Raw genomic sequence first — 461,373 nt, 5'->3', positions numbered from 1 at the left:
GAACAGATAAATGATCACCATAACTGTTGCCGTGAGCGCAAAACCCCAGAGCATCAGTTTGTTTTGGCATTTAGCCAAGCGTTCATGCAGTTTTTGGTCGGCCTGTGCGAACACTGACTCCATCGCTTGGTCAAGCTTCGCAAGAAAAGGCGCGTAATCGTTGAACCGCTCTAGCCAAGTGCCCATCAGCTTCTGATAGACCGAGCCTGTTATCGAATAGGGATCAATGATGCTTGATTTGTATCTGGACTCAGCTTCTTGGGCCGCACTGGCAATGAGCAATTGTGTATCAGCATTGTCCGCCCCGTTGTTTTCGGCCTGAATGAACCGGTCGAAATTGTTCAGTTGGTTAAGGACGGTGGCTTGCGTGGACGAGTCGAGATAGCCAAATGCAGTGACATAGCCTGCGTAACTTTGGGTCTGAGCGAGCACTTGATACAGGGGCAGGATTTCGTCGAGCAACAGCGCCATATTGCGATAGACAAGTGGGTCGTCATCATGATTGAGGCGCGCCGATGCGGCAATTTCCTTGATAGTAACAAGGCGTTTGTGAAGTGCGCGGGCCCCCTCGGTATATCGCACGCTCAAAGGCTGTGAAGCGTCAGTAATCTGTGCCGGAGCATTCGAGGTGACGAGGGAATTGGAGAACGGGCTTTTTTTCAGCCACTGGTTCAGTTCATTTGTTTGTTGTTTGAGCAAATCAGCCTGCTTTCGAATGAGCGCGGCGATGTCTGGTTTGTTGCGAGCACGCGCGACAACCTCAAGGCCCGCAAGCTCCACGGCTTTTTTGTACTCGGACAGACTTTTACTCATGGCTTCAAGTCCTTGCAGCTCGAGTCGGGCTGACTGTCGTTCCTGGTAAATGCTGATCATCTTATCGATGGAGAGCCAACAGTACGGAAGCATGAACACCACGAAAATCAGTGAAAACTTCTGCGCATATCGCGCACGGTTCATCAAAGCCAGAACGGGTCTGAACATCACTGCTCCTACAAATGGAGATCGCTGGTTGCGAGATATCACGTCAAACGGCCGACGTTCCCTGTCAGCCCCCTGCCCTTCGCTTAACCGATGGTCATCAGGCTTGCGTTACCACCTGCGGCGGCGGTGTTTACGCTCACCGCCCGCTCGATGACCAGCCGTTCCAGTGGAATGTCGCACTCACCAGGTGACAGGCCGTGAACGCTGATGATTGCCCCTGGCCGAGAAGCGATGAGTTGGCATAAATGCCGCAATTGATCTGAATGCCCATGATGAAGAACGACGTCGAACTCCACCGTTCCGCTGTTCCATTCCACAGCTCTACTGATAACGCGCTGTACTGCTTCAGGAAGTTTGCTGAACAACGCCTTTGTTTCTGGGTTTTCGACCCACAAGACTTGACTGCCTACGGCGAGTACAGCCGCCAGTTGCACCAGCAGATCCGCTTCCGTGTGAGCGATGCACAGCACACGAGACCGAGGCAGAATCGTGTAAGTGTTTCGCTCACCCGTAGGCCCGGTCAGCACACGTGTCAGTCCGCTTTGCGATTCGGTTTCAAATGTCGTGCAGAGTGAATACAGCGCGTTATTTCTAATGGAATGAGCCCAAACAACGAGAGACTTAAGTGGTCGCAGCAAACTTTCGCGAGCACTTTGTTCTGGAGCATTCTGCGCGTCGGATTCACCAAACGCTTTGGACAAAGCATGCTCCGGTCTTGTCGACAGCAGGCGATACATGTAAAGAGGTCCACCGGCTTTCGGCCCGGTGCCGGACAAGCCTTCTCCTCCAAATGGCTGCACGCCGACAACTGCTCCGACGATGTTACGGTTTACGTAAACATTGCCCGCGTGAACATTCCCAATGATTTTGGCTATGGTTTCATCGATACGGGTATGCACCCCCAACGTCAGCCCGTACCCGGAACCATTGATATGCTGGATCAGTCGATCGAGATTCTTGCGGCTATAGCGAACGATGTGAAGTACCGGCCCGAAGATCTCTCGTTCCAGTTCATCAATGCTTTCCAACTCGATTAACGTCGGCTGTACGAATGTGCCTCTGCGGAAATCCTCACCTGAAATGATTGAAGTCTGGTAAACCGAGCGACCTTTGGCACGCATGCTTTCGATGTGTTTATCGATGCCCGCTTTCGCCTCGGCATCAATGACTGGTCCAATGTCCACGCTTAACCGGTCCGGGTTGCCTTGCCGACATTCAGCCATAGCGCCTTTCAACATCTCGATTACTCGATCCGCTGAGTCATCCTGAAGGCACAGCACCCTCAACGCTGAGCAGCGCTGGCCGGCACTGTCAAAAGCGGAAGCCACAACATCAATGACGACCTGCTCGGTCAGCGCCGATGAGTCAACGATCATTGCGTTCTGGCCGCCCGTCTCTGCAATCAGCGGAACCGGGCGACCTATTGCGTCGAGGCGTCCGGCGATATTTTTTTGCAGCAGACGTGCTACCTCTGTCGACCCGGTAAACATGACCCCCTTGACTCGGTCGTCACTGATTAGCGCCGAGCCGATGACACTGCCTCGCCCCGGCAAAAGCTGCAGTACGCCAATCGGAGTACCGGCTTCAAGCAGAATGCGTACAGCTTGCGCGGCGATCAATGATGTCTGCTCGGCTGGTTTGGCCAGAACTGTATTGCCTGCCATCAATGCGGCAGCGACCTGGCCGGTGAAAATAGCCAACGGGAAATTCCAAGGGCTGATGCAGACTACCGGCCCCAATGGCCGATGAGCATCATTGGTAAACTCCTTGCGAGCCTGTGTGGCGTAATACCTTAGAAAGTCGACAGCCTCTCGCACTTCGGCAATAGCATTGGCAAAGGTTTTCCCGGCCTCTCGCACGAGCAGGCCCATGAGCGGTTGAATATCCGCCTCCATCAGGTCCGCTGCCCGTTCCATAATTTGCGCCCGTTCGCTGACGGGCGTTGCCTGCCAGATAGGGGCAGCACTGGTTGCATGTCCCAGTGCCTGTTCGACATCTTCCAGGTCAGCCGGCTGGACGTGCCCCACGATGTCTCGCAAGTCTGAGGGATTGCGGACCGGTTTAACCTCACCCGATCGCCCGCCTCCACCCAGCATAGGTGTGGCGACCCATTCAGTGTTCGCAGTAGCGAGCAACGCACAGGAAAGAGAGGCAAGGCGATGTTCATTCGTCAAGTCGATTCCGGCGGAGTTGGCACGATCGACCCCGTACAAATCCCTTGGCAACGGAATCTTTGGATGTGGTAGGCCGTGAGCACCATCCTCAAAAGCCATTGCATCTACAGTCAACACCGGATCAGCAACCAATTCCTGGAGGGTGATTGACTGGTCGGCGATGCGGTTGACGAACGAAGTGTTCGCGCCGTTTTCCAGCAGACGACGCACCAGGTACGCCAGCAGGGTTTCATGGGTGCCGACCGGTGCGTACACGCGGCACGGACGGTTCAGCTTGCCTTCGGAAACTTTGCCGACAACCTGCTCGTAGAGCGGTTCGCCCATGCCGTGCAGGCACTGGAATTCGTACTGGCCCGGGTAATAGTTCTGACCGGCAATGTGATAAATCGCCGACAGGGTGTGGGCGTTGTGCGTGGCGAACTGCGGGTAGATGACTTCCGGCACCGACAGCAGTTTGCGCGCGCAGGCGATGTAGGAAACGTCGGTGTACACCTTGCGGGTGTAGACCGGATAGCCTTCCAGGCCTTCGACCTGGGCGCGCTTGATTTCGCTGTCCCAGTACGCGCCTTTCACCAGACGGATCATCAGGCGATGACGGCTGCGGCGAGCCAGGTCGATCACGTAGTCGATCACGTATGGGCAACGCTTCTGGTACGCCTGAATCACGAAACCGATGCCGTTCCAGCCAGTCAGCTGTGGCTCGAAGCACAGGCGCTCGAGCAGATCCAGCGACAGCTCCAGACGATCAGCCTCTTCGGCGTCGATGTTCAGGCCGATGTCGTATTGCTTGGCCAACAGGGTCAGCGACAGCAGGCGCGGGTACAGCTCGTCCATCACGCGCTCGTATTGCGCACGGCTGTAGCGCGGGTGCAGTGCCGAAAGCTTGATTGATATGCCGGGGCCTTCGTAGATTCCACGGCCGTAGGAGGCCTTGCCAATGGCATGAATGGCCTGAGTGTAGGACGCCAGGTATTTCTGTGCGTCATGCTCGGTCAGTGCCGCTTCACCGAGCATGTCGTAGGAGTAGCGAAAGCCCTTGGACTCGAATCGGGTAGCATTTGCCAATGCCTGCGCAATGGTTTCGCCGGTGACAAACTGTTCGCCCATGACACGCATCGCCATGTCTACGCCTTTACGAATCAGCGGCTCTCCACCTTTGCCGATGATGCGTGTAAGCGTAGAGGTCATTCCGGATTCACTATGAGTCGCGACCAGTTTCCCGGTCAGCAGCAACCCCCACGTCGCAGCATTCACGAACAGAGAGCCACTTTTGCCGATATGCGTCTGCCAGTTGCCATTACTGACCTTGTCCCTGATCAACGCATCGCGCGTGCCCTTATCCGGAATGCGCAACAGCGCTTCGGCCAGGCACATCAGAGCAACACCTTCCTGCGAGGACAGGGAGAACTCCTGAAGTAATCCCTGCACAAGCCCTGCCCGTCCGCTGGCGTTTTTTTGATTGCGCAGCTTGTCGGCAATGTCTGTAGCCAGTCCGGCTGTCAAAGAGGCCATCTCTGCAGGCAGACGTGCCTGCTCAAGCAGCATGGGTACCATCTCCTCCTCTGGCCGCCGATAAGCTGAAGTAATCGCCGCCCTGAGCACCGACTGTGGATGGATGTTTTCGGCCAGGTCTAGAAAGGGTTGGCAGGCCGTCTCCACCGCTGCCAGTTCTCCTTGTTCCTCCGGATCACCGAGGTGCGTGCCTAGCAGCTCATCCAGCGTAATGCCGCCTTCAAGCTTTTCCAGACAATGGAAAAGGGCCTGCTTGATCAACCAATGCGGGGTTCGATCAATTGATGCAGCGGCAGATTTGAGACGTTCACGGGTCAGGTCGTCGAGTTTCACACCGAGGGTAGTCGCCATTATTAGAGCCCAGCCAAGGAAACCGTTAAAAGGAAAATGGAGCGGTCATGAACCGAATTGAAGACGCGCCAGTACGAGACTCCTGGCAACTTCAGGGCGCAAAGGCAATGATTGCCGCCAAGTAGAATGACGTAATCGGCGTCAACATCGCGGCTACCGGTTGATACGGTAGCCGCGATGTTCGCCGCCCTTATTGCAAGGGCGCGATCTTCAGAGTACCGAGCGCAGGAAGTCTGCGGTTTCAGCTTTTTCAGGATGGTCGAAGATCTGTTCGGGCGTCCCTAATTCGTGGATCTGTCCTTTATGGAAAAAAGCCACACGATCTGAAACCTCACGGGCGAAACGCATTTCATGGGTTACCACGATCATCGTCATCCCTTCGTGAGACAACATGCGCAAGGTATCAAGCACCTCGCCGACCAATTGCGGATCGAGGGCTGATGTCACCTCGTCGAACAGCATGTAATCTGGCGACATCGCCAATGCCCGGGCAATAGCCATGCGTTGCTGTTGGCCACCCGACAGGCGCGATGGGAACGCCGTCAGCTTTTCACCCAAACCGACATGCCGGAGTTTTTCGACGGCGATCGCCTCGGCTTCCTGTTTCGATTTGCCCAGGACTTTTCTTGGCGCGAGCATCACGTTTTCGAGCACGGTCATGTGGGGAAACGCATTCCACTGCTGAAAGACGATGCCGATTTTTTGCCGAAGTTGATTGAGGTCGGTTTTTTTCGAATGGACATGAATACCATCGACACTGATACGACCTTGCTGGATATCTTCCAGACCATTGATACACATCAGCATGGTCGACTTGCCGGAACCCGAACCACCGATCATCGATAACACTTCGCCTTTATTTACGCTCAGGCTGACGCCCTTGAGTACATGCAAGGCGCCAAAGTGTTTATGTACGTCTTCAATTTTTATCATTGTATTTGCCACCTTTTCTCAAGGCGAGCGCCGAGTCTCGCAATAGGGAAGCTCATTAAGAAATAGATCACGCCGGTAATGGCCAGAATGGTCAGCGGTTCCTGCACTCGAGTTGTAACAATCTGCGAGCTACGCAACAGTTCGATAATGCCGATCCACAACACTAGCGAGGTGTCTTTCATGATCCCGAGGGCCAGACCGATCCAGCTCGGGAACACGATTCTGGTGGCGATCGGCAAGGTGATCGAGGCCACCTCCTGGCGCCAGGAAAGGCCCAGTGATCGCGCGGCACGGCGGGTGGTCGCAGGCACTGCCGCCACCCCGCTCCTGACGATTTCGGTGCACAGTGCTGCGGCATAGACGCCAAGGCAAATACACGCCACTACGTAAGTTGGCCAGTTCAGGCGAAACATGCTGTTGAACGAATTGAATATGACCAATTGAATCAACAGCGGCACAGAACGAAAGATATCCAGCACCCAACCGATGGGAGAGCTTATCCACCACGCGGCACCGGCTCTGATTACACCAAACAGTGTGCCGAGCAATGTGCCTATCCCGACCGCAGCCAACGTAATCGCGATTGTGACAACAGCACCCTTCAACAGAAAAAGGATGTCGCTCCACGCTAATGTCCCTTCAAAAAACATGGCGCACCTCTCAATAACGAAACAGGCGCCAAGCACATAGCCGCGCGCAAATCGTGAATATTTTCGATATCAGGTAGTACAGGCAAGCCGCGACGAAGAAGTACTCGAATGTCCGATAAGTCATGACATTAAGTTGCTGAGTAACCCCCGTCAGGTCGCTCGTCAGACCCACGATGGTTCCGAGAGAAGTCATCAGAATCGACCAGACCATCTGGTTGGTCATGGCGTGAAACACCGCCCGCAACATCTGCGGGAGCACGATGTGCCACAACGTCTGAACAGCTCCCATACCCAATGAACGAGCAGCGCGGACTTGCGTTTCCGGGACGGCGGAGAAGCCGCCCCGGAACGTTTCTGCCAGATAGCCTGCGTTGTTGAACGTAATACCAAGCAAGAGTGCATAGTACGAGTCGATACCCACTCCAATGGAGCCCAGCCCGAAATACACCATGTAAATCTGAAATAGCGCCGGGGTATTGCGCGCCGTTTCGATCCATACACTGGCCAAGCCAGAAAGGGTTTTGTTACCCGATCGTTTTGCAAGCGCCAGCAGGATCGCCAACACCGTACCAACTGCCATCGCCAGCGTGGCTATCTCCAGAGTGACTACCGCTCCCGATAACATATCCGGAAGCGATTCCAGAACCGGGCGCCACTGGAAGGTATAAGACATACGATTACCTTTTTACGCGAAAGGTTTTTGTTATGCGGAACGAATGCTCCGTTTCCTTAACGATAGGTGCCTGAGACAGTCAGATCCGGAGCCGGCCCACCTTCAGTTCCGACCCATTTGGCGTAGAGCTCTGCATAGCGACCCGAGCGCACCTGGCGGTTCAGGAAAAGATTCACGTAGTTGAGCAAGCCCTGCTCCTGGCGTTGCACGAGAAACGCGCAGTAATCGGGATCGACAGGGGCATCACCGACGATCTTCAATCCCGGGTACTTACCCGAATTGATCACGTGGGTAGCAATCGTCGCAGTGGTGTATGTCGCATCAATTTTCTTCTGGCTAAGTGCAAGGAAGCTGTCCGACTGCGACTGAAAGGTCAGCATCTTGGTGGCGGGATCATTGATCTTTTTCACCGCCTCGTTCAGAGCGGTCGTTTCATAGGCTCCGGCCGGCCCTCCCACTGTGTGCCCTTTGAAATCGGCAACACTATGAATGCCGGCGTCTTCTCGGGCGAGGATGATGGTTTTGAACACGAAGTAAGGAATAGAGAAACCGATCGTCCTTGCGCGCTCCAGGGTATCGGAGGCCACGGCAATCCCGACATCGGCCCGGCCCGACAGCACCGCGGGAATACGGTCCGGATCCGGGGTATCGACAATTTCCGCCTTCACACCAAGAGCGGCGGCCAGGTCATTACAGTAGTCGACATCGAAGCCGATCGGCTTGTTGTCCTTGTCTCGCGCGCCGTTAGGCGGGAAGTCAAGCTCTACCGCACAACGCAGCTTGCCCGACGAAATGATATCGTCCAACTGGTCTGCGTGAACGGCAGTAGTGCTCAAAGCGGCGACGGCTGCGGCCAGAATGAGTGAGTTGATGCGCATTTTTGTTCCCCTCGTTTGTTGGCTGAACTCAGAAACAAGATACGCATATTTTAGCGTATCTTGGATATCGTATACGTATTATCGGGGCAGTAAAATTACAGCTCTTAGATCATTATTGTTGGTATCACTGGACGAGAAAACCGTAGGTAAGTGGATCGGTCTCATCGATGATCCAGTTCGCGAAACCACAGATATGTGCCTTACCGCTTACCTCGGGGATAACGGCGTCCAACGGACCTACCTTTGTTTCACTGAGCACGCGACCTTTGAAAACGGTCCCGATAATGGATTCATTGATCAATGCATCGGTGGCCGATAGTTCACCACGCAGATAGAGTTGTGCAACGCGGCCCGCGGTGCCCGATCCGGTTGGCGACCGGTCGATCGCACGATCGGCATACACGCAGCAGTTGGCCTGGCTTGACCCCTCGTGACGCGGATCGCCATACACCATTACGCCGTACACATCATTGAACTCGGGGATTTCAGGGTGGATGAACGAACCCCGGGCATTGATGGCGGTTTTGATTTCATAACCGAACTGAGTGAGGGTGGACAGATCCTTCTCGCGTATGGCGATATTATGTGGCCGGCCATCGACGTAGAAGTAAGTCGCGCCGCCGTAGGCGATATCACCGGTCACCTTGCCGAACGTTGGTGTGGTCACTGTCACATCTCGCTCGAAGATGAACGATGCTACGTTGACGAAACGTACCGCCCCTGTCCGCACACCATCCCACTCGACGAACGCCTCGATGAAGCCGCATGGCGCATCGATACCTACACGGGTCTCGGGGGCTTTTCGCTCAATCCAGCCCAGCTCCACAGCAGCCGTTGCCAGCGCGATCACACCGTGACCGCAATGTGGGCTATAGCCCATGTTGTTCAGGAAAATGATGCCGAAATCGGCGCCTACACTCACCGGTTCAGTCAAAAAACCGCCGTACAGATCCTTGTGACCGCGTGGCTCAAGCATCAGGGCTCGCCGGTAATGGTCGGCGTTCTGCTGCAACCAGGTACTGCGCTCGACAATGGTCGCACCAGGCACTTTGGGTAGCCCCTGGGTAACGAGACGGAACGTTTCCCCGCTCGTGTGCAGCTCAACCGTGGCAAATGATCGTTCGTACTGCATTCGTATTCTCCGTATCTCAGGGTTGCGAAAGCTAGAAATGGCGTAAATAGATCGCCATTTCAGATATGGTATACGATAAACGATGTTCGTCAACTGTCAAATAGCAAGTCCGGTGATCAAGGCTGATCGATAGGCAGGCAAATGGAAGGCCTATAAAGAAGGAAAGAATCCAGCCCGGCTATGACTTGATGACGTCATTGACACAGGCGATACGGTATACGATATTCGATAAAAACATCAGGTATCAGATGTATGACTCATTCAGAAATCGATTCGCCGGCCGTCATCGGCTATGTCACGCCGCTCAGTGCGCAACCCGGAAAACTTCTCGAATTCAAGATTTCCTCGGCAGGTGATATGGATATTCGCGCCAGGGTTGTTCGGCTTGACTGCTGCGATCCCAATCCGCAGGGCCCAGGCCTCAAAAGCGTGGACGTGGATTTCGACCTGGACGAGAGCTATCGGGCAACCGAACAAAAGACTTACCTCGGATCGTGTGCAGTTGCTCCCCTGCCCTGTCTCAGCGATACCAGCAACCTGAAATTATCGCTGCTTATAAAGCCCACGCTGTACAGCACCGCCGACCAAGTAATTTTTTCGTGGCAGGATGAAACTGCAACGACGGGCTTCGCATTGATCCTCAACGCGGGCACGCTTGAGTTAAAACGGCTGGGGGAACACACCCGCCTGGAGCTTGGTCTTTGCCTGGAAATCAACCGTTGGACTCAGCTGGAAATCGGCTTTGGCGTGCAAGACATCGTTGTTCGATCGAGGCTGGTGGGCAGACGAGAAACCGCCGAATCCAGCACCTGCCTGGAAGGGCTTCACGCCTTGCTCAAGAACACCAGTCATCTGACTCTCGCTGCCATCTGGAGCGGCCATCCCGTCGATTGCCTCAATGGCGCCATCGAGGCTCCATGCCTGACCCGCACTCAGGTTGGCACGAGTACCGACATCGAAGTGCTTGCGCGCTGGTCTTTTGCCAATGATGCATTCAAGCAAACGATTGAAGATGACATTGATCCCTCGCGCCATCTCACCTTGGTCAACATGCCGATGCGTGGCGTGCGCTCTTCGGGTTGGACCGGCCGCAACATGGACTGGAAAAACGCGCCTGACGAATATGCCGCCATCGCTTTTCACGCTGATGATCTGAGCGATTGTCAGTGGAGCACGACCATTGCGGTTCGAGTGCCTGCCGGTATGCCATCGGGTGTTTACGGACTTATCGTCGATCACCCGTCAGGCAGCGACACTATCCCGTTCTACGTTCTACCCGGTGCAGGCTTGCCTCGACGCAAAATTCTCTTTCTGGCACCCACGTTTACCTATCAGGCCTATGCGAACCATGCCCGCGGAACATTCGCCGGCGCGCTGCAGAACCGAGTCAGTGAGTGGAATGCCTATCCTCATAATCCGGATGTCATCGGTACATTTGGATATTCAAACTACAACTGTCACCCGGATGGGTCAGGGATAACCCTTTCATCCCGATTGCGGCCGATCATGACTATGCGCCCTGCCTATCTGATCTATCTCGACGAGCGAGGTTCCGGGATGCGTGGCTTTGCCTCGGACTCGCATCTGACCGACTGGTTGAAAGCCAAAGAGTACGACTTCGACGTCATTACCGATGAAGATCTGGATCGTGAAGGCGTTGATGCCCTGACGCACTACGATGTCGTGCTGACCGGGACCCAGCCTGAGTATCAAACGCGCCGCACACTGGAAGCGCTGATCACCTATCGCGAGGGCGGCGGCAAACTGATGTACCTCGGCGGTAACGGCTTCTACTGGAAAATCGGCCGCCATTCACAGCTCCCTCATATGATCGAGGTGCGTCGCGCAGAAGGTGGTATGCGGGTCTGGGCCAGCCAGCCCGGCGAGTATTACCACCAACTCGATGGCGAGTATGGCGGCTTGTGGCGTCGCAACGGAATCGCACCGCAACAAGTCGCCGGCGTAGGTTTCACCGCCGAAGGCGCATTCGAGGGGACGTACTACGTCCGCACTCCGGAATCGTATCGTAGTGAACTGAACTTTCTGTTTGAGGGTATTGCACCCGATCAGCGAATAGGCGATTTCGGTCTTTCGGGAGGCGGAGCTGCCGGGTTCGAGATCGACCAAGTCTGTTCGGACTTGGGTACCCCGGACTTCGTTTCGGTAGTTGCTGCCTCTGAAGGTCATGGCCCGACCTTCGAAACCACTTTCGAAGAGCTTCTGCTTCCGGGTGTATTCGATGGTGGCCCGCGACCTTACGGCGGCATCCGCTCGAACATCATCTATGGCGTCGACGAGAACGGCGGAGGTCTGTTCTCGGTCGGGTCTATTACGTTTTGCGGCAGCCTCTCGCACAACCACTACGACAACAACGTGTCGCGCCTGCTGGAAAACTGCCTGCGCAAATTTCTCCAACTCTCATGCCGCTCCGATGACCTGGGACAACCCTCCCCCAACTCCGCCACCTCCTTAAAAGAAGACTGACGCCATGAAAAACGATCTTTCTTTAGTACGCATGGACTTCGACGAACTCAGCCTGCTGTTGAGAAAAATCTTCATCCGCCACGGAACATCTGATTTCGTCGCTGAGATCCTGGCCGCCAATTGCGCAGGCTGCGAGCGCGATGGTGCGCTGAGCCATGGCATCTTTCGCATGCCAGGTTATGTGGAATCGCTGAAAACCGGCTGGGTGGACGGACAAGCCAATGCCGAAGTAAATATCGTAAGCCCCTCGTTCATCCGCATCGATGCCCGCAACGGATTCGCCCAACCAGCCCTGGCCACCGCTGCGAAGGCCATTGATGTAGCTATCGAAGCTACCGGCGTAGCCGTCGTCGCTATCCGAAATTCCCACCATTTCAGTGCACTCTGGCCTGACGTTGAACCGTTCGCACTCAAAGGACTTGTCGCGATCAGCTTCGTCAACGGTCTGGCAAATGTCGTCCCGCACGGCGGACACACAGCGGTTTTCGGAACCAACCCGATTGCCTTTGCAACGCCGGTCGCCGGCGCTGAACCACTGGTGGTGGACCAGGCGACCAGTGTCATGGCCAATGGCGAAGTTAGGCTGCATGCGCTAGACGATCGGCCACTACCGCCCGGCACCGGCGTCGACAGCTCAGGTAACGCTACTACCGACCCACATGCGGTGCTGGCCGGCGGCGCATTAAACACATTCGGCGGATACAAGGGCTCTTCGATTGCACTCATGGTCGAACTGTTGGCTGGCGCCCTGACCGGAGGACAATTGTCGTTCGAGAACGACTTCGGCAGTTGCGTTGGTGCGCAGACGCCAAAGGCCGGGCAGTTATTGATCATGATCGACCCGGATCGTGGCGGCACAACCGACTTCAGCCAGCGCGCTGCGATCCTGTGCAACCGTTTGATAGAAGCCGGTCAGGATCGACTGCCAGGTGCAAGGCGCCACAAGAACCGGCACACCGCACTGACCCAAGGCATTTCCCTTACAAAAAAAGCCATTGCGGATCTGCAGCAAATGGCCGCGGACAACGCCATGCAGGCACCTTGATCACATCCACAGATACATTCCCCCCACCTCAAAAGCAACATTCTGGAAAAGACATGAGCAACCTATCCCGCGACACCGACAAACTGGAACTTCACCAATCGCTATCGTCTTCACACATCGAACAACTGGTGGCGCTTTTTCAAACCGAATGGTGGACTAAGGGACGCATCAGTGCAGATGTAGAAAAGATGGTGCAATCGGGCGGCCCGCTCTTCGCTTTCATTGACCCGCAGAACGATGAACTTGTCGCGTTCGCCCGAGCAATGACCGACGGCGTCTACAAGGCGATGATCTTCGACATTATTGTCAAGGAGACGTGGCGAGGGACCGGGCTGGGCGCTGTACTCATGAACACAGTGCTGAACGATCCGGCGTTGCTTAACATTAAACACCGCGAACTCTACTGCCTGGACGAGATGGTCCCGTTCTATGAGAAATGGGGTTTTGCCACCGCTGCGGCCGGTCTGAACTTCATGCGCAAGTCAGAGGGGTAAACCCGATTCCGGCCGCGATCCTGTCATATGGAGAAACGCTTGGCACTGAAAGGTTCCAGATTCTGCGCGGGTGTGCGGCCGGCAATCATCTGCGCAATGAGTCGGCCGGTCGTGGCCCCCAAGGTCAGACCAAGCTGACCATGCCCTAGAGCCATGAATACATTCGATAGCCGGGTACTACGGTCGATCACGGGCTTGGTGTCTGGTAAATACGGTCGGTAACCGACGCCGTACTCCAGGTCACTCAGTCGCAATCCGGGAATGATCTTGCGCGCCTTTTCAAGAATGATTTCTGCGCGTTTGAAATTCGGCTCGGCATTATGTCGTGCAAACTCCATGGTGCCACCGATTTGCAAGCCACGTGTCATGGGGCTGATGCAAAAACCACCATCGGGGAAAATGATCGAGTGTTGCACTCTTTCTACCTCCGCTGGCAGAAGCACTTGGTACCCGGCGATTCCGACCAAAGGAATCTGTACGCCTAGCTGGGCAAAAAACTTTCGCGAACCGACACCGGCTGCGATCACCACATGATCGGCCGCGTAGCGCTCATCATCGGCCAGCGTGACGCCGCTTGCACGCTCGCCCCCTTCATCCAAGCGTTTGACCTGACCACGGACCCGAACACCGCCTTGGTCGATAAAGCTTTGCGTCAACGCTGCAATAAACCCCTCGGTGTCGCTTACCGAGCGCCAGTCAGGAAAGAGTAAGCCGTGACTGAATCTGCCCGCTAGCGAAGGTTCAAGATCGGCAATTGTCGCGGCATCCAGTATTTCTGCTTTGAAGCCCAAGGCTGTTCGGAACGCCAAATAGGGACGCTCCTGTTCCATACCTGCTGCGGACTCAAACAACTTGATCACAGGACTTTCACGTAGCAACCCTTGCTCAGTACAAGCCTGTAACAATGGCGCATAGTCCGAGTGCGCATGAAGTGTAAGACTGGCGATATCCCGAGCAATTTCTTCGGATTTCGATTGCTTGGCACACGCCAGAAACCTCAGGAACCACGGCAACATGCCTGGCAATGCGCTGGCTCTCAACGCCAGGGGGCCTTCCTGATCGAGTAGCCACCCCGGAATCTTCTGCATCACCCCAGGTCTGGAAAGTGGAACCACTTCGCCGATGGCCATTTGGCCGCAGCTCCACTTGGCAGTACTGTCGCCTGCCGCGGCGGGATCGATCAAAGTAACGGCATACCCTTCCTTTTGAAGATACAGCGCACAGCAAGTCCCTACGATGCCTCCACCTACGACTACCACCCTCTCTGAAAACAAGCGAAAGCGCTCGTAAGAACGAACAGGCGCCATATAACCCCCCTTGAAGACTGCGTCAAATTCCGAAAATTATCGGATATGGTATACGCACAATGGTGAATTAAAATCGCCGTAGCGCAGGCTACGGCATTGCGGACACCTACGCCTGAATTTACTTGCGAATGTTGTCCAACAGTGACTCACACGCCTTGGTGATGTGCTGACGCAGCAACTCAGCAGCCTCCTCGGCATCGCCTTTGCGGCATGCCGCCAGGATCTGCCGGTGTTCGCGATCATCGACCCCTGTGCCACCGGATAAGGTCAGTTGAATTCTCAAGTAGCGCTCTATTCGGTCATTGACCGAACGGATGAGGTTCATCAGGAACGGTCGGTTGGCATCCTCATAGAGGCAGGAATGAAACTGCCAATTGAGCTCCGCCCAGCGCGCCACATTGGTCTCCTGCGCGAACTCGTCACAATACTGCTCGGCTCTCTTGAAAGTGGCTTCGGTCATCAGTGGCACGGACAGTTTCAGCGCACTGGACTCCAGCATTGCCCGGACTTCGAAAATCTGCGCAATTTCCGGCTCGGAAATGCTCTTGACGACAGCACCGCGGTTGCGCTGAAACTCGACAAGGCCTTCGGCTTCGAGGCGTTTGAGCGCTTCACGCACTGGTATCTTACTGACATCGAACAACTTGGCGACGTCGTCCTGGCGAATCGGTTCGCCTTCATCGAAGTCACCCGTGATGATCGCCTCGCGAATGTGATTGGCGATGATATCGGACGCCGTAGGCGCGGAGCCAAGTGACGGCAGATCTGCAGGACTTAGGGGCAATTTGAACTCCATGTGTGCAATCGGGAAGCCACGATCGAATAACGTATTCTATATCAGTCCGTAGCTTACCATCGGCTGGTCTCGCTGGTGATACAGCCTCGCCGGGTGACTGACGCGCTTCATCAGCCCCTAAAAACCCGTTGACACCACCATCAACGTATACGATATTCAATCTAGAGTTTGACTCACTCGGTGTCAAGCGACGAACGCCGTGCTTGCGCTGCATACCTGCCAACAAGAACAACAGGAGGAACCTGCATGCATTCGCCCCCAAAAAAGCCTGCCAAACAATCGCGGGTCGTCGACAAAACGACAGTCGCCCCCGGCGCGCCCCGGCACTCCGCCCAGAAAACCGGTAAGTACGACGACCTCAGGTCTTTTTTCCACGATCTGATGAATGAGCCCGGCTCCAGCGAACATTTGTTAATTCTTTGATACGGGCTTATCGCAACCCGCCTTCGACGCTCGCAGCGCGAACACTCAGGAGAACACGGAATGCCGATAGTAAAAATCGAAATGCTCGCCGGACGACAAGGCGATAAAAAGCACGAATTGGCACGTGAAATAACGGCTGCCTTTTCCAGGATCCTCGGTTCCGCGCCAAGGGACGTCACCATCACATTCACCGATGTGGCGCCCTCCGACTGGGTAATTGCCGGCGAACCGCTTAGTACCTCCGTCACTGCGCCCTCGCCCCAGCGCTAAACGACTCCCTGAATGGCGTTTGCGGATTGAACGCGATCAATCTCGAAGCGCTGTGTTCTCTATCCTTCAATGTCGAGTTTCACTCATGTATTTGAATGCCCAACAACTGGCCGATGCATTGCCTTGGGACGCGCTGATGAGTGCGTTATCCGATATATTCACCCGCACCGTGCATTCCCCTGTGCGTCATCACCACAAGATAGAAGTACCGGGCGACCCCGCCGCCATGCTGTTGCTGATGCCAGCATGGATCGAGGGCGAGTATCTGGGGGTCAAGCAAGTCACCGTGTTCCCCGGGAACAATGCAAAAGGCCAACCGGGGCTCAGCAGCCACTATCTCCTCAGCTGTGCGAAAACCGGCCTGCCGCTGGGTCAGTTTGATGGCAATGAACTGACAGCCCGCCGCACAGCCGCGGCTTCTGCGCTTGCCTCTCGCTATCTGTCTCGTGCCGATTCGAAACGACTGCTGATGGTCGGGGCCGGCCGTATGGGACGATATCTGGTCAGCGCGCATCGATCGGTTCGAGATCTGGAAGAGGTCATTGTTTACGACCTCAACTTCGAAGCTGCGACAGCTTTCGCGAACGACATCAAGGCCAAAGGAATCCAGGCAAAAGCCGTCACGCTTCAGCAATTACCCGCAGCCGCTGCGTCCGCCGACATCATCAGTTGCGCCACGCTGGCCACGGAGCCGGTCATACAAGGTCAGTGGTTGAAACCTGGCGTTCATCTGGACCTGGTCGGCAGCTTCACCCCGGCCATGCGCGAAGTCGACGACGATGTTGTGGCGTGCTGCAGCATTTTCGTTGATACCCGCGAAGGTGCTCTCGCGGAAACAGGTGACCTGATCCAGCCAATTAAGAAAGGCGTTATTACCGAAGACGACGTGATCGCCGAGTTCAGCGAGCTGTGTGCCGGGAAACACTCCGGGCGCGCAGCCCTGAAGACTCCGGATGAAGCCATGACCCTGTTCAAATCGGTTGGGGCGTCGGTAGAAGACCTCGCAGCCGCCATTCTGGCTTACCAGCGGACTTCAGTTGCCCACTAAGCCCAACCTTTCGTCGTTTGCACGTTCAATACATGTCGGGCGCCAGGCGCCCCTCGAATCCTCGGAGAAATACCATGCGATCATCCAAAGTCATCCATGTCGTCAGTTGCCATGCAGCGGGTGAAGTGGGCGACGTCATTGTTGGCGGTGTTGCCGCCCCTCCGGGGGAAACGATCTGGGAGCAACGCAAGTTCATTGAAACCGACCAGACACTGCGCAACTTTGTCTTGAATGAGCCACGCGGCGGAGTGTTCCGGCACGTCAATCTGCTAGTTCCGCCCAAGCACCCGAAAGCAGACGTTGGCTGGATCATCATGGAGCCGTGCGATACGCCACCAATGTCAGGGTCCAACTCGATGTGCGTGGCGACCGTACTGCTGGAGACAGGGATCATCCCGATGGTTGAGCCGGAAACCCGCATGTTCCTCGAGCCGCCAGGAGGATTGATCGAAGTGGTTGCAAGCTGCCGCAATGGCAAGGCTGAACGAATTACCGTACGTAACGTGCCATCATTCGCTGACAAACTCGATGTGACTATCGAGGTAGCCGGGATTGGGTCTCTAACCGTCGATACTGCTTATGGTGGTGACAGTTTCGTCATTACCGACGCCAGAAGACTGGGCTTCTCGCTGACCCCTGACGAAGCCAGAGAGATTGCCGATTACGGCATGAAGATCACCCAGGCAGCCAACGAACAATTGAGTTTTGTCCACCCGGAAAACAGTGACTGGAAGCATATTTCCTTCTGCCAGATCGCTAACCCGGCAGAAATGAAAAACGGCGTTCTGACCGCAGCCAATGCAGTGGCTATCCGCCCCGGAAAAGTAGACCGTTCCCCATGCGGCACGGGTTGCTCGGCACGCATGGCAGTCCTGCATGCAAAAGGCCAGATGAAATCGGGTGATCGCTTCATCGGCACGTCGATCCTGGGCACCGAGTTCGATTGTCGGATCGATTCAGTATTATCCGTGGGTGGCCGTCCAGGTATCAGTCCGATCATTTCCGGACAAGCCTGGATTACAGGCACACACCAACACACGCTGGATCCGACTGATCCGTTTCCGGCAGGGTATCGTCTTTCCGACACTTGGCCTGTGGAGAAGCAGTGATAGGCGCTTGTTCAAGTGCTAACGATAATTTTGCTCAGAGATCCCAGTTGTAATGAATCAATTTCTTTGAAGTCGTTGCAGCATTCGAGGATCTTGGCGCGTTGAGCAGGTCGGGTTGTAGTTTGTCCAGCGACGCAGCATTTGCAGCGTCGCTGGACACTTGGTTATAAATTTGTGCGTTGATAGTGGATCAAGTGGAAGCTTACTTCGCCGTCATCATCGAGCAGTGACTTCTCCAAGGGGGGCGGAGCATTGGAGGGCGGAGCGAACGTGGCCCCCTCATCATTGTAGCGGCGCTCCTACGGCCACTCTTCCAGGCAAACGCGCAAAAATTCACCGTAAATGGGCAGAAGCGATTTGCAGGCCAGTTTCTCCTCTGCCAAGCCTTCTCTGCCTTTCGCGAACACCGACGCAGTAAAACGTCGGGCCCCTCGTGCTGAGTGCGTCAGATGCTTTCCAGCTTTGTCAGGCCTTGGGATGTTTGGAGCTTGCGATCCAGCGTGTGAGATATTCTGCATACTGCTCAGCAGCCGACTCCAGTTCGCAAGATGAGAGTTTGTCGGCCTGATACAGGACAAAGGGTTCGCCCCATTCCAATCCGCACCGGTGCGCCGTCGCTCGCAGCGGTGCGAGCAAGTCCGACATCGTGTACATATTGCGTCCGCCTGAGGCATAGGCCCCAACAGTGTTCCCAGCAGTAATGGCGATCATGATGGGTTTGCCTTCCAGGCGCCGCCCCTCGGACTCATAGGCGATGTAGAACATGCGTGTCAGCACCGCGTCCTGCCAGGCTTTGAGCAGTGGCGGGCTCGAATACCACTGCATGGGGAATTGAAGTACGATCCGGTCGGCGGCGAGCAACCGGGCGGCTTCTCGCTCACCATCGCGTGAAAGATCGAGGCCTTTGGGACAGGCGGCGCTCATGTCGACGATTTCCACGCCAGGCAGCGGTTCGACGGCACGCACCAAAGCAGCATTGGCTTTTGATCGGTTTAAATCGGGATGAAAAAGCAGCAGAAGAGTTTGGGTCATCACCCTCTCCAACGTTTTGGATGATGTAGATGATCACCGTGCTCTTCTAAATAATCTAATCGATGAAATGTCTAATCTATTATCGACTGCATGAATTTACGATCGCTGGACCTCAACCTGCTGGTCATACTGGATGCGCTTCTCGATGAAGCGCATGTCAGCCGTGCTGCCGAACGACTTTTTCTTTCCCAGCCAGCTACTTCAGCCGCGCTGCAACGTTGCCGCCATCTGTTTCGCGACCCATTGCTGGAGCGCGGTCGAGGCTGCATGCGCCTGACGCCGAAAGCACAATCCTTGCGCTTGCCGTTGAAGTCATTGCTTTCTGACGTGCGCAATCTGGTCGATCTACCCGAGGTGCCGCTGTCAGATATCAAGCAGACGCTGCGTATTACGATGGCCGACTACCCCGCATTGTTGGTGATCACATCATTGCAACGCGCGCTCCTCGAAACGGCACCGGGTATTGCGATCGTGGTTCAACCTTGGCGAGGGGCCGAGGCCGCTCGCGCCGCCCTGATGGATGGAACAACCGACATCGCTGTTTCGGTCTTCTCCGGGCCCGACGCAGACATTCATTGTGAGTGGTTGCTCGACGAAAACTATGTCATTGCTCTGCGCCATGACCATCCGGCTATCCCGGGATTCGATCTCGCCCGGTGGCTCTCCTACCCTCACATTCTGGTATCGGGAATCGGTGAGGCCAATAGCCCTTTGGATGACGAACTTGCACAGCTCGGCATGACCCGGCGCATCGGGCTGGTGGTGCCATCTTTTGGAATGGTCCCCGAACTGCTGCGCGGTTCAGACATGATTGCCATGCTGCCATCGCGGGTGTTATCGGTGACCGGCGATTTGAGCGTGTTACCCGTGCCTATTCCGGTTAACGGGTTCAGGCTTCATCTAGCTTGGAATCAGCGCAGAGAGAAAGATAAAGCACTAACACATGTCGCGGGATTACTCACAGATCTACTGAAAAGGATCGACAACTAGCGTCCCACGTTCAACTCCTGCGAGTAGCGGGTCATTCAACGGGAGTCCGCGTATGCCCACTTTGCTAACCTTTAGGCACAGCATCGCTAACGCTTCAGCGTCTCGCTCGGCAGCTCTTTGAACAGCGCCCGATAACTGTTGGAAAACCGCCCCAGATGCCAAAACGACCAGTTCATCGCCACTTCGGCCACGGTGGTTTCCGTGGGCCGGCGATTGAGTAATTCGCGGTGTGCACTGTTAAGCCGGCGCAGGCGCAGCCAGTGGCTCGGGGTCATACCGGTATAGGCCTTGAACGCCTGCTGTAATTGACGCAACGGCACCCCTGCCACCTTCGAAAGCTCAAGCAGATTAACAGTCTCTTCCGGCGAATCTGCCGCCCATTCCCCTACTCGCTTCATGATCGTCCGCTCTTCGGTACGACGCTGCAAACCGCCTCGATCAAGACGGGTGTGAGCGTTGTCGAGGATGAACAGACAGTCTTCGAGCAGCTGCTGCGTCAACGAGTTTTTATCAAACGGATCAACAGCTTGCGACAACTTCGTGAGTGTTGAGCTTAACCAGCGACTGAACAAGGCGTTCTGCCCGCAGTTAAGCGGCGCCATGAACAATCCCTCGAGTTTCGCCACATCCAGACCGTGTTCACGGACGAATTGCGGGCCGAACACCACGGCGATTTCCTGGTAGTTCTCCGGGGTGATCCAGATGTTGCGGCTGTCTTCGTTAAGCAAATACAGCGCGTTGTCACTGCGATCAAAACAGAACGCTAACGCACCCGATGGCGCACTGAATGCCTGCTCGACGCGGGTGTTCATCTGTTCTTCGTAGACCTGCACACCTTCCAGATCCAGATAGCGAATCTGCCCGGCGAAATGCCCGGGCGACATCTGCTGGTAATGCTGAACCCAACCCGGCGTAGCGCGGATTTGTTCGGTCACATCAGCGGTATTGAACGCCTGAACCTGAAGCGGATTACACGTTGTCATGGGAGACCTTGCGCACTCTTTTGGTGCGCTTTGGTGCTGCTTAAAGTGGATAGATGGAACGGCAAGGCACGCCCAAGATAGTCGTCAACGCGCCACAGGGGAAGGGGCGGAAGATGAAACCCGCCCTCCCCGGCGTCTATAAAACCAATAACGAGGTCTTTATGAATGCCCCTTTCGATCAGCTGTTCACATGGCTGAAAGATCACAAGATTACCGAAGTTGAATGTGTGGTCAGCGACCTGACCGGCATTGCCCGCGGCAAGATCGCACCGACCAACAAGTTCCTGCATGAGCGAGGCATGCGCCTGCCGGAAAGTGTGCTGCTGCAAACGGTAACCGGGGATTTTGTCGACGACGACATCTACTACGACCTGCTCGACCCGGCCGACATCGACATGGTCTGCAAACCGGTGAGCGACGCCGTGTATGTGATTCCATGGGCCATCGAGCCGACCGCCATCGTCATCCACGACACCTTCGACAAATTCGGCAATCCAATCGAACTGTCGCCGCGCAACGTGCTGAAAAAAGTCCTGCAGCTGTACACCGACAAGGGCTGGAAGCCGATCGTTGCACCGGAAATGGAGTTCTACCTGACCCAGCGCTGCGAAGATCCGGACCTGCCACTCAAGGCACCACTGGGGCGTTCGGGCCGTGCCGAAAGCGGTCGGCAGTCATTCTCCATCGACGCCGCCAACGAGTTCGATCCATTGTTCGAAGACGTCTACGACTGGTGCGAGCTGCAAGGTCTGGATCTGGACACGCTGATCCACGAAGACGGCCCGGCGCAGATGGAAATCAACTTCCGTCACGGCGACGCCCTGGATCTGGCCGATCAGATCACCGTGTTCAAACGCACCCTGCGCGAAGCGGCGCTCAAGCACAACGTCACCGCGACGTTCATGGCCAAACCGATTGGCGACGAACCCGGCAGTGCCATGCACCTGCACCAGAGCGTGGTGGAAATCGCCACGGGCAAGCCGATTTTCGCTGATGCCGACGGCAAGATGAGCGACTTGTTCCGCCATCACATCGGCGGCCTGCAAAAGTACATTCCTAAAGTACTGCCGATGTTTGCGCCCAATGTGAACTCGTTCCGCCGCTTCCTGCCGGACACTTCGGCACCGGTCAACGTCGAGTGGGGCGAAGAAAACCGCACCGTCGGCCTGCGTGTGCCGACCTCCGGGCCGGAATCCATGCGCGTGGAAAACCGCCTGCCGGGCGCCGATGCCAACCCGTATCTGGCGATCGCCGCGAGCCTGCTGTGTGGCTACATCGGCATGGTCGAAGGCATCGAACCGAGTGCCGCCGTCGAAGGCCGCGCCTACGAACGCCGCAACCTGCGCCTGCCGATCACCATCGAAGACGCGCTGACGCAAATGGAAGAGTGCGACACCGTTGCCCAATACCTTGGCAACAAGTTTGTGCGCGGCTACGTCGCGGTCAAACGCGCCGAGCATGAAAACTTCAAGCGCGTGATCAGCTCCTGGGAGCGCGAGTTCCTGCTACTGAGCGTCTGAGCAACACCCACAAACCCTGTGGGAGCTGGCTTGCCAGCGATTACGTCGGCACAGTCGACATCATTATCGACTGACCCACCGCTATCGCTGGCAAGCCAGCTCCCACAAGGGACCGTGCTCACCCGAAAAACTCCAATAACTCCAAGAGGTGTCGATATGCGTCTATTGAAATCCATGGTTCCCGCCGCACTGGCGCTGTTGTGCAGCACCGCAGCCCTGGCCCAGCCCCAGGTCAGCGTCTACAACTGGACCGACTACATCGGTGAAACCACCCTCGCCGACTTCCAGGCCAAGACCGGGATCAAGGTGATCTACGACGTATTCGACTCAAACGAAACCCTGGAAGGCAAACTCCTCGCCGGTCGCACCGGCTACGACGTGGTGGTGCCGTCCAACCACTTTCTCGCCCGTCAGGTAAAAGCCGGCGCGTTCCTCAAACTGGATCGCGAGCAGCTACCGAACTGGAAAAATCTCGACCCGAAATTGCTCGAATTGCTCGAAAAGAACGACCCGGGCAACCAGCACTCGGTACCGTACCTGTGGGGCACCAACGGCATCGGCTACAACGTCGACAAGGTCAAGGCAGTGCTTGGCATCGATCACATCGATTCCTGGGCCGTGCTGTTCGAGCCGGAGAACCTGAAGAAGCTCACCCAATGTGGCGTGTCGATGATGGACTCGGCGGACGAAGTGTTCCCGGCGATCCTCAACTACATGGGCATGGACCCACGCAGCGAGAACCCGGAAGACTACAAAAAAGCCGAAGCCAAACTGCTGAGCATCCGCCCCTACATCACTTACTTCCATTCCTCGAAATACGTTTCCGATCTGGCCAATGGCGACATCTGCGTAGCCTTCGGTTACTCCGGCGACGTGTTCCAGGCGGCCAACCGCGCCAAGGAAGCCAAGAACGGGGTGAACATCGCCTATGCGATTCCGAAAGAAGGCGCCAACCTGTGGTTTGACTTGCTGGCGATCCCGGCCGACGCCAGCAACACCAAGGAGGCCCACGCCTTCATCAATTACCTGCTTGATCCGCAAGTGATTGCCAAGGTCAGCGCTTCGGTCGGTTACGCCAACCCGAACCCGGCCGCCAAGCAGTACATGGACCAGGCGCTGGTGAACAATCCCGAGGTGTACCCGTCCCAGGCAGTGCTGGACAAGCTCTACATCTCCTCTACCCCGCCCCAGTCGATCATGCGTCTGATGACCCGGTCCTGGAGCAAAGTGAAGTCGAACAAATGAATCAGTACACGCAAGAACACGCCCGCTCCTATTACGCGGCTTCGGCCCGGGCCAGTACGCCCTGGCCGGCACTCGACGGTGACCTCACCGCCGATGTCTGCGTGATCGGCGGCGGCTTCACCGGGGTCAACACCGCGATTGAACTGGCGCAGCGCGGGCTGTCGGTGGTGTTGATCGAAGCCCGGCGCATCGGCTGGGGCGCCAGCGGACGCAACGGCGGCCAGTTGATTCGTGGCATCGGTCACGAGGTCGAAGGCTTTGCCCGTTACGTCGGCAACGACGGCGTGCGTTATCTGCAACGCGCCGGTATCGACTCCGTGGAACTGGTGCGCCAGCGCATCACCGAGCATGCCATCGAGTGTGACCTGCGTTGGGGCTTCTGCGAACTGGCCAACACCCCGGCGCAGTTCGCGGCGTTCAAGGACGAACAGGTCAGCCTCGACGAACTCGGCTACCGCCATGAGACCCGACTGGTCGGCCCCGAGCAAATCCGTCAGCAAGTGGTCAACGCCAATGTCTATGCTGGCGGTCTGATCGACATGGGCTCCGGCCATCTGCACCCGCTGGATCTGGTGCAGGGCGAAGCGCGTCTGGCGGCGTCCCTCGGTGTACGCATTTTCGAGCAGAGCCCGGTCCAGCAGATCATCCACGGCGAAACGGTTGAAGTGCGCTGCGCCACCGGCAGCGTCCGCGCCGGCAGTCTGGTGCTCGGTTGCAACGCGCATCTGGATGAACTCGAGCAGCAACTCAGCGGCAAGGTCCTGCCCGCCGGCAGTTACATCATCGCCACCGAACCGCTGTCCGAGGAACGTGCCGCGCAATTGATCCCGCACAACCTCGCGTTGTGCGACCAGAAAGTCGGCCTCGACTATTACCGGCTCTCGGCGGACCGACGCCTGCTGTTTGGCGGCGCCTGTCACTATTCCGGTCGCGATCCGGCGGACATTGCCGCCTACATGCGCCCGAAAATGCTCAAGGTCTTCCCGCGACTGGCGGACGTGGGCATCGACTATCAATGGGGCGGCAAGATTGGCATTACCGCCAACCGCTTTCCGCAGGTCGGGCGGCTCAAGCAACAGCCGAACGTGTTCTACGCTCAGGGTTATTCCGGTCACGGTCTGAATGTCACGCATTGGTGCGCCAAGCTGCTGGGCGAGGCCATTCACGCCGGCCACAGTCAGGGCATGGACGTGTTCAGCGCGGTACCGCACATGACCTTCCCCGGCGGCCCGGCCTTGCGCTCACCGCTGCTGGCATTGGGCATGTTCTGGTATCGCCTGCGCGAAATCCTCGGCTAACGCTCGCCCCTGTAGAAGCTGCCGAAGGCAGCGATCTTTTGATCTTTAAAATCAAGAGATCGCAGCCTGCGACAGCGCCTGCACAAATCCGCATCAGCCCTTGAATTTGCTCTATCGCCAAGCACTTCTATATTGATGAAGTGCTTTTGCGTTCCTGACGCTCAGCATCCACAAAACCGAGGAGGACATGGATGAAGTCGTCAGCCGCCGATGAACCACGAGCACCGGGCCACGCGCCGATCAAGACCCGGCGTTTCAGCATCTCCCTGGTGTGGATCGTCCCGGTCGTCGCGGTGCTGGTCGGCATATCGCTGGTGGTGCACAACCTGCTGCAGGAAGGCCCGACCATCGTCGTCAACTTCAAGACTGGCAGCGGCCTGGTTGCCAACAAGACCGAGGTCAAATACCGCAGTGTGGTGATCGGTCAGGTGACGGATGTCGAATTGAGCGGCGATCAGAAGAGCGTCGACGCCACAATCAAACTGGCCAAACAGGCCGAAACCTTCACCCGCGAAGACTCGGAGTTCTGGGTTGTGCGCCCACGCATCGGTGCCGGCGGCGTTTCGGGCATCGATACCTTGCTTTCCGGCGACTATATCGGCGCCGACATCGGCCAGGCCAACAACCGCGCCAAGCACTTCAAGGGGCTGGAAAATCCGCCGCCGATCACTTACGGCGAACCGGGCAAGCGCTTCATGCTGCATGCCTCGGATCTCGGCTCGCTGGATATCGGTTCCCCGGTTTACTACCGCAAGATTCCGGTAGGCCAAGTCGTGACCTACACCCTCAATCCCGAGGGCAAAGGCGTGGACATCGAAGTGTTCATTCACGCACCGAACGACGCGTTCGTCACCGAAAACACGCGCTTCTGGAACGCCAGCGGCATCGACATCAATGTCGGCGCCAATGGCTTCGCGGTGAAGACCGAATCGCTGTCCACCATGCTGGTCGGCGGCATTGCCTTCCGCGTGCCGGATTACAGCCCCAACGATGTGGCCGCCAGCGAAGACAAGGATTTCGAACTGTTCACCGATCAGCAGACCGCCCTCGCCCCGCCCAACGGCAAGGCGCAATACATGGTGTTGCGTTTCGAGCAGTCGTTGCGCGGGCTCAAGGTCGATGCGCCCGTCGAGTTTCTCGGCATGGAGATTGGCCGGGTCGTCGGAATCAACCTCGACTTCGACGCGAAAAAACGCACCTTCCCGCTTAACGTCGGGATAGTCATTTACCCGCAGCGCCTCGGCCAGGCTTACAAAAAGATGCTGACCGAATTCAAGCACGATCCCAACGACGAAGCGGCCGGTATTCGTCTGCTCGGCACCTTCGTCGACAACGGTCTGCGCGCTCAGGCCCGCAGCGGCAACCTGCTGACCGGGCAGTTGTACATTGCGCTGGATTTCTTCCCGAAAGCCGAGAAAGTTGCATTCGACGCAACGGCCCGACCGGTCGCCTTGCCCACCGTGCCCGGCAGCCTCGAACAGTTGCAGGAAAAACTCGAAGCGGTGGTCGACAAGCTCAACAAACTGCCAGTCGAACGGATTGCCGGCAACCTCGACAGCAACCTCGTAGAGCTGCGCAAAGGCCTGCAACAGTTCAACGCGAAAACCCTGCCGGGCGTGCAAACCACACTGGCCGACGTCAGCAAGACCTTGCAGTCCGCCAGTTCGACCCTCGCCGAGGATTCACCGCAGCGCGAGAAACTCACCGAGACCCTCGACGAACTCGGGCGCATGTCGCGTTCGCTGCGTGAGCTGTCGGACTATCTCGGTCGCCATCCGGAATCGCTGATTCGCGGTCGTCCCGACAACGCAGCGCCGCTGGATCTGAAAGGACCGCCACGCAATTGAGCCCAGGAGCTATCCCATGGCTGTACCGCTGAAGATCACCGTGCTCGCTGCGTTCATGCTCCTTGGCGCCTGCCGCAGCGAGCCGATCAATTTTCACACCCTGACGCCGGTGGAACTGTCGGCGTCCCGGACCGGCGCGCAGATTCCGATCGAAGGGATCAGCGTGCCGCCGCAAGTCGACCGCCCGCAAATCGTCATCCGTCAGGGCAACAATGGCCTGGCGATTCTGGAAACCCAATGGTGGGGGGCGAGTCTGGCGGATGAATTGCGCAGTGCCTTGAGCGATCAACTGAGCAATACCGGCAGTCGCGGCAATGTTTCGGTGCGTATCGATGTGCAGCGTTTCGACTCGATCCCCGGACACTATGGGCTGATCGACGTCAAATGGCGCCTGCGCCCGAGCGGTGCGGCGGACAACGCCCTGCTGACCTGCCATTCAACCTTGCAAACTCCCTCCGGCCCGAGCATCGACGAACTGGTGACCGCGCAACAGAACAACGTCAAACGCCTGGCAGCCCTGATCAATCAGGCAGCGGGCAACGCTCGCTGCCCGTCAGCCTCCTGAGCCGCCGACAGCGTGACCGTGAAACGGCAGCCATTAGGCTCGCGAGTGACCAACTGAACCTGCCAGCGTTGATGGCTGCAGATCCGCTGCACCAGCGACAACCCCAGCCCAAGGCCTTCACCGCGCTGTTCGTCACCGCGCACGAACGGCTGGAACATCGCGTGACGTTTTTCTTCCGGAATACCGATGCCGCTGTCCTCGACCACAAAGCTGTCGTTGAGCAGGGTCAGCCGGACAAAGCCCTGATCGGTGTAATGCCAGGCATTGCGCAGCAGATTGCCCATGACCGACTGCAAGAACGTCAGGTCATAACGCGCGCTGCCCGCCAGTTGCGGCTCGTAGATAAACTCCAGACCCTTTTCGCCAATCAAACGCCCCCAGATTTCTACCTGGGCGTCGGCGATAGATTTGAGTGTGCAAGTGGATTCGGTGCCGAGCTCCTCCGGCTTGCGCGCCAGCATCAAGAAGGTCTCAACCAGTTGGCGCATTTCTGCGCTGGCCCGGGCGATGCGTTTGACCTGTTGGGTGGAGCGCGAATCCAGCGAAGGGTTGGCCAGCAACAGCTCGCAGGAACTGGCCAGAATCATCAGCGGTGTGCGCAGTTCATGGCTCACGTCACTGGTGAAAAGCTTTTCCCGGTTCAGGGTTTCGCGTAACCGGCCGAGTGTCTGGTCGAAAGACAGCGCCAGCGCCCCAACCTCGTCATCGGCGTAATCCGGATGCAGCGCCGGTGCCAGTGCGATCAACTGGTCACGATGACGCACCTGCCCCGCCAGGCGAATCACTGGCGCCATGACTTGCCGCGCCAGCAGCCTGCCGAGCGCGACCGCCAGCATGACGCTGAGGATGAACCCGACTATCACCACCACGAACAGCAGGTGCTCGCGTTGTTCGAAGCTTTCCTGATTGCGCAACAGCACATATTTGCGACCGCCGACCGCCTCGACCATCGCGTAGAAGTCATCACCGTTGAACGTGATCTCTTGAAACCCCACGGGCAGTTCCGCCAGTTGCGGCGTCAGCGCCATGGGCCCGGGGCCGTTCTCGAAAAAAAACAGTTCGCTCTTTTCCGGCTCGTGGCGCCACTGGTTGATGTCGTCCATCGCCAACAACCGGCGCAAGCCACCGCTGAGGGCGGTCATGGTCAACTTGTGCTCCACGACATGCACGGTAGCCACAATGCCCATTGCGAAGACACCGGCCACCACCGCGCTCATCAAGGCGAACACAATCACAATCCGATTGGCGAGGCTTTGCTTGAGGTCCATCCGGTTCAACGACTCCAGTGCTGAGGTGAGGCGGCAAGGGCTCGCGCGACGCCGTTGCCCAAAGCTCGCAGCTTCGCCTTGCCCGGCGCTCTTGTTAAGTAGTTAAAAAAACAAAACGCTTATTTGAGTTTAGTTATCAAATAGGCTTTTCCGTTAATACCTGCTCTTGCCTCGCAAATTTTTCACATGTTCTTCACTGCTCCGCCACGACTCTGAACGTAGTGTTCAGCAGCCATTCAAGCAAACCGCCGTAAAGTAACTAACCTCCTGGAGCTTACGTTGCACTTTGCGTGTGAACTGAATGGAACTCGGGAATGACAAGGGGCAACGTCGTGGTTGAATTAGCACAAGTACAATCAGCACCCAAGAGGTCGTACCTCTCGCGTCCGCGTGCCTGGGCAGCCATCGCAGTCGGCGTGCTGGTGATCAGTCTGATTTGTGGCTTTGTCTGGCTGCAGCGTTCACCGGCCAACCTGCGCTATGTCAGCGCATCTGCCACCCAGGAGTGGATCAAAGCCTGGCAGGCTGGCGAGGTCGTCGCGCTGGTCCGCCATGCCGAACGTTGTGACCGTTCGAGCAATGTTTGCCTGGGGCCGGCCGACGGTATCACTCAGCTGGGCAGTGTCTCTGCAGCCTCCGTGGGCCGGGCCTTTACGCAACTGGGAATGCAGCAGACTCAGGTGTTCACCAGTCCGCTGACGCGCACCGCACAAACGGCTCACTACATGTTCGGTCGCGACGCAGTGGCCGCGGAATGGCTGGAAACCTGTGGCCCGACGATGCGCAATGAGGTGGTGGCGCACAAGACCGCAGGACAGAACATGATCCTGGTGACCCACAGCGGCTGCATCGCCGATTTCGAACGGCAAACCGGTTACCCACGCGCGGTCGCCGCCGAATATGGCAGCACGGTTTTAGCTCGAATAGATGCGCAAGGCCAACTTGAAGTAATCGGCATCATGAACCCTGAAGGCTGGCAACGATTAGCCAAGTAATCTTCCGACTTGATCAAGTAAAAAACACTCGGGCAATGCTCTGGCACAGGCTATTGGTGCTTATGAAATTGTAATAAGAAATTTTTTTCACTTTGAAAAACTGGAAATATTTCATTTTAAAGCTTGTCTTTTCGAGGAGAACTTAACGCTGGAAGCAGACCCGTTCTCTGAATACAGGACACGCCCTTCGGGCGTGCTCGCCTCTGCATTCATTCAACCCAGTGCCGCGCCTGCAACGGATATCGCCAGGCGCAACACTGAAACGCACACTTTGTACTGCACCAAGGTCCAGTCATGACGTCTGAGAACAAACCGTTGCACCATGCAGCGTTGAATTTGCCGCGCCTCCACCAGAGCACTCTGATCGAACGCTTTGCGATACCCGGGCTGGTGCTGGCATTCGTGATGTTTTATCTGCTGCCGCTGATGACCCACGGCCTGTGGATTCCCGATGAAACCCGCTATGGGCAGATCAGCCAGGAAATGCTGCAGAGCGGCAACTGGGTGGCGCCGCACTTCATGGGCATTCGCTATTTCGAAAAACCGATTGCCGGCTACTGGATGATTGCCATCGGCCAAGCCATTTTCGGTGAAAACCTGTTTGGCGTACGCATCGCCTCGGCGCTCAGCACGGGCGTGAGCGTCTGGCTGGCCTATCTGCTGGCCCGTCGCCTGTGGAACAACCCGCGCATCAGTGCCGCTTGTGCCCTCCTTTATATGAGCTTCGGCCTGATCGCAGGGCAGGCTGGCTATGCCAACCTCGATCCGCAATTCACCTTGTGGGTCAACCTCAGCCTGGTGGCGATCTGGTTTGCCATCGACAGCAATACCCCGCGCGCGCGTTTGGGCGGCTGGGCATTGTTGGGATTCGCTTGTGGCATGGGTCTGATGACCAAAGGTTTCCTCGCTCTGATGCTGCCGGTGCTGATTGCCCTGCCCTACATGATCTGGCAGCGACGCTTTGGCGAGTTGGTGCGTTATGGCCTGGTCGCCGTTGCGGTGGCCGCGCTGGTCAGCGTGCCATGGGCACTGGCCGTGCATTACCGTGAACCGGATTTCTGGCGATTCTTCTTCTGGCACGAACACATCCGGCGTTTTGCCGCCGGCGAAGATGCACAGCACGCACGGCCATGGTGGTTCTACCTGCCGTTGCTGTTTGCTTCTACCTTGCCATGGGCCCTGCTGTTGCCTTCGACGCTGCTGCGCACCTGGCGCGAAAAACGCGATCCGAAAATCGCCTTCCTCGCCTTGTGGTTCCTGCTGCCGCTGGCATTTTTCAGCGCGAGCAGCGGCAAACTGCCGACCTACATCATGCCGTGCCTGCTGCCGTTGGCCCTGTTGATGGGCTACACGGTAATGAACTGGATAGCTGACCAGAACGGGCGCGTCTTGCGCATCAACGGTGTGGTCAACGTGGTGCTGGCCATTGCTGCGCTGGTTGCACTGATCTACCTGCAAGCGACCCGTGAAATTTACGAACACACCGAAATGTTCAGCCTGTCGCTGGGATATATCGTGTTGCTCGGCTGGCTCATTGCCGGCGCGCTGCAAACCGTGCGCCCACTGACGCTGTGGGCGATGCCGGCGCTGGGCATCGGCTTGCTCGTCGCACTGCTGCCTGCCGCCATGCCGGCGACCATCGTCAACAGCAAGATGCCGGATCAGTTCATTGCCGAACACCAGCAGGAACTCAGCCAGACCCGCTCGTTGCTGAGTAACGACCTGGGGGCGGCTTCTGCGTTGTCATGGCGCTTGCGTCGCCCGCAAGTCGACCTGTTCAACACCGTTGGCGAGCTCAAGTACGGCCTCGATGACCCGGCCATGGCGTCACGCAAGGTCAGCCTCGACGGTGTAGGCGAGTGGATGACCGAAGCGCGCAAAAAAGGCTCGGTGGGTGTGGTGATGCGCGTCAACAGTACCTCCGACGAACAACAACTCGAGCTGCTACCAATAGACGGCAAGCACTACCGCCGTGGGCAAATCGAAATCCTCATTTTCAGCCAGAGCCAGCCATGACCCAGACCAGGACTGAACGGAGGCAGTTGCTGCTTCTGCTGGCCGCGACTGCCCTGCTGTTATTGCTCGGTCTGGGCAGTCGCGAGCTGTGGGGGGCGGAAACCCGCTGGGCCAATATCGCCTTGCAGATGCTGCAGAGCGGCGACTATTTCGATCCCTATCTCAAAGGCAGTCCTTATTACGACAAACCGCTGCTGTCGTACTGGCTGATCACCGCCACCGCCTGGTTCACGGGTGGACTGGGGCCTTGGTCGTTGCGCCTGTCATCGGTGATTTCCGCGTGGTTCAGCGTGTGGCTGGTGTACCTCATCGGCGAGCAACTGTTTCGCAAAGGCACCGGGCTGATTGCCGGATGGATGCTGGCGACCACGTTCTACTTCGTGTTCTGGGCGCGAGTCGCCACTGCCGACATCCTCACCGTTTGCGGTGTACTGGCGGCCGTCTGGTGGTACTGGCGCGGCCCGGATGACACCCGCTTCTGGCGCTACGTAGTGTTCTTCGGCCTGCTGTCGCTGACCTCGCTGTTCAAGGGCCTGATCGGTTTCATCCTGCCGGGGCTGGTGCTGCTGCCACACCTGCTCAGTGAGCACCGCTGGAAACGTCACCTGAACCTGCGACTGTTCGCGGCGATAGTGATCGCCGGGGCGTTTTACATGACGCCGTTCGTGCTCTCGCACTTCTACGGCGCGCCCAACTACGAACAAAGCGGCCTGGGGCTGGTACTGCGTGAAAACGTTGTGCGGTTTTTCCAGCCGTTCGATCAGTTCGGGCCGATTTACACCTACTTGATCTACCTGCCGGTCTACACCCTGCCCTGGGCGCCGTGCTGGTTGATCGCCTTGTGGGTGGCCGCGCGCAACTGGAAGCACATCGAACCGGATACCCGCTGGCTGATTCAAGGGCTCGCGTTGCTGATGCTGTTCTTCACCGCCAGTGGCAGTCGCCGCAGCTATTACGTCTTGCCGCTGGTGCCCTTCGCGCAACTGCTGGGTGCCTGGTGGGTGACCCGGCGCATGGCCGCTCGCCACAGCGAAGGCCGCGGGCTGAAGATCGGTTTCGCTGTCACCACCGTGTTGCTTGCCGCGATCCTGGGTGTGCTTTACCCGTGGACCAACAGCGGCGGCGGTGTCATCCGCTTCGGCGAACAGGTTCGCGAGCAGGCCAGTCAGCAGGCACCGTTGAATCAATGGCGCATGGTCATGGTCGAGGTCGACAACAAAGTGCCGATGTATCTGCAAACCGGTGGTGCACCGTTCTACTACGTGCCGGAAACGATCCAGGACTTTCCGCACAATGGCGACACAGCAACGCTGATCGCCTGGCTGGAACGCACCAGCGGAGAACGGTGGGACCCGCAACGCACGATTTTCGTGGCGCAATACCGTTCCGGTGACGCCGTGCCGCTCGATGCATTGAAGGCTGACCATCAGGTCATTACCACCACGCCCACCCGTGGCGAGCAGGTCTTTCACGGGCGGGAAGATCAGAGCGTGGCTTACATCCCCCACTCCTGAGCGATGACGTTAAGACAAAAGTAGAGAGTCGCGGTAAATTTGAATGGCAATGACAACTATTAACGGCTTCTTTGACGTTTTTTTCTCATTTGCCACCCTACATTGCCGCGACTCGACACTTGCAAATCGTTCGCATTGTTTCCTGCGAGGGTTTGCTCATAACGTCTGAAAACAGGAGCTGCCCGAATGAATCCACGCTTTCCATCCTTCTTCAAGCGCGCATTGCTGGCCACCGCGTTGCTCGGCACCGGGCATGCTGTTGCCGCCGACTCGGTGGGTCTGGTGGTTTACAACGCGCAGCATGAAACGCTGACCAAGGCCTGGGTGGCCGGTTTCACCGAGGAAACCGGAATCCCGGTGACCATTCGCAACGGCGATGACACCGAAATGGGCAACCAGCTCGTGCAGGAAGGCGCCGCCTCGCCGGCAGACGTATTCCTCACCGAGAACTCCCCGGCGATGGTGCTGGTGGACAACGCCAAACTGTTTACGCCGCTGGCGCCCGCGACCCTTGAGCAAGTCGACGCTGCCTACCGTCCGGCCCACGGCAATTGGGTCGGCATCGCTGCCCGTTCCACCGTGTTCGTCTACAACCCGAACAAGCTGACTGAAAAAGACCTGCCCAAATCCCTGCTCGACCTCGCCACCCCAGCCTGGAAAGGCCGATGGGCCGCCTCCCCGGCTGGCGCGGACTTCCAGGCGATCGTCGCCGCTGTGCTGCAACAAAAAGGCGAAGCTGCCACGCTGGAATGGCTCAAGGGCATGAAGACCAACGCCACGATCTATCGCGGCAACAGCGCGGTGCTCAAAGCGGTGAACGCCGGACAGATCGACAGCGGCGTGATCTACCACTATTACAGCTTCGTCGATCAATCCAAGACCGGCGAGAACAGCAAAAACACCCAGTTGTACTACTTCAAACATCAGGATCCGGGCGCGTTCGTCAGCACCTCCGGCGCGGGCGTGCTGGCATCGAGCAAGCATCAGGATGAAGCGCAGAAGTTCGTCAAATACATCACCAGCAAGGAAGGTCAGGAAGTGCTCGAAACCGGCACCTCCTTCGAATACGCCGTGGGTAAAGACGCGCCGTCCAATCCGAAGCTGACCCCGCTGAAAACCCTCGATGCGCCGAAAGTCGATGCGTCGACCCTCGACAGCAAAAAAGCCGTCGAACTGATGACCCAGGCCGGGTTGCTCTAAGTGATGCCCAAAACCTTGCCTGCACCGGCCGTGGTGACGGCCCCCGCCAACCTCCTCCACCCGCCCCGCACGCTGGCCGGGCGCGGCAGTTCGTGGGTGGTGAGCTCGGCGGTGCTGGTGTCGTTGCTGTCACTGCTGCCGATTGCCTTCGTGATCGGCGTGGCGTGGTACACCGGTTGGGCGACCCTCGAAGCCCTGGTGTTTCGCCCGCGCGTTGGCGAGTTGCTGATCAACACCGTGCTGCTGGTGCTGATCACCTTGCCGCTGTGCATTGTGCTCGGGACAACCCTGGCCTGGCTGACCGAACGCAGCAACCTGCCCGGCCGGCGTCTGTGGTCGCTGCTGGCGGTTGCGCCACTGGCCGTGCCGGCGTTCGTCCACAGTTATGCGTGGGTCAGTTTGATTCCGTCGATCCACGGTCTGCCGGCCGGCGTGTTGGTGTCGGTGATCGCCTATTTCCCGTTTCTGTATTTGCCGATTGCCGCGACCTTGCGCCGTCTCGATCCGGCGATTGAAGATGTCGCTCAGTCCCTCGGGCTGAAGCCGTGGGCGGTGTTTTTCCGGGTGGTGTTGCCGCAACTGCGGCTGGCCATCTGCGGGGGAGCCTTGTTGGTCGGCCTGCATTTGCTGGCCGAATACGGCTTGTACGCGATGATCCGTTTCGACACGTTCACCACGGCGATCTTCGATCAGTTCAAATCGACCTTCAACGGCCCGGCCGCCAACATGCTCGCTGGCGTTCTGGCGCTGTGCTGTCTGGCGATGCTCACGGCGGAATCCGCTGCTCGTGGCCAGGCGCGTTATGCGCGGGTCGGTTCCGGCAGCGCCCGGGATCAGCGCAGCGTGCAACTGGGGCGCGGCGCGACAACCTTGGCGCTGCTGCTGCAAACGCTGACGTGCCTGTTGGCACTTGGTGTGCCGTTGCTCACGTTGGGCCGCTGGCTGGTGGCCGGTGGTCTGCAGGTCTGGCAAGGCGACGAGCTGTTGCCAGCCTTGCTGCAAACCCTGTCGTATGGCGTGGCCGGCGCATTGTTGACCAGTGTCGCGGCGATTCCCATTGCGTGGCTGTCGATCCGCTCTCCGGGCAAGCTCCAGCGCTTGCTGGAAGGCTGCAACTACATCACCAGTTCACTGCCCGGCATTGTCGTTGCTTTGGCGCTGGTCACCGTGACCATTCATTTCGCCCGGCCGATCTACCAGACCACCATCACGGTGCTCTTGGCCTATCTGCTGATGTTCCTGCCGCGGGCGCTGGTCAGTCTGCGCGCCGGTTTCGCGCAAGCCCCGGTCGAGCTGGAAAACATCGCACAAAGCCTTGGCCGCTCGCCGTTGCGCGCATTGTGGCTGATCACTGTGCGCCTGGCGGCTCCCGGCGCGGCGGCAGGTGCGGCGCTGGTGTTCCTGGCAATCACCAATGAGCTGACCGCAACCCTGCTGCTCGCGCCCAACGGCACGCGCACCCTCGCTACCGGTTTCTGGGCGATGACCAGCGAAATCGATTACGCCGCCGCAGCGCCTTACGCGTTTTTGATGATCCTGCTTTCACTGCCGCTGACGGCCATTCTCTATCACCAATCCAGGCGTACCGCTGGCCGATGAACGCTCTCGAACTGCACAACCTCAGTAAAACCTTCGGCGCGCAGAAGGCGCTCGACGACGTCAGCCTCAACGTGCCGACCGGCAGCCGCACGGTGATCGTCGGCCCCTCCGGTTCCGGCAAAACCACACTGTTACGGATGATCGCCGGGTTCGAATTCCCCGACAGCGGCAGCCTTACGCTCAACGGCCAGACGCTGGTCGACCGCAGCCACGCGGTGCCGGCCTATCAACGGCAGATCGGCTACGTGCCGCAGGACGGTGCGTTGTTCCCGCACATGACGGTGGCGGCGAACATCGGCTTCGGTCTGGCCCTGACCGGAGCGGCCCGCACCCAGCGCATCCTTGAGTTGATGGACAGCGTGGCCCTCGACGCCAACATGGCCCACCGTTGGCCGCATGAGCTGTCGGGCGGCCAGCAACAGCGGGTCTCGCTGGCCCGCGCTCTGGCGCAACAACCACGACTGATGCTGCTGGATGAGCCGTTCTCCGCCCTCGACACCGGTTTGCGCAGTGCCATGCGCAAAATGGTTGCGCGCCTGCTCGAAGACGCCGACGTCACCACCATTCTGGTGACTCACGATCAGAGCGAGGCGTTGTCGTTTGCCGATCAATTGGCCGTGATGCGCAGTGGCCGGCTGGTGCAGTCCGGGCATCCGATGGATCTCTACCGCTATCCGGAGGATGAACAGACCGCGCACTTTCTCGGCGAAGCGGTGGTCCTGCCCGCGCAGATCAAGGCGGGTTGGGCGCATTGCGATCTGGGTCAGGTGGCGGTGAACAGCAACGGTTTCAGTGGCGCTGCGCAAATCATGCTGCGCCCCGAACAACTGCAGATCGCCGAGGTCGCCTCTGACAGTTACGGCTGCCACGCGCGGGTCACCGACCGTGATTTTGCCGGCAACACCTGCACTTTGACGGTTGAACTGAGTTCATCCGCGACTCAGGATCCGGCCCGTTCGATTCTGGTGCGCAGCACCGGTATGCACGCACCGCCCGCCGGCAGCGCGGTGCAGCTGTCGGTGCTCGGTGCGGCGCATGTGTTTGGCCTGAACTGATCAGAGATCGAAGCGATCCACCGCTCGCCGCCGCTCGTTGTCATCGCGCACATCGTAGTTGGCGGTGGTCTGGATGTTGCTGTGATGCGCCAGTTTCTGCGCAATCGACAGGTCGTGCTCCTCGATCACCCGAGTGATGAACGAGCGACGGAAGTCGTGGGGCATGATCTTCACTCCGACCTGCGTGCCGCGCTGACGGGCAATGTAGTAGATCGCATGCTTGGTAATGCGCTCGCGGGTGATGTGGCTGCCACGGCGAATGCGGTTGAACAGAAAGGCATCGTCGCTCTCACCTTCCTTGAGCTGCGAACGGCGCAGTTCGAGCCACGCATCAAGCTTGCTGAATGCCCACGCCGGCGCGTACTTGATCAACTGCTTGTTGCCCTTGGCGGTGACGCACAGGCTGCGCTCTGTGAAGTCGACCTGATTCAGGTCCAGATCCACCGATTCCGACTTGCGCATACCCGTGCCGTACAGCAACGCGATGATCGCCGCATCACGCAGGCCCTGCGGGCGCGGGTCGGCGGCGCAGACTTCCATCAATTCATGAATCAACGTGCGCTTGAGATTGCGCCCCTGGGACAACCGTGTGCCGGCAATGCCCTTGACCGAGCGCATCTTCAAAAGATGTTCCTGGCTGATCAGGCTCATGCGCCAGGCCTCATTCATCACCCCGCGCACCGCATTCACATACAACGAAGAAGTGTTCGGTGCGTAGTTGTCTGCGCGTAATGCAGCAACCAGTGCAACAACATCTTCTGGTTGCAAGGCATGCCAGGGAATCTCTTCGACATTCATGTCTTCAAAGCCCAGGCGATCGGCCGCATCTTGCAGCACGTAACGCATGGTCAATTGGCTGGAGGGCGCCAAACGCGCGAGGTACAGGCTCATCGGGTTGGTTTTTGGAGCGTCGGGGGTTGCAGCAACTAAATCAATCAAACGTTAAACCTTGAGTAAAAAATGTACAGCACTACAACAACTAACAAATGCAATGTACTTGAAGTAAAGAAGGTACTTGAGCTGCACTGTCGGACAAAAAACCGCGATGGACGGCAGAAGCCTGAACAGCGGCTGTATAAGTGACAGATAAACGATTCGCCAACCGGTTTTTCATGTTCCTTTCACAAAAACCGGCATAACCTTAATTCCCATAGGTTCGGTAGTGGCTATGCCCCAACCTGCCGGGCAAATCGTGAAAAGTCAATCTATCCCCGACGTCATGCTTTTTTTGCCAAGTTATTGATGCAGGAGCGCTTTTCTGCGTCTACGCTGTGGTTGGATCCAACAGTTGCGTGAGTCCATCCTTTTATTTTTTGCAATGAGGTGCCCATGAGTCAGGCGTTTCTCCCCTTCTCTCGCCCCAGTATCGGCGATGAAGAAATTGCCGCTGTCGAGCAGGTGTTGCGCTCGGGCTGGATCACCACGGGGCCGAAAAACCAGGCACTCGAAGAGCAATTTGCGCAGTACGTGGGTTGCAAGCACGCGGTGGCCTTGTCTTCGGCCACCGGCGGGATGCACATCACGCTGCTGGCCCTGGGCATCGGCCCGGGCGACGAAGTCATCACCCCGTCGCAGACCTGGGTCTCGACCGCCAACATGATCTCCCTGCTGGGCGCCAAACCGGTGTTCGTCGATGTCGACCGCGACACGCTGATGACCGACGCTGCGCGCATCGAAGCGGCCATCACTCCGCGAACCAAAGCGATCATCCCGGTGCACTATGCCGGCGCAGCATTCGATCTCGATCCGCTGTATGCCCTGGCCGACAAACACGGCATCCCGGTCATCGAAGACGCCGCCCACGCTGCCGGCACGCGCTACAAGGGCCGTCACGTCGGTTCGCAAGGCACGGCGATCTTCTCGTTCCACGCGATCAAGAACATGACCTGTGCCGAAGGCGCGATGTTCGTCACCGACGACGAAGCCCTCGCCAGCCGCGTGCGCATGCTCAAATTCCACGGCCTCGGCGTCGACGCCTATGACCGTCTGACTGGTGGCCGCAAGCCGCAGGCGCAAGTGATGGAACCGGGCTTCAAGTACAACCTGGCCGACATCAACGCCGCGATTGCCCTGGTGCAGTTGCAGCGCCTGGACGAAATCAACGCCCGCCGCACCGAACTGGCCGCGACCTATTTGCAAAAGTTCGAAGGCCTGCCGGTGCAACCGCTGGCCCTGCCCGACTATGCCCAGCAACATGCCTGGCACCTGTTCATCCTGCGCATCGACAGCGAGCGTTGCGGCATGGACCGCGAAGCCTTCATGAAGGCGTTGCAGGATCAGGGCATCGGCACCGGTATCCATTTCATCGCCACCCACTTGCACACCTGGTATCGCCAGCGTGACCCCGACCTCTACCTGCCCAACACCGAATGGAACTCGGCGCGGCTGTGCTCGATTCCGCTGTTCCCCGATATGACCGGTCAAGACCTTGACCGGGTGGTCGGTGCCATCGCACACATCATGGAAAAACGCCTGTGAAACCTTATCCAATCCGTAGCGTGTCGATCGTCATCCCGGTCTACAACGAACAGGAAAGCCTGCCCGAGTTGCTGCGTCGTACCGAGGCGGCCTGCCGCCAGTTGCACCACGATTTTGAAATCGTGCTGGTCGACGACGGCAGCCGCGACGAATCGGCAAACATGCTTGAAGAAGCCGCCGGGCGTGAAAACAGCCCGTTCGTGGCGGTCATTCTCAACCGCAACTATGGTCAGCACGCCGCGATCATGGCCGGTTTTGAACAGTGCAAGGGCGACGTGGTCATCACCCTCGACGCCGACCTGCAGAATCCGCCGGAAGAAATCCCGCGACTGGTGGCCGAGGCCGAAAAAGGTTACGACGTGGTCGGCACCGTGCGCGGCAATCGTCAGGATTCGGCGCTGCGCCGTTATCCGTCGAAGCTGATCAACCTTGCCGTGCAGCGCTCCACTGGCGTTGCCATGAGCGACTACGGCTGCATGCTGCGTGCCTACCGCCGCACCATCATCGACGCGATGCTCGCCTGCCGTGAACGCAGCACGTTCATCCCGATCCTGGCCAACAGCTTCGCCCGTCACACCACCGAAATCGTCGTGGCCCACGCCGAGCGTGAACACGGCGACTCGAAATACAGCCCGATGCGCCTGATCAACCTGATGTTCGATCTGGTGACCTGTATGACCACCACGCCGCTGCGCCTGCTCAGCATCGTCGGCTTCGCCATGGCCGGTCTGGGTGTGCTGTTCGCTGTTGCGCTGATCGTTCTGCGTCTGGCCTTCGGTGCCGGCTGGGCCGGTGACGGTACGTTCGTGCTGTTCGCCGTGCTGTTCGTGTTCACCGGTGGCCAGTTCATCGGCATGGGCCTGCTGGGTGAATACCTGGGCCGCATGTACAGCGATGTCCGCGCCCGTCCGCGTTTCTTCATCGAAAAGGTGTTGCGCAGCCAGCCGGCCGATCCGGCCCCTGCCGTCACCGTTGATGGTCTTTCTTCTACCGCTACTTCTTCCACTTCCGATCAGGTTCTCTCATGAGTGCAAAAACTGTTGTCTTCGCCTACCACGATATTGGCTGCGCCGGCATTGAAGCCCTGCTCAACAGCGGCTTTGACATTGCAGCAGTGTTCACTCACGCCGATGATCCGAAAGAAAACGCGTTCTATGCGTCGGTGGCCCAGCTGTGCGCCAACAAAGGCATCCCGGTACACGCGCCGGAAGACGCCAACCACCCACTGTGGATCGAGCGCATCGCCAAGCTGGACCCGGAATACATCTTCTCCTTCTACTACCGCAACCTGCTGAGCGAGCCACTGCTGGCCCTGGCCAAAAAGGGTGCATTCAACCTGCACGGTTCGCTGTTGCCGCGCTACCGCGGTCGCGCTCCGGCGAACTGGGTGCTGGTCAACGGCGAAACCGAAACCGGCGTGACCCTGCACCGCATGGTCAAGCGCGCCGATGCCGGCGCCATCGTTGCTCAACAGCGTGTTGCCATCGAACGCAGCGACACCGGCCTGACCCTGCACGCCAAACTGCGCACCGCCGCCAGCGACCTGCTGCGCGACACCCTGCCGAACATGCTGCAAGGCAAGATCACTGAAACCCCACAGGACGAATCGAAAGCCACCGTGTTCGGTCGTCGTACCCCGGCGGACGGCAAGCTGGTCTGGGCCAAACCGGCCGAAGAACTGTTCAACCTGGTGCGCGCCGTGACCCGTCCTTACCCGGGCGCGTTCTGCGCCGTGGGCGAGCACAAACTGATCGTCTGGAGCGCCGAAGTCGTCAAGGGCAACGAAGGCCAGGCGCCAGGCCGCGTGATCAGCGTCGATCCGCTGCGCATTGCCTGCGGTCAGGACTCGCTGGTGATCAACGCCGGTCAGCGCAACGACAACGGTCTGTACCTCAGCGGCCCGCAACTGGCCAACGAACTGGGTCTGGTGGATGGCTCGCTGCTGCGCGGCGCCGAATCCGGGCGTGCGCCACGTCGTACCCGCGTGCTGATCCTCGGTGTCAACGGCTTCATCGGTAACCACCTGTCCGAGCGCCTGCTGCGTGACGACCGCTACGAAGTCTACGGTCTGGACATCGGCTCCGACGCCATCGACCGCCTGCGCAGCCACCCGAACTTCCACTTCGTCGAAGGCGACATCAGCATTCACTCCGAGTGGATCGAGTACCACATCAAGAAGTGCGACGTGGTCCTGCCGCTGGTGGCCATCGCCACGCCGATCGAATACACCCGCAACCCGCTGCGCGTATTCGAACTGGACTTCGAAGAAAACCTGAAGCTGGTTCGCTACTGCGTCAAGTACAACAAGCGCGTGATCTTCCCGTCGACCTCCGAAGTCTATGGCATGTGCCAGGACAAGAACTTCGACGAAGACAGCTCGAACCTGATCGTTGGCCCGATCAACAAGCAGCGCTGGATCTACTCGGTCTCCAAGCAACTGCTGGACCGCGTGATCTGGGCTTACGGCGCCAAGGGCCTGAACTTCACCCTGTTCCGTCCGTTCAACTGGATGGGCCCGCGTCTGGACCGTCTGGATTCGGCGCGTATCGGCAGCTCCCGCGCCATCACCCAGTTGATCCTCAACCTGGTGGAAGGCACGCCAATCCGCCTGTTCGACGGTGGCGAGCAGAAGCGTTGCTTCACCGACATCGCTGACGGCGTTGAAGCACTGGCGCGCATCATCGACAACGACAACGATGTCTGCAACGGTCAGATCATCAACATCGGCAACCCGGACAACGAAGCCAGCATCCGTCAACTGGGCGAGGAGCTGCTGCGTCAGTTCGAAGCACACCCGCTGCGTCACAACTTCCCGCCGTTCGCCGGTTTCCGCGACGTGGAAAGCAAGGCGTTCTACGGTGCCGGTTACCAGGACGTGGAACACCGCAAACCAAGCATTGCCAACGCCAAGCGCCTGCTGAACTGGGAGCCGACCGTGGAAATGCGCGAGACCATCGGCAACACCCTGGACTTCTTCCTGCGTGAAGCCATGCTCGAAATCGCGGACAAGAAGTAATGCAGGCAGGTCTTCGTATCGATGTCGACACCTACCGCGGCACCCGAGAAGGTGTGCCGCGTCTGTTGGAGATGCTCGACGAGGCACAGGTCAAGGCAACGTTTTTCTTCAGTGTCGGCCCGGACAACATGGGCCGGCATCTGTGGCGCCTGATCCGCCCGCAGTTCCTCTGGAAAATGCTGCGTTCCAACGCTGCCGGCCTCTACGGCTGGGACATTCTGCTAGCCGGCACCGCCTGGCCCGGCAAACCGATTGGCCGTGATCTCGGGCACCTGATGCGTCAGGCCCGGGACGCCGGTCACGAGGTTGGCCTGCACGCCTGGGATCACCATGGCTGGCAGGCCAATGCCGGTCGCTGGAGTGACGCGCAACTGATCGAACAGATCCGTCGCGGCGTCGACACCTTGAGCGACATCCTCGGCGAAAAGATCCAGTGTTCGGCCGCCGCCGGTTGGCGTGCGGACGAGCGCGTGATCGAGGCCAAGCAGACTTTCGGCTTTCGCTACAACAGCGATTGCCGTGGGCAGAGCCTATTCCGTCCGCTGCTGGCGGACGGCACACCGGGCACGCCGCAGATTCCAGTGGACCTGCCGACCTTCGACGAGGTCGTCGGCCCGCACGTGGCAGCGAAGGACTTCAACGCCTTCATCCTCGACCGGTTCCAGTCGCAAGCACTCAACGTCTACACCATTCATGCCGAAGTAGAAGGGATTCTGATGGCTCAGGACTTTCGTCAATTGCTGGCCGATGCACGCCAGCGCCACATTGACTTCCAACCCTTGGGCAACTTGCTGCCCGAGTATTTCAACACCTTGCCCGTGGGCCGCGTGCAACGCGGTGCGCTCGAAGGCCGCGAAGGCTGGCTGGGAGTGCAAGGCGCATGACCAGACGCTGGGCACTGCCGCTGTTGGTCGGTCTTTGTCTGCTGGCCTATCTGTTGCCGTTGAGCACCCATGGCCTGTGGATCCCCGACGAAACCCGTTACGCACAGATCAGCCAGGACATGCTGCTCAGTGGCAACTGGGTGTCGCCGCATTTCATGGGCCTGCGTTATTTCGAGAAGCCGATTGCCGGCTACTGGATGATCGCCATCGGCCAGGAACTGTTCGGGCAGAACCTGTTCGGCGTGCGCTTCGCGTCGGCCCTCAGCACGGCTTTGAGTGTGTTGCTGGCCTACCTGGTCGCGCGCAGGCTATGGAACGATCCGCGCAAGAGCTTCGTCTGCGCCCAGCTCTACATGAGCTTCACAGTCGTCGCCGGTCAGGCCGGTTACGCCAACCTCGATCCGCAATTCACCTTCTGGGTCAACCTGAGTCTGGTGGCGCTGTGGTTTGCGCTTGACAGCAAAAGCACCGGGCACCGCCTGGGCGCCTGGGCGCTACTGGGGCTGGCCTGCGGCATGGGCTTCATGACCAAGGGCTTTCTCGCCTGGTTGCTGCCGGTGCTGATCGCGTTGCCGTGGATGCTCTGGCAGAAACGCTGGCGTGAATTGCTGGTGTTCGGTCCGGTGGCCATCGCCATCGCGATCGTCGTCAGCTTGCCGTGGGCACTGGCGGTGCACGCACAGGAACCGGATTACTGGCGGTTTTTCTTCTGGCACGAACACATCCGCCGCTTCGCCGGTGACGATGCGCAGCACGATGCGCCATGGTGGTTTTACCTGCCGCTGCTGGTGGCGTTCAGTCTGCCGTGGGTTGGCCTGTTGCCGACCGCGTTCAAGCAAGCCTGGCAAACCCGGGCCCAGCCGAACATGGTTTTCCTGCTGTTGTGGCTGGGGTTGCCGCTGGGCTTTTTCAGCCTGAGCAACGGCAAGCTGCCGACCTACATCCTGCCGTGTCTGCTGCCATTGGCACTGCTGCTGGGCAATGCGCTGGCTGATCGTCTGCGTCTCGAACAAGGTCGGGCGCTGGGGATCAATGGTCTGCTGAACCTGCTGCTGGGTGTGGTCACCCTGATCGCACTGGTTTACCTGCAACTGAACAAACCGGTGTACGACCACGAACTGCACAGCATGGTGCTGGTGTTCATCGCCCTGATCGGCTGGATCATCGCCAACCTGGCGCAAGCGTTCCTGCCGCTGCAATGCTGGGCGGCACCAGCGCTGGGCAGCCTGTTGCTGGCCGGGATCCTGCCGGCGGCGTTGCCCAAATCGGTGGTGGCCAACAAAACCCCGGATCAGTTCATCCGCCATCACGTCACTGAACTGTCCGGTGCCACGCACTTGCTGAGCAACGATCTGGGCGCCGCAGCGGCACTGGCCTGGCGCATGAAACAACCGCAAGTCGCGCTGTACAACACGGTCGGCGAACTGAAGTACGGTCTGTCCTACCCGGAAGGTGCTGAACGCCGACTCACCAAAGACAACGTTCAGCAATGGGTACGTGAAGCGCGCCGCAGCGGCTCGGTCGGCGTGCTGATGCGCGTCAAGGGTCAGGACGAACTTGAAGAACTCGATCTGCTGCCTAAAGACGGTACCCGTTACGAATCGGGCAATCTGGTGATCATGGTGCTGCCCAAGGATCCGTCATGAGTTGGTTGCTGTTACTGACAGCGTGTCTGCTGACGTGTCTGGGGCAAGTCGCACAGAAATTCGCCGTGGAGAGCTGGCGCGGCGTTGAGTCGTCGTGGGCTGACAAACTGCGTTCGCCGTGGTTGTGGCTGGCGCTGTTTTCACTCGGCAGCGGGCTGCTGGTCTGGCTGCTGGTGTTGCAACGTCTTGAAGTGGGCATCGCTTACCCGATGCTCAGCCTCAACTTCGTGCTGATCACCCTGATTGCCCGCTTCGTCTTTCGCGAGCCCATCGACCGCCAGCATTGGCTGGGCGTGGCGCTGGTGATCGGTGGCGTGGTTTTGCTGGGGCAACAGTCATGAACCAGGCACGAGGTATCGGTTTTGCGCTGGCCAGCGTGGGTCTGGTCAGTGCTGCCCAGTTGGGGATGCGCTGGAGCATGACGCGCCTGCCGCAACCGGAACAATGGCTGGCGGCGTTGAGCACCGGCAGTGTCGATCTGTCGGCAATGGCCGTGGTGGTGGCGGCGATTTTCGCCTACGCCCTGTCGATGCTCTGCTGGCTCGCGGCCTTGCGCGATCTGCCGCTGGGGCGGGCCTATTCCCTGTTGAGCATCAGCTATGCGCTGGTGTACCTGCTGGCGGCCAGTCTGCCGCTGTTCAACGAATCGTTCAGTTTCACTAAATCGCTGGGCGTGGCACTGGTCATGCTCGGGGTCATCACTATTAACACTCGTCCGTCTCGTGCGCCCGAATTCAGGAGTGCTCCATGAAAATCACAGTATTTGGTAGCGGTTATGTCGGTCTGGTGCAGGCCGCCGTGTTGGCCGAAGTCGGTCACGACGTCGTGTGCATGGACATCGATCAGAAGAAAGTCGAACTGCTGCGCCAGGGTCACGTCAGCATCTTCGAACCGGGCCTGTCGAGCCTGGTGCGCGAAGGTCTGGACTCCAGCCGCCTGCATTTCACCTCGGATGAAAAACTCGCCGTGCAGCACGGTCGTGTCGCATTCATCGCCGTGGGTACACCGTCCAGCGACGACGGCTCGGCTGATCTGAAATACGTGCTGTCGGTGGGTGACGCGGTGGCGCGCCACCGTGAGCAGCCGCTGATTCTGGTGGAGAAATCCACCGTACCGGTTGGCACCGGCGACACCCTGCGTGCGCACATTCAAGCCGCGCTGGACAAGGCCGGTCGTGAGCTGCAGTTCGATATCGTCTCCAACCCGGAATTCCTCAAGGAAGGTTCGGCGGTGTCCGACTGCCGTCGTCCGGACCGCATCGTCATTGGCTGCGAAGGTGACGACGTGCGCGATGTGATGCGCGACCTGTACTCGCCATTCAACCGCAACCACGACCGCATCATGTTCATGGACCTGCGCAGCGCCGAGCTGACCAAATACGCCGCCAACTGCATGCTGGCGACCAAGATCAGCTTCATCAACCAGATCGCCGAACTGGCCGAACACCTGGGCGCCGACATCGAATCGGTCCGTCAGGGCATCGGTGCCGACACGCGCATCGGTTACCACTTCATCTACCCGGGCTGCGGTTATGGCGGCTCGTGCTTCCCCAAAGACATGCGCGCGCTGATTCACAGCGCCGAGCAGGCGCACTGCTCCAGCGACCTGCTGCAAGCGGTCGAAGCGATCAACGAGCGGCAGAAGCACAAGCTGTTCGACCGTATCAACGCGTTCTATAAGGGTGACCTGCGCGGCAAGACCTTCGCCCTGTGGGGCCTGGCGTTCAAGCCGAACACCGACGACATGCGCGATGCACCGAGCCGCGTGCTGCTCGACTCGCTGTTCGCCGCCGGCGCCAGTGTGCGCGCGTTCGACCCGGAAGCGATGCAGGAAACCCAGCACCTGTACCCGAACGAAGAAAAACTGATGTTGATGGGCACCCCGGAATCGGTGCTGGCGGGTTCCGACGCGCTGATCATCTGCACCGAATGGCAGCAATTCAAGGCGCCGGATTTCGACCTGATCGAGCAACGCCTGAAAGCCCCGGTGATCTTCGACGGCCGCAACCTGTACGACGCCGAGCGTCTGGCGCGCAATGGCTTCAAGTACTTCCCGATCGGCCGAGGCGATTCGCGCAAACTGCCGATGCCACTGCAGCAGTGGCCTAACAAAGCGGAAGTCGCTTGATCACGTTGTCGCCTGTCATCCGCCGGCAGTCCCTGATCGCAGGGCTGCTGGCACTGCTGTTGTTTATCGCCGGGGTTTACGGACAGGCTCCCATTGGCTTCGATTCACGTTTTGTGCTGTTTGCCCAAGAGATGCTCAGGCACGGGCCAACGGTATTCCCGACGACCTACGGGCAGCCTTACGCCGATTATTCGGCGCTTTCGACGCTGTTCATCTGGCTGTTGTCGCTGCCCTTCGGCGCGATCAATACCCTGACGGCATGGCTGCCCAGCGCCATTGCCGGCGGTGTGATCGTGACACTGATGTACCGCTTGCTGGCGGTGCATTCGCAACGCTGGGCGTTGATCAGCATTGCGCTGCTGATGCTCACCAGCACCTTCGTCACCGAAGTGCGCGCGGTGTCGCAAGACCTGATGCTGGCAGCCGTGGCGCTGTCGGTGTTTTATCTGGGTTACGCGCACGACCACTTCGGTTCGCGCCGACGCTGGCCGCTGATCTTTGTTCTGTTGCTGCTGGGTTTTGGTATCCGCGGGCCGATCGGCCTGGTGGTGCCGACCGGCATGCTCTGCAGTTACTACCTGCTCAATCGTGAGTGGAAACGCCTGTTGGTGTTCGGTGTGCTGGCGTCGATCCTGCTCGCCGCGTGCGTGGGGCTGCTGTTGTGGCTGGCCAGACTCAGTGGCGGCGAAGCGTTCCTGCAAGACGTGATCCGCATGCAGTTCATGGGGCGCATGGACGGCAGTGAAGGCGTCAGCGGTTCGCTGTATTACTTCACCAGTTCCATGGGCAACTACGCACTGGCGTATCCGCTGGCGATCCTGGCGTTGGCGGCGACCTGGCTGAGCAAACCGCATCAGCGCGGGCCGGCCTTGCGTCTGGTGCAATACTGCGCGGCTGCCGGGCTGATCGTCATGATTGGCCTGTCGATTCCGCAGGCGAAGAAGGCGCGTTACCTGCTGCCGATGTTGCCGATGGCGGCGATCATCGCGGCGTACCCGTTTCAGGTGCTGCACGGTCGGGTGTTCCGCGTATTGCGTGGGGTGATCCAAGGCATTTGGCTGGTGACGCCGGGACTGTTGATGGTGGCCCTGCTGGTTGCCAAACGCCGCTTCCCCGAGCAGCTCGACGGTCTGACTCTGGTGCTGATCGTACTCGGTGTTCTGCAATTGCTCGCGTTGTCGCGCTTGTTGATGCCGCGTTGGCGTGCCGAAGTGCTGGCGCTGTGCTCGGTACTCGCGTTGTGGATGGTGTATGCCGCGGTGTTCGAACCGGTGGAGCGACGCTTGTACGACACGCAGGTGTTCAGTCGCGCCGCGTTCGCGCAGGTGCAGCAGAACCCGGCACCGCTGGTGCTGCACGGCATGGGCAAAGACGCCAAGGCGATCAAGTTCATGGTCAACGTCGAGCAGGACCTGCAACCGCAGTTCACCGAAACGGTGCAGCAACTCGAAGCCCTCAAAGGCCCGGCCTGGCTGATGATGGACAGCAAGGACCTGCAATCGCTGCAGGGCACCTCGCTGGCGGGTCTGCAACCGGTACTGACCGGCCGTTTCGACAAGAACGATTACGTGCTGCTGTACCTGAAACCCTTGTAGGAACTGATTGAGGCTGCGATCTTTTGCGCTTTCGGGAAAAAGATCGCAGCCAGCGACAGCGCCTACAGGGATTTCTTGACCATGAGTTTTGTTGTACGCCGGGCGCGGCAGAATGATGCCGCCGCCCTCCCCGCCATTGAACGCTCGGCCGCCGAGCTGTTTCGCACAGATCCGACCCTCGCCTGGCTGGCCGACACCGACGTGGCCAGCGCCGCGCAACATCGCCAATTCATCGACCATGCCCACGTCTGGGTCGCCGAAAACACCTCGGCGCAGCTCGCAGGGTTTATCCGCGCGCTGGATGTCGGCAACCAACTGCACATTGAGGAACTGTCCGTCGGCCTGGTGTTTCAGGGTCAGGGCGTGGGCCGTCAACTGCTGCTGGCCGCGATTGAACATGCCCGCCGCGAACAGATGCGCGCCGTGACCCTGACCACGTTCCGCGACGTGCCGTGGAATGCGCGGTTTTATCAGCGGATGGGGTTTGTGGAAGTCGCACCCGGTGAGCACGAAGCGCATTTGCTCGATGCCCTGCAGAACGAAATCGAACAGGGTTTTGCCGCCGAGCGACGCTGCGCCATGCAGCTGAGTTTGCCCTGACAGGACAAATCCCTTGTAGGAACGAGCCCGCTCGCGATAGCGTCCTGTCAGTCAACTGCGTTGGCGCCTGACACTCGGTATTCGCGGGCAGGCTCGTTCCCACACGGGTTTCATCATAAAAATAAGGACATTTGCACTGCCGTGGCCACCTACTCCCGCCTGATACGCCGACTGATGATCACCTCGCTGAGCATCGTCATCAGCCGTGCCCTGATCAGTCCGCTACTGACCCTGTTCCTCAGCAACAAACTGGGCCTCAACCCGCAGGACGTCGGTCTGCTGTTGGGCATCGCCGTGTTCAGTGCCACGCTGTTGTCGCTGTACGGCGGCTACATCATCGATCGCCTCGACAAGCGTCAGCTGTTGATCCTGACCATGCTCTCCAGCGGTGTCGGCCTGATGCTGCTGACGTTCGCGCAGAATCTGTATCTGGTCACGCTGGTGCTGATCATCAGTGAAACGGCGTCGGCACTGTTCCTGATCTGCTCCAAAGCGATGCTCAGTGAAAACCTGCCGGTCGGCCAGCGGGTCAAGGCATTTTCACTGAACTACACGCTGACCAACATTGGCTACGCCGTGGGCCCGATGATCGGTGTTGTGATTGCCGGGGTTCAGCCTTCAGCGCCGTTTATCGTCGCCGGGCTGATTGCCGCCGGCAGCGTTTTCCTGCTGCTGGGCGTGTCCCGCGAGACCAGTCCGCTGTCGCAGGCCAGCCCACCACAGAGTTTCCTGAACACCCTGATCATCCTGAAAAACGACCGCACGATGATCCTGTTCACCCTCGGTTGTCTGCTCAGCACCCTGGTTCACGGGCGCTTTACCCTGTACCTGTCGCAATACCTGCTGGTGACCCATACCCAAGAACAGACACTCGACACCATGGCCGCCCTGCTGGCCTGCAACGCGATCACGGTGATCCTGCTGCAATACCAGATCGGGCGCTTTCTCAAGCGCGAGCACCTGCGGTTCTGGATTGCCGGCGGCACGGCGTTGTTCATCGTCGGTCTGATCGGTTTCAGCCTGGCGGACAGCCTCGTCGGCTGGTGCGTGGCGATGTTCATCTTCACCCTCGGCGAGATGATCATTTACCCGGCGGATTTCCTCTTCGTCGATACCCTCGCGCCGGAGGCGCTGCGCGGCAGTTATTACGGCGCGCAAAACCTCGCGGCACTGGGCGGTGCGCTGAGTCCGGTGATGTGCGGGTTTCTGCTGATGCACACGCCGGCGCCGAGCATGTTCTACGCCCTGAGCGCTCTGGCGGCTCTGGGTGGGTATCTATGTTTTGTCAGTGGACGCCGCGTGGCCATAATTCAAAAATAATGCACTGAAGCAGCATTTATATGAATTTGTCAGCATCGAATTTGCACGGCACACTGTGCGCGTTCCTCCCCCAATAGTTGGAACGCTTCGAGGACTTTCCGAAACGGACAAGTCCTTTTTTTTGCCCCGAATTTACTGCAAGGACCCGATTCACATGCTCGCTCGCTGGTTCCCCGCCGCCATCAACACCCGCCCCACCGAATGGAGCCGCGCCGCCATTGGTATGGCGCTGGGCACCTTGTTCAGTGTCTGGGCGTGCAGTCAGGTATTCGGCCATGAAGTGGCGTATCACCTGATCGGGCCATTGGGCGCTTCGGCGGTGCTGTTGTTCGCCGTGTCCTCCGGTGCGCTGGCGCAGCCTTGGTCGATCATCGGCGGCTATCTGTGCGCCAGTGTCATTGCGTTGCTGGTGGCTCATGTTCTTGGGCGAACCCTGGGCAGTGCCTGTCTGGCGGCAGGCATGGCGCTGATTCTGATGTGCTGGTTGCGTTGCCTGCACCCACCGGCCGGCGCACTGGCGCTGACACTGGTGCTGGCCGATCCCGCCACCATTGCCCTGGACTGGAAAGCCATGGAACCGGTGATGCTCGCCGCCGCCTGCATGCTGCTCAGTGCGCTGGCCTACAACAACCTGACGCGCATCCGCTACCCGAAACGCCCGGCCGAACCCGCGCCGCTGCAGACTCCCGTCGACAGTCAGTCAATTACCGCCGAGGATTTGAAACGGGCACTGGCTGAGATGGAAGCCTTTATCGACGTCACTCCCGAAGACCTCGAACAACTGATCCACGCCAGCGAGCTGCACGCCAAACGCCGCAGCATCGGCGAAGTCTTCACCTGACACCTCACTCTCCCTGTAGGAGCTGTCGAGTGCAACGAGGCTGCGATCTTTTCAAGATCAAAAGATCGCAGCCTTCGGCAGCTCCTACACAAGCACATCCGATTTTTCCCTAAGGCAAAAACGCAAACTCCCCCTGCACATATCCCCGTTGTACACGGCAAATTTGCACTGTTACGATCCGTCAACGCTCGCGCGCGAGCTTCTCGAATAAAGACAATAAAAGCAGGGAGTTAGTGATGACTGCTCAGGCTTCATCCCCGCGGACGCCGTCCATGGATGCCACGCAAAACGACGTGCTGGCCGAGGTTCGCAACCACATCGGTCACCTGACCCTCAACCGCCCCGCCGGTCTCAACGCCATCACCCTCGACATGGTTCGCCAGTTGCAGCAGCAACTCGATGCCTGGGCTGCTGATGCCAATGTGCACGCGGTGGTGCTGCGCGGTGCCGGTGAAAAAGCTTTCTGCGCCGGTGGCGATATTCGTTCCCTGTACGACAGTTTCAAAAGCGGCGCCACGCTGCACGAAGATTTCTTCGTCGAGGAATACGCCCTCGACCTGACGATTCATCACTACCGCAAACCGGTACTGGCGTTGATGGACGGTTTCGTCCTCGGCGGCGGCATGGGCTTGGTGCAAGGTGCGGATCTGCGGGTGGTCACCGAGAAGAGCCGTCTGGCGATGCCGGAAGTGGCCATTGGTTATTTCCCCGATGTCGGCGGCAGCTATTTCCTCTCGCGCATTCCCGGTGAACTGGGGATCTATCTGGGCGTCAGCGGTGTGCAGATTCGTGCGGCGGATGCGCTGTATTGCGGGCTGGCGGACTGGTTTGTCGACAGCCGCCAACTGGCGAGCCTCGACGAACAACTCGATCACCTGGAATGGCACGACACGCCGCTCAAGGATCTGCAGGGCCTGCTGGCGAAAAACGGCGTGCAAACCCTGAGCGATGCGCCGCTGGAGAAGTTGCGCCCGGCCATCGACCATTTCTTCGCCCTGCCGGACGTGCCGAGCATTGTCGAGCAACTGCGCGCCGTCACCGTCGCCGACAGCCATGAGTGGGCGACGACCACCGCTGACCTGCTGGAGACCCGCTCGCCGCTGGCGATGGCCGTGACCCTGGAGATGCTCCGTCGCGGTCGGCAACTGAGCCTGGAACACTGCTTCGCCCTCGAACTGCATCTGGATCGTCAGTGGTTCGAACGCGGCGACCTGATCGAAGGCGTGCGCGCCCTGCTGATCGACAAAGACAAGACACCTCGCTGGAAGCCGCCGACCCTCGCCGCGCTGGACGCCGAGCATGTCGCGAGTTTCTTTAACGGTTTTGATGAGAGCGGGAGCTGAGCCATGCACGATCTCGAACTGACTGAAGAACAAGTGATGATCCGCGACATGGCCCGGGACTTTGCCCGTGGCGAAATCGCGCCGCATGCGCAAGCCTGGGAAAAGGCCGGCTGGATCGACGACGCACTGGTGGCGAAGATGGGCGAACTCGGTTTGCTCGGTATGGTGGTGCCCGAGGAATGGGGCGGCACTTACGTTGATTACGTCGCCTATGCGCTGGCCGTCGAAGAAATTTCAGCCGGTGACGGCGCGACTGGCGCATTCATGAGCATCCACAACTCGGTGGGTTGTGGGCCGGTCATGAATTACGGCAGCGAAGAACAGAAACAAACCTGGCTGGCCGACCTCGCCAGCGGTCAGGTCATTGGCTGCTTCTGCCTCACCGAACCGCAGGCCGGCTCCGAGGCGCACAACCTGCGCACCCGCGCCGAATTGCGCGACGGCCAGTGGGTGATCAACGGCGCCAAGCAATTCGTCAGCAATGGCAAACGGGCGAAACTGGCGATCGTGTTTGCGGTGACCGACCCGGATCTGGGCAAGAAAGGCATTTCTGCATTCCTGGTGCCCACCGATACGCCGGGTTTCATCGTTGATCGCACCGAACACAAGATGGGCATCCGTGCCTCCGACACCTGCGCAGTGACCCTGAACAACTGCAGCATTCCCGAGGCCAATCTGCTCGGCGAACGCGGCAAGGGTCTGGCGATTGCCCTGTCCAACCTCGAAGGCGGGCGCATCGGCATTGCTGCGCAAGCCTTGGGCATCGCCCGGGCGGCGTTTGAAGCGGCGCTTGTGTACTCCCGTGATCGCATCCAGTTCGGCAAGCCGATCAATGAACACCAGAGCATCGCCAACCTGCTGGCCGACATGCACATGCAAATCAACGCGGCGCGCTTGATGATCCTGCACGCGGCGCGCCTGCGTACGGCGGGCAAGCCGTGTCTGTCGGAGGCGTCGCAGGCCAAACTGTTCGCCTCGGAGATAGCCGAAAAGGTTTGCTCGTCGGCGATTCAGATTCATGGCGGGTACGGGTATCTGGAGGACTATCCGGTCGAGAAGTACTACCGCGATGCGCGGATCACCCAGATCTATGAGGGGTCGAGCGAGATTCAGCGGATGGTAATTGCGCGGGAGCTGAAGAACTACCCACTGTAAAAGCATCGCGGGCAAGCCCGCTCCCACAGGGAATTCTGTCGTTCACAAAAGTTGTGTACTCCAGAAAACCTGTGGGAGCGGGCTTGCCCGCGATAGCGTCAGTGAGGACGCAACATTACTTACCGGTAAACTCCGGCGCGCGCTTGGCCACAAACGCCGCCATCCCTTCCTTCTGATCCTGCGTCGCAAACGCCGCGTGGAACACCCGGCGCTCGAAACGCACGCCTTCAGTCAGGTTGACCTCAAACGCACGGTTGACGCTTTCCTTGACCATCATCGCAATCGGCAGCGACTTGCTGGCGATCACCGCGGCGACCTTCAGCGCCTCGTCGAGCAGTTCATCGCTCGGTACGATCCGCGCAACGATGCCGCAACGTTCGGCCTCCACCGCATCGATCATCCGCCCGCTGAGGCACATTTCCATGGCCTTGGCTTTGCCCACCGCGCGGGTCAGGCGCTGGGTGCCGCCCATGCCCGGGAGCACGCCGAGGTTGATTTCCGGTTGGCCGAATTTGGCGTTGTCGCCTGCCAGAATGAAGTCGCACATCAACGCCAGTTCACAGCCGCCACCAAGGGCGAAACCGTTGACCGCAGCGATGATCGGCTTGCGGCGGTTGGCCACGCGGTCGCTGTCGCTGAACAGGTCGTCCATGTAGATTTGCGGATAGGTCAGCTCGGCCATTTCCTTGATATCAGCGCCGGCGGCGAAGGCTTTCTTCGAACCGGTGATGACGATGCAACCGATGTTCGCATCCGCTTCCAGAGCATCAAGGGCGTGGTTCACTTCGCTGACCAGTTGCGCGTTCAACGCATTCACCGCCTGCGGACGGTTCAGGGTGATCAGGCCGACGCGGCCATGGGCTTCCAGCAGAATCGTTTCGTAGCTCATACATGACTCCTGAATTTGTACCCTGTAGGAGCTGCCGCAGGCTGCGATCTTTTGATCTTGTTTTTAACAATCAAAAGCAAAAGATCGCAGCCTGCGGCAGCTCCTACAAAGGGTTGGGGTTAAAGGTTGCGTGAGATGACCATGCGCTGAATGTCGCTGGTGCCTTCGTAGATTTGGCAGACACGCACATCGCGGTAAATGCGTTCCAGCGGGAAGTCGTTGAGATAACCGTAACCGCCCAGCGTCTGCAACGCCATCGAGCAGACTTTCTCGGCCATTTCCGAGGCGAACAGTTTCGCCATCGAAGCCTCGACCAGCGCCGGCTGACCGCTGTCGCGCAGCGCGGCGGCGTAATGCACCATCTGCCGGGCGACGGCGATCTGCGTGGCCATGTCGGCGAGGCGGAAGGCCACGGCCTGGTGTTCGATGATCGGTTTGCCAAAGGTGTCGCGCTCGCGGGCGTAGTCGCGGGCCGCTTCGAACGCGGCACGGGCCATGCCCACCGCTTGCGAAGCGATACCGACACGTCCGCCTTCAAGGTTGGCCAGGGCGATTTTGTAGCCTTCCCCCTCTTCACCCAGGCGATTGGCCACCGGCACTTTCACGTCTTCAAACAGAATCTGGCAGGTGTCCGACGCGTGCTGGCCGAGTTTGTCTTCGACTCGGGCGACTTTGTAACCCGGTGAATCGGTGGGCACGATGAACGCCGTGATGCCGCGCTTGCCGGCACTCGGATCGGTCACCGCAAACACGATCACGATCCCGGCGTTCTGTCCGGAAGTGATGAACTGTTTGCAGCCGTTAAGCACGTAGTGATCGCCCTCCAGCCGTGCCCGGGTTTTCAGGCTGCTGGCATCGGAGCCGGCCTGCGGTTCAGTCAAAGCGAAGGCACCGAGCATGGCGCCGCTGGCCAGCGGTTTGAGGAAGCGCTCGCGCTGGTCGTCGTTGCCGAACTTGAGGATCGGCACGCAGCCGACCGAGTTGTGCACGCTCATGATGGTCGAGCAGGCGCCGTCGCCGGCGGCGATTTCTTCCAGGGCCATGGCGTAGGCCAGGTAACCGGTGTCACAACCGCCCCACTGTTCCGGCACGAGCATGCCGAAAAAGCCCAGCTCGGCCATTTCGCCGATGGCTTCCTTGGGGAAACGATGTTCGCGATCCCACTCGGCGGCGAACGGTTTCAGCCGTACCTCGGCGAACTGCCGGGCCATGTCGCGGATCTGGGTTTGGTCTTCGTTGGGAATCATGGTGAATCCTTAACTTAAATCCGGGTTACACACCGCCCCCTGTAGGAGCTGCCGCAGGCTGCGATCTTTTGATTTTGATTTTAAAAACAAGATCAAAAGATCGCAGCCTCGTTGCACTCGACAGCTCCTACAGAGAGAGGGTGCTCAGTAGACGCATTCCACGGCCATCGCCGTGGCTTCACCGCCGCCGATGCAGATCGCCGCGATCCCGCGTTTCAGGTTTTTCTGGCGCAGGGCCGAGAGCAAGGTCACCAGAATCCGCGCGCCCGAGGCACCGATCGGATGGCCCAGCGCGCAGGCGCCGCCGTGCACGTTGAGCTTGTCGTGGGGGATTTCCAGGTGAGTCATCGCCGCCATCGCCACCACGGCGAACGCTTCGTTGATTTCGAACAGATCGACCTCGTTCAACGCCCAACCGGTCTTCTTCACCAGCTTCTTGATCGCGCCAATCGGTGCCACCGGGAACAGGCCCGGCGTGTCGGCAAACGCCGCGTGACCGTGAATCACCGCCAGCGGCTTCAGCCCGAGTTTCTGTGCTTGCGACTGGCGCATCAGCACCAGGGCCGCTGCGCCATCGGAGATCGAGCTGGAATTGGCCGCTGTCACCGTGCCGCCTTCGCGGAACGCCGGTTTCAGTGAGGCGACCTTGTCCAGTTTGGCTTTCGGCGGCTGCTCGTCGTTGCTGATCAGCAGCTGTTCTTTGCCGACGGTCACTGTGAGCGGCACGATCTCGGCTTTGAAGCTGCCGTCCTTGATCGCCTGCTGGGCGCGGGTGGTCGAGGCGATGGCAAACGCATCCTGGGCTTCACGGCTGAAGTCGTTGGTTTCGGCGCAGTCTTCGGCGAAGGTGCCCATCAGACGGCCCTTGTCGTAGGCGTCTTCGAGGCCATCGAGGAACATCGAATCGAGCACGCGGCCATGGCCCATGCGATAGCCGGCGCGAGCGCGGTCCAGCAGGTACGGCGAGTTGGACATGCTTTCCATGCCGCCGGCGATCACCACGTCGGCGCTGCCGGCCAGCAGCATGTCATGGGCGAGGATGGTGGTTTCCATGCCCGAACCGCACATCTTGTTGACCGTGGTGCAACGGGTGGATTTATCCAGCCCGGCGCCCAGAGCCGCCTGACGGGCCGGTGCCTGACCCAGGCCGGCGGGCAATACGCAACCGAACAACACTTCGTCGACCGCGTCGTTGGCGACGCCGGCGCGTTCCACTGCGGCCTTGATCGCGGCGGCACCGAGTTGCGGCGCGGTGAGGCTTTTCAGTTCGCCTTGGAAACCGCCCATCGGGGTACGGACGGCACTGACGATAACAATCGGATCGTTGGCAAGAGTCATGACAAATCCTCCTTACTTGGCGGCCATGCGCAAGGCGCCGTCGAGACGGATCACCTCACCGTTGAGCATGCTGTTTTCGATGATATGCCGAACCAGCGCGGCGTACTCGGCAGGTTTCCCGAGGCGCGGCGGAAAAGGTACGCCAGCGGCCAGCGACTCGCGCACTTCCGGGGTCATGCCGGCCATCATCGGGGTTTCGAAAATGCCCGGAGCGATGGTCATCACGCGGATGCCGAAACGTGCCAGTTCACGCGCGGCCGGCAGGGTCAGGCTGGCAATCGCGCCTTTGGAAGCAGAATACGCGGCCTGACCGATCTGGCCGTCGAACGCCGCTACCGAGGCGGTATTGATGATCACCCCACGCTCGCCATCGGCATTGGCTTCGCTCTCGGCAATGGCCGCTGCGGCCAGTCGCAGCATGTTGAAGCTGCCGATCAGATTGACGTTGATCACTTGGGCAAAACTCGACAGCGCATGCGGGCCGTTCTTGCCGAGGATCTTTTCGCCACGGACGATACCGGCGCAGTTGACCAGTCCGTTGAGGCTGCCGAAGGCTTTAACGGTCGCCTGCACGGCGGCTTCGGCAGCGGCTTCATTGCTGATATCGGCCACCACACTTTGCGCGCCAAGGCGCTGGGCCTGCGCGGCGACGGCCTCGGCATTCATGTCCACCAACATCACTTTGGCGCCGGCGTTGACCAGCAATTCGGCGGTGGCGGCACCCAGGCCGGACGCGCCGCCGGTGACGATAAAAACCTTGTTCTCGATCTGCATGACGGACTTCCTGATTCAAGCTGAAACGTTGTGCGCCGCGGCCTCTTGAGCCTTGGCGATTTCCTGGTTGCGCAAGATAAAGCGCTGCAATTTGCCGCTTGGGGTTTTCGGCAATTCGCTGACAAATTCGATTTCACGGGGGTACGAATGCGCGGCCAGACGCTTGCGCACGTGTTGGCGCAACTCTTCGGCCAGCGCCGGTTCGGCGCGGTATTGCGGGTTGAGCACGACGAACGCCTTGACCAGTTCGGTGCGCTCCGGATCGGGCTTGCCGACCACGGCCGCTTCGACCACTGCCGGGTGCTCGATCAGCGCGCTCTCGACGTCGAACGGGCCGACGCGGTAGCCAGAGGTGGTGATCACGTCATCACTGCGCCCGACGAAGCTGATGCTGCCGTCCGGGTTCCATTCCACCGTGTCGCCGCTGAGGTAGTAATCGCCGACGAAAGCTTTGGTCGGCACGCCTTGGTAACCGGCGAACCAGCACATCGGCGACTGGGTGCGGTCGATGGCGAGGATGCCCGGCTGGCCGACGCCGAGTTCGTTGTGGTGCTCGTCGAGCACCACGATGCGATGGCCCGGTGAGGCGAAACCGGCGGCGCCGAGGTGGATCGGATGCTGCAGACCGTGGTGGTTGCACAGGACCATGCCCAGTTCGGTCTGGCCGTAATGGTCGTGAATCACTACGCCGAGGTTGTCGGCAAACCAGCGAATCACTTCCGGATTGAGCGGTTCGCCGGCGCTGCTGACAATGCGCAGCTTGCCCTTGATCGACTTGGCGAATTCGTTGCCACCGGCAATCAGCAAGCGGTACGCGGTCGGCGAACCGGTGAGATTGGTGATGCCGTATTTGTTGATCACCCGGCAGGTGCTTTCGAGGGTGAACGGGCCATCGTAAAAGGTGATCGGGTGCCCCATCGACAGCGGGCCGGTGACGCCGAAATAGATGCCGTAGGCCCAGCCCGGATCGGCGACGTTCCAGAACGAATCTTCAGGGCGCAGATCCACCGCGTCGCGGGTGTAGCTCTGGAACGCGACGATGGCCTTGAGCGGCACCGACAGCGCTTTCGACGGGCCGGTGGTGCCCGAGGTGAACATCAACAGGAACGGATCGTCACCCGTCAGCAGGACCGGTTCGCAAACGCTGGAATAGTTGGCCAGCTCGGCCCAGAAACTGAAGTCGCCACGGACGATGCCCTGACCTTTGGCCCCGCCGACGGTGACGATGGTCGGGCAATCCATGACTTCGGCGAGTTTTGGCCGGTTGACCGCGTCGGTGACCACCAATTTGGCGCCGGAGCTGTTCAGCCGATGTTCGATGGCCTTGGGGCCGAATGCGGTGAACAGCGGCTGATACACCGCGCCAATACGCCAGGTGGCGAACACGGTGATGAGCAATTCGATGTTGCGCGGCAGCAGGCCGGCGACCTTGTCGCCCTTTTGCACGCCTTGTTCGAGAAGGAAATTGGCGAAACGCGCGGCTTTGTCTTGCAGTTCGCTGAAGGTGTACGTGGCACTGGCGCCGTCGCGGCCTTCCCAGAACAGTGCGATGCGCCCCGGCAAGGCATGGCGGTCGCAACATTCGACGCAGGCGTTGAGCGCCTCCAGCGTGCCGCTGAGCGCAGCGTCCACGGTGTGCTGATAGTTGAACTGTTCGGTGGCAGACAAGTAATCGCGCATTGCCAGAATCCCTCGGTGTTTTTATTAGGCTGGGAACCGTAAACAACACAGGGATAGTCGCGCCGCGGCGCGGAGGCGGCAATGGTCAAAGCCATCAAAGTGGCTGACTGGTTTGGCCATGCTTGCAGAATGACAAACAACCCCCTGTAGGAGCTGCCGCAGGCTGCGATCTTTTGATCTTGTTTTTTAGAACATCAAAGGCAAAAGATCGCAGCCTGCGGCAGCTCCTACAGGGGAAGCGCATTCCAAATGTGCGTCGGATCAGACCGCTTCGTTAAGGATCAACGTACGGTAATGCCCCGGATTGGACCCCGACCACTTGCGAAACGCCTTGTAGAACGAACTCGCATCGGCAAACCCCAGCCGCGTGGCGATCTCGACGAAGCTGATCGACGGTTCCGCCAGCCAACTGATCGCCAATTCCTTGCGCACGCTGTCCTTGAGACCCTGATAGGTCTGCCCTTCCTCGGACAAACGCCGGCGCAGGGTCGAGGCGGACATGCACAGTTGCTGCGCCAGCGCCTCGGTCTCCGGCCAATGTTCGGCGGGCAACTGCCGCAGATCCTGCTTGATCCGGCTGGCAAGGCTCTCAGGATCGCGGTACTTCACCAGAATGTTCGCTGGCGCATGGGCCAGAAAGCGTTTCAATTCTTCGGCGGTGCGCTTGATCGGCAGATCAAGGCAGTCAGCGGCGAAAATCATCCGCGTACGCGGACGCTCGAAGCGCAGGTTTTCCGAGAACATCACCCGATAGTCGTCGCAGAAATCCGGCTCGGCGCAGCGCAATTCGATCGCCAGAATCGGAATTCGCCGCCCCGCCAGCCAGCAGGCCACGCCGTGGACGATCATCCAATAGGTGAAATAGGTGAACGCGCGGCGCGGCTCCGGGTCGTCTTCGAGCAGGACGATTTCCGCCAGGCTCTGCTGATGCACCAGTTGCGCGGGCATTTTTTCCAGCATCAGCGAGAGAAAACTCAGGCCCATGTTCAGGCCGGCGGCCAGCGTCGATTGCGCCATGGCGCTGCGGCAGAGGAATTCGAGGCTGCCGGACCTGAGCCGGCGCGGATCCATGCCAAAGAACTCGTCATCGCCGCGCCGGGCCAGCAGACGCCAGAGTCTGGCGTATTGCGAGGCGGGCACCCTGCCCTGTTCGCTGTGCAGCAGGGTCGGCGCAATCCCGACCTTGTTCAAGACTTCATCCGTGGCCACGCCCGGGGCACAACTTTGCAGCAGCGCTTCACGCACCAGCTGCACGGCGATGGTGTCTTTTTCCGACATGGAGCGAGGCAGACCTTGTGGTTTTCGAGTGACGGGCATCTTAACGCAGGATGCGAATTCAGCACGAATCCCCTGTAGGAGCTGCCGCAGGCTGCGATCTTTTGACTTTGATTTTTAAAAACAAGATCAAAAGATCGCAGCCTTCGGCAGCTCCTACAGGGGGGGGGGGCTGTGCGGGGGACGAAAAACATGCCGTTCAGCGAATGTTCAGGTAAATGTCAACCATCCCCATTTGGGAATGAGTGTCATTATGTTACAACTTAGCCACCTATCTAAATTACTCGTGGTTGCCTGAATGCTCGTTCCCTTTCTGATCATGCTGCGCGAAGGCATTGAAGCCGCGCTGATCGTTGGCATCATCGCCAGCTACCTGCAACAAACCGGTCGTGGCCAGTGGATGCCGGCGGTGTGGATCGGCGTCTTCCTCGCCGCTGCGCTGGCGCTGCTGGTCGGCGGCGGCCTGGAACTGGTCAGTGCCGAATTCCCGCAGAAACAGCAGGAATTGTTCGAAGGCATTGTCGGACTGGTCGCGGTGGGCATCCTCAGTTCGATGGTGTTCTGGATGCGCAAGGTCGCGCGCTCGATCAAGCATTCATTACAGGCCTCGCTGGATCACGCCTTGACCTCGTCAAAGCATCAAGTAATCGCACTGATCGCCATGGTGTTTTTCGCCGTGGCTCGCGAAGGACTGGAAACCGTGTTCTTTCTGCTCGCGGTATTCCAGCAGAGCGAGGGCCCAGGCGCGCCGATCGGTGCCCTGCTCGGCCTGGTGCTGGCAATCGTCGTCGGCTTCCTGATCTACAGCGGCAGCATGCGCCTGAACCTGTCGGCGTTCTTCAAGTGGACCGGGTTGTTCATTCTGGTGGTCGCCGCCGGAATCCTCGCCAACTCGGTGCAAGCCCTGCATGAAGCCGGTGTGTGGAATCACCTGCAAAGCGTGCTGTTCGATTTCAGCGCGACGCTGCCGATGGACGGCCCGCTGGGCTCGGTGCTGGCCGGCATGTTCGGTTATCAGGATGCGCCGACTGTCAGCACCCTCGGTGCGTACCTGATCTATCTGGTGCTGGCGCTGGTGATGTTTTTCTACCCCGCCGCGCCGGCCCCCAGCGCAGACACAGCCGGCAAATCGTCTTCCGTTTCCAGCCAATAAGGGCACCCATGTCAACGCCTAATACTCCTCAGGCCTCGCCTCCCCGCGCCTTGCGCTGGGCGGTGGCCGGTTCGGTGGTCGTGATGATCGCCGCCGGTGGCCTGTTCTACTACGCCTCGAAAATGGCCGCGGCCAAGCGTCAGCACAACCATGATGAAGTCGTGGTCAACATCAACGCCCACAGCTGTGATCCGAACGAGTTGACGGTTCCCGCTGGCCGCGCCAGTTTCCGCATCGTCAACCGCTCCGAGCGGGCGGTGGAATGGGAAATCCTCGACGGCGTGCTGGTGATCGAAGAGCGCGAGAACATCGCGCCGGGCCTGAGCCAGGTGATCAACGCCAACCTGCAACCCGGCGACTACGCGATCACTTGCGGTCTGCTGAGCAACCCTCGCGGCGTGCTGCACGTGACGCCGACAGCGGCCTCCGATGCTGCCGCCAAGGCCAAGCCGTCGATGGTCGCTTTCGTCGGGCCTTTGTCGGAGTTCCGCGTGTATCTGGCCACTCAGGGCAGCGCGCTGATCAAAGCCGTGACCGCGCTGAATCAGGCAGTTGCCAGCGGCGACCTGGCGCAGGCGCAAGCGCTGTACCTGCCGGCCCGTGCCGTTTACCAGCGTCTGGCACCTGCCGCGCAAAGGCTGGCGGAACTGGACAACAGCATCAATGCCCGCGCCGATTACTTCGAAAAGCGTGAGCAGGATCCAGCGTTCGTCGGCTTCCACCGTGTTGAATATGCGCTGTTCCAGCAACGCAGCCTCGACGGCTTGATCCCGGTCGCCGAGCGTCTGCTGGTCGACGTCACCACGCTCAAACAGCAACTGCTGGCCCAATCGCTGCCGCCGGAACAGCTGGTGAGCATCGTGGTGCGCAACCTCAACACCTTGGCCGACGTGCGCGCCGCCAGCGGTGAAGAGGAACGCTACAGCCACGCCGATCTCAATGGCTTCGCCGGCAATCTGGAAACCGCGCACAAAGTGGTCGAGCTGCTGCGGCCGATGCTGAGCAAGTCGGCGCCGGAGCTGCTGCCGAAAATCGACGCGGCGCTGAGTGACTTCGACAGCGACCTGCACAGCTTCAAGGTCAAGGACGGCTACGCCACATACGACACGGTCAGTGGCGCACAACGCAAACAGATCGCCGACAAGGCCAAGGCACTTGCCGACGCTCTGGATGGCATCGACCCCGCCCTCGGCCTCTCCGGCCTGTAAGCAGAAGACGAATACCGATGAAAGAATTGCAAAACCTCGATGTGCAACGTCGCCGCCTGCTGATGGGCATGGGTGTCGCCGGTGTCGCCCTGGCCGGGTCGGCCCTGAGCTGTCCAGCCATGGCTGCAGCCCCGGCGCAAGTCACCGAAGCGCCGAGCAGCGACAAGACCGAAGACCGCCATGACTTCCACGGCGTGCACCAGACCGGCATCGTCACCCCGCGCCCGGCGTCCGGCATGCTGGTTTCGTTCGACGTACTGGCCAGCGATCGCGAAGACCTTGAGCGGCTGTTCCGCACCCTCAACGAGCGCATCGCGTTCCTGATGAAGGGCGGCCCGGTGGCACAGGTCGATCCGAAACTGCCACCGCCGGATTCCGGCATCCTTGGCCCGATCGTGACCCCGGACAACCTGACCATCACCGTCTCGGTCGGCGAATCGCTGTTCGACGAACGCTTCGGTCTGGCCGCCGCCAAACCGAAGCGCCTGCAACGCATGGTCGGCTTCCCCAACGATGCGCTTGAGGCCGAGTGCTGCCACGGCGACTTGAGCCTGCAGTTCTGCTCGAACACCGCCGACACCAACATTCACGCCCTGCGCGACATCGTCAAAAACCTGCCTGATCTGCTGCTGGTGCGCTGGAAACAGGAAGGCAGCGTGCCGCCGCAAGCCCCGGTCAAACCGGGTGTGCCGGCGCAATCGGCGCGTAACTTCCTCGGTTTCCGTGACGGCTCGGCCAACCCCGATTCCAATGACGCCAAGGCCATGGACAAGATTGTCTGGGTGCAACCGGGCAGCGATGAGCCGGCCTGGGCGGCGCACGGCAGCTATCAAGCGGTGCGGATCATCCGCAATTTCGTCGAGCGCTGGGACCGTACGCCGTTGCAAGAACAGGAAAGCATCATCGGTCGGGTCAAGACCACGGGCGCGCCGATGGGCGCCCACCGTGAAACCGAAGTCCCGAATTACAGCAAAGACCCGGAAGGCAAGCTGACCAAGCTCGACGCGCACATCCGCCTGGCCAACCCGCGCACCGCCGCGAGCCAGGCCAACCTGATCCTGCGCCGGCCGTTCAACTACTCCAACGGCGTGAACAAGAACGGCCAGCTCGACATGGGCCTGCTGTTCATCTGCTACCAGGCCGATCTGGAAAAAGGCTTCATCACCGTGCAGACCCGCCTCAACGGCGAACCGCTTGAGGAATACCTCAAACCGGTCGGCGGCGGTTACTTCTTCACCCTTCCGGGTGTCACCGGCGACAAGGACTTCATCGGTCGCTCGCTGCTCAACGCCACCCAACCCAAAACAGCTGCCTAACCATAAAAAACCTCGGAGCCGCTCCATGAAAAAGTCGCCACTCGCGTTATTGCTGACCCTCGGTTTACTCAACACCCCGTTGTCGGCGTTCGCCGCAACAGCGCCGCTGGATCTGGTCGGCCCGGTGTCGGACTACAAGATCTACGTCACCGAGCAACTGGATGAACTGGGCAGCCACACCAAGCAGTTCACCGATGCGGTGAAGAAAGGCGATCTGGCCACCGCGCAAAAGCTCTACGCGCCGACCCGCGTTTACTACGAGTCGATCGAGCCGATTGCCGAGCTGTTCAGTGACCTTGATGCGTCCATCGACTCGCGCGTCGACGACCACGAAAAAGGCGTGAAGGCTGAAGATTTCACCGGTTTCCATCGCCTCGAATATTCGCTGTTCTCGGAGAAGAGCACCGAAGGCCTGACGGCGCTGGCTGACAAGCTGGACAGCGACGTCAAAGACCTGCAGGCCCGCGTCGCCGGCCTGACCTTCCCGCCGGAGAAAGTCGTCGGCGGTGCGGCCGCGCTGTTGGAAGAAGTTGCCGCGACCAAGATCTCCGGTGAAGAAGACCGTTACAGCCACACCGACCTGTACGACTTCCAGGGCAACATCGACGGCGCTAAGAAGATCGTCGACCTGTTCCGTCCGCAGATCGAAAAGCAGGACAAGGCGTTCGTTGCCAAAGTCGACAAGAACTTCGCCACCGTCGACAAGATCCTCGCCAAGTACAAGACCAAGGACGGTGGTTTCGAGACGTATGACAAGGTGAAGGATAATGATCGCAAGGCGCTGGTTGGCCCGGTCAATACGTTGGCGGAAGACCTGTCCACGTTGCGTGGCAAGTTGGGGCTGAACTGACGGATTTGAGTCGCCAGTAAAAAAGATCGCAGCCTTCGGCAGCTCCTACAGGGTGTTCACATACCCAATGTAGGAGCTGCCGGAGGCTGCGATCTTTTGCTTTTAACGGCTACAAAATCCGGTACAGCAACCGCTCAATCCGCACCCGGCTCACCCGCTTGAGAAACTTCGCCACTCCCGCCGGATACTCCGGCAGAGTCTCAAGGTTCTGGAAGCTGGCAATCCGTGTGGTGTTGCGGAAAATCTCTGCCTGCTCCTTCGCCCGTGGCTCAAGCCACTCGCCTTGCGGATCATCGATCAGCAGCGCGTTTTCCAGGTCGAGACGAAACGCCCGCGGGTTGAGGTTGTTGCCGGTCAGCAGCGTATAGCGCTGATCGATCCACATGCCTTTGAGGTGATAGCTGTTGTCGCCGTCACGCCACAGGTGCAGGTTCAACTGCCCGCTGTCGATGTTGCGCTGATGACGCTTGGCGAAGCGGCGCAGGCTGATTTCGTACAGGTACGGCAACGCCGCAATCACCTTGAACGGCTCGCTCGGCGGAATATAGAAATCGTTGGCGGTTTTGTCGCCGACCACGATGTCGATCTTCACCCCACGGGCCAGCGCGCGATTGATCTCGCGGATGATCGGCAGCGGCAGATTGAAATACGGGGTGCAAATCGTCAGCTGCTGTTGCGCACTGGCGATCAGTTCGACAATCACCCGGTTCAACGGGTTGTTCTTGCCCACGCCCAGCAGCGGACTTACCGACAGGCCGGTATGCGCGGTGCTGCCGGCGCTGGTGTCGTACGCCGCATATTTGAGACGGCTGCGCAGGTCGCCGATGTCGTTGCGCAAGCTGCGGGTAGTCGGCAGGTTCGGCAGGTCGAGGCGATGCACAGCCTTGGATTCGATCAGGCCGTGCTTGACCAGGTGATGCATTGAATCCGCCAGTTCGCGGCTGTGCAGCACGTGGTAGCGGTCGAAACGGTACTTGTCGAACTTGTGCAGGTAGACGTTGTTCAGGCTTGCACCGCTGTAAACCACGCAATCGTCGATCACGAAGCCTTTCAGATGCAGGACGCCGAACAGTTCGCGGGTCTGCACCGGGACACCGTAGACCGGCACTTCACTCTGATGCGTGCGGGTCATTTCCTGATACCACGCCGAGTTGCCCGGCTGCTTGCCGGCACCGATCAACCCGCGCTGGGCGCGCAGCCAGTCGACCACCACGACGATCTCCAGCTCCGGGCGCTTGAGCTTGGCGGCGTGCAAGGCATCGAGGATTTCCTGACCGGCCTCGTCGTGCTGCAGATACAGCGCAACGATGTAGATGCGCCGGGTCGCCTCGGCGATTTTCTCCAGCAGGCAACGACGGAACTCGGCGGCGCCGGACAGAATGGTCACGGCCTCGGCAGTCAGCGGAAAGCTGCGCAGTTTGGGCAGCAAAGAGCGTTTGAAAAGCAACGGCATAGGGCTCGCAATGGGTCGAATCCAAAGAACCCGAGAGCTTACACCATCAACCGGTTCGGGTCTTGTGAGTGTCTGTAAAGAGATCAAAAGATCGCAGCCTTCGGCAGCTCCAACAGGGATCATTGTAGGAGCTGCCGAAGGCTGCGATCTTTTGATCTTAAAAATAGCTTGCGAAAGGAGAACGATCGTTCTACTGTTCGCCACATGAACGAAATCAATGACACCTCGACCCGCGACATCATTCTGGATGTCACCGAAAAGTTGATCTACAAAAGTGGCATTGCGGCCACCGGCATGGATCTTCTGGTGAAAACCGCCGGCGTCTCCAGAAAAAGCATTTACCGCTACTTCGCCAACAAGGAGGAGCTGACCGTCGCTGCCCTGCAACGCCGCGACGTGCGCTGGATGCACTGGTACCGCAGCGCTGTCGATCAGGCCGAAACCCCGGCCGACCGCCTGCTCAACCTGTTTACCGTACTCAAGAGCTGGTTCGCCTCGGAAGGCTTCCGCGGCTGCGCCTTCATCAATACCAGTGGCGAGACCGGTGACCCCGAGGACCCGGTGCGCCAGGTCGCCAAAGACCACAAACAGAAGCTGCTCGACTACCTGTGCGAGCTGTGCACCGAACATGGCGTCGAAGATCCGCAACGTCTGGCCAGGCAGTTGCTGATCCTGATTGACGGCGCCATTACCGTAGCGCTTGTGATGGGTGATCACAGTGCCGCTGATAATGCGCAATGCATGGCGCGTAAGTTATTGGACCTGTAACGCCTTAAATAAGCCTGAACCGTTGTTTAATCGTTTATTAGATCGGGAGACTGACAATGTCGACTGCTGCCCAAGTGCGTCCGCCTTTACCGCCGTTCAACCATGAATCGGCCATCGAAAAAGTTCGACTGGCCGAAGATGGCTGGAACTCCCGCGACCCGGAGAAGGTGTCGCTGGCTTACACACTCGACACGAAATGGCGCAACCGCGCCGAGTTCGCCAACAACCGTGAAGAAGCCAAGGCGTTCCTGACCCGTAAATGGGCCAAGGAACTGGATTACCGCCTGATCAAGGAACTTTGGGCCTATTCGGATACGCGGATTGCCGTGCGCTACGCCTATGAGTGGCGCGACGATTCGGGCAACTGGTTCCGTTCCTACGGCAATGAAAACTGGGAGTTCGATGAGCACGGCCTGATGTTCCAGCGCTATGCCTGCATCAACGACATGCCGATCAAGGAAAGCGAACGCAAGTTCCATTGGCCGCTGGGTCGGCGTCCGGATGATCATCCGGGGCTGTCGGACCTGGGTCTGTAAGTTCACGGCAATCCCTGCCGCAATGTGCGGAGGCTGCGAGATATTGGCCTGTTGGAAAGCAACAAGGTCAATGGATCGCAGCCTTCTTCCCGTTTCAAGATGATCGCCATCGATTTATCGCGAAAATGTCTAACTGACTGTCATTTATGACAGTAGTCACAAGTCTTGATTGACTGAATGATCGGAGCGTACCGCCAACTTCATGATCGTTGAGGACTCTCTATGAAACAGACCAATCGCATCAAAAATGGTGATTTCAGCAGCGGCAACTTCGACTACTGGCGTCCCAGGGGATATGACACGCCAATAACCGTAGAACTTCGCGAAGGCAACTTTGCCGCTCGAATGGTCGGCGGCAGAAATCAAGGACAAAATCTGGCTGCTGAAATTTTCAGCGTCAAACCCGGAGCTTTCAAATTCGATTTCGATATCCAGGCACCTGAGGCCGTGCCTATCGAAAACACCCAGCATAGAACCTTTCATATCCAGGGCCGCGAGACGCCAGACAACCCGCTGATTAATGCATTCGTCGTTTATACCATCTGGATGACCAATGATCAGGGCGAATCAACTATCTGGACCAGTTGGCGATACGTCGATCGGCAATCACAGACAATTACGGTGGAAGGCATTACGCCAGAGGGTTACGGCCGGGTGGATATTCAGGTCGCCATACCCAGTGATCCGTTCGGCAACAAGGGCTGTTATTTTCTCGACAATTTTCAGTTTTTAACCCTCGACTAAAGTGAAATCCCGGCGCCCATGACGGCAACGGATCCGTGTCGCAGGAGGCCTGTGTTACGGGCTATGATGACGCCCCGTTCCTTCCTGCCACACAAGCCGATTCCATGCCTTTCGAACTCAGCGTTGACCTCACTACCCTGGCCGTTCTGGCCCTTGTCGCTTTCATTGCCGGCTTCATCGACGCCATCGCCGGCGGCGGTGGTCTGCTGACCACGCCCGCGCTGCTGACTGCCGGGCTGCCGCCGCATCTGGTGCTGGGCACCAACAAACTGAGTTCGACCTTCGGCTCGGCCACCGCCAGTTTCACCTTCTACCGACGCAAACTGTTCCATCCTCGGCAGTGGATGCACGCGATCGTCGGCACCCTGGTCGGGGCGTTGACCGGCGCGATCGTCGCCCATTACCTGCCGGCGGAATGGCTGAACAAGATGCTGCCGGTGATCGTCTTCGCCTGCGGCCTCTATCTGTTGTTCGGCGGTACGCCAAAAGCGCCGCTGGACAGCGACGCGCCGATCAAGAAGAAATGGCAATCGAGCCAAGGCTTCAGCCTCGGTTTCTACGATGGCGTGGCCGGCCCCGGCACGGGTGCGTTCTGGACCGTCAGCAGCCTGCTGCTCTACCCCATCGACCTGGTCAAGGCCAGCGGTGTGGCGCGCAGCATGAACTTCGTCAGCAACATTGCGGCGCTGTCGGTGTTCATGTTTTCCGGGCAAGTGGACTGGATCATCGGCCTGAGCATGGGCCTGTCGGTGATGGTCGGCGCATTCTTCGGGGCGCGCACCGCAATCAGCGGCGGCGCCAAGTTCATTCGTCCGGTGTTCATTACCGTGGTGCTGGGCCTGACCGTGCGCCTAGCCTGGCAACACTGGTTCAGCGTGGCCTAAACGGCGCGCCACGTAGACGTCGATCAGGTAACGGGCAATCGATTTTGACGCCGGCAACGGCGGCAGATCGTGCACGTTGAACCACTGGGCGTCTTCGATCTCGTCTTCCTGGCAGACGATCTCGCCACCGGCATATTCGGCATGGAAGCCCAGCATCATCGAGTGCGGGAACGGCCAGCACTGACTGCCCATGTACTGGATGTTCTTCACCTCGATGCTGACTTCCTCGCGTACCTCGCGAATCAGACAATCCTCGGCCGACTCGCCCGGCTCGGCAAACCCGGCCAGCGTGCTGTAGACCCCGGTGACGAAACGCGGTGAGCGCGCCAGCAGGATCTCGTCACCACGGGTGACCAGCACGATCATGCTCGGCGAGATCCGCGGATAACTGCGCAGCTCACACGGCTGGCAATACATCGCCCGCTCCCTCGGCACCTGCATCATCGCCTGCCCACAGTTGCCGCAGAAGCGATGTTCGCGCGCCCAGGTGCCGATCTGCGCGGCATAACCCAACACCTTGTAGACGGTGTGATCGCCATCGAGCATGAACGCCCGCAGCCCCTTCCAGTTGCAGCCCGGCACTTCGCTGTGACTGTGCAGCTCCAGCAGATACACCGGCTCGCCATCGAGATGGCCAATGCCATGCTCGGCGAGGATCGACAAGTCCTGACGCTTGAGCCATTCCCGGGGGAACAGCGCGCCGTTGTCATCGAACAGAAAGCCTTCGGGGCTGCGCGCCACGGCCCAGCCGCCGGGTTGATCGGTGTCCAGTACTGCAGTGGTCCAGCGAGCTGTCATGGTTTCTCAATCCAGAAATTCGGGTTTCTGTTTACTCATATGGGCGGCCATGGCCACGCGCAAGTCGGTGGATTGCAACATGGCGGCGTTCCAGGTGGCAACGTATTCGAGACCGTCGTCGATGCGATGGTCACGCATGTAGCTGATCATTTCCTTGGTACCGGTGACCGCGATGGGCGATTTGCGGGCGATGTCGCGAGCAATGTCCATCACGCCTTCAAGCAGCAGGTCCTTGTCAGCATAAACGCGATTGACCAGACCAAGGCTGCGCGCTTCGTCGGCACCGAACGTACGACCGGTGTAAGCCAGTTCACGCAGCATGCCGTCACCGATGATCCGTGGCAACCGTTGCAAAGTGCCAACATCGGCGGCCATGCCGATATCGATTTCCTTGATCGAGAATTGCGCGTCTTCGGCAGCGTAACGCATGTCGCAGGCGGCGATCAGGTCGATGGCACCACCGAGGCAATAGCCCTGAATCGCCGCCAGTACCGGTTTGCGGCAATTATCGACGGCGTTGAACGAGGCTTGCAGGGTGAGGATCTTGCGCCGCAGCAGGCGCGCGTTACGGCCGACGTCCTTGCCCAGCTCATTGGCGACGCCGGCGAGCATCATCAGGTCGATGCCGGAAGAAAAGTGTTTGCCGTTGCCGCTGAGCACCACCACTCGCACTTCGTCGGTGTCATCGATCCACTGGAAAATCTCGACGATCTCGCTCCAGAACGCGGCGTTCATCGAGTTGATCTTTTCCGGACGATTGATCTGCACATGCGCGATGTTGTCGGCCAGTTCGACGCTGAAGGCGGTGTATTGAGTCATGGCAGTGATCCTTTACCGGGCAGAAAATGAGGCCCGAACTATAACAAGGCATCACGATGGCGGTTCGGCCAAATGCGGGACTGACTTCCACAAAAAATGCTGGCGCGCCTTCATCCCTGTAGGAGCTGCCGAAGGCTGCGATCTTTTGACTTTCAAGATCAAAAGATCGCAGCCTGCGGCAGCTCCTACAGGGTTTTGTATGTGCAGCAAAAAATCTAACTGACCTTCACCGCCACATACGCCGCCGTCTCATAAGGCACCGTCAACACATGCCGCCCACGCAACGCTGGCTCCGAGGCAATCAGCGCGCGAATCTGCTCATCGACCTTGTCCCGCTGCGCCTGCGGCAACGCAGCAATGAAACTGGTGGAGCGCACCCGATTGAAAATCACGTCCTCCGGCGAGCCGGTATGTCCATGGTGGAACTGCTGCAATTGCAGCGGCCCGAACGCCGGATGCGGAAACACTTGACGCCATTGGCCGGTGTAGTAACGCGGCGTGTCCCCTTCCAGCGCGTTAACGATGGCATCGAGTTTCGGTACCCAACTGACTTGCGTGTCGCGCAGGTTCCAGATCAGGCCAAGCTTGCCGCCGGGCTTGAGCACCCGGGCGATTTCGCTCAAGGCCTCGGGCGTGGCGAACCAGTGAAACGCCTGCGCGCAGACCACTGCATCCACCGACGCATCCGGCAGTGGCAGATCGGTCCCCGTACCGCTCACCGCCAGCACCTGCGGCCAGGCGGCGGAAAGTTTTTCCAGCATCTGCGCCACCGGTTCCACGGCGATTACCTGTGCATCGGTCGCCACCAGCCGGCCGGTGAACTTGCCGGTACCGGCACCCAGATCGATGACCGTCTTGTGACTGTCCAGACCCAACGTCTGGGTCAACCACTGGCTGACCTGCGGCGGGTAGTCCGGGCGGCCCTTGATGTAGGTGTCGGCGGCAGTCTTGTAGCCGGCAGCAGCGGAGTGATGGACCTGATCTTTCATGGCAGTTCCTCGTATGGCAGCGCGGAGGCATCGTCAGGCGCTGGATGGACGGCTGGCGTTCTTGAGCATAACGCCACAATTTGCGCTTACCTTGAACAGAGCCTGACAAAGCAATGAATAAAATGCCGTGCTGTGGTGTTCAAAGTGAAACATAACCCTCTGTGGAGCCTTGCCCATGACTATCCGTTCCGTTATGTTCGCCGCCCCGTTGCTGCTGGTGACCGCGCTGTCTGCATCGATGGCGTTTGCCAACGGTGATGAAAGTGCGCCCGTGCAGAAACCCAATTGCCCCAAAGGCCAGGTCTGGGACAGCAAATCGCAGAAATGCGTGATGCAGACCAGCCGTGCCGTGCCGGATGCCGACCGTACCGATTACGCCTACAGACTGGCCAAGGACGGTCGATACGAAGAAGCCCTGGCCCTGCTCGACACCCTCAAACAACCGAACACCGCCAAAGCCCTCAACTATCGCGGTTACGCCACGCGAAAACTGGGGCGTACCGATGAAGGCATCGGCTATTACCTGCAATCGGTGAAACTCGATCCGCAGTACGCGCAAGTGCGTGAATACCTCGGCGAAGCCTATGTAATCAAAGGCCGCGTCGACCTGGCGCAGGAACAGTTGCAGCAGATCAAATCGATTTGCGGGACCTCTTGCGAGGAATACCAGGACCTGGCTGAAGCCATCAACGATTCATCGAAAACCTGAAACAGATAAAGGAACGCCATCATCGTCAGCGATCAGGCATTCAGAGCGGAACTCGGACAGCATCTGGCGCGACTGTGGCGCTACGGCCTGCTGCTGTCGCGCAATCGGCACGTGGCCGAAGATCTGGTGCAAGCCACCTGTGTGCGGGCGTTGGAGCGTGCCGGGCAATATGTGGCCGGCACGCGCATGGATCGCTGGTTGCTGAGCATCCTGCATTCGATCTGGCTCAATGAAGTGCGCGCCCGCCGGGTGCGTCAGGGCACAGGTCAGGTCGATGCCGACGGGCAACTGGCGTTCGACGGCGAATATGCTGCACAGACTCATGTAATGGCGGCGCAGGTGATCCGCCGGGTCGATGCGTTGCCGGAAACCCAACGCGAGACCGTATACCTGGCTTACGTCGAAGGCCTGTCCTACCGCGAAGTCGCCGAGATCCTGCAAGTGCCGATCGGTACGGTGATGAGTCGTCTGGCCACCGCGCGGCTGAAACTGGCCGAATACCCGCCGCTGCAAGCCGTGCCGAAAACCACCGGAGGTGACCACCCATGAACAAGCCCTCCGACGAACAACTGGTGGCCTACCTCGATGATGAGCTGGACCCGGCGTATCGCAATCAGCTCGACAGCGCAATTGCCGACGACTCGTTGCTCAGCCTGCGCGTGCAATGGTTTGAACGCAGCAGCCTGCCGTACAAGGATGCCTATGACGAACTGGCGCAACAGGCACCGCTGGAGCGTTTGCAGGCGCGCCTCGATGCCATCCCCGCCCCCCAGCGGCCTGGCCTGAGTCGACGCTGGTTCATCGGTGCGGCCGCCGCGAGTCTGCTGGCGGGCGGCGTGTTGGCCGATCGCCTGTTTCTCGCCTGGCAGTCACAGCAGGCGCATAACTGGCGCGCCTTGGTGGGCGACTATATGGCGCTGTATGTGCCGCAGACGCTTGATCATTTGCCGGGCGACGAAGCCAGCCAACGCGCGCAATTGCGTGCGGTTGACGCGCGGCTCGGTCTGAAGCTGTCACCGGCGCTGGTGAAGTTGCCGGGCGCCGAACTCAAACGTGCACAAATGCTCGAGTACGACGGCGTACCGATTGCGCAACTGACCTATCTGGACGCCAGGCATGGGCCGCTGGCCTTGTGCGTGACCCGCTCCAATAGCGGCAGCCGGCCACTGGCGCACGAACGGCGCCATGAAATGAACGTGGTGTACTGGGCCGAAGGCGAACATGCGTGGATGTTGATCGGGCACAACCCGGCGCCGGAACTGGAAGATCTGGCCAGGCGCTTGATCGAACGGTTGAGCGCATGAGAGTCGCTGCCACTATGCTGAGCGAGTGATTATCCAAGGAGGAACCACCGATGCAGATTTCACCCCGCAGCGCCCTGCTGGTCATTGACGTGCAGAACGACTTCATCCCCGGCGGCCAGTTGGCCGTGCCCGAGGGCGATCAGATCGTGCCGCTGATCAATCGCCTCAGCGGTCTGTTCAAACAAGTGATCATTGCCCAGGACTGGCACCCGAGCGGCCACGCGTCATTCGCCTCCAGTCACCCCGGGCGCAAACCGTATGAGGTGATTCAGTTGCCCTACGGCGAGCAGACCCTCTGGCCGGATCATTGCGTGCAAGGCAGCGCCGGTGCCGAGTTTCACCCCGACCTGAAACTGCCTCATGCGCAACTGATCATCCGCAAAGGCTGCAACCCGGACATCGACAGCTATTCGGCATTTCTCGAGGCGGACCGGCGCACCACCACCGGGCTGGCCGGATACCTGAAAGAACGCGGTATCGACACGGTGTACATGGTTGGTCTGGCACTGGATTTCTGTGTGATGTTCTCGGCGCTGGACGCGCGGGCGGCGGGGTTCAATACGTTTGTGGTGCTGGATGCCTGTCGCGCGATTGATATGGAGGGCTCACTGGCGACGGCCATGGAGCGGATGCAGACGGCCGGAGTTGGCTTGATTGAGTCGAATCAACTCATCTGACCCTGTAGGAGCTGCGGCACGCTGCGATCTTTTGATTCTGATTTCAAGAACAAGATCAAAAGATCGCAGCCTCGTTTCACTCGACAGCTCCTACAGTGGGTTGATGCTCAGCTTGCAGTGGGCAACCACAACCTGAACCGCGCCCCACCCAACGGCGAGCTTTCCACCGTCAGTGTCCCGCCCTGCGCCTCCAGCGCCCGGCGGCTGATGGCCAGGCCCAGACCAAAACCACCGGTAGCACGGTCGCGGCTGCGATCCAGGCGATAAAACGGCTCGAAAATTCGCTCCCGTTCATCATCCGGGATACCAATCCCATCATCGTCGACCCAGATTCCGCAGCCATCAGGGCTGACCTGCACGCCAATCTGAATGCGTTTCTCGCAATAGCGCATGGCATTGCGCAGCAGGTTCTGGATCGCCCGCGCGGTCAGGCGCGGATCCAGCGTGAAGCGTTCGAGCTGACCGTGCAGCAGCACATCAATGACGATATCCGGTGATTCCAGCTCTTCATCGACGCTGCCCAGAATGCTGTCGATGAACTCATCCAGCGAAACCTCAACCTGTTCCGGTAGTTGCGCCGGATTCTGCAGGCGGCTGTAAGACAACAGTTCCAGCACCAGTTCATCCAGTTCACGAATGTGCGCCACCAGCCCTTGCAGGCGCTCGCGACTGGTCGCCGGCAAATCATCGGACAGTGCCAGGGCCAGACCGAAATCCAGACGGGTCAGCGGCGTGCGCAATTCGTGAGACACCGCATTGAGCAGGTCGCGCTGTTGGTTGAGCAAATCCTCGATATCGCCGGCCATGGTGTCGAAGACATTGGCCAGGCTGCCGATGTTGGAGCTGGCGGGAATCTGCGTACGCTCGCTCAAGTGGCCTTTACCGAAGCGTTCGGCGGCCCCCTTGAGGCGCTCCAGATCACGCCAGTGCGGGCGAATCCACAACAGCAGGCAGGCGAGCATGGTCGCGCCGATCAGCACGTTGATGCTCCAGTACAACAGATTGACGTCCAACGGATCCGGCGGCACCACCATTTGCACCGCGACATCGTCGTTCAGCGGCGTGACCGCCAAGGTGCGCCATCCCCAATCACCAATGCGCACCACGTTTTCCCCAGCGCGCAGACGTGCCTGCTCGGGGGCGGTGAAACCGGCGTCGTCGATGCGCGCCAGAACGATGTGCAGCGGCTGGAAGTCTTTGTCCATCGACTGCGACAAGGCTGGCCACTGGTCCTGTGGCACCGCGTGAAACTGACGGGTGATCAGCGATTGCAGGCCGCGCGAGTAGTCGAGGTTGTAGGTGATGAAGCGCTCGCGGAACGCCATGATCACCAGATCCGGCACCAGATAGATCGCCGCGCTGTAGGAGACGATCGTCACCAGATACAGGCGAAACAGGATTCTGAACATCAGCTCAGCATTCCCATTCGGAACGGCTGAACAGGTAACCCTTGCCCCACACGGTCTTGATCTTGCGCGCCTCGCCCGCGTGGTCGTCGAATTTGCGCCGCAGCTTGGAAATCGCCACGTCCACCGAACGATCGGTGCCGTTGAACTCGATGCCGCGCAGGCGCTGCAGAATCTGATCGCGGCTCAGCACTTCACCGGCATGCCGGGCCAGCACCACCAGCAAATTGTATTCGCCACTGGACAGCTCTACCGGCTGCCCGCGCCAGGTCACGGTGCGCTCGGACAAGTCGATGCACAGATTGCCCATCACAATCCGGTCATTGACCGTCATCGGTTCACCGAGGCTGCTGCGCCGCAGCAAAGTACGCACCCGGGCCAGCAAAACCCGTGGCTCGCAGGGTTTGGTGACGTAATCGTCGGCGCCCATTTCCAGGCCCAGCACCTGATCGTGACTGTCGTCGCGAGCGGTCAACATCAGGATCGGCAGCGTCGCCGAATCGGCGCGCAGCAAGCGGCAGACCTGCAGGCCGTCGAGACCGGGCAGCATCAGGTCGAGGATCACCAGATCCGGCGGATTGATCCGTGCCCGCTCACGCACGTGATCACCACGGCCGATCACGCTGACGGAATAGCCGTTGCGCTCCAGGTAGCTGGAAATCAGTTCGGCGAGGGCGGTGTCGTCTTCGACCAGGAGGATGTTGGGCATGGGGGTGTTCCAGATATTGCTGTGGTGGATGTCAGACCCTCTTCGCGAGCAGGCTCGCGCCCACATCGATTTTGCCTCGTTCACAAAACCTGTGTGGGGGCGAGCCTGCTCGCGAAAGCGGTCCAACCGTCACAAAAGAATTCAAGGCGTAAAGGATATACGCCCTCACCCGTCCCTGAGTAAAACCCTTACACAATTTCACACAGCGCCTACAAAGCTTCACCGCTACCCTCGGCGTCTGGCCTTAGGATGCGGGCTTCAATATTGGGGGTGGTACATGTCGAAAAAACTTCTGGCCGGGCTCGGCCTGATCGCTGTTGCGTCGTTGCTGAGCGCCTGTGATTCGTCTTCGAAAGCCGAAGAAGAAGCGCCGCCGGCCACCGTGCGCATCGAGACCATCAAGGCCCGCCCCCTGTCGATCAGCAGTGAACTGAGCGGGCGCATCGCCGCACCGCGCATCGCCGAAGTGCGCGCCCGGGTCGCCGGTGTGGTGCTGCAACGAACCTTTCGTGAAGGCAGCGACGTGAAAAAGGGCGACGTGCTGTTTCGCATCGATCCGGCACCGTTCAAGGCTGACCTTGATAGTGCCGAAGCCGCGCTGCGCAAGGCCGAGGCCAACGCCTTTCAGGCGAAGTTGCAAGAGCAGCGCTATGCGCAGTTGATCGACGACAAGGCCATCAGCGCTCAGGACTACGACAACGCCCGCGCCAATGCCCGGCAAACCGCCGCCGATGTGGCCGCCAATAAAGCTGCAGTGGAACGCGCGAAGCTGAACCTCGGCTACGCCACCGTCACCGCGCCGATTTCCGGCCGAGTCGGCCGTGCTCTGGTTACCGAAGGCGCGCTGGTCGGGCAGAACGAAACCACGCCACTGGCGCTGATCCAGCAACTCAATCCGATCTACGCCGACCTTACCCAGTCGACCCGTGAACTCAACGAACTGCGCCGCGCATTCCGTTCCGGGCAGTTGCAGGCAGTCGGTCAGGATCAGGTCAAGGCCACACTGATTCAGGATGACGGCAGTCTCTACCCGTTACCGGGCAAGTTGCTGTTCAGCGACATCACGGTCGATCCAGGCACTGGCCAGATCATCCTGCGCAGCGAGTTCCCCAATCCCGATCTCGACCTGTTGCCGGGCAGTTTCATCCGCGTACGCCTGCAACAAGCGACCGTGCAGAACGGCATCACCGTACCGCAACGTGCGGTGCAGCGTGACAGCGCAGGTATCGCTCAGGTGCTGACTGTCGACGAGCAGATGCGCGTGGCGCAGCAACCGGTGCAACTGGGCGCAGTGCAAAACGACCGCTGGATCGTCACCGGCGGCCTCAAGCCCGGCGACCGTATTGTCATCGAAGGCCTGCAACACGCCCGTCCCGGCGAAAAAGTGCAGATCGACGACACCCCTCTTCCCCTTGCCCAGACTTCTGGTCAGTAAGCAGGACGCTCTTCTATGCCGCAGTTCTTTATCGACCGCCCGGTGTTCGCCTGGGTCGTCGCCCTGTTCATCCTGTTGGCCGGTGCGCTGGCCATCCCGCAATTGCCGGTGGCGCAGTACCCCGACGTCGCGCCGCCACAAATCGAAATCTATGCGGTGTACCCCGGTGCCTCGGCGCAAACCGTCGATGAAAGCGTGGTCAGCCTGATCGAAGAAGAGCTCAACGGCGCCGATCACCTGCTGTACTTCGAATCGCAGAGCAGCCTCGGCAGCGCGACGATCAAGGCCACGTTCCAGCCGGGCACCAACCCGGAACTGGCCCAGGTTGATGTGCAGAACCGCCTCAAAGTGGTCGAGTCGCGCCTGCCGCAAGCGGTCAATCAGCAAGGCCTGCAGGTGGAGAAAGTCTCCGCCGGCTTCCTGCTGCTGATCACCCTGACCTCCAGCGACGGCAAACTCGATGACGTAGCGCTCAGCGATTACCTGGCGCGCAACGTGATGAACGAAATCAAACGCATCGACGGCGTCGGCAAGGCCCAACTGTACGGCGCTGAACGCGCGATGCGGATCTGGATCGATCCGCAGAAGCTGATCGGTTTCAACCTGACCCCGGCCGACGTCAACGCCGCCATCGTCGCGCAGAACGCCCAGGTATCGGCAGGCAGTATTGGCGATTTACCCAATCCGTCTACGCAGGAAATCACCGCGACCATTCTGGTCAAGGGTCAGTTGTCGACGCCGGAAGAATTCGCCGACATCGTGCTCAAGGCCAACCCCGATGGTTCTACCGTACGCATCGGCGATGTGGCGCGGGTCGAGATCGGCAGTCAGGAATACCAGTTCGGCACGCGTCTGAACGGCAAGCCGTCCACCGCTGTTGGCGTGCAATTGGCCCCGGGGGCCAATGCGCTGGCGACCGCCACGTTGATCCGGGCGAAGATGGACGAGCTGTCGCGCTACTTCCCGGCCGGCGTCGAATACAAGATTCCCTACGACACCTCGCCATTCGTCAAAGTCTCGATCACCAAAGTCGTCTACACCCTCGGCGAAGCGATGCTGCTGGTGTTTGCGGTGATGTTCCTGTTCCTGCAGAACATTCGCTACACCCTGATTCCGACGCTGGTGGTGCCGGTGGCGCTGATGGGCACCTTCGCCACCATGCTCGCGCTGGGTTTCTCGATCAACGTGTTGACCATGTTCGGCATGGTGCTGGCGATCGGCATTCTGGTGGACGACGCCATCGTTGTGGTGGAAAACGTCGAGCGGATCATGGCCACCGAAGGCTTGTCGCCAAAAGACGCCACGCGCAAAGCGATGAAGCAGATCACCGGGGCGATCATCGGCATTACCCTGGTGCTGGTGGCGGTGTTCATTCCGATGGCATTCATGCAGGGTTCGGTGGGCGTGATTTACCGGCAGTTCTCGCTGTCGATGGCGACGTCGATCCTGTTCTCGGCGTTCCTGGCGCTGACGCTGACGCCTGCCTTGTGCGCCACGCTGCTCAAGCCGATTGCCAAGGGCGAGCATCATGAAAAGAGCGGCTTCTTCGGTTGGTTCAATCGCCGCTTCGAGCAACTGACCGATCGCTATCAAGGCTGGGTCGGTTACGCGCTGAAGCGCAGCGGACGTTATCTGTTGATCTATGGCGTGCTGCTGATCGGCATGGGGTTGTGCTTCGCGCGGCTGCCCTCCTCGTTCCTGCCGGTCGAGGATCAGGGTTACACCATCACCGATATTCAGCTGCCGCCGGGCGCGAGCAAGAACCGTACGGTGCAGGTGGTCGAGCAGATCGAGGCGCACAACGCCAGTGAACCGGGGGTGGGCGACAGCACGGTGATTCTCGGCTTCAGTTTCTCCGGTAGCGGGCAGAATGCGGCACTGGCGTTCACCACCCTGAAAGACTGGTCGGAACGCGGCAGCGACGATTCGGCCACTTCGATTGCCGACCGCGCCAACATCGCCCTGAGCCAGATCAAGGACGCCATCGCGTTTGCGGTATTGCCGCCACCGGTTGACGGTCTCGGTACTTCCAGCGGCTTCGAATTCCGTCTGCAGGATCGCGGCGGTCTCGGTCACGCGACGTTGATGCAGGCGCGTACCGAATTGCTCGCCGCCGCCGAGAAAAGCCCGATCCTGATGAACGTGCGCGAAAGCGCGCTGGCCGAAGCGCCGCAGGTGCAACTGGAAGTGGACCGCAAGCAGGCCAACGCGCTGGGTGTGTCGTTCGCCGACATCGGCAACGTGCTGTCCACCGCCGTGGGTTCTTCCTACATCAATGACTTCCCCAATCAGGGGCGCATGCAGCGGGTGGTGGTCCAGGCCGAAGGCGATCAGCGCAGTCAGGTCGATGATCTGCTGAAAATGCACGTGCGCAATAACGCCGGGCACATGGTGCCGCTGTCGGCGTTCGTCCAGGCGAAATGGACCCAAGGCCCGGCGCAACTGACCCGTTACAACGGTTACCCGGCGATTGCGATTTCCGGCGAACCGTCGCCGGGGCACAGTACCGGTGAAGCGATGGCAGAGATTGAACGACTGGTCGCCCAAGGGCCGAAAGGCCTGGGTCAGGAATGGACCGGGCTGTCGCTGCAGGAACGGTTGTCCGGCAGCCAGGCACCGATCCTGCTCGGCCTGTCGCTGCTGATTGTGTTCCTGTGTCTGGCGGCGCTGTACGAGAGTTGGTCGATTCCGACCTCGGTGCTGCTGGTGGTACCGCTGGGCGTACTCGGTGCGGTGCTGGCGGTGACCTTGCGCGGCATGCCCAACGACGTGTTCTTCAAGGTCGGGCTGATCACGATCATTGGTCTGTCGGCGAAGAACGCGATCCTGATCATCGAATTCGCCAAGAGCCTGTATGACGAAGGCCACGACCTGATCGATGCAACGTTGCAGGCAGCGCGCCTGCGTCTGCGACCGATTGTCATGACTTCGCTGGCGTTCATCCTTGGCGTGGTGCCGTTGGCCATCGCCACTGGCGCCAGTTCGGCGAGCCAGCAGGCGATCGGTACCGGGGTAATCGGCGGGATGATCACGGCGACCCTGGCGGTGATTTTTGTGCCGTTGTTTTTCGTGGTGGTCATGAAGCTCGTCCAACGCTTCAGCAAACACCCTTGATCCCACTGCAGGAGCTGCCGCAGGCTGCGATCTTTTGATCTTGATAGAACAGAATCAAAAGAATCGCAGCCTGCAGCGCCTACAAAAGCACGATAGCGTGCGCTAAGGTGCAGGGATCGATCATCACTGTGAATCCCCATGCGCTTTCTCGCCCGCACCCACCCTCGCCTGTCCGCCGCCGCTCTGGTTGGCCTTGCCACCGGCCTGCTGGTTCCTGCCGAATCCATCGTCGGCAAAATCCTCATCGGCTGGAATACCGGCGTCTGGACCTACCTGATCCTGATGTTCTGGTTGACCGTTCGGGCGAAGGCGCCGGACGTCAAACGTATTGCCGTCATCGAAGACGAAAACGCCGGGCTGGTGCTGTTCGTGGTGTGTATCGCAGCCCTGGCGAGTCTCGCCGCCATCACCCTGGAACTGGCCGGCACCAAGGATCTGGATACCCATCGCAAACTTCTGCATTACGCCTTCACCGCCGTCACCGTGGTAGGTTCGTGGCTGGTGATCGGGGTGATCTTCTGTGTGCACTACGCACGCCTGTTTTACACCTGGGACGGCAAGGAACCGGCCCTGCGTTTTGCCGAAGGCCTGACCACGCCCAATTACTGGGACTTCCTGTATTTTTCCTTCACCATCGGCGTCGCGGTGCAGACGGCCGATGTCGGCGTGGCTACCCGCGACATTCGCAAGATCGTCCTGGCGCAGTCGTTGATCGGGTTTGTGTTCAACACCGCGATTCTGGGCTTTTCGATCAACATTGCTGCCGGCCTGTTTGGCTGAGCATTGCGCAGATACCTCAATAACGCTAAGCACCGCCCGTCGGCGCCACGTTGAAGTACCACGCGCATTCACTTGACGGAGCGTCGGCTTCTGGTGTTTCCTGAAACCGGTTTCAGCGCCATCACGGCGCACGAAACGAATAAATCCAATAATAAGGTTTCACACCGTGAACGACTTTTCCGCCGCCCAGCGCAGCCGCGTGACCATGCTCGATGTTGCCGAACGCGCCGGCGTGTCCAAGGCCAGCGTCTCGCGCTTCATCGGCGATGACCGCGCCCTGCTCTCCGACGCCATCGCCCTGCGTATCGAGCAGGCGATCAGCGAGCTGGGTTACCGCCCGAACCAGATGGCCCGTGGTCTGAAACGCGGGCGCACGCGCCTGATCGGCATGCTGGTGGCTGATATCCGCAACCCTTATTCGATTGCTGTAATGCACGGGGTGGAAACCGCCTGCCGTGCGCATGGCTACAGCCTGGTGGTGTGCAACACCGACCGCGATGACGAGCAGGAACGCCAACACCTGGCGTTGTTGCGCTCGTACAACATCGAAGGGCTGATCGTGAACACCCTCGGTCATCACCGTGACGAACTCCACGAACTGCACCGGGAAATGCCGCTGGTGCTGGTGGATCGCAAGGTCGATGGCCTCAATAGCGACATGCTCGGGCTGAACAACGCGCAGGCTGTCGAGATGGCCCTGACGCACCTTGAGCAGCGCGGCTATCGCGATGTGTTGATGGTGACTGAACCTTATGACGGCACCAGTTCGCGGATCGAGCGGGTCAGCAGTTTTCAGGCGCAGATTGCCCAGCGTTCCGAATTGACCGGGGCCGTGCTGGAAACCGGCGACACACTCGCCACTGATCTTCAAACCTTTTTGAACACACCGGCTACCGGGCCTAAAGCACTGTTCTGCGCCAACGGCGTGGCGGCGCTGGCCTGCACCCTCGCCTTGCGTGAAATCGGCTGCGGGCTATTCGCGGATGTCGGCCTGATTGCCCTGGATGACCTGGATTGGTACCCGTTGATGGGCAGCGGGATTACCGCCCTCGCCCAGCCAACGGCCGAGATTGGCGCGCGGGCGTTTGAGTGTCTGTGGAAGCGTTTGCGGGGGGATGTCGAGATCCCACGCAGACTCGATTTTGCCCCGGTGCTGATTGAGCGCGGTTCTACCCGAGGGAACGGTGGTGTTTGAGCTGACGCCTTCGCTGGCAAGCCAGCTCCCACAGGTTTTTGTGGTGTTAATGCAATCCATCCAATACCCCCAGAACCTTGTGGGAGCTGGCTTGCCAGCGATGCGGCCCGAAAGGCCATCACAGAACCACCTGATTTTTTTTGAACAAAAATGAAACCGGTTTCAGAGGCAGATAACAATGAATAAACCCGCCGTTTCCATCAGCCTGTCCAGCTACGGCGCCGAGCTTGTGCGCCAACGCGGGCAAGATTTCTTCATCGACGTGCTGGCCGCCGCCGGTGCCGATCGCATCGAATGGCGCGAAGAGTTGCTGACCCGCGAAGTGCCTGCACAATTGCAAGCCGCCACCCAGGCGCAGGGTCTGCAAAGCATCTATTCGTCGCCGACCGAACTGTGGCTCGCCGGTCAGGCGCGGCCCAATCCCGAATTGATCAACGCCCTGCAACACGCCCAGGCGTTTGGCTCAAAATGGCTGAAAGTCTCACTCGGCTATTTCACCGACAACTGTGATTTGCAGGCGCTGCAGCAACTGCTGGGCAACAGCCCGGTGCAGCTACTGGTGGAAAACGACCAGACCTTGCAGGGCGGCCGCATCGAGCCGTTCCAGCGCTTTTTCGCGGCGGTCGAGCAGCATGATTTGCCGATCAAGATGACCTTCGATATCGGCAACTGGCAGTGGCAGGACCAGTCCGCCGCCAACGCCGCACGTCTGCTCGGACGGCATGTCGGCTACGTGCACTGCAAAGCCGTGGCCCGGCGCGCCGACGGCAAACTGGTCGCCGTGCCGCCCGCCGTCAGCGACCTGCATTTGTGGGAACAACTGCTGCGGCACATGGCCCAAGGCGTTATGCGCGCCGCCGAATACCCATTGCAGGGCGATGACCTGGTGGCACTGACCACCGAACATGTCGCCGCCCTCGCCCGCCTTGGCCAATCGCGTCTGGAGCCTGCCCATGTCTGAGATCGATATTCTGTCGTTCGGTGAAACCATGGCGATGCTGGTCGCCGAGCAGACCGGTGATCTGGCGGCGGTCGAACATTTTCACAAACGCATTGCCGGCGCCGACAGCAATGTGGCGATCGGCTTGTCGCGCCTGGGTTTCAATGTGGCGTGGCTGAGCCGGGTCGGCGCCGATTCCCTCGGCCGGTTCGTGGTCCAGACCTTGATCGAGGAAGGTCTGGATTGCAGTCACGTCGCGGTCGATGACCAGCACCCGACCGGTTTCCAGTTCAAATCCCGTAACGACGATGGCAGCGACCCGCAGGTCGAGTATTTCCGCCGTGGCTCGGCGGCCAGTCGTCTGTCCGTCCAGTCGATCACCGATACCTTGCTCAGCGCCCGTCACCTGCACGCCACCGGGATTCCACCGGCACTGTCAGCCAGCGCTCGGGAAATGTCGTTCGAGCTGATGACACGCATGCGCCATGCCGGGCGCAGCGTGTCGTTCGACACCAATCTGCGCCCGAGCCTGTGGGCCTCTGAGCAAGAGATGATCCGCGAAATCAACCGCCTCGCCGCCCTCGCCCACTGGGTACTGCCGGGTTTGAGTGAAGGTCGCTTGCTGACCGGCTTCGAAGACCCGGCGGACATCGCCGCGTTCTATCTCGATCAGGGCGCTGAAGCCGTGGCGATCAAGCTTGGGCCGCAAGGCGCTTATTACCGCACGCAACTGGATCAGGGGTTTGTCGCCGGAGTACCGGTGGCCAACGTGGTCGACACCGTGGGTGCGGGCGACGGATTTGCCGTCGGCATGATCAGTGCCCTGCTTGAACATCAGAGCTTTGCCGAGGCGGTGCAACGCGCCAACTGGATTGGCAGTCGGGCGGTGCAGAGTCGTGGGGATATGGAGGGGTTGCCGACCCGGTCCGAGCTCATCGCTGAATTCCAGTCCGCCATCGCTGGCAAGCCAGCTCCCACAGGGTTCGGCGGTGGGAATGCAATAGTCGACTTACCCGAGATACCTGTGGGAGCTGGCTTGCCAGCGATGAGGCCCGCTCAGACAACCCATTAATTGAACCTGCTGCGACAAAAACAACAAGCTCAGGAGCAACACCATGAAAACCACAACCCTCGCCGCCCGCCGCTGGTGGTACATCATGCCGATCGTGTTCATCACCTACAGCCTGGCGTACCTCGATCGTGCCAACTACGGCTTCGCCGCCGCGTCCGGCATGGCCGCCGACTTGATGATCACCCCGGGCCTGTCTTCATTGCTCGGGGCGCTGTTCTTCCTCGGCTACTTTTTCTTCCAGGTGCCCGGGGCGATCTACGCGCAAAAGCACAGCGTGAAAAAACTGATTTTCTTCAGCCTGATCTTCTGGGGCGGGCTCGCCACGCTGACCGGCGTCGTGTCCAACGCCTATTGGCTGATCGTGATTCGCTTCATGCTCGGCGTGGTCGAAGCCGCAGTAATGCCGGCGATGCTGGTCTACCTGTGCCACTGGTTCACCCGTGCCGAGCGCTCGCGGGCCAACACTTTTCTGATCCTCGGCAACCCGGTCACGATGTTGTGGATGTCGGTGGTCTCGGGCTATCTGGTGCAGCACTTCAGCTGGCGCTGGATGTTCATCATCGAAGGTTTGCCGGCGGTGCTCTGGGCGTTTATCTGGTGGAAACTGGCCGATGATCGTCCGGCTCAGGCCAAGTGGCTGAGCGCGCAGGAAAAGCACGATCTGGAAAGCGCTCTCGCCGCCGAACAGGTCGGGATCAAAGCGGTGAAGAACTACGCCGAAGCCTTCCGTTCGCCGAAGGTCATCATTCTGGCGCTGCAGTTTTTCTGCTGGAGCATTGGCGTCTACGGCTTCGTGCTGTGGCTGCCGTCGATCCTCAAGGCCGGCGCGCAAATGGACATGATCGAAGCCGGCTGGCTGTCGGCGCTGCCGTATCTGGCGGCGGTGATCGGCATGCTCGGGGTGTCGTGGGGCTCGGACAAGCTGCAAAAACGCAAACGCTTCGTCTGGCCGCCGCTGCTGATCGCCTCCATCGCGTTCTACGGCTCCTACGCCTTGGGCGCGGAACATTTCTGGTGGTCCTACACGCTGCTGGTGATCGCCGGCGCCTGCATGTACGCGCCGTATGGGCCGTTCTTCGCCATCGTTCCGGAGATCCTCCCGGTCAACGTTGCCGGTGGGGCTATGGCGCTGATCAACAGCATGGGCGCGCTCGGTTCGTTCGGTGGCTCGTACCTGGTCGGTTATCTGAACAGCTCCACCGGTTCGCCCGGCGCTTCGTATTTGCTGATGAGCGGCGCGTTGCTGCTGTCGGTGGTGCTGACGATTTTTCTCAAGCCCGGCGCCAGTGATCGTGTCGTGGCCAAAGCCGTTGCCACGCGTCCCGTGCCGGCGCATTCCTGAAGAGATTTTTGCCCATGAAAAAGCAAGTCGTGCTGTACAAGAAACTGTCGCCAGCGCTGATGGCGCGCCTGCAACAAGCGTGTGAAGTGACGCTGATCGAAAGCCTCGATGCCGACGGCCTGATGAAGCTGCGCGACGCCTTGCCGAGCGCCCACGGTTTGCTCGGTGCCAGCTTGAAACTCGACGCCGCGCTACTCGATCTGGCGCCGCAACTGCAGGCGATTGCCAGCGTTTCGGTGGGCGTCGACAACTACGACATCGACTACCTGAGCCGACGCAAGATCCTTCTCAGCAACACCCCGGATGTGCTCACCGAGACCACCGCCGACACTGGCTTCGCCCTGATCCTCGCCACGGCCCGGCGCGTGGTGGAACTGGCGAACATGGTGCGCAGCGGCCAGTGGCACCGCAACATCGGCCCGGCACATTTCGGCACCGATGTGCACGGCAAGACCCTGGGCATCATCGGCATGGGTCGCATCGGCGAGGCGCTGGCGCAGCGCGGGCATTTCGGTTTTGGCATGCCGGTGCTTTATCACAGCCAGTCGCGCAAACCGGCAGTCGAGGCGCGTTTTGACGCGCAGTACCGTAGCCTTGAAGCGCTGCTGCAAGAGGCGGATTTCATTTGTCTTACCTTGCCGCTGACCGCGCAGACCGAAGGTTTGATCGGCGCCGAGCAATTTGCGCTGATGCGCCCCGAGAGTATTTTCATCAATATCTCTCGCGGCAAAGTGGTGGATGAAGCAGCAATGATCGACGCGCTGCGCCATCAACGGATTCGCGCGGCGGGGCTGGATGTGTTCGAGCGTGAACCGCTGAATCATGACTCGCCGTTGTTGCAGCTGAATAATGTGGTGGCAACGCCGCACATGGGTTCGGCGACGCATGAGACGCGGGAGGCGATGGCCAGGTGTGCGGTGGACAATCTGCTGGCGGCTTTGGCTGGGGGGAAGCCGGCTAATCTGGTGAATCCGGCGGCTTGGCAGGGCTGAAACAATCGCCGACGGAGAGTCCGTCTTCGCGAGCAAGCTCGCTCCCACAGGGTTCAGGTTGCACATAAAACTTTGTGCCCCCCCCCCAACTCACTGTGGGAGCGAGCTTGCTCGCGAAGGGGCCAGCCTCGACAACACAAACCATCAGGCACTGCGCGCCTGCAACAACTGCACCGCACACAACGCAATCCGCGCACAGGCATCCGCCAACTTCACCCTGTCCAGCACCAGCCCGATGCGAATATGCCCCGCCGCACTCGGCCCGAACGCTTCACCGGCCAGCACCGACACCCCGTAACCTTCCAGCAGCCGCTCGGCAAATGCCTGCGCACCAAACCCGGTCTGGCGCACATCGACCATCACGAACATCCCGCCATCCGGGCGAATCGGTTGCAACCCCGGGCAGCCGCGCAAATGCTCGCAGACCAGATCGCGGCGCAAACGATATTCCTCGCGCATCTGTGTCACCTCCGGCAGATCGCTGTGCAGCGCAATCTCCGCCGCTTTCTGCACAAAATCCGGTAGGCCAAAAAGCATGCTCAACGACAGGTTCACCAGATGCTCGGCCAGCGCTTTCGGCCCGATCGACCAGCCGATGCGCCAACCGGTCATGGCGTGGGATTTCGACAGACTGTTGATGGTCGCCGTACGTTCGGCCATGCCCGGCAGACTCGCCGGGCTGATGTGCTCGCCCTCGTAAAGCAGATCGCTGTAGACCTCGTCGCTGATCAGCCACAAATCGTGACGCATGCAGAGCGCCGCCAGTTCCTGCCAGATCAGCAGGGACAGGCTCGCGCCGGAAGGATTATTGGGACTGTTGAGCAACATCGCGCGGGTCTTCGGCGTGATCCGCGCGGCGACATCGGCGGGATCAACGCGAAAGCCGTTTTCCGGCCGTACCGGCACCGGCACCACCGTCGCGCCGCACGCGCCGAACACACCCTCGTAGGTCACGTACATCGGCTCGGCGACGATCACCTCGTCACCCGGATCCAGCAGGCATTGAGCGACCGAATACACCGCGCATTGCGCGCCGGGCAGCACGATCACGTGCTCGGCATCCACCACCTGACCGCTGCGCCGCTGGTGGCGAGCGGCGATCAGCTTGCGCAGCGCCAGTCGGCCACGCACTTCGGAATAATGCGTATCGCCGGCCAGCAGGCTGTCGATGGCACTGTGGATGATCGGCAGCGGCGTGTCGAAATCCGGATCACCCACACTCAGCAGCAGAATGTCGACTCCCTCGGCGCGCAACGCCAGCGCGCGGTCATGAATCTGCCAGGCCGCTGCACCCTCCCCGGCGATGCGTTGGGTCAAGGCTGAATAGCGCATGTACGTCTCCTGATGGCGCGGTCTCCAGCCTTCACCCTAGGTCAAATCGCAAACCGCGCCACCATCGCATTCAAATCCACCGCCAGACGCGACAGTTCATGAGTCGCGGCGCTGGTCTGGTTGGCCCCGGCGGCCGATTGCGTGGCCAGATCACGGATGTTGACGAGGTTGCGGTCGACCTCACGCGAGACCTGCGCCTGTTCTTCCGAGGCGCTGGCGATCACCAGGTTGCGTTCGTTGATCTGATGGATCGACTGGGTAATCTGCTCCAGTGCCACGCCAGCGGCACGAGCCATTTCCAGGGTGGTCTGGGTGCGCTGGTTGCTTTGCTGCATCGACGAAACGGCTTCACCGGTGCCGTTCTGAATACCGGCGACCATTTTTTCGATTTCCTGAGTCGACTGCGCGGTGCGATGGGCCAAGGCACGCACTTCGTCCGCCACCACCGCAAAACCACGCCCGGCCTCACCGGCACGCGCCGCTTCGATCGCCGCGTTAAGGGCCAGCAGGTTGGTCTGTTCGGCGATGGCGCGGATCACGTCCAGCACCTTGCCGATGTCACGCCCCTGCGCAGCGAGGCCCTCGATCATTTGTGCAGTGCTCTGCACGTCATGGGTCATGGTCTGGATCGCGTCGACGGTTTTCACCACTTGATCGCGCCCTTCGCGGGCGGCCTGGGTCGACTGGTTCGACGCTTCGGAGGTCGACACCGCGTTGCGTGCCACTTCTTCCACCGCGGCGGTCATTTCGTTGACGGCGGTGGCGGCTTGTTCGATCTCGTTGTTCTGCTGTTGCAGGCCACGGGAGGCTTCTTCGGTGACCGCGCTGAGTTCTTCGGCTGCGGCGCCCAATTGAGTGGCGGAGCCGGCGATCTGTTCGATGGTTTTGCGCAGATTGGTCTGCATCGTCGACAAGGCTTGCAGCAATTGTGTGGCTTCGTCTTTGCCATCCACTTCAATCGACTGGGTCAGGTTGCCGCCAGCGATGGTTTGCGCCGCCTGCACGGCACGGTTCAGCGGGGTGACGATGCTGCGGGTCAGCAGCAGGGCCAGCAGGACGGTAGCGAGCGCCGCGACAACAGCCACAATGACGATGCCGGTAATGGCGCTGTCGTAGTGCTCACCGGCCTGCGTGGAGGCGACTTTCGCGCCTGCAGCGTTGATTGCGATCAGCTTGTTGAGCTGTTCGCCCATCTGGTCGGTACCGTCCTTGATCCGCGTGTTGATCAGGGTGCGCATCTCGTCAACCTTGTCCTGGCGCGACAGCTCCATCATCTGGTTTTGCGCTTGCAGGTAGTTGTCGAGTGTGGTCGCGAACGTCTGGTACAACGCACGCTCCTCACCGTCTGCCGGCAACGCGGCATAACTGGCCTGAGCACTGCGCACCTTGTCCACCAGCACGCCGATGCGGGTTTGCGCTTCTTGCAGGCCTGCCGGGTCGCGGTTGACCAGAATCCGGAACGACAGGATCCGCAGGCGCAGAACATTTTCCGTTACCACGCCAAGGTACGTGACGCTGGGCAGTTGATTGGTCTCCATGTCGATGGAGGCCTGGCGGATGGTCGACATGCGGTTGACGGCGAACACACCAAGGACAATCACCAACAAGGCGATAAAGGCAAAACCGAGGAAAGCACGAGGCGCGATATTCAGGTTACGCAAGGACATGGTTGGACTCTCGGATAGAGGTAACTGCGAGCGTCCTTGCCGTCATCACTGGCCCTTGAGCGGGATCAGTCCGGCGTCACTGTTCGAGGGAATCTGTGTGCGCCTGACCTCTGTATCGGCTGGGCTTTAGGAAGATTTCGTGTAAAGCAGAAATATTTTTCAAGGTGTTTCAACACTGAAACACTCACACGCCCCTGTAGGAGCTGCCGAAGGCTGCGATCTTTGGATCTTGATCTTTAAAAACAAAATCAAAAGATCGCAGCCTTCGGCAGCTCCTACAGGGTTTACTCAGGATTTCGCTGCCATCCGCCAGACCCGGGCGATGTCCGTCGCCCGCTCGCGCAACAAGCGTGGAGCTTCGGCACACGCCTGCTCCAGGGTCATCGGGCCGCTGGTGACTGCGAATGCGGCGTCGATGCCATGCTCGTAGAGCTCCTGATAACCCTCGCCGAGCGTGCCGGCGATGACAATGACCGGGACATTGTGTTTTTTGGCGATCCGCGCCACACCAAACGGCGTTTTGCCGCGCAGGGTTTGCGCGTCGAACCGCCCTTCTCCGGTGATCACCAGATCGGCGCCGTTGACCGCTTCGGCCAGCCCCACCAACTCGGCCACCACTTCAACGCCAGCCTGAAATTGCGCACCGAGAAACGCCTTGGCCGCAAAGCCCAATCCCCCAGCCGCACCGCTGCCCGGCTCATCGCGAACGTCTTTGCCCAACGCTTGCGCGCAGAGTTCGGCGAAGTGACCGAGGGCCTGATCCAGTTGTTGCACCTGTACCGGTGACGCGCCCTTTTGCGGGCCGAAAATCGCCGAAGCACCATGCGGCCCGCACAGTGGATTGTTGACGTCGGCGGCGATGTCGAAGCGCACTTGGGCCAGACGCGGATCAAGCTCGCTCAAGTCCAGCCGCGCCAGTTGCGCCAAGGCCAGGCCGCCCGGTACCAGCACCTGACCTTGTGCATCGAGCAATTTCACCCCCAGCGCCTGCATCGCGCCGGCGCCGCCATCGTTGGTGGCGCTGCCGCCAATGGCCAGAATCACCCGTTGCGCGCCGGCATCCAGTGCGGCGCGAATCAGTTCACCGGTGCCGAAGGTGCTGGTGATGCAGGCATCGCGCTGCCCCGTAGGCACCAACTGCAAACCACTGGCCTCGGCCATTTCAATGATCGCGGTGTGGTTGTGCGGCAGCCAGCCCCACGCCGCATCGACCGGAGTGCCCAGCGGCCCGCGTACCCGAGTCCGGCGCAGTTCGCCTTCGCAGGCAGCAAGAATCGACTCCACCGTGCCCTCGCCGCCGTCGGCCATCGGACATTTGACCAGCGTGGCGTGCGGCCAGACTTGCGCCAGGCCCAGCTCAATGGCCTCGGCAACGCCTTGGGCACTCAGGCTGTCCTTGAACGAATCGGGGGCAATGACGATCTTCATGCGAATTCTCCAGTTCCAATGCGCTTCATGCTGCCAGTCGGCACGCGCATTGACGCCTGTCCGCTGCACAAGGGCGGTTGGCGTTTATTGTTCATTTCTACAAAAGCCTTGGACTTGATGCCGAATGCTCTGGCCTCATCGCTGGCAAGCCAGCTCCCACAGGGATCTTCAGTGGCTACATAACTTGTAATCACCTTGTAAACCTGTGGGAGCTGGCTTGCCAGCGATGGCGGCCTTAAGAACAACTCATACCGCCGGATCAGTCTGCGGCAGTAATTGCACCCCAAGGTACAACGCCAACATCCCGTCCAGCCGCAACGGATCAACTCCGCTGATCTCGGCAATCCGCTCCATCCGGTAACGCAAGCTGTTGCGGTGAATGCCCAGCGCATCGGCACAGGCCTGGCTCTGGCCGTCGTGTTCACACCAACTGCGCAGGGTCGCGAGCAACTGGCCGTTACCGTCCTTGGCAATCACTTTGCGCAACGGTTTGAGCAGTTCATCCAGCGCGTCGTCATTGCGATGGCGCCAGAGCATCACCGGCAAACGATAGCGATTGAGCGTCAGCAGTCGCGACTGCGGCAGCACCTCCCGCCCATACGCCAGCAGATCGCCGACCCGACGATAACAGCGACGCAAACCGGCCAGCCCATCCGCCTGCCCGCCCACGGCGATGCGCAGAATGTTCCAGCCCAGGCCATCCAGCTTTTCCAGCAAACGATCATGCTCAACCGTCTGACTTGCGGGCCGGCACCACAGCAGCGATGACTTGGCCGAACTCACGCACCAGCTGTCCGGGTAGCGCGAGGTCAACCATGCGCTCAATGCCTCGACGGTTTGTCCCGGCCCTTGTTCCAGGCCCAGCTCGAACAGGTACGGCACCCGGGTCAACTGCGGCTTGAGCCCCAGTTGCTGCGCCTCATCGACCAGCCGCGGCGAGTCGCCGGCATCGCTCAACAGCAACGCCAGCAGGTCATCGCAACGCTGGCGCCGCCATTGCTGCTCGGCCTGCTGATTGCGCTGACCAACGAGCATTTCGGCAGTCATGCGCACCAGTTCGGCGTAGGTGCGCAGTTGCTCCGGCTCGCCGGTAATGCCGAGCACGCCAATCAGGCGCTGATCGAGTAACAGCGGCAGGTTGATCCCCGGCTGCACACCTTTGAGATGCACCGCGGTTTGCGCATCGATTTCCACCACACGGCCGTTGGCCAGCACCAGTTGCGCGCCTTCGTGACGGGTGTTGATGCGCTCCGGTTCGCCACTGCCAAGGATCAGGCCCTGGCTGTCCATGACGTTGACGTTATAGGGCAAAATGGCCATGGCCCGGTCGACGATATCCTGAGCGAGGTCGTGATCGAGTTCGAACATGATCGGCAAAATCCTTAAGCAACGGCGGCGGACGGTTGTTCACCCGCACAGGGTCTGGCGGCAAACCCTGTGCTCAGGCACAAAGACAATCCGGCCACAGGTGGCCGAGACTCTCAGGGCGATCAACGTTAACCTGTGCATCGCAAAAAATCATAATAAAGAGAGAGCCGCTATGTCGCAGAGCGCCGCAGCTACCCAGACCATCGACGACGGTAAAAACGCCGTCTACAAACGCATCACCCTGCGTTTGATTCCCTTCATTTTCATCTGCTACCTGTTCAACTACCTCGACCGGGTCAACGTTGGCTTTGCCAAACTGCAGATGCTCGACGCGTTGAAATTCAGCGAAACCGTGTACGGCCTCGGCGCCGGGATCTTCTTCATCGGCTACGTGCTGTGCGGCGTACCGAGCAATCTGGCCCTGACTCGATTCGGTCCGCGACGCTGGATCGCGCTGATGATGATCACCTGGGGCACCCTATCGACCTGCCTGTTGTTCGTCACCACCCCGACCCAGTTCTACACCCTGCGCCTGTTCACCGGTGCGGCCGAAGCCGGGTTCTTCCCCGGTGTGGTGTTGTATCTCTCGCAATGGTTCCCGACGTTTCGCCGTGGGCGGATCATGGCGCTGTTCATGTCGGCGATCCCGGTCTCGGGCCTGCTCGGCAGCCCGTTTTCCGGTTGGATCCTCAACCACTTCGCCGCCGGCCAGGGCGGTCTGGCCGGCTGGCAGTGGATGTTCCTGCTGCAAGGCATCCCGACGGTGATCCTCGGCGCCCTCGCCTATTTCCTGCTGAGTGACAGCTTTGCCAACGCCAAGTGGCTGAGCCCGCATGAGCGCGCGGTGCTTGAAGCCGATCAGGCCGAAGACCTGGCGAACAAACCGAAAACCACCTCGGACTCGCTGCTCGCGGTATTCAAGAACCCGGCGATCTGGGCGTTTGGCCTGATCTACTTCTGCATCCAGAGCGGTGTGTACGCGATCAACTTCTGGCTGCCGTCGATTATCAAGAACCTTGGCTTCAGCGACAACCTGGTGATCGGCTGGTTGAGCGCGATCCCCTATCTGCTGGCGGCGGTGTTCATGCTGCTGGTCGGGCGTTCGGCGGACTTGCGCAAAGAGCGTCGCTGGCACTTGGTGGTGCCGATGCTGATGGGCGCCCTCGGTCTGCTGATCGCGGTGAACTTCGCCGCCAACCCGGCCATCGCCATTCTCGGCCTGACCCTTGCGACCATGGGCGCGCTGACCGGTCTGCCGATGTTCTGGCCAGTGCCGACTGCGCTGTTGAGCGCAGGCGCCGCGGCCGGCGGACTGGCGTTGATCAACTCGATGGGGCAGATGGCCGGCTTCCTCAGCCCGTACCTGGTGGGTTGGGTCAAGGACAGCACCGGTTCGACCGATGCCGCGTTGTATCTGCTGGCGGGTGTGATCGTTGGCGGCAGCTTGCTGGCGTTGCGCATGACGAGGACTCTGCGGGCTTAATCATCACGCTTTAAGATCAAAAGATCGCAGCCTGCGGCAGCTCCTACAGGAAAACGCGTATTTCCATGTAGGAGCTGCCGCAGGCTGCGATCTTTTTTTGCTCACTGATTGCAACGCCCGAACTTGCCAATCACGGAAAAATCCCGCAAAAACGCACAGATCTTTAAAGGATTTTTACCAATGAGCTCGATTCTCGATCTGGAGATCTTCGTCCGCGTGGCCGACTCCGGCAGCATCTCCGCCGCCGCCCGCGCCCTGGAACTGACGCCGGCCGCCGCCAGCATTGCGTTGAAGCGCCTGGAAACCCGTCTCGGCATTCGCCTGCTCGCGCGCTCCACCCGCAGCATGCGCCTGACCGAAGAAGGTCGGCGCTATCTCGACAGTGTACGCATCGCCTTGTCCGCCCTGGCCGAAGGCGAACAAGCGCTCAAGCAACACGACGAAGGCCTCAGTGGGGTGCTGCAACTGGCGGCGCCGTCGGATTTCGGGCGCAACGTATTGTTGGCATGGCTGGATGAATTCAAACGCGAACACCCGAATATTCAATTGCAACTGCTGCTAAACGATCGGCACGCCGATCTGTTTCGCGAAACCGTGGATGTCGCGCTGCGCTTCGGCGTGCCCAGCGACTCGACGCTGGTGGCGCTGCCGATTCTGCCGGCGCATCGACGAGTAGCCTGCGCCAGCCCGGACTATCTGGCTCGCCATGGTACCCCGCAACATCCCGGCGAACTGAACGAGCACAGCGCCCTGCTCTATTGGCGCAACGGCCGGCCTTACAACACCTGGCGCTTCAGTCGCGAGGACGAAACGCTGGAAGTTGAAGTCCACGGTGACTATCTCAGCGATGACGGCGAAGTCGCGCGGCGCTGGGCGCTGGCCGGGCATGGCATTGCCTACAAGGCCTGGCTGGACATCGCCGAGGACGTGCGCGGCGGACGCCTGCTGACGCTGTTCGATGACTGGCATGGCGAGAGCGTGCCGTTCAATCTGCTCTGCCCGCATCGGGTCCAAGTGTCCGAACGCGTTCGGGTGTTGCAGGCGTTTTTACAGACGCGTTGCGCAGCACTGAGCCGATAATTCACTTTGCCCCGTCGGATGCTTCTGGTATTTGATGGAAGCTTTCCCACCGATAAAAGGATTTCGGCATGAGCTATCGCACACTGGGGCACTCGGGGTTGCAGGTGTCCACCCTCACCCTCGGCACGATGATGTTTGGCGAACAGACCAGCGCCGAGGATTCGCTGCGCATCATCGACAAGGCCTGGGATCAGGGCATCAATTTCATCGACACCGCGGACGTCTACACCAACGGCCGCTCGGAAGAAATTGTCGGCGAGGCGATCGCCCGCCATCGGCACGACTGGGTGTTGGCAACCAAGGTCGGTTTCGGCCCGGCGGACGGCGTGCCAAACCGCAGCGGTTTGAGCCGCAAGCACATCTTCAACGGTCTGGAAGCCAGCCTCACGCGCCTCGGTACCGACTATCTCGACATCTATTACCTGCACCGCGAGGACCACAACACCCCTCTGGAAGTAACCGTGTCGGCGATTGGCGATCTGATTCGTCAGGGTAAAATTCGCTATTGGGGCTTGTCGAACTATCGCGGCTGGCGCATCGCCGAGGTGATTCGCATCGCTGACAAGCTCGGTATCGACCGCCCGGTGATCAGCCAGCCGCTGTACAACATCGTCAACCGCCAGGCCGAGACCGAACAGATCACCGCCGCGCAGACCTATGGCCTCGGCGTGGTGCCTTACAGCCCGCTGGCCCGTGGCGTGCTCAGCGGCAAATACGCACCCGATGTCACTCCGGATGCCAACAGCCGCGCCGGACGTCAGGACAAACGCATTCTGGAAACCGAATGGCGGGTTGAATCGCTGCGCATTGCTCAGCAGATCCAGCAATACACCCAAGGCCGTGGCGTGGGCATGGTCGAATTCGCAATTGCCTGGGTGCTGAACAACAGTGCGGTAACTTCGGCGATCGTCGGGCCGCGCACCGAGCAGCAGTGGGATGCTTACACCAAGGCGCAGGCGGTGCAGATCACGGCGGAAGATGAAGCGTTTATCGACTCGCTGGTGACGCCGGGGCATGCTTCGACACCGGGGTTCAATGATGTGAGCCATTTTGTGTCCGGCCGTAAACCGCGCCCTATCTGACACCGCTGCCCTGTAGGAGCTGCCGCAGGCTGCGATCTTTTGATTTTAAAAGCTCAAAAGCAAAAGATCGCAGCCTGCGGCAGCTCCTACAGGGCGGCAGCCGGTTCAGAATGTGGGAAATATTGAGCACTCGGCCAATATTCAGAACAAAAACCACGTATCCTGCGCGCCCTGTTTGATCACCCATCCGCGAGGACAGTTTGTCTAAAGGTATCGCTCTATCGGTTTCAGCTTCGGTGCTGTTTGCCGTCATGTATTACTACACCTCGCTGCTCACCCCGTTGAGCGGCGTGGAAATCTTTGGCTGGCGGATGCTGCTGACCGTGCCGTGCATGACCGTGTTCATGCTGGTTTCCGGTGAATGGCGGCGGGTGCTGGAATTGCTGCGGCGCGTGGCTGGCTCTCCGAAGCTGACAGGTGGCCTGATCGTTTCGGCAGCGTTGCTCGGCGTGCAGTTGTGGCTGTTCATGTGGGCGCCGCTCAACGGTTATAGCCTCGACGTGTCGCTGGGCTATTTCCTGCTGCCGCTGGCGATGGTGCTGACCGGGCGCATCGTCTACGGCGACAGCCTGTCGTACCTGCAGAAAATCGCGGTGTTCTTTGCCACGCTGGGTGTGGCGAACGAGCTGTATCGGGTCGGCGGTTTTTCCTGGGCGACCCTGGTGGTCGTTGTCGGTTACCCGCTGTACTTCGTGCTGCGCAAACGCCTGAAGACCGACAACCTCGGCGGTCTGTGGGTCGACATGACGCTGATGCTGCCGGTGGCGTACTGGTTTGTACGCGGTGGCGAGCAAGGCTTTGCCGTGTTCGATCAGTATCCGGGCCTGCTCTGGCTGATCCCGCTGCTCGGTTTGATCAGTGCGTCGGCGCTGGTGGTGTACATCATTGCCAGCCGCTTGTTGCCGTTCAGCCTCTTTGGTCTGCTCAGCTATGTCGAGCCGGTATTGCTGCTCGGTGTCGCGCTGTTGCTCGGTGAAAGTATCAAGGCCGGTGAATGGCTGACTTACATCCCGATCTGGCTGGCGGTGGTGGTGCTGGTGTTTGAAGGCTTCAAGCACTTGATGCGGCAACGCCGCTCTTAAAAGCAAAAGATCGCAGCCTTCGGCAGCTCCTACATTGGATACATTCTCTGTAGGAGCTGCCGAAGGCTGCGATCTTTTGATCTTGAAAAAACCTGGCATAAGCCAGGCTTTTTTATGGCTTACTCGGTCGCGAGTACACCACGGCGCACCTGGTCACGCTCGATCGATTCGAACAGCGCCTTGAAGTTGCCCTCGCCGAAACCATCGTCGCCCTTGCGCTGGATGAATTCGAAGAACACCGGCCCCATCAGGGTTTCCGAGAAGATCTGCAGCAGCAGACGCTTGTCATCCGGGTTCGACGAGCCGTCGAGCAGGATGCCACGCGATTGCAGTTGATCCACCGGCTCGCCGTGGTTCGGCAGACGGCCTTCGAGCATTTCGTAGTAGGTGTCCGGCGGCGCGGTCATGAAGCGCATGCCGATCTTCTTCAACTGATCCCAGGTCTTGACCAGATCGTCGGTAAGGAACGCCACGTGCTGGATGCCCTCGCCGTTGAACTGCATCAGGAACTCTTCGATCTGCCCGGCGCCCTTGGACGACTCTTCGTTCAGCGGGATGCGGATCATGCCGTCCGGTGCGGTCATCGCTTTCGAGGTCAGGCCGGTGTATTCGCCCTTGATATCGAAGTAGCGGATCTCACGGAAGTTGAACAGCTTCTCGTAGAAGTTGGCCCAGTAGGCCATGCGGCCGCGGTACACGTTGTGGGTCAGGTGATCGATGATCTTCAGGCCGGCACCGACCGGGTTGCGATCAACGCCTTCGATGAACACGAAATCGATGTCATAGATCGAGCTGCCTTCGCCGAAACGGTCGATCAGGTACAGCGGCGCGCCGCCGATACCTTTGATCGCCGGCAAGTTCAGCTCCATCGGCCCGGTTTCGATATGAATCGGCTGAGCACCCAATTCCAGGGCGCGGTTGTAGGCTTTCTGCGAATCCTTGACCCGGAACGCCATGCCGCACACCGACGGACCATGCTCGGCAGCGAAGTACGACGCTACGCTGTGCGGTTCATTGTTGAGGATCAGGTTGATCGCGCCCTGGCGGTAAAGGTGCACGTTCTTGGAACGGTGGGTCGCGACTTTGGTGAAGCCCATGATCTCGAAGATCGGCTCCAGGGTGCCAGGAGTCGGCGATGCGAACTCGATGAACTCAAAGCCCATCAGGCCCATTGGGTTTTCGTATAAATCTGCCATGGTGACGCCTCATCATTCTTATCAATTAACCAGAGTTAGTTGTCAGTAATGCTGAGACCGGCGGGTGGTGCGCAGGAGATGCCTCGCACACTGCGGGCGAGGAAGTCACCGTAGATCAGTTGAAACCCGAATATCTTCATTGTCGACCCAAGGCTCTTGCGGGCGAGGCTTCTGCTGCCAGAAGACGTTTATTATTGTATGCGTAACCGGATTCTACACAGCGTAAATAGGGTTGTCTGCCCTCTCTATAAAATCCGCCTTTTTCGCATCGGTGCAAGGGGTTTGTTGCACAGGTAAATTCCCGCCAGCACCAGCGCGCCGCCAAAGCACAGAGTCAAGGTCAGTTGCTCGCCAAGCAACAGCGCGCCGAGCAGCACTGCGGTCAGTGGATTGAGGGCAATGAACACGCCGGAACGGGTCGCACCGATTTTGCGGATGCCGTCGTAGTAGCCGATGTAAGCCAATGCCGAGCCGAACACACCGAGGTAGCTCAGGCTCAGCCATTGCGGCGTGTCGAGATTGAGCAAGGCTGCCGCGCTCATCTCGCCACGCAATGTCGCCAGCACCAACAGCATCACGCAGCCGATCAATACCGAAAACGTCACCGTCTGCAGCGGGCCGAGTGCCTGATTCAACTCGCGGGAAAACAGCGAGTAAATACCCCAGCCCGCTACGCAACCGAGAATCAACAAATCGCCGATCCAGGCATTCGGAGTAACGGCGAGCAATTGCGGGTTGCGACTGACGATCACCAGACTCGCGCCGCCAATGCACAGGGCGATGCCGGCGACTTTCACCCGGCCCAGGCGCTCCTTGAACAACAGCCAGGAAGCCAGGCCGATCACGGCTGGATTCAACGCGACGATCAACGAAGCGCGCGAGGCATTGATGTACTGCAGGCCATAAAAGAAACAGAGGTTGTAGAAAAAGATCCCGAAGAACCCCAGCAGCGTCAATTGCAGCCATTGCCGAGGCGTTGGTCGTACCAGCGGGATACGCGCAATCCATACAAACCCGAGCAACGCCACGCTGGCGAGCAGGAAGCGCAGGCTGGCGGCGAACAGCGGGCTGAGGCTGCCCGCCAGAAAACGCCCGGCGACAAAGGTCCCGCCCCAAATCATGGTCACGGCTGCCAGCGTCAGATAAACCGACCGATCAGAAACGTTATTGCGAGTTTGCTCCACGTTGCGCATGACGCTCCAAACCAGAGAAGCCAAAGGATGGCGTATCATTCACTTCATTCATTGTCATCGTAAAATGAGCAAACACTCATGACCCTCACGCAACTGGAGATCTTCTCACTGGTCGCCGAACTGCGCGGCTTCACCCTCGCCGCCCATCGTCTGGGGATTTCGCAGTCAGCGGTATCCCACGCCATGAAATCCCTGGAGCAGGAGTTGGGCGTCGAGTTGTTGCGCCGACACCCGTCGCAGGTGGAGCTCACCGATATCGGCGAGCAGTTGCTCCAGCGCGCACGCGCCATGCTCGGCCTGGCCAACACTCTGCGCCAGGAGGCGGCCGATGTGCGGGGTATGAAAAGCGGTACGCTGCGCATTGGCTCGTTCGGCCCGACGGCGTCGATCAAGTTGCTGCCGAGAATTCTGCAGCGCTATCGCCAAGTCCATCCCGGCATAGAAGTGCACATCGATGAGGGGCCGGACCGGCAGGTACTGCAGTGGCTGGAAGAGCGGCGAATCGACGTCGGTTTCGTGGTGTTGCCCGAGGAGCGCTTCGACACTTTTGCGCTGGTCGAAGACCAGATGGTTGCCCTGCTCCCGCTCGGTCATCCACTGGCCGCAAGCGCGGCGCTGAGCCTTCAGGATTTATGTGCCGACCCCTTTGTGCTGACCGAGGCCGGTTCAGCGGAACTGGTTTCACGCCTGTTCACAGCCGCGCGCCTGCAACCGAACATTCGCTACCGCTGCTCGCAATTGCTCAGCACCCTTGACGTCGTCAGCCGGGGCGATGCAGTCACGGTCGTCGCCGAAGGCTCATTGCCAGACGATCCAGCGCCGCGCTACGTGAAGAAGCCGCTGTCGCCGGCGGTGCAACGTCTGATCGGCCTCGCTGTTCTCGATCAGCGTCAGGCTTCGCCCGCCACGCGGGCATTTATCGAACTCGCCAAGCAGATCAATCAGCCGTGAGCGGCACAAGCGCCAGCAGCCATCTATCATCCCTTCTGACTCCGCTGTTCTTCACCGATGCGCCGTTGCCAGGCCTGCATTCGAGCGTTCCACCTCATCGCAACAGGATGCGCCTATGCCCTTGACCGTCAGACCCCGCCGCAAACGTAGCGTGCGCATTTTGGTGACCCTGCTTTGCGGTGTATTGCCCGTCCTGCTGGGCGGCGGGATTCTGTATATGCAAGCCGAACGGGCCTTGCAGCAGAGCACGCAAAACACCGCCGATGAGGCGTTGCGCCAATTCGAGCTGATGCTCGACAACACTGCCCAGGCTGCCATCGAGTTATTGCCCCTGACTGGCCAGCCCTGCGAAAGCGTAAAACTGGCTTTGCGCGAACAGGTGACCCGCCGGCCTTTCGTGCGCTCGACCAACCTGGTGTGGGACAACAACCTCTATTGCAGCTCGTTGTTCGGTGATTTCAAGGAAGCCGTGAATCCGGGCGACTATGCGCAAGGCAAACTGTGGTTGATGAATGGCAACCCCGTCACGCCCGACACCGCGCTGCTGGTGTATCGGCTCAGCGAAGGTCGCGGTGGCGCGCTGACTACGCTCGATGGCTATCACTTGAGCAACATCCTGCGCCTGATCGGTCGGCAGACGCAGTTGGTGCTGCAGGTCGGCGACAACTGGCTGTCGGCCGATGGCAAAGTGCATCAGGGCGCCCTCCCGCCGCTGCCGATAGCGCAAAGTACGTTGGTGTCTTCACGTTACGCCTTCAGTGTCAGCGCAGGGTTCGCGCAAGGGCAAACGTGGCGCTACATGGCCGCCGAATACCCACCGCTGTTCAGCCTGCTGATCTTTTTCGGGGTGATCTCGGGCGCGATCGCTCACGTCCTGCAACGACGCGCCACCTCGCCCAGCCATGAAATGCTCCGCGCTCTGGAGGCCGGCGAGTTCATCCCTTACTTTCAGCCGGTGGTGCATGGTGACAGCAGGAAATGGTCCGGCACCGAAGTGCTGATGCGCTGGAAACACCCCAAGGAAGGTCTGGTGCGCCCGGACCTGTTCATCCCGTTCGCTGAACATTCGGGTCTGATCGTGCCCATGACCCGCTCGCTGATGCAACAGACTGCCGCCCTGCTTGGCCCGCTTTCTGTGGACTTCGACCAACCGTTCCATATCGGCATCAACATCACCGCCAGTCACTGCCAGGACCTGGAGCTAGTGGAGGACTGTCGCGAATTTCTCGCCGGGTTTGCCCCCGGCAGTATCAACCTGGTGCTGGAGCTGACCGAGCGCCAACTGATCGAGCCGACCGATGTCACGCACCAGTTGTTCGAGCAGTTGCACACGCTCGGCGTGATGATCGCCATCGACGACTTCGGCACCGGGCATTCAAGCCTGGGCTACCTGCGAAAATTCAATGTCGACTTTCTCAAGATCGACCAGAGTTTTGTCGCGATGATCGGCATTGATGCGCTGTCGCGGCATATTCTGGACACGATTATCGAACTCTCGGCCAAGCTTGATCTGGGTATTGTTGCCGAAGGTGTAGAAACTCCGGCACAGGCTGACTACCTGACCGCACACCACGTCAACTTCCTGCAAGGCTATCTGTTCGGAAAACCCATGCCCGGCGCTGACTTCATCGCTGCATTAAGTGATCGTTAACTAAAAATAAATTAAGCCCGACGCTTCGACCCGACGCACCAAATTGATACAAAACACCACTGTTGTTACATGACGACAAGATCAGGATTTACTCTTGGCGCATTAACTACTACAATTTTTTCAGCCTGTGCAAGATTGACAGGTGAGCCATTATCACCGAGTCGCTTCAAGGCTCTTGGCTTATAGCTTTGTTTGCGGTTGGTATCAGCCAAACACACTATTGGAGTAAAGATATTGTCCAGACTCGCTGAATTTCGTGCAGCTGAAAAGGCCCTTCAGGAACAGCTCAAGCAGCTGGAATCGCTGAAGAACGATGCCGGGCTCAAGAAAGAAATCGAATTCGAAGAAAAGCTCCAGGGGCTGATGAAAACCTACGGCAAAGGCCTGAAAGACATCATCGCCATTCTCGATCCGAACCCGTCCAAGTCCGGCTTGCAAGTGTCCGCCGCACCAAAAACCCGCCGCGCTCGCGTGGTCAAGGTTTATCAGAACCCGCACACCGGTGAACTGATCGAAACCAAGGGCGGCAACCACCGTGGCTTGAAAGCCTGGAAGGAACAATACGGTGCAGCCACCGTTGATTCCTGGTTGCGCGGTTAATCTTGCGCCAACAAACAAGCCCTGCTGTATGCAGGGCTTTTTTTTCGACAATATCTAACAAAAGCAACGATTTCCCCCGCGCTAGTTATCAATCCGCTTTAACACCCACAAGACGTGAGGCTAAAAATTCATGCCGGGATGTTGCGACGGTCACCGCTGCTAAACTTTGTGCTTAATGCCTTCGAGGTATCTAACCTGGCCGAGGTGATACAGAGGCTTAAAGTTTCAAGCTGTTTCTCACGGCGACTATTTCGTCAGCACTGGCCTTATAAATCTCAGCCTGACCCGCGTAAGAAAGTACATAAGCCTTATCCGCCCCGACCGCCGCAACCAATGTTTGCGACAACACATGTCGGCCATTTTCAGTGATCGTACAGGTGGTTTCCAGTGCGTCCAGAGCGCCGAGTTTCGCCGGGTGCACCTTATTGCACACACTCTGATAACCACCCTGGAAAAAGTCTTTCTGAATCGACTTGCGCATCTCCAGCAGCACGCCCGGCACATTGACCTGATGACCAGCTTCAACCTGAGTCATGGTCAACTCCATCACCATGACCTGATTGCCATCGGCGTCGTTTTTCACCGCACGCTGGCGCGACACCTGCGGCGGTGTGTCGGGCAATGTCTGGATTTCCCACCCCGCAGGCCAGGTGATACTCGGCTGATCGGCCCATGCCGGAGCGGCCAGCAGCGACGAGAAAAGGCAAACGAATAGCACGTTGAACGGTCGGATCATTACCAGAGGCACTCGCAGATTGAGCAGCAAAGTCTGAGGCCCGGTCGCCCCCAGAGCAAGCCGCGCATTCGGTTTGGCGATGCCGCCCCGCATGCGTATCATTGCGCCCATTCACTCGCCCCATTGTTACGGAGGGCCTATGAGCCTGCACGAACTGAACACTTTCCCCGGCGTCACTGCCACGCCAGACAGCGCAACCCGCAACTTCGTCTTCAACCACACCATGCTGCGTGTGAAGGACATCACCAAGTCCCTGGACTTCTACACCCGCGTCCTGGGCTTCTCGCTGGTTGAAAAGCGTGACTTCCCGGAGGCCGAATTCAGCCTGTACTTCCTCGCCCTCGTCGACAAGTCGCAGATCCCGGCCGACGCCGCGGCCCGCACCGAGTGGATGAAGTCGATTCCCGGCATCCTCGAACTGACTCACAACCACGGCACCGAAAACGACGCCGACTTCGCTTATCACAATGGCAACACCGACCCGCGCGGTTTCGGTCACATTTGCATTTCGGTGCCGGACATCGTTGCGGCTTGCGCGCGCTTTGAAGAGCTGGGCTGTGACTTCCAGAAGCGCCTGACCGATGGCCGCATGAAAAGCCTGGCGTTCATCAAGGACCCGGATGGCTACTGGGTTGAAATCATTCAGCCTGCGCCGCTGTAAAAAGATCGCAGGCCTCGCCAGCTCCTACACATCCTCTGTAGGAGCTACCGCAGCCTGCGATCTTTTGCTTCACCCATAAAAAAACCCATGATCGCTCATGGGTTTTTGCGTTTCAGCGACTGATGCTTACGCCGGCGCAGAAGTGCGGATCAAGTGATCGAACGCGCTGAGGGAAGCCTTGGCGCCCTCGCCCACTGCAATCACGATCTGCTTGTACGGCACGGTGGTCACGTCACCCGCCGCGAAGATCCCCGGGATCGACGTCTCGCCACGGTTGTCGACGATGATCTCGCCGCGTGGCGACAGCTCGATGGTGCCTTTGAGCCAGTCAGTGTTCGGCAGCAGACCGATCTGTACGAAGATCCCTTCCAGCTCGACGTTGCGCAGTTCGTCAGTCTTGCGATCCTTGTAACGCAGGCCGTTGACCTTCTCGCCATTGCCGGTGACTTCAGTGGTTTGCGCACTGGTGATCACGGTGACATTTGGCAGGCTGTGCAGTTTGCGTTGCAGCACCGCGTCGGCACGCAGTTGCACGTCGAACTCCAGTAGCGTCACGTGGGAAACGATACCGGCCAGGTCGATGGCCGCTTCGACGCCGGAGTTACCGCCGCCGATCACCGCCACACGCTTGCCTTTGAACAGCGGACCGTCGCAATGCGGGCAGTACGCCACGCCTTTGTTGCGGTATTCCTGCTCGCCTGGCACGTTCATTTCACGCCAGCGTGCGCCGGTCGCCAGAATCACGCTCTTGGCTTTCAGGGTCGCGCCACTGGCGAAGTGGACTTCGTGCAGCTCGCCGTTCTTGCCCGGGATCAGCTTGTCGGCGCGCTGCAGGTTCATGATATCGACGTCGTACTGCTTGACGTGTTCTTCCAGCGCCGTCGCCAGTTTCGGGCCTTCGGTTTCCTGCACGGAAATAAAGTTCTCGATGGCCATGGTGTCCAGCACCTGACCGCCGAAGCGCTCAGCCGCAACCCCGGTGCGAATGCCTTTACGGGCGGCATAGATAGCAGCCGAAGCACCGGCCGGGCCACCGCCAACTACGAGGACATCAAAGGCTTGTTTGGCGCTGATCTTCTCGGCCTGACGCTCGATGGCGCCGCTATCGAGTTTGGCGAGGATTTCTTCCAGGCCCATGCGGCCCTGACCGAAGTTTTCACCGTTGAGGTAAATGCTTGGCACGGCCATGATCTTGCGATCGTTGACTTCGTCCTGGAACAGCGCGCCGTCGATGGCGACGTGACGGATGTTCGGATTCAGCACGGCCATCAGGTTCAGAGCCTGGACCACGTCCGGGCAGTTCTGGCACGACAGCGAGAAGTAGGTTTCGAAACTGAACTCACCCTTGAGCGAGCGGATCTGTTCGATCACTTCGGCACTGGCTTTCGATGGGTGGCCGCCGACTTGCAACAGGGCCAGCACCAGCGAGGTGAATTCGTGACCCATCGGGATGCCGGCGAAACGCAGGCTGATGTCGGCACCTGGGCGGTTGATCGAGAACGACGGCTTGCGGGCATCGGTGCCGCTGTCGATCAGGGTAATTTGGCTCGAAAGACTGGCAACGTCTTTGAGCAGGTCAAGCATTTCCCGGGATTTCGCACCGTCGTCGAGGGAAGCAACGATCTCGATCGGCTGGGTGACCCGTTCCAGGTACGATTTCAACTGGGCTTTAAGATTGGCGTCCAACATACGGGCGATCTCCTGTGTCTTTATTCAAGGCGAAAAAAAGCCCGAGCGAATCTCGCCCGGGCTTTTTCAATGGGCGGTGCAGCTTACTGAAGTAGGTGCGGAGTCCCGCCCTGTGTTGCGTGTCTCACAGACTCAGATCTTGCCGACCAGGTCCAGGGACGGAGCCAGAGTGGCCTCGCCTTCTTTCCACTTGGCTGGGCAAACTTCGCCTGGGTGAGCAGCAACGTACTGAGCAGCCTTGATCTTGCGCAGCAGCTCGGAAGCGTCACGGCCAACGCCGCCATCGTTCAGTTCAACGATTTTGATCTGGCCTTCAGGGTTGATCACGAAGGTGCCACGGTCAGCCAGACCAGCTTCTTCGATCAGCACGTCGAAGTTGCGGGAGATGACGTGGGTCGGGTCGCCGATCATGGTGTATTCGATTTTGCCGATGGCTGGCGAAGTGTTGTGCCAGGCAGCGTGGGCAAAGTGGGTGTCGGTCGAAACGCTGTAGATTTCCACGCCCAGTTTCTGGAACGCAGCGTAGTTGTCGGCCAGGTCTTCCAGCTCGGTTGGGCACACGAAGGTGAAGTCGGCTGGGTAGAAGAACACTACGGACCATTTGCCTTTCAGGTCAGCGTCCGAGACTTGTACGAAGTCGCCGTTTTTGAATGCGGTAGCTTTGAACGGTTTTACTTGGCTGTTGATGATAGGCATTGATGACTCTCCGTCAGGGTTGTGAATTCGATGGGTGAATCCTACCCACTCACTCGACGGATGGCTCATTGGCAAACCTGATGCTGCTGATTTGTTTTCGCTATTAGCTGACTGTATTAATAGAAGAAAACCATATCTACGACGAAGCCGGCTTATCCGTAATCCGAGCCATCCCGTGAAAGGGGCTCGCTTCAACATAGCGCATGGCTGACTTCATATCCTTCCAGCCGACGTAGCTCATCAAGGATTTCAGATCCCAGCCACTTTGATGCGCCCAGGTGGCAAAGCCGCGACGCAGGGAATGACTGGTGTAGCGCTCGGACGGGATGCCGGCGCGCTCCAGCGCCTGACGCAGTAATGGAATGACACTGTTGGCGTGCAAGCCCTCCTCGCTCAGATGTCCCCAGCGGTCGATGCCGCGAAACACCGGACCGCGTACCAACGCCGCCTCGGTGATCCAGTCGATATAAGCCTGCACCGGGCACAGCTTGAGCAGCGCCGGTGCCTGATAGGTCTGCCCGAGGTTCTCGCGGTCGCCCTTGCTGCGCGGTAGATACAAGGTGATGCCGCTGCCGGCGTGCGCCTGCACATGCTCGATCTGCAAACGGCACAGCTCATCGCTGCGAAAGCCGCGCCAGAAACCCAGCAGGATCAGCGCCCGGTCGCGACAGGCCTTGAGCAACTGCGGACGATCTTGCTGCTGCCGCGCACTGCGGACTTCCTGTTCAAGCCAGTCGACCACTTGCTGCAGATCGTGCAATTGCAGCGGCTCGGCCTGTTTTTCCTGCGCCGGATGCAGTGCGCGAATGCCTTTGAAGACCTTGCGCACCACTGGCGCCTTGGTTGGGTCGGCAAAACCCTGACTGTTGTGCCACTGCGCCAGCGCCGACAAACGCAGCTTCAGCGTATTGATCGACAGCACGCCAGCATGCTCGACCAGATAACGCGCAACACTATCGGCCGTCGCCGGCAGGAATCCACCCCACTTGACTTCAAAGTGTTCAATCGCCGAACGATAGCTGCGGCGGGTGTTGTCACGGGTGGCGGCTTGCAGATAGCGATCAATCTCGCTCATGGACAGTGTTCTCGCTGGCGTACTGATTCAGGGCGCAAAAAAGCAATTTAATCACCTGACATTGGGTAATACCAGTATATCCCGCCTGTTATTAATCAAACATTTAACTTTATTTTCAGCGTGGTACACTGCGTACTTTGGTGGCATGTACCACAGTACGAAACGGTAGGAGTTCACATGGCCCGTGGCGGCGTAAATAAGGCAGTGGTGCAGATCGCGCGCGCAGCGATTCTGGCCCGAGGCGAACACCCCAGCATCGATGCTGTACGCATCGAGCTGGGCAACACCGGTTCGAAAACCACGATCCATCGCTATCTGAAAGAGCTGGACGACGGCAGCCAACCGGTCGAAGCGTCCGCAGAACCGATCAACGATGAGCTGACGGCGCTGGTCTCACGCCTCGCCCAGCGCCTGAAAGAACAGGCACAAGAGCCCATCGAACAAGCGCGCGAGCAGTTCGAAGAGCAGCGTGAAGCGCTGGAAGAGGAACTCAAAAAGGCACGCCAGGCACTCGAACAGCTGGAGCAACAGCACGACATCCAGGGCGCAGCGCTGACCCGGGAATCCGAAGCGCTGAAAGAAACCCGATCAATGTTGCAGACCGAACAAACCCGCAACGCCGGACTCAACCAGGCGCTGGCCGACTTCGAATTGCGCCTGCAGGACAAGGACGAGCAGATCCGCTCGCTGGAAGAAAAACATCTGCACGCCCGCGATGCGCTTGAGCATTACCGCAACGCCACCAAAGAGCAGCGCGAGCAGGAGCAGGCCCGTCACGAAGGACAGCTGCAGCAGTTGCAGATGGAATTGCGCCAGGCGCAACAAAGTGCGCTGGTGCGTCAGGACGAGATCACCCAGCTGCACCGCGACAACGAACGTCTGCTCACGGAAAACCGTGGTACCCAGCGCGAACTGAGCCTGATGCAGGATCAGCTCAAGCACAGCAACCAGCGTCAGGATCAGTTGCTGGAGCAAGCCACTCGCGTCGACAGCGAGCGCACCCTCCTCCAGGAACGCTTGCGCGTGGCCCTGCTGGAGAGTCAGACGCTGAAACAGGATGCCGACGAACAGCGGCAGCTCAATCAGTCACTGGAAAAGGAATTGACCAAGACTCAAGCGAGCCTGGAAGACAGCCTGCGTCTGGCGGCTACCGTTGCAGCAGCGCCAGACACAGCCAAAGCGAAGGATGCTTAAGCGCCGACCGGCGTACGCATGGTGACGAACTCTTCGGCGGCCGTCGGGTGCACCCCGATTGTGTCGTCGAAGTCACGCTTGGTCGCGCCAGCCTTCAGAGCAATCGCCAGACCTTGCACGATCTCACCCGCGTCCGGGCCGACCATGTGGCAGCCGAGTACTTTGTCGGTCTTGCCGTCGACCACCAGTTTCATCAGAGTTTTCTCCTGACATTCAGTCAGCGTCAGCTTCATCGGACGGAAGCGGCTCTCGTAAATCACCACCTCGTGGCCCGCTTCCCGCGCTTCCTCTTCGGTCAGGCCGACAGTGCCGATGTTCGGCAGACTGAACACCGCCGTCGGGATCATCTTGTAATCCACTGGACGATATTGCTCCGGCTTGAACAAGCGCCGCGCCACCGCCATGCCTTCGGCCAGTGCAACCGGCGTCAGTTGCACGCGACCGATGACGTCACCCAACGCCAGAATCGATGGTTCACTGGTCTGATACTGCTCGTCGACCTTGATAAAGCCCTTGTCTGTAAGCTGCACATCAGTGTTTTCCAGGCCCAGATTGTCCAACATCGGACGGCGGCCCGTGGCGTAGAACACGCAGTCGGCTTCCAGTACGCGGCCATCCTTGAGGGTCGCCTTGAGGCTGCCGTCAGGCTGTTTGTCGATGCGCGCGATGTCGGAATTGAATTGCAGATCCATACCGCGCTTGGTCAGCTCTTCCTGCAAATGCTTGCGCACCGAGCCATCGAAACCACGCAGGAACAGATCACCGCGATACAGCAGCGTAGCGTTCGCGCCCAGGCCGTGGAAAATCCCGGCAAACTCGACCGCGATGTAACCACCACCGACCACCAGTACCCGTTTCGGCAGCTCTTTGAGGAAAAACGCCTGATTGGAACTGATCGCGTGTTCGTGCCCCGGAATCTCCGGAATCTGCGGCCAGCCTCCGGTGGCGATCAGAATGTTTTTCGCGGTAAAGCGCTCACCGTTGACCTCGACCTCATGCGGGCCGACGATCTTCGCGTGGGCTTCGTGCAGGGTCACGCCGCTGTTGACCAGCAAGTTGCGATAAATGCCGTTGAGGCGATTGATCTCGCGGTCTTTGTTGGCGATCAGGGTCGCCCAGTCGAAATTGGCTTCACCCAGACTCCAGCCGAAACCGGACGACTGCTCGAAGTCTTCGGCGAAATGCGCGCCGTACACCAGCAGTTTCTTCGGCACGCAGCCGACGTTGACGCAGGTACCGCCCAGATAACGGCTCTCAGCCACCGCCACTTTCGCGCCGAAACCGGCCGCGAAGCGCGCCGCACGTACACCGCCGGAACCGGCACCAATCACATAAAGGTCAAAATCGTAGGCCATTGCTATCTCCTCGGCAGGCCAACAGCATACCCGCCGCCGTCCATTGGGCAAGCGCCGTGCGCAGCTTTTCGCCCGTCTCGGCGAAGTCGGGAAATATGTCCAAATAATAATATTTCTTGTTTGATACTAAATCGTCGGGCTGCACCTCGTCTTTGAACCAACGGATTTTTTCCCTCGAAGACAAGGAGTCGGCTGCGATGTTCGCGCCCATTACCCGTTCCATGACCCTGACTGTCGGCTTGTTCAGCATGGCGTTGAGTCCCGATCTGCTGGCTGAAACCGACCCTGAAACAGCGCCACAATCCGCCGCCCAGGCGCTGGAACTGGACGCCACCAGCGTCAGCGCCGAAGGCCTCGGCGTTAACACTGAAAACACTGATTCCTACACCACTGGCGCGATGAGCACCGCGACGCGGCTGAACCTGTCGATCAAGGAAACCCCGCAATCGGTGTCCGTGGTCACGCGCCAGCAGATGGATGATTTCAAGCTCGGTACCTTGTCCGAAGCCATGCGCCAGACCACCGGCATCGTCGTGCAACACAACGACTCGGACCGAGTCAGCTATTCGGCGCGGGGTTACCCGATCAACAATTTCCAGATCGACGGCATGCTCAACACCTTCGGGCGCATGAAGTCGGATTCGGACACCATCATCTACGACCGCATCGAAGTGGTCCGCGGCGCGACCGGCCTTACCACCGGCGCCGGTGATCCCTCCGCCACCATCAACATGGTGCGCAAACGCCCGACTGCCCAGTGGCAGGCACTAGCCGGGGTCAGCGGTGGCAGCTATGACAACTATTACAGCTATGTCGATGTTGGTGGGCCGCTGGCTTTCGACGGCCGGCTGCGCGGGCGCACGGTGCTGGCCTATCGTGACAGCCAGTCGTTCCGTGACAAATACGCGCTGCAGCGCGAGGTCGGCTACGGCATTCTCGAGGCTGATCTGACCGACTCCACGGTGCTTGCCGTCGGTTACGACTATCAGGACAAGCAGGTACAAGGCACCTCCTGGGGCACCGTGCCGTACTGGAACGCCGACGGCAGCAAGGCGGGTCTTGGCCGGTCGACCAACATGGCGACCTCCTGGAGTTCCTGGCCGCTGAAGGACAAGACCGCATTCGTCACCCTGGACCAGCAATTGGGTAATGGCTGGAAGCTGAAGGCCGCCTACACCCACCGCGAAAGTGATACCGACGGCAAGGTCTATTACGGCGGCTCCGGTTTTCCCGAGGCCGACCGCAGCGGCATGACGGCCTACATGGGGCACATGCTCGGCACGCAGAAAATGAGCGTGTACGACTTCAACCTGTCAGGGCCGTACCAGCTGTTCGGCCGCGAACACGAGATGATGTTCGGCTACGGCGAGGCGGAAAACCGCTCGACTTCGCCCTACGCCTTCAACAGTCCCCAAGCCGCCGACTACGGCAAGATCCGCGACTGGAAATACATGGGTGACATCGGCAAATTCGCCGACACTGTCACCAGCCTGCCGGGCGCGCGAGGCATCACTCGGCAAAAGGCCGGTTACCTCGCGACCCGTCTGAGCCTGACCGATGAGCTGCATGCCGTCATCGGCAGCCGCTATGGCAGTTGGGACGAATCCAGCACCGATTACTACTATGACGCGCAGCAAAAACTGAGCAGCACCGATGCCACCCATCAGCGTCAGAACGATATCTGGACGCCCTACGCCGGCCTGCTTTATGACCTGACGCCGGAGTACACGGCTTACGTGAGCTACACCGACATTTTCAAACCGCAGAGTAAACGCGACAGCAACCGCAATTACCTCGACCCCGTGGTTGGCAGCAACTACGAAGTCGGGCTCAAGGGCGGCCTGCTCGACGAACGCCTGAACCTGGCGACAGCAGTGTTCTGGAGCAAACAGGACAACGTCGCCGAGCGCGACAACTCGGTGCCCCCAGACCCGGTGAGTGGCGAGGAGTTTTTCAAGTCCGGCGGCAAGGGCAACAAGGTCAATGGCTTCGAAGCCGAAGTGTCCGGCGAAATCCTCAATGGCTGGAACATGACTGCCGGCTACACCTACACCCATTCCGTCGACGGTGAAAAACAGCGCAGCAACACCGCTCAACCGCTGAACATGCTGCGGCTGTCCACGGCCTATCGCTTACCGGGCAACTGGCACGCACTGACTGTCGGTGGCGCGGTGAACTGGCAGAGCGATGTCTATGGCGCGGCCAACCGCCCGATCGGGCGCGGCGCCAACGGCCGAATCATCACCGAACCGGCGCGTATCACTCAGCAGGCCTACAGCGTGGTCAAGCTGATGTCGCGTTATGAATTCGACAAGCACCTGTCGGCATCGCTGAACGTCGATAACCTGTTCGACAAGAAGTATTACGACAACGTCGGCTTCTACAACGGCGTGTACTGGGGCGATCCGCGCACGGTGACGCTGAGCCTGGACTGGAAGCTCTGACCCATCCAATCAAACCAAACCCTGTGGTGAGGGGATTCATCCCCGATGGGTCGCGAAGCGACACCAGGCTCGAGGTGACGCGCAATGCGTCACCCAATCCCCTTACCACCGCTGTTAACCCCGAGTTAATGCCGCGCCGGGACACTGTGCCCCGAGATCTGCTTCATGGACGAACGGCTCCCACGTTTTTCAGTAGGAGGCACCATGAAAACCACCACCGCCATTCTTGCCGGGCTACTCGCCCTCGGTTCCGCCAGCGCCTTTGCCGAGGGCGGCGCCGAACGCATGCGGCATTACTACGACAACTTCCCGGTCCACCACGCGCCAAGCGAACAGCCGACCGATAGCAAAACAGCGGAACTGCAGGTTCCGAACGATCAGACCGCGCAAGTCACCGAGTCTTATCGCGACTGATTCACCGAGCAACCGATGGACCTCCGATGGCTCCGCTCTGGCCTCGGAGACGACAGTTGGGCGCCCTGTCCCGGGCGCCTTTTTTTATGCCTGTAGATCCTTGATCCAGAACAGCATGCGGCCATGTTCCGGGTCGAACATGCCGGGGGCGAAGCCGAACTTTTGATAGGCGTTCTGCGCCACCGCATTGCCTTCGAGCACTTCCAGGGTGATCTTGCAGCAGCCGCGCTGGCGGGAAATCTCCTCGACCTTGCGCAGCATTTTCTGGCTCAGCCCGAGGCCGCGAAATTTCGCCAGCACTGACACATCGTGAACATTGACCAGCGGTTTGCAGGCAAACGTCGAGAACCCTTCGAAGCAGTTCACCAGCCCTGCCGGCTCACCACCGACAAACGCCAGCACGCTGAACGCGTGGGGCCGGCGGGCCAGCTCTTCAGGTAGACGACGCAGCAGCTCGGGGGCAATCGGCTGACCGCCGCCCATCGGATCTTCTGCGTAGTGATTGAGCACAATGCCGATGGCTTCGGCGTGCAGTGGATTGGTGTAGCTGGCTTGCAGCACAAGTATTTCTGCGGAATCCATTTCCATCCCCGATCATGGCCCCGGCGTGCAAAGTGCGCACCTGAAAGGCTGCTCGACCTTAACGCGAGGCTGCCGTGGGCCACAACCCGAGAAACGCTGATAGCAAACGCCTGCAGGAGCTGCCGCAGGCTGCGATCTTTTGATTTTCCAGCGTCAGCGCCCCCAGATCAGCTCCTCGGTCCAACCCAGTTCGGCAAAATCCTGAGCACGCAGGCCGCTCTCGCCAGCGCAGAAAAACTCATCCAGCTGCGGCGGTTTCACCGAAGTTGCGCTGAGCATCGCATGCACTTGCCCACGATGATGGATCTGATGCTCGAACAGGTGCGAAAGCATGCGCAAGCGACTGTCGTGCTGCGGTGTTTCCCGGGCGATGGTGACGATCCGCCCCAGATCGGCATCGCGCAGTTGCTCACAATAAGCGATCAACCGACGGTCCACGTGCGCCTGCTCTTCACGCAGCGCAGAGGCCTCGGTAAAAGGCTCGTCACGGTTGAAAAACACATAGCAGTCGGGATGCGGCTCGTCACCGCGCAACTCGCGTTCCAGCGCGTCGACGTAGAACCAGTCGCACGTCAGGATGTGATTGAGTGTGAGGCGGATGCTCGGAAAAAAACTCACCCGTGGCGCTGCCAGAGCCTCAGCGTCGAGTTGGGCCCAGGCGTTGCCCAAGCGATGATTGGCCCACGCGTTCTGGTAGGCCATGGTCAGTAAATGATGCGACAGCGGTTGGCTTATGTTCGCGCCCTCTGCGCTCAGGATTCGGCGAAACGCTGCAACTGCATCTCCTGCAATCGGCTGAGGGTGCGCCGGAACGGAAATTCCAGATAACCCTCGGTGTACAGCGCGTCCATCGGCACCTGCGCCTCAATGTACAGCGGGACTTTACGGTCGTAACACTCGTCGACCAAGGCGATGAAACGACGCACGCCGTCGTCGTGCACCGACAGTTGCGGCAGTTCGCGGTCGCCGGCCACCACCTGCGCCGAGCCATCCTCGGTACCGCGAGCGATACGCCCTTCGCGCTTCTGTGCGCTGAGGTTCGGCACATCGCTCAACAGAATAGCCCGATAGCGATCGCACAGCGCGATAAAGTCCATCGCGGCAAACGGTTGCTCGCAGAGATCGGCGTAGCGGCACCAGAGCACCGATTCGCTGGCCCGCACCACGTTCAACAGGCGATGGCTGACGGGCACCGGCTCGTTGCTGGCGGGCTGCCCGGCGTTAAGCGACTGGAAGACCTGCTGCAGCGCGCTGTCCTGCCCCGGCGCAACGACAAAATACCGCTGCAGACCTGCACCCGGATGCAGGCGATGATCCTCGGCACCGTTCACCGCCACCACTTGCATATGCGCCTTGATCGCGGCAATCGCCGGGACAAAACGATCACGGTTGAAGCCGTCGGCGTACAGCTCATCCGGCGGCAGGTTGGAGGTGCAGACCACCACCACGCCTTCGTCGAACATCACCTGAAACAGCCGCCCGAGAATGATCGCATCGCCGATGTCGTTGACGAACAGTTCGTCGAAGCACAACACCCGTACTTCCGCCGCCAACTCTTTGGCCAACGCCCGCAACGGATCGGCAATGCCAGTGAGCTGGAACGAGCGCTGGTGCACCCAGCCCATGAAATGATGAAAGTGCTGCCGTCGGGCCGGCACCCGCAGGCTCTGATAGAACTGATCCATCAACCAGGTCTTGCCGCGCCCGACCGGGCCCCACAAATACACGCCGGCGACCGAACGGGCACCGGCATGCAAGGCTTCATGGCATTTTTGCAGCGCCCAGACCGCATGTTCCTGGGCTTCATCCTGGATGAAGCCCTTGTGCTCGATCGCGTGTTGCCAGGCGCTTAGAGGAGAGTCGAAAGTCATGCGCGGCAGTATATATCCCTGTAGGAGCTGTCGAGTGCAACGAGTCTGCGATCTTTTGATTTTGTTTTTCAAGATCAAGATCAAGATCAAAAGATCGCAGCCTTCGGCAGCTCCTACAGGGAATTGTGTTTTTAAAGGTCAACTTTATGTCGGGCGGCGTAGAGGCAGAGCATTTCCATGGCCAGGGTGGCCGCTGCCAGCGACGTCACGTCCGCATGATCATAGGCCGGTGCCACTTCCACCACGTCCATGCCCACCAGATTGATTCCGCGCAAACCACCGAGGATTTCCAGCGCCTGCAGCGTGCTCAACCCGCCACACACCGGAGTGCCGGTGCCCGGGGCAAAGGCCGGATCGAGGCAGTCGATATCGAACGTCAGATACACCGGGTGGTCGCCAACCCGTGCGCGAATTGCCTCGACAATCGCCTCGCAGCCACGCCGATGTACCTGACGTGCATCAAGCACGGCAAAGCCCTGATGATCGTCATTGGTGGTGCGCAAACCGATCTGCACCGAGCGCGCCGGATCCACCAGCCCTTCCCTGGCCGCATGCCAGAACATGGTGCCGTGATCGACACGTTTGCCGCCCTCGTCCGGCCAGGTGTCGCTGTGCGCATCGAAGTGGATCAGCGACAGCGCGCCGTGTTTGCGGGCATGGGCCTTGAGCAGCGGATAGGTAATGAAGTGGTCGCCACCAAAGGTCAGCATCGCGCTGCCGGCATCAAGAATACGCTCGGCGTGGGCCTCGATGCTTTCCGGAATGGTGTGCGGCGAGCCGTAATCGAAGTCGCAATCGCCGTAGTCGATCACCGCCAGATGATCGAACGGATCGAACGCCCACGGCCAGTGGCGCTCCCAGGCGATCCCGGTGGACGCGGCGCGAATCCCCCGAGGCCCGAAACGCGCGCCCGGGCGGTTGCTGGTGGCCGTGTCGAACGGAACCCCGCTGACGGCCACGTCGACGCCGCGCAAATCACGGCTGTAGCGGCGACGCATGAAACTGGTGATCCCGGCGTAAGTGCTTTCGGCGGCAGTCCCGTACAGGCTGTCACGGGTCATGGCTTGGTCGTTGAGCATCGGCACGTCCATCGGTGTGCTCCTTTGATTATTGATGGCTACGGAAAGTGGTCCACAGACGCGTGCGCTGACGCATGTCCTTGAGGCTCATGCTGCGGTCGGCGTACAAGCGCTCGCGCATTTCGGCGGGTGGATAGATGTCCGGATCATTGCGCACCGCCTCGTCCACCAGCGGCGTTGCAGCCTGATTGGCGGTGGCGAAAAACAGCGTGTTGGTCAGCTCGGCGACCGATTCGGGGCGCAGCATGAATTCGATGAACGCCCGCGCCGCCTGCGGGTTCGGCGCGTCCTTGGGAATCGCCAGGTTGTCCTGCCAGATCAACGTGCCTTCGCGCGGAATCCGGTAAGCGACCTCGTACGGTTTGCTGGCCTTGTGCGCCTGATCGGCTGCCATGCTCACATCGCCGTTGTAGGTCAGCGCCAGGCATACGCTGCCATTGGCCAAATCGTTGATCTGCCGGCCGGTGGCGACGTACAGCACTGACGGCTGGAGTTTCTGCAACAAGGCTTCGGCGGCGGCCAGATCATTCTTGTCGGTGCTGTAGGGATTTTTACCCAAGTAGTGCAACGCCAGACCAATGACTTCCTGCGGCGAGTCGAGCACAGCAATTCCGCAGTCCTTGAGCTTGCTGGCGTACTCGGGTTTGAACAGCAGGTCGAGGCTGTTCAGCGGCACGTCCGGCAAGCGCTTTTTCACCGCCTCGACGTTCAGCCCCAATCCGAGTGTGCCCCAGGTATAAGGCACGGCGTAGCGATTACCGGGATCGACGGCGGCAAGTTTTTCCAGCAGATCGGGATCAAGGTTGGCGTAACCCTTGAGGCCCTCATGGGGAATTTCTTTCAGCGCGCCCGCCGCCAAGCCACGGGCCAGCACGCTGGACGACGGCACCACCACGTCATAACCGCTGCCACCGGTCAGCAGTTTGGTTTCCAACACCTCGGACGTATCGAAGGTGTCGTATCGCACATGAATGCCGGTCTCCTGCTCGAAACGCTGCAGCGTCTGCGCCGGCACGTAATCGGCCCAACTGTAGAGATTGAGGGTTTTATCCTCGGCCTGTGCCTGGATGACCACGGACAACAACAGCGCGGGAAAACACAGCTTGAATACGGGAGCCATGACAAACACCTGACCGGAGGAAGTGGTGGCAGGATGCGCCGTCGGATACATTGCAGAAATATCAAGTTTGTTAACCTGACTTTATCCGGGAGTAATGTGATGCTCGGTCAGCTTCACGACGTCGACCTGCAGTTGCTGCGCCTGTTTGTGCGGGTCGTGGAATGTGGCGGCTTCAGCGCGGCGCAAGGTGAGCTAGGCCTCAGCCAGTCGAGCATCAGTCAGCAAATGGCCAAGCTGGAAACCCGCCTCGGTTATCGCCTGTGCAGCCGGGGCAAGGGTGGTTTCAGCGTGACGCCCAAGGGCGAGCAATTGCTGATCGCAATTCGCACGCTGTTTGCATCCATCGAGACCTTCCGCCATCAATCCAACGGCGTCGCCGGACGGTTGATCGGTGAGGTGCGGCTGGGCCTTTCCGAAGCAGTTGATCAGTCGGTGCTGCTGCGGGTGGCGGATGCGATCCGGCGCTTTCGTGAGCGTGACGAGTCGGTGCGCATCGAGTTGATCAGCGCGATGCCCGGGGAGATGGAGCGCCTGCTGCTGCAACAGCGGCTGGACCTGGCCATCGGTTATTTCTCACAGGTGCAGAACGCTTTCGATTACCGCGAACTGTTCCGGGAAACCCAGCATCTGTACTGCGCGCAGGGACATCCGTTGTTCAGCGTCGATGCGCCGGATGACGCGGCATTGCAGGCGTGCGACCGGGTCGATCATCCGTATCGGTTCATGCGCCGTGGCGAGCCGTTTGCGGACCAGCGCTGTTCCGCGCGTTCGGAGCAGGTCGAAGGTACCCTCGCGTTCATTCTTTCCGGCAAGCACATCGATTATTTGCCCGATCACTATGCGCGGGTCTGGGAGGACAAGGGACTGCTGCGCGCGCTGCGGCCTGGGGAACTGAGTTTCGAAGTGGCGTTTCATCTGGCCCGGCACCGGGCGCAGGTGCCGGGGGATGCGCAAAAGGCGTTTGAGGAGGATTTGCTCGCAGCCTTCACCCGAAAAATTTCTGCCAGCAATTAACCTGTAGTGAGGGGATTTATCCCCGATGGGCGCGAAGCGGCCCGGCTCTTCGGTATTCAGGAGCTGGGCCTGCTACGCAGTCCATCGGGGATAAATCCCCTCACCACAGGCACAGCAACAAGTTCAAACCCCGTATTTCTTGACCTTTCAGGCAATTTTTGCTCGTTGCCCTCGCCGCCCGCTTCCGGCATCCTGCGCCTCCATTTTCTGACCCGGCCCCGCCTCACGGCGCGCAAAACACCATGACCGCCTCTGAAAAAGTCCCGCGCAACAACGATCTGATCTACGGCCTCAACGACCGACCGCACTTGACCGCCACGGTGTTCGCCGCACTGCAACACGTGCTCGCGAGCTTCGTCGGCATCATTACCCCGACCCTGATCATGGGCGGCGCCCTGGGCCTGCAAAGTGAAATTCCTTACCTGATCAGCATGGCGCTGTTCGTCTCGGGCCTCGGCACGTTCGTTCAAGCCAAGCGTTTCGGCCCAGTGGGTTCCGGTCTGCTGTGCCTGCAAGGCACCAGTTTTTCCTTTATCAGCGTGATTCTCAGCGCCGGTTTCATGGTCAAGGCACGTGGCGGCGGTACCGATGAAATTCTCTCGACCATTTTCGGTGTGTGCTTCTTCGCGGCATTCATCGAAGTGGTGCTCAGTCAGTTCATCGGCAAGCTCAGGATGCTGATCACTCCGGTGGTCACCGGCACCATCATCACGTTGATGGGCCTGTCGCTGATCAAAGTAGCGATGACCGACATCGCCGGCGGTTTCGGCGCGCCTGATCTGGGCGCAGCCAGCCATGTGTTCCTGGCCGCATTGGTGATCGGCACCATCGTTGTGCTGAACCGCGTCGACGTGCCGTTTCTGCGCCTGGGCGCGATCGTCATCGGCCTGACCCTCGGCTACGTGGTCGCATGGCTGATGGGCACCGTGGATTTCGCCTCGATGCCCGAAGTGCCGCTGGTCAGCGTGCCGGTGCCGTTCAAGTACGGCTTCAATTTCGACTGGGTGGCGTTCGTGCCGGTGGCGGTGATCTTCCTGGTTTCGCCACTGGAAGCCGCTGGCGACCTGACCGCCAACTCGATGATTTCGCGGCAACCGGTCAAAGGCCCGCTGTACATTCGCCGGATCAAGTCCGGTCTGCTCGCCGATGGCCTCAATTCGGCGATGGCTGCAGTGTTCAACAGCATGCCGATGGTGACCTTCGCGCAGAACAACGGCGTGATCCAGCTGACCGGCGTCGCCAGCCGCTACGTGGCGTTCTTCATCGCCGGCCTGTTGGTGCTGCTGGGGTTGTTCCCGATAATCGGCGCGGTGCTGCAACTCATGCCCAAACCGGTGCTCGGTGGCGCCGAACTGGTGATGTTCGGCACCGTGGCCGTGGCCGGGATCAAGATCCTCGCCGAGGCTGGCCTGCATCGGCGCAACATGCTGATCGTGGCGATCTCCGTGGGCATGGGCCTGGGCATCGCCGCGGTGCCGGAAGTGCTGCGCGAGTTGCCGCAAGCGCTGCGTAACATCTTCGAATCGCCGATCACCGTCGGTGCGTTGTGCGCTATCGTGCTGAATATCTTCCTGCCGGAAGAGTTCATTGAGCTGGAAGAAGACGATTTCGATCCGGAAGCGTCGATTCTGCAGGTCATGGAAAACCCCGATCTGCCGGCCAAAGCTGAACCTGCCAGCGCAGCGGCGGTCGCACAGTTGAACCGCTGACGCGACGCCATGAAAAAAGGGCTGAGCCGGCAACGGTTCAGCCCTTTTTCGTTGAGAGACTGTTTATGCGCCGCGTCCACGCCGTCATCCTGTCCCTGCTGCTGTTGTCCCTGAGCGCGTGCGCGCTGTTTCCCAACCGAGACCCGGTGAACATCAACGTGGTCGGCCTCGAACCGTTGCCGAGCCAGGATCTGGAAGTGCGCTTCGCGATCAAGTTACGGGTGCAGAACCCCAATGAAACGGCCATCGATTACAACGGTATCGCCCTGGATCTGGAGGTCAATGGCCGTCCCCTGGCCTCGGGCGTCAGTGATCAGACCGGCTCGATCCCGCGCTTCTCGGAAACCGTGGTCAGCGTGCCGGTCAGCGTTTCCGCGTTCTCGGTACTGCGCCAGACCCTCGGCCTGAGCCAGACACAAACCCTCGATAACCTGCCTTACGTCTTGCGCGGCAAACTCGCGGGCGGGGTGTTCGGCACCATGCGATTTGTCGACAGTGGCAAGCTGAGTTTGCCAAAGGCCACTGCCGCGACGTGGTAAATGCACAATTTTGAAACCGCTCATAAATACCTGTGGGAGCTGGCTTGCCAGCGATAGGGTCGCGTCAGCCAACATCGTAGTTGCTGACAGTCCGCCATCGCTGGCAAGCCAGCTCCCACAGGTTTTTCAATCAGCCCGACGTTATGCGGTGAACCGCACGCCGGGTTTGGCCCGCTCATCGACACTCAGCTCAAACACATCCGGCCGCGCATAGTGGCCAACCACGTCGTAGTCATAGCGCGCCCGAACCAGCTCATCAGTATCGATCTCAGCCGTCAGCAACCCCGCCTCGCCACGTAACGGCCCGGCCAGCACATCGCCCATCGGCCCGACAATCACACTGCCGCCGGCAATCAACGGCCGATCCGCCGGCCAGTTGGCAATCTCCACGCCCAGCGCGTTCGGTGAAGCCTGCACCTGACAGGCACTGACCACAAAGCAACGGCCCTCATGGGCGATGTGGCGCATGCTGACCTGCCACATCTCGCGCTCGTCCACGGTCGGCGCGCACCAGACCTCAATGCCTTTGGCGTACATCGCCGTGCGCAGCAGCGGCATCATGTTTTCCCAGCACACCACCGCACCGAGTTTACCGACCTGCGTGTCGAGTACCGGCAGCGTCGAGCCGTCGCCCTTGCCCCAGATCAGCCGTTCGGTGCCGGTCGGCATCAGTTTGCGATGCTTGGCCACCAGCCCCGCCTGCGGGTCGAAATACAGCGCCGTGCAATACAACGTGCTGCCGGCACGCTCGATCACGCCGATCACCAGATTGGCCCCGGTGCGTGCCGACAAACCGGCCAGTGCTTCAGTTTCTGCCCCCGGCACGTCAATGGCGTTGGCGAAATAGCGTGCGAAGGCCTCGCGCCCCTCAGGCAGGCGATAGCCCAACTGAGTGCCAAAGCCCTCGCCTTTCGGATAGCCACCGAGTAACGCTTCCGGCATGACCACCAACGCCGCGCCGCACTCGCTGATCGCGTCTTCCCAGCTAAGGATCTGTTCCAGGGTTTCACCCTTGCCACCGGGCAAGGCGCCAATCTGCAGGGCGGCGACGATTGATTTGGGCATTGCAGTCACTCCATCAGGTTCAAGTGTTGCCGATTCTGCGGCGGCGCGGGATCATGAATAAAGACCGATTCACTGCTGAACGATATGAGCCAAATGAATATCGCAACCATCGACCTCAACTTGCTGAAAGTCTTCGAAGCCCTGCATGAGGAGTCCAGCGCCAGCCGTGCGGCGCTGCGCCTGAGCGTGACCCAATCGGCCGTCAGCGCGGCATTGCGCCGGTTGCGCGACGTGTATGGCGATCAGTTGTTCGTGCGCACCGGACGCGGTCTGGCACCGACGCTCAAGGCCAATCAACTGAAGCCGGTGGTCAGCGAGGCGCTGAACAAATGCCGGCAAAGCCTGGCGATGGTCGACCCGGCGGCCCATCACTATGACGGCCGTTCGGTCACGGTAGGCCTGTCGGATGACTTCGAAATTGCCTATGGCCGCCGCCTGATCGAAGAAATCGCCCGCTGTGCACCCAAGCTGCGGCTGATCTTCCGCCAGACCCACAGCCAGATCGTCGCTCGCGCCCTGATGGAGCGCAGCATCGACCTGGCGATCACCGCCGGCGGGTTTGCCGAGCGCCTGCTCAGTCGTCTGGTATTGGGTGAAGGGGATTATGCCTGCCTGGTCGATCCGGGCAGTCTGGCGCCCGGTCAACAGGGCATCGATTTGCCGGAGTTCGTCGCTCGCGAGCACATTCTGGTGTCCTCGGGCGGTTTTATCGGCATCACCGATGAGGGGCTGGCGGCGCTGGGGCTGAGCCGGCGGGTCTGCGCCTCGACCACCCACTTTGCCGCGCTGCCGCATCTGCTCAAGGGCAGCGACGCCGTGGCAACCATCCCGACCCATGCCGCCCAGGCCATTGCCGGGCTCAGCGGACTGATGCTGCTGCCCTGCCCGCTGGCGCTGCCGCGTTACCCGATCGAACTGGGCTGGCGCACCAGCACGCAGATCGACCCGGTGGTGATCAAGGTGCGTGAGGCGATTGTCGGGTGTTTCAACGCGGACTGAGGCGCATGTTACTTGTTGGCTGCCATCAGGCGATTGACTTCACTGCGCACCATGTTGGCGAATTCCGGCGGGGACATGCCATCCAGCTCGGCGCGCACCCACTCGGCCCATTTGCCCTTGCGCTTGGAGCGTTCGCCGAACAACCGCGCGGCTTCGCCTTTGGCTTTGCCCAGATTGTTCTGCCAGAGTTCGAACAGACGGGATTTCTCGTCTTCCAGCGCAGCGCGCTCGGCGAGGGATTTGTCGGCCAGATTGAAACTCATGGGGAAATACCTGCTGCGTAAAATGGCGACATCTTACACGCTCGGCGGAAATCTCCCGCGCAGGTTTTTCTTTCGCACCTAAAATCAGTGCAACTTTTCCGTCAGCGCCATACTCCATTGATCACTGTTCATCCATCTGCAAGGAGTCACCCAATGGCCCGCAAATCCCGCGTGCAAGCCGTCGAAGACCAGATCAAGGATCAAGCCTTCAGCGAACTTCAGGCTTTGATCGAAGAGTCCGACAAACTGCTCAAGAGCAGCGCCTCACTGGTAGGCGAAGAAGCCGAGACCCTGCGCGGACAAATCGCTCTGAAACTGCAACAGGCGCTGGACTCGGTCTCCAGCGTGCGTGAGCGCACCAAACCGGCGGTCGAGGCCACCGAGAGCTACATTGGCGGCCATCCGTGGCAGACCGTGGCGATTTCCGCCGGTTTTGGCCTGGTGGTGGGCTTGTTGCTCGGTCGTCGCTAAGCGACGTTTGTCAGAGCGCATTGTTCAAGACCTGACAATAAATCTGTGGCGAGGGAGCTTGCTCCCTCGCCACATCGGTTATCTGACCATTATTCCCCCGCCAGCGCTCGCAACTGCGCAAGCGTCTGCTCATCCAGCACGATGCCTTCGGTCAGTGATCTCGCGCGCTGCAAATGCCGACGATCGCCCGGCAAACGTTTCAACCCCACGCCGTGCATCTGTCGCACCAGCTCTTCGCTGCGCTCGGCAAACGGTTGCCCGGCAGCTTTGCTTGGATCGATGACGATCAGCAACTGCCCGGTCCACGGTGTTTTGGCCCCGGGATGGTTCGACCAGTCGAATTCGAAAGAAAAGTTCCCGCCTGTCAACGCCGCGGCCAGCAGCTCGACCATCATCGACAGCGCTGAACCTTTGTGGCCGCCAAACGGCAACAGTGCGCCGCCCTCAAGAATGGCCTTCGGATCCTGCGTCGCCTGACCCAAACCGTCCACACCCATTCCGGCGGGCAGACGTTCGCCCTTGCGTGCGGCAATCTGCACGTCGCCGTGAGCAATGGCACTGGTCGCCAGATCAAACACGATCGGTGCTCCGCCGGCCCGGGGCGCGGCAAAGGCAATCGGGTTGGTGCCGAACAGCGGTCTGTCGGCGCCATGGGGCACCACGCAGGTCATGCTGTTGACCACGCTGAGCGCCACCAGGCCTTCCTCGGCGAACGGTTCGACGTCCGGCCAGAGCGCCGCAAAGTGATGGGAATTGCGAATCGCCAATACGGCGATCCCGGCGTTGCGCGCCTTTTCCACCAGCAGCGAACGAGCAGCGGCCAGCGCGGGCTGGGCGAAACCGTTGCCGGCATCGACTCGCACGAAACCCGAGGCTACGTCCTCGACTTGCGGCACAGCCTGTCCATTGACCCAACCGCTGTTGAGGGTCGAAACATATCCGGGGATACGGAACACGCCATGACTGTGCGCACCGTCACGTTCGGCACCGGCGCAGTTGGCAGCCAGAGTGCGGGCGACGGACGCCGACGTACCGTGGCGCAGGAAAACCTTTTCAAGCAATTGCGTCAGCGCTTCGAGCGAGAGTGTGGACGCAACGGGGGAAGACACGGAATCGTGTGGCGCAGACATCTGAAGCTCCAGACTAATTATTGGAGGGAACAACAGCGTACGAATATCCAGCCCACCGATTAACCACGTCAGACACGGGTGCTGTCAACCGTTGCGGTGAAGGCTGGTCGCAGCAAGCACACGGCGCTGCCGCTGGTGCGGTAACTATGTACCACCCGCGTCATCTGGCCGGTCATTAGTCTCGAGTCTCAATTTACCGGTGCACCGGACGGTGCCCTGAACGAGACCCGATGATGCCTGCTCCCCTGCCTCCCCTGTTGTTCCTGTCCTTTCTCGATTCCCCCGGATTGTGGCGTGAACTCGGCAATGTCCATCGCTTGTCCATCGCTGATTTCCAGTGGCTGAGCCACGTGCAACTGGCCACCCACACACTGCGCAGTCAGCAAACCCCGCCCATGCTTGCCCATCGAATCCTGCTCAACACCGACGATACGCCTGCGGTGCCTCTGGCCGGCAGCTTCATACTCAGTGCCACCCCCGATGATCGCGGCGTCATGTTGTACACCCCCTTCGACGGGCTGAAAAAACATGCCAGCCTCGCCAGCCTGACCGCACACCTGGAAGAGCGCCTGAACCGTGTCACCGAAGATGATCGGCTGCTGGCATTGCTCGCCCTGTCACAACGCAAACGGCTGGTTGAGCGACGCGCGGTCAGCGTGTCCTACCAGCTTGTCGAAGGCGATATCTTCGAAGATCAACGCGTTGCCATCGAACACTGCCTGCGACTCAACGCTCAGGCAATGCTCGATGAATTGATGCAACTGCCCGAACTAGACAGCCTGCTCCAGAGCATACTCGACACACTCCTGACGCCGACCATGCGTGGCGTCGACCAGACCCGCACACGCGCGAACCATTACACAGCCGCCGCAGCAAGCGGTCCGGCATCGACCGACCGTCCTTCACGGAGTGGGTTTGAAGCGCTGTCACTTGGCGATGCGCTGCTGTTGCACTATCGCCACACCGGATGGCCGATTGGCCAGACCCATGAGTTTTCGCACCCGGACCGGACAGTCCAGGCCAGTGATCAGCAACACTGGGAAACAGCCATCACCACGGCTTCGGGCAAACTGCTGGTATTGCTGTATCAGCAAATGGAGCGCTATTGGAATGGGCCCAGCGCTGGCGGGAGCCCGCGGCGCAGCGTATTTGCGCAAAGCATTCGACAGCAGGCGCTGGCTGACTTTTTGCTCAAACGCGAGGCTGGCATTATCGAGCAGCACACCTTCGACAGCCTGCTGACCTCGTTGGGTTTCAGTGACGGTCCGGCACGCCGCGCGACGCTGGAAACCGTGCGCTTGTGGGAGCATCAGGCAAACTTCGTGGAGCTGGCCGGCGCGTTGATGATCAGCCATTCCGACAGTTGCCTGTATACCCCGACCCACGGCTTGCAGGTGCTCAGGGATTACGAAGATCTCAAAGCCATGCTGCTCAGCAAATTTGCCAGCCCCGGGCACGAAGACGAACTCTACGGCCTGTTGAATCTCGATGAGCGGCAACGCTTTCTCGGTTTCGACAAGCCGCAGGTTTCCGGCCAATCGATTGCCGGAGATGTTTTCAGCGTGCTGCTCGAGTTGATCATCACCAAGCAGCGACAGAACATCGACTATGCCCTGCAGTGGTATCGGCACAGCGACGGCGCCGTGGATATTCGCGCACTGTTCGACAAGGCCCTGGACATCCGTTCGATGCTCCACGAGCGGCTTGAGACCCTGGATGCCCACGGGCGCTGGAGCACCCGGCCGATGCTCACCGGCAACCAATTACCTTCAAGGGTGCTGGCGGACACCGCCGCGGGCGAAGTGCGCAAGTTCGGCAGCATCATGCCCACCCTCGCCGCCGACTTCGCCGCCCAACCGCTGACCGTCACGGCGCTGCAGCGCACCTACCTGCAAGGAATCGCCGCGAAGCTGGCGCACGCCCTGTCTGTCGGCATCACAGGTGAAGCACGGTTGAGAGTCCTGAACGGGACGCTGAGCCGCCATGAGCAAGCGCTGGTCGACACCGTGTTCAATCCGGATCAACCGGATCGCAGCCGCCGCAGGGCACTCAACGGGTTTCAGCCGGATGCCTGGTCATTGACGTTGCAGGTCGCCGGGCAAAGCGAAATGCTGCCGCTGGCCAACTGCGTCCTGCTCACGGAACGCGGTGGCCGCGATACGCAGCACTCAGGACGCGCGATGGTGTGGACACCAGCCCTGGGCCTGGAAGTCTTCCGCTCGATCGAGCATGCCAGACAGGTTTTGGACCAGCGACTGGCGGATCCGCAAAAACGCCTGATGCTGTTGGAAAACCTTTCCCCCCGGCACCAAGGGTTCCATCAACGCTACACGCTGGGACAGGGGCAGCTGATCAGCCGCAGTGTCCTGCTGGATCGGACCGAGTCGGCGATCGAACATTTTCTCCAACGCTGTGAACAGGTACGGGGCCGTCAATGGCCAAAGCCGCGGGAAACTCAAATCCTCAGGACGCTGAGTGAGCAAGTCGTAGAGACCAACCTGCAGCGCGCCACCGCTCTGGCGCGAGCGATCGGCAAACAGCATTCATTGCCTGCCTGGCTGGGCATGGCCACGCTTGAAGCGCAGCAGTTGCATCTGGAGCTGCTGGAACAGTGGCGCCACAGCGTCATTGACGATCAGGATTATCTCCACGCGCTGCCAACCGTGCGTGACTACATCAGGCAGACCCTTCAAACGCTGTTGAGAGCCCGCTTGCAGAGACAGGATCTCGACCCCGAACAGATCACCATCACCCCGGCACAGACGCTGATCGGGCCTGCGATGAGCCTGACCGATTTCGCCTTGAACCATACACATCTCGCACAGAGCACGGCATTCACCCTCAGCTCGGGTACCGACCGGGCGCTGCCGACAGGGCTTGACCAGCAAGCCGTCAGGAGCCTGCTGCTGTCCCTGAACGTTGCAACGACGTTTGCCGATAAAATCACCTCGGCGTTGTCCGCCAGTAACGTCGCTGCTGAACAACGCAAGCAGCGCTTCCTCCGCCAGCTGCCTTGGCAGTTGCTGCAACATGCCCATCAGTTACAACTGCAACAGCGCTTGTCGCCGAAGGCCTTCGGCTTGATTGCTCAGGTGTTCGACATGCCCGACGCCGTGGCCCGCGCGACCGTGCAAGGGGCCGATGCCATTGCCCGGCCGCTGGCGCTGATCAAGACCGCCGGGGCTGCAGCGGTCAAGGCGTTGGGCCTGTACTTGATCGGACCTGCAGGAAAACCCGGTCCTCAAGTGTTGTATGCGCCCTACCATGGTGAACACGCATTCAGTGAGTTCGAGGATGAGGCGTCAGTCATCGCCGCGCTGAATACGCCTGGCTCACTGCAGGACTTGTTGCTGCGCCGCTTGCCGGAAACTCAACGTTCGATCTTCAGCGCGTTGTTCAACGCAAGCAGCGGCCAGGCGAGCGAGATGACCCTGGCCACCACTCCGGTCAACGGTAACTGGTTGCTGCAGTTGTTCGACGACAATCTGGCCTTGTTGCCACGTTTGCTGAGCGGCCATTCAATGCCATCGGCGCAAACGGACTGGGACGCCGCGAAGCACCTGTTCAGTTCGGGCATCCAGTTGGTCCGGGGCGTGCTGCCGGGCAAACTCGCCTGTGCGCAGTTTCTCTGGCAAAGCTACAAGGATTTCAAGGGCTCGGCCGAAGCGTTGCAGGATCACCACTGGAAACGTGCACTGGAAACCTTTACCGCCGGCGCAGCGGAAATGATCAGTCTCGGGCGGCTGGCTCTGGAATCACGTCTGGAATCTCAAGAGGCGGTGCCGCCGCAGCCAACCGCGCCGAGCGCCCCCGTCCTTGCGCAGACCAAGCCGACCGATCCGCAGCGCACCGCGTTGCAGGCATTCGAAACCTCGAAGATCGCCCTCAAGGATCTGACCCATAATGCTGCCGAGGGCACGTATCAGGACCTGAACACCAGAGCGACCTACGCCCCCATTGCCGGTAAAGTCTATCCCGTGGAGCGGCCGGGAGTCGTCTGGCAAATCAAGGGCGCCGGCCAGCCAGGTCCGGTGTTGCAGCACACCGCCTCCCGGCAACTGGTGCTGGATCCGGATCGCCATACCGTGCATTTCGGCAAGGCCTTGTCGAAGATGGTCAACCATTACACCACCCATCGCCAGGCCCGGTACATGCTGAATATCGAAGCGCAAGGCATGGAAGAAATCCGCGCCCGCCATCCGGAAAAAGCACTCATGTTGATCGAGGCAATTGATCTGGCCCGGCATTACGCGTTCAACAGCCTGCACAATCTTGTTCAGCTAAGAAACGATGTGCCGGGCACGCGCCTCGATACTTTTCTCAAGTCGTTTTTTGACGTGCAACGGATTGATGCCGACATGCTCCACAAGTTGAAGCTGTCCATCGTGCCGATCTGTAATGCATTGGTCGATCCAACAGAAGACCTGTTGAATACTCGTCGCTTTGTGGTCGGCTCGAACAGACAGCCCGACTCGGGTGTAATCGCCTTTGTACTGGATGGCGATTTACTCAAGAAGGTCCATTTCACCGAAAAATTCTTCAATCAAGAACTGGAGTGGTACAACACCGGGCTGACCGAGCCCTTCAATGTCGAAGGGCATGCACGGGCCGCGACGCTCATCCACGAGTTTTCCCATCAGTTCAGCAAGACCGTAGACATTGCTTCGCTGGAAGCGCGGCGCCCGTTTGCTGATCTGATTGCTACGGTGACGGGTTACGGAGCTTCCCGCAAACAGCTGCAGACACGTTTTCAACGCGAAGCTCTGTCACTGTCTACCCCCCGTGAAGAGCTGTTCTCGCGCTGGAGCCATGAACTTCAGGAGTGGCTGGATATCGACATGATTGAAGGCATGAATCATGTACGCAAGGAAATTCTCAAGACCACGCGTAGCGCGAATCTGGATGACGCGCGGACCGCTTTTCTCAACCCTTCCAACCCGACTCCACGAATCGACACGATATTGCGCAATGCCGATTCGATCGCCTTTCTGATCTGTGAAATGGGCCGCCAGCTCGATCCGGTGCCCCAATCTCAAGAAGGGCTCAACTGAAGCAAAAAAAATGCGCAGGCGGTTGGCCTGCGCATTGTTTATCGCGGGGCAAGGTCAGTCTTTCTGGTCGCGCAATACATTGCCCGAGGCACCGTCGATGCGGAATTCATACACCGAACCATCGGCCTTGCGTCCCTCACCTTTCCAGTAGCCGTCATTGTCGGCCTCGATTTCATAGACTTCGACGTAACCGGCCTTGGTTTTCACGATCTCGATAGCCTTTTCGATGGTGACCCAGCCCGCACCGGGACGGTCAGCCATGGCAGCACCGGCACTGAACAAGGCGGCAGTGGCGATTGCAGCGGCCAAGGTTTTTTTGATCATTTTTTCACTCCATTTGTGGATGATGTTCGTCTAACGTCCTGTTTTTGGGCGCCACACGGAAAAATAAGTTCCACTTTGATGGGCAATTGCCATGACGGATGTTCTCGGCACCCGACCCGCAAGGTTAGAATGCAGCAAATCAGGACGAGTCAATGACCCAAGAATCCCTCTCGGAAGCCGAATACGATGCAATCACCGATGCCGCCGCGCACTGGTGCATGCGTCTGCACGCCGTAGACTGCTCCGCCGAAGAGCGTCTGGCTTTCGAGCAATGGCGCGATGCGCATCCGCTGCATGCGTTCGAATATGACGCCATGCTGGAAATCTGGGACGTTGCCGAGCACTTGCCCCGTCCGCAGGCGCTGCCAAATGTACCGCTGAATAAAGCGGTTCCCGCCTGGCGTCGCTATGCAATTGCGGCGAGCGTCTGCGCACTGGCCTTGCCACTGGCGGCGTACAGTGGCTGGAATCTGGGCTGGTTGCCCAACAGCTATCAGCACTTCGAAGCCACCGACAATGTCCGTCAAATTACCTTGAACGATGGCAGTCAAGTCGAACTCAACCTCAACACCGAGCTGACGTTCAGCAATTACAAGGACGAACGCCGAGTCACCCTGAAAAAAGGCGAGGCGTTTTTCGAAGTCAGTCATGACCTCTCCCACCCGTTCGTGGTCAGGGCCGGCGAAGGCAAGATCCGCGTGACCGGCACCCGCTTCAATGTCTGGCTGTACGAAGATCAGGTGCGGGTCAATCTGATCGAAGGCTCGGTGCTGGTAACCAGCAACGCCGCACTGCCCGGCGACGGTCTGCGCCTTGGGCCCGCCATGCAGGCGCAGTACCGGCATGGCGATTACATGCCACAGATCAGTCAGACCTACGCTAACGACAACGCTCTGGCCTGGCGCAATGGCAAACTGGTGCTCGACAACCTTGCACTGAATGAGGCCTTGCCGCTGATCAATCGCTATCTGAGCAAACCGTTGAAACTGGCTGACGCCAGTACCGGCGCCATCCGTGTCGGCGGTGTCTACAACGTCAAAGAACTCGGCGGCCTCGTCAACACTCTGCCCAAAGTGTTGCCGGTCTACCTGACCCGTAATACCGAGGGTGATCCGGTAATCAATTCGATGCCGCGGCAGCCGCCGAAAACCTGAAACCCGACACCACCTGCCAGGGTGAACTCAGCGCAATAAAAAGCCGCTGTCCCCATCCAGGGGGCAGCGGCTTTTTCGTTCAGGCTGACTTACTGCGCAACCACCTCAGCGCTCTTGCCCGCGACTTCGCGAACAGTCTGCAGCTGATACTGCGGATCGGCAGCAATCTGCTGCTCAGTGAACGGCAACACGCTCCACTGCTTTTTCGAAAACGCCTGGGTCTGATCCCGGGAATATTTCGACTCGGGGTCGCTCGACAGCGAGAACGCCAGCAGCCCCTGAGCATGCGGACCGTTGTCGCCAAAGCTCACCACTTGCAGATAACTGGTACCGCTGATCACTTCGAGTTTGCCGTCTTCACGCGGCACGCTCTGGATCGCGTTGTAGATTCCCAGCGTCCCGGGTCCGCCGTGGATCGCAGTTTGTTGAGCGCCGCTGCTCACCACTTGAATATCGCCCCAGCGCGTTTCAGGTTTGAGCCCCATTTTCTGCGCGGTGGCGGCCGACGCCAGCAGCGCTTCACGCAGGGCCTTGCTCACGGTCGGTTGCTCGATCGCCAACCCGCGTGGCGTATGTTGCGGGTCTTTTGGATCGAACGGCACCCGCCAGACATCCGGCGACGCTTGCAACGCCTGCATGATGTTCTGGAAGTGCACCAGACCGATGCCCGAATCCAGATTCGCCCGGCCATCCCAGCCCTTGAGGCTGACGCAAACCGGCTTCAACGCGGCCGCGTCCGCCCCCAGATCCGCAGCGCAGAACTTCAACAGATCGGGCAGCACCTGGGTTGCCAGATAGACGTTGTCGTCCATCACCATCTGCTGCAGATCCTTGACCGCCAGCGGCCCCTTTTTGCCCGGCGCACTCAGACGCTCCAGCGCAAATCGTGATCGCAGCCCCAGTGGTTGGCCGTCCTGACTGATCAGTGGCGAGAACCCGGTCAGCGGTTGTGCCGGGTTGGCCAGCCACGCGGAATCGTTGGAGTGCTGAACGAAGTCCTTGCGCAACAGTTGCGGCAGCTGGCTGGCGGCATAGATGCCCTTCTGCGCCGCTTGCGGATCGATATCCCAGGCGCAAGCGCTGTTGGAACCGTCGAGCACAATCATCTGCAAGCCGATGCGTGGGTCGCTGCACTTGGCCAGTTTGTCGGCGCTGACGTTCGGCACCACCGACAGGTTCATGTACAGCGTTTGCCCCTTGTCATCCACGGCCAGCGTGTTGACCCACGGGATGCCCTGGATCTTGTGCACCGAATCCTGCAGGGCTTTGAGGCTTGATGCCTGGTTCATCGCGTACCACTGCGTCAGCACGCGATCATTGTCCAGATTGGCGTCGCGCAGGCTGTAAGCGTACTGATGATCCCAGTCGAGTTTGCCCGGCCACTGTACGATCGGGCCGAACTGCGAGCTGTAGACATCGCGCGAAACCGGCACCACTTGGCCATCCGCCTGCTTGACCTTCACGGTGACGGTCTGCTTGTTCAGCGGCAACGATTGGCCGTCGAGCAGGTAGCGGGTCGGGTCTTTCGGGTCGAGTTGCAGGCGATACAAAGTGAAGTGTTTGGATGAATCGACCGTGTGGGTCCAGGCCAGATGCTGATTGAAACCGATGTTGATCATCGGCAGCCCCGGCAAGGCGGCGCCCATGACGTCGAGTTTGCCGGGGATGGTCAGGTGCATCTGGTAAAAGCGCATGCCGCCGACCCACGGGAAATGTGGGTTGGCCAGCAACATGCCGCGTCCGTTGAATGAGCGCTCACTGCCAACCGCCACGGCGTTGCTGCCGCGATCCAGAGCGAAGCGCTGCAGGCGCGCGTCCGCCAACTGATAGGCCTGCGCCTTGCTGTCGAACTGCGCTGTGGCCTGCGGCGGGGTCGCGCCCGCCAGGGCTTCGGCGAACTGCCCGACACCGCCCTCGACCAACAAGCGCCGAGTGAGCTTCACCAGATCTTCGGCAGCGATATCGCGCACCCACTCGCCCTGGCACTGTTGCGGCAGACCTTGCTCGCGGCGTTCGGCCAAATAGCGGTTGTAGCCGGCGGCATAACCTTCCACCAGATCGTGCACCTGCGCCGGTTGCGCGTCCCAGAAGGCTTTCACCGCTTCGGAGGTGTTGAGCCAAGTGAAGAACAGGTCGCTGACGCGATTCTCGCGTTGTTCGACAGTGAACTGCTCCGGCCCGAAATAGCGCGAGCGCTGACCGTTGACCGTAACAATCTCGTTGGCCAGCAAGCACAGGTTGTCCTGCGCGTAGGCGTAACCGATGCCGAAACCCAGCCCGCGCTCGTTCTCGGCGCGGATGTGCGGTACGCCAAACGCGGTGCGGCGGATATCGGCACTGGCTGGCGTGGCGGGACTGAATGCATGGGCCGACAGACTGAGCCCGAGAAACGCGCTGGCGAGGGCCAGCCCGGTTAACTGCCTGGAAATAATCACACTCGCTCCTGATCGATAGGACACGGTTCGACGCGTGCTTTGCGCAAGGTCCGAACTCGGTCTGAAGTTGACGCCTGCGCCTGGGCGCAAGGTGGCTGTTCAGGAAACGAATGCAGCAAAAAAATATTTAGCCCGTTTGCCCAAGGGACAAACCGCCGATGACGGGAAAACAACGAATAACCGACAAAATTTCTACATATTTCCTTTCATGATTTGTCGTGCTGAAACGTCTTGTTTACTGAGAGCAGCCAAAACGTTTCCTGAACAGGCTCTGCAAAGGAGTAACCCATGTACAACTCGCAACTACCAACGGACGGTAGCCAGGCGTCACAAGGAGCTTCCATGAGTCCCCGCGCGAGCAGTTTCGCACCCAGCCCGGAACGCCAGGGCAATGAGCGCATTCGCCTGCTGCTCAAAAGCTTCGGTCTGCGTACCAGCCTGATTCGCCTGAAGGTCATCGACGCGCTGTTGGTCGCCGCGCAAAACGATCGACGCCTGGGCGTGCGCGGTGTGCACAGCCAATTGCTGGACCTGGATATTCCGTTGTCCTTTCTCAGCGTGCGCGAAGTGTTGAAGCGTCTGTGTGCCGAAGGTGTGGTCACCTTCAACCCGGACAAGAGTTACAGCCTGCATCCACAGGCTGCTGCCGTGCTCAATCACGATTGAAGCGTCCCGCGATCGCCGTCAGGGTTTGACCTTGCGGCGCATCACCCCGTTGATCACCACCACGACCACCGCCACACCGATGGCGATGTACTGGAACGTCTTCTCGCTGATCATCCCGGCATTTTGCAGCCACGACAGGCCGAGCATGATCGCCAGCACCGACAGCGCGATCAGTATCGAATATTTCAAACGTTGCTTCTGGGTCATTGCGGGTTCCTGAACCTTTCAAATGTATCCGGTTTGTATCCGGTTGCATGCCATGCACATACCGTGTTGCGGGGATGGGCTTTGATAAACGCGGTCTCATGTTACAGCCGATGAAGAGTTTTGGCTTCATGACGGCGTAACCATGAGGATTTTTGAAATGTTCCGTCGAATCACCTGGCTGATTCCCGTCCTTGCCGTACTGACCTTGAGCGGCTGCATCATTTTCCCCCACGGCGGCTGGCATGACGACCACCATCGGTACCAGGAAGGTCCCGGTTATTACCAACATCGATAGGCGATGACTCCCCGCATAAACGTTAAAAACTGTGTTCCCGGAACGACCGCGCCTGCTGAATAGCAGGCGTTTTCTGTCTCTAATGTGACCTGCGCGTGTAAGACGCTGATCAAGCTTTTGTAGGACTCTTCGAGCTGCAACGATTTGCGCATTTTTGATATTTCTGGACACACCTGCCGGGTGTAAATCCCCCTCTCCACCACCCTACCCTCTGCGCTCCTGATGCCCAACCACGAGCACACCCGCGCATGCAACGAACACTTATCGATATCAGCCCCGGACAGGCCCTCGGCTTCTGTCTGGCCGTCTCCCTGTTTGAACTGCTGACCTACATGGCCAGCGATCTGATCATGCCGGCAATGCTGGCCGTTACCCTGGAATTCGAAGCAGACGCGCAGCATGTTCCCTACGCATTCAATCTGTACCTGATCGGTGGTGTCTGCCTGCAATGGCTGATGGGGCCACTCTCCGACCGTTTTGGCCGGCGGCGGCTGCTGTTGAGCGGGTGCCTGTTGTTCGGCGTGGCCTGTGCCGCGACCTTTGGCTCCAGCAGCATTGAGGCGTTCAACCTGCTGCGGCTGATGCAGGGGATGGGCCTGGGCTTCGTCGTGGCCGTCAGTTATCCGGCCCTGCAGGAAGTTTTCCGTGAAGCGGATGCCGTGCGCCTGATGGCGTTGTTGGGCAATGTGGCATTGCTGTCGCCGCTGCTCGGGCCATTGCTTGGCAGCCTGCTGCTCGAATGGCTGAGCTGGCGGACGCTGTTTCTCGGCCTGGGCCTGGCGGCGGCTGTTGCCTGGCTGGGGCTGTATGTCTGCATGCCCGAGACCATCGGCGTCATGCGCAACGACGGCCAACAACAGGCACCCGTTGAGTTCAATTCACGGCAGATTGGGCAGCGCTATCTGACGCTGCTCGGCAACCGCCACTTCCTGTACGCCAGCCTCGCACTGGGCTTGATGAGCCTGCCCCTGATTGCCTGGATCGGGCTGTCGCCGCTGCTGCTGATGCAGTTGCTGGGCCTGTCCTCGCGCGAATACGGGCTGTGGCAAGTCCCGATCTTCGGCGCCGTGATTGTCGGCAATCTGATCCTTGATCGTTTGCTCGCCAGCCACTCGTTGCCCCGGGTCATTCGCATTGCGCTATGGCCACTGTGCCTGGGCCTGATCGCATTGATCGGCACAGCCCTGTCCAGCGCTGCGCTGCCGCTCCTGATTGCCAGCCTGTCGCTGTATGCCATTGGCCTGGGCATGAGCAATGCGGCGCTGTACCGGTTGGCACTCTTCGCCAGCGATGACAGCAAGGGCCTTGTTTCCGCGACCATCGGCATGCTCTCGATTGTCGTAATGGGTACGGGCGGTTCGCTGATAGCCGCTGTTGGCGGTGCCGACAGTCTCGAGGGTTTCGCCCTGTGCGCGGCACTCGCTGGCTTGCTGTGCCTGCCGCTGATCCAGCGTTTTGTGCACCTGTCGAAGCCACCCAACCTTGCACCGGCTACACCTGAGGAGGCCCGCTAATGCACCTTTTCCCTCACAGTGACGCACTCTGTGCATCCACGGCCGCCTACTGTGCGGACTCGTTGGCGCCCGGCCTGTTTGATCGGGCCATGCTCGAAATCACCCGTTTTCACATCGAACAGACCCCAGGTTATGAGCATTGGCTAAACGCCAATGGCATTGCAGCCAAAGACCTCGAGACCCTGGAGGACTGGTCGCACCTGCCACCGATTTTCGCCAACTTCTTCAAACAGCATTTGCTGCTCAGCCCCACTGGCGCGGACGCGCTGGAACTGACGTCCTCCGGCACCAGCGGGCAAAAAAGCCGCATGCGTTATGACGCGCGCAGCCTGGGTGCGGCGCAGTACATGGTCGAGCGGATATTTGCGCAGTACGGCTGGATTACACCGCATACGCCCTGCAATTACCTGTTGCTGAGCTACGAACCCCAAGCGCGAATCACCTTGGGCACATCGTTCACCGATCAGTTTCTGTGTGGCTTTGCCCCCGTCAATCGGGTGGTGTATGCGCTACGGGCCGACGGTGACGGTCATCGGTTCGATCTGTTCGGCGTGATCACGGCCCTGCAAGCGTTTGCTGAAGAAGGTTTGCCGGTGCGCATCTTCGGTTTCCCGGCTTTTCTATGGGAAACCCTGCAACGCATGCGCGCCACCGGCGCGACGGATCTGCAACTGCCGGCCGGGTCGCTGGCGTTCTTTGGAGGCGGCTGGAAAACCCGTGCCGCCGAAGAAGTCCCCAAGCAACAGTTGTACGCACGGATCCAGCAGCAATTGGGCATGGATGCCAAAGACTGTCGCGATGGCTACGGCGCCGTCGAGCACGCGGTGCCTTACATCGAGTGTGCCCACCACCATTTTCATGTGCCGGTCTATTCGAAAGTGTACGTACGCAGCCCCGTGGACTTTTCGGTCCTGCCCTATGGGCAGTGCGGTCTGCTCAGTCTGGTCTCGCCTTACATCTCGTCAAGTCCCGCCCACGCGGTGGTCATGAGCGACCTCGCCACGCTGTATCCCGCTGCAAGTTGCGGTTGTGGTCTGGCGAGCGACTGGTTCCAGTTGCATGGCCGCGCCGGCACGACGGCCGCGAGGAGCTGCGCCATGGCCGCTTCCGAATTCCTGGGGAAACACTGATATGTACTTGATCAACGGAAAACTGCGCTGCGACTGCGATCTCGACAGTGCGCTGCAACAACTTTACCCGCAACTGCCAAATCGGCTGCAGACACCCCTTGAGACCTCCACTTTACTGACCGCTGCGCAGGCGTTCGCCGAACGCCTGCAGCATCAACCTCTGGAGCTGTCACTCGACACCAGCCAGCGCCAGGCCCTGATCGACTTTTGCCAGCCTGCGACGCTGCAGGTCAAGCTTGATCATGAGCTGGGCCTGCGACCCGATTCCCTGCGCCGCATCGACTATCGGCAGTCGCGTTTCGAGCGCTGGAGCCCTCTGGGACTGGTGGTTCACATCACGCCAGCCAACGCGCCGCTGTTGGCGTTCTGTGCAGTCCTGGAAGGTCTGTTGAGCGGCAACGTCAACTGGCTGCGGCCCAGCAGCAGCGACGGCGGACTCACTGCGCGCCTGCTCCAGAAGTTGCTGGAATGTGACCCGAGCGGGCAACTCGATGGATACGTCGCGGTGTTGCCGACAACGACCGGACAAATCGGTCAGCTGTGCAGACACGCCGACGGCGTCTCCGCCTGGGGCGGCGAAACCGCGCTGCAAGCCATCCGACTGCAGATCCCGCCAGGCTGTCGCTGGATCGACTGGGGTCACCGCATCAGCTTCGCCTACCTGACCCCGGATGCGGCATCACCCGCCGTCCTCGATGCCATTGCCGATGAAGTCTGCCGCCTCGATCAGCAAGCCTGCTCCAGCCCGCAATGGTTGCTGGTCGACAGCGACGATGCGAGCGTATTGAACGATATCGGGGCGCAACTGGCTGCCGCGTTCGAGCGTCGCACCGGGCACTGGCCGGCGCTCACCCCGACGCTCGAAGAAGCCTCACAAATCACCACCAGTGCGGCGATGGCGCGGCTGGCGCAGAGTTTTGCCGGGCAAACCGGCCGGGTCTGGAGTACGCCGCACTGGCGGGTGATCTGGAGCCATGACCGTCAGCTCGAACCTTCCGCGCTGTTTCGCAGCCTGCTGCTCAAGCCTCTGCCCCGCGAACTGCTCGGCGCTACGTTGTTGCCGTGGCGCAACGTACTGCAGAGCTGTGCCTTGCTGTGTCCTGAGGTGCAAATCGCCGAACTGACGCAGACGCTGATCGCCGCCGGTGTGACCCGCATCGCCCCGATTGAAGCCATCCACGACGGCTACGACGGCGAACCCCATGACGGTGTTTACGCCCTGCAGCGCCTGAGCCGTCGCGTCTCGGTCAGCCTGCCGCCGGACGCGCTGGCGGGTCGTGCCACGCTTGACCGCCAGCCTCCTGCGCCAGGGCTATCAGGGGTTTCGATCATGGACAAGGCGACATTTGCAAGTCAGCCACCGAATGCCAAGGCACAACTGTACTTTCGGTCCGGCGGCAGCAGCGGTACGCCCACACTTTCCGCTTTCAGTTACCACGATTTCCAGCTTCAGATGCGTGCCACCGCCGACGGCCTGATCGCGGCCGGCCTCGATCCGGCGCAAGACAACGTCATGAACCTGTTCTTCAGCGGCGGGCTGTACGGTGGGTTTTCAAGTTTTGCCAAGGCGCTGGAACAACTGGAGGCCCGACACTGGCCGATGGGCGCTCCAGCGGATGACGATTACCGGGAGATCGCGCAACTGATCGTGCAACAACGGATCACGGTGCTGATCGGCATGCCCAGCACCGTGCACCGGTTGTTTCTCAATGAACAGCAGACGCTGCAGCGCTATGGCGCCATCGACAAGGTTTTTCTCGGTGGCGAGCACGTAAGCGCGCCCACCCGCGAGTTGTTGCAAAACTGCGGAGTCAGGCTGATCCGGTCGGCGATTTACGGCAGTGTCGATGCCGGTCCGCTCGGCCATGCCTGCCAGGCCACGGCAGACGGTGTGTTCCACCTGATGAGCGACATCCAGCACCTGGAAATCGTCCGTTTCGATCAGGACGCGCCGGTCGATCACGGTGAGTCGGGGCGTCTGCTGGTGACCTCCCGGGCGCGTCAGGGCCAGTCCGTGCAGCGCTATGACATCGGTGACAGCGGACGCTGGCTATCCGGCCCATGTCCCTGCGGTCTGACCTCACCGCGCTTCGAGCTGCTGCAACGGCACGGCAAATTGCTGCGCATCGGCACTGACTTCATCTCGCTGACAACGCTGGAGCAGCACCTGCAAGCACCGTTTCAACTGATCCTCGACCACGGCCCTGACGGCCGGGAACGCATGCGACTACGCAGTCCTCTGGAGCCGGCTCAGGCCCATCTTCAGTTGCAGGGCTATCAGACGCTGAACACGCTGGTGCAGACCGGACTGCTCACCGTGGACGTCGAGCAATGCGCCGTTGCGCAATTTGTCCGCAACAGACACAGCGGCAAGACACCCTCAGTGATTGATTCACGCCGCTGAAGACGGGCGCCTGCTGGCGCCCCACCGCTCCTTTGCATATGAAACCACCATGAACACCACCACAGATTTGAATGCCTTGCTCGATTTTGCCCGCCAACATTCGCCTTATTACCGCGAACACTTCAAGGACGTTGGAGATCCCGTCAGCAGCTTGAACGACTTGCCCCTGGTCGATCCCGGGCAGTACTGGCACGGCAGCCAGCCCCTGCAGAAGTGGTCGCCGTTGACCGGCCCGACCACGGATGCGCTGGTCTTCCAGACCGGGGGGACCACCGGTTCAGGCAAACTGTCGCTGTTCACCCGCGGCGAATGGCAAACCCTGACGCGCGATTTCGGCGTCCACCTCACGGCACAACTGAACCCCGGCGACCGAGTCGCCAATCTGTTTTTCGTCGGTGACCTGTATGCCAGCTTCATCTTTGTCCACGATGCCCTGGCACATGTCGAGACGCCCGTCAGCGAGTTTCCGTTCACCGGGGCCGTTGATAGCGCCGTACTGGCCAAGTCGATCGTGGCGAACCGGATCAACGTGCTGGCTGGCGTGCCGGCGCAACTGTTGAAATTTGCCGCCTGGCTCGAGCGCCGGTCGCAGGTTCTGGAGGGCGTCGAAACCCTGCTCTACGGTGGCGAGAGCCTGTTCGGCGCACAGCTGCAAGTGCTGCGTCGGGTGCTTCCGAACGCGCGTATTGCCTCCATCGGTTACGCCAGCGTCGATGCCGGACTCATCGGCGTCAGCACTCGCGATTGCGCTCTGGGCGAACACCGGATGCTGGAGCACCACAGCGTGCTGGAGATCATCGATGAGGTGAGCGGCGCAGTCATCGAAGAATGCGACCGTAACGGCAAACTGGTCATGACCAATCTGACCCGTCGCCTGATGCCCGTCATCCGCTATCCCGTCGGCGATCTGGCGTGCTGGCGTGAACCGCCCGGCACGCCCATGCGCAAATTCGCGCTGATGGGACGCAGTATGAGCAGCCAGCGAGTGCGGGTGGGCGTTTTGAGTCTGGACATGCGTGACACTGGCGACCTGGTGCAAAGCCTCGGGAAAAGCGCCGACTGGCAATTGATCATCGAGCAGCAGGGAAAAAAAGACCTGCTGAGTCTCAGATGGGTACCCGACAGGCACATGACTGATATCGCCCAGGCCAGCGCAAACCTGCGCAGCACGCTGATCGAGCAATATCCGTTGATCGAGAAGCTGCACGGCGAGCAATTGCTCGATCTGCATGTGATCGCCTGCGCCAGCGATGAACTGACGTGTCACCCACGTTCCGGCAAGCATCAGCGGGTTGTGGACCGGCGCGACTATCAGACTCCGTGCGAGCAGCAAGCTTGATGGCCAAGACCATCCTGCGGCGTTATCGCATCACCGACGCACCGGCAGTCAATGGCCTGTTCGAAGCCATTTACAGCACTCGTTATCCTCAACCGCATGTGTATCTGCCGTGCATGATCAATCAGAATCACAGTGACGGACGCTGGCACTCGCTGGTGGCGGAGGTGAACGGGCAGATTCGCGGGCATGCCACCCTGTTTCGCTGGTCTGGCAGATCCTCACTGGCAGAACTGGCACTGACGGTGGTACATCCGGATGCCCGCGGGCAGAACATCGCCACACGGTTGGGCCGGCAATTGCTGATTCATGCCCAGGCCCTAGATTGCCGGGGCGTCACCATCAAGCAGGTCACGCACCATCCGTACACTCAGCGTATGGCCGCCAGTCTCGGTTTTCACAGCTGCGGTCTGTTGCCGGATTACGCCTCTTCGCCCTTCGATGGACAGGGCCGAGAGACGATCGTTGTCGGCCACTACGACATCGAGGGTTTTCGACGCCCACTGCCCGCGCTGGTCTGGCCAACGGATTGCGGCGAATTGATGTCGCATCTGGAGGGGGCGTTTGGTACCACCGACAAAGCCGCGCCCTGGAGAGGCCCGAAGGTCCATGTCGAACACGCCTCGGGGCGCTATGACATCGTGCTCAAGGAACTCGATGACAACCTGCTCAGGCAACTTGAGCGACTGCCGGTGCAATGGCTGGTTTCGCTAAGGCTCAGGCTCGCCCAGGGTTTTCCCGCCGCAATGGGCCAACTTGCCGATGTAGGTTTCGCTTTCACCGGGATCGTCCCCGATGAGCGTAGCGAAGGCTGGCTGGCGCTGTTTCATCGCGGCTACCAGCCGTCAACGCTGACATTGCACTGCCCGCACATGCAACGCTTGCAGGATCAGGCCCGCCACGCCGGGGAAATGTACCGAGGCTAAAAAAAACGGCCCGCCCACAAAAAAATGGGCGGGCCGTTCTCAAGATTCAGGCCTTGGCTTTGACGCCTTGATCCACCGGTTTCGGCGCGTTGCCTTCACCGTAGGTTTTCAGGTTCTGCAGCACGTAGATCGCCTTTTTGAATTCGGGGATCAGGTTCTTGCCGTAAGCGTTGCCATTGAGGCCATTGCTCTGGATCGCGTCGAGCTGGGTCGCGAAATATTCCAGTGCGTTGAATTTGGCATCGACGTCTTTGGTCACGCCGAACCGGTCGAACTTGTCGCCGGCATTGAGCAAAGTGAACGAGGTGATCTCGGAGATCAGCCCGCGGCTGCGCAGGAAAACGCTCAGATTGCCCAGTTGTTTGACGGAAGTGTTCGACGGGTCGAAGCCCTTGATGTTCTTGCGCAGGCCCTGCTTGTCCATTTCTGCGGTGTTCAGCGCGTTCGGATCGTTGCCGACCATGGTCAGCATCTGCTGCACCTTGACGCTTTGATTCACCTGCTTTTTCGCGCCCGTATTGCGAACCAGCACCCCTGCCTTGCTTTCCCAACCACCGACAATGCCGATCGTCATGAGAAGACTCCCTGTGAAATAACCATGAAATGTCCTTGGTGACACTTTGAATGACGCGAAGTATCTACCGGCCAACTAGTGGCACCAACCCTTTTAGTGCAGTCGCTTACAATTTCTGTACATTCTCGATACAAATCACCGCAAGCTCACTATCACGGGGCTTCATGGCAGTTTGACGATGGCTGGCGATGCTTTTTCCGTATCGGTTAAACAGGCGGTCAATTCATTTGTATCAGGGTCGATACGCCCCTTATGTCAGCCCGAAACTTTCTTGCACGAAAGTACCTAAAGCTTCCCCCTTCGCCGACGATACGCTGGTGTAACCCCGCCGTTTCTCCCTCGACCCCACAATAAGAATCGCAGCTCAAGGACCGGTCTCCATGCCCGCATTCCGCACCATTCAGGCTCGCTACACGTTATTTCTGGTTCTTTTCATCCTGCTGCTGTCGGTGTTGACCGTGGTCGGTATCAGCCAATTGGTCGCACCCAAGCTGCGGCATACCGAAGAACAGGTGGTGCTCAATCGCATCGCCGAAGTCGCCGAGCAGATTCAGGGCGAACTCAATAAGGTTCAGTCGCAGCAGCGCAGCATCACTCAGACCATTCCGCTGCTCGACAGCGCGGCCATCGACACAGTGTTGCCGGGGCTGGTGGATCAGTACGGCGAACTGAAAGTGTTTGGTGGCGGGATTTGGCCGTTGCCGGGTCAGCGCGAAGCCGGACGTAACAAGTTCAGCACGTTCTGGCACCGCGATGCCTCGGGCAAACTGGCGGTGAACACCTTCTGGAACAGCGACGCGGCGCCGAACTACTACGACCAGAGTTGGTACAAGGGTGGCATGCAGACCCCGCGCGGCCAGTGCGCCTGGGCGGCCGCCTATAAAGACGATGCGAGCGCCGAGCCGCGCACCAACTGCGCCATGGCGATCCAGAAAAACGGCGCGGCCTGGGGCGTGTCAACCATCGACGTGACGCTGGGCTTCTTCAACGATCTGGTGGCGCGCAAGGAAAAAGACCTCAACGCCGAAATGCTGATCGTCGAGGCCGACGGCAAGATCATCAGCAACAGCTCGCGCATCAGCGGCCCGATCGTACTGAAGAACATCAGCGAGCTGGCCGCCGGTTCGACTTTCGCCAGTCAGGTCAAGGCGGGTCTGCAAAACCGTGATCAGGCGCAACGCGTCGAGTTCGACAACAATGGCGAGGCCAGCACGTTCTTCATGCGCCCGATCGAAGGCACGCCGTGGTTCCTCGCCACCGCCCTGCCAACGAAAATGCTCACTGCCCAGCGTGACGACGTGCTCAGCAGCCTGAGCCTGCTGCAGATTCCGCTGGTGATTCTGCTTGTGCTGTTGCAGGTGTATGCGATCCGCCAACTGGTGTCGCGAATGAAGGCGCTCAAGGCCAATATCGATTCGTTGTCCAGCGGCGATGCCGATCTGACCCGGCGCATCACCATCCGCGCCGAAGATGAACTGGGCGCCATCGGCCACTCGGTCAACACCTTTATTGCCTACTTGCAGAACATGATCGGTGAAGTGACGCAGGCCACCGGCGCCATGGCCTCAAGCCTCGACGATCTGCAACGCACGTCGGCCAACACCAGCCAGATTCTGCTGCGCCATGCATCGGAAACCGATCAGACCGTTACCGCCATCACCGAGATGAGCTCGACGGCCGAAAGCGTCGCGCAGAACGCCGCAGAAACCGCAGCGTTCACCCAACGCGCCAACGAAAACGCCGACCGTTCGCGGGTGGTCGTCGGTGAAGCCACCAACAGCGTGGTGGCCTTGATCGATGAAGTGGCCAGTGCCACCAAAAAAGTCGAGAACATGCAGCAGGACGCCCAGCGCATCACCGAGATCCTCGGGGTGATCGGCGCCATCGCCGGCCAGACCAACTTGCTGGCGCTCAACGCCGCCATCGAAGCCGCCCGGGCCGGTGAACAGGGTCGCGGCTTTGCCGTGGTGGCCGACGAAGTCCGCGCCCTCGCCGCCCGCACTCAGGCCAGCACCTCGGAGATCAACGAAATGCTGACTCGCCTGACCCAAGGCGTGAGCTCCTCGGTCAGCGCCATGGAAAACACTCAGGCCAGTTGCCAGTCCGCCGCCGACGCCACGGCGCGGGTCAACTCGGGTCTGGATGAAATGGCCGGCTCGGTCAGTCACATCAACAGCCTCAGCACGCAGATCGCCACCGCTGCCGAACAGCAGAGCGCAGTCACCGAAGAGATCAACCGCAGCATGGTGCAGATCCGGCACATGGTCGAAGAACTGGTGCACAGCGGCCAGGCCAGCGAACGCAACACCCACCAGTTGCTGGAAGCCAATAACCGGGTGAGCGCGATCATGGGGCGGTTCAAGGTTCGTTGAGCCTGACAGATTTGTAATCTTTCACTCAGCAGGCTGTCAGGCTTGATCAATGATCATCCTGCCAGCCTGTCTTGTATCAACTTGAAACACTCCGTTGATGCCGGGCAGGATAATCCGGTCAAAATGCTTTCCTTTTTGATCGTCATCCGAGCCGAGAATCCATTATGCGAACCTCCCTGCGACTGACCGCCCTCAGCGCCCTGCTTCTCTCCTCCCTGGCCCAGGCGGCCGACCTGATTCCGATCGAAGTGCATCGCGATGCCAATTGCGGCTGCTGCAAAAAATGGATCAGCCACCTCGAAGCCAACGGCTTCAAAGTCGAAGACCACGTCGAAAGCGACATGAGCCGCTTCAAGCAGCAACACGGCGTACCACCGCGCCTGGGCTCGTGCCATACCGCGCTGATCAACGGCAAGTTCGTCGAAGGCCACGTGCCGGCTGAACAAATACTGGCCCTGAGCAAGCGTGACGATCTGTTGGGTATCGCCGCACCGGGCATGCCGATGGGGTCGCCGGGCATGGAAATGGACGGCATGAGCGATGCCTATCAAGTGATCGGCCTGAAGAAAGACGGCACGGATGTGGTGGTGGCGGACTACCCGGCGCATTGATGGCTGCCGGTTACCTCGGGCTGTTCGCGGCGGCGTTCGGCGCTGCGACGCTGCTGCCGCTGCAATCGGAAGCGTTGCTGGTCGGCCTGATCGCCAGCGATCATTACTGGCTCTGGGGTCTGTTGGGTGTGGCGACGCTGGGCAATGTCCTCGGTTCGCTGGTCAACTGGTGGCTGGGGCGTGGCCTCGAACGGTTTCAGGATCGACGCTGGTTTCCGGTCAGCGCGAAACACATGGCCACCGCGCGCAAACATTACGAGCGTTACGGTCACTGGTCACTGTTACTCAGTTGGCTGCCGGTGATCGGTGATCCGCTGACCCTGATCGCCGGCGTCATGCGCGAGCCACTCGGGCGCTTTCTATTGATCGTCACCCTGGCCAAGGGCGCGCGCTACGCGGTGGTGGCGATGCTGACCCTGGGCTGGCTCGGTTGAACATTCCGCTCGCGGCGTTGCCTGTGGTTAACGTCGCCCTAATCCGGGCGTTCCAGCATCGGCCGATTTTCATGGAGTTTGTCCCTATGTCCGTCACGCTCTCCCGCTGGCTGCCCGGCCTGTTCCTCAGCGCTGCGCTGCCGCTGTTTGCCCATGCCGCCGCATCTGAAGCAGCCCCCGCCGACGGCCCGACCTATGGTCCGGAGCTGCAGGGTTTTCAGTATCCCTACACACTCAAGCACTTTGCCTTTCAGTCTCAGGGTAAATCCCTGCAGATGGGTTACATGGACGTCGCCGCCCATGGCAAGGCCAACGGCCGCACCGTGGTGCTGATGCACGGCAAGAATTTCTGCGCCGCCACCTGGGACAGCTCGATCAAAGCCTTGAGCGAAGCCGGTTACCGGGTTGTTGCGCCGGATCAAATCGGCTTCTGCACCTCGAGCAAGCCCGATCACTATCAGTACAGCTTCCAGCAACTGGCGACCAATACCCAACAACTGCTCAAAGCCCTCGGCATCCAGAAAGCCACCCTGCTTGGCCATTCCACCGGCGGCATGCTCGCCACCCGCTACGCGCTATTGTTTCCGGAACAGGTCGAACAACTGGCGCTGGTCAACCCGATCGGTCTGGAGGACTGGAAAGCCCTTGGCGTGCCTTATCGCACCGTCGATCAGTGGTACCAGCGCGAACTCAAGGTCACCGCCCAAGGCATTCGCGACTACGAACGCAACACCTATTACGACGGCCGCTGGAAACCCGAATTCGACCGCTGGGTCGACATGCTCGCCGGCCTGAGCAATGGGCCAGGCAAGACCCAGGTGGCATGGAACTCGGCGCTGATCTACGACATGATCTTCACCCAGCCGGTGTACTACGAGTTCAAGGACTTGAAAATGCCGACCCTGTTGCTGATCGGCACGTCCGACACCACGGCCATCGGCAAGGATCTCGCGTCCCCCGAGGTCAAGGCGAAAATCGGCCACTATGAGGTGCTCGGCAAGCAGGTCGCCAAGCTGATTCCACAGTCGACGCTGGTGGAATTCCCCGGCATGGGCCACGCGCCGCAGATGGAAGAGCCGGCGAAATTTCACCAGGCCTTGCTAGGCTGGCTGAACAACCCCAATCCCGTTCGTTGATGAGGTAAGGCTGATGGCGGTGCAGATTGCAGTGATCGATGACTGGCAGGACGTGGCGCGGGACGTGGTCGACTGGTCGGTGCTCGACAGCATCGGCGAAGTGACGTTTGTGCACGACTACCCGGCGGACAACGCCACACTGGCCGAACGTCTTGGCCAGTACCAGGTGATCTGCGTAATGCGCGAGCGCACGCGTTTCGACCAGGACCTGCTGCAGCGCCTGCCCAACCTCAAGCTGCTGGTCACCGGCGGCATGCGCAACGCGGCGCTGGACATGCAGGCGGCTGCCGACCTCGGGATCAAGGTCTGCGGCACCGACAGCTATAAGCACGCGGCGCCGGAGCTGACCTGGGCGCTGATCATGGCCGCCACGCGCAATCTGCTGAACGAAGCCAATGCCCTGCGCGCCGGCGGCTGGCAGCAAGGGCTGGGCGGTGATTTACACGGTAAAACCCTGGGCATTCTTGGTCTGGGCAGCCTCGGTCAAAAGGTCGCGCAATTCGGTCAGGTGTTTGGCATGCGCGTAATTGCCTGGAGTGAGAATCTCACCGCCGAACGCGCTGAAGCCGTCGGCGTGACCCGGGTCAGCAAACAGCAACTGTTCGAGCAGGCCGATGTGCTGTCGGTGCATCTGGTATTGAGCGAGCGCAGCCGTGGGCTGGTCGACGCACAGGCGCTGGACTGGATGAAACCCGGCGCGCTGCTGGTCAACACCGCCCGCGGGCCGATCGTCGATGAAGCGGCGCTGATCAAGGCATTGCAGAAACGCAAGATCGCCGCAGCGGCGCTGGATGTGTTCGATCAGGAACCATTGCCTGAACTGCATCCGTTTCGCACGCTGGACAATGTGCTGGCCACACCGCATGTGGGGTATGTCAGCCGACAGAACTACCAACAGTTCTTTTCGCAAATGATCGAGGATATTCAGGGGTGGGCGGCCGGCAACCCAATTCGAATCCTCAACTGACCCCGTGTAGGAGCTGCCGTGTTCAGCAGATCAACAAACTGACCGCACCACAACAGTGCGCTTCGCCTTTCCGCTAGCACAAAATCGTGACCGGTCAGTCACCGTTTTAGCCCTCTCCATCAAAAAAACCTGCCCTTCGTCGGTGCGTTCCCGCTTGAACACCACGGTTTTCGCTGCCTGCAAACCGATTGTCGAACAATTTAACCGTTTGCTCTCGCCCGCTCTAGGATCTGGCCTAGACTGATTTTCGCGGGTTAAAACCGGCCAGTCACAAACCCGAAAAATTGTCGAAACTTTTGCCGATGGCGGCGGGTCATCTGAAAGGCAGGGTCAACGCGACTGGTGCAATCCTTGCAACGGCCCTTTCACCCATTCTGCTTGCGCGTGTTGGGTAGCGTTTGCTCACCGATGCGTGGCGCGTTTGCGCCCGGCCACAGGATTTGGCCACAGCTTGTTCGATACAAGAATCAGATCAACGACACGGGAGATTCATATGATCAGTGCGGCATTGGATATTCAGGGAGAGCGTGCTCAGCAGGCGGTTGGTGAATCGAGCACCATGAGTCTTCCCGGCAGCCGGTCGATCAGCGTCCCGGGCACCAAAACGCTGACGCCAGTCGCCAGCCAGAATCCGAACAAGAAGAAAGTGCTGTTCGTCACCTCGGAAATCGCCGACCTGGTGAAGACCGGCGGTCTGGGTGACGTCTCCGCCGCCCTGCCCCGCGCCATGGCGCACTTGCACGATGTGCGGGTGTTGATCCCCGGCTACCCGCAGGTGATGCACAGCGAGAACCCGATCCATATCATCGGCGAACTCGGCGGCCATGCCGCACTGCCCCCGTGCAAGATCGGGCGCATGGACATGCCGGACGGACTGGTGATCTACGTCCTGATCTGCCCTGAACTGTATGAACGTGAAGGCTCGCCCTACGGCGCCAACAATGGCCGCGACTGGCCCGACAACCATATCCGTTTCGCCCGCCTGGGTCTGGCCGCTGCCGATATCGCCGCCAACCTTGCACAGATTCACTGGTGCCCGGATCTGGTGCACGCCCACGACTGGCCGGCCGGTCTGGCCCCTGCCTATATGCACTGGCGCGGGCAGCGCACGCCGACCCTGTTCACCATTCACAACCTGGCCTATCAAGGTGTGACCAGCCTCGGCTCGTGCCCGGAACTCGGCATCCCGACCCATGCCCTGCAACAGGAAGGCATGGAGTTCTACGGCAAGATGTCGTTCCTCAAGGCCGGCATGGCCTATTCGAGCCACATCACCACGGTCAGCGCGACCTATGCGCAGGAAATCACCACCCCGGATTTCGGCTGCGGTCTCGACGGTTTTCTCGCCGCCAAGACCCAGCAAGGCTTGCTCAGCGGCATTCCCAACGGCATCGACGAAAGCTGGGACGCGGCGACGGATCCGCACCTGTTCGCGCCGTTCGCCATCGGCGACTGGGAAGGCAAAGCGATCAACGCCGCCCATGTGCGTGAACTGTTTGGCCTGAGCGACTCCAGCGGCCCGCTGTTTGCCGTGGTTTCGCGACTGGTCTATCAAAAAGGTCTGGACCTGACGCAAGCCGTCTCCGAATACATCGTGCAGAACGGCGGCCAGATCGCAATCATCGGCCGTGGCGAGCCGGAAGAAGAACAGGCCATGCGAGAGCTGGCGCTGCGCTTCCCCGGGCAGATCGGCGTGCGCATCGGCTTCAATGAAACCGACGCCCGCCGCATGTTCGCCGGCAGCGATTTCCTGCTGATGCCGTCGCGCTACGAGCCTTGCGGCCTCAGTCAGATGTACGCCCAGCGTTTCGGCTCGTTGCCGGTGGCGCGCAATACCGGCGGGCTGGCCGACACCATCGAGAATGGCGTCACCGGTTTCCTTTTCGACGAATCCACCGCCGACAGCTACCGCGAAGCCCTGAGCCGTGCGTTCAAGGTCTTCGCCTTCCCCGAATTGCTCAACGCGATGCGCTGCCGGGCCATGGCCGCGCCGTTCAACTGGTGCAAAGCGGTCGAACCCTACGCCGAACTCTACGAACGACTGGTCGCCAAGGCGCTGGGTAAAGCCGGCCACAAATAACTCAGGGAGCTTTTCACGATGCCGTTACGGACCCAAGAAAACTGGCCCCACGGCGCGATCATGCAGGACGCCGAACACACTCAGTTTGCGCTGTGGGCACCGGATGCGTTTTACGTCAGTGTCGAACTTGAAGACGGCCAGTCCCTGCCGATGTTGCCGCAGGGCGATGGCTGGTTCGTGATCAAGGCCCGGTGCCCGGCGGGCACCCGCTACCGCTTCAACATCGACGGTGAACTGGAGGTGCCCGACCCGGCCTCCCGCGCTCAGGACGGTGACCTTGACCGTCACAGCGTGGTGGTCGATCCGCTGGCCTATGTTTGGCGGCACACCACCTGGCACGGCCGGCCGTGGAGCGAAGCGGTGATCTATGAGCTGCACGTCGGCGCACTCGGCGGTTTTGCGGAAGTCGAGCAGCATCTGGCACGTCTGGTCGAGCTGGGGATTACCGCCATCGAACTGATGCCTGTCGCGCAATTTCCCGGTACCCGCAACTGGGGTTACGACGGCGTCCTGCCTTTCGCACCGCAAGCCTCCTATGGCACCCCGGAGCAACTCAAACACCTGATCGACAGTGCCCACGGCCATGGTCTGGCGGTGATTCTCGACGTGGTCTACAACCACTTCGGCCCTGACGGCAATTACCTGGGTCGCTACGCCAAAGGTTTTTTTCGCGAAGACAAGCACACACCCTGGGGGGCGGCGATCGACTTCCGCCGCCGTGAAGTGCGGGACTTCTTTATCGAAAACGCGCTGATGTGGGTGCTCGAATACCGTTTCGACGGTCTGCGCCTGGACGCAGTGCATGCGATCGAAAGCCCGGATTTCCTGCCGGAGCTGGCACAACGCATCCGTCAACAGATCGATCCGACGCGCCACGTCTGGCTGACCGTGGAAAACGAGCTCAACCAGTCAAGCCTGCTCGAAGAGGATTACGACGCCCAGTGGAACGACGACGGGCACAACGCCCTGCATGTGCTGCTGACCGGCGAAACCGATGCCTATTACGCGGACTATGCGCTGCAACCCACTGAGCAACTGGCCCGCTGCCTGAGCCAGGGATTCGTGTTTCAAGGCCACATCACCCGCCACGGCGAACCGCGCGGCGAGCCCAGCGAACACCTGCCCTCCACCGCTTTCATCCTGTTCCTGCAGAACCACGACCAGATCGGCAACCGGGCCTTCGGCGAACGTCTGCATCAATTGGCCGACCCACGCGCCGTGCAGGCCGCCACCGTGCTGTTACTGCTGTCACCGATGATTCCGCTGATGTTCATGGGCGATGAGTTCGCCGCCGAACAACCGTTCCTGTTCTTCACCAGCCACCACGGTGAACTGGCGGATCTGGTGCGCGAAGGTCGGCGCAATGAGTTCGCCGCGTTCAGCGCCTTCACCGATCCGCACCAGCGCGAAAAAATTCCCGATCCGAATGCCGAACAGACCTTCCACGCCTCACAGCCACGCTTGATCGGCAGTGGCAGCGCAAAACAGCAGGAAACCCTCGCGCTGTACCGACGCCTGCTGCAATTGCGCCATCAATACATCATTCCCAACCTGTCCGGCACTCAGGCGCTCGGGGCGCACATGCTCGGTCGTGGCGCGGTCAGTGCGCGCTGGCGCCTGGGCGATGGCAGTGAGCTGCGAATTGACCTGAACCTCAGCGACACGCCAGTGGTCAACCCAGCACAGAGCGACGCTGTGTGGCTGTTTCAGCAACCGCCCGCCGTTGCCCTGTCGGAACCGGGCCAACTGCCCGCGTATTGCGCGCTTGTCAGCCTCACGGCCGCAACCCCCTTGCAACCTCTGGATGGAGAGCGCCTATGAGCGATGCGCAACTGGAAATACTCGCAAGCCGCGCCGGCCTCGCCGTCGACTGGATCGACGCCAACGGCCGCCCGCAGAAAGTCGCCCCGGCGGTACTGCGCAATGTCCTTACCGGGCTGGGTCATCCGGCCAACACCGCGCAGGAAATCGATGCCAGCCTGCTGCAACTGCAACAAGTACAGCAAGATCGCCACTTGCCGCCGCTGTTGACCGCCGATGTCGGGGTCGGCGTTGATCTGGCACGCTATTTCGAGCCCGAGACGCCTTGCGAAATCCACCTCGAAGACGGCTCCCGCCTCAACCTCAAACTCGACGCCGAAGCGAAACTGCCCGGCTTGATCCCGGTCGGTTATCAGCAGGTGCATATCGCCGATCAGTATTTCACTCTGGCCGTGGCCCCCGAGCGTTGCTTCAGCGTGGGCGATGCGGTAGACAACCCGATCCCTCGCGTCTGGGGCCTGAGCGCGCAGCTGTACAGCCTGCGTCGCCCCGGCGACTGCGGCTTTGGCGACACCCAGGCACTGGAGGAACTGGCTCGTGTGGCCGGCGAACGCGGCGCCGATGCGCTGGCGATCAGTCCGTTGCACGCGATGTTCAGCGCCGACACCGGGCGCTACAGCCCTTATTCGCCCTCCAGCCGTCTGTTTCTCAACCCCCTGTATGCCGCACCGGGCGCCATCCTTGGCGAACGGGCCTTGCGCGATGCGATCGACGCCAGTGGGCTGGCGGAACAATTTCGTCAACTGGAAGATTCGAAACTGATCGACTGGCCGACCGCCGCCAACGCCAAACAGGCATTACTGCAGGCCTTGTACGATGGTTTTGTCACCGGCGAGCATCCGTTACACCCGGACTTCGCCAGTTTCCGTCATGCCGGTGGCGAAGCACTGGAAAACCACTGCCGCTTCGAAGCGATTCAGGAAATGCGCGCCGCCCGTGGCGAAAGCCTCGACTGGCGCGAATGGCCGGAACACTGGCACGACCCGCGCGGTGCCGCCCTTGAAGCCTTTGCCGAGGAATACGCCGAACGCATCGGTTACTTCGCCTTCTGCCAATGGCTGATCCACCGCTGCCTGGAGCGCGCGCAGACGGCTGCCCGTAGCGCCGGCATGGGCATCGGCCTGATCGCCGACCTCGCGGTCGGTGCCGACGGCGCCGGCAGTCAGGCCTGGAGCTTTCAGGACGAATTGCTCGCCTCGCTCACCGTGGGCGCGCCCCCGGACATTCTCAACCGCTCCGGTCAGGGCTGGGGGATATCCGCGTTTTCCCCCGAGGGCCTGATACGCAACGGCTTTCGCGCGTTCATCGACATGCTCCGGGCCAACTTCGCCCATGCCGGCGGACTGCGCATCGATCATGTGATGGGCCTGCAACGCCTGTGGGTGATCCCCAATGGCGCCGTTCCGGCCGATGGCGCTTATCTGTATTACCCGTTCGACGACCTGCTGCGCCTGCTGACCCTCGAATCCCATCGGCATCAGGCCATCGTCCTCGGCGAAGACTTGGGCACGGTGCCCGAGGGGCTGCGAGAAAAGCTCAGCGCACGTTCGATTCTCGGCATGCGCGTGCTGTTGTTTGAGCAGGACAACACCCGTTTCAAGCCGATCCTCGACTGGCCGGACAACGCGCTGGCGACCACCAGCACCCACGATCTGCCAACGCTCAACGGCTGGTGGCACGGCCGTGACATCGACTGGAATGCGCGCCTGGGCTTTGTCGATGCCAACGGTGAAATCGACTGGCGCCGTCATCGCCAGCGCGAACGCGAAGGCCTGCGCGGGGCGCTGAGTCAGGACCCGCAGAACTTTCGCGAAGAGTCCCACGAAGCCGATCAAGTGGTCGATGCCAGCGTGCGTTTCCTCGGTCATACCCGCGCACCGCTGGTGTTGCTGCCGCTGGAGGATGCACTGGGCATCGACGAACAAGCCAACCTGCCGGGAACCATCGACAGCCACCCGAACTGGTCGCGGCGCCTGCCCGGCAACAGCGAAGCCTTGCTCGATGGCGCCGATGCCGCGCGCCGCCTCGAACTGCTGGCCTGCGCCCGCCTGCAAGCTGCCGAGCGTGACCAATGAACCAGACCCTCATCCAGCCCCTGCGCGCCACCCTGCGCCTGCAATTTCACAAGGGTTTCACGTTGGAGCAAGCGGTGCCGCTGGTGCCGTACTTTGCCCGCCTTGGCATCAGCCACCTCTACGCCTCACCGCTGCTCGCGGCCCGCGCCGGCTCCATGCACGGCTACGACGTGGTCGACCCGACCCAGGTCAATCCGGAACTCGGCGGCGAACCGGCGCTGCGGCGTCTGGTCAGCGCCCTGCGCGAACACAACATGGGGCTGATCCTCGACATCGTCTCCAACCACATGGCCGTCGGCGGCGGGGACAATCCGTGGTGGCTCGACCTGCTGGAATGGGGCCGCCTGAGCCCCTACGGCGAGTTCTTTGACATCCAGTGGCACTCACCGGACCCGTTGATGGAAGGCCAGTTGCTGCTGCCGTTTCTCGGCAGCGATTACGGCGTCGCGTTGCAGGAAGGCACACTGAAACTGCACTTCGACGTACAGCAAGGGCGCTTTCACGTCGAGCATTACGAACACCACTTCCCGATCTGCCCGAATGACTACGGTGAACTGCTCAAAACCATTGAGCCGCTGAAGTCACTGGCTGATCGTTTCAGTGCGTTGAGCTACCAGACCGATGCGCATGCGCTGGCGATGCCGCTCAAAGCTGAATTGAAGGACCTGGCAAGCGATCCGCAGATCTTTGCCGCGATCGAGGAAAGTCTCGCGCATTACGACTCCACCACTGCCGAAGGTTTCGACAAGCTGCACCAGTTGCTCGAACGCCAGAGCTACCGTCTGGCCAGTTGGCGCACCGCAGCGGATGACATCAACTGGCGGCGTTTTTTCGACATCAACGAACTCGGCGGCCTGCGTGTCGAGCGCCCGGCGGTGTTTGAAGCGACTCACGGCAAGATTTTCCAGTTGATCGCCGAAGGGCTGGTCGACGGTTTGCGCATCGACCACATCGACGGCCTCGCCGACCCGCGTGGCTATTGCCGCAAGTTGCGGCGGCGCCTTGACTTGCTCGCGCCGGGACGGCACTTGCCGATCTACGTCGAGAAGATTCTCGGTGAAGGCGAAACGCTGCGCACCGACTGGGCAGTGGATGGCAGCACCGGTTACGAGTTCATGAATCAGCTCTCGTTGCTGCAACACGATCCCGATGGCGAACACGTCCTCGGCGATCTGTGGCAGCGACGTACCGAGCGTCCGGCGGCGTTCATCGAAGAAGCGCAACTGGCGCGCCAGCAGATTCTCAATGGCTCGCTGGCCAGCGACTTCGAAAGCGTCGCTCAGGCGCTGCTGCAGGTTGCCCGGGACGACTTGATGACCCGCGACCTGACCCTCGGCGCGATTCGCCGTGTGTTGCAGGCGCTGATCGTGCATTTCCCGGTGTATCGCACTTACATCAGCGCACTCGGTCGCTCGGCCCAGGATGAGCACTTCTTCCAGCAAGCCATGGACGGCGCCCGGCAGACCCTGAGCGAAGGCGACTGGCCGGTGCTCGACTGCGTGGCCGCATGGCTCGGTGGCACGCCGTGGCGGCACACACCGCGCGGACGCTCACGCAAGATTCTCAAGCACGCCTGCGTACGCTTCCAGCAACTGACCTCCCCAGCGGCAGCCAAAGCCGTCGAAGACACCGCGCTGTACCGCTCGGCGGTCCTGCTGTCGCGCAATGACGTCGGCTACAACACCGAACAGTTCAGCGCACCGCTGAGTGACTTCCACGCGATCAATCAACAGCGCATGGAGGCGTTTCCCGACAACTTGCTGGCCACCGCCACCCATGACCACAAACGCGGCGAGGACACCCGCGCGCGGCTGGCGGTGCTCAGCGAGCGCAGCCACTGGTACGCCGAACAGGTCGAGTTGTGGCGCGCCCTCGCCCGACCGCTGCGTGACGATGATCAACAGCCCTCGTCCGCTGATGAACTGATCCTCTATCAAGCCCTGCTCGGCAGTTGGCCGCTGCACTTGCGCGATGACGATCAGGCCGGTTTGGCCGATTACGCCGAGCGGATCTGGCAATGGCAGCAGAAAGCCCTGCGCGAAGCCAAGCTGCAGAGCAGTTGGAGTGCGCCGAATGAAGCCTATGAAAACGCTGCGCAGACGTTCACTCAACGCCTGCTCACCGGTGAAGCAGGCGAGTTGCTGCGCGCCGCGCTGAGCAAGACCGTGAACAGTATCGCTGCCGCTGGCGCCCTCAACAGTCTGGCGCAAACCTTGCTGCGCATGACGGTGCCGGGGGTGCCGGATCTGTATCAGGGCAACGAGTTCTGGGATTTCAGCCTGGTCGATCCGGACAACCGCCGGCCGGTGGACTACGCCGCTCGCGAGCAGGCCCTGCATCAACGCATTGAAGTCGAGACTCTGCTGACGAACTGGCGTGACGGGCGTATCAAGCAAGCGTTGATCGCCGAGGTGCTGAACCTGCGCGTCGAACACGCCGAGCTGTTCCGGCGCGGCGCGTACCAGGCCTTGGAGGTACTGGGCGAGCAGGCGCACAACGTGCTCGCGTTTGCCCGTGAGCACGAGGGGATGTACGCCATCGTGATCGTCCCGGTGCGCTGCGCGACGCTGCTGGAAAACGGTGCCGTCCCTCAAGTTGATGCGCTGCGCTGGGGCGATACACGGGTGGTTTTACCGTTCGCCGCCTCTGACACAAACCTGAAGGGACTTTTTCACAGCAGCGCAGTCACAAAAAACAGGGAGCTGAACGTCAGCGCCGCGCTGGGGGATATCCCGGTCAATCTGTTTATCCAACTCTTTACGTAACGACGAGTTCAGTTCAGGAGCATTGCGATGAGTACCGACGATAAACGCATCCGCGAGTTCGCCTATCAGATCTGGGAATCAGAGGGCAAACCTGAAGGTCATGAAGCACGCCACTGGGAGATGGCGCGCAAACTGGCTGAAGCCGAGGCTTTGGCGCCGAAGAAAGCGCCGAAAGCGGCGGGCAGCAAGACCGCCGGCAAAGGCACCGACAGCAAGGCTGCGGCGGCCAAGCCCAAGGCGCCAGCGGCCGCCAAGGCCAAACCGGCAGGCGCCGCCAAAGTCGTCCCGCCGGGTGAAAAAGCCGCCGAGAAAAAGCCCCGCGCCCCACGCAAGCCCCCGGCCAACTGACACACCCGGATTGTTGAACTGAATGACCGTGTGGCGGGTTCGCCCGTCACGCAGGGACAACTCGTCCTCAAAAAACCTGATAACCCCTGTCAGGGAGAGATGTCTGTGGTGAGGGGATTGATCCCCGATCGGCTGCGAAGCAGTCGCAGGGCCGCTGCGCGACCCATCGGGGATAAATCCCCTCACCACAGATTCTTTTCCCACAGTTGATTATTCGAACCAACCCGTTTTGCAGGAGCAATCATGACCAGTCCAAAAAAAGCCGAGCCCGCAGCGCACGCTGAACCGTCGAGAATCCGTGAAGGCCTGCCCTTCCCGCTCGGTGCGACCTGGGATGGTCTGGGGGTCAACTTTGCGCTGTTTTCCGCCAATGCCACCAAGGTTGAGCTGTGCATCTTCGACGACGCCGGCGAAGTCGAACTCGAACGTATCGAACTGCCGGAATACACCGACGAGATCTATCACGGTTATCTGCCCGACGCCCACCCGGGGCTGATCTACGGCTACCGCGTCTATGGCCCGTATGACCCGGCCAACGGCCACCGCTTCAACCACAACAAACTGCTGATCGACCCCTATGCCAAGCAACTGGTCGGCGAGTTGAAATGGTCCGAGGCGCTGTTCGGCTACACCATCGGCCATCCCGACGCCGACCTCAGCTTCGATGAACGTGACAGCGCGCCGTTCGTGCCCAAATGCAAAGTCATCGACCCGGCGCACACCTGGGGTAACGACCATCGCGTCAGCGTGCCGTGGGACAAAACCATCATTTATGAAACCCACGTGCGCGGCATCAGCATGCGTCATCCGTCGGTGCCGGAGAACGTGCGCGGCACCTTCGCCGGGTTGATGGTCGATGATGTGCTCGAACACATCCGCAAACTCGGCGTGTCGTCGGTGGAACTGCTGCCGATTCACGCCTTCGTCAATGACCAGCACCTGCTGCACAAGGGCATGACCAACTACTGGGGTTACAACAGCATCGCCTTCTTCGCCCCCGACCCGCGCTATCTGGCCAGCGGCAAGATCGCCGAGTTCAAGGAGATGGTCGCGCACCTGCACGAAGCCAACCTGGAAGTGATCCTCGACGTGGTCTACAACCACACCGCCGAGGGCAACGAACAAGGCCCGACCCTGTCGATGCGCGGCATCGACAACGCCTCGTATTACCGGTTGATGCCGGACGACAAGCGCTACTACATCAACGATTCCGGCACCGGTAACACCCTCGACCTGAGCCACCCGTGCGTGCTGCAGATGGTCACCGACTCGCTGCGTTACTGGGCCAGCGAAATGCATGTCGACGGTTTCCGCTTCGACCTGGCAACGATTCTCGGGCGTTATCACGACGGTTTCGACGAACGCCACAGCTTCCTCGTCGCCTGCCGTCAGGACCCGGTACTGCGCCAGGTGAAAATGATCGCCGAGCCATGGGACTGCGGCCCCGGTGGCTATCAGGTTGGCAACTTCCCGCCGGGCTGGGTCGAGTGGAACGACAAGTTCCGCGACACCGTGCGCGCGTTCTGGAAAGGCGACGACGGCCAGGTTGCCGACTTCGCCAGCCGCATGACCGCGTCCGGCGAGATGTTCAACCAGCGTGGGCGACGGCCGTATTCGTCGGTGAATTTCATCACCGCCCACGACGGTTTCACCCTCAACGATCTGGTGTCTTACAACGACAAGCACAACGAGGCCAACGACGAGAACAACCAGGACGGCAGCAACAACAACCTGTCATGGAACCACGGCGTCGAAGGCCCGACCGACGATCCGGAGATCAACGCGCTGCGCCATCGGCAGATGCGCAACTTCTTCGCCACGCTGCTGCTGTCGCAAGGCACGCCGATGATCGTCGCCGGCGACGAATTCGCTCGCACGCAGGACGGCAACAACAACGCCTATTGCCAGGACAGCGAGATCGGCTGGGTCAACTGGGACCTCAGCGAAGACGGCAAGGCGCTGCTCAAGTTCGTCAAACGCCTGATCAAGTTGCGCATGGCTTATCCGATTCTGCGCCGTGGGCGTTTCCTGGTCGGCGAGTACAACGAGGACATTGGCGTCAAGGACGTCACCTGGCTGGCGCCGGATGGCACCGAGATGACCACCGAACATTGGCATGACGCGCATAACCGTTGCCTGGGCATGCTGCTCGATGGCCGTGCGCAGGAGACCGGGATCCGCCGCAAGGGTGCCGACGCGACGCTGCTGCTGGTGGTCAACGCCCATCACGACATCGTCAATTTCAGCCTGCCGGAAGTGCCGGAAGGCAGTTTCTGGACCTGCATGATCGATACCAACCAACCGGCCATTCGCGGTCAGGAGCGCTTCGAGTTCGGCCATGAATACTCGGTCACCGGCCGTTCGCTGCTGCTGTTCGAACTGCAACGCGAAGAAGAAGACTGATATGGACCTGCAGCACTATCTGGCGCGCCGCCCGCCGGACTACGCCGACACCGCCGCCCTCGGCCACTGCCTGCGAGCGTTGGTCGAAGCCGGGCTGGATCAACTGCCGTTACCGGGCAGTGGTCTTACGCTGGAGCGTTTTCAGCGTCTGGCCGAAGTCGGCGGACACGACTTGGGCTTGTGCAAACTCTATGAAGGCCACACCGACGCACTGGCGATCATCGAACAACTGGGGGGGACGCCCACGCCGGGCAGCACTTGGGGCATGTGGGCGGCGGAACCGCCGCAGGCGCGGGTGCACGTGCGACCGGCCGGGCACATGGTGCGCCTTGACGGGCGCAAGGCCTGGTGTTCCGGTGCGGCGGTGCTCAGCCACGCACTGCTCACAGCGTGGGACGCCGAAGATCGCCAGCAACTGGTGGCGGTGGGGCTCGATCAACCGGGGGTGACCATCACCGATCAGGGCTGGCAGGCAGTCGGCATGGGGGCCACCGGCAGCGTCGAAGTGCTGTTCGACGGCGTCGAAGCCCAAGCCATCGGCAGCCCTGGCGATTACCTGCAGCGCCCCGGTTTCTGGCAAGGCGGAATTGGTATTGCCGCATGCTGGTACGGCGCGGCACGGCAGATCGCCGAGGCACTGCGGCAACACTGCGCGCAACGCCAGGAGCCACACGCCCTCGCCCACCTCGGTGCGGTCGATGCGGCGTTGTACGCAGCGGCGAATGTGCTGCGTTTCAGTGCTCTGCACATTGATGCGCACCCCGAAGCCGATGCCCGACTGTTGGCCCAGCGCGCCCGCGCTGTGGTCGAACAATCCGCTGAGCAAGTGATGCGCGAGGCCGGTCGGGCGCTGGGTGCCGCTCCGTTCTGCAAGGATCGGCACTTCGCCCGATTGAGCGCCGATCTGCCGGTGTTCCTGCGCCAGAGCCATGCCGAGCGTGATCTGGCGGCCCTTGGCCAAGTGCTGGCTGAACACCCCGAGGAGGCCTGGACGCTATGAATGTCGCCAATAAACCCGATCCGATCATCGGCCACCAAGGGACTTCCCTGCTGCAATGGCAACATTCCCGGCACCTGGCGGCGCTGGACAGCGTCGATGTCCTCAGTCTGGTGCCGCCGGGCGCGCGGGCGGTGATTGTCGCCCCGCACCCGGACGATGAAGTGCTTGGCTGCGGCGGGATGTTGCAGTTACTGGCCGCCGCCGGGCGTCAGTTGCAACTGATCTCGGTCACCGATGGCAGCGCCAGTCATCCCGGCTCCGAGCGCTGGCCAGTCGAACGTCTGAGCGTGGTGCGCCCGCAGGAATCGGCGGAAGCCCTGCGTCGCCTCGGCGTGCCACTGCACCGGATGAAATGGCTGCGCGGCGGTTTCAGCGACAGCCAGGTTGCCGCGGATGAGCCGTCGCTGGTCGCGTTCATCGAACGCCACCTGCGCCCCGGCGATGTGGTGTTCAGCACTTGGTGCGAGGATGGCCATTGCGATCACGAAGCCGCCGGCCGTGCCAGTATCGAAGCCGCACGCCGGGTCGGCGCCACCTGCCACGAACTGCCGGTATGGACCTGGCACTGGGCCTCCCCCGAAGACGCCGCGGTGCCGTGGCAGCGCGCGCGCAAAATCCTGTTGTCAGCCGAGCAAGTGGCGCGCAAACGCCACGCGGTGCATGCCTTTGCCAGCCAACTGGAAGGCGACCCGCAAGCCGGGTTGCAACCGGTGCTGGCGCCGTACGTGCTGGATCGTCTGCTGCAACCCTTCGAAGTGGTGTTCCTGTGAGTGTCGATGATCGTTACTTCGAAGGCCTGTTCCGCGCCAGCGATGACCCTTGGGCGTTTCGCGAGCGCTGGTACGAACAACGCAAACGCGCGATCACCCTCGCCGCCCTGCCCCGCGCGCATTATCGGGCGATCTTCGAACCCGGTTGCGCCAATGGCGAACTCAGCGCCGAACTGGCTGGCCGCTGTGACCGTCTGCTGTGTTGCGACACCGCCAGCGCGGCGGTGAACCTGGCGCGCAACCGATTGAGCCTGTTTGACCACGCCGAAGTCCGCCAGAGTCGCCTGCCCGGCGACTGGCCGGAGGAAAAATTCGACCTGATTGTATTGAGCGAAGTCGGCTACTACCTCGATGCCCAGGATCTGACAGAAGTGATCCGGCGCATCAGCGATGCCCTGACCGCAGACGGGCAATTGCTCGCGTGCCACTGGCGCCCGTCCATCGACGGCTGCCCGCTCAATGCCCGCCAGGTGCATGACTTGATTCACGAACAATTGCCGCTGCCACGTCTGGCGCTGCATCAGGAAGCCGACTTCATCCTTGAGGTCTGGAGCCGCGAGCCGCGCTCGGTGGCCGCACTGGAGGGCCTGCGATGATCGGCATTCTGATTCCCGCGCACAACGAAGAAGACTTGCTCGAGCAGTGCCTGACAGCCGCTCTGCGTGCCAGCAAACATGGACTGCTGGCCGGTGAACCGGTGGAGGTGCTGGTGGTGCTCGACAGTTGTACCGACCGGTCGGCACAGATTGTCAGCGGCTTTCCGGTGCTGAGCCTGCACATCGACGCTCGCAACGTCGGCCAGGCCCGTGCCGCCGGCGCGCAGGTTTTGCTGGAGCGTGGTGCACGCTGGATCTCCTGCTCCGACGCCGACAGCCGCGTGGCCGACGACTGGCTGGTGGCGCAGTTGGGCCTGGGCGCCGACGCGGTATGCGGTACGGTAACCGTCGAGCACTGGGATCAATCCTTCGACGAAGCCGCGCAAATCCGCTATCACAGCCACTATCAAGCGCGTGACGGGCATCGGCACATTCACGGTGCCAACCTCGGAATCAGCGCGGACGCCTATCGTTGGGCCGGGGGGTTCAAACCTTTGGCCTGCGATGAAGATGTCCAACTGGTGCGGCAACTGGAGCTATCCGGTGCCGACATTGCCTGGAGCCATCGCCCGCAAGTGCACACCAGCGCCCGTCTGGACAGCCGAGCCCGGGGCGGATTCGGTGATTACTTGCGAAAAATGGTACAGATAGACATAAAAAAAGCGGATCAGATTGATCTGTGACGCGACGAACCGGTTTTCATGAGCAATACTCTGCTGCGCGGCAATCCAGGGTTCGGAGCGTCGCACAGCAATCCATCCGCCTTCACAGGTCGCGCGCGCCTGATTTTCCACGGTGCAGACACGCCTGAGGGCCAGACACAACAAGGACGTCATACCCATGAAACCGTTATTCCTCAGCGAACACTCGCTGCCGGCGCAGATATGGAACAGCGCTGCGCAGCTGGACAACATTCCCGTCATCAACACCCACAGCCTCGTTCCCCCCGGTGCCCGTGCCGTCGTGGTCGCCCCGCATCCGGGAGATGAAGTGGTGACCTGTGGCGGTCTCCTGCAACTGCTTTCCAGCCTCGGTCATCCGCTGCAACTGCTGTCGATCACCGACGGCAGCGCCAGCCATCCGGGTTCACGACAATGGTCGGAAAAACGCCTGAGCGTATTCCGTCCCCAGGAAAGCGTCGAAGCCCTGCGCCGGCTCGGCCTGCCGATGCACAGTCTGAAATGGGTACGCGGCGGGTTTACCGACAACGCGCTGCTCGACTGCGAGGCTGACATCACCCACTTCATCGCGCGCTACCTGCGCCCCGGCGACGTGGTGTTCAGCACCTGGCGCAACGACAGCAACGACGACCATGAAGCGGTCGGCCGTGCCAGTGCCCAAGCGGCTGCGCAAGTCGGCGCGACCTTCCATGACGTGCCGGTCTGGGCCTGGCACTGGCCGGAGCGCGAGCAGAACCTGATTCCCTGGGAACGTGCGCGCAAACTGCGACTCGACACCTGGACCGTGGCGCGCAAAAGCCACGCCACCCATGCCTATGCCAGCCAGCTCAAGGGCGAACCGGCGATCGGCATTGCGCCGATGCTGCCACGGGTGATCCTCGAGCGCATGCGCTTGCCGTACGAAATCGTCCTCATCTGAAACACTTTTCCCCTGTGGGAGCGGGCTCGCTCGCGAATAGGCAGTGTCAGGCGCTTAAATTGCTGACTGATACACCGCATTCGCGAGCAAGCCCGCTGCCACAAGGGATTTTCGTCAGGGCAGATCCAGTTTAAAAAAAAGTCTCTTGCTAAAACGCCCTGTGACACGAGGTGAGATCGACACCCCAGTATCATTGGCCGAGAATCATCCCCGGCGAAACATCTACCACTCATCGAAAACCCCTCCCGACCTGTCAGATCTGACAGTAGGCAGCTTCACTCCGTCAGGCTTTAAATCACTCAGTCCCCCAGCCCTCGACCGGAGCACCTCCCATGGCCTCATCCCCTTCCCCCGACGAGCACACCAACCTCTTGCGCGAGCTGGGCATTCCCGGGCGCACCAAGGAACCGATCTCCACCAGTCCTGATGTGTGGGGCCTGAACATTGCGGCGGTACTGGACAATTTCCCGCGCCACGGCCTGCAATGCACGGCCGGCCCCTGGGGACCCATGGGGCAAGGCGACAGCCTGGTTATTTTCTGGGGGCCCGACAATCGGGTACTGCAAAAGACCGTGGAGAAAAATGAGGTCGGCACCCAACTGCAGTTGTTCGTGGAGCCGCGGCACATCCTGGCCGGCAACTTCGATGTCTCCTACAGCGTGACCCGCCTGGGCCAGACGGCCGAGCCCTCAGAAGTGATGAAGGTGTTCGTCAAGCTCACCCGCCCCGGTGGCCATGATGACAACGAAGAACCGGGCCATTCCAAGCTGATCATGCACATTCCCCGCGAGATTCTCGAAGGTGGCATCGATAAGGACAACGTGGCCGCGGGCGTCGACATCAGGATTGAACCGTACCCGAACATTTTCTCCGGTGACGTGATCCGCCTGAGCTGGGGCGGGGTCTACGTGCTAAGCCCGCCATTGACCCAGGACCAGGTCGAAGGCAAAACCCCCATCGTCATCCATGTCGACGAAGCCACGATCCGTGACGCGGGGGACTCTGACAGCACCGGGCTGGCGGTGGCGTTCGAACTCTACGACAAGGTCGACAACCGTTCCGAGGACTGGAGTGTCGCCCAGCGAGTGGTGGTCAGTATCGACACGGCGCGCCCACTGGCGCCCCTGCTCAAGGAAACGCTGAACAACGTGCTGGATCTCGACAAGCTGGGCGATGCCAAGGGCACCGGGCAGGTCGTTGCCATGGACGGCAAGGTGTTCGCGAAGGGCGACACCGTGTTCCTCCAACTCAAAGGCACGCCGGTAGAAGGGACACCGATCGACCGCGAGCTGCCGGGCGTGATCGTGGAGAGCGTACCGAGCATCCTTGAGATACCGATCGACAATGCCCTGCTGCGCCGTTTTGCCAAGGTCCAGATGGTGCTGCTATACCGTATCCAGAAAGCCGATGGCTCGGCCGATATGTTGTCCAAAGGGCAGTTCATCAGCGTCATCGGTCAACTCCAGCGTCTCAAGGCGCCAATCGCCGAAGACGCCGAGCAAGGGGCACTCGATCCGGACCTGCCGCGCACCCGCATTGAAATCCCTTGGGATGACTCGTTCGAGGCCGGTCAGGCAATCAAACTGTTCTGGCTCGGCACCCTGCCGGATTTCACCCCGTACCTGCCCGACCTGCCATTGCGACCGATCACCCATGGCGACGTCAACGATAAAGTGTCTTTGTACATCACTGTCGACAGTGCCCATATCAAGGTTCTGGAAGGTGGCACGCTGGAGCTCTATTACCAATTGCTGAGCGACGACGGCGTACTGGCGAAGCTGGATCGCTACAGCGCGATCAATGCGATCCGCGAGTCCGAACACGCGCCGCTGCTCGCGGTCGGCGAGCCACGCCTGGAATTGCCGATGCCGAGGGTAGACGGTGTGGTCGACAACGTCCTCGACCCCGATCGCAACGGCACCACCCTGAGCGCCACCTGGCTCAATACCCTGGTCGGCGACAAGGTGACACGAGAGTGGGTGGGCTCGAAAACCGGCCCGGACAGCGACTGGATCATACTGAACTCGTTCACCGCCGGTAGAGAGGTGCCGTTCCCCATCGGCGCCGATTTGATCAAGGGCAACGAGGACGGCACGGTCCAGGCCAGGTACTTCGTCGAACGTGCGGAGGAGCGCACTCGGTATTCGCAGCCACTGGACTTCAATGTGGGCGCTCCCCAAGCGCTCGACCCGCCAACCATCACCCAGGCCGTAGACTCCAAAGGGGCAGCGATTGACAACGGCGGGACGACCGTCGATACCACGGTCACGTTGTCAGGAGCCGGGGCCAAAGGTCAGAAAGTCCAGATCAAGGATGGCACCGCCGTCAAAGGTGAGGCGACGGTTAACCTGACGACCGGCCTGTGGGAACTGACCGTGACAGGCTTGAGCGTGGCCGCTCACAGTTTCACCGCCACCGCCCTGTATGGCGAAGGAACTGTATCCACGCCGTGGACGCTGACGGTGACGGCCAGTACCGCACCGACCATCACCCAGGTCGTAGACGCCAAAGGAGTAGCGATTGCCAACGGCGGGACGACCGTCGATACCCAGGTCACGTTGTCAGGGGCCGGGGCCAAAGGTCAGAAAGTCCAGATCAAGGATGGCACCACCGTCAAAGATGAGGCGGCGGTTAACCTGACGACCGGCCTGTGGGAACTGACCGTGACGGGCTTGAGCGTGGCCGCTCACAGCTTCACCGCTATCGCCCTGTATGGCGAAGGAAAGGTATCCACGCCGTGGACGCTGACAGTGACAGCCAGTACCGCACCAACCATCACCCAGGCCGTAGACTCCAAAGGGGAAGCAATTGACAACGGAGGGACGACCGTCGACACCACGGTCACGTTGTCAGGAGCCGGGGCCAAAGGTCAGAAAGTCCAGATCAAGGATGGCACCACCGTCAAAGATGAGGCGACGGTTAACCTGACGACCGGCCTGTGGGAACTGACCGTGACGGGCTTGAGCGTGGCCACTCACAGCTTCACTGCCACTGCGCTGTATGGCAGTGGACAGGTGTCGGGATCGCGGGTCGTGGTCGTATCGCCATCAATCCCACTGAGGGAGGATTTTGAGAACAGGAGTGGTACTTATCCAAGAAGAATGGATCTTCCTACTATGACAATAGAGCGCAACCGGGGATCAGGACTATATATAGGAATTTGGACTAATAGCAGTTACGAACCACCTCTCGCTGGAAAATTTTTATTGATAAATGGTGGCGACTCCACGTCTACATTTACATTCAAGGATAATTACTCATCTATATCGTTCGATTACGCACACACACTCTACCCAGCGAAAGCTAAATTTTATGATTCCACGGATGGACTGCTAGGAGAAATAGCACTTCTAACAGAGAGCGAGTTCCAGGCGAAATCTGTTCATTTCCAAGGGAATGGCATAAGAAAAATGATTGTCACCACCACTAATTCGGCTGTTTTGTTTGATAACTTTATACTCACCCCCTAACCTTATAAAAAGTAACAGACATTGAAACTACAGGGGCGGCTAAAATACCCGCCCCTGTCCTTCTTTCGCACTCAGGGAATAAACTAAAGTTGCAAATACAATATAGCCTGACGGATTTATTTAATGACAATAGCAAGCAAGTTCACGCCTACAAGAAATCTTTGCCGGGTACTTAACCTGTGACCAACGCAGATCCCAAGCAGGCCTTCGCCTGCTCGCGATGTAACTACAACGGCTGGCGCCTAATCCTCTGGCACAACATTATCCAGCGCCTGATTCACCGCCAGCTCCCCCAGCATCACCACCTGCGCGATGCCCAACGCCGTATGACGGCTCGGCCCTTCGAGCGTGCCGGCGAAATCGCCGAGCATGACCGTGGCCGACGCCAGGGATTCGCAGGCGTTGGCCAGCAGCGATTCGGTATCGGTTTGCGGGTTGACCAGGAACATGCTGCTGGGGGTGTACGGTGTGGCCATGATGTGTGCGGGCGCGAGGTAATGGTCGAGGGCGCGTTCGGCGGCTTCGTGGAGTTTTCTGGAGTTGAGGGATTCGTACGACGATACCGATTCTGTGATCGGCGGATTGGGTGGGGTTTCGGACATCAGTTGGAACTCCGATCGAGGCATTTTGAATGAATGATGACCTGTAGGCGCTGCCGCAGGCTGCGATCTTTTGATCCTGTTTTTAAACGCAACATCAAAAGATCGCAGCCTGCGGCAGCTCCTACAGGGATGCCCGACTATTGAGGCACGCGGCGGCCGTCCAGTACTCGGTTGACCATCAGTTCACTGAGCATGATCACCTGATGCAGCATCAGCATGGCCCGGCGCTGTGGGTGGTCGACGGTGTCGCTGATGTCGCGGGCCATGTCGCTGGCGGCGGCTAATGATTCGCAGGCTTCGACGAGCAAGGTTTCTTCGTCCACGGAGGGGTCGATGAGGAAGATTCTGTTCGCCTTGCATGACGAGGCTGAAGGGATCGAGATCTTCAGTGCGCCGGGGTTGAGGTAGAAATTGATGGCGCGGTCGGTGGCCGCTTTTATCTTCTGCGGGTCGAGGGCTGGGTCGTACGGGATTGAGGTGTCCGGGGGGTTGGGTGTGGCTTTGAACATGGATGAAACTCCGTATCGAGAAATAGGAGCCATCACCCTCGCTACCAAACGATGGGTGGCGGCCATGCGCGGGTTGGTAGACCGGTCGATACGGAACCCGGCGCTCACGAATGAGCCCCACGCATGCCCACCATAAAACTGAGCCCCAAAAAGAGGCTACATAAGGTGACGCCATACGACCGTACCGAAATGGGCTACCAAACCCGATCACTGTTTTCCAGTGACAGGGAAACGATAAGCCCAACGCATAGCCGTGTAAGCCGGCGGATTCTGGCGCACGCGTAGGTAACGGCGCAAGGCGTTGTAGCCGGTATGGCGTAACGGTTCGTGTACTTTAAACGTGGCTGCGGGTTTACGTTTATGTCCGAGGACTGCTCGGTTTTTTGATGTTGTCGGGTCGAGCGCATTCGCGAGCAGGCTCGCTCCCACAGGTTTCCTGGCGGCTCGGGGGATTCGTGTTACGGCCTGAGGCATCTGGAAGGAACTGCCCGCGCACAGACCAGTCGCATGAACAGGAAGCCGTTTTTTCAGAGGAGTGAACGTGTCCAGCGATCCCGAGCGTCACGTCGTCGACGCACCCGTCATCCATCGCCTGCGCGTGCTGACGGTCAATACCCACAAGGGCTTCACCGCCCTCAATCGGCGCTTCATCTTGCCGGAACTGCGCGAAGCGGTCCGCAGCACCTCGGCCGATCTGGTGTTTCTGCAGGAGGTAGTGGGCGAACACGAGCGCCATTCCAATCGTTACAACGAATGGCCGCAAACCTCGCAATACGAATTTCTTGCCGACAGCATGTGGAGCGATTTTGCCTACGGACGCAACGCGGTTTACCCCGATGGTCACCACGGCAATGCCCTGCTGTCAAAATACCCGATCCGCGAATACCGCAATCTCGACGTGTCGATCACCGGCCCCGAGCGCCGTGGCTTGCTGCATTGCGTACTGGACGTGCCGGGCCACGCCGAAGTCCACGCCATCTGCGTGCATTTGAGTTTGCTGGAAAGCCATCGCCAGTTGCAGTTGCAGCTGCTTTGCCAGTTGCTCGAATCCTTGCCCGAGGACGCGCCGGTGATCATTGCCGGCGACTTCAACGACTGGCAATTGCAAGGCAATGCCGCCCTCGCCCGCCGCGATTACTTGCACGAAGCGTTCGAACGCCACCATGGCCGTCCAGCCAAGACCTATCCAGCGCGTTTTCCATTGCTGCGCCTGGACCGCATCTACCTACGCAATGCCAGCAGCCACGACCCGCAGATCCTCGGCAACAAACCGTGGACGCACCTGTCGGACCACTTGCCATTGGCGGTGGAAGTGCACCTGTAATCCTGCTGCGGCAGCGATCCCCGGATCACCGAAAACGCCTGTGGGAGCAGGCTTGCCCGCGATGACGGCGGATCAGGCAACAGAGATGTTGAATGTTCCGACCTCTTCGCGGGCAAGCCCGCTCCCACAGGGTTAGCAGTGGCTGGACTAGCCCTCCGGCTTGAGAATCAACACCGCCAGCGGCGGCAGATTCAGTTCCAGCGACAGCGACTGCCCATGGCTCGGCACCTCTTCGGTAAACGCCCCGCCGCCATTGCCATAGTTGGACCCGGCGTAGGTGTCGGCATCGCTGTTGAGCAATTCATTCCAGCGTCCGGCAAACGGCACGCCGACGCGGTACGACTGACGCGGCACCGGGGTGAAGTTGGCGACCACCAGCACCGGTTTGCCGTCCTTGCTCCAGCGCAGCCACGCGTACACGCTATTGATCGCGTCATCACCGATCAACCACTGGAAGCCCTGCGGCGCATCGTCCTGATCGTGCAGCGCCGGTTCTTCGCGATACAGGCGATTGAGGTCGCCGACCAGTTTCTGCACGCCTTTGTGTTCCGAGTATTGCAGCAGGTACCAGTCCAGTTGCTGATCGTGGTTCCACTCGCGCCACTGGCCAAATTCGCAGCCCATGAACAACAGCTTCTTGCCCGGGTGAGTCCACATGAAACTCAGATAGGCGCGCAGGTTGGCAAATTTCTGCCAGCGGTCGCCGGGCATCTTGTCGATCAACGAGTGCTTGCCGTGCACCACCTCGTCGTGGGAGATCGGCAGGATGAAGCGCTCGGACCAGGCGTAGACCAGACCGAAACTCAGTTCGTTGTGGTGGTGCGCGCGGTACACCGGGTCCTGCTGAATGTAATGCAGCGAATCGTGCATCCAGCCCATGTTCCATTTGTAAGCGAAACCGAGGCCACCCTGCTGGGTGCTCTGGCTGACGCCCGGCCAGGCGGTGGACTCTTCGGCAATCACCAGCGCGCCCGGCGCCTCCAGCTCGACCACATCGTTCAAGTGCCGGAGGAAATCGATCGCCTCAAGGTTCTCGCGCCCGCCGTGGCGGTTCGGAATCCACTCGCCGGCCTTGCGCGAATAGTCGCGATACAGCATCGAGGCCACCGCATCGACGCGCAGGCCATCCACGTGAAAATGCTTCAACCAGTGCAGCGCCGACGCCAGCATGTAGCCGTGCACTTCGGTGCGCCCCAAGTTGTAGATCAGCGTGTCCCAGTCCTGATGGAAGCCTTCCAGCGGGTTGCCATATTCGTACAACGCCGTGCCGTCGAACTGCGCCAGGCCATGGGTATCGGTAGGAAAATGCGCTGGCACCCAGTCGAGGATCACCCCGATTCCGGCCTGGTGACAGGCGTTGACGAACTCGCCGAACTGCTCGGGCGTGCCGTATCGCGCGCTCGGGGCGAATTGCGAGAGCAGTTGATAGCCCCACGAACCGCCAAACGGGTGCTCCATGATCGGCATCAGTTCGATGTGGGTGAAGCCCAGTTCCTTGACATAAGGAATCAGCCGCTCGGCCAGCTCCGGCCAGGTGTACTGACGGGCGACTTCGCCCAGATCGTCCAGTTCACACTGCCACGATCCGGCGTGCAGCTCATAGATCGACAGCGGCTGCGAATGCTGTTGCCGTTCGCGACGACCGCTCATCCATTCCTGATCCTGCCAGTCGACTTGCAGCGGCGCGGCTACTTTCGACGCGGTGTCCGGCGGCAGGCTGGTGGCCAGCGCCATCGGGTCAGCCTTCAGCGGCAGAATGCCGTGGGCGCCGAGGATCTCGTATTTGTACAACTCCCCCGCTTGCAGGCGCGGAATGAACAACTCCCAGACCCCGGATGGATGGCGCAGGCGCATCGGATGGCGGCGCCCGTCCCAGACGTTGAAATCGCCGACCACCGAGACGCGCCGGGCGTTCGGCGCCCACACGGCGAAACGCACGCCGTCAACGCCATCGACGGTCTTCAGTTGCGCGCCGAGGCAACTGCTCAGATCGCGGTGATTGCCTTCGGCGAACAGATACAAATCCATTTCGCCGAGCAACTGACCAAAGCTATAGGGATCTTCCGCCACTTGCTCGCCGCCGGCCCAGCGCGTGCGCAGCAGATAGGGCCGGGCCTGGGCGAAGTGCCCGACAAACAGCCCCGGGGTTTCGGTGGCGGTCAGTTCGCCACGTTCTTCACCGCTGTCCTTGTCCAGCACTTCAACTTTCAACGCACCCGGCAAATAGGCGCGGATGAACTGCCCGCCGGCACCATCACCGTGCGGGCCGAGAATGGAAAACGGGTCGTGATGTTCCGCACGCACCAACGCGTCGATGTCTTGCGCCGTCGGCAATAACGCTTCTTTAGCGTGACCCTGTTCCTTGTTCGAGACACTCATGACTACTCTCCACCAAGATCGGAAAAGGGTTTAAGCCCCGTCAATAACCCATACAAACCGTGCAACGGCACGGGCAGCCACGTGGGGCGATTTTCGGCTTCATAGGCCACTTCATAGGCCGCTTTCTCCAGGCCGAACAGCGCGAGCGCTGCGTCGGCACCCGCAGGATCCTGCCAGGCATGATCAAGACTAGCCGCCGCTTGGCGATATGCCTGAACAAATGCCTCGCGCGCCTCACGCAGGTAGCGCTCGGCAACCCGATGCCGGGCCGCTTCCGACTCGGCACTGTGATCGACGTTATGCACGTTGATGGTCATGGCCGCCGCGTAATCGAAGGACCGCAGCACGCCGCTGACGTCCTTGTACGGACTGTGTTTGCCGCGCCGTTCGTGCAGCGGCCGCGCCGGTTCACCTTCGAAGTCGATCAGATAGGCATCGCCCTTGATCACCAGCACTTGGCCCAGGTGCAGGTCACCGTGGACCCGAATGCGCAGGCCGCCCACGGCTTTTTGCGCGAGCTCCTGCACATGGCCGAGGATGATTTTTTTGTTGTCCAGCAGCCGCGCGACCATTTTCTGATCTGCCGCGCTCAGATGACTTTGATGTTGCTTGAGCAGCTTCAACGCATGCTCGACCTGCGCGGCAACGTCCTTGCCGGTGGCTTGGGCGTCTTTGGCGCTGGTGTTTTGCGGGGCGAAATCGGGATTGTCGCTCGGCGCCGCGAGCACTTGATGCATTTCGCCCAGACGCTGGCCGAGCATGCCGGCAAAGTCCTTGAGCTCACCGAGGGCGTTGTAATGCTGTTCCTGCTCGGACATGGCGTCGGCCAGTTCATCGCGCAGCGCCCGTTCGAGGTTGTTCTGCGTCCATTCCCAGGCATCGCCCTGATTGCTCAGATAGCCTTGGGCGATCATCAGCAGATTGTCTTCGCCTTGGGCATCACGGCGAATCACCGAACCCAGCAGCGGCGAGATGTTCTCGAACCCGGCCTCGGTCAGGTAGGCGCTCATTTCCAGCTCCGGGTGCACCCCCGAGGCGACTTTGCGGATCAGTTTCAGCACCAGACTATTGCCGATCACCACCGAACTGTTCGACTGCTCGGCCGACAGATAACGCACCTCGGATTCAGCGCCGAGGCCAAGTTTTTCCAGCTGCGCGGTCGGCGTGAAACGAATCTCGCCCTGTTCGGAGTTAAGCACGGTGCTGCTCTGCATGCCCTGCAGCACGGCGTGCACAAACGTTTCGAGGCTGAACGCATCAGTGATCAGCCCCACCTGACGTCCGCGGCGTACCCGGGACAAGGCCAATTGCTGCGGCAGCGCCGCCCCGACCTGGTCTTCCGAAATAAACCCGAACGGCAGTTGATAGCGACTGGTCTGCCCGGCGCTGGTGACTTCGATCTCGCTGAGCAGCACCGGATGCTGGGCATCGCCGAAGCGCACACCGTAGGCCAGATTGACCTGCTCGATGGCCGCGTCCTTGCCGGCGAACCAGCGGCGGTTCTGCAGCCAGCTCGGCAAGACGCTCTGCTCCAGAGTGTTGCGGGTCGGCGCTTCAAGCAGTTCTTCCATGCGTTTTTTCAGCACCAGCGTGGTGAAGTCGGGCAGGCTCTGCGCCGGTTCCACGTGCCAGCTCGGCATCTGGTTTTCTGCAGCCAGGGCGAACCAGTAGAAACCGTACGGCGCCAGGGTCAGGAGGAAGTTCAACTGGCCGATGGGCGGGAACGCGTTACCGCCAAGCATCTCCACCGGGACCATGCCGACGTACGCAGAAAGATCCAGCTCCGCCGCTTGCGCGCTGCGCGAGACGTTGGCCACGCAAAGAATGATTTCGTGCTTGCCGTCAGCGTCGGTGAACTCGCGGGTGTAGGCCAGGATGCGTCGGTTGCTCGGCGAGAGCATCTTCAGCGTGCCGCGCCCGAAGGCTTTGGACTGCTTGCGCACGGCGAGCATGCGCCGCGTCCAGTTGAGCAGCGAATGCGGATCACCGGCCTGGGTTTCGACGTTCACCGACAGGTAACCGTATTGCGGGTCCATGATCGGTGGCAGCACCAGGCTCGCCGGATCGGCGCGGGAGAAACCGCCGTTGCGATCGATTGACCATTGCATCGGCGTACGCACACCGTCGCGGTCGCCGAGGTAGATGTTGTCGCCCATGCCGATTTCGTCGCCGTAATACAGGGTCGGCGTGCCGGGCATCGACAGCAGCAGGCTGTTGAGCAACTCGACGCGGCGACGATCACGCTCCATCAACGGTGCCAGACGCCGACGAATGCCAAGGTTGATCCGCGCGCGGCGGTCAGCGGCGTAGTAGTTCCACAGGTAGTCGCGCTCCTTGTCGGTGACCATCTCTAGCGTCAGCTCATCGTGATTGCGCAGGAAAATTGCCCACTGACAATTGGCGGGAATTTCCGGGGTTTGCCGCAGAATGTCGGTGATCGGGAAGCGATCTTCCTGGGCCAGCGCCATGTACATGCGCGGCATCAGCGGGAAGTGAAAGGCCATGTGGCATTCGTCACCGTTGACGCCCTCGGCATCGGTGTCACCGAAGTACAGCTGGGTGTCTTCCGGCCATTGGTTGGCCTCAGCCAGCAGCATACGGTCCGGGTAATTGGCATCGATCTCGGCACGGATCTGCTTGAGGACGTCGTGGGTCTCGGGCAGGTTTTCATTGTTGGTGCCGTCGCGTTCGATCAGGTACGGAATGGCGTCGAGACGCAGGCCGTCAATGCCCATGTCCAGCCAGTAGCGCATCACCGACAGCACGGCTTTCATCACTTGCGGGTTGTCGAAGTTGAGGTCGGGCTGGTGCGAATAGAAGCGGTGCCAGAAGTATTGGCCGGCGACCGGGTCCCAGGTCCAGTTGGACTTTTCGGTGTCGAGGAAGATGATCCGGGTGCCGTCGTACTTCTGATCGTCATCCGACCACACATAGAAGTCCCGCGCCGCCGAGCCGGGTTTGGCCTTGCGCGCCCGCTGGAACCACGGGTGCTGATCCGAGGTGTGGTTGATGACCAGCTCGGTGATCACCCGCAAGCCACGTTTGTGCGCCTCGGCGATGAAGCGCTTGGCGTCGGCCATGGTCCCGTAGTCGCTGTGCACGCCGCGGTATTCGGCGATGTCGTAACCGTCATCGCGACGTGGCGACGGGTAGAACGGCAACAGCCAGATGGTGTTGACGCCGAGTTCGGCGATGTAATCGAGTTTGGCGATCAGGCCGGGAAAGTCGCCGATCCCGTCATTGTTGGAGTCGAAAAACGATTTGACGTGAACTTGATAGATCACCGCATCCTTGTACCAGAGCGGGTCTTTGATGAAGGTGGCTGCCTTGGGTTTCTTCGCCATGTGAAACTCCTGTTCAATTCTGTCAGACCACACGTTTGCCCTGTGATGAGGGGCTCTGTGGTGAGGGGATTCATCCCCGATGGGCTGCGAAGCGGCCCTGCTTTTATTCAGTTTTACGCGGTTGTTTTTTGTGGCTGCTGCGCAGCCAGTCGGGGATAAATCCCCTCACCACAAGTTTTTGAGCAAGGTCTTACGCGGCAGTAATCCGCCAGATCCCGAACGGCTGGTACGCCGGATCGATGCGCATGAACTGATACTTGCCATGCCAGTCCCAGCGATGCCCGTTCATCAAGTCCTCACCGTGGGTGGTTGCGTCGTCGGGCAGGCCCATCTCCCACAGCGGCAGTTCGAAATTGGCTTCCTGCACGTTGTGCGGATCGAGGCTCACCGCCACCAGAATGAAATTGCTGCCGTCAAAGCTGCGCTTGCCGAAATACAGAATGTTGTCGTTCCAGGCGTTGTAGATTTTCAGGCCCAGGTGCGTGTGCAGCGCCGGGTTCTGCCGGCGGATGCGATTGAGCTGGGCGATTTCGGCAATGATGTTGCCCGGTGCATTGAAGTCGCGGACGCGGATCTCGTACTTCTCCGAATCAAGGTATTCCTCCTTGCCCGGCACCGGCGCCGATTCGCACAGTTCATAACCGGAATACATGCCCCACAGGCCCGAACCCATGGTCGCCAGCGCCGCACGGATGAGAAAACCCGGACGCCCCGATTCATGCAGGAACGCCGGGTTGATGTCCGGCGTATTGACGAAGAAGTTCGGCCGGTAGCATTCACGCCATGGCGACTCGTTGAGTTCAGTGAAGTAGGTCGCCAGCTCGGACTTGGTGTTACGCCAGGTGAAATAGGTGTAGCTCTGGCTGTAACCGACCTTGCCCAGACGCGCCATCATCGCCGGCGTGGTGAACGCCTCGGCGAGGAAGATCACTTCCGGGTGCAGTGCCCGCACATCGGCAATCAGCCATTGCCAGAACGGCAGCGGCTTGGTGTGCGGATTGTCGACGCGAAAGATCTTCACGCCTTCGTTGACCCAGCCGACCACGATATCGCGCAGCTCGACCCACAGACTGGGGATCGCGTCCGGCGCATAGAAGTCGACGTTGACGATGTCCTGGTATTTCTTCGGCGGGTTTTCCGCGTATTTGATCGTGCCGTCCGGGCGCCAGTTGAACCAGCCCGGATGCTGCTTGAGCCACGGGTGATCCTGGGAACACTGAATGGCAAAATCGAGGGCGATTTCCAGACCATGCTCAGCGGCAGCGGCCACCAGTCGGCGGAAGTCTTCGCGGGTGCCGAGCTGCGAGTGAATCGCCTCATGGCCACCCTCCTCGCTTCCGATCGCGTACGGACTACCGGGATCATCGGGACCTGCGGTGAGGGAATTGTTGCGGCCCTTGCGGTGGGCGCGGCCGATCGGGTGAATCGGCGTGAAGTACAGCACGTCAAACCCCATGTCCTGAATCATCGGCAGACGCGCGTGCACGTCGTTGAAGGTGCCGTGACGCTTGGGATCATCGGTGATCGAGCGCGGAAACAGCTCATACCAACTGGCAAACTCGGCCAGTTCCCGTTCGACGTCCACCGGGAATTCGGCGCTCAGGCTCAGATAGGCACGGTGATCGGCCTGCGCCATCAATTGCGCACTGCGCGAGTGCAGGAACAGCGCCACCTGCTCGGTTTCGAGCAGACCGGACAATTCATGATGCAAGGCGGCGAGTTGTTCGCTGAGCTGACCGTCGCTGCGCTCGGCGGCCTGCTGCACCATGGTGCGGCCTTCCTGCAGTTCGAGCGACACCGGGACGGCGGCGTTGTGCTTTTTCTCCAGTTCGTACTGGAAACTGGCGAAGTGATCGATCCACGCTTCAATGCAATACAGGTAGCGACCCTGGCGTTCGGGACGAAACTGCCCCTGCCAACTGTTATTGCCCAACTCGTTCATCACCTCGCTGTGCCAGCTCTCTTCGCCCTCCGCACGCCAGCGGATGCGCACCGCCAGCTTGTCGTGGCCGTCGGCAAAGACCTTGCTGGTGACGATCACGTCACGCTCGACGATCGACTTGACGGCAAACTGCCCGCCATCGAGGGTCGGCATGGTGTTTTCGATCACGATGCGCGGCAGCAGTAACGCCTGCGACAGCGGCATATGCGGGTTATAGCTCTGCTCTGAAGGTTTTTCAGCGGACATCGAGCCTCTCTCCTTTACGCCCCAAGGACGCTCTTGTGCCGGATCCGTGTCCACAAGGAGGCACCGGCCCCGACATGAACTCACTTAGGTTCCGAGCGACCGGCGCGGGGAAAAGTTCACAGGGATTTGCCTGGGCAAAAAAGCGGATCGAATTCGCCAGCAGGTGGTCAATCCACTTAAGCACTTCTCACGCCATGTGCCACACGGAGGTCTACAGATGAACATCCCGATCCCGGCAGAAACGCCTGATCCGAACATCGACAAACCCACCCTGCCCGAGACCGAACCGCAGCCGATTCCCGAACAGGAACCGCCAGGCACCACGCCACCGCCGAAGGAAGAACCGCCGACGACAATGCCGCCCGTCATCGTCTGACGGCACCGCCCCCTTTGTAGGAGCTGCCGAAGGCTGCGATCTTTTGACTTTGATTTTTAAAAACAAGATCAAAAGATCGCAGCCTGCGGCAGCTCCTACAGGGGGTTCGCGGGTTGTTACAGATGCTGGTTTTTCTCGTCTTCTTTCTCGAACAACCTGACCACCCGTGGCATTACGCTGAAAATACCCAACGCCAACAACGTGCTGAGCAGTGCAGTCGCTTCCCTGCCCAACCCCGCCGCCACGCCGATCGCCGCCGTCATCCACAATCCGGCTGCAGTGGTCAGCCCTTTGACATGGCCCTCATCGCCTTCCTTGTTTTTCAGGATGGTTCCGGCGCCGAGAAAACCGATGCCGGCGATCACGCCCTGCAACACCCGGCTCATGGCATCGGACTCCGCCCCGCTGGTTTGCGGCACCAGCACAAACAGCGCAGCGCCGAGCGCCACCAGCATGTGCGTGCGCACCCCGGCGGCCTTGCCCTTGTGCTCACGTTCGAAACCAAGAATCCCGCCGAGCACCGCCGCCATCAGCAGGCGCACGGTGATGCGCGTCAGTTGCGAAGCATCGCCGACATCGGCGAACTCCGCTTGCAGCGTTACCCACACTTCATGCCACCAAGCGTTCATCGCTCCGTCCTTTTTATTTGTCGTTAATGGATGGACAGCAGCGACCATTAATCAGTTGCGCAGAACGATCGGCCACGCGTGCGCCCTAACCTCTCAGGTACCCATGAAAAAAGGACAGCCTCATGCCCGTTCGAATCGATGAATCCAACCCCGAATCAAAAGTGTGTTTTTTCACCGTCGAAAATGGCGAAGAAATTCGTATCTGCGACACCCTGGAAGTCAAAACGGATAGCGAAAAAGCCATGTCGTTCGTGGAAATTGAAAGCCGGCGCGTTTACATCACTGAAGCAGAGGCCGATGCCTTGACCGTCGCCGGCGCGAAAGACGGCCGCAGGCACCTTAAGGCTGACGAGAGTGATTCGGTGATTTGACTGACCCCGATCAACACCCGGTGCAGACGCCTGCGATAGGCGTTTGCGCCTGCGGCTGCGGGCTGCTTCAAGTTGTCGCAGGGCGTCGCTCAGACGTCATCTGATCCGCTTTTTATTCAAATAGCTGAGTCTGTTATGCAAACAGATCGGCGCTCATAGTTCGTTCGCCTGATGGAGGCTGATGAGCGAATGACCATGAGCGAACAAATCCCCGTCCGAACCGTAGAAGCAAGCCCCACCATTAAAAATGTGCCAGGTCGCCCAATGAAGGCGAAGGCCGGCTCCACCGACAAGCAGATCCACACCCGCAGTTTCACCGGGCTGTTCCGCCGCCTGCGCATCAGCGGCGCAGGTTTTCTGTTTTTGCTGTTTTTCGGCACCGTGTGGTTGAACTGGGGCGGTCGTCAGGCCGTACTGTGGGACCTCGCCGAAAGCAAATTCCACATCTTCGGCGCAACCTTCTGGCCACAGGATTTCATCTTGCTCTCGGCGCTGCTGATCATTGCTGCGTTCGGTCTGTTCGCCATTACCGTGTTCGCTGGTCGGGTCTGGTGCGGTTACACCTGCCCGCAGAGCTCGTGGACATGGATTTTCATGTGGTGCGAGAAAGTCACCGAAGGCGAGCGCAACCAGCGCATCAAACTGCAAGCAGCGCCGTGGGGCCTGAACAAACTGGCGCGGAGGGCCGCCAAGCACACCTTGTGGCTGGCGATCAGCGTGATGACCGGGCTGACCTTCGTCGGCTACTTCACACCGATTCGCCCGCTGGCCGAAGAGCTGTTCACCCTGCAGATCGGCGGGGTCAGCCTGTTCTGGGTGTTGTTCTTCACCGCTGCGACGTACATCAACGCCGGCTGGCTGCGCGAAGCGGTGTGCATGCACATGTGCCCGTATGCGCGATTCCAGAGCGTGATGTTCGACAAGGACACCCTGGCGATTTCCTATGACGCGGCCCGTGGCGAAAACCGTGGCCCGCGCAAACGCGACGTGAAGCCCGCCGAAGCCGGTCTCGGCGATTGCATCGATTGCCAGTTGTGCGTGCAGGTCTGCCCGACCGGCATCGACATCCGCGACGGTCTGCAGATGGAATGCATCGGCTGCGCAGCGTGCATCGACGCCTGCGATTCGATCATGGACAAAATGAATTACCCGCGCGGCTTGATCCGCTACAGTTCCGAGCGCGAATTGCAGGGTGGCAAGACCCACCTGCTGCGGCCACGGTTGATCGGCTACGTCGCGGTGCTGCTGGTGATGATCGGCGCACTGGCACTGGCTTTGGTCGAACGACCCATGGTCTCGCTCGACGTGACCAAGGATCGTGGGTTGTTCCGCGAGAACGGTCAGGGCCAGATCGAAAACATCTACACCCTGAAGGTGATCAACAAGACCCAACAGCGCCAGGACTACACCCTGAGCCTGGTGGATGGCGACGGCTTCCAGTTACAGGGCAAGACCGAACTGAGCCTGGCGCCGGGTGAGATTGTCGATGTGCCGGTATCGGTGGCGATGACCACCGAACGCCCGGCCAGCAGCTCGCAGACCTTGAGCTTCAAGATCGCCGACAGCGACGAGCCGCAGATTTATAGCGTGGCGAAAAGCAGGTTTGTGGCGCCGATGAATCGCTGAACCTTTAAGATGCAGCTCTCTTTTGACACTGCGATACCTGTGGCGAGGGAGCTTGCTCCCGCTTGAGTGCGCAGCACTCACAAGCTTATGGGGCCGCTGCGCAGCCCAGCGGGAGCAAGCTCCCTCGCCACAAAAAGCAATCCGAATTCAGTCCATCGCGGGATACCGATGAAACGCTACGAAAAATTCGCCGACGACATCGCTGAACTGATCCGCTCCGGCGTCCTCGGCCCCGGGCAGCGAGTGCCATCGGTGCGCTACGCCAGCCAGACCTACGGGGTCAGCCCGTCCACGGTGTTCCAGGCCTATTACCTGCTCGAACGTCGCGGACTGATTCGCGCGCGGCCGCGCTCCGGCTACTTCGTCAACACCCACGCGCCGAGTCCGTTTTCCGAGCCGGTGATCAGTAGCCACGTCAACGACTCCACCGAAGTCGACGTCAGCGAACTGGTGTTCTCGGTGCTCGAATCGATCAAGGACCCGAGCACCGTGCCCTTCGGCTCGGCGTTCCCCAGCCCGACCCTGTTCCCATTGCAGCGTCTGTCGCGCTCGCTGGCCAGTGCCGCGCGGGAGATGGACCCGCGCATGGTGGTCACCGACATGTCGCCGGGCAACCCGCAACTGCGTCGGCAGATTGCCCTGCGCTACATGGTCGGCGGGCTGATGCTGCCCATGGAAGAACTGCTGATCACCAACGGCGCCCTCGAAGCGCTGAACCTGTGCCTGCAAGCAGTGACCGAACCGGGCGATCTGGTGGCCATCGAAGCCCCGGCGTTCTACGCCAGCCTGCAAGTGCTGGAGCGCCTGAAACTCAAAGCCGTGGAAATCCCCGTGCACCCGCGCGACGGTATCGACCTCGGCGTGCTCGCCCAGACCCTGGAACGCCATCCGATCAAGGCCTGCTGGTGCATGACCAGTTTCCAGAACCCGATGGGCGCGACCATGCCCGAAGCCAAGAAACAGGAACTGGTGGAACTGCTGCGCCGGCATCAGGTGCCGCTGATCGAGGACGACGTCTACGCCGAACTTTATTACGGCCAGCAAGCGCCGAAACCGGCCAAGGCGTTCGACACCGAAGGGCTGGTGATGCACTGCGGTTCGTTCGCCAAGAGTCTGGCCCCCGGCTACCGCATCGGCTGGGTCGCCGCCGGGCGCTATGCACAGAAAATCGAGCGGCTGAAACTGATGACCTCGCTCTGTGCTTCGATGCCGGCGCAAGCGGCGATTGCCGACTACCTGCAACACGGCGGCTACGACCGCCACTTGCGCAAATTGCGCTACGCCCTGGAAGAACAGCAAAGCGCCATGCTCGCGGCGATTGCCCGCTACTTCCCGGCCCAGACCCGGGTCAGCCAGCCGGCGGGTGGCTACTTTTTGTGGCTGGAATTGCCGCCGCAGATGGATTCCTTGAAGTTGTTTCAGATGGCATTGGCGCAGGGCATCAGCATCGCGCCGGGGCCGATCTTCTCGCCAACCCAGCGCTTCAGGAATTGTATTCGCTTGAATTACGGCAGCCCGTGGACCGAGGATTCGGAGAAGGCAATGGAGACATTGGGGCGGATTGTGCGGTCGTTCTGACAGTCAGATGTTGCCAGCGATGAGGTAAGATCGCCCAACACAAATGTCAAAAATCAGCCCTCCCCCCCCAAATCAACAAACGTTCCAGAACATCGGACGCACCAATATACGTTCGCTTCAAAAAGCCGTTCAAAGCGCACTGGTGAACAATTCAGCGCTGTTTGTGTAACCCGGGTCAGGTGTTGGAAGCTGTCCTGCGGTGATCAGGACTGCACCTGAGCCAAGTAATGTCGCACTGTGGGAATGACGGCCGTCGCTCAAGTCACCGACACGGATCCACTCATCTTTCGCAGATTGGTAGATTTCGGCGGACCATGGATCATTTACATCGAATGCCCCGCTCCCACCTGTCACAAGCACCTCGCCACTCGCCAGCCTGGTCGCTGTGTGCCGATTGCGAGCAACCATCAACTCAGCCGTCCCTTGCCAAGTGCCATCATTCGGGCAATAGAGGACGCCACTGCGCAACGCAGCCCCAAATGGTTCGCCAGCGCCCCCGGCCAGCAGAACGCGTCCATCTTTGAGCAGTGTCGCTGTTTGCTGCATTCGCGGCGCAGGCAATGCTTCGACTTCTTTCCAGGTTCGACGCTGCGGATCAAAAACAAAAGCGCTACGAAGTGCAGCATTTTCAATTGCCGAGTAGCCGCCAGCAACCAGCACCTGCCCTGAGTCGAGCAATGTCGCGGTGTGATCCATTCTTGCGACAGGCAGACTGGGTACATCCACCCATTGGCCCGTTGACGGGTCAAACAGCTCGACACTATCGAGGACTTCACCGCCGCTGGGCTGCAGATTGTTGCCACCTGTCACTAACACCTCTCCGGAACGCAATAACGTGGCGGTGTGAGCAAAACGCGGCGTCTTCACGTCAGCAGCGGCGCTCCATCGATTGCTGTTGGCGTCATATAACTCGACACTGCGCAGTGTAGTTCCATTGCTTCCGCCTACGACCATGACCAAGCCGGAATGAAGAATCAGCGCAGTGTGAGACCAACGTGGAATACGAAGGGGGGCCGCCGATAACCACATTTGCCGAGTCGGGTCATAGCGCTCAACGCTTGATGTCACCGAGTGCAAGTCAAATTGCATGCCGCCAGGAAACAGCGCATCAAAACGCACGGACGTGAGGGGGGTGAGAGTTGCCCCCACCGTATTGAGCCCTCCGGCTACCAACACTTCCCCGCTCGTCAGCAATGTCGCACTGTGCAACGCCCGCGGCACTGACAGGGGCGCCGTTGGTTCGAAGTTCCCACCTGAAATCGTGTACATTTCGCTGCTCCCGTTTAGCCACGGCGAACAGCGCAATTCGGGAGTCGATTTGCCAATGTCCGTCACGTCTACTCTAGGCGCAGCAGCAAACAGATCAAACTGTCAAAACTGACAGTTGACAACGATACAAAACACAAATGCGTCAGAACATTGGCTCTAACGTCCGCCCCCCAGATCAACAAACGTCCCCGTCGCATAAGAAGCCTTGTCGGACAGCAACCAGACAATCGCCTCCGCCACCTCATCCGGGCGCCCGCCCCGAGCCATCGGAATCGCCGACTCAAGCTTGCTGACCCGATCTGGATCGCCGCTCAGCGCATGGAAGTCGGTGTAGATGTAGCCCGGACGCACCGCGTTGACGCGAATACCCTCGCCCGCCACTTCCTTGGACAGACCGATGGTGAAGGTGTCGAGCGCACCTTTGGACGCGGCATAGTCGACGTATTCGTTGGGCGAGCCCAGGCGTGCGGCGACCGAGGAGACGTTGACGATGCTGCCGCCCTGCCCGCCGTGCTTGGGCGACATGCGCAGGATCGCGTGCTTGGCGCAGAGGATCGGCGCCAGGACGTTGGTTTTCATGATTTTGAGAATGCGGAATTCGGACATTTCATCGACCCGCGACTTATGGCCGACGGTGCCCGCATTGTTCACCAGTGCGGTGACCCGTCCCAGCTCGGTGTCGACCCGGTGAAACAGTGCGATGACTTCGTCTTCGATGCTGACATCGGCGCGCACCGCAATGGCCTGCGCCCCCAGCGCCCGCACTTGCTCCAGCACGCTTTGCGCGGCCTGTTCATCCGACTGATAGTTGATGCAGATCCGATAGCCCTGCCCGGCAGCCAACAACGCCGTAGCGGCGCCGATTCCGCGCCCGCCACCGGTGATTACCATGACTTTATCCATGCTGGCCCTTCCCCCAATGCACACGTAACAGTCGGGGTGAAGAATAACCGTCATTGGGCGGTTTTGCATGGGCTCTGTCCAAGACAAAACCCTGCATGAGACTGAGATGTTTTTTGTGGCGAGGGAGCTTGCTCCCTCGCCACCGTTTGCAGTCAGACAGCCGCCTGAGCCTTTCCACGGGTGAGGTTCTGCATGAACGCGTCAGCCGGCATCGGATGGCCCAACAGATAGCCCTGCAACGAGTCACAGCCCAACTGCGTGAGGAAGTCCTGCTGTACGCCAGTCTCCACGCCCTCGGCAACAATGCGCAAACCGAGTGCCTGCCCCAGCGCCACAATCGCCGAGACGATGGCCGCGTCATCGCTGTCGTGCTCCAGATCGCGGACAAACCCTCGGTCGATCTTCAGTTCGTTGGCCGGCAAACGCTTGAGGTACATCAGGCTCGAATAGCCGGTGCCAAAGTCGTCGATCGACAGGTCGACGCCCATGTCCGACAACTCCTGCAACACCGTCATGCTGGCATCGGCGTCACTCATGGCCGTGGTTTCAGTGATTTCCAGGGTCAGGCTGTTGGCCGGCAGGTGGTGGGTCGCCAGCGCCCGGGCCACGCTCTGTACCAGCCCCGCGTGGCAGAACTGTAATGCCGAGAGGTTCACTGCAATGCGCCAGTCGGTGTAACCGAGCACATACCATTCGCGCATCTGCCGGCAGGCCTCGTTGAGCACCCAGTCGCCGATGGCGATGATCAGGCCAGTCTTCTCCGCCAGATCGATGAACTTGTCCGGCAGCAACATGCCCTGGGTCGGATGCTGCCAGCGCAGCAACGCTTCGGCCCCCACCGGACGACCACTGGCGGCGTCGAATTTGGGCTGGAAATACAGGCTGAACTGCCGGTGCTCCAGCGCGGCGCGCAGATCTTGCAGCAACTGCAGCTGCTTGCGTGCGTTGCTGTTCATCGAGGCATCGAAGAAGCTGTAGCCGTTTTTGCCGCCGCCCTTGGCGTGATACATCGCCGCATCGGCGTTCATCAGCAGTTCCTGAGCGCTTTGGCCATTACCCGGGTACAGGGCAATGCCGACGCTGGCGGAAATCTGCAACTCATGCTCGGCCACGCGAAATGACTGGCCGATCAGGCCGACCTGGCGCGCTGCCAGGCTCAGGGCATCGTTGGGCTCGGTCAGACGCACCAGCAGCACGAACTCGTCGCCGCCAATTCGCGCCAGCGTGTCCTGACTGCGCAAATCCTCACGCAGGCGCCCCCCGACTTCGCGCAGCAACTGATCCCCCATGTGGTGGCCAAAGGCATCATTGACTGGTTTGAAACCGTCCAGATCGATGAACATCAACGCAAAACAGCCGCCCTGCTCCTCGACCTTCTTCATCGCCTGATTGATCCGGTCATCCAGCAGCATGCGGTTCGGCAGGCCCGTCAGGGTATCGTGCAACGCCAGTTGCGTCAGCTCACGGTTGGCCAGGGTCAGCGAATGCGCCAGATCGGCGGTGCGTGCTTCGAGGCGAGCATCGAGAATCGAGGTCAGCAAGGCGATCGACAGCACCGCCAGCGTGGTGATCAGCACCAGATTGTCGAGGCCGTTACCCTTGAGGCCGGCGAGCGTCGCGCCGCAGAAACTGCCTGCGGGAAACTGCGCCGCAGCCATGCCGGTGTAGTGCATGCCGACAATGGCAATGCCCATGATGATTGCCGCACCGCCGCGAATCAGGCGCACATAAGGCGAGTGCTGGCGCAGGCGAAAGGCGATCCACAACGCCGCCGCCGAAGCACCGACCGCAATCAACAATGAGGCGCCGAACAGGGTCGGGTCGTAGTCGATGCCCGGCGTCATGCGCAGTGCCGCCATGCCGGTGTAATGCATGGCGCTGATGCCGGCGCCCATGATCAAGGCACCAAAACCCAACTGCAGAATCGGCAGTTTCGGCTGGCTGACCAACCACAGGGCAAACCCGCACGACAGAACGGCAATCAGCAGCGACAGCGCGGTCACCGGAATGTCGTAGCCCAGTTCGATCGGCAACTTGAACGCCAGCATGCCGATAAAATGCATCGACCAGACGCCAACCCCCATTGCCAGTGCGCCGCCCGCCGTCCAGAAATGCACCGCGCGCCCACGGGCACTGGCAATGCGCCCGGTCAGATCGAGCGCGGTGTAGGACGCGAGGATCGCCACACACAAAGAAATGAAAACCAGGGTGAAGGAATAATGACCGATGAGCATGAAGATTCTCGCGACCACCCGCGCCGTACTGCGTCCATTCTCGGCCGGGCAAATGCGGCGATTGTACTGATTGCGCGGAAGAACGCACTGACAAAGTAATCATTTTGCCATCAACCCGATGAAACGCTTGTTTGATGGTTTTGCAAGGCTCTGGAGCAACCATCACAACCTGTAGGAGCTGCGGCACGCTGCGATCTTTTGACCTTGTTTTTTAAGATCAAAAGATCGCAGCGTGCCACAGCTCCTACACGATTTATTCGGTGGCCAGTTGACCGTCCCACCCGCCCCCCAGCGCGGCAATCAATTGCACGCTGGCAATCAGGCGATTCTGCAGGATATTGAGCACAGTGCGCTCGTTGCTCAGCGCCGTGGCTTGCACCACAACCACATCGATGTAGGCAATCAACCCGGCCTTGTACTGGTTCTGGGTCAGGCGCAGCGAGTCGCGCGCCGCATCCAGTGCTTCCTGACGCACCGCCGCCTCGTCTTCATACACTTTCAGTTGCACCAGATAGTTTTCCACTTCACGGAAGCCGTCGAGCACCGTCTGGCGGTACTTGGCGACGGTCTGGTCGTACACCGCCTCGGTACGGTCAACCTCGGCCGAACGGATGCCACCGTCGAAGATCGGCAAGTCCAGTTTCGGCCCGACCGACCAGAAACGGTTGGGTATGGTCAAAAGATTTTTCGAGGTACTGCTGCTGTAGCCGCCGCTCATGCTCAACGTCAGATCCGGGTAATACGCGGCTTTGGCCACACCGATATTGGCGTTGGCAGCGATCACCGAGCGCTCCGCCGAGGCAATGTCCGGGCGCCGTTCCAGTAGCTGCGACGGCAGGCTCAGAGGAATCTGCGGCAGGTTCGGGATGTTCTGGGTCTCGGCGATGCTGAACTCGGCCGGCGCCTGTCCGGTCAGTACGGCGATTGCATTTTCGAATTGCGCCCGTTGCCAGATCAGGTCCACCAGATCGGCCTGGGTGGTTTTCAACTGGGTCTGTGCCTGCGCCACCGCATCGCGCCCGGAGATCCCGGCGCGGTACTGGTTCTGGGTCATTTGCAACGATTTTTCGTAGGCCGCGACCGTGGCTTCAAGCAAGCGTTTCTGTTGATCGATCACCCGCAGTTGCAAGTAATTCTGCACCAGCTCCGACTGCTGGCTCAGGCGCATCGCGGCCAGATCGGCGAAGCTCGCCTGGGCGCTGGCCTCGTTGGCCTCCAGGCCTCGGCGCAATTTGCCCCAGATATCCGCTTCCCAACTCACGCCCAACTGCGCATTGTAGGTATCGCGAATCCCGCTGGAAGAACTGCTCAGGCTCGAACTGCTGCTGCCGGTGCCCTGACTGGAGCGGGTCTTGCCCACGCTCAGGTCGACATTGGGGTAAAACGCCCCACGGGCACTGCGCACCAAGGCCTGGGCCTGACGGTACTGCGCTTCGGATTGCGCCACGGTCTGGTTGGAGCTGTTGAGTTTCTCGATCAGGCCATTGAGCTGCTGATCGCCATACAGCTCCCACCAGGCACCGCGCGCCAGCGCGTCACTCGGATTGGCCTGGCGCCAGCCCTCGGCCTCTTTGTACTGTGCAACCTCGGCAGTCTGCGGGCGCTGATAGTCCGGGCCGACGGCGCAGGCGCTGAGCATCGCCACGCACAGCGACAGGCTCAACAGGCGCGAACCGCGCGCAGTGGCCAGATTGAGAAGCGAACGGTCGGTCATAGCGGAGTTTCCAGAGCAGCGTCAGTACGCACGCCACGCCACTTGTTGAAGCGGTGGCGCAGCTTGTCGAGATAGAGGTACACCACGGGCGTGGTGTAAAGGGTCAGGACCTGACTGAAGATCAGGCCGCCGATGATGGTCAGACCCAGGGGCTGGCGCATTTCCGCGCCTTCCGCACGGCTGAGCAACAGCGGCAAGGCACCGAGAATGGCCGCCAGGGTCGTCATCAGAATCGGCCGCAGCCGTTGCAGGCAGGCGCTGCGGATCGACTCCAGCGGCGACAGGCCCTGATGGCGTTCCAGTTGCAGCGCCAGGTCGATCATCAGAATGGCGTTTTTCTTCACCACCCCGATCAGCAGGAACAATCCGAGCAGTGAAATCAGGCTGAACTCGCCGCCCAGCGCGTAGATCGAGAGCAACGCGCCGACCCCGGCCGACGGCAAGGTCGAGAGGATCGTCAGCGGGTGAATGTAGCTTTCATACAGCACACCGAGCACCAGATACACCGCCAGCAGCGCACCGAGGATCATGAACGGCTGACTTTTCTGGGTCGCGGCAAACGCATCAGCGGTGCCGGCCATTTTCGCAATCACGTCTTCCGGCAGACCGACCTTGGCAATCGCCCGCTCGATGGCGGCACTGCCCTGCTCCACAGTCACCCCTTCGGCCATGTCGAAGGCAATGCTTTCGGAGGCGAACTGGCCTTCGTGGCTGACGCGGTCGTCCTCCAGGCTGTTTTCGTAATGGGCAATGGTCGACAACGGAATCCGCGCACCGTCAGCGGTAATCACCTGCACCTGATTGAGGGTGACCGGATCCTGCGCGTACTTCTGATTGACCTCCATCACCACCTGATACTGGTTGAGGCTGTCGTAGATGGTCGAAATCTGCCGCTGGCTGTAGGCGTTGTTCAGCACCGCCGTGACCATGTTCATGTCGACCCCGAGGCGCTTGGCCTGATCGCGGTCGACGATCAGCGTTACCTGCTGCGCACCGCGTCCTTCGCGGGCATCAATCGCAGTCAGCTCCGGCAGTGCGCGCAGCGCGGTCACCACTTTCGGGTACCACTCGCGCAGGGCGCCCAGGTCTCCGCTTTGCAGGATGTAGCTGTATTGCGAGGTGGTCTGTTCGCGGCCGCCGCCGAACTGCAGGTCCTGATCCGCCATCAGCATCAACTGGGCGCCGGGGACCTTGGGCATCTCCTTGCGCAGGCGTTCGATGACTTTCTGCGCCGACAGGTTGCGTTCCTTGATCGGTTTCAGGCGCACCAGCATGAACGCGTTGTTGGTGCCGTTGGTGCCACCGATGAACCCGGCCACGCTCTCCACCGCTTCGTCCTTGAGCACGGCGCGGCGGAAGGTTTCCATTTTCGGCTGCATCACGCTGAACGACAGACCGTCGTCACCCCGCACGAAACCGATCAACTGGCCGGTGTCCTGCTGCGGCATGAACGTCTTCGGCACCACCACGTACAGCGCGACGTTGACCCCGACCGTGATGATGAGGCTGAGCAAGGTCAGACGCCGATGGCGCAACACCCAGTCGAGGCTGGTCGCATATTTGCCGACCATCCAGTCGTTGGTCTTGCGGCTCCAGCGTTGCAGGCGGTTTTCCTGGCCCGGCGTATGCGGTTTGAGCCAGCGCGCGCAGAGCATCGGCGTCAACGTCAGCGAGACCACCAGCGACACCACGATCGCCGCCGCCAGGGTGATGGAAAACTCGCGGAACAGGCTCTCGACAATGCCGCCCATGAACAGGATCGACAGGAACACCGCCACCAGCGACACGTTCATCGACAACAAGGTAAAACCGACTTCCTTGGCCCCGAGGTACGCGGCCTTCATCGGTTTGACGCCTTCGTCGATGTGCCGGGAAATGTTTTCCAGCACCACGATGGCATCGTCCACCACCAGCCCGGTGGCCAGAATCAACGCCATCAGCGACAGGTTATTCAGCGAAAAACCGTAGAGGTACATCACCGCGAACGTGCCGACCAGCGACACCGGCACCGCCAGCGTCGGAATCAGCGAGGCGCGGAAGTTACCCAGGAACAGGAACACCACCAGAATCACCAGCGCCACAGCGATCAGCAAGGTCATTTCCGCTTCGTGGAGGGTGGCCTTGATCACCGGCGAGCGGTCCATCGCCAGATTCAGCTTCACGCTGGCCGGCAGCACCGCTTGCAAGGCCGGCAACTGCGCCTTGATCTCGTTGACCGTCTCGATGATGTTGGCGCCGGCCTGGCGGTTGATCACCAGCAACACCGCCGCGTCATCGTTGAAGAAACCGCTGTTGTAACGGTCTTCGACGCCGTCGCTGACCTTGGCCACGTCCTTCAGACGCAGGGCCGCGCCGTCCTTGTAATGGATGATCAGCGACTCGTAATCCTTGGCTTTCTCCAACTGGTCGTTGGCCTGGATCTGCCACAGGCGCTCGCCGTCTTCGACCGAGCCCTTGGGCCGGCGCACGTTGGCCGCGGCGATGGTCTTGCGCACATCGTCGAGCGCCACGCCGTACTGGTTGAGCGCCTGCGGTTCGAGTTCGATGCGCACCGCCGGCAGCGAACTGCCACCGATCTGCACCTCACCCACGCCCTGCACCTGGGACAGGCTCTGCGACAGGATGGTCGAGGCCAAGTCGTAGAGCTGGCCTTTTTCCAACACATCCGAGGTCAGCGACAGCACCATGATCGGCGCCTGCGACGGGTTGACCTTCTTGTAGGTCGGCATGCTGCGCATCCCGCTCGGCAACAGGTTGCGCGAAGCGTTGATGGCTGCCTGCACCTCGCGCGCTGCGCCGTTGATGTCGCGGTCAAGGTCAAATTGCAGAATGACCCGGGTCGACCCCTGGCTGGAACGGCTGCTCATGGTGTTGACGCCGGCAATCGCGCCGAACGAGCGCTCCAGCGGCGTCGCCACCGTGGACGCCATCACTTCGGGACTGGCACCGGGCAGACTGGCCTGGACCACGATCACCGGGAAATCCATTTGCGGCAGCGGCGATACCGGCAACAGACCGAAACTGACACCGCCCAGCAACATGATCGCCAGGCTCAGGAGCATGGTCGCGACCGGGCGCTTGATGAAAGGACCGGAGAGGTTCATTCAGGCCAGCTCCAACCACCAACCCCTGTGGGAGCGAGCTTGCTCGCGAAGAGGCCGGCACATCCAACATCGTCAGTGACTGACTTACCGCTTTCGCGAGCAAGCTCGCTCCCACAGGTCATTTGGTGCTGCAAATTCATACCACCACCTCATCACGGTCGGCATTGGTCTTGCCAAAGCGCCGACCGAGGCGATCGAAGTACAGGTAGATCACCGGCGTGGTGAACAGCGTCAGCACCTGACTCACCAGCAGACCGCCGACCATCACCAGACCCAATGGCTGACGCAGTTCAGCCCCGGAACCGGTGGCGAGCATCAACGGCACGGCGCCGAACAGCGCCGCCAGCGTCGTCATCAGAATCGGCCGGAAGCGCAGCAGCGCCGCCTGATAGATCGCCTGTTCCGGCGCCATGCCCTGGGTGCGTTCGGCGTCGAGGGCGAAGTCGATCATCATGATCGCGTTCTTCTTGACGATGCCGATCAGCAGGATGATGCCGATGATCGCGATCATGCCCAGGTCATTGCCGCTGAGCAGCAACGCCAGCAAGGCGCCGACCGCCGCCGACGGCAGGGTCGACAGGATGGTGATCGGGTGAATGTAACTTTCGTAAAGCACGCCGAGTACGATGTACATGGTCACCACCGCCGCCAGAATCAGCAGCAAGGTGCTCGACAGCGAGGCCTGGAATGCCTCGGCCGCGCCCTGGAACTGGGTCTGCACGCCAATCGGCATGCCGATGTCCTTCTGCACCTGTTCGATGATGTCCACCGCATGCCCCAGCGCCACGCCGGGCGCCAGGTTGAACGACATCATCACCGCCGGGAACTGGCCGATGTGGGTGATCGCCAGTTGCGCCTGACGCTCCTCGACATGGGCCAGACTCGACAGGCGCACCTGCGCACCGTCAGTGGTCTTGACGTGAATCTGGTCCAGCGCCGCCGGCCCGATTTTCTCCCCGGCCTGTGCCTGCAGCACCACGCGGTACTGGCTGGCCTGGGTGTAAATGGTCGAGATCTGCCGCTGGCCGAAGGCGTCGTACAGCGCATCGGTGATGTTCTGCACCGAAACGCCGAGGCGTGAAGCCGCGTCACGGTCGATCACCAGATAGACTTGCAAGCCTTTGTCCTGCAAGTCGCTGGCAACGTCGGTCAATTCCGGTTGCTGCGCCAAGGCTTCGACCAGACGCCCGCTCCACTGGCTGAGCAATTCGGCGTCCGGTGAGGACATGCTGAACTGGTACTGGGTACGGCTGACCCGATCCTCAATGGTCAAATCCTGCACCGGTTGCATGAACAGACGGATGCCAACCAGTTTGTCCAGTTGCGGCTGCAGGCGCGCGATCACCTCGGTGGCGCTCAGGTCACGCTGGCCGTGAGGCTTGAGGTTGATCAGCAGACGACCGCTGTTGAGCGTGGCGTTGTCGCCGTCGACACCGATGTAGGACGACAGACTTTCCACCGCCGGATCTTCAAGAATCACCTTGGCCAGCGCCTGCTGACGCTCGCCCATGGCCGCGAAGGAAATCGACTGCGGTGCTTCGGATATACCCTGGATCACCCCGGTATCCTGCACCGGGAAGAAGCCCTTGGGCACTACCATGTACAGGAACACGGTCAGTGCCAGCGTTCCGATGGCCACCAACAGGGTCAGCGGCTGGTGTTTGAGCACCCACTGCAACTTGCGCCCGTAGGCGGCGATCATCCAGTCGATGAAGCCGCCGCTGGCCCGGTAGAAACGGCCCTGCTCGTGGGCTTCTGGCTCTCGCTTGAGCAGGCGTGCGCACATCATCGGCGTCAACGTCAGCGAAACCACCAGCGAAATCAGGATCGCCACCGCCAGGGTGATGGCGAACTCGCGGAACAGCCGCCCGACCACGTCAGCCATGAACAACAACGGAATCAGTACCGCGATCAGCGACAGGGTCAGGGAAATCAGGGTGAAACCGATCTGCTTGGCGCCTTTGAGTGCCGCCTGCATCGGGCTGTCGCCCTCCTCGATGAAGCGCGCGATGTTTTCCAGCATCACGATCGCATCGTCGACCACGAAACCGGTCGCGATGGTCAGCGCCATCAAGGTCAGGTTGTTGACCGAGAAGCCGGCGAGGTACATCACGCCAAACGTACCGATCAGCGACAGCGGCACCGCCACTGACGGAATGATCGTCGCGCTGGCGCGCCGCAGAAAGAGGAACGTCACCATTACCACCAACGCGATGGCGATCAGCAGTTCGTGCTGCACGTCGGTGACCGAGGCGCGGATGGTCTGGGTGCGGTCGGTGAGCACGGTGACGTCGAGGCCAGCCGGCAGGTTGTCGGTGATGCTCGGCAGCAAGGCCTTGATCCGGTCGACCACCTCGATCACGTTGGCGCCCGGCTGACGCTGGATGTTCAGCAGCACGGCCTGATTCTGGTTGGCCCACGCGGCGAGACGTTCGTTCTCCGCACCGTCGACGATTTCCGCCACATCCTTCAGACGCAGCGGCGCGCCGTTCTTGTAGGCGAGGATCAGGTTGGCGTAGTCCTTGGGCGACGTCAGCTGGTCGTTGGCATCGAGCATCGAGACCCGGGTCGGGCCGTCGAAGTTACCTTTGGGCTGGTTGACGTTGGACGCACCGATCAGGGTGCGCACGTCTTCCAGGTTCAGGCTGTTCGCCGCCAATGCTTCCGGGTTGACCTTGATCCGCACCGCCTGACGCTGACCGCCGGCAATACTGACCATGCCGACGCCGCTGATCTGGGCGATCTTCTGCGCCATGCGCGTGTCGACCAGGTCATTGAGCTTGGGCAGCAGCATGGTCTTCGAGGTGATCGCCAGGGTCAGCACCGGGGTGTCCGCCGGGTTGACCTTGTTGTACACCGGCGGTGCCGGCAAGTCGGTCGGCAGCAGGTTGGTCGCGGCGTTGATCGCGGCCTGCACCTGCTGTTCGGCGACGTCCATGTTGATGTCGAGGCTGAAACGCAGGGTCAGCACCGACGCGCCGCCGGAACTGGTCGAGGCCATTTGCGTCAGGCCCGGCATCTGCCCGAACTGGCGTTCGAGCGGCGCGGTCACGGCGCTGGTCATCACGTCGGGACTGGCGCCGGGGTACAGGGTCATGACGCGAATGGTCGGGTAATCGACCTGCGGCAACGCCGAGACTGGCAGCAAGCGATAGGCAATCAGGCCGGCCAGAACAATGGCCAGCATGCTCAGGGTGGTAGCTACAGGACGGAGGATGAACAGCCGCGAAATGTTCATGCGCCCTTCTTGGCCTTGTCAGCCGCAGCAGCGTCCGGTGCACTGGCGGCGGGTTTGCCCTGCAGGTGGCCGGTCGGGGTGGTCGGCACGTCATTACTGTCGTTGACCACCTCCACTTCACTGCCTTCCTTCAGGCGGTCGGTACCTTCCAGCACCACGCGATCGCCCGCGGCGAGGCCTTCGGTGACCACGGTGTTGGTGCCGTCACTGGCGCCGATTTTCAGTTGGCGGATGGTGACTTTCTTGTCGCCGTCCAGCGCGTAGACGAAGGTGCCGTTGGTGCCGAACTGAATCGCGGCCGACGGTGCCAGCACCACGCCTTTGAGGGTGTCGGCCAACAAATGAACGTTGACGAACTGATTGGGGAAAAGTGATTGGTCGCGGTTATCGTAACGGGCCTTGAATTTCAGGGTGCCGGTGGCGACGTCGATCTGGTTGTCGAGACTTTGCAGCACGCCGCTGGCCTGGATTTTGGTATCGCCGCGATCCCATGCCTCGGCCGGCAGCCTGGCGCCGCTGTGGTAGCGGGCCAATACGGTTTCGAGGCTGTTTTCCGGCAGGGTGAAGACCACGCTGATCGGCTGGGTCTGAGTAATCACTGCAAGGAACGTGGTGTCGTTGGCCGCAACGAGGTTGCCGACGTCGACCTGACGCAGACCGACGCGACCGGCAATCGGTGCGCGGATCTTGGTGAATTCGAGATTGAGCTTGGCGTCGTTGACCGCCGCCTGATTGGTCTTGACCGTGCCCAGGTACTGGCCGACCAGTGCTTCGGCGGTGTCCAGGGTTTGCTTGGCGATGCTGTCTTCCTTGTACAGGCCGCGATAACGCTCGACGTCGACCTGCGCATTTTTCAACTGCGCCTGGTTCTGCAGCAAGGTGCCTTCAGCCTGGAGCAAGGCGTTCTGGTACGGACGCGGATCGATCTCTGCCAGCAAGTCGCCGGCCTTGACCATCTGCCCTTCTTCGAAATTGATCTTCACCAGCTCGCCGCCGACCCGGCTGCGCACGTTGATGGTGTTGAGTGCAGTCACCGTGCCCAGTGCCTTGTAATACAGCGGGAAGTCACCGGTGACCGCCGGGGCCACCCGCGCCGGAATCGGCCCGGCCGCACCGCCGAAACCTGGCCGCATCATCCCCGAACGTCCGGCATGCCCGGTCGCCGCCTTGTCGGCGCCCTCCTTCTGGGTCGAACCGGCGGGCCAGAATTTCCAGCACAGGGCGGCGATGACCAACAGGACGAGCAGGCTGATCAGCCAGCGACGGGCGTTGCGAGGGGACGATTGCATGGATTGATTAACCATTGGGCGCGTGGGCTTCTTTTACGGGAGGCTGAACGATAAGCACTGATGGGATTTAAGCAAAGCAGCTTTACCGGCAATTTACCTTCAACTTACGTTTCAAGGTGTGAGGCAAAACACTGATACACAAATGAAAACGGCCTGGACAGGGCCAGGCCGTTAACAATTGTAAAAGCGCTTATTTGAGTACGGCGAGTGCTGCGTCGTAGTTCGGCTCTTCAGCGATTTCCTTGACCAGTTCGCTGTGCAGCACGTTGTCGTTCTCGTCCAGCACCACCACGGCACGGGCGGTCAGGCCTTTGAGCGGGCCGTCAGCGATGGCTACGCCGTAGTTTTCGATGAACTCGGCACCGCGCAGGGTCGACAGGTTCTGCACGTTTTCCAGGCCTTCGGCGCCGCAGAAACGGGCCTGGGCGAATGGCAGGTCAGCCGAAATGCACAGCACCACGGTGTTGTTCAGTTCGTTGGCCTGAGCGTTGAACTTGCGTACCGAAGTCGCGCAGGTCGGGGTGTCGACGCTTGGGAAGATGTTCAGCACTTTGCGCTTGCCGGCAAAGTCTTTCAGGGTAACGTCGGACAGATTGCCGGCAACCAGGGAAAAGGCTGGCGCCTTGGAACCGGCTTGTGGCAACTGGCCGTTGACTTGAACCGGGTTGCCTTTGAGGGTGACTTGAGCCATGACTTTAGTCCTTCTTAACGTGGTGATTGAGCATGCAAGAGGCCGAAGTTAACCACGAAATTGTCCGACGACCTATGCCCTGACAGAAAATTGTCAGGGGGCCGCGCAAAAAATTGTATACAACCCACCTCTCCTGTAGGAGCTGCCGCAGGCTGCGATCTTTTGATGTTGGTTTTTAACGACAAGATCAAAAGATCGCAGCCTGCGGCAGCTCCTACCTTGGCAGTGCAGCGTGTCGGATTGCGTTTGTTAAAGCGCAGCTTTGCGTCTTTTATTCAGACACCTGTCGATTCATGCGCGGCCCATTCGACTAAACCATGAATCCCCCCATTCCCTGGAGAAACCACCATGCGATTCATGATCCTTGTCAAAGCCAGCGCCGACTCCGAAGCCGGCATCATGCCCAGTGAAGAGCTGATCACTGCCATGGGCAACTTCAACGAAGAACTGGTCAAGGCCGGCGTTCTCATCGACGGCAATGGCCTGCACCCGAGCAGCAAAGGCACCCGCGTGCATTTCTCCGGCGACAAGCGCACCGTCATCGATGGCCCCTTTATCGAGACCAAGGAGTTGGTGGCCGGGTACTGGATCTGGGAAGTGAAGTCGAAAGAAGAAGCTATCGAGTGGGTCAAGCGCTGCCCGAACCCGATGCCCGGCGACTCTGACATCGAGATCCGCCAGATCTTCTCCGCCGAGGATTTCGGTGCCGAGTTCACGCCTGAAGCACGGGCGCAGGAAGAACGCGTTCGCGAGCAAGCCAAGAAAAATCTGTAATCCCCGCCCCCTGTAGGAGCTGCCGCAGGCTGCGATCTTTTGATCTGGCTTTTAAAAAATCAAAGTCAAAAGATCGCAGCCTGCGGCAGCTCCTACAGGGTCGTAAAAATTTAGCGCCCACCTTTAGTGTGACTCTGTAGACAAAACCAAAGAATTAATCCCTTCGACTGGCTAACTCCCGATTAGCTGCTAGCGTCATTCAGACGTGTCCTACAGGCTTGATAAAAAAGGAAATACGTCCAACGGCCGAGAGGCGCCGGGACGTCCATGCAGTAGCCACCAGGGAAACGGGGACCATGTCAAAAAAATTGGGGATTCACGCCTTGCTGCTGGCGAGTTCGCTGGCGCCTGCAGTTTGTGCCTTGGCGAATAACGCCGAAGAGGCCAACAAAAGCAACAACCCGCTGAACCTGGCGCCCGGCGCCAACCTGCAGGATTACTACACGCCGAAGCTGTTCGACAGCAACCTGCACACCAACGACGCTCTGCTGCGCGGCACTTTGCCGATTGCGCCCAACGATTTCATCGGCGTACCGCAACTGCTGCGCGCAACGATGCCGATCAGCACCCGACCCGATCCGCACGGCGGCTACGGCACCGGCATCGGCGATCTCAATCTGTTCGACATCTTCCTGCTCAAGACCGACGGCGTGCAGTTGGGCATCGGCCCGCAAATCACCGCACCGACCGCTGCCGAAGATGAATTGGGCACGGGCAAATGGCAGGCCGGCCTCGCGGCGGTAGCGATCGATTCGTCGCCGCGCGGCTTGCTCGGTGCGCTGGTGCAGTACCAGAGCTCGTTTGCCGGCGACCACGACCGCGCGCATGTCGAAACCGCAACCCTGCAGCCGTTCATCATTCATAACCTCAACAAGGGCTGGTACCTGCGCTCTACCGGCACCTGGACGTTCGACCTGAAGAACAACACTCACTACATCCCGATCGGCTTGGGTGCAGGCAAGGTCTGGAAGTCCGGCAGCAACATTCTCAACGCCTTCCTCGAACCGCAGTGGACCGTCGAGCGTAAAGGCGACGGTGTGCCGCAGTTCACCCTGTTCGCCGGGATCAACGTGACATTCGGAAAATAAGGACATCGCCATGCACATCGCTTTACGCGCCGCCGGTTTCAGCCTGATGACCCTGTTCGCCAGCTGCGGCGTCGGTGCTCAGGAGCTCGACACCCGTATCGGCAAGATCGCCATGGAAGGCGAACTGCCGGCCCATGAGTCGATTGCCAAACTCTATGCCGAGCTGGATTTCCAGCAGGCGACCCAGAGTTACCTATGGGCCTTGCCACTGGTGTCGTACGCGCAGTGGCAGGAAGAATTTCGCGACAAGCTCGGCGCGCGCAGCGGCGACTTGCTGGTGCTCAACAGCTACGAAGACAAGCTCGGCGTGATCACCGCCAACGCCACCACGCCGTACATTCTCGGCTTCGTCGACCTCAGCGAAACCGGGCCGCTGGTGATTGAACTGCCACCGGGACCGACCGCCGGCGGCATTGGCGATTTCTGGCAGCGGGCAATTATCGACATGGGCCAGACCGGCCCGGACAAAGGCCAGGGTGGCCAATACCTGGTGCTGCCACCGGGCGCGGAACCACCCTCCGACGCCGACAAGTATTACCTGGCCAAATCGGAAACCATGAACGTGCTCGTGGGCTTCCGGGTGCTGGATCCGGATCCGGCCAAGGGCAAGGCGCTGGTAGAAAAATTCAAGATGTACCCGTACGCCAAACGTGCCGAGCCGAGCAAGACCCGCCTGCTGTCGCCTGACGGTAAAAAGTGGTCGGGTACCCAGCCACGCGGCATCGCTTACTGGCAGCGGCTGCACCAGATCATCCAGAAAGAGCCGGTCAATGAACGTGACCGCTTCTACATGGCGATGCTCGCCAGTCTCGGCATCGAGAAGGATAAACCCTTCAACCCCAACACTCAGCAGCGTCAGGCTCTGGAGTCCGGCGCGCAGGTCGGTGAGCTGATCGCCAAGGCCAACACGTTTGCCAAGCGCTTTCCTGACGCGCAGTACTGGCCCGACCGACATTGGGACACGGTGCTGAACATCGCCGAACCGTCGCAACGCGTGGCCTATTACGACCAGTTGTGGGAACGCAGCGCCTGGTTCTACGAGGCCGTCACTAACACCAAGGGCATGGTCTCCAAAACCCCGGGGCTCGGCCAGACCTACCTTGGCGCCTACACCGATGCCAAGGGTGACTGGCTCGACGGCGGCAAGACCTACCGCCTGCACGTCGGCGCCAACCCGCCGGCCAAGCAGTTCTGGTCGATGACCGTGTACGACATCGACAGCCGTTGCCTGATCGACAATCCGCAGCGCAAGGCCGACCTGTCCTCACGCCAGGATCTGAAGAAAAACGCCGACGGCTCGGTGGACCTGTACTTCGGCCCGAGCGCGCCCAAAGGCTTCGAAAACAACTGGGTGCAAACCGTGCCCGGCAAGCACTGGTTCAGCTACTTCCGCCTGTACGCACCGACCGAAGCCTATTTCGACAAGAGCTGGAAACTCGACGACATCACAGTCGTGCAATGAATAAGGACGCCGCATGAACACACGTAATCTATGGCTGACCGGTCTGACCCTCGCCCTGAGCAGCAGCGCCTGGGCCGATTTCAGCGCCAGCCCCGAAGAAGCCCGAGGCATCGCCAAGGACGCCTACTTGTATGGCTTCCCGGTAGTGGAAATGTACAAGACCCTGTACACCCAGGCCGTGGACCGCAAGAGCCCGAACTTCAAGGCACCGTTCAACCAGATCGGCAACACCGCCAAGGCCTTCACCGCCAAGGACACCGCGTTCGTCACACCGAACGCCGACACGCCCTACTCGTTTGTCTGGATGGACCTGCGCAGCGAGCCATTGATCCTGACCTTGCCGCCGATCGAAGAGCACCGTTACTACTCGGTGCAACTGATCGACGCCTATACGCAGAACTTCGCTTACCTGGGCACCCGCAGCACCGGCAATAACGGTGGTCATTTCATGATCGCCGGGCCTGACTGGCAGGGTCAGCAACCGATCAACATCGACCGCCTGGTGCGCAGCGAAAGCAACATCGCCTACGCGCTGTACCGCACGCAGCTGTTCGACGAAAAAGATCTGGGCAAGGTCAAGCAGATCCAAAAAGGCTACACGGTCGAACCGCTGAGCCACTACGTAAAACAGAAAGCCCCGGCGCCGGCACCGAAAATCAGTTGGCCGAAACCGACGCCGACCATGAGCGAAACTCCGGAGCTGTTCCGCTACCTGAACTTCATGCTCGCCTTCACTCCGCCGCAGGATGTCGAAAAAGACCTGCTCGCGCGCTTCGCCAAAATCGGCATCGGCGCCGGTCAGCCATTCGATCTGAAAAAGCTCAGCGCCGAACAACGCAAGGCCCTTGAAGACGGCATCAATGACGCCAAGGCCGAATTCGCCGCGTTCAAGAAAGACAAGGTCGACTCGCACGAAATCAGCAGCGGTGACCTGTTCGGCACCCGCGATCACCTCAAGGGCAATTACCTGTATCGCTACGCCGGCGCCAACATGGGCATCTTCGGCAACTCTGCCGAAGAGGCGAACTACATAGGCTATTTCGTCGATAAGGACGGCCAGCCGGCCGACGCAGCGAAACACGACTACACCCTGCATTTCGCCAAGGGCGCCCTGCCCCCGGCCGACGCCTTCTGGTCGCTGACCCTGTATGACGGCAAGAGCAAATTGCTGGTGGCCAACCCGCTCAATCGCTACCTGATCAACTCGCGCATGCTGCCCGACTTGACGCTCGATGCCGACGGCGGATTGACCCTTTACGTGCAGCACGCCAATCCCGGCAAGGACAAGCAGGCCAACTGGCTGCCGGCACCGAACGGGCCGTTCTACGGCGTGTTGCGCCTGTACCTGCCGAAACCGGAAGTCGCCAGCGGCGAGTGGAAGATGCCGCAGCTCGACCCGGTCAACTCAAAACAATAAACGGAGCCAGTGATGGTCAAGCCTTACGTTGTGCGTCCGCTGCTGGCGCTGTGCATGATCGGCAGTCCTCAACTCTATGCAGCCGAAGGTGGTGTAGGCCGGCCGATCACCGGGCAACAGGTGTTTTCCAACGCCGGGATCATCCCGCCCGAACCGGGCTGGGTGGTCTCGGTCACCAGCATCTGGTACGACGGCTCGCTCAAGGGCAGCCGCGGTGCGCCGATTTCCGGTGAAGTCAGTGCCGGGATCGACATGAAAGTCTCCTACACCATGACCAACCTGACCCACATCTGGGACACCGGCAAAGGTCCCTGGAACTTCGCCTCGGCAATCGGTGTTCCACTGCAGTACACCGACATTGACGCGGCGATCACCGGCCCGCGCGGACGCACCCTCGGCACCAGCGATTCCGGCACCCAGTTCGCCGACGCGCTGGTCACCCCGATTGCCGCCGGCTACCACTTCGACGAACTGAATCACATCGCGTTGTCCCTGCCGATCTACGTGCCGACCGGCGCCTACAACGACAATCGCCTGGCCAACCCGGGGCAGAACAATTACACGTTCATGCCCACCGTGGCCTTCACCCATCTGGACGGCAAGGGGGGCGAGTTCACCCTGTCCAGTGGCCTGGAGTTCTACACCGAAAACACCGCCACCGATTACCGCAACGGCAACATCTTCACCCTCGATGCCTTGTGGACTCACGGCTTCGGCAGTGGCTGGAGCGCAGGTCTCGCGGCCGGTTATATCCAGCAAGTCACCGACGACAAGGGCCAGACCGCCGACAGCCTGAATGGCTTCCGTGGCCGCTCCGTCGGCGCCGGGCCGGTGGTCGCCTGGAGCGGCAAATTCGCCGATGCCCAAGCCAACATCAGTGCGCGCTGGGTGCCGGAGTTCGACACCAAGAATCGACCCGAAGGCAACGGCATTGCCGTCAACATGACCCTGGCGTTTTTCTAGACCGGCCACCAAGGACTGTCCCATGACCGCACTCACCGACCTCAACGCCCTGCAAGCAAGCATCGCTGAAGCCGTACTCGGCCAGGATCAGGTCATTCGGCAGATCCTCCTTGGCCTGCTGGCCAACGGGCATTTGCTGCTGGAAAGCCTGCCGGGGCTGGCCAAGACGCGCACGGTCAAGGCGCTGGCCACGCATCTGGACGCGAAGATGAGCCGCATCCAGTTCACCCCCGACTTGCTGCCCTCGGACATCACCGGCGCCGAAGTGCTGCATCAGGTCGCCGGGCAAAATGAGATCCGCTTCCAGCCCGGCCCACTGTTCGGCAATCTGATCCTCGCCGACGAGATCAACCGCGCCCCGGCCAAGGTGCAGGCGGCGCTGCTGGAAGCCATGGAAGAACGGCAGATTACCGTGGCCGGCACCAGTCATGTGCTGCCGGAGCTGTTCATTGTGGTCGCCACGCAAAACCCGATCGAGCAGGAAGGCACTTATCCGTTGCCGGAAGCGCAGATGGACCGGTTCCTGATGAAGGTGCTGCTGGATTACCCCAGCGCCGACAATGAAAGCCAGGTGCTACGCCTGTTGCGCGCCGAGGAGTTTGCCCAAGGCGCGAACACCGCGCCGAGCAAGGGCTTCAGCCTGTCACAGGAAGTGATCTTCGCCGCGCGCAAGGAGGTCAGCGCGGTGCACGTATCACCGGCCATCGACCGCTACCTGATCGACCTGATCAACGCCACTCGCCACCCGGCCGATTACGACGAAGACCTCGGACGCTGGATCAGCATCGGTGCCAGTCCCCGTGGCGGCATCGGCCTGGATCGTTGCGCGCGGGCCGACGCGTGGTTGCAGGGCCAGGATTTCGTCTCGCCGGATAACGTGCGCGCGGTGGTGCACCCGGTGCTGCGTCATCGCCTGCAATTGAGCTACGACGCGGTCGCGGAGGGCGTGACTGCCGATCAGGTGCTCGACCGTTTGCTGGATAAAGTGGCGATTCCGGCATGAACACGGACGGTCTGGTCTACGTTTCTCTGGCGCAATTGATGGCGCTGGAATTCAAGGCCCGTGACCTGAGTTTTCTGGCGCGCCAGCCCCAGGGCAGCATTCTTGCTGGCAACCACGCTTCGCGCTTGCGCGGCCGTGGCTTGAACTTCGATGAGCTGCGCCGCTACCAGCCCGGTGATGATTTACGTCACCTCGACTGGCGCGCTTCGCTGCGCACCGGCAAACCGGTGGTCCGCACTTTTACTGAAGAGCGCGATCGCCCGGCGTTGATCGTGGTCGATCAGCGCATGTCGATGTTCTTCGGCTCGCAACGCAGTTTCAAATCTGCCCTCGCCGCTGAACTCGGCGCACTGGCGGCCTGGATGGTGTTCAACGCCGGTGACCGGGTGGGCGGTCTGGTGTTCAACGATCAACGCATCGACAGCATCGCGCCGTTGCGCAGCCGCAAACGGGTCGAGGCCTTGCTCAGCCACGTGGCGCAACAGAATCAGGCGCTGAACGCCGCCAATCCCGACGCCGAAGACGAGGACCAGTTGGACAAGGCCTTGCAGCGTTGCCTGGCGCTGGCCGGGCATGACCATTTGATCTGCATCGTCAGCGACTTCGCCGGGGCGGGTGAACGCACCTTGCAATTGATGCGGCAACTGCGCGCGCATAACGACGTGATTGCCCTGCAAGTCTACGATCCACTGGCCTTGAAGCTGCCGAGTGATGGCCGGCTGCTGGTCACCCAAGGCCAATTGCAGGTGGAACTGGCTGTCGAGAAACGCAGTGTGCATCAGCCGTTGGGTGATTATCTCGGTGGCCGCCTTAAGGACGTCGCCACCCTGCTGCGCCGCAGTCAGGTGCCGCTGATGATGTTCAGCACCGCCGAAGAGGCCCACGCGCAATTGCGCGCCGAGCTTGGCAAGTCTGCCGGCCCACGGCGATGAACCCGAATATCCCCGACATCAGCCAGCTCAAGGAACTGAGCCTGCCGGCGCCGGTGAGTTATGCGCCGCAGACCTGGGGCTGGTGGCTGTTGCTGGCGTTGTTGGTTGTGCTGGCGTTGATGGTTGGCGTGCGCCGTTATGTGCAGTGGCGACGGGATCAGTATCGGCGCGAAGCGCTGGTGCGGCTGGCGCAGTTGCGTGAGCGCAGTGATGATCTGAATGCCCTGCGCGAGTTGCCCGAACTGCTCAAACGCGTGGCCCTTTCGATGCCCCTGAAACACCGCCCTGTAGGAGCTGCCGAAGGCTGCGATCTTTTGACGTTGCCTTTAAACAACAAGATCAAAAGATCGCAGCCTTCGGCAGATCCTAAAGGGGTGGCGGCGTTGGGGAGATCGGAGTGGCAGGCCTTTTTGCAGCAGCACAGTAAAAAGAAACTGCCCGGCGATTTCAGCGCCCAACTCGGCCAACTCGCCTACGCCCCCGACGCCACCCTGCGCGCCCTCCCCGCCGAGCAGCGCCAGGCGTTGTTCGACGCCTGCCAGTACTGGGTGGAGCATCATCATGTGGCAGCTTGATTACCCGTGGTTGTTGCTGCTGTTGCCGCTGCCGTGGCTGACCTTGCGTTATCTGCCGGCGTATCAGGAAGCCCGCAGCGCCGTGCGCGTGCCGTTTTTCGGCGCCATGAGCCGCGCCGTCGGGGAAGCGCCGAGCCGGGTCGGCAATCGTCAGAACCCTTGGCAACGGTTGCTGAATCTGTTGGTGTGGATGTTGATCCTGCTCGCCGCTACGCGCCCGGTGTTCGTTGAAAAACCCATCGAGCGCCAGCAACCGGTGCGCGACCTGATGCTCGCCATCGACATCTCGCAATCGATGGAAACCGAAGATTTCAGCAATGCCGACGGCCAGAAAATCAATCGCCTCGCCGCCGTCAAACAGGTGGTGCAAGGGTTCATCGACAAGCGCACGGACGACCGCATCGGCCTGATCGTGTTCGGCAGCGGCGCCTATCCGCAGGCGCCGCTGACCCTTGATCACGCCAGCCTGTCGCTGTTGCTGACCGATACCGGCATCGGCATGGCCGGGCCGAACACTGCCATCGGTGACGCCATCGGCTTGAGTCTGAAACTGCTCGACCAGGCCCACGAGCAGCAGAAAGTGCTGATCCTGCTCACCGACGGCAACGATACCAGCAGTGCGATCACTCCTGATCACGCCGCCGAAATGGCCGCCAACAAAGGAGTGGTCATTCATACCATCGGCATCGGCGACCCGACGGCTTCCGGCGAGGCGCAGGTCAATCTGCGCGGGCTGCAACAGATCGCCCAGACCACAGGCGGGCAGTTTTTCCGCGCCGAAGACCGCGCAGCACTGGATCAGGTCTACACCACCCTCGACCGCCTCACGCCGCATCAGGTGAAAACCCTCAGTCATCAGCCACAACGCGAGCTGTTCCACTGGCCATTGGGCGCGGCACTGGGTTTGTTGGCGCTGTATCACCTCGGTGCCCTGCTACGCCCGCGCCTGGCGCTTGCCCGCCAGCGGCAGGAGGCCTGAATGGAGATCAATCTCGGTGATTTCCACTTCCTGCGTCCTCTGTGGTTGCTGCTCGCGCTGTTCGCCGCGCTGCTGCCGCTGCTCTGGCGCCGCAGCCGCGACCTGCAGCGCCGGCTACGCAACAACATCGCCGAACATTTGCTGCCACATCTGCTGGTCACGCCAAAGGATCAGCAGCACCTGCGCCCGGTGCATTGGCTATGCGCGATGCTGCTCATCGGCGCCATTGCCGCCGCCGGGCCGACCTGGGAGCAGGATCGCCCGGACTTTCTGGAGAATCGTGCGCCGCTGATCGTCGCCATGGACCTGTCGCCGTCGATGGACGCCAACGACGTTCAGCCGACGCGGCTGGAAGCTGCCAAGCACAAACTCCACGACCTGATCCAGCGTCGCGCCGGCGCCCGCACCGCGCTGATCGCCTATGCCGGCAGCGCGCATCTGGTGTTGCCGCCGACCGAAGATCCGGCATTGCTCGACACCTTCATTCAGGCGCTGGGCACTGGCCTCATCGACAAACCCGGCAAGGACGTCAGCGCGGTCATCGAGCAGGCCAAACGCCTGCTCCGTGCCGAGAAAACCCCGGGCAGCCTGCTGCTGATCACCGACGGTGCCGACACCGCGCAATTCGATGGCCTCGACAAACAACTCGATGACAGCCAGTTGCAGGTGTTGGTACTCGCAGTCGGCAACCCGGATGGCGGCGTGATTCAGGGCGCCAACGGCCAACCGGCAGTCGACAGCAACGGGCGCCCGCTGCTCGGCCGTTTCGATCCGGCAGCACTCAAGCAATTGGCCGCCGTCCTCGACGCGCCGCTGGGCAGCCTCACCCTCGACGACGATGATCTGGACTGGATCGAGCTGCACGCGCAACAACACTTCCAGAGTGCCAGCGCCGAACAACAGCAATTGCACTGGAAGGACGCTGGTTACTGGTTGTGCTGGCCCCTTCTATTGTTGGCGCTGCTCGGTGTGCGCAAGGGCTGGAGCGTCAACTGGGTACCGGCGCTGCTGTTGGCCACAAGCCTTGGCTGGCCCGCCGCGCCAGCCCAGGCCAGTGCACTGACCGATGCATTCTTCACCCGCGATCAACAAGGGCGCTGGGCCGCCGAGCATGAGCATTGGCCGCAAGCGGCGGCGCTGTTTGTCGATCCGTACTGGAAAGGCGTGGCGGCCTATCACGCAGCAGATTACGACCTCGCACTGGCGACCTTTGCCCGGCTGGACACGGCGCAAGCGTGGTTCTACCTGGGCAACATTTACGTGCGGCGTTTCAAGTTCGATCAGGCGATTGCCGCTTACACCCAGGCCCTGCAAAGACAACCGCAATTTCCCGAGGCCACGGCCAATCTGGCGCTGGCGCAGGCGTTGCTCAAGGACACCGACAGCGCCGAAAAAAATGCCCCCGAGACCAAACCGGATGAAGTGAAATTCGACAAGGCGCCGGGCAAGGGTCAGAGCAAAAAAGTCGAGACCGAACAGGCAGCGTCCGACGCGTTGTGGCTGCAGAACCTGAGCACCTCGCCGGCGAAGTTTCTCAAGCAGAAATTCAGCTTGCAGGATCAAACGGGGGCGAAACCATGAACCGGGTTGGCTTCATCGCTGGCAAGCCAGTTCCCACAAGGTTTTGCGCTGTTAACTCGATTGGCGATAACACAGACACCCCCTGTAGGAGCTGGCTTGCCAGCGATGAGGCCAGATCTGCCGGCAAAAAAATCTGCACCTTGCTCATAACCAGCTTGCTCAGCCTGAATGCCTCTGCCGCCGAACCCCAACTGAAAATCCACGCCCACCTGCAACCCGCCGAAGGCGTGATGGTCGGCGGACTGGTCGAGCTGCAAGTCGACGTGCTCACCGACACCTGGTTCACCAGCGCCGCGACTCTGCCCGAACTGAAACTCGACGGCGCCCTGGTGACGCCGCCCGATGGCCGCGCCCAGCACCTGAATCAGACGATCGACGGACAATCCTTCAGCGGCTTGCGCTACAGCTACCTGATCACCCCGAATGTCGCCCGCCGCTTCGACATCCCGCCGTTGACGGTCTCTGCGACACCGGGTCAGGCGAGCAATGCAATCAATGCACACAGCCAACCCTTGCACTTCAGTGCCGCCCAGCCGCCAGGCTTTCAACCCGGAGAAACGCCGTTGGTGGCCAGCGATGTGCGCCTGAACCAAAGCCTGATCAACTCGGCAACCCCGTTGAAAACCGGCGACAGCGTGACCCGCCAACTGACCCTGCAGGCCGATGACGCACTGGCGATGGCGCTGCCGGTTCCGCCACTGGGTGAGGTAGCCGGTCTGAGTCGTTATCCGCAGACCCCACAAGTCAGCCGTCTGGATGATGGCCGCGGCAACGTGCTCGGTGGTCAGCGGATCGACACTGTCACCTACCGCATCGACAAGGCGGGTACCTACACCCTGCCAGCCATCGCCGTGAAATGGTGGGATGTCAAAACCCGGCAGAGCCGGACTGCGCAAGTCCCGGCCATGACCTTCGAAGCCGCCGTCAACAGCCACTACCAACCGGTGTTTTCGATCACCGATGATCTCAGGCAGCTTGGCCGCGACAATGTGCACGTCTCCGCACGCTGGCTGCTGTGGCTGGCGCTCTTCGGTGTCTTCGGCGGTGCTGGATATTGGCTGCACCCTGTTGTGCTGCGCGCCCGGCGCCAATGGCTGGCACGCAAGCACGCGCGGCAACTGGCCTGGGAGCAATCGGCGGACTTCGCCTGGCAGCAGATCAAACCGCAATTGTTGACTCGGCCGGCGCAATTGAGCGCGGTGTATCTGTGGCTGCGCCGCCGTCGCCTCGGGCTGCGACTGGTGAATGCCGGCCCGCGTTTGCAGGGCCTGTTGCGCGGACTTTACGGACGTGATCCGCAGACTGCACAAACACTTGCTCAACTACATGAATCGTTGACTACGCTTCACAGTCAGGCCGAACAAAAGGCGCACAAACCGGCGTCGGCCCTGCGCCCACTCAACCCTGTTCAGGAAAGGGAATTCCCATGACCAATCCACCGCAGCAGCGTCAACGTTTCAGCCTTGCGCTGGTGTTTGCGCTGGCATTGCCACTGCTGGCCCAGGCCAGCGAGCCACTGCCGTCATGGAACGACGGCCCAGCCAAAAAACACATCATCGAGTTTGTGCAAGCCGTCACCGATCAGTCCGGCAAAGACTTCGTCAAACCCGCCGATCGCATTGCCGTGTTCGACAACGACGGCACCCTGTGGAGCGAGCAGCCGATGTATTTCGAGTTGCTGTTCGCCCTCGACGAGGTCAAGCGCAATGCGTCACAGCATCCGGAATGGAAAACCACTCAGCCATTCAAAGCGGTGCTGGAAAATGACCACAAGGCACTCGCCGCCGCCGGCATGGACGGGATTATCAAGATCTTCGGTGCCACCCACACCGGCATGACCACCGAGGCTTTCGACGATTACGCCAAGACCTGGCTGAGTCAGGCGCGGCATCCGAAGACCGGCAAGCCCTACACCGAAATGATCTTCCAGCCGATGCTGGAAATGCTCGACTACCTGCGCAGCCAGGACTTCAAGACCTACATCGTTTCCGGCGGCGACACCGGCTTCATGCGCGCCTTTGCCGAAAAGGTCTACGGCATTCCGCCGGAACAGGTGATCGGCACCACGTTCGTCACCGCGTTCCAGTTCAAGGACGGCCAGGCCTCGATCCTGCGCACGCCAAAACTGGCGCACAACGACGACGGCCCGGGCAAACCGGAGAGCATTGATGCGGTGATCGGCAAACGCCCGATCCTCGCGTTCGGCAATTCCGACGGCGACCTGCAGATGCTGCAGTGGACGGCTGCCGGGCCCGGCAAACGCTTCATGGGGCTGGTGCATCACACCGACGCCAGACGCGAGTGGGCCTATGACCGAAAATCCGATATCGGGCGGCTCGACAAAGCCCTCGACGAAGCAAATTCCCGTGGCTGGACCGTGGTCGACATGGCGACCGAATGGCGCCGGATCTACCCGTACGATCCACCGGCAAACGAGCAGGTGCAATAAGAAAAAGCGTGACGCAGGACTGCAGTAAACGTAAGTCGCAGCAAGCGACACCCCCGCGCAAAAGGAGCAAGTCAGATGACTCGCATACGCAAGTGGCTACCGAAACTCGCCCTGGTGGCAACCTCGGTGATGGCGCTGTCGGCAACCGCCACAGCGGCTGAGAAACCCAACATTCTGGTGATCTTCGGCGACGATATCGGCCAGACCAACATCAGCGCCTATTCCATGGGCGTGGTTGGCTACAAGACCCCGAACATCGACCGGATTGCCAAAGAAGGCATGATGTTCACCGACTACTACGCGGAGAACAGCTGCACCGCCGGACGATCGTCGTTCATCACCGGCCAGACGCCACTGCGTACAGGTCTGTCGAAGGTCGGGATTCCCGGCGCTCCGGTCGGCCTGCAAAAACGCGACATCACCATCGCCCAGGCGCTCAAGGGTCTGGGTTATGCCACCGGGCAGTTCGGCAAGAACCACCTGGGTGACCGCGATGAGTACCTGCCGACCAACCACGGTTTCGACGAGTTCTTCGGTAACCTGTATCACCTCAACGCCGAGGAAGAGCCAGAGCGTCCGTACTGGCCCAAGGACGATGCCGAATTCGTCAAGGCCAATACCCCGCGAGGGGTGATCCACAGCTTCGCCGACGGCAAGATCGAAGACACCGGCGCCTTGACCACCAAGCGCATGGAAACCATCGACGACGAAACCACTGCCGCCGCACAAGCGTTCATCGAGAAACAGGCCAAGGCCGACAAGCCGTTCTTCGTCTGGATGAACACCACGCGCATGCACGTGTTCACCCATGTACGTGATTCGATGAAGGGCCAGAGCGGCATGCCCGGCAACGAATATGCGGACGGCATGCTCGAGCACGATGCCGATGTCGGCAAACTGCTGAAAACCATCGATGACCTGAAAATCGCCGACAACACGATCGTGGTCTACACCACCGACAACGGCCCGAACCAGTTCTCCTGGCCGGACGCGGCGACCACGCCGTTCCGCAACGAGAAGAACTCCAACTGGGAAGGCGCGTACCGGGTGCCGGCGATTGTCCGCTGGCCCGGCAAGATCAAGGCCGGCGAAGTCTCCAACGAGATGTTCTCGGGGATGGACTGGTTCCCGACCCTGCTCGCTGCTGCCGGCGATGCCGACGTGAAAGACAAACTGCTCAAGGGCTGGGCGCCGACTTCCGGTGGTACCAGCTTCAAAGTGCATCTGGACGGCTACAACCAGTTGCCCTACCTGACCGGCCAGCAGCCCAAAGGCGAGCGCAACGAGTTCTACTACTTCAACGACGACGGCATGCTGGTCTCGATGCGCTTCGACAACTGGAAAGTGGTGTTCTGCGAACAGCGCCAGCCGGGCGGTTTCCGGGTCTGGAGCGAGCCGTTCGTGTGCCTGCGCGTGCCGAAAATCCTCAACCTGCGGATGGATCCGTATGAGCGGGCGGATGTGGTGTCTGACCAGTTCTATGACTGGAACACCAAGAACGTCTATCTGGCCGGCGTAGCGGTGACCAAGTCTGCGAAGTTCCTGCAGACCTTCATCGAGTACCCGCCAAGCCAGAAACCGGCCAGCTTCAGCATCGACCAGATCCGTGCTGCGGTTGACGCCAAGATCGCAGAAAAAATCAAAGCGGCTCCGGCTGCACAGTAACACCGTTGAACTGCCGCCCGCCCTCATCGGCGGGCGGCCCTGTTTCCAACTTGGGACCGTGTCGGCCCATTCGCGAGCAGGCTCGCTCCCACAGGGGATTTGTGGTGGACACAAGTCCAGTGTGGGAGCGAGCCTGCTCGCGAAGAGGCCGGCACCGTCACAGCATTTTCTGAATTGAAATAAGGCAGTCCGCATGTCCTCACGTATCGCCAGCAAGCCGTCGGCCATACCCACCGCGCAAGCCGCCACCCCGGCGCTGCTGATCCCTGCCCTGCTATTGTGCACCTCCGGCGCCGCCGCGCTGGTGTATCAGGTGCTATGGATCAAGCAGTTGTCGCTGGTGGTCGGCGTCGAGGTCTACGCCATCACCACCGGCATCAGCGCCTTTTTCGCCGGGCTGGCCATCGGCGGCTGGCTGTTCGGACGCTGGGCTGATCGCTTGCAGCAACCGGTGCTGCTCTATGCCGGACTGGAAGTGCTGGTGGCGATTCTTGGCGTTGGCGCCACGGTTGCGATGAGCCTGGCGGCGAGCCCGTTTGCCAGGTTGCAAAGCCATGTCGGCCTGCTGGCCTGGCTGTTGCCATTCGCGCTAGTAGGCATTCCGGCGGTGTTGATGGGCGGCACACTGCCGGTGCTGGTGCGCTCGCTGGCGGCTGATCCGGGCAAGGCCGGCGGTCAGCTGTATGCGGCCAACACCCTCGGCGCAATTGTCGGCACCCTGCTCGCCGCGTTCGTGCTGATCGCCACCCTCGGCGTGCGCGGCAGTGCGCTGTTTGCCGCAATGCTCAATCTGCTGGCCGCAACCGCTGCGCTGTGGCTGCAACGTCAGCGTCCGACGCCAGTTGCAGCCCCCGTCAAAGCTCACACCGGGAAAGCCGCAGACCGCACCGCCCTGTGGTTATACGCCATCGCTGGCGGCGTGGCGCTGGGGTATGAAGTGGTCTGGTCGCAGTCGATCGTGCAGTTCATGAGCACCCGCACCTACGCGTTTGCCGTGGTGCTCGCCACATACCTGACCGGACTGTTCATCGGCAGCACTCTGCTCGCTCGTCGCGTCGAGCGCATTCGCGATCCGTGGGGCGTGTTCGGTCTGCTGATAGCCGGTGCCGGGCTCATCGCTTTGCTGGAAATTGCTGTGCTCGGGCGTTGGCTGGTGTTGGCGCAAAGTCAGGCCGAGTACTGGGTGCTGACGTTCGGCGCGAGCGAACTGGCCGGCATGAGCGCGCGTTTTGCAGTGGCGGCACTGAGCATCGTGTTCGTCCCGACGCTGTTGCTCGGCGCGGCGTTTCCGCTGGCACTGCGCTTGAGCGTGGGACGTGAACGCGTCGGGCGCGATGTCGGTGCCGTGGTCGCGTTCAATACGCTGGGCGGGATCGTCGGCGTGATGCTCTGCGGTTTTCTGCTGATTCCGCTGCTGGGGCTGGTGCGTACGCTAGGCCTGCTGGCAATCATCGCGGCCGGCATCGGCTACGTGGCCGTACGCAAGGGCCATCACGTCAAAAAAGGCCGGCGTCAAGCGGTAGTCGCGCTGGGGCTCGTGTCGATAGCACTCGCCGTGCTGACTCCGGTGGACAAACTTGCCCGTCTGCTGCCCGGTGCGCGCAACGGCACGCTGGCGTTCTACGAGGAAGGCCGAGGCGGCACCGTGGCGGTGGTCGCTCAGGGCCGTGGTGAAAACACCTTCCACCGCCTGTACATTCAAGGTGTGTCGAACACCGGCGATGCCATGCCGTCGCTGCGCTACATGCGCATCCAGGCCCTGCTGCCGTTGCTGATCCACAACGGCGAGCCACGTTCGACACTGGTGATCGGTTTCGGCACTGGCATCACCGCTGGCGCCCTGCTGCGCTATCCGGGCCTGGAACATCGGGTGGTTGCCGAGTTGTTACCGTCGGTGGTCAAGGCGGCGCCCCTGTTCAAGGGCAACTTCAACGCCGCCAGCGATCCGGGCGTCGATGTGCGCCTGCGCGATGGCCGCCAGGAACTGTTGCGCAGCCCGCAGACTTACGACCTGATCACCCTCGAACCGCCACCGCCGTCGGCAGCCGGCGTGGTCAATCTGTACTCGCGAGACTTCTATCAGTTGGCGGCCAGTCGGCTGGAGCAACACGGCATCGTCGCGCAGTGGTTACCGTTGCCGACCCAGAACATCGACGACTCGCGCGCACTGGTACGCAGCTTCCTCGACGTGTTCCCGTATGCCTCGCTGTGGACCAGCGAGTTCCACGAGATGCTGCTGGTCGGTTCGCTGCAGCCGATGCAACTGGACGCGGCGAAAATCACCGAGCGCTTCCAGCAGGCCAGCGTGCGCAGCACTTTGCAGGATGTCGGGATTGGCTCGGCGGCCGCGTTGCTCGCGACCTGGGTCACCGACCGCGCAGGCCTTGAACGTTTCGCAGCCAATGCTCCGGCGGTCACGGACGATCAGCCCCGGATCGAATACGCGCCGTGGGTGCGCAGCAAGGAAATCACTCGGGTATTGCCGGCACTGCTGGACTTGTATCAGCCACCACCACTGGTGAATGCCGATGCCGGGTTCACTGAGCGACTGGAGACACACCGTCAGCGCCTGATGCAGTTCTACCGCGCCAGCCTGCATGCGTATGACGGGGATCGGGATGCGTGGGGACGAGATATGCGTGAGGTGATGCGCGGGGATGGCGGCAACCCGTACTTCCGCTGGTTTACCGGGCAGTAATGCTGCCATCTGTAGGAGCTGCCGCAGGCTGCGATCTTTTGATCTTGTTTTTAAAAAATCAAAGTCAAAAGATCGCAGCCTGCGGCAGCTCCTACAGAGGCCCCGGGTTATTTGCTGGCCTTGAGCTTCAGATACATCTGATGCATGTCATTGGCCCAGCCATCAATCACCGGTTTGACGTCAGTGGACTTCATGGCTTGCGTGTCGTTCTCCAACGGTTTGCCGGTGCCTTTGCGCACCACCTGCGCCACGACCTTGTTGCTCGCACCGTCGAGGAACACCGCTTCGGTGGCCAGCGTGGTTTCCTGATCGCGGATACCGCTGGCAGTGCTGACGGCTGCCGCCACCAGAGCCACCGGGATCACTTCATAAGCGTGCAGGCCTTCGGTCTTGCTGCTCACAGCAGTGATGGCCGCACGCACCACAATCACGCCAGGGCCAGGGCCGTTGGCCAACGGCAGATCCTTGCTGATTTCACGCTTGAGCGCCTGATCGTAATAGGAGGTGATGCCGTTGAGGGTCTGTTGGGAAATCTTCGCGGTCGGTTGCGGCTTTGGATAGAGCTGGGTCGGCTCGATGTACACGCTGGTGAACTTGCTGATATCCACCTTCGGATCGATCCAGCGCATCACCTCGGCACCGGACGGCGATTTGGCCTCCTTGAGCTGGCTGTAGTCCTTGAGAAAGCCGGAATACTCATCGGGAGCGACGGTTTTGCTGGAGCAACCCACCACGCCAAGGGTGGCAATGCAGAGGGTGCCCATCATTACTGCTAGCTTCATGCTGTAACTCCTGTCAGAAGGCCTGAATGTATTGCGTTGGGGGGAGTTACAGGTATAGCTAAAACCGCGGCAATTGCGCTGAAAACCAGAAAATTCACACAACACCGGGCGTCTGTCACAACTGACGTTTGACAGACGCCGGGCATCCGGCAAAGCTGCATCGAGCTTGAACGCATGCCAGCAGGCCAATGCATCTGACCACGGAAGTCGTAATGCCCAAGCATAAAAATAAAGTCGCACCGCCTGAACCTGATTCGTCCCGACCGTCCCTTTCGCGTTTTCTGTTCCCTCTCACTATTGGCGTGCTGCTGGCCGCTGTGGCGGGCATTGGCTGGTTTCTGTTCAGCGCTGCGCCCGCGCCGTACACGGCCCCGCCCATCAGCGCGGCGGCGCCTGTCGTCGCCAGACCGCAACCAGTGGCACAGAAGCCCGCCAGCATGGTCGATGAGCAACAATGCCAGGGCTGCCACACCGAACAGGTCAAGGACTGGCAAGGCTCGCATCACCAATTGGCGATGCAGCCAGCGAATGCCGACACCGTGCTTGGCGACTTCAACAACGTCACCTTCAGGGCCGAAAACGAGACCACCCGGTTCTCCCGCAAAGACGACCAGTTTCGGGTCAATACGCCGGGTATCGATGGCAAGAACGCTGACTTCAAAGTCGCCTACACCTTCGGCATTGCACCGTTGCAGCAATACCTGATCGACGTCGGCGAAGGCCGTTTGCAGGCGCTGGGTGTGGCGTGGGATACCGAGAAACACCGCTGGTTCCACCTCTATCCCGGTCAGGGCGTGAACTTCAAGAATCCGCTGCACTGGAGCAAGCCCAGCCAGAACGCCAACTTCATGTGCGTCGAATGCCACACCACTGGCTTCAAGCGCAATTTCGATGCGGCCAGCAACACGTTCAACAGCCAGTGGAACAGCCTCGGGGTCGGCTGTCAGGCTTGCCACGGCCCGGCCTCGAATCACCTGGAGTGGACGCAAAAAAAAGATGACCTGATCCACAAGGGTTTTGCCGTCGACCTCAAGGACAAGAATGCTACCGTCGAAATCGAAACCTGTGCCCGCTGCCATGCGCGCCGTGCGCCGTTGGGTGATGGCTACACCGTCGGCAAGCGCTTGATGGACGACTACCTGCCCAGCACCCTGACCCGCGAATTGTATGCACTGGACGGCAAGATCAAGGATGAGGTGTTCGAGCACGGCTCGTTTCTGCAGAGCAAAATGTTCGACAAAGGGGTGCGCTGCAGCAACTGCCACAACCCGCACAGCAGCGAACTCAAGGCGCCGGGCAACGCGGTGTGTCTGCAATGCCACAACACGGCGGGCAAGACCTCGGTCGAAGGTGTCGATGGCAAGGGCCTGCAAGCGAAGAACTACGACTCCTTCGAACACACCCGCCACACCCCGGGCCAGCCCGGCTCGCAGTGCGTGGATTGCCACATGCCCGGCAAGTTCTACATGGGCAACGACTGGCGCCATGACCACAGCTTCAGCATCCCCAACCCGGAACGCGCGCAAAAACTCGGCACGCCCGACGCGTGTCTGAGCTGCCACCAAGGCAAGGCCGGTGACAAGGTCACCGCGCAATTCAAGGTGTGGAACGCCTCCGCGGCGACCCCACAGGCACCGCGCTATGACGAGAGTCTGTGGCTGATTCGCAACGGTCAGCCCGGCGCCGCAAACGCTCTGTATGAGCAATTGCAGCGCAGCGATCTGCCGGCGATTCAGCGAGCAACGTTGCTGACTGAACTGCCGCTGTATCCGAGTGATCAGGCTTTGAAACTGGCGACTCAGAATCTGAAAGATCCAGCGCCGCAGGTTCGCGAAAGCGCGGTGCGCGCCATCAGTGCCTTCCTGCCGCCCGCCGAGCGTGCCTCGTTGCTGACACCGCTGCTCAGCGATCCGGTGAAAGCCGTGCGCATCGTCGCGGCGCGGGACCTGCTCAGCGTGGCGCGCAACAACGGCCTCGGCGCCGCACAGCCCCATTGGGATGCGGCGATTGCCGAATATGAGGCGGTGCAGAACAGTCTCGCGGAACGGGCCGAGGCCAACCTGAACCTGGCGATGCTGTATCAGGCCAGTGGCCGTGCTGCCGAGGTCGAAGGGTTGCTGCGCACCGCACTCAAACGCGATCCGGATTTCTACCCGGCGCTGGTGACGCTGGTGCAATGGCTGGAGGCCAATGGTCGGGGTCAGGAAGCGCAGACCCTGCTGGACGACAGCCTCAAGGCGCACCCCGACGCTGCATTGCTGCAGCACACCCGTGGCCTGTCATTGATCCGCGCCGGCAAGACTGCCGAAGCCATGACCGCGCTGCACAAAGCCGCGCAACTGGAGCCGCAGAACGCGCAATACGGTTACGTGCTGGCGGTGGCGTTGCACGACAGCGGCAAGGTGAGCGAGGCGTGTGATGAGCTGGAGCGTTTGCTCAAGGTGCAACCGGCGAACCGCAATGCCCGGCTGTCGCTGATCCAGTACTACCTGGAGAACGGCCAGGAGCCGAAGGCCCAGGTGCTGTTGCAGGGGTGGAAGAAGATGAACATGGGCGATCCGGCGCTGAAATAAAGCGCCCTGTAGGAGCTGCCGCAGGCTGCGATCTTATGATGTTGCTTTTAAAAAACAAGATCAAAAGATCGCAACCTGCGGCAGCTCCTACAGGGTCATGTTCAGGGCCGCATTACCAGGAAGATGTCGCCCCGCTCTTCAACGCCATCTCCCGCCGACTGTTGGCGCGCATCGCCTTGATCAGCGACACCGAGCCCACCAGCAGGATCGCCGCGCCGAACAGGAAGTCGATGTTGTACAGCTGGAAGTCCTGCACCGGCCCCACCAGCAGCACGCGCACCACGGCAATCGCCACCAGCGTAGCAAGGAAGTCAATCCCCGGTTCGTCGCGATAGAACACGTGCAGCAGCGGCAGGCACAGCACCAGCAGCAACAACAGCACCACAACCTTGAACGAGCCTTTGCGCTCGACGCTGAACGCGCATTCGTGCGGGCCGTAGGCCTTGTAGTCCTCGTCGCGGATCATCGAGTTTTTCTCGTTGATGTACTCGACGCGGTTGTATTTCTGAATCGGGGTGAAGGTATTGGACATATCCATCAGCGTGGTGATGTTCTTGAAGCGCAGGTCGATGCGCTCGCTGCCCTTGAGGTAATACAGCACCGGTTTGTAGCCGTAGCGATAGGTGTCGAACGGAAAGTCGGTGACCTGGCCCTGCACGCCGATTGGCCGTGGCTCAAGCTCGGCGTAGGCGCTTTTGGTCGGTGAGGCGAGGTTGCGGCTCAGCGGCTGGACCTTGACCTGTTCGAGGAAGATCGGCGTGACGCCATACGACCACTGCAACGGTTCGAGGCGCAGACGCAGTTCGTTGCGGCCCAGATCGTAGCGGTTGAAGGTGCGTTCGGAGACCACCAGCGAGCCACTGAGCATGAACTCGCCGCGCAGGTTGTTGGTGACGCGCAGGGTCAGTTGATCCTTGCCCAACAGCGCCGCTTCGGTGGACGGCGGCGCGCCGCACCACGCGGTGCTTTCACCGGCGCCGCCCAACTGGCCGTCGCGGTTTTCCTTGAACACATAGAAGTAACTGGCCCACAGCGTCAGCATCAACAGCAACGCCGTGAGGCCCAAAATCTTTTTGCCCGCACTCACTACCCAGACTCCCTTCTTCGTTCCGTCGTCCAGCCGAAAACCCGCTGGCGACGGCGACTCTACCAAAAGGCCAGCATCGACCCAAGGGAAAATCCGGGAATGGTGCGGGATGTAAGGGTTTCCCCTGTATAGAAGGGGCCGCTAGACAATTGTGGTGAGGGGATTTATCCCCGACCGGCTGCGCAGCGGCCGCAGAACCAGCCAACAGGTTTTAGCTGAAGAAATGCTTCGGCAGATTTTAGGTCTGCTTCGCAGCCCATCGGGGATAAATCCCCTCACCACAAAGTATCTATTAAGCAATGGATATTCAGCGTCTGCGGAACAATGGGCGCGGCTCGATCACCGAGCGGCCGTACAGCACGCTCATGCCGGCCAGTCCTTTCAGGGCATCTTCGGCCGACTTGTCCTCGCGCACTGCGAAGCTGTCGAATCCGCACTGACGCATATGGCTGAGCTGATCACGCAATACATCGCCAATCGCCCGCAACTCACCGCTCCAGCCAAACCGGCTGCGCAGCAGATAGGCCTGACTGTAGGCGCGACCATCGCGAAAGCTCGGGAAATCCAGGGCAATCAGCGGCAGCGAAGCCAGCCACGGCACCACGCTTTCAACGTCGTCGTCCGGCCCCAGCCACACCGCGTGGGTCGATGGCGATTGCAGCCAGTGCGCCAATGGCAGAATCAGCAATCCTTGCGACCTGCCCTGCTCCGGCTCGCGAATCAGCGTCCACGGATCATCCTCGACCTGCCGCGCCACACCCTGCTCCAGCCGCAGCAGATTGTTCATGCCGAGACCTCCAGCATTTTCGGATAGATCCGTTCCTTGAACGGCTCCAGGCCAATACGCGCTACGGTGTCGACAAACAGCTCCTCGCTTTCGCGGTAACGCACGAAGGTGCCGATAATCCGCTCGATCACCTGCGGCACTTCAGCCGCGCTGAAGGACGGACCGATGACTTTGCCCAGTGCGCTGTGTTTGCCCTGCGCGCCGCCGAGGGTGATCTGGTACCACTCGCTGCCGTTCTTATCGACGCCGAGAATGCCGATATTGCCGATGTGGTGATGGCCGCAGGCATTCATGCAACCGGAGATGTTCAGGCTGATGTCGCCCAGATCGTGCAGGTAGTCGAGGTTGTCGAAACGCGCCTGAATCGCCTGGGCAATCGGGATCGACTTGGCGTTGGCCAGCGCACAGAAATCCCCGCCCGGGCAGGCGATGATGTCGGTCAGCAGGCCGACGTTGGCGCTGCCCAGATTGCGCTCGCAGGCCAGCTGCCAGAGTTCGTAGAGGTCAGACTTTTGCACATCGGGCAGGACAATGTTCTGCTCGTGGGCAATGCGAATTTCGCCAAATCCGAAGCGCTCCGCCCAGTCGGCCACCGCCAGCATCTGCAACCCGGTGACATCCCCCGGGGGCGCACTCAGACCGGGTTTGGTCGACAGCACCACGCTGGTGTAACCCGCTTTCTTGTGCGGCTGCACGTTGCGCGCGACCCAGCGGGCGAACGCCGGACTTTCAGCCAGATGCGTGCCGAAGTCCAGATCGGTGTCGGCCAGGGTGTGATAGATCGGCGGCACGAAGGCACTGGCGACCCGCGCGTATTCAGCCTCGGTCAACTGCGCCGGGCCGTCCTTGAGGTGTTGCCATTCTTCCTCGACCTCTTTGGCGAACGCCTCGATGCCCAGCGCCTTGACCAGAATCTTGATCCGCGCCTTGTACTTGTTGTCGCGCCGGCCATGGCGGTTATAGACCCGCAGGATCGCCTCGACGTAGGACAGCAGATGCTGCCACGGCAAACCTTCGCGGATCTGCACACCGAGAATCGGCGTGCGCCCCAACCCGCCACCGACGATCACTCGCAACAGCATTTGCCCGTCGCGCCCCGGATAAAGATACAGGCCGATGTCATGCATCATGATCGCCGCACGGTCCTGCTTAGCCGAGCAGATGGCGATCTTGAACTTGCGTGGCAGAAAGAGGAATTCCGGGTTGATGGTCGACCATTGGCGGAGGATCTCGGCCAGCGGGCGCGGGTCGATCAGCTCGTCCGCCGCGACCCCGGCGAAGGCTTCGGTGGTGATGTTGCGCACGCAGTTGCCGGAGGTCTGGATCGCATGCATGTTGACCTGCGCCAGACGTTCAAGGATGTCCGGCACCTGCGCCAGTTCGATCCAGTTGAATTGCAGGTTCTGCCGCGTGGTGAAGTGGCCGTAACCGCGATCGTAATCGGCGGCGATGCTTGCCAGTGTGCGCATCTGTTCGGCACTCAGGGTGCCGTAGGGGATCGCTACCCGCAGCATGTACGCGTGCTTTTGCAGGTACAGGCCGTTTTGCAGGCGCAGCGGCAAGAACTCCTCATCGCTCAATTCACCGGCCATGAAGCGCTCGACCTGATCGCGAAACTGCGCAACGCGCTCGAACACCAGTGCGCGGTCGTAATCGTCGTATTGATACATGTGCCTGCCCCACCTCATCAATTAGTTCTGTGGGAGCGAGCCTGCTCGCGAATGCGGTGTGTCAGGCAACTGCATTGTTGGCTGACACACCGCATTCGCGAGCAGGCTCGCTCCCACAGTTTTCGTAAAGGCACTATGGACGAGCAGCGCAGCACACAACAGATTCACCTGAAACGATAAAAACCGTATCAGGGCGCGGCAGAACGCCGCAGTCAGCACTCCAATCTGATCCGTACAAATGAAATATTCCTGAGCCTGTTTTGTTTCTGGCGGTATTCCTACAGTGCAGCTCGTGCCAGACCAGGGTGGCCTGGCAAGACTTTGCAACCGTGGAAGAACTGACCATGAGCACAGCAACAATCGGACAGGCTTATAACTACAAGGTCGTCCGCCAATTCGTTATCGCGACGGTGTTCTGGGGTGTCGTCGGCATGGCGATGGGGGTATGGATCGCCTCGCAACTGGTGTGGCCGGAGATGAACCTCGACCTGCCCTGGACCACCTTCGGCCGCTTGCGGCCATTGCACACCAGCCTGGTGATTTTCGGTTTCGCCGGCAGCGCGCAATTCGCCGCCAGTTACTACGCGGTGCAGCGCACCTGCCAGGTGCGGCTGTATTCGGACAAGCTCGCCGCCTTCACGTTCTGGGGCTGGCAATCGGTGATCGTGATCATGCTGATCACCCTGCCAATGGGCTACACCACCACCAAGGAATATGCCGAGATCGAATTCTCCGGCGCGGTGTGGATGGCGGTGGTCTGGGTGGCGTATGCCATCGTGTTTTTCACCACCGTGGTGCAGCGCAAGACCAAACACATCTACGTCGGCAACTGGTTCTTTGGCGCGTTCATTCTGGTGATCGCCATGCTGCACGTAGTCAATCACCTGTCGATTCCGGTGGACTGGTTCAAATCCTATCCGGTGTATTCCGGGGCCACCGATGCCATGGTGCAGTGGTGGTACGGGCATAACGCGGTGGGGTTCTTCCTGACCACGGGCTTTCTCGGAATGATGTATTACTTCGTGCCGAAACAGGTTAATCGCCCGGTGTATTCGTACCGGTTGTCGATCGTGCATTTCTGGGCGCTGATCACCCTGTACATCTGGGCCGGCCCGCACCACTTGCACTACACCGCGCTGCCGGACTGGGCGCAGTCCCTCGGTATGGCAATGTCACTGATCCTGCTGGCGCCGAGCTGGGGCGGGATGATCAACGGCATGATGACCTTGTCGGGCGCCTGGCATAAGTTGCGCACCGATCCGATTTTGCGCTTCCTCGTCCTGTCGCTGGCGTTCTACGGCATGTCGACGTTCGAAGGGCCGATGATGGCGATCAAAACCGTCAACGCCCTCTCCCACTACACCGACTGGACCATCGGCCACGTTCACGCCGGGGCTTTGGGCTGGGTGGCGATGATCACCTTCGGCGCGACGTATCACATGGTGCCGAAAGTCTTTGGCCGCGAGCAGATGTACAGCACGCCGCTGATCAACCTGCACTTCTGGCTGGCGACCATTGGTACGGTGCTGTACATCGCCTCAATGTGGGTCAACGGCATCACCCAGGGCCTGATGTGGCGGGCGATCAACGAGGACGGCACGCTGACCTATTCGTTTGTCGAGGCGCTGCAGGCCAGTCATCCGGGGTTCATCGTGCGCTTTGCTGGCGGGGTGTTCTTCCTCAGCGGCATGCTGCTGATGGCCTACAACGTCTGGCGCACGGTGCGGGTCGCCGACGTGGCGCTGGCGCGCAGTCAGGCGCAGATCGCCTGAGGCAGGGAGCTGAAGAGAATGGATATTTTCTTGAATGTGCTGGGCGTGGTGTTTCTGTGGCTGGCGGTGGAGTACTGCCTGCGCCACCAGACGGCGGAAAGCCTCGACGATGCGAGCATGGTGCCGTTTGCCGATGATCCGGAGGTGGCACGGCGGGTGGAACTGGCCACCGGCAAAACCGTGAAAGCGGTGGCGCCGGAAGAGGCGAAACCGGGCTGGATCAACCTCGACATGTAATCCCCCGCCCCGTGTAGGAGCTGCCGAAGGCTGCGACCTTTTGATCTTGTTTTTAGAAAATCAAAGTCAAAAGATCGCAGCCTTCGGCAGCTCCTACAGTTTTTTTGCGGGTCAGGCGCGGTCGCGGGGAATCAGGCTCTGCAACTGCTGTGCAAGAAAGTCCGCATCAAACACAAAGGTGTCCGGATCCTTCAGGCCATTGGTTTTGCGCCACTGCCACTCGCCGCTCGGTAATCCCACCAGCGAAATGCTGCCGTAGCGCGCCGCGGTCAGGCCCATCACCGCCAGAGAAATCTGCCCGGCGCTGCCCATCACGTCCGGCACGAATTCCACCATTTTGCCGGCAATCACGATGCTCAGTTTCTCGGTGTTGAAGGTCGAGGTTTCCACCGGGGTGCTCGGCCCGAATGCCACGTAAGCTTCGCGGCTCACCTCCAGCAGGCTCGGTGCCTGCACCGGTTCCAGCCATTGCTGGATCTGGCCGAACAGTTCGGTGATGCGGCTGGCCCAAGCCTGCGACTGGGTTTGGAACAGTTGCTTCTTGTGCGCTTCACTCTCGGCATAGTGACGAAGCATTTCGCCCAGTTGTTGTACGTCGTTCATCGGTACGTTCCTCGGAGAGAGCCTGCGAGAGTCGATAGTGACAGATCGGCGTACCGGCGTACGTTTAACCTCGAACGTCGACACCGTGACACTTGGCAAATGGATCAACGGTACAGTTGCTTTGTACTGGCATCCGTCGTGCAACCGATGGACACTCGGCCGGAGCCCGACTTTTCCAATACGGGCCATTGAACGAGGAATTTCAATGCGTACCATCGGCTTGATCGGCGGCATGAGCTGGGAATCCAGCGCTGAATATTATCGACTCATCAATCAACAGGTCCGCGACCGCCTCGGCCCGCTGCGCTCGGCGCAAATCCTGATGTACAGCGTCGACTTCGGCCCGGTCGAGCAGGCCCAGCACGCCGGGCGCTGGGACGATGCGGCGGCGATTCTGGTGGATGCCGCACGCAGGCTGCAGGCCGGCGGCGCCGAATGCGTGGTGCTGTGTACCAACACCATGCACAAGGTCGCGGCGCAGATTCAGGCAGCGATCAGCATTCCGTTCCTGCACATCGCCGAACCGGCAGCACAGGCCGCGCTGAATATTGATGCGCACACGGTGGGCCTGCTCGGCACGGCATTCACCATGGAGCAGGACTTTCTCAAGCAGCGCCTGATTGCGCAGGGTCTGACGGTACTGGTGCCGGACGACGCCGAGCGCAAGGACGTGCACCGGATCATCTACGACGAACTGTGCGTCGGGGTGATCAGTGACGAATCACGCAAAATCTATCAACGAGTGATCGAAACGCTGACCGCGCGCGGTGCCCAGGCGATCATCCTCGGCTGCACGGAAATCGGCTTGCTGGTCAAACCCGAACACAGCGCCCTGCCCCTGCTCGACACCACCGAACTGCATGCGCAGGCGGCGGTGGCGTTCGCGCTGGGTGACTGACCCCACAGGATTTTTTGGCTTATCGACGGCGCAGGCGGGCCATGCTCAGGGTGTCGACCCATCGCCCGTCGCGCACCGCGTAGTCACGGAACAGGCCTTCGTTCTCGAAGCCGAATTTGCGGTACAGACCGATGGCCGCCTCGTTGTCGGCGTACACCGAGAGTTCGACCCGGTGCAGGTTCATCCAGTTGTCGGCGACGTCCAGCGCCGCCGCCAGCAGTGTCGAACCGACCCCTTTGCCTTGCCACGCCACGGCGACCGCCATGCCGACATTGCCGGCGTGGGCGCGGCGGATTCGTGAATAGTTTTCCAGGCCAAGATTGCCAATGACCACACCCTCATGCAGCGCCACCAGTTGCACCACCCGTTCGTTGTCTGGCGCAAGGCGTTTGCGCCAAACCTCAGTGGACTGAAACGGCATCTGCAACACCTGCCGGGTCACGACCGGATCGTTGTACAGCGCGGTGATGCCCTCAAGGTGCGACTCATTGAAGCGTTCGATTTTGATGGCGGGAGCGTGCTCGGGCATGGCGGATCCTTCCTGGATCGATGGGTGGCCGATTACTCTAAACTGCTTGTTCAAACACATACAAACTGTAGGAGCTGCCGCAGGCTGCGATCTTTTGATCTTGTCGTTTAAAAGCAAGATCAAAAGATCGCAGCCTGCGGCAGCTCCTACAGGGAATGGTGTGTCGGGGGATTGGGTCAGGTCTGAAACCATTCCTGGCGTTCGTTGAAGGTGTGGTGGATGAGTTCGACCAGCGTGCGGACTTCTTCTATCGCCTGGGATTCAACGTTGACCGCCAGCCATGCCTGCAACTGCATCGGCTCATCAAACAGCCCCGGCAGCGCGATCAACCCGCGATCGAAGCGGCTCATGTACGCCGGCAGCAGACCGATGCACGCGCTGCAGCGGATCATTTCCAGCATCAGCTCGTAAGACTGCATCTGCACCACACCGGCCAGACGCTGTTCAACCAGCTCATTCCACGGCCGAAAGCTGTCGATCTGCCGGTCGTGCTGCCATTGCACCAGCATGAAATCGCCGAGGTCGTCGGCACTGGCCGGGCGCGCGGTGACGCGGGAATAGCGTTTGGCGATGTGCGGCAGGTAGTCAAGCCGCGCCAGCGCCTGCGGCTGGCTGGTGGCGAAGGTCGGGCCGGGGCTGGGGGTTTCGCCGTGGGCCAGCCATAGCACCACGTCGGCACTGACCGCGCGCAGCGCCAGTTCGCTGTCCAGCGCAATGATCTCCAGACGCACGCTGGCATTGCGCCGCAGCAGTGCGATCAGGTCACGACCAAGGATGTCATGCAGAATCGACTCGGCGACGGCCAAACGCACCAGCGGCTGCTCTACCACCGGCAGTTTGCGTTCGTGGGCCAGCGCAACCAGTTGCGCCTGCAACTGCTGACCTTCACGGGTCAGGCTCAAGGCGCTGCCTTGAAAGCTGAACAGCGCGTGCTGCAGCGTTTGCTCAAGCTGCGCCAATTGTTTGCGCAGCAAGGTCGAGCGCACGTTGAGACTGCGCGCCGCCTGCATGAAGCAACCGCAGCGAGCACTGACCAGAAAATATTGCGCGACCTCGGCATCGATGGTCGCGGCTTGCGCCAGCCACGGCTCGCGCTCGCCCTGCGCCCAGCGATAGTCGGGGCTACCCTGTCGTCCTGCGGGTTCGGTGAATGACATCGATGACTCCCTGTCGATCTTTGTTGTTGATGCTTCCGGCGCGGTATGGAACGTCTGAACCTGTGAAGATCCTGTGGGAGCTGGCTTGCCAGCGATGGGGGACTCACATCCAGCCCCTGTGTTGCCTGACACTCCGCCATCGCTGGCAAGCCAGCTCCCACAGGGTTATTGGTGGGTTTCGAGGACCTTGTTCAGCTCAGCCCCGTCGATACTCAGCGTCGCGGTATTGAGCATCCCGTCCAGATACGCCTGGGCAATCTGCTCCTGCCGTTGCGCCCGCAAGGCCTGAGTCAATTGATCGCGCAGTTCGTCGAGGGTCGCGGTACGCGCCGGTTGCTGTTCGGTGAGTTTGATCACATGGAAGCCAGCCGCGCTTTGCACCGGATCGGACACCGCACCGACCTTCAACTTCGCCACTGCCCCCCGCACCTCCGGCACCAGTTGCTGCAGAGGTTGCAGTCCGGTGTCGCCGCCCCGTTCGGCGGTCAGGCGATCCTGCGAATACTGAGTCGCCAGCGCGGCAAAATCCCCCGGCGTGCTCTGGGCTTTCTTGCTCATCTCGGCCGCCTGTTTGCGCACAGCGTCCAGGCTCTGGGCATCCGGCACCGCGAGGAAAATCTGGCTGACCCGATACAACGGCGGGGTCATCCAGTTGGCTTTGCCGGCGTCGTACGCCTGTTGCAACTCGGCCGTACTCGGGTAGTCCGCCGGCACGCTGCTGACCGAGCGCAAATAATCGCGAAAGACGATCTGCTCGCTGGCCGCGCGGGTTTGTCGCACCACGTCCGGACGCTGCGCCCAGCCCTGAGCGTCGGCCTGCTCCAGCACCGCTTTCTCTGCCAGACGGGTACGAATCCAGCGCTCCAGTGCTTCACGGTTGCCGCGCAGTTGCTCGGCACTTGCCGGTGGCAATGTCGCCAGCAATGCCTGCAACTCCTGTGGCGTCACCTGCTGATTGCCCAACCGCGCCACTGCCGGCCCCGCAGCAACCGCCGCCAAGGGCGACGATTGCTGGGCGGCAACCGGGTCAGTGCCCGGTCGCAGCACCAGTGCCACGGCTACCACCAACAGCGCCACTGCCCCGGCGCCGATCACCATGGCAGGCTTTTTCACAGCGCGACTTCCTCTTGCTCAGTGGTAGCGACTTTGGCTGTCGAGGCTTGCGCGGCCTGGGTGAATTCACGCAGGTAGACGATGAATTCCTGCAGCAAACGATCCCACAATTCCAGATTGCCTCGCAGGTGATCGTTGCTCACGCCCGCCGCAACCACCACGTCCATTTCCATCACCAGAAATTCGCCCTGCAACGACAACCGGGCAAAACGCCGGGTGGCGTTCCACTGCTCGGCCACGCCCTGTGGCAACTCACCTTGCACCCGCAGCGCACAGCTGAAGGTGAAATCGACATAGCGGCCCTGCTCCACCGCCGGGTTGCCGAAACGCACGGCATAACCGATGCCCTGACTGGCGCTGAGCAACTGCACGATGCCGTTCTGTTCGGTCTGGTTGACGCGATAACCGGCCGCTTGCAGGACGTCGGTCAGGGATTGTGGGGACACATGGCTGATCAATTGAGTCATGACTTCTTCCTTGTTTATCAGTGCGAGAGCGCAGCTTGCGGCGCGTCGAATTGAGTCTTGTAAAGCTCGTCACCAAACCCCTGGGCCAGTTCATCGAACTTGACCCGGGCGCTGCCCGCGAAGGGCTGGCGGATCTTCATCACCTCGGCGACATCGATGTTTTCGTAGGCGCTGAGGATCTGTTTGGCGACGCCGTACATCTGCTGATTCTTGACTGAACATTGCTGCACTTGTGTGTCACGTTCAGCCAATTGCGCTTGAAGCTTAGACCGTTCTGCCTCTTTGGCACGGGCCATGACCAGCAACTCGTCGTAGGCCTTCTTGAACTTGCCGACCTGTTCGTTACTGGCGGCGACTTGCGCTTGCGTCTGGCTGTGCAGATTCTGCTGCTGGCCGGCCAACTGTTCGGCCACGCCTCTGGCCTTGGCCAGTTCAGCGGTCAATTGCTTGATCTGCGCCTGCGCGGCCTTGGCCTCATTCTGCGCCGCCAGTTGCGCGGCGCTGGCCTGGGCCTGCTGGCTCTGCAGGGTCTGTAACTGCTGGGTGGTGCTGCGCAACTGGGTGCGCAGACGCTCCTCCATGCCTTCGGCGTGCGCGCCTTGCGCGATGAAAAAACTCAGCCCCAACAGTAAAACTCGTGCGTGCATGACCGTACTCCCGGCGCCTTAGAAGCGCGTGTTGATCTCAAGCTGCAAGACGTCGATGTCGAACGGCGCACCGTACACGGCCTCGGTGCTCATCCAGCGGCCGGTGGCGTAGACGTTCTTCGCCAGACCGTAGTTGCCGCCGAGGATATAGCCCTTGGCGTTGGTGCCGCCGAGGTGGAATGACGAGTCGTTGAAGCCATCAGGCAAGGCGTCCGGCTGGATGTACTTGTAGCCGGCGAACAGGTTCCAGTCGCCCTGCTTCTTCAGGTCCAGCGCGTTGCCGAGGGTGAACTGGACCATCCACGCATTGGCGCCGCTTTGGATCTCGCCGTTGCTGTTGAGGTTGTTGACGATCTGCCCTTCCGACCGTTTGCGCATGTCGCCTTCGTCGTAACCGAGGTTGTGGATGTAGTTGCCCTGGCTGCGCAATTTGAAGTCTTGCGGCAGATCGGCGTCCCATACCAGGTTCAGGTCCAGCAGGTTGAATTCCGACGCAAGACCAACGAATTGCGGCTGCGGCGTGGTGGTCGGGTTGGCCGGGTTCGGCGTGATGTCGCGCAGCAGGAACACGCTGTTGCCCTTCTGCATGAATGCTGCACGGCTGCCGTCGGTGTCGCAGCCCGGAGCGCCGGCCCACGGTGCGCAAGGGCTGGAGCGCTGACCCTGAATGTCGTCGAAACGGTAGTAAGCCAACGCGCCCTTGAGGCGGTTGTTGCTGTTGATTGCCCACTTGGCGCCGAGCTGCGCGCCGTACAGCCACTTGTTGTCGCTTTCTTCCTTGTCGAAGCCATTGCTGGTGCTGGTGTCGTTGGTGTAATCCACCGGGAACGCGCCGACGGTACCGAACACACCCCAGTCACGGTTGAGCTTGTGGTCGAAAATCGCCGCCACGCCGTCGAAGTTGAGGTCGTTGGAGTACAGCATGTCGGTGGACATGAACGGGTTGGCGAAACGCCCGCCGGTCAGGGTCAGCTCATCGGTCGGCTTCCAGTTCAGGTAGCCCTGATCGAGCCAGATGTCTTTCTTGGCGAAACCGCCGCCGAGGTTCTGCGTGGTCGATACCGGGTTGTTGTCCGAGCCGGTGCCGATGCGGATGCCGGCGGTCCATTCTGGCGAGATCACCGCTTTCATCCCTAGCCGCGCGCGCAGCCGGAACAGGTTGGTGCGGTCTTCACGGGTATTGAGCAACGGCGGCAGGTTGGTGCTGCTGTTGGGGTTCACGTCGTACGGGCCGTTGTTGTTGAGTTTGGCGAAGTCGACGATTTCGTTGCTGTTGCTGCCCGAGTAGTAGCGCGATTCGTCACGCAGACGAATGTCGCCGTCGAAGCTGATGCGCGATGCCCAATCCGGGAAGGTGTTGGGTGCGGCCCAGTTTTCCTGCTTGGCGGTGGCCATGACTTCGGCCTTGACCTGATCGCGGATCTGGTCGCGTACCGCGGCCGGCACATACTGCACGCGCACATCGCCCGGTGCCGCCACCGGACCGGCTGCGACCGCTGTCGAAGCCGCTGCCTGCTTGGCCTGGGCGGCTTCATTCTGCGCCTGGGCGATCAGCGCATCGGCCTTGTCCTGTTTCAGAATGCCCTGCTCGACCAGCAAGCGGATCAGATTGATCGTGGCGTTCTCCGAGGGCGCAGGCGCTGCCGCGGCCTGACCGACCAGGGTCGCGATGACCATGCCGACCGCCAGGGACAATCGATTCACGTTGGAAATCATCTGCACACAACTCCTTTTCATACAGCTTTATGAATTCGGTTAACCCGGACGCCGCCCTTGCAGGGACAGGCGCACAGGCAAGGTGATGGAGGCCGGTGGCCGTTCGCTCAGATGGGGCGCATTACGCAATGCGGCCAGCACCTGAGTGTCGATCTCAGGCTTGCCGCTGGACTTGACCAGCTCGACCCGGGTGATTTCGCCGACGCTGCTCAGCCAGACATCGGCCTGCAGCGAAAACGCGAGGTTGCGCAGGTCCGGGTTCTCGCGCAGCAAACGCTGGAAGGTGAACGCCAGGAACTGGCTGTAGGTGCCGGTGCCCAAGCGTCCGCCACCCGCTCCGGCCATGCCGCCGCCCTTGCCGGCGCCGATATTGAAAGCGTCATTGCCGCTCTGGGCGTCGCCGTCGATTTGCATCGGGTTGGCCAGATCGTCCGCCGGTGAAGGCGGCGCCTCCTCCTCGGGCTTGACCTCTTGCGGCTCGGGCGTTGGCTCGGGCTCGACGATTTTTTCTTCCACCGGGGTTTCCGGTTCCGGCGGTTTTTCTGGCGGCGGAGGTGGCGGCAATGGAATGATCGTCGGCACCTTCGGCGCTTCACGGCGGATGCCGCTCATGTCATTGGCCCACTGCCACAGGCACCACGCGGCGAGCGCGCCGAGCAGCAGCCCGGCGCCCCACTTCAGGTAACGCAACGGCGAGCGCTTCACCGGCAGTGGCTCAATCGGAAGTTGTGCGGTCATCACTCAACCCTGCGTCGGTTTGCCGGTCACCAGACCGACCTGAGACAGTTCGAGCCGGCGCAACAGATCCAGCACTTCGATAACCTTCTGGTACTGCACCGTGGCGTCGCCGCGCACGATCACCGGGAAGTCCGGGCTCTGCGCCTTCTCGATACGCAGGCGCTCCTCCAACTCGGCGAGGGTCACCGGGTAGGCGTCGAGGAACACCTGACCGCCGTCGTTGACCGAAATCGCCTTGGTCTTGGCCTCCGACAGCGACACCGAGGCGCTGGCCTTGGGCAGGTTGATCTGGATCCCGGAGACCTGCGCAGTGGCGGTGAGGATGAACATCACCAGCACCACCATCAGCACGTCCACCAGTGGCGTGATGTTGATGCTGTCCACCGCTGCATCTTCGTCATCGTCGTGGGAGGCATTTACAGACGCCATGGCAATGCTCCTCAGGCCGGTACGGAGTGGTTGGCGTGATGGCTGCGCTGATGCGCCGCTTCACTGGACTGACCTTCACCGTGCATCTCCGCCAGACGGGTAATGAACTCGTCGACGAACACGCGCATGTCGGCGCTGACTTCCTTGTTACGGGTGATCAGGCGGTTGTAGCCGAACAGCGCCGGGATCGCGACAAACAGGCCCATGGCGGTGGCGAGCAACGCCGCCGCCATGCCCGGCGCGATGGCATTGATGTTGACGTCGCCGGCCATGGCGGTGCCGAGGAACACCACCATGATCCCCAACACGGTGCCGAGCAGGCCGATGTACGGACCGCCAGCGATGGCGTTGGACAGGGTCGAGAGTTTCGAACTGAGGGCCTGGTTCTCGCGGGTGCGCACGCCGTCCATCGAGCAGCGAATGGCTTCGATGGTCGCGGCAGACACCGAAGAGGTATCGGCGCCCTGCTCGCGGCGAGTACGGATTTCCTTGACCGCCACCGAGTACAGGCGCCACAGCGGCGAGTGCTGCAGACGCTGGGCCAGTTGCGCGTCGTCGGCGAACATCTCCAGACGGGTACCGACCTTGGCGAACTGCTCGCGGAAGTCCTCGTTGGCCTTGCTCACGCGGCTGAGGGTGCGGTTCTTGCGCAGCATGATGATCCACGACTGGAACATCATCAGCACCAGCACGGCGATGATCACCCAGGCGTCCACCGGTACCGCGTTGAGCAGGAATCCGAGGCTGCCGAAGCCGAAACCGGACTGTTCTTCGTCAACGCCGTAGGTCACCAGTTTCGACTCGGCACCTTGCGCGGTGGCATCGGCCAGCAGCAACGGCGCCGGACGCGCGACCTTCGACAGGCGCAGTTCGTCGATAGCTCCTACAAATGGCTGGTACGGGCCAGCGGCCAGATCACCGCCAACCGCCATCACCGAATTGAACGCCGGCATCGCTTGCGCGAGGGTCGCGCCCTCACGACCGTTGATGTACAGGCTGACTTTCGAACCTTCGGCGGTCAGCGCGACATGCTGCCATTGGCCGGGATTCAGCGCCTGAGAGGCCACCGCGCGCTGGCCGTCGATCTCCACGAACGGCACGCCTTGATTGACCCCGACCAGCAGACTGTTGGCGCCTTCGCGACGGGCCAGAATCAGTTGCTCGCCATTGGCCTGATCCAGCCGCAACCAGGCACTGAAGGTGAACGCGCTGCCAGCGCTGTGCTGCAACGACGGACTGGCCGGCAGCAGCAATGGCTGACTGCTGAACTGCAAGGCGCGACCGACCACACCGTCAATCGCCGCGCCAGTGGCGCTTTGTGCAGTGTTGCCGTAGGCGGTGGTGTCTTTGGCCGGGGTGCCGGTGGCACCGTCGAAGTGATACAGCGCGGTGTAATTCGGATCGAAGGTCAACTGGCCGTTGCCGGTGGCCGGAGCCTTCTGGTTGCCGTAGTACATCCAGATGTCCTGACGCTGTCCGCCCTCGACATTCGGCACATCGACCCAGATCAGCGCCATGCCCATCAACGCGTCGAAGCTTTCGATCTGGTGATTGAGCACGGTCTTGTCATCAGCGGCGACAAAGCGCAGATCCGAGCCGTCTTCCTTGACGCCATCGAAGGTGAAATTGCCGGTGTGCAGGCGCACCAGCAGCGCGGTGCGGCCCAGCGCCTGATTGATCCCGGCACCCTGCGGCGTGGTGTCGACGGCAATCTGTTTGCGGTAATGCCAGTCGTCCTGCCACCAGGCCTGCGCCGTGGCCGGGAGCACGAAGCCCAGGCAGATCAACAACGAAAGAATGAGGCGCTGCATGAACGTGCTCCTTTAGAAAGTGGCTTGAAGGTTGAAGTGCAGGCGCGATGCCTGCTTCGAGGTGTTCGGCCCTTCGAGTAGCGGGTAGCCCCAATCGAGGCTGCCGGACAGCCATTTGCTCAGGTTGGCGCGGGTGCCGAGGCCGACACTGGCCAGGGCGTAACTGGCGTCCTGATCCGGCAACTCGTCACGCAGATACAGTTGCGCGCCTTCGGCAAAGGCGTAGAAGCGCCATTCCTGCATCCAGCTGCCGGCGTATTTCGCCAGCGACGGGGTGCGCAGTTCCTGACTGAGCAGCACGCCGTCATCCCCGGTACGTTCCGCCGCCAGATAGCCGCGCACCGAAGTAGCGCCGCCGGCGGAGAATTGTTCGTTGGAGACCAGTGGCCCCGACGCCAATTGGAACGCGCCTTTGCTCGCGCTCTGCCAGTCGTTGTCGAAGGTCCAGGTGAAGGTGCTGTCGCCCTTGACCACCGCGAAACTCGGGTTGGCGCGGTAGCGTTTGTAGTCGAAGTCTTCGTCGGAACTGCCGTAGCCGAAGATGCTGCGGGTGGCCGCGACCAGACTCAGGCCGAGGCCGAGCTGGCTCTTTTCGGTGTAACGGAAGCCGTTGTAGGCGAAGGTGAACGGCGCGTATTTCAGCGGCACCTTGTCGCTCTCGCCGGACAGGGTCAGGCGTTCGTCGAAATCCTTGAAGTCGATACCAGCCGACAGCGAGTTCGACCAGTTGCCACTGGACGGCAACGTGTAGATTGCCGATATGCCGTAGGAGTGACCCTTGCCCAGCACGTTGCTGCCGCCGATGGTGGCGACGTTACTGTCGGACTGATAACCGGAAAACTGCACGCTCCAGCGCTCGGTCAGCGGCGCGGTGTAGGAAGCCGACCAGACCTTGGCATTGTCGGTGTCCTGCGGTGCGGTGAAGTACGTCAGGTTAATGCTGTGGCCGAGTTGCCAGAGGTTGTTGTAGCCGAGGCTGGTGACGGCGCGCAGTTTCTCGGTGTCGGCGCTGTAGTCGTTGTTGAGGCCGACGCTGGCGCTCCACGGGTTCTGGTCTTCGACCTGCAAGTCGACGTCCATGGTCCCGGGGCGCTGGCCTTCGCGCACCAGCGGCATGACCTGGCGCCCCGGGGTTTTATTGAGCTGCGCCAGTTCGCCCTGGACCTTGGCGAAGTCCGGCACCTCGCCTTCTTTCAGCGCCGGCACGTTGTCACGGATGTCCAGCGGCGAATAGTGTTTGGCGCCGACCACGCGCACCCGGCCAACCTTGGTTTCGCTGACTTGCAGATAGACGATGCCGTCGGCCACCGCTTGCTCCGGCAACTCGACGAACACCGATTGGTAGCCGCGCTGCTGATACGCCTTCTGCAAGGCATCGCGGGCGCCCTCGATGTCAGTCATGGCTTTTTGCGGGCCGAGAAACGGGTACACCGCCTCTTCAATCGCCCGTGCGTCGAGCACGGTGTTGCCGCGCACGAAGTATTCGTTGACGTCCACCAGACGCTGCGGCGCGGCATTTTCCGCAGCCGCTTCGGCGAATGCCGGTTGCGCGCCGGCCGTCACCAGCAGCCAGCCCCACAGCGCCAGCCGTGACGTGAAAATCTGATCCACACTACCCCCTGAATCCGCGATGACCTGTGGGCGCTGTCGCGCGCCTTGTGAGTTGCGTCAGTTGCTGGCTGTCGAGGCACCGCTGTGCTTGCCGAGCCAGGTGTGCAGCAGCGCGAAGTTCAAGGAGAACTCAGGCATTTGCAGCAAGGCACCGCAGAACACTTCGCCAATGATTTTTTGAATGAGCAGCACCGCACGTGGCTCGTTGAGCAGCGTGGCGATGTCGCGACTGAGGACGTTGAAACTCCAGACTTTCTGGTTCAGGCCAAGACCGACGAACCAACGGAACAGCAAGTTGTAATTGAGCTGCTCATACAGCTGCTGTTCGCTGGGCACTGAATACAGCAGTTGCAGGAGCAGGATGTGCATGACGGTTTGCGCGGGGATGAGCATGCCGGGCTCGGCATTGAGTTCGTGCAGCAGGCCTTGGTGAGCGTCGAGCAAGTCGTCGATTTGCGGGCGCAGCAACACCAGCGAATGGCCGGGCGGAATGTAGCTGGAGACCTCTTTCAAGGCGCCCTGCCAGTCATCCTGCGACACGATCCAGACCCACGGCGCGCCGTAGCGATACACCGACACCGGTTTCTTGCGCGCCGCTTCGACGATCTTCGACAGGCGCTGATCGAGCTCCTGCATGCCCACTTTCGAGTAGCGTTCCATAGTCCCCATTGCCTCACTCCCGGCGTCCCGCCTCGGCTTGTGAAAAGCGCCCTGTTAGGCCCCTCAAGCGCGTTACATAGGCATGACCGGACTGGCTATGTGCTACCGAACTTTTGTCATAAAAGCTTCATTATTGGAGTTTGGCTGGCGGGAGGATTCAGGTGTAAGTAGATCAAAATGCTGGAGCGAGCCTGCTCAGGAAGCGGTCTGCATCGGCTGACACACACCGTAATGTTGAGCATTTGGTTTAAGAATATTGCCATTTAAAACGGTGCCATCTAAATGATAACCAACCGAGATGACACCGATAACTTTCACGGCCTGAGTTTTTTTCATATTACCGAAGTCAGTAACTTTCAATGACAGCGCTATATTGCCTTCAAATTAAAATTTCCGGAAATTGTGAAAACATCTGGACCGGGTATGGGGCGCGGACTTCCTTCTAAACGCCCTACCATGGTAAAATCTCCCGATGCTCGGCGAGGGGAATCCTGATAGCTTTTTACTGTGACAGTTCCACTCTCGGCAATAAATACATAATCGTGCCATTCAGAATAGTCCGCATACAGGACACGCTTCAGTTGTTTGATGTCGTATACTGCGGGAGCAAGTTTATCAGGGAATTCGATAAAAAAGACCTTTGTAGGCGGCATACTTCCCGGAGGATCGTCCGTGACTCCGATTTCGAAACCCTTTTCCTTTTCTCGAAGATAGAGATCACGTTGATTGATCTGCCCGTGTCCATCCACATTTACTACAAACTCACCCGCTGCATCTGATTTCGCTTCAATGCGCTCTTTATAATCGCTTTTCATAGCTATTTACCTTTTTTGATAAATTATTCAACGGCACAACTTTTTAAAATCATGCGGTCGAGGTTATTTATCACAGAGGGTAAAATTTTCTTCAACTGTCAAATCTGACAGTTGACAAGGAAAATATTTTAAATGTGAAAATAGAGATCGCAAGCAACATGAAAGATCAAATCATCCATGCACAGTGACTACATCTGTCCCCAGCCCGATTTTATCTGCTTCATACCAAAATTAAACGTTCCAACCGTTTTTTGACGACAGGACAATAAATATGTCTGCGCCATCCCAGTCACACTTGTCTTTATACAAATAGTCCGGAGAGTTATCCGAGCTTCCAGCAGTGAAAGCCACCGCAGAAAAATGCTGACTACGATCAGAAAACCTCAAATAAAAACTTTCAGTCTTCCAATCAATATCAATAATCGCGCAAGCCATTAAATCACCTGCAATTATCGAAATCGACGTCAGGAATAAACAGGCCAATTGGTGATGACCTTGCCCTTACGCACCGCCAATAAATCACCAAACTGCAATAACACCGCTTCAGTCTGGGTCGGACGCAGGAACACTTGATCTTCGACGGTCAGGCCGACCGCGTCAGAACCGTTGACCATTTCCTGATTCGAACTGCGGCCATACACGCCGTTGCTCTGTAGTCCGGTCGGTGATTCGAACTCGGCCATCCAGTTGCCGCCGTAAATGAAAAAGGTCTGGCGCTGATTGATATCCCACCACGACAGCAGCTTCGACTGGTCATCCAGCGCCGGGATGTTCACCGTGCCGGTGTTCTTCAACACTGGCGTGGCGATGTAGGTCGCCGGCACATGGTCAACCAGCGACGGCAGGTCGTAATGTGTCGGTTTGAGCATCGCCGTACCCACCGACACCTCGGTGCTCAGTGTCTCGTTTTCGTGAATGCGGTAACTCGGGCTGCCGGCGGTGTTCAGGCACAAGTGGTCATTCCATAACGCCGGAAACTGCTGGCGAGTGAAATCGACGTTGCGCTGATAAATCAGCATGACCTTGGCGAACAGTTCCTCGGGCGAACCGAGAATCCCCGGCACGCCCATGCCCACGAACGGGTCGTAGCCCATGAACCCGGCGAACTGCAGATGCTGTGGATTGGCGCTGATCAGCGTGAGCATCTGCCCCAACACATTCACATCACTGACCCCGCCGCGATGCAGGCCGACATCCAGTTCGATGTTGATGCGCATCCGTGTGCCGAGTCCCTGCGCCAGCGCCAGGTATTGCTGCAGACGTTCGGGATTGTCGATCAGCCATTGCAGTTGCCTGGAAGGATCGAACGAGCCTTTGTGAGTCTGATAAAACAGCTCGGCCGAACGCACCGGCAGCGGCTTGCCGAGCAGGATGTCGGACTGGGGAAACGTGACAGCGTCGTGATTGAGGAACGGCTGGTGAAACGACATGAGCTTTTGCGTCCCGGCCCGTTGCGCGATGTAGCTCAACAGCCCCGGTGACGGCAGGGATTTCTCCACCAATCGCAATTGCTTGCCGCCGCGTCGCACCGACTGCATGACCACGTCGATGTTGTGGTCGAGCCGATCCAGATCGATCAAAAGCACCGGACGCATTGGGCCGTGGTCTTTCAACTCTTTATTCAGGGCGCGGAAATACTCGCTGTACGGGCCGCCGTGATCGCCCGGTCGCAACCAGGCACCGACTCCCAGCAAAAAGGCGCCAACGCCCACGGTGCCCAGCATGAAATTGCGTCGATTGACCGCCATCAGTTCACCCCCAGAATTGACGACAGATGCGCGTTGAGAAAACGTCCGCGCGGGTCCAGTGCCTGGCGTACGTCGACAAACTCGCGCCAGCGCGGGTAAAGCGGTTGCAGGGTGCGCGCATTGAGCGTGTGCAATTTGCCCCAGTGCGGGCGACCGTTGTACTTCCAGAAAATCGGTTCGACCGCGGCGAAGAAGTTGTGATGGTCCATCTGATAATGCTGGTGCACCGAGATCGAACAGCTGTCGCGGCCCTCGAACATGCTCAGTGGAATGTCGTCGGCCTTGACGTAGCGGTACTCGATGGGAAACCAGGTGCGCAGGTCCTTGTCCTGAATCAGCTTGAGGATTTCGCGCAGGCAGGCCGGGCCGTATTCGGCGGGCACCGAGTACTCCATCTCGTTGAAGCGCACGGTGCGCACGTTGGCGTAAATGTCGAACGAGTCACCGACCCGATCATCGAAACTCGCCAGATGCCGCAAGCTGTTGAGCAACGAGGTGCGCAGGCCGGGGAAGTCACTGCCGTACTTGTCGATCTTCTCGATCAGGGTCACGAACTCGTTGCCACCCTCCTCCTCGGGCGGGATCGGCGGCGTGGCCGGGTCGCCGGTTTCGTTGAGGGCGATGGACAAGGCGTAGTCGGAGTGGGTAACGACGAGCATTTCCCAGTGCTGGTTTTCGCGGGTGTTCTTGTCCAGATCTTCAAGCAGTTCTTCGGTCCTGGCGATCCACTGAGTTTCCCGCAGGCGATACGCCGGACGGTTTTGCAAGCGGATTTTAGTGGCAACACCCAACGCGCCGAGGGATACCCGGGCAGCCTTGAATACGTCCGGATGACGCTGGCTGTCGCAGTCCAATACTTCGCCGCTGGCGGTCACCAGCTGCATCCCGCAGACGTGCGCCGAGTAAGACTGAAAGGTTTTGCCGGTGCCGTGAGTCGAGGTGGAAATGGCGCCGGCGAGGGTCTGGTAATCGATGTCGGCCATGTTTTGCAGGGCTTGGCCGATGTCTTTGAGCGGCTTGCCCATACGCGACATCGGCGTGCCGGCGGCGAATTCGGCTTGCAGGGTGTTCGGGTCGTGATCGAGCAGACCGTTGAAGTAGCTCAGCGACAGCAACGTGCCGTCGGTGGGCACCAGCGCACTGAAGGAATGCGCCGAACCGACGGGACGAATCTTGCCCGGTGCCTGTTGGATAACTGCGGTCAATTCGTCCAGATTCTTTGGTGCTATCCGCGCCGCCGGCAGGCAACTCTGCCCGCCCGACCAGTTGCGCCAGGGAATCAGCCGTGGCGCGCGCATCAACTGGCCCAGCGCCGGATTGGAAGCCAGCGCACTGAAGGCGCCGACGATACTTGCCCGTTGCAACAACTGACGGCGTGTCAGATCCATGCTCATGCGCGCGCCCTTATTGTGGGAGGGGCTGGTCGGCCATGAAGCCGATCAGCTGCAGGAATTGTTCTTCCGAACACTCGACGCACTGGCCCATCGGCGGCATGCCGTTGTAACCGTTGATGGCGTGATCAAGCAGGGTGTCGGCGCCCTGTCGCAGGCGCGGTTCCCAAGCCTTGCGGTCGCCGGTCAGCGGCGCGTTGGCGGCCGGATTGGCGTGGCACAGCTGGCAGCTGTTGGCGTAGATCTGCGCCAGTGCCGGGTCGGAGGGCGTGGCGTTATGAGTGGTCGCCGGCGGTGCAGCTTTTTCGCCGCAGCCGCACAGGGCGACAGACAGCGCCAGCAATAAAGTGAGTGGGATTACCCGCATAACGATCCTCGCCTGGGTAGCGCTTTTTGTTGTGATCACACCTTAAGGCAGGCACGGCAGCGGGTTGAGGGCATTGCGGGACAACGAGGGGGCCATCCGGGGCCACACCGATGCCCTCTGTAGGAGCTGCCGCAGGCTGCGATCTTTTGATCTTGACCTTCAAAAGCAAAGTCAAAAGATCGCAGCCTGCGGCAGCTCCTACAGAGATTGGGGTGAGCATCCCGCTCTGTTCCGCCTCTCTGCGTGACATTCGCGCGACATTCACGGGTTTAAATTCCCGCGTATTCAGGCGTATAACCTGTACAGACTTTTTGATCTGCATACGGACATCAACACGGGGTAGCGACATGACCACAGCAAACATCCTTGGCAACCTGTTCCCTTCTGTCAGCGACATCCCGGAAAAATACCGCCTCGACGGTCAGGTCGAGCAACGCGAATACCTCGTCGATGGCCAACTGCGGCGCTGGGACGGCCCGCTCGCCACGGTACGCAGCCCGGTGTACCTGCACGGCGAGAATGGCGATGAACAAGTGATTCTCGGCAGCACCCCGCTGCTGGATGCCGACACCGCCCTCACCGCCCTTGATGCCGCAGTGCGTGCCTACGATCGCGGTCAGGGCCTGTGGCCGACCATGCGCGTGGCCGAACGCATTCAGCACGTCGAAGCGTTCCTCGGGCGTATGCGCCAGCAGCGCGAAGCCGTGGTCAAATTGCTGATGTGGGAGATCGGCAAGAACCTCAAGGACTCGGAAAAAGAGTTCGACCGCACCTGCGATTACATCGTCGACACCATCAACGCACTCAAAGAACTCGACCGCCGCTCCAGCCGGTTCGAACTGGAACAGGACACTCTCGGCCAGATTCGTCGCGTGCCGCTCGGTGTCGCGCTGTGCATGGGCCCTTACAACTATCCGCTGAACGAAACCTTCACCACGCTGATCCCGGCGCTGATCATGGGCAACACCGTGGTGTTCAAACCGGCCAAGCTCGGCGTGCTGCTGATCCGCCCGTTGCTTGAAGCGTTCCGCGACAGCTTCCCCACCGGCGTGATCAACGTGATCTACGGCAGCGGCCGCGAAACCGTCAGCGCGCTGATGGCCAGCGGCAAGATCGATATTTTCGCCTTCATCGGCACCAACAAGGCCGCCAGCGACCTGAAGAAACTGCACCCGAAACCACACCGTTTGCGCGCCGCGCTGGGTCTGGATGCGAAGAATCCGGGCATCGTCCTGCCCGAAGTCGATCTGGACAACGCAGTCAGCGAAGCGGTCACCGGTTCGCTGTCGTTCAACGGCCAGCGCTGCACTGCATTGAAGATCCTGTTTGTGCATGAGGACGTGGTCGACGCCTTCATCGAAAAATTCAACGCCAAACTTGCCACGCTCAAGCCAGGCATGCCGTGGGACAGCGGCGTCGCACTGACACCGCTGCCGGAATCGGGCAAGGTCGACTACCTGCACGGTCTGGTGGCTGACGCGCAGAGCAAGGGCGCACAAGTGGTCAACCCGAACGGCGGCGCCAGTCGCGAGTCGTTCTTCTACCCCGCCGTGCTGTACCCGGTGACGCCGCAGATGCGTGTGTACAACGAAGAACAATTCGGTCCGGTGGTGCCGATCGTGCCGTACCGCCACCTCGATACCGTGATCGATTACGTGCTGGAATCGGACTTCGGCCAGCAACTGAGCCTGTTCGGTACCAACCCGGTGGCGATCGGCCGACTGGTCGATACCTTCGCCAACCAGGTCGGGCGGATCAACCTCAACGCCCAGTGCCAGCGCGGCCCGGACACCTACCCGTTCAACGGGCGCAAGAACTCCGCCGAGGGCACGCTGTCGGTACACGATGCACTGCGGGTGTTTTCGATCCGCACACTGGTGGCGACCAAGTTCCAGGACAGCAACAAGGACCTGATCAGCGAAATCATTCGCGGCCGCGATTCGAGCTTCCTGACCACCGACTACATCTTCTGACGAGGACCTTGCACTGAGCACCTTCAGCACCCACCGACTGCCACCGCTGCTGCGGCGAATCCTGCGTCCGTTGCTGGACCCGTATCGCCGCTACCAGCACGCCCGATTGATTCACGCGGTGCGGGTAGCGCTGGGTCTGCTGGCAACCATCCTGCTGACCACCGGCATCAACCTGCCCCACGGCGAGTGGGCGTCGGTGACCATGCTGGTGGTGATTGGCGGCCTGCAGCACCACGGCAACATCGGCAAAAAAGCCGCCGAACGCGCCACCGGCACCCTGATCGGTGCCGGCGTCGGACTGGTGCTGGTGGCGCAACAGGCATGGCTGGGCCTGCCATGGCTGACCTACTTTGCCATGGCGGTGGTCTGCGGATTCTTCTCCTATCACGCCATCGGCAAGGGCGGTTACACCGCCCTGCTTTCGGCGATCACCGTCTTCATCGTTGCCGGACATGGCGACAATCCGATCACCGACGGCTTGTGGCGCGGGGTCGACATCCTGATCGGCATCGCCCTGGCCCTCGCCTTTTCCTTCGCCCTACCGCTGTACGCGGTGTATTCGTGGCGCTACAACCTGGCCGATGCCCTGCGCGATTGCGCCACGTTGTACGGGCGGATCATCAGCGGCCAACCAGTCAGCGCCGATGAACATCTGAAGCTGATGGGCCGGGTGACCACGGTGATGGTGCAACTGCGCTCGCTGATGCCTTCGGTGTCCAAGGAAGTGAAAATCTCCATGACCGAACTGGACGCGATTCAACGCAACCTGCGTATGTGCGTCAGCACGCTGGAGATCCTCGGCAACACCCGCCCGGATGCCAACGACCCCGACGCCATGGCGCACCTGCAGTCAGCGCTGCGGGCCGAGCACCGGGTGATCCGCGTGCAACTGATCGGCATGGCACGAGCCTTGAAGTCCGGCGCCACGCAACGCCTGCAGCGACCGCTGGAATTACCGGACGCCAGTCTCGACACGCCGGTCTACAGCACGCTGGACGGTTACCGGTTACTGACCCGACAACTGGCCGCGAACATTGGCGAGCTGCGCCAACGCCTGGCGATGACGGCGCCGCGCTGGAACATCTGAATCAGCGGAAAAATCCATGTAACAAAGCCGACATCATCACTACAATGCGCCGCACAACGGATGTGACATGGACGCATAAATGCAATTCAGGAAGAGTATTAACGCCCTGCGGGCACTGGCCGTGCTGTCGGTCGTGCTGTTTCATTTCAAGGTGCCAGGGTTCGAGGGCGGGTTCGTCGGCGTAGACGTATTCTTCGTCATCTCCGGCTTCCTGATGACCGGCATCATCGTCAATGGCGTGCAGCAGCAGAACTTTTCCCTCCTCGGTTTCTACGCCTCCCGCGCTCGCCGCATTATTCCTGCCCTGCTGGTCCTGTGCGTTGCGCTGCTGATCTTCGGCTACTTTTATCTGCCGCTGGATGACTTGCGCGAAACCATCCGTACGATCAAAAGCAGTCTGCTGTTCAGCTCGAACTTCAGCTTTGCCCAAAGCGGCAATTACTTCGCGGCGCCACTGCATGAAAACTGGTTGCTGCATACCTGGTCGCTGTCGGTCGAATGGCAGTTCTACCTGCTTTATCCCGTGCTGATCATGGGGCTGCACCGGTTCTTCGGCACCGATAAAACCCGCTTTGCCTTGCTGGCCGTGGCGCTGATTTCGCTGCTGGCGTCCATCGTCGTGACCCCCGTCAACCCGACGTTCGCCTTCTACATGCTGCCCACCCGCGCCTGGGAAATGATCGCTGGCGGGCTGGTTTTTCTGTTTCCCCTACGATTGAGCCAGCGCGGCGGCACGATTTGCGAAGGATTCGGCCTGCTGGCGATTGCCGTCAGCGTGCTGGTTTTTTCGGCGGCGGACCTGTGGCCGGGCTACCTGGCACTGGTGCCGGTGCTGGGGACGATGTTGGTGATTCACGGCAATACCCGGTCGGTGTTCAGCAGCAATCCTGCGCTGCAATTTGTCGGGAGCATTTCCTACTCGATGTACCTGTGGCATTGGCCGCTGGTGGTGCTGCTTTACCTGTGCGGGCTTTTGAGCAGTTGGCCGCACGTGATCGGCGCAATCATCGCCTCGTTCGTCCTCGGCACCCTGTCCTTCTACCTGGTGGAATCGAAGGTGAAGAAAGGTACGAGCGCTACTCGAACAGTGATCAAGTTCGCGTCGCTGACGGTAGCTGTGGTTGCCGTGTCGGCAGTCACGTCGTCGCTGGTAAAGCAGCATCCCGACTGGCGCCCGGCACTGGTCGAATTTGGTCAGCCGGAATACACCAGCAAGCTGTATCAGCAGGAATGCTATCCCAACGCTTATGCAGCGGCGGATTGCAAACTCGGCACAGGCGAGGTGTCGGTGATTCTGTATGGCGACAGCCACGCGCAATCGACTGCAGCAGCGGTGCAGATAGACAACCCTCAAGCCGCGCTGTCTTGGTCACGGGGCGGTTGCCCGACCCTGGCCCACTTCGCCATGCACGACAAAACCGTCGAAAGCCAATGTCGAGGCTTCAATCAGGAAAAGCTGCAACAACTGAAAACCGCGTACGCCGGCGTGCCGGTGGTGCTGTTCAGCCGCGCGGCGCTGTACGCGGATTCAGGGCGGGAAAACAGCTATCGGATTTCCTTTCCCGGGCGCCAGACCGCGTTTGCCGAAGCCTATACCGAAGAGTACGTCAGCACGGTCTGCTCGATCGCTGAAAACCATCCGGTGTATATCGTCAAACCGATCCCGGAAATGCCTTTCAGCGTCTACAAGGGTTTGAATCTGAATCAGCGGTTGTTCCGGCAAAACACAGACATTTCCTTACCGTTGCAGGCCTATGAGAAACGCAATCGCATCGCCATCGACACCATCGAAGCTGCTGCCAGCCGCTGCAACGCGACGGTGATCGACCCGACGCCGTACCTGTGCCCCGATGGCCACTGCATGGGCTCCATGGACGGCGTCCCGCTGTACTTTGACGACAACCATCTCGTGGATGCCGGCAATCAGCAGTTGAAAGGACTGTTCCGGGCTGTGATCAAACCGATTTGAGCTGGCGCCGGGCTTTCAAGCCCCAGCCCTGTTGCATCCCGGCGGCGGCCAGCAGAATCGCCGCCACGCCGACCCATTGCAGGATCTGCAGGCGATGGCCGAAGGCAAACCAGTCGACGAAGATCGCCGCAATCGGGTAGATGAAGGACAGCGCACCGGTCAGGGCGGTCGGCAGTTTCTGGATCGCGCCGTACAGCAGCACATACATCAGGCCGGTGTGGACGATGCCCAGCGTCACCAGACTGGCCCAGGCTTCGTTGGTTTGCGGCAGGCCATTGAAGTGCGCGAACGGCGCGAGCAACAGCACTCCGGTGCAGACCTGGATCAGCGCGATCAGATGCGGCGGCGTGCCGGTCAGGCGCTTGATGATCAGCGCCGCCATCGCGTAGAGCAACGCCGCGCCCAGCGCCAGCGCAATCCCCAGCAGATATTCGTGACCGCTCTCGCCCTGCCCGCCGTGGGCGCTGACGATCGCCAGCATGCCGAGGAAGGAAATCGCTAGCCAGAACAGCTTCTGCAAGGTGATTTTCTCGCCGAGAAACAGTGCCGCCAGGCCAACCAGCATGAACGGTTGTACGTTGTAGACCGCCGTGCCGATGGCGATCGAGGCCCGGGAATACGAGCCGAACAACAACACCCAGTTGCCGACAATCGCCACCCCGCTGAGCACCGCGAGCAGGAACGTGGTGCGGGTCAGAATGCCCGGACGCAGGAAGCCGAACGCGGCACAGATCAGCAGCAAGGTGCCAGCGCCGAACACGCAACGCCAGAACACCACGTCCAGCACCGGCTGCCCGGAGACCAGCACGAACCAGCCAATGGTCCCGGAAATCAGCATGGCGGCGGTCATTTCCAATGAGCCACGGCGGATTGAGTTGTCCATCATCGATCTCCCTAAACGTTTGACGAAAGCGTGGCCAAAGTATGCCAAGCAGGCTCCCTGCGCCTCCAGCGCAAAAAGCAGGCTAAACTCGGTTTCTGCCTTTTTTATCGCGGGTGGTTTCCCGCAAATGCCTAATGCCGGAGTTGCGTCATGACCGACGATATCGACCAGATCCTCATCAGCGCCCTGATGGAAGACTCGCGCCGCTCGCTCAAGGCACTGGCGCAGATCAGCGGCCTGTCGTCGCCCAGCGTGGCCGAGCGCCTGCGTCGCCTGGAGGAGCGCGGCGTACTCAAGGGCTATACGGTTGAGATCGACCCCAAATGCTTCGGCTATCAGTTGCAGGCCATCGTCCGGGTGCGACCGTTACCGGGGCAATTGCAGGAAGTGGAACGACAGATCCTGTCGATTCCGGAATTCACCGAGTGCGACAAAGTCACCGGAGAGGACTGCTTCATCGCCCGCCTGCACGTGCGCTCGATGGAACAGCTCGACACCCTGCTCGACCGCCTCAACACACTGGCCGAAACCAACACCGCGATCGTCAAGAAGACACCGGTCAAACGCCGGTTGCCGCCGATGGCGTGAGTGCTTTTTGCGCGTGTTCGGCGTAGATTGGGATTTTTCCGGCGAAGGATTGGCGGTAATGAAATTTCAGGCATTGATGCTGTCGGCAGTATTGCTCACCGGGTGCGGGACGGTGCAAACGGTTGCGTTCCACGACAAGTTTTCCGTGGACCAGCTGAAAACCAAGAAAACCTATTGCGGCGCCGTTCCGCGCATTTACAGCGGTGCAACCTACGACTTTTGCATGCTGCACGCCGAAAAACCGGATGATGTCGACGCGTTCAATTACAACAATGCTTCTTTTGGCCTGGTGGTAGATGCCGCGGTTTCGGGTGTGCTGGATACATTTCTGCTGCCCTACACCATTTACAAGCAACAGGCTGATGGCAGCATCGTGATCAACTGATCTGCTTTTCGCAGACAACAAAAAACCCGCCGATGCGGGTTTTTTGTTGTTTCAGGCCAGCGATCAGTCGTCGCGGCTCATGATGCCGAAGATCTGCAACAAGCTGATGAACAGGTTGTAGATCGATACATACAGGCTGATGGTCGCCATGATGTAGTTACGCTCGCCACCGTGGATGATCGCGCTGGTCTGGAACAGAATGCAGACCGACGAGAACAGCACGAAACCGGCGCTGATCGCCAGTTGCAGGCCGCTGATCTGGAAGAACATGCTTGCCAGAGTGGCACCCAGCAACACGAAGAAACCGGCGGTGATGAAACCACCGAGGAAGCTCATGTCCTTGCGGGTGATCAGCACATAGGCCGACAGACCACCGAACACCAGTGCGGTCATCGCGAATGCCGAACTGACCACTTCAGCGCCGCCCTGCATGCCCAGGTAACGGTTGAGGATCGGGCCGAGCAGGAAGCCCATGAAACCGGTCAGCGCAAAGGCGGACACCAGGCCCCATGCCGAATCACGGAGTTTGTTGGTGAGGAAAAACAGCCCGTAGAAACCGATCAGCACCACGAAAATGTTCGGGTAGCCAACACGCATCTGCTGGGCCACAAACGCCATCACACCGCTGAATGCGAGGGTGAGCGCCAGCAAGCCGTATGTGTTGCGCAGGACGCGGCTAACCTCTAGCTGCTCAGCCTGCACGCTGTTGTGAACTGCGTAATCCTGTTCGCGCATGGCGACACTCCTGTTGGTTTGAAACGTTCAGTGGCAAAGATCATAACAGACGCTCTGTAACAAGCCATGCACAGAGTTTGACAGTGTGTTTCATTCAGGTATTATGGCGCCCGCAACGCAAACGGAGGTGTGGCCGAGTGGTTTAAGGCAACGGTCTTGAAAACCGTCGACTGTAACAGGTCCATGAGTTCGAATCCCATCGCCTCCGCCATATTTGATACGACAAAGCCCTGATTATTCAGGGCTTTGTCGTTTCTGGCGTTTACGAAAATTTCTGCCTTAGGATATGTGTTCCATAACTTTTGTGGACGCGTTCCATAACTCCGACCGACTTATCCCCTCTCCGGCGTCCTGCCAATCGTTAAAACACTCTTCATGTAACACGGTGCTACGCTCATTCCTTGGCTGCCAAGGAAACCAAAATGCCCAACTCCGACCTGCTCCCTTCCCTGCTCTTCAAGATCAACGAAAACTCGCCAGGGAATGGTTGGACCCGGCCACGCCGAAAGAACGCGCCGAACAGATGGCGCTGCACCAAGGTGAACCGACAGAGGCGTTCGAGTGGTTCAAGGTTGACCGGGCCGTGGGGAACGTCCGGAATCAAGGCCCCGGCCTGATTAAGCCTATCGGATGATGGTTAGAACAGCCGGTGACCAACAACGCCAGAACGCATGCCCACAGGATTTTCATGGTAGCCCCTATAAAAAATAGGAGTGTGCCGCCGCGAATGCAAAAATGAGCAGTGTTACTGAGAAATTTCACGCACATAGGCTAGCTCGGAAAAATGGGTGTGGGGAGCCGGAAACGAAAAAGCCCCGGCAAATGCCGAGGCTCGTTGACTTCCTTAACACGAAAAACTCGTCTTCGCGACAGTCTTTGCACGAAATAATCGAAAATCAACTGAAATCTATAGCAGTCTTTGGCCTGCCTACACTCGGACGACTTAACTTATGACCAATCTGTAGAGCACGTGTAATATTACGTCGCCATCAGCCCACTGCTGATCGAGCGCTTTGGAAAGCGCCGGAAACAACCAATGCTTTCAAGAATGGAGTTATAAATGCGCAAGCTCTTCGCCTTTGCACTTGCATCTGCCCTGTCTTTTACCGCCCAAGCAAACGAGTGGCGGCAGTTCACCTCAACGATGTACGTTCTCGACCCGGCCGGAGAGCAACCGTTGCTTGCGATGGCAAGCTTGTTTGAAGGCGAACACGTGGTCATGAATTTGGTGGACTTGTCGGGGGCATTTTGTGAAAAAGGGGAAAACTCTAATCCTAGACCCGCAGGCCCTTTTCAAATAAACGGAACCAATGTGAAGTTCGTTCAAGCCTGCCTCGGTGGGAAAAGAGTTCTGTCTCCGGAGACTGAAAAAGGAAAAGCCTTCTTGGCTAATGCAATCCTCGGCGGCCCAGCAACCGTAGTGATTGAGGGCGGCGACGTCGTCAAGTTCTCTTCAGAAAACTTCGAGGCTGCGAAAAAGGCAATGCTCGATACCAATTCGGCACTCTGATCCAAAAAAATGATCTAGGAGGCGCCGAGCAGGATTCATGCTCAGCGTCTCCAGCTTTAAATCTCGCCCCACCCCGAAAGCAAGTTTGAGGAGGGTACGCGGGCTGCCGGTGTTGATTCCGTACGTCGCACTATTCGGCTATCGACGTCCAGCCATTCCCGAGTGCTTCCCTGGCTACAAAAAAACCGCACTGGGCGGGCTTTCTGTTACCTGACACTACTTATTTTCCTGGCGGCTACTCGCGAAACCTTGAGTACTACCAGCGCTATTAGCGCACCGACAACCCCGCCAAATAGTCCCATCTGAAATGCTGCTGATGGCTCCATCCAACAAGGGCTCAATGGCTTAAAAGGATAGTAGAGGCATGGCTCAGGAAAGAGTGCCCGCCATACTGGTAACGCACCGCCGATCATCAGCAACCCTATCGTAAAAAGCGCAAAAGCTTTCCATTGCGGTATGACGAGAAACTGCCTCCGAAGCACTGCTAAGGCGATGACTAATACAAACGAAAAGAAACCGGGAAGGTAAAGTGTCACGAAGTAGATTTGGTCGAGCTCGTGGCCGGCAGTATCCATATCACCTCAGCAAAAAACCGGCGATTGGCCGGGCTTGAATGTCTATGTGCGTTTCGCGTTACTTGTGCACTATGGGAAAACTACCTTACAAATCCCAACATAGAAATACCTTTATGCCGCATCTTCAGAATTTTCATCAAAGATGACCTGCCACACAGGCTGCAACGCCTGAACATCCACTTCTGAAATAGCTTCACGCAGGAAATTCCACACCTCCTTCCAGTCGCGATCCCAAACTTTCGGCTCGCCATGTATGCCTATGAGTCCCTACACAGAAAGCTCACCCAGGCGCGCAAGGAGTACTGCTCGGCAGTCAGGTCTGAAGTTCGTCGCAGTGACCAGGCGCTGCGCCAAGAACAGCCGACGCAGGTGGCGGCATGAAGCGCTTCATCCGCCGCAAGGTTGAGGCCTGGTTGATATTGGTGGCCGCGAAGATCCTCGAAGGCCGGAACGTCCACCGCTCGCCCGTCGTCTTCCGACATCACTTGTTCGACCTTGAAATGATGGGAGATGTGGCTGTCTTCGACAGGCAACTTTCGACTGTGGATTCAACCGGTCGGTGAGGCACTGGGCGAGTCCAATCCGCTGCAACTGCCGCGCCTGATCGACGGCCAATAAGGAGTTTCACAGATGGCGGCGTCCTGATTGGACGCCGCCTCAGGTCATCACACGACTACGTTCAACAGCAACACCACAATCAAACCGACCACGGCGACGATCGATTGCACCACCGAAATAGTCTTGGTGGCTTCGCCCATCGTCATGCCGAAGGATTCCTTCACCATCCAGAAACCTGCATGGTTGGCGTAGTTGAAGAACAACGAGCCGCAACCAATGGACAAAGCCAGCAGCGGCAGGTTGAGGCTGGGATCAGCACCGGCCAGCGGCGCGAGCAAACCGGCAGCCCCCACGATACCTACCGTGGCGGAACCGGTCGACACCGAAAGCAACATGGCGATCAACCAACCGAGGATCAGCGGAGGGAACGCCGACTGCTGAGTCAGGTGCACAATCGCATCGCCCACCTTGGCGCTGGTCAGCAGTTCCTGAAAGGCACCGCCGCCGGCGATGATCATGATGATCGAGGCGATTGGCTTGAGGCTCTTGCCCAGCGACTCCCGCAATTGCCCCGCATCGCCGCCGCGCGCGAGTACCAGACTGGCCCCGGCGAACAGCACGCCCAGCAGCATCGCTATCAGCGGATTGCCGAGGAAACCGGCCATTTTCAGCAGCGCATTGTCCTTGGCCAATACCATCTCGGCGATGGCATGGATCAGCATCAGGATCGCCGGCAGCAAGGCTGCCAGCACGCCAAGGTATACGCTGGGGCTTGGTTTATCGTCGGTTTTTTCAGCCAGGGTGAACTGATCCAGCAACACCTGATCGGGCCGAGTGCTCATGCGCGGGGAAATGAATGCGCCATACAATGGGCCGCCTAAAATCATGGCCGGGATAGCCGCCAGGAAGCCATAGAGCATGGTCGGCCCGACCGAGGTTTTCAGCGCGGCGATGGCCGTCAGCGGGCCAGGGTGCGGCGGAACCATGCCGTGCATGGCGGCCAGTGCGGCAATCACCGGAACGCCCACATAGATATAAGCCGAACCCTTGAAGCGCGCCTGACTTTCCAATTTCCGGGCCACGCTGAAGATCAGCGGCAGCATGATCACCAGGCCGACCTCGAAAAACATCGGAATGCCAATCACAAACGCGACCATCATCATCGCCCACGGAATCATCCGATCCGTTGTGCGCTTGAGGATGACCGCAGCAATCTGCTCGGTGACGCCGGCGTCAGCAAGAATTTTGCCGAGCATCGCCCCCAGCGCGATGACCACCCCCACTGCCCCCAGAGTCTTGCCGGCGCCGGTGACCAAGTGGGAGACGATGCCATCTGGCTCCATACCGGTTGCAAAGCCTACGCCGACGGAAACTACCAGCAAAGCCAGCAGCGGGTGCATTTTGAGGCGCGAGACGATCAGCGCTACCAGCACCAGGACGCTGATCAATGCGGTCAGTAACAGATCTATATCTAAGGGAGTCATGAAAGGTTCTCGGTTGGGCTGGTGCCCAAATTCTTGTGTGTGTGTGTGGGTGAAATGAATGGCATCTGCAACAGCTAAGTTTCAGCGTTCGACTTTCTAAAAACCGAATAACCTTCGAGGCGCTTGCACCAGCAGCGAGTCGCTGGCTTGCGCCGAAAGTTCCAAGGCTTGCAACTGGTCGACGACGGTGGCGAAACCGATGCTTTGCTCATGCTGCGTATGCGGCCAGTCACTGCCCCATACCAACTGATGCAGTCCGAAGCTTTGTTCCAGCAACGGTAATGCCCTTCGAGCGAAATCAATGTTCTGTTGTGGCGTACCTCCCAAACGATAGATTCCCGATACCTTGATCCAGATCGGACTTTTCGATCCGGCCTCAAGCAACTCGCCAAACCCGGGCTGATCGAGACCCGCATTCGCGTCCGGCCGCCCAAAGTGATCGATCACCAACTTCACGCCGAACGGCGTCAATTGCTGGATCAGGCCCGGCAAATCCTTGACTTCACGGTGCAACTCGACATGCCAGTCGAGATCAGCGATATCGCTGAAAAACCCTTGCCAGGCACTGTCACGAAAATCCGGTAACGCCTTGCCGATCAGGTTCAAGCGCACGCCGACCACGCCCAGTCGAGCCATGTCATTCAAAGTAGAACGACTGACGCTTGGCTCCAGCACCACCACACCGCGCAACTGCCGCGGCGCGTGCTTCAACGCCGCCAACAGGTAGCTATTGTCGGTGCCAAGGAAACTGGGTTGCACCAATACACCGTGACTCAGACCATGCGTTTGCAATTGCTCAAGGTACTGGCCAAGCGTGGCGTCGTACTCAGGGGTGTAGCGCCGTGCACCGATCAGATGCAGATCACGGTCGAACACATGGGCATGGGAGTCGATGCCGGTGATCGACTTGGGGCGGGTATCTGACATGGGTTTTATCTACTGAAGGTTAGGATCATCACGCCCGAGCGCGTTGATTGCCGTTGATACCGGCCGAAACGGAGGTGGCATTGGCTTCAAGGTCCCTGCCCCGGGTTTCAGGCAGGCACAGTGCGGCAAGCACCGCCACGCCGTAGGCGATCCCGGCATCGATACCAATCGCCGAACCCAGCGACATGGAGTCACTCATGTGCCCGACCAGGAATGGAAATACAGCGGACAGCACTCGGCCAAAGTTGTAGCAAAAGCCAACGCCGGCGCCGCGTACATCGGCAGGGTAAAGCTCGTTGAAGAGCGCTCCGAGACTGGCCGGAATACCGGCGGCGAAGAACCCCAACGGGAACCCCAGGAACAGCATCTGCGTATTGGTCAGCGGCAAAAATACGTAGCACTGCACCGTGACCACGCAGCACAAGGCAAACAGCACAATGTTTTTACGACGGCCAATGCGATCGATCAAATAGCCGCTGGTCACACAACCACACCAGAAGGCGAAGATGATCACCGCCAGATACGCGCCCGAGTTCAGCACAGAGAGATTGCGCTCGGTCTTGAGGAAGGTCGGCAACCAGGTCATTACCGCGTGATAGCCACCGTGCGCGCCCAGTCCCAGCAGCCCGCCAAACAGGGTCACGCGAATCAGTTCCGGGCGAAAAATGCCGGCGAGCGACTTGAAGAAACTCTGCGGGATGGCGTTGGCTTTTTGCAGACGCTGGAAGCTGTCCGGCTCCTCAACGTTACGACGTACCCAGATGATCAGGAACGACGGCAGCAACCCGACAAGGAACATCACACGCCAGGCCATGTCCTGTGGCGCCCAGGTATAGATCAGCGTGAACACCCCGACCGCCAGGCCCCAACCCACCGCCCAGGCACTTTGCACAGTGCCCATGACCTTGCCGCGATAGTGCGGATTGATCGTCTCGGCCATCAGCACCGCACCGGCCGCCCACTCCCCGCCAATCCCGAAACCCTGCAGCGCCTTGACCACCAACAGCTGATTGAAGCCCGTGACGAAGGCCGAGAGAAAGGTGAAGAACGAGAACCACACAATCATCAACTGCAACGTACGCACACGGCCATAGCGGTCAGACAACGTCCCACCCACCCAGCCACCGAGTGCCGAGGTAACGAGGGTAACGCCGCTGATCAATCCGGCATCGCCCTTTGTCAGCGCGAAAGCGGCGATCAGCGCCGGAATCGCCAGACCGAACATTTGTACTTCCAACGCGTCGAGCGACCATCCGCCGAAGCAGGCCCAAAACGTTTTGCGCTCCCGAGGAGTGACTTGGCGATACCAGCTGAACATGATTCTTATCCTTATAGGTGTTACGCAAGGCAGCCGACAGCCAACCGCACCGCGAAAGGGTCAGCTTTGGCAAACAGACAGAAATCGGGCGGCGATCTAGCCGCCGCAGAACGCTCCGCTACACAGGCAAGCGTCAGCGAATATCCACGCTGTAGCGGAAGTGCTCCGCGTGGCCGCGCGAGCGACGCCATTCCAGCGGGCTCCCCGCGTAATCGCGGGCCAGACGCTCGATCACGATCACCGGACTGTTGACCGCTACCTGGAGCAATCGGGCATGCACATCATTCACCGATTCAGCGGTCAGCGTCTCTTCGGCCGATGCAACAACCTGTCCGCACACTTCTTCGTAGATCGGATACAGCAGCGGCCCTTCGCGACTGAGGTCGATCTCCAGCAGCGCCTGAAACCGCTGGCGGGGCAACCAGATTTCTTCGGCGAGCACCGGCTTAACATCGAGCAGACGCACACGGACAATACGAATGACCGGCGCATCGGCGGGCAACCCCAGTGCTTGCGCTACGGCCGACGGTGCGGCAACGGGCTCGATCGAGAGGATGCGACTTTCCGGGACCTGGCGCTCACCGGAAACAGTCTGGAATCGGAAGAAACGGAACAATGAGGATTGAAACTGCGCCCGGCGAATGAACGTCCCTCGCCCTTGCTGACGCTCCAGAATGCCCTCACTGACCAACGCATCAATCGCCTTGCGCACCGTGCCAGTGGACAGTTGGTATTCCGCAGACAGCGCCGCTTCAGTAGGGATCGCCTCCCCCGGACGCCAGCGATTATTGGCGATCTGGTCAGCCAATTGGTCACGCAGACGTTGATACAGCGGGAGTCGGGCATCACTGGATAAAGAATTCATCGACTTTATTCACCTTGTTATCTAGTCATCTATATGAATCTTGCGGCGAGTATTTGCCCAGATAACTTGCCTGTCAAGGAGGGGCTTTTCGTCCTGCTGACGAATGGCTGCCCCACTGCCCTTTTCATAGACATGTAGGGTTGCGCCGGCGATGTCGGATTCTGGCCGAATGTGGAGGGTCAGGAGTGACAGCTATCGGCCAGAAGCGGTCTTTGGGAGCGACGCTTTAACCTGTTGAAATCGCACCAGGTTAATGATTAGGTTGTTCATTTTCAGGAAGCATGCAACGGGTCACTCGGGGCGTCCGCAGCCTTTTGGGTGAACTGACTGAAATAGTAAGGACGGTCGGCGTAGGCCACGAACTGACTGAAAAACCGCTGGTAAGCGGTCGGTCCTTGCCCGGTAGCCGTAGTATCGGTCGCCGTGAATTTGCGTTTGAACACCTCCCGCATCTGCGCGCCGCTGTAACGCTTGAGCGGGTGTTGCGGGTCATGGGGAATGTAGACGATGAATTCGTTGGTGTAGCGGTAGCGCTCGCTGATGCTGAACACGACGCAACCGGTCATCCGCCGCTTCATCAGGCTCAGATCGCGAAACCACACGGCCTTGCCGCCAAGTTGTGGGTGGATCTGACCCTCCACCACCGACAGAATCATCCGGTAGTCGGCAGGCTCAATGTCTTTTTTCAGCAACGCCCATTGCGCGGCGGCACGCAAAGCGGCTTTCTGACTGGCAATGAACTGTCCACGCAAGGTGTCGTTGTTCTCGAAAAACGCTTTGATCCGTGTCTGATAACGCGCACCGACGTCGAGTGAACGACACAGCGTCAGAAACTGACTGACCGAGATGCCGATGTCTGCGGCCTGAAATTCGCCGGGGGTCGCTGTCTCGACCACGAAACCGGATTGGGCGTGATAGGCCCCTGCTTCACATTCCCAGGCCTCGAAGTTGTGCAGTGCCGCTTGCAGCAATGGCAGTTTCAACACTTCGAAGGTGGACACTTCCACCTCCAGCACTCCGAGTTCGAGGGGCCGTCTGAGACACAGCAAGGTCTTGCCGAGATCGACCGTGACGTTGAACTGATCCTTGAGGGCCTCACCAAGCAACGTTTGGGCAAATGCCTCGACGCTTTCGAGGCCGGCCATGGTCTTGTCGAGTCGGGTCTGGGCGACAAAGGCAGCCGTGACCTGGTCTTTCAAGACTTGTTGCTGTTCCTGCGGGAATTCGTGATAGCCGGGCGGTGGACGGGTGCTGACCGCTTTCATCGCGGCTCGCCGGGCTGGCGAGGCGGCAATCAGCCAATCGGGGATCATCTGCTCAAGCAACCTGCCGTGGACGCTGGCGCTGACGGGTGCACGGGGCAACGTCGGGGAATGATGGGACATCCTGTCTCTCCTGAATAATGGTAGCACAGAACACCATGTCCGCCGCAGTGACCTGCGGTACATAGTTATCGCACGGCCGTGGACGTATGACCGGACACGTCAGGATCCCCCGTGCGACCACGGCACAACCGGCAGGATTGACTATGCTGTCGGGACAGCCTTTCGGACGGGGGATTTATGGACGATCCAGTCGACAACAAACCACCGAGCTTCTGGCAGATGCTGCACAGCGTGATGGCGGCGGCATTTGGCGTGCAGAGCGGGAAGAATCGGGCAAGGGACTTCACCCATGGCAAGCCCAGCCATTTCGTGATCTTGGGGATCGGCTTCACCGCCGTGTTCGCCCTGACCCTGTTTGCCATCGTCAAACTGGTGCTGCATTTCGCCGGGGTCTGAGGGCTGTCAGTGCATCAGGGTCTGCAGGTCGAACGGGTAACGATACGAGGCCGGACGCCCCTTGGCGGACAGCTTGCGAAAGCTCACCCCGTAACCCGGTGTCGAGCCCATGGCCAGAATCTGCCGGGCCTGATGCCTGTCGATCAGTTGCAGCAACGGCACCTGGCGATCACGCCCGCCGTAGCGGGTCAGGTCGACGCCCTGGTCATAGTCATGCAATTCCACCAGCGCCCAGCCACCGAGGGTGAAATGACCGCCGACCAGTGCGCTCAGGCGTCCATCGATCACGGCCTGCAACGCCTCGGATGAGGTATTGACCGCACTGAACAGCACGTCCTTGCCCGGCACCTTGCCCGCTTCGGCAAATGCGCGCATGGCGCCGAACGCCATCTCATCATTCGCCGACCACACCAGTGACACCTTCGGATACCGGCTGACCAGTTGCCGCGCCTGTTCGTAGGCACGCTGGCGTGTCCAGCCGCTGTACACCAGTTGTCGCAGGCGCACCTGAGGATGTTCGGCCAAGGCGCGCTGCATGCCGCGCTCGCGCAATTGCGCCGACGGCGTGATCTTCAGGCCGGAAAACGCCAGCACTTCGATCGGCTCGTCTCGCACCACTGGCGGGTGCAAGCGAATCAACTCTTTCATCATCAGGTAGCCGCCCTCCTCGTCATTGGGCACCAGGCTGCCAATGCGATCGGCACGCTCGCCGACCAGCGCCTGCTGATCGGCGGTCAGCACCGCGTTGACCATGAACAGCTTGACCCCGCTGCCTTCCGCCAGGCGCAGGATCTGTGGTGCAACGTACTGCTCGTTGACGAACATCAGGTAGTCGGGACGGTTCGGTCCCTGCAGGGCAATCCTGGCCTGGGCCACGGTGAGTTCAGGCTGGCGTCGGGAATAGAGGATCTGCAAATCGACGCCAAGGTCGTGGGCCGCCGCTTGCATGAATTGCGAATAGCTGACCCAGAATGCTTCCTGAGTCGTACCCGGGTTGAGGAACAGCACCGACTCGGCCCGGGCTGCGGATCCGAAAACCGCACCGAACAGCAGGAGGCTGAGGCAGAAAAACTTCAACATGAAAGACCCGGGCCCAAGGAAAAATGGCCGCGCATTATAGCCCCCGAATCAGCGGCTATTGACGCCTGATCCCGTTTTTTGTCCGACAATCGTCGGAAGCGGACCCGGATCGGTCGTTTTACTGATGGCTGACCCAGAATACCGCTGTCCCTACGACCAGAATAATCAGGAACAGAATGGCCCATGCATCGACACTGCTATCGCTTTTCTTTGCCTTGGTCGGATTGCTCATTGCATCGCCTCTTGTCGGTTTTATCGGTGATTGCAGAAAGACTCGATCACAGTTAAGACGATGATTGTCCCCGCGACAAATGTGGGTTAATCAACAACTATTCTCGTTAGGCGATTTGGTTCTTTACATATACTCAAACATCACTTTTGCGCATAACTGCAAACGGGTATATTGCCCCGGCTCCGTTAGGGAGTGCGCGGCCGTGCGCGCGTAATTGCAGAGGCACCATCGGACTCCAGCAAGCGAAAACGCAGCGTTTTCCGAGTAGCCCAAAGCCTGAGAACAGGACTTATATGTACGTATACGACGAGTACGATCAGCGGATCATCGAGGACCGCGTCAAGCAGTTCCGTGATCAGACCCGACGCTATCTGGCAGGTGAGCTGAGCGAAGAAGAATTCCGCCCCCTGCGCCTGCAAAATGGCCTGTACATCCAGCGTTTTGCGCCGATGTTGCGTGTGGCGGTGCCTTACGGCCAACTGACTTCCCGTCAGGTGCGCATGATGGCGAAGATTGCCCGCGACTACGACAAGGGCTACGCCCACATCAGTACCCGGCAGAACGTGCAGTTCAACTGGCCGGCGGTGGAAGACATCCCGGACATCCTCGCGGAACTGGCCACCGTGCAAATGCACGCGATCCAGACCAGCGGCAACTGCCTGCGCAACGTCACCACCGACCAGTTCGCCGGTGTCGCCGCCGATGAGGTGATCGACCCGCGCCCATGGTGCGAAATCGTCCGTCAGTGGACTACATTCCACCCGGAATTCGCCTACCTGCCACGCAAATTCAAGATTGCCGTCAACGGTTCGACCGCTGACCGTGCCGCCATCGAAGTTCACGACATCGGCCTGGAGCCGGTCCACAACGCCGCCGGTGAACTGGGTTTCCGTGTACTGGTCGGCGGTGGCCTGGGCCGTACTCCGGTGGTCGGCGCCTTCATCAACGAGTTCCTGCCGTGGCAGGACCTGTTGAGCTACCTCGACGCCATCCTGCGTGTGTACAACCGCTATGGCCGTCGCGACAACAAATACAAGGCGCGGATCAAGATCCTCGTCAAGGCGCTGACCCCCGAAGTCTTCGCGCAAAAAGTCGATGCCGAGATGGAGCACCTGCGCGGCGGCCAGACCACACTGACCGAAGCCGAACTGCATCGCGTTGCCAAGCACTTCGTCGATCCGGACTACAAGGCGCTGGAGAACCAGACCACCGCCCTGGCCGAACTCGACAAAGAGCATCCGGGTTTCGCCCGCTGGCGCTCGCGCAACACACTGGCGCACAAGAAGCCGGGTTATGTGGCCGTGACCCTGTCGCTGAAACCCACCGGCGTTGCCCCGGGCGACATCACCGACAAGCAGCTGGACGCCGTCGCCGACCTGGCCGAGCGCTACAGCTTCGGCCAACTGCGCACGTCCCACGAGCAGAACATCATTCTGGCCGACGTCGAGCAGAGCCAGTTGTTCACCCTGTGGGGCGAACTGCGTGAAAGCGGTTTCGCCACGCCAAACATCGGCCTGCTGACCGACATCATCTGCTGCCCGGGCGGTGATTTCTGCTCGCTGGCCAACGCCAAGTCGATCCCGATCGCCGAATCGATCCAGCGCCGTTTCGACGACCTGGATTACCTGTTCGACATCGGTGAGCTGGACCTGAACATCTCCGGCTGCATGAACGCCTGTGGTCACCACCACGTCGGTCACATCGGCATTCTCGGAGTGGACAAGAAAGGTGAAGAGTTCTACCAGGTGTCCCTCGGTGGCAGCGCCAGCCGTGACGCGAGCCTGGGCAAGATCCTCGGCCCGTCCTTTGCTCAGGACGACATGCCGGACGTGATCTCGAAGCTGATCGACGTGTACGTTGAACAACGTACCGAAGACGAGCGCTTCATCGACACCTACCAGCGTATTGGCATCGACCTCTTCAAGGAACGCGTCTATGCAGCGAATCATTAAGAACAACGAAGTCGTCGACGAAACCTGGCACCTGCTGCCGAAAGATTTCAACATCGACGACATCAGCAATTGCGACGATCTGATCGTTCCTTTGCAGCTTTGGCGTGAACACAGCCGCATGCTCAAGGCCCGCGACGGCGGACTGGGTGTGTGGCTGGACGCCGATGAAGAAGCCGAGGAAATCGGTGACGACGTGGCCGAATTCCAGGTCATCGCACTGAACTTCCCGGCCTTCACCGACGGCCGCAACTACTCCAACGCCCGCCTGCTGCGCGACCGTTACGGTTTCAAAGGCGAACTGCGGGCGATTGGCGATGTGCTGCGTGACCAGTTGTTCTACATGCACCGCTGCGGTTTCGACGCGTTCGCCTTGCGCGCCGACAAAGACCCGTACGAAGCACTGGAAAGCCTGAAGGACTTCTCGGTCACTTATCAGGCCGCCACCGACGAACCGCTGCCGCTGTTCCGTCGTCGCTGATCGAAAAACGCTTTGAGCCTGCAATCGGGCTCAAGGCGTTGTTCATTCCGGGCGTTAACGCCAAGCGTTGCGTGCAAGCGACGCCTCATCAAGCCTCCATCATTTCAGCCGTCGCGGCCTTTGACGCGTCAGGTTCGGCGTGGCGTGCCAATGCCTGATCCGTCAGTTGCCCGATCAATTCCCGGCGCTGATTACCGAAGTTGTCGAGGATCGCATTCATCTGCGTCGAGGCCGCCTCGCGCGTCAGTTCGATCTGCCCTTCCAATTGTGCCATCGCCCGCGACGTCTGTTCGTTCACCGCGGAAAACCGATCACCGTGAGCCGACTCCAGATACTCGACCCAGAACGTCTGCGCCATGCTCCAGTCGCGTAAGGCGCCGCTGCTCTCGGTCTTGAGCACCTGTTGAAAGGCCTGATCCAGAACGGTCGGCGACACCTCGACAGTCAAGGGGCTGCTCAGCGTACGTGGCTGCGCCGGCAGGTTCAGGCGTTGTGCCAGACCCACCCGATAGGCCAGGCTGACTTGCAACGCCTGATCGTAGTCCATCGGCGCGGTGTGGAAACGTGCGCTGATGTCCGCCAGCGCCAGGCTTTCCACTTCGTGCAAACGGAACAGGCCCTTGAGCAGACTCACCAGTTGCTCTTCCAGCGCCTGCACACCGGCGGTAGCTGCCGCCCTCGCCCGGAAACACAATACCAGCACTTCCATTTCGCTGAACAACGCGCTGTACCCGTCGACACTGACCCTGGCACTGCGCGCCGCACTGAACAATGACCGGCGCAGGCGCTGATCGCCGGCAGCCGCGTCCACCACATCCCAGACACGCTGACGCAAATGCGGATACACGCGGGTGAATTCCGCGGTGTGCACCAGTTGCAACAGCACTTGGAAAAAATCCGTGGAATCGGGTAACGCGCGCAGCGCCTCCCATACCTCGCGCCGGGACGACGCCACGCTGGCACTTTCCCCAGCCAGCCACTGCACGCTTTGATCTTCCCGCGCCACGGTTTGCAGTGGAGATTTGCGCCCCTCCATGGCCGTCACACCAAAACGACCATTGGAGGTCTGCTGATAAGTCGCGATCTTTTTCAGCGTGTCGGAGGACAACGGATTGCCGTGCAAGCGAATTATCTGCGGCAATTGGGTAGTGTCGAACGCCTGTGCTGGCAAGGTTTCAATAAGGTTGTCGCGCAGATCCAGCAACTGCAATCGACGCAGCCCGGAAAGGCGCGGTGGCCAGTGTGTCATCCGGCTTGCGCGCACGGTCAACTGCTCAAGATGCGCCAGCCCACCGAGATCGGGCAGCTGCGCCAGGTTCGGGTTGAAATCAAGGTGCAGCACCCGCAGGTCTTTCATCCGCCCCAATTGAGCAAGCGATGCTTCAGAGGACTGCAGGCGATTGCTGCTCACGTCCAGATGCGTCAGCCAGCGTATTCGCTCCAGCGACTCGGGCAACTGGCTCAGTTGATTGTCGCTCAGCGACAGACTGCGCAACTGGCTGAAGTTGCGCAAAAAATCGTTTAGTCCGGCATCGGGCATTACACCGTCCATGATGACCCGCCCGACATGGCTGAAATCGGCCACCACCGGCGGGAGCTCCCCCAAAGGCTCCGGCGCGAACCGCAAGGTGCCATATAAACTTTGGTCTGCAGCCACATTCCCTGGCTCTTTGCGCCAACTGCGAATGATCGAGCGCATGGCACGCAGCTTGCTGCCACGGGAAGTCGGCTGCCGTGTGCCATCGGCGCTCAGGTGCCAAGTCTGACGGCTGACCCAGCGACTCAAGGTTTCCCTGAGCGCGAAAAACTCCAGCCGCAGTGCTTCGAGCCTCATCAGCACCTTGATTTCGTTAGTGCCCAAGGCGTTGAGCAAACGATGAATCTGCGCAGGGGTGTGCATCGGATAAAGCTCCAGGGCCCGGCGCACCATGACGTTGGTCACTTCGCCGGAGGCCGCACTCGACACAATGGCAGGACGTTCGGCCAGTCCCATGGGTGACAGCTCTCCGAGACGCGCGCCAACGGTGTGCGCGAAGATCGTCCGTCGCTCCTGCGCCGCTCGGGTAATTTTTTCCTGCAGCATGGCGGCACCCTTTTCCGCCTCTACGCCCAGCGCCGTCCTGCGCTGTGTCGAAAGCCCCATCCAGAGCGCCCGGAAATAGTGTTCACGGGTGCGCCTGGTGAATGTGACAAGCGGTGCGTCGGTGCCCTGGATAACGTTGATTCGATCCTCGAACACGCTGACCACCGTGCGCTCGCTCGCTGTCGCCGGCCCGATCGCGGCTGCCGAATCATGGGTCGCGGTCCATTCGAGTATTTGCACGAACGCGGCGTCCGACCAGCCCGGGAGGTGTTTGAGTGCATCGAGCACCAGTCGATTGGTGTACTGCCCTCCTGCCCCATCGAGATAAAGACCTTCGTAGGCGCGACAGACACGGATCATCTGCTGATAACGCCGGGCCTCCTCCGCCAGCCGCAAGGGCACGCGTTTCGCGTCCAGCTCGCGCCACTCACCACTGAACGCATTGTTCACCAGCTCTTCGGCGGCACTGGCGGGCAGCTCGGAAAAGTGTTGCATCAGTACCGCGACCCGGGGATGGCTTGGAACTTGGCTACGCTGGTATACCCGCCGGAACAAATCGGGGCGCGCGGTTTGAGCCTGTTCGGCAATAATCCGCGCCAGTTCCTGTGCTTGCACTTCAGTGTTCGTCGACGCGTTGCCGAGCAGGCTTTCTCGCTGATTGCGCGAGAGCTTCGACAGCAGCGAATGGTGTAACTGACCTTTGTGCAACGCGTCCTCAGTCAGCCGGATAACGCTCCTGGCGGTTTGCGAACCGTAACGGTTGACTGGGTAATCCAACGCGTTGACCACGCTGATTGCGTTATCGGATGGCCATTTCACGGCGGCGGTGAGCACATGCAACTGCAAATCAGGATCAGCCAACGCTGCAGCACTCGGCGCCTGCAGCTGTTCGATAAACGCCCTGACTGCAGCGTCCGCCATGAAACGCTGCACGGTATCGACCAGCAGTGCCGGGGTCTGCACCTGATCGATATGCACCTGCCGCAACACGCTGTCATCAAGTCCACTGACCGCCAGAACACGCGTCGCCACGGCGTCCGGGATCGCTTCTCTGGCGTAGCCGAAACGACGAAACAACGTCAGCCGCCCCCACTCCTGCACCCGCTCCGAGTCATGGCGCCAGGCGCCGCGGTCATTGGTTTCGAGCAACGGACGGTAGTCTTCTGCTGCGCCCGGTGGAGGCAGCACTTCCCACAATTCGGTTTCAGGTTGCTGATGCACCGCGTACCGAACGGTGTCGAGGGTGACGTAAGCCTGTCCCTCGAACCAACGCAGTCCGCGCGCATCGACGGGCAATCCTTTGGGCAACCGCCGAAACTGACGATAAGCCCTGAGATCCGGCTTCCACAGACGCAAGCGTCGACCGCCCGGATTGACCGCAATCAAACGTTCGATGAAGGCCGATGACCTGACGGTTTTATAGGCTGCCCCGATGGCTTTCGTCCCGGCAGCGAAAGCAGCCATCAGAATGATGTTTTCGATGACATCGAACAGGTGATCCGTGGCCTGCTCCTGCTCGCCACGGGTCCAGCTGGCAATGCCCTCATACACGTGCGACAGGAGCTGCAGAGTGCCCAGCGTCAACAGCACTTCACCCACTCCGGGCAAAAACGAGGCCGCGACCAGCAGTAGATTGATACCGACTTCCTTGAAAGTTTCCAGGCGTGCGAGGCGGGTTTTCTCGTCTTCATCATCCGTGGGAACCACCAGAAGCCGGGCGTCGGCCAAAGTCCGCGCAACCTGCTGACGATGTATCCGGGTAAAGGGATCGCCCTCGATATCGACACCCGTCAACGTCACGTAGGTGCCGGAGCTCGTCAGTAGTGAACTGCCACCGGGGTACAAGCGAATGTTCAGTTCCTGTTGAAAGGCCGCGCGCTCGCCCAGCTTCAGGAAGCCCATGAAAAACGTCTTGAACGCCGGATTTTTCAGGCGTCTGCTCAACTCGACCTCAAAGTCGGTGAACGAGGCATATTCTTTCAGCGGATGCAGCGGATCGCCCGGCAGGTAAACGACACAGCGATAATCATCGTCGGCGTGCTCACTGACAGGTCCGATGAACAGTGGGCCATGCAGGGTCATGTTGAACATTTCCAGACTCTGATACCCCAGGGTGTTTTCCCCCAGTTTGATCGTGCTGTCGCCGTCCTTCACGGACTTCAACATTTGATGAACCGACGTGCTGATATGTTTTCTCATCAGCGCAATATGCCGATCCACATCAAAACAACTTCGCACATGGGCAGCGCACTGGCTAAGCACATTGCTCGATTCGACGTTAAGTTCAAATACCGATTCAAGATGAGTCTGATATTGCTTGCCCAGGTCCAGTGTCCGGCACAATCGCGCAAACTCATGGGGTTGTATTGGCAATATCGAAGCCACGCCACCGTTCAGTTCCTGCGGGATATAGATCAGTGAAGTGTCGCTGTAATTATTCGCCTCGGTTTCGCGGAATTCGAAGTTCTCGCACGCGGCGACCAGCAGATCGCGATTGATCGGCAGCACCAGTTTTTTGCGCAGTCCCAGCAGGCTCGACGTTGAACGCACGTGTTGAAAGACCACGCCGGTCACGTCCAGTGGCATGGACAGCTTGTCGGACATGGCCTTGGCCAGCAAGGGCGAGCAAAACTGCTCGGGCGACTGCAGTTTATTCAGGAGTTCGCCTGCGGTACTGCGCGTGCGATGACTTTCAATGAGGCTGTCGTAGAGCTCACGGCGCAACGCCTCGGGAGCCGCCAATATCCAGGACGGTGCATTCTTTTTGATCAAATCAAAAAAGAGGCCTTTCTGTTCTGAAGTTGGCGTGACTGGCGTAGTTATATCGGGTAACGAGGACATGATGATCTCAAGCACTTAAAGGAGTCATCAGCTTAACGAGCCGAACTCTTTATAAAAGCGCGAATAACAGATCAAACTAAAGGTCGCACAATCAACATTTCAAACTTAAAAAATACATATATACCACCTCAATAAAAAAGGCCCTTCATTGCAGAACAATGAAGGGCCTTTTATGCAAGTGGCTTACCAGAAGCGTTGCTGGGTCAGGCGACTCCAGCCGTTCACCAACACGCGCTCCACCGAACCACTGGCGGCCATGCCGATGCGTTCCGGCAGGCTTTTGCGCTCGGCGTAATGCAGATGGTAGACCTCGGCTTTCTTCGCCTTGTCGGCCAGGTATTCGTCGCTGGTCTTGAGTTCGTCGACCAACTGTTTGTCCAGCGCCGCGACACCCAGCCAGACTTCTCCGGTAGCCACTTCATCGATGGCCAGTTGTGGCCGATAACGGGCCACGAAGTTCTTGAACAACTGGTGGGTGATGTCCAGGTCTTCCTGAAACTTCTCCCGGCCCTTCTCGGTGTTTTCGCCGAATACGGTCAGGGTGCGCTTGTACTCACCCGCGGTCAGCACTTCGAAATCGATGTCGTGCTTTTTCAGCAGCCGATTGACGTTGGGCAGCTGCGCGACCACCCCGATCGAGCCGAGAATCGCGAACGGAGCGCTGATGATCTTCTCGCCGATGCACGCCATCATGTAGCCGCCGCTGGCCGCGACCTTGTCGATGCACACGGTCAACGGCACGCCGGCCTCACGGATCCGCGCCAGTTGCGATGAGGCCAGACCGTAGCTGTGCACCATGCCACCGCCACTTTCCAGGCGCAGCACCACTTCGTCCTTCGGCGTGGCGAGGGTCAGCAATGCAGTGATTTCGTGACGCAGGCTCTCGGTGGCCGAGGCCTTGATATCACCGTCGAAATCCAGCACGAACACCCGGGACTTGGCCTCGGGTTTGTTCTTTTGCTTCTTCTCGGACTTCTCCGATTTGGCCTGGCCCTTGCGCAGGGCCTTGAGCTGATCCTTGTCGAGCAGGGTCTGCTCCAGGCGCTCACGCAAGCCTTTATAGAAATCGTTGAGCTTGCTGACCTGCAACTGCCCGGACGACTTGCGCCGGCCCTTGCTGCGCAATGCAGCAAAACTGGCGAGCACCACCAGAATGGCGACCACCAGCGTTACGGTCTTGGCCAGGAAGCTGGCGTATTCGGTGAAAAACTCCACAGAGACTCCTTAAAACAATGCGCGGATGCAAAAACACGCGCGGGATGGTTCCAGCATACCCATGCGCCGCCTCATCGGCCAGCCGTGAAACCTCTGGCAACAGGCCTGTAACGAGCATTTCAAACAAGCGTATGTTTTTTCATTGACAGCACTCCATCATCCTCATAACCTCGCCACAACCTTCAACGTACCGGGATGACGCGGACGTGGGCAGCATCTATCTGATTCGACATGGCCAGGCCTCCTTTGGTGCAGACGACTATGACGTCCTGTCGCCCATCGGTGTGCGCCAGGCAGAAATCCTCGGCCAGCACCTGGCCGAGTTGGGAATCCGTTTCGATCGCTGCCTGGCGGGCGACCTGCGCCGCCAGCAACACACGGCCAGCAGCGCACTGGAACAATTCAGCGCCAAGGGCCTGTCGGTACCGACGCTGGAGACCGACTCTGCGTTCAACGAGTTCGACGCCGACGCAGTGATTCGTGCCCTGATCCCCGCCATGCTGGAGGACGAGCCGGAAGCCATCGACATCCTGCGCAACGCCGCGCAGAACCGCGCCGAGTTCCAGCGCATCTTCGCGCTGGTCATCGAGCGCTGGCTGGCCGGCACCTATGACACCCCGGGGCTGGAAAGCTGGCTGGGTTTCGTCGAACGGGTTCAGGGGGGGCTCCACCGCATCCTCGAACAAGCCGACGGCAATCAGAAAATCGCCGTATTCACCTCCGGCGGCACCATTACCGCCCTGCTCCACCTGATTACCCAAATACCGGCCAGGCAGGCCTTTGAACTGAATTGGCAAATCGTCAACACCTCGCTCAACCAGCTGAAATTCCGCGGTCGCGAGGTGACTCTGGCTTCCTTCAACAGTCACGCGCACCTGCAACTGCTGAAGGCCCCGGAACTCATCACTTACCGTTGAGTCCGGATTACTGTGACCCTGCTGCAATCAACCCATAAAGGATCGAACCATGACCTCCGTAGCTGATGCCGTAAAAGCGATGCAAGCCAAGTTCAACCCAGCCGCCGCTGCCGGTCTGGATCTGGTCTTCGGTTTCAACATCACCGACGAAGACAAGCACTACGCGCTGATCGTCAAAGACGGTACTTGCGACATTCAGGAAGGCGAAAACGCCAACGCCAACTGCACGCTGGTACTGGACAGTGCAACGCTGAAAGACATCGTCAGCGGTGAAACCGACGGCATGCAAGCGTTCATGGGCGGCAAGCTGCGCGTTGAAGGCGACATGATGCTGTCGATGAAGCTGTCCGAGCTGTTCCCGTCGTAAGACTTGCGTTCGGTTTGAAGAAAATCCCGCCCCTGTGGCGGGATTTTTGCGTCTGGCCCCTGCAGGAGCTGCGGCACGCTGCGATCTTTTGATCTTGCTTTTAAAGATCAAGATCAAAAGATCGCAGCCTCGTTTCACTCGACAGCTCCTACAGGATTTCGCGCCAGCCTCGCCTCCACAATGGATGCCGCCAGCAACTCTTGCGTGTAGGGATGTTGCGCCGCACTGAACAGCGCACTGGCCTCCCCCCGCTCCACCACCTCCCCCTCCTTCATCACAATCAAATCGTGGGCCAACGCCCGCACCACCGCCAGGTCATGACTGATGAACAGATAAGTCAGCCCATGCTCTTCCTGCAGTCGCCGTAATAAAGCAACGATCTGCTTTTGCACCGTGCGATCCAGCGCCGAGGTCGGCTCATCGAGCAAGATCAGATCCGGTTTGAGCACCAGCGCCCGGGCGATTGCAATCCGTTGGCGTTGTCCGCCGGAAAATTCGTGCGGATAACGATGTCGGGTTGCCGGATCGAGGCCGACCTCGCGCAGCGCGTCGATCACCGTCTGTTCGCGCTCGGCAGCATTCAAATCGCTGTGCACCTGCAGCCCCTCGGCAATGATCTGCTCCACACACAGGCGCGGGCTGAGGCTGCCGAACGGATCCTGAAACACCACTTGCAGGCGCTTGCGCAGGGGGCGCAGCTGCTTGCCGCTCAACTGTTGCAGCGCCTCACCGGCAAAGTGAATGCTGCCCTCGGCGTCGATCAGACGCAGAATCGCCTGGCCCAATGTCGACTTGCCCGAGCCCGACTCGCCGACAATCCCCAGCGTTTTGCCGCGCTGCAGATTCAGATCGATGCCCTTCACCGCGTCCAGCCAGGTTTTGCGCCGCAGCCAACCGCCGCTCAGACGAAAACGCACCTTCAGATCGCGCACTTGCAACAAGTCCTCTGTCGCGTCGAGACACAAGGCATGCCCGCCCGGCTCGGCATTCAGCAATTCAATGCTGTAAGGATGCTGCGGCGCACTGAACAACTGCTCGCACGGCGCCTGTTCGACGATCCGTCCACCGCGCATCACCGCCACCCGCTGCGCGAGGGTGCGCACCAGATTGAGGTCATGGCTGATGATCAGCAGCGCCATGCCCAGGCGCTGCTGCAATTTCTTGAGCAGCAACAGAATCCTGCGCTGCACCGTCACGTCCAGCGCAGTGGTGGGTTCGTCTGCGATCAACAATTGCGGCTCACAGGCCAGCGCCATGGCGATCATCACCCGTTGGCGCTGGCCGCCGGAGAGTTGATGCGGATAGGCCTTGAGCCGTTCGCGCGGCTTCTGAATGCCGACCAGTTCGAGCAGTTCAAGCATCCGTTCACGGGCCTGCGCGCCCGCCAGGCCTTTGTGCAGCGCCAGGCTCTCGCCGAGTTGCCGCTCGATCGTATGCAGTGGATTCAGCGAACTCATCGGCTCCTGAAAAATCATCGCGATACGGTTGCCGCGTAACTGGCGCAGATAACGCTCATGCACGCCGAGCAGCTCTTCGCCGGCATAACGAATGCTGCCATCGAGCCGCGTGATGTTCGGGTCGAGCAATTGCAGGATGCTGTGAGCGGTCACCGATTTGCCCGAGCCGGACTCGCCGACCAGTGCCAGGCATTCGCCCGGGCGAATATCGAGGTCGATGCCATGCACCACAGGCTGGCCGTTGAATGCCACACGCAGGTTGCGTATTTCGATCAGGTTTTCGCTCATCTCAAGTCCTTGGATCATAAGCATCTCGGCAAGCCTCACCGATGAACACCAACAGAGAAAGAATCAGCGCCAGGGCAAAAAACGCCGTCAGCCCCAACCACGGCGCTTGCAGATTGCTCTTGCCCTGACCGATCAATTCGCCCAGCGAAGCGCTGCCGGCGGGCATGCCGAAACCGAGAAAATCCAGTGCCGACAGCGTGGCAATCGCTCCGGTGAGAATGAACGGCAGATACGTCAGGGTCGCGCTCATCGCATTGGGCAGGATGTGCCGACAGATCACCTGCACATCGCCAACGCCCAACGCCCGCGCGGCTTTCACGTATTCCAGACCGCGGCTGCGCAGAAACTCGGCGCGCACCACATCCACCAGACTCAGCCAGGAAAACAGCGCCATGATTCCCAGCAGCCACCAGAAATTCGGCTCGACAAATCCGGACAGAATGATCAACAGGTACAACACCGGCAGCCCCGACCATACCTCCAGCAACCGCTGCCCAAGCAGATCGACCCAACCGCCGTAATAGCCTTGCAAGGCGCCGGCAGCGATGCCGATCAGCGCACTGGCAGCGGTCAGCGCCAAGGCAAACAGCAACGACACCCGCGTGCCGAAGATCACTCGCGCGAGCACATCCCGCGCCTGATCGTCGGTGCCCAGCCAGTTCTCGGCGCTCGGCGGGCTCGGTGCCGGCTCGCTCAGGTCGTAATTCACCGTATCGAAACCGAACGGGATCGGCGCAAACCACATCCGTCCGCCCTGCTCTTCGATCAGTTGCCGCACCTGCGCGCTGCGATAGTCCGGCTGGAACGGCAGTTCGCCGGCAAAATCCTGCTCGGTGTAGCGCTTGAACGCCGGGAAATACCATTGGCCCTGATACTCGACCAGCAGCGGTTTATCGTTGGCGATCAGCTCGCCGCCCAGGCTCAGACCGAACAACAGCAAAAACAGCCACAACGACCACCAGCCACGCCGATGCGCCTTGAACCGCGCCCAGCGCCGCTGTCCGATGGGAGATAAGGTCAGCATCAGGCAGTCCTCGCGGTGAAGTCGATGCGCGGGTCGACCAGCGTGTAGCACAGGTCGCCGAGCAGTTTTATCAGCAGGCCGAACAGGGTAAAGATGAACAACGAACCGAACACCACCGGGTAGTCACGCGACACCGCCGCCTCGTAACTGAGACGGCCGAGGCCATCGAGGGAGAAGATCACTTCGATCAGCAACGAGCCGCCGAAAAATACCGTTACCAGCGCTTGGGGCAGCCCCGCGACCACCAGCAACATCGCGTTGCGGAACACGTGGCCGTATAACACCTGACGCTGGCTCAGGCCCTTGGCCCGAGCCGTCACCACGTACAGGCGCGAGATTTCGTTGAGAAAGCTGTTTTTGGTGAGGATGGTCAGCGTGGCGAATCCGCCGATCACCAGCGCGGTGACCGGCAGCACCAGATGCCAGAAGTAATCGGCAACCTTGCCCCACGGCGACAACTCGGCGAAGTTGTCCGAGACCAGTCCGCGCACCGGAAACCAGTCCAGCGCGCTGCCACCGGCAAACACGATGATCAGCAGCAGCGCGAACAGAAAGCCCGGCATTGCGTAGCCGATGATGATCGCCACGCTGCTCCAGACATCGAACGCCGAACCGTTGTGCACCGCTTTGCGGATGCCCAGCGGAATCGACACCAGATAGGTGATCAACGTCGCCCACAAGCCCAGCGACAAGGTCACTGGCAGCTTCTGCCAGAACAGTTCGGTGACGCTGGCACCACGGAAAAAGCTCTGACCGAAATCCAGGTGCGCGTAGCTTTTGAGCATCAGCCACAGGCGCTCACCGGCCGGTTTATCGAAGCCGTACTGACGCTCGATGTCGGCCACCAGTTTCGGGTCCAGGCCTCGGGTCGCGCGGGATTCGCCGCCAATGGTTTCGACATGACCGCCGCCCACCGCTGCGCCGACTCCGATGCCCTGCAAGCGCGCGATGGCTTGTTCCACCGGGCCACCCGGCGCGGCCTGCACGATCACGAAATTGACCAGCAGAATGGCGAGCAAGGTCGGCACGATCAGCAGCAGACGCCGCAGGCTATAACCCCACATGGGCGTACTCCTTTTGCTGTTGCTGCATCTGCGTGGCGGTCAGCGCGGTCGGGCTGATTTCCCACCAGGTATCGAGCCCGGCGTCATACAGCGGCGCTGTCGCCGGGCGGCCAAAACGGTTCCACCACACCGTGGAAATTCCCGGCGGGTAGTAATTGGGAATCCAGTAGTAACCCCACTGCAACACCCGATCCAGAGCGTGGGTATGGCGCAGCAGGCTTTCGCGGTTGTCGGCCTGCACCAGCCCTTCGAGCAAGGCATCGACCGCCGGATCACGCAGCACCATGTAGTTATTCGAGCCGGGATCGTCGGCGCCGTCGGAGCCGAAGTAATTGAACATCTCTCGCCCCGGCGCCTGACTCACCGGGTAACCCACGACGATCATGTCGTAGTCGCGATTGCGCACGCGATTGGTGTATTGCGCGGTGTCGACCTGGCGAATATCGAAGCCGACACCGATCTGCGCCAGGTTGCGCTTGAACGGCAGCAGCAGCCGTTCAAAACCCTTCTGACCGTTGAGAAAGGTGAACTGCAGCGGCTCGCCTTTGGCATTCACCAACTGATCGCCACGGGGTTTCCAGCCGGCGGCTTCGAGCAGTTTCAGGGCCTGTAACTGCTCGGCGCGAATGTTGCCGCTGCCGTCGGTTTTCGGCGCTTCGAAGACTTGCGTGAACACCTCGTCGGGGATCTTGCCGCGCCACGGTTCGAGGATTTTCAGTTCTTCGGCGTCCGGCAACTCGGTGGCCGCCAATGCGCTGTGCGAGAAGTAACTGCGCTGACGCAAGTACATGCTGCGCATCATTTGCCGGTTGCTCCATTCGAAATCCCAGAGCATGGCGATCGCCTGCCGCACCCGGCGATCCTGAAACAGCGGCTTTTGCAAGTTGAACACGAAACCCTGCGAACCTTGCGCGGCACCTGGCGCCAGATGTTCGCGGAGCAGTTTGCCCTGCTCCAGCGCCGCCCCGGCATAGCCGATGGTGTAACTGGTTGCGGAAAATTCGCGGTTGTAGTCGAAGCCGCCAGCCTTGAGCACTTGCCGAGAAACATCGGTGTCGGCGAAGAACTCCACACTCAAGTGATCGAAGTTATACAGGCCGCGCGTGATCGGCAGGTCCTTGGCCCACCAGTCGGCAACGCGCTGAAATTTCACGCTGCGCCCGGCATCCACCGCGCTGAGGCGGTACGGGCCGCTGCCCGGCGGGATCTCGAAACCGGCGCCCTCGGCGAAGTCACGCGTGCGCCACCAGTGTTCGGGCAGCACCGGCAGTGTCGCCAGATCCAGTGGCAAGGTGCGGCTGTCGTTGTTCTTGAAGTTGAAGCGCACTTGCGTCGGCGACTCCACCACGACGTCGGCGACGTCACGAAACTGTTGGCGGTATTTGAGGCTGCCCTGAGTGGTGAACAGCTCGAAGGTGTAGCGCACGTCTTCGGCAGTGATTGGCGTGCCGTCGTCGAACCGGGCCTTGGGGTTGAGGTAAAAGCGCAACCAGCGGCGATCCGCATCCAGCTCCATCTGCTGCGCCACCAGGCCGTAGACGCTGTAGGGTTCGTCCTTGCTGCGATAGGCCAGGGGCGCGTAGAGCCAGCCGTCAATGTCAGCGACGCCAGTGCCTTTGTCGATGTACGGAATCAGGTGATCGAACGGGCCGCTTTCCAGCGAGGAGCGGCGCAGTGACCCGCCCTTGGGAGCGTCAGGATTGGTGTAAGCCAGGTGCTGGAAGTCCGGGGCGTATTTGGGGGCTTCGCCGTAGACCGTCAACGCGGGTTGTGGAGCGGCCCAATTGAATGGGCTTGAGAGCGCAAAAGCGCTGAACAGAATGAGCCTGGAGAGCATTGGCAGATCCTTTTTTGCACGGTGCTGTTTATGGCCTCATCGCTGGCAAGCCAGCGCCCACACGTTTTGCGGTGTTCACAAGTCACTGTGGGAGCTGGCTTGCCAGCGATGACGCCCTAACAATCACCAAACCTTCTGCCTACCTGTGATGTGCAACAGGCCGGCAATTTTTATAGGGCAGGTTTAGATCAATAAGTGACTAAAACCTGCCCCCTCCATGAAATCCGCTCCCTGTAGAAGCTGCCGCAGGCTCGGGCCGCGATCGGACGATCTTTTGACTTTTGAAGATCAACAGATCGCAGCCTGCGGCAGCTCCTATACAGAGCGGGTCAGAACTTGTAATTGACCCGCGTATACAACGTCCGCCCGAACGGGTCGCCGTATTTCGGGTCGTAGCCGCTCTGGAAGGTGTAGGTCTGGTTGCTGAACGGTGGCTCGCGGTCGAACAGGTTCTTCGCACCGAGGGTCACACTCAGGGTTTTGCGCCAGGTGTAGGTGCCGGCCAGGTCCCAGACGTTGTACGAGCCGACGTAATCGTGGGTCTCACGGTCGGAATCGTGGTAACCGCTGGTGTAGCGGTTGGTCAGGGCGACGCCATAAGGGCCGTAGTTCCAGCTGCCGGTCAGGCTGTGGCGCCAACGAGCCACAGCGCCGGCCGAGGAAAAGTCGCCGCCACGAAAATCGCCAAGCTTGTCGATGTAGTCGCCCTTGAGCTGCTGCTGGTACTCGTAGCGGCTGACATAGGTGCCTTGCAGGCCGATACCGAAGTTGCCGTACGGGGTGCTCGGCAAACGGTAGTCGAAGCTGACGTCGACGCCATTGGTCTTGATCTTGCCGAGGTTGGCCAGCCCCGTGACGATGTGATCGATGGAGCCGTCAGGCTTGCGCACCAGGCGGTCCGGGTACAGCTCCGGGTTTTCGAATACCGCTGACTCGGGGAATTCGGCGATCTGGTTGGCGATGTTGATCCACCAGAAGTCCAGCCCGGTGCTCAGGCGCTCGAACGGCTGATAGACGAAACCGAGGGTGACATTGCGCGCGGTTTCCGGGCTCAGGTCAGTATTGCCACCGGTGCGGCTGTAAAACTGCTGGGCGCAGTCGCGGTTGGCGATGCCGCCGTTGCTCGGATTACCGCCAGCGCACAGCCGTGGGTCGTTGTAGTTGGCGACGGTGAACGTGGTGAAGTTCGGGTTGTACAACTCGTACAGCGACGGCGCGCGGAAGCCCTCGCTGTAGGCGCCACGCACCACCAGCTCCTTGAACGGCTGGAAGCGGAACGAGTATTTCGGGTTGGTGGTGCTGCCGAAGTCACTGTACTTGTCGTGGCGCACGGCGGCGGACAATTCCAGGCTGTCGAGTACCGGCACGTTGACCTCGGCGTACTGCGCCGAGACGCTGCGATCCCCGGCGACGCTGGCATTGGGGTCGACACCCAGGCTCTGCACATCGGCGGCGAACTGGGCGAAGTCCTGATGAAAATCTTCCTTGCGGTATTCGCCACCCAGCGCCAGCGCCGAAGGGCCGGCACCGAACCAGTCACCGATCTCGCGGCTGACACGTCCATCAATCGCCTTCACTCGACCGACCGCCGTCGAGTAATCGCCGTCCACCGTGCTGGCCGCCAGCAACGCCTGCCCGGCAGCGGTCTGCGCGCCAAACGGATTGATGATGCCATTGGCGATACCGGCACTGACGGCGCGGTCGTTGACGTACCCGGCCTCAATGGCATTCACCACTTTGTTCTGGTTGTACGACGCGCCGACGTTGTAGTCCCACCCAACCACGCGGCCATCGAAGCTCAACAGCAAACGCTGGCCGGTGTTGTCGTCTTCATGCTGACGCGCGCCTACGGCGGTTTCGCGCCAGTTCACATCCACCGGTTGCGTCGGGTCGAGGGCGAAACCGCTGGGGCCGGGGGTAATGCCGTTACCGGGATAGAACGTCGTGCCGGGATTGACCTGATTGCCCATCAAGGTGCCAGGGCCGATCTGCGTACGGTTTTCGTTGCGTGCCCAGAAGTATTCGAGGCTGACGTTGTGATCATCCGCGAGCTTGCCGGTAGCTTTGGCGAAAGCCGAGGTCTTCTCAGTTTCCGGCACCAGATCGAGGTAGTTCCACAGGCTCTGGCGGCAGATGCCATTGCGCGCCAGCAGGCCCGGGGCGTTGCAGCCAGAACTGGCCAGCGGGTTGGTGGCGTTGCTGCCCTGACTCCAGTTGGCCGGCGAAGCGGTGCCGGAGGTGTAATCGAGACCGCGTCCGGGCTGATAGTTGTAGGTGTAGCCTCGGTCCTCGGCAGCCAGGCGTTGCTGCTTGTCGTAACTAACCACACCGAACACGTTGAAGCGGTCATTCTGCAAATCGCCAAAGCCCCAGCTGCCACTGAAGTTACGACTTTCACCACCGCCGGCATGAGTCGGCGTGTCGTAGTTGGTGCTGAGCTGGCCTTCGGTGAGGCTGGTCTTGGTGATGAAGTTGATCACCCCTCCGATCGCATCAGTGCCGTACAACGCCGAAGCGCCGTCACGTAGCACTTCGACGCGATCAATGGCGGCGAACGGAATGGTGTTCAGGTCAACCCCGGACCCATTGATCGCGTTGGTCGCGTTGTTGCTCAGGCGCCGGCCATTGAGCAGCACCAGCGTCTTGTTCGGGCCGATGCCACGCAAATCGGCATACGACGCCCCGCCGCTGCTCGAACCCACCGAACGACCGGAGCCGACCGAAGACTGGTTGGCAGAAATCCGGCTCACCAGTTCTTCGGTGGTGCTCACCCCCTGCTCGCGCAGTTCTTCAACTCGCAGAATGGTGACCGGTACTGCAGTTTCCGCATCGACCCGGCGAATCGCCGTGCCGGTGACTTCCACCCGTTGCAACTGGGTCGTGGGTTCGTCGGCAGCGACAGCCGGCAAGGTATTGATCGCCAGCAGCAAGGCCAGGCTCAAACGGGATCTAACGGGTGAAAAATGGATCATGAACAGCCATCCCTGCGTTTTGGTTTATGCAGGGATGTGCAATGGACTGAACGGTTTTATAGAGCCCGATTTAGACCGTTGGGTGATGAGGTTATGCAAAAAATGGCACGTGTGGATCAAGCCAGCTCCATCTCCCTCAGCAACCTTGTATCCAGCCCAAACCGCTCCTGAGAAACCATCCTGAACTGCCCCTCCGCCAATTCGCAGCTCACCAGCAAATTCCACGAATGGCGGGTTGCCGCCGAGGGGATCAGTACAAACGGATGTTCTGCCAATAACGCATCGGCAAACTGTTGTTGATTGGGGGAAGGCTTGGCGGGGCTCAACCAATAAGGATTCGGCACATCCTCCGGCTGCACGATTTTCACTTTTGCTTCGCTGACGACTTCAAAACACGTGAGTACATAAGGTTCACTGTCCAGCGCATCAAAGCTGTGATGGGCTGCCACCTCCAGAATCGCCGAGGACGGATCGACTGATGCATAAACGACTCGCCGCCCGGGTATGTTCCATCGGCCACCATTGAGATTTGAACCCATCCCGCTGTCCCAAGTCCCGCCATAGACCTCGGGATCCAGCCGCCAGGCATACCAGTGCTCGTCCCAGGGCAAGGGATTCATGTGTAAACCCCGTATATCAGCTGCCCCAGATACTGCTCCACCATCTGAAATCCCAGTGGATGCCGAATAAACTCAGCGGGGACGCGACCGTTCAGGTAGGTGCTGGGCTTGCGCAGCCACTCCTCGGCCCGTGACTGCCTCCCGAAGGCGCGAGTGGCCTTTTCCAGCACCAACGCATATTGGTAGGCGACGACGCTCTGCTGCGGGTCAAGCCGTACCGTCTTACCTTCCTTCAGTAACCGCCGGACGGTGCTGACCGACTTGCCGGTGATGCGTTTGACCATGTCGCCTTGCAGATAAAGCTCAGAGGTTGAAAGCATGTTGACGACATCGTTCAACTCAAAACCTTCGTCGGTCAGGTCGACGATCAGAAAGGCATCGTCACCTATGTTCCGGCCATTCACGAGCACGTCGACAGGTCTGCCCTCGGCCCTCTTTACCCCCGTCAGCCGGGGTACCTTGACGCTGGGCATCGCGACATCCTCCATGGGGCATCTGGCACGATCGGTGCGCCAGTGAAGGCGATGGGAATAAGCAGGCGTTTCGTATTCGAGGTGGGGAGTTCGCATAATCCATCCGTTATCAGAGGCCTGAGCGTCCAAGCCGTTTACGACTTCAATGTCATATCCGATGCTATAGATCACGCTTCCGACGACCAACCTGAGATTGTCGTCGGAAATATCCCCGTTTCTGCAAAAAAACTTCCCCGTTTCCGTAGGACGTTACTCACATATTCCACGTGCTCAACTGCCGAAGTGATAACTCACATCCAGCCACCACTGCCGCCCGTACGGGTCGTAGTTGCCGGTCGGGTAATACGGCCAGCCGGCGGAGTCGTCGTGCTTGATCTGGTTGAGCACATTGTTCACGGTCAGGCCGACACTGGCGCGGTCGTTGAGTTTGTAGCGGGCGCTGGCGTTGAACACCGTCCATGGCGACAAACGCCCGTCGCCCGCGCCATTGGTCACCGAGCCGTAACGAATGCCCATCAGCGTCGCCGTGGCCTTTTGGTAATCCCAGGTCAGGCTGGCGTTGACCTTGCTGCGCCAGTCGTAGTTGGTGCGTGAGGTGCGCCAGTCCTGAGTCGGCGCCTCATCGGACTCCTTGTAGAAATGCGACAGCACCAAGGTGTAGCCCAGCGCCGAGCTGAACGCGCCGTACTGGCCGGCGCCCCAGCGGATATTGCTCTTGAAGTCCAGACCACTGACCCGCTCGCTGGCGGCGTTGATCGCGTTGACCCGCACCCGTTGCAACTGATTCGGATCGATGGCGGCATTGCCCGGGTTGCGGTCGATGCGCGCCAGGGTCGACTGGCAGTTGGCCGAGTTGATGTCCTGGGTGCCGTTGCGGCATTCATTCTCTTGCTGCAACAGGCGGTTTTCGTCGACGGTGGTCAGCAGGTCATCGATCTCGACACGCCAGAAATCGGTGGAGAAATCGAAATTGCGCGACGGCGACCAGACAAAACCGTAGGTCCAGGATTTGCCGCGCTCGGACTCAAGGTCCGGGGTGCCGCTCTGGGTGTAATCGACTCGCCCGCGATCACACGCGCCCTGCACGCCCTGGCTGCAACCGTAGTAGTCGATCTGCGCCGGGTAGTAACCGTTGCTGTCGGACTGGTAGATGTAATTCAGATCCGGCGCGCGGAAACTGGTGCCGTAACTGCCACGCAGCAACAGACTGGTGATCGGGCGCCATTCCAGGCCGAGGTTGTAGGTTTTCTGCTGCTCGCTGCGGCCGCTGAATTTGTACTGGTCCCAACGTCCGGCGGCAGTGGCCAGCACAGTGTCGGTGACCGGAATGCTGAACTCGCCACCGGCGGCGTAACGCTTGCGCGAACCACCGGAGCTTTGTGCCGGGCTCACACCATAGAAAGTGCCGTCATTCAGACCGTCGTCCGGGTCGACGCGGTATTCCTGCTTGCCCGCTTCCAGCACCCCGGCAAATCCGACCGGGCCGGCCGGCAGGTCAAACAGATCGCCATTGATCGAGGCGTTGTAGCTGGTGGAAACCGATTTGCTTCGCTGGGTCAGGTTGCTGCGAAACTGCTCCCACTCTTGTGGCGTCAGCGGACGATCGAGACGCGAGGCGTCCGGGGCGAACACCGGGTAACCGTCACGCGTGCCCAGTTGCGGGCCGAGGTAGAAATCCTGAATCGAGGACAGCGGCGTGTAGCGCGTGGTTCTGACGCTGCGATATTCCGAGCGGTTGGCCGCCAGATCGTAACGCCAGCCGGTGTCGGCGATCTTGTCCGAGAGGCCGAGAGTGCCGGTCCACGACGTGTCGGTCCACTTGCTGTTGTTGCTGGTGCGCCCGCCAATTTCCTCTTCGCCATAACGGCGATACCAGCGCTCCAGATTGCCGCTGTTCTGGTTGATGAAGTCCGGCGAAGTAAACGTCGGGCCACGGGTGTTGTTCTGAATGTGATCGAGGCCATACATCAAATCGGCAAACACCTGACCGCTGTCGCTGAAATGCCAGGTGCCACGGGTGTAGCCGTCATAATTTTCCTTTTGCGTCTGGATCGTCCAGTAATCGTTGTACATCTGATCGGTGCGGCAGCGTCCGCCGTTGTTCAACAGCTTGTTGTCGAAGGTGCCTTGATAGGCGCCGCAACCGGGGCCGAGGTAGCGGTTATTGCTCAGGTCGCGACGGTAACCGACGTCCGCCAGCGGACCGCTCTGCATGAAGCCGCGATCGTCGGCCCATATCGGGTCACGGTTGGTCAACTCGAGACCGAACAAGCCGTCGAAGTCACCCCAACTGCCACCGCCGCTGATTTGCAGACGCTGATTGTCGCCACCGCCACGCTCGCTGGTGCCGCCCTTGAGATTGACGTCGATGCCATTGATCTGCTTCTTGAGGATGATGTTGACCACCCCGGCAATCGCGTCCGAACCGTAGATCGCCGAAGCGCCGCTGCTGAGAATTTCGATGCGTTCGATGACTGCCGAAGGAATGTTCGCCAGGTTGGTGAAGTTGACCTTGCCGTCGTACGGCGTCGGGTAATCGGCGACGCGCCGGCCGTTGATCAGCACCAGCGTGTGATTGGGGCCGAGGCCACGCAGGTTGATCGCGCTGGCCGCCGGCTGCCAGGTGTTGCCGTAGTCCTCGCCCTGGGTCATGCCGGTGTTTTGCGTCTGCGTCGCCAAGGCGTCATAGACGTTCTTGTAGCCGCGCGCTTCCATCTCTTCGTGGGTGATGACGTTGACCGGAGTCGCGCCATCGCTCTGTGCACGAGCGATTCGCGAGCCGGTGACGGTGACTTTTTCCATGCGGTAATCGGCGCTGGTGGCCGGGGCCACGGCGCTGGCTTTGGCCGCGACCGGCGTACTCACCGCGCCTTCGCGCACGCTCAGGCCTTGGGCACTCTGCTCGACATGCAGGCCACTGCCGAGCAACGCTTTCTCGACCGCCTGACGCCCGCCCAACGCACCGCGCACCGCACTGCTGCGTTTGCCCTCCACCAGATTCTGACTGAAGGAAATCGGTACGCCGGTCTGGCGCGAGATATCCAGCAAGACCTCATCCAGCGGGCCGCTGGCGATGTCGAAGGTGTAGACCTGGGCCGCAGAGTCCTGCGCATACACCGCGATCGGCACCAGCCCCATCGCCAATGCGGCGGCGAGGGTCAGGCGAGGTAATTGTTGTTTGAATGAAATCATCAAGGGCTTCCCTGTTGAAGGCGTCTGCAGGGAATGAGCAGCGGGCCGGCGCTTTTTATAGGGCGGCGATTAGGCCAAGAAGTCATAAACCTATAACCGGACTCCACACACATCATGTAGGAGCTGCCGAAGGCTGCGATCTTTTGATTTTGTTTTTTCAAGATCAAAGGATCGCAGCCTGCGGCAGCTCCTGCAGGGTTTGCAGTGGGCTTAAGGGCGAGGCTGGATGCTGACCCAGTAGGGGTTGTGCCAGGTGACGCGGATCGGCAGCGAGCGCTCCAGCAGTTGCAGGGTGCGGTCGCTATCGTCCAGCGGATAGAGGCCGCTCAGGCGCAGATCGGCCACTTCGGGACTCAGGTGCAGAATGCCCCGGCGATAGCGGCGCAGGCTGTCGATCACTTCGCTCAGCGGCCGGTCGCGCACTTCCAGGCGCCCCTGCACCCAGGCACTTTCCTGTCCGTTACTGCGCTCCAGCGCCAGAATATCCTGAGCGTTGAACAGCAGACTCTCCCCCGCCTCCACCACTTGCCGCGCACCGCCGGCGGTGACCACTTCGACCTGCGAATGCAGCATCACCAGCCGCGTAAAATCGTCGCCCTGTTGCACGAGAAATTTGGTGCCCAGCGCCCGCATCCGCCCATGTTCGGTCTCGACCACGAACGGCCGCGCGGGATCCTTGGCGACGTTCACCAGCAACTCACCCGAACGCAACGCCAGCAAGCGTTGAGTCGCATCGAATTGCGCCACCACCCGCGTCCGCGCATTCAGACTCAGTGCACTGCCATCCTCCAGGGTAAAGTCGCGCCGCTCGCCGGTGCCGGTCGCTAACTCCCCCGCCTCCGGCAGCCAGCCGTAGCGGCGCCCGAGCAATCCGGCCAGCACGGCAATCCCGAGCACACTCAGGCTACCGCTGAGAAAACGCCGACGACTCGACGGCGCATTCAGGCTGTGCAACAGACTGTTGCGGGGCAGCCCGCGCAAGTCCGGATGACGCAGCAGGTTCAGGCCACCGCCCATTTGCTCGATGATCCGCTGATGTCGCGGGTCGGCTGCCCGCCACGCGTCGAACGCCGCACGCTCGCCAGCGCTGGCTTCACCGGACTGCAACAGCGCCATCCACTGCGCCGCCTCATCGATCACCGCGTCGTCCGGCCTCATGCCTGCATCGCCTGATAGCAGCGTTTGAACGCCTCGACCATGTATTGCTGCACCCGACTGGTGGAAACCCCAAGCCGTTCGCCGATTTCGCTGTAGGTCAAACCGTCGAGCTGATGGTAGAGAAACGCCGCTTTGGCCTTGGCCGACAAGCCATTGAGCAGGCGATCGACCGCCAACAGCGCTTCGATCACCAGCGCGCGTTCCTCCGGCGATGGATGCACCGGTTCCGGTGCCAGGGCCAGGCTTTCCAGATAGGCGCGTTCCAGGTCCTGGCGACGCCAGCCTTCATACATCAGCCGTCGGGCGATGGTGGTCAACAGCGCCCTGGGTTCACGGATCGCGGTCGGGTCCGGCAGGGTCAATACCCGCAGAAAAGTTTCCGAGGCGATGTCCTGTGCACTGTGCGGGCAACCCAGCGTGCGGCCAACGGCAGCGCACAGCCAGCGATAGTCCTTTTGGAACATTTGCCCAATCATCCGCTCATGCGGGTTTTGAACATCACCCATGTCTTGCTCCCTGAAACGGGTCCCACCCGCTGCGAAAAACCATCGTTCTGCCGGGATCGTCCGACTCCTGATCTGGCGCGACTGTGCAATAGCGCTGCTTACATTTGAAGTAATAAAAAATCAGGACAGTCAAACCTTTGAGAATAAGGAACCTCATCGCCGGGGAAATATTGACTCACACAACGTTGACCCGGATCAGTTGCCAGCGCTGCAGCACTGACTAATCTGCGCGCTCCATCGAATGCCAGGGACGGCTCATCAGGAGCCCACGGCAGCCCTTTCAAGGAAGAAAACCATGCGATCACTGAAGATTATTCTGCTGTCCTCGGCCTTCAACGGCCTGACTCAACGCGCCTGGCTGGAACTGCGCCAGGCCGGGCATTCACCCAGCGTTGTGGTGTTCACCGACGAGGCTTCGGTGTGCGAACAGATCGAACACAGCGGCGCCGATCTGGTGATCTGCCCGTTCCTCAAGGATCGTGTGCCGCAAGCGCTGTGGAGCAATCTCCGGCGGCCGGTGGTGATCATTCATCCGGGCATCGTCGGCGATCGTGGCGCCAGCGCGCTGGACTGGGCGATCACCCACGAACTCACAAGTTGGGGCGTGACCGCCCTGCAAGCGGTGGAGGAAATGGACGCCGGCCCGGTCTGGGCCACCTGCGAATTCAATCTGCCGCCGGGCTTGCGCAAGTCCGAGCTGTACAACGGTCGGGTCAGCGATGCGGCGATTCGCTGTATTCGCGAAGTGGTCGACAAATTCATCGACGGCTTTGTCCCTGTCGCACTGGATTACAGCGATCCCAAAGTCCGCGGCCGCCTGCAACCGAACATGAAGCAGGACGACCGCACCTTCAGCTGGCACGACTGCTCGCGATTCATCAAACGCTGCATTGACGCCGCTGACGGCCAGCCCGGTGTACTGGCGAGTCTGGCCGGCGGGCAGTATTACGTGTACGACGCGCACCTCGATCAGCGCACCGGCATTCCCGGCAAGATCCTCGCGGTGCATGATGACGCGGTGCTGGTCGCCACCGGTGATCACAGCCTGTGGATCGGCTCGTTGCGGCGCAAACCACTGCCCGGCGAAGAAACCTTCAAGCAACCGGCGCGGCATGTGCTGGCCGGGCAATTGGCCGACGTGCCGACGCTCGATTGGTCAATCGCCCGCGAGCCGTTCAATGAGGAGGCGTATCAGCCGATCCGCTACCGTGAATCCGGGCATGTCGGGGAGCTGACCTTCGAGTTCTACAACGGCGCGATGAGTACCGAACAGTGTCAGCGTATGGTCGAGGCGCTGCGCTGGGCCAAATCGCGGGACACCCGCGTGCTGTTGATCAAGGGCGGGCGCGGCAGTTTTTCCAACGGTGTGCACCTGAACGTGATCCAGGCCGCGCAGGATCCGGGCGCCGAGGCCTGGGCCAATATTCAGGCGATCGACGATGTCTGCGCCGAGCTGCTCAGCGCGCAGCAACTGGTGGTCAGCGGCGTGACCGGCAATGCCGGAGCCGGCGGCGTGATGCTCGCACTGGCCGCCGACATCGTGTTTGCCCGGGCCGACATCGTGCTCAATCCGCATTACAAAAGCATGGGCCTGTATGGCTCGGAATACTGGACCTACAGCCTGCCCCGCGCCGTCGGCCCGACGGTGGCCGAACAACTGACCCAGGCCTGCCTGCCAATCAGCGCCACGCAGGCGCTGCAACTGGGCATGGTCCAGGAGATCGGTCCGCGCTGCCCGGACGAGTTTTCGTTATGGTTGCTGCAACGGGCCAATGCGACATTGACCGACCCGACCTATGCCGCCGTGCGTGAGCGCAAATTGCGGGTTGATCAGGTGCTGATCGAGCAATGCCGAGAAAACGAACTGCAGGAAATGCAGGAAGACATGCTCTACAACCGCAACCAGTTTGCCGAGAAGTGCGGCCACTTCGTCTACAAGCGCAAGGCCTGCGGCACGCCGGCGCGGCTGGTGGAAGACTGGGCGCGGGTGCGCAAGGTTGAGTTGGCGGGTTGAGCTTCAGCGCCCACTACGGCCTCATCGCTGGCAAGCCAGACTCCCACCGGGTTCTGCGTCCGACACAGTACCTGTGGGAGCTGGCTTGCCAGCGATGGCGGTGTCTCGGGCGGCACTGGTTTGGCAGACATTCCGCCACCGCGAGCAGGCTCACTCCTGCAGGGGTTTGCATCACTCACGAAATCCATGGAAACCGCAGCGCAATGAACGATGACGCGGTGGCGAGCCGGCACTTACAATGCCCGCACCTCAGACACCGGCCCGCCCATGGACATCGACCTCGCCCGCACCTTTCTGGAAATCGTCCGCCACGGCAGCCTCGCCGCGGCGGCGCAGAAGTTGTTCGTCACACAAACGGCGATCACCGCCCGGGTGCAGAAACTCGAAAGTCAGCTGGGCAGCACGCTGTTCGTGCGCAACCGCGCCGGGGCGAAACTGACGGCCAATGGCGAGGCCTTCGTGGTCTACGCCAATCAACTGGTGCAGACCTGGGAAGCCGCGCGGCGCGACCTGCCGCTGCTGGACGGCTATCACAACGTGCTGCACATCGGCGGTGAAGTCAGCCTGTGCAACCCGTTGATGCTCAGTTGGGCCGCCGAACTGCGCGAAAAAATCCCCGGACATGCCCTGCGCATGGAAATCCGCGACGGTGAAAACCTCCTGCGCCAACTCGAACTCGGCGTGCTCGATGCCGCGCTGGTCTATCAGCCGGAATATTGGCCCGGCCTGCAAGTCGAGCAGGTACTGGAAGAAAAACTGATTCTGGTGCGTGCGCCAAACCGCCCGGATCCTTACGTCTACATCGACTGGGGGCCGGACTTCCGTCGCCAGCACGACGCCGCCCTGCCAGACAAGGCCAAAGCCGCGCTGAGTTTCAACCTCGGCCCGCTGGCCCTGCAATACATCCTCGAACACGGCGGCAGCGGCTACTTTCGCACCCGTGTGGTGCGCAGCTATCTGGAAACCGGCGCGCTGGAAGCGGTGACCAAAGCCCCGGAATTCGGCTATCCAACCTATCTGGTGTACGCCCGCGAGCGAGACTCGGCGACCCTGCAACAGGCCTTCGATCTGTTGCGCCAGGTGATCGAGACCGATGACGACTGGTCGCAGCGCTGGAACCCGTTGAGCTGAGTCGGCCGCTTTGCACCGGAGCATGGCACAACTGACCTCAAGGTCCGGCCTGCACAAACGGCCCGATCGGCTAATCTGCCGGGTATAACAACAATACCCGCAGGTGAACGCATTGAGGCAGACCACCGAGGCATTCCGCAGCCGCTACCGTGCGGCCATTCATCCGTTGTACAACCCGTGGCTGCACGGCGCTTTCGTGCTGCTGTTCGGCGTGCTGGCGATCGGCGCCTTCTGGAGCAGCGCACGCCAGGTACAGCCACTGGAATGGCTGAGCGTGCCGCTGACCCTGCTGTTCTTCAACGTTGGCGTGTACATGGTCCATCGCCATCTCGGCCACCACAAAAAGACGTTCGCCAAGCTGTTCTATGCGCGGCATGCCGGTGACCACCACAGTTTTTTCACCCCCGGCCACATGACTTACGACGGCGCTCGCGACTGGCGGGTGATTCTGTTTCCGGCCTGGCTCATCGTCGTGCATACGCTGCTTTTCACCCTGCCGCTCTGGTGGCTGCTCGCACAGTTCAACGCCAATGTCGCCGGGCTGTTCGGCGGCTGCATGGTGCTGGGCTACCTGACCTACGAGGTGTTTCACGCCTGCGAACATCTGCCGCCCGATAATCCGCTGACCCGCCTGCCGTGGATCCGCCAGATGCGTCATCTGCATGAACTGCATCACCGTCGCGAGTGCATGCAGGAACGCAATTTCAATATCGTTCTGCCGTTGATGGATTACCTGTTCGGCACCCTGTACTGGGAGCCGCAACCCGCCCCGTTGCGCCATTCGAGACCCGCCATGACCCGCATGCAGCACCAGATCGATATCGCCGGCGAACCCATCGCCGTGCTTCGCTACGCTGCCAGCGTCAACCACTGGCCGCAGTGGCATCCCTCGTCACTGAAGATCGACGGCCCGCAAGGCCCGCTGCACGCCGGCGCACGCTTCGAAGAAGACATTCATGCCGGCGGGCGCGCCGGTCATTTGCGCTGGGAGGTCACCGAGTATCTGCCCGGCCGGCGCTGGTGCGCGCGGGCGCGCGGCGACCACGGTCTGTCGTTGCGTCTGACCTACGAGTGCACGGCCGAAGGCGACGGCACACGGTTCGTGCGCACCCTGGATTATCGCTTCGACGGCTTGGGCATGCGCGTTGCCAACCTGTTGCTGTTGAAGCGCCGCATCGAACGTGAATCGGCCATATCGATGCAGGCCCTGCGCGACATGGCACTCAAGCACCTGACGCTGACGGGGCAACATTCATGAAGCGCCTGCTGTTACTGCTGGTCGTCCTCGTCATCGCGTTTTTGCTGTTGATGCCAACCAGGGTTCAACCGGTGGCGTGGAAACCTCCAGCGGCACCGACACTGAGCGAAGGGATATATGCCGAAAACCAGCGACTCAAAGCCGTCGAACAGATTGGCCCGGGCGACATCGATGGCCCGGAAGCACTGCTGCTGGAAGGCGACTTCCTGATCACCGGCCTGCATGACGGGCGGCTGATTCGCACCAGCCTCGATGGCAAGACACGCCAAGTCCTGAGCGACACGGGCGGCCGCCCTCTTGGGCTGGCGCGGCATCCCAACGGTCTGCTGGTGATTGCCGACGCGGTCAAAGGCCTGCTCTCGCTCGACGCGCAGGGTCGACTGATTCCTCTGACGACCGAGGCCAATGGCTTGCCCTTCGGTTTTACCGACGACGTGGCGATCGACAAGTCCGGGCACTACGCCTATTTCAGCGACGCCAGCAGCCGCTGGGGCTATGGGCACGACGGTGAGGCGATCATCGAACATGGCGGTGACGGGCGTTTGCTGCGCTACGACTTTCAGACCGGCAAGACCAGCGTGCTGCTGGACAAATTGCAGTTCGCCAACGGCGTAACACTCGGCCCGGACGACGCTTATGTGCTGGTCAACGAAACCGGCGCCTACCGCATCAGTCGTTACTGGCTGACGGGCCCCAAGGCCGGCACCCACGACATGTTCATCGACAACCTGCCCGGTTTGCCGGACAACCTCGCGTTCAATGGCAGCAACCGCTTCTGGGTCGCCCTCTACGCACCGCGCAGTGCCTTGCTCGACGGCACCGCCGGGCATCCGTGGGTGCGCACGATGATCGTCCGGGCACTGACTGTGCTGCCCAAACCGGTGGAGAAACGCGGGTTTGTGCTGGGGCTGGATCTGCAGGGCAAGGTGATCGCCAATCTGCAGGATGCCAGCAGCGGCAATTACTCGCCGATCACCACGGCGCGCGAGTATGGGGACTGGTTGTACCTGGGCTCACTGAAAGCCAGGCACATGGCGCGGTTGCCGCTGGCTGATGCGCTGAAGTAAGTGCGCAAGACGAGTGCTGGATGGCCGGGCGTCATCGCTGGCCACCAGCACGGTTTTGCAGGTTGATCAGGCCTTGGCGGCCATCGCGGTGACTTCCACGCGCATGCCTTCCACCGCCAGCGACGCCACGCCCACCGCCGCGCGCACCGGCCATGGCTTGGCGAAGAAGCGCTTGTAGACTTCATTGAACGCAGCGCGGTCGGCCATGTCGGTGAGGTAAATGGTCAGGTGCATCACCCGATCCATCGAACTGCCCGCCCGCTCCAGCGCCACTTTCAGCGCCTGCAGGGTGCATTCGCTTTGCAGGGTGATATCGCCCAGTTCCAGGCTGCCATCGGCGCGGGTCGGGATCTGGGTCGAGACCAGAATGCCGTTGAAACCGACAACATCCGAGGAAATCGAATCCGCATCCGGATCAGGGGTGAAGCTGAGGTCGTGATTAGCCATGTAAGTCTCTTGTCTGGAGAGAATGAGGGTCGCCGGCCAACAACCCGCCGGGACTTTTCGCGGGGCAGTTTACAACAGTCTTCCGGTGCGGCTCAGGCAACCCTCGCTGCCGGACAAAAATCGCGCGCATAAAAAAACGCCAGCCCTTTCGGACTGGCGTTTTTTCTGAATATGGCAGGGGCGGCTGGATTCGAACCAACGCATGGCAGGATCAAAACCTGCTGCCTTACCGCTTGGCGACGCCCCTGTATCTCAAGCTCTGTAACAAGCTCTGCGAGAATGGGCCGCAATTTACCAACCTTTTTTTGATCTGGGAAGCCCTGAGTGCAAAAAAATTTGTTTTAAAACAGCCAGTTATTTTCTGAATCAAGACAAACGCCACGATTCACTTCGACACCTTCAGCGCAATCGCCTTGCGAATCAGCGCTTTCAAGGCCTGCGCATCGACCGGATCGCCCTCGTGAAAATCAATCGCCCGGCGGGTGTTGCCCTCCAGGCTGGCGTTGAACAACCCCGCTGGATCGGCCTGCGATCAATGCCTGATGCAATTCCTGATAGGCCGCGACCAATTGCTCAAGGGAGAAGGCTCGATTGCGCCCACTGGGGTTGGGCAATACCCACACGTGCGCGCCACCCAAAGTCTTCGCCTGCGCTCCCCACGCCACCACTTTCTGCCCCGACAACGCGGCATACGCAGCCTTGCCGAGAAACGCCACATAACGCGGCGCATAGCGGCTGATCTTCTGTTCAAAGCCCAGAGCCGCCGCGACGAATTCCTGCGCCGCCAACTGATCTGCCCGCGCCGTCGGCCGCTCGACCACCGCCGTCAAGCCGCAGCCAAATTGCAGGATGCTTTGATCGTCCTCCGCCTGCACCTCATGCGGCGTAAACCCGGCCAGATGCAAGGTGCGCCAGAAGCGATTCCCGCGCCCGGCAAAATGATGCCCCTGCGCCGCCGCGAGTAACCCCGGATTGATCCCGCAGAACACCACCGAAAGTTCCGGCGCCAGAATGTCTTCCAGCCTTTCACCCGCCATGCGCCCGCCCCTCGCTCGCAAACAATTGCAACACCGGCCACGGCAAACTCTAGAATGGCCATCCCATCCACAGAGCCAACAACAACGATGGACGTTATTCAAACCCTGCGCTGCTTCGTCACTGTGGCCCAAAGCGGCAGTTTCACCGCCGCGGCCGACGTGCTCGACACCACCACGACCAACGTATCGAAAGCCGTCTCCAGCCTCGAAACCCGGCTGCACACGCGCCTGATCAACCGCACCACCCGCCGCCTCGCGTTGACCGAAGCCGGCGTACGCTATTTGCAGCGCGCCGAAAAAATTCTTGATGACTTGCGCGACGCCGATGAAGAAGCCGGCACCGCGCAGACTTTGCCGGTCGGGCGTCTGAAGATCCACGCCATGGCCGCCATCGGCAACCACTACGTGATCAATTCAATCGCCCGTTACCGCGAGATTCACCCCACGGTGATGTTCGATCTGACCCTGAGCAATCGCCTGCCCGACCTGCTCGAAGAAAGCTACGACATGTCGATCGTCCTCGCCCGCGACCTGCCCGATTCCGGTTTCGTCGCGCAACGCCTCGGCACCACTTACAGCATTCTCTGTGCATCGCCGTCATACCTGGCCAAACGCGGCCACCCCGCTACACCTGCCGACCTCGCCGCGCACGATTGCCTGCGCATCGTCAACACGGTGATGCCCGCAGAAAACTGGGTGTTCGAAGGGCCACAGGGCATGGAAACCCAGAATATCCCCGACTCGCCCTTCCACATCAACACCGCCGACGGCATGGCCACGGCGATCAGAAATGGCATGGGCATCGGCATTCAGCCGCTGGCATCAGCCGTCGAAGGATTGGTTGGAGGCTCGCTGGTGCGAGTCCTGCCGCAGTATCGCCTGGAGGAATACAACCTGTTTGCGATTTACCCGTCGCGCAAATTCGTCGACGCCAAAATCAAGACCTGGGTGGAGTTCCTGAAAACCGCCATTCCGCAACTGCTGGCGTCCGATGAACACATCGCCGGGGCCAAAGAACTCGTCAAGGCTTAATGCCGCCAGACCTGGAGTGTCGACCCTCCAGCGCCTGCACTGACATCAACCGTTGGAACAACCGCTGCCCATCACTTGGTATTGCACGACATGTTGCGCGCCGTTCGAGTCTTCATAAGTCATCTGCACCGGCACCGCGCCGCACTGATTGGCCGCGTCGGAGATCGACACCACGTGGGCGATGTCTAGGTGAGCGGCGGCGTTGTACGCCTCGACTGGCGCGGTTTCATCCGCCGCAAACGCCTGCGCGCCGATACCGCCAAAGGCCAGAAGAAGAGCGATTTTTGCAAGTTTCATGATGTTCACCGTCTCGTGGGAAACCGTGTTGTGTCACGGGTTGCAGACGATGTTAGGGATTGAAGCGCACGACAAAAATCGGTCGGCTGGACAAACACTGTGTCCAGAATGGTGATGAATAAGACCTGAGAACCTTGGACAGGCCTGCTCGCGAAGGCGTCAGTCCAGTCAGCGAAGAACCTGAGTCAGCTCAATCCTCCGAATCCTCTGATTTCCACACAACAACTACCCTCGTCGCGAGGGGATTTAGCGACTTCGCACTGCCCCGCTTTCCTCTTTGCCAAACCATCCGTTCACGAAAAGCGCAGCCCCGAAAACCCTCACGTTTAACCCTTTTCCCGCACACGTTTAAAAACACTCGCCGTTACGTCATCCCAGGCTACAACGCCTTGCGCCATTGCCTACGACTACGCCAGAATCCGCCGGCTTGTGCGCCCAGGGTGCGGGTTCTATCGTGGTTCGGTCGCTGAAAAGCAGCGATCGGGTTTGGTAGCCCGGTTCACACATGGCGCAAAACGTCACCTTACACAGATGCCTTCTGGTGCCTGCGTTTTATGGTGGCCATGCGCAGGGTGCTTTCGAGCACGCCGGTTTTTCCATGTGTGCCGGTCTACCAACCTTCGTAATGGCCACCACCCTCGTTTGGTAGCGAATGTGATGGTTCCCTTAGCCACATATGGAGCTTCACTATGTTCAAGGTCACACCAAACCCACCCGAAACCGAAACAGTCTCACCCTACGAATCCCCCGATTCCCGAAAACTCAGCGAAGCCGCCGAACGCGCCCTAGACCACTACCTGAACCCCGCCAGCCCAATCATGGCGACGCCCTACACACCCAACGCCATGTTCCTCGCCAACCCCAAAATCGCCACCGAGGAATTGCTGGCGAACGCCAGTGAATCACTGGGTTCGGCGACGGTGATGTTGGGGGATGTCGCGGCGCTGGTTGAGGGCCCGATTCGCAAGACCCTGCTGGGCATTGCGCAAGTGGTGATGCTGGGGGAATTGGCGGTGAATCAGGCGTTGGATAATGTTGTGCCGATGGACTGAGATGAGTTGCCCTTTCTGGCGACGACGACCTCGCTAGAGGGGGCCTTTGCATTTATATCGAAGCATGTCGATGACATGAAGATTTCAAAACGCTACTATCACATCCATCACCTTAGCAAAGAAATGGTCATGGAAAACCTCAAAGTCGAATACCTTGCGATAATCAACTCCAAGGAAGGTTTTTGCAATTCAATTTCCGCATTTAATAACTTAATACAATCATATGGCAGTATCGAAATAAAACCCAAAGGACTAATTTTTGAAGGGTTCAGATTTGAATATGACGTCCAACAAGGTGAAATTCAAAATAACAGCCATGTATTTTTCCACGTCCGCTTGGGCTGCCAAAACAAAAGCGAGGTAATCGTATTCCTGTCGTTGCTCAAATCTATTAGAACAATTTTGGCTAAAGCAGCTGAAAGGCCAGTGGAAGTGCTTTGGGACGACGTGAGTAGCAGTTTGTCATCTGATGCATACCCAGTAATTCATGAAATTGAAAACATGATGCGAAAGCTCATAACAAAATTCATGCTTACGAAAATCGGGTTAGGCTGGACAAAAGAAGCGGTGCCTAGAGAAGTTTCTGAGTCGATTAAAACAAAGAAAAATGCAGCTGGCAACAACTACCTATTTGAAACCGACTTCATTCAACTTTCAGATTTTTTATTTAAGCCCTATTCAACTGCCAACTCCTCAAAACTAATGGAAAAAGTTCGTTCAGCCCTGTCCGCCAGCGAAATAAATATTGACGAACTAAAAGAGCTTGTTCCAACATCAAACTGGGAACGATACTTTCAACCTATAGTCAGCTGCAAAAGCGAATACTTACAAACTCGCTGGGCAAAGTTATATGAGCTGAGATGTCTTGTAGCACACAACAATTTCATTGGCCATGACGACTATGACAATATTTTAAGAATTTCTGGAGAGGTTAAAGAAAAACTAGGCGAAGCCTTAAGTAAACTTGACAGTATCTATATGTCTCCAGAACAAAAAGAAGAGGTTGCGGAGAACATTGCCACAACAGTTAACAGCACCCATGCAGAACTCATCTCTATTTGGATCTCTATACAGCAACTGCTTATCGAGACGGGAATGAATGCACTGAATCATGAGCAAGCTAGAAAACTAATAAAAAATAAAACATCAACCCGCCTCATCATCGACAAGTTAGTTGAGGAAGACGTTATATCCTCCGAGCTAGCGAAAGAACTTATAAAAATACAGCTTGCTCGCGACATCATTGTTCACAACGTAGACGCAGAATTAAATGACTCAATCCTAATTACTGCCGATTTAGCCAAGCATGAGCTAATAGAGATCCTAGAAAGCTTTGATGAAGTTTCACCGCAAACCGCAACAAATATAGCAGCGTTTGAACCCGAAGACGATAACGATCCTGAAGCGGTGTCGGCTTAGCTCTTAGGATCATAGATCAGAAAAACAAAAAGGAGACATACTTACCCTTTATCAATCTGTCCTCTTTCGACTCGTTTAGGATCGAGCTAATTCCTAAGCACTGATCGGCAGAATTTAACCGACCACCCCAATCAAGACTGCTTAGATTAGAAGTGTAAGTCTGACGCACACACTTTAGCCATTTCAATAAAAGTGGACAGATTATTTCCTGCAAAACAAATACGCTCCCCTCTCTCCCGTGAATCGCTGAGTTCGGCGAGGGTGACGTTGGGGGATATAGCTGCGCTGATAGAGGGACCGACTTGCTAGACGCTACTGCGCATTGCGCAGGAGGTGATGCTGCTGGAATTGGCGACGAATTAATTGCTGCTGCATAGTAAATGGGCCTTATAAGGCCCTAGCTAGACCTGCGCAGCAGAGGAAATCGATTAGCGGTTACCAAACGCACGTAGAGCTCGAAGAGACTTAACTACAATTAGCCTATTCAATAATTTGAATAAAATATTTTCAAACTGCTAATAACAACTGTTCCTGAAACGGTGCAGCGGCTCGACGCCAAAGCCAAGCGTCGAACTCGCGTCGGGGAAGAGACAGTAGATCGGCTGCGCAGCAAAATGACTTACGAAGAAAATGATAATCGTCATTATCAACTCCGACCGCTCGAGCAAAAGCGCGGACATGCCGATCAACCGCGATTGAGTCGATACCAACGAGACATGCCATATAGTCAACAGTTTTGGGACCGACGCCATTTACCGTCTGAATGTCTTCACAAAACTTAGAGGAGGACAATGCTAAGCGTAAATCCTGCACATCTTCGATACCTTTCTCTTTCAAAAAAAACACAAGGGATTCAAAACGGCTGATTTTCTCGAAATGTCGCCATTGTAAAAAAGCTCCGACCTCGCCTGTTTTGATCAAAGAAATCAATGAGGAAATGGTATCTCGGCTCGGGTATACCTTAAGTATTTCAAGAACGCGAGGCCGTACAACTGTCATATAATTTAGACCGGCCTGAAGAATAGAGTCGGCAAGCACAGCTCCGAGATGATCGCACGTGGCACGCGGATTTTTCTCGTCGAAGAGCGCGCCCTCATCTCTCGCTCGGTTGGCGATGAGACGCGCTACGAGGAGAACCTCGACGAGTGGATTATTCATACTAAATTAGCCTCTTTTAACGCGTTCAAGCGCTCAACACAATTTGGACAAGCACCGCACGGAAAGTGGGATGACGCCTGACAGGAATAAGTACGTCCAATTGGTACACCAAGGGAAGCAGCAGCAGTAGCCACATCACTTTTGGAGGAGTACCGGAATGGCGAGTGAAATCGTACAGGACCTATTGTGGAGGTTAGCCCATCAAGACTATTCATAAATGCGGCGGTGCAATCGATTTCTTTAGCATGATTACTGTTTATAAAACCAGTGTAGACATCGAGAATGCCCGTGGTTTGGGCTCGCGCAGCCGCAGCTGCGAAGAAAAGCATCGTCCGGTATGGTATGTAAAGGTCATCATCCTTCACCTCCTCTGTCCAGAGGTTCGCCTCACGAATCAATCGGGATTGAGACCCTCGGAAAACCTCGGAAATGTTATAGCGCTCCGGCGGTTCCATTACAGATGGGAAAACCTCATTCACGCGCTCCCACTCTAAAGCGGCGCAATGTTGCCCGTAGTCAAAAAAAATTGGAACCACTTCAACGCCTTCGGCGACGAGCTGATATCCGACGGTGGTTGAATCCAATCCGCCAGAAGCCATTAGCAGTACCCTTTTCATGGATTTTCGCGCCCTAAGTCAGCAATTACGCGGAAAGTACCGTTCAGACACGTATCAAGGTCTGCGGAGTAGACGGAGCAACCGACCATCACCATTGTGTTTTCGTTTTCGCACCGAGGATCATATGTGACTACCTTTTTTCCCATCGCTATAGCCATCCCAATTTCTACGAGTGTCCCAGGGTCACGATCAAGCGGAACAGCAAACACCACGTCGCAGTCCTTAAGTAACTGGTAATCCAAATGATAGGTCAGACGAAGAGCACCCTCTGTAGCAGGCCTCTCCAACTCACCATTTTCTAGTATCGGTCGGCGAACCCTAAAGTTGTGGTAACTGAGACTTTCCACCGCCTGGTCAAGCTCTGGTTTTGCAACGTAAGAAAAGTCCGGGCCTGCTAGGTAAATCGCGTAACTCTGACGTTCATGCCATGAAAGAGAGGTACCTCCCAATGCTTGCACAGTTTTCAAGCTGAGCCGAAGGTTACGCTGTAGATCACGTTTAATGTCATCTGGAAATGTAGATTGCGCATATACGGTCGCAGCTTGCGATCCACGCCATGCAGCCTCTCTCCACCCTTTTTGTGAATAGGCCACCATAACGCTAGAGTAAACATCACCAACGCCGACAGAGTTCATCGTACGGCCCAGCGAAGCCGGAATCTGTTGAACGCTCTCATCGCGCATGTCAAAGAGTCGACTCCCACCACGATTCTCTTTTAGTAATAAAACCTCGGGGGATAGGGCTCTAACTTCTGCAAGTAGACCACCTACATCTTCATGCCCTAACCTCATAAACAAAGATGATGACGTCGAAATAATGACTGCTTGAAGGCGATCTCTAAAAGATGCAAGTAATGAAAGATCATCAAGATCATAAGCAACATCAAATGAAACGCGCGCATCTTCAGAAAGCGCTAGAGCAAGAAACTGAAGGTCGAACCTGCCCGAAAACACGACAACCTTCAGGTAGGCGTTTAATGAAGGGAGCGGTTCACGAAGCTTCAGGACCTTTCTTTCACGCATAAGATCTTCGTATCCTTGGTGCCCGATTTCCTTTACATCATCAATAACGATGACATTGGGAGCACCCATTACGTCTCCGATCCAAATGAATTCGCGACAACCGATCTCCCTTAAATATTGTTGAGCTTCTTCCACTAGATATTGCGGACAGAATACGGCAACAGCGTATTCGACCCCTGCAGCCCATAGTCCTCTCGCCGCATGTGCCACCCCCCCCAAGCGAAGCTTGCACATAACGCCATTTCGGCCAAGGGTGTAATCAATAACAAGCTCACCAACCACCAATACGCTTTCAGTAATTCCTACCATCATTGCGGTACGAAATCAGCTTCGACAGTCGGCACGGGCAAAGCCGCAGAGAAACTAACTATCCCCAAATAATTAACGCCGCTGTCCATGCATGCAACAAGATAGTTGTACGCGGTAGGAAGGGCCCCCACCTTTACACCGTTCAGGTCGACGGCAAAAACGCGCTGTCCGTCGAAGAGAATCCCCAATTGAGTCTTTGGAGATGGGACGCTTCCAGATCGCGAGTAAAGCTGACTATTACCAACGTCTTCCAAAAGCACATGAAATGCTTGGGTGCATTTATCAATGCCGCTTGTGCCTCCCTCAACCCCCGTGCCTTCACCAACGACTTCCTTGGCCTTCGTACCAGGATAGTCCGAAAAACGCCCAGATCCAGAGCTCCCCATAACACCCTCCTTGTGATAGCAATCTGCCTCAAGAACCATATTTGTAGTCGTTTCTGACGTTGGTTGCAATTCAACTAAGCTCACGATTTACACTTTAATCGTTAAACGCAACGATCATATGCCTGTCATCCCAACCTGCTAACCTCCCCAAAACTAAATGTAGCCTCCAAACCCAAGGACCGACCCAAGGTGTACTCCGTCGTCCCACCCCGCCAAACAATCATCCTCCGCTCCGAAAACCTCCACGCTGAAGACTTCGGCGCCCTCTTCTCCCGGTTCTTTGGCAATCGCTACGCCGACTCCCCGCCGATCCCTTCCAGCATCATCATCGGCGGTGTCTACGGCAGGCACGACGGCGTGAGTTTCCGGCGTATGCATTACCACGGTGATTTCACTGTCACCTTCCCCGACCCGCAGGATGAGATCACGTTTGTCATTCCCACGGCTGGGAAGATTGTGTTCAACCACCGTACCGAGTCCGTCGGTGTGGCGCAGGTGGGGTTGGCGATTGATAAGGCGGATATCCGTTCGATGCGGTTTCTCGACAACCATGCGCAGCACGGGATTTCGGTGAGTCGGGCGCAGCTCACGGAGCGGTTGGCGGCGTTGTTGGGGCGGCCGGTTGTGCAGAAGATTGTGTTTGAGCCGATGGTGGATCTGCACACGGCGGCGTATGGCGGGATCAAGGCGTTGATTGATCTGGCGACGGGCACGGAGTTTGATCTGTTGCTCAACAGCGGCACGCTGATGCCGTCGCGGTTGCGTGAGATGTTGATTGATGCGGTGCTGGAGGCGTGGCCGCACAATTTTACCGAGGCGTTGCGCCAGCCGGCGCCGAGGGTGGCGCCGCGGCATGTGAAGTTGGCGATGGCGTTCATTCAGGCGCATCCGGAGCAATTGGTCAGTGGCGTAGAGCTGGCGCGGTTGAGCAATGTCAGTCAGCGCGCTTTGCAGGAAGGGTTTCGACGGTTTGTCGGGATGTCGATTGTGGGGTATCAGCGGCAGGTGCGGCTGGAGCGGGCTTTCGAGGCGCTGCGGCATTCGGCGTCGGTGACGGAGGTGGCGTTGCGCTTTGGCTTCAGCAATGTCGGGCGGTTTTGTCAGTATTTTCAGCAGGCGTATGGGGTCAGTCCGGCAGATTTGCGTTCGGGCGCGCGCGCGCGACGCTGACAGGCGTGGGCGACGAGAGTATTGATCTGCGGCAAGATCGGCCGATCGCGCCAGCGCTAATCTGTAGACGCTGATTAACAGCCGTGCAGCCGCACGTCACGGGCCGTGGGCCAAGGTGGCGTCAAATGAACAAAAAACGCATTGTCTGGGGGAGCATTCTCCTGGGCCTTCCGTGTGTCTTGCTTCCAGTACTTTTGATGGGTTACGTCGCCTGGGTGTTGAACCTGGCAGCGGCGCAGCAACGTCTCGAATCGCTGGCGTCCGTGGCATCCAGCCGTGCCAACAATACCTTCCATGAAGCCGCCGGGGTGCTGAAGAGCGTCGCCGCGTCGAGCCTTGCCCCGTGTACGCCGGAGAGCATCGACGAGATGCGTCTGCTGACGATCAACACGTTTGCGGTGAAGTCGATCGGCTATGTCGAGGAAGAGGTTTATGCCTGCGGTTCGTGGGGGCCGGTGGGCCATCGGGTGACGCCGTGGAAAGAAGACTTCATTACGTCTGATGGTGTGCGCGTGTCGCTCGGCGTACAAGCGCGGATCGTGCCAGCCAAGCCGATGATGGCGCTGCAGTACGCGGCCTTCAATGTGCTGGTCGACCCCGAGCAGTTTTTGCAGGTCCTGGTCGAGGACGATGTGCATTTGATGGTCGGTACCGCTGCCGGGCATCTGGTGGGAATTTCGCGGCCGGGGACGGAGCGCTTCATGAGTCGCGTGCATCTGGGCCCTGCTTCGGCGCTGGAGGATGGTTATCTGTATACGCTGGTGCACAGCGGTGACTGGGTGGCGATTGCGGCGGTATCGCGTCATGAGTTGCTGCAAGGGCTGGTGCGCCGCGAGATGCTGTTGCTGCCGATAGGCGGGTTGATTGCCGGGATGCTTGCGCTGTTGATCGTGCGGCGCACGCGCCGGCGTTTGTCGCCACTGGCCGAGCTTGAGCTGGCGGTGCGCAATCGTGAGTTCATCGTGCACTATCAGCCGATCATGGATTTGAGCGATGGCGCCTGTGTCGGGGCCGAAGCGCTGGTGCGCTGGCGACATCCGGACGGCAGCCTGGTGCGGCCCGATCTGTTTATCCCGCTGGCCGAAGAGAGCGGGCTGATTCTGCCGATCACCGACCAGGTGATCGATCACGTCGTGCAGGATCTGGGGCCGCTTCTGGTCAAAGAGCGCAACCTGCATGTGGCGATCAATCTGGCGGCGGCGGATGTCAGCAGCGGTCGTTTCCTGCCCCGACTCAAGTCCGCGATTAGCAAGGCTGATGTGTGGCCGAGCCAGATCTGGCTGGAGGCCACGGAGCGCGGTTTTGTGCAGATCGAATCAGCACGGCAAACGATGAATCAGGCACGCGAGTTGGGGCATCTGGCAGCTATCGATGATTTCGGCACCGGGTTTTCCAGCCTGCAGCATTTGCAGCAGTTGCCGCTGGATGTACTGAAAATCGACAAGTCATTTGTCGACACCATCGGGCGCGATGCAGAGGCGAGTTCGGTGACGGCGCACATCATCGACATGGCCAAGAGTTTGCGCTTGAAGGTGGTGGCTGAAGGGATTGAGACAGAGGCGCAGCTGGAGTATCTGCGCAATCGTGGGGTGGATTTCGGGCAGGGTTGGTTGTTTGCCAAGCCGATGCCTGCGGGGGAGTTTTTGCGGTTCGTTGGGGAGCGTTGTGGGGCGGGTGCGGAATTGAATGGTCAGGTCGGCGAGCTGGCTGAGTGTGTTTGACAAGGCAGGTTTTTGGGACCGCTTCGCTGCCCAGCGGGAGCAAGCTCCCTCGCCACAGGTTTGGGAGCGCTCCTCAGTTTCGGGGTCATCCTTGACCTGATTGTCATCCCATCACTTAGAACGCGTAACTGGCCTTGAGGCTGCCGCTGAAACCGTGGCTGTCACCGCCGCCGCTGGCACCGACTTCTGCGCCGACGCTGAGGGCGCCGAGACTAGCCATCAGGTTGACGCCGCCGCTGAACTGGTCGCGGTTGTCGAAGGCAGCGCGTTGTTCGATGTCGAGGCCCAGCAGGTGGCCCTGGCTGTTGACGTCGTTGTTGCCCAGCGTGCGTTCGTAGCCGACTTGTACGCCTGGCACCAGTTGCCAAGCGCCCATCGCCACCGGGGCGAACGCCACGTTGAGGTTGGCGACGGCACTGCGGCGGGTGGCGGTGTTGTCGTCGACGTCGAGTGCCAGTTCGCTGCCCTGCTCTTTGAAGCCTTTGAGGTCGAGGTGGCTGACGCGCACACCGAGGCTGGGTTCGAGGATCATGCCGTTGACCGGTGCGCGGTAACCCAGCGCCAATGTTGCGCCGGTGAGGTTGCCGTGGGTGTCGCCCTTGGCCGTGCCGAGGCCGCCGCCGAGTTCGCGTTTGCTGGCGTAATCGACGTAGCCGGCGCTGACATTGGCGTCGACGAACAGCCCGCGTTCCAGGCTGGTGAAGCCGTAGCGCGCACCGAGGTCGAAGAAGGTGAAGTCGGTATCGGCCTCGCCGCCCGCACCGCCGACGGTGCCTTTGCTGTAGCCGAAGCCGCCATGTGCGCTGAGTTGTTCGGAGAAGCGCTGGGTGATACCAACCATCAGGCCCTGGCTGTGTTCGTTGCTGTTTTCGGCGTGGGACGAGCCGTCGGTGCCGAGGTAACCGGCGAGCGCGGTGGTCCACAAACGGTATTGGCCGACTTTCAGATCGGTGCCGCTGGCGTAGGGGGCGGCGGCTTGTTCGATCAACGCGTTCTGCCGCAGCAAATAGCTGGCGGCGTCGGCGTCAACCTGGCCGCCGACCTGAGCTTCGACACCGCCGAGGGTGCCGGCGTCGATCGCCGATTGCAGGTAATAGTTGTAGGCGCTGTAGGTGCCAGACAGGTTGGTGTTCTGCAATTGACGCAGTAATTCGGCACCGGCAGCGGCGTTGCCGATCAATCCGGCCTGCCCCGGCAGGCTGTTGTATTCGACCAGTTTGCCGCGCAGCACGTAGATGGTTTCCTGCGACAGGCCAAGACCTAGCTTGAGGTAGTTGTCCATGCTGCCGTATTCGGCGGTGACTTCATCAAGACCGGCCTGCAGGTAGCTGGCCTGCACGCCAAGCAGCGGCGCATAGATCGAGGCCATGCTCGGCGGCAACGCCTTGAGGGTCGCGGCGACGCGCGCGGCCGTGTAGTCGTTGGTCGCCAGGTAGTTGGCCATGATGGTCGCGCTGTCGACTCCGGCGATGCTCTGCAGCACGGCGGCCGTCCAGCCCGTGCGGTCTTTGCCGGCGGTGCAATGGAACAGTTGCGCGCCGTCGGTGCTGGCCAGTTCGTTGAACAACTTGCCGAACTGCCCGCGCATCCCCGCGTCGCTGACGAAGGCGCGGTTGGTCTGTTCCATCATGGCGATGGCATCGGCAGCGCTTTTGAACGACACGGTGGTGATGTTCGCGCCCGAGGTGGTGCTGCCGATGATGTCGATGTTCTGGTAGCTCGCGCCGCTCAGCATCGTGTCCGGCGTACCAGCGATTTCGCTCGGCGTGCGCAGGTCGTAGACGGCTTTGATGCCGAGGCTGTTGAGGGTCGCCAGATCCGCTGCCGACGGCGTGATCGCGTTGGAGCGGTAGAACACGCCACCGCGCATCGTGCCATCGTGGGCCGTGGAATACGCAGTGGTCAGCCCGGCGACATCACGGAAGTTGTCGATGCTTTGCAGGCGTGGCGTGTCGATTACGACGGTCTCGGCAGCGTGGGCAGCAGCGATGGACAGGCTCAGAACGGACAGCGAACACACAAGACGTTGAAACACAGTGCAGCCTCATTGGAATTAGCGTTGGGCTGGCTACTATCTGCAATCAACTGATACCGAATATGACAGAACGACTGCGCAAGAAAATGGTTGCGCGATCGGGCCGTGGGCTGCGTTTTTTGTCCGTAAGGGTTCGGTTTGTTTCGCAAATTCCGGGAGCAACAGATAACCCTGTGGGAGCTGGCTTGCCAGCGAAGGCGGTCGATCAGCCGGGAAGGATGGAGACTGACACGGCCCCATCGCTGGCAAGCCAGCTCCCACAGTTTTTTGCGGTGAGCTCAGGGTTGGCGGCTGCCAGAGATCCAGAGTGGGAGCTAGCCTGCTAGCGATTTCGGTGCGTGACGATCTCCAGCCCCTCGCCCATGTCTGGCGCCTTAAAGTATCGAGTGATCAAATCAAACTCCGCATCCGACGCCGCCAACTCATGCTCGGCCAGTGGGTTGCGTGCATGCAACCGAGCACGGCAGATGGCGTCATCCACTTTTTACCCGAGGCGATCTTGCCGCACATCAGGTGTAGTGTGGGTGCACGCATTGGGGACGCTTCCTTATGTCGATTGCTGGATAATGCCCAACGTCTGTCAGCGAGGCCATTGAGGCGCTTGCCCCACGAGGAACCCAGATGACCACAATCACTGCACGCCAATGCTCGTCCTGGGTGCTACTGACCCTGCTCGCCACCGGTATGGCGCTGACGGCCGGCTGTTCGAGCAAACGCTACGCCACCAACGGCTCGAACTGCTACGCCAAAGCCGTGCCTACTTCCGGCGAAGGTGGTCTGGCCTGGGGCGACACCTTGAGCATGGCGCGCAAGAAGTCGATGAATAACTGCATGCGCTATGCGAGCCGCTCCGGAGGCACGCCGAACACCTGTCAGGTGGTGCAGGCGCAGTGCAAACGCTGAAGACAATTGATGAGTTCTGCTCATGAACCCTAGCAATCAAAACCGTATTGTTGAGCAATGAACAGCTCTATAAGGTGACGGAACACTTGGAAAGAGCTGCCCACCATGAAAAATCCTGCACAAGTGATCGTCGTCATCGGTCCCGGTTCTATTGGCCAGGCCATCGCCCGCCGGGTCAGTGCCGGCAAGCATGTGGTACTGGCTGACCTGAAACAGGAGAACGCCGACGCAGCAGCCAGAGTCCTTTTCGATGCAGGGTTTGAGGTCACCGCGACGGTCGTCGACATCGCCTCTCGTGAATCGGTGCAGGCCCTGGTGCAGACCGCCACCGCCATCGGCGAGATCAGCGGCGTGATCCTTGCCGCTGGCGTTTCCCCTTCGCAGGCGCCAGTCGCGACCATTCTTCGAGTGGATCTGTATGGCACGGCGCTGGTGCTGGAAGAATTCGGTAACGTCATCGCCAATGGCGGCTCGGCGGTGGTAATCGCCTCGCAGTCTGGCCATCGCCTGCCGGCTCTGAGTGTCGAGCAGAACCAGGCACTGGCCACCACGCCAGTGGAAGAACTGTTGGCGTTACCGATGCTACAAGCTGATCAGATCAGCGATCCCTTGCACGCTTACCAGATTTCCAAACGCGGTAACTCGTTGCGGGTCATGGCCGAGGCGGTGCGTTGGGGCAAGCGTGGGGCGCGGGTCAATACCATCAGCCCGGGGATCATTTTCACCCCGCTGGCACGAGACGAACTGAGCGGCCCGCGTGGACCCGGCTATCAGCGCATGATCGACTTGAGCGCCGCCGGACGCGGTGGCACACCAGATGAAGTCGGCGCGGTCGGTGCGTTGCTGATGGGGCCGGAAGGCACGTTTATTACGGGTAGCGATTTCTTGATGGATGGGGGTGTGACGGCGGCGTACTTGTACGGCGATCTGGCGCCGCAGTAATCATTCACTGAGACGACCTGTTCTTTGGCAAGCCCGCCCGCACAGGTTTACGCAACCGTGGAGAGGGGATTCAGCCCCTCGCCACAGGCTCCTCACTACGAAGTGACCGTCTGCTATCAGCGCTTCAACGCCGCCGCATTCGCCCGCGCGGTGTGCAGCTTTTTATAACTGTCGATCAGACGCAAATGCCGATCCAGCCCTTCAAGCTTCATGCTGGTCGGTGTCAGACCGTAAAAACGCACACTGCCGTTGACCGAACCAATCGCCGCGTCCATGCGCTCGTCGCCGAACATGCGACGGAAGTTGGCTTCGTAATCGGCCAGTTCCAGGTCTTCATCGAGTTCCATTTCCAGACACACATTCACCGCCTGATAGAACAAGCCGCGCTCGACGGTGTTGTCGTTGTATTGCAGGAAAGCTTCGACCAGATCCTTGGCCTGCTCGAATTTCTGCAGGGCAAGGTAGATCAACAGGCGCAGTTCCAGAATGGTCAACTTGCCCCACGGCGTGTTGTCGTCGAACTCGATGCCGATCAGCGTGGTGATGTCGGTGTAATCATCCAGCTCGCTGTTTTCCAGGCCTTGGGCGAGGTTGCGCAGACCGACTTTGCTCAAGCTGTGCAGGTTGAGGATGTCGGCGCGGAATTGCAGGGCCTTGTTGGTGTTGTCCCAGATCAGATCGTCGACCGGATAGATTTCCGAGTAATCCGGCACCAGGATCCGGCAAGCGTTGGCGCCGAGATCGTCGTAGACCGCCATGTAGGCTTCTTTGCCCAGGTTTTCGAGAATGCCGAACAGCGTTGCGGCTTCTTCGGCGTTGGAGTTTTCGCCGTGACCGGAGAAGTCCCACTCGACGAATTCGAAGTCAGACTTGGCACTGAAAAAGCGCCACGACACGACACCGCTGGAGTCGATGAAGTGCTCGACGAAGTTGTTCGGTTCGGTCACTGCCTGGCCGGAGAACGTCGGTTGCGGCAAATCGTTCAAGCCTTCGAAGCTGCGGCCTTGCAGCAGCTCGGTCAGGCTGCGCTCCAGCGCCACTTCCAGGCTCGGGTGCGCGCCGAACGAGGCGAACACACCACCGGTGCGCGGGTTCATCAGGGTCACGCACATCACCGGGAATTCACCGCCCAGCGACGCATCCTTCACCAGCACCGGGAAGCCCTGCTCTTCCAGGCCTTTGATCCCGGCGAGAATGCTCGGGTACTTTTCCAGTACTTCCTGCGGCACGTCCGGCAGGGCCATTTCGCCTTCGAGGATTTCGCGTTTGACCGCGCGTTCGAAGATCTCCGACAGGCATTGCACCTGGGCTTCAGCCAACGTGTTGCCGGCGCTCATGCCGTTACTCAGGAACAGGTTTTCGATCAGATTCGACGGGAAGTACACCACCTCACCATCCGACTGGCGCACGAACGGCAGCGAGCAGATGCCACGCTGGGTGTTGCCGGAGTTGGTGTCGTACAGATGCGAGCCTTTGAGTTCGCCGTCGCGGTTGTAAATGTCCAGGCAGTAGTCGTCGAGAATCTCTGCCGGCAGCTCGTCTTTCGGGCCGGGCTTGAACCAACGCTCGTTCGGGTAATGCACGAACTCGGCGGTGGCGATGTCTTCGCCCCAGAATTGATCGTTGTAGAAGAAGTTGCAGTTCAGGCGCTCGATGAACTCGCCCAGTGCCGAGGCCAGTGCGCCCTCTTTGGTCGCGCCCTTGCCGTTGGTGAAGCACATCGGCGAGTGCGCGTCACGGATGTGCAGCGACCAGACGTTAGGCACGATATTGCGCCACGAGGCGATCTCGATCTTCATCCCCAGATCCGCGAGAATCCCGGACATATTGGCGATGGTCTGCTCAAGCGGCAGGTCCTTACCAACGATGTAAGTGCCCGCCTCCGACGTCGAATGCGGCATCAGCAGCGCCTGCGCGTCGGCGTCGAGGTTTTCGACTTCCTCGATCACAAACTCGGGACCGGTCTGCACGACCTTCTTCACCGTGCAGCGATCAATCGAACGCAGAATGCCCAGGCGATCCTTTTCAGAGATGTCCGCCGGCAATTCGACCTGAATCTTGAAGATCTGGTTGTAGCGGTTTTCCGGGTCGACGATGTTGTTCTGCGACAGGCGAATATTGTCGGTCGGGATGTTACGCGTCTCGCAATACAGCTTCACAAAGTAAGCCGCGCACAAGGCCGACGACGCCAGGAAGTAGTCGAACGGCCCCGGTGCCGAGCCATCGCCTTTGTAGCGAATGGGCTGATCGGCAATCACCGTGAAGTCGTCGAACTTGGCTTCAAGTCGAAGGTTGTCGAGAAAGTTGACCTTGATTTCCATGCGGGTTTACCAGAGAGCAAAAACGAATTGGCGGCCATTATCCGGGTTTTCAGCCTGACGTCTTGTGCTTTTGCGTAATCATCGCCGAGTGGGCTGTGCGGCGCCTGTGCGGCTGCGGACGACAAAAATGCCACGAGCAGTGAATTATTTCGTGTCTTCTTGTATCTGACGGAAAGAACCCATGCCACCAAAACAATGGCATCGAATCCGTTCAGCTATGAGTGACCCGCATGAAATCAAGGAAAAACAAGGTCAATCCCATCGGATTGAAAGACATCACCATTGTCGACGACGCCAAGATGCGCAAAGCGATCACCGCCGCCGCGCTGGGCAATGCCATGGAATGGTTCGACTTCGGGGTCTACGGATTTGTCGCCTATGCACTCGGCAAGATCTTCTTCCCCGGGGCTGATCCTGGTGTACAGATGATTGCAGCGCTGGCGACCTTCTCAGTGCCGTTCCTGATTCGTCCGCTGGGCGGGCTGTTCTTCGGTGCGCTGGGCGACAAATACGGGCGGCAGAAAGTGCTGGCCGCGACCATCGTGATCATGTCGCTGAGCACCTTCGCCATCGGCCTGATACCGTCCTATGAGTCGATCGGCATCTGGGCGCCGATCCTGCTGTTGCTGGCGAAAATGGCTCAGGGTTTTTCGGTCGGCGGTGAGTACACCGGCGCCTCGATCTTCGTTGCCGAATACGCGCCCGACCGCAAACGCGGCTTCCTCGGCAGCTGGCTGGACTTCGGTTCGATTGCCGGCTTCGTCCTCGGTGCCGGCGTGGTGGTGCTGATCTCGACGATCATCGGCGAAGAGAAATTCCTCGAATGGGGCTGGCGCCTGCCGTTCTTCCTCGCCCTGCCGCTGGGTATGATCGGCCTCTATCTGCGGCATGCACTGGAAGAAACTCCGGCATTTCAGCAGCACGTCGAAAAACTCGAAGAAGGCGACCGTGAAGGTCTGGCGGGCGGGCCGAAAGTCTCGTTCAAGGAAGTCGCGACCATGCACTGGCGCAGCCTGATGACCTGCATTGGCGTGGTGGCGGTGACTAACGTCACCTATTACATGCTGCTGACCTACATGCCGAGCTATTTGTCGCACAACCTGCACTACAGCGAAAACCGTGGCGTGCTGATCATCATCGCGATCATGGTCGGCATGCTGTTCGTGCAGCCGGCGATTGGTTTTATCAGCGATAAAATTGGCCGCAAACCCTTCATTGTGGTCGGCAGCATCGGCCTGTTCCTGCTGGCGATTCCGGCGTTCATGCTGATCAACAGCGGCAAGATCGGCCTGATCTTTTCCGGTTTGCTGATCCTCGCGGTGTTGCTGAATTTCTTCATCGGCGTCATGGCCTCGACCCTGCCGGCGATGTTCCCCACGCACATCCGCTACAGCGCGCTGGCCGCTGCATTCAACGTCTCGGTGCTGATCGCTGGTCTGACCCCGACCGCCGTGGCCTGGCTGGTGGAAAGTACCAACAACCTGTACATGCCGGCCTACTACCTGATGGTGATTGCCGTGGTTGGCCTGATCACCGGCGTGACCATGAAAGAGACCGCCAACAAACCGCTACGAGGTGCTGCACCGGCGGCGTCTGACCTTGAGGAAGCCAAGGAACTGCTCAAGGAACACCACGACCACATCGAGCAGAAAATCGAAGACATCGACGCCGAAATCGCCGAACTGGAAGCTAAACGCAAGGAGTTGGTGCAGCAGCATCCGCGCATTAACTGAGCCGTTCGCAGCGTGGCCACTCAAAACGGAGTCGAGTGGCCACATAAGGACCGTGCAACTAAATCCGCAGACGACCACTCACTGAATTGACGGAGGTTGCGTCACTTTACGCAACCTCGATATCGAAGGTGCCAGCGTGGACACTTACTCCGATCGTCGCAACAACCTCTCGCTGGACAGCCTGAATTTCTTCCTCGCCGATGTGCGCGACGGACTCGGGCCGTATCTGGCCATTTACCTGTTGGCCGTGCATCACTGGGAACCGGCCAGCATTGGGCTGGTGATGACCCTCGCTGGCGTCGCCGCCCTTGTCACCCAGACACCCGCCGGTGCTCTGGTCGACAACACACGCAGTAAACGAGCGGTCATCGCGATTGCCGCGTTGCTGGTGACCGGCAGTTGCGTGGTATTGCCATTCGTGACGTCCTTCAGTCTGGTGGCGATCACTCAAGCGCTGAGCGCCGCAGCGGCATCGGTGTTCGCACCGGCCATCTCGGCGATCACCCTGGGCATCACCGGCCCGCGCGCGTTCACCCGGCGCACCGGACGCAACGAGACTTTCAACCATGCTGGCAACGCCTGCGCGGCGCTGCTGGCCGGTGGGTTTGCCTACTTGTTCGGGCCGGTGGCGGTGTTCTACCTGATGGCGGTCATGGCGCTGTGCAGCGTGATCGCCGTGAGCTTCGTCGACAGCAACGCCATCAACCATGATCTCGCCCGTGGGCTCGACCCAAGCGACGCCGCCCACGGCAAGACGCCATCGGGATTGACGATGTTGCTGACCAATAAAGCGCTGCTGATGTTCGCCATCTGTTGTGCCCTCTTCCACTTGGCTAACGCGGCGATGCTGCCACTGGTGAGCCAGAAGCTGGCGCAGGTCAACTTGCAAATGGCGACACCACTGACTTCGGCCTGTATCGTCGCCGCGCAACTGGTCATGGTGCCGGTCGCCCTGCTGGTTGGGGTCAAAGCCGATGTGTGGGGACGCAAGCCGCTGCTGCTCGCGGGCTTCCTGATTCTTCCGTTGCGCGGTGTGCTCTACACCTTGTCCGCCGACCCTTACTGGCTAGTGGCGGTACAGATGCTCGACGGCGTCGGCGCAGGGATCTTCGGCGCGCTGTTCCCGGTGGTAGTGAAAGATCTGACCTTGGGCACCGGCCACTTCAACGTCAGCCTGGGTGCCCTATCGACGGTGTTCGGTCTGGGCGCAGCATTAAGTGCCAGCGTTGCGGGAGTTGTATTGCAGGAAGCCGGTTACAACGCGGCATTTCTGACCCTGGCGGTGATTGCCGGGGTGGCGCTGGTACTGTTGTGGATGACGGTGCCGGAAACCTTGCGGCAGGTGGGGAATGATGTGAATGTTCTTGACCGTGAGGCGCCCTTCACTGCTCCGCCGTAACACCCTATATCGTTAAGTGGGAATTGCTGACGAGGGAGGAAGGATTTGGCTGATAACAAGCTTGTGTTCACCGAAAGTGATTTGGCGCAAATGCAGCGCTTCAACCGCAAACTCGCCTGGCTGCCGCGGTTTCGCGTTCGCAATCGGCTGACGCCGCGTTTGATCCAGGCATTGCTGCGCGTCAGTCAGATACTCGGCGCGAACAAACCGGTCAAACACGGCCTTCAAGTGCAAAGCACTGTGGTTCATTCGCACGCTGCTTCAGTGCCTGTCCGAATCATCCGCCCACAAGGAAAGCCCAAGGGTGTGGTACTTGATTACCACGGTGGCGGCTGGGTGATCGGTAATGCACAGATGAACGATGACCTTAACATCGCAATGGTCAAGGCTTGCAACGTGGCAGTGGTGTCAGTTGACTATCGGTTGGCAGTCAATACACCGGTTGAGGCGTTGATGGCGGATTGTCTTTGCGCCGCACGCTGGCTGCTGAGCGACGATTGCACGGAATTCGTTGGTCTGCCGGTGATCGTTGTCGGCGAATCAGCGGGTGCGCACTTGGCAACCGCAACGTTATTGGCACTCAAACCAGCACCCGGTTTGTTGCAGCGCGTCTGCGGCGCTTTGCTGTATTACGGCGTCTACGATCTCGCGGGCACCCCAAGCGTACACGCCGCACCTGCAGAAACGCTGGTGCTCGACGGCCCGGGCATGGTCGAGGCGCTGCGCCTGCTGACTCCAGGATTGAGTGATGATGAACGCCGGCAGGCACCATTGTCTCCGCTTTACGGCGATTTGAGCGGATTGCCACCGGCGTTGATGTTCACCGGCGAACTGGATCCACTGCGCGATGACACGCTGGAACTCGCTGAGCGTTGGCAACAATCGGCACCAGTTGAAGTACATCTACTGCCCTCGTCCGCCCATGGCTTTATTCATTTTCCTACCACCATGGCTAGTCGTGTTCTGGACTACAGCCGGAAGTGGCTTTCGCGTTAGATCGGGGTAATTAAGGGCTAATTGGCGAGCCAAGCACTTTCCTGCGGACAAAACAAAACCCCAACTGCTTTCGCAATTGGGGTTTTGGAATTTAATCTTGACGATGACCTACTCTCACATGGGGAAACCCCACACTACCATCGGCGATGCATCGTTTCACTTCTGAGTTCGGGATGGGATCAGGTGGTTCCAACGCTCTATGGTCGTCAAGAAATTCGGGTACTGACTCGTGACCGGCTGGCCTCGCTTCAGCAAATCGGGTATGTGATACAGGTGCTTTGTGAGCAGCGCGAACTTTCGGTTCATTGCGTCTTCACACACCGCAATCTGGTCTCTTTCGAGCATTCAAATTGCTTGGGTGTTATATGGTCAAGCCTCACGGGCAATTAGTATTGGTTAGCTCAACGCCTCACAGCGCTTACACACCCAACCTATCAACGTCGTAGTCTTCGACGGCCCTTCAGGGAACTCAAGGTTCCAGTGAGATCTCATCTTGAGGCAAGTTTCCCGCTTAGATGCTTTCAGCGGTTATCTTTCCCGAACATAGCTACCCGGCAATGCCACTGGCGTGACAACCGGAACACCAGAGGTTCGTCCACTCCGGTCCTCTCGTACTAGGAGCAGCCCCTCTCAAATCTCAAACGTCCACGGCAGATAGGGACCGAACTGTCTCACGACGTTCTAAACCCAGCTCGCGTACCACTTTAAATGGCGAACAGCCATACCCTTGGGACCGGCTTCAGCCCCAGGATGTGATGAGCCGACATCGAGGTGCCAAACACCGCCGTCGATATGAACTCTTGGGCGGTATCAGCCTGTTATCCCCGGAGTACCTTTTATCCGTTGAGCGATGGCCCTTCCATACAGAACCACCGGATCACTAAGACCTACTTTCGTACCTGCTCGACGTGTCTGTCTCGCAGTCAAGCGCGCTTTTGCCTTTATACTCTACGACCGATTTCCGACCGGTCTGAGCGCACCTTCGTACTCCTCCGTTACTCTTTAGGAGGAGACCGCCCCAGTCAAACTACCCACCATACACTGTCCTCGATCCGGATAACGGACCTGAGTTAGAACCTCAAAGTTGCCAGGGTGGTATTTCAAGGATGGCTCCACGCGAACTGGCGTCCACGCTTCAAAGCCTCCCACCTATCCTACACAAGCAAATTCAAAGTCCAGTGCAAAGCTATAGTAAAGGTTCACGGGGTCTTTCCGTCTAGCCGCGGATACACTGCATCTTCACAGCGATTTCAATTTCACTGAGTCTCGGGTGGAGACAGCGCCGCCATCGTTACGCCATTCGTGCAGGTCGGAACTTACCCGACAAGGAATTTCGCTACCTTAGGACCGTTATAGTTACGGCCGCCGTTTACCGGGGCTTCGATCAAGAGCTTCGCGTTAGCTAACCCCATCAATTAACCTTCCGGCACCGGGCAGGCGTCACACCCTATACGTCCACTTTCGTGTTTGCAGAGTGCTGTGTTTTTAATAAACAGTCGCAGCGGCCTGGTATCTTCGACCGGCATGAGCTTACGGAGCAAGTCCTTCACCCTCACCGGCGCACCTTCTCCCGAAGTTACGGTGCCATTTTGCCTAGTTCCTTCACCCGAGTTCTCTCAAGCGCCTTGGTATTCTCTACCCAACCACCTGTGTCGGTTTGGGGTACGGTTCCTGGTTATCTGAAGCTTAGAAGCTTTTCTTGGAAGCATGGCATCAACCACTTCGTCACCTGAAAGGTAACTCGTCATCAGCTCTCGGCCTTAAGATCCCGGATTTACCTAAGATCTCAGCCTACCACCTTAAACTTGGACAACCAACGCCAAGCTGGCCTAGCCTTCTCCGTCCCTCCATCGCAATAACCAGAAGTACAGGAATATTAACCTGTTTTCCATCGACTACGCTTTTCAGCCTCGCCTTAGGGACCGACTAACCCTGCGTCGATTAACGTTGCGCAGGAAACCTTGGTCTTTCGGCGTGGGTGTTTTTCACACCCATTGTCGTTACTCATGTCAGCATTCGCACTTCTGATACCTCCAGCAAGCTTCTCAACTCACCTTCACAGGCTTACAGAACGCTCCTCTACCGCATCACTTACGTGATACCCGTAGCTTCGGTGTATGGTTTGAGCCCCGTTACATCTTCCGCGCAGGCCGACTCGACTAGTGAGCTATTACGCTTTCTTTAAAGGGTGGCTGCTTCTAAGCCAACCTCCTAGCTGTCTAAGCCTTCCCACATCGTTTCCCACTTAACCATAACTTTGGGACCTTAGCTGACGGTCTGGGTTGTTTCCCTTTTCACGACGGACGTTAGCACCCGCCGTGTGTCTCCCATGCTCGGCACTTGTAGGTATTCGGAGTTTGCATCGGTTTGGTAAGTCGGGATGACCCCCTAGCCGAAACAGTGCTCTACCCCCTACAGTGATACATGAGGCGCTACCTAAATAGCTTTCGAGGAGAACCAGCTATCTCCGAGCTTGATTAGCCTTTCACTCCGATCCACAGGTCATCCGCTAACTTTTCAACGGTAGTCGGTTCGGTCCTCCAGTCAGTGTTACCTAACCTTCAACCTGCCCATGGATAGATCGCCCGGTTTCGGGTCTATTCCCAGCGACTAGACGCCCTATTAAGACTCGCTTTCGCTACGCCTCCCCTATTCGGTTAAGCTCGCCACTGAAAATAAGTCGCTGACCCATTATACAAAAGGTACGCAGTCACAGAACAAAGTCTGCTCCCACTGCTTGTACGCATACGGTTTCAGGATCTATTTCACTCCCCTCTCCGGGGTTCTTTTCGCCTTTCCCTCACGGTACTAGTTCACTATCGGTCAGTCAGTAGTATTTAGCCTTGGAGGATGGTCCCCCCATATTCAGACAAAGTTTCTCGTGCTCCGTCCTACTCGATTTCATGACTAAGAGACTTTCGCGTACAGGGCTATCACCCACTATGGCCGCACTTTCCAGAGCGTTCCGCTAATCTCAAAGCCACTTAAGGGCTAGTCCCCGTTCGCTCGCCACTACTAAGGGAATCTCGGTTGATTTCTTTTCCTCAGGGTACTTAGATGTTTCAGTTCCCCTGGTTCGCTTCTTGCACCTATGTATTCAGTACAAGATAACCATCTTGTGATGGCTGGGTTCCCCCATTCAGACATCTCCGGATCAAAGTCTGTTTGCCGACTCCCCGAAGCTTTTCGCAGGCTACCACGTCTTTCATCGCCTCTGACTGCCAAGGCATCCACCGTATGCGCTTCTTCACTTGACCATATAACCCCAAGCAATCTGGTTATACTGTGAAGACGACATTCGCCGAAAATTCGCAAAACTCTTAAGAGTCACTCACAAATTTTACCTTAGCCTGATCCGTTACCAGTGAAAGTAACGTTCAGTCTATCTTTCTATCACATACCCAAATTTTTAAAGAACGATCTAATCAAAAGACTAGAAATCAGCATTCACCATCACAGCGATGGAATGCTCATTTCTAAGCTTTCAAACTTCAGAAGCAGTGGTGGTGGAGCCAAGCGGGATCGAACCGCTGACCTCCTGCGTGCAAGGCAGGCGCTCTCCCAGCTGAGCTATGGCCCCGTATTTCTACAGGTTCCCACACAAAAATTGGTGGGTCTGGGCAGATTCGAACTGCCGACCTCACCCTTATCAGGGGTGCGCTCTAACCAACTGAGCTACAGACCCAATTTCGGGCTGCTTCTATCGTCTTCTTCAATGAATCAAGCAATTCGTGTGGGAACTTATGGAGCAGCTGACGTCGTCGATTAAGGAGGTGATCCAGCCGCAGGTTCCCCTACGGCTACCTTGTTACGACTTCACCCCAGTCATGAATCACACCGTGGTAACCGTCCTCCCGAAGGTTAGACTAGCTACTTCTGGTGCAACCCACTCCCATGGTGTGACGGGCGGTGTGTACAAGGCCCGGGAACGTATTCACCGCGACATTCTGATTCGCGATTACTAGCGATTCCGACTTCACGCAGTCGAGTTGCAGACTGCGATCCGGACTACGATCGGTTTTGTGGGATTAGCTCCACCTCGCGGCTTGGCAACCCTCTGTACCGACCATTGTAGCACGTGTGTAGCCCAGGCCGTAAGGGCCATGATGACTTGACGTCATCCCCACCTTCCTCCGGTTTGTCACCGGCAGTCTCCTTAGAGTGCCCACCATAACGTGCTGGTAACTAAGGACAAGGGTTGCGCTCGTTACGGGACTTAACCCAACATCTCACGACACGAGCTGACGACAGCCATGCAGCACCTGTCTCAATGCTCCCGAAGGCACCAATCCATCTCTGGAAAGTTCATTGGATGTCAAGGCCTGGTAAGGTTCTTCGCGTTGCTTCGAATTAAACCACATGCTCCACCGCTTGTGCGGGCCCCCGTCAATTCATTTGAGTTTTAACCTTGCGGCCGTACTCCCCAGGCGGTCAACTTAATGCGTTAGCTGCGCCACTAAGAGCTCAAGGCTCCCAACGGCTAGTTGACATCGTTTACGGCGTGGACTACCAGGGTATCTAATCCTGTTTGCTCCCCACGCTTTCGCACCTCAGTGTCAGTATCAGTCCAGGTGGTCGCCTTCGCCACTGGTGTTCCTTCCTATATCTACGCATTTCACCGCTACACAGGAAATTCCACCACCCTCTACCATACTCTAGCTTGCCAGTTTTGGATGCAGTTCCCAGGTTGAGCCCGGGGATTTCACATCCAACTTAACAAACCACCTACGCGCGCTTTACGCCCAGTAATTCCGATTAACGCTTGCACCCTCTGTATTACCGCGGCTGCTGGCACAGAGTTAGCCGGTGCTTATTCTGTCGGTAACGTCAAAATTGCAGAGTATTAATCTACAACCCTTCCTCCCAACTTAAAGTGCTTTACAATCCGAAGACCTTCTTCACACACGCGGCATGGCTGGATCAGGCTTTCGCCCATTGTCCAATATTCCCCACTGCTGCCTCCCGTAGGAGTCTGGACCGTGTCTCAGTTCCAGTGTGACTGATCATCCTCTCAGACCAGTTACGGATCGTCGCCTTGGTGAGCCATTACCTCACCAACTAGCTAATCCGACCTAGGCTCATCTGATAGCGCAAGGCCCGAAGGTCCCCTGCTTTCTCCCGTAGGACGTATGCGGTATTAGCGTTCCTTTCGAAACGTTGTCCCCCACTACCAGGCAGATTCCTAGGCATTACTCACCCGTCCGCCGCTGAATCCAGGAGCAAGCTCCTTTCATCCGCTCGACTTGCATGTGTTAGGCCTGCCGCCAGCGTTCAATCTGAGCCATGATCAAACTCTTCAGTTCAAACATCTTTGGGTTTTTAAGAAACCCTAAACTTGGCTCAGCAATCGTTGGTTACATCTTTGATTTCTCGCGGAGTAACTTGTGATGCTGATAATCTTGTTGACTATCAGTCTGACTCCACAAGCACCCACACGAATTGCTTGATTCAGTTGTTAAAGAGCGGTTGGTTAAGATCTTTCATCTCAACCGAGGCGCGCATTCTACAGCAGCCTCATTTGCTGTCAAGTGATTATTTTCAGAAGTTTTCGAAGAATTCTTCAACAACTTCAACCACTTGCTCTTCCGATCTCTCGTTAGCGGGAGGCGAATTCTACAGCGTTACACGCTGCTGTCAACACCTCTTTTTCACCGCTTTCGACCGAGAAGATCGAACCGTCAAAAGAGCCAAACATCACCGCTCTTTCAACGCCTTCCAGGCCTCGATGAACTGAAGCGACCCACTGTCGAAAACCGCGCAACTCATTGAATTTCAAGGAGTTTTCCGTTTCGACTGCGCCGGAAGTGGGGCGAATTATAGACCTCCAGAATCTGCCGTCAACCGTTAATTTCAGTTTTCTATCAATGCACCGAAAAGCCTGCTTATATATAGACGCAACGTCAGCGGATGCGCAGCATACGGTCCATCACCTGAAACAATTTCCGGTGATGCTTCACAATGACAGCCCAACTGCCTGGATCGCCCCCCATGCCCGATTCCCGAATACACCCCACTCCAGCCCCCTTGCTCAATCCAGGCGAGACCGTGGTGCTATTCGACGGCGTCTGCAAGCTATGCAACGGCTGGGCGCGTTTTCTGATTCGTCATGACAACAAGCAGCGAGTGCGCCTGGCGGCAGTGCAATCGCCAGAAGGTCAGGCGTTGCTGGCATGGGCCGGTCTTCCGGTCGACGAGTTCGACACGATGGCGGTGATCCGCGACGAGCATTACTGGGTGCGCTCCGATGCGTTCTTCGAAGTGATTGCACAACTGCCGGCTCGTTGGTCGCCGGTCAGGCTTCTGCGAGTTTTCCCACAAGCACTTAGAGACTGGACCTACGACCGCGTGGCACTGAATCGCTATCGGATCTTCGGCAAGTACGACACCTGCCTGTTGCCCGACCCCGATCACGAACGTCGCTTTCTCAAGTCGCCAATGTGAATGCTCCGCTACAGCATCAACTGCAGCCACTGCCCCGGCGTCATTTTCGTCACCATCATCAAGACAATCACGAACATCCCGAGAAACCCGCAAACGCCCATCCAGAACCACTGTCGATAAGCAGCCCGGTAATCAGCATCAACCCCTGCCCCACATTGCACCGCGTCCGCCGCCATCCCTTGCAAACGTTTCTGCAGCAACAGCACCGGCAGCCAGAGCGATCCCACTATCAAGAACAGGATCAGCGACATCAGCACCCAGTCCGTGGTCAAGGGCAACCCGGAAAGCCTTATCAGCCAATAACCCGTCGCGATCTGGATGAAGCCCGCCGGCGTGGTGATCCAGGCGTCATAACGCACCACCATTTTCGCCACATGCGCGATCACTTGTGGATTGGCCGTACGGCTGGCGGCAATCAGGTACAGATAGGAACCCATGCCGAAGCCGAAGAGGAAAATCGCAGCGATGACATGCACGTACTTCACGCTCAGATAAAGCATGCTCACCACATCCCGTCAGAGAACATCACAGACAGGCAAAGATTCTGCGGATCGTTGATCGCTGCCATGTATTCGTCGACGCTGATCTCACCGACACAAGGACGGGCACCCGGTTCGGGCAGGTAACCTCGGGCGATCTTCGCGGCCAGAGCGACGGCAGCACAACTAGGGATCTCCGGCCCCTTGTCATTCAGCGCGGTCAGTTGCGCCGTCATCGACAACGGCAGGTCGTTCATTCCGACACCCCGCACATCTATATACATCGCACTTTTGCCATCACCGAAACGCTCAAACCATGTCCCCCAGCGATGCAACCTGGCAGCCCACACCCTGTGGTCACGCACCAGCCCTTTCCTCATCGCCAGTGCAAACAGATAATTGGCCACGCCGCCAAGCTTGAGGCCAGCGCCAGCCTTGAAACTCAACGTGTGCGCACCAAACCGGCTGGCAAAGATGTCCATGTCCGGTACATCAACATTGGCCAGCGCACGAGTGCCCAGGTTCTTCAGCTTGCGCAGGGTCAGGTCTTCCCAGCCCATCACCTCATGCACTTGACCATTGCGCAGTTGGCGGATCGGTTTGCCCGCATACGCCAGCACCCCCTCGATCGTCGACAACCCCGGCATTTTCGCTGACGAGGAAATGCCGTGCTCGATCGAGTCGATGCGTTTGAAGCGATGGCGCTGCTCATCGATGATCGCCGACGACAGCGTCGGCACCGAACTGCAACCACTGAGGATGGCGACACCGGCCTCTCTCGCTCGGGCATCGAGTACGCCGATGCCATTGACGAACGTCCGGCAGTCCGCCAGATCGCAATAGTTGACGCCCGCCTCGATGCAGCTTGCGGCCACCGCATAGGATTGCCCCTGAAACGGACCGCCCGTGTGGATCACCAGTTGAATATTCATTGCACGCAGAGCAGCGGCGAACCCTCCGCCCATCGCATCACCACACCAGCTTTCGCAGCTCGCCCCCAACTCAGCGACCTTGCGCTCCAGCTTCTGCGGATCGCGCCCCGAGATCGCCAGTTCGATGCCCGGCATATCGATCAGATGCCGACAAACGATGCTGCCAAAGTTTCCATACCCGCCAACAACCAACACCCTGAGTGCCATCAACGCTTCCCTGAACAATTCAACAACTGCCCCGCAACCGGACTCGGCGCAGCTTCCCTGATATCACCGGGCCAGGCAAGACAGCGTGGGTAGAGGTAGCGCCGTATCGGCCAGATCGATTCCAGTCACCGGGATAACATGCAGCACTGGCGATGCCATATCAACTTGTACGATGTCTTATCACGGGGTATTACTACGCCTCCTCAACAAAAATAAAACCACGGAGATCGCTACATGGACTCATTCCTGTCCGCCAAGCCTGGAAGCCTTGATCAAGCGAAAGGCAATACCCGCCGCAGTTTCCTGAAAAAGTCGCTCGCTGTTTCCGCCACGCTCGCCACTGTCGGCAGCGCCGCACTGCCCCGCTTCTCCGATGCCGCCGAACCCTTGAGTCAGCGCTACCCTGATCCACTGATTCACATCCTCGACGACAGCTTCCTGGACCTGCGTATTTTCAACGCCAGTGTTGAAAAACTCGCCACCGGCATGCGCTGGGCCGAAGGACCGGTGTGGGTCGGTGATGGCCGCTATCTATTGGTCAGCGACATCCCCAATAATCGCATCATGCGCTGGGACGAAATCACCGACACCTTCACCGTGTACCGCGAACACTCAAATTTCTCCAACGGCATGTGCCGAGATCGCCAAGGGCGTCTGATCGTTTGCGAAGGCTCCACCACCACTCGCGAAGGGCGCCGCATCACGCGCACCGAACACAATGGCACCATCTCCGTGCTGGCCGACAGTTTCGACGGCAAGCCCTTCAACTCGCCCAACGACATCGTCTGCAAAAGTGATGGCTCGATCTGGTTCACCGACCCGCCATTCCAGACCGGCAATAACTACGAAGGCCACAAAGTCACCCCGAGCCAACCCCACGCCGTGTACCGCATCGACGGTGAGAGCCAAAAAGTCACTCGGGTAATCGACGACCTCAACGGCCCCAACGGCCTGTGCTTTTCTCCCGATGAAAAGACCCTGTATGTCGTCGAAGGTCGCGCCAAGCCCAATCGCCTGATTTGGGCGATTGCGGTGAAAGACGACGGCACCCTGGGCGAACGCCGCAAGCACATCGAAGGCTTGGACTATGCCGCGATTGACGGCATCAAATGCGACGAAGCGGGCAACCTGTGGTGTGGCTGGGGCGGCAATGGTGATCCCAAGGCCGACCTGGAAAAACTCGACGGCGTGCGTGTTTTTAATTCGCAGGGCAAGGCCATCGGGCACATTTCGCTGCCAGAGCGCTGCCCGAACCTGTGCTTCGGCGGACGCGAAGGCAATCGACTGTTCATGGCCAGTAGTCACTCGATCTACTCGTTGTTTGTAAATACGCGTGGGACTACGTTTGCGTTGTAAAAACAACGCCGGTCTCGCGACAGTTCCGTGAGTAGCGAAACAAGATCCTGCCGCGCATCCGAGGCTGCGCGGTGACGATCCTTGTCGCTGAATTGTCGTTCGATAGAATGCCGCCCTGTATCGACGACGCCGCCCAAGGGAGACGTCAGAGTGCCTGGCCCTTGGCTATGTAATACGCGTTGACGAACGTTGCCGTGTGCTGCAAAGCCTGACGTATGTCCGGTTTGACTATTCCATGCCTGTTGGCAAACCGCTCGACCGCCGCGGTGTTGAAACGAGTGGTCTGGATAAAGTCCAAGGCTTCGGGTTTTGTATTCAAAAACCACGCGACCGGAGGAATACTCAATAGCCACTTCAGCAGTCGAAGTGAAATGTGATGTTTGGGAGACTTCAAGCCCAAAGGTTTAGCCACCTGTGCCAGGAGTTCTCGCAAGTTTGGCGTTTGATCATCAAGCGCCAGCAGTTCCTGGCCCACCATGGCAGGATCAAAAGCACAAACAGCCACCAGTTCGACCAGATAATCCACGGTGACCAGTGGCAGCCAGTGCTCGGCGGTGCCGGGCACTGCAGTCAGCTTGCCCTGCACCAGGTTGCGTATCAGCGCCACCAAAGGCTGGCCGTCAAGGATATGCCCGGTGCGGCTGTGGCCACAGACCGTCGCAGGGTGGACAACGGTCATCTCCCCGCCCTTGGCGGACATCACCTCCAGGCTCGCAAAATGCGCCTCCAGCTTGCTTGCCTCGTAACCACCGACACGTCGGTAGACGGCGGGCCAGTTCGTCAACTCCGGCTGACGAGGATCAATGCCGATGCGTTGCAGATGTTCATGATTGTTCAGCATGTAGCCGCCGATCATCACTAAACGGCTTTTTTGCTCAGCCGCCAACAGCGCCACACGCTTTGCCCCCTCCACATTCACCGCACGAGACTGCTCCACCGAAAGCCCCCATGCAAAGTGGGCGCCCAAATGGAATATGACGTTGGCGCGCCTCAGCACGTCCTGATCAGCCAGACTCAGCCCGAGATTGTCCTGCTCCAGATCCCCGGCCACGGCAAATACTCGGGTTGCGCACCCGCCCAAATTATCAACTTGCTCGCGCAACGCAGCCAGCCGCTCCGGGCGACGCATCAACACCCGAAGGGTGTGACCTTTTGCACTCAGGTTCGCCAGCAAATGTTGACCGATGAAGCCGGTTCCCCCCGTGACAAAGCACTCCACGCTCATTTCCCTGTTCCTTGTTGAAGGTGAGAAATCCAGCGTAAAGTATCGACCCAACTCTACAGTCAAGCGGTGTTTTCATGAAAATCGGCGAACTCGAGGCTCGCAGCGGCGCCAGCCGTCATACCTTGCGTTACTACGAGCAAATCGGCCTGATCTCACCGCTGCGGCAAACCAACAACTATCGTGTCTACACCGAGCAAACCCTGCAGGATCTGGATTTTATCCAGCGCGCGCAAAGCATGGGATTTTCCCTGGGAGAAATAGGCGAGATTCTGGATGCGCAGCGCAACAAGCTGATCGATTGTGCTGACGGCGCGAAGCTGATTGAAAAGAAGATGGCCGAAATCAAACAGAAAATTGCCAACCTCCAAAGCATTCATCGGTATCTGGATGTAGAGCGTGCGACCCTTGAAGCGAGTGCTGCCAGGCAACTTGAGCTTCAACAGTTGAGCGACGCTGCCAATCATTGAACCTACGGCAAATGCCGTGGGGAGGCTCCTGCCCAAAGTGTGCTGTCGCGGTTATTTTCGACAGCAAATCGACTACCCTTCGCCACCGAGGTCTCACCTTTGAATGACTACACAGGGAATAACCATGTCGATCCATGCAATGACCCTTCCTCGTTTCGCTCAGATGTTGCGCTCGCTGGCGGCCATCCTGTCCAAGAGCGAGGCTTACGCCCTTGAGCGCGGCTACGACGCGCAAGTTCTGCTCGACGCACGTCTGGCCCCGGACATGCACAACCTCGCGATGCAGGTTCAATACACCTGCACCCAGGCACAGGACGCCGTGCAGCGGCTAACACAACAACCGCTGACCAAGCTCACACCGCCCGAAAACATGGCGGCGGCCAAGGCATTGATCGACAGCACACTGGAGATGCTGGCGGCGGCAGATCCGGCGCAGATTGACGCCAGCGCGGACAAGAAAATCGCCCTCGAACTGCAAAACGGCATCGCCTTCGACATGACCGGCCGCGAATACGCCGTGGACTGGGCGATGCCGCAGTTCTACTTTCACCTGATCACCGCGTACAACATCCTGCGCCACAACGGTGTGCCGCTGGGCAAGGCGGATTATGTGCAACACATGTTTGCGTATCTAAGGAAGTAATTGCAGCGCGAGCTTCGGGTCAGTCAGGGTTGACCCGCAGTTCCTGCAAAAGAGCCTAAATCAGCTTTTCGACCAAAACCGTGTCCGCCTCGATAGACATATCGCCAAAATCGCCCTCGATAGTTAGAACGTTTTCAACAAAGCTGATCCCTTCCAGCTCTCCGAGGACGCGAGAATTTTGAATGTGCAGAGCACCGAGACTGATGGGCAACTCTGCGCCATCGATATTCCACGCCGTCAGTTTGCATCGGCAGCCGTCCTTCAGGCTGACGACCATTTCGAAACAGCGATGTGCCTGATCCAACGTGAACGATAAAACGTCGCTAATTTCGAGCGCTTGTACATCCATACTGAGTTTCTTATGTTTAAAAGCGCATTCTAACGATCTGCGAGGCCCCGGCCATGACTCAGATAAATAAACCCGAAGACGCTCCAGGCGCATTCCAGGCAGCCTGGAACGCTCACGACATGGCGGCACTCGGAGCTCTGTTCGATCCGCAAGCGACGTTCGTCAATCGTTTCGGCCACTTCGTTCGGGGCGTCGAGCAGATCGTTGCGCTGCACGCGCCCATTCACCAGACGATCTATTGTGACTCCACTCTTGAGAATGAACTGATCGATATCGATCCTGTTGCTGACGGGGTGGCGATCATTCATTTCTGGAGTCGTTTGTCGGCCGGTGCTGCACATCCGGCCGGGGCGCATGTGGTGGATACGCTGATTCTCGCGGTGCTGATCAGGCAGAACGAGGCTTGGCGCATCAGAGCGCTGGAGAATGTGACCCTGACCAACCCGCGCACAGGTGAAGCCACCCTGCGTGATTAGCGGTAATCCGTTTCGGCGTACCGCAAAAGGTTTTTCGCTGCATGCTGCATCCGTTTCACCCCCTGCTCCGTATATTCAACACCCTCATTCGAAGGGTCGAAGAATCAAGGAGACGCACCATGCACATGCTCATCAAACGCCTTGCTGTCGCTTGCTTCACCCTGCTCTGCCTCGGCGCCGGGTCCAGCTTTGCCGCCGATACCGTGATGGTTGGCGGCGCGGCCATGTATCCGACGAAGACCATCGTCGAAAACGCAGTCAACTCCAAGGATCACACGACCCTGGTCGCTGCGGTCAAGGCCGCCGGGCTGGTGGATACGCTCAACAGCAAGGGCCCGTTCACGGTCTTCGCTCCTACCAACGAAGCCTTCGCAAAACTGCCCGCCGGCACGGTCGATACCTTGGTCAAGCCTGAACACAAGGTGGACCTGACGAAGATCCTGACTTACCACGTCGTGGCCGGCACTCACACTGCCAAACAGCTGATGGACGACGCCAAAATGCACGGCGGCAAAGTGATGCTGAAAACCGTCCAGGGCGAATCGCTGACCGTGATGCTGCACGACGGCAAGCTGTGGGTGCAGGACGCCAAAGGCGGCAAGGCGGCCATTACCATCGCGGATGTCATGCAATCCAATGGTGTGATTCATGTGGTCGATACGGTGCTGATGCCGAACTGACCGGTTGACGTGGGCGGGCTCTCGTCAGAGCGTCCGCCAACGTCACGATTGAAATGCCTTGCGACTCACGCCGAACGCTTTTCCACCCAGCGTCGATATTGCCGAGTGCGAAACGCCATGCCGATCTGCTGCAGTATCAGCGCGCGCAACGGTGACACCCCCGGATCAGGCTTTTTCGCCCGACTGAGTTTACCCAGCTGAAACTTCACCACCGCCATGTTCGCCAGGGCGGCGACGGCCTTGTTTTTCCAAGTGATCGGCGGCAATTGCGGGGCGTTGTCCTTGCCCTGCTGCCAGTCGCGCGGCAGGTACGGATCGATGGCCAACGCGGTGCCGATGCCGACCATGTCCACACCACTCTGCACGACGCTTTCGGCCACCGGGCGACGACGAATGCCCCCCGTGACCATCACCGGCATTTTCGCAACGGTCTGGATGTCCCGGGCAAACTCGACGAAATAGGCCTCACGAGCCAACGTGCGACCATCGCGCGCCTCACCCTGCATGGCCGGGACTTCGTAGCTACCACCGGACAGTTCCACCAGATCCACGCCCAGATCGTTGAGCAACTCAACCACCTTTTTCGCGTCGTCAGCGGTGAATCCGCCGCGCTGGAAATCGGCAGAATTGAGTTTGACCGCTACGGCAAACTCTGCAGAAACCACTGCCCTGACTGCCTTGACAATCTCGACCAATAACCGCGCACGGTTCTGCAGAGAGCCGCCCCACTCGTCCGTCCTTTGATTGGTCAGTGGCGAGAGAAACTGGCTCAACAGATAGCCATGAGCGGCATGGATTTCCACCCCAGTGAAGCCGGCCTGTTCACCGAGGCGTGCGGTGTGCGCAAAGCGCTGGATGACGTCCTCAATCACACTGGCGGTCATGGCGTGGGGCGTGGCGAAACGCTTGGACAGTTTGCCCAGGTCCAGCGGCACCGCTGACGGCGCCCAGGTTTTCTGCCCGAGGTTGGACTGCATCTGGCGCCCCGGATGATTGATCTGCAACCAGAACTGCGCACCGGCAGAACGGCCGATCCTCGCCCAGCGCTTGAACTTGTCGAGTTGCTGATCATCTTGCAGCACCACGCCGCCCGGCCCGGTCATCGCGCGGCCGTCGACCATCACGTTGCCGGTGATGATCAGCCCGGCACCGCCATCGGCCCACGCCTGATACAGACGCATCAATTCTGCAGAGGGTGCCTGGTCGGCGTCCGCCATGTTTTCTTCCATGGCGGCTTTGGCGATACGGTTCTTGATGGTCGAACCGTTGGGTAAGGTCAGGGGGTCGAACACATTCATGGAGCAGTCCTCAACTGGAGATGAGGCCACCATAAGATTGAAGTCAACTTTAAGGTCAATGACTTTTTTCAAGGTGATTTCGCTGAATCATGCGCAGGCTCCATAGAACCTGATAGCAGCGTTATTGCCTTGCTCAATCAGCTTCAGACGCTAGCGTTAACGTCAGGTCGAGGGTCAAGCAAAAGTCCGATGCCATCAGCAAAAATTATTCGCAGCAGCGGGGTTGACCTTAAAGCGAGGTTTAAGGTGAGCCCGTCAGGCTCTGGATGCCTGGCGGGCGTTGGCTTTTCTTGCCGCAGCTGCTGGCTGCTTGTCGGGCGCAGAAGCCACGCCGTCTTCGCGCAGCCGATGGATCAGCATCTGCGCATTGTCAGCACACGCCATCCCCGCAGGCTTATCCTCGATCCCCTTGATGGCCCGCAGCAACTGCTCCTTGTTCTGCGCCAGTCGCTGCTGCAGGACTTCGATTTCATCGACTTTTCGCTTCAAGCCACTGAGCAATTGGTCGTGCTGGCAACCGCTGGCATTCATCGGCATCAACTGACGGATTTCCTCCAGGGAGAAACCCGCCGCCTGCGCGCCGGTGATGATCTGCAATACCCACTGAGTGTCAGGTGCGTAATCGCGATAGCCATTGGCTTTGCGCGCGACCGAAGTGATCAACCCGCTCGCCTCGTAAAAACGAATACGCGAAGGCGCCAGTCCGCTGATTTTCGCCAGTTCACCGATTCTCATGTCCGACTCCGCAAGCACGTTAACCTTGAAGCTGACTTTAAACCTGAAGGAGCCCAAGCGCCAACACGGCAGATCAAGCCAACAACTCAGTGATCCACTGAATCTGTCGCGAAATTTCTTCCAGTTTTTCCTCGGGCACTTCCTGGCGCGCCTGTTTGAAACTGGTCAGGGTTTTCTGTCTCTGGCGTAAGAGACGCTGCCACTTGGCGATGAATGCCGGGCTGCGTGCTTGCATCAGCAACGGGCCGAAGTACAACTGTTCGGCGCTGTAGCTCACCGGGGCGCCGCGCTCGGCGACGATGATTTCGTAGAAGAAACGGTTTTCCTGCAGCACTTCCTCGTCGAGGATGCGGTAGCCGTTGTCCATCAGCCATTGGCGCAGGGGTTGCTCGCCGCCGTTGGGTTGCAGGATCAGCCGCTCGTGACCGCGCAGACGCGCCTTGCCGCTGTCAAGAATGTCGCGAATCGTCTCGCCGCCCATGCCACAAAGGCTGATCGCGGAAATCTCGTCGTCCGGCTCGATCGCCGCCAGGCCACTGGCCAGGCGCACAGTGATGAACGGGTGAAGATCGTTGTCGCGCACCGTGCGCACCGCGGCATGGAACGGTGTCTGCGCTACCTCGCCGGCCACCGCCGCAACGATGGCGCCACGGCGCATCAGAGCCACCGGCAGATAGCCGTGATCCGAGCGGATATCCGCCAACCGCGCGCCAGCCGGTACATGCGCCGCCACCCGCTCCAGTCGCATGGACAATGTGTGTTCGTTCAACTGCCGCCCTCTTCCCCAGCCATCGCCGGCACTGCTGGCCGGACAAGGGGCGCGACTCTAGCGGGCGGTGGCGGGTATTTCAAATCCGGACGCACGCGCCTGTGTTCCGACGTAGCCTCGATGCAGAGGCGCATGCGTCGGCTATCCTCATGGCAGCCGGTCTACGAATCTGCGCGCAGCCCTGTCTCAAAACAATCCATGCACTCTTGGAAAAGATCAATCTTGAACACAGCCCTCGGCACGCTGCTGACCAGCGATTTCCTGACGTTACCGAAGCCATGATCGAGCGCGAGCAGCTTCACCGGCAAGGTTACGCGCTGCTGCGCGATGCGATCCCGGGGAATTGGCTCGCCGACCTACGCGCGGTATTCGATGCAAATGTGCAAGCTTCGGAACACTGGCCGGTCCCGCGCGGCATGGACTGGCGCCATTCGCTGCTGGACCTGGATGCAACGGTGCAAGCGGTGTGTCGCCTGCCGCAGGTACTGGCGGTGGCAGGTGAGCTGATTGGCGAACGCTTCTTCCTGTCCCAGGTCGAGGGTCGCGAACCGCTGGCCGGTGGCGGCCATCAGCAACTGCACCGCGACCTGTCGATCCAGCGGCCCGGCGACATGGTCAACGCCATCGCCTTTTTCGATGACTACGGCCCCGACAACGGCGCCACGCGCATCGTCCCGGGGAGTCACCGACCTTCACCACAACAGCCACCATTCGACCCCAACGACGAGACTGCTGTCGTGCAGCTTTCAGGGACTGCGGGGGACATTTTGCTGTTTGACGTCGATCTGCTCCACGCGGGCAGTCGCAACGTGAATGGCGCACGTCGGCGCTCTATTCTGATCAACTATTGCGCGCAGGCACTGTATAGGACGCAGCTGGAAACAGCGGGCTTGCGCGGTGTGCGAATGGACACCCGTGAGCAGTTTGATCCCGCATCGCTGCAACAGGCTCGCCAAATGGCTGCGACCCGGATTTAATGCGCGCTTGATGGGCACATGCCCGGCTCCACTTCACCGAGTAGAAACATGAACCGCCAAAAGAAACTGCAGCAGTTGTTCAAGGAAAAGGCCAAAAAGGCCAGCGCCAAACTGGCGCCGAAAAAGCCCAAATACATCAGCAAGGCCGACCGCGCAAAGATGGCTGCCGAAGCGGCCGCCGAACCGGTTGAGAGCTGCGAAAACGCTTCATAAAAGCGCCGAAATGTAAAAAGGCCAACACCCATGAAGCCACTGGACCTGACGCGTTTCGACCTCAATCTTCTAGTGGTGCTTGAGGCGCTTTGGGCGGAAAGGCACGTCGGGCGTGCGGCGCAGCGCCTGCATCTGTCGCAGTCGGCCACTAGCCATGCCCTGTCGCGGCTGCGCACAGCGTTTGATGATCAGTTGTTCATTCGCAATCCCCGTGGCATGGCGCCGACGCCGCTGGCCACCGAGCTGATGCCCAGAGTGGCAGCGGTGCTCGAGTCGGTACGGTTGGTCGCCAGCCCACGGGGGCCGTTCGATCCGGCGCGTCTGCAGGCGACACTGTCGGTAGCGGCCACCGATTACGCCGTGTTGACCGTCATCGCCCCGGCGCTGGCGAAACTTCAGGCGGCGGCGCCTGAGATGATGCTGAAACTCGGTCCAGTGGATGGCGAATCGGCGATGCGCTTGCTGGACGCCGGTGAGATCGACCTGGTGCTGGGTTCGGGTTCGTTTGCGCAGGTGCCGCAACGCTTTGATTGCCAGTTCGCGCACAAGGAGCGTTTTGTCGGCATCGCCCGAAAAGGACATCCGGCATTGGTCAAGCGCGGCAGGAAACTGCACATGACGCTGGATGACTTCACTCGCCTGCCGCACGTTCTGATTTCGCCCCGTGGCGATGCCCGCGGCGCGGTCGATGACGCGCTGGAACAGCTCGGTCGCAGCCGCAAGGTCAGCGTCACCTGCCCGAGCTTTCTGGCGGTGCCGTTCATGGTGGGCACATCGGAGTCGATTGCGGTGGTCGCCGAACGCATCGCCTTGCAGATGCAGGAAACCGCACAACTGAGCATTTTCGAATTGCCCCTGGCGCTGCCCAGCTGGGAGATTTTCGTCGTCCGCGCGCGCGGGCGCGCCAACGAGCCGGCGGTTGAGTGGATGACCAGAATGCTGATCGGCGACTGACGATCGATCTGGTGCATCGAGAGGCTGCGCCAATGCCATTGGATCGCAGGCCTCGGTGCTCCTAGAGTGCGGACATCCGTTCAACACTCCAGGAATGCACATGAAAACCGAACCCACGCTGGTCATGGTCCCTTGCTTCGCCGGTGCACCGTGGCAGCTCGACCCATTCACCCACTTGCAGCACCGCGCCATGCGTACTTTGCGTTTGCCGGACGACGTCGCTGATCTGGAAAAGCTCGCCAACTTCATCGTTGGTCAGGTGCAGGATCTCGAAAGCTATGTACTGGTGGGCGACTCCTACGGTGCAGTCGCCTCGATCGCCGTTGCAACACGCCAGCCCACAGGCCTCAAGGGCCTGGTGCTGTCCGGCGGCTTCGCCAAAAGCCCGATCACCTCGCCCCTGCTGAAAACGCTGGCCGCACTGGCGCCGTTTTTCTCCGGGCCGTTTTATCGCCAGGCGACCCTGCGCTTCCACGCCGCGCAACTGGCTTCATCGTTCGACAAGGAAGGTGAAATCCCTTGGTCAGCTGCCAGGAGCCGCGCTTTCTTCATCAAGCACACCCCGCACAAGGCCTACGTCAACCGCGTGCGCTCGATCGAGAACGTCGACTACACCGACCTGCTGTCAAAGATCGACGTACCGACGCTGATACTCACGCCCGAGGAAGACAGGTTGATCGGTAAACAGGCTGCGCGGATCCTGCTGAATGGCATAAAAGGCGCGCAGGAAGTCATCATGCCGAGAACCGGGCATATGTTCCGGTTCTCGCATCCGGTGGCGTACTCGTTGGAGGTCAGGCAGTTTCTGGAGCGGGTAGCGTTGTAATTGTCCGGGGGCAGTCAGATGCTGCGGCCATGATCAATCCGAATTGCCGTTTATTGTTGCAGCCGCTAGCCTCAGCAACAGCCAAAAGCACAAATCAGAGACCCGCATGACGCTACGCCCCGCCACCGATGGTGACCAGACAACCCTCTTTGACTTGCATCGAGCAGTCTTCCGCGAGCACATCGAGAAAATATGGGGCTGGGATGAGAAGTGGCAACGGGCAAATTTCACAGCGGAATTCGCCTGCGCAGCCACTTCGGTTATTGAACAAGATGGCCGGATTGTTGGATACGTGCAGATCCTGGATAAAGAGGATCGAATCCAGGTTCAGAACATCGCTATTTCGCAGGCGTACCAAGGCAAGGGCATTGGCTCGCGCATGCTGAGGAACCTCCAGCTGCAAGCCGCTGCCCGCAAGGTGCCGTTGCAGTTGGGCGCTTTTCGCACGAACACATTGGCGCAGAAGCTCTATGAACGACTGGGCTTTCGCCGGACTGGCACAACAGACACGCATATCGAAATGTCATGGACCGGCACCTGACAGTCAGCAGCCGTGATCCGAATCCATGAGCGTAAAAGACCTTCCCCGACTCAACCTGTAAGGACATTCAATGCCACGCTCGCTGCAGTTCGAACAAGTCGACGTATTCGCCGATCACCCCTACGAAGGAAATGCGCTGGCCGTGGTGGTGGATGCTGATGGGCTGACGACCGAGCAGATGCAGGCGTTCGCCCGCTGGACGCAACTCAGTGAGACCACTTTTCTGTTGAAGCCCGAGGCGCCGGACGCGCACTACCGTGTCCGTATCTTTACACCGTTGCGAGAGCTGCCCTTCGCCGGGCATCCCACGCTGGGCAGCTGCAAAGTGTGGCTCGCGCAGAACGACAAGCCTGAGCAGGTCGAGATTATTCAGGAGTGCTCGGCGGGCTTGATTCGGGTACGCAAACAAGGTGCGCAACTGGCGTTCTCCGCGCCACCATTGGTGCGCAGCGGGCCGCTGGAGGCAACGACGCTCAACCTGATCAAACAAGGACTCGGCCTCGCCAGCGGGCAGATCCGCGCGAGCCAATGGGTCGATAACGGCCCGGGGTGGGCGGGCGTGTTGCTGGCGAGTCGCGAAGAAGTGCTGGCGATAAAGCCTGATTACGCGGCGCTGCAAGGGCTGAATGTCGGGGTTATTGCGCCGTGGGCGGGTTCCGGAGCTGAAACGGACGTGGAAGTCAGAGCCTTCATGGGCGAGGAATGCGCCGAGGACGCCGTCACCGGCAGCCTCAATGCGAGCCTGGCTCAGTGGCTGATCGGCTCAGGCATCCTCGGCGACCGCTACACCGTGAGCCAAGGCACCGCCATAGGCCGCCGCGGCCGATTGCACATCCAGAACGTGGACGGCACCGTCTGGGTCGGCGGTGCCGTTCAGCACTGCATTTCCGGCCGGGTGGTGTTTTGATGAGCCATGGCAGCCTGGGCGATTAACCGCGCCAACCGCTACTCCGAGCCGGAGTCGAACTCGCTCAAATATGCAGCCAGGCCAGCGATCCCAGCATGACGCCGACACCGGCGGCGCCAAACGAGACGCGCCGCAGCCATTCCTTGCGCGTCAGCAAGGTAATGGCCGCCAGTGAAATGGCGATTTGAATCGCCGTCATGGCCTGGGCCCAGCGGTGATGCTGATGCAGCACCTGCTCAGACTTTTCCTCCCACGCTTGCGCCTGTTGCTCAAGCACTTCGGCCTTGTTGCGCGCCTGCTCTTTCTGCTCCGCGTAGCGCCGCGCCTCGGCAGCATAGTGGGCGGAATCCAGTCCCGGCAAATGGCTGGCCAATTCCGACAGATTCTGCCGGCTGGACTTGGCCTGGTAGTAGTTCCATTCGTTGGCGGCTTCGGTCTTCTGGATCGCGGCGTTGTTTTTATCCATCGCCGCCTCACTTTCCGTTGAACCGGCCTGATAACTCATCAGGGCGCCCACGGTCGCCATGATCGCCGTCATCACCGCAATCTTGCTGGCGAAGCGATCGCCTTGTGCATGGGCATGATGGGTGGTGTGCTCGATGTGTTGCTCGTGGGGGCTGGGAACTTCGAACTCTTCAGGCATGGCTGTCGAACTGGGATGGGTGATGAAAGATGGGCGACATTATGAGGACAACCACAGCGAAACGCGCAAGCCACGCTGCGCCACTTCATCGACGAAACTCAAACCCACCCGAATCCCCGTCCGCTCGGCAATCGCCCTGACAATCGACAGCCCCAACCCGGACCCGGCTTCCCCGGTGCCCAGGCTGCGGTAAAACGGATCGAACACCAGCGCCTGTTCTTCGCCGCGGATGCCCGGCCCCGAGTCCTTGATTTCGATGCGCGCGCCCGCCTCCGTCCGTTCGACGCTGAGGTCGACTCGCCCGCCCGCCGGGGTATAGCGGATGGCGTTATCCACCAGGTTCTTGATCAGGATGAACAGGTCCAGTTCGTTGATGAGGACCGGCACGTCCTCGACGCTGTCAACGCCGATATCGATGTCTTTGTTCTCTGCCAGTGGCAGGAGGTCTTCCAGTACACGGCGAAACACTGCATGTACCGACACGGTGGCCTCGGCGCGTTGCGCGATTGATTGTGCGGCAGCCAGGGCGAGCAATTGCTCGATCAGCTTGCGACTGCGTTCGATCCCCTGAGCCAGTGGCAGAAAGTTCTGCCGGGTGTCAGCCGACATGGGCGTAGCGGCCAATCGCTCGGCCTGCAGGGACAGCGCCGTCATCGGCGAACGCAGCTCATGGGCGGCATCGGCGATAAACCGTCGTTGCGCCTCCATGGCCTGTGCAACGCGGCGGAGCAATCGATTGATCGCCACGACGAAGGGCCGGATCTCGCTCGGCAGGTGCTGTTCATCAATCGCATGCAGCGCCTGTTGGTCACGCTGATCGATTTCCGCCGAGAGGGTCGCGATCGGGCGAAACAGCTTGCGCACCAGATCCGCCACCACCAACAGCAGCACCGGAAACAGAATCAGAAACGGCAACAGACTGCGCCAGGCGCTTTCCCGTGCTTCCTTGTCGCGCACGTCGGCTTCCTGCGCGACCGCGATGCGCTCGCCTGCCGAGTTGGTTCTGACCAACACACGATAGTTTTCACCGGCTATGTTCAACGTCGACAAACCATCGGCCAGGGTCAGCGGAAAGGGCAACGGAAGGCTGGCGTCGTCAGTGCCGAGCGCTTTGCTGCTGTCGGCCAGGTACTGCACGGTGATCCGCGAGTCTTCATCCTCACCAACGGCCTGGCCGGCAGCGGGATACCCCAGGGTCATGTGCTGCCGGTCAAACAGCAGCGCGACCTGGCGCAAGCTTTCGTCCTGCATTTCGTGCGCTTCGTCGAGCGCCGAAACGAATGCGAATGCACCGGCGAGCAAAGCGACGATGAGAATCGCCAGTGACAGCGTGACCGAAAGCCGTGCCTGCACCGAATCGCTCAAACGCCTTTTGAAACCATCCATCCCATCCCCCTGACATTCTTGATGACATGGTTTCCCAGTTTGCGCCGCAGCGAATGGATCAAAAACTCCACCGCGTTGCTTTCCACTTCGTTGCCCCAGCCGTAAATCCGGTCCTCAAGTTCACTGCGCGAAAGAATCGCCCCCGGGCGGATCAACAGCGCCTGCAACAGCGCAAACTCGCGACTGGATAGTTGCACTTCAATGACTTGCGCGGTGGAGGCCTGTTTGGACACCAGGTTCAACGACACCTCGCCATTATCCAGCAGCGATTGCGCGTTACCGCCGCGACGGCGCAATACCGCACGCATCCGCGCCAGCAACTCGGCCATGGCGAAAGGTTTGAGCAGGAAGTCGTCGGCGCCGCCATCGAGGCCGCGCAGCCGGTCATCGAGGCCATCGCGGGCGGTGATAATCAGCAGCGGCACGGGGTTGTTGCGCGCGCGAATGGCGTCCAGCACATCAAGCCCGTCCTTGCCGGGCAGGCCGAGGTCCAGCAACACCAGGTCGTAGTTCTGAGTGTCCAGCGCCGCCAGCGCGGTGAGGCCGTTTTTCACCCAGTCGGTGGCGTAGCTCGCGTCCTTGAGCGCGACTTCGATGGCTTCGCCAATCATCAGGTCATCTTCGACCAACAGAATCCGCATGCAGCGCTCCGACAGAGAAAAGCGCGATGGTCATTGCCATCGCGCCTGTATTGAAGCACTTGAACCGGCGTTTGTCCGCCGCCGCTTCAGCGCTGTGATCACTGTTTGCCATTCAGCGAATCGAAGGCGTTCAGCAGATCATCCATGGCCGCCTTGCAGTCAGCCTGCTGCGGCGAGCTGGCGCGCAGGGCATCCAGCGCGCGGTCAATCGCCTTGTCCAACACATGCCAGTCGGCAGCGGCACGCGGCTTGATGCCGGCTTCGGCGGAGTCCCAAGTCGTTTCCAGATCCTTGATACGGGTCTTGGCGCCGGGCAGGTCATTTTTCTCGACCAGCGCACTGACGTTGGCGGCGATGTTGCGGAACTCGCTCAGGTCACCCAGCTTCGAGCCCGATTGCGGCGGCGCGCTCAAAGAGCTGGTCGGTGCACCGGCAGCGGGTTTGTCAGCGGGTTTCGAGCAGCCGGCGAGACTGCCGAGCAGCATCAGAGACGAGATGATCGCGACGTGGCGAAAAACGGTTTTGAAGGCGTGCATGTTGATTCCTTGAGGGAGTATCCAAACGTTTATTGAGTGAGGGTTTTGCGATTGCCAAGGCTGATCTGCGCGACCGCCACCAGCAGCACGATGACAGTGAGGAAGATCGCACTGGTCCAGGCGGCGCCCATGCCCAGGCCACCGTAAGTCTTGGCCTGAGTCAGCAAGTCACCGAGAGAGGCGCCGAACGGACGAGTCAGGATGTAGGCGATCCAGAAGGTCAGCACCACGTTGGCCCCCATCCGCCAGGCCAGCAGCGTCGCCGCAAGCAGCGCGCCGAAAATCACTGCACCGACGGTGAAGCCCAGCCCCAGCGCTTCGGTGGCCAGGTCCCCGGCGGCAGTGCCCAAAGCAAAGGTACAGAGCACCGTAGACCAGTAAAAAAGCTCGCGCCGCGGCGTGTTGATTTCACGGATCGACAGGCTGTCTTCCATCGTGAACCAGATCAGGAAATTCACGGCCAGCAACACCGAGAACACCGCGGTGCTGACGTACAGGCTGATGTCGAGCATGTCGGTCATGATGTCGGTGATCTGCGTGCCGACGATGCTCACCAGCACCACGGTCAACCAGTAGATCCAGGGTGTATAGGCAGTTTTGCGCATTTGCAAGAACAGCGCCCCCCCGAGTAACAGCGCCATGCCGATGCTGGTCCAGCCAGCGCCGAAGCCAATATCCACGGCGAGGAAGTCAGCGCCGGTTTCACCCACGGTCGTCGAGAGAATCTTGATTACCCAGAAGGCCAGTGTCACTTCGGGGACTTTGTTAAGCCATCCGGCTTTTGCGGGATTCATGTGCGGGTTGCCTCTCCTGTCCAGCGCTGAATGTGCGCTGAGGGAGACGATAAGGGCCAACACTTAGCTGAGACTGAGGGCGTACACGAAGCGATTGATTCAATGGCGCGCCCTACTCTGCCGAAATTTTCCGCCGTGCCCGGTTCGATCACCTAACCTCATAGATTGTGTGATCAACGAGAACCGGTCCCTCCGATGCGCAACACATTGAAGTCATTGTTTTTTGTCGCGCTGACCGTGCTCGCTTCGGGCAGTTCGCTGCTGTGCGCGGCGGATTTGCCGGCGCCCTCGGCGACCACTGCGGCACCGCTGGTGGAGGTCTCGCAAAGTGATCTGCAAGCCTTGCAACTGCGTCTCGACGGACTGAAGCAGCAGATTTCCGCCGCCAACAATTACAACCAGCTCGAAGGCCCGCAGGACCGGGTGCAGACGTTCATTCTGGATGTCGATCGGTTGTCCGCATCGTTGTTGCCGCAGCAGGCGCAACTGGCGGTGCAACTGGGGGTGCTCGGCGCCGCACCGGATACGCAGATTGCCGCCGAACAGGCGGAAATCGCCGCACAACGGGCGTTGCTCAGCGAGCAGAAAAACAAGGTCGATGCCACGCTCAAAAGCCTTGCCGCGCTCAAACAAAGCGCAGCCGAGCTGATTACACAAATCGCCGGCATCCGCCGCACACTGCTCGAAAGCGAACTGACGCTGCGCACCGACAGCATCCTGAGCCCGGACTTCTGGTCGCCATTGGTCGCGCCAGAGCCGGACGACCGCCAGCGCCTGAAGTTTTTCATCGATCAGGTGAACCTCACCTGGGCCACCGTCTGGGCCCCGGGGGAACGGTTTTTCACCTGTGTGCTGGTGCTGCTGGCGCTGGCTTTCTGGACGGTCGGCCGCCGACTTGCCGAACGCGGCCTGACCTGGCTGTGCATCCACCGCATGCCGGAAGGTCGCCTGCGTCGCAGCGCGCTGGCATTCGCCTCGGCGCTGGCGACCCTGGGCACCACAGCCATCGCCCTGCATCTGCTGTTCTATGCCTGCACCCGTCACGAGCCGCTGACGCCAGTGCTGCAGACTTTTTCCGAAGAATTCGAAAAAGCCGTTTACGCCTGCGTCCTGATCACCGCGTTGAGCCGCGCACTGCTGTCGACCCAGCATCCTTCATGGCGGCTGCCGGCGATGGCCGATTCGGTGGCGCTGGCGTTGCGCCCCTATCCGAGGATTCTCGCCGCCACCCTGCTGGTGCTGGTGACGCTGGTGCAAGTCAGCAACGCCACCGGCATGAGCAGCCAGATCGTGATCGCCCAGCGCGGGGTGATCGCCATCGTGGTGATCGTGATTCTGGTGCCGTTGCTGTTGCGCGTCGGCAAAGTGCGCAAGGCGTTGATCAGCGCCAATGAACCGGAGGCCGCCAGCACGTTTGCCGGAGCGATCTACAGCATCGCCACGGTGTGCATGGGCGTGTCGGCGCTGGCCTTGCTCACCGGCTACGTGTCGCTGGCCCGCTTCATCACTTTTGAGCTGGTATGGGCCTATATCGTGCTGGCCGGGTTCTATTTACTGATGCAAGTGGTCAAGGACGCCTGCGAGTACCTGTTCTCGCCGCGCTACTCGGCGGGCAAGACGCTCAAGCAGACTTTGGGCCTGGGCGACCGGCGGCTGGAACAGATCTCGATTGTGCTGTCCGGTGCCAGCCGCGCCGGGCTGTTGCTGCTGGCGGTCATCACCTTGTTCGTCGGCGGCATCGGCACCACGTTCGGGCAACTGACCAGCAATGTCCTGGGCATTCTGGGTGGTGCCGGCTTGCGCAAGCTGAACATCGTCCCTGCGCACCTGATCAATGCCGTGCTGGCGCTGCTGATCGGTATCTACCTGATCCGCGCCCTGCGCCGCTGGCTCGACAACGAATTCCTGCCCAAGACCGACATGGATCCGGGCATGTGCGCGTCGCTGAGCACGCTGTTTTCCAACATCGGTTATGCCACGGTTATCCTCCTGACGCTGTCGTCACTGGGCGTGCGCTGGACCAATCTGGCGTGGATCGTCAGTGCGTTGTCGGTGGGGATCGGTTTCGGCTTGCAGGAAATCGTCAAGAACTTCGTCTCCGGGCTGATCCTGCTCACCGAGCGCCCGGTGAAGGTCGGCGACCTGATCAGCATCAGCGGCGTCGAAGGCGATATCCGCCGGATCAACGTGCGCGCCACAGAAATCCAGCTCAGCGACCGCTCCATCGTGATCGTGCCCAACTCACAACTGATCTCGCAGAACCTGCGCAACGTCACCCTCGGCGGCAGCGCCCAGGGGGTGGCGAGCCTGGAGCTGATGTTCCCGCTGGACATCGACCCGGAACAGGTCAAGGAACTGCTGCTGAACACCTACCGCGAAAACGAAAACATCCTCGACAAACCGGCGTCGTACGTACGCTTCAGCAAACTCTCGCCCGATGGCATCACCTTGACGGTGACGGGCTATGTCGGCAGCCCACGGATCGTCGGCGGGACCAAGAGTGATCTGCTGTTCGAGATTCTCAAGCGGCTGGGGGATGCGGGGATTGCGCTGGCGAAACCAGCGTCGAGCCCGTGACCCCTAAAAGGTTTTGCGGTGTACACGGACTTGGTTACTGGCCGAGATTACTGTGGGAGCTGGCTTGCCAGCGATGGCGGTGGGTCAGTCTGCAAGGTGGTGGCTGACACGACCCCATCGCTGGCAAGCCAGCTCCCACAGGGCTTTGTGGTGATTGCGGGATTGCGCGCAGGGAACAAGCCTGCTCGCGAAGAGGCTCAGGCCGGCGCCCAGCGCCGGTGTAGCCAGCGCGCCAACGCATCCAGCGCAAAGCCCAGTACGCCGATCAGCAGCACCATCGCCATCAGTTCCGAATACGCCAGACGATCACGCGTATCGAGGATGAAGTAGCCCAACCCGGCGCTGACCCCGAGCATCTCGCACGGCACCAGCACGATCCACAAAATGCCGATCGACAGCCGCACCCCGGTCAGCACATGGCCGAGCACGCCGGGCAGGATCACCTTGCGCAGGGTTTCCCAGCGGGTGGCGCTGAGGCTGCGGCTGAGTTGCAGCCAGCGCGGGTCAAGCTGGCGCACGCCGGCCACGGTGTTGAGCAGGATCGGCCACACCGCGGCGAAGGTCAGCAGGAAATAGATCGGCTGATCACCGACACCCATCAGCATCACCACCACCGGCATCCACGACAGCGGCGAAATCATCCGCAGAAACTGAAACGCCGGCGTGGTTGCCGCTTCCAGATGCCGGTAACTGCCAATCATCAAGCCCAGCGGCACACCGATCAGCAGCGCCAGTAGCAGCCCGACCAGAATCCGCTTCAGGCTGACCAGCACATGCTCGTACAGCTCCGGGCGCAGCAACAGTTCGCCGAGGCTCGCCAGAGTTGCCTCGGGTGAAAAGCGCAACGCCAGGCTGTCGTTGCCGCCAAGCAGATGCACACCCAGCCACCACAGCAGCAACAGGCACAACAGCCCCGCTACACCCAACAAACCATGAACGGTCGAAGAAGATCGCTGACGCATCAGAGGCTGAACTCCTCGCTGCGATCAAAGCTTTCCGGTAATCCGAATGCCTTCATCCCGCCGACTGTAGCAATGGCATTACGCACGAAGCGATCGTCTACCAGATCCCGGGCGGTTTGCTGCGGATCGAGGTTGGCAAGGAACCCCTTGTCGCCCTCGATCAGCGTGTCCTTCAGGCGCTTGACCAGTTCTTCGGTGTAGCTGGGGAACGGATACGGCTGAAAGTCAATGCGCTGCTCGTCCCAATGGCTGTGCTGGATCGCGCCGCTGGCCAGATACTGCTCGCGGTCGCTGCTGGCCGGCGACAGCACCCGGTCGAGCACCGGTTGCGCGTGCGGGGTGTAGCGATTGGCGCCGTCCCTGGACAGCAGTTTTGCGGCCTCGGCGCGGTTGTCGCGGGTCCAGACCTGCGCCTTGACGATCGCGTTGACCACTTTCTGCGACCACTCGGGACGGTGATTCAGATCCTGCTCATGCATGAACACCACGCAGCAAGCGTGATTACGCCAAACGTCGCCGGTAAAACGCTGTACGCGGCCAACCTTGAGTTCCTCGGCCAGCGCGTTGAATGGCTCGGCGACGATGTAGCCAGCGATGCGTTTGCTCGCCAGGGCCGGCGGCATATCCGACGGCGGCAGCACCAGCAGATTCACCTCGTTCGGCGCCAGCGCTGCGCTCGCCGATTTGCTCACCGGCACCAGCCCGTGATCGCGGAACAGTTGCTGCACCACCACGTTATGAATCGAATACCAGAACGGAATCGCCACCGCTTGCCCACCCAGTTGCTTGACCTCGGTGATGCCCGGCGCCACGGTCAGGCCCGAGCCGCCGACGTGGTTCCACGCCACAACCTTGGCCGGCACCTTGCTGCCGTAACGCGCCCACACGGTCATCGGTGACAGCAGATGAATCACGTTGACCTGCCCGGAAATGAACGCCTCGATCACCTGCGCCCAACTGCGCAGCAGCACCGGGCGCTCGGCCTGAATGCCTTCGGCCTCGAACAGCCCGTTGTTGTGCGCCACCAGCAACGGCGTGGCGTCGGTGATCGGCAGATAACCGATGCGCACCGGCGCGTTCGGCTCGGCAGCGGCACGGGCATTCAAGCTGTTGAGCAACGGCAACGCGCCGCCAGCGGTCAGCAACGCGCTGAGTTTGAGGAAGTCACGACGTGTGTGAGTAAAGTCGTCCAGGCACATGGTCAATCTCCGACGTAGCGGGCACAGGTTGAGTGAGGGGGTTGCGGCTTGCCCGCCGAAGGGTTTTGAGGATGTCGATGCGCAGCGCGCCCAGTTCCTCGACCAGCTCGGCACGCGGCTGAGGCAGGTCGATGCGCCACTCGCCGAGGATGTGCGCCGGGCTGTTACCCAGTAGCAGAATCCGCTCGGAAAGCAGCAGGGCTTCGTCGATGTCGTGGGTGATCAACACGGCTGCGGTGTGGTGCTCGGCAATCAGTTGCAGGAGCAACTGCTGCATGTCGGCGCGGGTGATTTCATCCAGCGCGCCGAACGGTTCATCGAGCAACAGCACCTGCGGCTGACGGGCCAGACAACGGGCCAGCGCGGTGCGCTGGGCCATGCCGCCGGACAGCTGCGCCGGGTGCTGCAACCGCGCGTGTTCGAGGCCGACCGCAGCGATGGCGTGGTCGATCCGCGCCTTGCGCTGCTCGGCCGTGAGATGCGGCTGGCGGGCGAAGTCGAGACCGAAGGCGACGTTCTTTTCCAGGGTCAGCCACGGCAACAGGCTCGGGTCCTGAAACGCCACCGCCACTCGAGGGTGCGCCCCGGTCAGCGGTTCGCCAAGCAGGCTCACCCGCCCCTGTTGCGGTGCCTGCAACCCCGCCAGGACACGCAGCAGACTCGATTTGCCGACACCGCTGGGGCCGAGAATCGTCACCACTTCGCCGGGCTGCAATTGCAGGTCGAAGTGCTCCAGCACGGTGTGCCAGCCCTGCTCTCGCGGGTAGCCGAGGCTGATGCCCTGCGCCTCCAGCACCGGCGCGGTCATGCCGTCGCTTCCCGTTTCTGCCGCTGCAATTCGGCGCGCAGTTGCACCAGGCTCGGCGTGACGATCGGCACGAACGCCGACTCACGCCAGCGCCGGGCGAAACCACTGCCGTGCTCGGTCAGATAGGCCTTGCCGCCGCTGGATTGCAATTCCAGTTGCACCGCATTGGCAGCGGATTCGGCCAGCGCGATGCGGATCTGGAACAAGGCGCCCGGCTGGGTCAGGAAACGCCCGTCGTGCAAACCTTGCTTGAGCGCATCGACGCTCTGCGCCAATTGCTCGCGTTGTTCCTGCAACGGCTCCAACAGGATCGAACGACCGTCCTGCAAATGTCCTTCGACCTCGGCCAGCGCCCGTCGCGCCAGACCCATCGCCATGCCGCACTGCAAGCCGAGGAACGCCGGGCGCACCGCTGGCAGAAACTTGCGCGCATCTTCATGCAGCAGCCATTCGCGACCGACCGCCACTTGGGCGAAATCGATGGCGGCAGTGTTGCTCGATTGCAGCCCCATCAGTTGCAGATCGGCGGAACGTGTTACGCCGGCCGCGCCATCCGGGATGGCTAGCACGAAGGGTGAACCGCCCGCCTCATGCTCGATCGCCGCCGCCACCACAAAACCGCTTTTGCGCAGGTTGGTCACCCAATGCAGGCGCCCGTTCAAGGCCCAGCCGTCAGCGGCACTGGCGGCGCGCACTTGCAGTGCCTCGATGCCTGACAGGTACTTCATCGCGTTGGACAAACCGGTGGCGCCGGCCAGTTCTGCGCTGAGCAGTGAAGGCAGCAACTTTTCCCTTAGTGCAGCGTTGGGACTGTGCAGCAAGTATTCGATAAAGGCCCTTTGGCCCCAGAATACGAACGCCGCTGCCAATGAATGGCTGGCGACGGCGGCCAGGGTTTCCACGGCATCGCTGACGTGACCACCGCTGCCGCCCAGCGCCGGGCTGACGCCGACCCGTAGCACCCCGGCCTGCGCCAGTTGTGTCAGCACCTGTTGCGGATCGCCGTCGCCCGCATCCAGGGCCTGGGCGTTGTGTTCCAGCCATTGCATCAATGCCGGATTGAGCATGTCGTTTCTCTCCTTGTACGCAGCCGCATCAACCATAGACGATGCGGCCTGAAGCGCTGGCGGATCACGCGCGATACGCCGCCAGCTCGGGGTTGAGCGGCGTGTCGGCGAACACGTTGGCGAAGTTGCACAGGGTCGCCAGGCTGATGCCGAGGATCACTTCCAGCGCATTGCCTTCGGTGTAGCCGGCAGCCTTGAATTGGTTGAAGGTCTGGTCGGTGACCTTGCCCCGGGTGGCAATCACTTCGCGGGCAAATGCGGCCAGGGTTTCCAGTTTTGCCACGGGCACAGTGGCTTTTTCACGCAGCGCACTGACCACTTCCGGCGGCAGTTTTGCCTTATTCAGCGCCACGGCGGTATGACCTGCGACACAGAAATCGCAACCATGGTTGGTCGCGGCAATCAGTTGCACCACTTCGCGCTCGGCGAGGCTGAGTTCGGACTTGCCATTGAGCGCCGATACCGTAACGTAGGTTTCCAGTGCGGCCGGGGCATTGGCCAGCACGGCCAGCAGGTTCGGAATGAATCCGGAGTTTTTCTGCGCATTTTCCAGAAACGGTCTGGCGGCTTCGGGAGCGCTTTGCACGGTGTGAAGAGTGACGCGCGACATGGAGTGGACTCCTGCTGTTGAGTGTCCGGCCAGTCTGTTGGTTATAAAAATTTCGATCCATATTCTAAAGTAGCGATTACTTGCTCCTGAGTGTTTCCATTAGATGATTTCGTCCAGCCCCCTGGTTGATTGGTTATTAGAAAGCCTCGAACTCGATGCCAGCCTGTTTCACGTCGGGCGCTATTGCGGTGGCTGGCATGCAAGTACGCACGGACTGGCGCGCGCCAGTTTTCACTTGATCGTGCAGGGCCGCTGCTGGCTGCACATTGACGGGCAGGAGCAGTCGATAGTGTTGAACGCGGGAGATGCGGTATTTCTGCTGCGCGATCTGAACTACCGCCTCTCCAGCGCCGAAGAGCCGGCCCTCGCCCAAACGCTGCCGCGCATGGCCATGACCGCGCTCGACAGCCAGGCGCAGGACGGTGTCGGGCTGGTTTGCGGGTTCTTCCATTTCAAGTCGGGATTGTCATCGCTGATCATCGATGGGTTGCCCGACTGGATCATCCTGCGCGCGGGCGATCCGTCTTCGAGCGCGGCGCGAGCCTTGTTCGAGTTGATCCTGCAAGAGTGCGAACGCTTGCCGGCGCCCTCCTCGGCGCTGCTCGAACGCTTGAGTCATCTGCTGTTTTTGTACGTGCTGCGTCAGCAGATGGCCGACAACCAGAGCCTCGGCGGCCTCGTGGCATTGGCGCGCAATCCGCAGTTCGCGCCGTTGCTGGACCAGTTGATCGCACAACCGCAGTTGCCGTGGTCGCTGGAGAGCATGGCGGCGAGTACCGGGCTGTCGCGCTCGGCATTTTTCAAACGCTTCAACGAACTGGCCGGGCAATCGCCGGGGCAGGTATTGCTGGCGTTGCGCATTCGGCATGCCTGCCAGTTGCTGCGGACTAACCACACGGTGGAACAGGTGTGTGCGGCGGTGGGCTATCAGTCGATCGCCGCGTTTACCCGGGCATTTGCCAAGTCGGTGGGCGTGCAACCGGGGGCTTATCGCAAGCAGCATGAGGGGCGCTGAGCTTGCTCGCGAAAGCGTCAGATCAGCCAACCTCATCGCTGAATGTCACACCGCCTTCGCGGGCAAGCCCGCTCCCACAGGGGATTGTGTCGATCAGCGATTGGTGCACGCCACAAAACCGGTGGGAGCTGGCTTGCCAGCGATGGCGTTGGCGCGTTCGGTACCCACGACTCGATGATTTCTTATTCCATTAATCAACCAGGAAATCATTTTTTAATCTTTTATCGCTATTAATCTCAGCCCCTATCATTGCGCGTCTGCACTTGACTCATAAAAGGAACGTTCCATGCAAAGACGCCTGTTACTGGCTGCACTGTTTGTCGCTGTCGCCGGGTGCGCCAGTCCTCCTGCTGTTTCGGTGCATACCAAAGATCCCGCCAGCTCGACCCTGCAAGGTGACGCCTCGCGCCCGGCACAGGCGCAGTGGATCCGCACCGAGCTGTACTTCTCGGTGGGCACGGTCGATGGCAAGGACGGCGCGGTCAGCCCGGCGCGCTGGCGCGCGTTTCTCGACAAGGAAGTGACGTCGCGGTTTCCCGACGGTTTCACCGTGTTCGATGCGTACGGACAGTGGCGTGATCATGGGGCGAAGGAGCCGGAGCGGTTGAGCACCAAAGTCATCGTGATCCTGCACGAGAACAATCCGCAGAACACCGGCAACATCGAGGCGATTCGACTGGCGTACAAACGCATTACCGGAGACTTGTCGGTACTGCGTCTGTCGCAACCTGCCGAGGTATCGTTCTAATTGCTGATCTGTCCGAGAGCTTGCCGAGGCGTCGACGCCAGGCGGCTCAATCCCGCCAACAGCAGCGCGCCCACCAACAACACGCCAATTCCCAAAAATGCGCCCCATCCCACCACTGTCACGCTCGAATAGAGCATGTACAGGCACAGCCCGAAAAACAGCAGCGGCAACAGCGGATACAACGGCACCCTCACCGGCCTCGGCACGTCAGGAAAGCGTCGGCGCAGGATGATCAACGCCAGGCTGCTGAAGCTCAGAAACAGCCAATACACCGGGGTCAGGTACTCGACCATGGTGTTGAAGCCGCTCTGGGTGAAACTGCCGAACAGCACCAGCAACAACGCCACCGAGCCCTCCGCCAGCAACGCTTTTCGCGGCACGCCGTCACGTTCGTGCCACTCGCCGAAACGACGCAACTGCGGCACATCACGGGCAGCGGCATAGGTGGTGCGGGCGCCGACCAGCAAGGTCGAGTTGATGCTGGCGATGGCCGCAATACCCACCATCAGCAGAATCAGCAGCACACCCGGCGCGCCAAAGGCACGGTTCAACAACTCCACTGCCGGTGCGTTGCTCGCCGCCAGCCCGGCGAATCCCAGGCCTCGCACAAACGCCCAGTTCAGCGCCAGATAAATCGCCATCAGCAGCGTCAACGCGCCGAGCATGGCGATGAATATTCCACGTCGACCGTCGCGCACTTCCGCCGACAAGGTCGCCGCATCGCTCCAGCCACCGAATGCCAGAAACACGAAAATCATCGCCGCCGAAAGCCCCGCCATACCGGTGTTTTCCGGCGCAACCGAGACGCTTGCTGGCGCGGCTTCGATCCCCTGCCACGCCAACCACACCCCGGCGCTGGCGATGCTCAGAAAGCCCAGCGCCAACAAGCCCACCAGCAAGGTCTGAGTGATGAAACCGATGTGCTTGCCCGTGAGATTGAGCAGCACCAGCGCAGCGATCACCCCGCCGGCAAACAGCCCCGAGCCGTATCGACCGAGTGGCACCACGGCGTTGACGTAATCGGCAAACATGAACGCCGACAAGGCGATCCAGCCGGTGTGCATCACCGAGAAGCGTGACCAGGCAAACAGGAACCCCATGCGCTCGCCATAGGCGGTGCGCAGAAAGTGATAGTCGCCGCCAGGATGTGGGAATGCCGTGGCCATTTCGGCAAAGCACAACGCCCCGGCCATCGACGCCAGGCCGCCGAGCACCCACACCCAGTAGAAATATTCCGGCCCGACGTTCAGCGCCACGGTCGGCGCGGTCTTGAGGATGTCGGTGGTGATCACCATGCCCAGCGTGATCAGCAGCGCCTGCAGCACTGGCAGATGGCGCTTGGGGCCGTTGGAGTGATTCATGCAGAGTTCCGCAAAAAGTCCGCCATCCGTGGCGGTTCGACTCAGAAGCCGTAGGTGGCGCTGGCGTAGTAATACGCGCCATTGGTGCCAATCGGCGACAGCACGTCATACGGCAGGTTGCCGCCGTAGTTGATCGCCGAGCCGGAGCGTTCCGGGTAGTTGTCGGTGAGGTTGTTGCCGCCCAGGGCCACGCTGAATTTCGGGGTGAATTTGTAGGTCACCTCGGCGTCCAGTTGCCACACCGCGCCGTAGGTCTGCTCCGGTTGCGAGTCGCCAAAGTCGAACACGCGAGTGGTTTCGCCCTGCCGGGTCAGACGCCCGAGCAAGCCCCAGTGTTCGCTGGTCCAATTGGCGGAAAACACGAAACGATCCTTGGGTGCGGCGTCGGTCAGGGTGTTGGTTTCTTCAACGCCGACCAGTGCATCGTTGCCGATACCCAGCGCCGTCAGTTGCGCGGGCGTGCCTTTGGTGCTGGTGACTTTGGTGTGGTTGTAGGTGTACGCGGTGGTCAGGCCCAGTTGCCCTTCATACAGCGGCTGATGGTAGTTGAGCACCAGCTCGGCACCGTGGGTGCTGGTGTCGGCGGCGTTGGTGAAAAAGTTGACGTCATGCACCCCGGCCACGCCGAAGTTATCGTTGATGTATTGCTCCATGGCGTCGCTGCCGATGCGCTGCGACAGGGTGATGCGATCCTTGACGTCGATACGGAACACATCGAGCGAAGCGTCGAAGCGTTCGTTGAGCTGGAAGGTCAGGCCGAGGCTGAAGTTCTTCGAGGTTTCCGGATCGAGCTTCTCGGCCCCCAGCGCGCGGGCGATTGGGTCGTTGACCGAGAGCACGCGAATATCGGTGAGCGTGCCGCCTTCGCCGAAGTTGCTGGTGGTGTTCTGAAAGCCGCTCTGCGCCAGCGACGGCGCGCGGAAGTTGTTCGACAGCGCACCGCGCAGCGCCCACTGTTCGGTCAGTTTGTAGCGACCGCTGAGCTTGCCGGTGAGTTTGCTGCCGGCATCATCGTAATGTTCCCAGCGGGTGGCGGCGTCGACGAAAAAGCGGTCAGTCAGATCGCCCGACAACTCGGCGTAGGTAGCAAACACATTGCGGTCCAGGTCCGACTCTTCGCTGGGGCGCAGGCCGTTGGCGCCGTCAGCGCCGGAACCGATGTACGAGGCCGCGTCACCGGCGTAGGTCAGGTAGTTTTCGTAGCGGTATTCACCGCCCAGCGCCAGCACGAACGAGCGTCCGCCGAGGCGCAGTTCGCGGCTGAAATCGATGTTGGTGGTGGTCTGGCGCAGCTCGTAATCGCCGGTGTCGAACCGGGTCGGCGAGTCCTCACCGAGGCTGACGTTGAGCGTACGGCGGGTGGAGCCGTCGAAGCGGTTGCGGCCATGGGTCACGCTGCTGTCGAAGTCCCAGTCTTCGCCGATCATGCCTTTGAAACCGGCGGTGGCAGAGACGTCCTTGTTGTCGCCCAGCGACTGCGGCAGGTAGCCGTTGGGATAGAACTGCGGCTGCTCGTAGGGGTAGCGATAGAATTCGGCGCCGGTGGTGTGGCGCTGGTTATAAGTGCCGAAGCTGTAAGCCTTGCCACCCGCCAGCGGCAGCTCACTGTTGAACCACAGGTTGACGTCCCGCGCCAGGCCGTCGCCCATCACGTAGTTGCGCTGGTCCGGGGTATCGGCAAAACCGTCGAAACCGGCGCGGTTGGTCGGATTGCGATTTTTGTACTCGGTGCCGCCGCGAATGAACCCGCCCTCTTCACCCAGACGCGTGCCGATCTTGGCCGTGGTCACGCTGTTCTGGCCGTCGGTGGTGGTTCTGCCGATGGAGTCCTGATGGGTGTGAAACGCGCCGTAGCTGGTGGACACTTCACCACCCTCGGGCGCGTCGTCGAGGATGATGTTGATCACCCCGGCAATCGCGTCGGAACCGTACTGCGCCCCGGCGCCGTCGCGCAGCACTTCGATGCGTTTGATCGCGCTGATGGGGATCGAGTTGAAGTCCACCGGCGCCGTGCCGCGACCGATTTTCGACGAGTCGTTGACCACCGCCGAGGTGTGACGGCGCTTGCCGTTGACCAGCACCAGCACCTGATCCGGACTCATGCCGCGCAGCTGTGCGGCGCGCACATGGTCGGCACCACCGGAATTGGACTGACGCGGCATGCTGAACGACGGCAGCAACGTCTGCAGCGCCTGGCCCAGTTCACCGTCAGCCGCGCCCGTGGACTTGAGATCGGCGGCGGTCAACACGTCCACCGGCACTGGAGAATCGAGCACCGTACGTGCCGTGCCCCGAGTGCCGGTGACCAGCACGGTACCCAGCCGTGTGTCATCGTCAACGCGGGTGGAAGTGTCTTCGGCTTGCGCCGGAAGTTGCCAGATCGCACCGACCACCGCGATGGCCAGCAATGAACGGGAACGCTGATACATGGGACAGCTCCTTTATCGCAGCTAATACCCGGCCGTTACCGACAATAAAGGGTCGGCAATCAATGCACGGCAATGTCTGCTGTAGTTATGGAAATCAGGAAGGCGGTGAAGGCTGATTAGTGACTGAAGCGCAGCATCCCCAAAGTCAGCTTCTCCGTTGAAAACCGATGCTAGACGGGCTGAAGGCTTGCCGTAAAAGAACCAATAACACTTAGGTTAGATCCGGCTGAATAGTTGTATTTAGAGCAACACAAGTGTTGTTCCATCAACACTTAAACCAACTAAAGATCAACTAACTAAAATGTAGACAACTTCCCTGTGGGAGCTGGCTTGCCAGCGATGGTGTTGGCACATCCAACGTCTTTATCGACTGAACCGGCGCCTTCGCGGGCAAGCCCGCTCCCACAGTGGATTGTGTCGATCAGCGGATTGGTGCACGCCGCAAAACCTGTGGGAGCTGGCTTGCCAGCGAAAGCGGTGTATCAGTCAATAAATAAGGTGGCTGAACAGGCCCTATCGCTGGCAAGCCAGCTCCCACAGTGGATTGTGTCGATCAGCGGATTGATGCACGCCGCAAAACCTGTGGGAGCTGGCTTGCCAGCGAAAGCGGTGTATCAGTCAATAAATAAGGTGGCTGAACAGGCCCTATCGCTGGCGAGCCAGCTCCCACAGTGGATTGTGTCGATCAGCGGATTGGTGCACGCCGCAAAACCTGTGGGAGCTGGCTTGCCAGCGAAAGCGGTGTATCAGTCAATAAATAAGGTGGCTGAACAGGCCCTATCGCTGGCAAGCCAGCTCCCACAGGGATCGGTGAATGAATACAGATTTTTCAGTTCGCCACAGGAATCCACTCCGCCCGCGCCACGTTGGTGGTATCACCAAACGCCGGGAGTTTCTGCGCCAGATCGCGAACGTTTTTCACGTCCAGATCGAGCAGTTGCTGACGCGTGATCAGGGTCGGCGGCACCAGCACCTGATGCCCCGGATTTTCGCCGGCAATCAACATCGCCAGACTGCGCACGCTGATCGCCCCCGCGACTTGCGGATTGACCGCTGCGGTCGCCGCCCAGGCGCTGTCCGGTTCTTTCATGATCTGGATGTCGGCGGTGGAGATGTCAGCGCTGTAGATCTTCACCTTGCGCCCCAGCCCGGCCTCGTCGACGGCGATTTTCGCGCCTTTGGCGAACTCGTCGAACGGCGCGAAGATCACGCGGATATCCGGATTGGCGCGCAGCACCGCGCTGGCCTGATCCGCCACCGAGTTGGCAATCGGCGGATTGAGCGTGCCGAACCGCGCCTTCTCGATGATGCCCGGATTGGCCTTTTTCACCTGACTCCAGATCTCGTCGCGGCGCTCCATCGGCGTGAAGCCGCTGATGTACACGTAACCGGCATCGAACCGCGTGCCGTTGTCTTTCACGGCCTGATCCAGCGCCAGCCGCGCCAGTGCATGGTGATCCTGCTCGACCTGAGTCACTTGCGGACTGTTCAGGTCAACGTCGAACGCCACCACCTTGATGCCTTTGGCGATCGCCCGGTCAATCGGTCCCTTGAGGGTTTCCGCCAGGCCCAGTTGCACGATGATCCCGTCGACCCCGAGGTCAATCGCCTGATCGATCATCTCGCCCTGACTCGCCGCCTGCTGCCGCGCATCGAACACCCGCAGATTGGCCCCCAGCGCCTCGGTCTGTTTCTCCACGCCGCGCAGGTACGCCTCGGGAAAGTCCCCGGAAAACAGGTAACCGACCAGCGCGATCTGCACCTGGCCCTTGTCGAACGGCGCCGGAGCACCCGGCAATGCCTTGGCCTGAGCGCTCAAAGCCAACGCCGAAAGCACCGCGCCGGCGAGGCAATGGCGTGCGAACTGCTTGATTGAACCGTGCATACATCTTCCTTGCAGCGACAAATGAACCGGCTCAGCGCGCCCGATGCGCGAGGCCGAAGGTGAACATCAGGGCCAGCACCAGCACCAGTCCCTTGACGAAATCCTGCGCGTAATACGGCGCGTTGAGCATGGTCAGGCCATTGAGCAGCGACGCCACCAACAGTGCGCCGACCAACGTGCCGAAGGCATTGGGCTTCTTCGCTCCGAGCACGGCAAAACCGATCAGCGCCGCACCGAGGGCGTCCAGCACCAGGCCGTTGCCGGAGCTGACATCGCCGCGCCCCAACCGCGCCGCCAACAGCAAACCGCCGAGCGCGGCGAGCAACGCCGACAGCACGTAAGCAAGTAACTTGAAGCGCTGTACCGGCGCCCCCGCCAGCCGCGCTGCCTGCTCGTTGCCGCCAATCGCATAAAACAACCGGCCGATGCGCGTGCGCTCGAGAAACAGCCACACCGCCAGCGCCACCAGCGCCGTGATCAACACCGGAACCGGCACCACCTCCCACAAACGTCCGCGGCCGAGGGCGAGAAACGCCGCGCTGAACGTGCCTTCGGTTTCCACACCACTGGGCAAGGTCATGCCCACCGCAATCGAGCGCCCACCCGTGGGAATCAGTTGCACGCCGATCACCAGAAACATGCTGCCCAGCGTCGCGAGAATATCCGGCACCCGCAGCTTGACGATCAGCCAGCCATTGAGCAGCCCGACCAGTGCGCCACCGCCCAGACTGATCAGCACCGCCGGCACCGCGCCCCAGCCGAGCACCACCATCACGTAACTGGCGATCATCAGGCTCATCGCCGCCACCGCACCAATCGACAGATCAAGTCCGCCGACGGCCATGGTCAGGGTCACACCGAGAGCCAACAGCGCAACGATCGACACCGACTGCAAGATGCTGAACAGATTGCCGACGCGCAAAAACGCCGGCTCCGCGACACTGAAAAACACCACGATCAGCGCCAGCAGCCACAACAGGCCGTAGCGGATCAGCGCGTGCAACAGGCGCTCGGCGGGTGCCGTAGCGGACGACAACAATGAACTCGAATCAGGCACTCGCTCTGCTCCTTGGCGTGGCATGAAAGGGATGTTCGCTAGCGTCGCTGCCGGCCAGTGCGGTGACCAGGGTCGCGCGCTCAAGACCGGCACGCGGGTATTCGGCGACCACCGCGTGATCGCGCACCAACAGAATCCGGTCGGCGATTTCCAGGGCTTCGTCGACATCGGCGCAAATCACCAGGGTCGCGCGGCTGGCGGCAGTCTCGCGCAGCAATTGGCCGATCTCGCGACGGGCGCGCACGTCGACGCCCTGAAACGGCTCATCGAGAATCAACACCCGCCCTGCCCCGAGCAGCCAGCGACCCAGCACAACTTTCTGTTGATTGCCGCCGGACAGCGCGCTCATCGGCACCTCGATACCGGCAGTCTTGATCCCCAGCGCCGCGACTTGCGCCTCGACCGCTGCGGCTTCGGCACGGTTGCGAATGAAACCGGCACGGGTGAAGCGCTGCAGAAACGGCAGTGTCAGCGTGCGGCGCAGGGAGAAATCCGGCACCAGCGACTGACTGGCGCGATCCTCCGCCGCGAGAAATACACCGCTGTGGATCGCGTCCCTAGGCGAGTCTGGCAGCCAGTCCACGCCGTCCAGTTGCAGGCAGCCAGCCACGGCTTTGCGCAAGCCAAACAGCACTTCGGCGATTTCGCTTTTGCCAGCGCCGAGCAGCCCGGTCAGCACCACCACTTCGCCTTGGTGCAGGTCGAAATCGAAACGCCTGGAGCGCGGCAAAATCTGCAAACCGCGCACACCAAGGACTTTTCGGCCCACGCTGCCGGGCGTGTAGACATGCCCGTCCAGCGCCTGCCCGAGCATGGCGTGCACCGCCTCCGGCAACTGCCGTGCGCTGAATTCCCCGGCCAGTCGCCCGTCGCGCAGGGCAATGGCGCGATCCGCCACCCGTTGCAGATCGGACAAGCGATGGGAGATGTAAACAATCGCCACGCCACGACTGCGCAGGGTGTCGATCAGACCGAACAGCCGTTGCGCCTCGGCGTCCGACAACGCGGCAGTCGGCTCATCAAGAATCAGCAGACGCGGCTGCAGGGCAAAGGCCCGCGCCAGCACCACCAACTGCCGTTCGGCCAGGCCCAGGTGTTCAATCGGCTGCTCCAGCGGCAATTTCAGGCCCAGCCCGGCGGCGATACTCGCGGCGCGCTCCAGCAGGCGTTGGCGATTGAGCCAGAAGTCCGCGTCGGGCTTGCACAACTCATCGAGCAGGAGGTTTTCCGCCACGCTCAAACCGGGCGCAATGCCCTCATTGATCTGCTGATGCACGGCAACAATTCCGACTCGACGTGCCGACAGCGGCGAGCTGAATTGCCGGGGCTGCCCGTCGATGTAAATCTCGCCGCCATCGGCGCGCTGGCTGCCGGCGAGAATTTTCACCAGCGTCGATTTGCCGGCACCGTTGGCACCGAGCAACGCCACCACTTCGGCGGGATGAATCTGCAGGCTGACGCGATCCAGGGCGCTGTTCGAGCCGAAGCGCTTGCTCAGTTCACGCACCTGAATCAGCGGCGCGCGGGCCACGACGACACTCATAAAATTCCTTAACGTCGATGGGCCAGCGAGCGCACCAGTCGGTCGCCCAGGCTTTGCACGCCCTGCACCAGAATGACCAGCACCACCACGGTGGCAACCATCACTTCGTTGTTGAAACGCTGATAGCCGTAACGGATCGCCAGATCACCGAGGCCGCCACCGCCAATCACCCCGGCCATGGAAGAAAAACCGATCAGCATCACCAGCGTCAGGGTGATCCCCGCCAGCAGTGCCGGCAGCGCTTCGGGCAGCAGCACTTTGCAAATCACATGGCGGATATCGCCGCCCATGGCGAGGATCGCTTCGATCCGGCCCTTGTCGACTTCGTCCAGCGCGTTCTCGACGATCCGCGCGAAAAACGGAAACGCGCCGATGGTGATCGGCACCACCGCCGCGGTGCTGCCGAGGGTCGTACCCACCAGCAGACGCGTCAGCGGAATCAGCGCAATCAACATCACTACAAAGGGTAGCGAGCGCCCCAGATTGACCAGCGAACCCAGCGCGGCATTGAGCCGTGGCAGCGGCCACAGTCCGTCGCGGCGACTGACAAACAGCAACACCCCGAGCGGCAAACCGATCAGTAGCGTGAACAGCCCTGCGAGCAAGACCATGTACAGGGTTTCGCCGGTGGCGTTGAACAGCAGTTGCAGGATTTCATCCCAGTTGATCGTGCGGTTCATGACTGAGCCGCCCGCACGCCGTATTGCTTGAGGAAGCTGAGACCAGGGATGTCGTGGCCCAGCGGCAGGCCGCAGGAAGGACGTAACGAAGTGCCGAGACTCGATTGCGCATCGGCGAGCAAACGCGGCACCGGGCCGGACTCGACCAGGCGCCCGTCCGCCATGTACGCCGCGTGATCGCAGATCGACTTGACCACCTCCAGCTCATGGGTGATCAGCACGATGGTCACGCCCAGTTGCCGATTGATATCGCGCAGCAGGTCAAGAATCGACGCCGTGGTTTCCGGGTCCAGCGCGCTGGTAGCTTCGTCCGACAGCAGATACGCAGGCTCCGCTGCCAGGGCGCGGGCAATCCCCACCCGTTGTTTTTGCCCACCGGACAACTGCGAGGGAAAGGCTTGCGCCTTGTCCGTCAAACCGACCAGTTCCAGCAGCTCGCGCACCCGCACATGGCGCCACGGTTTGCCGACGTTGGCGATTTCCAGCGGCACGGCGATGTTGTCGAACACGGTGCGCGAGTGCAGCAGATTGAAGCCCTGGAAGATCATGCCGATGCGCTGACGCTGGCGGCGCAGGTCGCTGGGCGTCAAGGTCAGCAGGTCCACGCCGTCGATGAGAATTTGCCCGCTGTCCGGGCGTTCGAGCAGATTGAGACAACGCAACAGGGTCGACTTGCCTGCGCCGCTGCGCCCGAGGATGCCGTAGATCGCGCCGTCGGGAATACTCAGTGACACCTGATCCAGTGCCGGTGCCGGCGCTGACGGGTAGGTCTTGCTCAAACGCTCGACGACGATCATGGCTTGGCATCCTCCACCGGAATCACCGAACCCTTGAAGTTATCAGTGATGTATTTCGCCACTTGCGGCGAGGTCAGGTCTTTGGCCAGTTGTGCGATGCGCGGATCGTTTTGCAGTGTCGGCGTAGTCACCAGGATGTTGGCGTACGGATTGTGCTCGGCCTTTTCCAGCCCCAGCGCATCCTGGGCCGGCACCAGTCCGGCTTCCAGTGCGTAATTGCCGTTGATCACCGCGAGGTCGACATCGTCCAGCGCCCGAGGGATTTGCGGCGATTCGATTTCCAGGATCTTCAGCTGTTTCGGGTTCTCGGCAATGTCCTTGGGGGTGGCCTGATCGGCCGCCGGATCCTTGAAGCCGGGCTTGAGTTTGATCAACCCGTTGTCCTGTAACAGGTACAGCGCACGGCTCAGGTTGGTGACGTTGTTGGGCACGGCGACGGTGCCTTTTTCCGGCACCTCGGCGAAGCTTTTGTGCCGGCGCGAATAGATGCCCAACGGCTCGATATGCACCGTGGCGGCCACCGCGAGTTTCTGCCCCAGCGCTTGTTCCTGGGATTTCAGGTACGGCAGATGCTGGAAGTAATTGGCATCGACATCGCCATGCACCAACAGCTCGTTGGAGTTCACGCCGTTGGGAATCTCGATGACCTTGAGGTTGAGTTGCGGATCGATTGTCTGGATGTACGCGAGAATCTGCGCGTGGGGCACCGGATCAGCGGCCACCCGCAGCGGCTCCAGCGCCTGAGCACCGAACGAAGTCACCAGCGCGCCGAGCACGGCCAGGGTCAAACCTGTTTTTTTCAACATGGGCGGAGTCCTTGAGCGAATGAATCAGGCGTTGACGGTCTTGCGAGCCGGTGCGGCGGGCATCAGCGCATCGGCATAGAAGCGCCGGGCGACGTCGGGGTGCGAACGCAACCGACCCTTGAGGTAGTTCCAGCCGACATCGCGAAACAACGGATTGAGCGGATCACTCGCCGGGCCACGCGCTTCACGCAGCAGCACGGTGGGCAACGGGTACAGCGGCACCACGGCATCGAGTTGCGCGCCGAGGAAGAAGGCGATGGACAAACGCTCGCTGCCTGCGGGCGGCGACACCACCCGATGCACCGTGGCGCGCAGATAACCGTTGGTGGCCAGCTCCAGCAGTTCGCCGATATTCACCACCAGCGTGTTGTCGCGAGGCAGCGCATCGATCCAGCGTCCCTCTTCAACCTCCACTTGCAGACCGGCCTGCTGGTCCTGCAGCAGAAAGCTCAGAAACCCCGAATCCTTGTGCGCGCCGACGCCCTGCTGGCTCGCGCTGGCAGCCTGACCTGGGTAGCGCATCAACTTGATGTGTTCGTTGGGCTTGTCGCCGTACAACTGATCGAACGCGTCCGCCCGCAGCGACAGCGCCTGGGCAAATGCACGCAGCAAGCGCAACGCCATGCGCGTCATCGCCTGTTGCCATTCCAGCAGCAGCGGTTTGAGCGCTGGCAGCGCCGCCGGCCATTGATTGGGCCCCTGCAACCGAGCCCACAACGGGCTGTCCGCGTCCAGCGGCAATGCTTCACGCTCGGCGCCGAGATCGAACTGCTCACGCCAGTCAGGCTGACCACGGGTGATCTCGGAAGCAGCACGGTTGTAACCGCGAAAATGCGGCGAATTGATCATGCCGACGGCGGTTTTTTCGTGCTCGGACAAGGCGAAGAACTGCCGGGCGTGATCCTGCACCTGCTTGAGCAGGTCGCTGTCGATGCCATGGCCGGTGAGATAGAAAAAGCCGACGTCACGCGCGGCGTGACGCAGGTTTTCAAGAAATTCATAACGCTGTTGCGCGGTGCCTTCGAACAACGAAAGGTCGAGCGTCGGCAGCGTGGTGATATCGAGGGTATGCGGCATGATTCACTCCCGTGTGAACCAAACCTGAAGAGCCTTTGATCGATTCAGCGTGTGCCGTCATGGCAATCGGGGATCTATCGGTTTGATGCGTTTGATTCGTCGTGAGACAAAACTAAACGATCTTAAAAACCACGAACAAATACCCTTTTTGCATTAGCTTAGGCCTGACGCTCAGGTTCGCTGTCATCGCACAACCGCTATCCCGCTTCAACCGATCAGCGTGCCGGGTCATAAAAAGGCTCGACTGCCACGCGGCTGCCGACAAAGAAACTGTCCGCCACCAGCCGCAGTGGCTGCAGATCGACGTCGCTGGCCCGATCGCCAATCAGTTGCCGGAAGTGTCGATACACCGCGGTGTACTCGCCCTCTTCCGACACCACTTGGCGCACGCCGTCGATGCTCAGCAGCGCCCCGCCGTTGTCCAGGCGCAGCACACCTTCGGCGCAGCGAATCTCGATGCTCCAGAGTTCGTCGTGACCGTGGTCGAAATCGAACTCCGCCTGCACGTCGAGCCTGTGCGCATCGGACATCTTGATCGACGCGGCAATCGGCGACTGGCAGTTGTCCGGTACCCGCAGTTCAGCGGACTCGACAAACAGTGGCTGCGCCAGCAAACGGGTGACAATCGACAGGGCGTTGATGCCCGGATCGAAAACGCCCAGACCACCGGGTTGCCAGATCCACGTCTGACCGGGATGCCATTTGCGCACGTCCTCCTTCCAGTCGATCTGCACGCTTTGCAAGGTGCGACTGGCGAGCCAGTCACGGGCAGCTTCAATACCGGGGGCGTAGCGCGAATGCCAGGCGAACAACGCACTGACACCCTGTTGCTGCGCCTGACTGACCAGGGCCAGCGCCTCGCCCAGCGTGGCGCACGGCGGTTTTTCCACCAACACATGTTTGCCGGCGGCCAGCGCCTGCTGCACCAGTGCGAACCGACCTTGCGGCGGCGTACAAAACGCAATCGCATCCACCTCGGGGCCGTTCTCCAGCAACTCGCTCAACGAGTGAAAGTTCTCCACCCCGGCACAGGGTTTACCTTGCGTGGCGACCGCCACCAGACGAAATCCGGGATTGGCGTTGATCGCCGGAACATGTTGATCCTGGGCAATCTTGCCGTAGCCCACCAGACCGAGACGGATCGGTTGCATCAGTGACTCCTGTTGTTGTCTTGTTGTCGTCAGCGAGTGCGCAGATTAGCCGTAAACATCTGGGAATACCCAGCTGAGTCTGATCAAAAAACCGCAGATGTCAGCGCTCGGTTCATCGCGCCGGGTAGTAACGCTGATGCAGCGGCGCAAACAGAGAAAGCCTGCTTTTCAGGGCAGGCTTTCACATTCACAACGCTGCAGTCACTTTTGCTGCGCGGTCAACGCCGAGTAACTGTTCATCAGGTTCCGGTAGTTCGGAATCCGCTGCGACAGCAGATTGCCCAGTCCTTCGATGTCGTTGCGCCAGTCGCGGTGCAGCTCACAGGCGACCGAGAACCAGTTCATCATTTGTGCGCCGGCCTGGGTCATGCGGTTCCAGGCGGCTTGCTGGACGGTGGTGTTGAACGTGCCGGAGGCGTCGGTGACGACGAATACGTCGAAGCCTTCGGCCAGTGCCGACAGGGTCGGGAATGCGACGCAGACGTCGGTCACGACACCGGCAATGATGATCTGCTTGCGGCCGGTGGCCTTGATCGCCTTGACGAAGTCTTCGTTGTCCCAGGCGTTGATCTGGCCTGGGCGGGCGATGTACGGCGCGTCCGGGAACATTTCTTTCAGCTCCGGAACCAGCGGGCCGTTGGGGCCTTGTTCGAAACTGGTGGTGAGGATGGTCGGCAGGTTGAAGAATTTCGCCAGGTCGGCCAGCGCCAGCACGTTGTTCTTGAATTCGTTTGGCGAGAAATCCTGAACCAGAGAAATCAGACCGGTCTGGTGGTCGACCAGCAGGACTACGGCGTCGTCTTTGTTCAGGCGGTTGTAGGTTGCAGTGCTCATGTTTGATTCCCTTTTCTTGGTTGTGGTGGTTGGCGTTGCGTTGAACATGGGCACAGATTACTGACACCACCGAAACCGATAAATCGGTTGAAAAGCGTTTCACTGTCAACTCATAACGGACAATCCTGTGACCAGGATCGGCCTCGCATGCTTCCGTTTCAATTCACCTCGGGGAGGGGTTTGGCGATCATCAAACTGCACGGCGCCCGGTTGAAGACACTCTCGACCGTCGCGCCGATGAAGCCGTCGAGGCCCTGCTGGTAGGTCGTACCGAGCACCAGCAGGTCAAACGCGTTCTGGCGAGCGAACTGTTCGATCACTTTGTGCGGGATCCCGCTCATCTGGTGTCGGCGTCGTGCTGCGATTGCGTAACGCTCGGCCAGCGCATCAAACGCCTCTTGCTGGGTGTCGTTGATCGCCTCGCACAGGCTGTGATCCAGACTCAGCGTCGGCACGCTCATCGCCGCATCGCCCAGCACCGACCAGTTGCTGACATTGAGCAGGTGCAACTCGGCGCCGCAAGCGCTTGCCAGCGTGGCGGCCAGATCGAGGATGCGGTCGTTGAGGCCTTGGGTCAGAGCCTCCAGATGCGACAGATCGACGGCGGCGAGCATTTTCAGCGGCAGAGGATGACGGGCTTCGGTAACCAGATGCACCGGGGCCGGACAGTCGCGCAGCACCAGCCAGTCCAGCGGTCGATGGAATGCCCGATTCAGCGCCGGGACATGATGGGTATCCTTGATCACCAGATCGGCCCGATAGTCATTGATGTACTCCAGCAGATGCGCCGGCGTGGCCCTGGCCCAGACCACTTCGCTGCTGACCTGCACGCCGCTCCCGGTGTGGAACCGGGCCTGTTGCTCCAGCCAGTGCCGGTGCACCTGCAAATAACCCTCGCGTGCCTGGGCCATCGCATCGTGATCAAACAGACCGGCCACCGCCAGCGCCTGCACATAATCGAACGCCACGATGTGCAGCGCCGCGCCGGTTGCCTGCGCCAGAGCCATCGCGCGATCGAAGGCCGGGGTGCGAACCATTTCGGCAGGCGCGATCAACAGCATTCGCTTGAATCTGAGCATACGAACCTCATCCTGGCAGTGCGGTACTGGCCTGAGGGCCAGCCTGACATCCCTGTCGATCGAGTAGTGACCACTTGCCCGGCCAGTATCCGACGGTACCTTGCGAGGGTTCTGATTTTTATCAAGCAATGGCGCAGCTGCGTTCCCCCGCAGTGCGCTTTCGTCCGTTCGTCAGCTGGCGCAGGCGGTTGTTAAATGAAATCGGTGTCCGTATGCGGGGCACCTATGCTTAACCCACCCCCAACCGCGTGAACTCTCCCATGTCCGAAAAACTTGCTCTGCCTGTGCACCACCTCAAAACCGCGTGCTCCAACTGCAGTGTGCTGGAGTTGTGTCTGCCGATCGGCATGAGCGGTGCAGAAGTCGAGCGCCTGGACACGCTGATCGTGCAACGGGTCAAGGTCAAAAAGGGTGCTGCGCTGTACCGCACGGGCGATCCGCTGCGCTCGTTGTATGCCGTGCGAATCGGCTCGTTCAAGACCAGCATGCTGTCGGTGGACGGCCGTGAGCAGGTCACCGGTTTTCACATCCCCGGCGAGATGCTCGGGCTGGACGCCATCAGCGCCGACGAGCATGCCTGCAATGCCTTTGCCCTGGAGGACAGCGAGGTCTGCCCGATCCACTTTGCGCAGCTGGAAAAACTGGCGCAGAACCTGCCGTCGCTGCAGCACAACCTCAATCGGTTGCTGAGCCGTGAAATCGTGCGCGACCACAGCATGTTGATGCTCATGGGCAACATGAACTCGGATGAGCGGCTGGCGGCGTTTCTGCTCAATCTGTCACAACGCTTGAGCCTGCGCGGTTACTCGGCAAAGGATTTCGTGCTGAAAATGCGCCGCGAGGAAATCGGCTCTTTTCTCGGGCTGCGTCTGGAAACCATCTGCCGGGGCATCGCTCACCTGCGGGATCAGGGACTGGTGGAAATCAGCGGCCGCGACGTGCGGATCCAGAACATGGACGGCCTCAAGCAATTGGTTGCCGGCTGCCACCGCTCGCCACGCTGAGGCCGGCCCCGGCCGGTCAATCGCTGGGGCCCCGTTGCCTGACCGCCAGAATGCTGCCCGGCACCGAGTACAGTGCCCGCTCGGTGTTGCTGCCGATCAACCGGTCAACCCCGACCCGATGCACCGTACCCATCACCACCACGTCAGCCAGGTACTGCTCGACAAACTCGCTGATCACCGGCACCGGCAAGCCCATGGCGAAATGCCGACGTTCCGCGGGTACGCCATGACGATCGGCCAGCGTCACAAAAGCCTGATGCAGCGATTCACGCAGTTCTTCGACAAAATTGCCGTTCCAGCCACCGGTCACCAGCGGTGCGTCACCGTTGAATGCCGCCGACAAGTCATAGGCGTACAACAAGTGCAACGGCGCGTCACATTGCAAGGCCAGGGCGTTGGCCGTCTGGATGATGGTGTCGTTCAAACCGTTGATCTGCGTGGCCGGATCGAACGGATCCACCGCCGCGACCACTCGATGCGGTAATGCGTAGCGAATCTGATTGACCAGGTGCACCGGCACCGGGCATTCACGCAGCAAGTGACAATCGAGTGGCGTGATGAACACCCGTTTCAGCACTGGCTCCAGTGCCACATCCTTGATCAGCAGATCGGGCTTGAGTGCCTGCACGGTCCTGAGAATCTCCAGCAACGGGTGCGTGGTGAACACCACGTCGACGGTGACCTTCAGGCCATGGCCGTTGAGTCGTTCGACCTCATCGGCGATCCAGCGGCGGTAGCGCCGCAAATAGCGCTGAGCGTCGACTTCGTCGATTCTTTCTTCCCACAGATGCGCAACCGGCACCGGTTCGACAAAGGCCCGTACGTCCAGCGCCGCCCCGCTCGCCTTGGCCAGCGCCATGGCGCGCAGCATGGCGGGTGACTGATGCAGGGTCTGGTCGGCGACCAGCAGCAAACGTTGATATTGCCCCATCACACACCTCCGCTCGGCACCGGCGTTGCACGACCGGCAAGGTTCCAGCCTGCGCTCGCGGCCCACTGCCCGACGTTGATTTACATCAACCAACAGCCATTGAGTGACGCGTTTACGTGTGTCTGATCCAGATCAGATGCTGGCCTCGGCGACGGCGTAAAACCATCAAAAACAACCGTTGCTCAACCCGTGTCAGCCTTTCAAACCGGATGGAGGATTACCCATGCTTACAGTCAAAGACCACAACGATCGAGCCGTGGCGGCCTACGCCGCAGTCTCCGGGCAACACTGGATCGAGGCCGTCAAGGATGGGCGTCATGTGTTGATCCGTCCGTTGGCGGAAAAGGATCGCGAGCGTGAATACGCCTTCATCAAGCGCCTGTCGCCCGAGTCCCGGCACATGCGTTTTCTGGCGCAGATCAGCGAGCCCGGCCCGGCAATGCTCGACCAACTGATGGACACCGATAACCGGCAACGCACGGCGTTTATCGCGCTGGTGCATGAAAACGGCCAACTGATCGAAATCGGCATCAGCCGGTATGCCGCCACCGGCGAGCATGAATGCGAATGTGCCGTCACCGTTGCCGATGAATGGCAACACCTGGGCCTGGGGACACTGTTGATGGAGCATCTGATCAAGGCTGCACGCCAGAACGGCTTCCGCCAGATGTATTCGGTCGACGTTGCCAGCAACGAACCGATGCGCGAACTGGCCCGGGCGCTGAAGTTCGAAACCCACCACGATCCTGAAGACAGCCGTCAGGTCATACACCGTCTTCACCTGTAAAAAATCGCCCGGTGCCAAGTCTGCAAAACGACTCGGCACCGGGCGATTCTTCACGATTGCAAGGTATGTCCCGGTTTGATCGCCAGCACACTGCACGGCGCACGATGCAGGATCTGTTCGGCGGTGGTGCCCAACAACTTGTTCAAACCGTGGTGCTGCACCGTGCCCAACACGATCACCTCAATGTGATGTTCGGCGGCAAACTCGCAAATGCTCGGCACCGGTGGACCCTCGACAAAATGTCGGCAGGTCGGAGGCACACCGTGGCGTTCGGCCAGGGCGGCAAATGCCTCATGTTGCGCACTGCCCAGTGACTCATAGATGCCGGTGGCCAGCGGCAAGGCGCCGTAGCCCATGTCCGTGGCATACACCGCCGCCCAGTCGTAGACATGCAGCAACTCAAGCCTGGCATCACACTGCTCGGCCAGGCGCACCGCAGCGTCGACAATCTGATCGTTGAACAGCAGGTCCTGATCTTCACTGCGCAGTACGTCCATGATCGCCAGTACACTGCGTGGCGTTGGATGCACGTCATCGGTGACCAGATGCACCGGCACCGGGCAATCGCGCAGCAGTTGCCAATCCAGCGGGGTATAAAACACCCGCTTCAACGCCGACTCCTGCTGCGCATCCTTGATGATCAGCGCCAACGGCATTTCGTTGACGAACTGCAGGACTTCTTCGTAAGGATGTTGCACCCAGACCACCTCACTGGTGACCTGGATGCCATGGCGTTCGAGCAGTCTGCCCTGCTCGGCCAGCCACTGACGATGCGTGCGCAAATAACCGTCCCGGGCCAGACGGATTTGCTCAGGAGCGAACAGGCCCGCCACCGCCAGCGCCTGCAGGTAATCGAAGGCGACGATGTGCAACGGCAACTGCATGGCGACCGCCAACGCGGCGGCACGCTCGAACGCCGGGGTGTGGCTCATGGTAGGGGGAGCAATCAACAACAAGCGTTGGGTCTGCGACATGGGGCACCTCGGCACGGCGGCCAACGGAATCAAGTGAACAGATCTCCAGATTGCCCGCTCCTGCTGCCGACGAGTTGATCTTGATCAGCTCTGCCTCAAACCCGCGCCGCCGCGTTTCAGTGCCATAAGGTGCCGGCCCACATCGCCAGTGTCAGCAGCACCTGCCCGGGGATGACAATCGCCGCGAAACGCCTGCCGCCGCTGACCCAGGCCACCACGCATTTGCTCAACGAGTTGCTGCTGATCGCGATCAGCGCCGGAGCGACAATCGCCTCCACCGGTAACAGGCCAGCCTTGGCCAACCCGGCGATCGAGGCGGTTGACGCGTGCGCATCGGCGAACCCGCTGAAGGTGGCGGTGAGCATCACGCCCACCTGGCCGAATTGACTGAGCATGGCCGATGACACCAGGGTGATCGCGGTCATGGTCAACGCAACGATCAAGGCCAGTTTCAAATTGAATGCACCGCCTGCCGGCAGCGTCTCTTCAGTTCCTCTGGCGGGTCGGGGCAACATCAGACAAGCGCTGTAGTTCAGCGCCGCCACGCTGCCGCAGACTAACGGCAGCCACATGTTGCGCAACAAGGCTGGATCGACGGTGGCGAGAATCAGCCCGGTCTGAACCATGGTCGCCAGATTGGACAGCAGCGCCGCCGCGCCGAGGATCCGCAGATTCGCCGGCTCCCGGGCGAGCCGATGGCCCATCGTCGCAATGGTCACGGTGCTGGAAGCGAAGCCGGAGGCGATGGCGCTGAGAACGTAGCCGTAACGAATGCCCAGCGTACGAACGGCAATGTGCCCGCCGGCGCCCACCAGCATCAGCAACACCGTCAAGGTGCAAATGGTGCGCAGATTGAGCGCGGCGTACGGCCCGATGTAGCGATCCGGTGTCAACGGCAACACCACCAGCGCGGTTATCAGCAAGACCAGGCCATCGCGCATTTCGGTTTCGCTCAACTGCGTGATCGCGAAGTCATGCAGCTTTTCCCGATACGTCAGCAAACCCGCCACCACCACGCCAATCGCCACCGCCAGTTCGGGTGAGCGTGTGCACAACGCGCCCAATATGAGCACGATGATCAGCGCCACTTCGCTGGTCACGCCGGGGTCGTCATCGCGCCCGCGCCAATAGGCGACGGTGATCAGCAAGGTCAAACCGATTGCGACAATCCCCACCAACAACGCCGCCCCGACCACCATCGCGGCGTAGCCCAGCAACGCGCTGATCGCGAAGGTGCGCAAACCTGCGCTGCCTCGACGCTCACCCGTGCCCTTGTGCCGTTCGCGCTCAAGACCGATGAGCATGCCGATGCCCAAGGCAGCCGCCGCCCCCGTCATGCCCAGGGATTCATTCATCGTCGGTTTGCCCTGCCTTATCCCTGCGCGGATCGAATTCAGCCCGCCACAGCCTTCACGGTTCTGACCGGCGCGGATGGAGTAAATATTTGACGCTCAGTAGCGTGTGGCCAGGGATGCGGCGCGTCGATACGGGTCTGGAGCCGGCTGACAAAAGCCTGCGCCTCCTGCAACTGATTGAAGTACACGCGACAATCATCCAGCGACACCACCCAGCCATGCGGCGCCGCCGTTGCACTGATATCAATGTTCATCGAAAAGCCTCCGTCGAATCGGAAAAGGCCCTTGTTCAAGGGGTAATCGCCACCTTCATGACCCCGTCGCGCTGATGCGCAAACAGCTCATACGCCGCCTCGATGTCATCGAGTTTGAAGCGATGGGTCACCAGCGGCGACAGGTCCACCGCGCCGCTTTGCACCACCGCCATCAAGCGGCGCATGCGTTCCTTGCCACCGGGGCACAGGGTCGAAACGATGCTGTAATCACCCAGCCCGGCGGCAAAGGCATTGAGCGGAATGTGCAGGTCGCTGGAGTACACTCCCAGGCTCGACAAGCGTCCACCGGGACGCAGCACCCGCAAGGCCGCTTCGAACGTACCTTGGGTGCCCAGCGCTTCGATGGACACGTCGACGCCACGGCCATCGGTCAACTCCATGATCTGCTCGACCACGTCGCCGTCCTTGAAGTTGACCACATGGGTCGCGCCCAGTCGGCGGGCGACGCTCATGCGTTCGGGCACGGCATCGACGCCGATGATCGTGGTGGCGCCCTTGAGGCGCGCCCCCGCTACCGCACACAGGCCGATCGGCCCGAGGGCAAAGACCGCGACGCTGTCGCCGATGTTGATCTGCCCGCGTTCCGCCCCGGAAAAACCGGTGGACATGATGTCCGGGCACATCAGCACCTGTTCGTCGCTCAAGCCGTCGGGGATCGGGCACAGATTGGCCAGGGCGTCCGGCACCAGCACGTATTCGGCCTGGCAGCCGTCAATGGTGTTGCCGAACTTCCAGCCGCCAATCGCCTTGAAGCCGTGGCGGGTGTCCGGGCCGTCCTGCGAGCCGCAACCGCACAGGCAGGCGTAACTTTGGCCGCTGGGCGTGATAGCCCCGGCGATCACCCGTTGACCTTCGACGAAACCGCGCACCTGCGAACCCAGTCGCTCGATGACGCCCACCGGCTCATGACCGATGGTCAGCCCTTTGGCCACCGGGTATTCGCCGCGCAGGATATGCACGTCGGTGCCGCAAATAGTCGTGGTGGTGACGCGCACCAGCGCATCCAGTGGCCCAACTTGCGGAATCGGCTTGTCTTCAAGCACGATGCGGTTCTTTTCGACGAAGATCGCCGCTTTCATCATGGCCATGATCAAATCCTCTGAGCGAGTCGCAGCTTGAGATGTCCTCAAGACTGCGCCGTCGTCACAGCACCAACGTTGATAATGGTCAAACAAACTGCGGATCAGCCCACCGCTTTCGCCGAGCACGTCCGCTCCCACCCGGGACCTCGGACAGCCTCCCCCTACCGCACGTCCGATGGACGGTGTGGGTGAATCGCCCCGTTGACAAATATCAATCCCCCCCGCCACGCCCGGGCCACGATGGACTCAAGGCTCACGGCCCGAACACAACGCCGCCCTTTCGCGTCGTGTGTGCGATCAACCACGGGAGATTTGTCATGTCTGAGCAATCGCGTTTCATGCTGGTGGTTTCGCCCCTGATGAAAAACAGCCCGGCTTTCGAGCGCGCCGCCGCGCTGGCCAAGGCCTCCGACGCAGCGTTGCACATCGTTGCCTTCGATTATCTGGAAGGCCTGGCGACCGCCGGACTGGTCAACGAACAAGCGCTGGAACAGATGCGCCTGGGCTACATCGAACGCCATCATCAATGGCTTGAGGACCAGGCCCGGCCACTGCGCAAACTCGGGGTGCACGTCACCACCGAGGTGGTCTGGGTCGAAAGGCCGCTGCAGGAAATCCTCATTCACCTGCGCGAACAACCGATGGCGGCGCTGATCAAGGCACTGGAGCACGAATCACTGCTGTCGCGCCTGATGTTCACCCCGCTGGATGTGCACTTGCTGCGCGAATGCCCGGTGCCGCTGCATTTCGTCAGCCATGTGCAACACGCCCTGCCACGGCGGATTGTCGCAGCGGTCGACCCGTTCCATCGCGATGGTCAGTACCAAGGTCTGAACGACCGGATCCTGTACGAGGCCGATAAACTGGCGACGCTGTGTAACGCGCAGCTCGACGTGATTTACGCCCATGACCTGACCTCGCTCAGCGCCGCCGAATTCGGTTTCGATCACGCCTCCGCATTCTTTTCCTCCAGTGCCGCCAAGGCGCTGTTCGATGCCCAGGGCGAAGCGTTCCGTGAGCTGGCCGAACGCAACGATATTCCGGCGGAAAACCAGCACATGATCCTGGGCGACCCGGCCAAGGTACTGGCCAGCTATGCCGATGCTTATGACATTGACATGATCGTCATGGGCCGCATCGCCCACCGGGGTGTGGGCCGTCTGATCGGCAGCACCGTCGAACACCTGCTGTACAAGATGCCGTGCAGCGTGTGGGTGGTGGCGCCGGAAAAAATCGAGTGAAGTTATAAGCTGATAACGCCTTCATTAAACCGTCTTTCAAACGTTGTACTAGGATAGGATCCACATCCTGACATTGCGTCGACCAGGGAACATGCTCGACGCAGGTCAGGAATGGGACTGTTTCACCTGCAACTCATGGATGATGTTTATGAACTCACACCTGTTTCCCCATATCGGCAAAGTCATTGCGAGCACCGGTAGCCGGCACTTTCCGCGAATGCTGCATGACCTGATCCAGACGCAACTGGCGGTGGACGCCACGCACATTCGGCAAATGCGCGTTGAGCCGGTCGGCCGCCCCGCCCATCGCAATCCGCCGGAAACCGGCAAAGACCCGGCCCAGCAGGCTGAAACGGTATTCTGCGAACACATTGCCGCACGCTCGAGTGCGCCAATAGACGCGCCCGCCTCCGCCAGCGCCGACGCCTCACAATTGCACCTGACCCGACGCAAGGACGGCTACCGCTACGTGATTTCGGTGTATCGCAACGACCAGTCGCAACGGTTCTCGGCCCAGGAGCAGAGTTTGTTGCAGGACATCTCTCCGGTGCTGTTGCCGATGCTGGAAAAACACATTCACGCCCTGCAACCCTTGCAGACCGGCACTGAAGAGCCGTCGCCCGGCACCGACGGCGCGCAACCGGGCCTGGACAACCTGCGACTGCGCTTCAACGAACGTTTACAGCAACTGGGCCTGAGCCTGTCCAATCGCGAAACCGAAGTGTGCATTGGCCTGCTCGCCGGGCGTACCGCGCCGGAGCTGGCCGAGCAATTGCAGTTGAAGGTCAACACGGTGGAAAGCTATCTCAAGCGCGCCGCGATCAAACTGGGGATCAGCGGCCGGCATTCGTTGATGCGCTGGATGTACTCGCCGGAGGACACGTCCACCGCCACCAGCGCGGCCTGAGTCCGCCACTGAAGAAAAAAACCGCCGCCCTCCCCGGGTGGCGGTTTTTTACATTGGAGGCTTAATCCTTCGGCACGACTCTATCCAGCGCCTGATTCACTGCCAACTCCCCCAGCATCACCACCTGCGCAATGCCCAGCGCGGTATTGCGGCTCGGCCCTTCCAGCGTGCCGGCGAAATCACCGAGCATCACCGTGGCCGAGGCCAGGGATTCGCAGGCGTTTGCCAGCAGGGATTCGGTGTCGGTTTGCGGGTTGACCAGGAACATGCTGCTGGGGCTGTACGGCGTCGCCATGATGTGCGCGGGCGCGAGGTAGTGATCGAGGGCGCGTTCGGCGGCTTCGTGGAGTTTTCTGGAGTTGAGGGATTCGTACGGCGATACCGGGTCTGTAATCGGCGGATTGGATGAGGTTTCGGACATCAGCTGGCACTCCGATCGAGGCACTTGAAAGAATTTCTCAATGTAGGAGCTGCCGAAGGCTGCGATCTTTTGATGTTGCTTTTAAAAACAAGATCAAAAGATCGCAGCCTGCGGCAGCTCCTACAGAGGACCGGGCAGTTAGTTCGGCACGCGGCTGCCGTCCAGTACTCGGTTGACCATCAGTTCACTGAGCATGATCACCTGATGCAGCATCAGCATGGCCCGGCGCTGTGGGTGGTCGACGACGTCGCCAATATTGCGGGCCATACCGCTGGCGGCGGCTAACGATTCGCAGGCTTCGACGAGCAAGGTTTCCTCGTCCACGGTGGGGTCGATGAGGAAGATTCTGTTGGGTTTGCTTGAGGGTGTTGAAGGGATCGAGATCTTCAGGGCGCCGGGGTTGAGGTAGAAGTTGATGGCGCGGTCGGTGGCCGCTTTTATCTTCTGCGGGTCGAGGGCTGGGTCGTACGGGATTGAGGTGTCTGGGGGGTTGGGTGTGGCTTTGAACATGGATGTACTCCTATTGCAGTTATTCAGGAGCCATCACTCTCGCTACCAAACGAGGGGTGGTGGCCATACGCGGGTTGGTAGACCGGCTGCAATAGGAACCCGGCGCTCACGAGTGAGCCCCACGCATGACCACCATAAAACCGAGCCCCGCAAAGGGACTGCATAGGTGTTGCCATACAGCTATTACAGACGGGCTACCAAACCCGATCACTGATTTTCAGTGACAGGGAAACGATATAGCCCGCCCCATAGCCCTGTAAGCCGGCGGATTCTGGCGTACGCGTAGGTAACGGCGCAAGGTGTTGTAGCCGGTATGGCGTAACGGTTCGTGTATTTTAAACGTGGTTGCGGGGTTACGTTTATGTGCGGGGTTTGCTCTGTTGTTTTGATGTTGTCTGGCAAGCCGCTTTCGCGAGCAAGCTCGCTCCCACAGTTGGAATGAGTGCATTCAGTGGGAGGTTGGTCGGCTTGTAGGCCGTCATCGCTGGCAAGCCAGCTCCCACCATTTGACCGAGTGCATTCAATGGGAGGTTGGTCGGCTGGTAGGCCGTCATCGCTGGCAAGCCAGCTCCCACAGTTGGATTGAGGGCGAAAAACAGGGACGGAGTCATGGCCCGTCCCTTTCGATTTGTGCGCATCAGGCACGAGCCCGGCCAATCAGCTCCGGCAATCAGTCCCTTGCCAACGCTTCGATCGGGTCCAGGCGCGAAGCATTACGCGCAGGAACGAAACCGAAGACGATGCCGATCAGCGTCGAGCAGATCACCGCCGTCAACACCGAGGCCATGGAGAACACCATCTCCCATTCCTTGATGAACAGCGAAAACAGGTGGCCGATGGCGTACGACAGGGAAATGCCGATGGCCCCGCCGAGCAGGCAGACCATCACCGCCTCCACCAGAAACTGCTGACGAATGTCCGACTGCCGTGCGCCGACCGCCATGCGAATGCCTATCTCGCGGGTACGCTCGGTGACCGACACCAGCATGATGTTCATCACCCCAATGCCGCCGACCACCAGCGAAATCACCGCGATCAGCGACAGCAGCAAGGCCAGCGAGCGGCTGGTTTTCTGTACGGTCTGCATCACGCTGTCGAGGTTATTGGTGTAGAAATCCTTGATGCCGTGGCGTTGCAGCATCAGTTGAGTGACGTGATTCTCCACGACTTTGCTCGACTGGCCGTCCTTGATCCGTACGCTGATGCTGTCGAGAAAGCGTTGGCCCAGGATCCGGCCGGCGGCGGTTTCGTAGGGCACCCAGACGTTGAGGGTCTTGCCAGAGGCAAACAGGTTTTTGTTCTCGGCCGCCACGCCGATCACCGTGCATGGCAGGTTGCCGATCAGGATCACCTGACCCAGCGGATCGACGCCCTCACCGAACAACCGATGCCGGGTGTTGTAGTCGATCACCACCACCTGCGCCTGGCGCCGCGCATCGCTTTCGCTGAAGGTAATGCCCGCCTCCAGTTTGATCCCGCGCACCTGAAAGTACTGGTCGCTGACGCCGTTGATCTGCGCGTCGAGGTCGATGTTGCGGTAACGCAGGAGCATGCTGCGGCCGACCACCGGGGTGGCGCTGTCGACGTAATACAGCTGATTCAGCGCGGTAACGTCGGCCGGCACCAGTGTCTCGATTGACGCGGCGCGCTTGTCGCCGAAACTGCTGCCGGAATAGATATCGATGGTGTTGCTGCCAATCGCCGAAATGTCCTTGAGCACGTAGTTTTTCGCACCCTCACCGATCGCCGAAATCGACACCACCGAGGTGATTCCGATGACGATCCCAAGCATAGTCAGCAAGGTGCGCATACGGTGCGAAATCAGCGCCACCCAGGCCATGTTGAAGGCTTCCTTGAACAGCCCGAGGCTGGCGACCAAACGGCGGGTCGCCGGTGGTTTGGCCGGCACCTGCTCTTCGTCCGACAGTTGCCCGGTGTCGCGCTGGTTGCGGCGGTCGCTGAGGATTTCACCGTCGCTGACTTCGATGATGCGCTCGGCGTTGGCCGCGACTTTCGGGTCGTGGGTCACCAGAATCACCGTGTGCCCGGCTGCGTGCAGCTCCAGCAGGATGCGCATCACTTCCTTGCCGCTGGCGGTGTCGAGGGCGCCGGTGGGTTCGTCGGCAAGGATCACTTCACCGCCATTCATCAAGGCCCGGGCGATACTCACCCGTTGCTGCTGACCGCCGGAGAGCTGGCTCGGGCGATGCGTCAGGTGCCCGTCGAGGCCCAGCCGCGCCAGCAACTCACGGGCGCGGGCGTGGCGTTGCGGCGCCGGAATGCCAGCGTAGATGGCCGGCATCTCGACGTTGTGCATCGCGCTCAGGTGCGGCAGCAAGTGATAACGCTGGAAGATGAAGCCGAAGTAATCGCGGCGCAGTTCGGCCAGCGCCTGATCGTCGAGGTCGCGGGTCTCCTGGCCGTTGATCCTGTAGCTGCCGGCGGTGGCGTAATCGAGGCAGCCGAGGATGTTCATCAGGGTTGATTTGCCGGACCCGGAGGCGCCGATGATCGCCACCATTTCTCCGGCATTGATCGTCAGGTTGATGTCCTTCAGCGCGATAAACTCGCGGTCGCCGGCAGTGAAACTGCGGGTGATGCCGGTCAGTTGCAGTAACGGCTGCGTCATGCTCAAGCCCCCGCCACGGCGGGCAGCGGATCACCGATCACTACCCGCTCGCCTTCATTCAGGCCCTGATTGATCTGCACTTTGACGTTGTTGTTGATCCCGGTCTGCACGTTGCGCGACTGCGCCTGGCCCTTGGCGTCCAGCACCCGCACCGGAAAGCTGCCATCGGCATTGCGTGGGCCGAGCGCGGCCACCGGCACGGTCAGCACCGATTGCGCGGTATCGAGGACGATGCGCACTTGCGCGGTCATCGAAATGCGCAAGCGATGATCGGGGTTGGGCACCTCGAACAGCGCGTTGTAGAACACCGCGGTGTTTAGTTTCGGCGTACCGGCCGGCGGTGTTTCGAGGAAGTTCTGCGGTGCCGGCTCAGTGCCGCGCAGCTTGCCGTAGTAGCGTTTGTCCTCACCGAGGATGGTGAAGTACACCTGCTGTCCCGGCGCGATATGGATCACGTCCGCTTCCGAGACCTGCGCCTTGATGGTCATGGTGTCCAGATCCGCCAGTTTCAGCAGGATCGGCGCCAACTGGTTAGCGATCACGGTCTGGCCTTCCTGGGTGACGATGCCGACCACGTCGCCATCGATCGGCGCGACGATCCGCGTATACGCGAGGTTGACCTTGGCGGTGTCGATCTGGATGTGCGCACTCTTGATCTGCGCGTCCAGCGACAGCAGATTGGCCTGCTGCACCTCGTAGTCCGATTGCGCGGTTTCGAAGTCCTGACGCGAGATCGACGCGTCTTCCTGCAAGTTCTGATAGCGCTGGTAAATCGCTTTGGTCTGCTTGAGCTGGGCTTGCGTGGCGCGCTTTTGCGCCTGCAGGTTTTCCTCATCGACCTGCGCCTGACGCAGGGTGTTCTGCAGCACCAGCGGATCGATTTCCGCCAACCACTGGCCCTTCTTCACCTTGTCGCCAACCTTGACCTTGAGCGACTTCAACTGCCCCGACACCTGGGCGCCGACATCCACTTGCTTGACGCCTTCCAGCAAACCGGTGGCGAGCACGGTGTTTTCGATGTCCGTGCGTTCGACCGGCGCCGTCTGGTATTTCGGCGCTTCGGCCGGGGCCTGCACCGTGTACAGCACCAACCCGGCCACCGCCGCCAACGCCAACCCCATACCGACTTTGCGCAACTTCGACTTTTCCATAAATAACCACAAGTCCGTTCAGGGATGGACCCGGCCAGCGGCCGGGTCTTGATAGAAAAACCACACTCAGGACAGCGCTTCGCCGACCGCCAGCGCCAGGCCGTCATGCCACCACGCGGCGAAACTGAAGACGTTGGGCGCCTTGAGAATCGTGAAGTGGTTGCCCGGCCCGTACCACACCGCCAGATCACTGACCTGCCGCTGCCAGCCTTCGAGCATCGCCGCCTGTTCGCGCTGATTGCCCCACTCGTCCAGCGTCGGGTCATCGACCAGCACCAGCCGCACCGGCCCGCTGTAGGCCAGACGCGGCTGATAGACCGTGCGCAAGGCGCTGGCGAACGTGCGGACCGGGCCATGCATCGCGTCCGGTGCCGCGCGATCCGACAACACCCCGGCGCGCACCATGCCGGCGTGCAGCAGGCGCAGTTGCGTGGTGTCATCGGCGTTGGCGAAGGTCGCCGGATCGATGCCCAGCGATTTGCCACAGGACAATTGCAGGGTGTCGATCAGCCGTTGCAGCGCGGCAGTGGCCGTGTACGGCTTGCCCGCCGTGCCGTCACCACCCGGCGCCTCGCTGTCGATCAAGGTCAGTGACGCCACTTCACGCCCGGCGGCCTGCAACTGCGCGGCCATGGCATGCGCGACCCAGCCGCCGAACGAATGGCCGATCAGGTGCAGCGGCCCTTGCGGGTGGATCTGCTCGATGGACCGCAGGTAGAACGCCGCAGCCGCTTCCACTGCGCTGTGCGGCACACTGACGCCGTCCAGCCCGCGCGGTTGCAAGCCGATGATCGGCCACTCCGGGCCGATCGCCTCGGTCAGGTGAATGAACCCGGTGACGCTGTCACCCGCCCCCGGCACACAGAAAATCGGCGCATGCCCCGGCTGCCCGGTCTGAATCGTCAGCAGCGGTTGATACAGCGTCGGCTCCGGCGTCACCAGGGTTTCCAGCGCCTGGGTAATGGCCTGGCCGAGTGCCTGAATGTGCGGGTGCTTCATCATGGTCCGGTGATCGCCGGGGATGTCGATGCAACGCAGCAAGCCAATGTTGAAACGCTCCTCCCATCCGCGCGTCGGGCTCGGCATCGACTGGCCGTCCATCAGTTCCTGTGCACGGAACAGATGAATCGTCTGGCTCGCCGGGCTGACCCGGTAATGCGCCAGCGCCAGACGATGCGCCGCTTCGCGATCAAAGTAATGCCAGGCGTCCGCCGCGCTGACCGTGGCCAGTTCCGGGTCGGTCAGTTGTTGCGCCTGACAGCGCTGGAACAGCTCGGGGAAGTCCAGTTGTTCGACGTGCGCTTCCAGCGTTTGCACCGCCGCCAGCGCTGCCTCGCTTTCAGCACCGAGCATCAGCGAACGGCCACGGCAATGGCCGAGTAACTGGCGCTTGTCCAGGCCCTCGCCGCTCCACATGGCCTTGTCCTGAGCCAGCGGGTTCGGTGCGTAGCTGTCGAGCATGCCGATAAACTCCACCGGTTCATCGAGGCCAAGCAATTGCTGCGCGACCTCATGCGCCAGCACCCCACCGAACGACCAGCCCGCCAGACGATACGGCCCATGTGGCTGCACCGAACGGATGATTCCGACCATGCGCTGCGCCATGCACTCCAGCGTGCGCAATGGCGCTTGCCCCAGCGGCACGCCGGGCAGGCCGTAAATCGGGAACTCGCCACCGATGTGCTGGGCCAGCGTCGGGAAATACACGTCGCGACCGCTGAATTCATGCAGCAGGAACAGCGGCGTACCGTGCGCCCCGGCACGAACCACGACCAGCCCGTCGGGCTGACTGAGTGCCTCGTCCTGACTGAGCAGCGCAGCGGCAGACTCGATGCTCGGGTGCTGGAACAGCTCGGCCAGCGACAGTGGCAGCCCGGCCCGTTGCAGCAGATTGACCAGTTTCACCGCCAGCAACGAATGCCCGCCCAACTCGAAGAAGTTGTCGTGACGGCCCACCTGTTCGACGCCGAGCACCTCGCCCCAGATCTGCGCCAGCGTGGTTTCGACTTCACCCTCGGGCGCCACGTAAGGCCGGTTGATGACGGCATCGGCCCCCGGTTCCGGCAGGGCCTTGCGGTCGATCTTGTCGTTCGGTGTCAGTGGCAAGGCGTCGAGTCGCACGAACGCGCCCGGCACCATGTACTCGGGCAAACGTTCCAGCACATGCGCGCGCAGGGTTTCCAGTGACGGGGCGTCGATGCCGGCGCGCACGGTGTACCAAGCCACCAGACGCTCATCGCGCACCATCACCACCGCTTGGCGAATCGCTGGATGTTCGATCAACCGTGCCTCGATTTCTCCAGGCTCCAGACGCAAGCCACGCAGCTTGATCTGGAAGTCGTTGCGGCCGAGAAACTCCAGCTCGCCGTGATTGTTGTAGCGCGCCAGATCTCCCGTGCGATACAGCCGATCCCCCGGCACAAACGGGCTGTCGATGAAGCGCTCAGCCTGCATCTCCGGCAGTCGGTGATAACCGCGCGCCACGCCAACGCCGCCGATGTGCAACTCGCCACTGACGCCTTGTGGCACGGGTTGACCGTAGGCATCGAGAACGTACAACCGGGTATTGCTCAGTGCGGTGCCGATCGGCACCACGTTGTCCGGCACCGGCATGTCCGGCTCCAGCGTCCAGCCGGTGCTGTCCACCGTGGTTTCAGTCGGACCGTAGACGTTATGCAAACGCACCCACGGCAGGCGATCGCGCACCTGCCGCGCCAACGCCGCACTGAGTTCACCACCACCGTTGAGCACATCGGTCAGGCTGGTGCATTGCTCGACATCGTCCTGTTCGATGAACTGCTGCAACAGCGCAGGAACGAATTTGACTACGGTGACCTGCTGCTCGCGAATGGTCTGCGCCACATACGCCGAATCACGGTTGCCATCCGGCCGCGCCAATACCAGGCGGATGCCGGAACACAGCGGCCAGAAGATCTCCCACACCGAACTGTCGAAGCTGAACGGCGCCTTTTGCAGGAGCGCACCGTGCTCGGTTGGCGGGGAAATGACCGAACCCCAATGCACCATGTTGCAGGCGCTGCGATGCTCGATCATCACGCCTTTCGGCAACCCGGTAGAACCCGAGGTGTAGATCATGTACGCAAGATTCGAAGCACTGAGACCCGGCACTGGCGAATCGTGATCCGGCAACAGTTGCCAACTGCCGTGATCCAGATCGATCAACGCCGCCGCTGCTTCGTCGAACAATCCGCGAGTCGCCGTTTGCACCAGCACCGCCACCGGCGCGCTGTCCTTGAGCATATACGCCAGACGCTCCGCCGGGTAACCCGGGTCCAGCGGCACATAAGCGCCGCCAGCCTTGAGGATGCCGAGCAGACCGACCACCAGATCCAGCCCGCGCTCGACGCAGATCGCCACCCGCGTATCCGGCTGCACACCGTGGGCGCGCAGGTGATGGGCCAGACGATTGGCGCGCTGATTGAGCTCGCGATAGGTCAGGTTTCCCTGCTCCGATTGCAGCGCGACGGCGTCCGGTTTGCGCCGCACCTGGGCTTCGAACAGGACATGCAACGGCTGCTCCAGCGGACAATCAACGGCGCTGGCATTGAAATCGACCAGCAAGCGCTGACTTTCCTCCGGGGCCAGTAACGGCACCCGCGCAAGCACCGCTTGCTCATTGCTGACCAGCGCCGCCAGCAGGCGCTGGAAGTAGCCGACGAAACGCTGCACCGTCGCCTCATCGAACAACGCCGTGGCGTAGCGCAACGAACCGCGAATGCCGTCGGGCGAATCGCCGAGGCTCAGTGACAGGTCGAATTTCACAAAGTGGCTGTCGCCGGCCACCCCTTCCAGGGTCAGGTCGCCGAGGGTCAGGCTCGGGCCGTCGTTGTTGTCCCAACTGAGCATGGTCTGGAACAACGCGCTGTGCGATAGGCTGCGGACAGGCTTGCTGATGTCCACCACTTGCTCGAACGGCAGATCCTGATGCGCCTGAGCGTCCAGGGTTTGCGCCTTCACCCGCGCCAGCAGCGCCTCGCCGCTCGGCTCGCCCGAGGTATCGATGCGCAGCGCCAGGGTGTTGACGAACATGCCGATCAGGCCTTCGATCTCCGCGCGGGTGCGGTTGGCCACCGGCGAGCCGATCACCACGTCGTCCTGCCCGGACAAACGACTGAGCAACATCGCCCAGGCGCTCATGATCACCATGTACGGCGTCACCGCGCGACGCTGACACAAGGCTTTCAAACCGGCGCTCAAGTGATGATCGAGCAGTATGTCGACGCGGCTGCCGGAGTAGTCCTGCTGTGGCGGACGCGGACGGTCAGTGGGCAGGGTCAGCAAGGCCGGCGCGCCGGCCAGCGTCTGCTGCCAGTAATCACTCTGACGCTGCAGCACCTCGCCACTGAGCCAGCGCCGTTGCCACACCGCGTAGTCGGTGTATTGCAGCACCAGCGGCGGCAGCGGATCGTCTTCGCCACGGCTGAACGCTTGATACAACGCGGCCAACTCGCGGGTCAGCACGCCCATCGACCAGCCATCGGCGATGATGTGGTGCAGCGTCAGCAACAGCACATGATGGTCGTCGGCCAGACGCACCAGACGTCCGCGCAGCAGCGCATCGTGCTGCAGATTGAACGAGGCGCAGGCCTGCTCCTCAATCAGGCCACGCAAGGCGTTGTCAGCCTGTGGGTGCTGGCGCAGGTCTTCTACCGGCAGCAACAGACCGCTCTCGGCCGGCAGGATCAGCACCTGTGGCTGATCGTCGATCTGGCTGAAGCGGCTGCGCAGGGTTTCATGACGCGCGACGATGCGTGCCAGTGCCCGTTGCAGCGCGTCTTCATCCAGTCGACCGCGCAGGCGCAGACCGACCGGGATGTTGTAGGCGCTGTGGCCACCGTCCATCTGCGCCAGGAACCACAGGCGTTGCTGGGCGAAGGACAGCGGCAATCGCTGATCACGCGGTGCCGGCAAAATCTCCGGCAAGGTGCTGCGCCCCGCCCGGCTCAGCACCTCGGCGACAGCGGCCAGTTCGGGATTGGCGAACAGCTCGGCGAGTGTCAGTTCGACGCCCAACTGCTGGCGCACCTGCGACAGCATGCGCATCGCCAGCAACGAATGCCCGCCCAGTTCGAAGAAGCTGTCGTGACGACCGACCTGTTCGAGCTGCAGCAAGCCAGCCCAGATCCGCGCCAAATGGTGTTCCAGCGCCGAGATCGGCGCGACATACACCCGGCTGAGCAGCGCTGCCTGCGTCGGCGCCGGCAGCGCCTTGCGGTCGACCTTGCCGTTGTTGTTCAACGGCAGCACATCCAATTGCACCCACGCGCTCGGCACCATGTATTCCGGCAGTCGTGCCAGCAAGTGCGCGTGCAGATCGGCGCTGTCCAGGCGCCCGGCGTGCGCGGTGTAGTACGCCACCAGACGCGTGATGTCCTGACCATCGCGGCGCGCCAGCACCACGGCCTCCTTGATCCCTTGGCAGTTGAGCAGGCGGTTTTCGATTTCCCCAAGCTCGATACGGAAACCACGGATCTTCACTTGATCGTCATTGCGCCCGATGCAATCGAGCTGCCCCGGGGCCAGCCAGCGTGCGAGGTCGCCGGTGCGATACAGCAACGCGCCCGGTTGCTCGCTGAACGGATCACGCAGAAACTTCTCGGCGGTCAGATCGGCGCGGTTCAGGTAACCCAGCGCCACGCCCTGCCCGCCGATGTACAACTCGCCGGTCACGCCCATCGGCACCGGTTGCTGATGCGCGTCGAGCACGTACACCTGAGTGTTGGAGATCGGCGCGCCAATCGGCACGCTCTCGGCGTTTTCCGCCACTTCGCGAACTTCGAAGGTGGTGGCGTACGTGGTGGTTTCGGTCGGACCGTAGCAATGCACGATGCGCAACTCTGGCGCCTCGGCCAGCAGTCGACGGAACGCCGCCGGATCGCCACGCTCACCACCACACAACAGAATGCGCAGGCCTTTGAGCGCCTGCGGAATCAGCTGCACGTACTGGTTGAACAGCGCAGTGGTGACGAACAGCACCGTCGCCCCGGTTGCGCTCAACTCGCGGCCAAAGGCGTTCGGATCAAGCAAAGTCTGGTGATCGATCACCACCACGCGTCCGCCGTTGAGCAATGGCCCCCAGATGTCCATGGTGCTGGCGTCGAAGGCCGGGTTGGAGGCGAACACCACGCGATCCTGCGCATTGAAATCGGCGTAACCGTTGTTCAGCAGCAGGCGGCCGATGGCGCGGTGCGGCACCATCACACCTTTCGGCGTGCCGGTGGAGCCGGAGGTGTACATGATGTACGCCAGCGATTCCGAGGACTGCGCCAGATTCGGGTTGTGCGTCGGTTGGCCGCTGAGGGTCAAGCGGTCGAGGTCGATGCGTGGTGCAGCGTAGTCGATGACTTCACGGCTGAGGGTCAGCAACGCTGCGGCCTGACAGTCCTCGACCATGAACGCCTGCCGCTCGCTCGGCGCATTGATATCCAGCGGCACATAGGCCGCCGCGCACTTGGCAATCGCCAGTTGCGCCACCAGCAATTCCAGCGAACGCGGCAACAGGATCGCCACGTGGTCGCCCGGCTGCACGCCTTGGCCGATCAAGTGATGCGCCAGACGGTTGGCCTGAGCGTTCAGCTCGAAGTAGCTCAGCGAATGCTCGCCATGCACCGCCGCCACCGCCTTGGGATGCGCCGCTGCCTGCTGCTGGAAAATCCCGTGCACGGTCAGTGTTTGCGGGTATTCGCGTGCAGTGGCGTTGAAGTCGTAGAGCAAGCGCTGGCGCTCAGACTCGGTGAGTAACGGCACATGCTCCAGCACTGTCCGCTCATCGTTGACCATCGCCGCCAGCAGGCGCTGCAAGTAGCCGACATAACGCTCGACGGTCGCGTGATCGAACAACGCCGTGGCGTATTCCAGCGAACCGCGAATCACCCCGTTGACCTCAGCCAGGGTCAAAGTCAGGTCGAATTTGGCCACCCGGCCCGGCGCAGCCACACCCTCAAGACTCAGATCGCCCAGCGCCAGGTGCGGGCCGACGCTGCTGTCCCAGCTCAGCGTGGTCTGGAACAACGGGCTGTGCGCCAGACTGCGCGCCGGCCGGGCGATGTCCACCACTTGCTCGAACGGCAGGTCCTGATGCGCCTGCGCCTCCAGCGTGCGCGCCTTGACCCGTGCCAGCAGCGTGGCCACGTTCGGTTCACCCGAGGTGTCGATACGCAGCGCCAGGGTGTTGACGAACATGCCGATCAGGCCTTCGATCTCGGCCCGGGTGCGGTTGGCCACCGGCGAACCGATCACCACGTCGGACTGCCCGGACAAACGACTCAGCAACAGCGACCAGGCACTCATCAGGGTCATGAACAGGGTCACGCCGTGACGCTGACTCAAGGCTTTGAGCCCGGTGCTCAGGCGCTCGTCCAGCCGTACTTCGACGCTGCTGCCGGCAAAGTCCTGCTGTGCCGGACGCGGACGGTCGGTGGGCAAGGTCAGCAAGGCCGGCGCGCCGTCGAGGGTCTGCTGCCAGTAATCGCTCTGCCGCTGCAGCACTTCACCGCTGAGCCAGCGCCGCTGCCACACGGCGTAGTCGCCGTATTGCAGCGCCAGTGGTGGCAATGGATCCGGCTGACCGTGACTGAAGGCCTGATACAGCGCCATCAGCTCACGGGTCAGCACACCCATCGACCAGCCATCGGCGACGATGTGATGCACGGTCAGCAACAGCACATGCTGCTCGTCGGCCAGACGAATCAGGCGTCCGCGAATCAGTGGATCGTGCTGCAGATCGAAGGCCGTCGCGGCTTCCTGCGCGAGCAGTGCCTGCACCGTGGCTTCGGCCTGAGGGTCCTGGCGCAGGTCCTCCACCTGCAACAGCAGACCGCTGTCGACCGGTGCAATCATCACCTGCGCCTGATCGTCGACGCTGACGAAACGGCTGCGCAGGGTGTCGTGGCGCGCAACGATCTTCGTCAGCGCGCGCTGCAAGGCTTCGCCATCGAGCCGTCCACGCAGGCGCAGGCCAAGCGGAATGTTGTACGCCGAATTGCCGCCGTCCATTTGCGCGAGAAACCACAGGCGCTGCTGGGCGAAGGACAGCGTGCCGTCACGCGGCACCGCGACGATCGGCGATTGGCTACTGACCTGCGCTACGCACAGGCACTCGGCGACCGCCGCCAGTTCAGGGTTGGCGAACAGATCGGCCAGCACCAGTTCCAGCCCCAGTTGCTGACGCACTTGCGCGACCATGCGCATGGCCAGCAGCGAATGGCCGCCGAGTTCGAAGAAATGATCATGGCGGCCAACCCGCTCGACCTGCAGCACCTCGGCCCAGATCTGCGCCAGCGCAGTATCCAGCGCGTCTTGCGGCTCGACGTATTCGCGGGTGAATAGCGCAGTCAGGTCAGGTTTCGGCAATGCCTTGCGATCAACCTTGCCATTGGCGGTCAGGGGTAACGCGTCGAGCCGGACAAACGCCGCCGGCACCATGTACTCAGGCAATTGCGCGAGCAGGTGCGCGCGCAGATCAGCGACGCTCAACGATGCGCCCTGCTCGGTGTAATACGCCACCAACCGTGGCTGACCGGGTTCGTCCTCACGGGCCAGCAATACCGCCTCCTGGACGCCGGGGAGCTGATTGAGGCGGGTTTCGATCTCGCCCAACTCGATACGCACGCCACGGATTTTCACCTGATCGTCGTTGCGCCCGAGGAATTCAAGCGTGCCGTCCTCGCGCCAGCGCGCCAGGTCGCCGGTGCGGTACAGACGTGCATTTGGCACGCTGCTGAACGGATCGCGCAGAAAGCGTTCGGCGGTCATCTGCGGACGGTTCAGGTAACCCCGGGCCACGCCGGCACCGCCGACATACAACTCGCCCATCACGCCCAGCGGCACCGGACGTTGCTGTGCGTCGAGCAGATACACCGTGGCATTGCTCACCGGTTTACCGATGTGCAAGACGTCGCCCGCCGCAATCAGGCCGGAGGTGGCGACCACGGTAGCCTCGGTCGGGCCATAGTTATTGATCACCCGGAACGGCTGGTTGCGGTTGAACTGGCGCAGACGATCGCCGCCGATCAACAGGGTTTTCAGGGTCGAATGCGCCGGCTCCTGACTGAAGGCGTATTCGGCTACCGGGGTCGGCAGGAAGCTCACGTCCAGCGGCTGCGCACGCCACCAGGTCAGCAGCGCGTCGATGTCTTCGTTGCCGTCATGGTTTGGCGCCAGATGCACGGTCGCGCCAACGCACAAGGCCGGCCAGACTTCCCAGGCCATGGCGTCGAAACCGAACCCGGCCAGGCTTGAGGTATGACTGCCAGCGTGCAGATCGAAGGCCGCGCAGTGCCAGTCCACCAGGTTGCTCAGGGTCTGATGCTCGACCATCACGCCCTTCGGCAGGCCAGTGGAGCCGGAGGTGTAGATCACGTAGGCCAGGTGCTGCGGGGTCAGGGCCGGCAGCGACGGGTTATCGGTTCGGTCGTTTGGCCATTGGCGCAGATCAAGATCGATCAGCGGCACCGAAAGTGCCGGCAGGCGTTCACGCAGATCGCTTTGGCTCAGCACCGCGACGGGCGCACTGTCTTGCAGCAGATAGCTCAGGCGCTCCGCCGGGTGCGCCGGATCCACCGGCACATAACCGGCGCCGGCCTTGAGAATCGCCACCAGCCCGACCAGCGTATCGAGACCGCGCCGGGCGACAATGGCCACGCGGTCGTCAGGCTGTACACCCGATGCAATCAGATGATGCGCCAAGGTGTTGGCCTGGCGGTTCAACTCGGCATAGCTCAGCGAAGCACCGGCAAACATCGCTGCCAGCGCCTGCGGCCGTTCAATGGCTTGCTGCTCGAAACGCTGAGCGATCGTCAGCCCCTGCGGGTAATCGGCGCGGGTCGCGTTGAAGGTGTGCAACACCTGCTCGCGCTCGGCGCCCGGCAGGATCGACAGCCGTTCAAAGCCTTGATGCGGCGAGTGCTCCAGCGCCTCCACCAGCGCGTGCAAGGCGCATTGCAAATAGTCGCAAATGCGCCGCGCATCGATGCCGGCGCCGGCCAGTGCGGTCAGGCTGAAGCCTTCGCCGAGGTCGTCGACGCTGAGGGTCAGGCGGTAGTTGCTGTGCTCCTCGGCCTCGAGCAATTGCATGCCCTGCCAGGCCGCCCGGGCCTCGGCAGAACCGCCACCCGCCGAGGCACCATGACGGTAATTGAACAACGTGCTGAACAGCGGCGTGCTCGGCGCCATGGCGCTGCAATGCTGAATGCGCGCCAGTTGTGCGTGTTCGTGCTGCAGCAACTGGCTGAGCAATTGATGTGTCGCCAGTGCTGCGCCCTTGACGCTGTGCGCGCGCAGATCAATGCGCAGCGGCAAGGTGTTGATGAACACCCCGAGCGCGCGTTCGGCGCCCTCGCCGCCCTGCAAGCGACCGAGCAATACCGTACCGAACACCACGTCGTCACGACCGGACAATGGCCCCAGCACCTGCGCCCACGCCAGGTGCATCAGGCACGCCGCGCTGACACCCAGACGCCGCGCCTGACTGCGCAGGTTGCGGCTCAGCGCGGTGTCGAGGCTCAACTTTGCCTGCGTGGCCAGCCCTTCCGGCGCCGGGTTCTGCCCGTAAGGCAAGGTTGGTTCGTCGACGTCACCGAGCATCTCGCGGAAGAACGCTTCGTGCTGCTGGTCGCTCAACCCGGACAGGGTATGCGCCACGTAATTGCGATACGGCACCGGCTCGGCCAGGCGTTGCGGCTGGCCGATCAGGAACGCCTGCATTTCGTGTTGCAGCACCTCCAGCGCCACGTGGTCCATCACCAGGTGATGGAACAGCAACAACGCCACCACCCGCTGATTGGCGGCGTCCCACGCGTGCACCACGCGCATCAGCGGCGCCTGATTGACGGCCATACGGTACTGCGCGGCGTCGAAGCGGCGGCGCAATTGCTCCAGCACATCGCCGTCCGCGTCATTCAGTTCCAGCGCTTCGCACGCCAGCGGCGCCTCACGCCAGACCACTTGCACCGGGTCTTGCAGGCCGTCCCAGAACAGCGAGGTGCGCAGGATGTCGTGGCGCTGGATTACGTTCTGCAAGGCTTGGGTGAAGCTGTTCAAGCGTTGCTCATCGGCAAACGCAAACTGCGCCTGCAACACATACGGATCGCCCTGGGCGGCGGACAAGTGATGAAAGAGGATGCCGGTCTGCAACGGCGCCAACGGGTAAATATCCTGCACGTTGGCCGCGCCGCCGGGGATGCTGGCGACGATGCGGTCGATGCTCGGCTGGTCGAGCGCCACCAGTGGCAGCAGCTCGGGAGTGATGCGTGTGCAGTCCGTGGTGATGAGGTTGGCCGCGACTTCGGCCTCCGGTTCACCGCCCACCGCAGCGGCCAGTGCGGCGAGGGTCGGCTGGTTGAACAGCACGCGAATGTCGGCCGTCAGACCGGCGCGACGCATGCGCGCCACCAGATTTACTGCCAACAGCGAGTGGCCACCCAGTTCAAAGAAATGGTCGTGGCGCCCTACCCGCTCAACCTTGAGCAACTCGGCCCAGAGCTGCGCGAGGGCGATTTCCACTTCGCCGACCGGGGCTTCATATTCACGGGCGGTCAGCGCCGCCAGATCCGGCGCCGGCAACGCCTTGCGGTCGAGTTTGCCGTTGGGGCTCAGCGGCAATCTATCGAGATGCACGAATACGGCAGGCACCATGTAGTCCGGCAGGTTTTCCAGCAGATGGCTGCGCAGCACGTTGGTTTCCAGCCGTGCGCCGGTGTAATACGCCACCAGACGCTTGTCCCCCGGCACGTCTTCGCGAGCCAGTACGGCGGCTTCCTGCACGCCATCGATCTGGGTCAGGCGTGCCTGAATCTCGCCGAGTTCGATGCGCAAGCCACGGATCTTCACCTGATCGTCGTTGCGACCGAGGTATTCGATATTGCCGTCCGCCAGATAACGGGCGACGTCGCCAGTGCGGTACATCCGCCCATTGGCTTGGAACGGATCGTCGAGGAAGCGTTCGGCGTTCAGCTGCGGACGGTTCAGATAACCGCGCGCCACCTGTACGCCACCGATGTACAGCTCGCCGACCACGCCGTGCGGCACCGGTTGTAGCTGGGCATCGAGGATGTACATCCGGGTATTGGCAATCGGTTTGCCGATCGGCGTGTTGTCCGGTGTGCTTTCCAGCGGCCCGGCGCAGTTCCACGCGGTCACGTCCACTGCGGCTTCGGTCGGGCCGTAGAGGTTGTGCAGTTCGCTGCCCGGCAGTTGCTGTTTGAAGCGGCGCACCACGCTGCCCGGCAGGGCTTCGCCGCTGCACATCACCTGACGCAGGCTGCTGCAGCGTGCGGTGTCGGCGTGGGCGAGAAAGACGTCGAGCATCGAGGGAACAAAGTGCAGCGTGGTGATGTGTTCGCGTTCGATGATTTCGCTGAGATACAGCGGAACCTTGTGTCCCTCGGGCCGGGCCATGACCAGTCGGGCGCCAGTCATCAACGGCCAGAAGAACTCCCAAACCGAGACGTCGAAGCTGAACGGGGTTTTCTGCAACACCGTGTCGGCAGAACTCAGTTGGTAAGCGTCCTGCATCCACAACAGGCGGTTGACCACCCCGCGATGTTCGTTGATCACGCCTTTCGGTTGGCCGGTGGAGCCGGAGGTGTAGATCACGTACGCGGTGTGATTCGGGGTCAGCTCATTGACATGCAGGTTTTCCGTTGGCAGCGACTGCCAGTGCGGCTGATCCAGGTCGATCACCGGCACCGAAACGTCACCGAGCAACGAACGCGTCGAACCCTGCACCAGCACCGCCAGCGGCGCGCTGTCCTCCAGCATGTAGGCCAGACGCTCCAGCGGATACGCCGGATCCAGCGGCACATAACCGCCACCGGCCTTGAGGATCGCCAGCAGCCCGACCACCATGTCCAGACCACGCTCGACGCAGATAGCCACCCGCGCATCCGGCCCTACGCCCGATTCACGCAGATGCCGCGCCAGTTGATTGGCCCGGGCGTTGAGTTCGGCATAAGTCAGTGGCTGTTCATCAGCGAGCACGGCGGGTGCCTGCGGCGAGCGCACCACTTGCGCCTCGAACAATCCGTGAATGGTCTGATCAAGGTTGTAATCGACCGCCGTGGCATTGAACTCGACCAACAAACGCTGCTGTTCCTCCTCCGCCAGCAGCGGCGCCTGTTCCAGCAGCGCCTGATCATTGCCGACCATCGCCTGCAACAGGCGCTGGAAGTAACCGACGAAGCGCTCGACCGTGCTCTGGTCAAACAACGCCGTGGCGTATTCCAGCGATCCGCGAATGATGCCGTTGGACTCACTGAGGCTCAGCGACAGGTCGAACTTGGCGAAGTGGCTCGGCTCGGCCACGCCTTCCAGCGTCAGTTCGCCGAGGGCCAGCGCCGGGCTTTCGAGACCGTCCCAACTGAGCAAGGTCTGGAACAACGGGCTGTGCGCCAGGCTGCGCACGGGCCGGGTGATTTCCACCACTTGCTCGAACGGCAGATCCTGATGCGCCTGCGCTTGCAGGGTTTGCGCCTTGACCCGCGCCAGCAGCGCTTCGACGCTCAGCTCGCCCAAGGTGTCGATGCGCAAGGCCAGAGTGTTGACGAACATGCCGATCAGGCCTTCGATTTCGGCGCGGGTGCGGTTGGCCACTGGCGAACCGATCACCACGTCCGCCTGCCCGGACAAGCGGCTGAGCAGCATCGCCCAGGCACTCATCAGCGTCATGTACAGGGTCACGCCATGGCGCTGGCCCAAGGCTTTGAGCCCGGCACTTAGCCGCTCGTCGAGCACGACGGCAACGCTGCTGCCGGCATAGTCCTGCTGCGCCGGGCGCGGCCGATCGGTCGGCAGCATCAACAGTGCCGGGGCGCCGGCGAGGGTCTGTTGCCAGTATTCGCTCTGACGCTGCAGCACCTCGCCGCTGAGCCAGCGCCGCTGCCACACCGCGTAGTCGGTGTATTGCAGCGCCAGAGGCGGCAACGGATCCGGCTGGCCATGACTGAACGCCTGATACAGCGCCATCAGTTCGCGGGTCAAAACCCCCATCGACCAACCGTCAGAGATGATGTGGTGCAGGGTCAGCAACAGTACATGGTGATCGTCGGCCAACCGCACCAGTCGCCCGCGAATCAACGGATCGTCCTGCAAGTCGAACGGCCCGGAGGCTTCGCCCTGAATCAGTGCCTGCAGGGTTTCCTCGGGTTGCGGGTGCTGGCGCAGGTCTTCGACTCGCAGCAGCAGGCCGGTGTCCACCGGGGCAATCAGCACCTGGGCTTCGTCGTTGAATTGCGCGAAACGGCTGCGCAGGGTTTCGTGGCGGGCGACGATCCGCGCCAGTGCGCGTTGCAGCGCCGCGTCGTCGAGACGGCCACGCAGCCGCAGGGCCACGGGAATGTTGTAGGCGGTGTTGGCGCCTTCCATTTGCGCGAGGAACCACAGGCGTTGCTGGGCGAACGACAGCGGCAACGCGCCGTCACGCGGGACCGGCACGATCTGTGGTTGCGCACAGCGTCCGGCCTCGCTCAGCACTGAGGCGACCGCCGCCAGTTCGGCGTTGGCGAACAGATCGCTCAGCGCCAGCTCGACACCCAGGCGCTGGCGCACTTGCGAGACCATGCGCATCGCCAGCAACGAATGCCCGCCGAGTTCGAAAAAGTGATCCTGCCGCCCGACCCGCTCGACTTGCAGCACATCGGCCCAGATCTGCGCCAGCGCGGTTTCTACCTCGCCTTCGGGCGCTGCGTACTCGCGGGTGAACAGCGCTGCCAGATCCGGCGCCGGCAAGGCCTTGCGGTCGACCTTGCCATTGGCGGTCAGCGGCAACGCGGCGAGTTTGACGAACGCGGTCGGCACCATGTACTCCGGCAACCGGCTGAGCAGTTGCGCGCGCAACTCGCCCACCGGCAGCGCTTCGACCTGCGGCTGCTCGGTGAAGTACGCCACCAGTCGTGGCTGGCCGGGTTGATCTTCGCGAGCGAGCAGCACCGCCTCCTGAATCCCCGGCAACTGGTTGAGGCAGGTTTCGATCTCGCCCAGCTCGATGCGCACGCCACGGATCTTCACCTGATCGTCGTTGCGCCCCAGGTACTCGATGTTGCCGTCTTCACGCCAGCGTGCAAGGTCGCCGGTGCGGTACATCCGCGCATTCGGCAAGGGGCTGAACGGGTCGCGCAGGAAGCGCTCGGCGGTCATGTCCGGGCGATTCAGGTAGCCACGGGCAACCCCGGCACCGCCAACGTACAACTCGCCCGCTACGCCAAGCGGCACCGGGCGCTGCTGTTCGTCGAGCAGGTACACCGTGGCATTGCTCAGCGGTTTGCCGATGTGCAGCGCGTCGCCGCTTTGCACCCGACCTGAAGTCGCGACCACCGTGGCCTCGGTCGGGCCGTAGTTGTTGATCACGTCGAAATGCTGGTTACGGTTGAACTGACGCAAGCGGTCGCCGCCGATCAGCAGCGTGCGCAGGGTCGGGTGTTCGAGGTTCAGGCCGAAGGCGTATTCGGCCACCGGGGTCGGCAGGAAGCTCACGTCCAGCGGCTGCGCGCACCACCACGCGAGCAAGGCGTCGATGTCTTCGCCGCCCTCGTGGGTCGGCGCCAGATGCAGGGTCGCGCCTGCGCACAACGCCGGCCAGACTTCCCAGGCCATCGCATCGAAACCGAAACCGGCGAGGCTTGAGGTGTGGCGACCGGCACAGAGGTCGAACGCGGTGCAGTGCCAGTCGACCAGGTTGCTCAAGGTGTGATGCTCGACCATCACGCCTTTGGGCAGACCGGTGGAGCCGGAGGTGTAGATCACGTAGGCCAGGTTTTTGGTACTCAGGCCGGGAACGCGCGGATTATGGGTCACGCCCTGCGGCCAGTTGCAGCGGTCGAGTTCGAGCACCGGCACGTTTAGCGCCGGCAGTCGCTCGCGTAGATGGCTTTGGGTCAGTACAGCGACTGGCGCGCTGTCGTCGAGCAGGTAGTTCAAGCGCTCCGCCGGGTGCGCCGGGTCAATCGGCACGTAACCGGCGCCGGCCTTGAGGATCGCCACCAGTCCGACCAGGGTGTCCAGCCCACGGCGAGCGACGATGGCGACTCGGTCGTCAGGCTTCACGCCCAGGCCGATCAGGTGCTGCGCCAAGGCGTTGGCTTGCTGATTGAGTTCGGCGTAGGTCAGTTGCACGTCGGCAAACACTGCCGCCAGCGCGTCCGGCCGTTCGGCCACCTGCGCCTCGAAACGTTGCTGAATGGTCTGTGCAGCAGGGAAATCCACTTGAGTGGCATTGAAGCCGCGCAACAGCTGTTCAAGCTCTGCCGCCGGCAGGATCGGCAATTGATTGACCGGTGTCTGCGGCGCCTGCTCCAGGGCGAGCAGCAGGTTCTGCAGTGCGCAGAGCAGGTAGTCGCAGATGCGCTGCGGATCGGTCTCGGTGCTGGCCAGCAGGGTCAGGCTGAAGGCGTCACCGAGGTCATCGACACTCATCGTCAGCGGATAGTTGCTGCGCTCTTCGGAGTGCAACGTGGAGATACCGTCCCACGCCGCGAGGGTTTCGGCGCTGGCGGTGGCGACGTTGTGGCTGTGACGATAATTGAGCAGCGTGCTGAACAGCGGCGTCGGCGCCACCACGTGACTGCAGCGCTGAGCCAGGGCCAGTGGTGCGTGTTCGTGACGCATCAGCGTGGTCAGCCGCGCGTGGGTGGCGTTGACGGCCGCGCGCACGTCCTGCCCGTCGATATTCACCCGCAACGGCAAGGTGTTGATGAAAATCCCCAGCGCCCGGTCAATCGCTTCGGCGCCCTGCATGCGGCCCATCAGCACGGTACCGAACACCACCTGCTGCTTGCCGGTCAGCGCGGCCAGCACCTGCGCCCAGCCGAGGTGGAACAGGCTCGCGACACTCACGCCAAGGGTCCGCGCCTGCGCCCGCAGACGCTGGCCCAATAACGTTGGCACCGGCACGCTGAGTTCGACGATTTCACTGCCGTCACCCTGCACATCCTGAAGGCCGTAAGGCAGCGTCGGTTCGTCGATGTCGCCGAGCATCTCGCGGAAAAACGCCTCGTGCTCGGCCTCACTGACGCCCAGACGCGCCTGCGCCACGTAGTTGCGAAATGGCACCGGGCGCCCGAGCCGTTCACGCTGCCCGGTGAGGCAGGCGCGCATTTCGTGGCGCACCACGTCGAGTGCCGAGTGGTCGAGCGCCATGTGATGGAACAACAACGTGGCGATCACCCGCTGCCCCGCTTCATCCCACGCGTGGGCCAGACGCATCAGCGGTGCCTGGGTAACGTCGAGGCGGAAATGCCGTGCGTCGAAGCGCTCATGCAGATACGCCAGAACGTCGCAGGCGGGTTCTGGCAGCGTCACGTCTTCCACCGGCAGTTCGGCCCGGCGCCAGACCACCTGCACCGGCGCATCCAGTCCTGCCCAATGCACAGCGGTACGCAGGATGTCATGACGGTCGATCACCGCTTGCAGCGCTTGGGCGAACGCCTGAAAACGCTCGCGGCTGGCAAAGGCGAAATGCGATTGCATGACATACGGATCACCGTCACCGGCACTGACGTGGTGATACAGGATGCCTTCCTGCAACGGCGCCAGCGGGTAGATGTCCTGCACGTTGGCCGCGCCGCCGGGGACTTGTGCGACGAGGTGGTCAATGGTCGCCTGGTCGAGCTCGACAAGCGTCAGCATCGCCGGGGTGATGTGCGTGGTGCCTGAGACGATGCCGTTGGCCGGCACTTCGACCTGGCCGTGTTTGCTGGCCGAGTACTGCCCGGCCTTGATCAGCTCGATCAGCGCCGGTTTGTGCTCGCGCAACAGCGCCAGCAACGCCGGGTCGTTCAAGGCCTGCTTGTTGCCATTGACCCGCAATTGGTCGTCCGCGACCGCCAGCTGAATATCTTTAGCCTTCAATGTGGCCAACAGTTCGATCACGTTCACAGGACGATCTCCATTCGTTCGGTAATTGCGGCGTAGCCGGCCAGGGTCGGATGTTCGAACAGCGACCTGACATCGGCTTCCATGCCTTCCTGACGCAGCCGGCCGATCAGACTGACCGCCAGCAGCGAGTGACCACCCAGTTCAAAGAAATGATCGTGGCGCCCTACCCGCTCGACGTTGAGCAACTCGGCCCAGAGCCGTGCGAGGGTGATTTCGACGTCGCCCACCGGGGCTTCGTATTCGCGCACCGGCAATGCGGCCTGATCCGGCGCCGGCAGCGCCTTGCGGTCGAGTTTGCCGTTGGGGCTCAGCGGCAGTGCATCGAGATGCACGAACAGCGCAGGCACCATGTAGTCCGGCAGATGCTCCAGCAAGTGGCTGCGCAGCACGTCGATTTCCAGGCGTGCCCCGGTGTAGTACGCCACCAGACGCTTGTCGCCGGATGCATCTTCGCGGGCGAGCACTGCGGCTTCCTGAATGCCGTCGATCTGGGTCAAACGCGCCTGAATCTCGCCGAGTTCGATGCGCAAACCACGAATCTTCACCTGATCGTCGTTGCGGCCCAGGTACTCGATGTTGCCGTCCGCCAGATAGCGGGCGACGTCGCCGGTACGGTACATCCGCCCATTGCTCTGGAACGGATCGTCGAGGAAGCGTTCGGCGTTCAGTTCCGGGCGATTCAGATAACCGCGCGCCACCTGCACGCCACCGATGTACAGCTCGCCGACCACGCCGTGCGGCACCGGTTGTTGCTGGGCATCGAGGATGTACATCCGGGTATTGGCGATCGGTTTGCCGATCGGCGTGTTGTCTGGGGTTTGTTCCAGCGGCCCGGCGCAGTTCCACGCGGTCACGTCCACTGCCGCTTCGGTCGGGCCGTAGAGGTTGTGCAGTTCGCTGCCCGGCAGTTGCTGTTTGAAACGCCGCACCACGCTGCCCGGCAACGCTTCGCCGCTGCACATGACTTGCCGCAGGCTGCTGCAACGTGCGCTGTCACCGTGAGCGAGAAACACGTCGAGCATCGACGGCACGAAGTGCAGCGTGGTGATGTGTTCGCGTTCGATGATTTCGCTGAGATACAGCGGATCCTTGTGCCCCTCGGGCCGGGCCATGACCAATCGAGCGCCAGTCATCAGCGGCCAGAAGAACTCCCAGACCGAGACGTCGAAGCTGAACGGGGTTTTCTGCAATACCGTGTCGGCGGAACTCAGTTGGTAAGCGTCCTGCATCCACAGCAAGCGGTTAACCACCCCGCGATGCTCGTTGATCACACCTTTCGGCTGGCCAGTAGAGCCGGAGGTGTAGATCACGTACGCAGTGTGCTGCGGGGTCAGTTCGGTTATCGCAAGATTGTCTGTCGGCAGCGTTTGCCAATGCGGCTGATCCAGGTCGATCACCGGCACGCCAACGTCACCGAGCAACGAGCGCGTGGTTCCCTGCACCAACACCGCCAACGGGGCGCTGTCCTCGAGCATGTAAGCCAGACGCTCCAGCGGATACGCCGGATCCAGCGGCACATAACCGCCACCGGCCTTGAGGATCGCCAGCAGCCCGACCACCATGTCCAGACCACGCTCGACGCAGATCGCCACCCGCGCATCCGGCCCTACGCCCAATTCACGCAGATGCCGCGCCAGTTGATTGGCCCGGGCGTTGAGTTCGGCGTAGCTCAGTGGCTGCTCACCCGCGACCACGGCGGGTGCCTGCGGCGTACGCGCCACTTGCGCTTCGAACAGCCCGTGAATGGTCTGCTTAAGGTCGTAATCGACGTCCGTGGCATTGAGGCCGAACAGCAGCTGCTGACGCTCGGCATCCGCCAGCACCGGCAGGCGGTTCAACGCCTGCTGCGGTGTCTGCTCCAGCGCCTCGACCAGCCCCGCCAGCGCCTGCTGCATGTAGCCACACACCCGCGCCGCGCCAATCTGTGAAGGGGTCATCGCTGTAAGGTCAAAGCCCTGCCCCAGGTCATCGACGTTGAAGCTCAGCGGGTAGTTGGTGCGCTCCTCGCTGGACAGATTTTCGATGCCTTGCCAGGCCAGGCGATTGGCTTGCAACTGTTCTGCGCTGACGCTGTGCCGGTAGTTGAGCATGGCGCTGAACAGCGGCGACGGCGCGGCCACCCCGCTGCAACGCTGGGCCAATGCCAGTGACGCATGTTCATGGCCGAGCAATGCGGTCAGTTGCGCATGGGTCGTACGTACCCCGGCACGCACCGAAACATCGCCCAGATCCACCCGCAGCGGCAGCGTGTTGATGAACATTCCCAAACCGCGATCGGCGCCGGTACCGCCCTGCATCCGCCCCAGCAGCACGGTGCCGAACACCACGCGCTCATGTCCGGAAGTCGCCGCCAATACCTGAGCAAATGCCAGATGGAACAGGCTCGCGACGCTTACGCCCATCTGCCGCGCCTGGCTGCGCAAGCGCCGCGCCAAGGCTTCGGGCACTCGCTGACGGACTTCTTCGATGTCATGGCCGTCACCGTGCACATCCAGCAGACCGAACGGCAGCGTCGGTTCGTCAATTTCACCGAGCATCGCGCGGAAAAACGCTTCGTGCTCCTGCTCGCTGACACCCAGCCGGGTCTGCGCCACGTAATTGCGATACGGCACGGCGGGGATCAGGGCTTCGCCGTGACCGAAAAGCAGCGCCTGCAGTTCCTGCTGCACCACTTCCAGCGCCGTGTGATCCATGGCGATGTGATGGAACAGCAGCATGGCGACCACCCGCTGGTTGGCCGGATCCTGCGCATACACCAGGCGAATCAGCGGCGCCTGACTGAGGTCGATGCGGTAATGCCGCGCGTCGAAACGCTCATACAACTGCGCCAGAACATCACCGCCCGCCGGATCGAATGCAACCTCCTGCAGTGGCAGCTCGGCTTCACGCCAGACCACTTGCACCGGCGTCGCCAGCCCTTCCCAGACCACTCCGGTACGCAGAATGTCATGACGTGTCATGACCTGACGCAGCGCGGCGGCGAAGGCCTGCAAGCGTTCAAGGCTGTCGAATGCCAGGCGCGATTGCAGCAGGTATGGATCGCCCTGCGCGGCGCTCAAGTGGTGATAAAGGATGCCTTCCTGCAACGGCGCCAGCGGATAAATATCCTGCACTTTGGCGGCCCCGCCCGGCACCGTGGCAACCACGCGCTCAATGGCTGGCTGATCCAGTTGCACCAGCGTCAGCATGTCTGGAGTGATGTGCGTGCAACCGTGCGGAATCAGGTTGGCCGGCACCGCAACTTCGCGACCGCTGCCGACGGCGGCCGCCAGCGCGGCCAGGGTTGGCTGGCTGAACAGCACGCGCACGTCGGTGCTCAGGCCGAGCTGACGCATGCGCTCGATCAGGGTCACCGCCAGCAGCGAATGTCCGCCCAGTTCAAAGAAGTTGTCGTGCCGTCCGACCTGCTCGACTTGCAGCACCTCGGCCCAGACCTGCGCCAGCGCAGTTTCCACCGGCCCTTGCGGCGCTGCGTATTCGCGGCTGAGCCAGGCGTCCTGATCCGGTTCGGGCAAGGCCTTGCGGTCGAGTTTGCCGTTGGCGGTCAGGGGCAGCGTCTCAAGCCGCACGTAAGCTGCCGGCACCAGTGCCTGCGGTAGATGCGCTTGCAAATGCGCGCGCAGTTCCTCGATATCGACCGCTGTTCGAGCAGTGAACCAGGCAATCAACCGCGCCTCGCGCACCAGCACCACCGCGCCCTGCACCGCCGGATGGCTGGACAGCGCGGCTTCGATTTCGCCCAGTTCCACCCGCACGCCGCGCAGTTTGACCTGATCGTCGTTGCGCCCCAGGTACTCGATATTGCCGTCGGCCAGCCAGCGCGCGAGGTCGCCGGTGCGGTACGTGCGCGCCTGCGGTTCGTCACTGAACGGGTCTTCGAGGAAGCGTTCGGCGGTCAGCTCGGGACGGTTCAGATAACCACGGGCCACCCCCGCGCCACCGACATACAACTCGCCCGCCACGCCAACCGGCACCGGACGTTGCTGTTCATCGAGCAAGTAAACCCTGGCGTTGCTGATGGGCCGGCCGATGTGCAGCAATTGCCCGGCATGGATTTGCCCGGAAGTCGCAACCACCGTAGCCTCGGTCGGGCCGTAGTTGTTGATCACGGCAAAGGTCTGCTCACGCGGGAACTGGCGCAACTTGTCGCCCCCGATCAACAGCGTACGCAAGGTCGGATGCCCCAGCTCACGACTGAAGGCGTATTCGGCAATCGGCGTCGGCAGGAAGCTCACCTGCAACGGCTGTGCGCGCCACCAGTCGAGCAGCTCATCCAGATGTTCGTTGCTGATCGACGGCGGCGGCAGGTGCAGGGTCGCGCCGACACACAGCGCCGGCCAGACTTCCCAGGCCATCGCGTCGAAACCGCAACCGGCGACGCTGGCGGTGTGGCTGCCGGCATGCAGGTCGAACGCCTCGCAGTGCCAGTGCACAAGGTTTTCCAGGGTCGCGTGTTCGACCATCACGCCTTTCGGCTGGCCGGTCGAACCCGAGGTGTAGATCACGTAAGCCAGATGCGCCGGGGTCAGCGTCGGCAGTTGTGGATCTGTCTCCGCCAGGTGCTGCCAGAGGTTCTGATCCAGATCGATCACCGGCACCCGGCCCAGCAGCTCGCGGGTCGAGCCCTGCGCCAGCACCGCCACCGGATCGCTGTCCTGCAACAGGTAGGCGATGCGCTCCGCCGGATACGCCGGGTCGACCGGCACATAACCGGCGCCAGCCTTGAGAATCGCCAGCAGCGCCACCAGCATCTGCGGGCTTCGTGGCAGGCACACGGCAATCCGGTCGTCCGGCTGCACGCCGAGGCCGAGCAAGTGATGCGCCAAGCGATTGGCCTGCTGATTGAGTTGCGCATAGGTCAGCTGTTGCGTGCCCTGCACCACCGCCAGTGCCTGCGGCTGCTGCGCGGCCTGCACTTGCACCAGTGTCTGAATCGTTGCACCGCGCGGATAGGCCGCTGCGGTCGGATTGAAACCGACCAGCAAGCGCTCGTATTCATCGACCGAGAGAATCGGCAAACGGTTGAGCGGACGCTGTGGCGCCTGCTCCAGTGCGTGCAGCAGATGCTCCAGCGCGGTGTGCATGTAGCTGCAGATGCGTTGCGCGCCGATCTGCGTCAACGCCAGCACGGACAGGGAAAAGTCTGCGCCGAGATCGTCGACGCTGAGGGTCAGCGGATAGTTGCTGCGCTCTTCGCCGCCGAGCAATTGCACGCCTTCCCAGATGCCCTGACCGTCACGCGGCTGCGCCTCGGCGACGGTATGCCGGTAGTTGAGCAGTGCGCTGAACAGCGGCGCGCCGGACACCGCGCTGCAGCGCTGGGCCAGCGCCAGTGGCGCGTGTTCATGGGCCAGCAGCGCGGTCAGCCGGGCGTGGGTGGTCTTGACAGCAGACTGCACGCCTTCGCTGACATCCACCCGCAGCGGCAAGGTGTTTATGAACACGCCCAGGGTGCGATCCGCGCCCTCGCCGCCCTGCAAGCGACCCAACAGCACCGTGCCGAACACCACGTCGCGGCGGTTGGCAAGTACCCCCAGCACCTGCGCCCAGGCCAGGTGCATCAGGCTCGCCGGGCTGACACCCAACTGCCGCGCCTGTTCTCGCAGGCGCAGGGTCAGCCCGGCATCGACGGCTTGCTGCGCCTCCTCGATGTCGCCGCCATCGCCTTGCACGTCATGCAGACCGAACGGCAGGGTCGGTTCATCGATATCGCCAAGCATGTCGCGGAAGAACGTTTCGTGCTCCTGCTCGCTGGCCCCCAGACGCGCCTGCGCCACGTAGTTTCGGTACGGCATCGGCGTGCCGAGGCGGTCGGCCTGATCGAACATGAACGCGCGCATCTCTTGGCCCACCACTTCCATGGCGGTGTGGTCGAGAATCAGGTGCTGGAACAGGATGATCGCCACCACCCGTTGCTGCGCCGGATCCTCGGCGTAGACGATGCGCATCAGCGGCGCCTGGCTCAGGTCGAGGCGGTTGTGGCGGGCATCGAAGCGCGCGTGCAACTGTTCGAGGACGTCGCCCTGAGCCGGATCCAGCGGCACCGCCTGTACCACCAGCGGCGCCTCACGCCACACCACCTGATGCGGACTCGGCAAGCCTTCCCAGACCACGCTGGTGCGCAGAATGTCGTGACGGGCGACGACCTGTTGCAAGGCTCGGCTGAAGGTGCGCAGACGCTCCACGCTGTCGAAGATCAGCCGCGATTGCAGCAGATACGGATCGCCCTGTTCGGCGCTCAAGTGGTGGTAAAGAATGCCTTCCTGCAACGGTGCCAGCGGATAAATGTCCTGCACATTGGCCGCGCCACCGGGCACGGTGGCGACGATGCGCTCGATGCTCGCCTGATCGAGCTCGGTCAGGCTGAGCATGTCCGGGGTGATGTGCGTGCAACCCGGCGGGATGCGGTTGGCCGGCACTTCGATTTCGCGACCGCTGCCCACAGCGGCGGCCAGTGCGGCCAGAGTCGGCTGCTTGAACAACACGCGCACGTCAGCCGCGAGGTCGATCTGGCGCATGCGTTCGATCAGGCTCACCGCCAACAGCGAATGCCCGCCCAGTTCGAAGAAGTTGTCGTGACGACCGACCCGCTCGACGTTCAGCACGTCGATCCAGATCTGCGCCAGCGCAGTTTCCACCGCACCTTGTGGCGCTTCATATTCGCGGCTGAGCCACGCGCCCTGCTCCGGCTCCGGCAAGGCCTTGCGGTCAATCTTGCCGTTGGCGGTCAACGGCAGCGCATCGAGACGTACGTATGCCGCCGGCAGCAGCGCATCCGGCAAGCGTGCCTGCAAATGCGTGTGCAACTGCTGAATATCGACCGCCGTGCGCTCGGTGAACCACGCAATCAGCCGCTCGTCGCGAACCAGAACCACCGCCTCCCGCAGCGCCGCGTGGCTGCCGAGCGCAGCTTCGATTTCACCGAGCTCGATACGCACACCACGCAGTTTGACCTGATCGTCATTGCGCCCCAGGTACTCGATGTTACCGTCGGCCAGCCAACGCGCCTGATCGCCGGTACGGTACATGCGCGCCTGCGGCTCGTCGCTGAACGGATCGAAGAGGAACTGCGCAGCGCTAAGCTCCGGGCGATTCAGGTAACCGCGCGCCACGCCGGCGCCGCCGACATACAACTCGCCCGCCACCCCCGCCGGCACCGGGCGCTGCTCGGCGTCCAGCACATAGATTTTGGCATTGGCAATCGGGCGGCCGATGTGCAGCGGCTGATCCAGCTCGACCCGACCCGAGGTGGCGACCACCGTGGCTTCGGTCGGGCCATAGTTGTTGATCACTTCAAAGGTTTGCTGGCGATTGAACTGACGCAGTCGGTCGCCGCCAATCAGTAGCGTACGCAGAGTCGGGTGCCGCAATTTCCGGCTGAACGCGTATTCGGCCACCGGCGTCGGCAGGAAGCTGACCTGCAACGGCTGCGCGCACCACCAGTCGAGCAGCTCGTCGAGGTGCTCGTTGCGGATCGACTGCGGCGGCAGGTGCAAGGTCGCGCCGACACACAGTGCCGGCCAGACTTCCCAGGCCATCGCATCGAAACCGAAACCGGCGACACTCGCGGTCTGGCTGCCGGCCTGCAAATCAAAGGCTTCAGCGTGCCAGTGCACGAGGTTTTCCAGGGTCGCATGCTCGACCATCACCCCTTTCGGTTGGCCAGTGGAGCCGGAGGTGTAGATCACGTAAGCCAGATGGTTCGGCGTCAATGCCGGCACCTGCGGATTGGCATCCGACAGGTGCTGCCAGAGGTCGTTGTCCAGATCGATGACCGGCACGCCACCGAGCAGATCGCGAGTCGATGCCTGCGCCACGACCGCCACCGGGGCGCAGTCCTGCAACAGGTAGGCGATGCGTTCCGGCGGATACGCCGGATCAACCGGCACATAACCGGCGCCGGCCTTGAGGATCGCCAGCAGCGCGACCAGCATGTCCGGACTGCGCCGGGCGCACAGGGCCACCCGGTCATCGGGCTGCACACCGAGGCCAATCAGGTGATGTGCCAGACGATTGGCCCGTTGATTGAGTTCGCCATAGCGCAACTGCTGCGTACCTTGCACCGCCGCCAACGCTGCAGGGTGCGCGGCCGCCTGGGCCTCGAACAAACGCTGCACGGTCCGCGCCTGCGGGTAATCGCGACCGCTGATGTTAAAGCCGACCAGGACCCGCTGCCGTTCGCTCGGCGACATCACCGAAATCTGTCGCAGCGGTGTGGCCGGATTGTGCTCCAGCGCCGTCAGCAGATTGTGCAGCGCGGTCTGCAAGTAATCGCAGACCCGCGCACCATCCACCTGCGGCACCGCTTGCACGCTCAGGCGGAAACCAGTGCCGAGGTCATCGACGCTGACCACCAGCGGATAGTTGCTGCGCTCGCGCGAGCTGAGAATCTCGATCCCGTCCCAGGTCACACCTGCCGGTTTGGTCGCGCTGTGGCGATAGTTGAGCAAGCTGCTGAACAGCGGCAGCGACGCGGCCACACCGCTGCAACGCTGGGCCAGCGACAGCGAGGCCTGCTCATGCGCCAGCAGTTGCGCCAGACGTTCATGGGTAGAGCGCACGCCTTGCTGCACCGCCGTCGCGCCGACGCTGACCCGCAGCGGCAAGGTGTTGATGAACATGCCGAGTGCGCGGTCGGCGCCCTCGCCGCCCTGCATGCGCCCGAGCAACACGGTGCCGAATACCACCTCTTCGCGCCCCGAAACCTGCGCCAGCACCTGGCCCCAGGCCTGGTGTACCAGGCTGGCCGCGCTGATGCCGAGGCGGCGCGCCTGCTCGCGCAACCGCTCGGCTACGCCGGCGTCGAGCACCTGCTCGCTGTCGATAATGCTGCTGCCGTCGCCATGTACGTCCTGCACACCGAAGGCCACGGTCGGCTCGTCGATGTCGCCAAGCATGTCGCGGAAGAACGCTTCATGCGCCTGGGTATCGGCCTGCTGTTGCGCCTGCGCCACGTAGTTGCGGTACTGCACCGGCATCGGCAACTCGGCACCGCTCGGGTACAGGCTGTCGTTCATTTCCGCGAGCAGCACTTCCAGTGCAGTGTGGTCGAGCACGATGTGGTGCAGCAACAGGATGCCGACCCAGCGCTGCTGTTCACGGTCTTCGGTGTAGGCCAGACGCATCAGCGGCGCGCGGCGCAGGTCGAGGCGGTAGTGCCGTGGATCGAACCGCGCCTGCATCTGCGTCAGCACATCGCCCTCAATCAGGTCGGCATCGACCCGTTCCAGCGCCAGCGGCGCTTCACGCCAGACCACTTGCAGCGGCTCTTCAAGCCCTTCCCAGACCACGCTGGTGCGCAGAATGTCGTGGCGTGTGATCACCGCGTTCAACGCACGGACGAAGGCCTTGATCTGCGCCAGTCCGGCGAAGGCGAATTGCGCCTGCAGCACGTAGGGGTCACCGGCGCTGGTCGCCAGATGGTGATAGAGGATCCCCGCCTGCAAAGGTGCCAAGCCGTAAATGTCCTGCACATTGCCGACGCCGCCGGGCACAGTGGCGACCACGCGGTCGATGGCGGCCTGATCCAGCGTGGCCAGCGGCAGCATGTCCGGGGTGATCCGCGTGCAATCGGCGGCAATCAGATTGTCCGGCACCCGCAGGGCGTGACTGTGGCTCAGGGTCGCCGCCAGCGCCGCGACGCTTGGCTGACCGAACAGCACGCGCACGTCGCACTGCAAGTCGTGCTGACGCATGCGTTCGATCAGTTTCACCGCCAACAGCGAATGGCCGCCGAGTTCGAAGAAATTGTCGTGCCGCCCGACCTGCTCGACACCGAGCAGGGTCTGCCAGATTCCGGCGATCAGGGTTTCCACCGGTCCCAGCGGAGCTTCGAAGCCGCGCCGGGCGAACGCATCGCTGTCCGGTTGTGGCAAGGCTTTGCGATCAAGTTTGCCGTTGGTGGTCAGCGGTAAAGCGTCGAGGCGCACAAACGCGCTTGGCACCATGTAGTCGGCCAGCGATTGCAGCAACGCGTCGCGCAATTGCGCGGCGCTCGGTTCAGTGCCTGCGGCGGCCAGCCAGTAGGCGACCAGACGCTTGTCACCGGGGCTGTCTTCGCGAGCGATCACCAGCGCTTCGCGCACACCGGCGCAGGCTGCCAGGCGAGCTTCGATTTCACCGAGTTCGATGCGGAAACCACGGATCTTCACTTGATCGTCGTTGCGCCCGAGGTATTCGAGGCTGCCATCCGCTGACCAGCGCGCCAGGTCACCGGTCTTGTACAGTCGCGCCTCGGCACGGCCGCTGAACGGGTCGGCGATAAAGCGTTCAGCAGTCAGCGCGTCACGATTGAGATAACCCCGGGCAACCCCGGCGCCGCCGACGTACAACTCGCCGATCACGCCGGCCGGCACCGGCTCGCGCTGCGCGTCGAGCACGTACAGTTGCAGGTCGGGAATGCCCACACCGATCGGGCTGCGCCCGACCAGCAGCGCGTCCGCTGCCTCCAGTGGCCGATAGGTCACGTGCACCGTGGTTTCGGTGATGCCGTACATGTTCACCAGCCGCGTACCGGCATTGCCGACCCGCGCGTACCACGGTTTGAGCAGGCCCGGTTCCAGCGCTTCGCCGCCGAAGATCACTTCGCGCAACGAGTGCTGCAGCGGGCTGCGGCCCTGCGCGGTGATCAACTGGCGGAAGGCGCTCGGCGTTTGATTGAGCACGGTGACGCCAGTGCGGCACAGCAGCGCGTAGCAGTCGTCCGGTGAGCGGCTGACGGCCTGCGGCACCAGCAGCAACTGGCCGCCGAACGCCAGCGCGCCCCAGATTTCCCACACCGAGAAATCGAAGGCGAAGGAATGGAACAGCGCCCACACATCTTGCGGGTTGAAGTTGAACCAGTCGTGGGTCGCGGAAAACAGGCGCGTGACGTTGCGGTGTTCGACCATCACGCCTTTGGGCAGCCCAGTGGAGCCCGAGGTGTAGATCACGTAGGCGAGATGACTCGGACTCAGCTCGGGAATCTGCGGATTGCTGCTGAGTTCAGCCTGCAACTGCACGCTGTCCAGATCGATGCTCGGCACGTTGAGCGCGCCAACCCGATCCAGCGTATCGGCCTGGGTCAGCACCACCACCGGGGCGCTGTCCTGCAGGGTGTAGGCGATGCGCTCCAGCGGATACGTCGGGTCGATTGGCACATAACCGGCGCCCGCCTTGAGGATACCGAGCAGGCCGATGAGCATTTGCGGGCCGCGCTCGACACAGATCGCCACGCGCTGATCCGGGCGAATTCCCTGTGCCAGCAGGTGATGCGCAAGCTGATTGGCGCGGCGGTTGAGCTCGCTGTAGCTCAGTGTCTGCTCCTCGAACAGCAGCGCTGTGGCCTCCGGGCGTGCCGCCGCATGCGCTTCGAACTGCTGATGGATCAACGGCGTTTCCGGGAATTGCGGCAACGGCGAGTTGACCCCGTGCAGCAGGTATTCGCGCTCGGCCGCCGGCAGGATATTCAGGCGTTGCAGCGGCGCATCCGGAGTCGATTGCAAGGCCTGCAGCAGGCTGTGCAACGCGGTGTGCAGGTAAGCGGCGATGCGTTCGGCACCCAGCGCCGCATCCGCCAGCGCGGTGATGCGCAAGTCTTCGCCGAGGTCGTCGATGTTGATCGTCAGCGGGTAGTTGGTGCGTTCGCGGGCGCCCAGCACTTGCACGCCGGGGGCCAGTTCGCTGACCTCGGCGATCTCTTCGCTGCTGCTGTGGCGATAGTTGAGAATCGCGCTGAACAACGGCGTCGGCACCGCCACCGCACTGCAACGCTGGGCCAGGGCCAGCGAGGTCTGTTCATGGCCGAGCAACGCGGTCAGGCGTCGATGGGTGGCCAGCACCCCGGCACGCACGCCGTCCTGCCCGACATCCACCCGCAGCGGCAAGGTGTTGATGAACATCCCCAGCGCCTGTTCGCCGCCCTCACCCGCCTCCATCCGCCCCAGCAACACGGTGCCGAACACCACAGCGGTGCGGCCCGACAACTGGCCGAGCACCCGCGCCAGCGCCAGGTGCATCAGGCTCGCCACACTGACGCCGAGCTGACGCGCCTGGCCGCGCAGTTGCCGGCTGAAGTCTGTGTCGAGCATCAGCAAGGCTTCTTCGATGCCTTGGCCGTCGCCCTGCACGTCCTGCAAACCACACGGCAAGGTCGGCTCGTCGATGTCGGCGAGCATCTCGCGGAAAAACGCTTCGTGAACCTGCTCGTCCAGCCGCAGACGGGCTTTGGCCAGATGATCACGGTACGGCACCGGCGGCCCGACCTGCGCGGTCTGGCCGAGCAGATGCGCGCGGGTTTCGCGGCGCACCACATCGAGCGCGACGTGGTCCATGATCAGGTGGTGGAACAGCAACAGCGCGACCACGCGCCCGTTGGCCGGATCCATGGCGTACACCAGACGCAGCAGCGGCGCCTGCCGGATGTCGAGGCGGAAGAATCGTGGGTCGTGGCGCTCCAGCAGTTGCGCCAGGACATCCGCGCCCGAGTCGAGGGCGATTTCCTCGCAGTGCAGACGAGCCTGCCGCTGCACCACTTGCAACGGTTCGTCCAGACGCTCCCAGACGAACGAGGTCCGCAGAATGTCGTGGCGTTCGATCATCCACTGCAACGCCTCGGCGAAGGCCTCCAGACGTTCGCGGCTGTCGAAGGCGAACCGCGCTTGCGACACGTAGGGGTCACCGGCGGGTGCCGACACGTGCAGATAGAGCATGCCTTCCTGCAGCGGCGCCAGCGGGTAAATGTCCTGCAGGTTGGCGGCGCCGCCGGGTACTTTGGCGACCAGGCGATCGATGGTCGGCTGATCCAGAGTCACCAGCGGCAGCATGTCCGGGGTGATGCGAAACGCCGGGCTCAGCCAGTCGCCACCGTTTTGCGCGACCAGTTCCAGCAACTGCGCCTTGTGTTCGCTGAGGCTGTCCCACAACGCATCGTCCAGCGCGTCGTCGCTGCCCAGAATGACCAGGTCTTCATCTTCCTGTTGAAGGCGGATCGCATGGGTGGAAAGAACAGCCATCAGTTCGCTGAAATGCATGGGATAACCTGCTGTAAATACGAGAAAAAGGAGCGCGCAGCCGCGAGTCCGTGCCTGCTGTGCGCAGCCTGGAAAAACTAAAACATCGGGGCTTGCGGGGCTGACATGGGAAGCGGGGACAAGCGTCCGGCTCGGTCGCCGCAATCAGCCTGTAGGAGCTGCCGCAGGCTGCGATCTTTTGATTTTGCTGTTAAAAGCCAAATCAAAAGATCGCAGCCTTCGGCAGCTCCTACAGGGACTTGGGTCAGAGCCGCCGTTTGCGGGTGAGGCTCGGGATGGTGGTTGGCGGGATCACCACTTGCTGCGCCTCGGGTGTGGTGCTCAGCGCCAGCGCCGCCAGGGTCGACTGACTGAACAGCGCCCGGGCGTCGGTGTGCAATCCGCTCTGGCGCATGCGCGCCACCAGACTCACCGCCAGCAACGAGTGCCCGCCCAGTTCGAAGAAGTTGTCGTGCCGTCCGACCTGCTCAACGCCAAGCACCTCGCCCCAGATCTGCGCCAGCGCGGTTTCGACTTCACCCTGGGGTGCCACGTATGGGCGGTTGATCACCGCATCTGCCCCCGGTTCCGGCAGGGCCTTGCGGTCGATCTTGTCGTTCGGTGTCAGCGGCAAAGCGTCGAGCACTACGAACGCACCGGGCACCATGTACTCGGGCAAACGCTCCAGCACATGCGCCCGCAAAGCCTCCAGACTGGGTGCTTCTACGCCCGAGCGCACGGTGTACCAGGCCACCAGACGCTCATCACGGATCATCACCACCGCCTCGCGAATTGCCGGATGCTCGATCAACCGCGCCTCGATTTCTCCCGGTTCCAGACGCAAGCCACGCAGCTTGATCTGGAAGTCGTTGCGGCCGAGAAATTCCAGTTCCCCATGATTGTTGTAGCGCGCGAGATCCCCGGTGCGGTACAGCCGATCCCCCGGCACAAACGGGCTGTCGATGAAGCGCTCGGCCTGCATCTCCGGCAGTCGGTGATAACCGCGCGCCACGCCAACGCCGCCGATGTGCAACTCGCCACTGACGCCTTGTGGCACGGGTTGACCGTAGGCATCGAGAACGTACAACCGGGTATTGCTCAGTGCGGTGCCGATCGGCACCACGTTGTCCGGCACCGGCATGTCCGGCTCCAGCGTCCAGCCGGTGCTGTCCACCGTGGTTTCAGTCGGACCGTAGACGTTATGCAAACGCACCCACGGCAGGCGATCGCGCACTTGGCGGGCCAGCGCTGCACTGAGTTCGCCACCACCGTTGAGCACATCGGTCAGGCTGGTGCACTGCTCGACATCGTCCTGCTCGATGAACTGCTGCAACAGCGCCGGAACGAATTTGACTACGGTGACCTGCTGCTCACGAATGGTCTGCACCACATACGCCGAATCGCGGTTGCCGTCCGGTCGCGCCAGTACCAGACGCATCCCGGAACACAGCGGCCAGAAGATCTCCCACACCGAACTGTCGAAGCTGAATGGCGCTTTTTGCAGCAGCGCGCCGTGTTCGGTCGGCGGACTGAGCTGCGAACCCCAATGCACCATGTTGCAGGCACTGCGATGCTCGATCATCACGCCTTTCGGCAACCCCGTAGAACCCGAGGTGTAGATCATGTAAGCGAGGTTCGAAGCACTCAGGCCCGGCACCTGCAGATTGTCTGACGGCTGCGGCTCCCAACTGCCGTGATCCAGATTGATCATCGTCACACCCGGCTCACCCAGCAATTGCCGTGTGGGGCCATGCACCAACAGTGCGACAGGCGCGCTGTCCTGCAACATGTAGTTCAGGCGCTCCAGCGGATAGTCCGGATCCAGCGGCACATAAGCGCCGCCGGCCTTGAGAATCCCCAGCAGACCGACCACCAGATCCAGCCCGCGCTCGACACAGATCGCCACCCGCGCATCCGGTTGCACACCGAGTTCGCGCAGGTGATGGGCCAGACGATTGGCGCGTTCGTTGAGTTCGCCATACGTCAGACTGCGCCCAGCGGCCTGCAGCGCAACGGCATGCGATTTACGCCGCACCTGGGCTTCGAACAACCTGTGCAACGGCTGACCCAGCGGACAATCGACCTCAGTGGCATTGAACGTGATCAGCAAGCGTTGCAGCTCTTCGGCTTGCAGGATCGGCAAGCGGTTCAACGGCTGCTGCGGTGTCTGTTCCAGGGCCTGCAGCAAACCGTGCAACGCGGTTTGCATGTAGCCGCAAATCCGTTGCGCGCCAATCTGCGCCACGGCCCTGCCGGTGAGGCGCAAGCCGTTGCCGTAATCATCCACGCTCATGGTCAGCGGATAGTTGGTGCGCTCTTCGTTGGCCAGGGTTTCAATGCCTTGCCAGGCTTGCCGCGACGGCTCCAGCAGTTCGGTTTCGTCACTGTGCCGGTAGTTGAGCAGCGCGCTGAACAACGGCGACGGCGAAGCGACGCCACTGCAGCGCTGGGCCAGTGCCAGCGACGCGTGCTCATGCCCGAGCAGCGCGGTCAGTCGCGCGTGGGTGGCGCGCACGGCGTCCAGCACCCCGGCATCGACATCGATGCGCAACGGCAAACTGTTGATGAACACGCCCAAAGCGCGGTCAGCGCCCTCGCCGCCTTGCATGCGCCCCATCAGCACCGTGCCGAACACCACGCGCTGCTGGCCGGACGTCGCCGCCAGCACCCGCGCCCACGCCAGATGAATCAGGCTCGCCACGCTGACCCCGGCCTGACGCGCCTGGGTGCGCAAGCGCTGATAGACGTCAGCCGGCAGGGTCTGCTGCGCTTCGTCAATGCCGCGTCCGTCGCCCTGCACTTCCATCAGCCCGAATGGCAGGGTCGGCTCGTCGATGTCCGCCAGTTGCGCTCGGAAAAACGCCTCGTGTTCCTGCTCGCTGACGCCCAGCCGCGCCTGCGCCACGTAATTGCGATACGGCACTGGCGGCGCCAACGCCACAGTGTGTCCGCACAGGCTGGCCTGCAACTCGCCGCGCATCACTTCAAGGGCGATGTGGTCCATGGCCAGATGATGGAACAGCAGAATCCCCACCACTCGCTCCATAGCCGGATCACGGGCATACACCAGACGCAGCAACGGCGCCTGACTGACGTCGAGGCGATAATGCCGGGCGTTGAAACGCGCGTGCAACTGTTCAAGGATCGGCCCGTCACACGGATCAAGCTCGACCTCCTGCAACGGCACAATCGCCTCGCGCCACACCACTTGCACCGGGCTGGTCAGGCCTTCCCAGAGCACCGAAGTGCGCAGAATGTCGTGGCGCGCCATGACCTCGCGCAGCGCCGCAGCGAAGGCCTCGACGCGCTCAAGACTGTCGAACGCCAGTTGCGACTGCAGCAGGTACGGATCGCCCTGCGCGGCAGTGATGTGGTGGTAGAGAATCCCCTCCTGCAATGGCGCCAGCGGGTAGATGTCCTGCACATTGGCGGCGCCACCCGGAACGCTGGCGACGATCCGCTCGATGTCCATCTGCTGCAGTTGTACCAGCGGCAACATCGCCGGCGTGATGTGCGTGCAATCGGCGGCGATGCGGTTGGCCGGCACTTCGATTTCCCGACCGCTGCCGACCGAAGCGGCCAGTGCAGCGAGCGTCGGCTGGCTGAACAGCACGCGCACGTCGCTGCTCAGATCGAGCTGACGCATGCGTTCGATCAGCATCACCGCCAGCAACGAGTGCCCGCCCAGTTCGAAGAAGTGATCGTGACGCCCGACCCGCTCCACTTGCAGGACTTCGGCCCAGATCTGCGCCAGGGCGATTTCGACCTCGCCTTGCGGTGCCTCGTATTCGCGGCGGATCAAATCTCCTGCCTCGGGCGCGGGCAGCGCCTTGCGATCGACCTTGCCGTTGGCGGTCAGCGGCAGCGCCGGCAGACGCACGTAGGCGTTCGGCAGCATGGCGCTGCTCAGGCGGGTTTTCAGGTGTGCGTGCAGTTCATTGATGTTCAACGGCGCCCGCTCGGTGAACCACGCCAACAATTGTCCGTCGCGCACCAGCACCACCGCTTCGCGCACCGCTGGATGGCTGGTGAGTGCGCTCTCGATTTCCCCCGGTTCGATGCGCACGCCACGGATTTTCACCTGATCGTCATTGCGCCCCAGGTATTCCAGATTGCCGTCGGCGCGCCAGCGTGCGAGATCGCCAGTGCGATACAGGCGCGCCCCCGGTTCAGCACTGAACGGATCGCGCAGGAAGCGCTCGCCGCTCAGGTCGGCGCGGTTCAAATAACCGCGAGCCACGCCGGCCCCGCCGATGTACAACTCGCCGCTCACGCCCAGCGGCACCGGTTGCTGCTGTTCATCCAGCAGATACACCGTGGCATTGCTCACCGGTTTGCCGATGTGCAGCGACTGCCCGGCGTCGATGCGACCCGAGGTCGCCACCACGGTGGCTTCGGTCGGCCCGTAGTTGTTGATCACTTCGAAGGATTGTTGACGCGGGAACTGGCGCAAGCGATCGCCACCGATCAGCAGCGTGCGCAACGTCGGGTGAGCGAGTTGGCGGCTGAACGCGTATTCGGCGATGGGGGTCGGCAAAAAGCTCACCTCCAGCGGCTGCGCACACCACCAGTCGAGCAGCGCATCGATGTCTTCGCCACCCTCGCTGACCGGCGCCAGGTGCAGGGTCGCGCCCACGCACAGCGCCGGCCAGACTTCCCAGGCCATCGCGTCGAAACCGAAGCCGGCCAGGCTCGAGGTATGGCTGCCGGCGCGCAGGTCGAAAACGTCAGCGTGCCAATCGACCAGATTGCACAGGGTGCGATGCTCGACCATCACCCCCTTGGGCAGGCCGGTTGAACCAGAGGTGTAAATCACATAAGCGAGGTTGGCCGGGGTCAGCCCCGGCACCTTCGGCGCGCCGACATGTTCGGCGGGCCAGGTCGGCTGATCCAGCTCGATCACCGGCACCGACAACGCCGGCAAATGCCCGTGCAGCGCACGCTGGGTCAGCACCGCGATGGGCGCGCTGTCCTCCAGCAGATAGCTCAGGCGCTCGGCCGGATGCGCCGGATCCAGCGGTACATAAGCGGCGCCAGCCTTGAGAATCGCCAACAGCCCGACCAGTGTGTCGAGCCCGCGCCGGGCGATGATCGCTACCCGGTCATCCGGGCGCACACCGAGGTCGAGCAGATGATGAGCGAGCGCATTGGCGCGTTGATTGAGTTCGATATAGCTCAGGCATTGCCCTTGAGCAGTCGCCGCCAGTGCCTGCGGCCGCAGCATCGCCTGCGCTTCGATACGCTGCGCAAGGGGGGTCGGCGCCGGGTAGTCCACCCGCGTGGCATTCCACTGTTGCAGCAGCGCGGTTTCCTCGGGCGTGCTCAGGTCGAAATCCGCCACCGCCAGGTTCACCGCCTCCAGCCCCTGCTCCAGAATCAACAACCAGCGTTCCGCCAGAGCCTTGACTTGATCGGCGCTGAAATACGCCTCGCTGTAGATCAGGTACAGGCGCGCATCATCATTGGCAAGGTTGCTCAGCAGGTGCACCGCCAGCGGCGTGGCCTCCTCGACGTTCGAGGCCTTGATGATCCGTCCCGATGCCTCGCCGTAGCGATAATCGTGGGTGCCCTGTTCGTAGGAAACCGTGACCTCGAACAGCTGCGAGCGCTCTTCGCGCAGCAAACCCAGGGCGCGGTTCATTTCACTCACGGGGAAGCGCTGATGGCGGAAATCCTTGCGCAGCTCATCACGGATCGCGCTCACCAGTTCAGCGAAGGTAGATTCGCGACCGAAACCCATGCGCACCGCGCTGACCTGGGCGAACAGCCCGAGGGTGGATTTGAAGCGCGCGCCGGAGCGGTTGAGAATCGGCAGCCCCACCACCCATTCGTCACGCTGCGTGCTGCGACTGAAGTAGACATGCAGCGCCGCCAGCAGCACATGGAACGCCGAGGCACCGTACGACCGGGCCACCTGCTTCATGCGCTCGTGCAGCAGCGTCGGCAAGGGCTGCGTGTAGACCTGCGTCTGCGCGGCGGGGCCGGTCTGGCGCTGCGGGTGCCGCGGCAGCAACAGCGGTTCGGGCATTTGTCGGTACTTGTCCAGCCAGTAGGCGCGATCCTGCGCATAACGCGGCGACGCTTGGTAGCGCGCATTGTCTTCGATGAAGTCGATGTACGACGGCGCCGCGACTGGTGCCGGTTGTCCGTGCGCCAGCGCGTTATAGATCTCGTCCAGCGACTTGAACATTTCGCCAAAGCTCCAGCCATCGAAGATCAAGTGATGAGCCTGCACGGCTAACCAATGTCGCTGGTCATCGAGGTGGATCAACTGAAAGCGGAACAGGCAGCCGCCGTCCAGCACGAAGGGTTGATCGATGCGCGCCTGAACCAATCGCCGCGCCGCCGATTCAGGCTCGCCGTGCGTCGACACATCGTGGATCGGCATCGGCACCGCGACTGACCGGGCAAACTGCTGCAGTGGCAAGCCTGTTGCACCGGCGCCGGGCAACAGCATCGTGCGCATTGCGTCATGCCGGGCCACCAGCGCTTCCAGCGCGGCCTGCATCCGGGCCGGCTCCAGCGGGCCACTGAGGTCCATGTAGCCGCCGATGTTGTACAGCGGCGAATCACCGCGACTCAGCTGATCCAGCCAGATATCCAGCTGCGCAGCGGTCAGCGGATAAGTCTGGAGCGATGCGGACGGCGTGGCCACCGCAGGGGCGGAAATAGGCGGCATAAGATCCTTCTCAGGTGATTTTGCGCCTATTCAAGCATCGGCCCCGAGGCCGACATGACACCTGAAACCCGGACAACCTCGTCCCCCGCGCCGGCCAGTCCGCGCTTGAACAGCCTGATTGGGTGGGAACACACTAAAAGTTCGGAGAGGAAATACTGAAATTCTTGTAGGAAAAATGCCACACGCTGACGCCGCCATCGACCAGCGCAGTCAGCACATGAAAACGTAACTGCCCCGGTTTTCAAGCCTTTGCCGTGACCGAACAGTCACGCAAAGCGCGACCGCTGTACCAGGCACCGTCAGAAGGCCGGCGCCAACTTTCAGAAATGATGGCACTTTGTGTCCCTGTTTTCCCCTACAGACGTAGGACAAATCCATAGGCTTAAATCCCGCCCCAGATCAGTTTCAAGGAGAGACGATTGCGTGGGCGGCTTTTGCATCAACAGCGGACGACTCGGTGATGACTCGGAACCAGGGATGACAAGGATATGAATCTGACCGGCAGCATTCGCAACATGGAAAACCCGCACTTCTACTGGCAACTGGGGGAACTGATTGCCAGCACCGGCGATGATCATTTCGCCAATAACCTGTTCCAGTTGGTCGACACCCTGGTGCCGGTCAATCGCGTCGATCTCAGCGAGTGGACGCTGGACGAACGCCAGGCCAGCGTGGTCGAGATCAAGGCGCTGGGCAGCGCTGGCCTGCCGCAGACCTTTCCGCCGCCAGACCCGTTGACGAGTCCGGACGATCATCCGCTATTGCAGAAGATGATCGAGATGAATGATTCCCTGCTGATTCAACTCAAAGCCTCACTCCAGCCCCGCCATCCGCAGCACAGCGTGCACCAGTGCAATCTGGTGTCGCGCACCTCCAACCGCCGTTGTGTCATCTCGTTCTACCGACCGCATACGCAACGGGTGTTTTCCCTGCCGGAGCTGTCGTTTCTCAAAAGCCTGTCCGACACCCTGTTGCCGCTGATCGAGCGGCACGCGCAGCTCAGTCGGCAGATCATCGCCAAACAGCCGCGCCTGCCCCTGGCCGATCTGGAGCAGGCGCCGTTGCAGCAGGTGTTCGACGAGCGCCTGGCGCTGGGCGCCATTGTCCTCTCGGCCCGGGAAAAGGAAGTCTGCCTCGGGCTGCTGACCGGCGGCACTGTGCCGCAACTGGCCGAGCAGCTGCGGGTCAAGAGCAGTTCGGTCGAGACCTACCTCAAGCGTGCCACCGCCAAACTGGGCGTCAGCGGACGGCATGGCCTGGCGCGCTGGATGGCGGGGGCGTAACGGCGAAGTCAGGCTTCAACGGTGTTCGCGAGGGTGTGTGGAGACTGAGTCCCCGGCACGTATTTTTTCTGCATGAGAGCGTTCGATGTTGCGCATGTCCCTGCTGTCCCTCGCCGTCCTGTTGGCCGGTTGTTCGTTGATTCCCGAGTACCAGCGTCCGGCCTCACCGAGCGCGGCGCAGTACCCGCAAGGCGCGATTTACCCGACACAGACAACCGCCGCAGCGCGCACTGAAGACTGGCGCACGCTGTTCAACGACCCGGCGCTGCAACAGCTGATTGAAAGCGCACTGCTGAACAATCGCGACCTGCGCGTGGCGGCGCTGAACGTCGAGGCGTTCCAGGCGCAGTACCGGATCCAGCGCGCCGATCTGCTGCCGGCAGTGTCGGCCAATGCCAGCGAGTCGCGCCAACGCCTGCCGCCCAGCGTGACCCGCAGCAAAGCCATGATCAATTCGACCTATGCGGCGAATCTCGGCGTCAGTGCCTATGAGCTGGATTTTTTCGGCCGGGTGCGCAGCCTCAGCGAGCAGGCGCTGCAAACCTGGCTGGCGACCGAGCAGGCGCGGCGCAGTGCCGAGCTGAGTCTGGTGGCCAACGTCGCCAATGCCTACCTGACCTGGCGCGCCGATCAGGAGTTGCTCGAACTGACGCGCCAGACCCTCGCCGCCGATGAACAGAGCCTGCGCCTGACCACGCGCAACCGTGACGCCGGCAAGTCTTCGGCGCTGGAACAGGCGCAGGCCAAGACCAGCGTCGACAGTTCGCGAGCCAATCTGGCGCGCTACAAACGCCAGGTGGCGCAGGATCTCAACAGCCTGACGCTGTTGGTCGGCGCGCCAGTCCCCGAACAACTGCCGGCGCAACCACTGGCCAGCGATCTGATCCGGCAACTGCCGGCCGGGTTGCCGTCGGATCTGCTGCAACGGCGCCCGGACATTCTCCAGGCCGAGTACCAACTGAAGGCGGCCAACGCCAATATCGGCGCGGCGCGCGCGGCGTTTTTCCCCAGTGTCAGCCTGACCGCCAGTGCCGGCACCTCCAGCCGCGATCTGTCCGGGCTGTTCAGCGCCGGCTCCGGCGCCTGGACGTTCCAGCCGCAAATCAACCTGCCGATTTTCAACGCCGGCAGCCTGCGCGCGAGCCTGGATTATTCGAAATTGCAGAAAGACGTCGCAGTCGCCGAATACGAGAAATCGATTCAGACCGCATTTCAGGAAGTCGCCAGTGGCCTGGCGGCGCGCAGCACTTATCAGCAGCAATTGCAGGCGCAACGCGATCTGGTGCAGGCCACTCAGGACTACTACAACCTGGCGCAGCATCGGTATCAGAATGGCGTCGACAGCAGCCTGACGTTTCTCGATGCGCAGCGTTCGCTGTTCAGTTCACAGCAGGGGCTGATCACCGATCGGCTCGCGCAACTGGTCGCCGAGGTCAACCTGTACACCGCGCTGGGCGGCGGCTGGCGGGCCGATGAGGCGAATTTTCATTAGCCCCCCGTCACTTTTTCTTACACCTTTTGTCGCCCGATCCTGCGCCACGCAGCGATCCGTGGCCGGCGTCTGCCGTCAGTTTGGTATCATGCGCCGCTTTTACGGTTAACCCCCCGCCAGTCCTGCCGACTGACGGGCTGCAAAAGGCGGTATTAGATGACGGCTTTGTTGACTCGCCGCAAGGTGCTTGCGGGAATGGGCGTGCTGGGCCTGGGCCTGCTCGCCGGCTGCGACACCCGTGGCCAACTGTCGTACAAGTACGGCAAGGACCTGAGCGACAAGATCCTCGGGCGCACCTTCAAGCTGAAGAACACCGACGGCGAAACCATGACGCTGTCGAGCTTCCGCGGCATGATGCCGATGATCTTCTTCGGCTTCACCCAATGCCCGGCAGTGTGCCCGACCACCCTCGCCCGCGCCGCGCAAATCAAGAAACTGATGGGCAAGGACGGCGACCGTCTGCAGGTGATCTTCATCACCCTCGACCCGGAACGCGACACCCCGCAGATCCTCGACAGCTACGTCAAAGCCTTCGACCCGAGCTTCGTCGCGCTGTACGGCACCGTCGAGGAAACCAAGGCCACGGCCAAGGAATTCGACGTGTTCTACGAGAAGGTCCCGGCGGGCGATACCTACACGATCTCCCACACGTCCACCAGTTACGTCTACGACTCGCGCGGCCAGTTGCGCCTGGGTCTGTCTGTATCGCTTTCGGCACAAGAGTGCACGGAAGATTTGCTCACCGTTATGGAGGTCTGCTGATGCACCCCGTTTTGAACAACATCAAACGCGCCGTTCTCGCTGTGTCCCTGCTGGGCCTGGCGTTTCAGGCCAGCGCTCAGACCAAGGTCGACGACGCCTGGGTTCGTGCGACCGTGCCGACCCAATCGGCCAGCGGCGCGTTCATGACCGTCACCGCCGACAGCCACAGCAAACTGCTGAGCGTGGCCTCGCCAGTGGCCAAAGATGTACAGATCCACGAAATGACCATGAAGAACGACGTGATGAGCATGGGCCCGGTCAAATCGGTCGACCTGCCGGCCGGCAAAGCGGTCAGCTTCGACCCGAACGGCTACCACGTGATGCTGATGGGCCTGACCGCTCAGCTCAAGGAAGGCGAAAGCGTGCCGCTGACCCTGACCGTGGAAAACGCCAAGGGCGAGAAACAGACCGTCGAAGTCAAAGCCGAAGTCCGTGCGCTGACGCACATGGAAGGACACGATCACAGCAAGATGCATTGATCTGACTGCGCGGAAATAAAAAGGGGCGGCCTGATTGATGATCAGGTCGCCCCTTTTTATTGCGCAAGTCAGCCGCGTTTGCGAGCCAGTGCGTTGCGCACACTTTCTCTCGACATCCCCGAGCGCGGTGCCGCCGCAGTTTTCTCCACGGGCGCCGCAGCCAACTGCTGCTTGCGCTTCAACACCTGACTCCAGCGATAACCGAGATAACCGGCCGCCGCAAAGAACCCCAGCCAACCAGTGATCAGGTTGACCACTGTCCACAGCCCAAGGGTGATCAGTACGGTTTTCCAGGTGAACAGCTTCAGGCTGACGCCGACAACATCCTCAGACATCCACCAGCCGCTCACGCAAAAACTCGATGAAACGCTGGGTCTTGGCCGGCAACAAACGGGTTTCCGTCAGTGCGTATACCGCAATTGAACTGGACTGCCACTTTGGCAACACCCGGCATAACGCGCCGCTGGCCAGATCTTCGGCGGCAATGCCTTCGGCCAACACGGCGATTCCCTGATCAAGCATGGCCAGGCGCCTGAGCATGCCGACACTGTTGAGCTGAAAGCGTCCGGCGATTTCGACTTCAATCGTCTCTCCGGCCGTAGACAGGATCCAGTTGTCCGGCCTTGGCGTGCGCAAACGCAAGCACTCGTGCTTCACCAGATCACTCGGTTGCCGCGGCGTACCAAAACGCTGCAGATACCCCGGTGATGCATACAACCCGCGTCGCAACGTGGTGAGCTTGCGGGCGATCAGATTGGACGTCGCCGGCTCACCCATGCGGATCACGACATCCACCGGCTCGCTGACCAGATCCACCTGGCGTGGCGTAAGGTCGAAATCGAAGCTGATGCCCGGGTAATTCCCGGCAAATTCGGCGATCAGCGGTGCCAGATAAACGTTAGCGAAATCCACCGGCATCGACACGCGCAACAGTCCACTGGGCTGCGCCAGCATTTCACCCAGTTGCTCGTGCGCCAGGCGCGCCTCCTCGACGATCCGCTTGCAGCGGTCAAAGTACAGCTGCCCGGCTTCAGTCAGTTCAAGCTTGCGCGTGGTGCGATGTAGCAAACGCAGGCCAATGGCCTTTTCAAGGCCGCTGATGCGCCGCGATAGAGTCGAATTGGGCATGCCCAGTGCCTCGGCCGCGCGACGAAAGCTGCGCACCTTCACTACCTCCACAAACAGCGCCATATCGTTCAAAAGCTCCACGGGAATTGCTCCATGAGTGGAATAGTCATTTCATCTTTAGCGGATTTATCCCGAAAACGGATTGATCAATGATAGCCACATCAATTACCGAGGAGCAGCAAAATGAGTTCGCTATTCACGCCCGTCCAGATGGGTCGCGTTGTACTTGAGAACCGTCTGGTGATGGCACCGATGACTCGATCCCGTGCCGATGACGACGGTGTACCCAGTGATCTGGTCGCCACTTATTACACGCAGCGCGCCGGCGCCGGCCTGATCATCAGTGAAGGCGTGTATCCCCAGGGGACGGGTAAAGGCTACGTGCGTACTCCCGGGATCGAGACCGACGAACAGGTCAGCGCCTGGAAACAAGTCACCGACGCGGTGCATGCTCAAGGCGGCCGAATTTTCATGCAATTGATGCACAGCGGACGAATCTCCCATCCGTCGCTGCTACCCCGCGGCGCCCTGCCCCTGGCACCGTCGGCGATCAAACCGGCTGGTCAGACCTGGACCTCGAATGGCCTGCAAGACTTCGTCACGCCGCATGCACTGAGCGTGGTCGAAATTGCCGCAGTGGTTGAAGGCTACCGTCAGGCAGCTCGCCGGGCGATTGAGGCCGGTTTCGATGGTGTTGAAGTGCATGGGGCCTCCGGGTATCTGCCAGAGCAGTTTCTCTCCTCTGGCAGCAACCAGCGCAGCGATGAATATGGCGGCTCGGTGGAAAACCGCGCGCGGTTCCTCCTCGAAGTGCTGGCGGCAGTTGCCACGGAAATTGGCAGTGATCGCGTGGGCTTGAAAATCTCCCCCGAGATGAATTTCAACGACATCATCGATGCCGACCCACAAGCAACGTACACCTATCTGGTCGAGCACCTGCACAGTCTCGACCTTGCTTATTTGCACGTCGCCTTGTTTGGCGCCAAGACCGACTATCACGCGTTGCTGCGGCCACTCTTCGACGGTCGCTACCTGATCGGTGGAGGACTCGATCAAGCCGCCGCCCAGGCGTTGATCGAAAACGCACAAGCGGATGCTGTGGTGTTCGGCAGTGCGTTCCTTGCCAACCCGGATCTGCCCGAGCGTCTGCGTCTCGGTGCCGAACTCAATGCACCGGACAAAGACACGTTCTACACCCCGGGCGCCAAGGGCTATATCGACTATCCGACATTGAGCCAAGTGTAAGGAGTCTGCCATGTCCGCCCGCGCCTCCTTGAAGTCCATGCGTCACGGCAGCCATTTCCGTGCCTTTTCTCTGCACGGCGGGCAGCCGGATGTCAGCATCGACCCGTTTCTTGCCGTAGACCATGCGTGGATCAGCGGGCCGACGTTTGCGCCCCACCCACACGCGGGGTTCAGCGCGGTGTCGTATCTGTTTGCCGACTCGCAAACCGCAATCGACAACCGTGATTCGCTGGGCAACCGCAACTTGATTCGACCGGGCGGCCTGCACTGGACAGCCGCCGGCAAAGGCATCGTTCACGAAGAGGTCCCGAACGAAAGCGGCAAGACCGTACACATGCTGCAAATTTTCATCAATTTGCCGCTCGCATTTCAGGAGGCTGCGCCTTTTGCCCTCAGTCTTGCCCCTGAAGACGTGCCGGTCTTGCGTTTGCCGGGGGCCGAAATCCGGGTGCCACTGGGTGCCTTTCTCGACACCCGCTCGCCGCTGGATCTGCCGACCGACGTCAGCCTGCTCGATATCAGCATCAAGCCGAGGCACGAAGTGCGGATTCCCGTTGCCAGCGGCGAGTCGGCATTCGTCATGCCAATCGACGGCGACATCTGGATCGACGACCAGCGTTTCACCATCGACAACGCGCAGGTACCCGTGAGCCTGGCCAGCGGCGAAGCGCACAGCATCACCCTGCGGGCTACAGATACGCCCGCCCACGCCGTGGTGTTTCGTGGTGTGCCATTGCATCAACCGGTGTATTGGCAGGGGCCGCTGGCACTTGCCTCGTCAGACGCGCTGAAACGGGCGGTTGCGGCCTATCAGCGCGGTGAGTTCGGAACTCTGCAACCCCGTTGAACCGTTCCATCGACCGGGGCGCCGTGCCCCGTAACATCTGCCAGGAGAGATACCATGAGTTACGAGAAATTCAGTGCCAATAATGCTGCCCTGCTGTTGATCGACCATCAGGTGGGCACCATGGGCTGGGTGAAATCCATTCCGTTCGAAGAACTCAAACGCAATGCCCTGATGCTCGCCAGAACCGCAAGCATTCTCAAACTGCCGGTGGTGCTGACGTCGAGTATGGAGGAATACGCTCAGGGTCCATTGCTCAGCGAACTTGAGACGATCCTGCCTGCCGAGTTCGCCGCACGAGTCAAACGCTTGGGCATCGTCAACGCCATGGATGATGAAAACTTTGCCGGCGCCGTCAAGGCGACCGGACGCAAGAAGCTGATTATTGCCGGGGTCACCAACGACGTCTGCACGGTATACCCGGCGTTGAGTCTGGTGCGCGACGGTTATGAAGTGCAGGTGGTTGCCGATGGCGGCGGATCGCCGAGCGTCATGGCCGACGATATCGCCTTGCGCCGCATGGACAAAGGGGGGGGTGACCCTGACCACGACCAATCAGTTGATCGCCGAACTGGCCGGCAGTTGGGCAACCCCTGAGGGTGGCCAACTGGTGCAGGTGTTGATGGAAGCCTTGCAGTCCTGATCACTCAACTCAGGCAGCCGCCGCTCGGCGGCTGTTTTTATGCATCAGCTCCCCGCGCCACCATGCGCCTCTTCAAAGAAGTAATCCTTCCAGCTGCCGGCCTTGTTCTTCAGCACGCCCAGTTCCTGCAGTTTTTCGGCATAGATGAACGTACGTTGCGGCACCACTGTGAAGTCGATTTCCGGATCGGTGACGATCTGCTCGACCAGCGCCAGCGGCAGCTTCGACTGTTCGACGCGGATGTACGCCTGGGCGGCGGCGGGTTTGTCGGCTTTGATTATTTTTTCCGCTTCGGCCAGCGCATCGTAGAACGCCTTGTAGGTTCTGGGGTTGTCGTCGTGGAATTTTTCCGTGGTGTAGAGCACGTTGAAGGTGGCCTGACCACCGAGCACGTCGTAGGAACTCAGCACTTTGTGCACGTTGGGGTTTTGCAGCGCCTGATACTGGAACGGCGGGCTGGAGAAATGCGCGTTGATTTCCGACCCGCCGGCAATCAGCGCCGCCGTGGCGTCCGGATGCGGCAGGCTGACCGAGATGTCGTCAAATTTCTTGTACTGATCATTGCCGAATTCCCTGGCCGTTTCGATCTGCAGGGTCCGCGACTGGAACCCCACGCCCGCCGCCGGTACGGCGATACGATCCTTGTCGCTGAAGTCCTTCAGAGTTTTGATGTCAGGGTTGTTGGTCAGCAAGTAATTGGGCATCGAGCCGAGCGAGGCAATCGCCTTGACGTTCTGTTTGCCACGGGTGCGATCCCACACGGTAAGCATCGGCGGCACCCCGGCGGAGACCACGTCCAGCGCACCGGTGAGCAGTGCTTCGTTCATGGCAGTGGCGCCGGAGATGCTGTTCCAGTCGACCTTGATCTCCATCCCCTGCGCCCGGCCTTGTTTTTCGATCAGTTGCTGATCACGGACCACATCGAGAATCAGATAACCGATGCCGAATTGCTGGGCGATGCTGATCTTGCCTTCGGCCTGCGCACCGCTGCTGAACAGCATGCTGCTCGCCAGAGATGCGGCCAACAGGGTCAGCGCAGAACGTTTGAACGGTGTGGCCATGACAACCTCGCAGCAGGGGTGGATTTGGCTGAAAGGCCGAACTCTATCGCTATAAAAAACAGAAATTAAATACCGTTATCGAATATCCATAGCACGCTCGCATTGGCCGTCATGCGCTGATTTAAACAGCCTGAAACAATAAATCTGCCATCAGTTACACGTTGTGCGTCAGTCACTAGCGGGCTGACACCAGCGCTGGTCACGGCCTCAAGCCCTGCGCCGTGTCTGTGCGAGCAGATCAGCCACGCGTTTAAAAGGGCGATCACACAGGCCACCCTTGGTATCATCGCGCACACTTTTATGACGGTTTGATGGCTGGAAGGTCTTTGTTTGTGAGCGTTCTTTTGCGTTGGTTGCGGCAACCGCATGCCCGCCTGTTTTCCCTGATTCTGCTGGTACTGATCGTACCGGTGTGCCTGCGCGCGGCATTGGGCTGGTCGTCGCCGCTGGGCTATTTGTCCGACCTGGCGATTGGCAGTTCGCTGGTGCTGTTGCTGCATCGCCGTGCGTGGTGGCTGGCGTTGCCGTTGCTGCTGTTCTGGGGGTTGCTGGCGGTGGCGACGGCGGAGTTGGTCAGCGCTGTCGGCCGACTGCCGAATCCTGCCGACCTGCATTACCTGATTGACCCGCAGTTCGTGGAAAACTCCACCGGTGGCGGTTTCGCCCACCCGGCGCTGGGCGCTGCCCTGCTGCTGGCGCTGCTGCTCTGGTTGCTGACGCGTTTCGCCAATCGCGCGCAACCCGCTGCTGCCCTGCCCCGTGCCGTGTGGGCCGCACCGGCGCTGCTGTTCGCTGCGCACTTGGGCGTGCAAAACCAGTGGCCGAGCGAGGAAGATCCGTGGCGCATGTACAACCTGCCGCATCAGTTGCTCGCCTCGCAAGTCGCCGATCTGCAGTTGCAGGCCGAGGAATGGCTGGACGGTGACGTCGAAGAACCCGCGCCACAGATGGCTGGGTTGACCGATCTGGATCTCAATGGCCATAAGCTGCTGGCCGCACCGGGTCAGGCGCGCAATGTGCTGATCATCGCTCTGGAAGGCATTCCCGGCGCGTACATCCGCGCCAATCGCGAGGCCATCGGCAGCCATTATCAGGAAGACCTGATGCCCAACCTCAGCCGCTGGGCCGAGCGCGGCATGAACACCCCGGATTACGTGCTGCATACGCACCAGACCATTCGCGGCCTGTACGCCATGCTCTGTGGCGATTACGACAAGCTCAACAACGGCACGCCCAAAGGCGTGGAAATGCTCACCCAGCAGGAGCGCAATCAGGCCTGCCTGCCGGCGCAGTTGCGCCAGCACGGCTTCAGCACCCACTACCTGCAAGGCGCCGGTCTGCGCTTCATGGCCAAAGACAAGATCATGCCGCACATCGGTTTCGATGCGACCCACGGTCTGGAATGGTTCTCTAACGCCAACCATCTGGAGTTTCCATGGGGCAAGGATGACAAGGCGTTCTTCGAAGGCGCGCTGGATTACGTTGGTCAACTGAAGCAGCAGAAGCAACCGTGGATGCTCACCCTGCTGACCGTTGGCACCCACCAGCCCTACTCCGCACCGGAAGACTATCTGGCGCGCTACGAGACACCGAAGCAGGCCGCTGTCGGTTATCTCGACGATGCGCTGGAGCAGTTCCTCAGCGGCCTCGAACGCCAAGGCGTGCTCAGGGACACGCTGGTGGTGATCACCTCGGACGAATCCCACGGCATCGACGGCGTGCGTCTGGCGTCGTCGTGGGGCTTCAACCTGACGCTGGCCCCCGAACATGAGCAACTGCCGCGACTGAATGCCGGGGTGTACGGTCATGTCGATCTGAGCGCATCGATCCTCGACTATTTCGACTTGCCAGTGCCGACGGCGTTGAGCGGCCGCTCGCTGTTTCGCGACTACGACAGTGGGCGTGAAATCATGTCCTACACCAACGGCAAACTGCGCTACCACAATGGTCAGGGGATCTTCTCCGAGTGCGACATGCCGCGCCGTTGCCGCTACTACGAAAGCGCCGGATTCATTGCCGAGCGTGCCACCTTCAAGGGCAATGAAAGCAGCCAGCAGGCCCGGCAGATTGCCGCGCGGGCCATGGCGCTGGACCTGTCGCTGCTGCGCACCCCGCTCAATCAGCGTTACCAGTTCGGCAGCAATAACGTCATCCCACTGCAGGCGCAGATCAACGATGACTGGGCCGACAACCTGATTGGCGCGCAGTATCTGGAAATGCCCAAGGGCTCGCACACCCGCGTGCGCCTGACCGTGCGCTCGGTGGACCCGCAGCAGGCGGCGTACATTCAGCTCAAGGCCAAGGAGTTCGAACAGGACGTGCAACTGGGTCTGCCAACCGAGATGGTCGCCACGGCTGATCAGCCGCTGGAAATGGATTTCAGCTTCGACAACCCGCAACAGCGCAAGGCGTTTTCGTTCCACTTGCTGGGTTATGGGCTGGGTGCGGTCGAGGTGACGGATTTCAGTGTGATCACCGAGTTACCCGGGCAGGAAGAACCGCTGGATGCGCTGCCGGACGATGAAACGATGCAATCGAGTTGAAATCAGGGAGGGGACGGATTGGTTGGATCCGTCCCTTGGCATTTACTAAATACGCTTAATTTCAAATTTACCTGTAACTGTCTTTCCATCAGGCAAAACAAAATCGATGTCACCTGAAACACCGGATCGATTTTCGCCTGTCCGTAAGAACGTCACATTTGCCAGTCCTTGTTTAATAACGTGAGACACGTTTGAGATCCTAACGCTCCAAACCAGCCCACCTTCGTACCATCTCACCTGGTGAGGGCCGTCCTTTATCAAGTCCTGTGGAACGCAGAAGGTAACGACGTTGTGGTTGTAATCATCAGCCCCAACAATGAAATAGTCCTTATCTGCCGTATGAAAAAGCAAGTTTGTCTTCGCGACCATGAACTCTCTTCCATCAACGTGTGCACTGAACGTTCCTTTATATTGATGGTGATTTTCATTAATCAGGTCGAAAATTTGCTTTTCTGATTTATTTGAATTTTGCATGTCGATGCGCTCCGATCCGTTTGAAGGCGGTTGCCTGCGCTTGAAAAGCTATGCCTCAATTATCTTGGGCGCTACTGTCATAACTGACAGGTTCTTAGCTGAAATCGAAATAAGAAGTTTAAAAAAAACAATTAACTGCGGTATCAAAGCAGTTTGCGACAATGTATGAGCCGGCTATGGACTGGGCGCGATCGAGGTCACGGATTTCAGTGTGATCACCGAGTTACCGGGGCAGGAAAATCCGCCGGATGCACTGCCGGAGGATGACACCGCACAATCAAGCTGATGCCCCTGAAGGAGCTGCCGCAGGCTGCGGAAGCTCCTTCAGGGGGGCGAAGGGCTATCAGAACGTCGTGCGCAACCCGACCTGAATGCTGCGCCCTTCTGCCGGTGCAATATCACGCAGGATCGAACTGGCGTAACGCACGGTCTGGTTGGTCAGGTTCTCGGCGTTGACGAAGGCCAGCCATTTGCTCTGGCCGACATCAAAGTGATAACCCACATTGGCGCCCAGCGTGGTGTAGCCGTCGGTGCTGCTTTCGTTGTCTGGCACACGGTGCTGCGAGCTGGCGTGTTCGATATCGATCCGCGCCTGCCAGCGATCCAGTTCCCACAGCAAACCACTGTTCAAGCGCAGCGGCGCGATGCGCGGCAGGTCCTGGCCGGTGTCGAGATTCTTGGCGCGGGTGTAATCGCCGGACAGCTCCAAAGCAAATTTGCCGTAGGCATTTTCTCCAAGCGTCCAGCGATCCTGCGCCTCGATGCCGCTGAAACGTGCACGCACGCCCGAGTAGGTGTATTCGGGAATCCCGCCAGCATCTTCTTCGCCTTCGTCATTCAGTGTACGGCCCGTGCCGAGCAAGCCGATGTAGTTGGAGAAGTGACTGTAAAACACACCGACACTGCCCTTGTGCGTGCCGTTGTCGAAGCGCAGTGCGAGGTCGCTGGACACGGCTTTTTCTTTCGACAGTCCGGCATCGCCAACTTCATAGGTGCCGGTCGCGACGTGAGCGCCGTTGGCGTACAACTCATAGAACGTCGGCGCGCGTTCGGTGTAGCCCAATGTCGCGGCGACCGACCAGATCGGCGTCAGCGTGTACAACGCGCCGGACGACAGGCTGCCTGCGGTGAAACTGCTGGAGCGGTCAGCATTGGCAAAGCGCTCATTGCCTTTGGCGTCCGGGTCGACGCTGGTGTGTTCGAGGCGTCCGCCGAGGGTGAACAGCAGGCGCTCAGTGGCTTGCAACTCCTCCAGAATGAACAGTGCGCCAGCGTCGGTATCGGTGTGCGGCACAAAGGCTTCTTCGCCCAGTGCCGAGAATTCGTTGCGGCTGACCTGGGCGCCGATCACCCCGTTGAACGGGCCCAGCGGCTGATGCCGAGCCTCGACCCGAGCTTCGTAACCCTTGTTCTTGAAGGTGGTGCCGACTTCACCGCCCTCGATTTCGCGGTGCTGGTAATCGGTGTAGCCGGCATCAAGTTTGATCGAGCTGAACGGCCCGTCGAGATTGCGCATTTCCGAGGCGAACGCGTAGTGCTCCTGCTGCATGCGAATGCGCACGTCGTCTTCGGCGGGCGAGCCATAGTTTGAATCGTAATGGCTGTAGGAAAGCCCGGCGTAACCGTCATCCCAAGTGTAGGAACTGCCGACGGCGCCGCCATCCTGACGACCGTCGCTGTTGGCGAGCCGATGCCTGCGCGAGTCGCCGTCGTCGTTGGCGCGTGCCGTGCCGGTCTTGGCGTAGCCGGGAATTTTCAGGTCATTGAACTCCCGGGCACTGGCGTCCAGGTGCAAGGCGAACTGACCGTTGCCGGCCTCCAGTTTCCCCGCGCTGCTGCGGGTGGTGTCGGCCCCGCCATAACGCAACTCGCCGGCCCCGTGAATGCCTTCGATGGCTTCGGTGGGGATGCGGTTATCGAAGGTGTTGACCACCCCACCGATCGCGCTGCCGCCGTACAGCAACGCCGCCGGGCCACGGACGATTTCAATGCGCTCGACGTTGACCGGGTCCAGCGGCACCGCGTGATCGTAGGACAGCGACGAGGCGTCCAGCGCGCCGACGCCGTTACGCAGGATGCGAATGCGGTCACCGTCCTGCCCGCGAATGATCGGCCGACTCGCGCCCGGGCCGAAGTACGACGAGGACACGCCGGGCTGCTTGTTCAGCGTCTCGCCGAGGCTGCCCTTCTGCTGCAACGTGAGGTCGTCGCCGCTGAGGACGGTCGAGGGCGATGCCAGGGTCTGACTGCCCAGCGGGTTGCCGGTGATGACTTGCGGTTGCAGTTCGAGCGGCTCGGCGGCGAACACGGGTGAAGCAACAAGCAGCGCGACGGCCAGAGGAGTCAGGCGTCGTTGAAGGGGTTGGGAACGGGCAGGCATTTCAGAACTTCCATGAGCAGAAAAATGAGATCGCTGCCGGCGTTTGGCGAGTAACGCTGGCAGAAACAGAATGAAATCTTTTTTATGTTATACAATAACATTTCTTTTTGTCATCACGATTCTTGCAATCCGTTTCGCAGCAAGCCCTCAAGCACGGGGATTTCAGGGTCGAATCAGACAATCATCCAGCCTGCGCAATAGGCGAAAACGCTGAAAGACTGCGCCTATCAACCTCCAATAGTCGGCCTATTAGCTGGTTGCCCGAGTCGGGTCTAGCCTTACTAGTCCGAAGTCGGCATGAGCCGGCCGCACAAGACCTGATAAGGATCCGAACATGGCAAATGAATCGAAATGCCCGTTCAACCACGCTGCCGGTGGTGGTACGACGAACCGTGACTGGTGGCCGAATCAACTGAACCTGAAGATCCTCAGCCAGCACTCGCCCAAGTCCGATCCGCTGGGCAAGGACTTCAACTACGCTGAAGCCTTCAAGAGCCTGGACTTCCAGGCCCTGAAACAAGACCTGCGCGCGCTGATGACCGACTCGCAGGACTGGTGGCCAGCCGACTTCGGCCACTACGGCCCGCTGTTCATCCGCATGGCCTGGCACAGTGCCGGCACCTATCGCACTGCCGACGGGCGCGGGGGCGCCGGGTCCGGCCAGCAGCGTTTCGCCCCGCTCAACAGCTGGCCGGACAACGTCAGCCTCGACAAGGCCCGGCGCCTGCTGTGGCCGATCAAGCAGAAATACGGTCGCAATATTTCCTGGGCCGACCTGATCGTGCTCACCGGCAACGTCGCACTGGAATCCATGGGCTTCAAGACCTTCGGTTTCTCCGGCGGCCGTCCCGATGTCTGGGAGCCGGATGAAGACGTGTACTGGGGTTCGGAACGCGAATGGCTCGGTGGCGACAGCCGTTACGGCAAAGACAAGTCAGCCATGCAAGAACCCGGGGACGGCACACTGGTGGCCGAACCCGATCTGCATGGCAAAGAGGAAAGCCGCACCGATCAGGGCGAACGCAACCTGGAAAACCCGCTGGCCGCCGTGCAGATGGGCCTGATCTACGTCAACCCGGAAGGCCCGGAAGGCAATCCCGATCCGGTCGCCTCGGGTCGCGATATCCGCGAAACCTTTGGCCGCATGGCCATGAACGACGAAGAAACCGTGGCCCTGATCGCCGGCGGTCACGCCTTCGGCAAGACCCACGGCGCGGGCCCTGCCGACAATGTCGGGCCTGAGCCGGAAGCGGCCGGACTGGAAGAACAAGGTCTCGGTTGGCGCAACGCATTCGGCACCGGCAAAGGCGCCGACACCATCACCAGCGGCCTCGAAGTCACCTGGACCACCACCCCGACCCAGTGGAGCAACAATTACCTGGAAAACCTGTTCGGTTTCGAGTGGGAACTGTTCAAGAGTCCGGCCGGTGCGCACCAGTGGAAACCGAAAAATGGCGCCGGGGCGGGCACCGTTCCCCATGCGCACGATCCGAGCAAAAAGCTCTCGCCGACCATGCTCACTTCCGACCTGGCGCTGCGTTTCGACCCGATCTACGAGCCGATCGCCCGACGCTTCCTGGCCAACCCGGACCAACTGGCGGACGCCTTCGCCCGCGCCTGGTACAAGCTGATCCACCGTGACATGGGCCCACTGTCGCGCTACCTCGGACCGGAACTGCCGAACGAGGAACTGCTGTGGCAAGACCCGATTCCTGAGGCCACTCACCCGCTGATCGACAGCAACGATGCCGCCGCGCTGAAAAGCAAAGTGCTGGCGTCCGGGCTGTCGGTGTCGCAACTGGTGTCCACCGCATGGGCCGCCGCATCAACCTTCCGTGGTTCCGACAAGCGTGGCGGCGCCAATGGTGGCCGTCTGCGTCTGGCCCCACAGAAATTCTGGCAGGCCAATCAGCCGGAGCAACTGGACAAGGTGCTGAAAACCCTTGAGGGCATTCAGAACGAGTTCAACGCCGGCTCATCCGGCAAGAAAGTGTCGCTGGCAGATCTGATCGTGCTGGCAGGTAACGCCGGGGTCGAACAAGCGGCGAAAAACGCCGGGCACTCGGTATCGGTGCCGTTCAATCCAGGTCGAACCGATGCGACTCAGGAGCAAACCGATGTCGAGTCGTTTGGTTTCCTCGAACCGATTGCCGATGGTTTCCGTAACTACAGCAAAGGCAAATACACCGTTTCCGCCGAAGCATTGCTGATCGACAAGGCGCAACTGCTGACCCTCTCCGCTCCGGAAATGACCGTACTGGTCGGTGGTCTGCGGGTATTGGGGGCCAACGTCGGGCAAAGCCGGCATGGCGTGTTCACCTCGCGCACTGAAACGCTGAGCAACGACTTCTTCACCAACCTGCTGGACATGGGCGTGGAGTGGAAGCCGACCTCACCGGCGGCAGACGAGTTCGAAGGACGCGACCGCAAGACCGGCAGCGTGAAGTGGACGGCGACGCGGGTTGATCTGGTGTTTGGTTCCAACGCGATTTTGCGCGCGCTGGCCGAGGTGTATGCGAGTGCTGACGCGAAGGAGCAGTTTGTGAAGGACTTCGTGGCGGCATGGGCCAAGGTGATGGAGCTGGATCGGTTTGATCTGAAGTAACGCAATAAACTGTAGGAGCTGCGGCACGCTGCGATCTTTTGATCTTGATTTAAAAAACCAGAATCAAAAGATCGCAGCCTCGTTTCACTCGACAGCTCCTACAGGGTTTTGTGTTCGCCTGAAATATTGATAAGGCGAGCGTTACGCCAGGCTTTTGCTGACCACTTCGTACACATCACTCGACAATTGACCCGACGCCAGAATCCGCTCCAGCTCAGCCTTCATCAAGGCCTGACGGGCGCTGTCGTATTTGCGCCAGCGGGTCAGTGGTGCCAGTTGCCGCGAGGCGATCTGCGGGTTGAAACCGTTCAGCTCGATCACCAGATCCGCGAGGAAGCGGTAGCCCGAACCGTCGGCGGCGTGGAAGTTGATCAGGTTCTGCCCGGCAAACGCACCGACCAGCGCACGCACCTTGTTCGGGTTCTTGATGTTGAACGCCGGATGCTGCATCAACGCCTTCACCCGTGCCAGACCGCCCGGCAACGTGCTGCCGGCCTGCACGCTGAACCACTGATCCATGACCAGCGGGTTATCCTTGAAGTGCTCGGCGAAAGTTGTCAGCGCTTTGGCCTTTTGTTCTTCGAACGGCGAATTGACCAGCACCGCCAGCGCAGTCAGGCGCTCGGTCATGTTGTCGCTGTTTTCGAACTGTTCTTGCGTAGCGGCCAACACTTCCGGCTTGCCGCTGAGCATCAGGTACGACAGCGCGATGTTCTGCAGCGCACGACGGGCAAAGTGCTCGGCCTCGGCCACGTACGGCGTCTGCTTCGACAAATCGCGGTTGGCCTGATAACGCAGCCACAGCGCTTCAAACAGGTTGTCCGCCAGTTGCTTGCGGGCAAACTCGCGTGCGCTGTGAATCGCCTCGACATCTGCCACTTCGCTGATTTCGGTCAGATACGCTTCGCTCGGCAGCGAAAGCATTTCAGCGACCATGGCCTGATCCAGCGACTCATCGGACAGCACGGTTTTCAGCGCCGAGATCAGACGCGGATCAAGCACCAGGCTCTCGCCCTTCTGCTGCTGCGCGATCAGTTCCTGCAGGACCTGCACCGACAGTTGCTGACCGGCATCCCAGCGGTTGAAGCCATCGCTGTCGTGCTGCATCAGGAACATCAACTGGTCGCGGTTGTACGGGAAGCTCAGTTTGACCGGCGCCGAGAAACCACGCAGCAACGATGGCAGCGGGTGTTCAGCGATGTCGACGAAGGTGAACGTCTGCTCGGCTTCAGTCACCGAGATCACACGGCTGGTACCTTGCGCTGCCGCTTCACCGGCCAGACGCAGGGCAATCTCGTTGCCCTTGCTGTCGAGCAGGCCCAGTTCGACCGGGATCACGAACGGCAGTTTTTCCACTTTGTCCGGGGTTTCCGGGCAGCTCTGGCGGAAGGTCAGGCTGTAGGTTTTCGCCGCAGCGTCGTAGGACTCGCTGACCGCCAGACGCGGTGTGCCGGCCTGGCTGTACCAGCGCTTGAACTGGGTCAGGTCGACACCGTTGGCGTCTTCCATGGCCTTGACGAAATCGTCGCAGGTCACGGCCTGACCGTCGTGGCGTTCGAAGTACAGGTCACTGCCCTTGCGGAAGCCTTCGGCGCCCAGCAGGGTGTGAATCATGCCGACCACTTCCGAGCCCTTTTCGTACACGGTCAGGGTGTAGAAGTTGGAGATCTCGATGAAGCTGTCCGGGCGCACCGCGTGGGCCATGGGACCGGCATCTTCGGCGAACTGGTGGGTACGCAGGTACGCCACGTCCTGAATGCGCTTGACCGTGGCCGAGTTCATGTCCGAAGAGAAACCGGCGTCGCGGAACACGGTGAAGCCTTCCTTGAGCGACAGCTGGAACCAGTCGCGACAGGTCACGCGGTTGCCCGACCAGTTGTGGAAATATTCGTGGGCGACGATCGCCTCGACCCGCTGGTGCGCGGCGTCGGTGGCGGTTTCGGCGCGGGCCAGCACGGCGCTGGAGTTGAAGATGTTGAGGCCCTTGTTCTCCATCGCGCCCATGTTGAAGTCGTTGACGGCGACGATCATGAAGATGTCCAGGTCGTACTCGCGACCGTAGACCTCTTCATCCCAGCGCATCGACTTCTTCAGGCTGTTCATCGCGTGCTGGCACTTGTCGATGTTTTCCGGCTCGACGTAAATGCGCAGCGCGACATTACGGTTAGTCATGGTGGTAAAGGTGTCTTCGACACACCACAAATCACCGGCCACCAGCGCGAACAGGTACGCCGGCTTCATGAACGGGTCTTCCCAGGTCGCCCAGTGCCGGCCGTCTTCGCCCGGGCCGGAGGCGATCGGATTGCCGTTGGACAGCAGCACCGGGTAGCTGTGCTGCTCGGCGACCACCGTGGTGGTGAACTTGCTCATCACATCCGGGCGGTCGAGGTAATAAGTGATCTTGCGGAAGCCTTCGGCCTCGCACTGGGTGCAGAACATCGTGCCGGACTTGTACAGGCCTTCCAGCGCGGTGTTGGTTTCCGGGTGGATTCTGACGCTGGTGTCGACCGTGAAGCTGGCGCTGGCCGGCTGCAGGGTCAGGGTGTTTTCAGTCAGCTGATAATCGCCGGCGCTCAGTTCCTGGTCGGCCAGGGTCACCGACAGCAGTTCCAGCTGCTGGCCGTCGAGTACCAGTGGCGGCAGGCCCGGGCCACGCTCCGGGTTGCGGCGCATCACCAGTTGCGCGTGGACCAGGCTGTGGTCCTCGAACAGCTCGAAGGTCAGGTGCGTCTCGTCGATCAGGTACTCGGGCGCCTGATAGTCCTTCAGGTAAATCATCTTCGGTTGTTCGGTGCGCATGCTGGAATCCTTATTGATGCACGGCGAGCTGATAGGCCGTGTATTTACGAACGTTGATCACGCCGGTGTCGAAAATCAGGTACTGACCCTTGATCCCCAGCAGCGTGCCTTCGGCAATCGGGTTCTTGTCCAGGTTGAAGCTGACGATTTTGGCCGGGTATTGCTCGACCGGATAGCGGATTTCGAGAGGTTCTACATCGGCAATCGTCTGAATTGCCTGTAGGCCGAATCGCTGTTGCAGACCTTGCAAGCCTTCAGCGCAGCTTTCAAACAGCTGATCGCGTACTTGCGCCAGATCCACCGCCGCCGCATCGCCCTTGAGCAAGGCGCGCCAGTTGGTCTTGTCGGCCACCTGACTGCGGAACAGGTCTTCGACGAAGCCCGACTGCTGACGTGTGGCGACGCGCATGATCGGCAGCGCCTGACTCGCGCCCTGATCCAGCCAGCGGGTCGGCAACTGGGTAGCACGAGTGATGCCAACCTTGATCCCCGACGAGTTGGCCAGATAGACCACGTGATCGGTCATGCAGAATTTTTCGCCCCACGCTGGCTCACGGCAGGTGCCGGCCTCGAAGTGGCAGCGCTCCGGGCTCATGATGCAGAGGTCGCACTGCGCCAGTTTGGTCATGCACGGGTAGCAGTAACCCTGACTGAAACTGGTTTTGGTCTTGCGCCCGCAATGGGTGCAATGAATCGCCCCCAGGTACTCCAGACGCACCGTGGTGCCGATCATGGGGTTGACCGGCACCTCGACGTCATCCAGACGAAACGCGTATTGCACATTCGGCCCGTCCAGGCGCGCCGACATTTTACTGATTGCACCGCGGCCAATCTCGATCAATGGATGGCATCCGACTTGAACAGGATGTTCGGCACTTCGATCGACTTCGACGCACACTCCTGCGGGCCCATGTAACCGGTGCGCTGGTCTTCAGGCAGGTTCTGGATTTCCCAGGCGATCATCGCCTGCAGCGACAGCTCGCGCTGTTCGGCGGTGAGTTTGCCGCCGTCGGACCACTTACCGATTTCCACGGCCAGTTTCAGGCTCTCGTAGATGTCCGGGGTGATGTTCTTGATCATGTCGTTAAAAGAGGACATCTGGGTCTCCGTGCTCTTTATTCACTGAAATGTTAGGCGGCCAGTTTACGGCGGTTATACAAACCGCCCAACAAACCGGTGAAGCATCCGATGAGTAACCCGCTGACGTGGGCGGCGTTGGCGATCTGGCCGAACCCGATCATCGAGACCAGCCCGGACATGCAGATCACCAGCCACACCAGCATCATCACCAGCACGCCACGCGGCAGGCGATACGCCGGATTCGGCGCCAACAACTGGAAAATCCAGCAGTGGCCGAGCAGTCCGTAAAGCACGCCGGACAAGCCGCCGAACAGGCTCGGGCCGCTCCAGGCAAACTGCGCGTAGTTCGACACCAGGCTGAACAACAGGGTCAGACCGAGCAGATTGATGCTGCCCTGACGTGACTCGATGCGCCGACCCAGCTCCCAGTACCACATGCCGTTCATGGCCAGGTGCAGGATGCCGAAATGCAGCAGCATCGGCGTGAACAGGCGCCACCACTGCCCCGCCGCCAGGCTGTCGGCCAGCGGGGTGAACTGGATGTACTCGCCCACCACGCGAAAGTCGAGGAAGGTCAGCCAGCGGATCGTTTCGAGGTTGTCGCCCAGATAGGTCAGGCCACCGACCAGCAGGCTCAGCAGCAGGATCAATCCGGTGGCCTTGGCGTGTTTGAGTTGCTCGGCGAAGCTCGGGCGCTTGAAGGTCGGCGCCAGCGGGATGTCCAGTTGCTGATCGGGATCGCCGGCCGGGAAGCGCTCGTACAGCGAACGTACGTCCTCGCTGATTTCCACCGGGGCCCACAGCACCTGCTCGCCCGCCTCTTCACTGACCCGATGCGGCACCTGCATCCGTTGCAGCAGTTTGACGAAACCACTCAAATCCACCGCCAGTGGCAGACGCAATACCGCTACCGCACTCATTGCAGCACCTCCGGCCGCTCGACATCGACCCAGACAAATTTATGCGGATCCAGGCGTGTTTCCTGATCCAGACGATAGGCCACCAGTTTGCCGTAAAGCACCGCGCTGTAATCGAGACACGCGAGATTCGGGCGGATCGGCGCCGGTTTGCCGCTGCGCCAGTAATGGCCGACGAACAACAACGGCTCGTCGATACCGTAGCGCAGCAGGTTGTTTTTTTCGCTGGAGGTCAGCGGCTTCTGCGCCACCGGCTCCGGCAGTGCATCCGGCTGGAAGACAATGTCGCCGTAGGTTTTCGGATCGTCTTCCCAGAACTTGGTACGGAAGAACGAACGCACCAGACCGTCGCCGCTGGTCATGGTCAGGCCATCCGGCAGGCGCATGTCGGTGCCACGCAGCAAGCGGTCGAACACCGTGCAGGCAAAACTGCCGGGCACGGCCGAGGCCTGGAGAAAATGCTCGTCGATACGCGCATCGGGGAACAGCCCGCGCAACGGTTCGATCAGGCTGGCATCCCAACAGGCGTGCACCACGCGGAATCGTCCGGCATCGACCACCAGCGGCAGTTCGTAGAACCAGTTGAGGAAGTCATGCCAGTCGCCCGGATGGTCTTCGAACTGGGTCAGGGTTTCGTGCAGCAGGCGTGCATGGCGCGGCGTGTGTTCGCGCACGAACTGCTTGCCGCTGCCCGGCAGCGCCGGCGTGCTCCAGCCCAGTGCGTTGAATTCGTGATTGCCCATGATGCACAGCGCCTGCCCGGCCTCGACCATGTCGTGGACGATGTGCAGGGCTTCGCGGATCCGCGGGCCACGGTCGATGATGTCGCCGACGAACACGGCCATGCGCGATGGATGCCGCCAGACCCCGCCCTGCTTGTGATAACCGAGGCGGTCAAGCAAGTGTTCGAGGGTCAGGGCGCATCCGTGCACGTCACCAATCAAGTCATAACTGCGCGCGGGATCGAGCATCAGTCGCCTCCACCACCCAACTTGCTGCCCCAGCCGAGCTTGGTCCGGCAGACTTCGTAGTAGTTGTGGTCGAGCGGGTGAATCAGCCGCAGCTTCTGGGCTTTTTTGCTCACGGTGATGGTGTCGCCCGGCGCGCAGGTGAAGTGGTTCTGCCCGTCGCAGGAGACCTGCGGGTAGATCTGCATGTTTTTCGACACGACGATTTTCAGCTCACTGTTGCCATCGACCACAATTGGCCGGCTCGACAACATATGGGGGTACATCGGCACGATCACAATGGCGTCGAGCTTGGGATGCATGATCGGGCCACCCGCCGACAGCGCGTAAGCGGTGGAACCGGTCGGGGTGGCGACGATCAGACCGTCGGCCTTCTGGCTGCAGACGAACTGGCCGTCGATGTACAGCTCGAACTCGATCATCCGCGTCGATTTGCCCGGGTGCAGCACCACATCGTTCAGCGCATCGCCCTGGCCGATGGCCTCGGCGTGGCGGCGGACTTCGGCTTGCAGCAGGAAACGGTTTTCTACCAGATAGTGGCCGTCGAGCACCTTGGCCACTTCGACTTCCAGCTCATCGGGGCGAATATCCGTCAGAAAGCCGAGGCTGCCACGGTTGATCCCCAGCACTGGAATATTGTGCTTGGCCAACGCGCGAGCGGCACCGAGCAGGCTGCCGTCACCGCCAACGACGATGACCATGTCGCAGACTTCGCCGAGCATCTTGCGCGACGAGGTTTGCAGGCCGTGGCCCGGCAGGACTTCGGCGATGGTGTCTTCGAGAATCACGTGCAGGTGACGATCGAGCAGAAAGCGTTTCAGTCGGCGGACGGTATCCAGCACCTGGGAACTGCCCAGGCGACCGATGATGCCGATATTACGAAATTGCTCCATGGGACCTCTGCGGACAATCGAAAACGCGAAAAGCACGATTATGGGCGAAAGCCCGCCATAGACAAAATCCTTTCAGCCTCAAGGGTGCGCGCGTGTTTCAGGCTATGCTCGCAAGATGATCCTGTTTCCCGACCTTCTCCAGTTGCCACATCAATTACGCCATCCGGAAGTGCGGGATCTGGCGTGGGTGATTCTCGCGCCGCCCATGCTCGCGGCGACGCCGTGGCCACAGCGCCATCCGTTGGCCGGCAGCGATTGGGTCAGCGATCCGGCGCGCCTGGAGCAGTGGCTGCGGCAACTCGATCGTGACAGTTATGGCTTGCTGCACTGGCTGTCGCAGGCGCGCACTCGGCGACTGGGCCTGTATTACGAACGGCTGTGGCAGTTTGCCGTGGAGCATGCGCCGGGCATCGAACTGATTGCCGCCAACCTGCCGATCCGCCGCGAAGGCCACACCCTCGGTGAACTGGACATGCTGCTGCGCGACCGCGACGGCGTGCATCACCTGGAACTGGCGATCAAGCTCTATCTCGGCCCGCAGAATGGCGACGGCCACGACCCGGCGCAGTGGCTGGGGCCGGGTTGCCACGATCGACTGGACCGCAAACTGGCGCATCTGGCCGAACACCAGCTGCCGATCTCGGCGCGCCCGGAAAGCCGTGCGGTACTGGCCACGCTGGATATCGAAGTGTTCAGTGCGCAGTTGTGGCTGGGCGGCTACCTGTTGTACCCGTGGCCCGGTCACGCCGAGCCGCCGAAGGGGGCGCATCCGCAGCATCTGCGCGGCAGTTGGTTGCATCAGAAGGACTGGCCGGCGTTCGTCGCCCAGCGCCCGGCCGGACGCTGGCAACCGCTGCCCCGCCATGCGTGGCTGGCACCGGCCCACTACCCGGCAGATCAGACCTGGAGCACTGAACACCTGCAGAGGTGGCTGGACACCCTGGAACCGATGGCTCCGGCGCAACTGATGGTGCGCCTGACCGAGAATGCCCGGGGTGAATGGGAAGAGGCGGAGCGGTTGTTTCTGGTGGCGGATCTCTGGCCGAATGTGCCGGGCCAGGCCTGAGATTTTGCGGTGTTTGCACCGGCCCCATCGCTGGCAAGCCAGCTCCCACAGGGATCTTCTGTGTGCTCACTTTCTGAGCCGCATCACAAAACCTGTGGGAGCTGGCTTGCCAGCGATGGGATCAACTCGGTCTAAAGGGATAACCGCAACGCCAAAGCCGCCAAGGTAATCAACAACACCGGCACCGTCAGCACAATCCCGACCTTGAAGTAATACCCCCAGCCAATCCGGATATCCTTGCGCGCCAGCACATGCAACCAGAGCAACGTCGCCAGACTGCCGATCGGGGTAATTTTCGGCCCCAGGTCACTGCCGATCACGTTGGCATAAATCATCGCTTCCTTGACCACACCGCTCGCCTGGCTGGCATCAATTGACAGCAAACCGATGAGCACCGTCGGCAGGTTGTTCATGATCGACGACAACAGCGCTGTCAGTACCCCGGTGCCCAGCGCCGCGCCCCACACGCCATAACCGGCGAACACATCCAGCCAGCCGGCCAAGTAGCCGGTCAGCCCGGCATTGCGCAGGCCATAGACCACCAGGTACATGCCCAGCGAAAAAATCACGATCTGCCACGGCGCTTCTTTCAGCACCTTGCGCGTGGAGATCTTGTGACCACGGGCAGCGATCCCCAGCAGCAACGCAGCGCAGACTGCGGAGATCGCGCTGATCGGGATGCCCAGCTGTTCGAGGAAGAAGCAGCCGATCAACAGGATCACCAGTACCACCCAACCGGCGTAGAACGTGGCTTTGTCGTGGATCGCCGTATGCGGTTGTTCAAGCTGTTCGGGGTCGTAGGCCTTGGGAATGTCGCGGCGGAAGAACCACATCAACACGCCCAAAGTGGCGGCCACGCTGACGAAGTTGACCGGTACCATCACCGCCGCATAGCGGTTGAAGCCGATGTGAAAGAAGTCCGCCGAAACAATGTTGACCAGGTTCGACACCACCAGCGGCAGGCTCGCGGTGTCGGCGATGAAACCGGCGCCCATGACGAACGCGAGGGTTGCCGCCGGGGAAAAGCGCAGCGCCAGCAGCATCGAAATCACGATCGGCGTGAGGATCAGTGCCGCGCCATCATTGGCGAACAGCGCCGACACCAGCGCGCCGAGCAGCACCATGTAGGCAAACAGCTTGCGCCCGCTGCCCCGCCCCCAGCGCGCCACATGCAGCGCGGCCCAGGCGAAGAATCCCGCTTCGTCGAGCAACAGACTGATGATGATCAGTGCGACGAAGGTGCCGGTGGCGTTCCAGATGATCTGCCACACCAGCGGAATATCGCTCAGGTGCACGACGCCGAAGATCAATGCGAGCACGGCGCCGAGCGTCGCGCTCCAGCCGACGCCGAGGCCTTTGGGTTGCCAGATGACAAGGGTGATGGTCAGCAGGAAGATCAGTGACGCAGCGAGCATTCGCGACAGCCTTAATGAATGAAATAAACCAAACCACACAACTGTGGGAGCGAGCCTGCCCGCGAAAGCGGACTGTCAGTCACCACGAGGTGTGGCTGATGGCCCTTTCGCGAGCAGGCTCGCTCCCACAGGATTTTCTCAAGCCGCAGCTCTGACCCGATTATTTTTTGTGTTGTTCCACAAATTTCCCATACGCATTGATGAAATTTTGCAGGAACGGCTTGACCGACTCGCTCAATTTGCCCGCCTCGTCAAACGCCGAGCCCGCACCGCCCAGGTACGCTTCCGGCTGCTGCATGCACGGCACATCGAGAAACACGAAAGACTGGCGCAGATGCTGGTTGGCGCCAAAACCGCCAATGGCTCCCGGCGACACGCTGATCACCGCCCCCGGCTTGCCGCTCCAGACGCTTTTGCCATAAGGCCGCGAACCCACGTCAATCGCATTCTTCAAAGGCGCCGGCACCGAGCGGTTATATTCCGGGGTGACAAACAGCACCGCGTCGGAAGAGCCCACCTGCTGGCGGAAAGTGCTGTAGGCTGCCGGCGGTGAATCGCCGTCGATGTCTTCGTTGTAAAGCGGCAGATCGCCAATTTCGACAATCTTCAGTTTCAGGTTCGCCGGTGCCAGCTCGGCCAGTGCCAGCGCCACTTTGCGGTTGATCGATGCTTTGCGCAGGCTGCCGACGACTACAGCGACGTTGTAGACATTGCTCATGGAAGACTCTCGACTGTCCGTGGGAAGAGCCAGTAGTTATAGATGATTCGATGACCGTTTCACCAGCATGCGCAGGAAATTCCTCTGTGCTGATTATTTTTTTCCTGCAGGAAAACTTACAGGGCTTGATGACGGTCTACCAAGCCGCAAATCAAGCGATTTATCTCCAGAGGTTCTAAGCAGATGGCAGCAGTACTCGTCGGTCAGTTCCATGCAAGAGATGCGGAAGGCCGCGTTTATTCCGTGCATGAGTTCCAGGAATCCACCCCGTCGGCAGACGGTTTCACCGGCATGGAGCCTGTCACCACCTACAAACTGGCGATTGGCGATCGAGTCAAGAAACTCAGTGACAATGAGTTTTTGCTGGTTCAGTCGGACATCACCCTGATCCGCGAACCCGAGCCAACCGTTGCTCAATAACCGCGCGTTATGAGCAGAAGTCATATGCGCAGACTTGGGGTAGGATTCAGCCACTGACCCCACCTGCTGAACATGGACTTCACGCATGCGTTTACGTCATATCGAAGTGATTCAGGCGCTCTTGCAGACTGGTCACCTGGGCACCGCCGCCGAATGGCTGCAGCTCCCGGTGACTGACGTCGAAGAGCGCTTGCGCGAAGCCGAGAGCGAGTTGGGGTTCATGCTGTTCGCCAGCGTGCGCGGTCGATTGCAATCAACGCCCGAAGCGCGGGCGCTGCAGGTGGAAATCGCTCACGTCTATCAGGCGTTGGAGCCGGTGCAGCGTCTGGCCAGCAGCCTCAAGCAATACCTCGCTCCGCCCCTGCGCATCATCGGCACCCCGCCGCTGGCGCAACTGCTGTTGCCGCAAAGCATCGCGCTGTTGCGCCGACGTTTGCCCGACGCGCCCTGCCGCTTGCTCAGCTCGCCCACGTGCGACATCGTCCGCAGCCTGCTGCTGCGCGAAAGCGATCTGGGCCTGAGCCTGCACGACCCGGAACACCCCGACATCCACTGCCAGCCATTGGCCCACGGCAAACTGCAACTGCTCGCACCGCACGGCTGGCTGCAACCGAAGCAGAAGTACATTTCCCTGCAGGATCTCGCCGGCCAGGCAATGGTCGGCCTTGAAGGCCACGACCCGCTGAGTCCGGCATTGGAGAACAAGCTCCAGGCCCTGCGCCCGACGCCGAGCATCCAGACCCGGGTGCAAACCCACCAGATGATGCGCAGCATGGTCGAGGCCGGCGAAGGCCTGGCCATCGTCGACCCGTTCACTGCGCTCGGTGCACGGGCGGGTGGCCTGGACGTCTGCCCATTGTCACCGGCGGTGCCGATCAGCCTATATGCCCTGAGCTACCGACACAACGCCATACCGGCCGCGATTCAAACGCTGCTGGCGATCGTCACGGAACAAGCCGAGGCGATGCTGGCGAGCTGAGCGGGTTTTCCAGCGGGTTGTCGAACAGTCGGTACCAGAACAGCGCAATTTCGGCGGTATTCGGGTCTATCCCGCGATAACGCAAATGGTCGATACCGCCAATCTCGTAGCCACAACGTTCGTACAAACGACACGCACCGAGGTTGTTGTTCTGCGTCTCGAGCATGATCCCCGGCAGCTTCTTCTTGCGACTCCAGAACTGCGCGACATCCAGCAACGCCTTGGCGACGCCATGGCGGCGTGCCGGTGCGTGCACCGCCAATTCATCGATGTGGGCAAAACCGTTCCAGTTGGTGCTGATCACCAGATGGCCGACCGGTTCGTCATCCAGATAAGCCATGAAGATCGCGCTGTCGGCGGCGTCGCGATAGCTGCTGAACTCTTCAGGATCGATGCCGTAGCACTTGCGGTACGGCACGATCGGCGTCACCGCCCAGCGCTCGACCGGCTGGCCAATGACTGCCGCGCCATACGCAGCCACCTCGAAACTGAAGTCGCTGCCCCAGATGTACGCCGCAAAACCATCGTCGGCGACGCGCACCGACAACCCTGGGTATTTTGGATTCATGACCGGTTGCATACTCGGAAAAGTCCTCATTCCTTGACGCAATCGACGGTGTACTGCCGTCCATTGCCTTCATCTTCATGTTGCAGTCCATGCACATCAGCGACAAAACCGGGAAAGCTGCTATCGAACGTGCGGGCAAATTTCAGGTAGTCAATGATCGAGCGGGTTGCCTCGGTGAAGCGCTCGCCGGGCATGATCAACGGAATCCCTGGTGGATACGGCACCAGCATCACCGCCGCGACCCGTCCTTCCAGCTCATCGATCGGCACCGCCTCGACCTCGCCGCGCACCAGTTGATCGTAGGCGTGGGCCGGCTTCATGGCGATTTCCGGCAACACCGTGTACATGCGTTTCAGATGCTTGGCCGTGGCGTTGCTGCGGTAACAGGCGTGCAGTTGATCGCACAGGTCACGCAGGCCCATGCCGCGATAGCGCGCGGTGTCTTGCTGCGCCACGCACGGCAGGCAGGTCGCGAGACTGACGTTGGCGTCGTAACTGCGTTTGAACTCCAGCAACTCGGTGAGCAGCGTGCTCCACTTGCCCTTGGTGATGCCCATCGAGAACAGCACCAGGAACGAATACAGCCCGGTCTTCTCCACCACCAGCCCGCGCTCCCAGAGGAACTTGCTGACCACCGCCGCCGGGATGCCCTTCTCGCTCAGCGCGCCACCGGCATTCAACCCGGGCATGACCAGGGTCACCTTGATCGGGTCGAGCAGCACGTAGTCGTCACTGACTTCACCGAAGCCATGCCAGTCGGCGTCCGGTTGCAGCAACCAGTCTTCGGTCTGCACCCGGTCGATGCCTTCGACGCCGGGCGGCTGCCAGATCGAGAACCACCAGTCATCCGCCGCAATGTGCTGGCGCAGATTGGCCAGCGCCCGGCGAAAACTCAGCGCCTCGTCAAAGGTTTCCTGCAGCAGCGAACGCCCGGCCGGGCCTTCCATCATGGCCGAGGCCACATCCAGCGAAGCGATGATGCTGTACTGTGGCGAGGTCGAGATGTGCATCATGAACGCTTCGTTGAAACGATCGCGGTCCAGTTGCCGCGCACCACCGTCCTGTACGTGAATCATCGAGGCCTGGCTGAACGCGGCGAGCAGCTTGTGCGTGGAATGAGTGGTGAACACCAGCGGGCTGTCTTTTGCGCGCGAGGTGGCCATGCCATAACGCCCGGCGAAGAACTCGTGAAACGCCGCATAGGCATACCACGCCTCGTCGAAATGCAGCACTTCGACGCTACTGCCCAGGCTCTGCTTGATCAGCTCGGCGTTGTAACACAGGCCGTCATAGGTCGAGTTGGTCACCACCGCGAGTTTGACTTTCGGCGTGCGGCCCTTGGTCAGCGGGCTGGCGTCGATTTTGGCCTGGATCGACTCGCGGCTGAATTCGCTTAGCGGAATCGGGCCGATGATCCCCAGTTCATTGCGCTCGGGGCACAGGTACAACGGGATCGCGCCGGTCATGATGATCGCGTGCAGCACCGACTTGTGACAATTGCGATCGACGAGCACCAGATCATCCCGACCGACCATCGAGTGCCAGACGATCTTGTTGGCAGTCGAGGTGCCATTGATCACGAAAAACGTGTGATCGGCGCCAAAGTTGCGCGCCGCGCGCTCTTCGGCTTCAGCCAACGGGCCGGTGTGATCGAGCAGCGAACCGAGTTCCGGCACCGACACCGACAAATCCGAACGCAGGGTGTTTTCGCCAAAGAACTGGTGAAACGCCTGCCCCACCGGACTCTTGTGGTAGGCCACGCCACCGCCATGTCCAGGCGTATGCCAGGAATAGTTGGAATCGGCAGTGTGCTGCACCAACGCCTTGAAAAAAGGCGGCAGCAGGCCATCCAGGTACTTGCGCGCCGCCCGCGCCACTTGCCGGGCCAGAAACGGCACCGTGTCTTCGAACAGATAGAGAATGCCGCGCAACTGATTGAGTTCGGCCATCGCATCGGCCGGGGCATTTTCCAGGGTCACCTGTTCGCCCAGGGCGAAGATCGGCAGATCCGGAGCCCGCACCCGCGCCAGACCGATCAGTTCGGCCATGTTTTGCAACAGATGGGAATTGGTGCTGGCGTCTTCGGCAGCGATGAGCATGCACGCCAGACCATGATGGGTTGACGCCACCAACCGCCCTTCGGTGTAGTCGATGGCCGAAACGATCTTGAAACCTTCCTGCTCCAACTCCCGGGCGATGCCCCGGATACGCTCGCCGGCGACCGTGTCGGCCTTGATGTCGCGGTGGACGATCAACACCGGAAACTTCAAATCTTTGTACATGAGGCTCAGTGTCCCGAGGCGGCGGATCAAAGTCTGCCAATGCACTCAGGGTAGAGGGTTGCAGCGAAAGTGGCGAGGGTGGCCAGTTGGCTTCATTCAGCCAAAAGCAAAAGATCGCAGCCTTCGGCAGCTCCTACAGGGATCGCATTCCAATGTAGGAGCTGCCGAAGGCTGCGATCTTTTGATCTTTTGATCTTTTGATCTTTCAGGCTTGAGCATCAGCCTCGGCAATCTGCGTCCACAGCGCCGGGCCACCGGCCGACTTGGCAATGATCTCCAGCCGCGCCAGGTGCTCCGCCAGCTCGTCTTCTGTCGCCCGGATAATCCGCGCAGGCTGACGATTCGCCGGCAGACGACGGATTTCGGTGGCGGAGTTGTCCGCGCCTTCGCCCGTGCCATTGCCGTCGGAAGCGTTGCCGGCCAGCGACAGGCTGGTCTGGCCACCGGTCATGGTCAGGTAGACGTCGGCGAGAATCTCCGAGTCGAGCAAGGCGCCGTGCAGTTCACGACCGGAGTTATCGACGCCATATCGTTTGCACAAGGCGTCGAGGCTGTTGCGCTGCCCCGGGTGACGCTCCCGCGCCATCATCAGGGTATCGAGAATGGTGCAGTGCTGCGTGATGTCCGCACGATCGTGCTGGCCCATCAAGGCGAATTCGTTGTTGATAAAACCAACGTCGAACGCCGCGTTATGGATGATCAGCTGCGCGCCATTGATGAACTCGAAGAACTCGTCGGCGACTTCGGCGAAACGCGGTTTGCCGACAAGGAATTCGTTGGTGATGCCGTGAACGCCGATCGCTCCCTCATCACTCTCCCGATCCGGTTGCAGGTAGACGTGAAAGTGCCGGCCGGTCAGGCGCCGACCGATCAGTTCGACACAGCCGATTTCAATGATCCGGTGACCATCGGTCACCGGCATGCCGGTGGTTTCGGTATCGAGTACAACGGATCTGGTGGCCATCAGTGTTCAGTTCTCAACGGGGTCAATCGTACAAAAGCGGCGATGTTAACACGCTCACGGTGCGCGTCGCCCGCCACCGCTTGATCGGCGCCGATAACCCTGTAGGAGCTGCCGCAGGCTGCGATCTTTTGATCTTGCTTTCGAAAAAACAAAATCAAAAGATCGCAGCCTGCGGCAGCTCCTACAGGGGAATGCATTCCAGATGGCAGGAGTGTGCCTGCTGGCAATCAGCTCTGCTTGTAGCCGCGAACCTCATCCACCCCACGGTTGGCCAATTGGTCAGCCCGTTCGTTACCGTGATGACCAATGTGCCCGCGCACCCACTTCCAGGTGACTTTGTGGCGGTTGACCTGCTCATCCAGCTCTTTCCACAGGTCAGCGTTTTTCACCGGTTCTTTCGCCGCCGTCTTCCAGCCACGTTTCTTCCAGTTGGCCATCCACTCGTTGATGCCCTTCATGACGTACTGCGAGTCGGTCACCAGCAGCACTTCGCAAGGACGCTTCAGGGCTTCAAGGCCACGGATGGCGCCGAGCAGTTCCATGCGGTTGTTGGTGGTGTTGGCTTCACCGCCCCACAATTCCTTTTCCACGCCCTTGCACACCAGCAAGGCGCCCCAGCCGCCCGGGCCAGGGTTACCCTTGCAGGCGCCGTCGGTGAACAGTTCTACGCTATCGACGCTTTCGCTCATGCCACTCTATCCAGAAAAATGCCTGGCCCCGTCAATCGCGGATCGACGATGGCCGCGGCCGGAGCACGTCCGGCCACTATAAAAAGAAGGTTTACGGTTCGATACGACGGCGGTTGACCTTGGCCATCGGCAGCGGAATCAGCTTGCCCATCGGCTCGCGACGCTCCTGACGCACCGGACGCAGGCCGACCACGATCTTGCGCGCGACCAGTAAATAGAAGCCACCGCCCGACAGTTGCCAGTCGCCGGCCTTGCGTTCCCAGCCGGCCAGTCGGGCCTGCCACTTGGGCGATGCAAGCGGCGGACGATAGCACCCGAAGCGGCGTTTCTCCAGCGCAAAGCCCAGCAGGTTGAGCCAGTCGGCAACCCGCGACGGCGAGATACAGCGCGCCTGACGCAAGGCGTCGTGTGCGAAAACATGGCGCAGGCCCCAGGTGCTCCACGGGTTGATGCCGATGATCAGCAGATGCCCGCCGGGGCGTACGCTGCTCGCCGCTTCACGCAGCAAACCGTGGGGCGACAGGCAGAAGTCCAGACCGTGCTGCAACACCACCACGTCAGCAGCATGCTCGCTCAATGGCCAGGCCTGTTCCTCGCAGACGATCTCGACCCCCGGCAACGGCGCGCCGAGCCGCACGTTGCGCTGCACCTGCGGCGCCGACGGCGGGGTCTGCGCCGACGGCCCGTAATGCACCAGATAGCCGCCGAAGAACCGCCCCAACTCGTCTTCGAGCATGCGTCGTTCTTCATCCAGCAGAAATTGCCCGAGCGGGCCGGCCAGCCATTCACGGGCCGCGCCGATCAACGCCAGCCAGTCGGGATCGGCCTGGGCGAACGCTTTATCGGTCATGTCATTCTCCAACGCCGCTAGAAGCTCTAAGATGCGCCAATGTTTTCCGCTTGGCGAATTCCGACGATGATACAGATCAGTGCCCTGCCCGCGTTCACCGACAACTACATCTGGTTGTTACAGGATCACCGCACCCAGCGCTGCGCCGTGGTCGACCCGGGCGATGCCGCACCGGTGCAGACCTGGCTGGCCGCGCACCCGGGCTGGGTGTTGAGCGACATTCTGATCACCCATCACCACCATGACCACGTCGGCGGCGTCGAACGCCTGAAAGCCGCGTGCGGCGCCACAGTTTACGGCCCGGCCAGCGAAAACATCCCGGGGCGCGATGTGGCGCTCAAGGACAACGACACGGTCAGCGTCCTCGGCTGGGACTTCGATGTCTATGCGGTACCCGGTCACACCCTCGGCCACATTGCCTATTACCACCACGGCCTGCTGTTTTGCGGTGACACCCTGTTCGCCGCCGGTTGCGGGCGTCTGTTCGAAGGCACGCCGCAACAGATGCACCACTCGCTCAGCCGCCTCGCCGCGTTACCCGAGGATACGCTGGTGTATTGCACCCATGAATACACCCTGAGCAACCTGAAGTTTGCCGCCGCGGTCGAACCGGGCAACCCGGACATTGCCGCCCGTCTGGAAAAAGTCACTCAACAACGGGAAAAAGGCGTGATGACCCTGCCCTCGACCCTGGCCCTGGAAAAGCTCACCAATCCGTTTCTGCGCACCTCTGAAACATTAGTTACACAAAAAGTGGACGAACGGGCAGGCGCTCAAAACCGGGCGCCGAGTGAGGTTTTTGCGGCTCTGCGGGCCTGGAAAGATAAATTCTAAGTGACTCGCCCCCTGGTACAAAAATTCTGAATGGTTGACCGCAGGGGGTGCGCTTTCTAGAATCGCCCGACATTTTTGCCCGGAACTTACTTCCAGCCAATGTCGTCATCCATACGTAAGTCCGTCAATTCAGACACGTTGACCCGCCTGGCCCAAGCCATCGCGGTGGCTGTGTCCGCCACATTGGCGGGCTGTTCCAGCCATGCTCCGCAGACTGAAGCGACCCATACGCCGAACATTGCTGCGCGAGCCAAGCAGAAACCGATCTGGCTGAGCGAAAAGCCCAGCCCGCAAGTGCCTCAGGACATCTGGGAGCGCATGCGCGGTGGTTTCCAACTGCAGGACGGCCTGGGCGTCAACCCGCGCATCGAGCAACAGCGCCTGTGGTTCGCCAGCAACCCCTCTTTTCTCGAGAATGCCGGCGAACGCGGCAGTCTCTACATTCATTACATCGTCGAGCGTCTCGAAGAGCGCAACATGCCGCTGGAACTGGCCCTGCTGCCAGTGATCGAGAGCGCCTACAACCCGATGGCCTATTCCCGGGCCGACGCTTCGGGCCTGTGGCAATTCATTCCGTCCACCGGTCGTTACTACAACCTGCGCCAGACCCGCTTCTATGATGGCCGTCGCGATATCACCGCCTCGACCACCGCCGCGATGGACTACCTGACTCGTCTGCACGACATGTTCAACGGTGACTGGCTGCTGGCCCTGGCGGCCTATAACGCCGGTGAAGGCACGGTCAGCCGCGCCATCGAGCGTAATGAGAAGCTTGGCCTGCCGACCGACTACTGGAACCTGTCGTCGTTGCCGGCGGAAACCCAGGCTTACGTGCCGAAGCTGCTGGCCCTGTCGCAAGTGGTGCTGGCCCCGGAAGCCTACGGGGTGAACCTCAACCCGATCGCCAACGAACCCTATTTCCAGGTCGTCGAAATCAACCAGCGCATGGACCTGTCGAAGGTCGCGGCGGTGGCCAACATCGACGAAGACGAGCTGTTCCAGCTCAACCCGGCCTTCAAACAACGCACCACCATCGACGGCCCGCAGCATCTGCTGGTGCCGACGTCCAAGGCGCAACTGCTGACCGCCAGTCTGCAGACCATGCGGCCTGAAGAACTGATCAGCCCCCGTTCGCTGAAACCGGTATTCGACGGTGCCGACCCGACCGAGGTGGCAACGCTCAAACGCGCCTACCGGGTCAAACGCGGCGACAACCTCGGCTCCATCGCCAAGGCCAACAAGGTCGAAGTCAAGGACCTGCAGCGCTGGAACAAGCTGACCGGCAAAAACCTCAAGGTCGGCCAGACCCTGGTGATGCAGGACACCACCAAGCGCGCCCCGGCTCGCAACAGTGGCCGGGTCAACACGGTGATTGCCGCGAACAGCAAGACCAAAGGCAAGGCCGACAGCCAGCAGCAGACCCAGTACAAGGTCAAGCGTGGCGACACCCTGTACGTGGTGGCCAAGCGTTTCAACGTCGAGATGCAGCATCTCAAGCGCTGGAACCCGGGCGCCGGCAAGGCCCTCAAGCCTGGGCAGATGCTCACGGTTTACCAGCCGCACTGACAGAAGAGCCCCTGAAATTCAGGGGCTTTTTTTTATTACCAGAATATTGTCCCTGATGGATTCCTTGTGGTGAGGGGATTTATCCCCGATGGGGGCCCCTGCCTTCCAAAATCCACGGGGACTGCTGCGCAGTCCATCGGGGATAAATCCCCTCGCTACAATGCAAACCGGGCAAGCATTGCACGCCGATTAACAGCCCATTAACCCGCTATCTTTTTCCTGTCCAGACAAGCTGTTACTTTACGGCCCACAAAGCCCAAGCCGCCTGGATCGGATCTGACTTGAAGCGTCCCCTCCTCCTGCTCCTGATCAGCCTGGCCTTGAGCTCACCCGCAAGCGCGACGATTACCGAAAGTCACGGTTATGCGCAGTTCGGCACGCTCAAGTACCCGGCCAGATTTACCCACTTCGACTGGGTCAACCCGCAAGCGCCCAAGGGCGGTACGTTGCGGGTGATGGCGTTCGGCACCTTCGATACGGTCAATCCATACACGTTCAAGGGCACCAGCCCGGTCACCACGCCGAATTTCCTGCAATACGGCATCAACGAGCTGAACGAGCCGCTGATGGTCGGCACCGGCCAGTATTCGCCGTCCGGTGACGAGCCGGCATCAAGCTATGGCCTGATCGCGCAATCGGTGGAATACAGCGAAGATCGCAGCTGGGTGGTGTTCAATCTGCGCCCGGAAGCGCGCTTCCACGACGGCACCCAGATCACCGCCTACGACGTGGCGTTCTCCTACCGAACACTGCTCAAGGACGGCCACCCGCTGTACCGCACCGCCCTGCAGGAAGTCTCACGGGTCGACATCCTCAACCCGCAGCGCATTCGTTTCGTGATGAAACGCTCGGGCAATCCGTTATTGATTCTGCGCCTCGGTGAGCTGCCGGTGCTGCCGCAGCATTACTGGAAGGATCGCGACTTCAAGGCCACCACCTTCGAGCCACCGCTGGGCAGTGGCCCGTACCGCATCACCTCGGTAACGCCGGGGCGGCAGCTGATTTTCGAGCGGGTCAAGGATTACTGGGGCAAGGACCTGCCGGTCAATCGCGGCAAGTACAACTTCGATCGCATGGAAGTCGAGTTCTACCGCGACAGCGACGTGGCCTTCGAGGCGTTCAAGGCCGGCGAGTTCGACATCTACATCGAGCATCAGGCGAAGAACTGGGCCAACGGCTACAACTTCCCGGCGGTGCGCCGTGGCGACGTGATCAAGGCGCAGATCCCGCATCAGATCCCGACCCAGAGCCAGGGCCTGTTCATGAACACCCGACGCGCGACCTTCAGTGACGTCAAGGTGCGCGAAGCGCTGGGTCTGATGTTCGACTTCGAGTGGACCAACCGCGCGCTGTTCAGCGACGCCTACCAGCGCACCACCAGCTACTACCCCAACAGCGAATTCAGTGCCAACGGCCTGCCGGTCGGGCACGAATGGCTGATGCTCAAGCCATACAAGGATCAGTTACCGGCGAAGCTGTTCACCGAGCCGTTCACGTTGCCGCAGACCGATGGCCGTGGCATCCCGCGAGAGACCATGCGCAAGGCCCTGGCGCTGCTCGCCGAGGCCGGCTGGAAGCTCAACGGCCAGCGCCTGCAAAACGCTGCCGGGCAGCCGCTGAGCTTCGAACTGTTGCTGGTCAACCCGAACCTTGAGCGGATCCTCCAGCCATATATCGAAAACCTCAACAGCATCGGCATCGACGCGCGCCTGCGCACGGTGGATCGCGCCCAGTACAAACAGCGCCTGGACCAGTTCGATTTCGACATGATCCTGATGACCCTCAACCAGACCCTCAGCCCGGGTCTGGAGCAATGGCAGTACTTCCATTCCAGTCAGGTCGGGGTCAAGGGCAGCAAAAACTACGCGGGCATCGCCAACCCGGTGGTCGATCACCTGCTCGAACAATTGCTCGCCGCGCAAACCCGCGACGAACAGGTCGCCGCCGGCAAGGCGCTGGACCGCGTGCTGCTGTGGCAGCACTACAGCATTCCCAACTGGTACCTCAATTATCACCGACTGGCCTACCGCAACCGGTTGGCTTTCGTCACCACGCCGCCCTACACCCTGGGCCTGAGCGCGTGGTGGCTGAAATCTTCGGAGAACAATAAATGACGCCCATCCGCGCCCTGCTCCTGCAGGCCAGCGGTCTGCTGTTCGCCGGGCTGGCGATTGCCGCCCCGCAACACGCCGTGACCCTGTACAACGAGCCGCCGAAATACCCGGCGGACTTCAAGCAGTTCGATTACGTGAACCCCGACGCGCCCAAGGGCGGGATCTTCCGCCAGGCCGGATTCGGCGGCTTCGACAGCCTCAACCCATTCATCAGCAAAGGCGTGCCGGCCGATGACGTCGGGCAGATCTACGACACCCTGACCAAGCACAGCCTCGACGAACCGTTCACCGAATACGGCCTGATCGCCGCGAAGATCGAGAAAGCCCCGGACAACAGCTGGGTGCGTTTCTACCTGCGCCCGGAAGCGCGTTTTCACGACGGCCATCCGGTGCGCGCCGAAGACGTGGTGTTCAGCTTCCAGACCCTGACCAAGGACGGTTCGCCGCTGTTTCGCGGCTACTACAGCGATGTCGAAGAGGCCATCGCCGAAGACCCGCTCAAGGTGCTGTTCAAGTTCAAGCACACCAACAATCGCGAGTTGCCGCTGATCCTCGGCCAGTTGCCGGTGCTGCCGAAACACTGGTGGGCCAATCGCGATTTCACCAAGGGCAATCTGGAAATTCCGCTGGGCAGCGGCCCGTACAAGGTCGCCGAAGTGAAGGCCGGGCGCTCGGTGCGCTATGAGCGGGTCAAGGACTATTGGGGCAAGGATCTGCCGGTCAATCGCGGCTTCTACAACTTCGACGTGATGACCACCGATTACTACCGCGACAACACCGTCGCCGTCGAAGCGCTGAAGGCCGGGCAGTTCGATTACTGGCTGGAAATGACCGCGAAGAACTGGGCCAACGCCTACAACATTCCGGCGGTCACCGAAGGTCGGCTGATCAAGGAACAGATCGCCAACAGCAACCCGACCGGCATGCAGGGCTTCGTTTTCAATTTGCGCCGTCCAGTGTTTCAGGATGTGCGGGTGCGCCAGGCGCTCGGCCTGTTGTTCGATTTCGAGTGGACCAACAAACAGCTGTTCAACGGTGCCTACTTCCGCACCCGCAGCTATTTCGAGAATTCGGAAATGGCCGCCACCGGCCTGCCCGACGCCGAACAACGGGCGATCCTCGAACCGTTCCGCAGCAAACTGCCGGCGCAGGTGTTCAGCGAAGCCTTCGAGAACCCGAAGACCGACGCCAGCGGCATGATCCGCGCCCAGCAGCGCGAAGCCTATCAACTGCTGCAAGAGGCCGGCTGGAAGATTGTCGACGACAAAATGGTCGACGCCAGCGGCAAACCGGTGGTCATCGAGTTCCTCCTCGCGCAGACCGAATTCGAACGCGTACTGCTGCCGTTCAAACGCAATCTGGCCGACCTTGGCATCGATCTGGTGATCCGCCGCGTCGACGTTTCGCAATACATCAACCGCGTGCGCTCACGGGACTTCGACATGATGGTCGGCAGCTTCCCGCAATCCAATTCGCCGGGCAACGAGCAGCGCGAATTCTGGATGAGCGCGGCCGCCGACAAACCGAGCAGCCGCAACACCATGGGCCTGAAGGATCCGATTGTCGATCAACTGGTGGAAAGCCTGATCAACGCCGATTCACGCAGCAGCCTGGTGGCGCATGCCCGGGCGCTGGATCGGGTGCTGCAATGGGGTTACTACGTGGTCCCCAACTGGCATATCAAGACCTGGCGCGTGGCTTACTGGAACCACATCGGTCACCCGAAAGTCTCGCCCAAATACGACATCGGGATTAACACCTGGTGGGTCAAGCCTGACGCGAAACCCGCCATAGAAGTCGAAACCAAACTGCAAGCCGACCCTGTGGGCACGGAGTAATCAGATGCTGGCGTATATTTTTCGGCGACTGCTGCTGATCATCCCGACCCTGTTCGGCATTCTGCTGATCAATTTCGTGATCATTCAGGCCGCGCCCGGCGGCCCGGTGGAGCAGATGATCGCCAAGCTTGAAGGCTTCGAAGGCGCCACCAGCCGCATCGCCGGTGGCGGCGCCGAAGTCTCGGTGGCCGGCTCCGCCTACCGCGGCGCGCAAGGTCTGGACCCGGCGCTGATCAAGGAAATCGAGCACATGTACGGGTTCGACAAATCGGCCCCGGAACGCCTGTGGATCATGGTCAAGAACTACGCGAAGCTGGACTTCGGCGACAGCTTCTTCCGTGACGCCAAGGTCATCGACCTGATCAAGGAAAAGATGCCGGTGTCGATCTCGCTCGGGCTGTGGAGCACGCTGATCATGTACCTGGTGTCGATCCCGCTGGGGATCGCCAAGGCCACGCGGCACGGCAGCCACTTCGACGTGTGGACCAGTTCGGCGATCATCATCGGCTACGCGATTCCGGCGTTCCTCTTTGCGATTCTGCTGATCGTGGTGTTTGCCGGCGGCAGTTATCTGGACTGGTTCCCGTTGCGCGGCCTGACTTCGAACAACTTCGATGAGCTGAGCCTGGGCGGCAAGGTTCTCGACTACTTCTGGCATCTGGCGCTGCCGGTGACGGCGCTGGTGATCGGCAACTTCGCGACCATGACCCTGCTGACCAAAAACAGCTTTCTCGACGAGATCAACAAGCAGTACGTGGTCACCGCCAAGGCCAAGGGCCTGACGCGCAATCGCGTGCTCTACGGCCATGTGTTCCGCAACGCCATGCTGCTGGTGATTGCCGGGTTCCCTTCCGCGTTCATCGGCATCTTCTTCACCGGCTCGTTGCTGGTGGAGGTGATCTTCTCCCTCGACGGCCTGGGCCTGATGAGTTTCGAAGCGGCGATCAACCGCGATTACCCGGTGGTGTTCGGCACCCTGTTCATCTTCACCCTGCTGGGGCTGGTGGTGAAACTGATCGGTGATCTCACCTACACCCTGGTCGATCCGCGTATCGACTTCGCCAGCCGGGAGCATTGAGATGAACCTGTCCCCGCTCAACCGCCGCCGGTTCGAACTGTTCAAAGCCAACAAGCGAGGCTGGTGGTCGCTGTGGCTGTTCCTGATTCTGTTCGGCCTGAGCCTCGGTGCCGAGCTGATCGCCAACGACAAGCCGCTCGTAGTGCATTACGACAACCACTGGTACTTCCCGGCGATCAAGCGCTACCCGGAAACCACTTTCGGCGGCGAATTCCCGCTGGAAGCCAACTACAAGAGCCCGTATATCCGCGAACTGCTCAAGGCCAAGGATGCGTGGGTGTTGTGGGCGCCGATCCCCTACAGCTACCAGAGCATCAATTACGACCTGAAAGTCCCGGCCCCGGCCCCGCCCTCGGCGGACAACCTGCTGGGCACCGACGATCAGGGCCGCGATGTGCTGGCGCGGGTGATTTACGGCTTCCGCATTTCCGTGTTGTTTGCCCTCACGCTGACGGTACTCAGCTCGTTCATCGGCGTGATTGCCGGCGCGTTGCAGGGTTTCTATGGCGGCTGGGTCGATCTGGCCGGGCAGCGCTTTCTGGAAATCTGGTCGGGGCTGCCGGTGCTGTACCTGCTGATCATTCTCGCCAGTTTCGTCCAGCCGAATTTCTGGTGGCTGCTGGGGATCATGCTGCTGTTTTCGTGGATGAGCCTGGTCGATGTGGTGCGCGCCGAGTTCCTGCGTGGGCGCAACCTCGAATACGTGCGCGCGGCACGGGCGCTGGGCATGCAGAACGGCGCGATCATGTTCCGCCACATCCTGCCCAACGCGATGGTCTCGACCATGACCTTCATGCCGTTCATTCTTACCGGCGCCATCGGCACCCTGACCGCGCTGGATTTCCTCGGTTTCGGTTTGCCGGCCGGCAGCCCGTCGCTGGGTGAACTGGTGGCCCAGGGCAAGTCCAACTTGCAGGCACCGTGGCTGGGCATGAGCGCGTTCGCGGTGCTGGCGCTGATGTTGAGTTTGCTGGTGTTTATCGGCGAGTCCGCTCGCGATGCCTTCGACCCGAGGAAGTGAAATGAATCAGGACAATCTGATCGAAGTGCGCGACCTCGCCGTCGAGTTCGGCATGAATGAGCGAGTCCACCGGGTGGTCGAGGGCGTGAGCTTCGACATCAAGCGCGGCGAAACCCTGGCGCTGGTCGGCGAATCCGGCTCGGGCAAATCGGTGACGGCGCACTCGATCCTGCGCCTGCTGCCCTATCCGCTGGCCCGGCATCCGGCCGGCAGCATCACCTATGCCGGGCAGAATCTGCTGGGGCTGAGCGAAAAGACCATCCGCCACATCCGCGGCAACCGCATCGCGATGATCTTTCAGGAACCAATGACCTCGCTCAACCCGCTGCACTCGATCGAGAAGCAGATCAACGAGGTGTTGGGCATCCACAAGGGCCTGAGCGGCAAAGTCGCGACCAAGCGCACGCTCGAGTTGCTGGAGATGGTCGGCATCCCCGAGCCGCACAAACGTCTCAAGGCCCTGCCCCACGAATTGTCTGGTGGCCAGCGCCAGCGGGTGATGATCGCCATGGCGTTGGCCAACGAGCCGGAACTGCTGATCGCCGACGAGCCGACCACCGCCCTGGACGTGACCGTTCAGCTGAAAATCCTCGATTTGCTCAAGGAACTTCAGGCTCGATTGGGCATGTCGCTGTTACTGATCAGTCATGATTTGAACCTGGTGCGAAGAATTGCGCATCGCGTATGTGTCATGCAGCGCGGTTGCATCGTCGAACAGGCATCGTGCGTAGAGCTGTTCCGTTCGCCGCAGCATCCGTACACTCGGGAATTGCTCGGCGCGGAGCCCAGCGGAGGCCCGGCGAGCAATAAAATCGGGGCGCCGCTGCTCGAAGTCGAGAACCTGAAAGTCTGGTTCCCGATCAAGAAAGGCCTGCTCAAACGCACGGTGGATTACGTCAAGGCAGTGGACGGCATCAATTTCAGCCTGCCTCAGGGACAGACCCTGGGGATCGTGGGGGAAAGCGGTTCCGGCAAATCCACGCTGGGTCTGGCGATTTTGCGGCTGATCGGCAGCAAAGGCGCGATCCGCTTTGAGGGCAAGCAGCTAGACTGCCTGACGCAGAACGAGGTTCGCCCGTTGCGGCGGGAGATGCAGGTGGTGTTTCAGGACCCGTTCGGCAGCCTGAGCCCGCGAATGTGCGTCAGCGACATCGTTGGCGAAGGCCTGCGGATTCACAAGATGGGCACCGCGACCGAGCAGGAAGCGGCGATTATTGCGGCATTGAAGGAGGTAGGTCTGGATCCGGAAACCCGGCACCGCTACCCCCACGAATTTTCCGGTGGGCAACGGCAACGTATCGCCATTGCCCGGGCTTTGGTGCTGAAACCGGCGCTGATCCTGCTGGACGAGCCGACGTCGGCGCTCGACCGCACGGTGCAGCGGCAAGTGGTGGAGCTGTTGCGTTCACTGCAAGCCAAGTACAACCTGACGTATTTGTTCATCAGCCATGACCTGGCTGTCGTCAAAGCGCTGAGCCACCAGCTGATGGTGGTCAAGCATGGCCAAGTGGTCGAACAGGGAGACGCGCAAGCAATCTTTGCCGCTCCCAAACATTCGTATACACAGCAGTTGCTGGAAGCCGCTTTTCTGGCACCAGCCACTGCGCAATAACCTGAAAGAGGAGCAACACATGGGTTTTCTCGCCGGTAAGCGCGTACTGATCGTCGGTGTCGCCAGCAAGCTGTCCATCGCATCCGGCATCGCTGCCGCCATGCATCGCGAGGGCGCTGAGCTTGCCTTCACTTATCAGAACGACAAACTCAAGGGTCGCGTTGAAGAGTTCGCACAGGGCTGGGGTTCGAGCTCTGAGCTGTGCTTCCCGTGCGACGTGGCCAGCGATGAAGAAATCGCCAAGGTCTTCGAAGAACTGAGCAAGAAGTGGGACGGCCTGGACTGCATCGTGCACTCCGTCGGCTTCGCCCCGGGCGACCAACTGGACGGCGACTTCACCGAAGCCACCACCCGTGAAGGTTTCCGCATCGCTCACGACATCAGCGCCTACAGCTTCGTGGCCCTGGCCAAGGCTGGTCGCGAAATGATGAAAGGCCGCAACGGCAGCCTGCTGACCCTGTCGTACCTGGGCGCCGAACGCACCATGCCGAACTACAACGTGATGGGCATGGCCAAGGCTTCGCTGGAAGCTGGCGTACGTTACCTGGCCGGTTCCCTGGGCCCGGACGGCACCCGCGTCAACTGCGTATCGGCTGGCCCGATCCGTACCCTGGCCGCCTCGGGCATCAAGAACTTCCGCAAAATGCTGGCCGCCAACGAAGCGCAAACCCCACTGCGCCGCAACGTCACCATCGAAGAAGTCGGCAACGCCGGCGCCTTCCTGTGCTCCGACCTGGCGTCGGGCATCAGCGGTGAAATCATGTACGTGGACGGCGGCTTCAACACCACCGCCATGGGCAACATCGAAGAGTAATTTTCGCGCTGCCGATAAAAAGCCCGCCAATTGGCGGGCTTTTTCATGCCTGCGATTCCAGGCAACGGGCGAACAACTGCTGAATCGGCTGGCTGCGCTGGCTGTAACGCTGCAACAGCACCATCTCGCGATAGAACGTCAACTCACCCAATTCGATCACCCTCACCCTCAACGGGTGCTCCAGCCACAATCCGGCTCTTGGCAGCAACGAAACCCCAAGCCCGCACTCGACCATTTTCACAATCGCTTCCAGCTCATCCAGCTCCAGCGCTACGTGGACGTCTATCCGCTGCTCACGCAGAAACCGCGACACCAGTCGTCCGCCAAACGAATTGCGGTCGTAGCGCACCTGAGAGTATTCGGCCAGCAGTTGCAGCGGATCATCGCCCTCGACCGTTGTCGGCACGATCAGAACGAAGGGTTCGCGACGAATCACCTGCGCCGACAGCTCCTTGGGCAATTCGAACGGCGGCTTGATCATGATCGCCAGATCGACTTCCCCGGCATCCACCTGACTCAACAGGTTCAGCGACACCCCCGGCACCAGTTTCGGCTCCACGCCCGGTGCCTGCTGACGCAAGCGCAACAACGCCTGAGGCAGCAGCCCGGTCTGTGCAGTCGCCACCGCGCCGATTCTCAGCTCGCCGCGAAACTCGCTGACCTCCTCGCTCTCGCCCATGCGGTTGAAAATCGCGAGCATTTCCTGCGCCATCGGCACGGCGCGTTGCCCGGCCGGATTGAGCGTCGCCTGACGACCGGTGCGGTCGAACAGGCGAATACCCAAGGCCTGTTCGAGATTGCGGATCTGCGCGCTGACTGCAGACTGCGTCAAGCCGATGTGCAGCCCGGCAGCGGCAAACGTGCCATGGCGCGCCACCGCGAGAAAGGTCTTCAGTTCACGCAGCATGCGCACCTCGACTGATCGAAATAATTTGAGCTCGGCGCAAAAAATATCGTCTTTCAATCACCTTTCACAGCACTAGACTCAAACAACTTCCCCTTGATTGAGAATTCCCCATGCAGCTCAACCCTTTTCATCTGGCCATCCCCGTCTATGACCTGGCCGCCGCACGGCATTTTTACCGCGAAGTCTTCGGGCTGGAGGAAGGACGTTCCAGCGCACACTGGGTCGACTTCAACTTCTTCGGCCATCAACTCGTGATTCATCTGGCGCCGAAAAACGCTGCACAGGAAGCCGCCCACACCAATGCCGTGGACGGACATGACGTGCCGGTGCCGCATTTCGGGGTGGTGCTGGGGATGGCGCAATGGCAGGCGCTGGCCGAACGTCTGACGTCGCTGGGCACGCGGTTTGTGATTGAGCCGGGGATTCGCTTTCAGGGCCTGGTGGGCGAACAGGCGACGATGTTTCTGTTCGACCCGTGTGGCAATGCGCTGGAGTTCAAGGCGTTCAAGGATATCGGACAGTTGTTTGCCAAATAAAAGTGTGGCGCCTTACCGGACGCTATCGCTGGCAAGCCAGCGCCCACAAGGTTCTGCGGTGTGGCTGGATTTTGTGAGCACCCGCGAAATCTGTGGGAGCTGGCTTGCCGGCGATGAGGCCCTCAATGACCGCGCTTCAATTGCTGCTTGTGTTCGTACATTGCGCTATCGGCATCAGCCAGTAACCGATCCACCGTGTCATGGCGTTGTGGATCGTATTCGATCTGGCCGACGCTGAAGCGGATGTCGTAGCCGCGTTGCAACATCGTATTGCGCTCGTCGAGGATATCCTTGAGCCGCGCCATGATCGCCGTGGTTTCGACGTGACTGGAGCCGGTCAGCAGCGCCACGAACTCGTCACCGCCCAAGCGCCCGACCACGTCGCTCTCGCGAAAAGCGATGCGCAGCACGTCGGCGAAGGTCTTCAGCGCACTGTCGCCTTCGGCATGCCCATAGTGATCATTGATGTGTTTGAAGTCATTGAGATCGAAAAACAGCAGCGTTGCCGGTTTGTCCCGGTGCTTGCAGGCCTCCAGCGCATACTGAGCAAGGGCCTTGAAGCCACGGCGGTTGGACAGCAGCGTCAGCTCGTCCATGTTCGCCATCTGCACCGCCATCAATTCCTGCTCGGCCATGCCAGCCAGATCGCGCAACAGCCCGCGCTCCTCGTCATCGAGCTCGCGCGGCCTGGTGTCGATCAGGCACAGCGTGCCCATCTTGTTGCCGTTGGGCACGGTCAGCGGGTAGCCCGCGTAAAAACGGATGTTCGGCTCGCCGGTCACCAGTGGATTGTCATGAAAGCGTTTGTCTTGCTTGGCATCCGGCACCAGCAGCAATTCATCCTGAAGAATCGCGTGCCCACAGAACGACACATCCCGTGGGGTTTCGTTGACGTCGAGGCCGACGCACGACTTGAACCATTGCCGATCCTTGTCGACCAGCGTGACCAACGCAATCGGCACGTTGAACAGCCGTTTGGCCAGACGCGTCAAACGGTCGAAACGTTCTTCGGGTGCAGAGTCCAGGACGTTCAGTCCGTGCAATGCCTGGATTCGCACAGCTTCATTGGCAGGTTTGATCGGGGCCAGCATCACGCACTCCATCAGGGTCAACGACCGTTAGAGTAGCTTGAATCGCCAGCGACTCACACACTCAGCCGCCCGCCACCGGGCATGGCCCGCCGGCATCGGCCCAAAGCTTGAACTGGGCCACAAAAATGTCATGCGGCACTGGCACCGGCGTGCGCCCGGCTCCGGGATTCCAGCCCCACAACACCAGTTTGTCGTCGCTGACATGTTTGATCAGCGCGGCGAAATCACGGTCGCCGTTGCTGGAACGATCCTTGATCATCGCGCACAACTTGTCCGGCGGCAGGCCAATCCAGGCCATCTTGTGCGCCGCCGGTGGCAGGCTCCAGTGCGGCGCCCCCGGAGGCGCATGCGGGCCATAACTGTCGGGCGGGTTGCGCTCGGCATGACAGGTGGCGCAAGGCAAACCGGCGGCACCCTTGCCGTCCATGCCGCGCACGACATTCATCGCGTGCGGTTTGCCGGCGTCGAATTGCAGCGGCGAGTCGCCGGGAATGTGGCAGTTCTGGCAACGCGGGCTCTGGAACACCTTCTGCACCGTGCCGAACGCCTTGAGCGCCTCCTGATCATCGGCGAACAGGTCCGAAGCATAGCCGCCCAGCCCGAGCAGAATCACCGTGCCCAATAGCAGATGTCGTTTCATCTCACACCCCCGACAGTTGCAGCGGCAGTTCACGCAAACGTTGCCCGGTCAGTGCATACACCGCGTTGGCCACCGCCGGCGCGGTGGGCGGAACCCCCGCCTCACCGATGCCCCCGGGCTTGTCGCTGCTGGGCACGATATGCACTTCGACCAGCGGCATCTCATTGAGGCGCAGCACCTGATAGTCGTGATAATTGGATTGCACCACCGCGCCGTCCTTGACCGTCAGCTTGCTGTGCAGCGCCATGCCCAGGCCAAAGGTGATGCACGATTCCATCTGCGCCGCGATGCTCTGCGGATTGACCGCGATCCCGCAATCCACCGCACACACCACGCGGTGCACGCGGATCGCCAGATTGTCCTGGGAGACCTCGGCCACCTGTGCCACATAACTGCCGAACGACTCGTGCACCGCCACGCCCAGCGCATGCCCGTCCGGCAATGGCGCTGTCCAGTTGGCCTTCTCCACCGCCAGATTCAGCACGCCGAGATGGCGCGCATGATCCTTGAGCAACGTTCGCCGGTATTCCACCGGGTCCTTGCCGGCCGCCGTGGCCATTTCATCGATCAGCGACTCCATGACGAACGCGGTGTGGCTGTGCCCCACCGAACGCAGCCACAGCACGTTGATCCCGGTCTGCGGCGAATGCAGCTCGACCTGTTGATGAGACAGGCCTTTGATATACGGGCTGTCAGCCACACCTTCGACCGAGGTTGCGTCGATGCCGTTCTTGACCATGGTCTGTTCGAGCATGGTGCCGGCCATGATCGATTGACCGACCAGCACATGCTGCCAGCTCAACGGCATGCCCTGCCCGTCGAGGCCGATGCGCGCCTGATGCAGGAACATCGAGCGGTAATAACCGCCGCGAATGTCATCCTCACGGGACCACACGGTTTTCACCGGCGCCCCGGCCGCTTTCGCCACTTGCACGGCTTCAGCGACGAAGTCCGAAGTCGGATTGGCCCGGCGCCCGAAACCGCCGCCCAGAAACTCGGTGTGAATCTCCACCTGCTCCGGTTTGAGTCCGGTGATCTTGCCGGCGACCATCTGGTCGAGGGTCTGGAATTGCGTGCCGGTCCAGATTTCGCACTTGTCGGCGCTGATCTTCACCGTGCAGTTGAGCGGTTCCATCGGTGCATGGGCCAGATATGGCACGCTGTACTCGACGTCGATTTTCTTCGCCGCTTTATTGAAGTTGCCCTGCGGATCCCCGGCCTGAGTGGCGGAAGTGCCCGGTGTCGCTGCCAGTTTGCGGAAGTTGTCGAGCAGGCCCTGACTGCTCAGGTCCGCGTGTGGCCCCCTGTCCCAATCGACTTTCAAGGCATCGCGACCGAGTTTCGCCGCCCAATAATGCTCGGCGATCACCGCCACGCCGGTCGGCACCTGCACCACTTTGTGCACGCCGGGCACCGCCAGCGCCTCGGCCCCCTCAAAGGATTTGACCGTGGCTCCGAACACTGGCGCCCGCGCGACCATCGCCGTCATCAGGCCGTCGAACTGCACGTCCATACCGAACTTGGCGCGCCCGGTGATTTTCTCCGGGGTGTCGAGGCGTTTGGTCGGTTTGCCGATGACCTTCCAGTCCTTGGCCTCCTTGAAGGTGATCGACTTCGGATCCGGCACTGGCAGTTGCCCGGCAGCGTCTGCCAGTTCGCCGTACGTCGCGCGTTTATCGCCGGCAATCACTACGCCCGATTCGGTGCGAATCGTCGACGCAGCGACGTTGAAGCGCTTGGCCGCCGCTTCCACCAGCATCTGCCGCGCCGTGGCCCCGGCCAGCCGGTAACGGTCGAACTCCATCCAGGTCGAGGTCGAGCCGCCGGTAATCTGCATCCCGCCAAACGCCGGCATGCCGTAATTGGCCGCCGAGGCCGGCGAGTGCTCGACGCGGATCGTCGACCAATCGGCGTCCAGTTCTTCGGCGATCAACATGGTCAGACCGGTCCAGATGCCCTGACCCATTTCCGAATGCCCGAGCAACACCGTCACACTGTTGTCGGCGGCGATACGCAAAAACGCATTCGGCGCGAAAACCTTGCCTTGATTCTCCGCTGCCCGCGCAAACCGATGGGCACCGGGCACGACAAACGCCACCACCAGACCGCCACCCAGCACGGCACTGCCCTTGAGAAAGCCGCGACGCGATACAGGACTGTTCATCGTCTGTCTCCCAATCAGCCAATCTCGGCCGCACGTTTCACCGCTGCGCGGATTCGCGGATAGGTGCCGCAGCGGCAGATATTGCCGGAGAGCGCCTGATCGATATCGCTGTCGGTGGGTTTGGGGATTTTCGCCAGCAGCGCGGCGGCAGACATGATCTGCCCGGACTGACAGTAACCGCATTGCACCACGTCGAGTTCGGCCCAGGCTTGCTGCACCGGGTGCGAGCCGTCGGTGGACAGGCCTTCGATGGTGAGGATTTTCTGACCGTTGGCCACGGCGGTGGCGGGCGTGATACAGGCACGCAACGGTGCCCCATCAACGTGTACGGTGCAGGCGCCGCACTGGGCCATGCCACAGCCGAATTTGGTACCGGTCAGGTGCGCCACATCACGCAGGACCCAGAGCAACGGCATGTCTGCCGGCACATCGAGCTCCTGATCCTTGCCATTGATATTCAAGGTCAGCATCGGGGGTTTTCCTCAGACTCACGGTGTTCTGAAGGGGCGTCGCTACGGCCATCTAAGCCAGTGCGCGCCTCGGCTTATCCCTTTCAGCAAAGCCCAAATTGCGCCGCAAGCCGGACGTTGCGACCACCGGTCATGCCTCAACGTAAAAATGTCGACTTTAATCTTCTGGCTGATAACGGCGCTCATCCGAGCCAGCAACGCAGGCCTGCGACGAGCGCAGTCACCCATCACATTGGTCAGGAGTCGCGAACATGGGATTTGTCAC

Annotated in this window: 362 protein-coding genes, 4 tRNA genes, 3 rRNA genes and 5 pseudogenes (2 of these 374 cut by a window edge); 187 read left to right on the top strand and 187 right to left on the bottom strand. The window is 60.5% G+C overall.

Going from position 1 to position 461,373, the window contains the following annotated elements; genetic code table 11:
* The 7 genes from KVQ82_RS14885 to lhpH form a co-directional block, all read right to left on the bottom strand.
* A protein-coding gene (locus KVQ82_RS14885) for a methyl-accepting chemotaxis protein (protein WP_222019290.1) crosses the window boundary here: on the bottom strand, positions 1–981 show its start. The gene continues 1,005 nt to the left of window position 1, outside the view; only the first 981 of its 1,986 coding nucleotides appear in the window; it begins with the start codon at positions 979–981; its stop codon lies beyond the left edge, outside the window.
* Between the two features lie 83 nt (positions 982–1,064).
* Positions 1,065–5,021, bottom strand: a complete 3,957-nt coding sequence (gene putA, locus KVQ82_RS14880; RefSeq protein WP_222019396.1) for a trifunctional transcriptional regulator/proline dehydrogenase/L-glutamate gamma-semialdehyde dehydrogenase — start codon at positions 5,019–5,021, stop codon at positions 1,065–1,067.
* 207 nt (positions 5,022–5,228) lie between these two features.
* Complete coding sequence (locus tag KVQ82_RS14875) at positions 5,229–5,951, bottom strand: amino acid ABC transporter ATP-binding protein (protein ID WP_041063865.1); 723 nt, start codon at positions 5,949–5,951, stop codon at positions 5,229–5,231.
* A complete protein-coding gene (locus KVQ82_RS14870) occupies positions 5,948–6,601 on the bottom strand; it encodes an amino acid ABC transporter permease (RefSeq protein WP_041063863.1) in 654 nt (217 codons plus the stop codon). The genes KVQ82_RS14875 and KVQ82_RS14870 overlap by 4 nt, the downstream gene beginning before the upstream one ends.
* Positions 6,602–6,611: 10 nt before the next feature.
* Positions 6,612–7,274 carry an amino acid ABC transporter permease gene (locus tag KVQ82_RS14865; protein ID WP_041063861.1) on the bottom strand — a complete coding sequence of 221 codons (663 nt, stop codon included), beginning with the start codon at positions 7,272–7,274 and terminating at the stop codon, positions 6,612–6,614.
* Positions 7,275–7,330: 56 nt separating this feature from the next.
* Positions 7,331–8,152 (bottom strand): transporter substrate-binding domain-containing protein, encoded by an 822-nt coding sequence (locus KVQ82_RS14860; protein ID WP_041063859.1) that lies wholly within the window; start codon positions 8,150–8,152, stop codon positions 7,331–7,333.
* Between the two features lie 124 nt (positions 8,153–8,276).
* A complete protein-coding gene (gene lhpH, locus KVQ82_RS14855; RefSeq protein WP_222019289.1) occupies positions 8,277–9,284 on the bottom strand; it encodes a trans-3-hydroxy-L-proline dehydratase in 1,008 nt (335 codons plus the stop codon).
* A 252-nt stretch (positions 9,285–9,536) separates the two neighbouring features.
* On the opposite strand from lhpH, the gene KVQ82_RS14850 reads away from it, so the two are divergent.
* From KVQ82_RS14850 to KVQ82_RS14840, 3 genes are read left to right on the top strand one after another with little or no spacing between them, the layout of a single operon-like run.
* Positions 9,537–11,768, top strand: a complete 2,232-nt coding sequence (locus tag KVQ82_RS14850; RefSeq protein WP_222019288.1) for a N,N-dimethylformamidase beta subunit family domain-containing protein — start codon at positions 9,537–9,539, stop codon at positions 11,766–11,768.
* A 4-nt stretch (positions 11,769–11,772) separates the two neighbouring features.
* The gene (locus KVQ82_RS14845; protein WP_222019287.1) at positions 11,773–12,813 is read left to right on the top strand and encodes an Ldh family oxidoreductase; all 1,041 of its coding nucleotides are present in this window, start codon (positions 11,773–11,775) and stop codon (positions 12,811–12,813) included.
* Positions 12,814–12,866: 53 nt separating this feature from the next.
* Positions 12,867–13,307 carry a GNAT family N-acetyltransferase gene (locus KVQ82_RS14840; protein ID WP_222019286.1) on the top strand — a complete coding sequence of 147 codons (441 nt, stop codon included), beginning with the start codon at positions 12,867–12,869 and terminating at the stop codon, positions 13,305–13,307.
* Positions 13,308–13,330: 23 nt separating this feature from the next.
* On the opposite strand, the gene KVQ82_RS14835 is transcribed toward KVQ82_RS14840, so the two are convergent.
* On the bottom strand, positions 13,331–14,614 hold the full coding sequence (locus KVQ82_RS14835; protein ID WP_222019285.1) for an FAD-binding oxidoreductase: 1,284 nt from the start codon (positions 14,612–14,614) through the stop codon (positions 13,331–13,333).
* A 118-nt stretch (positions 14,615–14,732) separates the two neighbouring features.
* A complete protein-coding gene (locus KVQ82_RS14830; RefSeq protein WP_256198907.1) occupies positions 14,733–15,410 on the bottom strand; it encodes a GntR family transcriptional regulator in 678 nt (225 codons plus the stop codon).
* Positions 15,411–15,656: 246 nt separating this feature from the next.
* Between KVQ82_RS14830 and KVQ82_RS14825 the strand changes: the two genes are divergently transcribed.
* The 4 genes from KVQ82_RS14825 (at position 15,657) to KVQ82_RS14810 (ending at position 18,260) form a co-directional block, all read left to right on the top strand.
* Positions 15,657–15,833: a hypothetical protein gene (locus KVQ82_RS14825; RefSeq protein ID WP_161794891.1), complete on the top strand. Its 177-nt coding sequence runs from the start codon at positions 15,657–15,659 to the stop codon at positions 15,831–15,833.
* Positions 15,834–15,893: 60 nt separating this feature from the next.
* A complete protein-coding gene (locus tag KVQ82_RS14820; protein WP_222019284.1) occupies positions 15,894–16,103 on the top strand; it encodes a tautomerase family protein in 210 nt (69 codons plus the stop codon).
* An 85-nt stretch (positions 16,104–16,188) separates the two neighbouring features.
* Entirely contained in the window at positions 16,189–17,151 is a 963-nt protein-coding gene (locus tag KVQ82_RS14815; RefSeq protein WP_041063847.1) for an ornithine cyclodeaminase family protein, read from the top strand.
* A 74-nt stretch (positions 17,152–17,225) separates the two neighbouring features.
* The gene (locus KVQ82_RS14810; RefSeq protein ID WP_041063845.1) at positions 17,226–18,260 is read left to right on the top strand and encodes a proline racemase family protein; all 1,035 of its coding nucleotides are present in this window, start codon (positions 17,226–17,228) and stop codon (positions 18,258–18,260) included.
* A gap of 465 nt (positions 18,261–18,725) precedes the next feature.
* On the opposite strand, the gene KVQ82_RS14805 is transcribed toward KVQ82_RS14810, so the two are convergent.
* Positions 18,726–19,292, bottom strand: coding sequence for an NAD(P)H-dependent oxidoreductase (locus tag KVQ82_RS14805; protein WP_222019283.1), 567 nt, complete (start codon positions 19,290–19,292; stop codon positions 18,726–18,728).
* A gap of 90 nt (positions 19,293–19,382) precedes the next feature.
* Between KVQ82_RS14805 and KVQ82_RS14800 the strand changes: the two genes are divergently transcribed.
* Positions 19,383–20,282, top strand: a complete 900-nt coding sequence (locus KVQ82_RS14800) for a LysR family transcriptional regulator (protein WP_041063841.1) — start codon at positions 19,383–19,385, stop codon at positions 20,280–20,282.
* 86 nt (positions 20,283–20,368) lie between these two features.
* On the opposite strand, the gene KVQ82_RS14795 is transcribed toward KVQ82_RS14800, so the two are convergent.
* Positions 20,369–21,265: a helix-turn-helix domain-containing protein gene (locus KVQ82_RS14795; RefSeq protein WP_041063839.1), complete on the bottom strand. Its 897-nt coding sequence runs from the start codon at positions 21,263–21,265 to the stop codon at positions 20,369–20,371.
* Positions 21,266–21,426: 161 nt separating this feature from the next.
* Between KVQ82_RS14795 and KVQ82_RS14790 the strand changes: the two genes are divergently transcribed.
* From KVQ82_RS14790 to KVQ82_RS14770, 5 genes are all read left to right on the top strand, one after another.
* The gene (locus KVQ82_RS14790; RefSeq protein ID WP_222019282.1) at positions 21,427–22,785 is read left to right on the top strand and encodes a glutamine synthetase family protein; all 1,359 of its coding nucleotides are present in this window, start codon (positions 21,427–21,429) and stop codon (positions 22,783–22,785) included.
* A 156-nt stretch (positions 22,786–22,941) separates the two neighbouring features.
* Positions 22,942–24,030 (top strand): polyamine ABC transporter substrate-binding protein, encoded by a 1,089-nt coding sequence (locus KVQ82_RS14785; RefSeq protein WP_041063835.1) that lies wholly within the window; start codon positions 22,942–22,944, stop codon positions 24,028–24,030.
* The gene (locus KVQ82_RS14780) at positions 24,027–25,328 is read left to right on the top strand and encodes an FAD-binding oxidoreductase (protein ID WP_222019281.1); all 1,302 of its coding nucleotides are present in this window, start codon (positions 24,027–24,029) and stop codon (positions 25,326–25,328) included. The genes KVQ82_RS14785 and KVQ82_RS14780 overlap by 4 nt, the downstream gene beginning before the upstream one ends.
* A 191-nt stretch (positions 25,329–25,519) precedes the next feature.
* Positions 25,520–27,175: an intermembrane transport protein PqiB gene (locus tag KVQ82_RS14775; protein ID WP_222019280.1), complete on the top strand. Its 1,656-nt coding sequence runs from the start codon at positions 25,520–25,522 to the stop codon at positions 27,173–27,175.
* A gap of 16 nt (positions 27,176–27,191) precedes the next feature.
* Entirely contained in the window at positions 27,192–27,740 is a 549-nt protein-coding gene (locus tag KVQ82_RS14770) for a membrane integrity-associated transporter subunit PqiC (RefSeq protein ID WP_222019279.1), read from the top strand.
* On the opposite strand, the gene KVQ82_RS14765 is transcribed toward KVQ82_RS14770, so the two are convergent.
* Positions 27,701–29,008 carry a HAMP domain-containing sensor histidine kinase gene (locus KVQ82_RS14765; RefSeq protein WP_041063827.1) on the bottom strand — a complete coding sequence of 436 codons (1,308 nt, stop codon included), beginning with the start codon at positions 29,006–29,008 and terminating at the stop codon, positions 27,701–27,703. The genes KVQ82_RS14770 and KVQ82_RS14765 overlap by 40 nt on opposite strands.
* A gap of 314 nt (positions 29,009–29,322) precedes the next feature.
* On the opposite strand from KVQ82_RS14765, the gene KVQ82_RS14760 reads away from it, so the two are divergent.
* The 6 genes from KVQ82_RS14760 (at position 29,323) to KVQ82_RS14735 (ending at position 37,387) form a co-directional block, all read left to right on the top strand.
* Positions 29,323–30,003, top strand: a complete 681-nt coding sequence (locus tag KVQ82_RS14760; protein ID WP_222019278.1) for a histidine phosphatase family protein — start codon at positions 29,323–29,325, stop codon at positions 30,001–30,003.
* Between the two features lie 294 nt (positions 30,004–30,297).
* A complete protein-coding gene (arnT, locus tag KVQ82_RS14755) occupies positions 30,298–32,019 on the top strand; it encodes a lipid IV(A) 4-amino-4-deoxy-L-arabinosyltransferase (RefSeq protein WP_222019277.1) in 1,722 nt (573 codons plus the stop codon).
* The gene (locus KVQ82_RS14750; protein WP_041063821.1) at positions 32,016–33,533 is read left to right on the top strand and encodes a glycosyltransferase family 39 protein; all 1,518 of its coding nucleotides are present in this window, start codon (positions 32,016–32,018) and stop codon (positions 33,531–33,533) included. Before arnT (KVQ82_RS14755) ends, KVQ82_RS14750 begins: the two co-directional genes overlap by 4 nt.
* A 186-nt stretch (positions 33,534–33,719) precedes the next feature.
* Positions 33,720–34,733: an iron ABC transporter substrate-binding protein gene (locus KVQ82_RS14745; RefSeq protein ID WP_086791197.1), complete on the top strand. Its 1,014-nt coding sequence runs from the start codon at positions 33,720–33,722 to the stop codon at positions 34,731–34,733.
* A 3-nt stretch (positions 34,734–34,736) separates the two neighbouring features.
* Positions 34,737–36,332 carry an iron ABC transporter permease gene (locus KVQ82_RS14740; protein ID WP_222019276.1) on the top strand — a complete coding sequence of 532 codons (1,596 nt, stop codon included), beginning with the start codon at positions 34,737–34,739 and terminating at the stop codon, positions 36,330–36,332.
* Positions 36,329–37,387 (top strand): ABC transporter ATP-binding protein, encoded by a 1,059-nt coding sequence (locus KVQ82_RS14735; RefSeq protein WP_222019275.1) that lies wholly within the window; start codon positions 36,329–36,331, stop codon positions 37,385–37,387. The genes KVQ82_RS14740 and KVQ82_RS14735 overlap by 4 nt, the downstream gene beginning before the upstream one ends.
* On the opposite strand, the gene xerC is transcribed toward KVQ82_RS14735, so the two are convergent.
* A complete protein-coding gene (gene xerC / locus KVQ82_RS14730; protein ID WP_108182683.1) occupies positions 37,388–38,278 on the bottom strand; it encodes a tyrosine recombinase XerC in 891 nt (296 codons plus the stop codon).
* A gap of 438 nt (positions 38,279–38,716) precedes the next feature.
* Between xerC and arnB the strand changes: the two genes are divergently transcribed.
* The 14 genes and pseudogenes from arnB (at position 38,717) to KVQ82_RS14660 (ending at position 54,392) form a co-directional block, all read left to right on the top strand.
* On the top strand, positions 38,717–39,865 hold the full coding sequence (gene arnB / locus KVQ82_RS14725) for a UDP-4-amino-4-deoxy-L-arabinose aminotransferase (RefSeq protein ID WP_222019274.1): 1,149 nt from the start codon (positions 38,717–38,719) through the stop codon (positions 39,863–39,865).
* Entirely contained in the window at positions 39,862–40,893 is a 1,032-nt protein-coding gene (gene arnC / locus KVQ82_RS14720) for an undecaprenyl-phosphate 4-deoxy-4-formamido-L-arabinose transferase (RefSeq protein ID WP_041063810.1), read from the top strand. The genes arnB and arnC overlap by 4 nt, the downstream gene beginning before the upstream one ends.
* The gene (arnA, locus tag KVQ82_RS14715; protein ID WP_041063809.1) at positions 40,890–42,881 is read left to right on the top strand and encodes a bifunctional UDP-4-amino-4-deoxy-L-arabinose formyltransferase/UDP-glucuronic acid oxidase ArnA; all 1,992 of its coding nucleotides are present in this window, start codon (positions 40,890–40,892) and stop codon (positions 42,879–42,881) included. The genes arnC and arnA overlap by 4 nt, the downstream gene beginning before the upstream one ends.
* Positions 42,881–43,765: a 4-deoxy-4-formamido-L-arabinose-phosphoundecaprenol deformylase gene (gene arnD / locus KVQ82_RS14710; RefSeq protein ID WP_041063807.1), complete on the top strand. Its 885-nt coding sequence runs from the start codon at positions 42,881–42,883 to the stop codon at positions 43,763–43,765. The genes arnA and arnD overlap by 1 nt, the downstream gene beginning before the upstream one ends.
* On the top strand, positions 43,762–45,411 hold the full coding sequence (arnT, locus tag KVQ82_RS14705) for a lipid IV(A) 4-amino-4-deoxy-L-arabinosyltransferase (protein ID WP_222019273.1): 1,650 nt from the start codon (positions 43,762–43,764) through the stop codon (positions 45,409–45,411). The genes arnD and arnT (KVQ82_RS14705) overlap by 4 nt, the downstream gene beginning before the upstream one ends.
* A complete protein-coding gene (gene arnE / locus KVQ82_RS14700; RefSeq protein ID WP_041063803.1) occupies positions 45,408–45,752 on the top strand; it encodes a 4-amino-4-deoxy-L-arabinose-phosphoundecaprenol flippase subunit ArnE in 345 nt (114 codons plus the stop codon). Before arnT (KVQ82_RS14705) ends, arnE begins: the two co-directional genes overlap by 4 nt.
* Entirely contained in the window at positions 45,749–46,162 is a 414-nt protein-coding gene (arnF, locus tag KVQ82_RS14695; protein WP_222019272.1) for a 4-amino-4-deoxy-L-arabinose-phosphoundecaprenol flippase subunit ArnF, read from the top strand. Before arnE ends, arnF begins: the two co-directional genes overlap by 4 nt.
* Positions 46,159–47,519: pseudogene (locus KVQ82_RS14690) on the top strand (UDP-glucose/GDP-mannose dehydrogenase family protein). The gene arnF and the pseudogene KVQ82_RS14690 overlap by 4 nt, the downstream one beginning before the upstream one ends.
* Before the next feature lie 15 nt (positions 47,520–47,534).
* Positions 47,535–49,133 carry a glycosyltransferase family 39 protein gene (locus tag KVQ82_RS14685; protein ID WP_222019271.1) on the top strand — a complete coding sequence of 533 codons (1,599 nt, stop codon included), beginning with the start codon at positions 47,535–47,537 and terminating at the stop codon, positions 49,131–49,133.
* Positions 49,134–49,214: 81 nt separating this feature from the next.
* On the top strand, positions 49,215–49,733 hold the full coding sequence (locus KVQ82_RS14680; RefSeq protein ID WP_222019270.1) for a GNAT family N-acetyltransferase: 519 nt from the start codon (positions 49,215–49,217) through the stop codon (positions 49,731–49,733).
* A gap of 141 nt (positions 49,734–49,874) precedes the next feature.
* A complete protein-coding gene (locus tag KVQ82_RS14675) occupies positions 49,875–51,053 on the top strand; it encodes an MFS transporter (protein WP_222019269.1) in 1,179 nt (392 codons plus the stop codon).
* Positions 51,054–51,207: 154 nt separating this feature from the next.
* Positions 51,208–51,894 (top strand): HPP family protein, encoded by a 687-nt coding sequence (locus KVQ82_RS14670; protein WP_108182677.1) that lies wholly within the window; start codon positions 51,208–51,210, stop codon positions 51,892–51,894.
* A gap of 236 nt (positions 51,895–52,130) precedes the next feature.
* Positions 52,131–53,237 carry an enoyl-CoA hydratase/isomerase family protein gene (locus tag KVQ82_RS14665; protein ID WP_222019268.1) on the top strand — a complete coding sequence of 369 codons (1,107 nt, stop codon included), beginning with the start codon at positions 52,131–52,133 and terminating at the stop codon, positions 53,235–53,237.
* 3 nt (positions 53,238–53,240) lie between these two features.
* A complete protein-coding gene (locus KVQ82_RS14660) occupies positions 53,241–54,392 on the top strand; it encodes an acyl-CoA dehydrogenase family protein (RefSeq protein WP_222019267.1) in 1,152 nt (383 codons plus the stop codon).
* 115 nt (positions 54,393–54,507) lie between these two features.
* Here the strand turns inward: KVQ82_RS14660 and KVQ82_RS14655 are convergent, their stop codons facing one another.
* The 6 genes from KVQ82_RS14655 to KVQ82_RS14630 all read right to left on the bottom strand — a co-directional run bounded on the left by KVQ82_RS14655 (position 54,508) and on the right by KVQ82_RS14630 (position 61,598).
* Positions 54,508–55,281 carry an enoyl-CoA hydratase gene (locus KVQ82_RS14655; protein WP_222019266.1) on the bottom strand — a complete coding sequence of 258 codons (774 nt, stop codon included), beginning with the start codon at positions 55,279–55,281 and terminating at the stop codon, positions 54,508–54,510.
* A 119-nt stretch (positions 55,282–55,400) separates the two neighbouring features.
* Entirely contained in the window at positions 55,401–56,528 is a 1,128-nt protein-coding gene (locus KVQ82_RS14650) for an acyl-CoA dehydrogenase (RefSeq protein WP_222019265.1), read from the bottom strand.
* Between the two features lie 144 nt (positions 56,529–56,672).
* On the bottom strand, positions 56,673–57,866 hold the full coding sequence (locus KVQ82_RS14645; RefSeq protein ID WP_145598071.1) for an acetyl-CoA C-acyltransferase: 1,194 nt from the start codon (positions 57,864–57,866) through the stop codon (positions 56,673–56,675).
* 12 nt (positions 57,867–57,878) lie between these two features.
* The gene (locus KVQ82_RS14640; RefSeq protein WP_086791161.1) at positions 57,879–58,640 is read right to left on the bottom strand and encodes an SDR family NAD(P)-dependent oxidoreductase; all 762 of its coding nucleotides are present in this window, start codon (positions 58,638–58,640) and stop codon (positions 57,879–57,881) included.
* Positions 58,641–58,655: 15 nt separating this feature from the next.
* Entirely contained in the window at positions 58,656–60,320 is a 1,665-nt protein-coding gene (locus tag KVQ82_RS14635) for an AMP-binding protein (RefSeq protein WP_222019264.1), read from the bottom strand.
* Between the two features lie 261 nt (positions 60,321–60,581).
* Entirely contained in the window at positions 60,582–61,598 is a 1,017-nt protein-coding gene (locus KVQ82_RS14630) for an AraC family transcriptional regulator (RefSeq protein ID WP_108182670.1), read from the bottom strand.
* Between the two features lie 295 nt (positions 61,599–61,893).
* On the opposite strand from KVQ82_RS14630, the gene efeU reads away from it, so the two are divergent.
* From efeU to efeO (KVQ82_RS14610), 4 genes are read left to right on the top strand one after another with little or no spacing between them, the layout of a single operon-like run.
* Positions 61,894–62,748: an iron uptake transporter permease EfeU gene (gene efeU / locus KVQ82_RS14625; RefSeq protein WP_041063760.1), complete on the top strand. Its 855-nt coding sequence runs from the start codon at positions 61,894–61,896 to the stop codon at positions 62,746–62,748.
* Positions 62,749–62,756: 8 nt separating this feature from the next.
* Positions 62,757–63,956: an iron uptake system protein EfeO gene (gene efeO / locus KVQ82_RS14620; RefSeq protein WP_222019263.1), complete on the top strand. Its 1,200-nt coding sequence runs from the start codon at positions 62,757–62,759 to the stop codon at positions 63,954–63,956.
* 17 nt (positions 63,957–63,973) lie between these two features.
* The gene (gene efeB / locus KVQ82_RS14615) at positions 63,974–65,272 is read left to right on the top strand and encodes an iron uptake transporter deferrochelatase/peroxidase subunit (RefSeq protein WP_222019262.1); all 1,299 of its coding nucleotides are present in this window, start codon (positions 63,974–63,976) and stop codon (positions 65,270–65,272) included.
* A gap of 25 nt (positions 65,273–65,297) precedes the next feature.
* Positions 65,298–66,122 (top strand): iron uptake system protein EfeO, encoded by an 825-nt coding sequence (efeO, locus tag KVQ82_RS14610; protein WP_198758103.1) that lies wholly within the window; start codon positions 65,298–65,300, stop codon positions 66,120–66,122.
* A gap of 109 nt (positions 66,123–66,231) precedes the next feature.
* On the opposite strand, the gene pssA is transcribed toward efeO (KVQ82_RS14610), so the two are convergent.
* Complete coding sequence (pssA, locus tag KVQ82_RS14605; protein ID WP_222019261.1) at positions 66,232–67,575, bottom strand: CDP-diacylglycerol--serine O-phosphatidyltransferase; 1,344 nt, start codon at positions 67,573–67,575, stop codon at positions 66,232–66,234.
* Positions 67,576–67,779: 204 nt separating this feature from the next.
* On the opposite strand from pssA, the gene KVQ82_RS14600 reads away from it, so the two are divergent.
* From KVQ82_RS14600 to KVQ82_RS14585, 4 genes are all read left to right on the top strand, one after another.
* Positions 67,780–68,343 (top strand): TetR/AcrR family transcriptional regulator, encoded by a 564-nt coding sequence (locus KVQ82_RS14600; RefSeq protein WP_041063753.1) that lies wholly within the window; start codon positions 67,780–67,782, stop codon positions 68,341–68,343.
* 56 nt (positions 68,344–68,399) lie between these two features.
* The gene (locus KVQ82_RS14595; RefSeq protein ID WP_047294316.1) at positions 68,400–68,879 is read left to right on the top strand and encodes a nuclear transport factor 2 family protein; all 480 of its coding nucleotides are present in this window, start codon (positions 68,400–68,402) and stop codon (positions 68,877–68,879) included.
* A gap of 222 nt (positions 68,880–69,101) precedes the next feature.
* Positions 69,102–69,623 (top strand): hypothetical protein, encoded by a 522-nt coding sequence (locus tag KVQ82_RS14590; protein ID WP_222019260.1) that lies wholly within the window; start codon positions 69,102–69,104, stop codon positions 69,621–69,623.
* A 104-nt stretch (positions 69,624–69,727) separates the two neighbouring features.
* Positions 69,728–70,507, top strand: a complete 780-nt coding sequence (locus KVQ82_RS14585) for a TSUP family transporter (RefSeq protein ID WP_222019259.1) — start codon at positions 69,728–69,730, stop codon at positions 70,505–70,507.
* Here the strand turns inward: KVQ82_RS14585 and nudC are convergent.
* From nudC to KVQ82_RS14570, 3 genes are all read right to left on the bottom strand, one after another.
* Positions 70,475–71,305: an NAD(+) diphosphatase gene (gene nudC / locus KVQ82_RS14580; RefSeq protein ID WP_041063748.1), complete on the bottom strand. Its 831-nt coding sequence runs from the start codon at positions 71,303–71,305 to the stop codon at positions 70,475–70,477. The genes KVQ82_RS14585 and nudC overlap by 33 nt on opposite strands.
* 6 nt (positions 71,306–71,311) lie before the next feature.
* Positions 71,312–72,124, bottom strand: coding sequence for a crotonase/enoyl-CoA hydratase family protein (locus tag KVQ82_RS14575; protein ID WP_041063746.1), 813 nt, complete (start codon positions 72,122–72,124; stop codon positions 71,312–71,314).
* A 215-nt stretch (positions 72,125–72,339) separates the two neighbouring features.
* On the bottom strand, positions 72,340–73,113 hold the full coding sequence (locus tag KVQ82_RS14570) for a class I SAM-dependent methyltransferase (protein ID WP_222019258.1): 774 nt from the start codon (positions 73,111–73,113) through the stop codon (positions 72,340–72,342).
* 175 nt (positions 73,114–73,288) lie between these two features.
* Here KVQ82_RS14570 and KVQ82_RS14565 point away from each other — a divergent pair, with 175 nt between their 5' ends.
* The 4 genes from KVQ82_RS14565 to pncA all read left to right on the top strand — a co-directional run bounded on the left by KVQ82_RS14565 (position 73,289) and on the right by pncA (position 75,803).
* Entirely contained in the window at positions 73,289–73,822 is a 534-nt protein-coding gene (locus KVQ82_RS14565) for a tetratricopeptide repeat protein (RefSeq protein ID WP_108182663.1), read from the top strand.
* A 90-nt stretch (positions 73,823–73,912) separates the two neighbouring features.
* Complete coding sequence (locus KVQ82_RS14560; protein ID WP_260688120.1) at positions 73,913–74,371, top strand: sigma-70 family RNA polymerase sigma factor; 459 nt, start codon at positions 73,913–73,915, stop codon at positions 74,369–74,371.
* On the top strand, positions 74,368–75,126 hold the full coding sequence (locus tag KVQ82_RS14555) for a transcriptional regulator (protein WP_222019257.1): 759 nt from the start codon (positions 74,368–74,370) through the stop codon (positions 75,124–75,126). Before KVQ82_RS14560 ends, KVQ82_RS14555 begins: the two co-directional genes overlap by 4 nt.
* A 50-nt stretch (positions 75,127–75,176) precedes the next feature.
* Positions 75,177–75,803 carry a bifunctional nicotinamidase/pyrazinamidase gene (gene pncA, locus KVQ82_RS14550; RefSeq protein ID WP_041063738.1) on the top strand — a complete coding sequence of 209 codons (627 nt, stop codon included), beginning with the start codon at positions 75,177–75,179 and terminating at the stop codon, positions 75,801–75,803.
* A gap of 107 nt (positions 75,804–75,910) precedes the next feature.
* Here pncA and KVQ82_RS14545 read toward each other — a convergent pair whose 3' ends face one another.
* Positions 75,911–77,212: an ATP-binding protein gene (locus tag KVQ82_RS14545; protein ID WP_222019256.1), complete on the bottom strand. Its 1,302-nt coding sequence runs from the start codon at positions 77,210–77,212 to the stop codon at positions 75,911–75,913.
* A gap of 4 nt (positions 77,213–77,216) precedes the next feature.
* Positions 77,217–77,918, bottom strand: a complete 702-nt coding sequence (locus tag KVQ82_RS14540; protein WP_041063735.1) for a response regulator transcription factor — start codon at positions 77,916–77,918, stop codon at positions 77,217–77,219.
* Positions 77,919–78,195: 277 nt separating this feature from the next.
* Here KVQ82_RS14540 and KVQ82_RS14535 point away from each other — a divergent pair, with 277 nt between their 5' ends.
* From KVQ82_RS14535 to KVQ82_RS14500, 8 genes are all read left to right on the top strand, one after another.
* Positions 78,196–79,353: an efflux RND transporter periplasmic adaptor subunit gene (locus KVQ82_RS14535; RefSeq protein WP_222019255.1), complete on the top strand. Its 1,158-nt coding sequence runs from the start codon at positions 78,196–78,198 to the stop codon at positions 79,351–79,353.
* 15 nt (positions 79,354–79,368) lie between these two features.
* A complete protein-coding gene (locus tag KVQ82_RS14530) occupies positions 79,369–82,467 on the top strand; it encodes an efflux RND transporter permease subunit (RefSeq protein WP_108182657.1) in 3,099 nt (1,032 codons plus the stop codon).
* A gap of 138 nt (positions 82,468–82,605) precedes the next feature.
* Positions 82,606–83,247: a DUF1345 domain-containing protein gene (locus KVQ82_RS14525; RefSeq protein ID WP_222019254.1), complete on the top strand. Its 642-nt coding sequence runs from the start codon at positions 82,606–82,608 to the stop codon at positions 83,245–83,247.
* Positions 83,248–83,413: 166 nt separating this feature from the next.
* Entirely contained in the window at positions 83,414–84,442 is a 1,029-nt protein-coding gene (locus KVQ82_RS14520; RefSeq protein WP_313902823.1) for a LacI family DNA-binding transcriptional regulator, read from the top strand.
* A 178-nt stretch (positions 84,443–84,620) separates the two neighbouring features.
* Positions 84,621–85,403 carry an AP endonuclease gene (locus KVQ82_RS14515; protein WP_222019253.1) on the top strand — a complete coding sequence of 261 codons (783 nt, stop codon included), beginning with the start codon at positions 84,621–84,623 and terminating at the stop codon, positions 85,401–85,403.
* Positions 85,396–86,454 carry a sugar kinase gene (locus KVQ82_RS14510; protein WP_222019252.1) on the top strand — a complete coding sequence of 353 codons (1,059 nt, stop codon included), beginning with the start codon at positions 85,396–85,398 and terminating at the stop codon, positions 86,452–86,454. The genes KVQ82_RS14515 and KVQ82_RS14510 overlap by 8 nt, the downstream gene beginning before the upstream one ends.
* Before the next feature lie 43 nt (positions 86,455–86,497).
* Positions 86,498–87,796 carry an MFS transporter gene (locus KVQ82_RS14505; protein ID WP_222019251.1) on the top strand — a complete coding sequence of 433 codons (1,299 nt, stop codon included), beginning with the start codon at positions 86,498–86,500 and terminating at the stop codon, positions 87,794–87,796.
* Between the two features lie 14 nt (positions 87,797–87,810).
* On the top strand, positions 87,811–88,788 hold the full coding sequence (locus tag KVQ82_RS14500) for a D-glycerate dehydrogenase (protein WP_222019250.1): 978 nt from the start codon (positions 87,811–87,813) through the stop codon (positions 88,786–88,788).
* A 144-nt stretch (positions 88,789–88,932) separates the two neighbouring features.
* Here KVQ82_RS14500 and KVQ82_RS14495 read toward each other — a convergent pair whose 3' ends face one another.
* From KVQ82_RS14495 to KVQ82_RS14480, 4 genes are all read right to left on the bottom strand, one after another.
* Complete coding sequence (locus KVQ82_RS14495) at positions 88,933–90,120, bottom strand: pyridoxal phosphate-dependent aminotransferase (RefSeq protein WP_222019249.1); 1,188 nt, start codon at positions 90,118–90,120, stop codon at positions 88,933–88,935.
* Between the two features lie 41 nt (positions 90,121–90,161).
* Complete coding sequence (locus KVQ82_RS14490; protein ID WP_222019248.1) at positions 90,162–91,787, bottom strand: methyl-accepting chemotaxis protein; 1,626 nt, start codon at positions 91,785–91,787, stop codon at positions 90,162–90,164.
* Positions 91,788–92,075: 288 nt separating this feature from the next.
* Positions 92,076–93,215 (bottom strand): glycerate kinase, encoded by a 1,140-nt coding sequence (locus tag KVQ82_RS14485; protein WP_222019247.1) that lies wholly within the window; start codon positions 93,213–93,215, stop codon positions 92,076–92,078.
* Between the two features lie 246 nt (positions 93,216–93,461).
* The gene (locus tag KVQ82_RS14480) at positions 93,462–94,583 is read right to left on the bottom strand and encodes a sugar diacid recognition domain-containing protein (RefSeq protein ID WP_222019246.1); all 1,122 of its coding nucleotides are present in this window, start codon (positions 94,581–94,583) and stop codon (positions 93,462–93,464) included.
* Positions 94,584–94,755: 172 nt separating this feature from the next.
* Here KVQ82_RS14480 and KVQ82_RS14475 point away from each other — a divergent pair, with 172 nt between their 5' ends.
* From KVQ82_RS14475 to rarD, 4 genes are all read left to right on the top strand, one after another.
* Positions 94,756–96,066 (top strand): MFS transporter, encoded by a 1,311-nt coding sequence (locus KVQ82_RS14475; protein WP_103368989.1) that lies wholly within the window; start codon positions 94,756–94,758, stop codon positions 96,064–96,066.
* Between the two features lie 180 nt (positions 96,067–96,246).
* The gene (locus tag KVQ82_RS14470) at positions 96,247–97,146 is read left to right on the top strand and encodes a LysR family transcriptional regulator (protein ID WP_222019245.1); all 900 of its coding nucleotides are present in this window, start codon (positions 96,247–96,249) and stop codon (positions 97,144–97,146) included.
* A gap of 68 nt (positions 97,147–97,214) precedes the next feature.
* The gene (locus KVQ82_RS14465) at positions 97,215–98,228 is read left to right on the top strand and encodes an aldo/keto reductase (RefSeq protein ID WP_222019244.1); all 1,014 of its coding nucleotides are present in this window, start codon (positions 97,215–97,217) and stop codon (positions 98,226–98,228) included.
* A gap of 200 nt (positions 98,229–98,428) precedes the next feature.
* Positions 98,429–99,310 (top strand): EamA family transporter RarD, encoded by an 882-nt coding sequence (gene rarD, locus KVQ82_RS14460; RefSeq protein WP_041064620.1) that lies wholly within the window; start codon positions 98,429–98,431, stop codon positions 99,308–99,310.
* Between the two features lie 119 nt (positions 99,311–99,429).
* On the opposite strand, the gene hppD is transcribed toward rarD, so the two are convergent.
* Both hppD and KVQ82_RS14450 read right to left on the bottom strand, forming a co-directional pair.
* Complete coding sequence (hppD, locus tag KVQ82_RS14455; protein WP_041067161.1) at positions 99,430–100,506, bottom strand: 4-hydroxyphenylpyruvate dioxygenase; 1,077 nt, start codon at positions 100,504–100,506, stop codon at positions 99,430–99,432.
* 245 nt (positions 100,507–100,751) lie between these two features.
* Complete coding sequence (locus tag KVQ82_RS14450) at positions 100,752–101,699, bottom strand: DMT family transporter (protein ID WP_108182646.1); 948 nt, start codon at positions 101,697–101,699, stop codon at positions 100,752–100,754.
* 78 nt (positions 101,700–101,777) lie between these two features.
* Between KVQ82_RS14450 and KVQ82_RS14445 the strand changes: the two genes are divergently transcribed.
* The 3 genes from KVQ82_RS14445 (at position 101,778) to KVQ82_RS14435 (ending at position 104,901) form a co-directional block, all read left to right on the top strand.
* Positions 101,778–102,650 (top strand): LysR family transcriptional regulator, encoded by an 873-nt coding sequence (locus KVQ82_RS14445; RefSeq protein WP_222019243.1) that lies wholly within the window; start codon positions 101,778–101,780, stop codon positions 102,648–102,650.
* A 115-nt stretch (positions 102,651–102,765) separates the two neighbouring features.
* Positions 102,766–104,301 carry an EAL domain-containing protein gene (locus KVQ82_RS14440; protein ID WP_222019242.1) on the top strand — a complete coding sequence of 512 codons (1,536 nt, stop codon included), beginning with the start codon at positions 102,766–102,768 and terminating at the stop codon, positions 104,299–104,301.
* Between the two features lie 234 nt (positions 104,302–104,535).
* Positions 104,536–104,901, top strand: a complete 366-nt coding sequence (locus KVQ82_RS14435) for a histone-like nucleoid-structuring protein, MvaT/MvaU family (protein ID WP_003224630.1) — start codon at positions 104,536–104,538, stop codon at positions 104,899–104,901.
* A gap of 217 nt (positions 104,902–105,118) precedes the next feature.
* Here the strand turns inward: KVQ82_RS14435 and KVQ82_RS14430 are convergent, their stop codons facing one another.
* On the bottom strand, positions 105,119–105,637 hold the full coding sequence (locus tag KVQ82_RS14430; protein WP_198759381.1) for a DUF4946 domain-containing protein: 519 nt from the start codon (positions 105,635–105,637) through the stop codon (positions 105,119–105,121).
* A gap of 139 nt (positions 105,638–105,776) precedes the next feature.
* Here KVQ82_RS14430 and gloA point away from each other — a divergent pair, with 139 nt between their 5' ends.
* The gene (gene gloA / locus KVQ82_RS14425; RefSeq protein ID WP_108182643.1) at positions 105,777–106,298 is read left to right on the top strand and encodes a lactoylglutathione lyase; all 522 of its coding nucleotides are present in this window, start codon (positions 105,777–105,779) and stop codon (positions 106,296–106,298) included.
* Positions 106,299–106,424: 126 nt separating this feature from the next.
* Here the strand turns inward: gloA and ahpF are convergent, their stop codons facing one another.
* The 3 genes from ahpF to KVQ82_RS14410 form a co-directional block, all read right to left on the bottom strand.
* Positions 106,425–107,987: an alkyl hydroperoxide reductase subunit F gene (gene ahpF / locus KVQ82_RS14420; protein WP_222019241.1), complete on the bottom strand. Its 1,563-nt coding sequence runs from the start codon at positions 107,985–107,987 to the stop codon at positions 106,425–106,427.
* Between the two features lie 132 nt (positions 107,988–108,119).
* Positions 108,120–108,683, bottom strand: a complete 564-nt coding sequence (gene ahpC / locus KVQ82_RS14415; protein ID WP_003224621.1) for an alkyl hydroperoxide reductase subunit C — start codon at positions 108,681–108,683, stop codon at positions 108,120–108,122.
* A gap of 136 nt (positions 108,684–108,819) precedes the next feature.
* Positions 108,820–109,758, bottom strand: a complete 939-nt coding sequence (locus tag KVQ82_RS14410; protein WP_086791105.1) for a site-specific integrase — start codon at positions 109,756–109,758, stop codon at positions 108,820–108,822.
* 177 nt (positions 109,759–109,935) lie between these two features.
* Here KVQ82_RS14410 and KVQ82_RS14405 point away from each other — a divergent pair, with 177 nt between their 5' ends.
* Positions 109,936–110,952 (top strand): DNA-binding protein, encoded by a 1,017-nt coding sequence (locus KVQ82_RS14405; protein WP_222019240.1) that lies wholly within the window; start codon positions 109,936–109,938, stop codon positions 110,950–110,952.
* Here the strand turns inward: KVQ82_RS14405 and gorA are convergent.
* Both gorA and KVQ82_RS14395 read right to left on the bottom strand, forming a co-directional pair.
* Positions 110,949–112,307: a glutathione-disulfide reductase gene (gene gorA / locus KVQ82_RS14400; RefSeq protein ID WP_222019239.1), complete on the bottom strand. Its 1,359-nt coding sequence runs from the start codon at positions 112,305–112,307 to the stop codon at positions 110,949–110,951. The genes KVQ82_RS14405 and gorA overlap by 4 nt on opposite strands.
* Positions 112,291–112,518 carry a hypothetical protein gene (locus KVQ82_RS14395; RefSeq protein WP_041067138.1) on the bottom strand — a complete coding sequence of 76 codons (228 nt, stop codon included), beginning with the start codon at positions 112,516–112,518 and terminating at the stop codon, positions 112,291–112,293. The genes gorA and KVQ82_RS14395 overlap by 17 nt, the downstream gene beginning before the upstream one ends.
* Between KVQ82_RS14395 and KVQ82_RS14390 the strand changes: the two genes are divergently transcribed.
* Both KVQ82_RS14390 and KVQ82_RS14385 read left to right on the top strand, forming a co-directional pair.
* On the top strand, positions 112,505–114,751 hold the full coding sequence (locus KVQ82_RS14390; RefSeq protein ID WP_222019238.1) for a TonB-dependent siderophore receptor: 2,247 nt from the start codon (positions 112,505–112,507) through the stop codon (positions 114,749–114,751). The two genes, KVQ82_RS14395 and KVQ82_RS14390, sit on opposite strands and share 14 nt — an antisense overlap.
* A 204-nt stretch (positions 114,752–114,955) precedes the next feature.
* Complete coding sequence (locus KVQ82_RS14385) at positions 114,956–115,165, top strand: hypothetical protein (RefSeq protein ID WP_108182638.1); 210 nt, start codon at positions 114,956–114,958, stop codon at positions 115,163–115,165.
* Between the two features lie 84 nt (positions 115,166–115,249).
* Here KVQ82_RS14385 and KVQ82_RS14380 read toward each other — a convergent pair whose 3' ends face one another.
* The 5 genes from KVQ82_RS14380 to KVQ82_RS14360 all read right to left on the bottom strand — a co-directional run bounded on the left by KVQ82_RS14380 (position 115,250) and on the right by KVQ82_RS14360 (position 119,817).
* A complete protein-coding gene (locus KVQ82_RS14380) occupies positions 115,250–115,747 on the bottom strand; it encodes a GNAT family N-acetyltransferase (RefSeq protein ID WP_041067176.1) in 498 nt (165 codons plus the stop codon).
* Positions 115,748–115,900: 153 nt separating this feature from the next.
* On the bottom strand, positions 115,901–116,482 hold the full coding sequence (locus KVQ82_RS14375) for a DinB family protein (protein WP_198759374.1): 582 nt from the start codon (positions 116,480–116,482) through the stop codon (positions 115,901–115,903).
* 17 nt (positions 116,483–116,499) lie between these two features.
* Positions 116,500–117,618, bottom strand: coding sequence for a cell division protein ZapE (gene zapE, locus KVQ82_RS14370; protein WP_222019237.1), 1,119 nt, complete (start codon positions 117,616–117,618; stop codon positions 116,500–116,502).
* A gap of 131 nt (positions 117,619–117,749) precedes the next feature.
* Positions 117,750–118,709, bottom strand: a complete 960-nt coding sequence (gene speB / locus KVQ82_RS14365; protein WP_222019236.1) for an agmatinase — start codon at positions 118,707–118,709, stop codon at positions 117,750–117,752.
* Positions 118,710–118,725: 16 nt separating this feature from the next.
* Positions 118,726–119,817 carry a polyamine ABC transporter substrate-binding protein gene (locus KVQ82_RS14360; RefSeq protein WP_222019235.1) on the bottom strand — a complete coding sequence of 364 codons (1,092 nt, stop codon included), beginning with the start codon at positions 119,815–119,817 and terminating at the stop codon, positions 118,726–118,728.
* A 99-nt stretch (positions 119,818–119,916) separates the two neighbouring features.
* Between KVQ82_RS14360 and KVQ82_RS14355 the strand changes: the two genes are divergently transcribed.
* The 3 genes from KVQ82_RS14355 (at position 119,917) to KVQ82_RS14345 (ending at position 123,079) form a co-directional block, all read left to right on the top strand.
* Positions 119,917–120,831, top strand: a complete 915-nt coding sequence (locus tag KVQ82_RS14355) for a LysR family transcriptional regulator (RefSeq protein ID WP_222019234.1) — start codon at positions 119,917–119,919, stop codon at positions 120,829–120,831.
* A 242-nt stretch (positions 120,832–121,073) separates the two neighbouring features.
* The gene (locus KVQ82_RS14350; protein ID WP_222019233.1) at positions 121,074–122,540 is read left to right on the top strand and encodes a nucleobase:cation symporter-2 family protein; all 1,467 of its coding nucleotides are present in this window, start codon (positions 121,074–121,076) and stop codon (positions 122,538–122,540) included.
* Between the two features lie 65 nt (positions 122,541–122,605).
* The gene (locus KVQ82_RS14345) at positions 122,606–123,079 is read left to right on the top strand and encodes an LEA type 2 family protein (protein ID WP_086791096.1); all 474 of its coding nucleotides are present in this window, start codon (positions 122,606–122,608) and stop codon (positions 123,077–123,079) included.
* Positions 123,080–123,220: 141 nt separating this feature from the next.
* Here KVQ82_RS14345 and KVQ82_RS14340 read toward each other — a convergent pair whose 3' ends face one another.
* Positions 123,221–124,144 carry a carbon-nitrogen hydrolase family protein gene (locus KVQ82_RS14340; RefSeq protein WP_222019232.1) on the bottom strand — a complete coding sequence of 308 codons (924 nt, stop codon included), beginning with the start codon at positions 124,142–124,144 and terminating at the stop codon, positions 123,221–123,223.
* Positions 124,145–124,228: 84 nt separating this feature from the next.
* Here KVQ82_RS14340 and KVQ82_RS14335 point away from each other — a divergent pair, with 84 nt between their 5' ends.
* Entirely contained in the window at positions 124,229–125,143 is a 915-nt protein-coding gene (locus tag KVQ82_RS14335; protein WP_222019231.1) for a LysR family transcriptional regulator, read from the top strand.
* An 8-nt stretch (positions 125,144–125,151) separates the two neighbouring features.
* Here the strand turns inward: KVQ82_RS14335 and KVQ82_RS14330 are convergent, their stop codons facing one another.
* On the bottom strand, positions 125,152–125,406 hold the full coding sequence (locus KVQ82_RS14330) for a hypothetical protein (RefSeq protein ID WP_003224595.1): 255 nt from the start codon (positions 125,404–125,406) through the stop codon (positions 125,152–125,154).
* Positions 125,407–125,559: 153 nt separating this feature from the next.
* Between KVQ82_RS14330 and KVQ82_RS14325 the strand changes: the two genes are divergently transcribed.
* Positions 125,560–125,877 (top strand): YqjD family protein, encoded by a 318-nt coding sequence (locus KVQ82_RS14325; RefSeq protein WP_007961870.1) that lies wholly within the window; start codon positions 125,560–125,562, stop codon positions 125,875–125,877.
* 89 nt (positions 125,878–125,966) lie between these two features.
* Here KVQ82_RS14325 and KVQ82_RS14320 read toward each other — a convergent pair whose 3' ends face one another.
* On the bottom strand, positions 125,967–127,007 hold the full coding sequence (locus KVQ82_RS14320) for an Ldh family oxidoreductase (RefSeq protein WP_222019230.1): 1,041 nt from the start codon (positions 127,005–127,007) through the stop codon (positions 125,967–125,969).
* 230 nt (positions 127,008–127,237) lie between these two features.
* On the opposite strand from KVQ82_RS14320, the gene KVQ82_RS14315 reads away from it, so the two are divergent.
* Positions 127,238–132,058 (top strand): DUF6543 domain-containing protein, encoded by a 4,821-nt coding sequence (locus KVQ82_RS14315; RefSeq protein ID WP_260688104.1) that lies wholly within the window; start codon positions 127,238–127,240, stop codon positions 132,056–132,058.
* Positions 132,059–132,112: 54 nt separating this feature from the next.
* Here KVQ82_RS14315 and KVQ82_RS14310 read toward each other — a convergent pair whose 3' ends face one another.
* Positions 132,113–132,382 carry a PepSY domain-containing protein gene (locus tag KVQ82_RS14310; protein ID WP_007961867.1) on the bottom strand — a complete coding sequence of 90 codons (270 nt, stop codon included), beginning with the start codon at positions 132,380–132,382 and terminating at the stop codon, positions 132,113–132,115.
* A gap of 152 nt (positions 132,383–132,534) precedes the next feature.
* Between KVQ82_RS14310 and KVQ82_RS14305 the strand changes: the two genes are divergently transcribed.
* Positions 132,535–133,536 (top strand): FecR family protein, encoded by a 1,002-nt coding sequence (locus tag KVQ82_RS14305; RefSeq protein WP_222019229.1) that lies wholly within the window; start codon positions 132,535–132,537, stop codon positions 133,534–133,536.
* A gap of 89 nt (positions 133,537–133,625) precedes the next feature.
* On the opposite strand, the gene KVQ82_RS14300 is transcribed toward KVQ82_RS14305, so the two are convergent.
* Complete coding sequence (locus KVQ82_RS14300) at positions 133,626–135,971, bottom strand: acylase (RefSeq protein WP_222019228.1); 2,346 nt, start codon at positions 135,969–135,971, stop codon at positions 133,626–133,628.
* Between the two features lie 288 nt (positions 135,972–136,259).
* On the opposite strand from KVQ82_RS14300, the gene KVQ82_RS14295 reads away from it, so the two are divergent.
* Positions 136,260–136,637 carry a fe2+ zn2+ uptake regulation protein gene (locus KVQ82_RS14295; RefSeq protein ID WP_047294218.1) on the top strand — a complete coding sequence of 126 codons (378 nt, stop codon included), beginning with the start codon at positions 136,260–136,262 and terminating at the stop codon, positions 136,635–136,637.
* Positions 136,638–136,655: 18 nt separating this feature from the next.
* Here KVQ82_RS14295 and KVQ82_RS14290 read toward each other — a convergent pair whose 3' ends face one another.
* Positions 136,656–136,844, bottom strand: a complete 189-nt coding sequence (locus KVQ82_RS14290; RefSeq protein WP_041067099.1) for a hypothetical protein — start codon at positions 136,842–136,844, stop codon at positions 136,656–136,658.
* Between the two features lie 157 nt (positions 136,845–137,001).
* Here KVQ82_RS14290 and KVQ82_RS14285 point away from each other — a divergent pair, with 157 nt between their 5' ends.
* The 6 genes from KVQ82_RS14285 (at position 137,002) to KVQ82_RS14260 (ending at position 144,449) form a co-directional block, all read left to right on the top strand.
* The gene (locus KVQ82_RS14285) at positions 137,002–137,139 is read left to right on the top strand and encodes a hypothetical protein (RefSeq protein ID WP_177327908.1); all 138 of its coding nucleotides are present in this window, start codon (positions 137,002–137,004) and stop codon (positions 137,137–137,139) included.
* A gap of 248 nt (positions 137,140–137,387) precedes the next feature.
* Complete coding sequence (locus KVQ82_RS14280; protein WP_222019227.1) at positions 137,388–138,653, top strand: MFS transporter; 1,266 nt, start codon at positions 137,388–137,390, stop codon at positions 138,651–138,653.
* The gene (locus KVQ82_RS14275; protein WP_222019226.1) at positions 138,653–139,783 is read left to right on the top strand and encodes an acyl-protein synthase; all 1,131 of its coding nucleotides are present in this window, start codon (positions 138,653–138,655) and stop codon (positions 139,781–139,783) included. The genes KVQ82_RS14280 and KVQ82_RS14275 overlap by 1 nt, the downstream gene beginning before the upstream one ends.
* Position 139,784: 1 nt before the next feature.
* Complete coding sequence (locus KVQ82_RS14270; RefSeq protein ID WP_222019225.1) at positions 139,785–142,187, top strand: acyl-CoA reductase; 2,403 nt, start codon at positions 139,785–139,787, stop codon at positions 142,185–142,187.
* A gap of 49 nt (positions 142,188–142,236) precedes the next feature.
* Positions 142,237–143,526, top strand: coding sequence for a phenylacetate--CoA ligase family protein (locus KVQ82_RS14265; protein WP_222019224.1), 1,290 nt, complete (start codon positions 142,237–142,239; stop codon positions 143,524–143,526).
* Positions 143,526–144,449 carry a GNAT family N-acetyltransferase gene (locus KVQ82_RS14260; protein WP_222019223.1) on the top strand — a complete coding sequence of 308 codons (924 nt, stop codon included), beginning with the start codon at positions 143,526–143,528 and terminating at the stop codon, positions 144,447–144,449. Before KVQ82_RS14265 ends, KVQ82_RS14260 begins: the two co-directional genes overlap by 1 nt.
* Positions 144,450–144,495: 46 nt before the next feature.
* Here the strand turns inward: KVQ82_RS14260 and KVQ82_RS14255 are convergent, their stop codons facing one another.
* Positions 144,496–145,023: a hypothetical protein gene (locus KVQ82_RS14255; protein WP_041067079.1), complete on the bottom strand. Its 528-nt coding sequence runs from the start codon at positions 145,021–145,023 to the stop codon at positions 144,496–144,498.
* Positions 145,024–145,403: 380 nt separating this feature from the next.
* On the opposite strand from KVQ82_RS14255, the gene KVQ82_RS14250 reads away from it, so the two are divergent.
* The 17 genes from KVQ82_RS14250 (at position 145,404) to KVQ82_RS14170 (ending at position 169,470) form a co-directional block, all read left to right on the top strand.
* Complete coding sequence (locus KVQ82_RS14250; protein WP_041067073.1) at positions 145,404–147,395, top strand: methyl-accepting chemotaxis protein; 1,992 nt, start codon at positions 145,404–145,406, stop codon at positions 147,393–147,395.
* A gap of 164 nt (positions 147,396–147,559) precedes the next feature.
* Entirely contained in the window at positions 147,560–148,006 is a 447-nt protein-coding gene (locus KVQ82_RS14245) for a DUF411 domain-containing protein (protein ID WP_222019222.1), read from the top strand.
* Entirely contained in the window at positions 148,006–148,440 is a 435-nt protein-coding gene (locus KVQ82_RS14240) for a YqaA family protein (RefSeq protein WP_222019221.1), read from the top strand. The genes KVQ82_RS14245 and KVQ82_RS14240 overlap by 1 nt, the downstream gene beginning before the upstream one ends.
* Positions 148,441–148,526: 86 nt before the next feature.
* A complete protein-coding gene (locus KVQ82_RS14235) occupies positions 148,527–149,576 on the top strand; it encodes an alpha/beta fold hydrolase (protein ID WP_095666662.1) in 1,050 nt (349 codons plus the stop codon).
* A gap of 13 nt (positions 149,577–149,589) precedes the next feature.
* Positions 149,590–150,543 (top strand): D-2-hydroxyacid dehydrogenase family protein, encoded by a 954-nt coding sequence (locus KVQ82_RS14230; RefSeq protein WP_222019220.1) that lies wholly within the window; start codon positions 149,590–149,592, stop codon positions 150,541–150,543.
* 493 nt (positions 150,544–151,036) lie between these two features.
* Positions 151,037–152,623 (top strand): glycogen synthase GlgA, encoded by a 1,587-nt coding sequence (gene glgA / locus KVQ82_RS14225; RefSeq protein WP_041067060.1) that lies wholly within the window; start codon positions 151,037–151,039, stop codon positions 152,621–152,623.
* A gap of 18 nt (positions 152,624–152,641) precedes the next feature.
* On the top strand, positions 152,642–154,444 hold the full coding sequence (treZ, locus tag KVQ82_RS14220; protein WP_222019219.1) for a malto-oligosyltrehalose trehalohydrolase: 1,803 nt from the start codon (positions 152,642–152,644) through the stop codon (positions 154,442–154,444).
* Entirely contained in the window at positions 154,441–156,519 is a 2,079-nt protein-coding gene (gene malQ, locus KVQ82_RS14215) for a 4-alpha-glucanotransferase (RefSeq protein ID WP_222019218.1), read from the top strand. The genes treZ and malQ overlap by 4 nt, the downstream gene beginning before the upstream one ends.
* A complete protein-coding gene (locus tag KVQ82_RS14210; RefSeq protein WP_222019217.1) occupies positions 156,516–159,284 on the top strand; it encodes a malto-oligosyltrehalose synthase in 2,769 nt (922 codons plus the stop codon). Before malQ ends, KVQ82_RS14210 begins: the two co-directional genes overlap by 4 nt.
* A 27-nt stretch (positions 159,285–159,311) precedes the next feature.
* A complete protein-coding gene (locus tag KVQ82_RS14205) occupies positions 159,312–159,632 on the top strand; it encodes a DUF2934 domain-containing protein (protein ID WP_145597937.1) in 321 nt (106 codons plus the stop codon).
* A 243-nt stretch (positions 159,633–159,875) separates the two neighbouring features.
* Positions 159,876–162,035 carry a glycogen debranching protein GlgX gene (gene glgX / locus KVQ82_RS14200; protein ID WP_041067046.1) on the top strand — a complete coding sequence of 720 codons (2,160 nt, stop codon included), beginning with the start codon at positions 159,876–159,878 and terminating at the stop codon, positions 162,033–162,035.
* Between the two features lies 1 nt (position 162,036).
* Positions 162,037–163,035 carry an acyl-CoA dehydrogenase family protein gene (locus KVQ82_RS14195; RefSeq protein WP_222019216.1) on the top strand — a complete coding sequence of 333 codons (999 nt, stop codon included), beginning with the start codon at positions 162,037–162,039 and terminating at the stop codon, positions 163,033–163,035.
* Positions 163,032–163,805: a PIG-L deacetylase family protein gene (locus KVQ82_RS14190; RefSeq protein WP_222019215.1), complete on the top strand. Its 774-nt coding sequence runs from the start codon at positions 163,032–163,034 to the stop codon at positions 163,803–163,805. Before KVQ82_RS14195 ends, KVQ82_RS14190 begins: the two co-directional genes overlap by 4 nt.
* Positions 163,802–164,401, top strand: a complete 600-nt coding sequence (locus KVQ82_RS14185; protein ID WP_222019214.1) for an SAM-dependent methyltransferase — start codon at positions 163,802–163,804, stop codon at positions 164,399–164,401. Before KVQ82_RS14190 ends, KVQ82_RS14185 begins: the two co-directional genes overlap by 4 nt.
* Positions 164,398–165,084 (top strand): glycosyltransferase family 2 protein, encoded by a 687-nt coding sequence (locus KVQ82_RS14180; protein WP_041067035.1) that lies wholly within the window; start codon positions 164,398–164,400, stop codon positions 165,082–165,084. The genes KVQ82_RS14185 and KVQ82_RS14180 overlap by 4 nt, the downstream gene beginning before the upstream one ends.
* A 157-nt stretch (positions 165,085–165,241) precedes the next feature.
* A complete protein-coding gene (locus tag KVQ82_RS14175; RefSeq protein WP_041067032.1) occupies positions 165,242–166,000 on the top strand; it encodes a PIG-L deacetylase family protein in 759 nt (252 codons plus the stop codon).
* Positions 166,001–166,332: 332 nt separating this feature from the next.
* A complete protein-coding gene (locus KVQ82_RS14170) occupies positions 166,333–169,470 on the top strand; it encodes an Ig-like domain-containing protein (protein ID WP_222019213.1) in 3,138 nt (1,045 codons plus the stop codon).
* Between the two features lie 242 nt (positions 169,471–169,712).
* Here the strand turns inward: KVQ82_RS14170 and KVQ82_RS14165 are convergent, their stop codons facing one another.
* Together KVQ82_RS14165 and KVQ82_RS14160 are read right to left on the bottom strand one after the other, a co-directional pair.
* Positions 169,713–170,072, bottom strand: coding sequence for a DUF6124 family protein (locus tag KVQ82_RS14165; RefSeq protein WP_222019212.1), 360 nt, complete (start codon positions 170,070–170,072; stop codon positions 169,713–169,715).
* Between the two features lie 137 nt (positions 170,073–170,209).
* Complete coding sequence (locus KVQ82_RS14160; protein ID WP_222019211.1) at positions 170,210–170,581, bottom strand: DUF6124 family protein; 372 nt, start codon at positions 170,579–170,581, stop codon at positions 170,210–170,212.
* 541 nt (positions 170,582–171,122) lie between these two features.
* Between KVQ82_RS14160 and KVQ82_RS14155 the strand changes: the two genes are divergently transcribed.
* Entirely contained in the window at positions 171,123–171,905 is a 783-nt protein-coding gene (locus KVQ82_RS14155; RefSeq protein ID WP_041067024.1) for an endonuclease/exonuclease/phosphatase family protein, read from the top strand.
* 147 nt (positions 171,906–172,052) lie between these two features.
* Here the strand turns inward: KVQ82_RS14155 and glgB are convergent, their stop codons facing one another.
* The 3 genes from glgB to KVQ82_RS14140 all read right to left on the bottom strand — a co-directional run bounded on the left by glgB (position 172,053) and on the right by KVQ82_RS14140 (position 179,816).
* Entirely contained in the window at positions 172,053–174,284 is a 2,232-nt protein-coding gene (gene glgB, locus KVQ82_RS14150) for a 1,4-alpha-glucan branching protein GlgB (protein WP_198759914.1), read from the bottom strand.
* Between the two features lie 2 nt (positions 174,285–174,286).
* Positions 174,287–177,628, bottom strand: coding sequence for a maltose alpha-D-glucosyltransferase (treS, locus tag KVQ82_RS14145; protein WP_222019210.1), 3,342 nt, complete (start codon positions 177,626–177,628; stop codon positions 174,287–174,289).
* 190 nt (positions 177,629–177,818) lie between these two features.
* On the bottom strand, positions 177,819–179,816 hold the full coding sequence (locus KVQ82_RS14140) for an alpha-1,4-glucan--maltose-1-phosphate maltosyltransferase (protein ID WP_222019209.1): 1,998 nt from the start codon (positions 179,814–179,816) through the stop codon (positions 177,819–177,821).
* Between the two features lie 217 nt (positions 179,817–180,033).
* Here KVQ82_RS14140 and KVQ82_RS14135 point away from each other — a divergent pair, with 217 nt between their 5' ends.
* Positions 180,034–180,192 carry a hypothetical protein gene (locus KVQ82_RS14135; protein WP_003224520.1) on the top strand — a complete coding sequence of 53 codons (159 nt, stop codon included), beginning with the start codon at positions 180,034–180,036 and terminating at the stop codon, positions 180,190–180,192.
* 116 nt (positions 180,193–180,308) lie between these two features.
* Here KVQ82_RS14135 and KVQ82_RS14130 read toward each other — a convergent pair whose 3' ends face one another.
* On the bottom strand, positions 180,309–180,821 hold the full coding sequence (locus KVQ82_RS14130) for an MgtC/SapB family protein (RefSeq protein WP_086791075.1): 513 nt from the start codon (positions 180,819–180,821) through the stop codon (positions 180,309–180,311).
* A gap of 122 nt (positions 180,822–180,943) precedes the next feature.
* Between KVQ82_RS14130 and KVQ82_RS14125 the strand changes: the two genes are divergently transcribed.
* The 3 genes from KVQ82_RS14125 to mapR all read left to right on the top strand — a co-directional run bounded on the left by KVQ82_RS14125 (position 180,944) and on the right by mapR (position 184,396).
* Positions 180,944–181,192 carry a DUF3203 family protein gene (locus KVQ82_RS14125; RefSeq protein WP_222019208.1) on the top strand — a complete coding sequence of 83 codons (249 nt, stop codon included), beginning with the start codon at positions 180,944–180,946 and terminating at the stop codon, positions 181,190–181,192.
* Positions 181,193–181,387: 195 nt separating this feature from the next.
* Positions 181,388–182,818 (top strand): cytochrome c oxidase accessory protein CcoG, encoded by a 1,431-nt coding sequence (gene ccoG / locus KVQ82_RS14120; RefSeq protein ID WP_108184388.1) that lies wholly within the window; start codon positions 181,388–181,390, stop codon positions 182,816–182,818.
* Between the two features lie 168 nt (positions 182,819–182,986).
* On the top strand, positions 182,987–184,396 hold the full coding sequence (mapR, locus tag KVQ82_RS14115; protein ID WP_008087199.1) for a GntR family transcriptional regulator MpaR: 1,410 nt from the start codon (positions 182,987–182,989) through the stop codon (positions 184,394–184,396).
* Between the two features lie 129 nt (positions 184,397–184,525).
* Here the strand turns inward: mapR and KVQ82_RS14110 are convergent, their stop codons facing one another.
* The 8 genes from KVQ82_RS14110 to tpx all read right to left on the bottom strand — a co-directional run bounded on the left by KVQ82_RS14110 (position 184,526) and on the right by tpx (position 198,838).
* On the bottom strand, positions 184,526–185,665 hold the full coding sequence (locus tag KVQ82_RS14110) for a kelch repeat-containing protein (RefSeq protein ID WP_108182602.1): 1,140 nt from the start codon (positions 185,663–185,665) through the stop codon (positions 184,526–184,528).
* A 156-nt stretch (positions 185,666–185,821) separates the two neighbouring features.
* Entirely contained in the window at positions 185,822–186,568 is a 747-nt protein-coding gene (locus KVQ82_RS14105; protein WP_047294160.1) for an SDR family oxidoreductase, read from the bottom strand.
* A gap of 152 nt (positions 186,569–186,720) precedes the next feature.
* A complete protein-coding gene (locus KVQ82_RS14100) occupies positions 186,721–188,802 on the bottom strand; it encodes a bifunctional diguanylate cyclase/phosphodiesterase (RefSeq protein WP_222019207.1) in 2,082 nt (693 codons plus the stop codon).
* A 253-nt stretch (positions 188,803–189,055) separates the two neighbouring features.
* Positions 189,056–190,516, bottom strand: a complete 1,461-nt coding sequence (locus tag KVQ82_RS14095) for an efflux transporter outer membrane subunit (protein WP_131670347.1) — start codon at positions 190,514–190,516, stop codon at positions 189,056–189,058.
* Positions 190,513–193,620, bottom strand: a complete 3,108-nt coding sequence (locus KVQ82_RS14090) for an efflux RND transporter permease subunit (protein ID WP_131670346.1) — start codon at positions 193,618–193,620, stop codon at positions 190,513–190,515. Before KVQ82_RS14090 ends, KVQ82_RS14095 begins: the two co-directional genes overlap by 4 nt.
* A gap of 136 nt (positions 193,621–193,756) precedes the next feature.
* Positions 193,757–196,858 (bottom strand): MdtB/MuxB family multidrug efflux RND transporter permease subunit, encoded by a 3,102-nt coding sequence (locus KVQ82_RS14085; RefSeq protein WP_041066988.1) that lies wholly within the window; start codon positions 196,856–196,858, stop codon positions 193,757–193,759.
* Complete coding sequence (locus KVQ82_RS14080; RefSeq protein WP_222019206.1) at positions 196,855–198,162, bottom strand: MdtA/MuxA family multidrug efflux RND transporter periplasmic adaptor subunit; 1,308 nt, start codon at positions 198,160–198,162, stop codon at positions 196,855–196,857. The genes KVQ82_RS14085 and KVQ82_RS14080 overlap by 4 nt, the downstream gene beginning before the upstream one ends.
* A 175-nt stretch (positions 198,163–198,337) precedes the next feature.
* Positions 198,338–198,838 carry a thiol peroxidase gene (gene tpx, locus KVQ82_RS14075; protein WP_041066982.1) on the bottom strand — a complete coding sequence of 167 codons (501 nt, stop codon included), beginning with the start codon at positions 198,836–198,838 and terminating at the stop codon, positions 198,338–198,340.
* Between the two features lie 348 nt (positions 198,839–199,186).
* Between tpx and KVQ82_RS14070 the strand changes: the two genes are divergently transcribed.
* The 14 genes from KVQ82_RS14070 to KVQ82_RS14005 all read left to right on the top strand — a co-directional run bounded on the left by KVQ82_RS14070 (position 199,187) and on the right by KVQ82_RS14005 (position 216,424).
* The gene (locus KVQ82_RS14070; protein WP_222019205.1) at positions 199,187–199,612 is read left to right on the top strand and encodes a YciI family protein; all 426 of its coding nucleotides are present in this window, start codon (positions 199,187–199,189) and stop codon (positions 199,610–199,612) included.
* Positions 199,613–199,908: 296 nt separating this feature from the next.
* A complete protein-coding gene (locus KVQ82_RS14065; protein WP_222019204.1) occupies positions 199,909–200,700 on the top strand; it encodes a hypothetical protein in 792 nt (263 codons plus the stop codon).
* Positions 200,701–200,710: 10 nt separating this feature from the next.
* Positions 200,711–202,162 carry a DUF1254 domain-containing protein gene (locus KVQ82_RS14060; RefSeq protein WP_222019203.1) on the top strand — a complete coding sequence of 484 codons (1,452 nt, stop codon included), beginning with the start codon at positions 200,711–200,713 and terminating at the stop codon, positions 202,160–202,162.
* 13 nt (positions 202,163–202,175) lie between these two features.
* A complete protein-coding gene (locus tag KVQ82_RS14055; protein ID WP_222019202.1) occupies positions 202,176–203,579 on the top strand; it encodes a DUF1254 domain-containing protein in 1,404 nt (467 codons plus the stop codon).
* A 12-nt stretch (positions 203,580–203,591) separates the two neighbouring features.
* The gene (locus tag KVQ82_RS14050) at positions 203,592–204,542 is read left to right on the top strand and encodes a transporter (RefSeq protein WP_222019201.1); all 951 of its coding nucleotides are present in this window, start codon (positions 203,592–203,594) and stop codon (positions 204,540–204,542) included.
* A 22-nt stretch (positions 204,543–204,564) separates the two neighbouring features.
* Positions 204,565–205,545, top strand: a complete 981-nt coding sequence (locus KVQ82_RS14045; protein WP_222019200.1) for a MoxR family ATPase — start codon at positions 204,565–204,567, stop codon at positions 205,543–205,545.
* Positions 205,542–206,477 carry a DUF58 domain-containing protein gene (locus tag KVQ82_RS14040; protein ID WP_222019199.1) on the top strand — a complete coding sequence of 312 codons (936 nt, stop codon included), beginning with the start codon at positions 205,542–205,544 and terminating at the stop codon, positions 206,475–206,477. Before KVQ82_RS14045 ends, KVQ82_RS14040 begins: the two co-directional genes overlap by 4 nt.
* Positions 206,474–207,052 carry a DUF4381 domain-containing protein gene (locus KVQ82_RS14035; protein ID WP_222019198.1) on the top strand — a complete coding sequence of 193 codons (579 nt, stop codon included), beginning with the start codon at positions 206,474–206,476 and terminating at the stop codon, positions 207,050–207,052. The genes KVQ82_RS14040 and KVQ82_RS14035 overlap by 4 nt, the downstream gene beginning before the upstream one ends.
* On the top strand, positions 207,039–208,031 hold the full coding sequence (locus KVQ82_RS14030) for a VWA domain-containing protein (protein WP_222019197.1): 993 nt from the start codon (positions 207,039–207,041) through the stop codon (positions 208,029–208,031). Before KVQ82_RS14035 ends, KVQ82_RS14030 begins: the two co-directional genes overlap by 14 nt.
* Positions 208,032–209,612 (top strand): VWA domain-containing protein, encoded by a 1,581-nt coding sequence (locus tag KVQ82_RS14025; protein ID WP_222019196.1) that lies wholly within the window; start codon positions 208,032–208,034, stop codon positions 209,610–209,612.
* Positions 209,609–211,042, top strand: a complete 1,434-nt coding sequence (locus KVQ82_RS14020) for a hypothetical protein (protein ID WP_222019195.1) — start codon at positions 209,609–209,611, stop codon at positions 211,040–211,042. Before KVQ82_RS14025 ends, KVQ82_RS14020 begins: the two co-directional genes overlap by 4 nt.
* The gene (locus KVQ82_RS14015; protein ID WP_222019194.1) at positions 211,039–212,061 is read left to right on the top strand and encodes an HAD family phosphatase; all 1,023 of its coding nucleotides are present in this window, start codon (positions 211,039–211,041) and stop codon (positions 212,059–212,061) included. Before KVQ82_RS14020 ends, KVQ82_RS14015 begins: the two co-directional genes overlap by 4 nt.
* Positions 212,062–212,136: 75 nt before the next feature.
* Positions 212,137–213,726, top strand: a complete 1,590-nt coding sequence (locus tag KVQ82_RS14010) for an arylsulfatase (RefSeq protein ID WP_041066944.1) — start codon at positions 212,137–212,139, stop codon at positions 213,724–213,726.
* A gap of 193 nt (positions 213,727–213,919) precedes the next feature.
* Complete coding sequence (locus KVQ82_RS14005; RefSeq protein ID WP_222019193.1) at positions 213,920–216,424, top strand: fused MFS/spermidine synthase; 2,505 nt, start codon at positions 213,920–213,922, stop codon at positions 216,422–216,424.
* Positions 216,425–216,531: 107 nt separating this feature from the next.
* Here KVQ82_RS14005 and KVQ82_RS14000 read toward each other — a convergent pair whose 3' ends face one another.
* A complete protein-coding gene (locus tag KVQ82_RS14000; RefSeq protein ID WP_222019192.1) occupies positions 216,532–217,206 on the bottom strand; it encodes a DUF3313 domain-containing protein in 675 nt (224 codons plus the stop codon).
* A gap of 212 nt (positions 217,207–217,418) precedes the next feature.
* On the opposite strand from KVQ82_RS14000, the gene KVQ82_RS13995 reads away from it, so the two are divergent.
* A complete protein-coding gene (locus KVQ82_RS13995; RefSeq protein ID WP_222019191.1) occupies positions 217,419–219,779 on the top strand; it encodes a tetratricopeptide repeat protein in 2,361 nt (786 codons plus the stop codon).
* Positions 219,780–219,891: 112 nt separating this feature from the next.
* Here KVQ82_RS13995 and KVQ82_RS13990 read toward each other — a convergent pair whose 3' ends face one another.
* The 3 genes from KVQ82_RS13990 to KVQ82_RS13980 form a co-directional block, all read right to left on the bottom strand.
* Positions 219,892–220,866, bottom strand: a complete 975-nt coding sequence (locus KVQ82_RS13990; protein ID WP_003224487.1) for a hypothetical protein — start codon at positions 220,864–220,866, stop codon at positions 219,892–219,894.
* 307 nt (positions 220,867–221,173) lie between these two features.
* A complete protein-coding gene (locus KVQ82_RS13985; protein ID WP_222019190.1) occupies positions 221,174–221,653 on the bottom strand; it encodes a DUF934 domain-containing protein in 480 nt (159 codons plus the stop codon).
* Positions 221,650–223,323, bottom strand: a complete 1,674-nt coding sequence (locus tag KVQ82_RS13980) for a nitrite/sulfite reductase (protein ID WP_222019189.1) — start codon at positions 223,321–223,323, stop codon at positions 221,650–221,652. Before KVQ82_RS13980 ends, KVQ82_RS13985 begins: the two co-directional genes overlap by 4 nt.
* A 344-nt stretch (positions 223,324–223,667) precedes the next feature.
* On the opposite strand from KVQ82_RS13980, the gene ccoN reads away from it, so the two are divergent.
* Positions 223,668–225,095 (top strand): cytochrome-c oxidase, cbb3-type subunit I, encoded by a 1,428-nt coding sequence (gene ccoN, locus KVQ82_RS13975; RefSeq protein WP_222019188.1) that lies wholly within the window; start codon positions 223,668–223,670, stop codon positions 225,093–225,095.
* 18 nt (positions 225,096–225,113) lie between these two features.
* Positions 225,114–225,332, top strand: coding sequence for a CcoQ/FixQ family Cbb3-type cytochrome c oxidase assembly chaperone (locus tag KVQ82_RS13970; RefSeq protein ID WP_108182584.1), 219 nt, complete (start codon positions 225,114–225,116; stop codon positions 225,330–225,332).
* Positions 225,333–225,443: 111 nt separating this feature from the next.
* Here KVQ82_RS13970 and KVQ82_RS13965 read toward each other — a convergent pair whose 3' ends face one another.
* Positions 225,444–225,935: a hypothetical protein gene (locus KVQ82_RS13965; protein ID WP_222019187.1), complete on the bottom strand. Its 492-nt coding sequence runs from the start codon at positions 225,933–225,935 to the stop codon at positions 225,444–225,446.
* Positions 225,936–226,140: 205 nt separating this feature from the next.
* Here KVQ82_RS13965 and KVQ82_RS13960 point away from each other — a divergent pair, with 205 nt between their 5' ends.
* The gene (locus KVQ82_RS13960; protein WP_222019186.1) at positions 226,141–226,833 is read left to right on the top strand and encodes an aspartate/glutamate racemase family protein; all 693 of its coding nucleotides are present in this window, start codon (positions 226,141–226,143) and stop codon (positions 226,831–226,833) included.
* Between the two features lie 19 nt (positions 226,834–226,852).
* On the opposite strand, the gene KVQ82_RS13955 is transcribed toward KVQ82_RS13960, so the two are convergent.
* The 16 genes from KVQ82_RS13955 to KVQ82_RS13880 form a co-directional block, all read right to left on the bottom strand.
* Entirely contained in the window at positions 226,853–227,362 is a 510-nt protein-coding gene (locus KVQ82_RS13955) for a GNAT family N-acetyltransferase (RefSeq protein ID WP_222019185.1), read from the bottom strand.
* A gap of 176 nt (positions 227,363–227,538) precedes the next feature.
* Positions 227,539–228,519, bottom strand: a complete 981-nt coding sequence (locus tag KVQ82_RS13950) for a LysR family transcriptional regulator (protein WP_222019184.1) — start codon at positions 228,517–228,519, stop codon at positions 227,539–227,541.
* Positions 228,520–228,684: 165 nt separating this feature from the next.
* The gene (locus KVQ82_RS13945) at positions 228,685–229,632 is read right to left on the bottom strand and encodes a peptidylprolyl isomerase (RefSeq protein WP_222019183.1); all 948 of its coding nucleotides are present in this window, start codon (positions 229,630–229,632) and stop codon (positions 228,685–228,687) included.
* Positions 229,629–230,099, bottom strand: coding sequence for a YbjN domain-containing protein (locus KVQ82_RS13940; protein WP_222019182.1), 471 nt, complete (start codon positions 230,097–230,099; stop codon positions 229,629–229,631). Before KVQ82_RS13940 ends, KVQ82_RS13945 begins: the two co-directional genes overlap by 4 nt.
* Positions 230,100–230,116: 17 nt before the next feature.
* On the bottom strand, positions 230,117–230,746 hold the full coding sequence (locus KVQ82_RS13935) for a DNA repair protein (RefSeq protein ID WP_222019181.1): 630 nt from the start codon (positions 230,744–230,746) through the stop codon (positions 230,117–230,119).
* Positions 230,747–230,764: 18 nt separating this feature from the next.
* On the bottom strand, positions 230,765–232,462 hold the full coding sequence (locus KVQ82_RS13930; protein WP_222019180.1) for a putative porin: 1,698 nt from the start codon (positions 232,460–232,462) through the stop codon (positions 230,765–230,767).
* Positions 232,463–232,501: 39 nt separating this feature from the next.
* The gene (locus KVQ82_RS13925) at positions 232,502–233,200 is read right to left on the bottom strand and encodes an energy transducer TonB (protein WP_222019179.1); all 699 of its coding nucleotides are present in this window, start codon (positions 233,198–233,200) and stop codon (positions 232,502–232,504) included.
* 3 nt (positions 233,201–233,203) lie between these two features.
* Positions 233,204–233,629, bottom strand: a complete 426-nt coding sequence (locus KVQ82_RS13920) for a biopolymer transporter ExbD (RefSeq protein ID WP_003224462.1) — start codon at positions 233,627–233,629, stop codon at positions 233,204–233,206.
* 11 nt (positions 233,630–233,640) lie between these two features.
* Positions 233,641–235,440, bottom strand: coding sequence for a DUF2341 domain-containing protein (locus tag KVQ82_RS13915; RefSeq protein WP_222019178.1), 1,800 nt, complete (start codon positions 235,438–235,440; stop codon positions 233,641–233,643).
* A 12-nt stretch (positions 235,441–235,452) separates the two neighbouring features.
* Positions 235,453–237,051 carry a ShlB/FhaC/HecB family hemolysin secretion/activation protein gene (locus tag KVQ82_RS13910; protein ID WP_222019177.1) on the bottom strand — a complete coding sequence of 533 codons (1,599 nt, stop codon included), beginning with the start codon at positions 237,049–237,051 and terminating at the stop codon, positions 235,453–235,455.
* 57 nt (positions 237,052–237,108) lie between these two features.
* On the bottom strand, positions 237,109–237,720 hold the full coding sequence (locus tag KVQ82_RS13905) for a transposase (protein WP_086791026.1): 612 nt from the start codon (positions 237,718–237,720) through the stop codon (positions 237,109–237,111).
* Between the two features lie 186 nt (positions 237,721–237,906).
* Positions 237,907–238,071: a hypothetical protein gene (locus tag KVQ82_RS13900; protein WP_222019176.1), complete on the bottom strand. Its 165-nt coding sequence runs from the start codon at positions 238,069–238,071 to the stop codon at positions 237,907–237,909.
* Between the two features lie 8 nt (positions 238,072–238,079).
* Positions 238,080–238,526, bottom strand: a complete 447-nt coding sequence (locus KVQ82_RS13895) for a hypothetical protein (protein WP_222019175.1) — start codon at positions 238,524–238,526, stop codon at positions 238,080–238,082.
* 464 nt (positions 238,527–238,990) lie between these two features.
* Complete coding sequence (locus tag KVQ82_RS13890; RefSeq protein WP_222019392.1) at positions 238,991–240,199, bottom strand: DSD1 family PLP-dependent enzyme; 1,209 nt, start codon at positions 240,197–240,199, stop codon at positions 238,991–238,993.
* Between the two features lie 74 nt (positions 240,200–240,273).
* Positions 240,274–241,602, bottom strand: coding sequence for a D-arabinono-1,4-lactone oxidase (locus tag KVQ82_RS13885; RefSeq protein WP_222019391.1), 1,329 nt, complete (start codon positions 241,600–241,602; stop codon positions 240,274–240,276).
* A 76-nt stretch (positions 241,603–241,678) separates the two neighbouring features.
* Positions 241,679–242,032: a cytochrome c5 family protein gene (locus KVQ82_RS13880; protein ID WP_222019174.1), complete on the bottom strand. Its 354-nt coding sequence runs from the start codon at positions 242,030–242,032 to the stop codon at positions 241,679–241,681.
* 347 nt (positions 242,033–242,379) lie between these two features.
* Between KVQ82_RS13880 and KVQ82_RS13875 the strand changes: the two genes are divergently transcribed.
* The 3 genes from KVQ82_RS13875 (at position 242,380) to KVQ82_RS13865 (ending at position 247,061) form a co-directional block, all read left to right on the top strand.
* Positions 242,380–244,005: an NADP-dependent glyceraldehyde-3-phosphate dehydrogenase gene (locus KVQ82_RS13875; RefSeq protein ID WP_041072629.1), complete on the top strand. Its 1,626-nt coding sequence runs from the start codon at positions 242,380–242,382 to the stop codon at positions 244,003–244,005.
* A 46-nt stretch (positions 244,006–244,051) separates the two neighbouring features.
* Entirely contained in the window at positions 244,052–245,092 is a 1,041-nt protein-coding gene (locus KVQ82_RS13870) for an FUSC family protein (protein WP_222019390.1), read from the top strand.
* Positions 245,093–245,171: 79 nt separating this feature from the next.
* Positions 245,172–247,061, top strand: a complete 1,890-nt coding sequence (locus KVQ82_RS13865; protein ID WP_222019173.1) for an acyltransferase family protein — start codon at positions 245,172–245,174, stop codon at positions 247,059–247,061.
* Here KVQ82_RS13865 and KVQ82_RS13860 read toward each other — a convergent pair.
* Positions 247,048–247,944: a DMT family transporter gene (locus KVQ82_RS13860; RefSeq protein WP_222019172.1), complete on the bottom strand. Its 897-nt coding sequence runs from the start codon at positions 247,942–247,944 to the stop codon at positions 247,048–247,050. The genes KVQ82_RS13865 and KVQ82_RS13860 overlap by 14 nt on opposite strands.
* 150 nt (positions 247,945–248,094) lie before the next feature.
* Here KVQ82_RS13860 and KVQ82_RS13855 point away from each other — a divergent pair, with 150 nt between their 5' ends.
* Positions 248,095–248,532, top strand: coding sequence for an Lrp/AsnC family transcriptional regulator (locus KVQ82_RS13855; RefSeq protein ID WP_007915449.1), 438 nt, complete (start codon positions 248,095–248,097; stop codon positions 248,530–248,532).
* A gap of 58 nt (positions 248,533–248,590) precedes the next feature.
* On the top strand, positions 248,591–248,917 hold the full coding sequence (locus KVQ82_RS13850) for a YceK/YidQ family lipoprotein (protein WP_222019389.1): 327 nt from the start codon (positions 248,591–248,593) through the stop codon (positions 248,915–248,917).
* A 63-nt stretch (positions 248,918–248,980) separates the two neighbouring features.
* Here KVQ82_RS13850 and KVQ82_RS13845 read toward each other — a convergent pair whose 3' ends face one another.
* The gene (locus KVQ82_RS13845) at positions 248,981–249,652 is read right to left on the bottom strand and encodes a Bax inhibitor-1/YccA family protein (RefSeq protein WP_027613775.1); all 672 of its coding nucleotides are present in this window, start codon (positions 249,650–249,652) and stop codon (positions 248,981–248,983) included.
* A 123-nt stretch (positions 249,653–249,775) separates the two neighbouring features.
* Between KVQ82_RS13845 and KVQ82_RS13840 the strand changes: the two genes are divergently transcribed.
* The 4 genes and pseudogenes from KVQ82_RS13840 to KVQ82_RS13830 all read left to right on the top strand — a co-directional run bounded on the left by KVQ82_RS13840 (position 249,776) and on the right by KVQ82_RS13830 (position 252,300).
* Positions 249,776–249,863 (top strand) — tRNA-Ser (locus tag KVQ82_RS13840).
* Positions 249,864–250,121: 258 nt separating this feature from the next.
* A pseudogene (locus KVQ82_RS31580) lies at positions 250,122–250,286 on the top strand (DUF159 family protein); the annotation flags it as partial.
* 426 nt (positions 250,287–250,712) lie between these two features.
* Complete coding sequence (locus KVQ82_RS13835; protein ID WP_041072612.1) at positions 250,713–251,162, top strand: hypothetical protein; 450 nt, start codon at positions 250,713–250,715, stop codon at positions 251,160–251,162.
* 952 nt (positions 251,163–252,114) lie between these two features.
* Positions 252,115–252,300: a hypothetical protein gene (locus KVQ82_RS13830; RefSeq protein ID WP_222019472.1), complete on the top strand. Its 186-nt coding sequence runs from the start codon at positions 252,115–252,117 to the stop codon at positions 252,298–252,300.
* Positions 252,301–252,402: 102 nt separating this feature from the next.
* On the opposite strand, the gene KVQ82_RS13825 is transcribed toward KVQ82_RS13830, so the two are convergent.
* The 5 genes from KVQ82_RS13825 to KVQ82_RS13805 form a co-directional block, all read right to left on the bottom strand.
* Complete coding sequence (locus tag KVQ82_RS13825) at positions 252,403–253,779, bottom strand: GntP family permease (protein ID WP_222019171.1); 1,377 nt, start codon at positions 253,777–253,779, stop codon at positions 252,403–252,405.
* 96 nt (positions 253,780–253,875) lie between these two features.
* Positions 253,876–254,706 (bottom strand): amidohydrolase, encoded by an 831-nt coding sequence (locus KVQ82_RS13820; protein WP_222019170.1) that lies wholly within the window; start codon positions 254,704–254,706, stop codon positions 253,876–253,878.
* A 28-nt stretch (positions 254,707–254,734) separates the two neighbouring features.
* Positions 254,735–256,024 (bottom strand): MFS transporter, encoded by a 1,290-nt coding sequence (locus tag KVQ82_RS13815; RefSeq protein WP_222019169.1) that lies wholly within the window; start codon positions 256,022–256,024, stop codon positions 254,735–254,737.
* 133 nt (positions 256,025–256,157) lie between these two features.
* The gene (locus KVQ82_RS13810; protein WP_222019168.1) at positions 256,158–256,889 is read right to left on the bottom strand and encodes a GntR family transcriptional regulator; all 732 of its coding nucleotides are present in this window, start codon (positions 256,887–256,889) and stop codon (positions 256,158–256,160) included.
* A 272-nt stretch (positions 256,890–257,161) separates the two neighbouring features.
* On the bottom strand, positions 257,162–258,274 hold the full coding sequence (locus tag KVQ82_RS13805; protein WP_260688103.1) for a DUF6543 domain-containing protein: 1,113 nt from the start codon (positions 258,272–258,274) through the stop codon (positions 257,162–257,164).
* A 177-nt stretch (positions 258,275–258,451) separates the two neighbouring features.
* Between KVQ82_RS13805 and KVQ82_RS13800 the strand changes: the two genes are divergently transcribed.
* Complete coding sequence (locus KVQ82_RS13800; protein ID WP_025112547.1) at positions 258,452–258,670, top strand: DUF2970 domain-containing protein; 219 nt, start codon at positions 258,452–258,454, stop codon at positions 258,668–258,670.
* Between the two features lie 6 nt (positions 258,671–258,676).
* On the opposite strand, the gene KVQ82_RS13795 is transcribed toward KVQ82_RS13800, so the two are convergent.
* A complete protein-coding gene (locus KVQ82_RS13795; RefSeq protein WP_222019167.1) occupies positions 258,677–259,750 on the bottom strand; it encodes an ABC transporter substrate-binding protein in 1,074 nt (357 codons plus the stop codon).
* 525 nt (positions 259,751–260,275) lie between these two features.
* Here KVQ82_RS13795 and KVQ82_RS13790 point away from each other — a divergent pair.
* Together KVQ82_RS13790 and KVQ82_RS13785 are read left to right on the top strand one after the other, a co-directional pair.
* Complete coding sequence (locus KVQ82_RS13790; RefSeq protein WP_222019166.1) at positions 260,276–261,934, top strand: nitrite/sulfite reductase; 1,659 nt, start codon at positions 260,276–260,278, stop codon at positions 261,932–261,934.
* A complete protein-coding gene (locus tag KVQ82_RS13785; RefSeq protein ID WP_108182854.1) occupies positions 261,918–262,412 on the top strand; it encodes a DUF934 domain-containing protein in 495 nt (164 codons plus the stop codon). Before KVQ82_RS13790 ends, KVQ82_RS13785 begins: the two co-directional genes overlap by 17 nt.
* Positions 262,413–262,500: 88 nt before the next feature.
* Here KVQ82_RS13785 and KVQ82_RS13780 read toward each other — a convergent pair whose 3' ends face one another.
* Both KVQ82_RS13780 and sohB read right to left on the bottom strand, forming a co-directional pair.
* Positions 262,501–267,267, bottom strand: coding sequence for an NEL-type E3 ubiquitin ligase domain-containing protein (locus KVQ82_RS13780; RefSeq protein ID WP_260688102.1), 4,767 nt, complete (start codon positions 267,265–267,267; stop codon positions 262,501–262,503).
* A gap of 252 nt (positions 267,268–267,519) precedes the next feature.
* Positions 267,520–268,551 (bottom strand): protease SohB, encoded by a 1,032-nt coding sequence (gene sohB, locus KVQ82_RS13775; protein WP_041072698.1) that lies wholly within the window; start codon positions 268,549–268,551, stop codon positions 267,520–267,522.
* A gap of 206 nt (positions 268,552–268,757) precedes the next feature.
* Here sohB and KVQ82_RS13770 point away from each other — a divergent pair, with 206 nt between their 5' ends.
* Positions 268,758–269,468, top strand: coding sequence for a histidine phosphatase family protein (locus KVQ82_RS13770; RefSeq protein WP_222019164.1), 711 nt, complete (start codon positions 268,758–268,760; stop codon positions 269,466–269,468).
* 49 nt (positions 269,469–269,517) lie between these two features.
* On the top strand, positions 269,518–269,835 hold the full coding sequence (locus KVQ82_RS13765; RefSeq protein ID WP_041072702.1) for an SCP2 sterol-binding domain-containing protein: 318 nt from the start codon (positions 269,518–269,520) through the stop codon (positions 269,833–269,835).
* A gap of 134 nt (positions 269,836–269,969) precedes the next feature.
* On the opposite strand, the gene KVQ82_RS13760 is transcribed toward KVQ82_RS13765, so the two are convergent.
* From KVQ82_RS13760 to KVQ82_RS13715, 10 genes are all read right to left on the bottom strand, one after another.
* Complete coding sequence (locus tag KVQ82_RS13760) at positions 269,970–271,580, bottom strand: ABC transporter ATP-binding protein (RefSeq protein WP_222019163.1); 1,611 nt, start codon at positions 271,578–271,580, stop codon at positions 269,970–269,972.
* A gap of 1 nt (position 271,581) precedes the next feature.
* Positions 271,582–272,604, bottom strand: coding sequence for an ABC transporter permease (locus tag KVQ82_RS13755; protein ID WP_041072706.1), 1,023 nt, complete (start codon positions 272,602–272,604; stop codon positions 271,582–271,584).
* Entirely contained in the window at positions 272,604–273,668 is a 1,065-nt protein-coding gene (locus KVQ82_RS13750; protein WP_222019162.1) for a microcin C ABC transporter permease YejB, read from the bottom strand. The genes KVQ82_RS13755 and KVQ82_RS13750 overlap by 1 nt, the downstream gene beginning before the upstream one ends.
* Positions 273,655–275,505 carry an extracellular solute-binding protein gene (locus KVQ82_RS13745; RefSeq protein ID WP_222019161.1) on the bottom strand — a complete coding sequence of 617 codons (1,851 nt, stop codon included), beginning with the start codon at positions 275,503–275,505 and terminating at the stop codon, positions 273,655–273,657. The genes KVQ82_RS13750 and KVQ82_RS13745 overlap by 14 nt, the downstream gene beginning before the upstream one ends.
* A gap of 329 nt (positions 275,506–275,834) precedes the next feature.
* Positions 275,835–278,477: a TonB-dependent receptor gene (locus KVQ82_RS13740; RefSeq protein ID WP_222019160.1), complete on the bottom strand. Its 2,643-nt coding sequence runs from the start codon at positions 278,475–278,477 to the stop codon at positions 275,835–275,837.
* Positions 278,478–278,593: 116 nt separating this feature from the next.
* Positions 278,594–279,097 carry an RES family NAD+ phosphorylase gene (locus KVQ82_RS13735; RefSeq protein ID WP_222019159.1) on the bottom strand — a complete coding sequence of 168 codons (504 nt, stop codon included), beginning with the start codon at positions 279,095–279,097 and terminating at the stop codon, positions 278,594–278,596.
* The gene (locus KVQ82_RS13730) at positions 279,094–279,570 is read right to left on the bottom strand and encodes an MbcA/ParS/Xre antitoxin family protein (protein ID WP_222019158.1); all 477 of its coding nucleotides are present in this window, start codon (positions 279,568–279,570) and stop codon (positions 279,094–279,096) included. Before KVQ82_RS13730 ends, KVQ82_RS13735 begins: the two co-directional genes overlap by 4 nt.
* Before the next feature lie 270 nt (positions 279,571–279,840).
* Positions 279,841–282,762, bottom strand: coding sequence for a TonB-dependent receptor (locus KVQ82_RS13725; protein ID WP_222019157.1), 2,922 nt, complete (start codon positions 282,760–282,762; stop codon positions 279,841–279,843).
* 210 nt (positions 282,763–282,972) lie between these two features.
* A complete protein-coding gene (locus tag KVQ82_RS13720; RefSeq protein WP_222019156.1) occupies positions 282,973–283,920 on the bottom strand; it encodes a FecR domain-containing protein in 948 nt (315 codons plus the stop codon).
* A complete protein-coding gene (locus tag KVQ82_RS13715; RefSeq protein WP_222019155.1) occupies positions 283,917–284,426 on the bottom strand; it encodes a sigma-70 family RNA polymerase sigma factor in 510 nt (169 codons plus the stop codon). Before KVQ82_RS13715 ends, KVQ82_RS13720 begins: the two co-directional genes overlap by 4 nt.
* Positions 284,427–284,721: 295 nt before the next feature.
* Here KVQ82_RS13715 and KVQ82_RS13710 point away from each other — a divergent pair, with 295 nt between their 5' ends.
* From KVQ82_RS13710 to KVQ82_RS13695, 4 genes are all read left to right on the top strand, one after another.
* Positions 284,722–286,440 (top strand): hydrogenase maturation protein, encoded by a 1,719-nt coding sequence (locus KVQ82_RS13710; protein ID WP_222019154.1) that lies wholly within the window; start codon positions 284,722–284,724, stop codon positions 286,438–286,440.
* A 267-nt stretch (positions 286,441–286,707) separates the two neighbouring features.
* Positions 286,708–287,571: a LysR family transcriptional regulator gene (locus tag KVQ82_RS13705; protein WP_041072725.1), complete on the top strand. Its 864-nt coding sequence runs from the start codon at positions 286,708–286,710 to the stop codon at positions 287,569–287,571.
* Positions 287,572–287,683: 112 nt separating this feature from the next.
* Positions 287,684–288,829, top strand: a complete 1,146-nt coding sequence (locus tag KVQ82_RS13700; protein ID WP_222019153.1) for an SRPBCC family protein — start codon at positions 287,684–287,686, stop codon at positions 288,827–288,829.
* Positions 288,826–289,896 (top strand): SMP-30/gluconolactonase/LRE family protein, encoded by a 1,071-nt coding sequence (locus KVQ82_RS13695; RefSeq protein ID WP_222019152.1) that lies wholly within the window; start codon positions 288,826–288,828, stop codon positions 289,894–289,896. Before KVQ82_RS13700 ends, KVQ82_RS13695 begins: the two co-directional genes overlap by 4 nt.
* Positions 289,897–289,962: 66 nt before the next feature.
* Here KVQ82_RS13695 and KVQ82_RS13690 read toward each other — a convergent pair whose 3' ends face one another.
* From KVQ82_RS13690 to mug, 4 genes and pseudogenes are all read right to left on the bottom strand, one after another.
* Positions 289,963–290,343, bottom strand: a complete 381-nt coding sequence (locus KVQ82_RS13690) for a RidA family protein (RefSeq protein WP_025113298.1) — start codon at positions 290,341–290,343, stop codon at positions 289,963–289,965.
* Positions 290,344–290,515: 172 nt separating this feature from the next.
* Positions 290,516–290,590 (bottom strand) — tRNA-Gln (locus KVQ82_RS13685).
* Between the two features lie 138 nt (positions 290,591–290,728).
* A pseudogene (locus KVQ82_RS13680) lies at positions 290,729–290,866 on the bottom strand (DUF1801 domain-containing protein); the annotation flags it as partial.
* Positions 290,811–291,380, bottom strand: coding sequence for a G/U mismatch-specific DNA glycosylase (gene mug / locus KVQ82_RS13675; RefSeq protein ID WP_222019151.1), 570 nt, complete (start codon positions 291,378–291,380; stop codon positions 290,811–290,813). The gene mug and the pseudogene KVQ82_RS13680, both read right to left, overlap by 56 nt.
* 87 nt (positions 291,381–291,467) lie before the next feature.
* Here mug and KVQ82_RS13670 point away from each other — a divergent pair, with 87 nt between their 5' ends.
* On the top strand, positions 291,468–292,412 hold the full coding sequence (locus KVQ82_RS13670; protein ID WP_222019150.1) for a LysR family transcriptional regulator: 945 nt from the start codon (positions 291,468–291,470) through the stop codon (positions 292,410–292,412).
* A gap of 45 nt (positions 292,413–292,457) precedes the next feature.
* Here the strand turns inward: KVQ82_RS13670 and KVQ82_RS13665 are convergent, their stop codons facing one another.
* Positions 292,458–292,709: a DUF2790 domain-containing protein gene (locus KVQ82_RS13665; protein WP_145598416.1), complete on the bottom strand. Its 252-nt coding sequence runs from the start codon at positions 292,707–292,709 to the stop codon at positions 292,458–292,460.
* Positions 292,710–293,398: 689 nt separating this feature from the next.
* Between KVQ82_RS13665 and KVQ82_RS13660 the strand changes: the two genes are divergently transcribed.
* Positions 293,399–293,761, top strand: coding sequence for a hypothetical protein (locus KVQ82_RS13660; protein ID WP_222019149.1), 363 nt, complete (start codon positions 293,399–293,401; stop codon positions 293,759–293,761).
* Between the two features lie 129 nt (positions 293,762–293,890).
* A complete protein-coding gene (locus tag KVQ82_RS13655; RefSeq protein WP_047291398.1) occupies positions 293,891–295,180 on the top strand; it encodes a HepT-like ribonuclease domain-containing protein in 1,290 nt (429 codons plus the stop codon).
* 507 nt (positions 295,181–295,687) lie between these two features.
* On the opposite strand, the gene KVQ82_RS13650 is transcribed toward KVQ82_RS13655, so the two are convergent.
* Genes KVQ82_RS13650 through KVQ82_RS13635 form a run of 4 tightly spaced genes read right to left on the bottom strand, consistent with a single transcriptional unit; the run spans position 295,688 to position 298,756 of the window.
* Positions 295,688–296,338 carry a hypothetical protein gene (locus tag KVQ82_RS13650; protein ID WP_047291395.1) on the bottom strand — a complete coding sequence of 217 codons (651 nt, stop codon included), beginning with the start codon at positions 296,336–296,338 and terminating at the stop codon, positions 295,688–295,690.
* On the bottom strand, positions 296,335–296,955 hold the full coding sequence (locus KVQ82_RS13645) for a 7-cyano-7-deazaguanine synthase (RefSeq protein ID WP_080963239.1): 621 nt from the start codon (positions 296,953–296,955) through the stop codon (positions 296,335–296,337). The genes KVQ82_RS13650 and KVQ82_RS13645 overlap by 4 nt, the downstream gene beginning before the upstream one ends.
* A complete protein-coding gene (locus KVQ82_RS13640) occupies positions 296,952–298,289 on the bottom strand; it encodes a nucleoside 2-deoxyribosyltransferase (protein WP_217325296.1) in 1,338 nt (445 codons plus the stop codon). Before KVQ82_RS13640 ends, KVQ82_RS13645 begins: the two co-directional genes overlap by 4 nt.
* Complete coding sequence (locus KVQ82_RS13635; protein ID WP_217325297.1) at positions 298,286–298,756, bottom strand: hypothetical protein; 471 nt, start codon at positions 298,754–298,756, stop codon at positions 298,286–298,288. The genes KVQ82_RS13640 and KVQ82_RS13635 overlap by 4 nt, the downstream gene beginning before the upstream one ends.
* Before the next feature lie 105 nt (positions 298,757–298,861).
* On the opposite strand from KVQ82_RS13635, the gene KVQ82_RS13630 reads away from it, so the two are divergent.
* Both KVQ82_RS13630 and KVQ82_RS13625 read left to right on the top strand, forming a co-directional pair.
* Positions 298,862–299,842 (top strand): AraC family transcriptional regulator, encoded by a 981-nt coding sequence (locus KVQ82_RS13630; protein ID WP_222019148.1) that lies wholly within the window; start codon positions 298,862–298,864, stop codon positions 299,840–299,842.
* Positions 299,843–300,039: 197 nt separating this feature from the next.
* Positions 300,040–301,563, top strand: a complete 1,524-nt coding sequence (locus KVQ82_RS13625) for an EAL domain-containing protein (protein ID WP_260688101.1) — start codon at positions 300,040–300,042, stop codon at positions 301,561–301,563.
* A gap of 115 nt (positions 301,564–301,678) precedes the next feature.
* Here KVQ82_RS13625 and KVQ82_RS13620 read toward each other — a convergent pair whose 3' ends face one another.
* A complete protein-coding gene (locus KVQ82_RS13620) occupies positions 301,679–303,598 on the bottom strand; it encodes a tyrosine-protein phosphatase (protein ID WP_222019146.1) in 1,920 nt (639 codons plus the stop codon).
* 322 nt (positions 303,599–303,920) lie between these two features.
* Positions 303,921–304,082 (bottom strand): annotated as a pseudogene (locus KVQ82_RS31575) (ATP-binding protein); the annotation flags it as partial.
* Positions 304,083–304,219: 137 nt separating this feature from the next.
* Between KVQ82_RS31575 and KVQ82_RS13615 the strand changes: the two are divergent.
* Both KVQ82_RS13615 and KVQ82_RS13610 read left to right on the top strand, forming a co-directional pair.
* The gene (locus KVQ82_RS13615; RefSeq protein ID WP_121185852.1) at positions 304,220–304,501 is read left to right on the top strand and encodes a hypothetical protein; all 282 of its coding nucleotides are present in this window, start codon (positions 304,220–304,222) and stop codon (positions 304,499–304,501) included.
* Between the two features lie 105 nt (positions 304,502–304,606).
* Positions 304,607–305,443 carry an SDR family oxidoreductase gene (locus KVQ82_RS13610; RefSeq protein ID WP_222019145.1) on the top strand — a complete coding sequence of 279 codons (837 nt, stop codon included), beginning with the start codon at positions 304,607–304,609 and terminating at the stop codon, positions 305,441–305,443.
* Between the two features lie 116 nt (positions 305,444–305,559).
* Here KVQ82_RS13610 and KVQ82_RS13605 read toward each other — a convergent pair whose 3' ends face one another.
* A complete protein-coding gene (locus KVQ82_RS13605; protein ID WP_222019144.1) occupies positions 305,560–307,764 on the bottom strand; it encodes an OsmC domain/YcaO domain-containing protein in 2,205 nt (734 codons plus the stop codon).
* 230 nt (positions 307,765–307,994) lie between these two features.
* Between KVQ82_RS13605 and proP the strand changes: the two genes are divergently transcribed.
* From proP to KVQ82_RS13590, 3 genes are all read left to right on the top strand, one after another.
* On the top strand, positions 307,995–309,497 hold the full coding sequence (gene proP / locus KVQ82_RS13600; protein WP_222019143.1) for a glycine betaine/L-proline transporter ProP: 1,503 nt from the start codon (positions 307,995–307,997) through the stop codon (positions 309,495–309,497).
* Between the two features lie 136 nt (positions 309,498–309,633).
* Positions 309,634–310,896, top strand: a complete 1,263-nt coding sequence (locus KVQ82_RS13595; RefSeq protein ID WP_222019142.1) for an MFS transporter — start codon at positions 309,634–309,636, stop codon at positions 310,894–310,896.
* Positions 310,897–310,986: 90 nt separating this feature from the next.
* Positions 310,987–311,892 carry an alpha/beta hydrolase gene (locus tag KVQ82_RS13590; RefSeq protein WP_222019388.1) on the top strand — a complete coding sequence of 302 codons (906 nt, stop codon included), beginning with the start codon at positions 310,987–310,989 and terminating at the stop codon, positions 311,890–311,892.
* Between the two features lie 95 nt (positions 311,893–311,987).
* Here the strand turns inward: KVQ82_RS13590 and rrf are convergent.
* The 6 genes from rrf to KVQ82_RS13560 form a co-directional block, all read right to left on the bottom strand.
* Positions 311,988–312,103: ribosomal RNA gene (gene rrf, locus KVQ82_RS13585) — 5S ribosomal RNA — on the bottom strand.
* 154 nt (positions 312,104–312,257) lie between these two features.
* Positions 312,258–315,149, bottom strand: a 23S ribosomal RNA gene (locus KVQ82_RS13580).
* A gap of 247 nt (positions 315,150–315,396) precedes the next feature.
* Positions 315,397–315,472: transfer RNA gene (locus tag KVQ82_RS13575), tRNA-Ala, on the bottom strand.
* A gap of 28 nt (positions 315,473–315,500) precedes the next feature.
* A tRNA-Ile gene (locus KVQ82_RS13570) sits at positions 315,501–315,577 on the bottom strand.
* 81 nt (positions 315,578–315,658) lie between these two features.
* A 16S ribosomal RNA gene (locus KVQ82_RS13565) occupies positions 315,659–317,195 on the bottom strand.
* The 16S, 23S and 5S rRNA genes sit together here with 2 tRNA genes alongside, the layout of an rRNA operon.
* A gap of 293 nt (positions 317,196–317,488) precedes the next feature.
* Positions 317,489–317,668, bottom strand: coding sequence for a hypothetical protein (locus KVQ82_RS13560; RefSeq protein WP_222019141.1), 180 nt, complete (start codon positions 317,666–317,668; stop codon positions 317,489–317,491).
* A 212-nt stretch (positions 317,669–317,880) separates the two neighbouring features.
* Here KVQ82_RS13560 and KVQ82_RS13555 point away from each other — a divergent pair, with 212 nt between their 5' ends.
* Entirely contained in the window at positions 317,881–318,333 is a 453-nt protein-coding gene (locus KVQ82_RS13555; RefSeq protein ID WP_222019140.1) for a thiol-disulfide oxidoreductase DCC family protein, read from the top strand.
* Between the two features lie 8 nt (positions 318,334–318,341).
* On the opposite strand, the gene KVQ82_RS13550 is transcribed toward KVQ82_RS13555, so the two are convergent.
* Both KVQ82_RS13550 and KVQ82_RS13545 read right to left on the bottom strand, forming a co-directional pair.
* Positions 318,342–318,833 (bottom strand): DUF2269 domain-containing protein, encoded by a 492-nt coding sequence (locus KVQ82_RS13550; RefSeq protein WP_041074704.1) that lies wholly within the window; start codon positions 318,831–318,833, stop codon positions 318,342–318,344.
* A 2-nt stretch (positions 318,834–318,835) separates the two neighbouring features.
* Entirely contained in the window at positions 318,836–319,951 is a 1,116-nt protein-coding gene (locus KVQ82_RS13545) for a saccharopine dehydrogenase family protein (RefSeq protein WP_222019139.1), read from the bottom strand.
* Between the two features lie 234 nt (positions 319,952–320,185).
* Between KVQ82_RS13545 and KVQ82_RS13540 the strand changes: the two genes are divergently transcribed.
* Positions 320,186–321,307, top strand: coding sequence for an SMP-30/gluconolactonase/LRE family protein (locus tag KVQ82_RS13540; protein WP_222019138.1), 1,122 nt, complete (start codon positions 320,186–320,188; stop codon positions 321,305–321,307).
* A gap of 145 nt (positions 321,308–321,452) precedes the next feature.
* Here the strand turns inward: KVQ82_RS13540 and KVQ82_RS13535 are convergent, their stop codons facing one another.
* Positions 321,453–322,532: an SDR family oxidoreductase gene (locus KVQ82_RS13535; protein ID WP_222019137.1), complete on the bottom strand. Its 1,080-nt coding sequence runs from the start codon at positions 322,530–322,532 to the stop codon at positions 321,453–321,455.
* 74 nt (positions 322,533–322,606) lie between these two features.
* Between KVQ82_RS13535 and KVQ82_RS13530 the strand changes: the two genes are divergently transcribed.
* Both KVQ82_RS13530 and KVQ82_RS13525 read left to right on the top strand, forming a co-directional pair.
* On the top strand, positions 322,607–322,999 hold the full coding sequence (locus KVQ82_RS13530) for a MerR family transcriptional regulator (RefSeq protein WP_041074696.1): 393 nt from the start codon (positions 322,607–322,609) through the stop codon (positions 322,997–322,999).
* Positions 323,000–323,123: 124 nt separating this feature from the next.
* Positions 323,124–323,642 carry a DUF1993 family protein gene (locus tag KVQ82_RS13525; protein WP_108182890.1) on the top strand — a complete coding sequence of 173 codons (519 nt, stop codon included), beginning with the start codon at positions 323,124–323,126 and terminating at the stop codon, positions 323,640–323,642.
* A 55-nt stretch (positions 323,643–323,697) separates the two neighbouring features.
* Here KVQ82_RS13525 and KVQ82_RS13520 read toward each other — a convergent pair whose 3' ends face one another.
* Positions 323,698–323,991, bottom strand: a complete 294-nt coding sequence (locus KVQ82_RS13520) for a hypothetical protein (protein WP_222019136.1) — start codon at positions 323,989–323,991, stop codon at positions 323,698–323,700.
* A gap of 53 nt (positions 323,992–324,044) precedes the next feature.
* On the opposite strand from KVQ82_RS13520, the gene KVQ82_RS13515 reads away from it, so the two are divergent.
* Positions 324,045–324,467 carry an SgcJ/EcaC family oxidoreductase gene (locus tag KVQ82_RS13515; protein ID WP_108182892.1) on the top strand — a complete coding sequence of 141 codons (423 nt, stop codon included), beginning with the start codon at positions 324,045–324,047 and terminating at the stop codon, positions 324,465–324,467.
* A gap of 119 nt (positions 324,468–324,586) precedes the next feature.
* Positions 324,587–325,147 (top strand): fasciclin domain-containing protein, encoded by a 561-nt coding sequence (locus KVQ82_RS13510; protein WP_041074686.1) that lies wholly within the window; start codon positions 324,587–324,589, stop codon positions 325,145–325,147.
* Positions 325,148–325,212: 65 nt separating this feature from the next.
* Here the strand turns inward: KVQ82_RS13510 and KVQ82_RS13505 are convergent, their stop codons facing one another.
* The 3 genes from KVQ82_RS13505 to KVQ82_RS13495 all read right to left on the bottom strand — a co-directional run bounded on the left by KVQ82_RS13505 (position 325,213) and on the right by KVQ82_RS13495 (position 327,949).
* The gene (locus tag KVQ82_RS13505) at positions 325,213–326,445 is read right to left on the bottom strand and encodes an NADH:flavin oxidoreductase/NADH oxidase family protein (RefSeq protein WP_198759951.1); all 1,233 of its coding nucleotides are present in this window, start codon (positions 326,443–326,445) and stop codon (positions 325,213–325,215) included.
* Positions 326,446–326,700: 255 nt separating this feature from the next.
* On the bottom strand, positions 326,701–327,180 hold the full coding sequence (locus KVQ82_RS13500; protein ID WP_222019135.1) for a MerR family transcriptional regulator: 480 nt from the start codon (positions 327,178–327,180) through the stop codon (positions 326,701–326,703).
* Positions 327,181–327,253: 73 nt separating this feature from the next.
* The gene (locus tag KVQ82_RS13495) at positions 327,254–327,949 is read right to left on the bottom strand and encodes a tRNA (adenine(22)-N(1))-methyltransferase TrmK (protein ID WP_222019134.1); all 696 of its coding nucleotides are present in this window, start codon (positions 327,947–327,949) and stop codon (positions 327,254–327,256) included.
* Positions 327,950–328,227: 278 nt separating this feature from the next.
* On the opposite strand from KVQ82_RS13495, the gene KVQ82_RS13490 reads away from it, so the two are divergent.
* From KVQ82_RS13490 to KVQ82_RS13465, 6 genes are all read left to right on the top strand, one after another.
* The gene (locus KVQ82_RS13490; RefSeq protein ID WP_222019387.1) at positions 328,228–328,926 is read left to right on the top strand and encodes a phytanoyl-CoA dioxygenase family protein; all 699 of its coding nucleotides are present in this window, start codon (positions 328,228–328,230) and stop codon (positions 328,924–328,926) included.
* Positions 328,927–328,974: 48 nt separating this feature from the next.
* Positions 328,975–329,139 (top strand): DUF2986 domain-containing protein, encoded by a 165-nt coding sequence (locus tag KVQ82_RS13485; protein ID WP_222019133.1) that lies wholly within the window; start codon positions 328,975–328,977, stop codon positions 329,137–329,139.
* A 30-nt stretch (positions 329,140–329,169) separates the two neighbouring features.
* On the top strand, positions 329,170–330,093 hold the full coding sequence (locus tag KVQ82_RS13480; protein WP_174377274.1) for a LysR family transcriptional regulator: 924 nt from the start codon (positions 329,170–329,172) through the stop codon (positions 330,091–330,093).
* Positions 330,094–330,193: 100 nt separating this feature from the next.
* On the top strand, positions 330,194–330,919 hold the full coding sequence (locus tag KVQ82_RS13475; RefSeq protein ID WP_222019132.1) for an alpha/beta fold hydrolase: 726 nt from the start codon (positions 330,194–330,196) through the stop codon (positions 330,917–330,919).
* Positions 330,920–331,025: 106 nt separating this feature from the next.
* Positions 331,026–331,460 (top strand): GNAT family N-acetyltransferase, encoded by a 435-nt coding sequence (locus tag KVQ82_RS13470; RefSeq protein WP_108184404.1) that lies wholly within the window; start codon positions 331,026–331,028, stop codon positions 331,458–331,460.
* A gap of 70 nt (positions 331,461–331,530) precedes the next feature.
* Entirely contained in the window at positions 331,531–332,367 is an 837-nt protein-coding gene (locus KVQ82_RS13465) for a PhzF family phenazine biosynthesis protein (RefSeq protein ID WP_222019131.1), read from the top strand.
* Between the two features lie 64 nt (positions 332,368–332,431).
* On the opposite strand, the gene KVQ82_RS13460 is transcribed toward KVQ82_RS13465, so the two are convergent.
* The 5 genes from KVQ82_RS13460 to KVQ82_RS13440 form a co-directional block, all read right to left on the bottom strand.
* A complete protein-coding gene (locus KVQ82_RS13460) occupies positions 332,432–333,010 on the bottom strand; it encodes a DUF4337 domain-containing protein (RefSeq protein WP_222019130.1) in 579 nt (192 codons plus the stop codon).
* A 39-nt stretch (positions 333,011–333,049) separates the two neighbouring features.
* On the bottom strand, positions 333,050–334,396 hold the full coding sequence (locus KVQ82_RS13455) for an ATP-binding protein (RefSeq protein WP_222019129.1): 1,347 nt from the start codon (positions 334,394–334,396) through the stop codon (positions 333,050–333,052).
* Entirely contained in the window at positions 334,372–335,037 is a 666-nt protein-coding gene (locus tag KVQ82_RS13450) for a response regulator (protein ID WP_108182903.1), read from the bottom strand. The genes KVQ82_RS13455 and KVQ82_RS13450 overlap by 25 nt, the downstream gene beginning before the upstream one ends.
* A 98-nt stretch (positions 335,038–335,135) precedes the next feature.
* Entirely contained in the window at positions 335,136–335,573 is a 438-nt protein-coding gene (locus tag KVQ82_RS13445) for a hypothetical protein (RefSeq protein WP_108182904.1), read from the bottom strand.
* A gap of 29 nt (positions 335,574–335,602) precedes the next feature.
* The gene (locus KVQ82_RS13440) at positions 335,603–336,367 is read right to left on the bottom strand and encodes a hypothetical protein (protein ID WP_222019128.1); all 765 of its coding nucleotides are present in this window, start codon (positions 336,365–336,367) and stop codon (positions 335,603–335,605) included.
* A gap of 195 nt (positions 336,368–336,562) precedes the next feature.
* Here KVQ82_RS13440 and KVQ82_RS13435 point away from each other — a divergent pair, with 195 nt between their 5' ends.
* Entirely contained in the window at positions 336,563–338,944 is a 2,382-nt protein-coding gene (locus KVQ82_RS13435; RefSeq protein ID WP_222019127.1) for a DUF3772 domain-containing protein, read from the top strand.
* 197 nt (positions 338,945–339,141) lie between these two features.
* Here the strand turns inward: KVQ82_RS13435 and KVQ82_RS13430 are convergent, their stop codons facing one another.
* From KVQ82_RS13430 to KVQ82_RS13410, 5 genes are all read right to left on the bottom strand, one after another.
* Positions 339,142–339,906, bottom strand: a complete 765-nt coding sequence (locus tag KVQ82_RS13430; protein ID WP_222019126.1) for an ABC transporter permease — start codon at positions 339,904–339,906, stop codon at positions 339,142–339,144.
* The gene (locus tag KVQ82_RS13425) at positions 339,906–341,105 is read right to left on the bottom strand and encodes an ABC transporter substrate-binding protein (RefSeq protein WP_222019125.1); all 1,200 of its coding nucleotides are present in this window, start codon (positions 341,103–341,105) and stop codon (positions 339,906–339,908) included. The genes KVQ82_RS13430 and KVQ82_RS13425 overlap by 1 nt, the downstream gene beginning before the upstream one ends.
* Positions 341,071–341,913 (bottom strand): ABC transporter ATP-binding protein, encoded by an 843-nt coding sequence (locus KVQ82_RS13420; RefSeq protein WP_108182909.1) that lies wholly within the window; start codon positions 341,911–341,913, stop codon positions 341,071–341,073. Before KVQ82_RS13420 ends, KVQ82_RS13425 begins: the two co-directional genes overlap by 35 nt.
* On the bottom strand, positions 341,910–342,980 hold the full coding sequence (locus KVQ82_RS13415) for an acyl-CoA dehydrogenase family protein (protein WP_222019124.1): 1,071 nt from the start codon (positions 342,978–342,980) through the stop codon (positions 341,910–341,912). The genes KVQ82_RS13420 and KVQ82_RS13415 overlap by 4 nt, the downstream gene beginning before the upstream one ends.
* A gap of 64 nt (positions 342,981–343,044) precedes the next feature.
* Positions 343,045–343,590 carry a carboxymuconolactone decarboxylase family protein gene (locus KVQ82_RS13410; protein ID WP_222019123.1) on the bottom strand — a complete coding sequence of 182 codons (546 nt, stop codon included), beginning with the start codon at positions 343,588–343,590 and terminating at the stop codon, positions 343,045–343,047.
* Between the two features lie 103 nt (positions 343,591–343,693).
* Between KVQ82_RS13410 and KVQ82_RS13405 the strand changes: the two genes are divergently transcribed.
* On the top strand, positions 343,694–344,605 hold the full coding sequence (locus tag KVQ82_RS13405) for an AraC family transcriptional regulator (RefSeq protein ID WP_222019122.1): 912 nt from the start codon (positions 343,694–343,696) through the stop codon (positions 344,603–344,605).
* A gap of 286 nt (positions 344,606–344,891) precedes the next feature.
* The gene (locus tag KVQ82_RS13400) at positions 344,892–345,353 is read left to right on the top strand and encodes a DUF3574 domain-containing protein (protein WP_222019121.1); all 462 of its coding nucleotides are present in this window, start codon (positions 344,892–344,894) and stop codon (positions 345,351–345,353) included.
* Here KVQ82_RS13400 and KVQ82_RS13395 read toward each other — a convergent pair.
* The 12 genes from KVQ82_RS13395 to KVQ82_RS13340 all read right to left on the bottom strand — a co-directional run bounded on the left by KVQ82_RS13395 (position 345,350) and on the right by KVQ82_RS13340 (position 360,052).
* The gene (locus KVQ82_RS13395) at positions 345,350–346,714 is read right to left on the bottom strand and encodes an APC family permease (protein ID WP_222019120.1); all 1,365 of its coding nucleotides are present in this window, start codon (positions 346,712–346,714) and stop codon (positions 345,350–345,352) included. The genes KVQ82_RS13400 and KVQ82_RS13395 overlap by 4 nt on opposite strands.
* A 41-nt stretch (positions 346,715–346,755) precedes the next feature.
* Positions 346,756–349,143: a TonB-dependent siderophore receptor gene (locus KVQ82_RS13390; RefSeq protein ID WP_222019119.1), complete on the bottom strand. Its 2,388-nt coding sequence runs from the start codon at positions 349,141–349,143 to the stop codon at positions 346,756–346,758.
* A gap of 829 nt (positions 349,144–349,972) precedes the next feature.
* On the bottom strand, positions 349,973–351,028 hold the full coding sequence (locus KVQ82_RS13385) for a substrate-binding domain-containing protein (RefSeq protein WP_174377259.1): 1,056 nt from the start codon (positions 351,026–351,028) through the stop codon (positions 349,973–349,975).
* 31 nt (positions 351,029–351,059) lie between these two features.
* The gene (locus tag KVQ82_RS13380; protein ID WP_108182918.1) at positions 351,060–352,085 is read right to left on the bottom strand and encodes an ABC transporter permease; all 1,026 of its coding nucleotides are present in this window, start codon (positions 352,083–352,085) and stop codon (positions 351,060–351,062) included.
* Positions 352,078–353,628, bottom strand: coding sequence for a sugar ABC transporter ATP-binding protein (locus KVQ82_RS13375; RefSeq protein ID WP_222019118.1), 1,551 nt, complete (start codon positions 353,626–353,628; stop codon positions 352,078–352,080). Before KVQ82_RS13375 ends, KVQ82_RS13380 begins: the two co-directional genes overlap by 8 nt.
* A gap of 8 nt (positions 353,629–353,636) precedes the next feature.
* Positions 353,637–354,308, bottom strand: a complete 672-nt coding sequence (locus tag KVQ82_RS13370; RefSeq protein WP_222019117.1) for a methionine ABC transporter permease — start codon at positions 354,306–354,308, stop codon at positions 353,637–353,639.
* Positions 354,305–355,105, bottom strand: coding sequence for a methionine ABC transporter ATP-binding protein (locus KVQ82_RS13365; RefSeq protein ID WP_222019116.1), 801 nt, complete (start codon positions 355,103–355,105; stop codon positions 354,305–354,307). The genes KVQ82_RS13370 and KVQ82_RS13365 overlap by 4 nt, the downstream gene beginning before the upstream one ends.
* Complete coding sequence (locus KVQ82_RS13360) at positions 355,102–355,911, bottom strand: MetQ/NlpA family ABC transporter substrate-binding protein (protein ID WP_086792812.1); 810 nt, start codon at positions 355,909–355,911, stop codon at positions 355,102–355,104. Before KVQ82_RS13360 ends, KVQ82_RS13365 begins: the two co-directional genes overlap by 4 nt.
* A gap of 24 nt (positions 355,912–355,935) precedes the next feature.
* Positions 355,936–356,988 carry an isopenicillin N synthase family oxygenase gene (locus KVQ82_RS13355; RefSeq protein ID WP_222019115.1) on the bottom strand — a complete coding sequence of 351 codons (1,053 nt, stop codon included), beginning with the start codon at positions 356,986–356,988 and terminating at the stop codon, positions 355,936–355,938.
* Between the two features lie 215 nt (positions 356,989–357,203).
* Positions 357,204–358,139 (bottom strand): Gfo/Idh/MocA family protein, encoded by a 936-nt coding sequence (locus tag KVQ82_RS13350; RefSeq protein WP_222019114.1) that lies wholly within the window; start codon positions 358,137–358,139, stop codon positions 357,204–357,206.
* Positions 358,140–358,340: 201 nt separating this feature from the next.
* Positions 358,341–358,973 (bottom strand): isochorismate family cysteine hydrolase YcaC, encoded by a 633-nt coding sequence (gene ycaC / locus KVQ82_RS13345; RefSeq protein WP_041074995.1) that lies wholly within the window; start codon positions 358,971–358,973, stop codon positions 358,341–358,343.
* A gap of 158 nt (positions 358,974–359,131) precedes the next feature.
* Complete coding sequence (locus KVQ82_RS13340; protein WP_222019113.1) at positions 359,132–360,052, bottom strand: universal stress protein; 921 nt, start codon at positions 360,050–360,052, stop codon at positions 359,132–359,134.
* A gap of 260 nt (positions 360,053–360,312) precedes the next feature.
* Here KVQ82_RS13340 and fnr point away from each other — a divergent pair, with 260 nt between their 5' ends.
* Positions 360,313–361,056 carry a fumarate/nitrate reduction transcriptional regulator Fnr gene (gene fnr / locus KVQ82_RS13335; RefSeq protein ID WP_041074991.1) on the top strand — a complete coding sequence of 248 codons (744 nt, stop codon included), beginning with the start codon at positions 360,313–360,315 and terminating at the stop codon, positions 361,054–361,056.
* Between the two features lie 16 nt (positions 361,057–361,072).
* On the opposite strand, the gene KVQ82_RS13330 is transcribed toward fnr, so the two are convergent.
* A complete protein-coding gene (locus KVQ82_RS13330; RefSeq protein ID WP_222019112.1) occupies positions 361,073–361,987 on the bottom strand; it encodes a universal stress protein in 915 nt (304 codons plus the stop codon).
* A gap of 223 nt (positions 361,988–362,210) precedes the next feature.
* On the opposite strand from KVQ82_RS13330, the gene KVQ82_RS13325 reads away from it, so the two are divergent.
* Entirely contained in the window at positions 362,211–362,774 is a 564-nt protein-coding gene (locus KVQ82_RS13325; protein ID WP_041074987.1) for a GNAT family N-acetyltransferase, read from the top strand.
* Positions 362,775–362,824: 50 nt separating this feature from the next.
* On the opposite strand, the gene KVQ82_RS13320 is transcribed toward KVQ82_RS13325, so the two are convergent.
* From KVQ82_RS13320 to KVQ82_RS13305, 4 genes are all read right to left on the bottom strand, one after another.
* Positions 362,825–363,748: a universal stress protein gene (locus KVQ82_RS13320; RefSeq protein ID WP_222019111.1), complete on the bottom strand. Its 924-nt coding sequence runs from the start codon at positions 363,746–363,748 to the stop codon at positions 362,825–362,827.
* 116 nt (positions 363,749–363,864) lie between these two features.
* Positions 363,865–365,103: a DUF4010 domain-containing protein gene (locus KVQ82_RS13315; RefSeq protein WP_222019110.1), complete on the bottom strand. Its 1,239-nt coding sequence runs from the start codon at positions 365,101–365,103 to the stop codon at positions 363,865–363,867.
* A 38-nt stretch (positions 365,104–365,141) separates the two neighbouring features.
* On the bottom strand, positions 365,142–365,357 hold the full coding sequence (locus KVQ82_RS13310) for a hypothetical protein (RefSeq protein ID WP_041074980.1): 216 nt from the start codon (positions 365,355–365,357) through the stop codon (positions 365,142–365,144).
* 35 nt (positions 365,358–365,392) lie between these two features.
* A complete protein-coding gene (locus KVQ82_RS13305; RefSeq protein WP_222019109.1) occupies positions 365,393–366,466 on the bottom strand; it encodes an NAD(P)-dependent alcohol dehydrogenase in 1,074 nt (357 codons plus the stop codon).
* Between the two features lie 311 nt (positions 366,467–366,777).
* Here KVQ82_RS13305 and KVQ82_RS13300 point away from each other — a divergent pair, with 311 nt between their 5' ends.
* Together KVQ82_RS13300 and KVQ82_RS13295 are read left to right on the top strand one after the other, a co-directional pair.
* Positions 366,778–367,701 (top strand): universal stress protein, encoded by a 924-nt coding sequence (locus KVQ82_RS13300; RefSeq protein WP_108182928.1) that lies wholly within the window; start codon positions 366,778–366,780, stop codon positions 367,699–367,701.
* A 148-nt stretch (positions 367,702–367,849) separates the two neighbouring features.
* Positions 367,850–368,608, top strand: coding sequence for a helix-turn-helix transcriptional regulator (locus KVQ82_RS13295; RefSeq protein ID WP_222019108.1), 759 nt, complete (start codon positions 367,850–367,852; stop codon positions 368,606–368,608).
* A gap of 61 nt (positions 368,609–368,669) precedes the next feature.
* On the opposite strand, the gene KVQ82_RS13290 is transcribed toward KVQ82_RS13295, so the two are convergent.
* The 8 genes from KVQ82_RS13290 to KVQ82_RS13255 form a co-directional block, all read right to left on the bottom strand.
* Positions 368,670–369,029: a DUF6124 family protein gene (locus KVQ82_RS13290; protein ID WP_198758277.1), complete on the bottom strand. Its 360-nt coding sequence runs from the start codon at positions 369,027–369,029 to the stop codon at positions 368,670–368,672.
* 138 nt (positions 369,030–369,167) lie between these two features.
* Entirely contained in the window at positions 369,168–369,539 is a 372-nt protein-coding gene (locus tag KVQ82_RS13285; protein ID WP_222019107.1) for a hypothetical protein, read from the bottom strand.
* Positions 369,540–369,898: 359 nt separating this feature from the next.
* A complete protein-coding gene (locus KVQ82_RS13280; RefSeq protein WP_222019106.1) occupies positions 369,899–370,150 on the bottom strand; it encodes a hypothetical protein in 252 nt (83 codons plus the stop codon).
* A gap of 59 nt (positions 370,151–370,209) precedes the next feature.
* Positions 370,210–372,168, bottom strand: a complete 1,959-nt coding sequence (locus KVQ82_RS13275) for a MacB family efflux pump subunit (protein WP_222019105.1) — start codon at positions 372,166–372,168, stop codon at positions 370,210–370,212.
* Positions 372,169–372,170: 2 nt separating this feature from the next.
* Positions 372,171–373,319, bottom strand: a complete 1,149-nt coding sequence (gene macA / locus KVQ82_RS13270; protein ID WP_222019104.1) for a macrolide transporter subunit MacA — start codon at positions 373,317–373,319, stop codon at positions 372,171–372,173.
* Between the two features lie 66 nt (positions 373,320–373,385).
* Positions 373,386–391,208 (bottom strand): non-ribosomal peptide synthase/polyketide synthase, encoded by a 17,823-nt coding sequence (locus KVQ82_RS13265; protein ID WP_222019103.1) that lies wholly within the window; start codon positions 391,206–391,208, stop codon positions 373,386–373,388.
* Complete coding sequence (locus KVQ82_RS13260; protein WP_222019102.1) at positions 391,205–404,218, bottom strand: non-ribosomal peptide synthetase; 13,014 nt, start codon at positions 404,216–404,218, stop codon at positions 391,205–391,207. The genes KVQ82_RS13265 and KVQ82_RS13260 overlap by 4 nt, the downstream gene beginning before the upstream one ends.
* A 244-nt stretch (positions 404,219–404,462) precedes the next feature.
* Positions 404,463–410,876, bottom strand: coding sequence for a non-ribosomal peptide synthetase (locus KVQ82_RS13255; protein ID WP_222019101.1), 6,414 nt, complete (start codon positions 410,874–410,876; stop codon positions 404,463–404,465).
* 488 nt (positions 410,877–411,364) lie between these two features.
* Here KVQ82_RS13255 and KVQ82_RS13250 point away from each other — a divergent pair, with 488 nt between their 5' ends.
* The 4 genes from KVQ82_RS13250 to KVQ82_RS13235 all read left to right on the top strand — a co-directional run bounded on the left by KVQ82_RS13250 (position 411,365) and on the right by KVQ82_RS13235 (position 414,892).
* Complete coding sequence (locus tag KVQ82_RS13250) at positions 411,365–412,159, top strand: helix-turn-helix transcriptional regulator (protein WP_198758282.1); 795 nt, start codon at positions 411,365–411,367, stop codon at positions 412,157–412,159.
* 85 nt (positions 412,160–412,244) lie between these two features.
* The gene (locus KVQ82_RS13245; protein ID WP_313902822.1) at positions 412,245–413,651 is read left to right on the top strand and encodes an efflux transporter outer membrane subunit; all 1,407 of its coding nucleotides are present in this window, start codon (positions 412,245–412,247) and stop codon (positions 413,649–413,651) included.
* A gap of 156 nt (positions 413,652–413,807) precedes the next feature.
* A complete protein-coding gene (locus KVQ82_RS13240; protein WP_041067212.1) occupies positions 413,808–414,413 on the top strand; it encodes an SCO family protein in 606 nt (201 codons plus the stop codon).
* Positions 414,413–414,892, top strand: coding sequence for a copper chaperone PCu(A)C (locus tag KVQ82_RS13235; protein WP_108182937.1), 480 nt, complete (start codon positions 414,413–414,415; stop codon positions 414,890–414,892). Before KVQ82_RS13240 ends, KVQ82_RS13235 begins: the two co-directional genes overlap by 1 nt.
* A 68-nt stretch (positions 414,893–414,960) precedes the next feature.
* Here KVQ82_RS13235 and KVQ82_RS13230 read toward each other — a convergent pair whose 3' ends face one another.
* Together KVQ82_RS13230 and KVQ82_RS13225 are read right to left on the bottom strand one after the other, a co-directional pair.
* Complete coding sequence (locus KVQ82_RS13230; RefSeq protein WP_222019100.1) at positions 414,961–415,227, bottom strand: hypothetical protein; 267 nt, start codon at positions 415,225–415,227, stop codon at positions 414,961–414,963.
* Positions 415,220–416,101 (bottom strand): LysR family transcriptional regulator, encoded by an 882-nt coding sequence (locus tag KVQ82_RS13225; RefSeq protein ID WP_222019099.1) that lies wholly within the window; start codon positions 416,099–416,101, stop codon positions 415,220–415,222. The genes KVQ82_RS13230 and KVQ82_RS13225 overlap by 8 nt, the downstream gene beginning before the upstream one ends.
* A 102-nt stretch (positions 416,102–416,203) precedes the next feature.
* Here KVQ82_RS13225 and KVQ82_RS13220 point away from each other — a divergent pair, with 102 nt between their 5' ends.
* The 3 genes and pseudogenes from KVQ82_RS13220 to KVQ82_RS13210 all read left to right on the top strand — a co-directional run bounded on the left by KVQ82_RS13220 (position 416,204) and on the right by KVQ82_RS13210 (position 418,752).
* Positions 416,204–417,265, top strand: coding sequence for an alkene reductase (locus KVQ82_RS13220; RefSeq protein WP_222019098.1), 1,062 nt, complete (start codon positions 416,204–416,206; stop codon positions 417,263–417,265).
* A gap of 10 nt (positions 417,266–417,275) precedes the next feature.
* Positions 417,276–418,112, top strand: coding sequence for a pirin family protein (locus KVQ82_RS13215; RefSeq protein WP_222019097.1), 837 nt, complete (start codon positions 417,276–417,278; stop codon positions 418,110–418,112).
* Positions 418,113–418,166: 54 nt separating this feature from the next.
* A pseudogene (locus KVQ82_RS13210) lies at positions 418,167–418,752 on the top strand (isochorismatase family protein).
* A gap of 44 nt (positions 418,753–418,796) precedes the next feature.
* Here KVQ82_RS13210 and KVQ82_RS13205 read toward each other — a convergent pair.
* Positions 418,797–419,813, bottom strand: coding sequence for an ABC transporter substrate-binding protein (locus tag KVQ82_RS13205; RefSeq protein ID WP_222019096.1), 1,017 nt, complete (start codon positions 419,811–419,813; stop codon positions 418,797–418,799).
* A gap of 311 nt (positions 419,814–420,124) precedes the next feature.
* Here KVQ82_RS13205 and KVQ82_RS13200 point away from each other — a divergent pair, with 311 nt between their 5' ends.
* Complete coding sequence (locus KVQ82_RS13200; RefSeq protein ID WP_222019095.1) at positions 420,125–422,356, top strand: LTA synthase family protein; 2,232 nt, start codon at positions 420,125–420,127, stop codon at positions 422,354–422,356.
* A gap of 45 nt (positions 422,357–422,401) precedes the next feature.
* Here the strand turns inward: KVQ82_RS13200 and KVQ82_RS13195 are convergent, their stop codons facing one another.
* Together KVQ82_RS13195 and KVQ82_RS13190 are read right to left on the bottom strand one after the other, a co-directional pair.
* Positions 422,402–422,830, bottom strand: a complete 429-nt coding sequence (locus tag KVQ82_RS13195; protein WP_140396012.1) for a hypothetical protein — start codon at positions 422,828–422,830, stop codon at positions 422,402–422,404.
* Between the two features lie 343 nt (positions 422,831–423,173).
* Positions 423,174–425,210, bottom strand: a complete 2,037-nt coding sequence (locus KVQ82_RS13190) for a TonB-dependent receptor (protein WP_222019094.1) — start codon at positions 425,208–425,210, stop codon at positions 423,174–423,176.
* Between the two features lie 334 nt (positions 425,211–425,544).
* Between KVQ82_RS13190 and katG the strand changes: the two genes are divergently transcribed.
* Positions 425,545–427,815, top strand: a complete 2,271-nt coding sequence (gene katG, locus KVQ82_RS13185; RefSeq protein WP_095668984.1) for a catalase/peroxidase HPI — start codon at positions 425,545–425,547, stop codon at positions 427,813–427,815.
* A 141-nt stretch (positions 427,816–427,956) separates the two neighbouring features.
* Here the strand turns inward: katG and pepN are convergent, their stop codons facing one another.
* The 6 genes from pepN to KVQ82_RS13155 are packed head-to-tail and all read right to left on the bottom strand — an operon-like array spanning position 427,957 to position 434,472.
* The gene (gene pepN, locus KVQ82_RS13180) at positions 427,957–430,614 is read right to left on the bottom strand and encodes an aminopeptidase N (protein ID WP_222019093.1); all 2,658 of its coding nucleotides are present in this window, start codon (positions 430,612–430,614) and stop codon (positions 427,957–427,959) included.
* A gap of 10 nt (positions 430,615–430,624) precedes the next feature.
* The gene (locus tag KVQ82_RS13175; protein WP_086792766.1) at positions 430,625–431,455 is read right to left on the bottom strand and encodes a DUF2797 domain-containing protein; all 831 of its coding nucleotides are present in this window, start codon (positions 431,453–431,455) and stop codon (positions 430,625–430,627) included.
* Positions 431,452–431,712 carry a YeaC family protein gene (locus KVQ82_RS13170; RefSeq protein WP_003224178.1) on the bottom strand — a complete coding sequence of 87 codons (261 nt, stop codon included), beginning with the start codon at positions 431,710–431,712 and terminating at the stop codon, positions 431,452–431,454. The genes KVQ82_RS13175 and KVQ82_RS13170 overlap by 4 nt, the downstream gene beginning before the upstream one ends.
* A 32-nt stretch (positions 431,713–431,744) precedes the next feature.
* Positions 431,745–432,614: a rhomboid family intramembrane serine protease gene (locus tag KVQ82_RS13165; RefSeq protein ID WP_222019092.1), complete on the bottom strand. Its 870-nt coding sequence runs from the start codon at positions 432,612–432,614 to the stop codon at positions 431,745–431,747.
* Positions 432,611–433,582, bottom strand: a complete 972-nt coding sequence (locus tag KVQ82_RS13160; protein WP_027613139.1) for a metallophosphoesterase — start codon at positions 433,580–433,582, stop codon at positions 432,611–432,613. The genes KVQ82_RS13165 and KVQ82_RS13160 overlap by 4 nt, the downstream gene beginning before the upstream one ends.
* Positions 433,582–434,472: an NAD(+) kinase gene (locus KVQ82_RS13155; RefSeq protein ID WP_003224174.1), complete on the bottom strand. Its 891-nt coding sequence runs from the start codon at positions 434,470–434,472 to the stop codon at positions 433,582–433,584. Before KVQ82_RS13155 ends, KVQ82_RS13160 begins: the two co-directional genes overlap by 1 nt.
* Positions 434,473–434,587: 115 nt before the next feature.
* Here KVQ82_RS13155 and KVQ82_RS13150 point away from each other — a divergent pair, with 115 nt between their 5' ends.
* On the top strand, positions 434,588–435,538 hold the full coding sequence (locus KVQ82_RS13150; protein ID WP_041067253.1) for a DUF1853 family protein: 951 nt from the start codon (positions 434,588–434,590) through the stop codon (positions 435,536–435,538).
* Positions 435,539–435,669: 131 nt separating this feature from the next.
* Here KVQ82_RS13150 and KVQ82_RS13145 read toward each other — a convergent pair whose 3' ends face one another.
* Both KVQ82_RS13145 and KVQ82_RS13140 read right to left on the bottom strand, forming a co-directional pair.
* On the bottom strand, positions 435,670–436,953 hold the full coding sequence (locus tag KVQ82_RS13145; protein WP_041067257.1) for an arsenic transporter: 1,284 nt from the start codon (positions 436,951–436,953) through the stop codon (positions 435,670–435,672).
* Positions 436,954–437,113: 160 nt separating this feature from the next.
* Positions 437,114–437,671, bottom strand: coding sequence for an NADPH-dependent FMN reductase (locus KVQ82_RS13140; protein ID WP_041067261.1), 558 nt, complete (start codon positions 437,669–437,671; stop codon positions 437,114–437,116).
* A gap of 183 nt (positions 437,672–437,854) precedes the next feature.
* Here KVQ82_RS13140 and KVQ82_RS13135 point away from each other — a divergent pair, with 183 nt between their 5' ends.
* Both KVQ82_RS13135 and KVQ82_RS13130 read left to right on the top strand, forming a co-directional pair.
* Positions 437,855–438,091 (top strand): hypothetical protein, encoded by a 237-nt coding sequence (locus tag KVQ82_RS13135; RefSeq protein WP_041067263.1) that lies wholly within the window; start codon positions 437,855–437,857, stop codon positions 438,089–438,091.
* Between the two features lie 85 nt (positions 438,092–438,176).
* The gene (locus tag KVQ82_RS13130; protein ID WP_222019091.1) at positions 438,177–439,070 is read left to right on the top strand and encodes a LysR substrate-binding domain-containing protein; all 894 of its coding nucleotides are present in this window, start codon (positions 438,177–438,179) and stop codon (positions 439,068–439,070) included.
* Here the strand turns inward: KVQ82_RS13130 and KVQ82_RS13125 are convergent.
* The 5 genes from KVQ82_RS13125 to KVQ82_RS13105 form a co-directional block, all read right to left on the bottom strand.
* Positions 439,036–439,650 (bottom strand): GNAT family N-acetyltransferase, encoded by a 615-nt coding sequence (locus KVQ82_RS13125; protein WP_041067268.1) that lies wholly within the window; start codon positions 439,648–439,650, stop codon positions 439,036–439,038. The two genes, KVQ82_RS13130 and KVQ82_RS13125, sit on opposite strands and share 35 nt — an antisense overlap.
* Before the next feature lie 14 nt (positions 439,651–439,664).
* The gene (locus KVQ82_RS13120) at positions 439,665–441,920 is read right to left on the bottom strand and encodes an Orn/Lys/Arg decarboxylase N-terminal domain-containing protein (protein WP_222019090.1); all 2,256 of its coding nucleotides are present in this window, start codon (positions 441,918–441,920) and stop codon (positions 439,665–439,667) included.
* A gap of 205 nt (positions 441,921–442,125) precedes the next feature.
* On the bottom strand, positions 442,126–442,884 hold the full coding sequence (gene dnaQ / locus KVQ82_RS13115; protein WP_047293706.1) for a DNA polymerase III subunit epsilon: 759 nt from the start codon (positions 442,882–442,884) through the stop codon (positions 442,126–442,128).
* Between the two features lie 227 nt (positions 442,885–443,111).
* Complete coding sequence (rnhA, locus tag KVQ82_RS13110; protein WP_003224162.1) at positions 443,112–443,573, bottom strand: ribonuclease HI; 462 nt, start codon at positions 443,571–443,573, stop codon at positions 443,112–443,114.
* Between the two features lie 91 nt (positions 443,574–443,664).
* Positions 443,665–444,423, bottom strand: coding sequence for a methyltransferase domain-containing protein (locus tag KVQ82_RS13105; RefSeq protein ID WP_003224159.1), 759 nt, complete (start codon positions 444,421–444,423; stop codon positions 443,665–443,667).
* Positions 444,424–444,489: 66 nt separating this feature from the next.
* On the opposite strand from KVQ82_RS13105, the gene gloB reads away from it, so the two are divergent.
* The 8 genes from gloB (at position 444,490) to fabI (ending at position 455,300) form a co-directional block, all read left to right on the top strand.
* Entirely contained in the window at positions 444,490–445,257 is a 768-nt protein-coding gene (gene gloB / locus KVQ82_RS13100; protein ID WP_222019089.1) for a hydroxyacylglutathione hydrolase, read from the top strand.
* A 99-nt stretch (positions 445,258–445,356) separates the two neighbouring features.
* A complete protein-coding gene (locus tag KVQ82_RS13095) occupies positions 445,357–446,823 on the top strand; it encodes a LysM peptidoglycan-binding domain-containing protein (RefSeq protein WP_198758299.1) in 1,467 nt (488 codons plus the stop codon).
* Positions 446,824–447,104: 281 nt separating this feature from the next.
* Positions 447,105–448,937, top strand: a complete 1,833-nt coding sequence (locus tag KVQ82_RS13090) for an extracellular solute-binding protein (protein WP_222019088.1) — start codon at positions 447,105–447,107, stop codon at positions 448,935–448,937.
* On the top strand, positions 448,934–450,775 hold the full coding sequence (locus KVQ82_RS13085; RefSeq protein WP_121185936.1) for an extracellular solute-binding protein: 1,842 nt from the start codon (positions 448,934–448,936) through the stop codon (positions 450,773–450,775). The genes KVQ82_RS13090 and KVQ82_RS13085 overlap by 4 nt, the downstream gene beginning before the upstream one ends.
* A 4-nt stretch (positions 450,776–450,779) precedes the next feature.
* On the top strand, positions 450,780–451,853 hold the full coding sequence (locus KVQ82_RS13080) for a microcin C ABC transporter permease YejB (RefSeq protein ID WP_025109088.1): 1,074 nt from the start codon (positions 450,780–450,782) through the stop codon (positions 451,851–451,853).
* A 1-nt stretch (position 451,854) separates the two neighbouring features.
* On the top strand, positions 451,855–452,874 hold the full coding sequence (locus KVQ82_RS13075; RefSeq protein WP_222019087.1) for an ABC transporter permease: 1,020 nt from the start codon (positions 451,855–451,857) through the stop codon (positions 452,872–452,874).
* Between the two features lies 1 nt (position 452,875).
* Positions 452,876–454,486 carry an ABC transporter ATP-binding protein gene (locus KVQ82_RS13070; protein WP_222019086.1) on the top strand — a complete coding sequence of 537 codons (1,611 nt, stop codon included), beginning with the start codon at positions 452,876–452,878 and terminating at the stop codon, positions 454,484–454,486.
* A 19-nt stretch (positions 454,487–454,505) separates the two neighbouring features.
* A complete protein-coding gene (gene fabI, locus KVQ82_RS13065; protein WP_222019085.1) occupies positions 454,506–455,300 on the top strand; it encodes an enoyl-ACP reductase FabI in 795 nt (264 codons plus the stop codon).
* A 43-nt stretch (positions 455,301–455,343) separates the two neighbouring features.
* On the opposite strand, the gene KVQ82_RS13060 is transcribed toward fabI, so the two are convergent.
* Entirely contained in the window at positions 455,344–456,207 is an 864-nt protein-coding gene (locus tag KVQ82_RS13060; protein WP_222019084.1) for a LysR family transcriptional regulator, read from the bottom strand.
* Positions 456,208–456,317: 110 nt separating this feature from the next.
* Between KVQ82_RS13060 and KVQ82_RS13055 the strand changes: the two genes are divergently transcribed.
* Positions 456,318–456,743, top strand: coding sequence for a VOC family protein (locus KVQ82_RS13055; protein ID WP_222019083.1), 426 nt, complete (start codon positions 456,318–456,320; stop codon positions 456,741–456,743).
* Positions 456,744–456,865: 122 nt separating this feature from the next.
* Here the strand turns inward: KVQ82_RS13055 and KVQ82_RS13050 are convergent, their stop codons facing one another.
* The 4 genes from KVQ82_RS13050 to KVQ82_RS13035 all read right to left on the bottom strand — a co-directional run bounded on the left by KVQ82_RS13050 (position 456,866) and on the right by KVQ82_RS13035 (position 461,108).
* Positions 456,866–457,834, bottom strand: coding sequence for a sensor domain-containing diguanylate cyclase (locus KVQ82_RS13050; protein ID WP_041067304.1), 969 nt, complete (start codon positions 457,832–457,834; stop codon positions 456,866–456,868).
* Between the two features lie 61 nt (positions 457,835–457,895).
* Positions 457,896–458,474 carry a hypothetical protein gene (locus KVQ82_RS13045; protein ID WP_108182956.1) on the bottom strand — a complete coding sequence of 193 codons (579 nt, stop codon included), beginning with the start codon at positions 458,472–458,474 and terminating at the stop codon, positions 457,896–457,898.
* Between the two features lies 1 nt (position 458,475).
* Positions 458,476–460,638, bottom strand: a complete 2,163-nt coding sequence (locus tag KVQ82_RS13040) for a xanthine dehydrogenase family protein molybdopterin-binding subunit (protein ID WP_222019082.1) — start codon at positions 460,636–460,638, stop codon at positions 458,476–458,478.
* 14 nt (positions 460,639–460,652) lie between these two features.
* Positions 460,653–461,108 (bottom strand): (2Fe-2S)-binding protein, encoded by a 456-nt coding sequence (locus tag KVQ82_RS13035; protein ID WP_025111491.1) that lies wholly within the window; start codon positions 461,106–461,108, stop codon positions 460,653–460,655.
* Positions 461,109–461,359: 251 nt separating this feature from the next.
* Here KVQ82_RS13035 and KVQ82_RS13030 point away from each other — a divergent pair, with 251 nt between their 5' ends.
* Positions 461,360–461,373 carry the beginning of an alpha/beta fold hydrolase gene (locus KVQ82_RS13030; RefSeq protein WP_108182958.1) on the top strand. Its footprint extends 817 nt past the window's final position, so only the first 14 of its 831 coding nucleotides appear in the window; the start codon lies at positions 461,360–461,362; its stop codon lies off the right edge, out of view.

The organism is Pseudomonas sp. AO-1, from assembly GCF_019775695.1.
In the GTDB taxonomy this organism is placed as follows: Bacteria; Pseudomonadota; Gammaproteobacteria; order Pseudomonadales; family Pseudomonadaceae; genus Aquipseudomonas; species Aquipseudomonas parakoreensis.
This window is presented reverse-complemented; position numbering and strand designations above follow the sequence as displayed.

Bases quoted from the DNA above. Each gene is read 5' to 3' on its own strand.
- KVQ82_RS14095 (WP_131670347.1), bottom strand. From the start codon at position 190,516: ATGACCGACCGTTCGCTTCTCAATCTGGCCACTGCGCGCGGTTCGCGC.
- KVQ82_RS13230 (WP_222019100.1), bottom strand. From the start codon at position 415,227: ATGTCTGAGGATGTTGTCGGCGTCAGCCTGAAGCTGTTCACCTGGAAA.
- KVQ82_RS14405 (WP_222019240.1), top strand. From the start codon at position 109,936: ATGGCCCGTGGCGGCGTAAATAAGGCAGTGGTGCAGATCGCGCGCGCA.
- KVQ82_RS13480 (WP_174377274.1), top strand. From the start codon at position 329,170: ATGAAGCCACTGGACCTGACGCGTTTCGACCTCAATCTTCTAGTGGTG.
- KVQ82_RS13670 (WP_222019150.1), top strand. From the start codon at position 291,468: ATGGACGTTATTCAAACCCTGCGCTGCTTCGTCACTGTGGCCCAAAGC.
- KVQ82_RS14545 (WP_222019256.1), bottom strand. From the start codon at position 77,212: ATGTTCAGAATCCTGTTTCGCCTGTATCTGGTGACGATCGTCTCCTAC.
- KVQ82_RS13660 (WP_222019149.1), top strand. From the start codon at position 293,399: ATGTTCAAGGTCACACCAAACCCACCCGAAACCGAAACAGTCTCACCC.
- fabI (WP_222019085.1), top strand. From the start codon at position 454,506: ATGGGTTTTCTCGCCGGTAAGCGCGTACTGATCGTCGGTGTCGCCAGC.
- KVQ82_RS13125 (WP_041067268.1), bottom strand. From the start codon at position 439,650: ATGCAACCGGTCATGAATCCAAAATACCCAGGGTTGTCGGTGCGCGTC.
- KVQ82_RS14805 (WP_222019283.1), bottom strand. From the start codon at position 19,292: ATGACCCAAACTCTTCTGCTGCTTTTTCATCCCGATTTAAACCGATCA.
- KVQ82_RS14875 (WP_041063865.1), bottom strand. From the start codon at position 5,951: ATGATAAAAATTGAAGACGTACATAAACACTTTGGCGCCTTGCATGTA.
- KVQ82_RS13845 (WP_027613775.1), bottom strand. From the start codon at position 249,652: ATGCGCGAACAGGATTACGCAGTTCACAACAGCGTGCAGGCTGAGCAG.
- KVQ82_RS13550 (WP_041074704.1), bottom strand. From the start codon at position 318,833: ATGCTTTATCTGAGCGTGAAGTACGTGCATGTCATCGCTGCGATTTTC.
- KVQ82_RS13305 (WP_222019109.1), bottom strand. From the start codon at position 366,466: ATGGCCATGATGAAAGCGGCGATCTTCGTCGAAAAGAACCGCATCGTG.
- KVQ82_RS13835 (WP_041072612.1), top strand. From the start codon at position 250,713: ATGCGCAAGCTCTTCGCCTTTGCACTTGCATCTGCCCTGTCTTTTACC.
- KVQ82_RS14305 (WP_222019229.1), top strand. From the start codon at position 132,535: ATGACCCAAGAATCCCTCTCGGAAGCCGAATACGATGCAATCACCGAT.
- speB (WP_222019236.1), bottom strand. From the start codon at position 118,709: ATGGACGTGCCGATGCTCAACGACCAAGCCATGACCCGTGACAGCCTG.
- KVQ82_RS13825 (WP_222019171.1), bottom strand. From the start codon at position 253,779: ATGACTCCCTTAGATATAGATCTGTTACTGACCGCATTGATCAGCGTC.
- KVQ82_RS14390 (WP_222019238.1), top strand. From the start codon at position 112,505: ATGTTCGCGCCCATTACCCGTTCCATGACCCTGACTGTCGGCTTGTTC.
- KVQ82_RS13420 (WP_108182909.1), bottom strand. From the start codon at position 341,913: ATGACCGCGCCGGTGCTGGAGGCGCAGGGCATCAGCCTCGGCTACCCG.
- KVQ82_RS13105 (WP_003224159.1), bottom strand. From the start codon at position 444,423: ATGACCGATAAAGCGTTCGCCCAGGCCGATCCCGACTGGCTGGCGTTG.
- KVQ82_RS13035 (WP_025111491.1), bottom strand. From the start codon at position 461,108: ATGCTGACCTTGAATATCAATGGCAAGGATCAGGAGCTCGATGTGCCG.
- KVQ82_RS13980 (WP_222019189.1), bottom strand. From the start codon at position 223,323: ATGTATCAATACGACGATTACGACCGCGCACTGGTGTTCGAGCGCGTT.
- KVQ82_RS14175 (WP_041067032.1), top strand. From the start codon at position 165,242: ATGAAACCGTTATTCCTCAGCGAACACTCGCTGCCGGCGCAGATATGG.
- KVQ82_RS13405 (WP_222019122.1), top strand. From the start codon at position 343,694: ATGATTTCGTCCAGCCCCCTGGTTGATTGGTTATTAGAAAGCCTCGAA.
- arnA (WP_041063809.1), top strand. From the start codon at position 40,890: ATGAGTGCAAAAACTGTTGTCTTCGCCTACCACGATATTGGCTGCGCC.
- KVQ82_RS13470 (WP_108184404.1), top strand. From the start codon at position 331,026: ATGACGCTACGCCCCGCCACCGATGGTGACCAGACAACCCTCTTTGAC.
- KVQ82_RS13320 (WP_222019111.1), bottom strand. From the start codon at position 363,748: ATGTCGCAGACCCAACGCTTGTTGTTGATTGCTCCCCCTACCATGAGC.
- treS (WP_222019210.1), bottom strand. From the start codon at position 177,628: ATGGCGAAGAAACCCAAGGCAGCCACCTTCATCAAAGACCCGCTCTGG.
- xerC (WP_108182683.1), bottom strand. From the start codon at position 38,278: ATGAGCCTGTACCTCGCGCGTTTGGCGCCCTCCAGCCAATTGACCATG.
- KVQ82_RS14465 (WP_222019244.1), top strand. From the start codon at position 97,215: ATGAGCTATCGCACACTGGGGCACTCGGGGTTGCAGGTGTCCACCCTC.
- mapR (WP_008087199.1), top strand. From the start codon at position 182,987: ATGAAACGCTACGAAAAATTCGCCGACGACATCGCTGAACTGATCCGC.
- KVQ82_RS13290 (WP_198758277.1), bottom strand. From the start codon at position 369,029: ATGTCCGAAACCTCATCCAATCCGCCGATTACAGACCCGGTATCGCCG.
- KVQ82_RS14165 (WP_222019212.1), bottom strand. From the start codon at position 170,072: ATGTCCGAAACCCCACCCAATCCGCCGATCACAGAATCGGTATCGTCG.
- KVQ82_RS13040 (WP_222019082.1), bottom strand. From the start codon at position 460,638: ATGAACAGTCCTGTATCGCGTCGCGGCTTTCTCAAGGGCAGTGCCGTG.
- glgB (WP_198759914.1), bottom strand. From the start codon at position 174,284: ATGAGTGTCTCGAACAAGGAACAGGGTCACGCTAAAGAAGCGTTATTG.
- KVQ82_RS14195 (WP_222019216.1), top strand. From the start codon at position 162,037: ATGGACCTGCAGCACTATCTGGCGCGCCGCCCGCCGGACTACGCCGAC.
- KVQ82_RS14590 (WP_222019260.1), top strand. From the start codon at position 69,102: ATGAAACAGACCAATCGCATCAAAAATGGTGATTTCAGCAGCGGCAAC.
- KVQ82_RS13455 (WP_222019129.1), bottom strand. From the start codon at position 334,396: ATGGATGGTTTCAAAAGGCGTTTGAGCGATTCGGTGCAGGCACGGCTT.
- arnT (WP_222019277.1), top strand. From the start codon at position 30,298: ATGACGTCTGAGAACAAACCGTTGCACCATGCAGCGTTGAATTTGCCG.
- KVQ82_RS14750 (WP_041063821.1), top strand. From the start codon at position 32,016: ATGACCCAGACCAGGACTGAACGGAGGCAGTTGCTGCTTCTGCTGGCC.
- KVQ82_RS13950 (WP_222019184.1), bottom strand. From the start codon at position 228,519: ATGTCATTCACCGAACCCGCAGGACGACAGGGTAGCCCCGACTATCGC.
- ahpF (WP_222019241.1), bottom strand. From the start codon at position 107,987: ATGTTGGACGCCAATCTTAAAGCCCAGTTGAAATCGTACCTGGAACGG.
- KVQ82_RS13535 (WP_222019137.1), bottom strand. From the start codon at position 322,532: ATGAGCGTGGAGTGCTTTGTCACGGGGGGAACCGGCTTCATCGGTCAA.
- KVQ82_RS13395 (WP_222019120.1), bottom strand. From the start codon at position 346,714: ATGAATCACTCCAACGGCCCCAAGCGCCATCTGCCAGTGCTGCAGGCG.
- KVQ82_RS14525 (WP_222019254.1), top strand. From the start codon at position 82,606: ATGCGCTTTCTCGCCCGCACCCACCCTCGCCTGTCCGCCGCCGCTCTG.
- KVQ82_RS14650 (WP_222019265.1), bottom strand. From the start codon at position 56,528: ATGATTCCCAACGAAGACCAAACCCAGATCCGCGACATGGCCCGGCAG.
- KVQ82_RS14105 (WP_047294160.1), bottom strand. From the start codon at position 186,568: ATGGATAAAGTCATGGTAATCACCGGTGGCGGGCGCGGAATCGGCGCC.
- KVQ82_RS13170 (WP_003224178.1), bottom strand. From the start codon at position 431,712: ATGTCCTCTTTTAACGACATGATCAAGAACATCACCCCGGACATCTAC.
- KVQ82_RS13605 (WP_222019144.1), bottom strand. From the start codon at position 307,764: ATGGAAATCAAGGTCAACTTTCTCGACAACCTTCGACTTGAAGCCAAG.
- KVQ82_RS14360 (WP_222019235.1), bottom strand. From the start codon at position 119,817: ATGGCTCCCGTATTCAAGCTGTGTTTTCCCGCGCTGTTGTTGTCCGTG.
- KVQ82_RS13785 (WP_108182854.1), top strand. From the start codon at position 261,918: ATGCAGCGAATCATTAAGAACAACGAAGTCGTCGACGAAACCTGGCAC.
- KVQ82_RS13445 (WP_108182904.1), bottom strand. From the start codon at position 335,573: ATGCACGCCTTCAAAACCGTTTTTCGCCACGTCGCGATCATCTCGTCT.
- KVQ82_RS13625 (WP_260688101.1), top strand. From the start codon at position 300,040: ATGGGTTACGTCGCCTGGGTGTTGAACCTGGCAGCGGCGCAGCAACGT.
- KVQ82_RS13935 (WP_222019181.1), bottom strand. From the start codon at position 230,746: ATGCACGCACGAGTTTTACTGTTGGGGCTGAGTTTTTTCATCGCGCAA.
- KVQ82_RS13195 (WP_140396012.1), bottom strand. From the start codon at position 422,830: ATGCAAAATTCAAATAAATCAGAAAAGCAAATTTTCGACCTGATTAAT.
- KVQ82_RS14030 (WP_222019197.1), top strand. From the start codon at position 207,039: ATGTGGCAGCTTGATTACCCGTGGTTGTTGCTGCTGTTGCCGCTGCCG.
- KVQ82_RS13475 (WP_222019132.1), top strand. From the start codon at position 330,194: ATGAAAACCGAACCCACGCTGGTCATGGTCCCTTGCTTCGCCGGTGCA.
- KVQ82_RS14140 (WP_222019209.1), bottom strand. From the start codon at position 179,816: ATGTCCGCTGAAAAACCTTCAGAGCAGAGCTATAACCCGCATATGCCG.
- KVQ82_RS14070 (WP_222019205.1), top strand. From the start codon at position 199,187: ATGCGATTCATGATCCTTGTCAAAGCCAGCGCCGACTCCGAAGCCGGC.
- KVQ82_RS14210 (WP_222019217.1), top strand. From the start codon at position 156,516: ATGAACCAGACCCTCATCCAGCCCCTGCGCGCCACCCTGCGCCTGCAA.
- KVQ82_RS13525 (WP_108182890.1), top strand. From the start codon at position 323,124: ATGTCGATCCATGCAATGACCCTTCCTCGTTTCGCTCAGATGTTGCGC.
- KVQ82_RS14005 (WP_222019193.1), top strand. From the start codon at position 213,920: ATGTCCTCACGTATCGCCAGCAAGCCGTCGGCCATACCCACCGCGCAA.
- KVQ82_RS14845 (WP_222019287.1), top strand. From the start codon at position 11,773: ATGAAAAACGATCTTTCTTTAGTACGCATGGACTTCGACGAACTCAGC.
- KVQ82_RS14770 (WP_222019279.1), top strand. From the start codon at position 27,192: ATGGCTGTACCGCTGAAGATCACCGTGCTCGCTGCGTTCATGCTCCTT.
- KVQ82_RS13960 (WP_222019186.1), top strand. From the start codon at position 226,141: ATGCGTACCATCGGCTTGATCGGCGGCATGAGCTGGGAATCCAGCGCT.
- KVQ82_RS14480 (WP_222019246.1), bottom strand. From the start codon at position 94,583: ATGTTCGAACTCGATCACGACCTCGCTCAGGATATCGTCGACCGGGCC.
- KVQ82_RS14825 (WP_161794891.1), top strand. From the start codon at position 15,657: ATGCATTCGCCCCCAAAAAAGCCTGCCAAACAATCGCGGGTCGTCGAC.
- KVQ82_RS13240 (WP_041067212.1), top strand. From the start codon at position 413,808: ATGACGGCTTTGTTGACTCGCCGCAAGGTGCTTGCGGGAATGGGCGTG.
- KVQ82_RS13440 (WP_222019128.1), bottom strand. From the start codon at position 336,367: ATGAATCCCGCAAAAGCCGGATGGCTTAACAAAGTCCCCGAAGTGACA.
- proP (WP_222019143.1), top strand. From the start codon at position 307,995: ATGAAATCAAGGAAAAACAAGGTCAATCCCATCGGATTGAAAGACATC.
- KVQ82_RS14785 (WP_041063835.1), top strand. From the start codon at position 22,942: ATGCGTCTATTGAAATCCATGGTTCCCGCCGCACTGGCGCTGTTGTGC.
- KVQ82_RS14660 (WP_222019267.1), top strand. From the start codon at position 53,241: ATGCACGATCTCGAACTGACTGAAGAACAAGTGATGATCCGCGACATG.
- KVQ82_RS13765 (WP_041072702.1), top strand. From the start codon at position 269,518: ATGACCTCCGTAGCTGATGCCGTAAAAGCGATGCAAGCCAAGTTCAAC.
- KVQ82_RS14485 (WP_222019247.1), bottom strand. From the start codon at position 93,215: ATGAAGATCGTCATTGCCCCCGATTCGTTCAAGGACAGCCTGAGTGCC.
- KVQ82_RS13855 (WP_007915449.1), top strand. From the start codon at position 248,095: ATGACCGACGATATCGACCAGATCCTCATCAGCGCCCTGATGGAAGAC.
- KVQ82_RS13985 (WP_222019190.1), bottom strand. From the start codon at position 221,653: ATGAACAATCTGCTGCGGCTGGAGCAGGGTGTGGCGCGGCAGGTCGAG.
- KVQ82_RS13940 (WP_222019182.1), bottom strand. From the start codon at position 230,099: ATGACTCAATTGATCAGCCATGTGTCCCCACAATCCCTGACCGACGTC.
- KVQ82_RS14325 (WP_007961870.1), top strand. From the start codon at position 125,560: ATGGCCCGCAAATCCCGCGTGCAAGCCGTCGAAGACCAGATCAAGGAT.
- ahpC (WP_003224621.1), bottom strand. From the start codon at position 108,683: ATGCCTATCATCAACAGCCAAGTAAAACCGTTCAAAGCTACCGCATTC.
- KVQ82_RS13500 (WP_222019135.1), bottom strand. From the start codon at position 327,180: ATGAGAATCGGTGAACTGGCGAAAATCAGCGGACTGGCGCCTTCGCGT.
- KVQ82_RS13930 (WP_222019180.1), bottom strand. From the start codon at position 232,462: ATGATTTCCAACGTGAATCGATTGTCCCTGGCGGTCGGCATGGTCATC.
- KVQ82_RS13810 (WP_222019168.1), bottom strand. From the start codon at position 256,889: ATGAATTCTTTATCCAGTGATGCCCGACTCCCGCTGTATCAACGTCTG.
- KVQ82_RS14015 (WP_222019194.1), top strand. From the start codon at position 211,039: ATGACCAATCCACCGCAGCAGCGTCAACGTTTCAGCCTTGCGCTGGTG.
- KVQ82_RS14820 (WP_222019284.1), top strand. From the start codon at position 15,894: ATGCCGATAGTAAAAATCGAAATGCTCGCCGGACGACAAGGCGATAAA.
- hppD (WP_041067161.1), bottom strand. From the start codon at position 100,506: ATGGCAGATTTATACGAAAACCCAATGGGCCTGATGGGCTTTGAGTTC.
- KVQ82_RS13070 (WP_222019086.1), top strand. From the start codon at position 452,876: ATGAATCAGGACAATCTGATCGAAGTGCGCGACCTCGCCGTCGAGTTC.
- KVQ82_RS14085 (WP_041066988.1), bottom strand. From the start codon at position 196,858: ATGAACATTTCGCGGCTGTTCATCCTCCGTCCTGTAGCTACCACCCTG.
- KVQ82_RS13295 (WP_222019108.1), top strand. From the start codon at position 367,850: ATGAACTCACACCTGTTTCCCCATATCGGCAAAGTCATTGCGAGCACC.
- KVQ82_RS13150 (WP_041067253.1), top strand. From the start codon at position 434,588: ATGATCCTGTTTCCCGACCTTCTCCAGTTGCCACATCAATTACGCCAT.
- KVQ82_RS14180 (WP_041067035.1), top strand. From the start codon at position 164,398: ATGATCGGCATTCTGATTCCCGCGCACAACGAAGAAGACTTGCTCGAG.
- KVQ82_RS14635 (WP_222019264.1), bottom strand. From the start codon at position 60,320: ATGCGCGATTACTTGTCTGCCACCGAACAGTTCAACTATCAGCACACC.
- KVQ82_RS14800 (WP_041063841.1), top strand. From the start codon at position 19,383: ATGAATTTACGATCGCTGGACCTCAACCTGCTGGTCATACTGGATGCG.
- KVQ82_RS14190 (WP_222019215.1), top strand. From the start codon at position 163,032: ATGAATGTCGCCAATAAACCCGATCCGATCATCGGCCACCAAGGGACT.
- KVQ82_RS13745 (WP_222019161.1), bottom strand. From the start codon at position 275,505: ATGCTCTCCAGGCTCATTCTGTTCAGCGCTTTTGCGCTCTCAAGCCCA.
- KVQ82_RS13205 (WP_222019096.1), bottom strand. From the start codon at position 419,813: ATGGCCACACCGTTCAAACGTTCTGCGCTGACCCTGTTGGCCGCATCT.
- KVQ82_RS13120 (WP_222019090.1), bottom strand. From the start codon at position 441,920: ATGTACAAAGATTTGAAGTTTCCGGTGTTGATCGTCCACCGCGACATC.
- KVQ82_RS13250 (WP_198758282.1), top strand. From the start codon at position 411,365: ATGAATCTGACCGGCAGCATTCGCAACATGGAAAACCCGCACTTCTAC.
- mug (WP_222019151.1), bottom strand. From the start codon at position 291,380: ATGGCGGGTGAAAGGCTGGAAGACATTCTGGCGCCGGAACTTTCGGTG.
- nudC (WP_041063748.1), bottom strand. From the start codon at position 71,305: ATGACAGCTCGCTGGACCACTGCAGTACTGGACACCGATCAACCCGGC.
- KVQ82_RS14645 (WP_145598071.1), bottom strand. From the start codon at position 57,866: ATGACTCTTGCCAACGATCCGATTGTTATCGTCAGTGCCGTCCGTACC.
- KVQ82_RS13365 (WP_222019116.1), bottom strand. From the start codon at position 355,105: ATGATCGTCGTCGAGCGTTTGAGCAAGACCTACCCGTCAGCGCCGGCA.
- KVQ82_RS13300 (WP_108182928.1), top strand. From the start codon at position 366,778: ATGTCTGAGCAATCGCGTTTCATGCTGGTGGTTTCGCCCCTGATGAAA.
- KVQ82_RS13200 (WP_222019095.1), top strand. From the start codon at position 420,125: ATGGCTGGAAGGTCTTTGTTTGTGAGCGTTCTTTTGCGTTGGTTGCGG.
- KVQ82_RS13145 (WP_041067257.1), bottom strand. From the start codon at position 436,953: ATGCTCGCTGCGTCACTGATCTTCCTGCTGACCATCACCCTTGTCATC.
- glgX (WP_041067046.1), top strand. From the start codon at position 159,876: ATGACCAGTCCAAAAAAAGCCGAGCCCGCAGCGCACGCTGAACCGTCG.
- KVQ82_RS13400 (WP_222019121.1), top strand. From the start codon at position 344,892: ATGCAAAGACGCCTGTTACTGGCTGCACTGTTTGTCGCTGTCGCCGGG.
- KVQ82_RS13275 (WP_222019105.1), bottom strand. From the start codon at position 372,168: ATGACGCAGCCGTTACTGCAACTGACCGGCATCACCCGCAGTTTCACT.
- KVQ82_RS13995 (WP_222019191.1), top strand. From the start codon at position 217,419: ATGCCCAAGCATAAAAATAAAGTCGCACCGCCTGAACCTGATTCGTCC.
- KVQ82_RS13520 (WP_222019136.1), bottom strand. From the start codon at position 323,991: ATGGATGTACAAGCGCTCGAAATTAGCGACGTTTTATCGTTCACGTTG.
- arnT (WP_222019273.1), top strand. From the start codon at position 43,762: ATGACCAGACGCTGGGCACTGCCGCTGTTGGTCGGTCTTTGTCTGCTG.
- KVQ82_RS14395 (WP_041067138.1), bottom strand. From the start codon at position 112,518: ATGGGCGCGAACATCGCAGCCGACTCCTTGTCTTCGAGGGAAAAAATC.
- KVQ82_RS14285 (WP_177327908.1), top strand. From the start codon at position 137,002: ATGTTCCGTCGAATCACCTGGCTGATTCCCGTCCTTGCCGTACTGACC.
- KVQ82_RS14335 (WP_222019231.1), top strand. From the start codon at position 124,229: ATGAGCCAAATGAATATCGCAACCATCGACCTCAACTTGCTGAAAGTC.
- KVQ82_RS14230 (WP_222019220.1), top strand. From the start codon at position 149,590: ATGGCGGTGCAGATTGCAGTGATCGATGACTGGCAGGACGTGGCGCGG.
- KVQ82_RS13485 (WP_222019133.1), top strand. From the start codon at position 328,975: ATGAACCGCCAAAAGAAACTGCAGCAGTTGTTCAAGGAAAAGGCCAAA.
- glgA (WP_041067060.1), top strand. From the start codon at position 151,037: ATGATCAGTGCGGCATTGGATATTCAGGGAGAGCGTGCTCAGCAGGCG.
- KVQ82_RS14670 (WP_108182677.1), top strand. From the start codon at position 51,208: ATGCTCGCTCGCTGGTTCCCCGCCGCCATCAACACCCGCCCCACCGAA.
- KVQ82_RS13510 (WP_041074686.1), top strand. From the start codon at position 324,587: ATGCACATGCTCATCAAACGCCTTGCTGTCGCTTGCTTCACCCTGCTC.
- KVQ82_RS13760 (WP_222019163.1), bottom strand. From the start codon at position 271,580: ATGAGCGAAAACCTGATCGAAATACGCAACCTGCGTGTGGCATTCAAC.
- KVQ82_RS14205 (WP_145597937.1), top strand. From the start codon at position 159,312: ATGAGTACCGACGATAAACGCATCCGCGAGTTCGCCTATCAGATCTGG.
- KVQ82_RS13055 (WP_222019083.1), top strand. From the start codon at position 456,318: ATGCAGCTCAACCCTTTTCATCTGGCCATCCCCGTCTATGACCTGGCC.
- KVQ82_RS14815 (WP_041063847.1), top strand. From the start codon at position 16,189: ATGTATTTGAATGCCCAACAACTGGCCGATGCATTGCCTTGGGACGCG.
- KVQ82_RS13965 (WP_222019187.1), bottom strand. From the start codon at position 225,935: ATGAACGACGTACAACAACTGGGCGAAATGCTTCGTCACTATGCCGAG.
- gorA (WP_222019239.1), bottom strand. From the start codon at position 112,307: ATGGCCTACGATTTTGACCTTTATGTGATTGGTGCCGGTTCCGGCGGT.
- arnE (WP_041063803.1), top strand. From the start codon at position 45,408: ATGAGTTGGTTGCTGTTACTGACAGCGTGTCTGCTGACGTGTCTGGGG.
- KVQ82_RS14760 (WP_222019278.1), top strand. From the start codon at position 29,323: ATGACAAGGGGCAACGTCGTGGTTGAATTAGCACAAGTACAATCAGCA.
- KVQ82_RS14510 (WP_222019252.1), top strand. From the start codon at position 85,396: ATGTCTGAGATCGATATTCTGTCGTTCGGTGAAACCATGGCGATGCTG.
- gloA (WP_108182643.1), top strand. From the start codon at position 105,777: ATGAGCCTGCACGAACTGAACACTTTCCCCGGCGTCACTGCCACGCCA.
- KVQ82_RS14530 (WP_108182657.1), top strand. From the start codon at position 79,369: ATGCCGCAGTTCTTTATCGACCGCCCGGTGTTCGCCTGGGTCGTCGCC.
- KVQ82_RS13050 (WP_041067304.1), bottom strand. From the start codon at position 457,834: ATGCTGGCCCCGATCAAACCTGCCAATGAAGCTGTGCGAATCCAGGCA.
- KVQ82_RS13060 (WP_222019084.1), bottom strand. From the start codon at position 456,207: ATGCTGCGTGAACTGAAGACCTTTCTCGCGGTGGCGCGCCATGGCACG.
- KVQ82_RS14160 (WP_222019211.1), bottom strand. From the start codon at position 170,581: ATGTTCAAAGCCACACCCAACCCCCCGGACACCTCAATCCCGTACGAC.
- KVQ82_RS13540 (WP_222019138.1), top strand. From the start codon at position 320,186: ATGGACTCATTCCTGTCCGCCAAGCCTGGAAGCCTTGATCAAGCGAAA.
- KVQ82_RS14260 (WP_222019223.1), top strand. From the start codon at position 143,526: ATGGCCAAGACCATCCTGCGGCGTTATCGCATCACCGACGCACCGGCA.
- KVQ82_RS13080 (WP_025109088.1), top strand. From the start codon at position 450,780: ATGCTGGCGTATATTTTTCGGCGACTGCTGCTGATCATCCCGACCCTG.
- KVQ82_RS13640 (WP_217325296.1), bottom strand. From the start codon at position 298,289: ATGATGGTAGGAATTACTGAAAGCGTATTGGTGGTTGGTGAGCTTGTT.
- arnB (WP_222019274.1), top strand. From the start codon at position 38,717: ATGAGTCAGGCGTTTCTCCCCTTCTCTCGCCCCAGTATCGGCGATGAA.
- KVQ82_RS14350 (WP_222019233.1), top strand. From the start codon at position 121,074: ATGACCGCCTCTGAAAAAGTCCCGCGCAACAACGATCTGATCTACGGC.
- KVQ82_RS14565 (WP_108182663.1), top strand. From the start codon at position 73,289: ATGACTATCCGTTCCGTTATGTTCGCCGCCCCGTTGCTGCTGGTGACC.
- KVQ82_RS14310 (WP_007961867.1), bottom strand. From the start codon at position 132,382: ATGATCAAAAAAACCTTGGCCGCTGCAATCGCCACTGCCGCCTTGTTC.
- KVQ82_RS14275 (WP_222019226.1), top strand. From the start codon at position 138,653: ATGCACCTTTTCCCTCACAGTGACGCACTCTGTGCATCCACGGCCGCC.
- KVQ82_RS13790 (WP_222019166.1), top strand. From the start codon at position 260,276: ATGTACGTATACGACGAGTACGATCAGCGGATCATCGAGGACCGCGTC.
- KVQ82_RS14585 (WP_222019259.1), top strand. From the start codon at position 69,728: ATGCCTTTCGAACTCAGCGTTGACCTCACTACCCTGGCCGTTCTGGCC.
- KVQ82_RS14240 (WP_222019221.1), top strand. From the start codon at position 148,006: ATGGCTGCCGGTTACCTCGGGCTGTTCGCGGCGGCGTTCGGCGCTGCG.
- KVQ82_RS13385 (WP_174377259.1), bottom strand. From the start codon at position 351,028: ATGCACGGTTCAATCAAGCAGTTCGCACGCCATTGCCTCGCCGGCGCG.
- KVQ82_RS14035 (WP_222019198.1), top strand. From the start codon at position 206,474: ATGAACCCGAATATCCCCGACATCAGCCAGCTCAAGGAACTGAGCCTG.
- KVQ82_RS13665 (WP_145598416.1), bottom strand. From the start codon at position 292,709: ATGAAACTTGCAAAAATCGCTCTTCTTCTGGCCTTTGGCGGTATCGGC.
- KVQ82_RS14295 (WP_047294218.1), top strand. From the start codon at position 136,260: ATGTACAACTCGCAACTACCAACGGACGGTAGCCAGGCGTCACAAGGA.
- KVQ82_RS14065 (WP_222019204.1), top strand. From the start codon at position 199,909: ATGTCAAAAAAATTGGGGATTCACGCCTTGCTGCTGGCGAGTTCGCTG.
- KVQ82_RS14280 (WP_222019227.1), top strand. From the start codon at position 137,388: ATGCAACGAACACTTATCGATATCAGCCCCGGACAGGCCCTCGGCTTC.
- KVQ82_RS13720 (WP_222019156.1), bottom strand. From the start codon at position 283,920: ATGAGGCCGGACGACGCGGTGATCGATGAGGCGGCGCAGTGGATGGCG.
- treZ (WP_222019219.1), top strand. From the start codon at position 152,642: ATGCCGTTACGGACCCAAGAAAACTGGCCCCACGGCGCGATCATGCAG.
- KVQ82_RS13085 (WP_121185936.1), top strand. From the start codon at position 448,934: ATGACGCCCATCCGCGCCCTGCTCCTGCAGGCCAGCGGTCTGCTGTTC.
- KVQ82_RS14735 (WP_222019275.1), top strand. From the start codon at position 36,329: ATGAACGCTCTCGAACTGCACAACCTCAGTAAAACCTTCGGCGCGCAG.
- KVQ82_RS13375 (WP_222019118.1), bottom strand. From the start codon at position 353,628: ATGAGTGTCGTCGTGGCCCGCGCGCCGCTGATTCAGGTGCGTGAACTG.
- KVQ82_RS13875 (WP_041072629.1), top strand. From the start codon at position 242,380: ATGACCACAGCAAACATCCTTGGCAACCTGTTCCCTTCTGTCAGCGAC.
- KVQ82_RS14505 (WP_222019251.1), top strand. From the start codon at position 86,498: ATGAAAACCACAACCCTCGCCGCCCGCCGCTGGTGGTACATCATGCCG.
- KVQ82_RS13615 (WP_121185852.1), top strand. From the start codon at position 304,220: ATGACCACAATCACTGCACGCCAATGCTCGTCCTGGGTGCTACTGACC.
- KVQ82_RS14780 (WP_222019281.1), top strand. From the start codon at position 24,027: ATGAATCAGTACACGCAAGAACACGCCCGCTCCTATTACGCGGCTTCG.
- KVQ82_RS13370 (WP_222019117.1), bottom strand. From the start codon at position 354,308: ATGAACCGCACGATCAACTGGGATGAAATCCTGCAACTGCTGTTCAAC.
- KVQ82_RS13725 (WP_222019157.1), bottom strand. From the start codon at position 282,762: ATGATTTCATTCAAACAACAATTACCTCGCCTGACCCTCGCCGCCGCA.
- KVQ82_RS13165 (WP_222019092.1), bottom strand. From the start codon at position 432,614: ATGAGTGCGGTAGCGGTATTGCGTCTGCCACTGGCGGTGGATTTGAGT.
- efeU (WP_041063760.1), top strand. From the start codon at position 61,894: ATGCTCGTTCCCTTTCTGATCATGCTGCGCGAAGGCATTGAAGCCGCG.
- KVQ82_RS14125 (WP_222019208.1), top strand. From the start codon at position 180,944: ATGCCCGTTCGAATCGATGAATCCAACCCCGAATCAAAAGTGTGTTTT.
- KVQ82_RS14055 (WP_222019202.1), top strand. From the start codon at position 202,176: ATGAACACACGTAATCTATGGCTGACCGGTCTGACCCTCGCCCTGAGC.
- KVQ82_RS13920 (WP_003224462.1), bottom strand. From the start codon at position 233,629: ATGGCGTCTGTAAATGCCTCCCACGACGATGACGAAGATGCAGCGGTG.
- KVQ82_RS13515 (WP_108182892.1), top strand. From the start codon at position 324,045: ATGACTCAGATAAATAAACCCGAAGACGCTCCAGGCGCATTCCAGGCA.
- KVQ82_RS13795 (WP_222019167.1), bottom strand. From the start codon at position 259,750: ATGTTGAAGTTTTTCTGCCTCAGCCTCCTGCTGTTCGGTGCGGTTTTC.
- ccoN (WP_222019188.1), top strand. From the start codon at position 223,668: ATGAGCACAGCAACAATCGGACAGGCTTATAACTACAAGGTCGTCCGC.
- KVQ82_RS14080 (WP_222019206.1), bottom strand. From the start codon at position 198,162: ATGGTTAATCAATCCATGCAATCGTCCCCTCGCAACGCCCGTCGCTGG.
- KVQ82_RS13650 (WP_047291395.1), bottom strand. From the start codon at position 296,338: ATGAATAATCCACTCGTCGAGGTTCTCCTCGTAGCGCGTCTCATCGCC.
- KVQ82_RS14170 (WP_222019213.1), top strand. From the start codon at position 166,333: ATGGCCTCATCCCCTTCCCCCGACGAGCACACCAACCTCTTGCGCGAG.
- dnaQ (WP_047293706.1), bottom strand. From the start codon at position 442,884: ATGGCCACCAGATCCGTTGTACTCGATACCGAAACCACCGGCATGCCG.
- KVQ82_RS14320 (WP_222019230.1), bottom strand. From the start codon at position 127,007: ATGTCTGCGCCACACGATTCCGTGTCTTCCCCCGTTGCGTCCACACTC.
- KVQ82_RS14835 (WP_222019285.1), bottom strand. From the start codon at position 14,614: ATGGCGCCTGTTCGTTCTTACGAGCGCTTTCGCTTGTTTTCAGAGAGG.
- KVQ82_RS13955 (WP_222019185.1), bottom strand. From the start codon at position 227,362: ATGCCCGAGCACGCTCCCGCCATCAAAATCGAACGCTTCAATGAGTCG.
- KVQ82_RS14045 (WP_222019200.1), top strand. From the start codon at position 204,565: ATGACCGCACTCACCGACCTCAACGCCCTGCAAGCAAGCATCGCTGAA.
- KVQ82_RS13555 (WP_222019140.1), top strand. From the start codon at position 317,881: ATGCCCGATTCCCGAATACACCCCACTCCAGCCCCCTTGCTCAATCCA.
- KVQ82_RS14100 (WP_222019207.1), bottom strand. From the start codon at position 188,802: ATGCTCATCGGTCATTATTCCTTCACCCTGGTTTTCATTTCTTTGTGT.
- KVQ82_RS14255 (WP_041067079.1), bottom strand. From the start codon at position 145,023: ATGACGATCGGCATTGTCGGTGGTTGGGAAAGCAAGGCAGGGGTGCTG.
- lhpH (WP_222019289.1), bottom strand. From the start codon at position 9,284: ATGCAGTACGAACGATCATTTGCCACGGTTGAGCTGCACACGAGCGGG.
- KVQ82_RS13490 (WP_222019387.1), top strand. From the start codon at position 328,228: ATGATCGAGCGCGAGCAGCTTCACCGGCAAGGTTACGCGCTGCTGCGC.
- KVQ82_RS13925 (WP_222019179.1), bottom strand. From the start codon at position 233,200: ATGACCGCACAACTTCCGATTGAGCCACTGCCGGTGAAGCGCTCGCCG.
- KVQ82_RS13905 (WP_086791026.1), bottom strand. From the start codon at position 237,720: ATGGGGACTATGGAACGCTACTCGAAAGTGGGCATGCAGGAGCTCGAT.
- KVQ82_RS14865 (WP_041063861.1), bottom strand. From the start codon at position 7,274: ATGTCTTATACCTTCCAGTGGCGCCCGGTTCTGGAATCGCTTCCGGAT.
- katG (WP_095668984.1), top strand. From the start codon at position 425,545: ATGGCAAATGAATCGAAATGCCCGTTCAACCACGCTGCCGGTGGTGGT.
- ccoG (WP_108184388.1), top strand. From the start codon at position 181,388: ATGAGCGAACAAATCCCCGTCCGAACCGTAGAAGCAAGCCCCACCATT.
- KVQ82_RS13215 (WP_222019097.1), top strand. From the start codon at position 417,276: ATGTCCGCCCGCGCCTCCTTGAAGTCCATGCGTCACGGCAGCCATTTC.
- KVQ82_RS14340 (WP_222019232.1), bottom strand. From the start codon at position 124,144: ATGCCCAAATCAATCGTCGCCGCCCTGCAGATTGGCGCCTTGCCCGGT.
- KVQ82_RS13460 (WP_222019130.1), bottom strand. From the start codon at position 333,010: ATGCCTGAAGAGTTCGAAGTTCCCAGCCCCCACGAGCAACACATCGAG.
- KVQ82_RS13465 (WP_222019131.1), top strand. From the start codon at position 331,531: ATGCCACGCTCGCTGCAGTTCGAACAAGTCGACGTATTCGCCGATCAC.
- KVQ82_RS13505 (WP_198759951.1), bottom strand. From the start codon at position 326,445: ATGAATGTGTTCGACCCCCTGACCTTACCCAACGGTTCGACCATCAAG.
- KVQ82_RS13545 (WP_222019139.1), bottom strand. From the start codon at position 319,951: ATGGCACTCAGGGTGTTGGTTGTTGGCGGGTATGGAAACTTTGGCAGC.
- KVQ82_RS14410 (WP_086791105.1), bottom strand. From the start codon at position 109,758: ATGAGCGAGATTGATCGCTATCTGCAAGCCGCCACCCGTGACAACACC.
- KVQ82_RS14245 (WP_222019222.1), top strand. From the start codon at position 147,560: ATGCGAACCTCCCTGCGACTGACCGCCCTCAGCGCCCTGCTTCTCTCC.
- pepN (WP_222019093.1), bottom strand. From the start codon at position 430,614: ATGCGCACCGAACAACCGAAGATGATTTACCTGAAGGACTATCAGGCG.
- KVQ82_RS13160 (WP_027613139.1), bottom strand. From the start codon at position 433,582: ATGCTCGATCCCGCGCGCAGTTATGACTTGATTGGTGACGTGCACGGA.
- KVQ82_RS14430 (WP_198759381.1), bottom strand. From the start codon at position 105,637: ATGATCCGACCGTTCAACGTGCTATTCGTTTGCCTTTTCTCGTCGCTG.
- KVQ82_RS13285 (WP_222019107.1), bottom strand. From the start codon at position 369,539: ATGTTCAAAGCCACACCCAACCCCCCAGACACCTCAATCCCGTACGAC.
- KVQ82_RS13695 (WP_222019152.1), top strand. From the start codon at position 288,826: ATGAAGCGCCTGCTGTTACTGCTGGTCGTCCTCGTCATCGCGTTTTTG.
- KVQ82_RS13895 (WP_222019175.1), bottom strand. From the start codon at position 238,526: ATGAAAAGCGATTATAAAGAGCGCATTGAAGCGAAATCAGATGCAGCG.
- KVQ82_RS13280 (WP_222019106.1), bottom strand. From the start codon at position 370,150: ATGACTCCGTCCCTGTTTTTCGCCCTCAATCCAACTGTGGGAGCTGGC.
- KVQ82_RS14870 (WP_041063863.1), bottom strand. From the start codon at position 6,601: ATGTTTTTTGAAGGGACATTAGCGTGGAGCGACATCCTTTTTCTGTTG.
- KVQ82_RS13410 (WP_222019123.1), bottom strand. From the start codon at position 343,590: ATGTCGCGCGTCACTCTTCACACCGTGCAAAGCGCTCCCGAAGCCGCC.
- KVQ82_RS13655 (WP_047291398.1), top strand. From the start codon at position 293,891: ATGGAAAACCTCAAAGTCGAATACCTTGCGATAATCAACTCCAAGGAA.
- KVQ82_RS14000 (WP_222019192.1), bottom strand. From the start codon at position 217,206: ATGAAGCTAGCAGTAATGATGGGCACCCTCTGCATTGCCACCCTTGGC.
- KVQ82_RS13075 (WP_222019087.1), top strand. From the start codon at position 451,855: ATGAACCTGTCCCCGCTCAACCGCCGCCGGTTCGAACTGTTCAAAGCC.
- KVQ82_RS13245 (WP_313902822.1), top strand. From the start codon at position 412,245: ATGTTGCGCATGTCCCTGCTGTCCCTCGCCGTCCTGTTGGCCGGTTGT.
- KVQ82_RS13130 (WP_222019091.1), top strand. From the start codon at position 438,177: ATGCGTTTACGTCATATCGAAGTGATTCAGGCGCTCTTGCAGACTGGT.
- KVQ82_RS13530 (WP_041074696.1), top strand. From the start codon at position 322,607: ATGAAAATCGGCGAACTCGAGGCTCGCAGCGGCGCCAGCCGTCATACC.
- KVQ82_RS13815 (WP_222019169.1), bottom strand. From the start codon at position 256,024: ATGTTCAGCTGGTATCGCCAAGTCACTCCTCGGGAGCGCAAAACGTTT.
- KVQ82_RS14810 (WP_041063845.1), top strand. From the start codon at position 17,226: ATGCGATCATCCAAAGTCATCCATGTCGTCAGTTGCCATGCAGCGGGT.
- KVQ82_RS14130 (WP_086791075.1), bottom strand. From the start codon at position 180,821: ATGAACGCTTGGTGGCATGAAGTGTGGGTAACGCTGCAAGCGGAGTTC.
- KVQ82_RS13730 (WP_222019158.1), bottom strand. From the start codon at position 279,570: ATGCCCAGCGTCAAGGTACCCCGGCTGACGGGGGTAAAGAGGGCCGAG.
- KVQ82_RS14515 (WP_222019253.1), top strand. From the start codon at position 84,621: ATGAATAAACCCGCCGTTTCCATCAGCCTGTCCAGCTACGGCGCCGAG.
- KVQ82_RS13915 (WP_222019178.1), bottom strand. From the start codon at position 235,440: ATGCAGCGCCTCATTCTTTCGTTGTTGATCTGCCTGGGCTTCGTGCTC.
- KVQ82_RS13850 (WP_222019389.1), top strand. From the start codon at position 248,591: ATGAAATTTCAGGCATTGATGCTGTCGGCAGTATTGCTCACCGGGTGC.
- KVQ82_RS13325 (WP_041074987.1), top strand. From the start codon at position 362,211: ATGCTTACAGTCAAAGACCACAACGATCGAGCCGTGGCGGCCTACGCC.
- KVQ82_RS13350 (WP_222019114.1), bottom strand. From the start codon at position 358,139: ATGCAACCGATCCGTCTCGGTCTGGTGGGCTACGGCAAGATTGCCCAG.
- KVQ82_RS13340 (WP_222019113.1), bottom strand. From the start codon at position 360,052: ATGCTCAGATTCAAGCGAATGCTGTTGATCGCGCCTGCCGAAATGGTT.
- KVQ82_RS14440 (WP_222019242.1), top strand. From the start codon at position 102,766: ATGCCCTTGACCGTCAGACCCCGCCGCAAACGTAGCGTGCGCATTTTG.
- KVQ82_RS14450 (WP_108182646.1), bottom strand. From the start codon at position 101,699: ATGCGCAACGTGGAGCAAACTCGCAATAACGTTTCTGATCGGTCGGTT.
- efeO (WP_222019263.1), top strand. From the start codon at position 62,757: ATGTCAACGCCTAATACTCCTCAGGCCTCGCCTCCCCGCGCCTTGCGC.
- arnF (WP_222019272.1), top strand. From the start codon at position 45,749: ATGAACCAGGCACGAGGTATCGGTTTTGCGCTGGCCAGCGTGGGTCTG.
- KVQ82_RS13360 (WP_086792812.1), bottom strand. From the start codon at position 355,911: ATGTTGAAAAAAACAGGTTTGACCCTGGCCGTGCTCGGCGCGCTGGTG.
- KVQ82_RS13190 (WP_222019094.1), bottom strand. From the start codon at position 425,210: ATGCCTGCCCGTTCCCAACCCCTTCAACGACGCCTGACTCCTCTGGCC.
- KVQ82_RS13155 (WP_003224174.1), bottom strand. From the start codon at position 434,472: ATGGAGCAATTTCGTAATATCGGCATCATCGGTCGCCTGGGCAGTTCC.
- KVQ82_RS14010 (WP_041066944.1), top strand. From the start codon at position 212,137: ATGACTCGCATACGCAAGTGGCTACCGAAACTCGCCCTGGTGGCAACC.
- KVQ82_RS14595 (WP_047294316.1), top strand. From the start codon at position 68,400: ATGTCGACTGCTGCCCAAGTGCGTCCGCCTTTACCGCCGTTCAACCAT.
- KVQ82_RS14795 (WP_041063839.1), bottom strand. From the start codon at position 21,265: ATGACAACGTGTAATCCGCTTCAGGTTCAGGCGTTCAATACCGCTGAT.
- KVQ82_RS14745 (WP_086791197.1), top strand. From the start codon at position 33,720: ATGAATCCACGCTTTCCATCCTTCTTCAAGCGCGCATTGCTGGCCACC.
- KVQ82_RS13415 (WP_222019124.1), bottom strand. From the start codon at position 342,980: ATGCTCAATCCGGCATTGATGCAATGGCTGGAACACAACGCCCAGGCC.
- KVQ82_RS14840 (WP_222019286.1), top strand. From the start codon at position 12,867: ATGAGCAACCTATCCCGCGACACCGACAAACTGGAACTTCACCAATCG.
- arnD (WP_041063807.1), top strand. From the start codon at position 42,881: ATGCAGGCAGGTCTTCGTATCGATGTCGACACCTACCGCGGCACCCGA.
- KVQ82_RS13355 (WP_222019115.1), bottom strand. From the start codon at position 356,988: ATGCCGCATACCCTCGATATCACCACGCTGCCGACGCTCGACCTTTCG.
- KVQ82_RS13045 (WP_108182956.1), bottom strand. From the start codon at position 458,474: ATGAAACGACATCTGCTATTGGGCACGGTGATTCTGCTCGGGCTGGGC.
- KVQ82_RS13820 (WP_222019170.1), bottom strand. From the start codon at position 254,706: ATGTCAGATACCCGCCCCAAGTCGATCACCGGCATCGACTCCCATGCC.
- KVQ82_RS14040 (WP_222019199.1), top strand. From the start codon at position 205,542: ATGAACACGGACGGTCTGGTCTACGTTTCTCTGGCGCAATTGATGGCG.
- KVQ82_RS14790 (WP_222019282.1), top strand. From the start codon at position 21,427: ATGAATGCCCCTTTCGATCAGCTGTTCACATGGCTGAAAGATCACAAG.
- KVQ82_RS14265 (WP_222019224.1), top strand. From the start codon at position 142,237: ATGAACACCACCACAGATTTGAATGCCTTGCTCGATTTTGCCCGCCAA.
- KVQ82_RS14765 (WP_041063827.1), bottom strand. From the start codon at position 29,008: ATGGACCTCAAGCAAAGCCTCGCCAATCGGATTGTGATTGTGTTCGCC.
- KVQ82_RS14775 (WP_222019280.1), top strand. From the start codon at position 25,520: ATGAAGTCGTCAGCCGCCGATGAACCACGAGCACCGGGCCACGCGCCG.
- KVQ82_RS14655 (WP_222019266.1), bottom strand. From the start codon at position 55,281: ATGAGCTACGAAACGATTCTGCTGGAAGCCCATGGCCGCGTCGGCCTG.
- KVQ82_RS14235 (WP_095666662.1), top strand. From the start codon at position 148,527: ATGTCCGTCACGCTCTCCCGCTGGCTGCCCGGCCTGTTCCTCAGCGCT.
- KVQ82_RS14090 (WP_131670346.1), bottom strand. From the start codon at position 193,620: ATGAACCTCTCCGGTCCTTTCATCAAGCGCCCGGTCGCGACCATGCTC.
- KVQ82_RS13970 (WP_108182584.1), top strand. From the start codon at position 225,114: ATGGATATTTTCTTGAATGTGCTGGGCGTGGTGTTTCTGTGGCTGGCG.
- KVQ82_RS14600 (WP_041063753.1), top strand. From the start codon at position 67,780: ATGAACGAAATCAATGACACCTCGACCCGCGACATCATTCTGGATGTC.
- KVQ82_RS14345 (WP_086791096.1), top strand. From the start codon at position 122,606: ATGCGCCGCGTCCACGCCGTCATCCTGTCCCTGCTGCTGTTGTCCCTG.
- KVQ82_RS14555 (WP_222019257.1), top strand. From the start codon at position 74,368: ATGAACAAGCCCTCCGACGAACAACTGGTGGCCTACCTCGATGATGAG.
- KVQ82_RS14355 (WP_222019234.1), top strand. From the start codon at position 119,917: ATGCTCGGTCAGCTTCACGACGTCGACCTGCAGTTGCTGCGCCTGTTT.
- KVQ82_RS13805 (WP_260688103.1), bottom strand. From the start codon at position 258,274: ATGTCCCATCATTCCCCGACGTTGCCCCGTGCACCCGTCAGCGCCAGC.
- KVQ82_RS14445 (WP_222019243.1), top strand. From the start codon at position 101,778: ATGACCCTCACGCAACTGGAGATCTTCTCACTGGTCGCCGAACTGCGC.
- macA (WP_222019104.1), bottom strand. From the start codon at position 373,319: ATGGAAAAGTCGAAGTTGCGCAAAGTCGGTATGGGGTTGGCGTTGGCG.
- KVQ82_RS13830 (WP_222019472.1), top strand. From the start codon at position 252,115: ATGAAGCGCTTCATCCGCCGCAAGGTTGAGGCCTGGTTGATATTGGTG.
- KVQ82_RS13255 (WP_222019101.1), bottom strand. From the start codon at position 410,876: ATGCCGCCTATTTCCGCCCCTGCGGTGGCCACGCCGTCCGCATCGCTC.
- KVQ82_RS14050 (WP_222019201.1), top strand. From the start codon at position 203,592: ATGGTCAAGCCTTACGTTGTGCGTCCGCTGCTGGCGCTGTGCATGATC.
- KVQ82_RS13330 (WP_222019112.1), bottom strand. From the start codon at position 361,987: ATGGGGCAATATCAACGTTTGCTGCTGGTCGCCGACCAGACCCTGCAT.
- KVQ82_RS13095 (WP_198758299.1), top strand. From the start codon at position 445,357: ATGTCGTCATCCATACGTAAGTCCGTCAATTCAGACACGTTGACCCGC.
- KVQ82_RS13800 (WP_025112547.1), top strand. From the start codon at position 258,452: ATGGACGATCCAGTCGACAACAAACCACCGAGCTTCTGGCAGATGCTG.
- KVQ82_RS13705 (WP_041072725.1), top strand. From the start codon at position 286,708: ATGGACATCGACCTCGCCCGCACCTTTCTGGAAATCGTCCGCCACGGC.
- KVQ82_RS13430 (WP_222019126.1), bottom strand. From the start codon at position 339,906: ATGCGTCAGCGATCTTCTTCGACCGTTCATGGTTTGTTGGGTGTAGCG.
- gloB (WP_222019089.1), top strand. From the start codon at position 444,490: ATGATACAGATCAGTGCCCTGCCCGCGTTCACCGACAACTACATCTGG.
- KVQ82_RS13135 (WP_041067263.1), top strand. From the start codon at position 437,855: ATGGCAGCAGTACTCGTCGGTCAGTTCCATGCAAGAGATGCGGAAGGC.
- KVQ82_RS13715 (WP_222019155.1), bottom strand. From the start codon at position 284,426: ATGGGTGATGTTCAAAACCCGCATGAGCGGATGATTGGGCAAATGTTC.
- KVQ82_RS13220 (WP_222019098.1), top strand. From the start codon at position 416,204: ATGAGTTCGCTATTCACGCCCGTCCAGATGGGTCGCGTTGTACTTGAG.
- KVQ82_RS14630 (WP_108182670.1), bottom strand. From the start codon at position 61,598: ATGTCGGAAAAAGACACCATCGCCGTGCAGCTGGTGCGTGAAGCGCTG.
- KVQ82_RS13645 (WP_080963239.1), bottom strand. From the start codon at position 296,955: ATGAAAAGGGTACTGCTAATGGCTTCTGGCGGATTGGATTCAACCACC.
- KVQ82_RS13435 (WP_222019127.1), top strand. From the start codon at position 336,563: ATGCGCAACACATTGAAGTCATTGTTTTTTGTCGCGCTGACCGTGCTC.
- KVQ82_RS14495 (WP_222019249.1), bottom strand. From the start codon at position 90,120: ATGCGCTATTCAGCCTTGACCCAACGCATCGCCGGGGAGGGTGCAGCG.
- KVQ82_RS14850 (WP_222019288.1), top strand. From the start codon at position 9,537: ATGACTCATTCAGAAATCGATTCGCCGGCCGTCATCGGCTATGTCACG.
- KVQ82_RS13610 (WP_222019145.1), top strand. From the start codon at position 304,607: ATGAAAAATCCTGCACAAGTGATCGTCGTCATCGGTCCCGGTTCTATT.
- KVQ82_RS13260 (WP_222019102.1), bottom strand. From the start codon at position 404,218: ATGCATTTCAGCGAACTGATGGCTGTTCTTTCCACCCATGCGATCCGC.
- KVQ82_RS14315 (WP_260688104.1), top strand. From the start codon at position 127,238: ATGATGCCTGCTCCCCTGCCTCCCCTGTTGTTCCTGTCCTTTCTCGAT.
- KVQ82_RS14060 (WP_222019203.1), top strand. From the start codon at position 200,711: ATGCACATCGCTTTACGCGCCGCCGGTTTCAGCCTGATGACCCTGTTC.
- KVQ82_RS14575 (WP_041063746.1), bottom strand. From the start codon at position 72,124: ATGACTCAATACACCGCCTTCAGCGTCGAACTGGCCGACAACATCGCG.
- pssA (WP_222019261.1), bottom strand. From the start codon at position 67,575: ATGCCGTTGCTTTTCAAACGCTCTTTGCTGCCCAAACTGCGCAGCTTT.
- KVQ82_RS14110 (WP_108182602.1), bottom strand. From the start codon at position 185,665: ATGTACACGATTTCAGGTGGGAACTTCGAACCAACGGCGCCCCTGTCA.
- KVQ82_RS14380 (WP_041067176.1), bottom strand. From the start codon at position 115,747: ATGGATTCCGCAGAAATACTTGTGCTGCAAGCCAGCTACACCAATCCA.
- KVQ82_RS14540 (WP_041063735.1), bottom strand. From the start codon at position 77,918: ATGCCCAACATCCTCCTGGTCGAAGACGACACCGCCCTCGCCGAACTG.
- KVQ82_RS13755 (WP_041072706.1), bottom strand. From the start codon at position 272,604: ATGCTGACCTTATCTCCCATCGGACAGCGGCGCTGGGCGCGGTTCAAG.
- tpx (WP_041066982.1), bottom strand. From the start codon at position 198,838: ATGGCTCAAGTCACCCTCAAAGGCAACCCGGTTCAAGTCAACGGCCAG.
- efeB (WP_222019262.1), top strand. From the start codon at position 63,974: ATGAAAGAATTGCAAAACCTCGATGTGCAACGTCGCCGCCTGCTGATG.
- KVQ82_RS14570 (WP_222019258.1), bottom strand. From the start codon at position 73,113: ATGAAAGATCAGGTCCATCACTCCGCTGCTGCCGGCTACAAGACTGCC.
- zapE (WP_222019237.1), bottom strand. From the start codon at position 117,618: ATGACTTTCGACTCTCCTCTAAGCGCCTGGCAACACGCGATCGAGCAC.
- KVQ82_RS14385 (WP_108182638.1), top strand. From the start codon at position 114,956: ATGAAAACCACCACCGCCATTCTTGCCGGGCTACTCGCCCTCGGTTCC.
- KVQ82_RS13735 (WP_222019159.1), bottom strand. From the start codon at position 279,097: ATGAATCCCTTGCCCTGGGACGAGCACTGGTATGCCTGGCGGCTGGAT.
- KVQ82_RS13710 (WP_222019154.1), top strand. From the start codon at position 284,722: ATGCGATCACTGAAGATTATTCTGCTGTCCTCGGCCTTCAACGGCCTG.
- KVQ82_RS14665 (WP_222019268.1), top strand. From the start codon at position 52,131: ATGACTGCTCAGGCTTCATCCCCGCGGACGCCGTCCATGGATGCCACG.
- KVQ82_RS14500 (WP_222019250.1), top strand. From the start codon at position 87,811: ATGAAAAAGCAAGTCGTGCTGTACAAGAAACTGTCGCCAGCGCTGATG.
- KVQ82_RS14640 (WP_086791161.1), bottom strand. From the start codon at position 58,640: ATGCAGATCGAGAACAAGGTTTTTATCGTCACCGGCGGCGCGTCCGGC.
- KVQ82_RS14830 (WP_256198907.1), bottom strand. From the start codon at position 15,410: ATGGAGTTCAAATTGCCCCTAAGTCCTGCAGATCTGCCGTCACTTGGC.
- rnhA (WP_003224162.1), bottom strand. From the start codon at position 443,573: ATGAGCGAAAGCGTCGATAGCGTAGAACTGTTCACCGACGGCGCCTGC.
- KVQ82_RS14330 (WP_003224595.1), bottom strand. From the start codon at position 125,406: ATGAGTTTCAATCTGGCCGACAAATCCCTCGCCGAGCGCGCTGCGCTG.
- KVQ82_RS13310 (WP_041074980.1), bottom strand. From the start codon at position 365,357: ATGAACATTGATATCAGTGCAACGGCGGCGCCGCATGGCTGGGTGGTG.
- KVQ82_RS14680 (WP_222019270.1), top strand. From the start codon at position 49,215: ATGAGTTTTGTTGTACGCCGGGCGCGGCAGAATGATGCCGCCGCCCTC.
- ycaC (WP_041074995.1), bottom strand. From the start codon at position 358,973: ATGAGCACTGCAACCTACAACCGCCTGAACAAAGACGACGCCGTAGTC.
- KVQ82_RS14025 (WP_222019196.1), top strand. From the start codon at position 208,032: ATGGAGATCAATCTCGGTGATTTCCACTTCCTGCGTCCTCTGTGGTTG.
- KVQ82_RS14135 (WP_003224520.1), top strand. From the start codon at position 180,034: ATGAACATCCCGATCCCGGCAGAAACGCCTGATCCGAACATCGACAAA.
- KVQ82_RS13865 (WP_222019173.1), top strand. From the start codon at position 245,172: ATGCAATTCAGGAAGAGTATTAACGCCCTGCGGGCACTGGCCGTGCTG.
- KVQ82_RS13860 (WP_222019172.1), bottom strand. From the start codon at position 247,944: ATGGACAACTCAATCCGCCGTGGCTCATTGGAAATGACCGCCGCCATG.
- KVQ82_RS13140 (WP_041067261.1), bottom strand. From the start codon at position 437,671: ATGAGCAATGTCTACAACGTCGCTGTAGTCGTCGGCAGCCTGCGCAAA.
- KVQ82_RS13235 (WP_108182937.1), top strand. From the start codon at position 414,413: ATGCACCCCGTTTTGAACAACATCAAACGCGCCGTTCTCGCTGTGTCC.
- KVQ82_RS13690 (WP_025113298.1), bottom strand. From the start codon at position 290,343: ATGGCTAATCACGACCTCAGCTTCACCCCTGATCCGGATGCGGATTCG.
- KVQ82_RS13450 (WP_108182903.1), bottom strand. From the start codon at position 335,037: ATGCGGATTCTGTTGGTCGAAGATGACCTGATGATTGGCGAAGCCATC.
- KVQ82_RS14740 (WP_222019276.1), top strand. From the start codon at position 34,737: ATGCCCAAAACCTTGCCTGCACCGGCCGTGGTGACGGCCCCCGCCAAC.
- KVQ82_RS14470 (WP_222019245.1), top strand. From the start codon at position 96,247: ATGAGCTCGATTCTCGATCTGGAGATCTTCGTCCGCGTGGCCGACTCC.
- KVQ82_RS14475 (WP_103368989.1), top strand. From the start codon at position 94,756: ATGTCGCAGAGCGCCGCAGCTACCCAGACCATCGACGACGGTAAAAAC.
- pncA (WP_041063738.1), top strand. From the start codon at position 75,177: ATGCAGATTTCACCCCGCAGCGCCCTGCTGGTCATTGACGTGCAGAAC.
- KVQ82_RS13425 (WP_222019125.1), bottom strand. From the start codon at position 341,105: ATGTGCCTGGACGACTTTACTCACACACGTCGTGACTTCCTCAAACTC.
- KVQ82_RS14535 (WP_222019255.1), top strand. From the start codon at position 78,196: ATGTCGAAAAAACTTCTGGCCGGGCTCGGCCTGATCGCTGTTGCGTCG.
- KVQ82_RS13750 (WP_222019162.1), bottom strand. From the start codon at position 273,668: ATGTGGGGTTATAGCCTGCGGCGTCTGCTGCTGATCGTGCCGACCTTG.
- KVQ82_RS14250 (WP_041067073.1), top strand. From the start codon at position 145,404: ATGCCCGCATTCCGCACCATTCAGGCTCGCTACACGTTATTTCTGGTT.
- KVQ82_RS14490 (WP_222019248.1), bottom strand. From the start codon at position 91,787: ATGTCCTTGCGTAACCTGAATATCGCGCCTCGTGCTTTCCTCGGTTTT.
- KVQ82_RS14860 (WP_041063859.1), bottom strand. From the start codon at position 8,152: ATGCGCATCAACTCACTCATTCTGGCCGCAGCCGTCGCCGCTTTGAGC.
- KVQ82_RS14270 (WP_222019225.1), top strand. From the start codon at position 139,785: ATGTACTTGATCAACGGAAAACTGCGCTGCGACTGCGATCTCGACAGT.
- KVQ82_RS14020 (WP_222019195.1), top strand. From the start codon at position 209,609: ATGAACCGGGTTGGCTTCATCGCTGGCAAGCCAGTTCCCACAAGGTTT.
- KVQ82_RS13740 (WP_222019160.1), bottom strand. From the start codon at position 278,477: ATGATCCATTTTTCACCCGTTAGATCCCGTTTGAGCCTGGCCTTGCTG.
- KVQ82_RS13590 (WP_222019388.1), top strand. From the start codon at position 310,987: ATGCAGCGCTTCAACCGCAAACTCGCCTGGCTGCCGCGGTTTCGCGTT.
- KVQ82_RS14290 (WP_041067099.1), bottom strand. From the start codon at position 136,844: ATGACCCAGAAGCAACGTTTGAAATATTCGATACTGATCGCGCTGTCG.
- fnr (WP_041074991.1), top strand. From the start codon at position 360,313: ATGTCCGAAAAACTTGCTCTGCCTGTGCACCACCTCAAAACCGCGTGC.
- KVQ82_RS13390 (WP_222019119.1), bottom strand. From the start codon at position 349,143: ATGTATCAGCGTTCCCGTTCATTGCTGGCCATCGCGGTGGTCGGTGCG.
- efeO (WP_198758103.1), top strand. From the start codon at position 65,298: ATGAAAAAGTCGCCACTCGCGTTATTGCTGACCCTCGGTTTACTCAAC.
- malQ (WP_222019218.1), top strand. From the start codon at position 154,441: ATGAGCGATGCGCAACTGGAAATACTCGCAAGCCGCGCCGGCCTCGCC.
- KVQ82_RS13315 (WP_222019110.1), bottom strand. From the start codon at position 365,103: ATGAATGAATCCCTGGGCATGACGGGGGCGGCGGCTGCCTTGGGCATC.
- KVQ82_RS13880 (WP_222019174.1), bottom strand. From the start codon at position 242,032: ATGCGGGTAATCCCACTCACTTTATTGCTGGCGCTGTCTGTCGCCCTG.